Annotated in this window: 415 protein-coding genes, 2 tRNA genes, 1 other RNA gene, 5 pseudogenes and 1 riboswitch (2 of these 424 running past the window's edge); of the genes and pseudogenes, 184 read left to right on the top strand and 239 right to left on the bottom strand. The window is 65.7% G+C overall.

The annotated features are described in order from the left end of the window. On the top strand, positions 1-175 hold the end of the coding sequence (locus LK459_RS17670) for a recombinase family protein (protein WP_227919838.1). 1,487 nt of this gene lie to the left of the window's left edge; the window shows 175 of its 1,662 coding nt (coding positions 1,488-1,662); the start codon falls outside the window, past its left edge; the stop codon is at positions 173-175. Between the two features lie 113 nt (positions 176-288). Here the strand turns inward: LK459_RS17670 and LK459_RS17665 are convergent, their stop codons facing one another. Next, positions 289-1,665 (bottom strand): IS1380-like element ISGbr1 family transposase, encoded by a 1,377-nt coding sequence (locus LK459_RS17665; protein ID WP_064862420.1) that lies wholly within the window; start codon positions 1,663-1,665, stop codon positions 289-291. A gap of 7 nt (positions 1,666-1,672) precedes the next feature. Here LK459_RS17665 and LK459_RS23360 point away from each other — a divergent pair, with 7 nt between their 5' ends. Together LK459_RS23360 and LK459_RS17655 are read left to right on the top strand one after the other, a co-directional pair. Continuing rightward, positions 1,673-2,116, top strand: a complete 444-nt coding sequence (locus tag LK459_RS23360) for an HNH endonuclease signature motif containing protein (RefSeq protein ID WP_227919836.1) — start codon at positions 1,673-1,675, stop codon at positions 2,114-2,116. Positions 2,117-2,536: 420 nt separating this feature from the next. Continuing rightward, positions 2,537-3,475: pseudogene (locus tag LK459_RS17655) on the top strand (IS1380-like element ISGbr1 family transposase); the annotation flags it as partial. A gap of 32 nt (positions 3,476-3,507) precedes the next feature. Here the strand turns inward: LK459_RS17655 and LK459_RS17650 are convergent. Continuing rightward, positions 3,508-4,673, bottom strand: a protein-coding gene (locus LK459_RS17650) for an IS3 family transposase (protein WP_085948641.1) whose coding sequence is annotated in 2 segments (ribosomal slippage) — positions 3,508-4,386 and positions 4,389-4,673 — 1,164 coding nt in all. Because the reading frame shifts where the segments join, the coding sequence is not laid out codon by codon here. Between the two features lie 70 nt (positions 4,674-4,743). Between LK459_RS17650 and LK459_RS17645 the strand changes: the two are divergent. The 3 genes and pseudogenes from LK459_RS17645 to LK459_RS17635 all read left to right on the top strand — a co-directional run. Continuing rightward, a pseudogene (locus tag LK459_RS17645) lies at positions 4,744-5,184 on the top strand (transposase); the annotation flags it as partial. Between the two features lie 274 nt (positions 5,185-5,458). Beyond that, positions 5,459-6,835, top strand: a complete 1,377-nt coding sequence (locus LK459_RS17640; protein WP_064862420.1) for an IS1380-like element ISGbr1 family transposase — start codon at positions 5,459-5,461, stop codon at positions 6,833-6,835. A gap of 273 nt (positions 6,836-7,108) precedes the next feature. After that, a complete protein-coding gene (locus LK459_RS17635; RefSeq protein ID WP_064868524.1) occupies positions 7,109-8,491 on the top strand; it encodes an IS1380 family transposase in 1,383 nt (460 codons plus the stop codon). Between the two features lie 319 nt (positions 8,492-8,810). Here LK459_RS17635 and LK459_RS17630 read toward each other — a convergent pair. The 10 genes from LK459_RS17630 to LK459_RS17595 form a co-directional block, all read right to left on the bottom strand. Further along, a protein-coding gene (locus tag LK459_RS17630) for an IS3 family transposase (RefSeq protein ID WP_085948641.1) occupies positions 8,811-9,976 on the bottom strand; the annotation gives its coding sequence in 2 pieces (ribosomal slippage) (positions 8,811-9,689 and positions 9,692-9,976; 1,164 coding nt in all). Positions 9,977-10,016: 40 nt separating this feature from the next. Next, on the bottom strand, positions 10,017-10,331 hold the full coding sequence (locus tag LK459_RS17625; RefSeq protein ID WP_227919835.1) for a hypothetical protein: 315 nt from the start codon (positions 10,329-10,331) through the stop codon (positions 10,017-10,019). Between the two features lie 110 nt (positions 10,332-10,441). Further along, a complete protein-coding gene (locus LK459_RS17620) occupies positions 10,442-11,290 on the bottom strand; it encodes a phage major capsid protein (protein ID WP_227919834.1) in 849 nt (282 codons plus the stop codon). A gap of 151 nt (positions 11,291-11,441) precedes the next feature. Beyond that, positions 11,442-11,774 carry a hypothetical protein gene (locus LK459_RS17615; protein WP_227919833.1) on the bottom strand — a complete coding sequence of 111 codons (333 nt, stop codon included), beginning with the start codon at positions 11,772-11,774 and terminating at the stop codon, positions 11,442-11,444. A gap of 116 nt (positions 11,775-11,890) precedes the next feature. Beyond that, positions 11,891-12,016, bottom strand: coding sequence for a hypothetical protein (locus LK459_RS23190; RefSeq protein WP_265416849.1), 126 nt, complete (start codon positions 12,014-12,016; stop codon positions 11,891-11,893). Continuing rightward, a complete protein-coding gene (locus tag LK459_RS17610; RefSeq protein WP_227919831.1) occupies positions 11,998-12,156 on the bottom strand; it encodes a hypothetical protein in 159 nt (52 codons plus the stop codon). The genes LK459_RS23190 and LK459_RS17610 overlap by 19 nt, the downstream gene beginning before the upstream one ends. 861 nt (positions 12,157-13,017) lie before the next feature. Then, entirely contained in the window at positions 13,018-14,394 is a 1,377-nt protein-coding gene (locus LK459_RS17605; RefSeq protein ID WP_064862420.1) for an IS1380-like element ISGbr1 family transposase, read from the bottom strand. 94 nt (positions 14,395-14,488) lie between these two features. Next, on the bottom strand, positions 14,489-14,623 hold the full coding sequence (locus LK459_RS23355) for a hypothetical protein (RefSeq protein WP_407648811.1): 135 nt from the start codon (positions 14,621-14,623) through the stop codon (positions 14,489-14,491). Positions 14,624-14,927: 304 nt separating this feature from the next. Continuing rightward, positions 14,928-15,089 carry a hypothetical protein gene (locus LK459_RS17600; RefSeq protein ID WP_227919830.1) on the bottom strand — a complete coding sequence of 54 codons (162 nt, stop codon included), beginning with the start codon at positions 15,087-15,089 and terminating at the stop codon, positions 14,928-14,930. A gap of 1,122 nt (positions 15,090-16,211) precedes the next feature. Continuing rightward, positions 16,212-16,454, bottom strand: coding sequence for a hypothetical protein (locus tag LK459_RS17595; RefSeq protein ID WP_227919829.1), 243 nt, complete (start codon positions 16,452-16,454; stop codon positions 16,212-16,214). Positions 16,455-16,697: 243 nt separating this feature from the next. On the opposite strand from LK459_RS17595, the gene LK459_RS17590 reads away from it, so the two are divergent. Genes LK459_RS17590 through LK459_RS17580 form a run of 3 tightly spaced genes read left to right on the top strand, consistent with a single transcriptional unit; the run spans position 16,698 to position 18,901 of the window. Continuing rightward, positions 16,698-17,258 carry a helix-turn-helix domain-containing protein gene (locus LK459_RS17590; protein WP_227919828.1) on the top strand — a complete coding sequence of 187 codons (561 nt, stop codon included), beginning with the start codon at positions 16,698-16,700 and terminating at the stop codon, positions 17,256-17,258. Positions 17,259-17,279: 21 nt separating this feature from the next. Next, complete coding sequence (locus LK459_RS17585; RefSeq protein WP_407648621.1) at positions 17,280-17,960, top strand: HhH-GPD-type base excision DNA repair protein; 681 nt, start codon at positions 17,280-17,282, stop codon at positions 17,958-17,960. A gap of 26 nt (positions 17,961-17,986) precedes the next feature. Continuing rightward, entirely contained in the window at positions 17,987-18,901 is a 915-nt protein-coding gene (locus LK459_RS17580) for a hypothetical protein (protein WP_007238835.1), read from the top strand. On the opposite strand, the gene LK459_RS17575 is transcribed toward LK459_RS17580, so the two are convergent. The 7 genes from LK459_RS17575 to LK459_RS17545 are packed head-to-tail and all read right to left on the bottom strand — an operon-like array spanning position 18,831 to position 23,188. Continuing rightward, positions 18,831-20,294, bottom strand: coding sequence for a WS/DGAT domain-containing protein (locus LK459_RS17575; RefSeq protein ID WP_227919826.1), 1,464 nt, complete (start codon positions 20,292-20,294; stop codon positions 18,831-18,833). The two genes, LK459_RS17580 and LK459_RS17575, sit on opposite strands and share 71 nt — an antisense overlap. A 14-nt stretch (positions 20,295-20,308) precedes the next feature. Further along, positions 20,309-20,866: an Asp23/Gls24 family envelope stress response protein gene (locus LK459_RS17570; RefSeq protein WP_007238833.1), complete on the bottom strand. Its 558-nt coding sequence runs from the start codon at positions 20,864-20,866 to the stop codon at positions 20,309-20,311. Beyond that, complete coding sequence (locus LK459_RS17565; protein ID WP_227919825.1) at positions 20,863-21,498, bottom strand: DUF6286 domain-containing protein; 636 nt, start codon at positions 21,496-21,498, stop codon at positions 20,863-20,865. Before LK459_RS17565 ends, LK459_RS17570 begins: the two co-directional genes overlap by 4 nt. Next, a complete protein-coding gene (locus LK459_RS17560; protein WP_227919824.1) occupies positions 21,495-22,040 on the bottom strand; it encodes an Asp23/Gls24 family envelope stress response protein in 546 nt (181 codons plus the stop codon). Before LK459_RS17560 ends, LK459_RS17565 begins: the two co-directional genes overlap by 4 nt. Then, positions 22,033-22,215, bottom strand: coding sequence for a DUF2273 domain-containing protein (locus LK459_RS17555; protein ID WP_007238830.1), 183 nt, complete (start codon positions 22,213-22,215; stop codon positions 22,033-22,035). Before LK459_RS17555 ends, LK459_RS17560 begins: the two co-directional genes overlap by 8 nt. Continuing rightward, positions 22,212-22,676 (bottom strand): hypothetical protein, encoded by a 465-nt coding sequence (locus tag LK459_RS17550; RefSeq protein ID WP_227919822.1) that lies wholly within the window; start codon positions 22,674-22,676, stop codon positions 22,212-22,214. Before LK459_RS17550 ends, LK459_RS17555 begins: the two co-directional genes overlap by 4 nt. Then, positions 22,676-23,188, bottom strand: coding sequence for an Asp23/Gls24 family envelope stress response protein (locus tag LK459_RS17545; protein WP_007238828.1), 513 nt, complete (start codon positions 23,186-23,188; stop codon positions 22,676-22,678). The genes LK459_RS17550 and LK459_RS17545 overlap by 1 nt, the downstream gene beginning before the upstream one ends. Before the next feature lie 290 nt (positions 23,189-23,478). Here LK459_RS17545 and LK459_RS17540 point away from each other — a divergent pair, with 290 nt between their 5' ends. The 3 genes from LK459_RS17540 (at position 23,479) to LK459_RS17530 (ending at position 26,201) form a co-directional block, all read left to right on the top strand. After that, on the top strand, positions 23,479-24,069 hold the full coding sequence (locus tag LK459_RS17540) for an RNA polymerase sigma factor (protein ID WP_227919820.1): 591 nt from the start codon (positions 23,479-23,481) through the stop codon (positions 24,067-24,069). Beyond that, on the top strand, positions 24,066-24,701 hold the full coding sequence (locus LK459_RS17535; RefSeq protein ID WP_227919819.1) for a hypothetical protein: 636 nt from the start codon (positions 24,066-24,068) through the stop codon (positions 24,699-24,701). The genes LK459_RS17540 and LK459_RS17535 overlap by 4 nt, the downstream gene beginning before the upstream one ends. Before the next feature lie 261 nt (positions 24,702-24,962). Beyond that, positions 24,963-26,201, top strand: coding sequence for an AI-2E family transporter (locus tag LK459_RS17530; RefSeq protein ID WP_007238825.1), 1,239 nt, complete (start codon positions 24,963-24,965; stop codon positions 26,199-26,201). Between the two features lie 85 nt (positions 26,202-26,286). On the opposite strand, the gene LK459_RS17525 is transcribed toward LK459_RS17530, so the two are convergent. Then, complete coding sequence (locus LK459_RS17525) at positions 26,287-27,072, bottom strand: enoyl-CoA hydratase (RefSeq protein ID WP_007238824.1); 786 nt, start codon at positions 27,070-27,072, stop codon at positions 26,287-26,289. A gap of 303 nt (positions 27,073-27,375) precedes the next feature. Here LK459_RS17525 and LK459_RS17520 point away from each other — a divergent pair, with 303 nt between their 5' ends. From LK459_RS17520 to LK459_RS17495, 6 genes and pseudogenes are all read left to right on the top strand, one after another. Next, positions 27,376-27,702 carry a transglycosylase family protein gene (locus tag LK459_RS17520; RefSeq protein ID WP_005171066.1) on the top strand — a complete coding sequence of 109 codons (327 nt, stop codon included), beginning with the start codon at positions 27,376-27,378 and terminating at the stop codon, positions 27,700-27,702. A gap of 325 nt (positions 27,703-28,027) precedes the next feature. Continuing rightward, positions 28,028-28,852: a formate/nitrite transporter family protein gene (locus LK459_RS17515; protein WP_227919818.1), complete on the top strand. Its 825-nt coding sequence runs from the start codon at positions 28,028-28,030 to the stop codon at positions 28,850-28,852. Between the two features lie 74 nt (positions 28,853-28,926). Next, the gene (locus LK459_RS17510; protein ID WP_227919816.1) at positions 28,927-29,439 is read left to right on the top strand and encodes an acyl-CoA thioesterase; all 513 of its coding nucleotides are present in this window, start codon (positions 28,927-28,929) and stop codon (positions 29,437-29,439) included. Positions 29,440-29,667: 228 nt separating this feature from the next. Then, entirely contained in the window at positions 29,668-30,408 is a 741-nt protein-coding gene (locus LK459_RS17505; protein WP_227923833.1) for a (Fe-S)-binding protein, read from the top strand. Next, a complete protein-coding gene (locus tag LK459_RS17500) occupies positions 30,405-31,955 on the top strand; it encodes a LutB/LldF family L-lactate oxidation iron-sulfur protein (RefSeq protein WP_227919815.1) in 1,551 nt (516 codons plus the stop codon). The genes LK459_RS17505 and LK459_RS17500 overlap by 4 nt, the downstream gene beginning before the upstream one ends. Further along, positions 31,952-32,595, top strand: a pseudogene (locus tag LK459_RS17495) (LutC/YkgG family protein). Before LK459_RS17500 ends, LK459_RS17495 begins: the two are co-directional and overlap by 4 nt. 263 nt (positions 32,596-32,858) lie before the next feature. Here LK459_RS17495 and LK459_RS17490 read toward each other — a convergent pair. Together LK459_RS17490 and LK459_RS17485 are read right to left on the bottom strand one after the other, a co-directional pair. Beyond that, entirely contained in the window at positions 32,859-33,494 is a 636-nt protein-coding gene (locus LK459_RS17490; protein ID WP_227919814.1) for a response regulator transcription factor, read from the bottom strand. Next, the gene (locus LK459_RS17485; protein ID WP_227919813.1) at positions 33,491-34,693 is read right to left on the bottom strand and encodes a sensor histidine kinase; all 1,203 of its coding nucleotides are present in this window, start codon (positions 34,691-34,693) and stop codon (positions 33,491-33,493) included. The genes LK459_RS17490 and LK459_RS17485 overlap by 4 nt, the downstream gene beginning before the upstream one ends. A gap of 196 nt (positions 34,694-34,889) precedes the next feature. On the opposite strand from LK459_RS17485, the gene LK459_RS17480 reads away from it, so the two are divergent. Further along, on the top strand, positions 34,890-35,930 hold the full coding sequence (locus LK459_RS17480; protein WP_227919811.1) for an ABC transporter permease: 1,041 nt from the start codon (positions 34,890-34,892) through the stop codon (positions 35,928-35,930). Beyond that, positions 35,927-36,760 carry an ABC transporter ATP-binding protein gene (locus LK459_RS17475; protein ID WP_227919810.1) on the top strand — a complete coding sequence of 278 codons (834 nt, stop codon included), beginning with the start codon at positions 35,927-35,929 and terminating at the stop codon, positions 36,758-36,760. The genes LK459_RS17480 and LK459_RS17475 overlap by 4 nt, the downstream gene beginning before the upstream one ends. Before the next feature lie 15 nt (positions 36,761-36,775). Here LK459_RS17475 and LK459_RS17470 read toward each other — a convergent pair whose 3' ends face one another. From LK459_RS17470 to cynS, 3 genes are all read right to left on the bottom strand, one after another. Next, positions 36,776-37,216 (bottom strand): hypothetical protein, encoded by a 441-nt coding sequence (locus tag LK459_RS17470; RefSeq protein ID WP_227919809.1) that lies wholly within the window; start codon positions 37,214-37,216, stop codon positions 36,776-36,778. Positions 37,217-37,311: 95 nt separating this feature from the next. Continuing rightward, on the bottom strand, positions 37,312-37,971 hold the full coding sequence (locus tag LK459_RS17465; protein ID WP_227919808.1) for a class I SAM-dependent methyltransferase: 660 nt from the start codon (positions 37,969-37,971) through the stop codon (positions 37,312-37,314). Positions 37,972-38,174: 203 nt separating this feature from the next. Further along, positions 38,175-38,627 carry a cyanase gene (gene cynS / locus LK459_RS17460; protein WP_007238811.1) on the bottom strand — a complete coding sequence of 151 codons (453 nt, stop codon included), beginning with the start codon at positions 38,625-38,627 and terminating at the stop codon, positions 38,175-38,177. A gap of 137 nt (positions 38,628-38,764) precedes the next feature. Between cynS and LK459_RS17455 the strand changes: the two genes are divergently transcribed. Then, positions 38,765-40,108, top strand: a complete 1,344-nt coding sequence (locus LK459_RS17455) for a multidrug effflux MFS transporter (RefSeq protein ID WP_227919806.1) — start codon at positions 38,765-38,767, stop codon at positions 40,106-40,108. On the opposite strand, the gene LK459_RS17450 is transcribed toward LK459_RS17455, so the two are convergent. From LK459_RS17450 to LK459_RS17440, 3 genes are all read right to left on the bottom strand, one after another. Next, positions 40,090-41,151, bottom strand: a complete 1,062-nt coding sequence (locus LK459_RS17450) for a PHP domain-containing protein (protein ID WP_227919805.1) — start codon at positions 41,149-41,151, stop codon at positions 40,090-40,092. The two genes, LK459_RS17455 and LK459_RS17450, sit on opposite strands and share 19 nt — an antisense overlap. Before the next feature lie 126 nt (positions 41,152-41,277). Beyond that, the gene (locus tag LK459_RS17445; protein ID WP_227919804.1) at positions 41,278-42,252 is read right to left on the bottom strand and encodes an isopenicillin N synthase family dioxygenase; all 975 of its coding nucleotides are present in this window, start codon (positions 42,250-42,252) and stop codon (positions 41,278-41,280) included. Beyond that, positions 42,249-42,770, bottom strand: a complete 522-nt coding sequence (locus tag LK459_RS17440) for a nucleoside deaminase (RefSeq protein WP_007240253.1) — start codon at positions 42,768-42,770, stop codon at positions 42,249-42,251. The genes LK459_RS17445 and LK459_RS17440 overlap by 4 nt, the downstream gene beginning before the upstream one ends. A gap of 86 nt (positions 42,771-42,856) precedes the next feature. Between LK459_RS17440 and LK459_RS17435 the strand changes: the two genes are divergently transcribed. Next, positions 42,857-44,524, top strand: coding sequence for a PucR family transcriptional regulator (locus LK459_RS17435; protein WP_227919803.1), 1,668 nt, complete (start codon positions 42,857-42,859; stop codon positions 44,522-44,524). A 17-nt stretch (positions 44,525-44,541) separates the two neighbouring features. On the opposite strand, the gene LK459_RS17430 is transcribed toward LK459_RS17435, so the two are convergent. Both LK459_RS17430 and LK459_RS17425 read right to left on the bottom strand, forming a co-directional pair. Next, positions 44,542-45,957 (bottom strand): purine-cytosine permease family protein, encoded by a 1,416-nt coding sequence (locus tag LK459_RS17430; RefSeq protein ID WP_007240255.1) that lies wholly within the window; start codon positions 45,955-45,957, stop codon positions 44,542-44,544. Between the two features lie 121 nt (positions 45,958-46,078). Beyond that, complete coding sequence (locus LK459_RS17425) at positions 46,079-47,524, bottom strand: LCP family protein (RefSeq protein ID WP_322590790.1); 1,446 nt, start codon at positions 47,522-47,524, stop codon at positions 46,079-46,081. 342 nt (positions 47,525-47,866) lie between these two features. Here LK459_RS17425 and LK459_RS17420 point away from each other — a divergent pair, with 342 nt between their 5' ends. From LK459_RS17420 to LK459_RS17410, 3 genes are all read left to right on the top strand, one after another. Continuing rightward, positions 47,867-50,047: an ArnT family glycosyltransferase gene (locus LK459_RS17420; RefSeq protein ID WP_227919800.1), complete on the top strand. Its 2,181-nt coding sequence runs from the start codon at positions 47,867-47,869 to the stop codon at positions 50,045-50,047. 79 nt (positions 50,048-50,126) lie between these two features. Continuing rightward, on the top strand, positions 50,127-51,539 hold the full coding sequence (locus LK459_RS17415; RefSeq protein ID WP_227919799.1) for a S1C family serine protease: 1,413 nt from the start codon (positions 50,127-50,129) through the stop codon (positions 51,537-51,539). 167 nt (positions 51,540-51,706) lie between these two features. Then, positions 51,707-52,882: an NADH:flavin oxidoreductase/NADH oxidase gene (locus LK459_RS17410; protein WP_227919797.1), complete on the top strand. Its 1,176-nt coding sequence runs from the start codon at positions 51,707-51,709 to the stop codon at positions 52,880-52,882. A gap of 51 nt (positions 52,883-52,933) precedes the next feature. Here LK459_RS17410 and LK459_RS17405 read toward each other — a convergent pair whose 3' ends face one another. The 4 genes from LK459_RS17405 to LK459_RS17390 are packed head-to-tail and all read right to left on the bottom strand — an operon-like array spanning position 52,934 to position 55,947. Continuing rightward, a complete protein-coding gene (locus tag LK459_RS17405) occupies positions 52,934-53,656 on the bottom strand; it encodes a DUF72 domain-containing protein (protein ID WP_227919796.1) in 723 nt (240 codons plus the stop codon). A 15-nt stretch (positions 53,657-53,671) separates the two neighbouring features. After that, on the bottom strand, positions 53,672-54,433 hold the full coding sequence (locus LK459_RS17400) for a fructosamine kinase family protein (protein WP_227919795.1): 762 nt from the start codon (positions 54,431-54,433) through the stop codon (positions 53,672-53,674). Between the two features lie 49 nt (positions 54,434-54,482). After that, positions 54,483-54,989, bottom strand: a complete 507-nt coding sequence (locus tag LK459_RS17395) for a GNAT family N-acetyltransferase (protein ID WP_007240263.1) — start codon at positions 54,987-54,989, stop codon at positions 54,483-54,485. Then, positions 54,976-55,947: a glycoside hydrolase family protein gene (locus tag LK459_RS17390; RefSeq protein WP_265416848.1), complete on the bottom strand. Its 972-nt coding sequence runs from the start codon at positions 55,945-55,947 to the stop codon at positions 54,976-54,978. The genes LK459_RS17395 and LK459_RS17390 overlap by 14 nt, the downstream gene beginning before the upstream one ends. Positions 55,948-56,294: 347 nt before the next feature. Here LK459_RS17390 and murI point away from each other — a divergent pair, with 347 nt between their 5' ends. Continuing rightward, positions 56,295-57,134 carry a glutamate racemase gene (gene murI, locus LK459_RS17385; protein ID WP_007240265.1) on the top strand — a complete coding sequence of 280 codons (840 nt, stop codon included), beginning with the start codon at positions 56,295-56,297 and terminating at the stop codon, positions 57,132-57,134. A 108-nt stretch (positions 57,135-57,242) separates the two neighbouring features. Continuing rightward, complete coding sequence (locus LK459_RS17380; protein ID WP_227919792.1) at positions 57,243-58,253, top strand: AraC family transcriptional regulator; 1,011 nt, start codon at positions 57,243-57,245, stop codon at positions 58,251-58,253. A gap of 17 nt (positions 58,254-58,270) precedes the next feature. Here the strand turns inward: LK459_RS17380 and LK459_RS17375 are convergent, their stop codons facing one another. Continuing rightward, positions 58,271-58,612: a DUF1801 domain-containing protein gene (locus tag LK459_RS17375; protein ID WP_227919791.1), complete on the bottom strand. Its 342-nt coding sequence runs from the start codon at positions 58,610-58,612 to the stop codon at positions 58,271-58,273. A 5-nt stretch (positions 58,613-58,617) separates the two neighbouring features. Then, the gene (locus LK459_RS17370; protein WP_227919790.1) at positions 58,618-59,082 is read right to left on the bottom strand and encodes a VOC family protein; all 465 of its coding nucleotides are present in this window, start codon (positions 59,080-59,082) and stop codon (positions 58,618-58,620) included. Positions 59,083-59,234: 152 nt separating this feature from the next. On the opposite strand from LK459_RS17370, the gene LK459_RS17365 reads away from it, so the two are divergent. Further along, a complete protein-coding gene (locus tag LK459_RS17365) occupies positions 59,235-60,140 on the top strand; it encodes a cation diffusion facilitator family transporter (protein WP_227919789.1) in 906 nt (301 codons plus the stop codon). On the opposite strand, the gene LK459_RS17360 is transcribed toward LK459_RS17365, so the two are convergent. The 6 genes and pseudogenes from LK459_RS17360 to LK459_RS17335 all read right to left on the bottom strand — a co-directional run bounded on the left by LK459_RS17360 (position 60,127) and on the right by LK459_RS17335 (position 64,819). Further along, positions 60,127-60,693, bottom strand: a complete 567-nt coding sequence (locus tag LK459_RS17360; protein ID WP_227919788.1) for a putative immunity protein — start codon at positions 60,691-60,693, stop codon at positions 60,127-60,129. The genes LK459_RS17365 and LK459_RS17360 overlap by 14 nt on opposite strands. After that, positions 60,681-61,117: pseudogene (locus LK459_RS17355) on the bottom strand (peptide-methionine (S)-S-oxide reductase). Before LK459_RS17355 ends, LK459_RS17360 begins: the two are co-directional and overlap by 13 nt. A gap of 194 nt (positions 61,118-61,311) precedes the next feature. Then, complete coding sequence (locus tag LK459_RS17350; protein ID WP_227919787.1) at positions 61,312-61,818, bottom strand: acetyltransferase; 507 nt, start codon at positions 61,816-61,818, stop codon at positions 61,312-61,314. 11 nt (positions 61,819-61,829) lie between these two features. Next, positions 61,830-62,909 (bottom strand): redox-regulated ATPase YchF, encoded by a 1,080-nt coding sequence (gene ychF / locus LK459_RS17345; RefSeq protein WP_227919786.1) that lies wholly within the window; start codon positions 62,907-62,909, stop codon positions 61,830-61,832. A 43-nt stretch (positions 62,910-62,952) separates the two neighbouring features. Continuing rightward, positions 62,953-64,317 carry an AI-2E family transporter gene (locus tag LK459_RS17340; RefSeq protein ID WP_407648615.1) on the bottom strand — a complete coding sequence of 455 codons (1,365 nt, stop codon included), beginning with the start codon at positions 64,315-64,317 and terminating at the stop codon, positions 62,953-62,955. A gap of 58 nt (positions 64,318-64,375) precedes the next feature. Beyond that, positions 64,376-64,819 (bottom strand): hypothetical protein, encoded by a 444-nt coding sequence (locus tag LK459_RS17335; protein ID WP_227919785.1) that lies wholly within the window; start codon positions 64,817-64,819, stop codon positions 64,376-64,378. Positions 64,820-64,937: 118 nt separating this feature from the next. Between LK459_RS17335 and LK459_RS17330 the strand changes: the two genes are divergently transcribed. From LK459_RS17330 to LK459_RS17315, 4 genes are all read left to right on the top strand, one after another. After that, a complete protein-coding gene (locus LK459_RS17330) occupies positions 64,938-66,455 on the top strand; it encodes an Ada metal-binding domain-containing protein (RefSeq protein WP_227919784.1) in 1,518 nt (505 codons plus the stop codon). 53 nt (positions 66,456-66,508) lie between these two features. Next, positions 66,509-67,111 (top strand): methylated-DNA--[protein]-cysteine S-methyltransferase, encoded by a 603-nt coding sequence (locus LK459_RS17325; protein ID WP_227919783.1) that lies wholly within the window; start codon positions 66,509-66,511, stop codon positions 67,109-67,111. A 94-nt stretch (positions 67,112-67,205) separates the two neighbouring features. After that, a complete protein-coding gene (locus tag LK459_RS17320) occupies positions 67,206-68,420 on the top strand; it encodes a DNA recombination protein RmuC (protein ID WP_227919782.1) in 1,215 nt (404 codons plus the stop codon). Between the two features lie 34 nt (positions 68,421-68,454). Beyond that, positions 68,455-69,573, top strand: a complete 1,119-nt coding sequence (locus tag LK459_RS17315; protein WP_227919781.1) for a DUF6542 domain-containing protein — start codon at positions 68,455-68,457, stop codon at positions 69,571-69,573. A 7-nt stretch (positions 69,574-69,580) separates the two neighbouring features. Here LK459_RS17315 and LK459_RS17310 read toward each other — a convergent pair whose 3' ends face one another. The 6 genes from LK459_RS17310 to trhO form a co-directional block, all read right to left on the bottom strand. Next, positions 69,581-70,177: a nucleosidase gene (locus LK459_RS17310; protein ID WP_227919779.1), complete on the bottom strand. Its 597-nt coding sequence runs from the start codon at positions 70,175-70,177 to the stop codon at positions 69,581-69,583. Then, entirely contained in the window at positions 70,174-70,950 is a 777-nt protein-coding gene (locus tag LK459_RS17305; protein WP_227919776.1) for a fructosamine kinase family protein, read from the bottom strand. The genes LK459_RS17310 and LK459_RS17305 overlap by 4 nt, the downstream gene beginning before the upstream one ends. Next, the gene (locus LK459_RS17300; protein WP_227919773.1) at positions 70,947-71,888 is read right to left on the bottom strand and encodes an SDR family oxidoreductase; all 942 of its coding nucleotides are present in this window, start codon (positions 71,886-71,888) and stop codon (positions 70,947-70,949) included. The genes LK459_RS17305 and LK459_RS17300 overlap by 4 nt, the downstream gene beginning before the upstream one ends. A gap of 74 nt (positions 71,889-71,962) precedes the next feature. Continuing rightward, complete coding sequence (locus LK459_RS17295) at positions 71,963-73,039, bottom strand: N-acetylmuramoyl-L-alanine amidase (RefSeq protein ID WP_227919771.1); 1,077 nt, start codon at positions 73,037-73,039, stop codon at positions 71,963-71,965. A 192-nt stretch (positions 73,040-73,231) separates the two neighbouring features. After that, entirely contained in the window at positions 73,232-74,311 is a 1,080-nt protein-coding gene (locus LK459_RS17290) for a CobW family GTP-binding protein (RefSeq protein WP_227919770.1), read from the bottom strand. Between the two features lie 11 nt (positions 74,312-74,322). Continuing rightward, complete coding sequence (gene trhO, locus LK459_RS17285) at positions 74,323-75,189, bottom strand: oxygen-dependent tRNA uridine(34) hydroxylase TrhO (protein WP_227919768.1); 867 nt, start codon at positions 75,187-75,189, stop codon at positions 74,323-74,325. 94 nt (positions 75,190-75,283) lie between these two features. On the opposite strand from trhO, the gene LK459_RS17280 reads away from it, so the two are divergent. The 19 genes from LK459_RS17280 (at position 75,284) to LK459_RS17195 (ending at position 85,023) form a co-directional block, all read left to right on the top strand. Further along, on the top strand, positions 75,284-75,991 hold the full coding sequence (locus tag LK459_RS17280) for a hypothetical protein (RefSeq protein ID WP_227919767.1): 708 nt from the start codon (positions 75,284-75,286) through the stop codon (positions 75,989-75,991). A 264-nt stretch (positions 75,992-76,255) separates the two neighbouring features. Then, the gene (locus tag LK459_RS17275; RefSeq protein WP_007240287.1) at positions 76,256-76,594 is read left to right on the top strand and encodes a histone-like nucleoid-structuring protein Lsr2; all 339 of its coding nucleotides are present in this window, start codon (positions 76,256-76,258) and stop codon (positions 76,592-76,594) included. A 163-nt stretch (positions 76,595-76,757) separates the two neighbouring features. Then, positions 76,758-76,830, top strand: a tRNA-Ala gene (locus tag LK459_RS17270). A gap of 239 nt (positions 76,831-77,069) precedes the next feature. After that, on the top strand, positions 77,070-77,402 hold the full coding sequence (locus tag LK459_RS17265; protein WP_227919765.1) for a hypothetical protein: 333 nt from the start codon (positions 77,070-77,072) through the stop codon (positions 77,400-77,402). Positions 77,403-77,488: 86 nt separating this feature from the next. After that, entirely contained in the window at positions 77,489-77,770 is a 282-nt protein-coding gene (locus LK459_RS17260; protein ID WP_265416847.1) for a recombinase family protein, read from the top strand. Positions 77,771-77,863: 93 nt separating this feature from the next. Continuing rightward, positions 77,864-78,670 (top strand): hypothetical protein, encoded by an 807-nt coding sequence (locus LK459_RS17255; RefSeq protein WP_227919764.1) that lies wholly within the window; start codon positions 77,864-77,866, stop codon positions 78,668-78,670. Positions 78,671-78,777: 107 nt separating this feature from the next. Continuing rightward, the gene (locus LK459_RS23350) at positions 78,778-79,536 is read left to right on the top strand and encodes a terminase large subunit domain-containing protein (RefSeq protein WP_407648612.1); all 759 of its coding nucleotides are present in this window, start codon (positions 78,778-78,780) and stop codon (positions 79,534-79,536) included. Beyond that, positions 79,494-80,240: a phage terminase large subunit family protein gene (locus LK459_RS23345; RefSeq protein WP_407648610.1), complete on the top strand. Its 747-nt coding sequence runs from the start codon at positions 79,494-79,496 to the stop codon at positions 80,238-80,240. Before LK459_RS23350 ends, LK459_RS23345 begins: the two co-directional genes overlap by 43 nt. A gap of 98 nt (positions 80,241-80,338) precedes the next feature. Further along, on the top strand, positions 80,339-80,596 hold the full coding sequence (locus LK459_RS17245; protein WP_227919763.1) for a hypothetical protein: 258 nt from the start codon (positions 80,339-80,341) through the stop codon (positions 80,594-80,596). A gap of 106 nt (positions 80,597-80,702) precedes the next feature. Beyond that, a complete protein-coding gene (locus LK459_RS17240) occupies positions 80,703-80,975 on the top strand; it encodes a hypothetical protein (protein WP_227919762.1) in 273 nt (90 codons plus the stop codon). After that, positions 80,975-81,169 carry a hypothetical protein gene (locus LK459_RS17235; RefSeq protein ID WP_227919760.1) on the top strand — a complete coding sequence of 65 codons (195 nt, stop codon included), beginning with the start codon at positions 80,975-80,977 and terminating at the stop codon, positions 81,167-81,169. The genes LK459_RS17240 and LK459_RS17235 overlap by 1 nt, the downstream gene beginning before the upstream one ends. Next, on the top strand, positions 81,159-81,476 hold the full coding sequence (locus LK459_RS17230; protein WP_227919759.1) for a hypothetical protein: 318 nt from the start codon (positions 81,159-81,161) through the stop codon (positions 81,474-81,476). Before LK459_RS17235 ends, LK459_RS17230 begins: the two co-directional genes overlap by 11 nt. Beyond that, positions 81,473-81,643 carry a hypothetical protein gene (locus LK459_RS17225; protein ID WP_227919758.1) on the top strand — a complete coding sequence of 57 codons (171 nt, stop codon included), beginning with the start codon at positions 81,473-81,475 and terminating at the stop codon, positions 81,641-81,643. The genes LK459_RS17230 and LK459_RS17225 overlap by 4 nt, the downstream gene beginning before the upstream one ends. A gap of 45 nt (positions 81,644-81,688) precedes the next feature. Further along, the gene (locus LK459_RS17220) at positions 81,689-81,931 is read left to right on the top strand and encodes a hypothetical protein (RefSeq protein WP_227919757.1); all 243 of its coding nucleotides are present in this window, start codon (positions 81,689-81,691) and stop codon (positions 81,929-81,931) included. A gap of 38 nt (positions 81,932-81,969) precedes the next feature. Then, a complete protein-coding gene (locus tag LK459_RS17215; RefSeq protein WP_227919755.1) occupies positions 81,970-82,395 on the top strand; it encodes a hypothetical protein in 426 nt (141 codons plus the stop codon). A gap of 127 nt (positions 82,396-82,522) precedes the next feature. After that, entirely contained in the window at positions 82,523-83,068 is a 546-nt protein-coding gene (locus tag LK459_RS17210; protein ID WP_227919754.1) for a hypothetical protein, read from the top strand. Positions 83,069-83,093: 25 nt separating this feature from the next. Next, a complete protein-coding gene (locus LK459_RS17205) occupies positions 83,094-83,861 on the top strand; it encodes a hypothetical protein (protein ID WP_227919753.1) in 768 nt (255 codons plus the stop codon). Between the two features lie 69 nt (positions 83,862-83,930). Further along, positions 83,931-84,362: a LexA family transcriptional regulator gene (locus LK459_RS17200; RefSeq protein WP_227919751.1), complete on the top strand. Its 432-nt coding sequence runs from the start codon at positions 83,931-83,933 to the stop codon at positions 84,360-84,362. Positions 84,363-84,489: 127 nt separating this feature from the next. Then, positions 84,490-85,023 (top strand): COG1361 family protein, encoded by a 534-nt coding sequence (locus LK459_RS17195; protein WP_227919750.1) that lies wholly within the window; start codon positions 84,490-84,492, stop codon positions 85,021-85,023. A gap of 311 nt (positions 85,024-85,334) precedes the next feature. Here the strand turns inward: LK459_RS17195 and LK459_RS17190 are convergent, their stop codons facing one another. Together LK459_RS17190 and ykgO are read right to left on the bottom strand one after the other, a co-directional pair. Continuing rightward, the gene (locus LK459_RS17190; RefSeq protein WP_227919749.1) at positions 85,335-85,922 is read right to left on the bottom strand and encodes a dihydrofolate reductase family protein; all 588 of its coding nucleotides are present in this window, start codon (positions 85,920-85,922) and stop codon (positions 85,335-85,337) included. Between the two features lie 125 nt (positions 85,923-86,047). Next, positions 86,048-86,170 (bottom strand): type B 50S ribosomal protein L36, encoded by a 123-nt coding sequence (gene ykgO / locus LK459_RS17185; RefSeq protein ID WP_227919748.1) that lies wholly within the window; start codon positions 86,168-86,170, stop codon positions 86,048-86,050. A gap of 224 nt (positions 86,171-86,394) precedes the next feature. Here ykgO and LK459_RS17180 point away from each other — a divergent pair, with 224 nt between their 5' ends. Continuing rightward, on the top strand, positions 86,395-87,564 hold the full coding sequence (locus LK459_RS17180) for an aminotransferase-like domain-containing protein (protein ID WP_227919747.1): 1,170 nt from the start codon (positions 86,395-86,397) through the stop codon (positions 87,562-87,564). A 152-nt stretch (positions 87,565-87,716) separates the two neighbouring features. On the opposite strand, the gene LK459_RS17175 is transcribed toward LK459_RS17180, so the two are convergent. The 5 genes from LK459_RS17175 to pgm form a co-directional block, all read right to left on the bottom strand. Continuing rightward, the gene (locus tag LK459_RS17175) at positions 87,717-89,531 is read right to left on the bottom strand and encodes an HNH endonuclease signature motif containing protein (RefSeq protein WP_227919746.1); all 1,815 of its coding nucleotides are present in this window, start codon (positions 89,529-89,531) and stop codon (positions 87,717-87,719) included. Positions 89,532-90,071: 540 nt separating this feature from the next. Next, positions 90,072-90,662: a DUF1269 domain-containing protein gene (locus LK459_RS17170; protein WP_227919745.1), complete on the bottom strand. Its 591-nt coding sequence runs from the start codon at positions 90,660-90,662 to the stop codon at positions 90,072-90,074. Between the two features lie 108 nt (positions 90,663-90,770). Beyond that, entirely contained in the window at positions 90,771-91,598 is an 828-nt protein-coding gene (locus tag LK459_RS17165; RefSeq protein WP_227919744.1) for a YczE/YyaS/YitT family protein, read from the bottom strand. Positions 91,599-91,740: 142 nt separating this feature from the next. Next, positions 91,741-92,490 (bottom strand): DsbA family protein, encoded by a 750-nt coding sequence (locus LK459_RS17160; RefSeq protein WP_227919743.1) that lies wholly within the window; start codon positions 92,488-92,490, stop codon positions 91,741-91,743. A gap of 118 nt (positions 92,491-92,608) precedes the next feature. Next, the gene (gene pgm / locus LK459_RS17155; protein WP_227919741.1) at positions 92,609-94,249 is read right to left on the bottom strand and encodes a phosphoglucomutase (alpha-D-glucose-1,6-bisphosphate-dependent); all 1,641 of its coding nucleotides are present in this window, start codon (positions 94,247-94,249) and stop codon (positions 92,609-92,611) included. Positions 94,250-94,319: 70 nt separating this feature from the next. Here pgm and LK459_RS17150 point away from each other — a divergent pair, with 70 nt between their 5' ends. After that, positions 94,320-94,907 carry an alpha/beta hydrolase gene (locus LK459_RS17150; protein WP_227919740.1) on the top strand — a complete coding sequence of 196 codons (588 nt, stop codon included), beginning with the start codon at positions 94,320-94,322 and terminating at the stop codon, positions 94,905-94,907. An 81-nt stretch (positions 94,908-94,988) separates the two neighbouring features. Continuing rightward, positions 94,989-95,591 carry a TetR/AcrR family transcriptional regulator gene (locus tag LK459_RS17145; RefSeq protein WP_227919739.1) on the top strand — a complete coding sequence of 201 codons (603 nt, stop codon included), beginning with the start codon at positions 94,989-94,991 and terminating at the stop codon, positions 95,589-95,591. Positions 95,592-95,724: 133 nt separating this feature from the next. Here the strand turns inward: LK459_RS17145 and ssrA are convergent. The 10 genes from ssrA to LK459_RS17095 form a co-directional block, all read right to left on the bottom strand. Further along, positions 95,725-96,097, bottom strand: a transfer-messenger RNA (tmRNA) gene (gene ssrA, locus LK459_RS17140). A gap of 107 nt (positions 96,098-96,204) precedes the next feature. Next, a complete protein-coding gene (locus LK459_RS17135; protein WP_227919737.1) occupies positions 96,205-97,179 on the bottom strand; it encodes an alpha/beta hydrolase in 975 nt (324 codons plus the stop codon). A 216-nt stretch (positions 97,180-97,395) separates the two neighbouring features. Continuing rightward, on the bottom strand, positions 97,396-98,601 hold the full coding sequence (locus tag LK459_RS17130; protein ID WP_227923829.1) for a glycoside hydrolase family 27 protein: 1,206 nt from the start codon (positions 98,599-98,601) through the stop codon (positions 97,396-97,398). Between the two features lie 110 nt (positions 98,602-98,711). Further along, a complete protein-coding gene (smpB, locus tag LK459_RS17125; protein ID WP_005170871.1) occupies positions 98,712-99,185 on the bottom strand; it encodes an SsrA-binding protein SmpB in 474 nt (157 codons plus the stop codon). Positions 99,186-99,267: 82 nt separating this feature from the next. Continuing rightward, on the bottom strand, positions 99,268-100,179 hold the full coding sequence (gene ftsX, locus LK459_RS17120) for a permease-like cell division protein FtsX (RefSeq protein ID WP_227919736.1): 912 nt from the start codon (positions 100,177-100,179) through the stop codon (positions 99,268-99,270). A gap of 102 nt (positions 100,180-100,281) precedes the next feature. After that, on the bottom strand, positions 100,282-100,968 hold the full coding sequence (ftsE, locus tag LK459_RS17115) for a cell division ATP-binding protein FtsE (protein ID WP_007240836.1): 687 nt from the start codon (positions 100,966-100,968) through the stop codon (positions 100,282-100,284). A gap of 90 nt (positions 100,969-101,058) precedes the next feature. After that, positions 101,059-101,667, bottom strand: coding sequence for a hypothetical protein (locus LK459_RS17110; protein WP_227919734.1), 609 nt, complete (start codon positions 101,665-101,667; stop codon positions 101,059-101,061). Next, positions 101,667-102,650 carry a mechanosensitive ion channel family protein gene (locus LK459_RS17105; RefSeq protein WP_007240834.1) on the bottom strand — a complete coding sequence of 328 codons (984 nt, stop codon included), beginning with the start codon at positions 102,648-102,650 and terminating at the stop codon, positions 101,667-101,669. Before LK459_RS17105 ends, LK459_RS17110 begins: the two co-directional genes overlap by 1 nt. Further along, positions 102,637-103,752: a peptide chain release factor 2 gene (gene prfB / locus LK459_RS17100; RefSeq protein WP_007240833.1), complete on the bottom strand. Its 1,116-nt coding sequence runs from the start codon at positions 103,750-103,752 to the stop codon at positions 102,637-102,639. Before prfB ends, LK459_RS17105 begins: the two co-directional genes overlap by 14 nt. A gap of 83 nt (positions 103,753-103,835) precedes the next feature. Next, entirely contained in the window at positions 103,836-104,231 is a 396-nt protein-coding gene (locus LK459_RS17095) for a hypothetical protein (RefSeq protein WP_007240832.1), read from the bottom strand. A 153-nt stretch (positions 104,232-104,384) separates the two neighbouring features. On the opposite strand from LK459_RS17095, the gene hisN reads away from it, so the two are divergent. Continuing rightward, a complete protein-coding gene (gene hisN / locus LK459_RS17090) occupies positions 104,385-105,185 on the top strand; it encodes a histidinol-phosphatase (protein WP_227919733.1) in 801 nt (266 codons plus the stop codon). A gap of 116 nt (positions 105,186-105,301) precedes the next feature. Further along, a complete protein-coding gene (locus tag LK459_RS17085; RefSeq protein ID WP_007240830.1) occupies positions 105,302-105,700 on the top strand; it encodes a VOC family protein in 399 nt (132 codons plus the stop codon). A gap of 81 nt (positions 105,701-105,781) precedes the next feature. Here the strand turns inward: LK459_RS17085 and LK459_RS17080 are convergent, their stop codons facing one another. Together LK459_RS17080 and LK459_RS17075 are read right to left on the bottom strand one after the other, a co-directional pair. Further along, the gene (locus LK459_RS17080; RefSeq protein WP_007240829.1) at positions 105,782-106,441 is read right to left on the bottom strand and encodes an MBL fold metallo-hydrolase; all 660 of its coding nucleotides are present in this window, start codon (positions 106,439-106,441) and stop codon (positions 105,782-105,784) included. Positions 106,442-106,532: 91 nt separating this feature from the next. Beyond that, the gene (locus LK459_RS17075) at positions 106,533-106,994 is read right to left on the bottom strand and encodes a DUF2752 domain-containing protein (protein ID WP_407648808.1); all 462 of its coding nucleotides are present in this window, start codon (positions 106,992-106,994) and stop codon (positions 106,533-106,535) included. A gap of 286 nt (positions 106,995-107,280) precedes the next feature. Here LK459_RS17075 and LK459_RS17070 point away from each other — a divergent pair, with 286 nt between their 5' ends. Both LK459_RS17070 and LK459_RS17065 read left to right on the top strand, forming a co-directional pair. Continuing rightward, positions 107,281-108,654: an acyl-CoA dehydrogenase family protein gene (locus tag LK459_RS17070; RefSeq protein WP_227919726.1), complete on the top strand. Its 1,374-nt coding sequence runs from the start codon at positions 107,281-107,283 to the stop codon at positions 108,652-108,654. Between the two features lie 28 nt (positions 108,655-108,682). Next, positions 108,683-109,903 carry an acyl-CoA dehydrogenase family protein gene (locus LK459_RS17065; RefSeq protein ID WP_007240826.1) on the top strand — a complete coding sequence of 407 codons (1,221 nt, stop codon included), beginning with the start codon at positions 108,683-108,685 and terminating at the stop codon, positions 109,901-109,903. A gap of 80 nt (positions 109,904-109,983) precedes the next feature. Here the strand turns inward: LK459_RS17065 and LK459_RS17060 are convergent, their stop codons facing one another. From LK459_RS17060 to LK459_RS17025, 8 genes are all read right to left on the bottom strand, one after another. Next, a complete protein-coding gene (locus LK459_RS17060; protein ID WP_007240825.1) occupies positions 109,984-110,532 on the bottom strand; it encodes a universal stress protein in 549 nt (182 codons plus the stop codon). Between the two features lie 27 nt (positions 110,533-110,559). Continuing rightward, positions 110,560-110,928: a fluoride efflux transporter CrcB gene (gene crcB / locus LK459_RS17055; RefSeq protein WP_227919725.1), complete on the bottom strand. Its 369-nt coding sequence runs from the start codon at positions 110,926-110,928 to the stop codon at positions 110,560-110,562. Further along, positions 110,925-111,425, bottom strand: coding sequence for a fluoride efflux transporter CrcB (crcB, locus tag LK459_RS17050; protein WP_227919724.1), 501 nt, complete (start codon positions 111,423-111,425; stop codon positions 110,925-110,927). Before crcB (LK459_RS17050) ends, crcB (LK459_RS17055) begins: the two co-directional genes overlap by 4 nt. 22 nt (positions 111,426-111,447) lie before the next feature. Next, positions 111,448-111,529, bottom strand: a riboswitch (Fluoride riboswitch). Positions 111,530-111,636: 107 nt separating this feature from the next. Then, on the bottom strand, positions 111,637-113,532 hold the full coding sequence (locus LK459_RS17045) for a propionyl-CoA synthetase (protein WP_227919723.1): 1,896 nt from the start codon (positions 113,530-113,532) through the stop codon (positions 111,637-111,639). A gap of 31 nt (positions 113,533-113,563) precedes the next feature. After that, positions 113,564-113,812, bottom strand: coding sequence for a DUF2630 family protein (locus LK459_RS17040; RefSeq protein ID WP_039994563.1), 249 nt, complete (start codon positions 113,810-113,812; stop codon positions 113,564-113,566). A 79-nt stretch (positions 113,813-113,891) separates the two neighbouring features. Beyond that, complete coding sequence (locus LK459_RS17035) at positions 113,892-114,218, bottom strand: histone-like nucleoid-structuring protein Lsr2 (RefSeq protein WP_007240820.1); 327 nt, start codon at positions 114,216-114,218, stop codon at positions 113,892-113,894. Positions 114,219-114,730: 512 nt separating this feature from the next. Continuing rightward, positions 114,731-114,804, bottom strand: a tRNA-Met gene (locus tag LK459_RS17030). 189 nt (positions 114,805-114,993) lie between these two features. Continuing rightward, positions 114,994-117,969, bottom strand: coding sequence for a UPF0182 family protein (locus LK459_RS17025; protein ID WP_227919722.1), 2,976 nt, complete (start codon positions 117,967-117,969; stop codon positions 114,994-114,996). A gap of 181 nt (positions 117,970-118,150) precedes the next feature. On the opposite strand from LK459_RS17025, the gene LK459_RS17020 reads away from it, so the two are divergent. Then, a complete protein-coding gene (locus tag LK459_RS17020) occupies positions 118,151-118,792 on the top strand; it encodes a PPA1309 family protein (protein WP_227919721.1) in 642 nt (213 codons plus the stop codon). Positions 118,793-118,897: 105 nt separating this feature from the next. Here LK459_RS17020 and LK459_RS17015 read toward each other — a convergent pair whose 3' ends face one another. Then, on the bottom strand, positions 118,898-119,935 hold the full coding sequence (locus tag LK459_RS17015) for a YlbL family protein (RefSeq protein ID WP_007240817.1): 1,038 nt from the start codon (positions 119,933-119,935) through the stop codon (positions 118,898-118,900). A gap of 260 nt (positions 119,936-120,195) precedes the next feature. Here LK459_RS17015 and LK459_RS17010 point away from each other — a divergent pair, with 260 nt between their 5' ends. From LK459_RS17010 to LK459_RS16995, 4 genes are all read left to right on the top strand, one after another. Continuing rightward, entirely contained in the window at positions 120,196-121,734 is a 1,539-nt protein-coding gene (locus LK459_RS17010) for a zinc-dependent metalloprotease (RefSeq protein WP_227919720.1), read from the top strand. Positions 121,735-121,965: 231 nt separating this feature from the next. Continuing rightward, positions 121,966-122,928 carry a hypothetical protein gene (locus LK459_RS17005; RefSeq protein WP_227919718.1) on the top strand — a complete coding sequence of 321 codons (963 nt, stop codon included), beginning with the start codon at positions 121,966-121,968 and terminating at the stop codon, positions 122,926-122,928. 70 nt (positions 122,929-122,998) lie between these two features. Beyond that, positions 122,999-124,315: an ABC1 kinase family protein gene (locus tag LK459_RS17000; RefSeq protein WP_007240814.1), complete on the top strand. Its 1,317-nt coding sequence runs from the start codon at positions 122,999-123,001 to the stop codon at positions 124,313-124,315. 231 nt (positions 124,316-124,546) lie between these two features. Next, a complete protein-coding gene (locus LK459_RS16995; protein ID WP_227919717.1) occupies positions 124,547-126,235 on the top strand; it encodes an HNH endonuclease in 1,689 nt (562 codons plus the stop codon). A gap of 152 nt (positions 126,236-126,387) precedes the next feature. Here LK459_RS16995 and LK459_RS16990 read toward each other — a convergent pair whose 3' ends face one another. The 3 genes from LK459_RS16990 to LK459_RS16980 all read right to left on the bottom strand — a co-directional run bounded on the left by LK459_RS16990 (position 126,388) and on the right by LK459_RS16980 (position 129,423). Then, positions 126,388-126,714, bottom strand: a complete 327-nt coding sequence (locus LK459_RS16990) for a WhiB family transcriptional regulator (protein WP_227919716.1) — start codon at positions 126,712-126,714, stop codon at positions 126,388-126,390. A 170-nt stretch (positions 126,715-126,884) separates the two neighbouring features. Further along, complete coding sequence (locus LK459_RS16985) at positions 126,885-127,169, bottom strand: hypothetical protein (RefSeq protein WP_007240810.1); 285 nt, start codon at positions 127,167-127,169, stop codon at positions 126,885-126,887. 118 nt (positions 127,170-127,287) lie between these two features. Beyond that, complete coding sequence (locus LK459_RS16980) at positions 127,288-129,423, bottom strand: ATP-dependent DNA helicase UvrD2 (protein ID WP_227919715.1); 2,136 nt, start codon at positions 129,421-129,423, stop codon at positions 127,288-127,290. Positions 129,424-129,630: 207 nt separating this feature from the next. On the opposite strand from LK459_RS16980, the gene LK459_RS16975 reads away from it, so the two are divergent. Continuing rightward, positions 129,631-129,855 (top strand): mycoredoxin, encoded by a 225-nt coding sequence (locus LK459_RS16975; RefSeq protein WP_085949820.1) that lies wholly within the window; start codon positions 129,631-129,633, stop codon positions 129,853-129,855. A gap of 51 nt (positions 129,856-129,906) precedes the next feature. Here the strand turns inward: LK459_RS16975 and nudC are convergent, their stop codons facing one another. The 4 genes from nudC to LK459_RS16955 form a co-directional block, all read right to left on the bottom strand. Next, positions 129,907-130,860, bottom strand: a complete 954-nt coding sequence (gene nudC / locus LK459_RS16970) for an NAD(+) diphosphatase (protein ID WP_227919714.1) — start codon at positions 130,858-130,860, stop codon at positions 129,907-129,909. A gap of 100 nt (positions 130,861-130,960) precedes the next feature. Further along, complete coding sequence (locus LK459_RS16965; protein ID WP_007239941.1) at positions 130,961-132,031, bottom strand: potassium channel family protein; 1,071 nt, start codon at positions 132,029-132,031, stop codon at positions 130,961-130,963. 55 nt (positions 132,032-132,086) lie between these two features. Beyond that, complete coding sequence (locus LK459_RS16960; protein WP_227919713.1) at positions 132,087-135,602, bottom strand: ATP-dependent helicase; 3,516 nt, start codon at positions 135,600-135,602, stop codon at positions 132,087-132,089. Beyond that, positions 135,595-139,110, bottom strand: a complete 3,516-nt coding sequence (locus tag LK459_RS16955; protein WP_227919711.1) for an ATP-dependent helicase — start codon at positions 139,108-139,110, stop codon at positions 135,595-135,597. The genes LK459_RS16960 and LK459_RS16955 overlap by 8 nt, the downstream gene beginning before the upstream one ends. Here LK459_RS16955 and LK459_RS16950 point away from each other — a divergent pair. Genes LK459_RS16950 through LK459_RS16940 form a run of 3 tightly spaced genes read left to right on the top strand, consistent with a single transcriptional unit; the run spans position 139,102 to position 140,384 of the window. Next, positions 139,102-139,281, top strand: a complete 180-nt coding sequence (locus tag LK459_RS16950; RefSeq protein WP_227919710.1) for a hypothetical protein — start codon at positions 139,102-139,104, stop codon at positions 139,279-139,281. The genes LK459_RS16955 and LK459_RS16950 overlap by 9 nt on opposite strands. A gap of 7 nt (positions 139,282-139,288) precedes the next feature. Continuing rightward, a complete protein-coding gene (locus LK459_RS16945) occupies positions 139,289-140,071 on the top strand; it encodes an alpha/beta hydrolase (protein WP_227919708.1) in 783 nt (260 codons plus the stop codon). A gap of 7 nt (positions 140,072-140,078) precedes the next feature. Next, the gene (locus LK459_RS16940) at positions 140,079-140,384 is read left to right on the top strand and encodes an MGMT family protein (RefSeq protein WP_227919707.1); all 306 of its coding nucleotides are present in this window, start codon (positions 140,079-140,081) and stop codon (positions 140,382-140,384) included. Positions 140,385-140,485: 101 nt separating this feature from the next. On the opposite strand, the gene LK459_RS16935 is transcribed toward LK459_RS16940, so the two are convergent. The 3 genes from LK459_RS16935 to LK459_RS16925 form a co-directional block, all read right to left on the bottom strand. After that, positions 140,486-141,340, bottom strand: a complete 855-nt coding sequence (locus LK459_RS16935; protein ID WP_227919706.1) for a TIGR02569 family protein — start codon at positions 141,338-141,340, stop codon at positions 140,486-140,488. 149 nt (positions 141,341-141,489) lie between these two features. Then, entirely contained in the window at positions 141,490-142,662 is a 1,173-nt protein-coding gene (gene moeZ / locus LK459_RS16930) for an adenylyltransferase/sulfurtransferase MoeZ (protein ID WP_227919705.1), read from the bottom strand. A 121-nt stretch (positions 142,663-142,783) separates the two neighbouring features. Next, positions 142,784-143,968, bottom strand: coding sequence for a DUF3152 domain-containing protein (locus tag LK459_RS16925; RefSeq protein WP_407648606.1), 1,185 nt, complete (start codon positions 143,966-143,968; stop codon positions 142,784-142,786). Between the two features lie 144 nt (positions 143,969-144,112). Here LK459_RS16925 and LK459_RS16920 point away from each other — a divergent pair, with 144 nt between their 5' ends. Next, positions 144,113-144,802 (top strand): TetR/AcrR family transcriptional regulator, encoded by a 690-nt coding sequence (locus tag LK459_RS16920; RefSeq protein ID WP_007239949.1) that lies wholly within the window; start codon positions 144,113-144,115, stop codon positions 144,800-144,802. Between the two features lie 18 nt (positions 144,803-144,820). Here the strand turns inward: LK459_RS16920 and LK459_RS16915 are convergent, their stop codons facing one another. Together LK459_RS16915 and LK459_RS16910 are read right to left on the bottom strand one after the other, a co-directional pair. Continuing rightward, a complete protein-coding gene (locus LK459_RS16915) occupies positions 144,821-145,051 on the bottom strand; it encodes a DUF3107 domain-containing protein (RefSeq protein WP_039994290.1) in 231 nt (76 codons plus the stop codon). A gap of 200 nt (positions 145,052-145,251) precedes the next feature. Then, the gene (locus LK459_RS16910; protein ID WP_227919704.1) at positions 145,252-145,953 is read right to left on the bottom strand and encodes a ferritin-like fold-containing protein; all 702 of its coding nucleotides are present in this window, start codon (positions 145,951-145,953) and stop codon (positions 145,252-145,254) included. Positions 145,954-146,283: 330 nt separating this feature from the next. Here LK459_RS16910 and LK459_RS16905 point away from each other — a divergent pair, with 330 nt between their 5' ends. Continuing rightward, positions 146,284-147,924, top strand: coding sequence for a DEAD/DEAH box helicase (locus LK459_RS16905; RefSeq protein ID WP_227919703.1), 1,641 nt, complete (start codon positions 146,284-146,286; stop codon positions 147,922-147,924). Between the two features lie 49 nt (positions 147,925-147,973). Then, the gene (locus LK459_RS16900) at positions 147,974-149,260 is read left to right on the top strand and encodes an Rv3212 family protein (protein WP_227919701.1); all 1,287 of its coding nucleotides are present in this window, start codon (positions 147,974-147,976) and stop codon (positions 149,258-149,260) included. A gap of 101 nt (positions 149,261-149,361) precedes the next feature. On the opposite strand, the gene LK459_RS16895 is transcribed toward LK459_RS16900, so the two are convergent. Next, positions 149,362-150,153: a ParA family protein gene (locus LK459_RS16895; RefSeq protein ID WP_227919700.1), complete on the bottom strand. Its 792-nt coding sequence runs from the start codon at positions 150,151-150,153 to the stop codon at positions 149,362-149,364. Positions 150,154-150,300: 147 nt separating this feature from the next. Continuing rightward, positions 150,301-150,696 carry a hypothetical protein gene (locus tag LK459_RS16890; protein WP_051998006.1) on the bottom strand — a complete coding sequence of 132 codons (396 nt, stop codon included), beginning with the start codon at positions 150,694-150,696 and terminating at the stop codon, positions 150,301-150,303. A 172-nt stretch (positions 150,697-150,868) separates the two neighbouring features. Between LK459_RS16890 and LK459_RS16885 the strand changes: the two genes are divergently transcribed. Continuing rightward, positions 150,869-151,792 (top strand): diacylglycerol/lipid kinase family protein, encoded by a 924-nt coding sequence (locus tag LK459_RS16885; protein ID WP_227923827.1) that lies wholly within the window; start codon positions 150,869-150,871, stop codon positions 151,790-151,792. 498 nt (positions 151,793-152,290) lie between these two features. Next, positions 152,291-152,545 carry a WhiB family transcriptional regulator gene (locus LK459_RS16880; RefSeq protein WP_005170735.1) on the top strand — a complete coding sequence of 85 codons (255 nt, stop codon included), beginning with the start codon at positions 152,291-152,293 and terminating at the stop codon, positions 152,543-152,545. A gap of 149 nt (positions 152,546-152,694) precedes the next feature. Here the strand turns inward: LK459_RS16880 and LK459_RS16875 are convergent, their stop codons facing one another. The 5 genes from LK459_RS16875 to LK459_RS16860 all read right to left on the bottom strand — a co-directional run bounded on the left by LK459_RS16875 (position 152,695) and on the right by LK459_RS16860 (position 155,913). Continuing rightward, a complete protein-coding gene (locus tag LK459_RS16875) occupies positions 152,695-154,209 on the bottom strand; it encodes a sensor histidine kinase (protein WP_227919699.1) in 1,515 nt (504 codons plus the stop codon). A gap of 28 nt (positions 154,210-154,237) precedes the next feature. Beyond that, positions 154,238-154,453: a biotin/lipoyl-binding carrier protein gene (locus tag LK459_RS16870; protein ID WP_007239958.1), complete on the bottom strand. Its 216-nt coding sequence runs from the start codon at positions 154,451-154,453 to the stop codon at positions 154,238-154,240. Positions 154,454-154,624: 171 nt separating this feature from the next. Then, positions 154,625-154,699, bottom strand: a complete 75-nt coding sequence (locus LK459_RS23340; protein ID WP_109239415.1) for a 50S ribosomal protein bL37 — start codon at positions 154,697-154,699, stop codon at positions 154,625-154,627. 129 nt (positions 154,700-154,828) lie between these two features. Next, positions 154,829-155,143 (bottom strand): mycothiol system anti-sigma-R factor, encoded by a 315-nt coding sequence (gene rsrA, locus LK459_RS16865; RefSeq protein ID WP_227919697.1) that lies wholly within the window; start codon positions 155,141-155,143, stop codon positions 154,829-154,831. Then, positions 155,140-155,913, bottom strand: coding sequence for a sigma-70 family RNA polymerase sigma factor (locus LK459_RS16860; RefSeq protein WP_227923825.1), 774 nt, complete (start codon positions 155,911-155,913; stop codon positions 155,140-155,142). The genes rsrA and LK459_RS16860 overlap by 4 nt, the downstream gene beginning before the upstream one ends. 337 nt (positions 155,914-156,250) lie before the next feature. On the opposite strand from LK459_RS16860, the gene ybaK reads away from it, so the two are divergent. Both ybaK and LK459_RS16850 read left to right on the top strand, forming a co-directional pair. After that, positions 156,251-156,739 carry a Cys-tRNA(Pro) deacylase gene (ybaK, locus tag LK459_RS16855; RefSeq protein WP_007239961.1) on the top strand — a complete coding sequence of 163 codons (489 nt, stop codon included), beginning with the start codon at positions 156,251-156,253 and terminating at the stop codon, positions 156,737-156,739. A gap of 32 nt (positions 156,740-156,771) precedes the next feature. After that, complete coding sequence (locus tag LK459_RS16850) at positions 156,772-157,581, top strand: SOS response-associated peptidase (RefSeq protein WP_227919696.1); 810 nt, start codon at positions 156,772-156,774, stop codon at positions 157,579-157,581. A gap of 11 nt (positions 157,582-157,592) precedes the next feature. Here LK459_RS16850 and LK459_RS16845 read toward each other — a convergent pair whose 3' ends face one another. After that, positions 157,593-158,597, bottom strand: a complete 1,005-nt coding sequence (locus tag LK459_RS16845) for a zinc-binding alcohol dehydrogenase family protein (protein ID WP_007239963.1) — start codon at positions 158,595-158,597, stop codon at positions 157,593-157,595. Positions 158,598-158,756: 159 nt separating this feature from the next. Here LK459_RS16845 and LK459_RS16840 point away from each other — a divergent pair, with 159 nt between their 5' ends. After that, positions 158,757-159,377 (top strand): DUF1345 domain-containing protein, encoded by a 621-nt coding sequence (locus LK459_RS16840; RefSeq protein ID WP_227919694.1) that lies wholly within the window; start codon positions 158,757-158,759, stop codon positions 159,375-159,377. A gap of 33 nt (positions 159,378-159,410) precedes the next feature. Here LK459_RS16840 and LK459_RS16835 read toward each other — a convergent pair. Beyond that, positions 159,411-160,949: pseudogene (locus tag LK459_RS16835) on the bottom strand (flavin-containing monooxygenase). 102 nt (positions 160,950-161,051) lie between these two features. Further along, positions 161,052-162,200 carry an ATP-grasp domain-containing protein gene (locus tag LK459_RS16830; protein WP_407648807.1) on the bottom strand — a complete coding sequence of 383 codons (1,149 nt, stop codon included), beginning with the start codon at positions 162,198-162,200 and terminating at the stop codon, positions 161,052-161,054. 210 nt (positions 162,201-162,410) lie between these two features. On the opposite strand from LK459_RS16830, the gene LK459_RS16825 reads away from it, so the two are divergent. Further along, entirely contained in the window at positions 162,411-163,655 is a 1,245-nt protein-coding gene (locus LK459_RS16825) for an MFS transporter (RefSeq protein WP_227919691.1), read from the top strand. Between the two features lie 25 nt (positions 163,656-163,680). Here the strand turns inward: LK459_RS16825 and malQ are convergent, their stop codons facing one another. Next, entirely contained in the window at positions 163,681-165,861 is a 2,181-nt protein-coding gene (gene malQ, locus LK459_RS16820; RefSeq protein ID WP_227919689.1) for a 4-alpha-glucanotransferase, read from the bottom strand. Positions 165,862-165,975: 114 nt separating this feature from the next. Here malQ and LK459_RS16815 point away from each other — a divergent pair, with 114 nt between their 5' ends. Next, the gene (locus LK459_RS16815; RefSeq protein ID WP_007239969.1) at positions 165,976-166,593 is read left to right on the top strand and encodes a cysteine hydrolase; all 618 of its coding nucleotides are present in this window, start codon (positions 165,976-165,978) and stop codon (positions 166,591-166,593) included. Between the two features lie 17 nt (positions 166,594-166,610). Here the strand turns inward: LK459_RS16815 and LK459_RS16810 are convergent, their stop codons facing one another. From LK459_RS16810 to LK459_RS16800, 3 genes are all read right to left on the bottom strand, one after another. Next, a complete protein-coding gene (locus tag LK459_RS16810; protein WP_227923824.1) occupies positions 166,611-167,957 on the bottom strand; it encodes an MFS transporter in 1,347 nt (448 codons plus the stop codon). A 161-nt stretch (positions 167,958-168,118) separates the two neighbouring features. Continuing rightward, positions 168,119-169,144 (bottom strand): esterase/lipase family protein, encoded by a 1,026-nt coding sequence (locus tag LK459_RS16805; RefSeq protein ID WP_227919688.1) that lies wholly within the window; start codon positions 169,142-169,144, stop codon positions 168,119-168,121. A gap of 240 nt (positions 169,145-169,384) precedes the next feature. Beyond that, positions 169,385-170,041: an SDR family oxidoreductase gene (locus tag LK459_RS16800; protein ID WP_227919687.1), complete on the bottom strand. Its 657-nt coding sequence runs from the start codon at positions 170,039-170,041 to the stop codon at positions 169,385-169,387. A gap of 285 nt (positions 170,042-170,326) precedes the next feature. On the opposite strand from LK459_RS16800, the gene LK459_RS16795 reads away from it, so the two are divergent. Both LK459_RS16795 and LK459_RS16790 read left to right on the top strand, forming a co-directional pair. Continuing rightward, positions 170,327-170,809 carry a MarR family winged helix-turn-helix transcriptional regulator gene (locus LK459_RS16795; protein WP_227919685.1) on the top strand — a complete coding sequence of 161 codons (483 nt, stop codon included), beginning with the start codon at positions 170,327-170,329 and terminating at the stop codon, positions 170,807-170,809. 57 nt (positions 170,810-170,866) lie between these two features. Further along, positions 170,867-172,711 carry an MFS transporter gene (locus LK459_RS16790; RefSeq protein ID WP_227919684.1) on the top strand — a complete coding sequence of 615 codons (1,845 nt, stop codon included), beginning with the start codon at positions 170,867-170,869 and terminating at the stop codon, positions 172,709-172,711. 81 nt (positions 172,712-172,792) lie between these two features. Here LK459_RS16790 and LK459_RS16785 read toward each other — a convergent pair whose 3' ends face one another. The 5 genes from LK459_RS16785 to LK459_RS16765 form a co-directional block, all read right to left on the bottom strand. Beyond that, on the bottom strand, positions 172,793-173,083 hold the full coding sequence (locus tag LK459_RS16785; protein ID WP_227919683.1) for a hypothetical protein: 291 nt from the start codon (positions 173,081-173,083) through the stop codon (positions 172,793-172,795). Positions 173,084-173,152: 69 nt separating this feature from the next. Beyond that, on the bottom strand, positions 173,153-174,061 hold the full coding sequence (locus LK459_RS16780) for an LpqN/LpqT family lipoprotein (RefSeq protein ID WP_227919682.1): 909 nt from the start codon (positions 174,059-174,061) through the stop codon (positions 173,153-173,155). Between the two features lie 134 nt (positions 174,062-174,195). Further along, the gene (locus LK459_RS16775; protein WP_227919681.1) at positions 174,196-174,435 is read right to left on the bottom strand and encodes a hypothetical protein; all 240 of its coding nucleotides are present in this window, start codon (positions 174,433-174,435) and stop codon (positions 174,196-174,198) included. Positions 174,436-174,497: 62 nt separating this feature from the next. Continuing rightward, positions 174,498-174,860, bottom strand: a complete 363-nt coding sequence (locus LK459_RS16770; RefSeq protein WP_227919679.1) for a hypothetical protein — start codon at positions 174,858-174,860, stop codon at positions 174,498-174,500. Between the two features lie 287 nt (positions 174,861-175,147). After that, entirely contained in the window at positions 175,148-175,456 is a 309-nt protein-coding gene (locus tag LK459_RS16765; RefSeq protein WP_227919677.1) for a hypothetical protein, read from the bottom strand. Between the two features lie 182 nt (positions 175,457-175,638). Between LK459_RS16765 and LK459_RS16760 the strand changes: the two genes are divergently transcribed. The 3 genes from LK459_RS16760 to LK459_RS16750 all read left to right on the top strand — a co-directional run bounded on the left by LK459_RS16760 (position 175,639) and on the right by LK459_RS16750 (position 178,251). Next, positions 175,639-176,112, top strand: a complete 474-nt coding sequence (locus LK459_RS16760) for an NUDIX hydrolase (RefSeq protein WP_227923822.1) — start codon at positions 175,639-175,641, stop codon at positions 176,110-176,112. 145 nt (positions 176,113-176,257) lie between these two features. Next, entirely contained in the window at positions 176,258-177,295 is a 1,038-nt protein-coding gene (locus LK459_RS16755; protein WP_227919676.1) for an NADP-dependent oxidoreductase, read from the top strand. A 125-nt stretch (positions 177,296-177,420) separates the two neighbouring features. Further along, positions 177,421-178,251, top strand: a complete 831-nt coding sequence (locus LK459_RS16750) for an aldo/keto reductase (protein ID WP_227919675.1) — start codon at positions 177,421-177,423, stop codon at positions 178,249-178,251. 36 nt (positions 178,252-178,287) lie between these two features. On the opposite strand, the gene LK459_RS23185 is transcribed toward LK459_RS16750, so the two are convergent. Further along, complete coding sequence (locus LK459_RS23185) at positions 178,288-178,410, bottom strand: hypothetical protein (protein ID WP_265416846.1); 123 nt, start codon at positions 178,408-178,410, stop codon at positions 178,288-178,290. An 84-nt stretch (positions 178,411-178,494) separates the two neighbouring features. On the opposite strand from LK459_RS23185, the gene LK459_RS16745 reads away from it, so the two are divergent. From LK459_RS16745 to LK459_RS16710, 8 genes are all read left to right on the top strand, one after another. Further along, the gene (locus LK459_RS16745) at positions 178,495-179,682 is read left to right on the top strand and encodes an aminotransferase class I/II-fold pyridoxal phosphate-dependent enzyme (RefSeq protein ID WP_227919674.1); all 1,188 of its coding nucleotides are present in this window, start codon (positions 178,495-178,497) and stop codon (positions 179,680-179,682) included. Beyond that, positions 179,679-180,872: a serine hydrolase domain-containing protein gene (locus LK459_RS16740; RefSeq protein ID WP_227919673.1), complete on the top strand. Its 1,194-nt coding sequence runs from the start codon at positions 179,679-179,681 to the stop codon at positions 180,870-180,872. Before LK459_RS16745 ends, LK459_RS16740 begins: the two co-directional genes overlap by 4 nt. 409 nt (positions 180,873-181,281) lie before the next feature. Beyond that, on the top strand, positions 181,282-181,938 hold the full coding sequence (locus LK459_RS16735; RefSeq protein WP_227919671.1) for a class II aldolase/adducin family protein: 657 nt from the start codon (positions 181,282-181,284) through the stop codon (positions 181,936-181,938). A gap of 152 nt (positions 181,939-182,090) precedes the next feature. Continuing rightward, on the top strand, positions 182,091-183,434 hold the full coding sequence (locus LK459_RS16730) for a flavin-containing monooxygenase (protein ID WP_227919669.1): 1,344 nt from the start codon (positions 182,091-182,093) through the stop codon (positions 183,432-183,434). A 36-nt stretch (positions 183,435-183,470) separates the two neighbouring features. After that, complete coding sequence (locus tag LK459_RS16725; protein WP_007239987.1) at positions 183,471-183,923, top strand: RidA family protein; 453 nt, start codon at positions 183,471-183,473, stop codon at positions 183,921-183,923. Next, on the top strand, positions 183,920-184,594 hold the full coding sequence (locus LK459_RS16720) for a DUF1028 domain-containing protein (protein ID WP_227919668.1): 675 nt from the start codon (positions 183,920-183,922) through the stop codon (positions 184,592-184,594). The genes LK459_RS16725 and LK459_RS16720 overlap by 4 nt, the downstream gene beginning before the upstream one ends. Beyond that, positions 184,591-185,844 carry a M20 family metallopeptidase gene (locus LK459_RS16715; RefSeq protein ID WP_227919667.1) on the top strand — a complete coding sequence of 418 codons (1,254 nt, stop codon included), beginning with the start codon at positions 184,591-184,593 and terminating at the stop codon, positions 185,842-185,844. The genes LK459_RS16720 and LK459_RS16715 overlap by 4 nt, the downstream gene beginning before the upstream one ends. Next, entirely contained in the window at positions 185,841-187,259 is a 1,419-nt protein-coding gene (locus LK459_RS16710; protein ID WP_227919665.1) for an aspartate ammonia-lyase, read from the top strand. The genes LK459_RS16715 and LK459_RS16710 overlap by 4 nt, the downstream gene beginning before the upstream one ends. Before the next feature lie 12 nt (positions 187,260-187,271). Here LK459_RS16710 and LK459_RS16705 read toward each other — a convergent pair whose 3' ends face one another. Beyond that, positions 187,272-187,886 (bottom strand): TetR/AcrR family transcriptional regulator, encoded by a 615-nt coding sequence (locus LK459_RS16705; RefSeq protein ID WP_227919663.1) that lies wholly within the window; start codon positions 187,884-187,886, stop codon positions 187,272-187,274. Between the two features lie 334 nt (positions 187,887-188,220). Here LK459_RS16705 and LK459_RS16700 point away from each other — a divergent pair, with 334 nt between their 5' ends. Together LK459_RS16700 and LK459_RS16695 are read left to right on the top strand one after the other, a co-directional pair. Next, on the top strand, positions 188,221-190,323 hold the full coding sequence (locus LK459_RS16700) for an oxidoreductase (RefSeq protein ID WP_227919662.1): 2,103 nt from the start codon (positions 188,221-188,223) through the stop codon (positions 190,321-190,323). A 23-nt stretch (positions 190,324-190,346) separates the two neighbouring features. Further along, a complete protein-coding gene (locus tag LK459_RS16695) occupies positions 190,347-192,002 on the top strand; it encodes an amidohydrolase (protein WP_227919660.1) in 1,656 nt (551 codons plus the stop codon). Between the two features lie 38 nt (positions 192,003-192,040). On the opposite strand, the gene LK459_RS16690 is transcribed toward LK459_RS16695, so the two are convergent. Continuing rightward, positions 192,041-192,994 (bottom strand): LysR family transcriptional regulator, encoded by a 954-nt coding sequence (locus LK459_RS16690; protein ID WP_227919659.1) that lies wholly within the window; start codon positions 192,992-192,994, stop codon positions 192,041-192,043. 134 nt (positions 192,995-193,128) lie between these two features. On the opposite strand from LK459_RS16690, the gene LK459_RS16685 reads away from it, so the two are divergent. After that, a complete protein-coding gene (locus LK459_RS16685; protein WP_227919657.1) occupies positions 193,129-194,649 on the top strand; it encodes an APC family permease in 1,521 nt (506 codons plus the stop codon). Between the two features lie 64 nt (positions 194,650-194,713). Here the strand turns inward: LK459_RS16685 and LK459_RS16680 are convergent, their stop codons facing one another. Further along, positions 194,714-196,255, bottom strand: coding sequence for a GMC family oxidoreductase (locus LK459_RS16680; protein WP_227919656.1), 1,542 nt, complete (start codon positions 196,253-196,255; stop codon positions 194,714-194,716). Then, positions 196,252-197,688 (bottom strand): purine-cytosine permease family protein, encoded by a 1,437-nt coding sequence (locus tag LK459_RS16675; RefSeq protein ID WP_227919654.1) that lies wholly within the window; start codon positions 197,686-197,688, stop codon positions 196,252-196,254. The genes LK459_RS16680 and LK459_RS16675 overlap by 4 nt, the downstream gene beginning before the upstream one ends. A gap of 298 nt (positions 197,689-197,986) precedes the next feature. On the opposite strand from LK459_RS16675, the gene LK459_RS16670 reads away from it, so the two are divergent. Further along, positions 197,987-199,483, top strand: a complete 1,497-nt coding sequence (locus LK459_RS16670; protein WP_227919653.1) for an aldehyde dehydrogenase family protein — start codon at positions 197,987-197,989, stop codon at positions 199,481-199,483. A gap of 128 nt (positions 199,484-199,611) precedes the next feature. Then, positions 199,612-201,276, top strand: coding sequence for an HNH endonuclease signature motif containing protein (locus LK459_RS16665; protein WP_407648605.1), 1,665 nt, complete (start codon positions 199,612-199,614; stop codon positions 201,274-201,276). A 101-nt stretch (positions 201,277-201,377) separates the two neighbouring features. Here LK459_RS16665 and LK459_RS16660 read toward each other — a convergent pair whose 3' ends face one another. Further along, complete coding sequence (locus tag LK459_RS16660) at positions 201,378-201,974, bottom strand: TetR/AcrR family transcriptional regulator (RefSeq protein WP_227919645.1); 597 nt, start codon at positions 201,972-201,974, stop codon at positions 201,378-201,380. A 185-nt stretch (positions 201,975-202,159) separates the two neighbouring features. On the opposite strand from LK459_RS16660, the gene LK459_RS16655 reads away from it, so the two are divergent. Next, positions 202,160-203,923, top strand: coding sequence for an acyl-CoA dehydrogenase (locus LK459_RS16655; RefSeq protein WP_227919644.1), 1,764 nt, complete (start codon positions 202,160-202,162; stop codon positions 203,921-203,923). 41 nt (positions 203,924-203,964) lie between these two features. After that, positions 203,965-204,726 (top strand): SDR family NAD(P)-dependent oxidoreductase, encoded by a 762-nt coding sequence (locus LK459_RS16650; protein WP_007240002.1) that lies wholly within the window; start codon positions 203,965-203,967, stop codon positions 204,724-204,726. A 39-nt stretch (positions 204,727-204,765) separates the two neighbouring features. On the opposite strand, the gene LK459_RS16645 is transcribed toward LK459_RS16650, so the two are convergent. Continuing rightward, positions 204,766-205,212, bottom strand: a complete 447-nt coding sequence (locus tag LK459_RS16645; protein WP_227923820.1) for an NUDIX domain-containing protein — start codon at positions 205,210-205,212, stop codon at positions 204,766-204,768. A 147-nt stretch (positions 205,213-205,359) separates the two neighbouring features. On the opposite strand from LK459_RS16645, the gene LK459_RS16640 reads away from it, so the two are divergent. Continuing rightward, complete coding sequence (locus tag LK459_RS16640) at positions 205,360-207,060, top strand: nucleobase:cation symporter-2 family protein (protein ID WP_227919642.1); 1,701 nt, start codon at positions 205,360-205,362, stop codon at positions 207,058-207,060. Positions 207,061-207,095: 35 nt separating this feature from the next. On the opposite strand, the gene LK459_RS16635 is transcribed toward LK459_RS16640, so the two are convergent. Continuing rightward, positions 207,096-207,434 (bottom strand): DUF2200 domain-containing protein, encoded by a 339-nt coding sequence (locus tag LK459_RS16635; protein ID WP_040517551.1) that lies wholly within the window; start codon positions 207,432-207,434, stop codon positions 207,096-207,098. A 104-nt stretch (positions 207,435-207,538) separates the two neighbouring features. On the opposite strand from LK459_RS16635, the gene LK459_RS16630 reads away from it, so the two are divergent. From LK459_RS16630 to rsgA, 4 genes are all read left to right on the top strand, one after another. Next, entirely contained in the window at positions 207,539-207,766 is a 228-nt protein-coding gene (locus tag LK459_RS16630) for a hypothetical protein (protein ID WP_007240006.1), read from the top strand. Between the two features lie 61 nt (positions 207,767-207,827). Beyond that, positions 207,828-208,214 (top strand): VOC family protein, encoded by a 387-nt coding sequence (locus LK459_RS16625; RefSeq protein ID WP_007240007.1) that lies wholly within the window; start codon positions 207,828-207,830, stop codon positions 208,212-208,214. 44 nt (positions 208,215-208,258) lie between these two features. Beyond that, entirely contained in the window at positions 208,259-209,524 is a 1,266-nt protein-coding gene (aroA, locus tag LK459_RS16620) for a 3-phosphoshikimate 1-carboxyvinyltransferase (protein ID WP_227919640.1), read from the top strand. A gap of 64 nt (positions 209,525-209,588) precedes the next feature. After that, a complete protein-coding gene (rsgA, locus tag LK459_RS16615; RefSeq protein ID WP_227919639.1) occupies positions 209,589-210,626 on the top strand; it encodes a ribosome small subunit-dependent GTPase A in 1,038 nt (345 codons plus the stop codon). Positions 210,627-210,706: 80 nt separating this feature from the next. Here the strand turns inward: rsgA and LK459_RS16610 are convergent, their stop codons facing one another. Continuing rightward, positions 210,707-210,922: a TOBE domain-containing protein gene (locus LK459_RS16610; protein ID WP_005202233.1), complete on the bottom strand. Its 216-nt coding sequence runs from the start codon at positions 210,920-210,922 to the stop codon at positions 210,707-210,709. A gap of 66 nt (positions 210,923-210,988) precedes the next feature. Next, positions 210,989-211,963 carry a LysR family transcriptional regulator gene (locus tag LK459_RS16605; RefSeq protein WP_227919636.1) on the bottom strand — a complete coding sequence of 325 codons (975 nt, stop codon included), beginning with the start codon at positions 211,961-211,963 and terminating at the stop codon, positions 210,989-210,991. Between the two features lie 38 nt (positions 211,964-212,001). On the opposite strand from LK459_RS16605, the gene LK459_RS16600 reads away from it, so the two are divergent. Both LK459_RS16600 and LK459_RS16595 read left to right on the top strand, forming a co-directional pair. Next, positions 212,002-213,303, top strand: coding sequence for an MFS transporter (locus LK459_RS16600; RefSeq protein WP_227919635.1), 1,302 nt, complete (start codon positions 212,002-212,004; stop codon positions 213,301-213,303). A 93-nt stretch (positions 213,304-213,396) separates the two neighbouring features. Further along, a complete protein-coding gene (locus tag LK459_RS16595) occupies positions 213,397-214,146 on the top strand; it encodes a YoaK family protein (protein ID WP_227919634.1) in 750 nt (249 codons plus the stop codon). 28 nt (positions 214,147-214,174) lie between these two features. Here LK459_RS16595 and LK459_RS16590 read toward each other — a convergent pair whose 3' ends face one another. The 7 genes from LK459_RS16590 to LK459_RS16560 all read right to left on the bottom strand — a co-directional run bounded on the left by LK459_RS16590 (position 214,175) and on the right by LK459_RS16560 (position 223,370). Continuing rightward, positions 214,175-215,386 carry a fatty acid desaturase family protein gene (locus tag LK459_RS16590; protein ID WP_227919632.1) on the bottom strand — a complete coding sequence of 404 codons (1,212 nt, stop codon included), beginning with the start codon at positions 215,384-215,386 and terminating at the stop codon, positions 214,175-214,177. 111 nt (positions 215,387-215,497) lie between these two features. Continuing rightward, entirely contained in the window at positions 215,498-216,829 is a 1,332-nt protein-coding gene (locus LK459_RS16585) for a fatty acid desaturase family protein (protein ID WP_227919631.1), read from the bottom strand. A 192-nt stretch (positions 216,830-217,021) separates the two neighbouring features. Further along, positions 217,022-218,530, bottom strand: coding sequence for an NAD(P)-binding protein (locus tag LK459_RS16580; protein WP_227919630.1), 1,509 nt, complete (start codon positions 218,528-218,530; stop codon positions 217,022-217,024). A gap of 191 nt (positions 218,531-218,721) precedes the next feature. Beyond that, on the bottom strand, positions 218,722-219,828 hold the full coding sequence (locus LK459_RS16575) for a GNAT family N-acetyltransferase (protein WP_007237811.1): 1,107 nt from the start codon (positions 219,826-219,828) through the stop codon (positions 218,722-218,724). Between the two features lie 132 nt (positions 219,829-219,960). Then, the gene (locus LK459_RS16570) at positions 219,961-221,085 is read right to left on the bottom strand and encodes a ferredoxin reductase (protein ID WP_322590789.1); all 1,125 of its coding nucleotides are present in this window, start codon (positions 221,083-221,085) and stop codon (positions 219,961-219,963) included. Between the two features lie 143 nt (positions 221,086-221,228). Then, positions 221,229-221,795, bottom strand: a complete 567-nt coding sequence (locus LK459_RS16565) for a DUF6912 family protein (protein WP_007237809.1) — start codon at positions 221,793-221,795, stop codon at positions 221,229-221,231. A 102-nt stretch (positions 221,796-221,897) separates the two neighbouring features. After that, a complete protein-coding gene (locus tag LK459_RS16560) occupies positions 221,898-223,370 on the bottom strand; it encodes a wax ester/triacylglycerol synthase domain-containing protein (protein ID WP_039993660.1) in 1,473 nt (490 codons plus the stop codon). A gap of 213 nt (positions 223,371-223,583) precedes the next feature. Here LK459_RS16560 and LK459_RS16555 point away from each other — a divergent pair, with 213 nt between their 5' ends. Next, positions 223,584-224,666 (top strand): 2,3-butanediol dehydrogenase, encoded by a 1,083-nt coding sequence (locus LK459_RS16555; RefSeq protein ID WP_227919629.1) that lies wholly within the window; start codon positions 223,584-223,586, stop codon positions 224,664-224,666. A gap of 23 nt (positions 224,667-224,689) precedes the next feature. On the opposite strand, the gene LK459_RS16550 is transcribed toward LK459_RS16555, so the two are convergent. The 3 genes from LK459_RS16550 to hpf form a co-directional block, all read right to left on the bottom strand. After that, positions 224,690-225,295: an Rv3235 family protein gene (locus tag LK459_RS16550; RefSeq protein ID WP_227919628.1), complete on the bottom strand. Its 606-nt coding sequence runs from the start codon at positions 225,293-225,295 to the stop codon at positions 224,690-224,692. Between the two features lie 69 nt (positions 225,296-225,364). Next, the gene (secA, locus tag LK459_RS16545) at positions 225,365-228,229 is read right to left on the bottom strand and encodes a preprotein translocase subunit SecA (protein WP_007237805.1); all 2,865 of its coding nucleotides are present in this window, start codon (positions 228,227-228,229) and stop codon (positions 225,365-225,367) included. Positions 228,230-228,386: 157 nt separating this feature from the next. Then, complete coding sequence (hpf, locus tag LK459_RS16540; protein ID WP_007237804.1) at positions 228,387-229,151, bottom strand: ribosome hibernation-promoting factor, HPF/YfiA family; 765 nt, start codon at positions 229,149-229,151, stop codon at positions 228,387-228,389. Positions 229,152-229,618: 467 nt separating this feature from the next. Here hpf and LK459_RS16535 point away from each other — a divergent pair, with 467 nt between their 5' ends. After that, positions 229,619-230,326: a ComF family protein gene (locus tag LK459_RS16535; protein ID WP_407648805.1), complete on the top strand. Its 708-nt coding sequence runs from the start codon at positions 229,619-229,621 to the stop codon at positions 230,324-230,326. A gap of 15 nt (positions 230,327-230,341) precedes the next feature. Here the strand turns inward: LK459_RS16535 and lpqB are convergent, their stop codons facing one another. Genes lpqB through mtrA form a run of 3 tightly spaced genes read right to left on the bottom strand, consistent with a single transcriptional unit; the run spans position 230,342 to position 234,647 of the window. Further along, on the bottom strand, positions 230,342-232,129 hold the full coding sequence (gene lpqB, locus LK459_RS16530) for an MtrAB system accessory lipoprotein LpqB (RefSeq protein WP_407648804.1): 1,788 nt from the start codon (positions 232,127-232,129) through the stop codon (positions 230,342-230,344). A gap of 20 nt (positions 232,130-232,149) precedes the next feature. Further along, complete coding sequence (gene mtrB, locus LK459_RS16525; protein WP_322590788.1) at positions 232,150-233,973, bottom strand: MtrAB system histidine kinase MtrB; 1,824 nt, start codon at positions 233,971-233,973, stop codon at positions 232,150-232,152. Continuing rightward, positions 233,970-234,647: an MtrAB system response regulator MtrA gene (gene mtrA, locus LK459_RS16520; protein ID WP_005170551.1), complete on the bottom strand. Its 678-nt coding sequence runs from the start codon at positions 234,645-234,647 to the stop codon at positions 233,970-233,972. The genes mtrB and mtrA overlap by 4 nt, the downstream gene beginning before the upstream one ends. Before the next feature lie 97 nt (positions 234,648-234,744). On the opposite strand from mtrA, the gene LK459_RS16515 reads away from it, so the two are divergent. Beyond that, positions 234,745-235,395: a dTMP kinase gene (locus tag LK459_RS16515; RefSeq protein WP_227919627.1), complete on the top strand. Its 651-nt coding sequence runs from the start codon at positions 234,745-234,747 to the stop codon at positions 235,393-235,395. Between the two features lie 82 nt (positions 235,396-235,477). Next, positions 235,478-236,350, top strand: coding sequence for an Rv0361 family membrane protein (locus LK459_RS16510; RefSeq protein ID WP_227919626.1), 873 nt, complete (start codon positions 235,478-235,480; stop codon positions 236,348-236,350). A 158-nt stretch (positions 236,351-236,508) separates the two neighbouring features. Here the strand turns inward: LK459_RS16510 and ahcY are convergent, their stop codons facing one another. The 13 genes from ahcY to LK459_RS16445 form a co-directional block, all read right to left on the bottom strand. Next, on the bottom strand, positions 236,509-237,981 hold the full coding sequence (ahcY, locus tag LK459_RS16505; RefSeq protein ID WP_007238886.1) for an adenosylhomocysteinase: 1,473 nt from the start codon (positions 237,979-237,981) through the stop codon (positions 236,509-236,511). A gap of 247 nt (positions 237,982-238,228) precedes the next feature. Further along, complete coding sequence (locus tag LK459_RS16500; protein WP_227919625.1) at positions 238,229-239,824, bottom strand: APC family permease; 1,596 nt, start codon at positions 239,822-239,824, stop codon at positions 238,229-238,231. A 185-nt stretch (positions 239,825-240,009) separates the two neighbouring features. Next, complete coding sequence (locus LK459_RS16495; RefSeq protein WP_227919624.1) at positions 240,010-240,957, bottom strand: cation diffusion facilitator family transporter; 948 nt, start codon at positions 240,955-240,957, stop codon at positions 240,010-240,012. 158 nt (positions 240,958-241,115) lie between these two features. Then, complete coding sequence (locus tag LK459_RS16490; protein ID WP_227919622.1) at positions 241,116-241,412, bottom strand: WXG100 family type VII secretion target; 297 nt, start codon at positions 241,410-241,412, stop codon at positions 241,116-241,118. A gap of 147 nt (positions 241,413-241,559) precedes the next feature. Further along, on the bottom strand, positions 241,560-241,889 hold the full coding sequence (locus LK459_RS16485; RefSeq protein ID WP_007238882.1) for a WXG100 family type VII secretion target: 330 nt from the start codon (positions 241,887-241,889) through the stop codon (positions 241,560-241,562). Between the two features lie 126 nt (positions 241,890-242,015). After that, a complete protein-coding gene (locus LK459_RS16480; protein WP_227919621.1) occupies positions 242,016-242,861 on the bottom strand; it encodes an ESX secretion-associated protein EspG in 846 nt (281 codons plus the stop codon). Further along, entirely contained in the window at positions 242,858-243,916 is a 1,059-nt protein-coding gene (locus LK459_RS16475; RefSeq protein WP_227919620.1) for a PPE domain-containing protein, read from the bottom strand. The genes LK459_RS16480 and LK459_RS16475 overlap by 4 nt, the downstream gene beginning before the upstream one ends. Before the next feature lie 94 nt (positions 243,917-244,010). Beyond that, entirely contained in the window at positions 244,011-244,316 is a 306-nt protein-coding gene (locus LK459_RS16470) for a PE family protein (RefSeq protein WP_227919619.1), read from the bottom strand. 57 nt (positions 244,317-244,373) lie between these two features. Further along, positions 244,374-245,804 (bottom strand): hypothetical protein, encoded by a 1,431-nt coding sequence (locus tag LK459_RS16465; RefSeq protein ID WP_227919618.1) that lies wholly within the window; start codon positions 245,802-245,804, stop codon positions 244,374-244,376. After that, positions 245,801-246,109 (bottom strand): type VII secretion target, encoded by a 309-nt coding sequence (locus LK459_RS16460; protein ID WP_007237827.1) that lies wholly within the window; start codon positions 246,107-246,109, stop codon positions 245,801-245,803. The genes LK459_RS16465 and LK459_RS16460 overlap by 4 nt, the downstream gene beginning before the upstream one ends. Positions 246,110-246,236: 127 nt before the next feature. After that, the gene (locus LK459_RS16455; RefSeq protein ID WP_007237828.1) at positions 246,237-246,551 is read right to left on the bottom strand and encodes a YbaB/EbfC family nucleoid-associated protein; all 315 of its coding nucleotides are present in this window, start codon (positions 246,549-246,551) and stop codon (positions 246,237-246,239) included. Between the two features lie 10 nt (positions 246,552-246,561). Next, positions 246,562-246,957 (bottom strand): hypothetical protein, encoded by a 396-nt coding sequence (locus LK459_RS16450; RefSeq protein WP_227919617.1) that lies wholly within the window; start codon positions 246,955-246,957, stop codon positions 246,562-246,564. Positions 246,958-247,184: 227 nt separating this feature from the next. Continuing rightward, complete coding sequence (locus LK459_RS16445; protein WP_227919616.1) at positions 247,185-247,868, bottom strand: DedA family protein; 684 nt, start codon at positions 247,866-247,868, stop codon at positions 247,185-247,187. 186 nt (positions 247,869-248,054) lie between these two features. On the opposite strand from LK459_RS16445, the gene LK459_RS16440 reads away from it, so the two are divergent. The 3 genes from LK459_RS16440 (at position 248,055) to LK459_RS16430 (ending at position 250,298) form a co-directional block, all read left to right on the top strand. Continuing rightward, positions 248,055-249,152 (top strand): alpha/beta fold hydrolase, encoded by a 1,098-nt coding sequence (locus LK459_RS16440; RefSeq protein WP_407648604.1) that lies wholly within the window; start codon positions 248,055-248,057, stop codon positions 249,150-249,152. Positions 249,153-249,235: 83 nt separating this feature from the next. Continuing rightward, positions 249,236-249,793: a TM2 domain-containing protein gene (locus LK459_RS16435; protein WP_227919614.1), complete on the top strand. Its 558-nt coding sequence runs from the start codon at positions 249,236-249,238 to the stop codon at positions 249,791-249,793. Between the two features lie 40 nt (positions 249,794-249,833). Beyond that, positions 249,834-250,298: a hypothetical protein gene (locus tag LK459_RS16430; RefSeq protein WP_227919613.1), complete on the top strand. Its 465-nt coding sequence runs from the start codon at positions 249,834-249,836 to the stop codon at positions 250,296-250,298. 59 nt (positions 250,299-250,357) lie between these two features. Here LK459_RS16430 and truA read toward each other — a convergent pair whose 3' ends face one another. The 8 genes from truA to infA form a co-directional block, all read right to left on the bottom strand. Continuing rightward, on the bottom strand, positions 250,358-251,257 hold the full coding sequence (gene truA, locus LK459_RS16425; RefSeq protein ID WP_407648803.1) for a tRNA pseudouridine(38-40) synthase TruA: 900 nt from the start codon (positions 251,255-251,257) through the stop codon (positions 250,358-250,360). 9 nt (positions 251,258-251,266) lie between these two features. Continuing rightward, on the bottom strand, positions 251,267-251,887 hold the full coding sequence (gene rplQ / locus LK459_RS16420) for a 50S ribosomal protein L17 (RefSeq protein WP_227919612.1): 621 nt from the start codon (positions 251,885-251,887) through the stop codon (positions 251,267-251,269). A 62-nt stretch (positions 251,888-251,949) separates the two neighbouring features. Then, positions 251,950-253,002 (bottom strand): DNA-directed RNA polymerase subunit alpha, encoded by a 1,053-nt coding sequence (locus LK459_RS16415; RefSeq protein WP_007240059.1) that lies wholly within the window; start codon positions 253,000-253,002, stop codon positions 251,950-251,952. Positions 253,003-253,157: 155 nt separating this feature from the next. Then, positions 253,158-253,763 (bottom strand): 30S ribosomal protein S4, encoded by a 606-nt coding sequence (gene rpsD / locus LK459_RS16410; RefSeq protein ID WP_007240058.1) that lies wholly within the window; start codon positions 253,761-253,763, stop codon positions 253,158-253,160. A 23-nt stretch (positions 253,764-253,786) separates the two neighbouring features. After that, positions 253,787-254,194 (bottom strand): 30S ribosomal protein S11, encoded by a 408-nt coding sequence (rpsK, locus tag LK459_RS16405; RefSeq protein ID WP_007240057.1) that lies wholly within the window; start codon positions 254,192-254,194, stop codon positions 253,787-253,789. Next, entirely contained in the window at positions 254,194-254,562 is a 369-nt protein-coding gene (gene rpsM / locus LK459_RS16400; RefSeq protein WP_005170495.1) for a 30S ribosomal protein S13, read from the bottom strand. Before rpsM ends, rpsK begins: the two co-directional genes overlap by 1 nt. A gap of 273 nt (positions 254,563-254,835) precedes the next feature. Next, positions 254,836-254,949 carry a 50S ribosomal protein L36 gene (rpmJ, locus tag LK459_RS16395; protein ID WP_005207978.1) on the bottom strand — a complete coding sequence of 38 codons (114 nt, stop codon included), beginning with the start codon at positions 254,947-254,949 and terminating at the stop codon, positions 254,836-254,838. 89 nt (positions 254,950-255,038) lie between these two features. Further along, positions 255,039-255,260: a translation initiation factor IF-1 gene (gene infA, locus LK459_RS16390; RefSeq protein ID WP_005170487.1), complete on the bottom strand. Its 222-nt coding sequence runs from the start codon at positions 255,258-255,260 to the stop codon at positions 255,039-255,041. 430 nt (positions 255,261-255,690) lie between these two features. Here infA and LK459_RS16385 point away from each other — a divergent pair, with 430 nt between their 5' ends. From LK459_RS16385 to LK459_RS16350, 8 genes are all read left to right on the top strand, one after another. Then, the gene (locus LK459_RS16385; protein WP_227919611.1) at positions 255,691-257,046 is read left to right on the top strand and encodes an inorganic phosphate transporter; all 1,356 of its coding nucleotides are present in this window, start codon (positions 255,691-255,693) and stop codon (positions 257,044-257,046) included. Between the two features lie 65 nt (positions 257,047-257,111). After that, on the top strand, positions 257,112-257,453 hold the full coding sequence (locus tag LK459_RS16380; RefSeq protein ID WP_227919610.1) for an iron chaperone: 342 nt from the start codon (positions 257,112-257,114) through the stop codon (positions 257,451-257,453). A 122-nt stretch (positions 257,454-257,575) separates the two neighbouring features. After that, positions 257,576-260,815: a carboxyl transferase domain-containing protein gene (locus tag LK459_RS16375; protein ID WP_227919609.1), complete on the top strand. Its 3,240-nt coding sequence runs from the start codon at positions 257,576-257,578 to the stop codon at positions 260,813-260,815. A gap of 42 nt (positions 260,816-260,857) precedes the next feature. After that, the gene (locus LK459_RS16370; protein ID WP_227919601.1) at positions 260,858-262,648 is read left to right on the top strand and encodes an AMP-binding protein; all 1,791 of its coding nucleotides are present in this window, start codon (positions 260,858-260,860) and stop codon (positions 262,646-262,648) included. Next, complete coding sequence (locus LK459_RS16365; RefSeq protein WP_007237871.1) at positions 262,645-263,286, top strand: TetR/AcrR family transcriptional regulator; 642 nt, start codon at positions 262,645-262,647, stop codon at positions 263,284-263,286. The genes LK459_RS16370 and LK459_RS16365 overlap by 4 nt, the downstream gene beginning before the upstream one ends. A 97-nt stretch (positions 263,287-263,383) precedes the next feature. Next, a complete protein-coding gene (locus LK459_RS16360) occupies positions 263,384-264,253 on the top strand; it encodes a twin-arginine translocation signal domain-containing protein (RefSeq protein ID WP_227919599.1) in 870 nt (289 codons plus the stop codon). Beyond that, entirely contained in the window at positions 264,254-266,029 is a 1,776-nt protein-coding gene (locus tag LK459_RS16355; protein ID WP_227919597.1) for a GMC family oxidoreductase N-terminal domain-containing protein, read from the top strand. 88 nt (positions 266,030-266,117) lie between these two features. Then, entirely contained in the window at positions 266,118-266,513 is a 396-nt protein-coding gene (locus LK459_RS16350; protein ID WP_227919595.1) for a phage holin family protein, read from the top strand. A 15-nt stretch (positions 266,514-266,528) separates the two neighbouring features. Here the strand turns inward: LK459_RS16350 and LK459_RS16345 are convergent, their stop codons facing one another. Then, the gene (locus LK459_RS16345) at positions 266,529-267,401 is read right to left on the bottom strand and encodes an LLM class F420-dependent oxidoreductase (RefSeq protein WP_227919594.1); all 873 of its coding nucleotides are present in this window, start codon (positions 267,399-267,401) and stop codon (positions 266,529-266,531) included. A 139-nt stretch (positions 267,402-267,540) separates the two neighbouring features. On the opposite strand from LK459_RS16345, the gene dtd reads away from it, so the two are divergent. The 6 genes from dtd (at position 267,541) to LK459_RS16315 (ending at position 272,381) form a co-directional block, all read left to right on the top strand. After that, a complete protein-coding gene (gene dtd / locus LK459_RS16340; RefSeq protein ID WP_007237876.1) occupies positions 267,541-267,990 on the top strand; it encodes a D-aminoacyl-tRNA deacylase in 450 nt (149 codons plus the stop codon). Positions 267,991-268,041: 51 nt separating this feature from the next. Next, entirely contained in the window at positions 268,042-268,932 is an 891-nt protein-coding gene (gene fdhD, locus LK459_RS16335; protein ID WP_227919592.1) for a formate dehydrogenase accessory sulfurtransferase FdhD, read from the top strand. Next, positions 268,929-269,108, top strand: coding sequence for a DUF1059 domain-containing protein (locus LK459_RS16330; protein WP_007237878.1), 180 nt, complete (start codon positions 268,929-268,931; stop codon positions 269,106-269,108). Before fdhD ends, LK459_RS16330 begins: the two co-directional genes overlap by 4 nt. Beyond that, positions 269,105-270,259 carry an EAL domain-containing protein gene (locus tag LK459_RS16325; RefSeq protein ID WP_227919590.1) on the top strand — a complete coding sequence of 385 codons (1,155 nt, stop codon included), beginning with the start codon at positions 269,105-269,107 and terminating at the stop codon, positions 270,257-270,259. The genes LK459_RS16330 and LK459_RS16325 overlap by 4 nt, the downstream gene beginning before the upstream one ends. A gap of 77 nt (positions 270,260-270,336) precedes the next feature. Then, positions 270,337-270,906: a TetR/AcrR family transcriptional regulator gene (locus LK459_RS16320; RefSeq protein ID WP_227919589.1), complete on the top strand. Its 570-nt coding sequence runs from the start codon at positions 270,337-270,339 to the stop codon at positions 270,904-270,906. Beyond that, a complete protein-coding gene (locus LK459_RS16315; protein WP_227919587.1) occupies positions 270,903-272,381 on the top strand; it encodes an MFS transporter in 1,479 nt (492 codons plus the stop codon). Before LK459_RS16320 ends, LK459_RS16315 begins: the two co-directional genes overlap by 4 nt. On the opposite strand, the gene LK459_RS16310 is transcribed toward LK459_RS16315, so the two are convergent. From LK459_RS16310 to LK459_RS16245, 14 genes are all read right to left on the bottom strand, one after another. Beyond that, positions 272,299-273,366: an ABC transporter ATP-binding protein gene (locus LK459_RS16310; RefSeq protein ID WP_227919585.1), complete on the bottom strand. Its 1,068-nt coding sequence runs from the start codon at positions 273,364-273,366 to the stop codon at positions 272,299-272,301. The two genes, LK459_RS16315 and LK459_RS16310, sit on opposite strands and share 83 nt — an antisense overlap. Positions 273,367-273,403: 37 nt before the next feature. After that, positions 273,404-274,717 (bottom strand): ABC transporter substrate-binding protein, encoded by a 1,314-nt coding sequence (locus tag LK459_RS16305; RefSeq protein WP_227919584.1) that lies wholly within the window; start codon positions 274,715-274,717, stop codon positions 273,404-273,406. A gap of 79 nt (positions 274,718-274,796) precedes the next feature. Continuing rightward, positions 274,797-275,717 carry a carbohydrate ABC transporter permease gene (locus LK459_RS16300; protein ID WP_407648602.1) on the bottom strand — a complete coding sequence of 307 codons (921 nt, stop codon included), beginning with the start codon at positions 275,715-275,717 and terminating at the stop codon, positions 274,797-274,799. Further along, entirely contained in the window at positions 275,714-276,628 is a 915-nt protein-coding gene (locus LK459_RS16295; RefSeq protein ID WP_227919583.1) for a carbohydrate ABC transporter permease, read from the bottom strand. Before LK459_RS16295 ends, LK459_RS16300 begins: the two co-directional genes overlap by 4 nt. A gap of 109 nt (positions 276,629-276,737) precedes the next feature. After that, entirely contained in the window at positions 276,738-277,532 is a 795-nt protein-coding gene (gene map, locus LK459_RS16290) for a type I methionyl aminopeptidase (RefSeq protein WP_227919582.1), read from the bottom strand. Positions 277,533-277,545: 13 nt separating this feature from the next. After that, a complete protein-coding gene (locus LK459_RS16285) occupies positions 277,546-278,100 on the bottom strand; it encodes an adenylate kinase (RefSeq protein WP_007237887.1) in 555 nt (184 codons plus the stop codon). Next, complete coding sequence (secY, locus tag LK459_RS16280; protein ID WP_007237888.1) at positions 278,097-279,416, bottom strand: preprotein translocase subunit SecY; 1,320 nt, start codon at positions 279,414-279,416, stop codon at positions 278,097-278,099. Before secY ends, LK459_RS16285 begins: the two co-directional genes overlap by 4 nt. Before the next feature lie 316 nt (positions 279,417-279,732). Continuing rightward, a complete protein-coding gene (gene rplO, locus LK459_RS16275; protein WP_227919580.1) occupies positions 279,733-280,173 on the bottom strand; it encodes a 50S ribosomal protein L15 in 441 nt (146 codons plus the stop codon). 5 nt (positions 280,174-280,178) lie between these two features. Then, the gene (gene rpmD, locus LK459_RS16270; RefSeq protein ID WP_007237890.1) at positions 280,179-280,358 is read right to left on the bottom strand and encodes a 50S ribosomal protein L30; all 180 of its coding nucleotides are present in this window, start codon (positions 280,356-280,358) and stop codon (positions 280,179-280,181) included. Between the two features lie 5 nt (positions 280,359-280,363). After that, positions 280,364-281,005, bottom strand: coding sequence for a 30S ribosomal protein S5 (gene rpsE, locus LK459_RS16265; protein WP_005170418.1), 642 nt, complete (start codon positions 281,003-281,005; stop codon positions 280,364-280,366). Between the two features lie 49 nt (positions 281,006-281,054). Continuing rightward, the gene (rplR, locus tag LK459_RS16260; RefSeq protein WP_005170415.1) at positions 281,055-281,459 is read right to left on the bottom strand and encodes a 50S ribosomal protein L18; all 405 of its coding nucleotides are present in this window, start codon (positions 281,457-281,459) and stop codon (positions 281,055-281,057) included. Between the two features lie 3 nt (positions 281,460-281,462). Further along, positions 281,463-281,999 (bottom strand): 50S ribosomal protein L6, encoded by a 537-nt coding sequence (gene rplF / locus LK459_RS16255; RefSeq protein ID WP_005170413.1) that lies wholly within the window; start codon positions 281,997-281,999, stop codon positions 281,463-281,465. 15 nt (positions 282,000-282,014) lie between these two features. Continuing rightward, complete coding sequence (gene rpsH, locus LK459_RS16250) at positions 282,015-282,413, bottom strand: 30S ribosomal protein S8 (protein ID WP_005170410.1); 399 nt, start codon at positions 282,411-282,413, stop codon at positions 282,015-282,017. A 303-nt stretch (positions 282,414-282,716) separates the two neighbouring features. Next, complete coding sequence (locus LK459_RS16245) at positions 282,717-284,108, bottom strand: MFS transporter (protein WP_227919578.1); 1,392 nt, start codon at positions 284,106-284,108, stop codon at positions 282,717-282,719. A 116-nt stretch (positions 284,109-284,224) separates the two neighbouring features. Between LK459_RS16245 and LK459_RS16240 the strand changes: the two genes are divergently transcribed. From LK459_RS16240 to LK459_RS16215, 6 genes are all read left to right on the top strand, one after another. Beyond that, on the top strand, positions 284,225-285,184 hold the full coding sequence (locus LK459_RS16240; protein WP_227919576.1) for a LysR family transcriptional regulator: 960 nt from the start codon (positions 284,225-284,227) through the stop codon (positions 285,182-285,184). A gap of 33 nt (positions 285,185-285,217) precedes the next feature. Then, positions 285,218-285,967, top strand: coding sequence for a DUF2127 domain-containing protein (locus tag LK459_RS16235; protein ID WP_227919574.1), 750 nt, complete (start codon positions 285,218-285,220; stop codon positions 285,965-285,967). 103 nt (positions 285,968-286,070) lie between these two features. Then, entirely contained in the window at positions 286,071-287,192 is a 1,122-nt protein-coding gene (locus LK459_RS16230) for an endonuclease domain-containing protein (protein ID WP_227919572.1), read from the top strand. Beyond that, positions 287,174-287,836 (top strand): MarR family transcriptional regulator, encoded by a 663-nt coding sequence (locus LK459_RS16225; RefSeq protein ID WP_227919571.1) that lies wholly within the window; start codon positions 287,174-287,176, stop codon positions 287,834-287,836. The genes LK459_RS16230 and LK459_RS16225 overlap by 19 nt, the downstream gene beginning before the upstream one ends. Continuing rightward, entirely contained in the window at positions 287,836-291,081 is a 3,246-nt protein-coding gene (locus LK459_RS16220) for a helicase HerA domain-containing protein (RefSeq protein WP_227919569.1), read from the top strand. The genes LK459_RS16225 and LK459_RS16220 overlap by 1 nt, the downstream gene beginning before the upstream one ends. 106 nt (positions 291,082-291,187) lie before the next feature. Further along, the gene (locus LK459_RS16215; protein WP_007237895.1) at positions 291,188-291,517 is read left to right on the top strand and encodes a cupin domain-containing protein; all 330 of its coding nucleotides are present in this window, start codon (positions 291,188-291,190) and stop codon (positions 291,515-291,517) included. On the opposite strand, the gene LK459_RS16210 is transcribed toward LK459_RS16215, so the two are convergent. Further along, complete coding sequence (locus LK459_RS16210) at positions 291,498-292,634, bottom strand: tellurite resistance/C4-dicarboxylate transporter family protein (RefSeq protein ID WP_227919567.1); 1,137 nt, start codon at positions 292,632-292,634, stop codon at positions 291,498-291,500. The two genes, LK459_RS16215 and LK459_RS16210, sit on opposite strands and share 20 nt — an antisense overlap. Before the next feature lie 190 nt (positions 292,635-292,824). On the opposite strand from LK459_RS16210, the gene LK459_RS16205 reads away from it, so the two are divergent. The 5 genes from LK459_RS16205 to LK459_RS16185 all read left to right on the top strand — a co-directional run bounded on the left by LK459_RS16205 (position 292,825) and on the right by LK459_RS16185 (position 301,047). Further along, entirely contained in the window at positions 292,825-296,559 is a 3,735-nt protein-coding gene (locus tag LK459_RS16205) for a nitrate reductase subunit alpha (RefSeq protein WP_227919566.1), read from the top strand. Continuing rightward, on the top strand, positions 296,559-298,298 hold the full coding sequence (gene narH, locus LK459_RS16200) for a nitrate reductase subunit beta (RefSeq protein ID WP_227919565.1): 1,740 nt from the start codon (positions 296,559-296,561) through the stop codon (positions 298,296-298,298). The genes LK459_RS16205 and narH overlap by 1 nt, the downstream gene beginning before the upstream one ends. Next, positions 298,295-298,990, top strand: coding sequence for a nitrate reductase molybdenum cofactor assembly chaperone (gene narJ / locus LK459_RS16195; RefSeq protein ID WP_227919564.1), 696 nt, complete (start codon positions 298,295-298,297; stop codon positions 298,988-298,990). The genes narH and narJ overlap by 4 nt, the downstream gene beginning before the upstream one ends. Positions 298,991-298,995: 5 nt before the next feature. Then, positions 298,996-299,745: a respiratory nitrate reductase subunit gamma gene (gene narI, locus LK459_RS16190; RefSeq protein ID WP_227919562.1), complete on the top strand. Its 750-nt coding sequence runs from the start codon at positions 298,996-298,998 to the stop codon at positions 299,743-299,745. A gap of 216 nt (positions 299,746-299,961) precedes the next feature. Continuing rightward, positions 299,962-301,047 carry an esterase/lipase family protein gene (locus LK459_RS16185; RefSeq protein WP_227919560.1) on the top strand — a complete coding sequence of 362 codons (1,086 nt, stop codon included), beginning with the start codon at positions 299,962-299,964 and terminating at the stop codon, positions 301,045-301,047. 100 nt (positions 301,048-301,147) lie between these two features. Here LK459_RS16185 and LK459_RS16180 read toward each other — a convergent pair whose 3' ends face one another. Further along, positions 301,148-302,830, bottom strand: coding sequence for an alpha-keto acid decarboxylase family protein (locus tag LK459_RS16180; protein WP_227919558.1), 1,683 nt, complete (start codon positions 302,828-302,830; stop codon positions 301,148-301,150). 218 nt (positions 302,831-303,048) lie between these two features. Next, positions 303,049-303,849: a hypothetical protein gene (locus tag LK459_RS16175; RefSeq protein ID WP_227919556.1), complete on the bottom strand. Its 801-nt coding sequence runs from the start codon at positions 303,847-303,849 to the stop codon at positions 303,049-303,051. Between the two features lie 528 nt (positions 303,850-304,377). Between LK459_RS16175 and LK459_RS16170 the strand changes: the two genes are divergently transcribed. From LK459_RS16170 to LK459_RS16150, 5 genes are all read left to right on the top strand, one after another. Next, the gene (locus LK459_RS16170) at positions 304,378-304,932 is read left to right on the top strand and encodes an alternate-type signal peptide domain-containing protein (protein WP_227919555.1); all 555 of its coding nucleotides are present in this window, start codon (positions 304,378-304,380) and stop codon (positions 304,930-304,932) included. Between the two features lie 202 nt (positions 304,933-305,134). Next, on the top strand, positions 305,135-305,776 hold the full coding sequence (locus LK459_RS16165) for a signal peptidase I (protein ID WP_227919553.1): 642 nt from the start codon (positions 305,135-305,137) through the stop codon (positions 305,774-305,776). Further along, complete coding sequence (locus LK459_RS16160) at positions 305,773-306,360, top strand: hypothetical protein (protein WP_227919551.1); 588 nt, start codon at positions 305,773-305,775, stop codon at positions 306,358-306,360. The genes LK459_RS16165 and LK459_RS16160 overlap by 4 nt, the downstream gene beginning before the upstream one ends. Beyond that, positions 306,357-307,004 (top strand): hypothetical protein, encoded by a 648-nt coding sequence (locus LK459_RS16155; protein WP_227919549.1) that lies wholly within the window; start codon positions 306,357-306,359, stop codon positions 307,002-307,004. Before LK459_RS16160 ends, LK459_RS16155 begins: the two co-directional genes overlap by 4 nt. Before the next feature lies 1 nt (position 307,005). Next, a complete protein-coding gene (locus LK459_RS16150) occupies positions 307,006-308,739 on the top strand; it encodes a signal peptidase I (protein WP_227919545.1) in 1,734 nt (577 codons plus the stop codon). 220 nt (positions 308,740-308,959) lie between these two features. Here LK459_RS16150 and LK459_RS16145 read toward each other — a convergent pair whose 3' ends face one another. Genes LK459_RS16145 through rplN form a run of 4 tightly spaced genes read right to left on the bottom strand, consistent with a single transcriptional unit; the run spans position 308,960 to position 310,436 of the window. Next, entirely contained in the window at positions 308,960-309,145 is a 186-nt protein-coding gene (locus LK459_RS16145; protein WP_007237903.1) for a type Z 30S ribosomal protein S14, read from the bottom strand. After that, complete coding sequence (gene rplE, locus LK459_RS16140) at positions 309,145-309,747, bottom strand: 50S ribosomal protein L5 (protein ID WP_007237904.1); 603 nt, start codon at positions 309,745-309,747, stop codon at positions 309,145-309,147. The genes LK459_RS16145 and rplE overlap by 1 nt, the downstream gene beginning before the upstream one ends. Before the next feature lies 1 nt (position 309,748). Further along, positions 309,749-310,066 (bottom strand): 50S ribosomal protein L24, encoded by a 318-nt coding sequence (rplX, locus tag LK459_RS16135; RefSeq protein WP_005170381.1) that lies wholly within the window; start codon positions 310,064-310,066, stop codon positions 309,749-309,751. 1 nt (position 310,067) lies between these two features. Next, positions 310,068-310,436 (bottom strand): 50S ribosomal protein L14, encoded by a 369-nt coding sequence (gene rplN, locus LK459_RS16130; RefSeq protein ID WP_007237905.1) that lies wholly within the window; start codon positions 310,434-310,436, stop codon positions 310,068-310,070. A 461-nt stretch (positions 310,437-310,897) separates the two neighbouring features. Between rplN and LK459_RS16125 the strand changes: the two genes are divergently transcribed. From LK459_RS16125 to LK459_RS16095, 7 genes are all read left to right on the top strand, one after another. Continuing rightward, positions 310,898-324,706: a non-ribosomal peptide synthetase gene (locus LK459_RS16125; protein ID WP_227919543.1), complete on the top strand. Its 13,809-nt coding sequence runs from the start codon at positions 310,898-310,900 to the stop codon at positions 324,704-324,706. Continuing rightward, positions 324,703-324,945, top strand: coding sequence for an MbtH family protein (locus tag LK459_RS16120; protein ID WP_227919542.1), 243 nt, complete (start codon positions 324,703-324,705; stop codon positions 324,943-324,945). Before LK459_RS16125 ends, LK459_RS16120 begins: the two co-directional genes overlap by 4 nt. Further along, positions 324,938-325,987 carry an ATP-binding cassette domain-containing protein gene (locus LK459_RS16115; RefSeq protein ID WP_227919540.1) on the top strand — a complete coding sequence of 350 codons (1,050 nt, stop codon included), beginning with the start codon at positions 324,938-324,940 and terminating at the stop codon, positions 325,985-325,987. The genes LK459_RS16120 and LK459_RS16115 overlap by 8 nt, the downstream gene beginning before the upstream one ends. Further along, complete coding sequence (locus tag LK459_RS16110) at positions 325,977-326,759, top strand: ABC transporter permease (protein ID WP_227919538.1); 783 nt, start codon at positions 325,977-325,979, stop codon at positions 326,757-326,759. The genes LK459_RS16115 and LK459_RS16110 overlap by 11 nt, the downstream gene beginning before the upstream one ends. 47 nt (positions 326,760-326,806) lie before the next feature. Then, positions 326,807-327,469: a sigma-70 family RNA polymerase sigma factor gene (locus LK459_RS16105; protein WP_227919536.1), complete on the top strand. Its 663-nt coding sequence runs from the start codon at positions 326,807-326,809 to the stop codon at positions 327,467-327,469. Beyond that, the gene (locus tag LK459_RS16100; RefSeq protein WP_227919534.1) at positions 327,462-328,298 is read left to right on the top strand and encodes an anti-sigma factor; all 837 of its coding nucleotides are present in this window, start codon (positions 327,462-327,464) and stop codon (positions 328,296-328,298) included. Before LK459_RS16105 ends, LK459_RS16100 begins: the two co-directional genes overlap by 8 nt. Positions 328,299-328,394: 96 nt before the next feature. Continuing rightward, complete coding sequence (locus LK459_RS16095; RefSeq protein ID WP_227919532.1) at positions 328,395-329,387, top strand: alpha/beta hydrolase; 993 nt, start codon at positions 328,395-328,397, stop codon at positions 329,385-329,387. A 51-nt stretch (positions 329,388-329,438) separates the two neighbouring features. On the opposite strand, the gene LK459_RS16090 is transcribed toward LK459_RS16095, so the two are convergent. Beyond that, positions 329,439-329,762, bottom strand: coding sequence for a LuxR C-terminal-related transcriptional regulator (locus tag LK459_RS16090; protein WP_407648802.1), 324 nt, complete (start codon positions 329,760-329,762; stop codon positions 329,439-329,441). A gap of 305 nt (positions 329,763-330,067) precedes the next feature. On the opposite strand from LK459_RS16090, the gene LK459_RS16085 reads away from it, so the two are divergent. Further along, positions 330,068-330,814: an acetoacetate decarboxylase family protein gene (locus LK459_RS16085; RefSeq protein ID WP_227919529.1), complete on the top strand. Its 747-nt coding sequence runs from the start codon at positions 330,068-330,070 to the stop codon at positions 330,812-330,814. A gap of 78 nt (positions 330,815-330,892) precedes the next feature. Further along, entirely contained in the window at positions 330,893-331,906 is a 1,014-nt protein-coding gene (locus tag LK459_RS16080; protein WP_227919527.1) for a pirin family protein, read from the top strand. Between the two features lie 76 nt (positions 331,907-331,982). Here LK459_RS16080 and LK459_RS16075 read toward each other — a convergent pair whose 3' ends face one another. Further along, positions 331,983-332,648: a CE1759 family FMN reductase gene (locus tag LK459_RS16075; RefSeq protein WP_227919525.1), complete on the bottom strand. Its 666-nt coding sequence runs from the start codon at positions 332,646-332,648 to the stop codon at positions 331,983-331,985. Next, entirely contained in the window at positions 332,645-333,760 is a 1,116-nt protein-coding gene (locus LK459_RS16070) for an LLM class flavin-dependent oxidoreductase (RefSeq protein ID WP_227923807.1), read from the bottom strand. Before LK459_RS16070 ends, LK459_RS16075 begins: the two co-directional genes overlap by 4 nt. A gap of 191 nt (positions 333,761-333,951) precedes the next feature. Between LK459_RS16070 and LK459_RS16065 the strand changes: the two genes are divergently transcribed. Both LK459_RS16065 and LK459_RS16060 read left to right on the top strand, forming a co-directional pair. After that, positions 333,952-334,458 carry a hypothetical protein gene (locus LK459_RS16065; RefSeq protein WP_007237918.1) on the top strand — a complete coding sequence of 169 codons (507 nt, stop codon included), beginning with the start codon at positions 333,952-333,954 and terminating at the stop codon, positions 334,456-334,458. Positions 334,459-334,640: 182 nt separating this feature from the next. After that, the gene (locus LK459_RS16060; protein ID WP_227919523.1) at positions 334,641-335,225 is read left to right on the top strand and encodes a DUF4190 domain-containing protein; all 585 of its coding nucleotides are present in this window, start codon (positions 334,641-334,643) and stop codon (positions 335,223-335,225) included. Between the two features lie 46 nt (positions 335,226-335,271). Here LK459_RS16060 and LK459_RS16055 read toward each other — a convergent pair whose 3' ends face one another. From LK459_RS16055 to LK459_RS16035, 5 genes are all read right to left on the bottom strand, one after another. Further along, on the bottom strand, positions 335,272-335,577 hold the full coding sequence (locus LK459_RS16055; protein ID WP_227919521.1) for a hypothetical protein: 306 nt from the start codon (positions 335,575-335,577) through the stop codon (positions 335,272-335,274). A gap of 286 nt (positions 335,578-335,863) precedes the next feature. Next, entirely contained in the window at positions 335,864-336,121 is a 258-nt protein-coding gene (locus tag LK459_RS16050) for an MbtH family protein (RefSeq protein WP_227919519.1), read from the bottom strand. 139 nt (positions 336,122-336,260) lie between these two features. Beyond that, complete coding sequence (locus LK459_RS16045) at positions 336,261-342,029, bottom strand: amino acid adenylation domain-containing protein (protein WP_227919517.1); 5,769 nt, start codon at positions 342,027-342,029, stop codon at positions 336,261-336,263. 9 nt (positions 342,030-342,038) lie between these two features. Continuing rightward, the gene (locus LK459_RS16040) at positions 342,039-359,846 is read right to left on the bottom strand and encodes a non-ribosomal peptide synthetase (RefSeq protein WP_227919516.1); all 17,808 of its coding nucleotides are present in this window, start codon (positions 359,844-359,846) and stop codon (positions 342,039-342,041) included. After that, positions 359,843-367,888, bottom strand: coding sequence for a non-ribosomal peptide synthetase (locus LK459_RS16035; RefSeq protein ID WP_227919515.1), 8,046 nt, complete (start codon positions 367,886-367,888; stop codon positions 359,843-359,845). The genes LK459_RS16040 and LK459_RS16035 overlap by 4 nt, the downstream gene beginning before the upstream one ends. A gap of 466 nt (positions 367,889-368,354) precedes the next feature. Here LK459_RS16035 and LK459_RS16030 point away from each other — a divergent pair, with 466 nt between their 5' ends. Then, entirely contained in the window at positions 368,355-368,540 is a 186-nt protein-coding gene (locus LK459_RS16030; protein WP_227919513.1) for a hypothetical protein, read from the top strand. A gap of 82 nt (positions 368,541-368,622) precedes the next feature. On the opposite strand, the gene LK459_RS16025 is transcribed toward LK459_RS16030, so the two are convergent. The 3 genes from LK459_RS16025 to LK459_RS16015 are packed head-to-tail and all read right to left on the bottom strand — an operon-like array spanning position 368,623 to position 371,815. Beyond that, a complete protein-coding gene (locus LK459_RS16025; protein ID WP_007236698.1) occupies positions 368,623-369,462 on the bottom strand; it encodes an ABC transporter permease in 840 nt (279 codons plus the stop codon). After that, positions 369,459-370,286 (bottom strand): ABC transporter permease, encoded by an 828-nt coding sequence (locus LK459_RS16020; RefSeq protein WP_227919512.1) that lies wholly within the window; start codon positions 370,284-370,286, stop codon positions 369,459-369,461. The genes LK459_RS16025 and LK459_RS16020 overlap by 4 nt, the downstream gene beginning before the upstream one ends. After that, on the bottom strand, positions 370,283-371,815 hold the full coding sequence (locus LK459_RS16015) for an ATP-binding cassette domain-containing protein (protein ID WP_227919510.1): 1,533 nt from the start codon (positions 371,813-371,815) through the stop codon (positions 370,283-370,285). Before LK459_RS16015 ends, LK459_RS16020 begins: the two co-directional genes overlap by 4 nt. A gap of 394 nt (positions 371,816-372,209) precedes the next feature. On the opposite strand from LK459_RS16015, the gene LK459_RS16010 reads away from it, so the two are divergent. Next, the gene (locus LK459_RS16010) at positions 372,210-372,566 is read left to right on the top strand and encodes a GNAT family N-acetyltransferase (RefSeq protein ID WP_007236695.1); all 357 of its coding nucleotides are present in this window, start codon (positions 372,210-372,212) and stop codon (positions 372,564-372,566) included. A gap of 228 nt (positions 372,567-372,794) precedes the next feature. Here LK459_RS16010 and LK459_RS16005 read toward each other — a convergent pair whose 3' ends face one another. The 12 genes from LK459_RS16005 to rpsJ form a co-directional block, all read right to left on the bottom strand. Next, on the bottom strand, positions 372,795-372,941 hold the full coding sequence (locus LK459_RS16005) for a hypothetical protein (protein ID WP_169315776.1): 147 nt from the start codon (positions 372,939-372,941) through the stop codon (positions 372,795-372,797). Between the two features lie 102 nt (positions 372,942-373,043). Next, positions 373,044-373,334, bottom strand: a complete 291-nt coding sequence (rpsQ, locus tag LK459_RS16000; RefSeq protein WP_005170322.1) for a 30S ribosomal protein S17 — start codon at positions 373,332-373,334, stop codon at positions 373,044-373,046. After that, a complete protein-coding gene (rpmC, locus tag LK459_RS15995) occupies positions 373,331-373,564 on the bottom strand; it encodes a 50S ribosomal protein L29 (protein WP_005170321.1) in 234 nt (77 codons plus the stop codon). The genes rpsQ and rpmC overlap by 4 nt, the downstream gene beginning before the upstream one ends. After that, on the bottom strand, positions 373,564-373,980 hold the full coding sequence (gene rplP / locus LK459_RS15990) for a 50S ribosomal protein L16 (protein ID WP_007236694.1): 417 nt from the start codon (positions 373,978-373,980) through the stop codon (positions 373,564-373,566). The genes rpmC and rplP overlap by 1 nt, the downstream gene beginning before the upstream one ends. A gap of 3 nt (positions 373,981-373,983) precedes the next feature. Further along, entirely contained in the window at positions 373,984-374,796 is an 813-nt protein-coding gene (rpsC, locus tag LK459_RS15985) for a 30S ribosomal protein S3 (protein ID WP_005170317.1), read from the bottom strand. A gap of 2 nt (positions 374,797-374,798) precedes the next feature. Beyond that, a complete protein-coding gene (gene rplV / locus LK459_RS15980) occupies positions 374,799-375,209 on the bottom strand; it encodes a 50S ribosomal protein L22 (RefSeq protein ID WP_005170314.1) in 411 nt (136 codons plus the stop codon). Then, entirely contained in the window at positions 375,209-375,490 is a 282-nt protein-coding gene (rpsS, locus tag LK459_RS15975) for a 30S ribosomal protein S19 (RefSeq protein ID WP_005203946.1), read from the bottom strand. Before rpsS ends, rplV begins: the two co-directional genes overlap by 1 nt. A gap of 18 nt (positions 375,491-375,508) precedes the next feature. Beyond that, positions 375,509-376,345: a 50S ribosomal protein L2 gene (rplB, locus tag LK459_RS15970; protein WP_007236693.1), complete on the bottom strand. Its 837-nt coding sequence runs from the start codon at positions 376,343-376,345 to the stop codon at positions 375,509-375,511. A gap of 29 nt (positions 376,346-376,374) precedes the next feature. Continuing rightward, the gene (rplW, locus tag LK459_RS15965; RefSeq protein ID WP_005170305.1) at positions 376,375-376,680 is read right to left on the bottom strand and encodes a 50S ribosomal protein L23; all 306 of its coding nucleotides are present in this window, start codon (positions 376,678-376,680) and stop codon (positions 376,375-376,377) included. Positions 376,681-376,682: 2 nt separating this feature from the next. Then, positions 376,683-377,369 (bottom strand): 50S ribosomal protein L4, encoded by a 687-nt coding sequence (rplD, locus tag LK459_RS15960; protein WP_064868224.1) that lies wholly within the window; start codon positions 377,367-377,369, stop codon positions 376,683-376,685. Beyond that, entirely contained in the window at positions 377,366-378,025 is a 660-nt protein-coding gene (gene rplC, locus LK459_RS15955) for a 50S ribosomal protein L3 (RefSeq protein WP_007236691.1), read from the bottom strand. Before rplC ends, rplD begins: the two co-directional genes overlap by 4 nt. A 19-nt stretch (positions 378,026-378,044) precedes the next feature. Next, positions 378,045-378,350 (bottom strand): 30S ribosomal protein S10, encoded by a 306-nt coding sequence (rpsJ, locus tag LK459_RS15950; protein ID WP_003938093.1) that lies wholly within the window; start codon positions 378,348-378,350, stop codon positions 378,045-378,047. Positions 378,351-378,842: 492 nt separating this feature from the next. Here rpsJ and LK459_RS15945 point away from each other — a divergent pair, with 492 nt between their 5' ends. Genes LK459_RS15945 through LK459_RS15935 form a run of 3 tightly spaced genes read left to right on the top strand, consistent with a single transcriptional unit; the run spans position 378,843 to position 382,395 of the window. Beyond that, positions 378,843-379,610, top strand: coding sequence for a succinate dehydrogenase cytochrome b subunit (locus LK459_RS15945; RefSeq protein WP_227919508.1), 768 nt, complete (start codon positions 378,843-378,845; stop codon positions 379,608-379,610). 1 nt (position 379,611) lies between these two features. Next, positions 379,612-381,627, top strand: a complete 2,016-nt coding sequence (locus LK459_RS15940; RefSeq protein WP_407648600.1) for a fumarate reductase/succinate dehydrogenase flavoprotein subunit — start codon at positions 379,612-379,614, stop codon at positions 381,625-381,627. An 18-nt stretch (positions 381,628-381,645) separates the two neighbouring features. Continuing rightward, positions 381,646-382,395: a succinate dehydrogenase/fumarate reductase iron-sulfur subunit gene (locus LK459_RS15935; protein WP_227919506.1), complete on the top strand. Its 750-nt coding sequence runs from the start codon at positions 381,646-381,648 to the stop codon at positions 382,393-382,395. A 96-nt stretch (positions 382,396-382,491) separates the two neighbouring features. Here the strand turns inward: LK459_RS15935 and LK459_RS15930 are convergent, their stop codons facing one another. Continuing rightward, entirely contained in the window at positions 382,492-384,021 is a 1,530-nt protein-coding gene (locus LK459_RS15930) for an anion permease (RefSeq protein WP_227919505.1), read from the bottom strand. 36 nt (positions 384,022-384,057) lie between these two features. Here LK459_RS15930 and LK459_RS15925 point away from each other — a divergent pair, with 36 nt between their 5' ends. From LK459_RS15925 to LK459_RS15860, 14 genes are all read left to right on the top strand, one after another. Continuing rightward, positions 384,058-384,567 (top strand): hotdog fold domain-containing protein, encoded by a 510-nt coding sequence (locus tag LK459_RS15925; RefSeq protein WP_227919503.1) that lies wholly within the window; start codon positions 384,058-384,060, stop codon positions 384,565-384,567. A gap of 81 nt (positions 384,568-384,648) precedes the next feature. Next, positions 384,649-386,451, top strand: coding sequence for an N-acetylglutaminylglutamine amidotransferase (locus LK459_RS15920; RefSeq protein ID WP_227919502.1), 1,803 nt, complete (start codon positions 384,649-384,651; stop codon positions 386,449-386,451). An 11-nt stretch (positions 386,452-386,462) separates the two neighbouring features. Next, the gene (locus LK459_RS15915) at positions 386,463-388,517 is read left to right on the top strand and encodes an alpha/beta hydrolase family protein (RefSeq protein WP_227923804.1); all 2,055 of its coding nucleotides are present in this window, start codon (positions 386,463-386,465) and stop codon (positions 388,515-388,517) included. 8 nt (positions 388,518-388,525) lie between these two features. Continuing rightward, complete coding sequence (locus LK459_RS15910; protein ID WP_227919500.1) at positions 388,526-389,224, top strand: GntR family transcriptional regulator; 699 nt, start codon at positions 388,526-388,528, stop codon at positions 389,222-389,224. Between the two features lie 295 nt (positions 389,225-389,519). Then, positions 389,520-390,191 carry a FadR/GntR family transcriptional regulator gene (locus LK459_RS15905; RefSeq protein ID WP_227919499.1) on the top strand — a complete coding sequence of 224 codons (672 nt, stop codon included), beginning with the start codon at positions 389,520-389,522 and terminating at the stop codon, positions 390,189-390,191. Then, the gene (locus LK459_RS15900; protein ID WP_227919496.1) at positions 390,188-391,309 is read left to right on the top strand and encodes an acetamidase/formamidase family protein; all 1,122 of its coding nucleotides are present in this window, start codon (positions 390,188-390,190) and stop codon (positions 391,307-391,309) included. The genes LK459_RS15905 and LK459_RS15900 overlap by 4 nt, the downstream gene beginning before the upstream one ends. Next, complete coding sequence (locus LK459_RS15895) at positions 391,306-392,448, top strand: amidase family protein (protein ID WP_227919490.1); 1,143 nt, start codon at positions 391,306-391,308, stop codon at positions 392,446-392,448. The genes LK459_RS15900 and LK459_RS15895 overlap by 4 nt, the downstream gene beginning before the upstream one ends. Beyond that, positions 392,442-393,170, top strand: a complete 729-nt coding sequence (locus LK459_RS15890; RefSeq protein ID WP_007236680.1) for a YoaK family protein — start codon at positions 392,442-392,444, stop codon at positions 393,168-393,170. Before LK459_RS15895 ends, LK459_RS15890 begins: the two co-directional genes overlap by 7 nt. Before the next feature lie 136 nt (positions 393,171-393,306). Further along, positions 393,307-394,965: an NCS1 family nucleobase:cation symporter-1 gene (locus LK459_RS15885; protein ID WP_227919488.1), complete on the top strand. Its 1,659-nt coding sequence runs from the start codon at positions 393,307-393,309 to the stop codon at positions 394,963-394,965. A 107-nt stretch (positions 394,966-395,072) separates the two neighbouring features. After that, positions 395,073-395,801, top strand: coding sequence for an aspartate/glutamate racemase family protein (locus LK459_RS15880; RefSeq protein ID WP_227919487.1), 729 nt, complete (start codon positions 395,073-395,075; stop codon positions 395,799-395,801). Positions 395,802-395,898: 97 nt separating this feature from the next. Then, complete coding sequence (gene sigC / locus LK459_RS15875) at positions 395,899-396,489, top strand: RNA polymerase sigma factor SigC (protein ID WP_227919485.1); 591 nt, start codon at positions 395,899-395,901, stop codon at positions 396,487-396,489. A gap of 173 nt (positions 396,490-396,662) precedes the next feature. Further along, complete coding sequence (locus tag LK459_RS15870) at positions 396,663-397,400, top strand: DsbA family protein (RefSeq protein ID WP_007236676.1); 738 nt, start codon at positions 396,663-396,665, stop codon at positions 397,398-397,400. A gap of 54 nt (positions 397,401-397,454) precedes the next feature. After that, positions 397,455-398,198 carry a vitamin K epoxide reductase family protein gene (locus LK459_RS15865; protein WP_227919483.1) on the top strand — a complete coding sequence of 248 codons (744 nt, stop codon included), beginning with the start codon at positions 397,455-397,457 and terminating at the stop codon, positions 398,196-398,198. 291 nt (positions 398,199-398,489) lie between these two features. Beyond that, the gene (locus LK459_RS15860) at positions 398,490-400,679 is read left to right on the top strand and encodes a heavy metal translocating P-type ATPase (RefSeq protein ID WP_227923802.1); all 2,190 of its coding nucleotides are present in this window, start codon (positions 398,490-398,492) and stop codon (positions 400,677-400,679) included. 34 nt (positions 400,680-400,713) lie between these two features. Here LK459_RS15860 and LK459_RS15855 read toward each other — a convergent pair whose 3' ends face one another. From LK459_RS15855 to mftE, 7 genes are all read right to left on the bottom strand, one after another. Then, positions 400,714-401,334: a zf-HC2 domain-containing protein gene (locus LK459_RS15855; protein WP_227919481.1), complete on the bottom strand. Its 621-nt coding sequence runs from the start codon at positions 401,332-401,334 to the stop codon at positions 400,714-400,716. A 66-nt stretch (positions 401,335-401,400) separates the two neighbouring features. Next, positions 401,401-403,401: a cytochrome c oxidase assembly protein gene (locus LK459_RS15850; RefSeq protein ID WP_227919479.1), complete on the bottom strand. Its 2,001-nt coding sequence runs from the start codon at positions 403,399-403,401 to the stop codon at positions 401,401-401,403. Between the two features lie 166 nt (positions 403,402-403,567). Further along, a complete protein-coding gene (locus LK459_RS15845; RefSeq protein WP_407648599.1) occupies positions 403,568-404,845 on the bottom strand; it encodes a CynX/NimT family MFS transporter in 1,278 nt (425 codons plus the stop codon). Next, positions 404,842-405,519: a FadR/GntR family transcriptional regulator gene (locus LK459_RS15840; protein WP_227919477.1), complete on the bottom strand. Its 678-nt coding sequence runs from the start codon at positions 405,517-405,519 to the stop codon at positions 404,842-404,844. The genes LK459_RS15845 and LK459_RS15840 overlap by 4 nt, the downstream gene beginning before the upstream one ends. 125 nt (positions 405,520-405,644) lie before the next feature. Then, positions 405,645-406,952: a mycofactocin system GMC family oxidoreductase MftG gene (mftG, locus tag LK459_RS15835; protein WP_227919476.1), complete on the bottom strand. Its 1,308-nt coding sequence runs from the start codon at positions 406,950-406,952 to the stop codon at positions 405,645-405,647. Between the two features lie 21 nt (positions 406,953-406,973). Beyond that, positions 406,974-408,422 carry a mycofactocin biosynthesis glycosyltransferase MftF gene (gene mftF / locus LK459_RS15830; RefSeq protein ID WP_227919473.1) on the bottom strand — a complete coding sequence of 483 codons (1,449 nt, stop codon included), beginning with the start codon at positions 408,420-408,422 and terminating at the stop codon, positions 406,974-406,976. Then, complete coding sequence (gene mftE, locus LK459_RS15825) at positions 408,419-409,129, bottom strand: mycofactocin biosynthesis peptidyl-dipeptidase MftE (RefSeq protein ID WP_007236667.1); 711 nt, start codon at positions 409,127-409,129, stop codon at positions 408,419-408,421. Before mftE ends, mftF begins: the two co-directional genes overlap by 4 nt. Positions 409,130-409,400: 271 nt before the next feature. Here mftE and LK459_RS15820 point away from each other — a divergent pair, with 271 nt between their 5' ends. Further along, positions 409,401-410,552, top strand: coding sequence for a CaiB/BaiF CoA transferase family protein (locus tag LK459_RS15820; protein WP_227919472.1), 1,152 nt, complete (start codon positions 409,401-409,403; stop codon positions 410,550-410,552). Positions 410,553-410,672: 120 nt separating this feature from the next. Then, positions 410,673-411,488, top strand: a complete 816-nt coding sequence (locus tag LK459_RS15815) for a mycofactocin-coupled SDR family oxidoreductase (RefSeq protein ID WP_227919470.1) — start codon at positions 410,673-410,675, stop codon at positions 411,486-411,488. 744 nt (positions 411,489-412,232) lie between these two features. Here LK459_RS15815 and mftD read toward each other — a convergent pair. From mftD to mftA, 4 genes are all read right to left on the bottom strand, one after another. Further along, positions 412,233-413,435, bottom strand: a complete 1,203-nt coding sequence (gene mftD / locus LK459_RS15810; RefSeq protein WP_227919469.1) for a pre-mycofactocin synthase MftD — start codon at positions 413,433-413,435, stop codon at positions 412,233-412,235. A gap of 90 nt (positions 413,436-413,525) precedes the next feature. Further along, entirely contained in the window at positions 413,526-414,806 is a 1,281-nt protein-coding gene (gene mftC, locus LK459_RS15805) for a mycofactocin radical SAM maturase (RefSeq protein WP_227919467.1), read from the bottom strand. Between the two features lie 103 nt (positions 414,807-414,909). Beyond that, entirely contained in the window at positions 414,910-415,272 is a 363-nt protein-coding gene (gene mftB, locus LK459_RS15800; RefSeq protein WP_227919464.1) for a mycofactocin biosynthesis chaperone MftB, read from the bottom strand. Beyond that, entirely contained in the window at positions 415,272-415,355 is an 84-nt protein-coding gene (gene mftA / locus LK459_RS15795; RefSeq protein ID WP_227923798.1) for a mycofactocin precursor MftA, read from the bottom strand. Before mftA ends, mftB begins: the two co-directional genes overlap by 1 nt. 161 nt (positions 415,356-415,516) lie before the next feature. On the opposite strand from mftA, the gene mftR reads away from it, so the two are divergent. From mftR to LK459_RS15770, 5 genes are all read left to right on the top strand, one after another. Beyond that, positions 415,517-416,191 carry a mycofactocin system transcriptional regulator gene (gene mftR / locus LK459_RS15790; protein WP_227919462.1) on the top strand — a complete coding sequence of 225 codons (675 nt, stop codon included), beginning with the start codon at positions 415,517-415,519 and terminating at the stop codon, positions 416,189-416,191. 98 nt (positions 416,192-416,289) lie between these two features. After that, on the top strand, positions 416,290-417,447 hold the full coding sequence (locus tag LK459_RS15785) for an alpha/beta hydrolase family protein (RefSeq protein WP_227919460.1): 1,158 nt from the start codon (positions 416,290-416,292) through the stop codon (positions 417,445-417,447). Between the two features lie 197 nt (positions 417,448-417,644). Beyond that, positions 417,645-418,700, top strand: coding sequence for a ferredoxin--NADP reductase (locus tag LK459_RS15780; protein ID WP_227919459.1), 1,056 nt, complete (start codon positions 417,645-417,647; stop codon positions 418,698-418,700). A 1-nt stretch (position 418,701) separates the two neighbouring features. Continuing rightward, positions 418,702-419,094 (top strand): DoxX family protein, encoded by a 393-nt coding sequence (locus LK459_RS15775; protein WP_227919457.1) that lies wholly within the window; start codon positions 418,702-418,704, stop codon positions 419,092-419,094. After that, a complete protein-coding gene (locus tag LK459_RS15770; RefSeq protein WP_227919455.1) occupies positions 419,091-420,431 on the top strand; it encodes a ClC family H(+)/Cl(-) exchange transporter in 1,341 nt (446 codons plus the stop codon). The genes LK459_RS15775 and LK459_RS15770 overlap by 4 nt, the downstream gene beginning before the upstream one ends. A 22-nt stretch (positions 420,432-420,453) precedes the next feature. Here LK459_RS15770 and LK459_RS15765 read toward each other — a convergent pair whose 3' ends face one another. The 11 genes from LK459_RS15765 to LK459_RS15715 all read right to left on the bottom strand — a co-directional run bounded on the left by LK459_RS15765 (position 420,454) and on the right by LK459_RS15715 (position 432,672). Beyond that, complete coding sequence (locus tag LK459_RS15765) at positions 420,454-421,212, bottom strand: DNA alkylation repair protein (protein ID WP_227919454.1); 759 nt, start codon at positions 421,210-421,212, stop codon at positions 420,454-420,456. Next, positions 421,209-422,420 (bottom strand): NAD(P)/FAD-dependent oxidoreductase, encoded by a 1,212-nt coding sequence (locus tag LK459_RS15760; protein ID WP_227919452.1) that lies wholly within the window; start codon positions 422,418-422,420, stop codon positions 421,209-421,211. The genes LK459_RS15765 and LK459_RS15760 overlap by 4 nt, the downstream gene beginning before the upstream one ends. A gap of 94 nt (positions 422,421-422,514) precedes the next feature. Continuing rightward, entirely contained in the window at positions 422,515-423,045 is a 531-nt protein-coding gene (locus LK459_RS15755) for a hypothetical protein (RefSeq protein ID WP_227919450.1), read from the bottom strand. Beyond that, positions 423,042-423,668, bottom strand: coding sequence for a hypothetical protein (locus LK459_RS15750; protein ID WP_227919449.1), 627 nt, complete (start codon positions 423,666-423,668; stop codon positions 423,042-423,044). The genes LK459_RS15755 and LK459_RS15750 overlap by 4 nt, the downstream gene beginning before the upstream one ends. Beyond that, positions 423,665-424,195 (bottom strand): hypothetical protein, encoded by a 531-nt coding sequence (locus LK459_RS15745; RefSeq protein WP_227919447.1) that lies wholly within the window; start codon positions 424,193-424,195, stop codon positions 423,665-423,667. Before LK459_RS15745 ends, LK459_RS15750 begins: the two co-directional genes overlap by 4 nt. Next, entirely contained in the window at positions 424,192-424,794 is a 603-nt protein-coding gene (locus LK459_RS15740) for a hypothetical protein (protein ID WP_227919446.1), read from the bottom strand. The genes LK459_RS15745 and LK459_RS15740 overlap by 4 nt, the downstream gene beginning before the upstream one ends. A gap of 88 nt (positions 424,795-424,882) precedes the next feature. Continuing rightward, positions 424,883-425,533: a TetR/AcrR family transcriptional regulator gene (locus tag LK459_RS15735; RefSeq protein ID WP_227919444.1), complete on the bottom strand. Its 651-nt coding sequence runs from the start codon at positions 425,531-425,533 to the stop codon at positions 424,883-424,885. Continuing rightward, entirely contained in the window at positions 425,530-426,864 is a 1,335-nt protein-coding gene (locus LK459_RS15730; RefSeq protein ID WP_227919442.1) for a cytochrome P450, read from the bottom strand. The genes LK459_RS15735 and LK459_RS15730 overlap by 4 nt, the downstream gene beginning before the upstream one ends. A 140-nt stretch (positions 426,865-427,004) precedes the next feature. Continuing rightward, positions 427,005-428,024, bottom strand: a complete 1,020-nt coding sequence (locus tag LK459_RS15725; RefSeq protein WP_227919440.1) for an o-succinylbenzoate synthase — start codon at positions 428,022-428,024, stop codon at positions 427,005-427,007. Between the two features lie 2 nt (positions 428,025-428,026). Then, positions 428,027-428,797 carry an alpha/beta fold hydrolase gene (locus LK459_RS15720; protein ID WP_227919439.1) on the bottom strand — a complete coding sequence of 257 codons (771 nt, stop codon included), beginning with the start codon at positions 428,795-428,797 and terminating at the stop codon, positions 428,027-428,029. Positions 428,798-428,886: 89 nt separating this feature from the next. Next, positions 428,887-432,672 carry an NACHT and WD repeat domain-containing protein gene (locus tag LK459_RS15715; RefSeq protein ID WP_227919437.1) on the bottom strand — a complete coding sequence of 1,262 codons (3,786 nt, stop codon included), beginning with the start codon at positions 432,670-432,672 and terminating at the stop codon, positions 428,887-428,889. 190 nt (positions 432,673-432,862) lie between these two features. Between LK459_RS15715 and LK459_RS15710 the strand changes: the two genes are divergently transcribed. Then, on the top strand, positions 432,863-433,165 hold the full coding sequence (locus tag LK459_RS15710; RefSeq protein WP_007236644.1) for a LuxR C-terminal-related transcriptional regulator: 303 nt from the start codon (positions 432,863-432,865) through the stop codon (positions 433,163-433,165). Positions 433,166-433,396: 231 nt separating this feature from the next. Here LK459_RS15710 and LK459_RS15705 read toward each other — a convergent pair whose 3' ends face one another. The 19 genes from LK459_RS15705 to LK459_RS15615 form a co-directional block, all read right to left on the bottom strand. Continuing rightward, a complete protein-coding gene (locus LK459_RS15705) occupies positions 433,397-434,335 on the bottom strand; it encodes an alpha/beta hydrolase (protein WP_227923792.1) in 939 nt (312 codons plus the stop codon). Positions 434,336-434,846: 511 nt separating this feature from the next. After that, entirely contained in the window at positions 434,847-436,037 is a 1,191-nt protein-coding gene (gene tuf / locus LK459_RS15700) for an elongation factor Tu (protein WP_007236639.1), read from the bottom strand. Positions 436,038-436,148: 111 nt separating this feature from the next. Beyond that, entirely contained in the window at positions 436,149-438,254 is a 2,106-nt protein-coding gene (gene fusA / locus LK459_RS15695) for an elongation factor G (RefSeq protein WP_007236638.1), read from the bottom strand. Between the two features lie 89 nt (positions 438,255-438,343). Further along, a complete protein-coding gene (gene rpsG / locus LK459_RS15690; RefSeq protein ID WP_227919435.1) occupies positions 438,344-438,814 on the bottom strand; it encodes a 30S ribosomal protein S7 in 471 nt (156 codons plus the stop codon). A 6-nt stretch (positions 438,815-438,820) separates the two neighbouring features. Beyond that, positions 438,821-439,192, bottom strand: coding sequence for a 30S ribosomal protein S12 (gene rpsL, locus LK459_RS15685; RefSeq protein WP_039993009.1), 372 nt, complete (start codon positions 439,190-439,192; stop codon positions 438,821-438,823). Between the two features lie 488 nt (positions 439,193-439,680). After that, on the bottom strand, positions 439,681-440,340 hold the full coding sequence (locus LK459_RS15680; RefSeq protein WP_227919433.1) for a hypothetical protein: 660 nt from the start codon (positions 440,338-440,340) through the stop codon (positions 439,681-439,683). A gap of 149 nt (positions 440,341-440,489) precedes the next feature. Beyond that, complete coding sequence (locus tag LK459_RS15675; RefSeq protein WP_227919431.1) at positions 440,490-441,380, bottom strand: exodeoxyribonuclease III; 891 nt, start codon at positions 441,378-441,380, stop codon at positions 440,490-440,492. 39 nt (positions 441,381-441,419) lie between these two features. Beyond that, the gene (locus LK459_RS15670; protein ID WP_227919429.1) at positions 441,420-442,442 is read right to left on the bottom strand and encodes a DUF6158 family protein; all 1,023 of its coding nucleotides are present in this window, start codon (positions 442,440-442,442) and stop codon (positions 441,420-441,422) included. Then, the gene (gene fdxA, locus LK459_RS15665; RefSeq protein WP_007236632.1) at positions 442,439-442,768 is read right to left on the bottom strand and encodes a ferredoxin; all 330 of its coding nucleotides are present in this window, start codon (positions 442,766-442,768) and stop codon (positions 442,439-442,441) included. Before fdxA ends, LK459_RS15670 begins: the two co-directional genes overlap by 4 nt. Before the next feature lie 9 nt (positions 442,769-442,777). Further along, complete coding sequence (locus LK459_RS15660; RefSeq protein ID WP_227919427.1) at positions 442,778-443,791, bottom strand: NAD(P)/FAD-dependent oxidoreductase; 1,014 nt, start codon at positions 443,789-443,791, stop codon at positions 442,778-442,780. A 5-nt stretch (positions 443,792-443,796) separates the two neighbouring features. Then, a complete protein-coding gene (locus LK459_RS15655; protein ID WP_227919420.1) occupies positions 443,797-445,371 on the bottom strand; it encodes a benzoate-CoA ligase family protein in 1,575 nt (524 codons plus the stop codon). Positions 445,372-445,375: 4 nt separating this feature from the next. Then, positions 445,376-447,109, bottom strand: coding sequence for a 2,3-epoxybenzoyl-CoA dihydrolase (boxC, locus tag LK459_RS15650; protein WP_227919419.1), 1,734 nt, complete (start codon positions 447,107-447,109; stop codon positions 445,376-445,378). Positions 447,110-447,176: 67 nt separating this feature from the next. Then, complete coding sequence (gene boxB / locus LK459_RS15645; RefSeq protein ID WP_227919417.1) at positions 447,177-448,670, bottom strand: benzoyl-CoA 2,3-epoxidase subunit BoxB; 1,494 nt, start codon at positions 448,668-448,670, stop codon at positions 447,177-447,179. Between the two features lie 145 nt (positions 448,671-448,815). After that, on the bottom strand, positions 448,816-449,535 hold the full coding sequence (locus LK459_RS15640) for an SDR family NAD(P)-dependent oxidoreductase (protein ID WP_227923790.1): 720 nt from the start codon (positions 449,533-449,535) through the stop codon (positions 448,816-448,818). Between the two features lie 2 nt (positions 449,536-449,537). Further along, complete coding sequence (locus LK459_RS15635; RefSeq protein WP_007236626.1) at positions 449,538-450,413, bottom strand: amidohydrolase family protein; 876 nt, start codon at positions 450,411-450,413, stop codon at positions 449,538-449,540. A 46-nt stretch (positions 450,414-450,459) separates the two neighbouring features. Next, positions 450,460-451,716 (bottom strand): NAD(P)/FAD-dependent oxidoreductase, encoded by a 1,257-nt coding sequence (locus LK459_RS15630; protein ID WP_227919415.1) that lies wholly within the window; start codon positions 451,714-451,716, stop codon positions 450,460-450,462. Beyond that, a complete protein-coding gene (locus tag LK459_RS15625; RefSeq protein WP_227919414.1) occupies positions 451,716-452,036 on the bottom strand; it encodes a 2Fe-2S iron-sulfur cluster-binding protein in 321 nt (106 codons plus the stop codon). Before LK459_RS15625 ends, LK459_RS15630 begins: the two co-directional genes overlap by 1 nt. A 124-nt stretch (positions 452,037-452,160) precedes the next feature. Further along, complete coding sequence (locus tag LK459_RS15620) at positions 452,161-453,366, bottom strand: cytochrome P450 (RefSeq protein ID WP_227919412.1); 1,206 nt, start codon at positions 453,364-453,366, stop codon at positions 452,161-452,163. A gap of 82 nt (positions 453,367-453,448) precedes the next feature. Then, on the bottom strand, positions 453,449-453,835 hold the full coding sequence (locus LK459_RS15615) for an SRPBCC family protein (RefSeq protein ID WP_007236622.1): 387 nt from the start codon (positions 453,833-453,835) through the stop codon (positions 453,449-453,451). 393 nt (positions 453,836-454,228) lie between these two features. Here LK459_RS15615 and LK459_RS15610 point away from each other — a divergent pair, with 393 nt between their 5' ends. The 4 genes from LK459_RS15610 to LK459_RS15595 all read left to right on the top strand — a co-directional run bounded on the left by LK459_RS15610 (position 454,229) and on the right by LK459_RS15595 (position 459,633). After that, on the top strand, positions 454,229-455,281 hold the full coding sequence (locus LK459_RS15610; RefSeq protein WP_227919410.1) for an AraC-like ligand-binding domain-containing protein: 1,053 nt from the start codon (positions 454,229-454,231) through the stop codon (positions 455,279-455,281). Between the two features lie 174 nt (positions 455,282-455,455). Beyond that, the gene (locus LK459_RS15605) at positions 455,456-456,325 is read left to right on the top strand and encodes a PaaX family transcriptional regulator (RefSeq protein WP_051997821.1); all 870 of its coding nucleotides are present in this window, start codon (positions 455,456-455,458) and stop codon (positions 456,323-456,325) included. Between the two features lie 53 nt (positions 456,326-456,378). Further along, positions 456,379-458,034 carry a sigma-54-dependent Fis family transcriptional regulator gene (locus tag LK459_RS15600; protein ID WP_227919409.1) on the top strand — a complete coding sequence of 552 codons (1,656 nt, stop codon included), beginning with the start codon at positions 456,379-456,381 and terminating at the stop codon, positions 458,032-458,034. A gap of 120 nt (positions 458,035-458,154) precedes the next feature. Beyond that, positions 458,155-459,633 carry an aldehyde dehydrogenase gene (locus LK459_RS15595; protein ID WP_227919407.1) on the top strand — a complete coding sequence of 493 codons (1,479 nt, stop codon included), beginning with the start codon at positions 458,155-458,157 and terminating at the stop codon, positions 459,631-459,633. Between the two features lie 45 nt (positions 459,634-459,678). Here the strand turns inward: LK459_RS15595 and LK459_RS15590 are convergent, their stop codons facing one another. Further along, on the bottom strand, positions 459,679-461,046 hold the full coding sequence (locus LK459_RS15590; protein ID WP_227919406.1) for a carboxylesterase family protein: 1,368 nt from the start codon (positions 461,044-461,046) through the stop codon (positions 459,679-459,681). Positions 461,047-461,144: 98 nt separating this feature from the next. On the opposite strand from LK459_RS15590, the gene LK459_RS15585 reads away from it, so the two are divergent. Next, positions 461,145-461,373: the 5' end (the start) of a sigma-54-dependent Fis family transcriptional regulator gene (locus tag LK459_RS15585; RefSeq protein ID WP_227919405.1), read on the top strand. It continues 1,427 nt past the right edge of the window; 229 of the gene's 1,656 nt are visible here — the first part of the coding sequence; the start codon lies at positions 461,145-461,147; the stop codon falls past the right edge of the window.

Here is a 461,373-nt window from a genome sequence, read left to right as displayed (position 1 = left end):
CGAGGTCTGGGCAACTGCCGATCGGCGGCAGCTCCTGATCGATCACGGTGCCAAGTTCGTGCTCTACCCTGCCGATGCTGCGGGGGGCGTACGACAGACAGCGATACTTGCACCGGGCGAGACCGGCGACGTGCCTAAGCCTCGATCCACCGATCGGCTTTTTGATGTCTCGTGAAATGTGTTGTGTATGTTCGGGGTGGCGGTGGGCGTGGGTGAGTCGCCGATCTCTGGTGTCGGCGTGTTTCACTGGGTTTCGTGTCGGGGCCGGTTCTGGCCGATGGTTAGGGGTCAGGCTGAGTGTTGTCGTTTGATCGTGTTGTTGAACAACAGGTTCCACTCGCGTTCCCACGGCCATCGGGCGGGTAGATGCATCGTGATGCGCCGCGCTGAGGACGCGATTCGAGCGGGTATGCAGATCAGGGTGCGTCGGATGGTGGAGGTAGTCGCCTTCGCCAGACGCTGTCCACCGAGACAGGCTGCGGCGCGGGTCAGGTTGAACGCGATGACCGCACACACCAGCCATGCGGCGTTCGCGCAGAACTTTCCCGAGGGCAGATGCGCCAATGCGGAGGCTTTGAGGTCGGCGTGGACTTGCTCGATGATCGCATGACCGCGGTGAGTCTTGTCGGCGGTCACGGTGTCCAGGTCGCTGGTGGTGAAGAACGCATGAAACCGCCACACGTCGAACAAGCCGTCTCCCTCGGCTGCGAAGTCAGGGATACGGCGCACCACCAGCCGTCCGGATACCTGCAGGCGCTTGGCTTTGGAGGTGAACGCGGTGAACGGTACTTCGGCGACCTCGGCCCGCGAGACCCACTGGCCGCTGTCTTCGTCGAAGACGGCGTCGGTGTACTCGATCGGCGTCCATGCATCTGCCGGTACCTCGCTGATCGCTGCTCGGACGTGGGAATCCTGACGCACGGTGACCGACACCTGCGCACCGGCCCGGAGCGCGGTGGTGATCGCGCGATGGCCGTAGAACGCTGAATCCGCTCGCAGCAGTATCGGTCCCGACGCATCGGACGACCGTAGCCGCCGCACGGTGGCCAGGGTGTCGGCGATCAACCGATGCGCCCCGCGCGCGGAGTTACACGCCCCTTTGCGCAGGCGTTGAGCGGCGATCACCGGCGCACCGTCACCACAGGTGAGGGTGGTGATCGCCGAGTTCAGCCCACGCACTCGGGTGTAGCCGAATCCGACGCCCTGCTTGGCCGGGCCGTGGACCTCGATGATCGAGTCGTCGATATCGATCATCACCGGCCCGTCGATCCCCGCCAGCACCGGAGTATGGCGAGCCAGTCCCGCCAACAGCCGGGTGGCGATCGCATCGGCTTGGCGGACATGCCCGAACCGGAACTCGCGAAGAAACGATCCCAACGTCGACGGGGCGTAAGGATGGTCGAACACCTTGCCCATCGCGCCGTGTCGCAACACGGCCATGTCGTCGATGCTGTCGGCGCCCGCCACCATCCCCGCCACCAGGGAAAACATTTTCCGATCCGGATGGGCGCCCTTGTCGGTGGGCACGCTCAGATGCTCGCGGGCCAACTCCGACAGGCTGGCGCGTTCGGCCAGCGCCATCACCGGCACCACCCCCGCAGCGGCGAGGAGATTCGGATCGTCACAGGATGCAGACCGGACCGGGTGAGTGTGAGACAATCGCATCTACGACATGCCCTCCTGTGTGTGTGGATGGAACCCTAGAGAAGTCCCATTCTGTCACTCAGACAGGGCATTTCGTTTATCCCTCACCGACCGATCACAAGCAAATCGGTGGATCGAGGCTAAGCACGAGGAGCATGACGTCGACTCGGGATTGTTGTTGCGGGCAGACATCCATCTGCTATTTGACACTGGCTTGCTCGCAATCAACCCTGACACCCGCAAAGTGGAGGTAACTGCCGACCTCGTCGGCTATCCGACGTATCACGAGTTTCACGGGCGCGACATTAGCCAGACGCCGAGCCGGGACGCTCTGCTGGCAGCCTACGGATTAGGAACGGTCGACAACTCGGTGGTGGATCACGCCGACACAAGTTCGGCGTCCTCGACGAAGCACCCGCAACCACCGATGTCATATGCGTCGACGGTGTCAGGTTCTGCTTCTGCTCTCTGACGTAACACTGTAAGCGGTAGTGGCGTTGTTACCCCTCCTCGGCGATCTCGCAGGATTGCGACGTCTTTGCCGAGGTAGTCACGTATCTCAGTTTCTCGCCGTTCCCATTCCGCGAAACGTTCGGGATTCTGCTCTAACAGCATCTTGAACTGGCCTTGGCCTGCTCGCACACATCCGCCTCCGCAGTTGTTGTGTGGGAATCCCATCGCGTACAGCCGCGGAGGTGCGAGTCCTTCATCGTGTGCCCATTCGATCATCGATTGCTTGTCCAGGAACGGCGCTTCGGTCAAAGGTGCTTTAGCCTCGATCCACCGATTTGCTTGTGATCGGTCGGTGAGGGATAAACGAAATGCCCTGTCTGAGTGACAGAATGGGACTTCTCTAGGGTTCCATCCACACACACAGGAGGGCATGTCGTAGATGCGATTGTCTCACACTCACCCGGTCCGGTCTGCATCCTGTGACGATCCGAATCTCCTCGCCGCTGCGGGGGTGGTGCCGGTGATGGCGCTGGCCGAACGCGCCAGCCTGTCGGAGTTGGCCCGCGAGCATCTGAGCGTGCCCACCGACAAGGGCGCCCATCCGGATCGGAAAATGTTTTCCCTGGTGGCGGGGATGGTGGCGGGCGCCGACAGCATCGACGACATGGCCGTGTTGCGACACGGCGCGATGGGCAAGGTGTTCGACCATCCTTACGCCCCGTCGACGTTGGGATCGTTTCTTCGCGAGTTCCGGTTCGGGCATGTCCGCCAAGCCGATGCGATCGCCACCCGGCTGTTGGCGGGACTGGCTCGCCATACTCCGGTGCTGGCGGGGATCGACGGGCCGGTGATGATCGATATCGACGACTCGATCATCGAGGTCCACGGCCCGGCCAAGCAGGGCGTCGGATTCGGCTACACCCGAGTGCGTGGGCTGAACTCGGCGATCACCACCCTCACCTGTGGTGACGGTGCGCCGGTGATCGCCGCTCAACGCCTGCGCAAAGGGGCGTGTAACTCCGCGCGCGGGGCGCATCGGTTGATCGCCGACACCCTGGCCACCGTGCGGCGGCTACGGTCGTCCGATGCGTCGGGACCGATACTGCTGCGAGCGGATTCAGCGTTCTACGGCCATCGCGCGATCACCACCGCGCTCCGGGCCGGTGCGCAGGTGTCGGTCACCGTGCGTCAGGATTCCCACGTCCGAGCAGCGATCAGCGAGGTACCGGCAGATGCATGGACGCCGATCGAGTACACCGACGCCGTCTTCGACGAAGACAGCGGCCAGTGGGTCTCGCGGGCCGAGGTCGCCGAAGTACCGTTCACCGCGTTCACCTCCAAAGCCAAGCGCCTGCAGGTATCCGGACGGCTGGTGGTGGGGCCTGGTGCACGGATAGGTGACAGGGTTAGTCACGCGGCCTGAGGGGCCTCGTGGTTGATGATGGTCTCGAATTCAATGGGGGTCAATCTGCCGAGGCGGTCCTGTCGTCTGCGGCGGTGGTAGGTCCGTTCGATCCAGTGCACGATGGCGGCCCGGAGCTCGTCTCTGGTGGCCCAGGATCGACGGTCGAGGACGTTGTTCTGTAGCAGCGAGAAGAAGCTCTCCATCGCCGCGTTGTCACCACACGCACCGACCCTGCCCATCGACCCGAGCATGCCGTGCCGGGTGATGGCCTTCTGCATCTTCTTCGAACGAAATTGAGACCCTCTATCGCTGTGCAGAACGCAGCCGGCCACGTCCCCTCGCCTGGCGACAGCGCTGTTCAGGGCGGCCACGGCCAGGCGGGACTTCATTCTCGAGTCGATCGAGTACCCGACGATCCGGCCCGAGTAGACGTCCTTGATCGCGCACAGGTACAGCTTGCCCTCGGCCGTCCAGTGCTCGGTGATGTCGGTCAGCCACAGCTCGTTGGGGCCGGGCGCGGTGAAGTCTCTCTTGACGAGATCGTCGTGTACAGGCGGGCCGGCCTTGCGGTGCTTGCCGCGGCCTCTCTTGCTGATGGTGCTGGTCCAGCCGCCGGCGGAGCAGATCCGCCACGCCGTCCGCCGGCACATCTTCTCGCCTGCGGCTTCGGCCTCGTCGGCGAGGTAGCGGTAGCCGAACTCCGGGTCTTCGCGGTGGGCGTCGAACAGGGCGTTGGCCCGGTACGCCTCGGCGAGCTCGGCGTCGGTGATCGGGTTCTTGCGCCACCGGTAGTAGGGCTGGCGAGCGATCTTGAGTACCCGACACGCCACCGTGACGGGGATGCCGTCAGCGGCCAGCTCACTCACGAGCGGGTACCACCTTTTCCCGGCAGATTCGCTTGGGACAGGTACGCCGCCGCCCGGCGTAAGACCTCGTTCTCCTGTTCAAGCAGGCGCACACGCCGCTTGGCCTCGCGCAGCTCACGCGATTCGGCCGACGTGGTGCCGGGCTTGATCCCGGCCTCCACGTCGGCCTTGCGGATCCACTTGTTCAGGGTCATCGGGTGGATACCGAAGTCGGCAGCGATCTGTTCGAGAGTCACACCGTCTTCACGGTTCTGGGCGACGCGGACAACGTCGTCGCGGAACTCCTGGGGATAGGGCTTGGGCACAGCTGGCATCCTTCCAGGCCGCCCGGCAGGGCAAGCCAGATCAGATGTCACCTACTCGTGCACCAGCCCCGTGCGCCGTATCCCTGACTTCGCAGCCGAGGGAGACGGCTTGTTCGACGTGTGGCGGTTTCATGCGTTCTTCACCACCAGCGACCTGGACACCGTGACCGCCGACAAGACTCACCGCGGTCATGCGATCATCGAGCAAGTCCACGCCGACCTCAAAGCCTCCGCATTGGCGCATCTGCCCTCGGGAAAGTTCTGCGCGAACGCCGCATGGCTGGTGTGTGCGGTCATCGCGTTCAACCTGACCCGCGCCGCAGCCTGTCTCGGTGGACAGCGTCTGGCGAAGGCGACTACCTCCACCATCCGACGCACCCTGATCTGCATACCCGCTCGAATCGCGTCCTCAGCGCGGCGCATCACGATGCATCTACCCGCCCGATGGCCGTGGGAACGCGAGTGGAACCTGTTGTTCAACAACACGATCAAACGACAACACTCAGCCTGACCCCTAACCATCGGCCAGAACCGGCCCCGACACGAAACCCAGTGAAACACGCCGACACCAGAGATCGGCGACTCACCCACGCCCACCGCCACCCCGAACATACACAACACATTTCACGAGACATCAAAAAGCCGATCGGTGGATCGAGGCTTAAGCCTCGATCCACCGATTTGCTTGTGATCGGTCGGTGAGGGATAAACGAAATGCCCTGTCTGAGTGACAGAATGGGACTTCTCTAGGGTTCCATCCACACACACAGGAGGGCATGTCGTAGATGCGATTGTCTCACACTCACCCGGTCCGGTCTGCATCCTGTGACGATCCGAATCTCCTCGCCGCTGCGGGGGTGGTGCCGGTGATGGCGCTGGCCGAACGCGCCAGCCTGTCGGAGTTGGCCCGCGAGCATCTGAGCGTGCCCACCGACAAGGGCGCCCATCCGGATCGGAAAATGTTTTCCCTGGTGGCGGGGATGGTGGCGGGCGCCGACAGCATCGACGACATGGCCGTGTTGCGACACGGCGCGATGGGCAAGGTGTTCGACCATCCTTACGCCCCGTCGACGTTGGGATCGTTTCTTCGCGAGTTCCGGTTCGGGCATGTCCGCCAAGCCGATGCGATCGCCACCCGGCTGTTGGCGGGACTGGCTCGCCATACTCCGGTGCTGGCGGGGATCGACGGGCCGGTGATGATCGATATCGACGACTCGATCATCGAGGTCCACGGCCCGGCCAAGCAGGGCGTCGGATTCGGCTACACCCGAGTGCGTGGGCTGAACTCGGCGATCACCACCCTCACCTGTGGTGACGGTGCGCCGGTGATCGCCGCTCAACGCCTGCGCAAAGGGGCGTGTAACTCCGCGCGCGGGGCGCATCGGTTGATCGCCGACACCCTGGCCACCGTGCGGCGGCTACGGTCGTCCGATGCGTCGGGACCGATACTGCTGCGAGCGGATTCAGCGTTCTACGGCCATCGCGCGATCACCACCGCGCTCCGGGCCGGTGCGCAGGTGTCGGTCACCGTGCGTCAGGATTCCCACGTCCGAGCAGCGATCAGCGAGGTACCGGCAGATGCATGGACGCCGATCGAGTACACCGACGCCGTCTTCGACGAAGACAGCGGCCAGTGGGTCTCGCGGGCCGAGGTCGCCGAAGTACCGTTCACCGCGTTCACCTCCAAAGCCAAGCGCCTGCAGGTATCCGGACGGCTGGTGGTGCGCCGTATCCCTGACTTCGCAGCCGAGGGAGACGGCTTGTTCGACGTGTGGCGGTTTCATGCGTTCTTCACCACCAGCGACCTGGACACCGTGACCGCCGACAAGACTCACCGCGGTCATGCGATCATCGAGCAAGTCCACGCCGACCTCAAAGCCTCCGCATTGGCGCATCTGCCCTCGGGAAAGTTCTGCGCGAACGCCGCATGGCTGGTGTGTGCGGTCATCGCGTTCAACCTGACCCGCGCCGCAGCCTGTCTCGGTGGACAGCGTCTGGCGAAGGCGACTACCTCCACCATCCGACGCACCCTGATCTGCATACCCGCTCGAATCGCGTCCTCAGCGCGGCGCATCACGATGCATCTACCCGCCCGATGGCCGTGGGAACGCGAGTGGAACCTGTTGTTCAACAACACGATCAAACGACAACACTCAGCCTGACCCCTAACCATCGGCCAGAACCGGCCCCGACACGAAACCCAGTGAAACACGCCGACACCAGAGATCGGCGACTCACCCACGCCCACCGCCACCCCGAACATACACAACACATTTCACGAGACATCAAAAAGCCGATCGGTGGATCGAGGTTTAGCCTCGATCCACCGATTCGTATTCGTTTGGGCGGTGAGGGATAGACGAAATGCCCTGTCTGAGTGACAGAATGGGAATTGTCTAGGTTTCCATCCGTGCACGCAGAAGGGCATCTCGTAGATGCGATTGTCTCACAGTCATCCGGTCCGGTCTGCATCCTGTGATGATCCGAATCTCCTCGGCGCGGCGGGGTTGGTGCCGGTGATGACGTTGGCCGAGCAAGCGGGCCTGTCGGGGTTGGCTCTCGAGCATCTGACGGTGCCGACCGACAAGGGCGCCAATCCGGATCGGAAGGTGTTCTCGCTGGTCGCGGGCATGGTGGCCGGTGCCGACAGCATCGATGACATGGCCGTACTGCGGCACGGTGCGATGGGGAAGGTGTTCGACCATCCGTATGCCCCGTCGACGTTGGGGTCGTTTCTGCGCGAGTTCCGGTTCGGGCATGTCCGGCAATTGGATGCGATCGCCGCCCGCACGCTCGCTGGCCTGCACACCCACACCCCGGTACTGGCCGGGATCGACGGGCCGGTGATGGTCGACATCGACGACTCGATCATCGAGGTCCACGGCCCGGCCAAACAGGGCGCTGGGTTCGGCTACACCCGGGTACGGGGGCTCAACTCGGCGATCACCACCATCAGCACCGCCCACGGTGCACCGGTGATCGCTGCTCAACGACTACGCAAAGGAGCATGCAATTCCGCCCGCGGAGCCCATCGGTTGATCGCCGACACACTGGCTAGCGTGCGGCGTCTGCGGTCGACTGACGCGTCGGGGCCGGTGCTGGTGCGGGCGGATTCAGCGTTCTACGGTCACCGCGCCGTCAGTGCTGCGATCGGTGCCGGCGCCCAGGTATCGGTCACCGTGCGCCAAGACTTGCGGATACGTGCGGCGATCAGCGAGATCGCAGCCGATGCGTGGACAAAGATCGAGTACACCGACGCGATTCTCGACGCGGACACCGGACTGTGGATCTCACGTGCCGAGGTCGCCGAGATAGCGTTCACCGCGTTCACCTCCAAAGCCAAAGCGCTGCAGGTTCCCGGGCGGCTGGTGGTGCGCCGTATCCCCGACTTCCGACCCGAGGGCGACGGCCTGTTCGATGTGTGGCGATTCCACGCCTTCTTCACCACCAGCGACCTCGACACCGTCACCGCCGACAAGACCCACCGCGCCCACGCGGTCATCGAACAAGTTCACGCCGATCTCAAAGCCTCCGCGCTCGCGCATCTGCCGTCGGGAAAGTTCTGCGCGAACGCCGCCTGGCTGGTGTGTGCGGTCATCGCGTTCAACCTGACTCGTGCTGCCGCCAGCCTCAGCGGCGGGCGTCTGGCCAAAGCCACCACATCCACGGTCCGCCGCACCCTGATCTGCATTCCGGCGCGTATCGCGTCCTCAGCCCGGCGCATCACCATGCACCTACCCGCCCGATGGCCGTGGGAAACCGAATGGAACCTGTTGTTCGACAACACTATTCACCGAAGACCGCCAACCTGGCCCTAACCACCCCGGCCCAACAGCCTCGATCCCGAAACCCGGTGAAACAAGCCGACATCAGAGATCGGCAACTGACTCATGCCCGCCACCCAGGCCGAACGTGCTCAACACTTTTCACCACACCGCAAAAGCCGATCGGTGGATCGAGGTTTAGCGACGTAGGGCAGATAGTTCCGCTCGATTGCAGCAACTCGGTGGGTTTCGGTCCAGTCGATGCCCACGTACACAACGGTGTCGGAGGGGTCGCAGTTGGCTTCTAGCCAGTCTCGGCATGGCTTCTGTTTGAGTATGGGGGGCCTGGTGCACGGATAGGTGACAGGGTTAGTCACGCGGCCTGAGGGGCCTCGTGGTTGATGATGGTCTCGAATTCAATGGGGGTCAATCTGCCGAGGCGGTCCTGTCGTCTGCGGCGGTGGTAGGTCCGTTCGATCCAGTGCACGATGGCGGCCCGGAGCTCGTCTCTGGTGGCCCAGGATCGACGGTCGAGGACGTTGTTCTGTAGCAGCGAGAAGAAGCTCTCCATCGCCGCGTTGTCACCACACGCACCGACCCTGCCCATCGACCCGAGCATGCCGTGCCGGGTGATGGCCTTCTGCATCTTCTTCGAACGAAATTGAGACCCTCTATCGCTGTGCAGAACGCAGCCGGCCACGTCCCCTCGCCTGGCGACAGCGCTGTTCAGGGCGGCCACGGCCAGGCGGGACTTCATTCTCGAGTCGATCGAGTACCCGACGATCCGGCCCGAGTAGACGTCCTTGATCGCGCACAGGTACAGCTTGCCCTCGGCCGTCCAGTGCTCGGTGATGTCGGTCAGCCACAGCTCGTTGGGGCCGGGCGCGGTGAAGTCTCTCTTGACGAGATCGTCGTGTACAGGCGGGCCGGCCTTGCGGTGCTTGCCGCGGCCTCTCTTGCTGATGGTGCTGGTCCAGCCGCCGGCGGAGCAGATCCGCCACGCCGTCCGCCGGCACATCTTCTCGCCTGCGGCTTCGGCCTCGTCGGCGAGGTAGCGGTAGCCGAACTCCGGGTCTTCGCGGTGGGCGTCGAACAGGGCGTTGGCCCGGTACGCCTCGGCGAGCTCGGCGTCGGTGATCGGGTTCTTGCGCCACCGGTAGTAGGGCTGGCGAGCGATCTTGAGTACCCGACACGCCACCGTGACGGGGATGCCGTCAGCGGCCAGCTCACTCACGAGCGGGTACCACCTTTTCCCGGCAGATTCGCTTGGGACAGGTACGCCGCCGCCCGGCGTAAGACCTCGTTCTCCTGTTCAAGCAGGCGCACACGCCGCTTGGCCTCGCGCAGCTCACGCGATTCGGCCGACGTGGTGCCGGGCTTGATCCCGGCCTCCACGTCGGCCTTGCGGATCCACTTGTTCAGGGTCATCGGGTGGATACCGAAGTCGGCAGCGATCTGTTCGAGAGTCACACCGTCTTCACGGTTCTGGGCGACGCGGACAACGTCGTCGCGGAACTCCTGGGGATAGGGCTTGGGCACAGCTGGCATCCTTCCAGGCCGCCCGGCAGGGCAAGCCAGATCAGATGTCACCTACTCGTGCACCAGCCCCGTGAGAGCACTTGGCAATTCGGCTGTTGCCTAGCATCCGTGCGTCTTTGAAGACATCCCAGATGGTGCGTCCGTCCATGACCGTGACGAGCTGGCCCCCAACGTTGGCGGCGGCGTCTTCGATGAACCGGTAGGTGTCCTCATCTTCGCCGATGTGAGGGGTGTCACTGTGGCCTTTAACGTCTGCGAAGAGCAGTACGAGATCATCGGTGCCGTGCTCGGCGGCTACGCGTTTCGCGGTGGCCCATGAGCCGATACCGCCTGAAAACATCACTATGTGTTTCACCGTTTGTGGTTCTCCTCTGTGTGGATAGGTGCAGACAGCACAGAGGCCCGACTTATAAGTCGGGCCCCTGTGACTGCGTGTGTATTCAGTTGTGTCTCAGTGGGTTACGTTCACGGCGCGTCGAAGATCCGAACGTTAGCTGCCGGGTGAAGGAATCCGATTCCGTAGCGGTAAGTCGCCATGATCACTAGGGCGTAATCGAGGAAGTTGGCCTCTTTCGAACGCTCGACGGTGGTGCCGATGCGGTTGACGAGCACGTTGTGCGCTCCGGAGATACCCCATGCCAGGGTGTTGGCGTCGACCTGAGGGGAGACGACGACCGGGCGGCCACAGATCGAGAGATCACCGGACTCAGTGAACGAAATTAGCGACTCGGCGCTACCGGTAGCCTTCTTCAGCTTCAGAATCGCCTGCGCCGTTGCGGGCTTCATGATCCACGAAGTGATGCTTCCCTCCTGCGCCTCTGCCGTGTAAATCGCGTCGATGAACGGATCGAGGTTAGTGATCGAAGAGACGTCGACTGACGAGTACGCCGTCGACAACAAACCCGACGGACCATTCGAGGTGGTGTTGCCGAGACCAGCAGCGTCCACGCTACGGACGATCTGATTGACCAACACTTTGGCCACCATGTCCGCGGTGTCAGGTGCGGAGTCTGCAGACAGCTCACGCGAGGACTTGTGCGCTCCTGCGGTGCGGTAGATCGGAACGACGACCTCACCGGTGGTCGGGTCAGCCAGCGCAACGGTGTCGAGTTCCTTGTAGTGGCCGACATCGGGGAAGCTGATGAGCTTCGGATACCGGACGCTGTCTTTGTCAGTCGAGGTCGTGGTGAACGTACGCGCCAGAACGGAGTCGGTCTTGACGGCGACGTCGACAAGTCCCCCGAAGTCTTCGGGGGTGAATGCGCCGGCAGCCTGCGTGTAGCCGGCTCCGGTGCGAGTGTTAGTGAGTGCCATGATTTCTCCTTAAAAGCACGAAAGGCACCCTGTTACGGGTGCCGTAGATGGGTTGACAGCAAACGCCGCGGGCGTCGGCTATCGGGTGCCTCACAGAGGCGTTGTGGTGAACACTGCGCGGCCACAGACTGCGGTCAGCGTTCGAGGTCATCTACGAAAACATCGACCCCCACGACGGCGTGTGCGCCTTCGACTGTGAGCCTCCGGTGCCCTGCGACGGATCGAACGCTCCCCAGTGCCTACTCAGGCCAGGTCGCTCCTGCAGGAGGAGCTCGACGTCTTCGCGGATGCGGTCGATGTCGATGTCGCCGTTCTCGTCGAGGTACGCGCCGACGTCGTTGCCGGAGATGTCGAGGAGATCCGACCCCTGTGCGAGATGCTCGCCAGCGATGCGCTCGACTTCGCGGCGGTGCATCCGCTCGATACGGTCGTTCGCGGCCTGGAGCGCGTCGCGGGCTTCGTTGCGTTCGAGTCGGTAGCGCATCTCTCGCGGCTGCTGAGAGCCCCTGTGAGCTTCAGGGGTACCCGGTGTACCCGAGCCGGCTGAAACCTCGTCAGCGTCAAGCTGGGATCCCGGATGACGTGTCTCGTTGTTCTCGCTCATGCTGCCTTTCGGTTGGTTGTCTTGTCTCGACGGTCAAGCCATGCGTCGAGCGCCATCGCCGCGCCTGCGGCGAGGTTGAGGCCGATCCAGACGGCGTAGGCGCTCATCGGTCGAGCTGCCACTCGGTGATGGTGGCCTCGGTCAACAGATGGCCGGCGCCCTCGGCAAGCTGGAATACAGCGTTCGGGCTGACGTTCCACGTCCTCGGTGGTGCGCCGTATTCGGCGGCGCGCTCGACAGCTTCGATCAGTTGGTCATGCATGGTGTCTCCTCGTTGTTGTTGTGTTGACCTGTCTAGGTCCAGACAGCAGAAGAGACCCGGTGTTTGGCCGGGTCTCCTCGGGGTTGTGGTCATTCCTGCAGCGCCTTCATGTGGTCGCCAAACGCTCGCGGTCGCGATGTTCGCGACTTTTGGCGGCGTGGTCGCCTTTCCGATGCGTGCAGATGTGGCGTCGAATCCTGCTCCTGGCGCAGCCGCGACCATTGGTCCCAGTCGGGACCACCGGTCAGCGGGTCGGTGCCGACACCACCCGTTGCGGTTGGTGATCGCAGACCCTCGGGTCTGTACTCGTCGGGTGCCTCGTAGGCACCTGCGGATGCAGGTTGAGACGAGACGTCCGGAGACGGCTCGGACTTGTCTTGTCCTTCGCCAACTGCAAGAGACCGGCTCTCGTGGCCGGTCTCGTACTCATCTTCGCAATGGTTCGGTGATTGCCGAACCTCTCTTTGATCTGATCTAGAAGGATCTGATCCGGATCTGTTATCCGGATCTGTAGGTGTCCAGTCCACTGGAACTTCTGAGTCCAGCCCACTGGAACCACTGGTTCGGTCCACTGGAACTACTCCGTTGAGTTGGTCTAATCCACTGGAACTACTCGGAGCGTCGGGAACGAGCGCGTAGACAGAGGTTCGTCCCGACGTGCCCGACCCCCGGTAGGTCTGCGAGATCCAGCCTGCGTCCCGTAGACGCTTAACCTCGATCCACCGATCGGCTTTTTGATGTCTCGTGAAATGTGTTGTGTATGTTCGGGGTGGCGGTGGGCGTGGGTGAGTCGCCGATCTCTGGTGTCGGCGTGTTTCACTGGGTTTCGTGTCGGGGCCGGTTCTGGCCGATGGTTAGGGGTCAGGCTGAGTGTTGTCGTTTGATCGTGTTGTTGAACAACAGGTTCCACTCGCGCTCCCACGGCCATCGGGCGGGTAGATGCATCGTGATGCGCCGCGCTGAGGACGCGATTCGAGCGGGTATGCAGATCAGGGTGCGTCGGATGGTGGAGGTAGTCGCCTTCGCCAGACGCTGTCCACCGAGACAGGCTGCGGCGCGGGTCAGGTTGAACGCGATGACCGCACACACCAGCCATGCGGCGTTCGCGCAGAACTTTCCCGAGGGCAGATGCGCCAATGCGGAGGCTTTGAGGTCGGCGTGGACTTGCTCGATGATCGCATGACCGCGGTGAGTCTTGTCGGCGGTCACGGTGTCCAGGTCGCTGGTGGTGAAGAACGCATGAAACCGCCACACGTCGAACAAGCCGTCTCCCTCGGCTGCGAAGTCAGGGATACGGCGCACCACCAGCCGTCCGGATACCTGCAGGCGCTTGGCTTTGGAGGTGAACGCGGTGAACGGTACTTCGGCGACCTCGGCCCGCGAGACCCACTGGCCGCTGTCTTCGTCGAAGACGGCGTCGGTGTACTCGATCGGCGTCCATGCATCTGCCGGTACCTCGCTGATCGCTGCTCGGACGTGGGAATCCTGACGCACGGTGACCGACACCTGCGCACCGGCCCGGAGCGCGGTGGTGATCGCGCGATGGCCGTAGAACGCTGAATCCGCTCGCAGCAGTATCGGTCCCGACGCATCGGACGACCGTAGCCGCCGCACGGTGGCCAGGGTGTCGGCGATCAACCGATGCGCCCCGCGCGCGGAGTTACACGCCCCTTTGCGCAGGCGTTGAGCGGCGATCACCGGCGCACCGTCACCACAGGTGAGGGTGGTGATCGCCGAGTTCAGCCCACGCACTCGGGTGTAGCCGAATCCGACGCCCTGCTTGGCCGGGCCGTGGACCTCGATGATCGAGTCGTCGATATCGATCATCACCGGCCCGTCGATCCCCGCCAGCACCGGAGTATGGCGAGCCAGTCCCGCCAACAGCCGGGTGGCGATCGCATCGGCTTGGCGGACATGCCCGAACCGGAACTCGCGAAGAAACGATCCCAACGTCGACGGGGCGTAAGGATGGTCGAACACCTTGCCCATCGCGCCGTGTCGCAACACGGCCATGTCGTCGATGCTGTCGGCGCCCGCCACCATCCCCGCCACCAGGGAAAACATTTTCCGATCCGGATGGGCGCCCTTGTCGGTGGGCACGCTCAGATGCTCGCGGGCCAACTCCGACAGGCTGGCGCGTTCGGCCAGCGCCATCACCGGCACCACCCCCGCAGCGGCGAGGAGATTCGGATCGTCACAGGATGCAGACCGGACCGGGTGAGTGTGAGACAATCGCATCTACGACATGCCCTCCTGTGTGTGTGGATGGAACCCTAGAGAAGTCCCATTCTGTCACTCAGACAGGGCATTTCGTTTATCCCTCACCGACCGATCACAAGCAAATCGGTGGATCGAGGCTAAGCGCTTCGGAGACCGACGCCTTCGAGTAGCCCGTCTCCTTCGTCAGCAGAACCAGGCCGGGGTGCGAGTTTCGGCCTCGTTCATCGGAGTGATCGAAGATGGACATCAGGACTCGGAACTCGGCTCCTGTGAACGCGTGACCGTGCGTTCGCTTGTGCCAGGTGAGCTTGGAGAATCTGTCACTCGGCATTGTGTGCGTCCTCCAGCTCCTGGACGCGGCGGGCGAGACTTACGACTTGCTCGCGAGCGGTGTTGCGGTGGCGACGGTAGTCGCGAACTTCGTTACGTAGGTTGCGGATTAGCTTCTGGACTTCGGGAGGTAGGTCTCCCAGTGTCGCGGTGTTGCTCATGTTCCCTCTCGGTTGGTGGTGTCCCGATGACGTCTCGACATCGGGTGTGCGGGCGCGGCGTCAGCCGTGCTCGGGGGTCTTGGGTTGGTAGCCGGGGTAATCGTCGAACGCACCTGCGGCGTAGCCCTCGGCGAGCTGGCGAGCGACCTCGGCGGGGTCGACGGGGACGCCGCCGTTCTGGAACTGGACTCCTGCGCGTTCGAGCGCGCGAACAACGATCATCGCGGCGCTGTTAGCGACTCGGCGCTTGCGCTCGTTATCGGCTCTGCACCTGCGGCAGTAGCCGCCTCCATCGCGGTCGGCGGACGATCGGATCTCGTGCCCTTGGGGGCACTGGTCAGCGGGCATCGGCGCCCCTTTCTCGTGAGTGCTCATGTATGTGGTCAAAGAAGAAGCGCCAGAGCATATTTCAATGCTCTGGCGAAGTTTGGGAGAGAGACTCCCCGGCCGCAATGTCAGACGGACGGGGAGCCTCCCAGTGCGCCCAGGAAGCGTGATCCTCAATCGGGGAGTAACCAACACTCACTGTGCTGCTTGGAATGACTTCCTAGCCCACCCGAGACGTAGGAGGCGTTCTCGGGAAGATCAAGCCGGTCGGGTGCTGGGAGAGACCACCAACAACCGACCGGCGCGGGTGCCGTAAGCACCCGATGCGGCGCTCACCGTTCCGAGAGGGAGTTGCGCGCGTCAATGAGGGCCGTACCCCTCTACATGTAGGGAGGTTTCTGTGACATCACCCCGCGACCGCTACCTGGCGCTCGTTCAACCGCTGTTTGCGCTTGCGTTCCCTGTTCGCATACCGCGTGCATTCGGCGGTTCCGCACCGTTGCGCGGGTCGTCCACCGCGTGGCCTGTACTGCGTTCTGAGCCACTGCCCTCGCAGAAGGCACCAGTTGCACTGGCATTGGTCCCAGTCTGCAGATCCCGGCTGAGCGCCAAACTCGCAGACCCAACCTTCTGCTCCTGGAAGCGGAAGCGCGGACCCGCACACCTCACAGCTGGTGCGCCAGATCGTCTTCGGCGGTTCTCCGGCGTCACGGATGAGGAATCCGTGTCCCGACTGCAGCATGTCGGCGGGTGCCAACTGGGCGAGTAGCCGCTCCGGATCGCCGTTGCCGTCGACTCTGAACTTGACCTTTGTCTGCTTGCCGATGTCGTCGCCATCGCTCCCGGCTTCCAACGGGGCGCGATACGGCTCATAGTTTGGGTCTGGCAGCTTCGGCGCTAGCTCGCGGTCGACGTTGATAACGCCGATCTCCCGTATCGACCTCTCTGTGAGGTCGCCAGGCGGCGGCTCCAGGCTCAAGCCACCAACGGGGGTCATGTAATCCTCGGCAGCAACACTCACGCTGCCACCTCCGCACCGTAGATCGACATCTCGACCTCTCCGAACATGTACTCGGGATCTGGTCGCCTCCCCCGCGCCGAGAGCACGAGGCCGTGCTCTGCGATGTGGTCTCGCACCTCTCGGTACATCCGATCACGTTCTCGGACTAGTGGACTCCGTAGTACCGCTAGCCGTTTCTCATCGCCAGAGGCGATCAGCCAGCACGGTCTGAAAACGTCAATGATGCTCTTGCTCTTCAATTCTCGTGTTCTCGCTCTCGTTCTACTGGCAGCTCCGCCGCTGCCGGGGTCCGACTCGGGATTGAGCCTGCGCCAGTTCCGACTTTGAGCTGTCGCCGTCGCACTTCTGCCGTAGTTGCATGTGTCCGCTGCTGTCTCGCTTGGTCTAGCTCACTCAAGGTAACTCAACTCATGACTGTTTGTCCAACCGTCACGTCCATACGCCTCGCCAGATAGTTGCGTCAGGCTGTTACGATGACGCTCATGGCTGAGACAAGTGAAATTGAGACCGTGCAAGCTATCGGAGGCTGGATAGCTGAGGTTCACTGGCTAGCGGATGACATCCAGGCAGGGCCGACTAGTGTGGTCGTGCGCCCGTCCGAGGCGGGCAAGACCCCTGCAGGCGGGGTGTCAAGCACGATCCTGCGTCAGATTGACTTCCGTACCGCAGCAGCACAAGCACGCGAAATCTCGTCGGCTCGAGCCGACGACACCGAACACGAAGACAAGCCACCGCAGGTGGCGATGCCTCTCCTCAAGTCGATACTCGACTCGGGCGGCGTGACACGTCTGTATCTGACCTTGCTGGCGACCGAATACCTGGCGCGTGTCGAACGCGGCCAGCCAAAGCCGGTGGACCACATCGCAGAGGAGCTAGACAGGTCGCTCGGCACCGTGAAGAACCACTTATGGAAGGCGCGTCACGAGGGCATCCTCGAAGGTGGCTCGGCGGGTCGTAAAGGAGGCTACGTACCCACCGACGTAGCCGAGGATGCTGTAAACACGCTTGACGAATTCTTCTCTGGCCTCGATACACACGAGTAGGCCGGCCGTAAGCTGATCGGCATGCCAGTCAATCTATGCATCGCTCAGGATCCCGAGGCAGATGCACTGATCTCGCGTGACCCGTTCGCGCTGCTCGTGGGAATGCTCTTAGACCAGCAGGTACGACTCGAAGTCGCATTCCAGGGACCGTTGAAGATCTACGACCGTATGGTCGAATCTGATTTACAACGTGTTGACACTTCTCAGCAGTTCCCGATGGAGCGGGCATTCGCCGGACCGGCCAAGATCCGTGACAGGTTCGGTTCGCTCGATCCCGTGGCGATTGCCGATGCCGACCCCGACACGTTCGCCGACCTGTGCGCAACGCCGCCGGCGATCCACCGTTACGGACGCTCGATGGCCGGACGTGTCCAGGCGCTCGCCCGAGTCATCGTCGACGACTACGACGGCGACACCGCCCAACTGTGGTCCACGGCGACGACCGGCAGAGAACTCTTCGACCGGATTCGGGCCCTCCCCGGCTTCGGCGATCAGAAGGCGAAGATCTTCACCGCGCTGCTCGCCAAGCAACTCGACGTCGCCCCGCGTGGGTGGACGGCGGTCGTCGGCGACTACGGTAAGAAGGGATTTCGCTCCGTTGCCGACGTGACCGATCCCGTCTCTCTGCAGAAGGTCCGGGATTTCAAGAAGGCCGCGAAGGCGGCGGCGAAAGCGGGCGACGACGCGTCCGCGAAAGGCTAGGGTGTCGCTTGACATAGGAGAAACTCGTGGTCGAAGAACGTGACGTCGAAGTCGACATCACCAGCCCGGATATCCGCTCGGCCATCGACCTTCCGTTCCGGTTGGGATTCGCGATCACCGGCGTGGCGCTCACGGCAGCGGAGTCCGCGGTGGCGATCGCACGGGTCACCGCGACCAGTGTGCAGCATGAGATCGGGCAGGCGATCGGCATCTCCGGGGCAGAACTCGGCGGCGCGCGTGCTCCACTCGCGCTCCTGTCACAGTTGGCCGATCTGATGGCTCCCGACCGCCCGCTGGGGCGGCTGATCGCGCCGGGAGGTCCACTCGAGCGGCTGGTCACGCCGGGCGGCGTGGTCGACCGGCTCACCGCGAAGGACGGACTGCTCGAAAAGCTCACCGCACCCGGCGGCCTGTTCGACCAGATCACCGATGAGAACGGCATCCTGGTCAGACTCACCGCCAAGGACGGCCCGCTCGACCGACTCACTCGGCCCGGCGGTGTGGTCGACCAGTTCACGGAGAACGAGGGCATCCTCGAACGCCTGACCTCGGAGGGCGGCATCGTCGACCAGCTCACCGCGCCCGGCGGTCTGCTCGACAAGGCGACCGAACCAGGAGGCGCTCTCGACAGACTCGCCACGGACGGCGGTCTGCTCGATCAGCTCGTCGGCGACGACGGCGCCGTCGAACGTGCCATCACGCCCGGTGGCACTCTCGACCGGATCACCGAGCTCACCGAGGTCATCGCCACACTCGCGCCGAATCTCATCGCGATGCAGGACACCGTCCACGAACTGGCGGAAACGGTCGACCTGCTCAACCAGACCGTCGCCCCGCTCGGCGGACTCGCCGACCGCCTGCCCAAGCGCCTCACCCGCGGGTCGCGGAATTCCCTTCCGAGCGGGCACGATCCGGCTCGCTCCCCGCACGACCAGCTCTGACCGCGTTGTCCGACCCTGCACGAGCGAGGTGATCGATCGCCTCCGACAGCCCCGCGAGGTAGGCATCGACGTCCGGACAGACCTCCGGAGACGTCGTCACCGAGATCGTGACGCGGTCACCGATACCGTGTACTCCGTGTGTCAGCCCCTGCACGGGGGACAACGCCGGGAACCCGGCGGTGGCGAGCACCGGCCGACCGTCGAGCATCAGATCTGCCGGACCCCGATCCACGGATGAGACGACGGTGACGCCGGTGACCCGCTCGGGAACAACCTCAGGATCGAAATGCGCTATGCCCCAACGGGTCAGCGCCGCCGGAGTCGCAGCCGTCGCGGCTCGCGACGCGACGCGCGTCGGATCGTCGTCGCAACGGCGTGCCGTATCGATGTCGGCCGCGATCCGCCGTGCGCGCTCACAGAGATCCGGTTCGTCGACCCGTAGATCGATACCGACGTTACGAAAGTTGTTGCGGGTGCCCCTCCTGGGCGATCGCGCCACTGTCAGCTCGACGACGAGCCGGTCGTCGACGTCGGCGAGGAAACGGGGCAGCGCCAGCGAGATCGCCACCAACGCACCGACCGTCACGCCGCATCCCCCGATTCGCAACGTGCGACGCTCGACAGTCAGTGTGCGCAGGGTCCGCGAGCGTCCGGACGGCTTGTTCACTCGCGACAGCGCCACTCCCCCACCGTGTTCGACCGGAGCAACGCGATGTCGGCGCCACGCGACGACGCCACGCGCGACCATCGATGCGAATTGACCGGGGAAACGCGCCGCCCCGAGAAGGGCACTGCCGACGCGTAACGCCGAATCCGGCGCAGCCCGGGTCACCGATCGGCATGGCTCGGCGCCAAAGACTCGCGTCCCGAAGAGCTCGCGAGCGATCTCGGCGGTACGTCGACCGTCACCGAGCGCGTGCGAGATCTGTAGTACGACAACGACTCCCGCATCGCTGTCGGCGGCTGGTGTCGGACCGCCGCACCCGCTGATCGGCTCCCCGGGCTGCGAGTACTCGTCGGGCGTCCCGGGAACACCACTCACCGGCGCGAATACGTGGACACGCCAGGCCATGTCGGTCGGATCGAGTTGATCGGACATGCGCTGCGCCAGCGCCGCCAGGCACTGCTGCCAGGTGCGTGCGACGTCGTCGACCACGAACTGTTCCGCTCGGACGTCCGTGGTCACCCAGTAGGGACGATCGAGTGTGAGCGGGACATCGAGCACACGCAGCCTCAGATCGCGCACACACCGCGCCCGCGCCGCGAGCCACGCGGCGAGGACGCGCGGGTCGTCGACTTCTCGGTGGGCGAAAACGTACACCGCGAACTGGTCGTTGGGGATGATCGGTGCCATCCAGTACGACAGCGCGTCTGCCGCAGCCATGCGCTGCATCCGACCGGATCCCGTCAGTCCTTGGGTGTTTCGAGGTGGACGAGACCTTGCACGTGAACATCCGAACCGTCCACGGCCGAGCGGATCAACTCGATCTCCGGCCCGAGCACAGCAGCTACCTCGTCGTACGAGTAGGTCGGTGGCGCGGTTACCGTGACCCGGATGAGCTTACGACCGCGGTCGTCGAGCGCCTTGGCCGACACATCGTCGAACATGGTGTGTCCGGCGAGGTCGTCGGCGACGGCATTGGCGATCAGCTTGGGCGCCACGATGAGCTCGCCGTCGTCGTTGCTTCCCGCGAGTTCGAGATCGTCGACCTTGCTCGGGCGGATCGCACTCGCGATCAATGACCACCCCCAGATCAGTCCGATGATCACGATGGCGAACAGCACCACCGTCCACCAGTCGGTGCCGTCGAGACGTGCGGGCCATCCGGAATCGAGATGGTCGGCCCACTCACGCACCTTGGGAACGTCGAGTTTCCACAGCACGGCGCCCACCCCGACGACGAGGCAGACCACTCCGATGAGCCCGGCGGTGATCCGATGAAACGATGCTGGTCCGCGGTTCATCGCGAACCTCCCTTCCTGTGCCGGGTGACCACCTTCAGTTTCACGCGTACCGGCTTCTCCAACGACGTCGCCACCCTGTCGAGGACGTCGCGCAGTTCCGCCTCGTCAACGCCGCTGTTCGTGGTGACGAGAACCTTTGCCCGCCGACGGCCGACGACGGTCGTCGCGTGTTCGACACCCGACACCGACAGAGCGGCAGTGCTGAATCGTCGTGCGACGTCTCCGCGTCGGGTCCACAAGACCTCGTAGTCGCCGAGACTGATGTGAGTGCGTCGACGCGGAGCGAGAGCGGTCCACACGAGGAGCAGACCCACGACGATGAAACCGACCGCGGCCGCCCACATCCAGTCCTCCCAGGTGGCGCCGTCGAGCCAATCGGCAGCGGACTGCAGCCAGAGTGTGTCCGACACCCAGCCCGCCTTGATCAGCAGATCATGGATGGCGACCGCGACCAGGGCGAGCAGCAGGAGACCGATGATCACCCCGGAGACAACCGATTTCGGTCCTGCGGCCGGGGTGAACACCTTGCCCTTGTGTGTGTCGCGCGCATGGGCGCGGGCGACACTGCGGGACTCGACTAAATGTGACTCGATCGGGGTCGACTCGCCTGTCCGCGACTCGGTTGTGCTCATGACTCCTCCTCCTCGACGTCACTGTCCGCACCCGGCGCCCGCGACGACTTTTCCGACTGCGTCGGGTTCGGAATCTCGATGAATCCGGCCTGCCGACGTTTCGCCTGCGCCCCGGTCGCTATCTCGGCGACCGTGACGTCGACGCGTGACGGCCGGACTCCGGTGAGTCTGGTGACCTCGGCGGCGACGTGATCGCGTACCTCGGCGCACACCGAGGCCACCGCGCACGGCCACCTCACCGCGATCGTGAGGGTGATGATCGGCGCGGTCTGCGACATGTCCGTCGATGCGGACGGATATCCATCCGAGAGCGGATTGATCGCGTTGAGCACCGACCCGCCTTTACCGTCGGATTCGATCACCCCGTCGACATCGAGCGCAGCACGCTCGGCGACCTTCTCACCGACGCGATCGTCGAGGATCAGCCGCCCGCGCGAACCTGGGTCGGAGGGGTCCGCGGCCTCCGGCGACAGCGCGGGCGCCGCTGTGCCGAGGGCCGCGGCGCCCACGTCGCCGCGGGTGACCGTCACCGCATCAGCCACGATTCCTGCTCTTCAGCAGCCGGCCGAGATCGAGCACGCCGTCGCGGTGTAGGCCGATGACCAGTCCCACGACCCCGAGCACGATGGCCAGGATGAAACCACTGAAACCGCCGGTCGTCGCCGCGATTGCGAGCAGCAATCCGACGATGAGTCCGACCACCGCGTTGTTAATCATCGTTGTTCACCTCTGTTGTTCGAAGTTGTGGCGTCGTCCGCCACGACGGCGCCCTGTATGACGTCGCCGTGTGATGTGTCGCCGTGTGATGTGCCGCCGTGTGATGTGTCGTCGGGCGATGTGGGTCCGACCGAAACGTCCTCGACGACCACCGAGACCGGCACGCCGGCGGCCTGTGACGCGGCTGTCACCACGTCGTCGGCGACGGCACGCAGGTCGTGATTGATGTCGACCACGATGTGCACCTCGCCCGAGCCGTCCGACATCTGCACACCCCCCACCCGACTTCCGGGCAGATAGGTGGCGACCTCGCCGAAGACGCCCGAGTGCAAGCTGGTCACCCCGGGAACCGCCAGCGCGGCGGCGGCCACCTGTTCGGCGACCGAGCCGCCACCGCCGGCAGCCCCCTCAGGCACGGCGCCGTCGGGTACCGCGCCGTCGGGTGCCGACGTATCCGACATCACTGGACCCGCGGGGTATCCGACGAGTCGTCGTCATCGTCGCCGAAGTGGATGTCGTGCACGGTGACGTTCACCTCGGTCACCTCCAGGCCGGTCATCTGCTCGATCGAGGTGATGACGTTGCGACGGATGGCCGCAGCCAGTTGATGGATGGCCACGCCGTAGTCGGCGACGATCGAGACGTCGACGGCGGCCTGACGCTCCCCGACCTCGACGTTGATGCCCTGGGTGGTGCTGGTGCCGGTGCCGGGGATCACCTCACGCACCTTGCCCACCATGCGTTCGGTCGCGCCGCCGACGTCGTACACGCCATTGATCTCACGTGTCGCGATGCCCGCGATCTTTGCCACGACCTGATCGGCGATGGATGTCTTGCCACGCTCTCCCGCAGGTGCCACCGACTTGGACGCGTCGGTCCTGGAGGCATCGGTCAATGCGACGGCGCTGCCGCCCTTGGCACTGTCCGTACCGGCCGTGGTGGACTTCGACTGATTGGTTGCGGTGTCTGCCATGACGTTCCTCTTTCCTCATTCTCATCGCGTTGGATGACGGGACAACCTGAGTCCGGCGATCTCGGACCCGCGCTTATCTCCTGCGCGTTGTCCGGCGATCCGCCGAACCGGGGGATGCGGAGCAGTACGACCCGCTGCCGCCTCACACCCGTATAAGGTCAGTCGTAGTGAATCCGATATCTGCACGCGTGAATTCGCGTGATGCCGGACACAGTGACGAACCACCGTCATCGGCCAGCCGCCACGCGGCAGCACCGAGTCCGGCATCACGACCACCTTCAGGCCCGTCGTTGAGAGATTTCTCCGAGGACGAACTGGCCGCCGCTGCCGCGGCCGGTGACGCCGAGGCATTCTCGGTACTGGTCGGCAAAGTGTCGCCTGCGCTACTGCGCTACCTGCGTCGTATGGTCGACGATCCGCCGACGGCGGAGGATCTGGCGCAGGACACATTGCTCGACGCGTGGCGCGGATTGCCCGACTTCGCATTTCGCAGTTCCTTCAAGACCTGGATGTTCGGTATCGCGCATCGCCGGACGGTCGATCACTGGCGTCGACGCCGCGACGTCCCCACCGAACAGGAACGCTTCGCCGATCTCACCGATCCGCGCCCCCTTCCCTCCGACGCGGTGCTGCACACCACGCTCGTCGAGGCATTGCGAAGCGAGTTGACGACTCTGCCTGAAACATCACGAGCCGTATGGTGGCTGCGAGAGGCCGAGGGTCTGTCCCTCACCGAGATCTCACGGGTTCTGCAGATCTCGGTCGGTTCGGTTCGCGGCCACCTGCAGCGAAGTCGGAGGTACCTCGCGACCCGCCTGGCACCGTGGCGACCCGGGGAGAACACCACCGAATCGAGCATGCAGAGAGGAGAACGACCATGACGCGAACGAACAGAACGCACAACGGCGCGGGTTCGCACGACAGTCGACGCGCGGACACCGGGCGCACCGGCACAGATCCTCGGCGTATCGACATCGACGACGACGACCAGACCGATGCCTGGCTGGTGGAGGCGAGTCGTCGACTCGAGGAACCCGACCGCGACATCGCCCATCTGATCTCGTCGATCACCGGCAAGCTCGGCCGTGTTCGACGCGTCGGTCGCACTCTGGACACCGACGACGACATGATTCGCGTCAGCGACCGGGTCGTCAAACAGCTACTGGCCACCCGCGTTCGACACGCTCTCGGTCGACTCGTCGTGCTCGTCGAACTCGACAGTCCGAACAGCCCCGGGGCGCCCGACACAGTTGCCCACGATTCCGGTGCCGAAGATTCCGGAGCCCACGATTCCGGGTCTGAGCGTGCGCCCGGGCGCGACGCGAAGGTGAGCCGCGTGCGTATCGGACTGATCGCCCGTTACCAAGACGACCTGGTTGCCGACTCCGATCGCGTACGCGAGGTTGCCGATGCCGTACTCGCCTCGACACTGGGCTCCGAGACGACGGCCCTGGCACGCCAGCACATCGACATCCGCTGGCAGGATCTCTACACGCGCAACTGGATCGACTGAACGCGAGTCGGCCGGACACAGCCAGACCGATGCGTCGGGCGCGTCCCGCACGAAGCGGTCATCGCCCGTCCGCGTGTTTCGCCCCCGTGAACCTCACATACGTCGATATGCTTTGCCGGGCGGAACACCACGTCCGATTCGGATCATGCTGCGACAACGCCTGTCGCACAGGGCCGTCCCGAACACGAGCACCTCGAGGATCGAGCCGGGGAGCACTGACGGGGGAACCACTGCGGGGCCGACGCCGACAGAAAGGTCGACATGGCGGACGAGGACGCTGGATCGGATGAGGTAGTACCCCGTGACAACGCGGTCGACGACCCTGGCCTGACAGCGGTCGACGATCCCGGGTCACCGTCGTGGGCGCTACCCCGGGGAACGGTGGTATTGCTGACCATCGCGGGCATCGTCGTCGCGGTGCTCGGCATCAAGTCGATCGGCTCGATCGTCGGCCCGGTCTTCCTGGGCCTGATGATGACGGTCGCCGTGGCCCCGGTGCCCGGGTGGTTGCGCAGCAAGGGCTGGCCCAAGTGGACCGCGTTCCTCGCGACGATAGTGCTCGTCTACGGGATCATCGTCGGCCTGTTCGCCTCGGTGATCTACTGCATCGCCAGGCTCGCGACGATCCTGCCGCAGTACAGCGACAAGTTCAACGATCTCATCGACGACGTCCAGAAGGCGCTGGCCGATCACGGAGTCGGCGAGGACAAGGTCAACGACATGCTCTCGCACGTCGACGCGGGCAAGGTCTTCGACGTCGTCGGCGATGTCGTATCGAGCACCGCGAACGCAGCCTCGGCCCTCATCCTGGTCCTCACTGTGCTGTTGTTCATGGCCATCGACTCGATCAATTCCGACGAGCGATTCACCGTGCTGCGGCGGGTACGCCCCGAAGTGGCGAACGCTCTGCAGACGTTTGCGTCGGGAACCCGCAACTACCTGGTCGTCTCGACGGTGTTCGGTCTCATCGTCGCCGCCTTCGACACCGGCGCGCTCTGGCTGATGGGCATTCCACTTCCCCTGCTGTGGGGATTGCTCTCGTTCATCACCAACTACATCCCGAACATCGGCTTCGTGCTGGGGCTCATCCCGCCCGCGATCCTGGCACTTCTCGACGGCGGATGGACGCTGGCTCTGTGGGTGATCATCATCTACTCGGTGATCAACTTCGTGATCCAGTCGGTGATCCAGCCGAAATTCGTCGGCGACTCCGTCGGACTGACGACGACCGTCACGTTTCTTTCGCTGATCTTCTGGGCCTGGGTGATCGGCCCGCTCGGTGCACTTCTCGCCATTCCGCTGACGCTGCTGTGCAAAGCGTTGTTGATCGACATCGACCCGTCGACGCGCTGGGCAGACGTGCTCGTCTCGTCGGGTCGACCGACAACGGAAGAGGTCGAGGAGGCACGGCGTCACAACGAGCAGGAACAACGGATCAGGGACGAAGAACAGGCCACGCTGACCGCTGGAGACCGCGACCAGGGCGCCGCGGGCACCTGATCCCGAATCGCACGTCAGCGGAGCCGACAGGCGTGATGCAGTCGCGCCACGAACCTACGTCAGCCGGGCTGACCGGATTTCTCGGTCAACGGTCCGACCAGACCGGTGCACGCTTGGCCAGGAACGCCGAGATGCCCTCCTGCGCATCGCAGGTCATCGCGTTGGTGGCCATTGTCGAACTCATCGATCGATAGGCGTCGGGCTCGGACTCGTCGATCTGCCGGTAGAAGGCGCGTTTTCCGATCGCCAGGGTCGACGCACTCGATCCTGCGATCTGCAGCGCGAGCGCACGGACGGTCGACTCCAGATCGTCGGGCTCGACGACGTCGTTCACCAGACCCCACTCTGCCGCCGTGAGCGCGTCGATCGGCTCACCGGTGAGCAACATCTTCATCGCTCGCTTACGCCCGATCGACCGGGTCAGCGCCACCATCGGTGTCGAGCAGAACAAGCCGATTCGCACTCCGGGGGTACTGAACGAGGCACGCGTCGACGCCACGGCCAGATCACATGTCGCAACGAGTTGGCAACCGGCAGCGAAGGCAGCGCCTGCCACCTGCGCGATAACCGGCTGGCGGATCTCGTGGATGGTCGTCATGAGTTCGACGCACGTCGCGAAGATCGCCTCCTCGTCGTCGAGAGTGCGGTCGACGAGTTCGGTCAGATCGTGTCCCGCAGAGAAGGCCGGGCCTTCGGCGCCGATGACGACAACTCGCACGCCGGGATCTGCGTCGAAGTCCTGAAGGGCCGCCGTCGCGGCCTTCATCGTCGACGTCGACAAGGGGTTACGTCGTCGGCTGTCGGTCAATCTGAGGTACCCGAGTGGTCCGTCACGCGTGACGACGACGGGACTCACGCTCGTGTCTGACATTGGCTCCTCCCTACACTCATATCCGTCACTCTTTCGAGAATATCTGTGCGCCAAGCCACAAAATAGCAGTGATCTACGCCACATTCTTGGATGTATTTAAATGTGCGAAATAGAACGGCAACACGCCGCAATGCGCAGGCATTTCACAGGAAAATGTCGTATTTATATTCGCTAATCGAAGCCCCGCAGGTCACGAACTTGATGTGACCTTTCCGTGATCACTCCGTAAGGTCGCCGTTGGTCCAAATACGAGTCACCCGACACCAGTCAAATTTTCCCACCGGGTGACTGATAGGAGGAACTATGACCACGCGGATGAAGAAGACCGCCCTTCGCGCCGGAATCATCGGCGCGCTCGCACTTGCCCCGTTCGGTGTTGCGACAGCGACAGCGTCGGCGGATGGACACAACTGGGATGCCGTCGCCAACTGCGAGAGCAGTGGCAACTGGGCAACCAACACAGGAAACGGCTACTACGGCGGCCTGCAGTTCTCGCAGAGCACCTGGGAAGCCAACGGCGGTAGCGGAAGCGCGGCCAACGCATCGCGCGAAGAGCAGATCCGAGTCGCCGAGAACGTTCTGGCGACACAGGGCCCCGGTGCATGGCCCGTGTGCGGTCAGTACCTCTGACCCGTCGGTGTCTGCCTCAGCCGGAGCCTCGGTGACCACCGAGACCCTCCCACGCTGAGAGCCGAAACCCCGAGACATCGACCCCGAGGTCTCACAACGCCCCGCGAGCGGGTGGGTGCGCGTCAAGTACGCGTCCTCACCCCTCGCGGGGCGTTCTCGTTCCGACAGACACGGCGACGCCGTGCCGATGTCCGATATCCGATGGCCGATGTCTCCTACCATCGAGACGAGACATCCGACGAGTTGCTCCGGCCGCTCCCGCCACCGACGCAACGCCACAGTCCGACGACGCCACCGCCCGGCTCGTCCCGATGGATAGGCCACCATGAGTGACGAAGCAGTACGACGGCGCGTCGGACGCAATGACGGCCCCGTCGAAGACGAGCTGGAGCGCAGCTTCGACGCCGTCGTCACCGAAGGCTCCGAGCGCCTGCACCGCACGGGGCGCGCCATCCTCATCACCGGCCTGTTCGGCGGGATAGAGGTGTCCGTGGGCATCATGGCGATGCTCGCCGTGCTGCACCAGACCGACAATCATCTTCTCGCGGGGCTGGCGTTCTCCATCGGACTCGTCGCCATCTACCTCGCGCACAGTGAACTGTTCACCGAAGACTTCCTGATGCCGATAGCAGCCGTCGTGGCGCGCGACGGCAGACTTCGCGACCTGGCGAAGCTGTGGGTCGGCACACTCGCGGCCAATCTGGTCGGTGGCGCGATCATGATGTGGATAGTGACCCGCGCATTTCCCGAGTGGAGCTCGACGCTGGCCGAATCCGCCGAGCACTTCGTCAATGCCCCTCTCGATCTGCAATCCATCTGCCTCGCGGTGCTCGGCGGCAGCACGATGACCCTGCTGACCCGCATGCAGCAGGGCACCGAATCGCCTGTGGCGCGGATCGTTGCCTGCGTCGGTGCGGCCTTCCTGCTCGCCGGTCTGCAGCTGTTCCACTCGGTTCTCGACTCACTGTTGATCTTCGGCGCCATCTTCTCCGGTGCCGACGTCAGCTACCTCGACTGGCTCGGGTGGTTCTGGTACGCGGTGCTGTTCAACATCGTCGGCGGTGTCGCGCTGGTGACATCGCTTCGACTGCTGCGGACGAAGGAACTGATCGACGAGGAACGCTCCAACGACGGACAGCCAGCAGGCTGACGACATCCGGTGATCGGCGAGGCGGTCGTCGAACACACCGCACGCAGGAACGATGCACCCGCTACGATCGCCGCATGGACGCCGGACAACCTCCGCCCGACGATCAGCCACCACACGGCCACCACGTCTCCGACGCCGACCGGTCGACACTGTCGATGTCGTTGCTCATGACGCCCGACATGGCCAACTTCACCGGGAACGTTCACGGCGGCACCCTTCTCAAACTGCTCGACGAGGTGGCCTACGCCTGCGCGAGCAGGTACTCCCGTCGATACGCGGTCACGCTGTCGGTTGATCGGGTGATCTTCCGCGAACCGATCCGCGTGGGCGAGCTCCTCATCCTGTCGGCCTCGATCAATCACACCGGCCGCACCTCGATGGAGGTCGGTATCAGGGTCGAGACCGAGAACATCCATTCCGGAATCCGCCGCCACACCAACAGCTGCTACTTCACGATGGTCGCGATGGGCGACGACGGACGCCCGCACGCCGTGCCGCCGCTCGTGCCCGAGACCGAGGATCAGAAACGACGCTTCGCCGAGGCCGAACTGCGCCGCGCGGCCCTGCGCTCGGCGCGCGACTCCTGATCGCACCATCCGTCGACAGCACCGCGAATCGCGGCCACAGCACCGAGAGTCGCGGCCACAGCACCGAGAATCCGGGCGGCGGCACCAGACCCGGGTGTGTCAGCGGTTGACGCTCCCGACGAGTGCCCATAGCGTCGAGGACAGACCGGGTCGCAGGGAACACCGGTCGTCAGCCCACACACCCTGGCGGTGACCGATGCACCACATCCGAACCACGCGTGGTCGACGATGAGAGTTGCGCTGTTCGCGACGTGCTTCAACGACACGATGTGGCCGAACACCCCGCGCGCGACGGTGCTGCTGCTGGAGCGACTGGGCGTGCGCGTCGAGTTTCCCGTCCAACAGACGTGTTGCGGACAGATGTTCACCAATACCGGCTACGCCGACGAGGCCATCGGCGGGGTGCGCCAGTTCGTCGACGTGTTCTCGGGATTCGACGCCGTCGTCGCTCCTTCGGGTTCCTGTATCGGGTCGGTCCGTCACCAGCACGCGACGGTTGCCGCCCGCACCGGCGACACCGGACTGTGCCTGGCAGTCGACGATCTGACGCCCAGATTCTTCGAACTCAGTGAGTTCCTCGTCGACGTACTCGGCATCACCGATGTCGGGGCATACTTTCCGCACCGCGTCACCTATCACCCGACGTGTCACTCGCTGCGCATGCTACGCGTCGGCGACAAGCCACTCCGGTTGTTGCGCAACGTTCGTGGCATCGATCTGGTCGAATTGCCTGCGGCCGACCAGTGCTGCGGCTTCGGAGGCACATTCGCGATGAAGAACGCCGACGTCTCGGTGGCCATGGGAGCCGACAAGTCGCGGCATGTCCGCGACACCGAAGCCGAAGTTCTTGTCGCAGGCGACAACTCGTGCCTGGCGCATATCGGTGGACTGCTCTCACGCGAACGGGCAGGAGTACGGACCATGCACCTCGCCGAGATCCTGGCGTCGACCGAGGAGTACCCCGCATGAGCGAGATCATCGACGCCGCACGCCCGGGCAGCCCGGAACCGGGCGGACACCACGGCGTCGGGCTCGGGCATCCGCACGTCGGCGTCACCGAGACCTTCGTCGGGATGCCGAAGTTCCCGAAGGCTGCACGCCACGAGATGGCCAACACCGTGCAGCGTCGCAATCTCGAGCATGCGACGTCGACGATCCGACACAAGCGCGCCGCCGTCGTCGAAGAACTCGACGACTGGGAACAACTGCGGGTGGCCGCGGAGTCGATCAAGAATCGAACGCTGCGTCACCTCGACGAGTATCTGCTCGAGTTCGAGGAGAAGGCGACAACCGCGGGCGCACACGTACATTGGGCGCGGGATGCAGCCGAGGCGAACCGCATCATCGTCGATCTCGTCCGCGACACCGGCTCACCGGAAGTCGTCAAGGTGAAATCGATGGCCACCCAGGAGATCGAGCTCAACGAGGCACTCGCCGCTGCGGGTATCGACGCCTGGGAGACCGATCTGGCCGAACTGATCGTGCAACTCGGCGACGACTGGCCCAGTCACATCCTGGTACCGGCAATCCACCGCAACCGCAGCGAGGTCCGCGAGATCTTCCTACAGAACATGGCGAAGGTGGGCAGGCCCGCGCCCGACGACCTGACCGAGGAACCCGCACGGCTCGCCGAGGCAGCACGGCTACACCTGCGCGAGAAGTTCTTGCGCGCGAAGGTCGGTATCAGCGGCGCCAACTTCGCGATCGCCGACACCGGGAGCCTGGTGGTCGTCGAGTCGGAGGGCAACGGACGCATGTGCCTGACCCTGCCGGAGACCCTCATCTCGGTGGTGGGCATCGAGAAGATACTGCCCACCTGGGCCGATCTCGAGGTGTTCCTGCAGGTTCTGCCCCGGTCGAGCACCGGGGAACGCGAGAATCCGTACACCTCGATCTGGACGGGCGCCGCCGAGGGCGACGGTCCTCGCGACGTCCACATCGTGCTGTTGGACAACAACCGCACCGGCGTCCTGGCCGACCAGGTCGGACGCGCTGCACTGCGCTGCATTCGCTGCTCCGCGTGCCTGAATGTGTGCCCGGTCTACGAGCGCACCGGCGGACACGCGTACGGCTCGGTCTATCCGGGACCCATCGGCGCGATCCTCACACCCCAACTGCGTGGCACGGCATCGGAGATCGACCAATCCCTCCCGTACGCGTCGAGTCTGTGCGGCGCCTGCTTCGACGTATGCCCGGTCCGGATTCCCATCCCCGACATACTCGTTCACCTCCGTACCCGGGTCGTCGACGAGCATCGGAAAGGCCTGCCGAGCGCCGAGGCGATGGCGATGAAGGCCATGGAGAAGATCTTCGCCGACCATCGCAGGCTCGAAGCCGCGCAGAAGGCCGCCACCACGAGCCACCGCTTCTTCGGCAACCGCCGCATGCTCGGTGCTCTGCCCTGGCCGATGTCTCCGTGGTCGAGTGCACGCGACACTCCCGTCCCGCCCGCCGAGACATTCCGCGAGTGGTGGAAGCGCGAGCGCGACAACATATCTGACGAGGACCCAGCGTGACATCGGCGCGCGACGAGATCATCGGTCGGGTACGCGCCGTTTGGCCGACGTGCCCGCCGACGACGTCACGCCCGTCGACTGGGACTACGGGCGGCCGGTGAGCACTGGCGAACTCGGTCGGGTGGATCGATTCGCCGAGCGTGTCTCCGACTACAAGGCCATCGTCGAACAGGTCGGCGCCGACGACGTCGTACTGCGAGTGACCGCTGCACTGGCCGCGGTCGACGGCCCCGTCATCGCCGACGCGGTGGTCCGCGACCTGCTGGCCGACGCCCCGGTGACCTGGTGCTCCGACGACGACCTCTCCCCGACCGAACTCGATGCCGCGGGCGCGGTGGTCACCACGGCGGCCGTCGGCATCGCGAACACCGGAACGATCGTGCTCGATCATTCGGCTGGCCAGGGTCGTCGCGCTGTCTCGCTCGTTCCCGACGTCCACATCTGTCTCATCCGCACCGACCAGATCGTCACCGACGTGCCCGAAGCCGTCGCCCGACTCATCGACGCGGGATCGGCCGACCGACCGCAGACCTGGATCAGCGGGCCGAGCGCGACCAGCGACATCGAACTCGACCGAGTGGAGGGCGTGCACGGTCCGCGCACCCTGCACGTCATCATCGTGACCGGCGACGGCCGCTGAACGGAATCGATACGGCGCCGGGCGGGTTGGTGGTGGGCATGTCGCCAGGTGGGCTCTCGCTCGCCGCGGGACGAACCCCGATATCGACGACGTAGCACTCCGGGATTCGGTGAACATCCTGCACGGCAGCGCGGCGCAGGTCGCAGAACGTATCGCGGATCTCCACGAGACCCGCGGGATCTCGTACTTCACCTCATCGAACCCTCTCGGGCGGATCTCGACGCACTGTCCGAGATGATAGGCCTGGTACGCGGCTGAAACCCTCAGTCGATGAGTCCCTGGCGACGCGCCTTGGCGACGGCAGCGGTACGCGAGCCGACACCGAGTTTGGTGAAGATGTGCACGAGGTGGGACTTCACCGTCATCTCGCTCACGTGCAACGCTCGTGCGATCTCTCGGTTGCTACGTCCCGTCGCCACCTGAGCGACGACGTCGATCTCCCGTGGCGTGAGCACGGAATCGGGGGTCGCGCGCACGCGGGTCAACAACCGCGTGGCCACGGTCGGTGACAGTGCACTCTCCCCCGCAGCGGCAGCGCGGACCGCCGCGAGTAACTCTGCGGGCGGGGTGTCCTTGAGTAGATAGCCACTCGCGCCCGCCTCGATGGCGGCGAGGATGTCGGCATCGGTGTCGTAGTTGGTGACGACCAGGACATGGGGCGCACGGGGCAACTCGTGAATGCTGCGCGTCGCCTCGACCCCCGAAAGCCCCTCCCCGAAGCGGAGATCCATCAGTACGACGTCGGGTCGCGGTGTCCGGTCGGCATCGGCACACCAGGCGACGGCGTCTTCTGCAGTGGCTACCTCGCCGATCACCTCGATGTCGTCGGCGTTCGCGAGCAGCGCCCGCAGGCCTGCGCGCACGATGGGATGGTCATCGGCGAGCAGCAACCGGATCATCGTCGCCCCTCCCTCGTGTGCGCAGCTGTCACATCCGCGGCCCCGGTGCGGGATTCGTCGGCGGGCTCGGGAGCGAGGGGGAACGACACCGCGACGGTGGTACCACCTGCGTCGGACGAGACGTCGGCGATACCCCCGAGGTCGGCGACACGCCGTCGAATCGTGGTGAGCCCGTACCCTTCCGACGTGTCGGGGGCGAAACCCGTTCCATCGTCCACGATGTCGAGGTGCACGTCGTCGTCGGTGTAGGTCAGGGTCAGATGCAACGCCGTAGCCTGCGAGTGACGCACCACGTTCGACACCGCGCCCTGTGCGATACGGACCAGTGCGGCCTCGGTCGGCATGGCCAGGTGTTCGACGTCGCCCTCGATCACCACGCTGGTGTCGATTCCGTGACCGGCCGCGTCCGCCGCCACCCGCCGCAGCGCGTCAGCGAGTGAGGACCCGTCCAACGGCGCCGGTGACAGTTCGGCGATGAGGCGTCGGGTCTCTGTGAGAGCGTCGGCAGCTGCGGTGCGCGCCAACGCGATCGATACCTGCGCTCGCTCACCCGTCGCCTGCTCGGCCGCATGCAGCAGCAGCTGGATACTCGACAGACTCTGCGCCACGGTGTCATGGATCTCGGCCGCGAGATGTTCTCGTTCGGCTGCCCGCCCCACCGCCTGTTGCTGTTCCTCGAGATCGGCCCGCGCCGTGACCAATTCGTCGATGAGACGTTCGCGCTGCGCGGCTTCGGTGAACAGTTGCGCATAGCCGGCCGAGATCACCACGGCCACCCCGGCACCCAGAACCGGCCCGATCACCGCCGCTGCCGACCACCCGCTGTGCGCCGCGTACCCGATCACCGCGACAGCCGTCGCGAGCACCACAGCCACTGATCCGCGGCGCCTGCCGAGCAGATGCAGATAGAGGAAGAACAGGACGAACACCAGGTAGGTCGCCTCGGGTGTCAGGGCCAACTCCACCAGCCACACCGTAGTCAGGACCGTCAACCACGCCAGGGCACGGCGCCGATCGCCGAGTGCGAGCCCGCCGGCGAAGTAGACCGCGAGCCACACCGCAGCAACCACCGCCGCGGCGATGTCGGCGGGGGACGCGATCAGTGCGCGCGCCATCACCACCGCGGTCAACGCGACGGCGAGCAGGTGCAGACCCCAGCGCAGTCCTGCGACGACGGGGGTGAGCGGGGACGTGTGCATGTGACCCAACGATAACCCCGGACATGCCGCACGCATCCATCGAAAGTGCGAGATCGCGGCGCAAGAAGGGTGGAGAACACGGCACCCTCATGGGCGACGCGCGCGTAGGGGCTCTGGGCCGAGCATGGAGACATATCCGATATCGACATCTGCGTTCGATGGTTCTCCACGGTCGACGCAGCAGAAAGGACTCCCGATGTATGTCGCGCTTCGCGATCTGCGTCGCGCTCGTGGACGTTTCGCGCTCATCGCGCTCGTCGTCGTGCTGGTGGCGGTGCTCGTCACCTTCCTCAGCGGGTTGACAGCGGGCCTCAAACATCAGAACGTCTCCGCAGTGCAGGCCCTCCCCGGCTCGTCTGTGGTGTTCGCCGACACCGGCACATCCCCCTCGTTCGACGAATCATCGCTCACCGCAGCACAACTCGACACATGGCGATCCGCACAGCCGAGCACCGTCGCCGTGGGGATCTCCCGCTCGCGGATCTCGACGTCCACGCAGCCCGATTCGCCCCTTCCGGTGGCACTCATCGGCACCGACCGCGACGCTCCGGCCCAGGGTCACGTCGAACTGAGCGCCCCGGTCGCCGACGACCTGCACGCGAGTGCGGGCTCGGTCGTCGAACTCGGCGGTCAACGCTTCACCGTCACGCGAGTGGTCGGCGACGACTGGTACGCCCACAGCCCTGTCGTCTATCTCTCGCTCGGTGACTGGCAGGCGCTCTCGCCGCACTCCGGCGCTGCGACCGTCGCGACCTTCACTGCGTCCGGCGACGCCGACACCACGTCGGTGGCGAGAAGCACCCAGACGACCGTCACCAGTTCCGCCGATTCGCTGTCTGCGTTGGCGTCGTATAAGGCGGAGAACAGCTCGCTGACCTTGATGACCGTTCTGCTGTTCGTGATCTCGGCGTTGGTGATCGGCGCGTTCTTCACCGTGTGGACGGTGCAGCGCGTTCCCGACATCGCAGTCCTCAAGGCGCTGGGCGCCTCCACAGGCTCACTCGTCCGCGACGCCCTGGGCCAGGCCGCGGTGGTGCTCGTCGTCGGCGCCGCGCTCGGAACCGCGATCACAGCACTGGTCGGCGGTCTCCTCGGCGGAATCCCGTTCGTTCTCACCGCATCCACAACGCTCGTGCCCGCCGTCGCGATCATCGCGCTCGGCCTCGTCGGCGCAGCGTTGGCACTCCGATTCCTCGTCACCACCGATCCACTCACCGCGCTGGGAGGCGCACGATGACCATGACTACTTCACCGAGAACAATTCCCGCTCTTGACATGTCGGCGGTGACGCTGACCTTCCCCGACGGCGCGGGACGGGTGACAGCACTCGACGACGTCGAGTTGGCCGTAGCACCCGGCGAGATCGTCGCGGTCACAGGTCCGTCGGGCTCGGGTAAATCGAGCCTGCTCGCGGTCGCGGGCGGCCTCATCCGACCCGACTCCGGACGCGTCTCGATCGCGACAGTGCCGGCTGCTGAGAGTGGCAGCGACCTCGAGTCGGGCGGCGTGCCCGGTGACGTCGTCGAACTGAGCGCGCTGTCGCGAAAGCAGTCGGCGCGGGTGCGCCGCGACCATCTCGGATTCGTCTTCCAACAGTCGAATCTCGTCGGCTCGCTGACGGCACTCGAACAGCTCGAGGTGACCGCGCATCTCGGACAACACCTCGTCCTGAGCAGGCAGCGACGCCGCACGGTGCGCGATCACGCCCGCGCTCTACTCACCGAGGTGGGACTTGCCGAGCACATGCACAAACTGCCAGGTCAGCTCTCGGGTGGGCAACGGCAGCGGGTGAACATCGCACGCAGCCTGATGAACGATCCGGCTCTGCTACTCGTCGACGAACCGACGAGTGCGCTCGATCAGCACCGCGGCAGCGAGATCATCGACCTGCTGATCAGGATGTCACGCACACAGAACGCCGCGACCGTGCTGGTCACCCACGATCCGACCCACCTACACCGGATGGATGCGGTCTACGAAATGGTCGACGGCCGGCTGCGCGCACTCTCTGACGACGAGATTGCGGCGCAGCAGCGCGTGGGCGCGGGTGCAGCGAAAGTCGCCTGACGCGGCGGGTGCCCGTTACAGCGTGGGGCCACCGGTGCTGTCGCCGTCGGACCCGTCGGTGACCTCGCCGGTGCCGTGTCCGTCGCGGGTGGGCATTTCGACGTCGAGTGCGCTGACCGCGATGCCGTAGGGCAGGAAGCGGACCCGGCGGGCGGGATCGGTGTTGCGTTGATTGGCACGAAGTGCGTCGAGTTCGGTCGCGAACACCTGCTCCACCCGGGCGCCGCCGTCGGAATCGGTGACGAACACCGCCCAGACACCCGAACCGGTGTCACCGGTGGTCTCCGGCTCGGGAGCGGCGCGGCGACCGGTCTGCTCGAATACCGACGACCATGCAACACCGCCGGCGGGAGAACCGAGGAATTTCCCGACCATGTCGCGCAGACCGTCCCCGGCCTCGCGTGCGAACCGATCGAAATCCTCCGGGTCCATGCCGAATGGATTGTTGCCTGCCATCGTCTACCTCCCTGCGAGTGTCCGGTGGATACCGGACTGAACTCCAGTGTGGCGACGCGACCGCTTCTTCGCCACCAACCCGAGCGCAGACCGGTTCAGCGCGGCGCCAACGCCTCGATCGTCCAGGTCAGGTTGCCCGTACTGAGCGTGGTGCGCAGGCGGGTGTCGTAGGCGGAGTGCAGAAGCTTCCAGACCTGCCGTGCCTGGGGCAGATCGATCGACTTGAAGTGGGAAACGACGAGCTCGCCGCCCGGCGCCAACCACTGTTGCTCGTAGCGGCGCACGGTGCCCAGCGGGTCGGGCAGGTAGTAGAGCATCTCGGAGAACACGATCGCGTCGAAAGCGGGGTCAGCGGCACCCGGATCGAGGTCACCGGGATCGAACGTGGTGGCGTCGGCGCTCACGAAGGTCGCACGCTCCAGGCTGCGGGCCGCCGCACGTTCGACGGCGCTCGGCGCGGCGTCGACCCCTACGAAGCGGGCGTAGTGCGTGGGCGACAGGCGCTGCGCCAACAAGCCCTCGCCGCAGCCGAGCTCGAGCACACGCGGTGCGGACGTGGTCCGTAGGCAGTAGCCGGCGACCACGTGGAATCGCGGGGTCTCCTGCTCGTTGGCGAGGTAGTCCCATTCGCCGTGGCGGTACTCGTCCTCACAGTCGTCGACGCCGTGAGCCGACGAATAGGGGCGCAGGTAGCTCGCCACCAGTCCCGCCCCGCGCGCGGCCTGGCGCCGAACTCCGCTGATCACACCGCCCATGACCTCGCACCATCCCTCAGAACACGCATTGCCACACCGCTTCCACCGTCGGACAAACCCGACGAAATGCTACCGGCGACGCGTCTGGAGCCGATGTGATCGAGTCCTCACAGTGCTTGATCGAGCGGTTTGATCGAGCGGTTTGATCGAGCTCTCGGGTTCGATCACGCGCGTTGGGGCCGATCCGGCGCACCGGGTGCCGGTCACCACCGGTAGTCCAAGAACTTCCCGTCGAAGGTGACCACCACGCGATCGCCGTCGGGGTCGGGTCGCCTGGCGATGTCGACCTTGAAGTTGATCGCGCTCATGATCCCGTCGCCGAACTCCTCGTGGATGAGCTCTTTGAGAGCCGGGCCGTAGACCGCGAGTGCCTCGTAGAACCGGTAGATCGTGGGATCGGTGGACAGTTCGTCGTCGCGGGTACGGGAAGGCTGCAGGCGCAGACTCTCGGCGACGCCTTCGCCGAGCCCGAGCAGTTCGCAGACGATCTCGGCCTTCTCTGCGGGGACCGGATGCTTCCCCAACAGCGCTGCGACCGTCCACACCAGCGGTGCCTCGATACGGTCTGCGATCTCGGCCCACGTCAGACCTGCGCGGATGCGCGCGGCGACGATCAGTTCGGCGGCATCGGACTTGGACATGATCGGTGCGTTCACCAGTGGCTCCCTAGGTCTCGTCGACATCGGCTCTCGAATCTGCGTCGAGTCCACACTCGCTCGGACATCGCGTGTGCGCCACTCGGGAGACGAAAACGCTCAGGGCACCGCGTGCTCTGCGCACACCGCATGATTCGATGACCAGTATGTCGTCCTCCCCTCGAGCCGACGGAGACACGCAGCCGACCGATCACCGCGGTGCGCAGACGTCCCCGCCTGTCGCGCAGACCCCCAGCGTCCAGAAGCCACGGTCTGGGCTTCCTTCCGCATCCGCATCCGCGGACAAGCCCGGCGTCGGCGGACTACTGCTCGTGGTGCTCGCGTTGCTGTCGGCGGTGGCGCCCTTCGCCACGGACCTGTATCTGCCCGCTTTCCCGCAGATGACCGTAGAGCTGCAGACGTCGGCGACGGCCGTTCAGCTCTCACTGACAGCGTTCCTGATCGGCATCACGCTCGGGCAGCTCGTCTTCGGGCCGATGTCGGATCGATTCGGTCGACGCGGGCCGCTGATCGCGGGCGCCACGTTGTGCGTGGCCGCCGGTATCGTCGCCGTTCTCGCACCGTCGATCGGCGTGCTCGTCGCGGCACGGTTCGCGCAGGGCCTCGGCGGTGCGGCGGGAATGGTGATCGGCCGCGCGATCATCTCCGACCTCTCGGAGGGTCGTCAGGCTGCGCGGGCGTTCAGTCTGATGATGATCGTCGGCGGCGTCGCGCCGGTGGTGGCCCCTCTCCTCGGCGGCCTTCTGGTGTCGCCGCTCGGATGGCGTGGTGTGCTCGGTGTGGTGTTGGCGATCTCGGTGCTGATGCTGGTGTCGGCACTGACGGTGATCCGCGAGACCCTGCCGCGCTCGAGACGACACGGCGCGCAGAACTCCACTCCGCGCAACGGCTTCTCGGAGTTACTCGACGTTGGATTCCTCGGGTACAGCGCCGCATTCGCGTTCGCCTTCGCCGTCATGATGTCCTACATCTCGGCGTCGCCATTCGTCTATCAGGACATGATGGGCCTCAGCTCCGGCGTGTACGGGCTGATGTTCGGAATCAACGCGCTCGGGCTGATGGCGGTCAGCGGACTCGCCGCCAGACTGTCGTCGACTCGCTCGCTGCGTGGAATCGTTGCTACCGGGTTGATCGTGATGTGCCTGGCGACGGCCACTTTCGGTGTCCTGGTCGCCACCGGTGCACCCACCGGATGGCTCGCGGTGCCCCTGTTCGTGTGCGTGAGCAGCCTCGGACTGGTGTTCGGCACCGCCACCGGCCTGGCGATGAGCCATGTGGGGTCAGCTGCCGGTGCGGCGTCGGCGGTGCTGGGTGCTCTGCAGTTCGGGCTCGGCGCCCTGGTGTCACCTCTGGTGAGTATCCGGGGTTCCGACACCGCGGGACCGCTGGCCATCGTGATGGCTTGTTGCGCAGCGATTTCCGTTACCGCGTTCGTGGCAGCCGGGCGAGCGCGTGGCCGCGTTCACGACGAGGCTGTGTGAGGGTCGGCGAGCCACTCGCGTAGCCGAGGCAATGGCCACGTGGTCACTATTCTGTCCTGATCGATCTGCATTGCCTCGGCGCGGTGTGCGCCCAAGGCCTTGAACCTGAGTTGGCCCGGCGCATGAGCGTCGGAGTCGATGGCGAACAGACAGCCGAGATCCCTTGCCAGTGCGAGCAGGTCGTCGGGCGGGTCGGCACGTTCGGGACGTGAATTGATCTCGACCGCGGTTCCGGTGTCACGGCAGGCGGAGAACACCTCATGCGCATCGAATGTCGACTGTGGTCGCTTACCGCGTCCGCCGGTGATCAGCCGTCCGGTGCAGTGCCCGAGGACGCGCACCCGCGGATGCTCGACGGCGGCCACCATCCGACGTGTCATCGGGCCGGCGTCCATTCTGAGCTTCGAATGCACCGACGCCGTCACGACGTCGAGGCGGTCGAGCATGTCCTTAGATTGGTCGAGTGAGCCGTCGTCGAGGATGTCGACCTCGATCCCGGTCAGCAGTGTGATGTCGGCATCGCCGCGAGCATTGAACTCGTCGATCACATCGAGTTGCGCATCGAGCCGCTCCGCCGAGAGTCCGTTTGCGACGGTGAGACGGGGCGAGTGGTCGGTGATCGCCAGCCAGTCCTGACCGAGAGCCTGTGCAGCCGAGGCCATCTCGTCGATGGATGCACCACCGTCACTCCACGTCGTGTGCGCATGGAGATCGCCGCACACCGCGGCGTAGAGCGGATCGTCGGAGCCGATCAAGGGCTCCCCTGCAGTCTGCAGACGATCGAGGTAGTCCGGCAACGCGCCGGACGCTGCGGCGTCGATCACCGCCGCCGTGGTCGTACCGATGCCTGCCAGCGCGGTCAGCGATCCCGCCTGCGCGCGTCGTCGGATCTCGTCGTCCCCGACTTCGGCGACCGTCGCTGCTGCCCGCCGAAAGGCCTCGACACGATAGGTGCTCTGTCTGTCCCGCTCGAGTAGCCACGCGATCCGCGTGAGCGCATCTACGGGCGTCACCGGCGCGGTGAGCGGGATCAGCGAGCGCATCCCTCACACTAACCCGCGCGTTCCGCAGCAGCGCACAGCCGGCGCACGAGCGCACAGTCGACGCCAGGCAGCGCACAGTCGACGGTTTTCAGCGCACGGTCGACGCCAGAGAGCGCACGGTCGGCGCTAGCCGACGGTGATGGCGTCGAGTCGCTCCCGGATGAACTCGCCGCCGACGACGGGCGGGCGACCAGCCACCTTGCCGACCGGGGGCTCGAGCGGTGTCACCACGGCGTCGTGGTTGAGCTCGTAGAAGAAGATCAGAGAGACCAGGTCCTCCTCGGGAGCGTCGGCCTGCGGAGGCAGCACGCGGTGCCTGCCCGCAGGCCAACGTCCACCCGACCAGTATTCGAGGAGGTCGCCGATGTTGACCGTCAGCGCCGACGGATCGTACGGCGCGTCCGCCCAGCCACCCTCGTCGCTGTAGACCTGCAGCCCGCCCGCGCCGGGTTCCCGGTCGAGGATCGTCACCGTACCGAAATCGGTGTGCGGGCCGATGCGGAACTGGCCGGGTTCCGGCTCGCCCACGTCGGTCAGCGGCGGATAGTGATTGATGTTCGAGGTCCAGGTCGCCGAACCCGCGAGATCGCGAAAAGGGTTGTCGCTGCCCGAGAGACCCAACGACGCAGCCATCAGCGCGAGTAGATCGTCGGACAGTTTCTTGCAGGCGGCCGTCCAGGCCGTGAACAGCTCACGGAGGCGCGGCGCCTCGGCAGGCCACACATCGGGAGCAAACCAGTAGTCGTCGACCTCGGCGATGCCGACCCGGGTCTGCGCGCCCGAGTTGTAGGTCTCCTTGAGATCGGGTGGAGTCTCGGTGCCCTCGGAGTAGCCGTTGGCCTCGAGTCCCGGACCGATCCACCCACGACCGCCGACTCCAACGGCGTACTGCTGCTTGACTTCTGGTGGCATGGCGAAGAACTCTCGGGCGGCAGCCCGTAGTGCTGCCGGTAACGCGGGATCGATGCCGTGCCCGGTGACGAGCAGGAAGCCCGCCTTCTGCAGCGATTCATCGACCGCAGCACAGACGGCACCGGCACCGGCACCACCTTCTCGCCACTGCGACAGGTCGACCGTCAGGATCGGACTCCGTTCGGTCACAGGACCGTTCCCCTCTTCTCCGAACGCGCTTCACGCACGCCGCCGTCGACGACTCCGATGTCTTCGTTCCACAACGCGGGATGATCCGCGATGAAGTCCGTCATCATGCCGACGCACCGCTCGTCGTCGAGAATCGTCACGTCGACGCCGAGGTCGCGCAACCACTCCTCGCCTCCGGCAAACGTCCGGTTCTCGCCGATCACGACGGCACCGATCCCGAATTGTCGGATCAGCCCGCTGCAGTACCAACACGGCGCCAGGGTGGTGACCATGATCGTCGACGAATAGTCACGTTGCCTCCCGGCGGCGCGGAAGGCGTCCGTCTCGCCGTGCACGGACGGATCGTCATGTTGCACGCGTCTATTGCGCCCCTGCCCGAGCAGCGTGCCGTCGGCGCTGAACAATGCTGCACCGATCGGGATGCCGCCCTCGGCGAGGCCGGTCTGCGCCTGCCGGTAGGCGGTGTCGATGAGAGATGTGGTGTCCACGGTGATCGCCGCACCGATGTGTGGGGTCATGTTCCGACTGTGCGCGCCCCGACCGTCGGGTTCAACCGACAGTCCGTCGTGTCGCGCGCAGACGACTACGTGCATATCGTCTCCTCATGCACGCACGCACCGTCGGCGAGCCGGTCACCGACTCGCAGCATATCGACAGCTCTCACAAATCGGCGCCGTCGTTACGGCGCATCATCGACGACATCCTGGTGGGCGGCAACCCGCGGGTCCTCACGGCACACGATCGCCTCGATCGCCCGGTGAGCTGGGTTCATTCGAGCGAGATCTACGAGATAGGGCCGCTGCTCGCCGGCGGCGAGCTACTGCTGACCACAGGGCTCGGACTTGCGGGCCTCGACGCCGGGACGCGCCGTCACTACATCCGCGATCTCGCCGAGCGTGGCGTCGCCGGACTGGCATTCGAGGTGGGCCGGAGCTTCGACGAGATCCCCGACGAGGTGATCCGGGAGGGTTCCGCGCGCCGACTACCGATTGTCGAACTCCGACAGGTGGTGCCGTTCATCGAGATCTGTCGCGCGGCGAACACGGCGATCGTGTCCACGGAGGTGTCCGATCTGCGTCTGCGCGGCGCGCTGGATGCCGTTTTGCACGACGACATGGCGTCGAGTGGCGGTGTGGCCCGCATGCTCGAGCACATCTCCGACGCCGCACACTGCCCCATCGTGCTCGTCGGCTCGGGTGGCGCCCTCATCGCCGCCCACGGCGTCGACGACGATCGATCGGCGTGGCGGGCCGTCGACGAGCAGATCGCGTCCGTCCCGATCGTCGCCCGTGGGCGTCACATCGCTCGTCTCTTCGCCGGACCCGCCGGCGTGTCAGCGCACGCTGCGCGTGCCGGCGTGTCAGCGCACGCTGCGCGTGCCGAGGGGTCAATGGCACGCCACCTGGTGGCGATGTTGCTCGAGTGCGCGAGCGGGCCGCTCACTGCCGCACTGGTGCGGGCGGGCAGCGGACGATCGGCGGTGGGTGCACGGCTCATCGAAGAGTTGCTCGCGGCCCGGCCCATCAGACGTGCCGATCTGTTTGCGCGCCTGTCGGGATCGGGTGTCCCGGTGTCGGCGTCGTCGCACATCGTTCCCGTGGCGGTGGAGTCACCGGACCCTCGCATGGCCGAGAACGCGCTCGTGCGGGCCGCATCAGGGCTCGGTGGCGCCGTGTACGAGACTGTCGACGCGACGGTTCACGGCCTCGTGGTCGTCCCTTCTGCTACCGACGGAGCCGACCCGCACGCCGACGCTGTCGACTGTGTCGCAGCGGCTTTCGAGCAGATCGGAGCCCACGGCGGTCGAGTGACGGTCGTGGTGGGTCACTCGTGTCCGACCATCGACGCCGCACCGGGCCCCGCCTTGTCGCTCGCGGTCGCGGCATCGTTGCGCACCTGCGCCGAACGGCTGGGCGCCGCAGTCGAATCGGCGCGCACCAGCGGTTCCGCGCGCAGGGTGTTCACCGCACGGGCGCTGGCCGGCGATGCCGCGGCCCGAACGATCGCAGCAGACGTCCGCGACGAACTCCTCGCACTTGTCGAACCGTTGATGGCACACGATCGCGCACAGTCGACGCGCCTCGCGCACACACTCGACACCCATCTGCGTAACGGATGCAGCGCCACCCGCTCGGCCCAGGCGTTGCACATCGGCAGGCAGAGCCTGTACCAACGACTCGACCGCATCCGCACCGTACTCGGTTTCGACCCCACACAACCCGATGTGTACGGATCGGTCATGATGGCCTTCGCCGTCTCCCGCGCCGAGTGATCGAGTGCCAAACGAGCTCAGGCGTAGGCGCGCTGGGATTCCTCGACGGTCCTGCGCGCGAGGATCAGGTACGCGACAAACGCAATCGCGAACCCGACGAAGGCTCCGATGTCACCCAATTCGGGGACCGCTCGCACGACGTATCCGACGAACTTCTCCTGGTTGCAGAACAGCAGCACCGAGCCGACGAGCGCGATCACGAACGCCGCGAGCCCGCCCCAGTTGACGTACCGGGTGTCGTACAGAAGATTCAGTGACGGCTTCTCCTTGCGGAGCAGACGGTCGGCGAAGACCACTCCGAGCCACGGACCGATCCAGTAGGCGACCAACAGCAGGAATGCCTCGTACGATGCCGCGGCGTCGGCAAGCGCCCACCACGCGACGAGGAATCCGACGACGCCGAACAACACCGTGACCAGCGCTCGCTGGGTGTTCATGGGCATTTTGAAGCCCATCGTCACGAAGGCCATCGCACCCGAATAGACGTTGATCGCATTGGCGGCGACCGCGCCGACGGCAATGGCGAGCAGCGTGAGGTCGGCCACCAGTGTCGGCAGGTTGGCGGTGAACGCTGCTGTCGGATTGTCCGACGCCGCCGGGCCGATCGTCACCGACGCCGCTCCGACGAGCATCAGCACGGTGCACGACACGAACAGACCCAGCGAGGCGTACAGCCCGGTCTTCGCCCGAGAAACCGTGGGCGGTAGGTACCGCGTGTAGTCCGCGGCGTAGGGCGTCCATCCGGCGGTGTAGCCGAAGGCGGCGCCGACGGTCAGCCAGAATCCGGACATCGAGAAACCCCCACCCGATGACGGGGGCGCGTCGAGATGAGACTTGCTGAAGATGATGACGGCAGCGATCAGGAAGACGACCGCGAGGATCGGTGCTGCGATGCGTTCGAAGCGCTGCACGAGGTTGTGTCCGAAGAAGGCGAAAGCGGTCTGCACGATGACGATGATGATCAGCCCGACGAGAGGCGTGAAGCCGAACAGCGTCGACAGCGCGAACGCACCGCTGGCGCTGTTGGTGGCGAACCAGCCCACACCGCACATGACCGCCATGAACGTGGCGGGCAGGATGTTTCCGCGATAGCCGAAGGCCAGCCTGCCGAGCACCATCTGCGGGACGCCGTGCAGCGGACCGTCGGCCGACAGCAGGTAGTGCGCGACGGCCGCGAGGCCATTACCCAACACCATCGCGACGACGGCCTGCCAGAACGACAGCCCGAACACACCGACCGACAGGACGCCGACGAAGATCGTCGCGAACTCGAGGTTGGGTGCCGTCCATGTCCAGAACAACCCGCGCGGTGACCCGTGCCTGGCCTCGACCGGGATCGGCTCGTTGCCACCCGGTTCGACGGCGAGGACTTTGTTGCCGTAGTTCAACTGCGAGACGGTGGCCTCGTCGTCGGTGGGTACATCAGTGCTCATGGCCGATACTGTCCTGCCTCACACCCCGGGGAGCAACCGACGAAGTGTCTGTTGCACGGGCACTCCAGCGCGACAGATCGACGCAGCGAGCAGTCTCGGCGCCCCGCACGTGACCCCCCGCTCAGTCGACGCAGGGAATGTCGGCGCCACTGTTGACCGCATCGCCCGAATCGGGAGCAGGTCCGTCGAGCGAGGCCGTCGTTTCGTCTTCTGCAGGGTCACTGGGCGCCGCACTCGTCGACGTCGCGCCCGCGGCGTCGGCGCTCGCTCCCGATGGCACGTCCTGTGTGTCGGTGCTGCCCGACGGGCGCGATGAACTCGACGGCGCCTGCATCCCGAAGGCTGTCTGGATCTGTGCGCGCACCTTGGCGACGTCGATGATGTTGACGTCCTGTCCGTCGACCGTGTCGTAGCGCTCGACGGGAAGAGTGCGGAAGCTGATGCGCTGATCCGACGGCGCGAGCATCTGTTGACCCCACGACATCAGATCCCAGCCGTCGGAGAGCACGACGTCGTTGTTGAGCGCGCTGGTCAAACGGTTGAGCTTGCCCGGATCGGTGAGCATTCCTGTGCTCTGCAACTGGTGAGTCACCGACAGGAGGAATGCCTGCTGTCGATGTGTGCGATCGAGGTCGCCGTTGTCGAGGCCGTGGCGCTGCCGTACGAATGCCAGTGACTGCGAGGCGTTCAGGTGCTGACGTCCCGCGGGAAACCGTGCGCCCGAATACGAGTCGCGCACCGAATGATTCAGGCAGACGTCGATGCCGCCGAGAGCCTTGGCGATGTCGTAGAAGCCGACGAGACTGACTTCGGCGAAACGGTCGATCGGTACCCCGGTGAGTTGGCGTACCGTCTGGATCGTCTCGGCCCGCCCCGCCTCGCGACCACGCGACTCGAGTGTGGCCTGGTCGGTGACACCCTGGTTGGTCAACTGGTCCTCGACCATCGCCTTCTTGCGGCCGTACGCCTCTTTGATCTTGGCCTGGCTGACGTCGAGTCCGTCGACGTCGACGAGATCGTCGCGAGGTATGGAGAAGGCGACGATGTTCTTCTTGTCGGCGGGGATGTGGACGAGTATCAGGGTGTTGGTGTTGTAACCGCCCTCGTCGCCGTCTCCAGCGTGCAATTGCTTGAGGATGTCGGGCGGCAGATTATTGCCGTCACGGTCTTTGCGTGTGTCGAGTCCCATCAGCAGGATGTTCTCGGCTCCGCCCGCCGATGCCGGACCGCCCGCCAATGCCCCCGAGCGGCCGAATCCTCCCGCGACGTGGGTCGCGGTTCCCCACGCGAGCCCGACGACACCGAGGATCGCCACCGAGCACAGCGCGACCGCCACTCGTCCGATGCGGAACAGCGACGACCGGCCTCGCGGAGGAGTGGCCCGGCCCCTCCGGACCGTCCGCCTCGGAATGTCGGGCGCGTCGGTGACCGCCGGAATGGGTTGGGTCAGGTCGTCGGCAACTCCCCAACGCCCGGTGCGGCTCTGCGCCGGGAAGCTCTGGGGTGGCATGCCCTCCGAAGCGGAATCGCGACGCCGCGAGCGCGCAGCCACCTCGCCTGCGGTCAACCGTCTACCGTCGGACCCGCGGAACTGCCGACGGCCGGGGGCGCCGTGTCCAGGAGGATCGCGGTGAGCACGAGCGCGCGACATTCCCTCCTGCTCCACCCGTTCCGCCTCTCTCGTTTCGTTGAACCTCCGACACCGTGACCGGCATCACAGGAGTGGCGCGGACTCCCCCACCCCGACTGGGCAACGTTAGTGACGACGCCTGTGAGAGCCCTGAGTACTCGACGATCGGGGCGGAACGGACACGCGGAAGCGGTAGGTGGCACCGCATTTCGTTGCTCACAGCGACCTGGCAGCGGAGCCTCAGCCATACCTCAGTGGATCCGTCGCACCATCGACGTCGTGACCACAGCTTCCCGCGCTGCCGACTTCGGCGCGTCTCCCGCACGCCAGTCGATCGACAACGTCGGCATCAGCCCGGACGACATCCCCCTCCCCCGGGCGACAACCCGGGATCGGGTCGCATTCGTTGCGCTGCTGGTGGGCACCGCGGCGCTCTACCTGTGGAACATCACCGTCAACGGGAACGCCAATACGTTCTATGCCGGCGCGGCATGGGCGGGCTCCCGCAACTGGGAGGCCCTGTTGTTCGGGTCCGTCGATCCGTCGAACTTCATCACCGTCGACAAACCGCCGGTGTCGCAATGGATCATGGGTCTGTCCGGACAGGTCTTCGGATACTCGTCGGCGAGCATGCTCGTCCCCGAGGCCGTGATGGGAGTGGCTTCGGTGGCACTGCTGTATGCGACGGTGACACGCGTCTCAGGCCGTACGGCCGGGCTCATCGCCGGTGCAGCACTCGCGCTGACACCGGTGGCAGCCATGATGTTCCGGTTCAACAACCCCGACGCCGCGATGGTCCTGCTCATGACCGCGGCCGCTTACTGCACCGTGCGGGCGACGTCACGGGCGAGTATGCGGTGGCTCGTGTTGGCCGGTGTCGCCCTTGGCTTCGCCTTCCTCGCAAAGATGCTCGAAGGACTGATGGTGTTGCCGGCACTGGGCTTCGTCTATCTCTTGGCCGCGCCGACCTCGTTGGGCCGCCGCGTGTGTCATCTGCTCGCCGCGACGCTGGCATTGGTGGTCTCGTCCGGGTGGTACGTGCTCCTCACACTCCTGTGGCCCGCGTCGTCACGGCCCTATCTCGCGGGCTCGACGGACAACAACTTCATGAATCTCGTCCTCGGTTACAACGGGCTCGATCGGATCGCGGGTCACGGTGGCGGCCATTCCCCTGCGCCCGCCGACATGGAGCAGCTGGCACGGGAGAATCCTGCTCTCACAGGGGGCTTCGGGGGCGGGATGTTCGGTAGCGCACCCGGGATCTCACGACTGTTCGGCGGCGAGTTCGGCGCAGAGATCTCGTTCCTGCTCCCGTCGGCACTCGTTGCCTTCGTCGTCGTGCTCGTGCTTCGCGGGCGTATGCCGCGCACCGATCTCGTCCGCGCGGGTGCGCTGCTCTTCGGCCTGTGGTTGTTGGTCGACGGAATCGTGTTGTCCTACATGAGCGGAACGGTCCACCCCTACTATTCACTGGCGATCGCGCCACCGGTAGCTGGTCTGGTCGGTATCGGGGTCGTCGAGGCCTGGCGCGCCCGATCCTCGACGACCGTGTGGAAAATGATCACCGCGCGCGTCGGGCTGGCAGCGATGATCGTCTCGGGCGGCATCTGGGCGTTCGCGCTTCTCGACCGCGAGCCGTCGTGGTTTCCCTGGCTGCGCTGGGTGGTGCTCATCGTCGCCGTTCTCGCCGGAGTTCTCGCCGTCGTGCCCATCACCGCGCGTCGACCCGTCGCGGCGATCGCCACTGGATGCGGTGTCCTCGCAATCCTCTCGGCGCCCGCAGCGTTCGCGATCAACGGTGACACCGTGGCGCACACGGGCGGCAGCCCATCGGTGTTGCCAGGCCACGCGGGTTCGAGCGGCTCGGCGATCACTCATTCGGCGGCCTATCCGACGCACAACCGCGCCGGTGGTGTCTTCGAGAGCACAGATCGACAACGGGGTGGGTTCGGCTCGGCGCCGGATTCGCCTGCGCTCGACCGGCTGCTGGCATCGAGCACCGCACGGTGGGCCGCCGCCACCAGTCGTACGTCGACGGCAGCTGCGCTCGAACTCGATGCGCGCGTTCCGGTGATGGGAATCGGCGGGTTCTCGAACGACCCCACACCCACGCTGGCGCAGTTCCAGAAGTACGTGGCCGACAACGAGATCGGCTACTACGTCGTCGCCGCGGGCGGGCCGGGCTCGGCAGATCGCGCGCCGTCCGGCAGCACCTACACCCACGGCGCGGGCGGATCGCGCAGCGGATCGGTGACCGTACCGATTCAGCAATGGGTGGCGAGCCACTACACAGGCCACACCGTCGGCGATTACACCGTCTACGACCTGAGTGCGGGCACGAGATCCGCCGGGTCGTCGACGTCGGCCCACACAGCAGCCGCGCAACAGCAGCGCGGCCGGCCGATGCCCGCGTCGCAGTCCGGATATCGGCATCGTTTCCATCACCTGGCACGCAACTGAGGAGAAGACCGGTGTTTTGTCAGCAAATTCAGAGTTCCGCCATGCCCATGCTCTCAGTCGTCGACGGCAGTGTGGTCTCGTGAACAGCAACACTCCCGACGAGCCGAACACCTCGCCGATCCCGCCGCACGTCAACGAGGGCGGCGACGAGACCCGCGCCGCATCCGCGTCGGCCCCGACGTCCCCGTGGCACAGCGCACCGTATGGGCACCCCTACGGCACAACGACGTACCCCACCACCGCATATCCGACTCCACCATCGGAGCCAGCGGCGCCCCGACGCACCCGCGGGATCGCCAAACCCGTTGTGGCGACAGCAGTCCTGGCCGGTTTGGTCGGCGGGCTGGTCGGAGTCGGCGGGTATGCGCTGCTCGACCACGGATCGTCGTCAAACGCCCCCGTCATCGCTTCCGCGCCTGCGGCGGCGACCAACGCCGCTGACGCACAGCCGGGTTCGGTCACCTATGCCGCGCAGGTTGCGTCGAAGTCGACAGCCGACATCAAGGTGTCGACGACTCAGGGCGCAGCGGTCGGTAGTGGCATCATCCTCTCACCGGACGGTTACGTGCTGACCAACAACCACGTCGTCAAAGGGGTCGGCAGCGGCGCCAGGATTCAGGTCACCACACCGGACGGCAAAACGTATCCCGCCACCGTGAAAGGCACCTCACCCTCGTACGACATCGCCGTGATCAAGCTCGACGGCGCGTCGGGACTGACACCGGCGACCATCGGCGATTCGGGTTCACTTCAGGTCGGACAGCAGGTCGTCGCCGTCGGGAGTCCGGAGAACCTCTCCAACACCGTGACTTCCGGGATCGTGAGCGCATTGTCGAGGACCGTCACCGCGGGCGACGAACAGGGCAGCTCCGTCACGGTCTACAACGGGCTCCAGACCGACACCCCGATCAATCCGGGCAATTCCGGTGGGCCGCTGGTGAATCTGCAGGGACAGGTCATCGCGGTGAACTCCGCGGTCGACACGGGACAGAGCAGTAGCGGCGGACCGCAGGCGTTCGGCCTCGGCTTCGCCATTCCGATCAACACGGCCAAACGCATCGCGAACGAGTTGATGCAGGACGGCCACGCCACGAAACCTGTTCTCGGGGTGTCGGGTTCACTCGCGTCGAGTGACGAGTCGGTCAACGGCGCCACGGTACGGTCGGTGCAGTCGGGCGGCCCGGCAGCCGATGCCGGTATCAAGAACGGCGACACGATCACCAAGATCGGCAACGCCACCATCAGCAACTACGCCGACCTCATGGCGCAGATCCTCACGCATGCGCCGGGCGAGACCGTCCCCGTCACCGTGAGCTCGGGCGGCCAGACCAAGACGGTGCAGGTGACGCTCGGCAGCACCGTCGACAAGGAACAGACGACGATCTCCGAGCAGGGCAGCAATCCTGACGGCAGCGGCTCGGGTGGCGGTTCTGATGACGGGTCCGGTGGGCGCTCTGGTCAGCGACTTCCCTTCGGTTTCGGACTTCCGTGACACTGACGAGGCCGCGTAAAGAGCACGTAAGGAAAATGCTCACACGCGACGACGATCGTCGGTGAGAGAGCTGTTACCGGAGCGGACGTGCCAGGTAATCGCAGCGCAAAGCCACCGGACTGAACTGTGGGTACCCAGCAGGGCCCACATCGACACGGAGACTTTCCATGCCAGACCTCTTCTCCCCTTTCACCCTGAAGGGCGTCACACTGCGCAATCGCATCGTGATGTCCCCGATGACCATGTACTCGTCGCAGGACGGGCAGATGGGCGACTATCACGTCAGTTATCTCGGCGCACGCGCGTCGGGCGGCTTCGGGCTGATCTTCCCAGAGCAGATCGCCATCACCCCTGACGGCAGAACCACCACGGAGTGCGCAGGAATCTGGTCCGACGATCAGATCGAGGGACACCGGCGCGTGACCGACATCATCAAGCGATTCGGCGCGGTACCCGCCATTCAGCTCGGCCACACCGGCAGGAAGGGCAGTGAGGTCGCGCCACACAGGAGCTATCCGGGCTACCCGGGCAACTCGCAGCTGCCTGCCGACCATCCGAATGGCTGGCAGTGCGTTGCGCCCTCGCCCATCCCGTACGGTGGCGACCACCACTGGCCGGTGCACGCGCTCACCGTCGACGAGATCAAGGCACTTCACCGTCGCTACGCCGACGCAGCACGCCGCGCCCTCGACGCCGGATATCAGTGGCTCGAAATGCATTATGCGCACGGCTATCTGGGTGCAGAGTTCTTTTCTCCGATCGCGAACCGGCGCACCGACGAGTACGGCGGTTCTCTCGAGAATCGAGCACGATTCCACCTCGAAGCGCTCGACGCAGTCCGCGCGGTGTGGCCCGAGGAGTACCCGCTCACAATGCGTCTCGGCGCCGATGACCTCAATCCGGCCGGTACGCAGTTCGAGGACGCCGTGACCGCGATCGGGTGGATGAAGGATCACGGCCTCGACCTCGCCGACATCTCGCTCGGTTTCAACACCGACGACATGGTCGATCCGCCGATGGGTCGCGAGGCGTTCATGGTCGAGATGACCAACAGGGTGCGGACCGAGGTCGGAATCCCGGTGGGCACCAGCTGGAACCTGGGCATTCCCGAGACTGCCGACCGCGTGATCCGTGACGAGCTCGTCGACCTCGTGTTCCTCGGTCGGCCGGCGCTCTCCAACCCGCATTGGCCGGTGTGGGCCGCTCGTGAACTCGGGCACGCCGCACCGTTCGACCTGGTGCCCGACGATTGGCGCTGGTGGCTGCAGAATTTCCGCGGCTACGATGCGAGCATCGGGCTGCCGCCCGCGAAAGAAGCGGCCCCGCGCCTGCGTTCTGCGTGAACTGGCGGGTGCCGAGGCCGTGAGGCGTCGGCACCCGCTTCGCGCATCCGGTCAGGAGGCCCGTCGAGCCATGGTGATCGCGTTGTCCACAGCGGCGCCACCGGTGTCGTTGTTGAAGTAGACGAAGACGTCGTCAGAAGAGTCGAAGGCAGCCCGCAGCCGATCGAGCCAACTGTCGATCGCGCGCGGACCGTACGCCGGCCGCGGTGAGGCCAGACCGGAATGCATTCGGAGATAACCGAAGTCGGCGGTTCGCCAGAGCGGGGTCAGTACCCGACTGTCCCGGTCGGCCCAGCACAGCGCGGCGTTGCGATGCTCGAGCACCTCACGGACCTCATCGACCCACCACGAGGGGTGACGTGGTTCGACGACGACCCGCACCGAGTCCCCGAACTCCGCCAAGGTGGCGTCGAGCGCATCAGGGTCGACGGCAAGGTTCGGCGGTAGCTGCAGCAGAACGGGCCCGAGGTGCGCACCGAGCGCGTCAGCACGGCCCAGGAAGCGCGCCACCGGTTCTGCAGGATCTTTCAGCCTACGCACGTGGGTGAGATACCGACTCATCTTGACCGATACCAGAAACCCTTGCGGCAGCACCTCATTCCACCCCTCGAATGTCGATCGTTCGGGGAGCCGGTAGAAGGTGTTGTTGACCTCGACGGTCGAGAACTTCTCCGCGTAATACTCGAGCCAGCGGCGTTGCGGCAGTCCGGTCGGATAGAAGTGGCCGCGCCAGTCCTTGTACTGCCAACCGGAGGTACCGACGTGAAAGGTCATGGTGCGTCGACTCTGTCAGACATAGCGGCGTGCGATGTCGACCACCTGGCGGCGATACCCACCGCCGAACACCACCGCATGCATGAGCACCATCGACAGGTAGTGGAGCGGTACGCGGTCACGCCAGCCGTCGGCAAGCGTATGAATCTGCTCGTAGCCACCGAGAATGCGATCGAGATACGGGCAGCCGAAAAGAGCGAGGGCTGCGAGGTCGGTCTCGCGATGACCCACGTGCGCCGACGGATCGATCAGCACACACCCGTCCGGTGACCACATCACATTTCCCGACCACAGATCTCCGTGCAGTCGCGCCGGAGCGTCGTCGGTGTCGAAGTCCCCCTCGCGCAACCGCTCACAGAGCTGTTCGACGACGCGTGCGTCGTTGCCGCGCAGTCCGCTCTCGGGCAGCAGCGGCATGAGTCTCTCGTCTGCATACATCGCACCCCAGGAGTCGTGGCCGACCAGCGAGAGGTCGAGGAGGTGTTCGTTGGGACCCTGGTACCCCGCGCCCTCCCAGCCCGGCGGCCCCTCGCCCCAGCGCGCAGCCACGTCGAGGGTGTGCGTGATGGCGAGCTGTCGACCGAACTCCGTTGCGGCGTCGGCACTCGGTGAGGTCGAGGCGACGCGACGCTCGGTCAGCGTCGTGTCGTCGATCGACACCACCTCGACGACGGCGGCGCCGCCGGACTCCATCGGTTCTGCGAGCCACCGCAGACCTGCGACCTCCCAGCGAGCCGGGCGTCCGGAGGTGTGTTTGGTGAACGTGGAGGAGGGCATGTCTCCTTGATACCCGTGCCGCCCGGTGCTCGCCTCGGCCCGGCAGAACTCAGTCGCGGTATCTAGCGAGATACACCAGGTCATACGGACCGGTGTCGCGTCTGCGGATCTCCCGATAGCCCATGCGTTCATACAACCGTATGTTGGCGACGCTCCGCTCGCCGGTGAAGAGTTCGACGCGCGTCACATTCTCGGGTATCACCGAATCCACTGCCGCGAGCAGACGTGTCCCCATCCCGCGTCCCTGCATGTCGGGAGCGACGACGAGGCGCATCACCTCGGCGACATCACGGTCGACGCGAATCCGCATCGACGCCACCAACCGGCCACCGACGCGGATCCCCCACGCGTGCACTGCAGAATTCGACAGTTCGGTGAGCAGGTCGAGCAGCGACTGTGTCAGTGCGGGCAGAGAAACGTCGTCGTGCAGTTGGGCTTCCGTCACATACGCCGCACGCTGCAACGTCAACAGTTCCCCAGCATCGGTGATCGTCAGCTCGACGACGTCGGCATCATTCACCGACTTCGCGCCACTGTCACTCTCACGAGGGTTCACGCATGACACCCAGATGCCGCACCGAACCCGACAGTCCCGGAAGCTCTTTCACCGGAGTCCAGGTGTTGAGGCCGTCGGTACTGTCGGAGTAGAGGTACCTACCCGACTTGTAGGCATCGAGGTAGATCCGCCAGGCGCCGCTGGGCAACTGGATCACCGCGGGCCCCTCGACGAATGTTCCCCAGTCACCCGGCGAAATGAACCGGTACGGACCGTACAGCGACGACGACACCGCGTGTTGCACCACCTTTTTCGTCTCGTTCTTGGTGAATGCATGATACGTCGCACCGACCTTCACGACGGTGGTGTCGATGTGGTCGGCACCAAGCCCCGCCAGCGGTATGGGCGGGCCCCACACCCGCAACGAGGAATCGAGTGCGGTCATGACGTAGGGCACGAATCCACCGCCGGTCGACATCGAGAAGATCACGTTGACCCGCCCGCCCTCGACGAACCAGTCCGGCGCCCATGCCTTGGTGGTGAACGGCGAGAGCGACGGGCCGTCGGACGAGCCGGCAGAACCGGACGAGCCCGGCCCGCTCGACGAGCCGAACCCCTTGCCGTCACCGGTGCCGGGCAGAAACGCACAGCAGAGCGGAACCGGCCAATTCTCGAGGAATGTCCAGTGCACCCGGTCGCGGCTGCGCGCGAACCCGATGTTCGCGCCGTCGACCGTCGTATAGGTGACGTAGTAGTAGCCGTCGGTGTGGCGGAAGATGCTGGGATCGCGCACACGCCCGGTCGGCGGCCGATATGCCGGTTTTGCCACCGGCGTGAAGGTGGCGCCCTCCGCGGAGGTGTACACGTCCATGTACACGTCGCTTGTGTTGCTGAAGGCAACCATCGTGTACTGCCAACCCGCCGCGGCACTGCTTCCCGGGCCCGAGAACACCAGTCCCACGACGGCCAGCAGCACCACCGCCATGGCTGAGAACGTGAATCGCCTACCTTGGGTCACCGCTGCAGTATCGGCGACGCGGAACTCGATGTGTACCCACTGAGACAAATCGTTATCGAGGGTAGTTCTGAGACCCTCATCGGCAAAGGCGTGCCCTGCCCGCGACGCGGCGCAACCAGTGTGCTGTGGACTCTGCGCACGGCACACGGAATGACAGTACGGAAACTGCGACACGGGACTGCAAATGTGCGCCAGAATCGCACGGGCCACAGCGGGATACGACGGATCACTGCTATCTGTAGCAGCGGCACATACACCCCAAAGGCGCTGTCTGTCTTGGCTATTGGATCTTCAGAACGAACTCCCCCTTCGCCAAGCGCACGCGTCGACTGATGCAGGAGCACCACGTGATCACCAAACACTCCCCTCTCGGCGTCATCGATTCTGGCGTCGGAGGCCTGACCACCGTGGCCGCGCTGTCCAAGCTGTTGCCCGGCGAGAATGTGATCTATTGCGGGGACAACGGAAACGCCCCGTATGGAAACCGCACCGGCGCCGAGATCGTCGAACTCACTTCACACATGCTGCGTTACCTCGCCAATCGAGGCGTGAAGATGGTGGCCGTTGCATGCAACACCATCTCCACGACGTTCGATCTGCCGGAGTTCGGTGGATATCAGGACCAGTTCGGCGTCCCCGTCCTGTCCATCGTGCGAGCGGCGGCCGAAGATGTTGTGCATCTGCGCTACCAGTCGGTGGGCGTCATTGCGACCGCGTTCACGATCGCCTCACGCTGCTACCCCACACTCATCGACGAACTCGACCCCGATATCGCTGTGTTCGGCGAACCCAGCGTCAACCTGGCCGCGCTGATCGAGCAAGGAGATCTCACCAGCGCCGCCATTGATACCGAGGTCACCAACCACCTCAACGACCTGCTCGACGCCCACTCGGTCCGCGACATCGTGCTCGGCTGCACGCACTATCCCATCCTGCAGCCGTTGTTCGAGGCCAAAGCACCCCACGTCGCCTTCATCAACCCGGCCAAGGACCAAGCGCGTGATGTTCGATTGCAGCTCGTCAAGAGCGGGCTCCTCCTGCACGGATCCCATGACACCGTCGGCACTCTCGAGATCAACACCAGCGGCACCCGGCCCGTCTTCGACACCGTGCTCAACGAACTCGGCATCACTCGCGATTACACACTGACCGAACACGTCGACTATGCATCTGTTTCCGCGTCCTGACCTGACGCGTTCCTCGGTACCGATGTGATGCTGCCCTTTGCTGAACACACCACGCTGCGCTCTGCCATTCTGGACTCGGACGGGAAAGCCGACGAAAGGGGCTCACCCATGCTCCGGTCTGGACTCGATCCTGAACTCGTGGACCAGTGGCGCAGACGAATCGGACCTGTGGGCGCGCTCGGACCCCACCGGTCGATCCAGGTGCGTTCGCGCGGACGGCAGGGTATCGACCTCTACCTGCCTATCGTCGAATTCGATGCGGAGGTTCCGGAGGACTTCGAGCAGATCGCCTACTGGCGGCCCCTCGGGTCGATCTTCACATTCTGCTATCTGCAGACGCCGGTCCGGACGCTGAGAACCGCGGCGCGCATTCGTGAGTGTCCGTCCAACTTTCTGGTGCTGGCCAGCATTTCGACCGGACTCACCACCGGCACCGCCAACGGACACGACTTCCGCGCGCGAGCCGGCGAGTTGTCGATCACCGACAGCCGCCTACCCTACGATCTCACTACTCACAGCACCTCCGAGGTGACCGGGATCTGGATACCGACCGACATGCTCGGTGACGACATCGCTGCCGGAGCGACCGTCGCCCCCAACCCCGCCGACACGGTGCTGACGCGAGCATGCACCGGACTCGTGACACGTTTCGCCCTCGACGCCGTCATCGGCGGGATCGACGTCGACGCCGCTGCCGAGCAGAACATCATCGACGTCGTGCGGATGCTGCTCAACCAGCACACCAGCCGATATCAGACCTTGCGCGAGCAACCGGTTGTCCTGCGAGAAGCGATCGACGGCATGATCGACCGAAACTTTCGGAACCCCACGTTCACTGCCGACACCATCGCGACGCACCTGCACATCAGCAAACGCCATCTCTACCGACAACTCGCTGACCCGGATCAACCTTCACTGGCGGATCGGATCGCCGCTCGGCGACTCGACTGGGCCCGTGGCCAGCTCGAAAAACCGGGACAAGCTCGGCTCGGCGACATCGCCCACTCTGCGGGGTTCTCCTCGACGGCCACTTTCCGAAACCGATTCCGAGCGAAGTACGGCCTCACCCCCGACGAGTACCGACGCCATCACTGCGCTCAACCCGTGCACCCCAGCTGATCGGGCAAGCGAGGGACTCACGCCCTATTGAGTGCAATCGCAGCCTGCACAAGCGCGACGAAGGAATCGGCGTCGAGATCGTCGTTCTCCCTGATGTCGATCGCGCGTCTGGTTCCGGCGGTGAGGCTCGCGTTGAACACCTGCGCGGGATCGGGCAGCGACGCACCCTTGGCGAAGGTGAGCTTGATCTTGTCCTTGTAGGTCTCGAGCGTGCAGATCAGTCCATCGGCCGAAAACGTCGGCACACCATCTGGATTCGACGGCTTGCGCCACTTGATCTCTTCGACGATGTCGGGGTCGGCCCGCATGATCAGTGACCGCATCTCATCGACTCTGGATTCACGCCAATCGTCTGCCATGTCGGTCACGGTAGCCGCTCTGACGAGCTGGTCGTGCTCTTGCGCAGGTCTTGAGCGAACATCACGATGATGCCGCTCGGTCCGCGGACGTAGCTGAGCCTGTACACGTCCTGGTAGTTTGCAACTCCCCGCAGCGGGTGGCAGCCGTGGCGCGCAGCGACGGCGAGCGCGTCGTCGATGTCATCCACCGAGAATGCGACGCGGTGCATGCCGATCTCGTTGGGGAGCGTCGGCGAGGTAGCAATCGCCTCCGGATGGATGTACTCGAAGAGCTCGAGGCGGCCGGTGCCATCCGGTGTCGCCAGCATCGCGATCTTCGCGTGATTGCCGTCGAGCCCGACTGCGGTGTCGGCCCATTCGCCACTGACCTCGTCGCGACCGAGGACGGTGAGGCCGAGGTCGGTGAAGAAGGCGACGGCGGCGTCGAGGTCGTCGACGGCGATGCCAACGTTTTCCAGTGCTATTGCCACGTCTCGGACGCTACCGGGCGTGACGGACATCGGACCCGACTTCGGTCAGGCGACGGATCGCAACGGCATCGATCGACGAATACGGCGACATGTCCGACGCCGACGGTCGGCGCGGCACGTACTCGCGGGATGGCCCGTGCGACACTGCGAAGGTGCCCGATGGAGTTGCGAGCGAGAGCAGAGCTCTGAAGACGAGCCTCACGGCCACCGCAGTGCTCGGCGGTGGAGCGGTGATCTGGGGCGTGATCAGTGGCTCGAGTGTGGTGTTGTTCGACGGCATCTACATGCTCGCGGGAATCGCGCTCGTCGGGACGTCGATGGTGGCCGCGCACGCCGCGGCCTCACCGCCGAGCGTCGAGTTCCCGTTCGGCAGACACGGTGCGACGGCGCTCGCGGTCGCGCTGCAGGGCACGGCGCTCATCGCGACTCTCACCTATGGCGTCGCCGACGCCGTGTCGGTGATCATCGCGGGCGGCTCCGACGCCGATCCCGGATCGGTGGCCCTCTACGGTGTCGTCTCGGCCATTCTGTCGCTGCTTGTCGTCGTGCTGCTGACTCGCCCGGCACGGTCGTCGCAGTTGGTCCGAGCTGAGCTCGTCGGCTGGCGCGCCGGCACCCTGATGAGCGTCATGGTCGCGATCGGCGGTGGTATCGCCCTCGCACTCCGACATCACGGCGCCGCATCGGCGGCCGCCTACGTCGATCCGACGCTGGTCCTGATCGCTTCGGCAGCCATCGCCCCGATGGCGGTCAAGCTCGCACGACAGGCCATTCGCGAACTGATGGAGGCCGCTCCTCCCGACGAACTGAGCGCGATCATCGAGCGGGCCGCCGACGAGGCCACAGAGCACTTCGACCTCGCTGAACCGGTCATTCGCGCCACACGACTCGGGCGGCGGCTCTACGTGGAGGTCGATTACCTGGTGGCGCCCGGCGTCTGGCGAGTCGAAGAGGAAGATCAGGTTCGCCGCTTCATCGTCGACAGACTCGCCTCCACCGAACACGAGGTGTGGGCGACGGTGGAACTGTCCACTGACCGCTCACTCATGGAGGACTGACCGGAGGGTCTGCGCATCCCGTCTGCGCCTGGATCGTGCGGATCGTCGTGCCCAGGATCCCGCGGCACAGCAGTCCAGGCCCGAGAGGACCTGACGAATCGGAGCCGAGCGATGGAAGTCGACGTAACGCCGACCGCTCCTCCTCCGCCAACTCCTCTATCTGCCAACGGATCTCGGCATCCACTGCTTGCAGATCGTCGGGATTCGCAAGTCCGATCGCCTTCACCGCATAAGCTGCAGCACCCAGTGCGTGCGCGCCCATGTGGGCGACTGCGGATGCCTGCGCGACCGACCGGGCGGCGGCCGCACCTGCGGGTGTGGTCGCCTGCTTCGCGGCCGTCACCGCCTGCATCCGCTTGGCGATCTCGTCGGCCGCCGTACTGTCGCCCTCGGCATACGCCCGGGTCCTGGCGACGGCGTCGCGAATCGCATTCTGCGCGTTTGCGTCGGCATCGAACAGCGAGACAACCCGCTCCGCACACGCGACCGCCCACCGTGCGAGCACGCGACGGTCGGCGTCGTCGAGTGTCTGCGCCGACTTCACAGAGCACATTCGTCGACGGACGTGCTGCGGTACCTGGTCAGCAAGTCCGCAGGGATGTGGCAGGAGTCCTCGGGGAAGCGAGCGAGTCGGTGCTGATGTTCGTCCGCGCTGCGCACGTAGTTGGTGATAGGCAGCGTTTCGACGACGACGAGTTCGGCGTCGTCTCTCGCGGCGATGAACTCTCGCGCCTGCTGCAGATGCGTCGGGTTGTCGGAGTACACGCCGGTCCGGTACTTCTCGCCGACGTCCGGCCCTGCCGGTTCACGCTGTGCGGGTCGATGATCTCGAAGAGATACGCCATCAGTTGCGCGACGCTCACGACCGTCGGGTCGAACCGGGCCCGTACACATTCGGCATAACCGTCGTACTCACCGTCGAGCGACTGCCCGACGCCGTTCGCTCGTCCAGCCTCGGTGAAGAGGACCCCCGGCAACGTCGAGACGAAGGCCTGAACGCCCCACAGACAGCCGCCCGCCAGATAGATTTCCTCGGTCTCGCCCACGTGCCGATGCTACGACTCGTTGTGGATCGTCGACGCTGCCGCACCCGCCGCCGCGGCATGCATAAGTGTCACGGAGGCATGGGCACCGACTGGTCGCCGCACGCTCCCGACACGTAGCCGGACGGCTACACGGTGAATCGGGGCTCGCTCGCTTCGAGCTCTGCACCCTCTCCGCGGAACGCCATGTGAAGGATCGGGTAGGGGCGACCCTGATCGTCTTGCTCGCTCCGACCGACAACGGTGAAACCACGTCGGCGGTAGAAGTCGACCGCCTGCGCATTCTGCTCGTTGACGTCGACGGTTCGCACGCCGCACTGCGCGACGACGAAGGAGAGCAGACGGGTACCGATCCCCTGGCCGCGGTGCAGCGCGTCGACGAACAGCATCTCGAGGCTCTCCCCTGAGACTCCGGCGAACCCGACTGGGAGCCCATCCTGATCGGCAACGTGGAGGTCGACGTGCGGCAGGTAGTCGGAAGCCAGGTGCGATTCGATCTCGTCGCGGTCGGCCTCGGCGAGGAAGTCGTGTGTGGCGTCGACGGCACTGCGCCAGATTGCCACCAGGCGCGGGTACTCCTCCGGGCCTGCCGCCCGACGGATCACCGTCTGGGCTACGTCCTTCGAAGCGGTCACTTCCTCTTGGCTCAGACGTTGAACCGGAACTCCACGACGTCCCCGTCGTGCATGACGTAGTCCTTGCCCTCCATGCGTACCTTGCCCGCGGCCTTGGCGGCCTGCATCGAGCCGGCGGCGTCGAGGTCGTCGAACGACACGATCTCGGCCTTGATGAAGCCCTTTTCGAAGTCGGTGTGGATGACGCCTGCCGCCTTGGGTGCGGTGTCGCCCTGGTGAATCGTCCACGCGCGCGACTCTTTCGGCCCTGCGGTGAGGTACGTCTGCAGGCCGAGTGTGTGGAATCCGGCCCGTGCCAGTGAACGGAGGCCCGGCTCGTCCTGCCCGATGGAGTCGAGCAGTTCCTGGGCGTCGGCCTCGTCGAGTTCGAGTAGTTCGCTCTCGACCTTGGCGTCGAGGAACACCGCGTCGGCGGGAGCGATGGCGGCCTTGAGCTCGGCCTTGCGGGCGTCGTCGGTGAGGATCGACTCGTCGGCGTTGAACACATAGAGGAACGGCTTGGCCGTCATCAGGTGCAGTTCACGAACCGACGCCAGATCGAACGAATCCTTCTGCGAGAACAGGGTTTTGCCGGAGTCGAGGATCGCCTGGGCCTTCTTCGCGGCCTCGAGGACCTCGGCCTGGTCCTTGTTCTTGCGGGCTTCCTTCTCCAGCCGCGGGATCGCCTTCTCGAGCGTTTGCATGTCGGCGAGGATCAGCTCGGTCTCGATGACCTCGATGTCGGCGAACGGGTCGACGCGGCCATCGACATGCACCACGTCGTCATCGGCGAACACGCGGACAACCTGACAGATGGCGTCGGCCTCGCGGATGTTGGCGAGGAACTGGTTGCCCATGCCCTCGCCCTCGGAGGCGCCCTTGACGATGCCCGCGATGTCGACGAACGACACGGTGGCGGGCAGGATGCGCTCGCTACCGAAGATCTCGGCCAGACGCTCGAGGCGCTTGTCCGGAAGCTCCACCACTCCAACGTTGGGCTCGATCGTGGCGAACGGATAGTTCGCTGCGAGGACGTCGTTGCGGGTCAGTGCATTGAAGAGGGTGGACTTGCCGACGTTGGGAAGTCCGACGATGCCGAGGGTGAGACTCACGGGTGTCCAGTCTACGGGGAGCTGCGCCTGGTCCCGAGGGCGGTCAGTCCGACTCGTTCTCGTCCTTGGATGCACCGTCGCCGCCACCGGCGGAACGGGTCGAGGAAGACGCCGACGTATCGGCGTCGGGCGGTAGCGAATCGCCGGGAACCCCGACGCTTTCGGTTACCGGCGCACCCTGTGGTGGGAGTCTGTCCCCTGCACGTTCAGCGATCTGCTCGTTCAGATAACGCAGCACGACGGTGAACGTGGCCGCAGCAGGGACGGCGAGAAATGCGCCGGTGATGCCGAAGATCGATCCGCCGAGGGTCACGGCCAGCAGCACGATGACGGCGTGCAGGTTCATCGACTTCGCCTGTAGCCACGGCTGCAGCACATTTCCTTCGAGTTGCTGGACGCCGATGATGATGGCGAGCACGATCAGGGCGGTGGTCAGGCCGTTCGACACCAGCGCGATCAAGACAGCGAGCGCTCCGGCGACGAATGCGCCGACGATCGGGATGAAACCGCCCATGAAGGTGATCACCACGAGCACGCCGGCCAGCGGCACCTGCAGGATGAACAGCCCGATACCGATGAAGGTGGCGTCGACCAGACTCACGATGGCCTGTGTTCGGATGAATCCGCCGAGCGTGCTCCACATTCGGCGCAGCACCTCGCTGATGTGCGTCGCAGACGGCTGCCCGACGGTGCGGTCGATCCACGGCGTGAACTTTGGTCCGTCCTTGAGGAAGAAGAAGACCAGCACGATCAGGGTGAACAGCGTGACCAACAGCGACGTCGCCGTCCCAACACCGCTAAACACACCCGATGCGATCGTCGCAGAACTCGACTGCAGTTTGCTGATGATGGCGTGGACCGCGTTGTCGATCTGCTCGTCGCGGATGTTCAACGGCGGCCCCTGCGCCCAATCCTGCAGCCGCCGCAGACCGTCGGTGGCGCGCGCAGCCAACTCGGGAGCCTGCCGAACCACCGAAGGAACGATGAGAGCGATCACCGCTGCGACGACACCGATCGCGATCACCATCATGAGCAGCGCCGCCGCCGCAGGTGGAACCCCCTTGCGACGCAGCCACCCGACCGGCGGCCAGAGCACGGTGCAGACGATGATCGCGAGAAGCACGGGCAGCAGGACCACCCACAGCTTGCCGACCACCCACAGCAGCACCCACACCGCGGCCACGACGAGAACCGACTGCAACGCGACGATCGCGCACTCACGCAGCCCCTGCCGCAGGACAGCCATTCGCGTCGGATATGTCTTCTCGGCCCCGCTGTCGCCAGCAGCGGCGTTGCCGACACCGGCACTCCCGGCTACGACCTTCTCGCCGGTGGCTGGGGAGTCGGTTGCACCAGGATCTGGCGCGGGTTCGGAGGCGGCGGGAACGTCATCGGACGAAGCAGTCACGCGATGATCCTCACACGATCGGGTCCGCTCGCGCGAAAAGCCGTCCGTGAGGGCGCCGTCAGTGACGCGCGAAAGTCCGCTTGAGCCACCTCAGCAACGCGTTGATCGCTTCGATCTCGGCGAGCATGGGAGTCAGGATCTCCGGGGGAACAGGCGCGTCGTCGTCGCGAGATCGATTGATCTGCGCACTGTTGGTATGCGCGCTCTCGGCGCCCCGCTCTGATCGCCTCGAACCAGGTTCGGCGTCGTCGAGCCGTCGAGTGTCGAAGGGCACACCGCGTCCGAGTCCGGATTGCGCAGTGTGTGCCGACGACGAGCCGTCGGGGGTCGCACGTCCCGGCGACGCAGCGATCTCGCACGTCTGCTGCTCCGCGACGATTCTGTCGACCGTCTCGCATCCGTAGAGTCCCCGCAAGATGTCCAGTCCCCACTCGGGGTACTCCGCGAGGGGGAGTTCGCGGTTGCGACGTCGATGTCGAAAACCTCCGAATGGCGAGTTCATGCCGAACATGGTGCCACCCGAATATGATCTACATCACGTTTTGCCCGGATTACACCGAGGCCTGTGTGATGGCCGATTTCCGCCAGAACCGGCGCGCGATGGTGTGCCACAGTGAATCGTGACCACGACGCAGGCAGCCGGTGACCTCGGCTTCGACACGTGCTATCGGGCGCTGTCGGCCCGGGACCGCCGATTCGACGGGCAGTTCTATGTCACCGTGCACACGACGGGCATCTACTGCCGCCCGTCGTGTCCGGCTCCGACGCCGCGACCCACGAACGTGTCGTTCGTCCCGACCGCCGCGGCAGCTCAGGTCCGCGGGTTCCGTGCGTGTCGGCGCTGCGCCCCTGATGCCGTACCGGGTTCACCGCGTTGGAACAGCGACGCCGACCTGGGCGTGCGGGCGATGCGTCTCATCACCGACGGTGTGGTGGAACGCGGCGGAGTCGGTGGCCTCGCGGCAGCGCTCGGCTACTCGCCTCGTCATCTCAACCGGGTACTGACAGCCGAGCTCGGCGCCGGAGCGCTCGCCCTGGCCCGCGCACATCGCGCGACGACCGCTCGTACCCTCATCCAGCGCACTTCGATGCCCATGGCCGACGTCGCCTTCGCTGCGGGATTCACCAGCGTGCGACAGTTCAACGACACCATCCGCGAGATCTTCGGCCTCACCCCGACGAGGCTGCGCTCGTTCGGCAGTCGCCACCCGTACCCGGGGATCGACGGCGCCGAAAGCGGTGCCACCATCGCTCTGCGGCTGCCCTACCGCGAACCCTTCGACAGCTCGTGGCCCGCGACGCTCCTCGGCGCTCACGCTGTCGACTCACTGGAGGAATACAACGTCGATCCAGCGGGCACGTGGACGTTCTCGCGCGTCCTCTCACTCCCGCGTGGGCACGCGCTGGTCCGGGTCTCGCCCGGCTCCGACGACCACCGGCGCGGTCCCTTTGTCGTGGTCCACCTGTCGCATCTCGACACGCGGGACCTGGGCGCAGGGGTGGCGCGTGTGCGGCGCATGCTCGACCTCGACGCTGATGCCGCAGCAGCCGAGAACGTATTGCGTACCGACCCCGCCCTCGCACCACTCGTCGACGCTGCACCGGGTATCAGACTTCCCGGGTCGCCGGACCCCACAGAGGCCCTGATCCGCACGATGATGGGTCAGCAGATCAGCGTGCGCGCGGCACGTCATCACATCGGTGCACTGGTCTCGGCTCTGGGCGCCGACACCGGTTGGGAGTCAGGCCCGCACCGCGCGTTTCCGACCGCGGCTGCCATCGCCGAGTTTGGCGGCACGGTGTTACGAGGGCCACGCCGGCGCGTCGAGGCCATCGTGGCTGCGGCATCGGAGATCGCCCACAACTCGATGGAACTTCACCCGGGGGTACCCGCGTCTGAGATGCGTGCCCAACTCCTGACGCTGACGGGAGTCGGGGCGTGGACAGCCGACTACGTGACCATGGTGGTCACCGGCGACCCCGACACCCTGCTCCACCACGACCTCGTGGTCCGGCAGGCGGCGAACGATCTGCGCATCGACCTCACCGCCACGCAGGCGTGGGCACCGTGGCGCTCGTACGCATCCATGCACCTGTGGCGCCATCGGCTCGGAACCCAGCTCCGCAAGGTCTCCTGACCCGGGGAGTCGGTGTGTCCGCGCACCACCGCACCGACGCACAGGAGACAACCATGACCACCCTCGACTCCCCCGCTGGGATGAGTTGCCCCGCCAGCTCGGCACAGATCGCTGCGCCGGCCTCCCCCGACCCCACCCCGGATGCCGCGGCGGCCCACGTCACCATCTCCACGCCGACCGGCCCGTTCACGGCTGTTGTCGACGACTCCGGTGCGGTTCTGGCGTCCGGCTGGACCGACGACGTCGAGTCACTGTTGCCGTCGATCCACCGAACGCTCCGCCCGGTGTCGTCGCGATGGTCCGACAGCCTCTCGACTGTGACCGACGCGGTGGAGGCCTACTACGCCGGCCAGCTCTCCGCGATCGACGCGGTGAGCGTCAGACAACGGTCGGGCCCCTACATGGAGAAGGTGTGGGAGGCGCTGCGGCAGGTCGAAGCCGGCAACCCGACCTCCTTCGCCCAGCTTGCCGAGGCCGCAGGGCACCCGACAGCCATCCGGGCCACGGCCGCCGCATGCACGAGGAACGCCGTGACGCTCTTCGTCCCCTGCCACCGTGTACTGCGTCAGGACGGCACCGTTGCCGGCTTCCGCTACGGGAAGGCACTCAAGCAGTGGTTGCTCACCTACGAGGACGGCGGGATTCCGACATACTGACCGCATTCGTCGCCCCAGCCGCAGTCCTCACGCTCTGACCTGCGACGATGCCGTGCCCCCGAAACATGTCGGTATCGACCGGCACCATCAGGGCATGTTGTTCGTCAGCCTCGCACTGTTCATTGGTCTGCTGCTCGGCGCCGTCGTGGGCTGGCTCGCCAACGCCTCCCGGTCTGCAGCCGCCGTCTCGGCCGCCCGAACCGAGGCCGACGCGCTGCGTACATCGCAGGAACTGGCGGCGCGCTCGCTGTCGGCGGCCAGCGAGGATGCGGCGCGCCGGCAGTCGACGGCGATCGGCTCCCAGGTCAACCACATCGTCGAACCACTGCGTGGCGTACTCGGTCAGTTGTCGGAGGAGCTCCGCAGGGTCGAGCACAACAGGATCAGCGCGTACTCGGGTCTCGCCGAACAGGTCCGAGGGATGCACACCGCGTCACAGCAGCTGTCGCACGAGACCCGCGCGCTGGCCAACGCACTGCACACGCCGCACGTGCGCGGCCGCTGGGGCGAACTCCAACTCGAGCGGGTCGTCGAGCTGGCGGGCATGAGTCAGCATTGTGACTTCAGCACCCAGGTGTCGGCCGAGTCGGAGGCTTCGGGCCAGGTGCGTCCCGACATGGTGATCCATCTGGCGGGCGATCGGAGCATCGTCGTCGACGCCAAGGTCCCGCTGCACGCGTACCTCGCCGCCAGCGACAGCGACGACCCCGACAAGCAGGCCGCGCACCTGGACACCCATGCCCGGGCGGTCAGAACACACATCGCGCAGTTGGCGTCGAAGTCCTACTGGACCGCATTCGCGAACACCCCTGAAATGGTCGTGCTGTTCGTACCCGGTGACGCGATCCTCGACGCTGCGGTACGCGCCGACCCTGGATTGATCGAGTACGGGTTCACGCGCAATGTCGTCCTGACGACACCGACGAGCTTGATCGCACTGCTGCGCACCGTCGCACTCGGATGGCGTCATGATGCGCTCGCCGCCGATGCCGCGACCATTCGTGAGCTCGGGGTCGAACTCCATCACCGTCTCGCCTCGCTCCTCGGCCACCTCGACAAAATGGGCATCTCACTTCGCCGAGCGGTCGAGTCGTTCAACTCGACGCTCGGCGTAGTCGACAGCCGCGTCGGAGTCACGGCACGCAAGCTCGCGTCGCTCGAATCACTCGGTGTCATCTCCGAGCCTGCACAACCGAGTTCCATCGACGTCGGGGTGCGTTCGACGCCAGGCATGGTCGACTCGCCGTCCGATTCCACCTCACGGATACCGGACGAACCAGACGCGCGCGCAACATCGACCTCTGGTTAAGGGAAATCCAGGGATCACCCGGTACCGTCTAGGGGTGCCTTTCCCGCAGCGAAGCCGTTCCGCGGTGCCAGTCGACCAACAGTCGGTACTGCCCAATGTCCGGGGTATCCCCTGGTGGGGCGCCGTTCTGGTGGCTGCGATCTTCACCGCCGTCGGCGCGGTCATCGACGCCAATCAGAATGACAGCCTGGGCTCGGTCTTCAACTTCTTCTATCTCGTCGGATGTGTCCTCGCAGTTCTCGCTGTGCGCAGGCGTGCCTTGTTCACCGCCGTCGCCCAGCCACCGCTGATCGCATTCGGCGTGGGTGTGATCACCCTGTACGGCCTCAACGCCGACGACGCATCGGGGCTCAAGAGCCTGATCTTCAAGGTGCTCCTACCGATCGCCAATGACTTTCCGTGGATTCTGGTCACCTTCCTCGTCACGTTGGCTCTCGGCGTCGGTCGCTGGTACACGACCCGCGGGCAGGCCGAGACCGAGTCACCGACGACCAAGCGTCGGGCCCCGCGCTCGGCCGCATCGCGCGCACCGCGGAAAGCGCCGTCGAAGACGTCCAGTGCACAGCGTTCCGCCCCGAAAGATGGCGCCGCCGCACATGGTTCGGCCACAAGGAACGCCGACAGGAAGGGCAGCGCCGCAGGTTCGGCCACGAAGTCCGGGGCGACGGGTGCGCGCCCTTCGCGTGCCACGAAGTCGCAGTCCGACAAACCCGCTCGCTCGCGCAGGGCGCCCGCGCCGGCTGACGAACCCCGCACCCGTCGCGCCCCCGCGGACGATAAAGGTCGCGAACGGCCAACGCGCGAACGACCGGCTCGCGACCACCGCGGTGACATGCCGGAAGGCACGACGACCGACCGTTCCAGCCGACGAGACGATGCGCCGCAGCGGAGCCGTGAGGCTGCCGATCCCCGACGTGAGCGCCCCGCCCGCGATGACGCGGCACGCCAACATCCCCCGCGCAACGCGGCGACGCAGGAACCGCGACGACGGGCCACCGCTGGCCAGGTTCAGCGGACCGCCGCGGGTGAGCGGCTCGACGGCCATACGACGGTGCACGCGTCAGCTGCCGCTGATCTCGACCGCTACGAGCCGGCAACGCGTTCCGCCGGGTCGGCCGTCTACCAGACCACCCGGGCACGCAACCAACGGTGAATTCCGGTCAGTGACCGCCGACGTCGTCGAGCCAGTCACCGAGTAGTCGGGCGGCGTCGTCGACCATCGACGGCCAGTCCATCGCCTTCTCGTCTGCGGTGTCGCTGACCACCTTGACCAATCGGAATCCGACGTCGAAGGCTGCGGCGACATACGCGACCGCGCAGCCCTCCATATCCACGAGGTCGGCGTGTGCGGCGAGCCCGGCGCGCCGTACCGGATCGGCGACGAACGTGTCGCCCGAGGCCAGCACCGAACCGTCGCCGTCCGCCACCTCCCAGCGGTCGACGATCGGGTAACCCATCGCACGCAATTCGGGGGCGCTGATGTCGTGCTCGATGACCACCGACGGAAGGAACAGTCCGGAGTGGTGGTCGTGCAGCGCTCCTGCTGTGCCGATGTTGACGATGAGTCTCGTGGGCGGGGCCGCCGGGTCGGCGAGTGCGCGGGTCAGCGCCTCGGTGGCTCGCATCTTTCCTATTCCGGTGACGAGGAGCCGAGCGCTGTCAGGCACATACCGCGCCTCGGCGCGGGTGGCCGAGACCACCAGGATCGACGGATCGAAGTCAGGGCTCTGCGTCGTCGAGGTCGTCGTCGAAGTCACCAGTCGTGTCCTGCCAGTGCGAGTGTGGCCCGTGCGGCGTCGCCGAGCGCAGCCCCGTATCCAGGACCGTGCCTGACCGTGTGCACCGCGAGCGGGTGCAGCTGGTGAATCGGAACACGCTGCCGCCATCCCGCGATCAGCGGATGCACCCGCTCATAGGACTCGACGATCCGGTCGAGGTACGGGCAACCGAAGAGGGCAAGCATTGCCAGGTCCGTCTCCCGGTGCCCGCCATGGGCGGCCGGGTCGATGAGAACCGCACCGTCGGGAGTCCAGACCACGTTGCCTCCCCAGAGGTCGCCGTGGAGACGTGCCGGCGGTTCGCCGTCGTCGAACCTGCCCGAGGCAACGAGGTCGCAGGCGCGTCGGGTGACTTCGGCGTCGCGCGGGGTCACGTTGCCTGCATCGACACCCGCGTCGAGGAACGGCAACACGCGTGCTGCGGGGTAGAACTGCCCCCATGTGTCGCGCGTGACGGTCGGAAGCTGCAGTTTCCCGATGAACTGTCGTCCGGTGTAACCGTCGGGTGGAGAACCGAAATGGGCGGCACCGGAATCGTGCATATGGGCGAGCATCGCGCCGAGGTCGTCGGCTGCCGCCGTCGAGGCACGGCCGGTCGCCAGCCGTTCGAGTTCGATCTCGTCGGTCGACACCGAGACCACGTCGACGACGCGCGCTCCGCCCTCCGCCAACCAACGCAGCGACGCGGCCTCGGCGGCGAAGAAGTCCGCGTCCGCCCCCGGCGCCGCGGTTTTGACGAAGGTGTCGGTCACCTGCGGTCCGCTGCAGTCCCCGACTGCGCGTTCTGTTCCGAACGCGTCTCGAGCGTCGTGCCTGCGACGCGGCCGAGGTGATCGAACTGGTTGTTGGCGACACGCATGACGATCTCGTACGGCAGTGCGAATTTGCGCGCCCACCAATAGCCGAAGCGAGTGTCGAATGAGGTGTAGACCATGTACTTGTTCTTCCGCACGCCTGCGAGGATCTTGGCCGCTGCCGATTCCGGGCTCACCGAGATCCGATGGAAACGACTGATCTGCTTGGCAACTCGCGGATCGTCGCGATCGACTCCGACGATGCTCACCGTGTTGACCAGTGGTGTGGCGACTGCCCCGGGACAGACCAGCGAGACACCGATGCCGTGACGACGCAGATCGAACCGGAGTACATCGGACACGCCGCGGATGCCGAACTTGCTGGCGCTGTAAGCGGCGTGCCACGGCAGCGCGAGAAGTCCCGCCGCCGACGACACGTTCACCAGGTGACCGCCTTGGCCCCGTCGAACCATCTGCGGCACAAAGCATTCGATGACGTGGATGGGACCCATCAGGTTGACGTCGACCATCGATCGCCAGTGCTTGTGCTGGAGATTCTCGACGGTGCCCCACACCGATATGCCCGCCACGTTCATCACCACGTCCATCACGCCGACCTCGGCGTCGACCTGATTCGCGAACGAGGCGACCCACTCGTAATCGGAGACGTCGCCGGCGAGGTGGAACAGCACGTCACCACCGGCAGCAGTGATCTCCGCGACCACCTCGTCGAGTGGTTCGGGGTGTAGGTCGGTCAGTACGAGCGCGGCACCTTCTGCTGCGGCTGCTTCGGCAGTTGCCCGTCCGATTCCGCTCGCCGCACCGGTGATCAGCACCTTGCGACCGCGCAGCGTCGGTACCGGCGTCTTCATGACGACGAGATCGCGGATTCCCATGGTTTTCAACACTAGCCGTGTGCACGCAACTCGCGGGTGCGGACCGGATTCCCGAGCGGCTGGGATTCCGCCACTCAGCCGACGGGCAGCTTGCCGTCGAAGAGTCCGTAGAGGATGTCGAGCATGGCGTTGAGCACCTGGGCCGAGACGTCGGGACCCTGCGACAAGAGCAGCTGACCGATCTCCTTCGGATCACCCGACTTCAGCAGTTGCTGGACGAACGGGATGACCAGGGACAGCCCCCCGTCGGAGTTCGGTGTGCTCGTCTGCGGGGTACTCGGCGGCTTGTTGAGGGTGTTCGCCGACGGCGACACCGCACCCGGGTGCGCGTAGTTGAGGATGCCGTTGGTGATCGCCATGGCGTACTTCAACTGGCCGTCGCGACCCGCGAGCGCTGCAGCTTCGGCGGGATTCGACAGATTGCCCATCTCGATGAACACGGCGGGAACCGTGGTGAGATTCACTGCTGCGATGTCGGATCGGGTCTGGATGCCGTTGACGACTCCCGCATAGTTCGCCGACGGGATGCCCGCCTTGACGAAGGCGTTGCGCATGATGTTCGACGCCTTGCGTCCCTCGCCGCCCTGGACCGCGTTGGCCTTGGCGTCGGGCAGCGGGAGTGTTGGCACGATCATGTGGAAGCCCTTCTTGCCCGCGTCGGCTCCCGCGGCCGTCGAGTCGGCATGCAGGCTGACGGCGACCGCGGCGCCCGACCGGCTGGCCGCGGCGGCGCGTTCGTCGACGCATCCACCCCAGCCGGTGTCGTCGGGCCTGCTCAGCACGACGCGCGCACCCTGGCTTTCCAGACCGGCTTTGACCAACTGCGAGATCTGCCAGTTGACCGTGTGCTCGGCAGCCCCGTTGACTCCGGTCGCGCCGGTGGTCTGACAGTCTTTCTTGCCACCGCGACCGTCTGGCACCTGCGCTGACAGGTTGTGGCCTGCCGAGCCGCCCTGATGTCCAGGGTCGAGGAACACGGTCTTGCCTGCGAGGGTCGAGCCGGTGGTCGGCTGCGAGGACGGTGCCGTGGGTGCGGGCGCTGCTGCAGCAGTGCCGACGCCCGTGGTCACGGCGACGGTTGCGGCAGCGGCGAAGGCAACCGCCGCGGTGGCAGCGGATACACGCGTCCGCAGGTGTCGTTTCTGGGTCATCACGGTTTCGGGCGCGCAGGATCGGTGTTCACCGAGCGCACCTCACTCCTTCCAAGACGCAACACTAGTCACAACAGTCACAGCTTTAACAGCTAAGCAGCAGAGTGCGCAATGCGGAAATCGGTGACCTGGGACGACGGGATTCGTTAGGCAGCTGTGACGTGACCGCAATCGGCGGCAGGCTCGGACCGTTCAGCCAGCATCGGGTAGATGTCGGGTGATGTGCAGGATGCCGAACTCGTCGTCGAGGGTCTCCGGCGTGGCCAGGACCTCGGCGAGTGCCCGATCGGCCACGGCGGGGTCCATGTCCGATCCGATGGCGACAATCCGGGTGCGGGGTTCCTCTCCCGCCCAGCCGCTACGGGAGACCCGGACGAAACCACCGACGCCGTGCACGACATACCGATCTCGGTATCCGGGTAGGTCGAAACGCACCACACCCTTGATGCGGTAGCAGCCGACGGGCGGGTCGCGGAGCAACGCGGCGAGACGACGAGGATCGACCGGGTCGGTCGTGTCGAGCTCGACGGAACTGTAGGCGTCGTGGAGATGACCGTGCGATTTGTGGTCGCTGACTCCGTGGTAGTGGGTATCTCGTGCAACCTCGGAGATCATCAGGTCGTCGAGGGTGAGCTGGCGCGGCGTCGAGACGTCCTCGGGTGGTCGGACCAGTCGATCGAACAGCAACTCCGGTTCGACCTCGCCTTCGGCGACGGCGATGGCCGGTGCTGACGGATTCACCTGCCGAACCGTGGCGAGCAGATCCGAGAGCCTGCCAGCGTCGACGAGGTCGCTCTTGTTGACGACGACGAGGTCGGCGATCGCGATATGTGAGTCCACCTCGGGGTGTTTGGCACGCAGTGCGGCGAACCCTGCGGCATCGATCACGTAGACGAGTCCGCCGTAGCGCAACCCCGGGTCGGGAATACCGGTGACGAGGCGGACAAGCGATTTCGGCTCGGCGATCCCGCTCGCCTCGATCACGATCGCATCGAGCCCCGCTTCCGGTCGCGCCAGGGCAGCAAGCGCCGCATCGAGCCCGTCCCGATCGACCGAGCAACACATGCAGCCATTGGTCAAGGTCACCGCACCATCGGCCTGCCCCGCCACCAGGAGCGCGTCGATGTTGATGGCGCCGAAGTCGTTGACCAGGACACCGAGGCGTGCACGGCCACCCGCTCCCCCGGTGCGGAGGAGGTGGTTGAGGACTGTCGTCTTGCCCGCGCCGAGGAATCCGGCGAGGACCACGACAGGGACCGGTTCGCCACTCACGTGGGCGGGAGTCATGCGCGGGCGCCGGAGAGCCCGTCGAAGCAGTCGGGGCAGATCACCGCCAGTTCGCGGCCCTGTCGGTCGGGGTAGTTCTCGACGTTGCTCGTCGCCGCGCCACATTCACCACAGCGACCGAGCACCGCAGCGTCGTCGGAGAAGTTGACCGTCATCCGCCTGTCGAAGACATAGAGCGAGCCCTCCCACAGACCGTCGTCGGCGAACTGCTCGCCGTAGCGGACGATGCCCCCGTCGAGTTGATAGACCTCGGAGAAGCCGCGCTTGCGCATCAACATCGAGAGCACCTCGCATCGCACGCCACCCGTGCAATAGGTGACGACGGGGCGGTCTTTGAGGTGATCGAACGCGCCGCTGTCGAGTAGTGGCACGAAATCACGCGTGGTCTCGACATCAGGGACGACAGCGCCGGCGAACCGGCCGATCTGCGCCTCGATCTGGTTGCGTCCGTCGAAGAACACGACGTCGTCGCCGCGTTCGGCTACCAGACGGTGTACACCGTCAGGGTCGAGTCGGTCACCCCCTCCGATGACGCCATCCGAGTCGACGTCGAGTTCGTCCGGCGCGCCGAACGTCACGATCTCGGGCCGTACGCGCACGACGAGCTTCGGGAAGTCGTCGCCCAGGCCGCCGGACCATTTGATGTCGACATCGCGAAATGCGGGGTACTCCCGCAACTTCCTGACGTAGCGTTTGACGCTGTCGAGTTCGCCACCGACGGTGCCATTGATACCGTGCGGGGACACGATGATTCTTCCGCGAAGACCGAGCGATTCACACACGGTCATTTGCCACAGGCGTATCGCGTCAGGGTCCGGAAGCGGCGTGAAGACGTAGAACAACACGATCTTGGGGGTCGACACAGTGCAAGGGTACGGTCGCCGCCGCGCGCGTTTTCTGGCGGTTCCCGCCTTCGTCGCTGCCGCAGTCCTCGGAGTCGCGCTCACATCGTGTGGCTTGAACACCGACACCACGCCGTCGTCGATCGTTCTGCCGGCGACAGACAATTTGTCGACGGAATCGGATTATCCGACAACATCGACGTCAATCGTCACACAAAGTCGTACGGCAACCTTCCTGGCCAGCGACACCATCGGGCGCGTGATAGCAACGGCACCACGCGCAGACAATTCGCGATATCACCAAGGTTCGACGACGCCCGATGGCGAAGTCCGTGATACGTCAGGCTTTCACTTCACAACCCCGGACAAAGCCGTCAGTTGTTCCACCGCGATCAACGTCGAGGCTTCACGTCGTGCTCTGACGTGCCGGGCGAATGACAACCAATCATCCGCGACGCGCCCGGCCCGCACGCCGCGCTCCTGTGTTTGGGCTGAGAATCTCGTGGTCTTGACTGCCGAACGTGCACAGCAGGGTGGTTGCGAGAATGAGCATACGGTTTTGTTCCGCAGCGCAATCGTCGACGATGGCATGACCATTTCGGTCGGTAGATTCTCCTGCCTCAGCGACAGCTCGGGAATCTACTGCCTACAGTCTGACTCGCAATCGGGATTCTCGCTCGGCACAAAGGGTTTCGCACTCATCAATGCCGTGGACAAGGCGCCGGTATCGCTCAGAGCCGCGAGCGAAAACGAGGTCGGGACAACTACGACAACGGGGGTCGACCAGCCCGGCGCCGACAACCCGACGTCTCCGACGAACTGAAACTGTCATTGTTTGATCAGCAATGCTCAGTAGTGACGCAAACCGCATTTACGACACCTGAACGCTCGGCACCACTCGTAGACCGGCCAGTCAGTACGAATTGCGATTCCGGATGCGCAAACAAACGGTGTATAAAAGAATGCATATACCGTCCGGCTCGACAGATCGTCACCGTTCTCGACGTTCACCGAAACGTTCTGACGTGCCCACCGACTGTCGGCCGACACCGCACCCAGTCCAGTGCAAGCAACAACCGGAGGGAAAATGGCAAAGAAGGAAATCGTTCAGGTCATCGACGACGTCGACGGCAAGGTGCTCGACGAGTACGAAACCGTCCGCTGGAGCCTCGACGGCAAGAGCTACGAGTTCGACACGTCATCAAAGCATGCACAGCAGTTCCGTGACGGACTCGCTAAATACATTTCGGTATCTCGTACCGGTGGTTCACGCGCGCCAAAGCGTGCAGCGCAGAACTCCAGCGGAGGCCGGAGTAAAGAGCAAACGCAGGCAATCCGGTCATGGGCAACCAAGAACGGATATGAGGTCAGCGATCGGGGTCGCATTCCGCTGAACGTCCTCGAGGCTTTCGAAGCCGCGCACTGACGGAGGCACCGACCGGGGTGAGCGTGCTCACCCGAGGCGAGAGCTGCGCCGCTGCCCGCGCACTACCGCGCGGGCAGCGAGTGAATTTGGTTCCCTCCGTGTCGATGGTGTAGTTTCGCCTTTGCGCTTCGGACGGGTTTCCGAGACGTGAAGTGATGAATACGGGGCTATGGCGCAGCTGGTAGCGCACCACACTGGCAGTGTGGGGGTCAGGGGTTCGAGTCCCCTTAGCTCCACAGACAAGAAACCCGTTCCGACCTGCGTCGGAACGGGTTTCGTCATTGTCGGGGTCAGTGCCTACCGCCGCCGGATTGCCTAACTATTGCCTACGGCCTTGGAAAATACCTCGCTCGCCGCCTTCAGCCGGTCGTGGTTCACGCGCCCGTAGACCGCCGTCGTCATGCGCTCGCTGTGGCCGTGCCAAGCGGCGACGACATCGGCAGGCACCGGCGGCACGCATCCGCGAGACCGAGGAATGACGAAGGTTGCGCAGCGTGATCTGTGGCAGCTTCGCGGCCTTGCGTCGGTCAGTGAACAACCGGGTGTAGTCGCGGACGGGCAACGGTGTGCCGTCGATCCGGGACAGGATGAGATCGGAATCGACCAGCGGTCGGCCCACCGCCATGCGCTCGCGGAGGTGAGCGGTCCGCATCGCCTTCAGCATGGCCAGTTCCCGCGCCGGAATCGGGAGATCACGCACCGACCGAGCATTCTTCGGGTCACCGACCACATCGTGACCGTTCACGTCGACCCGAGCCTGACGGATGCGCAACTCGCCCTTGTCGAGGTCGAGATCGGACCACCGTAGACCGCCGACTTCCTCGCGACCCCGACGATCCGCAGCGCAAGCTCATCCGCACGATCGTCGCCGCGATCAACGAGTACGACCGGGCGATGATCGTGCAACGGATGCAGGCCGGGCGACGGATCAAAAAAGCTGCGGGCGGGTACGCGGGCGGACAGCCGCCGTTCGGATTCAAGGGTGGCGACGCATCCGGCGAGCTGGTGACCGACGAGACCGAACAGGCCGTGCTCGCCCGTATGCGCTCGCTGAGCGGCGAGGGCTGCTCGACCCGCGCCATCGCGACGATCGTCAACGACGAGGGACTGACGACCCGCAAGGGTGGTCGGTGGTCGTCGGCGTCAGTGGCGCGCCTCATCCGGCGCGACACCTGAGACCTCACGCCGTGTAGTCCGTTCGGTCCAACGCAAGACGGACTCCGAGCTGCGATAGAAGCTACACAGCCAAGGACACCCTAGAATCCGCGCATGGACCTGGAGCCTATTGTCTCAGTACTCGCTGCCGTTTTGGCGGCTGGCGCAGGCTCGTTGAGCCTTGGCGCATTGGCGGCGTTGCGGTCAGCCTGGCAACGACGATTCAAGCAAGACGAAGACGCCAGCGAGTTGTCGGTCGCGGTTGAGCATCAGCGGAAGCGAGATACCTTCACACCTCGGCTTCCTACCGAGGCGTACCGGAAAGATGGTCCCTTCCCACCGAAGGTCAGTGAGGACGACATCGGGGCTCTGCTGGAGTCAGCCGCCTCCCGGGCAGATGCCACTAAAGATGCCTTCTGGACCGGACCGGAGGCCGAACTGTCGTCGCAAGGAAACGACGATGCACTCCCAGAGCAGTCAAGCGGCGATTCATCCACCCAGATCGACAATGGAACAGTCAGTCACGACACGACACTGCTGGAATTCACAGCCGCAGCACGGTCTCGAATCAACTCCGAGGCCAATGACCTAATCAGGGGCTACGAAATCGAGGCAGCCCGATTCGCATACGGTGCGGGCGCAAGCGTTGTGGACGTTCAGCACGTGGCTGCGAGCAAAGAGCAGGTTGTGCAGATGCAGCTGCGACAAGTGAATAGCGGTAAGGGACGCACCCCTGAGCAGAGAGCTTTCCTCGTTGCAGCTGGCGCGCTCTGCTCGGGTTTCGCAGCTGGAACGACACCATCCCTGTTTGCTGACTTCTCGATAGGCTGGCTCATCGCGGTCGTCGTCGCAGGCATCGCCGGAATTACGCTGCTCGTACTGGGAAACCCTTGGTGGCCGAGGCAGAAGTCAGCGCATTAGTACCGCAGCGCCCGCAGTTCTGACAAGCCGCGTCATGACCGAAGTCAATACGGCTTCGCCGATTCTTCGCAGCGGTGATGCACGCCAGGACCGTAGCGTTCGGCCACATGAGCGCCACCGCATCGACTCCTCTCCGGTCCCTCGTCGGCTGCCGGATCGTCCAGGCCGCGCGGGCGAAGCGCCGCGCCGAGTCACCGGCTGAGCTGGCACACCGGCTCGACCCCGGATTCGTGGTGACCCCTACTATCGCTCTGCTGTCAGACCTCGCGGTGCGCTCCGTCGTCGAGCCCGACCAGCGCGACATCGTGACTACCCCACCACGCACCGGCAAGAGTCGCCTACTGGCGATCTGGACTGTGGTCTGGGCGCTGGCCGGTGACCCCGATCGTCAGGTCGTCCTCGTCAGCTACTCCGATGAGCTGGCGCAGGCGCACTCCCGCGAGGCACGCCAGCTCATCGCCGAGCACGCCGACATCCTCGGAATCCAGCTCAACCCCGACAAGACAGCGGTGGGTCGGTGGCGGGTCAACGGGCACAAGGGCGGACTACTCGCAACCGGAATCAATAGCGGTGTAACGGGTTTCGGTGCTGACCTACTCATCATTGACGACCCGGTGAAGGATGCCACCGAGTCCGACTCGGCGGCGCATCGCAGACGGGTGGTCAGTGAGTACCGCTCGACCCTGTCGACCCGCGTGCATCCTGGCGGGTCGGTGTTGCTGGTCATGACCCGGTGGCACGAACAGGACTCGCGGGTGAACTCCTCGACGCCGAGCCTGATGTGTGGACCCATACCAACATCCCGGCAGTGTCGGAGACCGGTGTGCCTGATGCTCTGGACCGGGAGCGGCGCGGCGTCGCGATGACCTCGGCGCTGGGCTACACCCCGGACCACTACGCAGCGGCGCGACGGACGTCTGGCGAGCGCACCTGGTTCTCGCTGTACCAAGGTGTCCCGACCCCGCCCGACGGTGGTCTGGTGCATCGCGAGTGGTTCGACCGGTGGCGGCTGTCGGCTCCTCCGGTCGACCCGGTGCTGACCGTCGTCGGCGTCGACCCGTCCGACTCTGGTCGCGGTGACTCCTGCGGCATTGTGGCCACCTCGGTCGGCTCCGACGGTGTGGTCGCGGTGCTCGCCGACCGGTCCGCCCCGATGACGTCCGATCAGTGGGCACGCGCAGCGGTGGAGCTGGCGATCGACGTCGGCGCATCGGTGATCGCCGTCGAGGGATTCACCACCGCCGAGACCTATCGGCAGGTGGTCGAGAATGCCATCACCGCAATGAGTCCGCCGCACCCGATCAGGGTCTCGCCGTGGCGGGCCAAAGGTGATGCGGTCGCCCGATCGTCGGCGCTACTCCAGGGACTCGAAACCGGCACCGTCCGCGTCGTCGGCGAGCTTCCCGGTCTCGAAGGCGCGGCGGCGTTGTGGCAGGCCGGGCAGCATCAGCCCGACCAGCTCGCGGCGCTGGTCGTTGCGCACGACGTCGCGGCCCGTGCCGCTTGTGCCCGCGTTGAGTTCGCCCTACCTGCTGGCGGATCGGCGAACGGGCGTTGCCCGGCGAGGTAACCGCGATGGACGCCTACCTGCGTCGCAGGGTCAGCACTCGGCCGGCCTAGCGGCGCAGCGCCCCTGGCTTTGCACCCCCGCTCTCTACTGTCTGCGGCATGAGTCCAACCACCGCAGTGATCAGTCCGGCCTCGCGGCCTCCGGCGTCGTGGCAGTCACGCCTCGCCGCCCTGAAGTCGCGAGGTGCAACCGACGACGATCCCCGGATCGTCGAGTGCCACAACGCACTCGCGTTCTGGCGATGCAAGCGGGTGATCGACGTCGAGGCAGGACACCTCGCGCCTGAGCACGCCGACGCGCTGGCCGATCTGTTGCGCAGTCCCACCGACCCCCGATCGCAGATCACCACGACCTGAGATCGAGACACCGCTATCAGCTGAGCCTCGGCAGCGGGCAGCACCCCACCACCCGCACCGCTGTCCAGGTTGGACACGGTGCACCACCTACCGAGGAGTCCACGACATGACCACCACCGAGAACCACCACGAGATCGAGAAACACATCGTGAGCCTGATCCGATCCCACGTCGCCGACGGCGAGTTCGTGCGCCTGGCCGACATCGAGGCCGAGATCGGCGGCACCTACTGGGCGCGCACGGAGATCATCACCGATCTCTGGACGCGCGGTGTGATCGACGTCGTCAAGGTCGGCGGCTCGCCGTTGGTCTCGGTCCCGTGGCCGGGATTCGCACACAACCCCGCCAAGGGTCCTCGTCGGTTGATGGCGGTGGCGTGATGGCAACGACCGTCTACGACATCGGCGCGACGCTGACCGCTACCGTGCTCGACCGACCGGACCACCTCGACCGAGAAGCATTGGCGGCGTGGATGTCTGAAGTGATCGAGCACGTGATCGCGGGCCGCGTCGAGACCGCGCGACGGCTCGCTCGACGGCTACCCGGCCCGAACGGAGACAACTGTGCCCGATGACCGCCACGAACCCGACCGCCTCGAACTACTCCGGGAGCAACTGAAGCCCACCGACGGTGACTGGCAGCGTGCGTATGCGCTCGCCGAGGCCAACGCCAACCGCGACCGCGAGGCCGTCGCCGGGGTTTTCGCCGAGGCCATCGAGGCCGGAGACCAGCCGCGCCTGGTCGCGTTGATCGTCGCCTATCTGGCGGTGCTGCCCCCGCCCCGCCTCGCGCTGGTGCAGGCCGCACGGCTGCGAGCGACCGACGCGGTATTCGACAACATCGTCGCCGACTTCGGCGGCCAGAGCGGAGACGATCAATGACCGGTCACGACGCCAGCGCCGATCCGAGCGACGTCGACAACGCAGATGCCCGAACCGAGGCATCCGAGGGTGATCGCCCCGGCAGCTTGTTTCACCGCGCCAGCAGGCGACACAGCGGCGAACAGGTCCTCGACGACGATGGCCAGCCATGGTCGAACATCGACTAGATACGTTGCGCTACAACACAACACCGACACAGTAAGGCATTGACCATGACCCGCACTCTGCCCGCGCACGGCACGCACAGCCGATTCACCGGGAGCGCCAAGACGCGCCAGACGCGACCGCCGACGCAGACCGAGCAGCGCGAGCGGCGGCGAAAGCACCTGCCGATCGTCTACACCAACGCATTCGATCTCGTCACGGAGATTCGGGCGATCACCGCCCCGCTCGCCGAGCTGGTCGCGGCTCAGCCTGCCCCGGCACGATTCGCGCTCCCGAGGTCGAGGACCTGACGAACGCGGTCAGCGGTGCGCCTCGGCACATCGTGAAGATGGTCGCCGAGAGCGAGGCCCGGCTGAAGACCGCGCGGATTCCTGCATCGAACCGAGACCGCGCCAAGCGCGCACTGATCGAGTTGGTCGACCTACCCGGCGATCCCGAGATCGACGCCGAGGCCATCGCGGCGGGCACCTGGCCGGAAACACTCGCCGAGCACGCCGCACCGCACGCGAGGTCGCTGTCGGAGCTACTGGGTCGCGCGCTGCCTCCGGGTCAGACGCGAGGAGCTGTGTCGATCTCCGAGCGTCTGGAGACCACGCTGCGCGAGATCGACGCCGCAGCGCTCGCCCTCGCACGCCGCGTCGCCTATGTGCAGGCGCATCACGACGAGGATGCACCCGCCCGCACGCGGTCTCGCCGATCCGATGCCAAGGCCGACGCCCGCGCCACCCTCGACGAACTCGGCATCGACGCATAACCGATCTGACCATCTGACCGGGCTATCTCCTGTCGCCCACCGTCGAGACACCGGCCCGCCTGGTTGCGGACCGGGGCCGGTGTCTCGACACCACCTCACCCGCACCCCCACAGCGAATGATGAGAGCATGACCAGCGCACTGACGTACTCGAACATCACCGAACGCGAGCGGCTGCGGCTGCACCTCGCAGTCCACGAGGCGGCGCACAGCGTCGCGACCGTCATCCTCGGCGGGCACGTCGACCGGGCACAGATCCTCGACGGCAAACGCTTCGGGCTGCGCGGTGAGACCACGACCCGCGATCTCCTGCTAGAACACGAGCCGTTGGTCGCCTTCGCAGGACCGTGGGCAGAGTCGAGGTGGCGACACGGTGAGCGCCCGCCGATCAGCGAGGTATGGCGGAATCTGGACCGTTGCGGGCGGCGCGATCGAGACGCCATCACCGCCGCCTGCGGCACCGCGCTACCCCCGCAGCGCCACCGCGTCGAGGCACACCTGAGCACGACGTGGGATGCCGTAATCTCGGTCGCCAAGCTGCTGCACCGCGAGGGCGAGATCAGGCACGCCGACGTCTGCCGCGCGCTGGACATCCCGCCGGAGAACAACGGGCACCACCGCTCGATCATCGCCTCCGGTAGCTGGCCGGTCCGCGTGAGCCAGCCGACCATCTGAGAACTCAAAACCCTACGGAGACAACATGATTACGACCCCCGACCTGAACCCGGTCGAGTTCGAGGCACCGCTGGTCAACCCGAGCCCGTCAGGTCTGTTCGCGGCGACCACCTGGACTGATGACGAGGTGCCCCGCTGGCTCGCTGGCGGCGTCCGCGTACGGCTGCACAACTACAGCGGCGAGGATGCGTTCGGCATCTGGGCAGCCGACTGGTGCCCCGATCCCGACTCAGACGAGCTGAAGACCGGGACCCGCCCCGACGTGCCGGACCCGTTCGACCCGATCACGTCGTGGGCGTTCGACATCTGCGACATGACCACGCCGTCGCAGGCCGAGGTCCGCACGCGGGTACAGCAGAACTTCCTGCTGGTCGAACAGGTCGCCGTCGAGCGCGAGTTCGCCGCCCGGCTGATCGCCGACGCACCCGCTGGACCCACACCGGGCGACATCGTCGCAGCGGTGGGACACCTGGAGGCTGAGCTGGCCAAGACCAACACGGTCGGTCTAATCCACGCCTCCGCAGCGGTGGCTGCCGCAGCGGCACAAGCGAATCTGATCGTCACCAGTGGCGGCGCAGCCCGTACCCCGCTCGGCCACCTCTGGGTGTTCGGAGGCGGCTACGTCGAGGGTCTGGGCAAGGCGTTGGTCGCAACCTCACCGACCTACGGCTGGCGCGAAACCGTGGCCGTCCGCGATACCCTCGCACCGACTCAGAATGAGTTCCTGGCCATCGCCGAGCGGTCGGTAATCGTCGGATACGAACGGGCCGTCGCGACCGCCTGGCTGGAGTGAGTCCACCGCACGAGGGAATCCCGGCGCTTATGCCCGACATTGTCGGCACGTCGCGGCATACTCGCGCGCATGGACGATACCTGGACCAACCGAGACCTGCCCGTACTCCGTGCCGCCGTCGAAATCTACGACCGCACTGGATCGTTTGTGCAGCCGCACGAGATCGTCGATGCGAGCGAGTTCGACCACGCGACCGTGCAGCGCGCCTTACGGGCGCTCTGCCGCGAGCCGTACTTCGAGAGCGAGGAAACGGATTACGACGGAATCCCCGCTGTCGGTCCACCCACAGGTGCTGCGCTCAGAGTCGCTGGGCAGTGGCCCTCTCCGGAGAATCAACTGGAGCGATTGATCGACGCGCTCCAGACCGCAGCCGACGATCCCGCACGACCAGACGACGAACGGAGTCGATTCCGGCAGGCCGCAGCATGGCTCGGCACGACTGCATCCGCTATCGCCATCGGTGCGCTCGGCGGCGCTGGCGGCAATATGCTGACCGGTTAAACGCAGCCCTGCTCCCGGATTGTCGTACTAGTCGGTTCTAATGATCGGCATGAGCTGCTTTCTGGACTTCTGGCACTGGTGGACGACCGCACGGGTAGCGTCGGCTGCCGCCGTCGCGGGAGCTGGAATGGCTGTCATCACGGGCACTACAGCCGTCCGGGCACTACGGCACAACAAAGACGCCACCGCTCGCACCAAACGGCCAATGATGGTTGCAGTTCTCCGCCCCACCGGAACGATGTCGGCGGGGCTCGTTGTTTCAAACGCGGGACCGTCGATCGCTCGCGACGTCAAGGTGTCGTTCGACCCGCCGTTACCCGCCCATGCCACGACCAGCGCCGGGGAGCCAAGCATCATCCCGTTTGTTCGTAACCGTTACTCGAAGTCGATTGCTGCCTGGGCACCGGGGTACACGGCGCGGAACGAGTTCTTGATCTTGGGTGACGACAAGGATGAGCACGGTCGTCTGATTAACGAGGACGGCATCGCACGCGAGACCGACATCGTCTTCGACTACCAGGACGACGACGGCAACCATTACTCCGAGCGCATGTCACTGGACCCCACCTTGATCGAGGGCGAGACATGGTCCGTCAACAAGCGCAACAAGGGTGGGAAGGAAACCATCCTCCATGATGGATCGCCATGGTTAAGCGAGTGACGTGCAGGGCAGCCAACGAACACCCGTTCGGGGCTGTGCTCGATTGCCTACCGATTGCCTAAGACGCCGAGACACCGGGTGCGACGCGGTAGACAGACCAGACACGAACACCGAGGTCAGGTGCGACGCGGGATGACGGCGAAGACACCCGCGCACACCGGCTTTCACACTGGCAGTGTGGGGGTCAGGGGTTCGAGTCCCCTTAGCTCCACCGAAGAATCCCCTCCGACCGGCGGTCGGAGGGGATTCTCGCTTGTAGGCAGACCTTCGCCACACGGATCGGAGCTCACCGCATCGGTCGTCCCCTGGACTCAGTCGGCCCCGATCCTGTACGACATCGCGATGGTTCCGAGTCCCGTGGTGTACGAATCGACAAGCGTGAGCGCGCATGGATTCAGCAGTTCATCGAAGAGGCGCTTACCGGACCCGAGAATCAGCGGGTGGACAAATAGTCGAAGCCCGTCGAGCAGTCCCGCCCCGATGAGTGTGCGGACGAGCACACCGCTACCGAGGATGGTGACCGTGCCGTCACCGTCTTCCTTGAAGGAGCGCGCGGCCGAGACCACCTCGCCACCGATCGCATACGTATGACGCCAATCGAACCTCGTCATCGTGTTCGTGACGACGTATTTCTCCGCGGAGTTGAGCTGGGCCGCGACAGGGTCGCTGTCCGCGACGAACGGCCAATGAGCCGCCATCAATTCGTAGGTCTTGCGCCCGAACAGAAACGCAGATGTGTCGCCGAGACCATCGTCACCACGTGATGGTTGCACCTCGGCTCCGTACCGAGCGCCCCAGCCACCGTGCTCAAACCCGCCACCCCGATCTTCGTCGGGTGAACCCAACCCCTGCATGACACCGTCGACGGACAAGAACTCGATCGCGACCAGACTTCGCATGATGCGCTCCTCTCACACACCATCGTGCGCCCGCAGACAAGACATGCCCAAGGGGCGCGATTCAAGCTGGTATGACGGTCGCTGACCTCTCGCCGGTCAGATCGGGCTCGAGGCCTCGTGACCCTTCAGCCCTGTCGCGCCTTGAAACGCGGTTCCTTCTTGTTGATCACGAACACCCTGCCGCGTCGCCGTACCACCTGCGCACCGGGCTTCTTCTTGAGTGATCTCACCGAGTTGCGAACCTTCATACCGACTATCGTAAATGATAGTCGTTATCATTAGTGCTTCACCCTCCCATTCGGCGGACTCGATACCGTGGGCAATCAGGCGAGGTTCCATATAGTGGGATAGATATACCGATCAGTGAGAAATGCGGTTATGCTGGGTGCGGGCGATTCACCCGCGCACGCCTTCCCGGTGACCATCCGCATCACCTCCCCGTTCATGCCACGAGAACAGGAGCGATGCACCTATGCCGCACCCACTGACCCTGCCGACGTCACCGATAGGATCTGCCGCGCTGAGGAGTGTGCGCGGATCGGCGATTCGCAACCTCCTCGCCGTCACCGAGAACCCCGAGGTGTTGAGCCTTGCCGGCGGACTTCCTGCCACCGAACTCATCCCCAGCGTTCGGATAGCCGACGCCGCACAGCACGTCCTGCGCAACCGCGACGCGCTGCAGTACACCGCCAGCTGCGGCGCATCTCGCTGCCGTGAGGTGGTGGCGAGTACCGACAATGTCGACCCGGCACGCATACTGCTGACCCACGGTTCGCAACAAGCCCTGTCGCTCCTCGCACAGGCACTGATCGACCCCGGTGACGTCGTCATCGTCGACGATCCTGTGTACGTCGGTGCGCTGCAGGCCTTTCAATGCGTGCGGGCACACATAGTCGCCCTGCCGATCACGGACTCGGGAACGAACACCGCGGCCCTGGCCGCTCTCCTCGCAGGAGGCGTCCGACCACGGGTCGTCCACACAGTCAGCAACTTCCACAACCCGTCCGGGGTCACCGCGACCAAGGACACCCGCGAGGAACTCGCGAATCTCGCTGAATCATATGGTTTTTGGATCATCGAAGATGACCCCTACGGTCGGCTCCGATTCGGCGGTGAGCCACAGAGTCCGATTCCCGGCGAGAGCGTCATCCGATTGGGTTCGGCGTCGAAGACTCTGGCCCCGGCACTGCGTGTCGGATGGCTGAACGCCCCACCCGCCATCGTGTCGCTTGTCGAGAGACTCAAACAGTGTGCGGATCTCTGCGGGTCGACGCTCAATCAGTTGATGGTTGCCGAAATGCTCTCGGACACTGCGTGGTTCGAGAGCCACGTCAGCAACGTCACGTCCGAGTACGGCACTCGCGCCGCCGCGTTGACATCGGCACTCGACGACGCCTTCGGCTGCTCCGTCGAGTACGCCTCCCCCACCGGCGGCATGTTCTGTTGGATTCGATTTCCTCGTTGCGATACCGGCGAGCTCTCGAATGTCGCACTGTCGCACGGGGTTGCCTTCGTTCCGGGAGCGGCATTCTCGGTGAGCACCGACATGAGTGAGTTCGCACGGCTCAGCTTTGCCACGCTGTCGCCGGAGGAACTTCGTGAGGCAGTTCGTCGACTGCGCACGGCAATCGACGATGTGTGAGCGCCTCACCCGACGCGCGACGCAGTCGGTCACCGAGCCGTTGAGCTCTCACTGCTCTGCGCACATCTACAGCTGCTTACACATGCGCCCGCCCCGCCACCAGGTGTGGTGGCGGGGTGCCGGTGCGCTGTGGTTGCCGGGGAGTGCGACGGTCAGGCCGCGTCGGGCAGAGGCGGGTCGACGCCGCCGGGCGGGTTGTCACCGCTAGCTGGATGGCCACCGTCGGGCGGGTCGGGGTCGCGTGGTCGGGGTGGGTTCCAGGTGATGTCGACGCGTCGGTCAACGGCGCGCTCGGGTGTGGTGTCGAGCAGCACGGTCAGTGCGTGGTGCTCGACAACGCTGATCGATATGGGTGTTGCTGGGCCGGCGCGATTCTCAGGCGCCTCGCCCCGACCGCCTGTCGCGCTCACGTCGCCGCGATCGACATCCTCCCGCACAGCACCAGCACCTGCATCAACAACCGCACCTGTGCCGACACCTGGGCCCGCAGCATCTGTGCTTGTGCGTGTGTGTCGGCGGCGTCGGTCTGCCGGGTGGGTGATGGTGCCGGTGGTGGTTTCGGCGCGTGTGGTGGTGAGGTGGTCGCGGAAGTCGGCGGCCACGTCCGCGGCCCGGTTGACGTGTTCAGGGTTGGGCGGCATGCCGGGGGCGGCGTTCAGCCGCCACGCCACGCGTCCGGTATCGGGGCCGTCGGTGATGATGCGGGTCGTGTACTGGCCGGGCTTGGGTCCGACCCGTGAATTGTGCATGTCGCACGCCGGTGCCAACTGGTCGATGTCGGTGCATCCGCCGTCGGCCCAGTCCTTGGCGGCGTGGTGCATCGCCACCCGCGACGCCGGCTGGGTACAGCCAGGGGCTGAACACGCGCCGCCGCCCTCGGCAGCGAACAACGCCAACCGCTGACCTGGCGAGGCGAGTCGTTTCGACCGCCCCAGATACAGCGGCACGGTGGTGTGCTCGGCGAATACCGCCAGGAACGGTTGCACCCCGGTCGACGAGTGGGCGGCCATTTCGATCAGATCCGGTATTGGCAAGAGCGTCCCGGATGCGGTCTGTGCCACCCCGGCCTGTGCCTCCAATTCGGCCAGCGTGGTTTTCACGATCACCTGGATCGGCAACCCGCGGTGGGTGCCGCCGAGCATGCCCGACTCCACCACCCGCGCCAGCAACGCGGAAAACGCATCATGGTTGCGTTGCGCTTGCGACCGCTGATCACGCGCGGCGGCCTCGGCGACCTGTTCGGCGTTCGCGGCCGTGACCGGCCCGACAGGTGAGGTGTCGTCGTCGGGATTGTTCATGCCGGGTTTGGCCCACGCATCCAGCACCACATCCAGGCGGGCGCGGGTCGCCGGATCGAGATCAGCCGTCAGCCGTGACATCAGGTCCGCACCCTGCCGGTTCACCCACAACCGGCGACGTCGTGTGCGGTCGGTGTCGTCGGTGACCGTGCCATCGGGATCGAGATGCGCCATCAACCGGGTACCGAGATTGGTGATCTCGTGCGGCGTGAAGTCGAGACCATAGCCAGCCATCTGCGCTTCGGCCGCCGCCCGCACGTCGGCCGGGATCTGATGGGGGATCTGATCCAACACCTCGAGCACCGCCCGCGCGCGGGCCGGCGCGATCTGACCATCAACCCAATACCGTGCCAACGTTGGACATGCCGGTTCCCGCACCTCACCCACGATCGAGGTGAACGAGCCGGTCGCGGTGATGATCTGTGAGCGGATCGCTGGATCCCCCACCCCCAACCGATCCGCCAGAAACCCACGCACATCCCGATACCCCAACGCGTGTGGCAGATTCCGATCCGACGCCTCCACCACCAACCGATCAGTCACCGCCGCAGCCGTCCTGCGTGCCAATCGTTCAGCCACCTGCGCCGCCTCGACCACACCGGCATCCGAGAGTTGCGACACCTCAACGGCTCCCAACTCATCGACCACCGACGCCAACCGCGACAACATCTCAGCTACCTGAGCATCCGCCGACCCCACCACCGCAGAACCCAACCCAGCAGCATCCAACAACGAAGGCGCGCACCCGGTTTCAGATCCAGTGTCACCAGGTGTCGAGTCGTCACCACGGACACCACCCCGAACATCGGCCTCGCCGCCATGATCACTGTTCACGCTCTGTCACCCCCGCCTGCCATCTCCACAACTACCACCTGGATCGAATATGTGTTCTACACTAGCCGACCCCATCGACAAGTTTCGGTGTCGGTCTGAGCACGTGGGCGACGGTCACGATCTTTGTTGGACACGGATGCTGCAGAACGTCGTCGGGGATGCGTCGACACAGAAGCGATCGGGACGAAAAGCGAACATTCGCCGTTATTCTTTGTGCCACACTGCATTACAAGTAAAGAAAGATATTACGCATACACATCACGTGAGTCCGGCCCCACTTTGCGGTCCAGAATCTGCAGTCCAGAACTTGTTCAGAGCACAACGCGACCCCTTCGATGAACGAAGGGGTCGCGTTGTGTCAGTACGAGTTTCAGCTCACGAGAACTTCGCCTTGAGCTTCTGGACGCGCTCGTCGCGCTTCTCCTTCTTCTCGGCCTTCTTCTCGTCGTGCATCTTCTTACGCGCGGCATCAGCTGCTGCCTCTGCAGCGTCCTGCTGAGCTTCGAGTTCGGACAGGACCTCGTCGAGCGGGCGACGCACGATTGCGCCGTTGTACTTGGTCACCAGAGCGTCGAGCGCAGCGGTGTCGGCCTCGTCGGTCTGCGCGATGATAGCGTTCCCGCCCGGCCGAACCGTCTTGCCGAACTCGGTGATCGCGTCGTCGATATCGTCTGAACGGCTCGCATCCACGAGCGCACCGCCCGCAGCGCCGAGGCCGAACCCGAGCAGGACTCCGAGGGGGCCGCCGAGCACGCCGATCAGCATGCCGAGGAGAGAGCCCCCGACCGTGGCGTCACCGGACTCGACGTCGCCGCCCTCGGTGACCGTCAGATGTCCGGCATCGTCGCGTTGGACGATCGCCGCAGAGACCAGTCCGACCGACGCGCCGGAGTTGGTGATGGTGTTGTACACCTCGTAGGTGGTCGAGTTCTCCTGGAAACTGATCGCTACGACATATTCGGTCATGTCCTGCCTTCCATTTCGCTGTTGGTGACTCGGTCCCCCCGCGCACGAGCTGCGCCCGCTTTTCCACCGTAGCGCGGAAACGCCGTGGCGGTGACTGATTGGCCCGTGTCAGAAGTGCGATCGGCCCATCACGACACGCGACTTTTTCGCACTCGCGGCCGTGAGGTCCTTGCGCATCAATGGTTTGTTCACCTTTTCGGTGAACGTCTCGATCAACGGTCCGGTGAAGAACGCCGTGACCACTGTGCCCGCGCCAATGGTGCCGTGGAAGATCACCGCGAGCACCACGAAGAACAGATCTTGGATCACGCGCACAACTCGATACGGCGCATTGGAGTGATCGACGATGATCGGCGCGACGGAGTCGTAAGGCGAATTGCCAAGTGCCGAAGTCATATACAGGGAAGCGCCATAGCTGAACAGCGTGATGCCTATGGCGAACATCACCATCTTCTGCCACGCTGCCGGGTTGTCGGAGAAATGAGGATCGAGCCAATCGCTGAACCACTGGACGAAATAGCCGACCAGGATCATATTCATGATCGACCCGATCCCGATGTACTGACGTCCCCACAACAGCATCGGAATGAACAGGACCGCGTTGCTGATCAACTGGTACGTACCGAGATCTATCCCGATTGTGTTGCTGATGCCGATGTTCGCGGCGGTGTACGGGTCGACGCCGACCTGGCCGACGCGAAGTACGGCCGACCCCAGGGAGAGAACGGCTATGCCCACCAACGCCCAGAAGATTCGACGTACGTAGTAGCCGTCCAAGAGTGTGGAATCAGACGGCGCCGAATCAGCCGCCGTGGCTCCGGTTGACGCCGCACTGGTCGACCGGGCGTCGGCTGATGCGGCGTCGGCGCTCCCTGTCGTTGGTCTGTCCGATCGATCGGAGTGCGTGTTGTCCCGACTGTCGTCTGGTCCGGCCATCGCTTACGTCACCGCCTCGGATGAAAGCCCCTCATAACAAGTGATACCAAGGGTGCCACCACTACGCCGACGATCGAGCGATTTCGGATCTTTGTGAGTGCGCGTCGCTGCAGGTTGTGCTTTTGCCATTACGGCAAGGCGATCACTCGCTCGCTTTGCCGAGAAGCTTGTCGAGCCATCCGGTACCGTCGAGGATTCCGTTGACGGGTTCGCCGCCCGAGAGCACCGTCGGTGTTGCCACCTGCCCACCAGTCGCCTTGGCGAGCTGGTTCTGGGATTCTTCTGCTGCCTTCTCACCCTCGGCGACCTTGGCGCCGTCGGTGATGCATTTCTGCGTCGCCGCACTGGCGCCCTGTGCGGCCGCGATCGTCGACAGATCGGCGTTCGACGGGTCGGAGTCGCTGCCCTCCTTGGGCTGATCCGCGAACAATGCGGTGTGGTACTTGAAGAAGACCTCGCGATTCTCGCCTGCGCCAACACATTGCAACGCGCCCGCCGCCCGACTCGAGTAGTCCCCCGACGCCGACTGACGATTCAGGAAGTTCAGCATGTGATACCGCACGCGCAGCTTCCCGGCGTCGACGGCACCGACGATCGCCTGCCCTGACTGTTGCTCGAACTGCTTGCACACGGGGCACATGAAGTCCTCGAAGACGTCGATCGTCGTCTTTGCGTCGGGCGCACCGATGATCAATGCGGCGTTGGAATTGAGGACCTGCTCGTTGGCCGTGCCGCCCTGGTCGCGGTTGCGGTTCCAGAGCACCCCTCCAACCACCAACGCGATCACCACCACGACCGCGATTCCCGGCAGCACGTAGGTCGACGTGCTCGACGTCGCCCGAGGCTGGTACTTCGACGTCGATGCGGGCCGTGGCTTGCGCCTGTCAGTCACAGATCATCCTTCGTGGTGTTCGCCGCGCCCCGGTGGCGAGGCCGGTGCCCGCCACCGATCGACAGCGGGCACCAGGGGCGAGCGTAACGCACCGACGATTCACGACAGCACCACCGTTTCAGGACAGGGCGGCGTCGACGACCTCCTGCGCCTGCTCCTGGACCCTCGCGAGGTGATCGGCTCCCTTGAAGGACTCCGCATAGATCTTGTACTTGTCCTCGGTCCCGGACGGTCTCGCCGCGAACCAGGCATCGGCGGTCGTCACCTTCACCCCACCGATGGGAGCGTTGTTGCCCGGCGCTTTTGTCATCACGGCGGTGATGGGGTCGCCCGCGAGGTCGGTGGCCGTGATCTGGTCGGCCGAGAGGTTCGCGAGCACGGCCTTCTGCTCGCGAGTGGCGGGTGCATCCGTTCTGGCATAAGCGGATTCGCCGTACTCGGCGGCCAGCTCCCGGTAGCGCTGCGACGGTGTCTTGCCGGTGACCGCGAGGATCTCCGATGCCAGCAACGCCATGATGATGCCGTCCTTGTCGGTCGACCACGGACCACCGTCGAATGTGAGGAACGACGCGCCGGCGCTCTCCTCTCCCCCGAAAGCGATGCTGCCGTCGAGCAGACCGTCGACGAACCATTTGAATCCCACCGGGACCTCGATGAGCTTGCGCCCGATCCCGGCGACGACACGGTCGATGAGACTCGAACTGACCAGCGTCTTTCCGACCGCCGCTTCGGGCGACCAGTTGGATCGATGCGTGTACAGGTAGTCGATCGCCACGGCCAGATAGTGATTGGGGTTCATCAGTCCGCCGTCGGGCGTGACGATGCCATGACGGTCGGCGTCGGTGTCGTTGCCGGTCGCGATGTCGTACGAATCACGTGAATCGATGAGCGACGCCATCGCGTCCGGTGACGAGCAGTCCATGCGGATCTGGCCGTCGGTGTCGAGTGTCATGAACGAAAACGTCGGGTCCACAGTCGGATTCACGACAGTCAGCTTGTCGAGGTTGTACCGGAATCCGATGGCCGCCCAGTACCCTACCGACGCGCCGCCGAGAGGGTCGGCGCCGATCCGGATGCCCGCGTTGCGGATCACCTCCATGTCGACGACGGAGGCCAGACCGTCGGTGTAGTTCATGACGAACGAGTAGTTGTGCACCAGATCGTCATGTCGGGCTTTGTCGAACGGAACACGTGCGACGCCATCGAGTTTCGCCGCGAGCAAGTCGTTGGCACGGTTGGCGATCCATGTCGTGGTCGCAGTGTCGGCAGGACCACCCGACGGAGGATCGTATTTGAACCCCCCGTCACGAGGCGGGTTGTGTGACGGTGTGACGACGATGCCGTCGGATTCGACACCGGGGTTGGCGGCGTTGAATGTGAGGATGGCGTGACTGATCGCAGGAGTCGGGGTGTAGGTGTCGTCCTCGGCCGTGAAGACCGTCACTCCGTTCGCGACGAGGACCTCGAGAGCCGACTGCCACGCCGGAACCGACAACGCGTGGGTGTCGAAACCGATGAACAGCGGGCCTGTGATACCCGCACCCTTCCGGTACTCGACGATCGCCTGGGTGATCGCGAGGATGTGCGCTTCGTTGAATGCGGTGTCGAGACTCGATCCCCTGTGCCCGGACGTTCCGAACACCACCCGCTGGCCCGGGTCGTTCGGGTCTGGCACCTTGTCGTAGTAGGCGCCGATCACCGCGTCGACGTCGATGAGGTCTTCGGGCAGAGCCGGAGTGCCGGCACGTGGGGAAGCCATATCTCTAGATTGTGCCCGAAACCGGGCGTCGACGTCAGTCACTTGTACCGCGGGCGGCATGCTGGAGACGATGACCCCGCGACTCAACGTGCTCGTCCTCCCCGGCGGCACCGACCACAGCTACCGTCCGTTCAGTCCAACGCAGGGCACAGCGTTGCGGATGTACCCGTTCACGTGGTCTATCCGAGCCCGCTTCCGTGGCGTCGTCGACGTTCGACAGGTTCGGTACAGGGTCTACGGCTGGAACGGCGGTCAGGAAAGCCCCATGCCGTATGCGCGCGCTGCTCTCGACGAGATCACCTCGGAACACCCCGGGGTGCCCGTCGCGCTCATCGGTCATTCGATGGGCGGCCGGGTCGCAGCGCATCTCGGTGCCGACGCGCGGGTCGTCGCAATACTCGCACTGGCGCCGTGGTGGCAACACCACGACTGGCGTCGAATCCGGCGCGGTGTACGAGTCCGCGCGATCCACGGTGACGCCGACACCCTCACCTCGCCGCGACGGACGGCAGAGGGCATCGCCGAACTGCGCGACAACGGCTACGACGCGACGTTCGTCTCGGTGCCGCACGGACACCACGCGATGCTCGACCACGTCCTCCTGTGGCAGGACGCAGCCTTGGAGTTCGTCCAGCGCGCGATCGATGACGTCGGCTGATCGACAGAACTTCAGCGACGGGCGTCTCACGCTGTCCGTACTGCGCACCTCGCGGCGGATCAGCGCGGTAGCGTGTTGCGCATGCCAGGTGCCGCTAGGCGGAAAACGATGTCGCAGAGCAGAATTCTCGCTGCGACATCAGCAATCCTGGCGACCGGTGAGCATTACGCCGACATCCCCGTCGAACGCATCCTCGAGGCAGCCGACGTCTCGCGATCGACGTTCTATCAGTGGTTCCCGGACAAGACCGCTCTCATCCTGCAACTGACCACACCACTCCTCGAGGAGTTCGTCGCCGCAGCGGACCGCTACTGGAAGCATCCCTCGCAGGCCCAACCGGAAACGCTCACCGACGTCATCGCAGAGCTGTTCGGCTCAGCACGTCGGTACCGGGTGATCTGGCGCGCCTACCTCGAGACGACGAGCACCGACGCAAGGTTCGGGGACAGTTTTCGGCGCGGCCTACAGAACTACATGGCCGACATCGCCGACCGCATCCGTACCGAGCAGGCCGCGGGACTCGTCTCCGCCGACATCAAGCCCGACCAGACCGCCCGCTTCATCGTCGTCGGCATGCAGGCCGGATTCTCGGACATCATGCAGCTCGACGACGACACCGACGATCGTGCATTCGCCGCGGCGATGGCCCGTTCGATCTGGCTGACGATGTACGGCGGCCGCTGAGCGTGATGCACCCCTGTCGTGCGACGTGAATCGACATCGGCACACGGTCCGCGTAGCGAAGATGTCAGAGCTCGCCTGATCGTACCGACACCACATAAAAAGCCTCCCACCTGCGTGAACAGGTGGGAGGCTTTCGTGGAGCTGCCGGGAATTGAACCCGGGTCCTCCGTCGCTTCGGTAGGGCTTCTCCGTGTGCAGTCCGCTCTGCCTCTACTCGGATCTCCCGGTCACGCGAACAAGCCGAGATGACGATCCCAGTCGCTGTGAGTTGTCCCGTTCACCCCCGCGACCGGAGTGGACGGTGAGCTCCTTTGAATGATGCCGGCACCGGGTCAAGGAGCGAAACCCGGGCCGACAGACACGCAGTCGCTGTCAGGCAGCGAGTGCGTAGTCGCGCTGATTCTTATCGGCGCTTAATTGGTTGCCGCGACGCTTAACGGTGGTCTCTGGCCTGCACCGACACGCTTCCCCCACCTCGACGCACGTAGTCGAAACCGATCAGCCCCGAGATGGTTCCACCGGAAACCGGCGGAAGCTCCACTATAACAACCCGCGACGCCGGGTTCATTCCCTTTCTCACCGGCGACTCAGTGCGAGCCGGCCGACGTCGTCATCAGGCCCCCAGCGCAGGCCCGATCACTCGCCAGCTGTCGCGCATCTCGGTAGCGAAGAGCGACCACGTGTGCGCGCCCTGGTCGAACACACGGTAGGTGTGCGGTATCCCCGCGCCGCGAAGTGCCCCGGCCATCTGGTCGGTGCACCACCGCGTCGCCATCTCCACCTCGGCGGGTCCGGCGAGGAGCGACGGCGCGCCCACCGGAGCGCCGTCGGTACGTCCGGGGAGACCCGACGCCACGCCCAGATAAATCGCCTTACCCCTTAATCGTTCCGGATGGCGTGAGGGGTCGTGGTCGACCCACGCAGCCGATCCGGGAGGCCCGAACATGTTCAGCGCATTCCCTCCACCGAGCGACGTCGTAGCGAATACGCCGGCGGTGGCAGGCGGCGCACTGATGGCCGGGCAACCGCTGTACGACGCCGCGGCCCGATAGAACGATCCGCCCCGACCTGCGATGTCGAGCGCAGGACCACCCGATAGCGACAATCCCGCAATCGCATTGCGGCCGTTGGTTTTCAGGGGCCCGGCGATCGCGGCGGGCAGTTCCCGCAGCAGATAGGTGGCCCACTTGTTGACCCCGAGGACCGGGTCGGGTCGCTGCCAATCGGCATACCAGGAGTACGGCCCACCGAGCGGCGACACCACGGTCACATTCTTGCCCGCGAAGAACGAGCGGTGGTCGGTCTGCTTGAGCCAGCTGTCACCCTCGACGCCACCGGAGCGCCCATTGAGCAGGTAGAAGACCGGCGCCGCGCTCCCGCCTCGTGGACGCAACACCTGATTCGGAATGACCTTCCCCATCGATGGCGAATAGACGTACACCATCGACAGTTGAGCGTCGACCCGATCGATCCTGACCACCGCCGCCGATGCAGGCGCCGCGAGCGCTGTACCGCTCAGCATTGTCGCGACCACGGCCGACAGCGCGGCGACAATCGACGCAGCGCGACGACTCGGTCTCGTCGACATCAGCTGTGGCCACACTCGACCCTCCTGTGACGCACGTGACGCATGTTGCAGTTGTGGCAGTCCTCTCCAGATCACCCGGCATGTCTAACCGTTTGCACAGCAAACGTCCAGATTCGACGCGCCGCTCGATCCGCATCGTCATCAGATCGCGACCGCACCGACCGCAACGAGACGTAGGCGAACCCTCCCCGTGACCGACCCCGCTGGTCGCGAGGCTCAGCGGATCTCGAGCATCACGGTGTCGTGGACACCGACCGGCACCGACAGTTCGCCGTGCTGCGCGGTGTACGAACGCCCGGTCCACGCATCGACCCCCGTCACCGAGGCGTCGCCCACGAGTCCGACACTTCCCAAGGGCACCGACAGCGTGCGCGGATGGTCCGCACGGTTGGTCAGCGAGATCACCAGTCCCTTGTCGCCGATCGCGCGAGACCACACCTCCGGGTCGTCGTCGACCATCGCCCCCGCGACGACGCGCGAGTCCTGATCGATGTCGACCGCCGTGGCATTGCGCAGCAGGTCACGAGTCTCCTGCGACATGGCGGTCAGGTCGTTACCCGTGATGAGTGGCGCGGCCATCATCGCCCACATCGACATCTGCGTCCGCTGCTGCGCAGCCGTCAATCGACCCATTCCGACGACGAGCATGTCGGGATCGAGAAAGGAACCGGGCTGGACCCGCGACGTCAACGGCCCCGCTGCGTCGATGATGTTCACGATCCCCTGTGAGCCGGACGGCCCGCCGGGCGTCGACCACGCAGGTGTGATGTCATTGGTCACCCGTGTCATCGTTGCCGTTCCGCCCCAATCGAATTCGGCACCTGGTACCGACCCGGACACACCGCTGTTGGGATTGATCGAGTAGACGATGGGACGCCGGGTGTCGCGCAGGGCATCGCGCATCGCGGTGAAGGACGAGACCTGATCGTCGTGATCGGAGTCGGACGAACACCAGTCGTACTTCAGATAGTCGACGCCCCACGCGGCGAACGTCGTGGCATCGAGCTCTTCGTGGCCGCCGCTGCCGGTCGCACCGGGATACACGCCCTGGAACTGGGTGCAGGTCTTGTCCCGCGCCCCCGAGTAGATCCCGAACAACAGGCCGCGCTCATGGAGATACGCGCCCAACGACGCCATCCCCGACGGAAAGCGGACCGGGTCCGCCTGCAATCGACCCGACGCGTCTCGCGTCGGCGCAGCCCAGCAGTCGTCGACGATCACGTACCGATATCCGGCGTCACGAAGCCCCGACGACACAAGTGCGTCGGCCTGCTCACGGACGACCTTCTCGGTGACCCCACAACCGAAGGTGTTCCAGCTGTTCCAGCCCATCGGTGGCGTGGCGGGCAGTCCACCGATCGCCGGCGCGTCGCCGCCGACCCTTCCCTGCTGTTGCGGCGTACAGCCCGCGAACACCATCATCGCCAGCAACAGAAGCGAACACACGACGACGCCTGTTCGTCGCGCACGCCACCCGGGCGATGCGCTGCGAATCACCCGCTTCGACGGCGCGTCCGGTGACCCGGTAGCGATCACATTCCCTTGACGCGACGGCCCAACTCACGCTCGACCTCGCGTTGTGCAGTGCGACGGGCGATGTCGTGGCGCTTGTCGTGCGCCTGCTTGCCGCGTGCGAGCGCCAGTTCGACCTTGACCTTGCCGTCGTTGAAATACAGCGACAGCGGCACCAACGTGAGGTTGCCGTCGCGGATCTTGCCGATGAGGTTGTCGATCTCCCTGCGATGCATGAGCAGCTTGCGCTTACGCAGCGGCGCATGGTTGGTCCACGAACCCCTGCCGTACTCGGCGATGTTCAGACCACGCAACCACACCTCGCCGTCGTCGATGGTCGCGAAGGCGTCGACCAGCGACGCCTTACCCTCGCGCAGGCTCTTGACCTCGGTACCCACCAACGCCACACCCGCTTCATAGGTGTCCAGGATGGTGTAGTCGTGGCGTGCCTTACGGTTCGACGCGATCACGTTCCGTCCCTTTTCCTTTGCCACTTTCCACCTCCTCTCTGTTTCGTCCGGGTCTATCGTCTGGGTCTGCGTCGGGTTCTAGCCGACTCGCGCGATGCTCGGAGCCTCACTCACGAACGTAGACACGCAGCGTGACATACGCCGTCCCGGCTGCCAACACAATTCCTGCGAGGATCAGCCATGGCGAGACGAACAAAACGTCGCCCGCGGTGATCCGCGCGAGGATGTTCACGCCGTACAGATCGTGCAACGCCTTGTCGAAGAAGAACACCTTCGCCGCGAACAGCCCGCCGATGGCGAGCAACGAACCGATGAACGCCGCGACAACCGCTTCCAACAGGAAGGGCAGTTGCGTGTACCACCTCGTCGCGCCCACGAGCCGCATGATCGACACCTCGGTACGTCTCGTGAACGCGGCCACCTGCACTGTGTTGACGATCAACAGGATCGCCGCCACCGCAAGGACCGCAGCCACCGCGAACGCCGCGTTGCGCACCCCGTCGAGCACGCTGAAGATGCGTTTGACCAACTCCCGTTGATCAAGAACACCGTCGACGCCGAGATCCTTCCGGCCGGCGTACTTGTCGAGCACTTCGCCGAAGCGGTTCGCGTCACTCATGCGCACTTTCAACGACGCCGGGTTGGCGTCGGGAGAGATCATGTCCGCGATCTCTGGCGCACTCTCCTCGAATGCCGCCTTGGCCGCCTTGTAGGCGTCGGCCTTGCTCACGTACGTCACCGATCCGACGCCCGGTTCCTTCTCGAGGTCGGCACGCAGCGTCGAGCATGGGGCACGTTGGCAGTCGGGATCGGCCGCGCTGACATCGTCGTTGATGTAGAACTGCATTTCGACGCGGTCGAGGAAGATCTTCTGACTCTTGTTGGCCATCTGGATGACCAACAACCCGCCACCGAGCATGCCGAGTGTGATGGCGGTGGTGAGGATCATCGCGATCGTCATCGTGACGTTGCGGCGGAGACCGTTGAAGACCTCGCTGAGGATGAAGTTCGCTCGCATGCTGCTGCTACACGTCCTTTGGTCTGTGTGGTGAGCGGGCTGACGGGCGTCGACAGGTCGGAGTGCGCGGCCGCGAACTCCGGCGCACATCGCACCCGACGGTCAGCCGATGCCGTACACGCCCTGCGCGTCGTTGCGGACGAGTTTGCCGTTGTCGAACTCGAGAACGCGACGTCGCATCGCGTCGACGATGTGGCGATCATGGGTGGCCATGACCACAGTGGTACCTCGCCTGTTCACCCGGTCGAGGACGTCCACGATCTCCTCGCTGGTCTCCGGATCGAGGTTTCCCGTCGGCTCGTCTGCCAGCAACACCAATGGCCGGTTGACGATCGCCCGAGCGATGGCGACGCGCTGCATCTCACCGCCCGACAACTCGTAGGGCATACGGTCCTGTTTTCCTTCGAGGCCCACATACTCGAGAACCTCCGGCACGACGCGGCGAATCGTCGACGGCTGCTTGCCGATCACCTCGAGCGCGAATGCGACGTTGTCGGCGACGGACTTCTGCTGCAGCAACCGGAAGTCCTGGAACACACACCCGATGGATTGCCGCAGCTTCGGCACGGTGCGCCCGCGGAGGCGGTTCACATGGAACTCGCCGACGTACACCTCGCCCGTCGTGGGCCTGTCCTCTTTGAGCAGCAGCCGGAAGAACGTCGACTTTCCGGAACCAGAGGGGCCGATGAGGAAGGCGAACTCGCCTTTGTCGACCTCCAGATCGAGATCGCTGAGGGCGGGCCGACTCGAAGCCTTGTACTTCATCGTCACGTTCTCCAGCTTGATCACGACATCAGAGTGTAACGGTGACGCCTGAGAGGTCCGTTCAGGTGACGCGCGGCACGTCTGTGCGAGGTCGGGTACGGGCAGGTTCCGCGCTCAGCGCGACGGAACCGCAGGCGTCTCGTTCTGCTGCGTCTGCCGGTTGAAGAGGTCGAACGGGCCGTTGCGCGAGGTCGTGGTCGGCTGACCCGAGGGCTCACCGGTCTGAGTGCCCTGCTCCCCTGGCGCGCCGGGCTCCTCGCTGCCGCCGACCGACGGTGCCAGCGAATCACTCGGTTCTGTACTCGACGGGTAGGACGTCGGCGACGAATACGTGGCCGAGGGGGTCGTCTGCACGGTGGTTCGGTGATGCGTAGGTGCCGGCGGAGGCTCCACGATGCCGTACCGCTGCGAGGTGTACCCGTAGAGCACCACGCAGACGATGAACAGCACTCCGACGATGGCCGTACTGGTGCGCGCCCTCGTGTGCGGAATGTGACTCCAGTCGCGGCTGGGGCGGAGACGACGCTGCGGTTCCTCCGGCTGTGGCGACGTCGGAGCGGCGACGTTGTCGGAGACAGCTTCTTTCTTGTCCGACGCGGTCGGGTCACCAGCGGCGACATCGGGCGCTCGTGCTGGTTCGACGTCCGCCTCGGGTGGACGGCTGTCGTCAGGATTGCGCCGCCCCGCATGCTGCGGCGGCTCGGGCTCGTGCCTGTGAACCATCACTGATCACCACCCGACGACTGGCTTGGTGCCGGATCGGGCATACCGCTCGGCGGCGCCGATCCGGCCTGCACCTCCCGACCGGACGCGACGTTGATGCCGCGGCTGGCCAGAGCGCGCACGATCCACGCGCGCAGTGCACGACTCACCTCGAACTGCTTGCCGGGCAGGGTCCGGGTCACCATGCGCACAGTCATCGAATCCAGCTCGAGGTTGGTCACACCGAGGGGAGACGGCGCGTCGAGCAACAGGTCGTGCCAGTACGGGTCGTGATAGAACCGCTGCCCGACCTCGGAGAGCACCTCGTTGACCACGCCGATGTCGGATTCGGCGGGCACCGGAACGTCGACGACCGCCCGCGCCCAGTCCTTCGACCGGTTGGTTGTCTTGATGACCTGACCGTTGGGAACGGTGATGACCTCGCCCTCCGACGTCCGCAGTCGGGTGATGCGCAAGGTCACATCCTCGACAGTGCCCTCGGCCTCGCCGTTGCCGGTGACCGTCAGGGCAACAACATCGCCGTAGCCGTACTGCTTCTCGGCGACGACGAAGAAACCGGCCAGGATGTCCTGGACGACGCGCTGCGCACCGAAACCGAGCGCGGCACCGATCACCGCCGTCGGACCGACGAGCCCGGACAGCGGCACGTGGAAGACGGTCAGGATGTGCAGGAACACGACGATGCCGACGACCACGACGAGCGACCACGACACCACGTCGATCATCGCGCGACGGTGTTTGGAGTCCTCGCTCTGCACGATCAGATCGCTGTTGTGGAACTGCGACTCGAGTCGGTCGGTGAACTTCTGAGCCGACCAACGGATGAAGCGCACGACCAGGATGCCGCCCAGAATCCAGATGACGATCTCGAGACCGCTTGTGGCCATCCAGCGGTAGAAGCGACCTATCACCGCCTCCGTCGCGCCCGGCGCGAAGGCGAGAGTGGTCATCTGCGCCTGTGCGAGGGCATCACGCATCGGCATCGGCCATCCGCCATCGGATACCGGCCTCGATGAACTCGTCGATGTCGCCGTCGAGAACCGTCGCCGGGTTGTTGTTCTCGACGTTGGTCCGCAGGTCTTTCACCATCTGGTAGGGGTGCAGCACGTAGGAGCGCATCTGGTTGCCCCAACTGGATCCGCCGTCACCCTTGAGCGCATCGAGTTCTGCGCGCTCCTCCTGCTGTTTGCGTGCGAGCAGTTTGGCCTGCAGCACACGCATCGCGGACGCCTTGTTCTGCAGCTGGCTCTTCTCGTTCTGACATGTCACGACGATGCCCGTCGGGATGTGTGTCAGTCGGACCGCCGAATCCGTGGTGTTCACCGACTGCCCACCGGGACCCGACGACCGGTAGACGTCGACCTTCACATCGTTCTCGTCGACGTCGATGTGGTCGGTGGTCTCGACGACGGGAAGCACCTCGACCTCGGCGAACGAGGTCTGACGACGGCCCTGGTTGTCGAACGGACTGATCCGGACCAGTCGGTGCGTGCCCTGCTCCACCGACAATGTGCCGTACATGTACGGCGACTTGACCGCGAACGTCGCCGACTTCAGGCCCGCCTCCTCCGCGTACGAGGTGTCGTAGACCTCGACGCCGTAGCCGTGCTTCTCCGCCCATCGGACGTACATGCGCATCAGCATCTGCGCCCAGTCGGCAGCGTCGACCCCGCCCGCTCCCGACCGGATGTTCACCACGGCGTCGCGCGAGTCGTACTCGCCGGCGAGCATGGTCTTGACCTCCATCGCCTGGATGTCGGCGCGCAACGAGGCGCGCTCGTCGTCGGCGTCGGCAAGTGCGGACGTGCGTGCCTCACCCTCTTCGGACTCGGCGAGCTCGTAGTGGACCGGCATGTCGTCGAGCCGCTGCCGCAACTCGGTGACGCGTCGCAACTCGGATTGGGCGTGCGACAGTTCGCTGGTCACCTTCTGCGCATGCTCCTGGTCGTTCCACAGGTCGGGGTCGGACGCCTGCATCTCGAGCTCGTCGATCCGCCTGCGCAACTCGTCGACGTCGAGGACCTTCTCGACGGTCGTCAGGGTCGAGTCGAGGGATTCGAGATCGGTTGCTACGTCAGGATGCACGGTTCACCAGGATACCGATTGCCGATCGCCGATGTGCCCCCACTCCGGTGCACCGCGGGGTGTTCGTCATGATGGGTCACGAGTCACGCCGGCGGTGGTGCGGACGGCGGAACCTCGGGCGTCTGCATAGGCGGCAACTGTCCGAAACTCCATGTCGTCGCGGTCTTGCCCGGCTTGTAGACGACGGCATGCTCCGAACCGATCTGCGGCCACGGCTCACCCGCGGAGAGGATCATCGTGCCGTAGACCTCAGTCGGGTTCGTTCCGGGACCGTTGATGGTTCCGGAGATGGTGCAGAACATCTGTCCCTTGCTGTCGGGCTCGTTCTGTTCGCTGACGCCCGTGACCGTCAGCGTTCCCTGCGCGTAACCCGCGGTGTTCCCGCCGCCGAATCCGCCGATCCGCTGGCCCCGGTAACGCATGATCATCGCGGCCACGGCAACGACGAGCAGGATGATGAGGATCGCGGTGAACAGCATGGGGACAACCCTACCGATCGCTGCCGGACATTTCGGGCGTTGCCTCTTTCGCTATGAGGTCGTCTATTTCACGATGAGGTTGCCTATTCGCGATGGGCATGACGCGTCCGTCGTGCTGCGGAAGACGATGCGGCGAGGCGATACCCTGACGTGGTGCTTCCGACGCCTGGCTCCGACCTGACCGCCGACCTCGATTTCGCGCTGTCGCTCGCCGAGTCGGCCGATTCGATCACCATGAGCCGTTTCGGCGCCCTCGACCTGCGGGTCTCCGACAAGCCGGACCTCACGCCGGTCTCCGATGCCGACCTCGCGTGCGAGCAGATGATCCGGGATCGTCTCGCGGCGATGTGCCCGCAGGACGAGGTCCTCGGCGAAGAGTTCGGCGGCGCGGCGACGATCGAGGGACGGCAGTGGATCGTCGACCCCATCGACGGCACCAAGAACTTCGTGCGCGGGGTCCCGATCTGGGCGACGCTGATCGCCCTGCTGGTCGACGGCGTTCCCGTCGTCGGCGTCGTCTCGGCACCTGCACTTCGTCGACGCTGGTGGGCTGGACAGGGTATCGGCGCATATGTCTCGTTCGACCACGGCGAGGCGCGCAAGGTCGCGGTGTCGCACATTTCCGACCTCGCGTCGTCGAGCCTGACCTTCTCGAGCCTGTCCGGCTGGGCCGACCGCGGTGTCCGAGATGAATTCATCGCTCTCACCGACCGGGTCTGGCGGGTGCGCGGATACGGCGACTTCCTCAACTACTGCCTCGTCGCGGAAGGCGCAGTGGACATCGCGGCGGAGCCCGAGGTGTCGCTCTGGGACCTCGCCCCGCTCGACGTGCTCGTCCGCGAGGCGGGCGGCAGCTTCACCTCGCTCGAGGGCGTGCCGGGTCCCGGGGGTGGCAGCGCGGTGGCGACGAACGGACTGCTCCACGACGAGGTACTCGCAGCGCTCGGAAACTGACCGGCACGTATCTCCGCCGACCTGACCGCTCGGATAGTCCCGTGGCAATCGTGGTGTGTCCGCCGTCGCCGACTCCTAGCGTTCTGGTTGTAACCTCGACGCGCCAGGAGACCGTAATGCCCAGCTTCCCCGCACTGACCCACGTGGCGATCACCGTCACCGACCTCGACGCCAGCACGCGCTGGTACTCGGCATTGTTCGACGCCGCGCCGGTGCTCGACGAGGACGAGGAGTCCGGCGACTTCCATCACGCGGTGTTCGCGCTCGACGGCGACACGCTCTTCGGATTGCACACGCACACCGGGTCGCGCGCCTCGGGCGCCTTCGACGAGCACGCGACAGGACTCGACCATGTCGCGTTCGCGGTGGGCCGCGACGAACTCGACGACTGGGTTGCTCGACTCGACGAGCTCGGGATTGCACACAGCGGCATCAAACACGCGCACTACGGATCGGGCATCTCGTTCCGCGACCCCGACAACATCGCTCTCGAGTTCTTCGCGCCGCCTGCCTGAACCGCCAACCGGTAGCCGGTACTGCCCCACATCAGGATCACGCGCCGCATCACACCTCGGTGGCACCACACCTCGGTGGCATCACACCTCGGTGGCCGACTCACCGTCCAACACCACGAACTCGGTACCCGGGTCCTTCATGTCCGCGAGGCGCCCGTAGTGGATGCCGGTGCCGGCGTCGGACAGGATCGCCTGATGGATGGGGACGGCGACCCTCGGGGCCATGGCGCGCAGGTAGTCGACGGATTCACTGAGCTTCATCCATGGTGCCGCCGACGGCAGCGCGAGGACGTCGACCTGCTCGAACGGGATGTAGAAGGAGTCGCCAGGATGCATGAAACGTCCTGGCGCGGTTGCAGTTCCGAGTACATAGGCGACGTTGTCGACGACCGGGATCTCAGGGTGGATCACCGCATGGCGACCTCCCGTGAACCGGGCGGTCACCGAGCCGACATCGACCTGGCCGCCGGCGAGCGCCGCGGTCCACTCCCCCGCGACGTCGTCGGAGTTGAGCTGGGCGGCGGTCTGCGGATCGGCGATACGAATCGCCTGCGGATTCTCCCCGATCAGGTTGGGCAATCGTGCGACGTCACAGTGATCGGGATGCTGATGGGTGATGAGAACGGCATCGAGACCGGTGAGACCTTCGAAGCCGTGGGAGAAGTTGCCGGGGTCGAAGAGGATTCTGGTCCCCTCCAACTCGACGAGCACGCAGGAATGTCCGAAGTGGGTTATCTGCATAGGTCCACTGTGCTCTCGGCCGGACCCATGTGCACCCCCGTGTGCACCGATGCCCCCGGTCCGATCCGGCTCCTCCCGGGTTCCGCACCCCTCACACGACTGTGGGGAACAGGCCCCAACCTGCAGCGGCGTCGATGATTCGCGCCACGCCGTACACCAGCCAGATCCCGACGACGGCCAGCGCATACGGCATCAGTCGTCCGAGCCGGAGTCTCGCCAATGCGGCAGGACCGGCCATCAGTCGCCATACTGCGAGTACCACCGCGATGGCCGTCACCGCCATCGTGATCGGCCCGAAGACGTTGAGGGCGATTGCCCCGGCGACATCTCCGTGCATCAGGTGGGTCCAACTGCGGGTGAGCCCGCACCCCGGGCACGGCAAGCCGGTCATGATTCGAAACGGACACACATCCGGCCCGTGGTCGACCGCGGCGGGTGAGAGGACGGCGGCGACCGCCAACGCTGCCCCACCGATCCCGACGACCAGCGCCGGGCCCAGACGACGAGGACCTGCCGGACCGGTCGGATACGACGACCCGACCGGCTTCGGCACGCGACGAACACTGGACACGCCAGCAAGCGTAGTCGCCGAGCCTGCGCCGACGGCCCGACGACTGCGGGCCCCGTTCCCGAACCACGTGACAGCCCATCCCGAACCACGTGACAGCCCATCCCGAACCACGTGACAGCCCATCCCGAACCACGTGACAAAGTCCTTACCGGGTAGTAAGGTCCGTACTTACTATCCGGTAAGATAGGCCCGTGGGCGTGGCCCGCGGCCGGCGTCCCCGGACGGCCACACCCGAGAACAACACCGAGCGCGAAGAGAAATGGTGGTCATGACAACTCACACCGAACCCCGCGACACGTCCGCGGTGGGCAAGAACCCGCACAAGCGCAACGCCATCGGCACCGCCATGCGTGTCCTCACCACGGTGACCGGCTCCGATTTCGCCGAGAAGTACCAGATCCGTGAACCCATCAACCGGATTGCGTACCAGGCCACCAAGACGGGTTTCCAGACCCTCGGTGCCGCCAATCGTGCGTTCAAGAAGGTGCAGAGCGGCGGATCGGGCGGCGCCAAGCGGCTGACCACGGCACCCAAGGATTACTTCAACCTCAATCCCGACGACGAACAGCAGATGATCGCCGAGACGGTGAAGGAGTTCGCCGAGGAGATCCTGCGTCCGGCCGCCTACGAGGCCGACAACGCAGCGACCGCACCCGACGACATCGTCAAGCGTTCGGCCGAACTCGGCATCACCATGATCAACGTGCCGGAGGACTTCGACGGCGCGGCAACCGAACGGGGTGTGGTCACCAACGCGCTCGTCGCCGAGGCGATGGCCTACGGCGATATGGGCCTCGCTCTGCCACTTCTCGCACCGAGCGGTGTCGCCACCACGCTCACCAACTTCGGCAGCGACGGCCAGCAGAAGACCTACCTCCCCGATTTCGCCGGCGAGAACGTGCCACAGTCCGCCGTGGTCGTCACCGAACCGCGTGCCCTCTTCGACGCGTTCTCGTTGCAGACCAAGGCAACTCGCGTCCCGAGCGGCTACCGCCTCAACGGCGTGAAGTCATTCGTACCCGCGGCGGGTTCATCCGAGCTCTTCATCGTCGGAGCCCAACTCGAGGGACGTCCAGCACTGTTCATCGTCGAGTCCGACTCGCAGGGCCTCATCGTCGAGGCCGACCCGGGAATGGGCGTGCGTGCTGCGGGCATGGGCCGACTCCTCCTGCAGGACGTTGCGGTGCCCGAGTCGGCATTGCTCGGCGAAGAGGCCGGCGAGGCAGCATTCGCCGCCTATCGCGACGTGGTGCGGTTGTCGCGCCTCGGCTGGTCTGCGCTGGCTGCCGGTACCGGCAGGGCAGTCCTCGACTACGTGATCCCCTACGTCAACGAGCGCGAGGCGTTCGGCGAGCCGATCTCCAACCGGCAGGCGGTGGCGTTCATGGTGGCCAACATCGCAACAGAACTCGACGGCATCCGTCTGGTCACACTGCGCGGCGCCTCGCGGGCCGAGCAGGGACTGTCGTTCGCCCGGGAATCGGCGCTCGCACGAAAGCTGACCATCGACAAGGGCTTGCAGATCGGCCTCGACGGAGTGCAGCTGCTCGGCGGTCACGGCTTCACCAAGGAGCACCCGGTGGAGCGGTGGTACCGCGACCTGCGCGGTGCAGGCATCGGCGAGGGCATCGTCGTCCTCTAGGCGACGATTCGAGAAGGACACTTCAGACATGGCAATCAATCTCGAGCTTCCGCGGAAGCTCAACACCACCATCGATCAGGCTCACCAGGCGGCAGCCGAGATCTTCCGTCCGATCTCGCGCAAATACGATCTCGCCGAGCACACCTACCCGGTAGAACTCGACACCCTCGCCAGCCTGTACGACGGTCTCTCCGAGACGGGGCAGGCAGGCGCCGGCGCCGACGGCGGACGCAGCCAGAAGAAAAAGAAGGAAACGCCCGAGGGCGTGAACGTCAACGGCGGCAACATGCAGTCGGTGATGAACGTCATCGAAACCTGCTGGGGCGACGTCGGTCTGACTCTGTCGATGCCCTACCAGGGGCTCGGTAACTCGGCCATCGCCGCGGTCGCCACCGACGAACAACTCGCACGGTTCGGCAAGGTGTGGGCCGCGATGGCGATCACCGAACCGAGCTTCGGCTCCGACTCCGCAGCCGTCACGGCCACCGCGACGCTCGACGGTGACGAGTACGTCATCAACGGCGAGAAGATCTTCGTCACGTCCGGTTCACGGGCCACGCACATCGTCGTGTGGGCCAGCGTCGACCGCAGCCTCGGCCGCGCGGCCATCAAGAGCTTCGTCGTTCCGCGCGAACACCCCGGCGTCGAGGTGGTGCGTCTCGAGCACAAGCTCGGTATCCGGGTGTCCGACACCGCGGTGATCCGCTTCGACAACTGTCGCATCCCCAAGGAGAATCTGCTCGGCTCGCCGGAGGTCGACACCAAGAAGGGCTTCGGCGGTGTCATGCAGACCTTCGACAACACCCGCCCGCTCGTTGCCGGAATGGCGGTCGGTGTCGCACGCGCAGCACTCGAGGAGCTACGTCGAATCCTCGAGGAAGCGGGTATCGAGATCGACTACGACAAGCCCGCGGAGAACCAACACGCGGCAGCAGCGGAATTCATCCGTATGGAGGCCGATTTCGAGGCCGCCTACCTGATGACGATCCGTGCGACGTGGATGGCCGACAACAAGGAACCCAATTCGCTGCAGGCATCGATGGCGAAGGCGAAGGCCGGTCGCACGGTCACCGACATCACCAACAAGGCGGTCGAACTGACCGGAACGCTTGGTTATTCGGAGCGGCTGCTTCTGGAGAAGTGGGCCCGCGATTCCAAGATCCTCGACATCTTCGAGGGAACCCAGCAGATCCAGCAACTCATCATCGCCCGTCGCGTGCTGAACAAGAGCAGCGCAGAACTCAAGTGACCCACTGAGTTTCGACAGTAGGAGGTCTCAGTACGAGCCCCGAGCACCCCGGTGCTTCGGGGCTCTTACTGTCCAGATCACTATGCCTGTCCGGGGAACACGGTGTCGACGTCGACGCCTGAGGGGACCACGAGCAGCGGAACCCTCCGCTGGCCGAGCATGCGCCGCGCGACGGATTGACCGACGACCGAGTCGACGTAGGACATGAATCCGCCACGGGGACTTCCGATCACCACCATGAGCGCCCCGTAGCGGTCACTCACCGTCGCGAGAAGCTCAGCCGCAGAACCGTGTCCGCTGTGATAGGTCCACGACGCAGGGACAGCGTCGAGGATTCTCCTCGCCTCCAGTGCGGCGTCGTCGACGGTGGCGTCGAACTGTTCCTCCCAGTTCGGGGCATCCGGGTCGAGCGGTTCGTCGTCGAGGTCGACGATGTGCACCACGTGTAGGTGCGCGTCGAGCAGTCGCGCGAGTCCCGCGGCGTACCGCACGGCGGTGACGCTGTCCGCGTGTCGATTCCACCCGATGACCAATGCGGCTCGGGCATCGAGTCGTGGTGTGGGCCCACGCCTGTGCCGCGTGAGTGGGCCCTCGTCGTCGTGCTGTCCGAAACCTTGTGTGGTCGTCATCATCGAGTCCTCTCCCGAGCTCACCGCTCAGATCGCCCATGCGACCGCGAGACCGACAGCGCATGCCGCGGTAGCACCCACGACGGAACCGATCGCGTTCGACACGGCGAGTGCGCTTCGACGACGCTGCGCCAGTCGCACGGTTTCGACGCTCGCCGTGCTGAAAGTGGTGTAACCGCCACAGAATCCGGTGCCGATGATCGCCTGCAGGTCCGTGGGTGCCGCATGGTAGATCACCAGTCCGGCGAGCACTCCCAACAGCAGCGAACCCGTCACGTTGATCACCAGCGTGGCCCACGGGAACACCGTGCTGCGTCGTTGTTTGATCGCGCCGTCGACGACGAAGCGCGCGACGGCACCGAACGCACCGGCGATCAGGACGGCGACGACGGTCATGACACCTCGCCTCCTCGACGCCGCAGGGCCGCCCCGGCCACGACGATCCCGACCCACGCGCCCACGAGGCCGAGGAGAACGCTCACAACCGCATACGCGACCGCGGTCACGGGTGCTCCGTGGTGACCGAGTTGGGTGGTCTCGAGCGCGAATGTCGAGTAGGTGGTGAAGGCACCACAGAAGCCGGTCCCCGCGCACACACGCACGTTGCGACGCCAACCGACGTCCGGGCCGGCGAGGGCCAAGATCTCCAGCAGCGCGCCGAGAACGAACGCACCCACGATGTTGACGGCGAATGTGGCCCACGGCCAGCCCGTACCCACCGTCGGGAACAGTTCTTCGATCAGATAGCGCAGACCGCTACCGGCGACGCCGCCGACGAAGACGAGGGCGAGCGCACCGACCTGCAGGTGCAGCGGCCGAGGGTTCGGGGCGTCGGGATCGATCGGGATCGGGTTCGTCGCATCATCCGTCGACTCGGCACGTTCATCGCACACCACAAAGCTCCTTCCGTCACCTACCGGAACAGGAACTATCAGCCGTGAACGGCGGTTCGGGGGCACACGGTGCCGCCCGGGCGAGATCCATCACCTTGGCCGAGTCTACGCACCTCATCTGTCATGCCGCACCTTCGGCACCGCCCAAGGTGCGGCAGCACAGATGAGGTGGAGTCCTCATCGGAGTCAGCATCACTGCCGCTCGGCCGTGTCAACCGCCGATCTGTTCGGCCAGCTGTGCCAGCACGTCCGGATCCTCGATGGTCGACGGCACGGCGTACTCCTCGTGATCGGCGATCTGCCGCATGGTCTTTCGCAGGATCTTGCCCGATCGGGTCTTCGGTAGCGCCGGCACCACGGTCACATCGCGGAACGTGGCGACGGGACCTATGTCGTCACGGACCATCGTGATCAGCTCCGACCGCAGGTCGTCGGCGTCGATGTCGACTCCCGATTTGAGCACCACGTAGCCACTCGGTCGCTGTCCTTTGAGATCGTCGTGGATGCCGATCACCGCGCACTCGGCGACCGCGGGATGTGACGCGACCACGGCTTCGATACTGCCGGTCGACAATCGGTGCCCCGCGACGTTGATCACGTCGTCGGACCGTCCGAGGACGAAGATGTAGCCGTCGGCATCGACATAGCCGGAGTCGCCGGTGAGGTAGTAGCCGGGGAACGCACTGAGATATGAACTGCGATACCGCTCCTCGTCGCCCCACAGTCCGGCCAGCGTTCCGGGCGGCAACGGCAGCCTGATGACGATGTTGCCCTCGACACCAGCATCGACGGCGCTGCCCTCGGCGTCGACCACTTCGACGCCGAAGCCGGGCACGGCAACCGTGGCCGACCCCGCCTTGACCGGCATGGGTTGCAGCCCACGTAGATTGGCCGCAATGGCCCAACCGGTCTCGGTCTGCCACCAGTGGTCGATGACCGGTACCCCGAGCACGTTAGACGACCACGCGAGAGTGTCCGGGTCGAGTCTCTCGCCCGCGACGAAGAGAGTACGCAGCGTCGAGATGTCGTACTGGTCGAGAAGTTTCGCATCGGGATCGGCTTTCCGGATGGCCCGGATCGCCGTCGGAGCGGTGAACAGCGCCTTGACGCGATGCTCGGCGATGACCCTCCAGAAGGCACCCGCGTCGGGCGTCCCGACCGGCTTGCCCTCGTACATGACCGACGTCGCACCCACCAGCAGCGGAGCGTAGACGATGTACGAGTGGCCGACGACCCATCCCACATCGGATGCGGTCCACCAGATGTCGCCCGCACCGATGTCGTAGATGTTGGCCATCGACCAGATCAACGCGACGGCGTGTCCACCGTTGTCGCGCACCACGCCCTTGGGTTTGCCGGTGGTACCCGACGTGTAGAGGATGTAGAGGGGGTCGGTGGCTGCGACGTCGACGGGTTCGGTGAGCCCGGCGGTCTCCATCTCGGTGTCCCAGTCGAGCCACTCCGCACCGCCGCTTCCGGCGTGGTCGGCAGCAGCACCTGCCACCTGCGGCCGATCCTTGACCACGACCGACGACACGCCTGCGTCGGCAAGTGTCAGCGCCTTGGCGACGATGGGCAGGTATTCGACGCTGCGGCCCGGTTCGAGACCGCCCGACGCCGTGACGATCGCAACCGGCTCGGCGTCGTCGATGCGAGTGGCGAGTTCCGGGGCCGCGAAACCGCCGAAAACCACCGAGTGCACGGCGCCGATGCGCGCGCACGCCAGCATCGCGACAGCGGCTTCGGGGATCATCGGCATGTAGATGATGACGCGGTCGCCCGCCGATACCCCGCGTCGTCGCAACACATCGGCGAATTTCGACACCTCGACGAGCAGTTCGGCGTAGGTGTACTCGCGGATCTCGTCGACCATCGCCGAGTCCCAGATCAGCGCCATGCGGTCGCCGTGACCGGCCGCGACATGCCGGTCGAGTGCGTTGAAACACGTGTTCAGTCGACCGTCGGGAAACCAACGGTAGATCGGTGCGTCTGAGTCGTCGAGCGCGACGGTCGGCGGATTCGACCACTCGACGTCGGCTGCCGCCTGCAGCCAGAAGTTCTCCCTGTCGTCGACGCTGCGCGTGAACGTCTCGCCATAGCTGCTCATCGAACGCCTCGTTTCGTCCCCTCGCGGCGATTCAGTCCAGGTACTTCTCGACGACGTCGGCAGGCCTGGTCGACGCCGCATCCGGGTCCTGTCCTGCGTCGCGCTTCGCCTGACGCTGGCGCAGGAGATCCCATGCCTGGTCGAGGGATACCTCGATCTGGGACAGGCGCGAGTTCTCCTCGTCTGGCGTGATGTCGCCGCGCCCCAACTTGGAACGGAGTTCGTGCTCCTCGGCGATGAGGTCGGTGATGTGCTCGTGAATCTGCTTGTCGGTGGCCATGGCCACCACGTTAGTACCGCCGGGGCACGGCGAGTCGCAAAAGCTCAGACCGTCAGCGGACTTCGGACGCGCAGGCCACTCAGACGGCGGCTTCGAACGCCGACACGATCTCCGACGAGATGCGCCCGCGATTGCTGATCTCGTACCCGTTCTCGCGCGCCCACGCACGAATCGCCTGCGTCCGAGGGTGCGCGCGCTTCGACGGACGTCCCTGTTTCCCCGATTCATTCGCCAAACGGGAAACTGCCAGATACTTCTGCAGGGATTGTGCGAATTCCTTGGCGTGCGCGGGCGACGTGTCGAACTCGTACTGTTTTCCGTTCAACCCGAAAACAACGGTCACAGCTTCTTCTAATTCCGCCCCGTCGAGATCGTCGACGAACTTGACGACTTTTCTTTTAGCCATGTCGGCTTCCCCTCCTCCGTGTCACGCCGATGATCCGACGACCCTGCCGCGGCACGAGCCTGCACGAAGTACCCCCCGTGACCGGCGTGGCACGACTGCTCATCGCATCGCGCTCGCGCACAATGCGATGCCGACCGCACGGTGTTTCCCCCCGAACGGTTGTGTACGGCTTCCCCACCTGACGCAAACCGGACACATAATCGTCGAATCGGATTGAGTCTAGCGAATATCGGATACTCGCTCATCACCAGAGGCGTGATGTCGCGAAATACGGGCCTCGACGCGCCTACTGCGCGGTGCGGAGAATGTGCTGCCCGAAATCGCAGCGAACGTCTTCAGCGATGCGGGTGCGTCGGCCACGTCGCAGAAACGCGGACTCGCAGTTGCGTTGTTTCGTCCATCCGATGAGCCGAGAACACATTTCGAGCCCAGATGGATCAGCATGAGCCTGATGATATGAATCCGGCCCCGCCGTGACGATCGTGATCGTCACGGCCGGGCCGGATTTCTCGTAGCGGGGACAGGATTTGAACCTGCGACCTCTGGGTTATGAGCCCAGCGAGCTACCGAGCTGCTCCACCCCGCGTTGGTGAACACCACGTTACAGGTGCGTTCGATACAGATGCAAATCCATTACCGTGACCCCCCTGACCTGCGGCGACATGCTCAAAACACCACCAGAATGACATCGGGGTGACCGACGTCACCCCCACAGTTTCACATCGCGTTGACGACGCCGGACCGCGACTCGTACGGCCCGGCGTCGTCGTGCCGATCAATTCCCCGACGGCAGCGCCTCGTACTGCTGCACAGCCTTGTTGAGCCGATCGAGGGCCTGCCCGTATGCGGTGAAGTCGCCCTTGCTCTGCGCATCCTTGAGCTGGCCGAGCGCGGCGCCGATCTCCTTCACCGCGGCGTCACGCTGCGGACTCGACGGCCCCTGCTGGTCGGGTTGTGTCGGTGTGGCGATCGGCTGCTGGCCGTCATCCCCGACGTCGACCGGCCCGTTCTCCGGAGCGGTCACCTGCGCGGGAGAAATCCCGACGTCTCGCAGCGCTTCGGCCACCGTCGCCCGATAACCCACCCTGGCTTCGTTGCTGGCAGCGTTGAAATACACCAGCACGCGGTACAGCTTCGGAATCGCCGAGTCGTCCGTCTTCGACTGCGTGTACATCGGCTCCATGTAGAGCACGCCGTTCTGCCCGACCGGAAGCGTCAACAGGTTGCCGTAGGTGACCTTGGTGGTGTCCTCGACCTGTTTTCGGTCGGACGCCACAGGCCCGGCGCTCTTCATGTTCTCCTGCGCCTGCTGCGGGCCGACGGTCTGTTTGGTCGTCGGCAGTGTCTTGACGGTGATCTTGCCGTAGTCCTCAGGATCGGAGGAGGCCGTCATGTACGCGGAGAGGAACCGGCTGTTGAGACCGTTCATCACCGTGGTGAGCTGGAACTCGGCCTGCGGGCCCGACGGCGATGCCGCGGTGAAGTAGTACGGCGGCTGACTGAGTCCCTGCCGTGCGGCGTCGTCGTTCGTCGGATCGTTGGGGATCGACCAGAAGTCGTTGCTGCGGAAGAACGTTCCCGGGTCGGACACGTGATACCGCGACAGCAGTGTGCGCTGGAGTTTGAACAGATCCTCCGGGTAGCGCACGTGCTGCTTCAGGTCGGTCTGCTTGTCGAACTCACTGCGCGGCTTGACCGTTCCGGGGAAGACCTTCATCCAGGTCTTCAACACGGGATCATCCTGATCGACCTGGTAGAGGGTCACCTTGCCGGTGTATGCGTCGACGGTCGCCTTGACCGAGTTGCGCACGTAGGACACCTGCTTGTTCGCCTGGGTGCGGCCGGTCTGACCACGATTGAGCTCCTGCGCGTCGGTCGTCGCGTCCTGCAGCGACGTCTTCTGCGCATACGGGTACGTCTCGAGTGTGGTGTAGCCGTCGACGATCCACTTGATCGATCCGTCGGCCATGACCGACGGGTAGGTCTTGGAGTCGACCGTCAGCCAGGGCGCGACCTTCTTGACGCGGTCGCGGGGGTCGCGGTTGTAGATGATCTTCGAGTTGGAGTTGATGGCACCCGAGAGCAAGATGTTGCGCTCGGTGTATTTGACCGAGTACAGGACGCGGTTGAACCAGTTGCCCAGTGAGACACCGGAATCGGCGCTGTAGGTGTAGTTCTTTCCGTCGAGGTCGTACTCCTTGTCGCCGCCGGTCGAACCGACGATCGCGTAATCGGGATCGACCTTGGCGATCAGTTCACCGAAGTAGATTCGCGGCTGGGTCACCTTGATCGGCGCGTTCGCCTTGTAATCGTCGGTCTGATAGTTCTCCAGGTCACTCACTGCGAAAACCGGCAGACCACCGCGGTCACTTTCCGCGTCCGACGACGCCTCGTCGACGGTGTTCGCCTGCGCCGCGATGAAGCCGTTTCCGTGCGTGAAGACGGTGTGTTTGTTGATCCAGTTCTGCTGGTTGGCGTCGAACTTGCTGGGATCGAGTTCGCGCGCGGCGACGATGAAGTCACGCTGCTGGCCGTCGACGTCGTAACGATCGACCGCGAGCTGCGTCGGGAATCCGTAGAAGTTCTTGAGCTTCTGCCGCTGCGTGAACGCGGGCTCGATCACATTGGGGTCGAGCACCCTGATGTTCGACAGCGTCGCGGTGTCGTTGTTGACGGCAACAGGATCTGCGGGTTCCTGAGTCCAGTTGCGTTGGTAGACGACGTTGGTGCCGTCGACGAGACCGTAGGCACGTTTGGTCGCGTCCATGTTTCGTTGGATGTACTCGAGTTCTTTCTGCGCCGCATTCGGCTTGACCGAGAACTGCTCCATGGCCAGCGGCCATCCGACGCCCATCACCAGCGCGGTGAACAGCATCAGCACGGTCGCGAGCGCGGGGATGCGCAGATCGCGCAGCACAGCGCCCGCGAAGAACGCGACGGCACAGATGATCGCAACGACCATCAGGATCAGCTTCGACGGCAGCACAGCGTTGATGTCGGTGTAGCTCGCGCCGGTGAAGATCTCCTGTTTGCGCTGACTCGACAGCAGTGAGTAGCGGTCGAGCCAGTACGACACGGCCTTGAGCAGCAGGAAGGTTCCGGCGAGGACGGCCAGCTGGATGCGCGCGGCGTTGGTGATCGAGTTGCCACCACCACCGAGCCTGATCCCGCCGAACAGGTAGTGGGTGATCAGGTTCGCGAAGAACGAGATCACCACCACCACGAACAGGATGTTCAGGATGAAGCGATAGAACGGCAGGTCGAAGGCGTAGAACCCGACGTCGAGCCCGAATTGCGGGTCGCGCTGGCCGAATTCGGTCCCGTGGAGGAAGGTCTGGACTGTGGCCCACGAGCCCTGCGCGACCAGGGCGAAGATCAGGCCGACGAGAATCGGCGGGATGAGGGCATACCACCGGATGTGTCCCATGATCGACGCCCGGTAGCGCGCGAGCGGGTCATTGGGTCCGCTCGCCGGCACGAAGACCGGGCGTGATCGATAAGCGAGCGCGATGGCGCCGAAGATCAGTGCACCCGCCACGATGCCGACGATGAAGAACAAGGCGATGCGCGTCCAGAGAATCCGCGAGAACACTCCGGTGTAGCCGACGTCCGACATCCAGAGCCAGTCGGTGATGATGCTGACGAGCCTGGGCCCGACCAGCAATATCACGAGGATGGCGACTCCCACCCCGATGGCGATCTTGCTTCTGCGCGACAGTGTCGGCATGCCCGCCGGCCCGCGTACGCCCACTAACCCACTCTCCCAGTGCCATCGTTCCGGGGTCCGCCCGGTTCGGTCATTCCGGACATCTCCGGGTTGGCTCGCACCACTCGGCGCGATCGTGGCATTCACTGTACTGGCCCGACACCGAGGTCACCGGATCCTGTGGTCCCGAGACGTCGCGGTAGCGCAGAAGGCACTATTGACAGCCATGACCGACGAGCACAACGGCCCCGGCCACACGGGCGCAGACGACTTCTCATCGGACGTTCCGGGATTCTCCCCCGATGATCTCGGGCGCGCGCTGCACGACATCCTCGACCATGTCGAGCTCGGCGGTTGGGGTCAGCCGCCGCAGTTGTTCGCTCTGGTACCGACGAGCCTCATCGCCGCGCAGAATCCCGAGTTGGTCGACGCCGATGACGATTCGGCGCTCAGCCCCGTGGCTCAGGAACCTCTCGAGGTCGCGAACGGCGACGAGCCCTACGCGCAACTCGAGGAGTTCCTGGCGACGGCGTCGTGGCCACCACCGGTCGAGGGCGTTGCACTGGTCCTCGAGATCGTCGTACTGCCGCCGGACGCCGAGGGCGACCTCGACTCGGCATTCGAACCGCTTCTCGGCGATCAGGACGCCAGCGAATCGGCGGCACGCACCGCCGCACGCGCACACCCGGACGCGCGCACAGCACGGCTGGCCGTCGGAGCGTTGCGTGACCGGAAGACGTTGTCGTTGATGCGGTTACAACCCTCCCCCGGCGACGATCCCGACGCGCCGATGGAGCTCCTCACGCATCCGGAGCTAGCGTCGACGCTTCAGGCTGCACTCGCGGCGACGCTTGATGACCGCACCTAGCGCGGGCCGTCAGAGCTGACGGTGTGGGCCTGAAGAACTCACCATGGTCTGATCGCAGGATGTGTGTGCTGCAGCGCCCGCATCCCCGGATCCGATAACGCGGCCTCAGCAGTGCGGCGCGTCCTTCCCGCTCCGGACGTCGTCGAGGGCGGAGAGCGCCGAATCGAGCGAACTGACTTTCACCAGTTGCAGGCCGTCGGGGGCGTCGGATGTGGCCTCTCTGCAGTTGTTCTCGGGCACCAGGAACACCGTCGCTCCCGCCTCGCGGGCTGCGCGGGTCTTGTGCGTTATCCCGCCGATCGGTCCGACCTTCCCGTCGTCGGCGATCGTTCCGGTGCCCGCGATGAACTTGCCTCCGGTCAGTTCGCCGGGCGAGAGTCGATCGATCACCGCGAGCGTGAGCATCAACCCGGCCGACGGTCCGCCGATGTCGCCGACGTTGTAGGTGATCTTCAGGTTCGGATCGGCGTTGACGACGTCCGGCGTGAGCCCGATGTAGGCCACGTCCTCGGCGTCGGGTCGACTCCCGGCGGTGACGGTGACGGTCTGCCGGGTGCCTGCACGTTCGATGTCCATGGGGATCTGCGCGCCGGGCTTCTGTGCGCGTACGGCCGACTGCACGTCCTCGGACGTCGACACCGGGGTTCCGCCGACTGACAAGATCACATCGCCCTGCCGCAACACCTTCGACGACGGCCCGTCGGATGCCACCGAGTCGACGACGAGTTTCGTCGGACGGTCGAGGTGGCGTAGTGCGGCGGCGGTCGCCGTGCTCTCCGAGCCCGACATCTGCTGCTGGTTCTGTTCCTGCACCTGCTCGGTCGTCTGGTCCGGCGGGAAGATCTGCTCGCGCGGTTGCACCGTGTATCGCCCCGACAGCCACAGCCGCATCGAGTCGAACAAGGTGAGTCCGTCGTTCACCGACACCGTGGTGAGGTTGAGGTTGCCGGTCGTCGGATCGACCTGTGTGCCCGTGATGTCGACGACGGGCTTGTCGTCGAGGTCACCGAGTGTGTTGACGGTCGGGCCGGGGCCGAGTGCGACGAAGGGCACCTGGACCGTCGTGCCGACGACGATGAGGATGAGCAGAAGCAATGTCGTCACGGCGATGGTGGCGATCCGGCGGGAATGCTGCCGCACCATCGTTGCGGGACCTGTCATTCCGCCCACCATAATCGACGCCGCGTGCGGCACTTGCATCCAGTCGCGTGCGGCACTTGCATCCAGTCGCGTGCGGCACTTGCATCCAGTCGCGAGCGGCCAGCGCATCTGGCCGGGTGCGGAACGGGTGAGCCGATGCCGCGCAGCGTCGACAACCGGCGGCGAGATCATTGAGCGAACTACGCTCAAGGCGAACGCTCCGAGGTCACCGGCCGCCGCGCCCGGACGGTACCGTGGAAGGCATGAGTGATTTGCCCTTCGGATTCTCCTCGCACGGTGACGGTGACGACAACAACCGTGACAAGAACGGCGACCAGAACCGTGACGACAAGGGCAGTGGTGCGTCCGGTGGCGCTCCCGGCGGTGGTGACTCCGCCCAGAATCCGTTCGGATTCGCGCTCGGCGGTGAGGCGCTCGACCCCTCGGCCCTCGGTCAGATGTTCAGTCAGCTCGGCAGCATGCTGAGCGGAATGGGTTCCGGCTCCTTCGGATTCGGCGGTAACCAGGGTTCCGGGCCGGTCAATTACGACCTCGCATCCAATCTCGCTCGCCAGCAGATCGGGAACTTCACCCCCGTGCTGGAGAAGGAGACGAGCGCGGTCACCGACGCTGTACGTCTCGCCGACGTATGGCTCGACGACGCCACCACCCTTCCCGGTGGTGTGAGCAAGTCGGTCGCGTGGACGCCCGTGCAATGGCTCGAGCAGACCATGCCCACCTGGAAGCGCCTGTGCGATCCGGTGGCTCAACAGCTGTCGCGTACCTGGGAGCAGAACCTACCTCCCGAGGCCGCGCAGTTCGCCGGGCCCATGATGGGCATGCTGACCCAGATGAGCGGGATGGCCTTCGGCACCCAGCTGGGGCAGGGGCTAGGGCAGCTTGCCAAGGAGGTGCTCACGTCCACCGACATCGGCCTGCCGCTGGCGCCCGAGGGTGAGGCAGTTCTGTTGCCCGAGGCGATCGCGTCCTTCGCCGATGGGCTCGAGCAGCCCGCACAGGAGATCGTCGTGTTCCTCGCCGCACGCGAGGCCGCGCATCTGCGACTGTTCACACACGTGCCGTGGTTGCGTCAGCGACTTTTCGCGACCGTGGAGGAGTATGCACGCGGTATCACCGTCGACTTCAGCGGTATCACCGATCTGACTGCCAACATCGATCCGGCGCAGTTGTTCTCCGATCCGTCGAAGCTCGAGGAGTTGATGAGCTCGTCCGCGTCCTTCGAGCCGACGACCACTCCGGAGCAGAAGGCGGCTCTCAGCCGACTGGAGACCCTGCTCGCACTCGTCGAGGGTTGGGTGGAACAGGTTGTGTCGCAGGCGCTTTCGGATCGAATCCCGAGCACGGCGGCCCTCACCGAAACCATGCGTCGACGCCGCGCCTCCGGTGGACCGGCCGAGCAGACGTTCGCCACGCTCGTCGGACTCGAGTTGCGTCCGCGCAAGGTCCGCGAGGCGTCGGCACTGTGGCGTTCACTTGTCGAGGCGAGCGACATCTCCACACGCGATGGCGTGTGGGCCCACCCCGATCTGATGCCCGATGCCGACGATCTCGACAACCCGGCGGGCTTCATCGATCGTGTGATCGGTGGAGACGTGGGAGGTATCGACGAGGCGATCGCCGAGCTCGAGCGCACGCTCGCCGAGGAGGCGGAGAACACGTCCGGCGGGTCTGCGTCCGACACCACGCCGTCGTCGGAGGCACAGCGTGATTCCGACGGGAATCCCGAATCCGGCGGCGCAGAAGGCGACGACGGCAGCTCGGGGACCAAGGCTGACGACTGACGTCCGCGCTCTCTGCGGTCGCGCACCTCCTACACGTGCGACACGCGCTCGAGCCCTGACGTATGTGCACGCCCTGCCCTTTGCCTGACGCGAGCGCACTGACGACTATGCACTGATGTATGTGCCCTGCAACGCAGTGGTGCTTGTGCACTGTGTACCGGCGTGGGCGAAGGTCTGTGGATAACACCGACGCCCGCCTCACGAGCGGCATTCTGCTGGCAGAGTTGCCGCATGACCCGACGCGCCCATGATCTGCGGACTTCGACGGTCGACGCACCCGGACCCGATGTCCCCACCCCCGATTCTCCCGGACCCGACGACCATCTGCCCGTTCTGATGCCGGGCACCGCGGTGTTGGTCAGGCCGGGGAACAGGGTGCAGATCGGTAGCGGTCCCGACCACGGAGTCGTCGTCGAGCTCGACGAGAGTGGATCGGCGCGTGCGCTGGCGGATCTGCTCGCGACTCTTGCCTGTCCGCGTCGAATGTCCGAGCTGGCACCCGAACTCGCCATCACCGGGGTCGACTCCGCCGATCTGATCCGGGTTCTCGAGCATCTCGTCGCGACGGGCCTGGCCCTCCGCGGGCGGAGGGTGCCGTTTCGTCCGATCGAGGGGCGCCTACGCCGTATCCGCGTGCACGGCACGGGACCCCTGGGCGGACATCTCGCGACGTCGCTGGCCGATGCCGGCTTCTCGGTGACCCGGTCGAGTGGACGACCGTCGCTCGACCACCCGGTTTCGGGCTGGGCCACCGACCTGGTGGTGCTGACCGACTACCTCGTCCACGACACGATGCTCATCGCAGGACTGATGGACGCAGGCACGCCGCACCTGCAGGTACGGATGCGTGACGGCGTGGGCATCGTCGGTCCGTTGGTGCTACCCGGCCTGACGAGCTGTCTGATCTGCATCGATCTACACCGCGCCGACCGCGATCCCGAGTGGCCGATCGTGTCTGCGCAACTGGTGCGCGTCGCCGGCCACGGCCGTCCCGCAGCAACCCGCGCGACCGCGGCGTTGGCTCACGAGCACGTAGATCAACTTGCCGAGGCGATCCGTTCTCCGGATCGCGCAGGGCTGCCCGAATTGTTCGGGCGCACCGTCGAATTGCATTCGGAGCCGACGAGGATCGTCACCAAGACGTGGGCGCCGCATCCGCTCTGCCAATGCCGACCTGCGGCCGCGGTGGGATGAGGCTGTTGCGGCGCGAGGATGAGACCGATCCTCAGGTGCGTCCTCTATCCTGGGATGGGGAAAGGACACCATGACCGACATCACACGCGGGCAGCACCGCCGCAACGCTCGACTGGCCACGTTGCCGATCGGGATGGCGGGCCGCGCGGCGGCAGGCCTCGGCAAGCGCATGGTCGGCAAAGACAAGGACGAAGTCAACCAGGAACTCCTGGAGAAGGCCGCGGACCAACTGTTCTCCGTACTCGGCGAACTCAAGGGCGGCGCGATGAAGGTCGGCCAGGCCATGTCGATCATGGAAGCCGCCATTCCCGAGGAGTTCGGCGAACCCTTCCGCGAAGCACTCACCAAACTGCAGGCCGAAGCTCCCCCACTACCCGCTCCCAAGGTCCACAAGGTTCTCGACCAGCAACTCGGCACCAAGTGGCGTCAGCGTTTCCGCGAGTTCTCCGACGAGCCCGCGGCGTCGGCCAGCATCGGCCAGGTTCACAAGGGCGTCTGGGCCGACGGTCGCGAGGTGGCGGTCAAGGTGCAGTACCCGGGCGCCGACCACGCACTGAAGGCCGACCTCAAGACGCTGTCGCGCATGTCGGGTCTACTGCAGAAACTCTCGCCCGGCACGGACGTCAAAGCGATGATGGACGAACTCATCGATCGCACCGAAGCCGAACTCGACTACCTCGGCGAGGCCGACAACCAGCGAGCGTTTGCCAAAGCATTCGACGGCGACTCCGACTTCGTCATACCGAAGGTCATCGCGAGCGCTCCGAAGGTGGTCGTGTCGGAGTGGCTCGACGGCACGCCGCTGTCGAAGATCATCACCTCAGGCGACCAGGCGACCCGCAACGAAGCCGCCGCACGTATGGCCACGTTCGAGGTCAGCTCCCCGTTCCGGGTCGGCCTGCTCCACGGCGACCCGCATCCGGGCAACTTCTTCATCACCGACGACGGCCGCTTCGGGGTGCTCGACTTCGGTGCCGTCGGCCACTACCCGAACGGATTGCCGCCTGAGACCGGCCCCATCCTTCGACTCGCGCGCGACAAGAAGTACGACGAGCTGACAGAAGAGATGATCAAGGCAGGCTTCATCCTGCGGTCCCGTGCCGACCGGGTGAGCCCAGACGATATCGAGGCCTACCTCAAACCGTATGTCGATCCGCTGTACTCCGAGTCGTTCCACTTCACGCGCAAGTGGCTGCAACGCGCGGCGGGCAAGGCCACCGACGTGCGTGGCGATGTGTACAAGACGTCCCGAAACCTCAACGTGCCCAAGCACTATGTGATGGTGTTCCGCGTCCTCGCCGGTTGCGTCGGCATCGCCTCGCAGCTCGACGCCGAGGCTCCGTACCGGGCGATCATGGAGAAGTGGGTGCCGGGGCTCGCGGACTGAGCCCCCGCCCGTCCGTCCGCGTCGCCCGCGAGCCGCTGCCGGTCATCCCTGCCGAGGTTCCCACCGCGGCCTATCGGTTGGGCTTCCGAGGGGCCTTGTCATGTGTTGTCCACAGCTTCGACAGCATCGAATCACGGTTGTCCGAATTGTCGTACCCGCCAGATAGTCTGGTTCTCGGATCGAACATACAAGCGATCACGAGACCGTGACATGACGCGGGAGGGGGCGGCGGTGTCAGAAGAACATGCACATTCCAGTACCGGCCCACTACCTGTCGGACCGCTCCCTCTCGGACCGCTGACGTTCGGCCCCGCGGACGCACTCCGGATCAGTCGCCTGTCGGGTAGCGAATTGAACGACGTCGGTCGGGCCACCCAGCGCCTCGCACGCCAGGCCGAAGCCCGGACTGCGCTCCTGGCGTTTCGCATCGGCGAGTCCGTCGCCGACGACATGCTGATCGTCACCTCAACCCGTCCGCACACACACCACGCCGCCGACAAAGCGGCGATCGCGGAGATCTCGCTGCAGCTGGGGATCTCTCGTTCACAGGCACGGCGATACGCAGTCCTCGGCGCGCAGCTGGCCGATCTGCCCGAGACCTCGACGGCCTTCCTCGACGGTGAGATCCGCATGTCCCGGATCGAGCTCGTCGCCGAAGCCCTGTCCGCACTCGATTCGGCCCTTCGTGTAAACGCCGAGCCGCTGGCCGTCGAGCTCGCTCGTCGGACCTCCGCCGACTCCACACTCAGAGATCAGCTCGCCGAGTTGGTGATCGCACTCGACCCCGAAGCTGCCGCCGAAGCACGACGCGACTTCGCCGAGCGCAATCAGAACATCCACATCCGACCCGAGGTGCACGGACACGTCTCGATCGACGGATGCCTGCCAGCCGAGCAGGGCGTTCACCTGGCGACCCGTATTTCGGCACTGGTCGCAGAACGGTTGTGCCCCGACGACTCGCGACCCGAAGGTCGACGCCGTGTCGCTGCTTTCGCCGAGATCCAGGGTCTACCGGGCGCACGCCTCACCTGCGACTGCGGATCAACGCATTGTCCGGCAACACAACCCGACGTCGAGCCGCTCGATGGTCCCGAGGCGCTCGACGGTCCCGAGGCGCTCGACGGTCCCGACGCGCACGCGTCGGACCCGGCCCAGTCGAGTCCGGCCGAGCAAGAACCCGCTCGAGGAGGAGAGGTCGATACCGCTGAGATGACGGTGTCCGGCGACGAGACCGCCGTCAGCGATGAGACCTGTGACGAGTCGGTGCCCGGGGCAGCGTGTCAGACGGCATTGGAGGTGCTCGTCGACCCGGCAGGAATCGATGTGCCACGGCTGGTCGGCTACGGCGCGATCGACCCCGCGCATGCAGCCGAACTGGCCGCGGGTGTGATCGCACGGCCCGTCGACATTCCAGGCCTCACTTCGCTCATCGATGCCGCCGAACTGCCGACGCCCGCCGTCACTGCGCTTCCCGGCGACGGGACGCTGGCCAACCTCACGTCGCCGGGACTCAATCTCGCCGCGATGGCGTCGAATCTTGCGACCTGGGGTCTCCCTGACAATCCCGCACCGCCGATCGATCCCAGCGGGCACGGCGGATATCCGGCCCCACCGCGATGGGCGCTGCGATACCGAATACCCGAGTGGCTTCGCGAACAAGTCGTGGCACTCCACGGGGTGTGCCGGTTTCCGGAGTGTGGGAAGTCCGCACATCGCGCGGAGCTCGATCACCTCGTGAAGTTCCACCACGCCGACCCTCTGTCCGGCGGCTGGACCGTGCTGTTCAATCTGATTCCGCTGTGCGGACCCGATCACCAGCGCAAGCACCTTGGTCTGTGGATCCCCACGATGCGCAGCGATCTGTCGATCAGCTGGACGAGCAGGCGAACCGGCGAAGTGGTCACCACCTATCCGCGCTGACGGAACGTTGACGCCGCCGATGAACGTACGAGCGGCGCGCTTCCGCGCACGCATTCGAGAATCGAGCGCCTGCCTGCCCCGACTACACATGGCCCCTGCCCCAGCGACGTCGGTCGCTGAGGCAGGGGCCATGCTTGTCGTGCATGTGTGTGTCAGGCCGCATTCTTGCGCGGGCGTCCGCGAGGGCGCTTGCGCGCGATCACGGCGCCGCGTTCGAAGATCTCACCACCCCAGACGCCCCAGGGCTCGGCGCGATCGAGTGCGGCCTGCAGGCACTGCGCCCGCAGCGGGCACTCGGCGCACATCGCCTTGGCCCGCTCGAGGTCACGGGGATCGTCGGCGAACCACAGGTCGGCGTCGGCTTCCTGGCACGGAAGTGCCGAGGCGGTGGCAGGAGTTGCCTGCGACACGGCCACGGACTCGGCGGCGAACTCGCGGTCCGCCGACATACAGGACTCCAGAACACATTCGACGGTCATCTGGTACTCCACATCTGTTCGAGGATGGTCATCGTCTGAGGGCGATGGCCGTTGGCCTCGACGTGATGGGAGTCGCCGATCCACTGGTGGAGGTCGGTGGTCCGTCACGAGAAAGGCCACGGGTCGCCGTACGCGATTCACCCGTGGCCGTTGTGGCTGTCGACATCCTCCTACGTGGAGAGATCCCGAGTCAGTACGGGGAACCGCTGCGTCGCTCGCTTCGCTGCGGCAGTGCTCGCTGCCGGTGCTGCCGGTGGGAAACCGGTTGCACAGAAACCGAGTGCGTGCACACGCAGTGCCGACTGCGGATCCGCAGCCAGCCAGGAGCGTTCACTGACGGCATACGCGCGAGGCGCATGGAGTTCGATGCGATGGGCATCGGGCATCGCGGCGATCGGCTCGATCGACACGGCAGCTGCCGAGTTCTGCTCGATCGCGTTGGCGATTCCGTTCACTGATCCACTCCTTTCGGTCTCGATGACTTCGCGAGGGGCTGCGACACACTCGAGTGCGCCGGTGACCTTCCCGTGCTGACGCGAACCAGACTATGCGGTGCGCTCACAAACGCACAACCTATTTTTGACCTGCGCTTTTGACGAGTTCGATGACCTCGTCGCCGTACTCGTTGAGCTTCGCGGCCCCGATACCCGAAATCGACACGAGCGCAGCGGAGTCCGTTGGTCGCTGCTCTGCGATCGCCAGCAACGTCTTGTCGGAGAACACCACGAAGGCGGGAACCTTCTTGGAATCGGCCCGCGTACGCCGCCATTCCTTGAGCGCGACGAGCAACCCTTCGTCGAGGTCCGACGGGCAGTCTGCGCACCGGCCGAGCAGGGTGGCGGTCGCGTCGATCAGACGGGAGCCGCACACCCTGCACGTGGGCCCCTTCCGCGGTGCGCGCTTCGACGCCGGGGCGATGCGTGACGCAGGCGAGTCGTCGGGGACGACGTCGGCGAGGAATCGGGAACGGCGGCGCGCACGTCCGCCCTCGTTGCGGGCGATCGCCCACGAGATGTGCAGATGCTCTCTGGCACGGGTCACACCGACGTAGAAGAGTCGACGTTCCTCCTCGACGTCGTCGAACGAGCCCTTGATGGCCTGGCTGATCGGCAACGATCCCTCGGTGAGCCCGACAAGGAACACTGCGTCCCACTCCAAACCCTTCGCGGCGTGCAGCGACGACAGCGTCACGCCCTGCACGGTCGGTGGGTGGCGTGCCTGCGACCGCGCATCGAGTTCGGCGACCAACTCGGTCAGCGTGAGGTCGGGGTTGTCGACAAGCATGTCGTCTGCCAGCCCCGACAGCGCGCGCAGCGACTGCCACCGCGCCTTCGCCTGTGCACCCTTGGGCTCGTCGTCGGACATGCCCAGTTCGCCGAGGACCGAGCGCACCACCGTGGTGAGTTCGACGTCGTCGCGGACTCCGCGTTGGGCCACCTGCGACAGTTGCCTCATCGCCTGGCGGACCTCGGTCCTGGTGAAGAAGGCCTCCCCGCCGCGCACCTGATACGGGATACCCGCTTCGGTGAGTGCTTGCTCGTGATTCTCCGACTGTGCATTGATGCGGTAGAGGATCGCGATCTCCGAGGCGGGCACACCGGCGTTCATGAGGCGCTTGATGGCCGCAGCGACCGCGCCCGCCTCGCTGGGCTCGTCGTCGTATTCGGCGAACGCGGGCTCGGGACCGGGTTCACGCTGCCCGATCAATTGCAGTCGTGTTCCGGCGATTCGTCCGCGCGCGGCACCGATCACGCGGTTGGCGAGGCTGACCACCTGCGGCGTCGACCGGTAGTCGCGCTCGAGCCGCACGAGCGTGGCGTCGGGGAATCGACGGCCGAAATCGAGCAGGTACTTCGGGGTGGCCCCGGTGAACGTGTAGATCGTCTGATTGGCATCGCCGACGACGGTGAGGTCGTCACGCGCCCCGAGCCACGCGTCGAGCAGACCCTGCTGCACGGGAGTCACGTCCTGATACTCGTCGACGACGAAACACCGGTAGCGCGAACGGAATTCGTCGGCGAGGCCGGCGTCGGACTCGAGAATCGTCGTCATGAAGATGAGGAGATCGTCGAAGTCGAGCAGGCGGTCGCCGTCGGGCGAGACCTTGGCGTCCTCGTAGGCGGCGAACGCCTTTGCCACCTGCGCGGCGGGTGCCGGAGTCTCGCGGGGGGCGCGGGTCACGGCAGCTACGTAGTCCTCGGGACCGATCAGCGAGGCCTTCGCCCATTCGATCTCCGACATGAGGTCGCGCACGGTGTCCGTCGAACTGTCGAGCCCCGCTCGACGCGCCGCTCGACCGACGACGGGGAACTTGTTGTCGAGCAGTTCCCACGACGCGCTGCCGAATGCGCGCGGCCAGAAGTAGCGGAGCTGGCGCATGGCCGCCGCATGGAAGGTCTGCGCCAGCACACTGGGCCCATCCGCGCCGATCCCGAGCGACCTGAGCCTGCCGCGCATCTCCCCCGCTGCTCGTGCGGTGAACGTGACAGCGAGCACCTGGCCCGGGTTCACTTGTCCCTGATCGATGAGATACGCAATCCGACGCGTGATAGTGCGCGTCTTGCCCGTCCCCGCGCCTGCCAGCACACATACCGGGCCGCGCGGCGCGAGGACCGCGGCGCGCTGTTCCGGGTCGAGTCCGTCGAGGATGCTGCGATCACGTGGACTGCGGTCACGTGGGTCGAGGGGCGATGAGGGACTGTCGGGCACGGCTTCCACTATGGCACCCCGCTTCGACGACGACGTGGGCCCGTCGAGGGTTGTCCACACCCGGCGCCTGAGCTGCCACGTGGCGTCAGATCGTCTCGCGGGAACACAGGCAGCGTCGATCGTGTTGTGTGTGCCATGACCGACTCAGCCGAAAACCAGACTCCCGCGGCCCAGACTCCTGCAGCCCAGACTCCCGCGGCACTGACCATGTACACGACGTCGTGGTGCGGGTACTGCGCCCGACTCAAGACAGCCCTGCGCAGCTCCGGCCTCGAGTGGACCGAGATCGACATCGAGCGCAACCCCGACGCCGCCGAGTTCGTCGGCAGCGTCAATGGCGGCAACCACGTCGTCCCGACGGTGCTCTACTCGGACGGCACGACCGCCACGAATCCGTCGATCAGCGACGTGAAGAAGAAGCTCGGCGTCTGACCCGCACAGTCGGCGACCAGAAGCGCACAGTCGACGGCCATGGGCGCACGCTCAGGCGGGTGTTCTGGCCCAGGCCTCGACCAGCGCACGCGCGATCGAGATCGACCCCGGTAGCAGGAGGCGCGGAGCCTCCTCGCCATCGGCCACAGCTCGTCCGGCACCGTCGGGTTCGGGCATTCCCCGCAGCCACTCCTCGCCGCGGTCGAGTGCATCGAGGACCTCGGCGCGGGTGAACCACTGCGCGTCACCGATCTCGCCATCGAGGAATCGCAGCGGTTCGTCCGGGTCGCCGAGTGCGGAGAACCCGAGCATCAGCGACCGGGGAAACGGCCATGGTTGTGAACCGAGGTAGCGCGGCGCGTGCACGGTGATGCCGACCTCTTCGTGCACTTCCCGTATCACGCACTGCTCCAACGACTCTCCTGGTTCGACGAATCCGGCGAGCGTCGAATACCAGCGCTCGGGCCAGACGGCCTGACGACCGAGCAGGATACGGTCGGCGCCGTCGTGCACCACGGTGATGATCGCGGGATCGGTGCGCGGGAACTCGTCGACACCGGTCTCCGGATTGCGACGCACCCAGCCGCCGCGCGCGGGCACGGTCAGCGAGCCGTCGACCGGCGAGAACCGCGCTGTCGCATGCCAGTTGAGGATGCCGAGCGCGGTGGCGAGCAGCCCCGCCTCGTCAGCGTCGAGTCGGGTGGCACCACGTCGCGGGTCGGCGGTCTTGCCGTCGAGTTCGTCGACCCTGATGGTCCACAGATCGGTGTCGGTGTGTGCGAGGAAGACTGCGTCGGTCGGTGGCCGATCACCGAATGTCGACGCGTCGGCCCAACGCAGCGCGCCGTCGGCGTCCACCGGATAGCGACCGCCCCTGTCGACGGGCAGCACACGTGCGGTCGGCCAGCCGGCCACCATCCGGTCGGGTTCGTCACGGATTTCGTCGGCACGGTCGAACGTGCCCCGGGACAGCAGCGGCGGTTGGTCGAAGACAAAGGCGCCCATGCGACTGTTCTACCCCGATCGCGACGCTCGAGGCACGCCGGGGCGCATGCGCGGCGGGTCGCAGCGCACCGAGCGTGCGGGCCCCCGCCGGACCCCTCCGTCAGTCGGCGGGTCCCTTCCGCACGTACAGCAGTCGATCGCCCGCTTCGATCTGCTCGACCTCGCTGTCGTCGACGCGATGCAGTACACCGTTTCGGACGACGCCGAGCACGATGTCACGAGTGTGCGCGGGCGAACCGCCCGTCTCGGTCGGGTCGACCTCGCGCTCGGCGATGGCGTATCCGGCGTCGGGGGTCAGCAGGTCCTCGATCACCTCGACGACCGACGGCGTCATCGTCGCGATCCCCAGGAGCCTGCCGGCGGTCTCCGACGAAACGACCACCGAGTTCGCGCCCGACTGCCGCATCAGGTGTGTGTTCTCCGACTCCCGGATCGACGCGACGATCTTGGCACGCGGGTTGAGTTCACGGGCTGTCAGCGTCGCCAGCACCGCGGTGTCGTCGCGGTTGGCAGCCACCACGATGCTGGACGCATGGGCGACGCCCGCGAGCCGCAGCACGTCGGATTTGGTGGCGTCGCCACGGACCGTCACGAGCCCGTCGGCCTCCGCGTGCTCGAGGACTCCCGGGTTGTTGTCGACGACGACGATCTCCGACGGCTTGATGCCGTCGCCGATCATGGCGTCGACCGCGGTGCGCCCCTTGGTGCCGTACCCGATGACGACGGTGTGATTGCGCAAGTTGTTCCTCCAGCGCTGGATCTTGAGAGCTTGGCGGGACCGCTCGGTGAGCACCTCGAGCGTCGTTCCGATCAACACGATCAGGAACAGCACGCGCAGCGGGGTGATGATCAGCAGGTTGATCAATCGGGCCGACGGGGTGAACGGTGTGATGTCGCCGTAACCGGTGGTCGACAGCGTCACGGCCGAGTAGTACAACGCGTCGAGAAACGAGAGCGGGTTCTCCTGGACGTCGCGGTACCCGCTGCGATCGACATAGACGAGAACGGCGGTGAAGAACAGCGCAACGACCGCGAAGATGACCCGACGTCCGATCGCGCGCGCGGGACTGTGCTTGAGCTCGGGGATGCGGACGACGCCGACGAGCGCGTAATCGGGCCCCTCGGACAGGTCATCACCGCGCCAACGACGACGGAATCCGCGTCCGGGCATCAGCACGACCACCTTTGCTTCACAGGGTGTGAATCTAATGCATCGGCCGGGCGTATCAGTGCTCCGACTCTCGCGCGAGCAGCGCGCGGAGGTCGTCGTGGTCGGGCAACACGTCGGGTTCGAGCGTGTAGTTGTGCCGAACGTAGTGGAAGGCAGCTCTGACCCGGTCCACCGGGACACCCGCGAGCTGTGCCCATGCGAGTCGATACGCGGCGAGCTGGATGTCGACGGACTCACGCTGCGCACCCGTGGGGGCGGCCTTCGGCGATCCGTCGCCCCGAGAGCCGGGCACCGCACCGGTCTTCCAATCGACGACGACCCACGAACCGTCGGGCTCCGCGAACACCGCATCGATACGGCCACGGATCACCGTGTCGCCGATGACGGTCTCGAACGGGACCTCCACCTCGCTGGGAGTACGCGAGGCCCATGGCGACGCGAGGAACGCCTCGCGCAGCGCATCGAGGTCGGCGTCGGGTGACGCCGAGGAATCGGCGGCGCCCGGGAGTTCATCGATGTCGAGCAGTCGGGTCGCACCGAACCACCGCTCCACCCAGGCGTGAAACGCCGTGCCACGCCGCGCCGTCGGATTGGGCCGGAACGGCGTCGGGCGGCGCAGTCGTCGGGCGAATTCCCTTTCGTCGGAATCGAGTTCGACGAGCTGGCTGACCGACAGGTGCGTCGGCAACGCGACGTCGACGACAGCCTGGTTACCCCGATTGTGCTCGGCGAGCAGCGCATCCACCTCGGCACGCCATGCGGCGATCTCGGGGTGCTCACCCTCGTCCGCCGGTGGATCGTTGTCCGCAGCGCCGTCGCCCGCGCGAGTCGGTTGCTCCGCCGTTCGCATGCCGGACACCTCGCCGCCCGGGGTGTCGAACAGTGCCGGGGCATCTCTGGCCGCGATCGCATCGAGCACGACCCGCGCCGCGGCGTCGACCCCTTCGCGCCGACCGCCGAGGCGATCCGCGGGCCACTGCGCACGTACGACCTGCTCGGCCAACGGATTCGTCGCACCGTCGTCAGGTGGCGGCGCGAGTTGGTCGATCGCGAGGCCGTCGGAATCGACGGCGGGATCGTCGACAGCGTCGGAGACGATGGCGACCAGCTCGTCGAAGAACTCCGATCCGCCGCGCGGTTTGTCGCCGGTCTCACCCCAGTGGTGAGCGGACACGAGCAGATCTTGGCGTGCGCGCGTCAGCGCGACGTAGAGCAGACGACGATCTTCCTCGAGCCGACGCTCGTCGATGGCCTCCTTGTGCAGCGTGAGCGCCTCGGCGAGTTCTTTGCGGTTGGTGATCGCACCGCTGATGTCGAAAGTCGGGAATCCCTCCCCCGTGCCGCGCTCCGCCAGGTCGCCCCGCAGCGGCCCGGGGAGTTCCTTGGCGCTGCGCATCCACGTCGTGTCGGCACGCCCGCCGGGGAAGATCCGCGCGGCGAGATGCGGCAGCGCGACAACGTCCCACTCGAGTCCCTTCGCCGCGTGCACGGTGAGGATCTGCACGCGTTGTTCGGCGACCTCTATGCGGCCGGGCTCGAGGCCCTTCTCGATGGTCTCGGCCGTGTCCAGAAAAGCCAGGAGTCCCGGCAGATTCGCGCCTTGCCGCTCCGCGTACGCGGTGACGTACTCGGCGAATGCGTCGAGATGCTCGCGACCCGTGATGGCGCCGCGCATGCGACGTGCGCGGATCTGCGCCTCGATACCGACGCCGATCGTGTTCTCGACGTCGGCGACCAGCTCCGGTAGCGGCTGCCCGATACGTCGGCGCAGCGCTTCGAGCTGTGCACCGAAAGAACGGATGCGCGCATAGCCCTGCGGTGAATAGGCGTCGGCATCGCCCGGGTCGACGAGCGCGTCGGCTATGCCGGCACGGTCGACGACCTCGGTCGGCAGCACGGCGTCGAGTGCCGCGTCGAGTTCTTCACGACTGGTGACCGTGCCACCCGACGCCGCGAAGTCCTCGGCTGCGAGGTTGGTGGCTCGCCGCCAGAGCGCGGCGATGTCGGCTGCACCCAATTGCCACCGCGCGCCCGTCAGGAGGCGCATCGCGGCCGTCCCCGCCATCGGGTCGGCCATCAACCGCAGGGTGGCGACGACGTCCTCGATCTCGGGTACGTGGAGCAGACCGCCGATGCCGATCACCTCGGCCGGGATGCCCCGACTCTCGAGTTCTGCCGCCAACGGCGCCGAATCCTCGTTGCGTCGCACCAGGATCGCGACGGTCGGCGGATCGGTGCCGGCTCGCTCGGCGTCGCGGTAGTGGCGCTCGATGTGGTCGGCGACCCATGCCCGTTCGTCGACGACGGTGTCGGTGAGGGCCATCGACACGGTGCCTGCCGGGGCATCGGGTCGCGGGCGGAGCACACTGACCGGAATCCCTCTGCGCCGCAACTCCTCCGACGTACGGTTCGCCAGGTCGAGGGTGTGGGACGGATTGCGCCAGCTGGTCAGCAACTCGAGTCGCTGTGACGGTCGACCGTCGCCGCGCGGGAAGTCGGCGCTGAATCGTGGCAGGTTGGCCGCCGACGCCCCACGCCAGCCGTAGATGGACTGGATCGGGTCACCGACCGCCGTGACCGCGACGGTCGGGCTCTGCGCACCGCTCGAGTTCTTCGCTGTCGATCCCGCTGTCGCGCGGAAACCTCCACCGAACAGTGTGCTCAACAGAATCCGCTGCGAATGCCCGGTGTCCTGGTACTCGTCGAGCAACACGGCACGGAACATCCGCCGCTCTGCCGCGGCGACCTCCGGATTGCGTTGCACCAGTTGCGCAGCCAGTGACATCTGACTGCCGAAGTCGAGCGCCGACTGTTCGCGCATCGCCGCCCGCAACGCCGCCACCATCGGCAGCAGTTCGCGACGCTCGTCGATGACCTCCTGGATCCTGACGAGATCCCTGCTCGGCGTTGCGTGCTGCCGTGGCCCCGGCGGCAGCGTGTCGACCATCGACCGCAGGTCGTCGCCCCACGCGGTCACTGTGTCCAGCTCGACGAGGTGCTCCGCCATCTCGCCGTGCAGCCGCAGTACGGCTTCGGTCACGCCGGAGGGCACCTTGGTGGTGTGCAGCGGTCCCGTCCACGTGGACACGATGGAGAACGCCAGCTGCCACAGTTCGGTCTCGCTCAGCAGTGTCGAACTCGGCTCGACGGGCAGCAGCAAGCCGTAGTCGGCGATGAGTCGTCCCGCGTACGCGTGATAGGTGCTCACCTCGGGATCGGCGGAGCGCAGCCGGGCAGCCAGCACGCCGTCGGGGTCCCAGTTGACCAGCGCGGGCGAGCCCGCCAGCATCGACAGACGACGCCGGATGCGCACCCCGAGTTCACTGGCCGCCTTCCGTGTGAACGTCAGTCCCAGGATCTCGTCAGGCGCGACGAGGCCGTTGGCGACGAGCCAGACGACCCGCGACGCCATGGTCTCGGTCTTGCCCGCACCCGCACCCGCGACCACGAGCAACGGCTCGAGCGGAGCCTCGATGACAGCGACCTGTTCGGCGGTCGGCGTGGGCAGTCCGAGCGCAGCGGCCAGCGAGGTCGCCGAGACGCGTGTGCGCGAGATGTCGGGGTCAGTCATCGATCACCGCCTTCCCACGCAGCTGCGCAGGGCAGCTCGTGTGCAGCGCGCAGTGTCCGCAGCCGGGATTGGGCGTCGCGTCGAACACCGGCCCGACGCTGGCCTTGGCGGCCGACCGCACCACCGCGATCCATTCGTCGAGCAGTTCGGGGGTGAGCGGGGGCTGGACACGTTCGGTCGCTCCGGTCGACGCGTTGCTCGCGGAGACGAACACGAGTCGCCCGCCGCCCGGTTCGAGAGTCCCGTCCGACCCGGGCGGGAACTGCGCCGCGCCGCCATGTGCGAGTGCCACCTGGTAGGCGGCGAGCTGCGCGTGTTCCTCGGCGTCGGCCCGCGACACCGCCGTCTTCGCGGTCTTCACATCGACCACGACCGGCCTGCCGGCCGAGTCGGCTTCGAGGCGGTCGACGCGACCACGCAGCCGAACGGACGGATCGTCGTCGTCGCCCGGCAGAGTCGCATCGATGGCCGACTCCACGCCCCGCTCGTCGAGGTCGTCGCGCGACATGCGTAACCAGTCGCGGAAATTGGTCAGCATGTCCTCGGCGCGGGCGAGCTCGTGCGCCGAGTACCACGCCGCACCGGTGTCGACGCGTTCCCAGATGTCGCGCAGTGCGCCGGTCACCTCGGCCGGGTCGATGTTGCCTGCGACCGCCTGCACGAGCGTGTGCACGAGGCTGCCCGCGATCGCCGGTGTCGCGTCGCCGTCGCGTCCGCCGTTTCGCTCGAGCAACCAGCGCAACGAGCATCTGCTCAGGCTCTCGATGTTCGACGGCGACAGCGTGATCGGCCCGTCGTCCGCACGCCACAGCGGAGCGTCGCTGCTCACCTGACCGAGTCCGAACCACTCACGCGGGTGTGCACCCGGGATGTCGGAATCGGCCAGTGTCGCGAGGAGTTCTGCTGCCGCCCTGGTGCGCTCGTCGGGTTCGGGGTCGCCTGCACCCGCGACCACGACCGAACGCAGTGTCGCCACCAATGACGGAAGCGACAGCACGCGGTCGACGCCGGGATCGAGCGGAACACCGTCGAGTGCCTGCGGCGCAGAGTCGGCGACGTCGGATTCGCTGCCGAGCGCGGAGGCGATCTCGGCGATGAACCTCGACGGCGACGCGTCGCCGCTGCCGTCCTCGACCGCGGTGACCAGAAGTCGACGCCGCGCGCGGGTACACGCCACGAGTAGCAGGCGCCGTTCGTCTGCGAGCGCGCCGGCTCCGCGGGTGACCACGTCGATCCCCTCGGGCGCAACGCCGTCGAGGAGGTCTATCAGCTCGGCGGTGGCCAGCACACTGCCCCGGCTCCGCAACGAGGGCCACAGTCCGTCGAGCACGCCGGCCACCGAGACGACCTCCCATTCGCGGCCCGCTGCGGCGTGCGCCGACAACACGGTCACCGCATCGGCCGCCGCGGTCGGGGTCCGGGAGTCACGCGGGATCTGCAACTGGCTCAGATAGTGCACGAACGCCGCGGGCCCGGCCGACGGGAGCGTGTCGGCGAAGTCACCCGCAGCCTCGAACATCGCCATCACCGCGTCGAGGTCGCGGTCGGCCTGCTCACCGGCGGGTCCCCCGCGGATCGCACTGCCCACCCACCGACGCTCGAGCCCGCTGGCCTGCCACGCAGCCCACAGGGTCTCCTCGACACCTCGTCGGGCGAGATCTGCCCGACGGGCCGCCGCGATCACGTCGAGTGCCCGGCGCAACGGTGCGGCCTCGGTGTCCGAGAGCGCGCGCACGTAGCGCTGCGCGACCTCGTCATCGAGCAGCGCGTCACGCAGGGACGTCAGCGAATCCCGCGCAACCGCGGCATCGTCGCCGGATGGGCCGCCTGCGGAGGCCGCAGCGCGCTCGGCCTTCTCGTCGCATCTGCGGATGCCGCGACGGAGTCGGCGCATCGCGCCGGGATCGGCGCCACCGACCGGGCCGGTCAACAACGCAACGGTGTCGTCGATGGAGAAGAGGTCGTCGGATGACGTGGTCACGTCGGACGACGCGTCGCCGCTACGGGGGTGCTCACCGTGTGCCGCGACCGCGCGCAGCACCGTCATCAGCGCCGCAACCGAACGCTGCCGGTGGATCGGCAGGTCGGACGTCGGCGTCGACAACGGCACACCCGCGGATCGGAATGCCCGCCGCAGCGCGGGCAGCGCGAGGTGAACCGAACGAACGATGACAGCCATGTCGGACCACGGAACGCCTTCGAAGAGGTGCGCACGCCGGAGCAGGTCGGCGATGGCCGTCGCCTCCTTGGCCGCCGACGAGAACACCCGCACCGAGGCGGCAGCACCGTCGGACTCGGCGTCGGCGTCCGCAACCGACGCCGGCCGTGGGTAGGGGTGCGGACGGGCCCCTGGCAATCGCGCGGCCAGTGCGCGCCCTACCCGGCCGATCTCGGGACGGGAGCGCGCGTTCTCGATCAGGACGATGTCGCGTTCGGAACCCGCATCGGCGAGTCCGTCGGCGAACCGGGGACTCGCGCCGCGGAATCCGAAGATCGACTGGTCGGTGTCGGCGGCGATGATCGTCGACTCCGTTCCCGTACCGACGAGTCGCACGAGCTCAGCGGCCTGCGGGTCGAGATGCTGCGCGTCGTCGACGATCAGATGGCGGATGCGGTTGCGCTGACCGGCGAGCAGGTCGGGATCGGTGGCGAACGCCGAGAGCGCGGAGCCGACCAGTTCCGCGGCGTCGACCGCGGGCGCCGACGCACCGGGGGTCGCGAGGCCGACGGCACCGCGTAACAGCATGTTCTGCTCGTATTGCGCGTACGCCCGCGCAGCCGCCACCCACTCGGGCCGACGGTGTGTCCGTCCGAGCGCCGCGAGTTCCTCGGGCCCGACCCCACGCTCGGCCGCCCGCATCATGAGGTCGCGCAGCGCCTGCGCGAATCCATCGGTACCCAATGCGGGACGGAGCAGCGTCGGCCAGTACTCGGCACCGTCTTCGATGTCGCCCGCGAGGAGTTCACGCAGTACGACGTCCTGCTCCGAACCGGTGATCAGTCGGGGTGGCGGATTGCCGTGGGCGTTGGCCTGCAGCCGCAGGATGGCGAACGCGTAGGAGTGGACCGTGCGCACGAGGGGCTCACGCAGTGCACCGCCGGCCCCGGTCCCGAACCCGCCGGACGAGGCCAGTACCCGTCGCGTGATCTGTTCGCGTAGCGAGACCGCTGCGCGTCTGCTCGACGCGAGTACGAGGATCGACTCCGGATCGGTGCCGTCGGTGAGCAGCCGCGCGACGGCCGCGTCGACCACGAGGGAGGTCTTGCCGGTACCCGGGCCGCCGTGCACACGCCAGGGTCGCCATCCGGAGCCGTCGTCCTCGGCAGGCGTGGCACCGTCGATGACGGCCTGCACGTCGGCAGGCCAGCTTCTCGGTGCGGCGCCGTCGCCGTTGTGCGCACCGTCGACGGTGGTCGACGAGACGAGGTGGGTGCGCAGGGCCGTTCCCCCGCCCCGATGCCCCCGCTGTCGTTCGGCCCGGGGTTGCTGCCTGCGGGAATGTTGCATGCGGGAATGTTGCGTGCGGGAGTGCTGCGTGCCGGACCGGTCCGGTTCGCTCTGTCGTCGAACCACGAGTACATCGAATCACGCACCCCCGACACGCGATCCCGCGACTTCCCACCGGGCCACGACGTCGGGGTGTGGCGCGCACGGTGGCGTGCACTCGGCGAGGCATGATGTCTGCATGGCACCACTGCACACCTACGTCTTTGGTCCGCCCGACGGCACGCCGGTCGTCGCGCTGCACGGTCTCACAGGCCACGGCCGACGGTGGGAACACTTCTCCGAAACCCGTATCCCCGGGCTTCGGGTGATCGCGCCCGACCTCCTCGGACACGGGAGGTCGCCGTGGCGGCCACCGTGGGGAATCGACGATCACGTCGAAGCCGTCGCCGATGTCGTGGCGATGCATCTCGGCGACTCGGAGCGATTCGTGCTCGTCGGGCACTCGTTCGGCGGCGCGATCGCGACGCGCCTCGCGGCCGGCATGCCCGACCGGATTCGTCGACTCGTCCTGCTCGACCCGGCGGAGGGCCTCGACCCGGTGTTCGCACTCGAGGCCGCCACGGACACGCTCGACAACTGGGACTATGCAAACGCCGAGGCCGCGCGTGCCACGAAGCTCGCCGAGGGATGGTCGGAGGTCCCGGCCGACGATCTCGACCGCGAACTCGAGGAGCACCTCGTCGAACGGCCGCACGGACGAGTCGGCTGGCGCATCAGTGAGCCCGCAACCGCGACAGCATGGGGTGAGCTGGCTCGACCGTTCGTCCTGCCGCCTGCAGGCGTGGACACACACCTCGTCGTCGCCGACCGTGTCGATCCGCCCTTCGTGACGAAGGCGTTCGTCGACGCGTGCACGACTCAGCGCGACGGGGACGTCACGGTCCACCACGTCGACTGCGGGCACATGGTGCCGTTTCTCGAACCCGACCTGTGCGCGCGGCTGATCACCGACGGGGCGTGACAGTCGCATGGCGGCGGTGACCGACGCCGACATCGAACGGGTGCGTGCCCTCGTCGCCGCGATCCCCGAGGGTTCGGTGAGCACCTACGGCGATCTCGCGTCCGCGGCGGACCTCGCGTCGCCGCGCATCGTCGGATGGATCATGCGCACCGACACCGCCGACCTCCCGTGGCATCGGGTCGTGCCGGCATCGGGCCGGCCCGCGCCACATCTCGCGGCGCGGCAGCTCGAACGGCTACGCGCGGAGGGCGTTCCGATGCGCGACGGTCGCGTCGTGCTGCGCGACTGCCGGTGGGCCGTGCCGACGCGGTGATGCTCGCTGAACGTGCGTGGAATCGACGAATGCGGGTGCTGCAGCACACACATCGGGCGGTTCGACCCGCATGTCGATGCCGCGACGGCCGAACAGACGCGTCAGAGCATCATCCGCACGATGTCGACAACGCGGGCGAGTCCCGGCAGCGCGCCAGCGGTCGAGCGCGGATGCAATGCGTGTACCGCGAGTCGGAACATCGTGGCCCGCAACATCATCTGGGCCCACTCGGGCTGATCTGCCCAGCGTTCCACGAGATCGTCGTCGGCTCCGCCCCATGCGAGCGAGTCGACGACGACCACCGCCGACGCCCAGGCCGCAGGGCGCCAGTAGGGCACGATGTCGGTGATACCCGGTGCGGCAGCACCCGCGAACAGGACGGTGCCGAACAGATCACCGTGCACGACCTGTGACGGCACGTCGACGGGTTTCCGCAGGGTCGCGAGGGTCTTGAGCATGTCGACGCTGCGCTTGCCGTCGTCGGAGGTCGGTTCACTCATGCCCGCGGCACGCGCGGCCCGTAGCGGCACGTCCTCCCACGCGGCGCGATCGGCCGCGGCGAACACGTCGACGTCGGTGTGCGGCGGCGCGGGCTGCTGCAACAGGAATCGTGGACGTTCGAGGTCGGCGAGCACCTCGTGGAGCCGATCGCAGACCGCGAGAACCTCGTCGTGGCGCGGTTCGGGACAGCCCGCGATGTAGGTGTCTGCGCGCCAGCCGGACACGACGTAGCGGCCGTCGGTGGCGCGGAACGGTCGTGCGATCCGCAGGCCCTCGACATAAAGGTTCTCGCGGACCGACGCCGACCACGCTGCGCGAGCGTGGTCGGGAACGAGGGACAGGACCACCTCGCCGACCCGCCACCCGCCCACCCAGGTGTCGCCCATCGCGATGGGCGGGTGAGCGGTGAGCCCGAACGTGTTGAGCACGTGATCGGGCGGTTGCGGATTCTGCACGTCTGCAGAGATTACCGAGCACACCGCAGTATCGGCCGCAGCGACGCGGACCCTGATCGAAGCGTTCTGCGCGAGATTCCCGCTCGATCATTCGCACACCGCTCCACGGACGGGTGACGATGACCGAGCCGGAAGGACCACCCGGAGGCTCAGTAGACGGGCAGTTCCTTGTCGACCTGGTTGGCCCACGCCGTCACGCCGCCCTGCAGATGGGTGGCGTCGGCGAAGCCCGCACGCTTCAACGCGGCAAGTGCCTCGGCCGAGCGGATACCCGTCTTGCAGTAGAGCACCGTCGGACGATCCTGCGGGATCTCCGCGAGTGCCGCGCCCGAGAGGATGTCGCCCTTCGGGATCAGCGTCGCGCCGTCGATATGCACGATGTCCCACTCGACGGGTTCGCGGACGTCGATCAGCGCGAGTTTCTCGCCGGAATCGATCCGCTCCTTGAGTTCGCGTGGGGTGAGTGTCGAGCCGTCGACCGCCTGGGCGGCCTCGTCGGAGACGACCCCGCAGAACTCTTCGTAGTCGATCAGCCCGGTGATGCGTTCGCCCTCCGGATCCTTGCGGATCTTGATGGTGCGATAGGTCATGTCGAGAGCGTCGTAGACCATCAGGCGTCCGAGGAGTGGTTCCCCGATCCCGCAGATCAGCTTGATCGCCTCGGTACCCATGATCGAACCGATGGATGCGCACAGGATGCCCAGGACGCCGCCCTCGGCGCACGAGGGAACCATCCCGGGCGGCGGAGCCTGCGGATAGAGGTCGCGGTAATTGATGCCGCGACCATCGGGGGCATCCTCCCAGAACACGGAGGCCTGGCCCTCGAAGCGGTAGATCGATCCCCACACGTACGGCTTGTGTGCGAGCACAGCGGCGTCGTTGACCAGGTAGCGCGTGGCGAAATTGTCGGTGCCGTCGATGATGAGGTCGTAGGTGGAGAACAACTCGATCGCGCCCTCTGGCTCGAGTCGTTCGTCGTGGATGTTCACCGTGACATACGGGTTGATCTCCTGGATCGAATCGCGTGCGCTCTCGGCTTTCGGTCGGCCGATGTCGGACTGCCCGTGGATGACCTGCCGCTGCAGGTTGGACTCGTCGACGACGTCGAATTCGACGATGCCGATGGTGCCCACGCCTGCTGCGGCGAGGTAGAGCAAGGTCGGAGACCCGAGGCCACCTGCACCGATCACGAGCACTCTGGCGTTCTTCAGACGCTTCTGCCCGTCCATCCCGACATCGGGAATGATCAGATGCCTGCTGTAGCGGGCGACTTCGTCATTGGACAGTTCTGCCGCTGGCGCGACAAGCGGTGGCAAGGACACTACGACGCCTCCGTCTGGTGTGTTTTCGACTCACCTTGGCAACGGTCCGCGGTGCACAGGCATTCCCTGCCGCCATTCCCTGCCTCATCGTCGTCACGAGAGGAACGTCGGCAGAGCGCGCTCACTTGTCGGGAAAGGGCCAGGGATTCGGCTTGCACACCAGCGCCTTGTCGGCCTGCATGTCGGGGTCGAGCGCCATGATCTGGCTGTTCGCGACGCCGAACGACTGCTGCATCATCACCGGCGCCAGGGCTCCGTTGTGTTTGCACGGCTCGTGGTGCTCGTAGCCGATGCCGTGCCCGACCTCGTGATTGATCAGATACTGCCGATACGCCACGTCGTCGCCCTCGTAGGACAGAGCCCCCCGCACCCAGCGGGCCTCGTTGACGGTCACACGCTTGTCGGGCGGATAGAAGCACGACGTCTCGAGTTTGATCTGGTAGCCGCACAATTCCCTGGCCGTTCCGGCAGAACTGAGCGAGATGCGCAGGTCGGGGTCACCGGAGTCGATCCGCCGGAACGACACCTTGCCGTCACCGATCCAGCTACGGCTGTTGGCGAGTGTCGCGTCGACCATCTTGCCGAAGGTGCGATCCCCGCCGAAGTCCGACGGCGCGACCCCGTCCTCGACCTCGACCGTGTAGGTGTACACCTGCGGACCGGTACCGATCTGCTTCGACGTTCCGGGAACTGCGTGGAACGTCTTCTTTCCCTGCTGGGTGTAGGGACCTCCGTCGGGCAATGTGCCCGCGGGCAGCGACACGTCGGTGATCGACGCCGTCGGCGCACCGACGGGCGTGGTCTCCTTGGTGACGTCGGTGTTGCGCTGCGCGGCAGGAGTCACGTCGGAACTCGACGCATCCGCTGTCGATCCGTCGTCGCGCACGGTGACGACGATCAGCACGATCGTCAGGATGATCAGAACCGGGATGGCGTATGCCCGCCACCCGTAGGTCGACACGAACCGGCCGAGTGAGCTCTGCTTCTTCCGCTCGGGCTGGGCGTCGCGGTCGACCCGGGCGCGGCCGTTATCGTCGGTGGGGTCCCAGCGGGCGCGCAGCGGTTGGTCGGGAAGCGGACGCGACCTCGGCCGCCCTCCCGACGACGTCGGCGTCGAGCCGGTCCGGATCTTCTCGATACGGGTGGTGTCGGCGGCGGAAGCGCCGGTGGCTCGCTGCTCGACACGTCCCGCACCCCGACCCGCGTTCCCCGCCCTGACCCGACGCCCCGATCCGGCGCCCGCGTCATCCCGACGAGTCGACACGTCGTCCCCCGACCGATACGGCCCACTGTCTGTGTGGCTCACACGGACAACTTTCTCACAGGTACCCGCCCAATCCGGGGAGGCGAACAGCACCCACCTGTCCGTCCGCGATCGACACGTCGCCCCGGTAGGCGACTTTGGTGCGACCCCGGTCACGTCGCACGGAGCCCCGAGTACCCTGTATCCATGCCACCTGCCGCCAACGCCTCGTCATCGGGCACCAGAAACGGGACCCGTATGCCTCGCAGCGCGCGGCGGCGACAGTTGTTGGACGCCGCGAGCGAGATCTTCGTCGAGAGGGGTTACCACTCGGCGGGGATGGACGAGATAGCGGTTCATGCCGGGGTCAGCAAACCCGTTCTGTACCAACACTTCCCATCGAAACTGGACCTCTACATCGCGGTGGTCGATTCGCATGCGGAAAAGCTGGTGACCGATGTGAACAACGCACTGCTCACGACCACCGACAACCGACAGCGCGTACGTGCCGCGGTGGAGGCATTCTTCGATTTCATCGACGAGGACAACTCGGGCTTCCGGTTGATCTTCTCCTCGGACGCCATGGATCCGGCGGTGATCCGTCGCGTCGAGGGAGCCACGGAGGCATGTGTCGACGCCGTGTACGGACTGGTCATGCACGACTCCGGCCTTGACCCGTATCGCTCACGGATGCTGGCTGCCGGCCTCGTCGGCGCGAGTCAGGTGAACGCCAGGTACTGGCTCGAGGCGAAACGGCCCATCGCGAAGAGTGAAGCGGTCGACACGACGGTCGCGTTGCTCTGGGGCGGTTTGTCGCACGTACCGAAGCACGGCGAGCCGGGCGCGATCGGAGCGGCCGAGCAGGCCCCCGAGAGCCAGCCGGCCACGGCCGAATAGCTCCAGGGGCTCTCGCTGTCAGCTACCGAAACCCACGCGTCGGATTTCCGAACTCCCCACCTCGACGTAGGCGATCTTGGTCACGGGAATGAGAAACCGAGAGCCCTTGTCGTCGGTCAGGGTCAGCAGTGACTCCTTGCCGGCGAGCGCGGACTCCACGGTCGCCAGCGCCTTGTCACCGGTCAGGGTCGATTGGATGGACAGTTCTCGCGGGCTGTCGGTGATGCCGATCTTCACTTCGACGGACATGGCCACCCTTCCGTGGTCGATGCCGCGCGGGACTCGCGCGACGGGGCCTTTCAAGACACCGGCGCCCGATCACTCGGGCGCCGCAGAGCCTGTGGCACAAGGCTAGTGCAGTGCCGCCGACCGCGGACACCCGCTCCGCTGACAGCGAACTAACCCGACCGACACCGAACCAACCCGGCCTCGGGCGCCGCTGTTCCGTCTCAGCCGAGCCCGAGGTCGGCCATGCGCGCGCTGTGCCGGTCGGCGACGACGTCGAAGAACCCTGCCATGCCCTGCAACGATGCCGCGCCCGAGAAGAGCAGGTCGGTGACTTCCTCCTCGGCAGCGAGCACCCACTGCGCGTGCGTGATGGCCTCGCCCAGCAGTCGCCGCCCCCACAGCGTCAGCGGCGACCGCAGTGCGGGGTTCGCGTCGATGGCTGCGCGCACCTCGTCGCGGGCGAACGACGAGCTGCCCGTCGCCGACATCACCTCGGCGACCACCGCGCGCGGTGCGGGTGGCAGGGCACCGGAGACCTCTGCATAGAAATCGGCTGCCAGACCATCGGCGATGTACGCCTTCACCAGTGCTTCGTACCAGGTCTTGGGATTGGTGACGCGATGGTATTCGTCGAACACCGCGCTGTAGCGCACGACGGCCTCCGCCGGGTCGAGGCCACAACGACTCACCTGTTCCGAGAGCTTCTCGAAGTGGGCGATCTCCGAGGCGACCATGCGTGCGATGTTGATACGTCCCTGGACGTCGGGCGCCATCGCCGACTCCTCGATCAGGCGGTGGAACGCGGCGAACTCGCCCGCGAGCAGCACCGAGTAGAGCTTGCCGATCGCCGGGTCCTCCGGATCGATCGACGTGGTGGACGACGGTCCGGAAGTGGGCTCGGAGGAGGGCGCGGCAGACGACATGAGGCGATGGTAGGCGGGGCTCGATCTCTTCACCAAGTACACTTGACAACGGTGCACTGACGCGAACATGACATGTCGGCACGCCGGACTCGTCCGAGCGGAACCGATACCGTCACCGCGACACCGCGGAAACGCAGGCAGCGAGATAAACGGCCACCGACCGCGGGGCACCAGACATTGCGCGCGCACTCATCGAGCCCACGCCTTCGCAGGCCGGACTGTTCCGGATATGCGGAGAACCGCATGTCATCGCCGACATGATCGGGGTGACCTTCTCAGTGGAGCCTTTTCGTGCGTGCTGGAACAGATGCGAAAGGCACACAAGAAAACATGACAGAACCCGGCGTGCAGACGACCATCGTCGACGACACCCACTCCTCCCCCACATTTGCCGAGCTCGGCGTCGACCAGAACATCGTCGACGCCCTGACCGCCGACGGCAAGACCCACACCTTCGCGATCCAGGAACTCACTCTTCCGCTCGCTCTCGCAGGCAACGATCTGATCGGCCAGGCCCGCACCGGCATGGGCAAGACCTTCGGATTCGGTGTTCCGCTGCTGCACCGTCTCGTGCACGCGGAGGCCAACGGCCTGCGTCCCCTCGACAACACACCTCGCGCGCTGGTGATCGTGCCAACCCGCGAGCTGTGCGTGCAGGTCACCGGCGACCTCGAGGTCGCAGCCAAGAACCTCGTCGTGACCCTTCCCGACGGCACGAAACGCCCGCTCAAGATCGCATCCATCTACGGCGGTCGCCCGTACGAGTCGCAGATCGCGGAGCTGCAGGCAGGAGTCGACGTCGTCGTCGGTACCCCGGGCCGCCTCCTCGACCTGGCCCAGCAGGGGCACCTGATCCTGGGCAAGGTCGGCGTACTGGTGCTCGACGAGGCCGACGAGATGCTCGATCTCGGCTTCCTGCCCGACATCGAACGCATCATGTCGGCGCTGCCCGAGCAGAAGCAGACCATGCTCTTCTCCGCGACGATGCCCGGTCCGATCGTGACACTGGCTCGCACGTTCCTGCAGCGACCGACGCACATCCGCGCAGAGCACGCCAACGATTCCGCTGTCCACGAGCGCACGACCCAGTACGTGTACCGCGCCCACGCCCTCGACAAGGCAGAACTCGTCGCCCGCATTCTGCAGGCCGAGGGTCGCGGCGCGACGATGATCTTCACCCGAACCAAGCGCACCGCACAGAAGGTGGCCGACGACCTGGCAGAGCGCGGATTCTCCGTCGGAGCAGTCCACGGCGACCTCGGGCAGGTGGCTCGGGAGAAGGCACTCAAGAAGTTCCGTAGCGGTGACATCGACGTGCTCGTCGCCACCGACGTCGCCGCGCGCGGCATCGACATCGACGACGTCACCCACGTCATCAACTACCAGTGCCCCGACGACGACAAGACCTACGTGCACCGCATCGGCCGCACGGGCCGCGCCGGTCGCACGGGTATCGCCATCACGCTCGTCGACTGGGACGAACTGCACCGCTGGGAACTCATCGACTCCGCACTCAAACTCGGCGTTCCCGAGCCCGCCGAGACCTACTCGACGTCGGAACACCTGCGCGACGAACTCGGCATCCCCGAATCGGCGACGGGCCGGGTTGCGGCACCCAAGCGCGAACGGCCCGAAGGCGAGCGGGTCGAACGTCGACCACGTGCCGAGCGCACCGCGAGCTCACGCACCCGTCGTCGGACGCGAGGCGGGAAGTCGGGCGCATCCACCGGCACGGCTAGCGCTGACGCAGACGGCGCGAGCAGAGGCGAGAGCACCGGATCACAGGCAACCGATCCGAAGGACAACGGCCGGGCGAACGCGTCCGGTACCTCTGCTGACGGGTCGGCCGACTCCGGCGAGCACAAGCCCCGCAGGCGACGCCGCCGTCGCGGTGGAGCCAACCGCACAGCAGGCGATTCCGCAGCCAACCACGGGTCCGACGCTGCACCGGCGACCGCCACCGCCGACTAGGCGTCAACTGATCCGGCACTGAGGTGATCAATCCGCGCGCGGGGCGCCCGTGAGACGTATCGCCCCTGAACGACGCACCCGCGTCGACCTGGTGGTGTCCGCTGTCATCGTCGTGGTCGTCCTCGTGGTCGGTGTCGTGGTGTGGTCGGTCAGTCCCGTCCGCCACGCCGACAGCGCCCAGGCGTCGGCGCCTGCACCCGAGGTCGCACCCGCGACGGCCGTGCCGCGCGGTCTGCGCGTCGCGTGGACCGCTCAGTCGGGCGCGACGACTGTTCCCGCTGTCTCTAGGTCGGTCGTCGTCTCAGCCGATCACGGCACGGTTGTCGGGCATGATCCGACGACGGGGCGACAACTGTGGCGATACGAACGCAACCTCTCGTTGTGCTCGGCGGTCGCGGCCTGGCCGTCGAGCAGCGACGAGGTGCTCGCGGCGTACCGCAACTCGCGTGGATGCTCTGAGGTCACCGCGCTGGCCTCGTCGACCGGACAGCGTAAGGGTGCACGCACCTCCGACGCGGACGACAACATGACGCTCGTCGCCGACTCGGGTTACGTGCTCGCCCTCGGCGATCGGCGCCTCGAGACATGGGGATCGAACCTGGTGCGCGGGATCGAATACGGCCGCGTGAGCGCACCGGTGAAGCCCGGGACGCAACCCGGTCGCGTGGACTGCAGGTTGTACTCGGGGTCCGTCAGCGGCGACCGCGTCGCGGTGATCGAACGTTGTGAGAACGACCCCGGTTATCGCCTCACGGTCCTCGGTGCCGTGCTCGACAGTGACGAGAAGGTCAAGCAGTACGGGTCGTCGCTGATCACCGACACCGCATTGGGGCCGCCACCGGTGGTGGTGGCCATGAGCACCTCGGCGATTGCCGTCTACGACGGTGGAGCCGACCCGTCGACGACCTCGGGGCGGGGCGACGTCCGGCCCGAGGGCGCAACCATCCGCGGGTTCGACTCCGACGGTGCACCCGGCCCGGTGAGCACCGTGCAGGGGCCTGTCTCCCCGCCGTCGGACAGTGTTGCGCTGACCAGCGAAGGGCTGGTCACCTTCTTCACCGGATCGGCGACGATCGTCCTCGACGGGCAGACGATGCGACCGATCTACCAGGTACCGCAGACCCTCGGGCCGGGTGAGACCATGGCGGGGCAACTCCTCCTCCCGACAGGGGAAGGCATCAGTGTCCGCGACCCGGCGACCGGGCGCGAGACGAGCACCATCGGCTTCCCCCGCGACGACGCAACCGCCACCACAAGCCTTCGGGTCATCGGCAACGAGGTCGTCGAACAACACGGCTCGACCATCCGCGCGCTGGTGTCCACCGACCCCAACTGACCACAGGTGCCCACTGACCACCGACGCCAACCGACCACAGGCGCCAACCGACCACAGGCGCCGACTGACCGTAGTCCCGCCCCGCGTGATCGGAGTCCAGGTCAGCTCGGGTCGAAGGTCCGGACGTCCTCGCCTGCTTCCCAGTGCTTCCAGAGATTCTCGGCCAGGTCGCGATATGCGGTGGCGCCCTTGTTCTTTCGTCCTCGCATCACCGACGCTCCGGACGCCGACGCCTCGGCGAAACGTACCGTGCGCGGGATCGGCGGGTCGAGCACCGGGAGGTCGTAACGGTCCGAGACGTCGGAGAGCACGTCCCGACTGTGCGTGGTGCGGGCGTCGAACAGCGTCGCCACGGCACCGAGCATGGTGAGGCCGGGATTGGTGATCTGCTGTACCTCGTTGACCGTCCGCAGAAGCTGGCCGACGCCGCGGTGCGCGAGGGTCTCGCACTGCAACGGGACGATCACCTCGTCGGCCGCGGTGAGACCGTTGAGCGTGAGAACACCCAGTGAGGGCGGGCAGTCGATCAGGATGACGTCGTAATCCTCGGCCACTTCGGCGAGCGCACGTTTCAACGCGTATTCGCGCCCCGGTCGCATCAACAGCAACGCCTCTGCGCCCGCGAGGTCGATCGTCGCGGGCAGCAGTGTCACGTTGTCGGACGTGTCGAGGAGGACATCGGCGATCTCCTCGTCACCGAGGAGTACGTCGTGCACCGAGGCCTCGAGCTGATCGGGATCGTGCCCGAGCGAAAACGTAAGGCACCCTTGTGGATCGAGATCGACGACGAGCACCGACGCGTCCAGATCGGCGAGCGCGGCGCCCAATGACTCGACGGTGGTGGTCTTGGCGACCCCACCCTTCTGATTCGCTACCGCCAGCATCCGCGTCATGCGCTCACTCTACGACCCGCCCGGTCACAGCGTCTCGGGCGCACGCGGTTGTCACACACTATTTCCACGGTGTGACCGACATCAACTGTTCTGCCGCTGTGCTCACGAAGTCTCAGCTCACTCCGCCCCGTCTCACTCCGCCCCGTCTCACTTCGCACCGTCGAGTTCGCCCGAGATCCATCGCACCGACGCCGGATGGAAGAGCAGCACCAGGGTGACGACCGCCGCGATCGCCAACGGAATGGCGAAGCCCACCTGGTGGCTCGTGAACAGGTAATAGGCGACGGGAAGGAGCAGGATCTGCGCGACCAACGAGATGGCCCGACCCCAGCGCCGTCCGCGCATCAGCGCGACACCGCCGACCAGGACACCACCGAAGATGATGCCGAACCAGGCCGCGGTGCCGTACCCGCTGATGGCGGCCTCGTGATGTCCCGCGGCAGCTCGGATCACCAGCACGATCGCGAAGATCACCGCGATCGCTCCTTCGAGCGCGGTGATGGCACCTGCCACCCGCAGTTGAACCGGGCAGCGCGCAGTCACACTCGACGCCGCGCCGGCCGGTGGCCGACCGGCGCGCTGTGCCGACGAGCGTCCTTGTCGGTCGGCTGGGCCCTGCTCTTTACTCACCCGTCCAGACTATGGGGTGCTCCGAGCAAGGGGTCGCAGGGTGGGCGATCGTGGCGACCCCATATCCTCGGGAGTCGTGCGCGTCATGCTCATCGTCAACCCCTTTGCGACCGCGACCACGGCCGCGGGTCGCGACGCGCTCGTCAACACCCTCGGCGCCCACGTACCCGTCGACGTCGAACACACCACCCATCGTGGCCACGCGGGCGAGCTCGGCGCGCGGGCCAGACGTGAGGGATACGACGTGGTCGTCGTGCACGGTGGCGACGGCTCGGTCAACGAGGTGACCAACGGCCTTCTCGGCCCTCCAGCAGAGTTCGATCCCACCCTCACGCGCCCCGCGCTGGCCATCATCCCCGGCGGAAGCGCCAACGTGTTCGCGCGCACACTCGGCGTCGATTCGGATCCGTTGCGCGCGACACGCCAACTCATCGATCTCCTCGACGCGTCGTCGATTCACCGAATCGGACTGGGGCACACAGATACTCGATGGTTTCTGTTCAACGCGGGCATGGGTATGGATGCCGTCGTGGTCCACGCGATGGAGGACAAACGCCACTCGGGAAAGGCGGCCACACCCGGCCGCTACCTCTGGACGACGATCAGTTGTTTCGTGCGCGGATCGTCGAATCAACCCGCCTTCCGCGTGCGGTTCGACGGGCACGACCCGGTCGACGGTGTGCGTTTCGCCTTCGTGAGCAACACCACGCCGTGGACATTTCTGGGTAACCACGAGATCAGGACGAATCCCCACACCGACCTCACGAGCCGACTCGGAGTGTTCGCCGCGACCTCGACGGGAGTGATGCGCAACATCGGACTCGCGACCCGCCTGCTCACCCATCGCGAGCCCAGGGCACCCCACCTGATCCGGGACGACGACGTCGAATGGGTACAGTTCGACGCCGACGAGCCCATCGACGTCCAGATGGACGGGGATTACGTGGGAGAGTTCAAGTCGATTCGCTTCACCCATCGCGAGGGCGTCCTCGACGTCGTCGCCCCCTGACGACATCTCCGGATCTGCGGTCGCGCCTCCCCTTTCGCCGCACGGGTCGCCGCGACTCCGAGAGGCGGACCCGACGGTCGGCCGTCGGCGTCGACAACGCCGCCGACCTCGGTGCTTCCTGACCCGGGAGTCAGATGAAATTCCGATTACGCGCAGGCTGACGGCAATAGTCGGGTGTCCGATGTCACGCCCTGATGCGCCAGAATGCGATCTACGCCACTAGCTGCGGAAACATAACGGCAATAATCGAACAACCGGCGTAGCATAGAACATTGGCACGGACGCGGGTGCACCACCCCCCTCCCGCAAGGGGCCACGGAGAGTGATATTGCACACGTGTCGATGAACACCATTGACTTCGGCTGGATTCGTGAAAGTATTCACAAGCAACAGCACGGAAACATTTGGTGTGTCTACGTGAACTGATGGTTACAGCCACAAGAAGCAAGATTTCGATGACGAGTGGTGCGCGTGATACGCGCGCCTGAAGGAGAAGGAATGGACTGGCGTCACAAGGCAATCTGTCGCGACGAGGACCCCGAGCTGTTCTTCCCTGTGGGAACCAGCGGTCCGGCAATCGCTCAGATCGCTGATGCGAAGCTCGTCTGCGCGCGGTGCCCCGTCACCGCCGAATGCCTGTCCTGGGCTCTCGAGTCCGGTCAGGACGCCGGTGTGTGGGGCGGCATGAGCGAGGACGAGCGCCGTGCGCTCAAGCGTCGCACTGCACGCACGCGGACACGCAGCAGCGTCTGATCGATTCAGACCACGGTCCCCGATCACTGCGGGGACGACAAGTTGACCCGGCCGAGTGCCGGGTCTTCTTGTCTGTTCTCGTTGTCAACGTGGGACTGCGCTCCTTGTTGCACATGAGCCCGACACGATCGGCCCCTTCTGCGACATGCTCACGCGGGCGTGCGCGCATGCAATGGCACCGTGATGCGCGCTTGCGCCCCCTGCCCATGCGGGTTCGGGCCGAGTTCCAGCGCGCCACCGAGTTCGATGTTCACGAGCGTCTGGACGATCTGCAGGCCCAGTCGTTCGGAGTCGTTGATCGAGAAGTTGTCGGGCAACCCGGTGCCGTTGTCGCGCACGGTGACCACCATGCGACGCACGTCGCGGTCGGCCGAGATCTCGATGCGCGCGTCGTCGCGCGGCTGCGCGAAGCCGTGTTCGACGGCGTTCTGGATCAGTTCGGTCAACACCATCACCAGTGGCATCGCCAGTTCTGCCGGCAGTACGCCGAGCCGGTCGCGGTGGCTCACCGACACCGGCGTCTCCCCTGCCGCGACGTCGACCATGCTCGGGAGCAACCTCGACACCGCCTCGTCCATGTCGACCTCTTCGTCGACGCTGCCGGACAGCAGCTCGTGCACGGTCGCGATGGCCGCCACCCGCCGCACAGCCTCCACGAGAGCCGATCGAGCTTCGTCGTTGGACGTCCGGCGCGCCTGCAGGCGTAGCAGTGCCGAAACCGACTGCAGGTTGTTCTTGACCCGGTGATGTATCTCGCGGATCGTGGCGTCCTTGCTGATCAGCGCGAGATCGCGGCGCTTGACCTCCGTGACGTCACGGATGAGCACCACCGCTCCGGAACTCACCCCTCGCGGACGAAGGGGCACCGCCCGCAGGAGCACGGTCGCCCGACGGGCATCGGCTTCCATGCGCATACCCACGTCGGGATACGGCCCCTCGGGCGGAACGAGGACACCGGCCGCGACGTCGATCATGGTCGCCGCGTCATGCGACTCGAACGCGTCGGTCAACAGCGACGTCGTCACGTCGGACAGTCGCCTCCCCGACAACTCAGAGGTCCACCCCATGCGATGAAACGCCGAGAGCGCATTGGGGCTCGCGTACACGACGACGCCACGCTCGTCGACGCGGACGAAGCCGTCGCCCGCGCGCGGTGTCGACAGACCCCTCGGATTGGCCTCGAGTCGCGCGAACGTACCGTCGGCGACCATCTGACACAGATCGTTGGCGGAGTCCTGGTACGCCAGCTCCAGCGGCGACGGAAGTCGCGGATGGGTGAGATCGACGGCCCTGGTGAGCACGCCGATCACGTCACCGGAGAATCCGACCGGGACCGCCTCACGTCGGATCGCGACCGACCCGATCCATGTGGGATCCTCCTCGCGCAGGATGTGCCCCTCGTCGAATGCGCGTACGGCCTGCGGATCGGCATCGGCGTCGACGACCATGCCGACCTGATCGCTGGGGAACACCGTCGACGCCGTGTTGGGGCGGCATTGCGCGACCGTCACCACTTCACCGCTCTCCGCACGTACCGCGAGCAGGAAGTCGGCAAAGGAGAGGTCGGCGAGAAGTTGCCATTCGGCGACGAGTCGCTGCAGGTAGGCCGCAGCGCGGTCGGACAGTGTGGTGTGTTCGGCGAGGAGATCCGCCAGCGTCGACATCGGCTTCGCTCAACAGTGTCGCGGGCGACTACTCGTAGGTGGCGATGACGTCGCCCGCCTGGATCACGTCTCCGACCTGCACCTTGACGTCGGCGAGGGTGCCCGACTCCTCCGCGAGTACCGGGATCTCCATTTTCATCGATTCGAGCAGGACGAGTGTGTCGCCGATCTCGATCTGCTGACCGGGCGTTGCCCGGACTTCGAGAACACTCGCCACGATCTCGGCGACCACGTCTTCTGCCATGGGCTCAAATCTAATCCACCACTGTGCCCCGACAGCAGAACACCCGCGAGCGAACCACCCGACCATCAGAGAGTTCGACGCGGCCCGCCGGCTCGGGGCACGAAAAAGCCCGGGCGGACGCGGTCGATGTGACCGACTGTCACGCTCCGGGCGTTTCGTCTGGCACGCAGCTCAGGCGTTGGGGCGCTTGCCGTGGTTGGCAGCACTCTTCTTGCGTGCGCGCTTCTTGCGTCCGCGCTTACCCATGACGGGCCTCCTTCGTCTCCGATGTGCTCAGTGATTGTCCCACGTCGGCCCCCCATTCCGGGAATCGGTGCCGGTGGGGAGTGATCGGTACCCGGCAGGATGCGGCGTCTCGGTCACCCGAGACGGGCGTCATTCGCCGCCGGAGTACCGAGTTTCGCGTACGACGACGGTCTTGCGGATCTCGACGCGGAGTCGGTCGCGCAAGCTGTCCGGCGCACGATCGCCACCGCATTTGCGGTTGATCAGCGCCTTCAGCTGTCGCTCGATGCCGTAGTGCGCCAGGCACGACGGGCAGTTGTCCAGATGCTGCTGCAACCGGGCGCGGGCGGCGGCGTCGCACTCGTTGTCGAGGACGAGCCAGACGTCGGCGATCACTGCAGAACAGTCGAGCGAGGTGAACTCCGGGTCATCGGCCTGCGTCACCTCGGGAATCGAGTCGCTCATCGTGCCACCCCGCTCTCCGAGGCCGGCTCGCGGATGAAGCCGCGGTCGCGGGCCACGTCGGTCAGCAGTTCGCGCAGCTGACGGCGTCCACGGTGCAGACGCGACATGACGGTGCCGATCGGGGTGTCCATGATCTCGGCGATCTCCTTGTACGGGAGACCCTCGACATCGGCGTAGTACACGGCCATCCGGAAATCCTCGGGAAGTGCCTGCAGCGCCGCTTTGATCTCGTCGTCGGGCAGTGCGTCGAGAGCCTCGATCTCGGCAGATCGCAGACCGGTCGACGTGTGCTCGGCGTTGGCTGCGAGTTGCCAGTCGGTGATCTCGTCGGTCGGGTACTGGGCGGGCTGGCGCTGCTTCTTTCGGTACCCGTTGATGTAGGTGTTGGTGAGGATGCGGTACAGCCAGGCCTTGAGGTTGGTGCCCTCACGGAACGAGGCGAACGCCGAGAACGCCTTCACGTAGGTTTCCTGCACGAGGTCTTCCGCATCGGCCGGATTGCGCGTCATCCGCAGCGCGGCGCCGTACATCTGGTCGAGCAACGGGAGCGCGTCGCGCTCGAACCGTTCGGTGAGGTCGGCATCGGTTTCCGACGGATCGGCACGACGCGGCGCCGCCGAGCCGGCCGCGGTGGATGCCGATTCCTGGGTGACGGACTCTTCTGTGGTCGACTCGGCTGTGGTCGACTGAACTGGGGTCGACTCACCTGGGACGGTGTCGCTTGTCCGGTCAGCACCGCCGGCAGAGTCGGGGGACTCGGGAGAAGCCACGTAATTCCCTTCGCTGATGACTCCGGTACCGCGAACCCCGCTGAAGGGCGTCGCAGATGCACCGGTGATGTCGATCAAGCTTACCGACCCCGCTTGCGTTCCGAGCTTCCCAGGTCGTTCGAGCACCATTGCTCCCATCGACGATCCACCTCCTCGATCTGTCCTGTTGTCCTGTACTTATCCGGTCCACCAACAGGTGAACCACCCGCTGAGCAGCGGTGGGGCAGCGCCCTGACATTGTTGGTCAACAGGGTGGCGCCGACAATTGTTCCGCGCATGTCCGATTTGTTGGCGCACACTGATCTGTTGGCGCACGCGACACACACGGGAGGTTCCGATGGCAGCGACTCCAGCACTCACTGCGCTCGCCAAGGCGGGGGTGCCACACGACGTGCACAGCTACGCGCACGACCGGAAGTCCGACGCCTACGGAGCGGAGGCGGTCGACGCGTTGTCGTCGCTCGGCGTGTCGCCGGAACAGATCTTCAAGACACTCGTCGTGTCGCTGACCGGCGGACCAGGTGGGCTCGCCGTCGCCGTCGTGCCCGTACCGCACAAGCTGTCACTCAAGGCCATCGCGGCGGCCCTCGGGGCATCCAAGGCTGTCATGGCCGACGCCAAGGCCGTCACCCGATCGACCGGTTACGTGCTCGGCGGCGTGTCACCACTGGGACAGCGCACAGCCCTGCCGACCGTCGTCGACTCGTCGGCACTGGCCTGGGACCGAGTCCTGTGCAGCGCAGGTAAACGCGGCCTGGAGGTGGAGCTGTCGCCGACCGACCTCGTGGCGGCGACCTCGGCGGTCACCGCCGACATCGCTGTCTGAGTCGTGTCGGTACCGCGTGACAGCATGGAGTCATGTGCGGACGTTTCGCGGTGACCACCGACCCTGCGAAGCTCGCGGCCGAGATCGACGCGGTGAACGAGGTGCCCGCGTCGTCGGCGACTGGTTCCACCGGAAGCGCTGATGGCGACGCGACCGGCACCGAACAGACGGACTCCACGAGTGACGAGCGCAAGTCGCGACCGCTCGGCACGAATTACAACGTGGCGCCGACGTCGACGATCCTGACGGTCGTCGAACGTCATTCCCACGACGACCCACACGACGATCCGCGCCTGCGTATCCGCCCGATGCGGTGGGGGTTGGTCCCGTCCTGGGCCAAGGAGGTCGGCAAGGGGCCGCTGCTGTTCAACGCTCGCGCTGAGACGGCCGCGGAGAAGAGTTCGTTCCGCAGTGCGGTCAAGTCGAAGCGCTGCCTCGTTCCGATGGACGGCTGGTACGAGTGGAAGGCCGGTCCGGATAACAGCAAGGGCAAGCCGACGAAGATCCCGTTCTTCATGTCACCGAAGGACGGCACCCGGCTGTTCATGGCCGGGCTGTGGTCGACCTGGCACGACCGTTCCGACCGCGACGCCCCTCCCCTGCTGAGTTGCACGATTCTCACGACCGATGCCGTCGGCGAATTGCGCGAGGTCCACGACCGTATGCCCCTGATCATGCCGTTCGACAACTGGGACGCCTGGCTCGACCCCGACCATCCTGCCCCGACCGAGCTGTTCTCACCCCCGAGTCACGAGGTGGCGGACGCGATCGGAATTCGCGAGGTGTCGCCACTGGTCAACCGGGTCACCAACAACGGCCCGGAACTGCTCGCGCCTGCCTGACCTCCGCGTGGTCAGTCGTCGGGGACGAGCACGGCGGCACCGTCGAACCGGCCTGCCTCCAGATCGGCGAGCGCATGGTCGGCCCTGGAGAGCGGATACCTGTGCGTGGTGGCGGCGATCCCGTATCGGGCCGCGAGTTCGAGGAATTCACGGCCGTCGTCGCGCGTGTTGGCGGTGACCGAGCGGATCTCTTTCTCGTAGAACAGTTCTCGCTCATAGTTCAGCATCGGGATGTCCGACAGGTGGATGCCCGCTATCGAGAGCACGCCACCGCGGTCGAGTGCGCGCATCGCCACCGGGACGAGTTCTCCGACGGGCGCGAAGGTGATGGCGGCGTCGAGCGGCACCGGCGGCGCATCGTAGGCGCCGTTGACCGAGGCCGCCCCCAACGATCGGGCGAGTTCCTGCGCTTTCTCTCCGCGGGTCATGACGTGGACCTCCGCGCCCTGCGCGATCGCCAGTTGCGCGCACAGGTGTGCGCTGCCGCCGAATCCGTACAACCCCAGCCTGCCGCCGTCGGGCAGTGATGCCCGTACCAGTGCGCGGTAGCCGATGATTCCCGCGCAGAGCAGCGGGGCGAGCGTGACGTCGTCGACGCCGTCGGGCAGTCGGTAGGCAAAATCGGCAGGAACCGTCGTGTACTCGGCGTAACCCCCATCGACGTCCCAACCGGTGTATGTCGATGCCGGACAGAGATTCTCATTGCCTCGTCTGCAGTACTTACACGTTCCGTCGGTGTGGTGGAGCCAGGCCACCCCGACGCGGTCGCCGCTGTCGAAGCCGCGCACCTGCTCACCGGAGTCGACGACCTCACCGACCACCTCGTGTCCCGGCGTGACGCCTGCGCGATGAACCGGGAGGTCACCCTCGGTGACATGCAAATCGGTACGACAGACACCACAGGCACGCACCTTGACCAGCAATTCGTCCGGGCCCGGCGTAGGCACGGGTTTGTCGACCAATTCGATGGGGTGGCCGCCGATCGGCCCGGGGCGGGTGACTGACCATGCGCGCATGTCCCCACTGTAATTTCGTCGCGCCCGGTGTGTACTTGGTCCATGAATGCCGACCGAACGAGTGCCGATCAAGGAAGCTCCGGGCAAGGAGCCTCTGGACCGACGAGTTCTGGACCGTCGAGTTCTGGACAGTCGAGTTCTGGCTGGGGCTGGCTCCGGATGCCCCATCGCGGCGACGCGCCTGCGATCGTGCGGCTCGCGGTGAGTATCGCGGTCGGAGCTGCGGCCGCCGTCGGCATCGCGCAGGAGATCCCCCGGGGGGCTCCGCTCGCCGGGTGGGCGATCGGCGCGGGCCTGTTCGTGATCTGGACGTGGCTGGCGCTGTGGCCGATGGACAACACTGCCACCGAAACCCACGCCAGCAAGGAGGAACCGACGCGATTGGGTGCGTTCGCCATCATTCTCGTCGCTGCTTTCATGAGCCTGATCGGCATCGTCGAGGTGCTCTCCCGGAAGGACCCGGTGCTGCTCCTCATCGCACTTCTGTCCGTCGTCGCCTCGTGGGCGGCGATCCACACGATGTACGCCATGCACTATGCCCGCGCGTATTTCGGGACCGACGGTCCTGCCGGCGTCGACTTTCACCAGGACGAACCCCCGCGCTACAGCGATTTCGCCTACATGGCGGTCACGGTCGGCATGAGCTACGCGATCTCCGACACCGACATCGGATCGTCGAAACTACGCCGAGTCATCGTCTTCCACGCGTTGCTGAGCTACTTCTTCGGCACGGTGATCGTCGCGTTGTTGATCAATCTCACCGCGAACGTCGGGTCCTGAGCACGTTCGATCGGCCGCGCTGGCTACACACGCTCAGTCGTAGCTGTAGGAGTTCAGCGGATAGCTGCCCATCTCCCGCAGTGTCGTCAACGTCGAATTGGGGCGCAGCAATGTCGCTTCTCCGTGCGGATCGAAGTAGTAACTGCGCGACGTCGCACAGTTGCCGCGATAGAACACCGACGATTGCAGGTGGTCGGTGACCTCGGCCAGGAATCGGTCGTTCGCCTCGTCTGTGACCTCGAACGTGTCCGCATCGCGACGCCGGAGTTCGGTGAACAGTCGAGCGATGTGCCGCATCTGCGACTCGATGGTGGTGAAATACGAGAGCCCGCTGTAGGAGTAGGGACTGTTGAGCGACAAGAAGTTCGGGAACCGCGGGATGGTGATGCCCTCGAATGCCTGAAAGCGGTTCTCGCGCCACCACTTTCCCAGATTCCTACCCCCGCGACCGACGATCGTCATTGCGGGGAAATTGGTGTCCCACAGGTCGAACCCGGTCGCGAGCACCAGCGTGTCGATCGAGTGACGCGTTCCGTCCGCGCTGACCACGGCATCTGCTTCGAAGTGACCGATGCCGCCGGTCTCGAGCGTGACGTTTCGCCTCGCGAAAGCACGGAAGTACTTGTTGGAGAATGTCGGTCGCTTGCAGCCGAAATCGTAGTCCGGCGTCAGGGCGCGCCGCGTCGCGCGGTCGGGCACCTGCGCTCGCAGGTGTGCACGCGCAAGCAATGCCGCGGCCTTGTTCCCCGGTCCGAACTGCTTGAAATGCAGCACCCCGAACACCATCAGCACTTCCAGTAGCGACGTGTTGACGAGCCGGGCTACGCGCTGAGTGGCCGGAGCAGTGGCAAAGATCTTCTGCAGCGCAGCGGGTATCGGGAAATCGACCTTGGGTACCACACAGATGGGGGTTCGCTGGAACACCGTGAGTGCGGCAGCATCCCTGGCGGCTTCGGGGATCAACTGGACCGCGGTGGCGCCGGTGCCGATCACGGCGACACGACGTCCGGTGAAGTCGAATCCGTCCTACCAGTCGGCGGTGTGCAACACCTTTCCCGTGAACGAGTCGAGGCCGGGAAAATCGGGGATGTGCGGCTGCGACAGAAACCCTGTAGCGGTGACGAAGTAACGGCAGGTACGACTCGAACCGTCGGCGGTGTACACCGTCCACAAGTGGGTGCGCTCATCCCACTCTGCGCGCTCGACACTGGTGGAGAATTCCATGTGCCTCTTGAGGTCGTACTTCTCGGCGACGTGTTCGGCGTAGCGCTTGAGCTCAGCACCGGGTGCGAACAGGCGCGACCAGTACGGATTGGGTTCGAAGCTGTAGGAGTAGGTGACCGACGCGATATCGACAGCGAGCCCGGGATAGTGGTTCACATGCCACGTCCCGCCGAGGTCGTCCTCTCGCTCCAGAATCGCGATCGACTCGATCCCCTGGCGCCTGAACTCGATCGCCCCACCCATTCCGCCGAAGCCTGCGCCGACGATGACGACCTCGTGGTCCGGCTGCGTCGAACCGCCCGCGCCCGACCCGCTCGACCCCGTCGTTGTGCTCGACTGCACCACCATCGACCCCGTTCCCGCATTTCTCCGCGACTGACCGCGCAGCGTTGTCTGTGACTCGAAGACACAGTAACGCAGATCACCCTCGACCAGGAAGGGTGAGCCGCCTCAGGTGATCGCCGATCCGTCGTAGAGCACATCGAAGAACTGGGTGGCGACGAGTTGTTCGCCCTTCTTTCGATTGACCCCCAGCTGTCTGCGGTACTTGGCGACATGCTGCAACGACAACGCGGAGTACAGCAGCGGAAGGTGGTCCTTGCGCTGGTCGTAGACGCCCGCTGCCCCCTTGGCGGCGAGACGATTGGCCTGCCAGTGCGACGGATGCATCAAGACGTCGCGGAGGACAGCCGCCTTGATCATCTTCTTCCGACCCGGCGGGACGACCACCAGCTCACCCGGATCGAACAGGGCCGCATCGAACTCTTCAGGCGTGGCGACGGTGCACCCCGCCGTCGGACGTGGATTGCACTCGACCATGTGGTGCACGCCGTCGTCGGTCATGAGGAAGTCGAAGCTGATCTGACCGTGCCAGTTCAGCTCGCGGGCGATCGTCTGCGCGGCGTGCAACGATTCCGGTGAGTCGACGGACTCGAACACGATCCCGCCGCGGTTGTCGATGGCCAGAGGGTGCTCGTAACACGAGTGCAAGACCACCTCGCCGTGGTGGACCACGCTCCAGCTACAGCGGTCGACACCCTTCAGGTACTCCTGCACCAGCCAGGGATCGTCAGCGGTGGGATGCACGGCGTCGAGGCTCGTCTCGGATGCGAGCGGTCCGGTGTTCGTCACCACGTCGAGCCCACCCCTGCCATAGGCCGCGCGGGCGAACCAGTGTTCCCAGTGCGTCGTCGCCGCGCGCAGCTCCTCCTGCGAGGTCGCCGTGATGGAGTCGGCGACGGGCAGGTCCAGCGATCGGCACAGTTCGCTGAAGCTCACCTTGTCGTGCACGCGGTGCAGGGTGTCGAAGTCGGGGAAGAACAGCTCGAGATCACGATGGCCCGCCATCAGACGGTCCCGGTGATACGCGAGGTAGAACACCTCCTCGAACATCGGTAGCAGCCAGGTGACCTCCTCGGCGTCGATGATGTCGACGATCGCCGAGATGAATGCTTCGGTCTCCTGGGTCGGCGCAGGCACGGTGTAGTGCTTGCGCGCGCCGCGCGAGTGACTACCCGGCGCGGAGCGGAAGGTGTCGGCGGCGATCACCCGCCTGCCGGTCACACCGAGCTTGTGGATCTCGTCGACGGCGAACGGCATCCGTGAGGTGGTGACAAGGATCGTGGGATCGATGGCTGGCACGGATCAACCCTAACGGCGTGTGGGATGGCGTGCGCCGAACTCGACGTCCACGGCACATATACCGCCCATTGCGGCGCAAGCCGACTCCATCGTCGGCACCCCACTCGCCGGACGGATCACCGTCCGCCCGTCCGGAATACCGCAGGGGGTTTCGACGCTGGGTCACGTATGACGCAGAGGCCTGACGCACGATCGCCCGGGACGACGGCATCGACGAGCGAACCCCGGTCCGGGGCGCGTTCGTTCGTCGCAGCCATCGCGGCGTTCGCCGTCGTGATGCTCGGCACCACACTGCCGACCCCGCTCTACTCGATCTACGCCGAGGAACTCGGCTTCGGTGTCACCACGACGACCGTCATCTTCGCTGTCTACGCGGCCGGGGTGATCGTTGCGCTTGTCTGTTTCGGACGATGGTCGGATGTCGTGGGTCGGCGGCCACTGCTGATCGCCGGCGCGATCCTCTCCGCCGTGAGCGCCGTGGTTTTCCTGACCGCGGGGCCGGTGTGGCAGCTGATGATCGGCCGCGTGCTCTCGGGACTGTCCGCGGGCATCTACGCCGGCGCGGCCACAGCGGCGGTCATCGAACTCGCACCACCGAACTGGCGTCACCGCGCGCCGGCACTCGCAACCGCGGCGAACATCGGCGGATTGGGGCTCGGACCACTCATCGCGGGACTGCTCGCCCAGTTCGCGCCACTGCCGCTGCGCCTGTCATTCATCGTCGACCTGGTACTGCTCGCCATCGTCTTCGTCGGGATCTGGTTCATGACCGAACCGGTCACGCGCACACCGGGAGCCCGCCTCTCGGTGCAGCGACTGTCGGTCCCGCCGGAGACCAGGGGCGTCTTCCTCCGAGCGGCTATCGCGGCGTTCGCGGGTTTTGCGGTGATGGGAACGTTCACCGGTGTGACACCGGCATTCGTGTCGCAGGTCCTCGGCATCGATTCCCACGCGTTGGCGGGCATCCTGGTGTTCCTGCTGTTCGGCTCGTCCGCAGCGGCACAGATCGCCGGTCGGTCTGTGCCGACCGAACGCGCACTCGTCGCCGGTTGTGCGTTGCTGTTGGTCGGCATGATGGTGCTCGTCGCAGGGTTGCTGGCGGCGTCGTTCGCCCTGCTCGTCATCGGCGCGCTGGTCGCCGGTGCCGGCCAAGGACTCTCGTTCAGCAAGGGTCTCGCGTCGGTGGTCGGTGCGAGTCCTGCGGATCGACGGGCAGAGGTGACCTCGACCTTCTTCGTCGTCGCCTACGTCGCGATCTCGATCCCGATCGTCGGCGAGGGCTTCGCGGCGTCCCACTGGGGCCTGCGGACGTCGGGGGTGGTATTCAACATCGCGGTCGGCGTCCTCGCACTCGTCGCGCTGGTGCTGACCGCGATCGCCGTGCGCCGGGAGAACGCACGCGCCTACTCCTGAACCACCGGTGACGCCCGCGGCCGTCTCAGTCCTTGCCGCCCGCACCCCTGGCTGCCCCGACACCCTCACCGGCGAGAGCCGATACCAGGTCTGAGAACCGACGACTGCTCGCGAGGTCCTCCACGAGCACGGCGGTGCCGCCGTCGTCGGCAAGCGGAATGCACCAGTTGGGATATTGATCGCTGTTGGTGCCGGGCTGATTCTGAATCCGCCGCTCGCCGACCGCGTCGACGAGCGCGACACCGAGCAGCACAGACGGCGTCGCAGCGATGAGCCGATAGAGCGCCTCCACGGTCTCCGGGCTCGTGAGTTCGGCGTCCGGGTCCAGGAGCCCACGCGCTCGTGCCATGTCGAGGATGGCATCGCGATCACGCGCATCGCGGGCGCGTTCGTCGGCCTCCGACGTCTCGAGGAGTCCGAGTTCTGCACGCAGGTCGATGTGCTCGCCCGCCAGATAGCCGACGGTCGGCGGCAGATCGTGGGTCGTCACCGACGTGAGACAGAGTTCGCGATAATCCTCCGGCGGGATAGGCGCGTACGGCCCGTGTTCGAACCACAGGATCGACGTGCCGAGGATGCCCCGCTGTGCCAGCGCGGTCTGCACGGTCGGCTCGAATACGCCGAGGTCTTCACCGATCACGACCGCACCGGCGCGCTGAGCTTCGAGGGCGAGAATGCCCAGCAGCGCGTCGTGGTCGTAGCGGACGTAGGTGCCGCCCGCGGGCCCCATGCCGTCGGGGATCCACCACAGCCGAAAGAGTCCCAGGATGTGGTCGACCCGCAGTCCCCCCGCGTGGCGCATGACCGTGCGCAGCATGTCCCGGTACGGTACGTAACCCGCGTCGGCCAGCCTTCCCGGATGCCACGGCGGCTGATCCCAGCCCTGCCCCTGCTGGTTGAACCCGTCCGGCGGTGCTCCGACCGTGGCACCCGAGGCCAGAACGTCATCGAGCATCCATGCGTCGGCTCCGTGACGGTCGACGCCGACTGCGAGATCGGTGATGATCCCGATACTCATACCCGAAGCGATCGCAGAGTGTTGTGCGCTGGCCAGCTGTTCGTCGCAGATCCACTGCAGCCACATGTAGAAGTCGATGCGGTCGCCGTACTTTCGGCGTAACCGCTTGAGATAGCGCGCATCGCTGGCCTTCTCCGGCCAGTTGTCGCTGTCGACGCCGAAGCGCTCGACGAGCACGCACCAGGTGGCGAAGCCCTTGAGTCCCTCTCCTTCTCTTTTGCAGAATCTGTCGAAGGCATGGTCACGGCGCTTGCTCCGCGGGACGTCGTGGATGAGCTCGAGTACGTCGAGCTTTGCTCGATACGACTTGTTGCGCTTGATCTCCGACGCGTCGAGGTCGTCGGTGAAGAACTCCTTCTGCAGCGCCTTGATCCACTTGCGCTGGGGTTTGGGAAGCTCGTCGGCTTCGGGGATCTCCTCGACCCTGATGTAGAGCGGGTTGACGAAACGCCTCGTGGCGGGCAGATACGGCGACGCTTCGATCGGCGGACGTGGCGCGGCCGCGTGCATCGGATTGACCTGGACGAAGTCGGCGCCGTAGACACTGCCCGCGATCTCGCAGATGCGCGCGAGGTCGGCGAAGTCACCCACACCCCACGACCCCGCGGACCGTACCGAATACAGCTGCAGCGCGAGACCCCATCGCCTCGTGCCGAGGAGGTCGTCGGCCGTCGAGAGTCGGCGCGGGGTGACGATCAGGGGTGCGCTCGCGTAGGTGTCACGGGCGGGATTGGCGGCGACGATCTCGTGATAGCCCTGCGGAAGTCCACCCGGTACAGCGAAGGTCGCACGCCCGGTCAGTACGCCGTCGACGTCACGCGGCTGCGTCCACACATCGAGCTGGGTCGGCGTGACCGTGTCGCCGGATTCGGTGCGGATGCTGACGGCGACCGGATCACCGTGCGGAACGTGCACGGCGAACGTCGCCTGCGTGTTCGCCGACTCGTCGGTTTCGGTGACCACGGTGACCGATGGCAGGAATCGACGCCATTCCGCGACGTCGAGTTCTGCCAGGGACTGTTCGATGTGATCGTCGGTTCCGGCCTCGACGTCGAGGGACGCGAGCACCCTGACCAGCGTGTCGCGCGAGACCTCGTGATAGTTCTGATCCCACCCGGTGTAGCCGACGCTCACTCCGCATCGTTGTGCGAGCTCCGCCAGCCGGTCACTCACCTGATCGGTCGTCACGTCTGCATCGTCTCACCGATTGGGCGGGGATGCGCGTTCACCGACGACCTTGCGCGGCGGGCCGTCGCGCAGTTGAATTCTTGTGACCCCGATCACCGCCTGCTGGGAGTACCCATGTCCGACGACGCACTGACACTCGATCCCACAACCACTGCTCTGGTGCTCATCGAGTTCCAGAACGAGTTCACCACCGACGGTGGTGTCCTGCACGATGCCGTCGCCGAGGTCATGGATTCGACGGGGATGCTGGCCAATACCGTCACCCTGGTCGACAAGGCACGTGCCGCCGGCGTCACCATCATGCACGCGCCGATCACCTTCGCCCCCGGCTACGGGGAACTGACCCGGCACCCCTACGGAATCCTCAAGGGCGTCGTCGACGGCAATGCCTTCGTGAAGGGAACCTGGGGTGCTGCCATCGTCGACGACCTCACCCCGACCGAAGGAGACATCCTCATCGAGGGCAAGCGCGGCCTCGACACGTTCGCGAGCACCAACATCGATTTCATCTTGCGCAGCAAGGGAATCGACACGATCATCCTGGGCGGATTCCTCACCAACTGCTGCGTCGAGTCGACGATGCGGTCGGGCTACGAGAACGGCTACCGGGTCATCACACTGACCGACTGCACCGCGGCGACGTCACCGGCCGAGCACGAGAACGCCATCACGTTCGACTACCCGATGTTCTCACTGCCCGTCGACTCGTCGGCGGTGCTCGCGGCCCTCTAGCCGAGTTCCGGGGTGACTCAGAAGAACTGGTCGCGACGCCGGATCAACGACGTCGCGGCTGCGCTGATGACACCGGTCAGGACCAGGTAGCCCGCAGCCAACCAGGGTGTGCCGCCCGACACCCCGAGGAGTGCGGTCAGGATCAGCGGAGTGAGCCCCGACGCGTAGATGCCGGAGAACTGGTAGACCACCGACAGCCCCGTGTAGCGCACCGGCGTCGGGTACAGGCTCGCGAACAGCGTGCCCTGCGCGCCGTAGAACAGCGCATGGACCACACCGAAGACCACCGCGAGTCCCACCGTGAACCAGACGAGATCTGAGGTCCCGAAGAGCACGAACACCGGGTACACCGCGACCGCGTAGGCGACCATTCCCGCGAGATAGACCCGTCGGGGGCCGAACCTGTCTGTGAGCAGACCCGACACGGGCAGCAGAAGCGCCATCACCGCCGAGGCGATGGTCACCGAGATCAGGACAGACACCTTGGGCAGGCCGAGTTGCGTGGTCGCATAGGCGATCGCGAATACGCCCCAGGTGTTGAACGCCGAACCCTCGCCCCACCGGGCGAGCAGGCCGAGCACCGTGTTGCGTGTATACGGTTGCCGGACAACCTCCTTCAACGGAGCCGACGACTTCTGCGACAGCTCGTCCACCTCCCGGAACGCCGGGGTCTCGTCGACCCTGAGACGCACGACGAAGCCGATGACCACGAGCACGATGCTGCCGAGGAAGGCGATACGCCAGCCGTAGGCGAGGAACGCATCGTCGTCGAAGACCACCTGAAGCAACGCGAAGATCGCCGTACCCAGGGCGAGGCCGAGAGCGAGGCCGATCTGCGGGATCGAACCGAAGAAACCGCGACGCCCGCGCGGGCTGTGTTCGACGGCGAGCAGCACCGCACCCGCCCACTCGCCGCAGAGCGCGAACCCCTGCACGATGCGCAGCAGGAGAAGCAGGATCGGTGCGAGTACGCCGACCTGCGCGGCAGTCGGCACCGCACCCATGGCTGCGGTGGCGAGCCCCATCATGACCATCGTCAGCGCGAGGGTCTTCTTCCGGCCGATCCGGTCGCCGATATGGCCGAACACGACCCCGCCGATCGGACGCACCACGAACCACACGGCGAACGTCGCGAACGTGAGCAGTGTGCCGACGAACCCGCTCTGGTGCGGGAAGAACACCGTGCTGAAGACGAGACTCGCTGCGGTGGCGTAGAGGAAGAAGTCATACCACTCGACCGTCGTACCCAGCAGGCTTGCCAGAGCGACGGTTCGCAGTCGTCGACGCCGTTCGGCGTCGCTCTCGGAGTCGACGCCTCGCGTGTCGAGTGACGTGCCGCCACCCGCAGCCGTCGCAGAACCGATGCTTGTGGCGGTCGAGCTCGTTGATGGCACGGTCACGGTTGATCGACGCTACGCAGCTCACGCGAGGCTGCCCAGACCAACAATCACCGTGATCACAACTGCCGCGGGTCGGCGGGACCGGACTCGGGTGGTGGACTCGCGTAATGGTCGCAGCCGTCACCTCACCGCGCGATGCATACCGGGGGTAGCTGCGCCCCGAGTCCGCGCAGCGCGAGTGACTGCGCTCGCGGTGAGTACGTGAAGTCGGTGTGTTCGGTGTGATCTGCCGGGCAGCCGTCCTGGATGACGATGTTGTCGACGTGTGCGCCGGGGCCGGCGGTCAGAAAGCTCGCGGTGTACGGGGTGGAGACCTCGTCGTATGTCGTGGTGAGCACGGTGTAGTCGAGTCCCGGCATGGTGTCCCCGCCGCTGTTGAGTCGCGTGATGAACTCCGACCCCTGCTGCTGATCGGCGCCGGCAGGACCCGACGCCGCAGCGACCTGTGGCCCGATGTCGACACCTTCCGCGCGCATGTCGTGCTCGAGATCGACGAGCCCGTCCATCGTCGTGCCGTGGTTGGTCGCGGCCATCGTCACCACGCGTGACACCTTGTTGCCCAGGGGATTCGACGCATCGGCTCCACCGTGGAACCTCAGATACGCCCGTGCGATGACGCCGCCCTGCGAGTGCCCCACCAGATCGACCTGCCTCGCACCGGTGACCCGCAGCACGCGCTCGACGAAAGCGCCCAGTTGGGCGGCCGACTCGTCGACGTGGCCCGCGCCGTATTCGCCACCGGACTGCAGTGCGGGGACACCACCCCCGGCCGAGGTGGGCAGAATGCCGAGTTCCGGTGCGAACACACAATATCCGTGACGCGCGAGCACCGGCGCGAAGCCGGCCCACGTCTGATACGCCGACTCCCAGGTGCCATGCACCAGCACGACCGGTCGAGGGTGGGCCTTCGACGGCTTACACGCCCAGTCGTCGGCCCCGGGCGGAATCGCCTCGGGGTGTGGATACCTCGCGGCCGCACGGAAGTCGGACTGCACCGGTCCTGATCCCACCGGGTCGGCGGAACCGCTCGCCGCACTCGCGGGCGGGGCGGTCGCCGCGACCGCACACACGACCGCGACGACCAGACCGGACACCATCGCGGACGCACGGGTGAAACGAATCGGACATTTGCGAAATACCCTGCGTGCCAACAGCTCCCCCTTGATCAGTGTGTCGGGGTGAGCTTATTGCGGACAGCGACGCAGCGGCCCTGGTTGTGAGTGTCCAGCCCATCCGGTGGCGCTGTGTCCGTGAGCGCACCACACGCACCGAGGGATGACGGCGACACCCGTCACGTCGAGTAGTGGGCGACACCTTCGGCGGATCGTCGGAGCCACCTCACGATGTCACGGCGATGGCGTGATTCGACGCCTGTCACCGTGAAGCCCCGATCACGCAGGCTTGATGGCCTCGGCGATGGGGGTCGATCCGTCATTGAATTCGATGAACGCGCCGATCGTCGACGGCTCGGAGATCACGTCCGCAGCAACCTCGGCGACGTTGTCACGGCTCGTGTTCCCCTTCTTCCAGTCACCCTTGTGTGTGACGTCGATGCGGCCCGTACCCGGGTCATCGGTGAGCGCGCTCGGTCCCAGGATCGTCCACTCGAGGTCGGTCTTCTTGAGGTACTCGTCAGCCTCCGCCTTCGATTCCGCGTACGCGTAGAACGGATCGTCCTCCGGGACACCGTGATCGGGACCAGCACCGAAGTACGACACCATGATGTAGCGGTCGACGCCTGCCGACTGCGCCGCATCCATCGAACGGATGGCGGCATCGCGGTCGACGGCGTAGGTGCGCTTCGGGTCCCCACCACCGGCACCCGCGGACCACACGACGACATCCTGGCCGGCGAGCACGGACGCAAGGCCCGCGGTGTCGAGTTTCTCGACATCGGCGACGAGTGGTTGCGCACCGGTCGCGGTGACGTCGTCGGATTGCGCGTCATTTCGGATGAGCGAAGTGACCTCGTCGCCCCGACTGTGCAAGATCTTGGCCAGCCTCAGTGCGATCTTCCCGTGTCCGCCGATGATGATCACCTGTGTCATGAGAGCCCTCGATTCGTCGATGAATGGATCCGTCAGGATTCGCCGAGTCGATGGATTCGTCTCGACAAACGCCGCACTCCATCCAACGTACCGACGCTCCACCCACCGCAGGTGCACGCGGCACCGCTCTCACGGAATGCAGGCGAAACCGGTCACCGGATCTTCTTTGCAGAGTTTACGATTCGATTACTTAGCATCAAGCAACTATATTCATTGCGTGTTGGTCTTTCGACCAGCAGTTCTCGACGTCGAGACATTCGCCCCCGGAATTCCACGAAGAAGGTGATGATCGTGCCCAACTCCGCTTCGCTCGCCGACGACACCGTCGACGCGGAAGCCGTAGACACCAGCGATGTGGCGGTGCTGCATCACCATCTGGTGCGGGTCACCCGTGCACTCCGCACCTCGGGAACAGACAACAACCTGAGCGTGGGAACCGCGTCGGCGCTCTGGACGATCAACGCCCACGGACCGCTGCGGATGTCGGCACTCGCCGAACGCGAGGCGGTCGCGCTCCCGACAGTGTCACGTCTCGTGGCCGGACTCGAGCATCTCGGGTACGTCACGAGGACACCTGACCCCGATGACCGGCGTGCGCGACTTCTGGTGGCGACGCCGGAGGGAGCCGATGTCATCACTTATGCCCGCTCCAAGAAGGCCCAGTTGCTCCGCGCAGCAATGGACCGCATGGACTCGCAGCAACAGCGGCGCGTACACGCCGCGATCGAAGATCTGGCCGATGCCCTCGCAGAAGAGATATCGACCTGACCGGATCACCCCTGCATCGCCCTCTCCCAGCACTTCCGATCTCGTAGAAGGACTTCCATGACCACTGCGGTTAACGACGCCGGGTCCGCCGACTCCGCACGGCCGACGCCCGCACCCACCCACGATCCGCACTACAAGTGGATCGCGCTGTCGAACACGACACTCGGCATGCTCATCGCCACGATCAACTCGTCGATCGTGCTCATCGCCCTGCCCGACATCTTCAAGGGCATCAACCTCAATCCCCTCCTGCCCGAGAACACCAGCTACCTGCTGTGGATGATGATGGGGTTCCTCGTCGTCACCGCCGTTCTGGTGGTGAGCTTCGGACGACTCGGTGACATGTTCGGTCGCGCCCGGATGTACAACATGGGCTTCGCCATTTTCACCGTCTCGTCGATCCTGCTGGCGATCACCTGGTTCGACGGCAGCGAAGCAGCGATCTGGCTGATCTTCTGGCGCATCATCCAAGGTGTCGGCGGCGCGTTCCTCATGGCCAACTCGTCGGCCATCCTCACCGACGCGTTCCCGCCGAATCAGCGCGGACTGGCCATGGGTATCAACGGTGTCGCCGCGATCGCAGGCTCGTTCCTCGGCCTGCTCGTCGGCGGCCTGCTCGCGCCCATCCAGTGGCACTACATCTTCCTCGTCTCGGTGCCGTTCGGGGTCGTCGGAACCATCTGGGCCTACCTGAAACTCCGTGACACCGGTGTGCGCAAGCACTCCAAGATGGACTGGTGGGGCAACATCACCTTCGCGGTGGGCCTCGTTGCAATCCTCGTCGCCATCACCTACGGCATCCAGCCGTACGGAACCTCGAACATGGGATGGACCAATCCGTGGGTGCTCGCAGGTCTCATCGGCGGTGTCATAGTCCTCGCGCTGTTCGTGCTGATCGAGACAAAGGTCGCCAGCCCGCTCTTCGAGCTCTCACTGTTCCGCAATCGCTCGTTCGCATTCGGCAACCTCGCCAACCTGATGGGCTCCATCGGCCGTGGTGGTCTGCAGTTCCTGCTCATCATCTGGTTGCAGGGCATCTGGCTGCCGCAGCACGGTTACGACTACAGCCGTACGCCGCTGTGGGCCGGCATCTACATGGTGCCGATGACGATCGGCTTCCTGCTCAGCGCCCCGATCTCCGGCGCACTGAGTGACAAGCTGGGCACCAAGTGGTTCACCACGCTCGGCATGCTCATCACCGCGGGCACCTTCGCCGCACTCATCGCGATCCCCGTCGACTTCGACTACTGGGTGTTCGCACTGATCCTGCTGATCAACGGCGTCGGCATGGGCCTGTTCGCCTCGCCGAACCGCGCAGAGGTCATGAACAGCCTGCCCATCACCTCTCGAGGGTCGGGTGCCGGCATGATGACCACGTTCCAGAACGCAGCGATGGTGTTGTCGATCGGCCTGTTCTTCTCCCTGATGATCGCCGGGCTGAGCCAGCATCTGCCGACCGCCATGTACAGCGGCCTCACTGCGAACGGTATGCCGTCGGAGGCTGCGAACGGTATCGCTCACCTGCCGACGGTCGGCATCCTGTTCGCCGCGTTCCTCGGGTACAACCCGATCAAGGAGGTCGGCGGCCAGGCGCTGCAGTCACTTCCGCAGTCCAGTGTCGATCACCTCACCGGACTCGACTTCTTCCCGCACCTGATCAGCGACCCGTTCTCCGACGGCCTGACCGCTGCGTTCACGTTCGCGTTGATCTGCTGCGTGATCGGCGCCATCGCGTCGCTGTTCACCGGTAGCAAGAAGATGAAGGTCGAGTCGGTTGACGGGGAGCCGAGCACATCGGCGACGCCCGCCGAGTCGCTCGGTGAGGAACTTGCTGCCGTCGCCGCCGACGCCAGTGAGATGCCCGGCGAGCTGGTCACCCCGGACTCGTCGCGCCGTTCCTGACGACTGATCGCTCCGACACCGCCCCGAGCCGCCGACACCGAAGGCGCTCGGGGCGGTGTGGTCCCAGTCGTGGAAGTGGCCTCAGTCGTGGAATTCGTTTTTGGGGAGCCGCTCTCGCGCGTCGGCCGACCACCGCGCGGCGCGAACCCGCAGGTCCCACCGCGCGGGCGGCACGGTGAACTCCATCCACCGGCCGTCGCCGAGCCAGAGCGACCACAGGTCCTCGTCGGGGAAGTCGCCCATCCGGACGTAGATCTGTTCACCCGCAGCCGACGCGGTCAGCCAGCCCTGGTCGCCGGGGTCGTCGACGAACTCGGCCTCGGCGGCGAGAACCGCCTCCAGGTCGACGACGCGATCGCCGCGACTCACCATTGCTCTTCCCCCTCGTTGCTCCCGCGCGTGAGTGTGCTCGACCGGCTGCCCGAGTCACCCGACCGACCGTCAGTCATCCAGCCGCACACTGCTGACCGCTGTGACCATCTCACGGCAGAATTCCCTGCCCGCGCGCAGCGGCACGAGACCCGTCGTGTGCACCAGGTATGCGACGTTTCCGCGCGCGAACACCTCATACCTCAGCGCACAGAACCTTCGCTCCCCCGTGTCCAGATAGGTCCCGGTCTGCAGCGAGGCCCCCTCTGTGCGGAAGCCGCGCGGGGTGGTGACCACGTCGTCCTCGACCCAGTCAGGTAGCGCACGCGCCTCGACGGGCGCATGGTCGAGTAGTGCGGGGAGATCTGTGTGATGGTCGACGATGAATCGGGTGAGCACGATCGCGATCGTGCCCTCACTGCCGTGTGCCGAAACGAAGAGGCGCAGGCAACCGGGTGACTGCGCGGCCTGCCAGGAGTCGTCGAGGTCGATGGTGATCTCGCCGGGCACCGACATCGGATCGGTGACGCGATGTGCCGACACCGCCATTCGAGTGAGCCTCTCGAGTATCGGGATCGTCGTTCCCGGGGCGGACACGACCGACTCGGTTGATCGTCGACGATGCGCCGCGCGCGTATCTCGGGTCCGGTGAGGGAACTCCTCGGCGAGGCGCGCTGTCCCGGCCGCAGACGGGCGGGCTCGACTGTTCATCCGGGTGAAGAACTCACCCGTACGCGTGTCGATCTCGCCCGTGCAGGCGCCGATGTCGACCGCGGCCCTGATATCGGCCGGTCCCGCGTTGCCCACCGGAGCGACCGACTCGGTCGGCTCGATCGCATCGGGGCCACTCGGATGCAACGCATCCCGGTTCGGGGCGGCCGGGCTCTGGGCATCCGGGCTCTGGGCATCCGGGTTCTGGGCATCCGTGCCGGTCTGCACGAGAAGCCGGGTCACCGGTACGGCATCGCTGTCAACGGACACCGGACAATGGTACGCACGTCACAATCCCGGTGACCATCTCACGCACTGGTTGCCCACCACGCGCCGCCGTCGAATTCGATGATCTGAATCAGTCTGTCTCACTGGCGAATTCACGGGTGAGCGCTTGAGTGAAATCAGAAACCCGTGGAGCCTCGGTCCGACTTCGAGGACCGTGACGACCGGAAGAGCGTGTAACCGCCGTAGATCGCGAGAACGACAAGTCCGATCCAGAAGAGTCCCTTGAGGATCGGACCGAGAAGTGCGAGCGCGATCAGCGCTATGACAACGATGCCGAGGACCTTCCAGAAGCCCATTCCCGAGCCGTTGCCGTTGTTGTTCGATGATGTGCCGGTGCTGTCGTATGAAGTGGTCATGACTCCACCTTGCGCGTGTGCGGTACGGAAAGCACCCGTTCGGCGGGCAGTTGGGGGAAAGATCAGGGGCATCCCCGAGCCGGCTGCGGCGCGGTGTAGCTCCATCCCATCGAGTCGGGAGAGGGCCAGGCGCATCGATCCCGGAACCAGCCGATGCACACATCTGCGATGAGCTCGGCGGAATCACTGGTGAGGTAGCCGTGAGTGCAGTCGTCGAAACTGTCGTCGAGGTGCCATCGGTGTCGGGCCGACCGAGGCACCGAGTAGCCGGCCAACCGGGGGCGCCCCATCAGCCCTGTCGAGAGTCGCACCAGGTAAACGTTGCCCTGCAGGACATGTATCTGCGCACATTCCACGTCGGCGTCGGCATCGGCGGCGGCGTCGTGTCCAGCGGGTCCGAGGTCGAGCACGGCCGCTGATGGCATCACCCGTAGCTCGGTGACCAACCACTCTCTGGCGGCTGCCCAAGCGGACTCGGCGGATGGGCAATGGGACACATCGTGTGGGGTGGGATCGTTCATGCGGCCAGGCCTCGTCTCGGCGATCGGATGCGCTGTGCGCCGTTCATCCGCGACACACGGCGCCGCGCGCATGTTCAGTGGCTCAATGCGGCGCACATGACAGTGAAGCACCGCCCACCGACAGATTCGCCGCACACGGGCGTTGACCCCGCACCGTGTCGCACGCGTCCGTCGTCGACGAGCGGAGGGGCCTACGTCGGCGGTGTGTCGTCGCGCCCCAGGGCGGCATCGCTCTGCGCGTCCGAATAGCCGGGTTTGACCATCCAATTGGCCGGTAACCCGTCTGCGCGCTTCTGCGCCTCGTACTCCTCTGCGATGTTCTCGTCGTTGACGGTGACCAGCGGCTGTCCGCCGAATTCGCGATACAGCGCGAAGGCGACGAGTACGAGACCGAGCGCTGCACACACCCATGTGCTACCGGGAACACTCGACCAGCCGCGATCGATGACGTCGACGATCGCCCACACGATCCCGATCAGTCCGATCGCGACCAACGCCACGAAAACACCTCTACCACGCATCGCCTACCACCTTTCGCCTGCGCATCCGGCCCGTGACCGATCCTGCCATGCGCTCGGCGCAGGAGATCACGGTCAGACTCGGCCGACGTTGCGACGCGCCCGTCGTCGGCGCGGACACGTCGACGTGCTCGGAGTGTCACCACCACGGCAAGATGGTCGCCATGCCCATCCCCGAATTCATCACAGACCTGCGTTCCCACGTAGGGCACGCGCCGCTGTGGCTCTCCGGTGTGAGTGGCGTGGTCCGTGACGATCACGGACGCATCCTGCTCACCCATCGCGCCGACACCGCGGAATGGGCGGTCGTCTCGGGCGTGCTCGAGCCCGGCGAGGAGCCTGCGCGTGCCATCGTTCGCGAGATCGCCGAGGAGACCGCCGTCGACGCCGAGGTGGTACGGCTGACCAGCGTCGACGTCACTCCGATGGTCACCTACCCCAACGGTGATCAGACTCGCTACCTCGACGTGTGCTTCCTGGTCCGCCACGTCGCCGGAACACCACGCGCGGCCGACGACGAGAACACCGAGGTCGCGTGGTTCGCGCCCGATGACCTACCCGCGAACCTCGCCGAGACGTCGAGGCTCCGCATCGAGAAAGCCGTGAGTGACACCGCGGAGGCATGGTTTCGACGCTGAGCGGAGCCGGGTGATGAGTGTCGTGTCACTCACGCCGCGAGTGGCGGGCTCGAGGTCTGCCTGTTCGTCGGAGTTAGCGCGATCGACACCGGACGGTGACCTTCGGATCGGAATAGCACCGCAGCGACTGCGCCTTGAACCAGATATGGCCGATGCAACGAACACAGACTCCTCGAACACTGGCTCAGCGAAGACACCGACCAACGAGAACACCCTCGACATCGAGTCGGCTGCCGTCACCGCGCGGCAAGCCGTGGCAACCGCATACGGTGATCCCACCTCCGTGGTGGAGATCGTGAAGGCCGAACTTCCCCTCCCCGACACCGGCCAGGCGGTCATCGACGTGACCGCGATCGGGGTCAACCCGATCGATGCGAAGACCGTCTCCGGAGCCATGGGCAGCGACACATCGAAGCTGCCCCTGCCCATCGGACATGAACTCGCGGGTGTCGTCCGTGCGGTCGGCAGTTCGACCGGCGACACCCCGCCGACCACCTTCACTCCCGGCGACGAGGTCATCGTCTATCCGGCACCCGGCGCGTTCGCCGATCACGTCGTCGTCGATCTCACCTCCGTCCATTCCCGACCCGCAGGGCTCGACGCCGAGCACGGCGCAGGACTTCTCCTCGTGGGAGTGACGGCAGCCGACGTGGTGGCCACCGCCGCGATCACGCCGGACGAGACCGTCCTGATCCATGGGGGCGCGGGTGCCGTCGGGTCGATCGCGGTCCAGCTCGCACTCAGAATCGGCGCGACCGTGGTCGCCACCGCCTCACCTGCCAACCACGAGTACCTGCGTGAACTCGGCGCCACCCCGGTGGCGTACGGCGACGGCCTGCTCGACCGGGTCCGTGCCGCGGCGCCCGACGGTGTCACCGCGGCGATCGACACCGTGGGCACGGACGAGGCGATCGACGTGTCGCTCGAACTCGTCGCCGATCGCGCGCGCATCGTGAGCATCGCAGCGTTCGGACGTGGCGAGGACGGCATCGTCCTGGTCAACGGCAGCACTCCCCAGAGCAAGGAGAACCGGGCGGCCGCCGTCGACGGACTGATCGCCGACGCCGCCTCGGGAGCTCTGGTCACCGACATCGCGGCGACCTATCCCCTGGATCGAGCGGGACAAGCACTCAAGGATCTCCTGACCTCGCATCCCCGCGGCAAGTTCGTACTGTTGCCCTGAACCGGCACCCATGGGAGTAGCCGCGCTGGTTGTTCCTGCTGAGCCACACCCCGATCCCGCTCGCGGATGCAGACCGCGCGTCCTGACGGCCCCGGGATCGATCCCAACGAAGTGAAAGGTGTTTCATGACAGTGCCACTCATCACCCTCAACAACGGGGTCCAGATTCCCCAGCTCGGATTCGGCGTGTTCCAGATCGAGCCGGAGAAGACCGTCGACGCCGTGCGCACTGCGCTCGACGTCGGCTACCGCCACATCGACACCGCCGAGATGTACGGAAACGAGAAGCAGGTCGGCGAGGGCGTGAACGGATCGGACGTCCCACGCGATCAGGTGTTCATCACCAGCAAACTGAACAACAACCACCACGACTACGACGATGCGATCAAGGCGACAGATCAGACGTTGGCCGATCTGGGCGTCGACGCCGTCGATCTGTTCCTGATCCACTGGCCGCTGCCAGAGGTCGGCGATTTCGTCGACACATGGAAGGCCATGGAGAAGATCTACGCCGACGGCAAGGCGCGCGCGATCGGCGTATCCAATTTCCAGAAGCACCACCTCGAGCGACTCTTCGCCGAGACGGAGATCGTGCCCGCGGTCAACCAGATCGAGGTTCATCCGTACCTGACGCAGGACGAACTGCGCGCGTTCAACGCCGATCACGGCATCGCGACCGAAGCGTGGTCGCCGATTGCACAGGGCGACGTCCTCGACGACCCGGTGTTGAAGAAGATCGCCGAGGAGAAGGGCAAGTCGACCGCCCAGGTGACACTACGTTGGCACATCCAGCGTGGCGACATCATCTTCCCCAAGTCGGTCACCCGGTCGCGCGTCGAGGAGAACTTCGACATCTTCGACTTCGAGCTGACCGGCGACGACATGGCCGCCATCGACGGCCTCAACAAGAACAAGCGACGCGGACCCGATCCGGACACGTTCAACTACGTGCCCTGAACCGCTACGCGTTCACCAATCTCGCTCCCGCTCACCTCATCCGGTGAGCGGGAGCGCCTTGTGCGGTAGGTCGACCGCCGATCGCGCCGCGTGGACGTTGTCGCGGAACTCGCGGCTGCAACCTCCGTTGATCGGCCCGCGCGTGGGCTCAGTAGGCATCCGAGCAGAGGTCAAACGCCCGCCGATCAAGTATCAAACGCCCCGGCGATCGGGTCCTCGAACGTCGGCGCGCAGAATGACCTCATGAAGATCTCGCACCGCGCGCAGCAGGTCGCTCCGTTCTACGCGATGGAGTTCGCGAGCAGGGCCGTCGCCGTCGAGTCGCGGGGACGGCGCGTGATCCGACTCAATATCGGCGAACCCGACTTCGGTGCACCACCCGCGTTTCTCGCCGCGGCACGGGAGGTTACCGACGGTCGACCGCTGACCTACACGGGCGCGCTCGGCCTGCCGGAGTTGCGTGAGTCCATCGCCGATTTCTATCGTCACCACTTTCGCGCTGACGGAGTCACCGCGGCGAACGTCGCGGTGACCTCCGGAGCGTCCGCAGCACTGCTCCTCGCATGCGCGGCCCTGATCGACGAGGGCGACGACGTACTGATCGGCGATCCGTCGTACCCCTGCAATCGACAGTTCGCCCAGGCATTCGGCGCGCGCGTGCAACTGGTGCCCACCGGGGTTCCCGAACGATTCCAACTCACGGCTGACGCAGTCGACGCCGCGTGGAGCGATGACACCCGCGGCGTCATCGTGGCGTCGCCATCGAATCCGACCGGCACATCGCTGCGTCACGACGAGCTCACCGATCTGTGCCACCGTGTCTCCGCGCGCGGCGGATGGAGCATCGTCGACGAGATCTATCTGGGGTTGTCGGATCCCGGCGCCGACGGCCGCCCGCCGCGCAGCGTCCTCGCCGATCAGTCACTGTCGTCGGACGTCCTTGTGGTCAACAGCTTTTCGAAGTACTTCGGCATGACCGGTTGGCGACTGGGCTGGTGCATTCTGCCAGCGGACGTCGTCGACGCCGTCGAACGTCTCGCGCAGAACTTCTACGTGTGCCCGCCCACCCCTGCGCAGTTCGCCGCGCTGAGTTGCTTCACCCCCGAATCGCTTGCGGTGTGCGAGGACCGGCGGCGCCAGTTCGTTCAGCGGCGCCAACTCGTCCTCGACGCGCTCACCCCGACGGCGCTGAAGATACCGGTGGCCCCCGACGGCGCGTTCTACGTCTACATCGACGTTTCCGAGACGGGACTCGACTCGTGGGAGTTCTGCGAGCGCGCACTCACAGAAGCACATGTAGCCCTCACTCCCGGAAAGGATTTCGGCATCGCGACAGCTGACCGTTATGTGCGGCTCTCCTATGCCGCATCAACCGCCGACCTCACCGAAGGCCTGGACAGGATCGCACACTTCGTCGAAGGACTCGCATGAGCATCAGTACGGCCACGATCACCGCGACCGTCGACGACCACCTCGACCACCTCGATCTCGGACCGTCCGGACTCCCGGGGGTCATCGCCGGGGTCACCACCACCGCCGAAACCCAATGCGTCGCAGCCCGTGGCGAGAAGTCGACGGGCACCGGTGAACCGATTGCGACCGACGCGATCTGCTCGATGTATTCGGTGACGAAGTCGCTGACCGCGACCGTCGCCGTCCAGCTCGTCGACGACGGCCTGCTCGACCTCGATGCCCCGGCCGCCGAGTACGAACCACGACTGCGCGACGTCGCGGTGCTCGCCGGCTTCGACGGCGCGGGCGCACCGATCCTACGGGCTCCGCGGACTGCGATCACGACCCGGCAATTACTCACCCACACTTCAGGTTTCGGCTACACCTTCTTCGATGAGGACACATCGCGCGCAGCGAAGGCACTGTCGGTCCCCGACGTCGCCACCGGGAGCATCGAATCGCTGCGTACACCGTTGGTGTTCGACCCCGGCAGCGCGTGGCTCTACGGCATCGGTCTCGACTGGGTCGGCCTGGTGATCGAGGCCATCACGGGCACACGTCTGGGCACGGTGATGGGCGAACGCCTCCTCACCCCACTCGGTATGCGCGACACCACGTTCGCGCGTGACGAGGCGAAACTCGAGCGCGCGGCGACGATCCACGCGCGAATGCCCGACGGTTCGCTCAAGCCCCTTCGTCGGCCGACCGCGCCCGATACCCCGGCCGTCGACCTCGGCGGACAGGGGTTGTACTCCACCGTCGGCGATCTTCTGACGTTCCTGCGCATGTGGCTCGCCGGTGGCCGCTCCGACGACGGCGAGCAGATCCTGCACCCCGACACCGTGCGCTCCGCAACCCGCAACCAACTACGTTCCGGTGCCGTCACCGCGCTGCCCGGCGTCGACCCACGCCGAACCCACAGCATGGAGTTCTTCCCCGGCATCGCCAAGGGTTGGTCGCTGGTCGGGATGACCAACGAGCAGGACGCGCCGACCGGGCGATCCGCGGGCAGCTTCGGCTGGGCCGGGCTCGCCAACATCTACTTCTGGGCGGATCGTCGGGCGGGAATCGCGGGCGTGTGGGCCGCGCAGTTGTTTCCGTTCGGGGATCCGGCTGCGTTGTCGGCGTATCTGCAGTTCGAGAAGGCGGTGTACGACTCGTTGCGCTGAGTACGACTCGTTGCGCTTAACCCACAGCGGCCGCCGACGTGCCGTGGCCGCACGGCTCATCCGACCGATCTCACCCATCGCACACGCTCCGACGGCACCATCTCGAGCACCGTGGTGTCGAATCCGCGACCGGCGGAAACGGTATTCGGGCACCCCACCCGAGTCACGACTACAGCTCACATCCTCCGTCTACCAGCCCGCGAGTCCGTCGGTGGTGGTCAACGCCTGATACACATCCTGTGTAGTGGCGCCCTCGATGCCGACTCTGTGCAGGATGTCGCTTATCGGGCACTCCCTGTCTCGTGTGAAGGTGTCGTGATGTCGTTCGGAAGGCGTCGTGAAGGATCGAGACCTGAGAGCGAGGTCGTCTCACTGCGCCGAAGCGGGTGCACGGGCTACGGTCGAAGACGTGGACATCGTCGATCAGCGGGTACCCCTGTGCGTCGCCGCGCATCACCTGGCGGCGGCAGGCAAGTCGCTGAGCACTGGCGGAAACCTGTCGGTGCGCGTGGGCGATCACGTTCTGGTCACCCCGTCCGGTGCCCGACTCGACTCCGTACAGCCCGGTCAGTTGGTCGTCGTCGACATGGACGGCACTGTCGTCGTGGAGACCCGCTACCGCCCGACCGCCGAGCTGCAGTTCCACCTCGACCTCTACCGGTCGACGTCGGCGTCGGCGATCGCTCACGCACACCCGCTCGCGTCGGTAGCGGTGTCGGCGATCACCGAGGTCCTCCCGCCCATCCACTACGACGCCGCGATGGTCGGCGGCTCGGTCAGGGTCGCACCCTATGCGGTGTTCGGCAGTCCAGAATTGAGCAAGTACGTCGTCGACGCGCTGTTCGAACGCACCGCCGCACTCATGCGAAACCACGGCTCGGTCGCCATCGGCGGCAACATCGAGACCGCATGCGAGCACCTCGGCGTCGTCGAATGGCTCAGCGAGGTCTACCTCAAGGCCGTCAGCGCCGGCGCGCCCGCTGTCCTCGGCGACGAGCACCTCACCGAGGTCGTCGCCACCGCCGCGCGCAGGGCCTACCGCCCCTACCCCGGCCACGATCGCTGACCCTGCGAGCTTCGGCGACACCCGTTCGATCTCGAGCCGACACGCTACATCGGTTCAATAGATGTAGTACCTCTGTTATGCCCGCTGTACAGATGCAGTCGACGCGGCGATCATTGACTGGACGGCAGACGAACCGAACAGCGGAGGTAGAGATGGTCGGCAATACCACGACGACACAGGTCGAGGTTCTCATCGTGGGTGCGGGCCAGGCAGGCATCGCGATGAGCGAGCACCTCAGCGCTCAGGGCATCGGTCATCTCGTGGTCGAACGCGACCGCGTCGCGGAGCGCTGGCGCACCTGGCGTTGGGACTCACTCGTGGCTAACGGCCCGGCGTGGCACGACCGGTTCCCCGGAATGCAGTTCGCGGTCGATCCCGACGCCTTCGCGACGAAGGACCAGGTCGCCGACTACCTGAACGCCTATGCGCAGCAGATCGGTGCACCCATCCGGACCGGTGTGGAAGTAACGTCGGTTCGCAAGAAGCAGGGCGACAACGGTTTTCACGTCGAGACGTCCGACGGACCGATCGAGGCGGGGTTCGTGGTGGCAGCCACCGGCGCATTCCAGACACCTGTCATCCCCGACGTCGTGCCGCGCGAGGCGCCCCTGCATCAGATCCACTCGAGCGACTACCACAATCCCGAAGAACTGCCTGACGGCGGCGTCCTCGTGATCGGCGCCGGATCGTCCGGCATACAGATCGCAGCCGAACTCCGCGCCTCCGGTCGCCCGACCCATCTCGCCGTCGGCCCGCACGATCGACCTCCGCGCAGCTATCGTGGTCGCGACTTCTGTTGGTGGCTGGGTGTTCTCGGAAAATGGGACGCTGCCGCACCGCCCGTCGGGGCAGAGCACGTGACCATCGCCGTCAGCGGTGCAGGCGGCGGGCACACCGTCGACTTCCGTGACCTCGCGGCGAGCGGCATCACCCTGCTCGGCCGCGCAGAACACTTCGACGGCACGACGATGACCTTCGCACCGGACCTGCGCACGAACATCGAGAACGGCGATGCAAGCTACCTTGCGATGCTGCGCGAAGCCGACGACTACATCGCCCGCAACGGACTCGACCTGCCCGCCGAACCGCAAGCGCATCACCTCGGGCCACTCCCCGACTGTGTCACGGACCCGATCTCCCATCTCGACCTCGCCGCGGCCGGGATCACGACCATCGTGTGGGCCACCGGGTTCGCCTACGACTACAGCTGGCTCCGCGTCGACGCATTCGACGACCGGGGCAGGCCGATCCACCAGCGCGGCGTCTCCCCCGAATCCGGCGTGTACTTCCTCGGGTTGCCGTGGTTGTCGCGGCGTGGATCGAGCTTCATCTGGGGCGTGTGGCACGACGCCAAGTACCTGGCCGACCAGATCGCCATCCAGCGCGGCTATCTGACCTACCGCCCGCATCGTCACCAGGAGAGCATCCCGGTACCGACACAGACATCGGCACAGCCGGACGACTCCGATGCTCTTGCCACACAAGCAATGTCCTGACCCGGCCCACCCATCTCAGCAGGAGGAGCATCCCGTATGAGCGCAGCAGTCAGCCCTGACGTCACGCACACCCGCATCCGACCCTTCAACACCCGCGACACCTACCCGGAGCAGAATCTCGACAACGACCTGTGCCAGGCCGTCGTCGCGGGCGGCGTGGTCTATCTGCGCGGTCAGATCGGGCAGGACCTCGACACCCGCGAGTCGGTCGGCATCGGCGACGTCGAGGCGCAAGCAGAGAAGGCGATGAGCAACATCGCCATGCTCCTCGACGAGGCGGGCAGTTCTCTGCGCGACATCGTCAAGGTCACCGTCTACCTCACCGACATCCGCTACCGCGAGACGGTCTATCGCGTGATGGGCCGGTGGCTCAAGGGCGTGTACCCGGTCTCGACCGGTCTCGTCGTCGACGCGCTTGCACGGCCGGAATGGCTCGTCGAGATCGACGCAACCGCCGTACTCAGCGAACAGGCGGGCGCAGAGCGATGACGATGTCCCTCGTCGCCCGCGACGCGGAGAGCGGCGCGTTCGGCATCGTCGTGTGTTCGTCGAGCCCCGCGGTTGCCGCTCGCTGCGCCCACGTACGCCCGGGTGTGGGTGTCGTCGCCTCACAGAATGTCACCAACCCGGCACTCGGCCCCGCGGTCCTCGACGGTCTGGCCGACGGACTCGGCGCCGAGAAGGCACTCGCCACAGCACTGTCGGAGGAGTCGCACGCCGAGTACCGCCAGGTCACCGTGGTGGACCCCAACGGGGCGACAGCGCTGCATTCGGGACCTCGTAGTCTCGGCATTTACGGCGGCCTCGAGGGCGATCAGGCCGTTGCAGCGGGAAACATGCTCGCCGACGTCGCGGTGCTCGACGCTCTGATGTCCGGTTATGCACAGAGCACGGCGGATGCTCTCGAGCGGCGATTGCTCGACGGGCTCCGCACCGCGCTGGAGGCGGGAGGCGAGGAGGGGCCGGTACATTCGGCGGGCCTCGTCGTCGTAGAGGACGTTGCGTGGCCGGTGACGGATCTGCGTGTCGACTTCGCCGACGACCCGCTCGCCGATCTCAGCGCGCTGTGGGATATCTGGCGTCCGCAGAAGAACGATTATCGCGTGCGCGGTGTCGACCCGACCCGCGCACCCTCCTACGGGGTTCCGGGGGACCTGTGAGCACCGTCGACGACGCACTGCGTACCAGGACAGACAGATCGCACGCCTACCTGATCGCGCTCTCCCACGATCTGCACGCGCACCCCGAAACCGCCTGGGAGGAAACCTATTCGGCCGCGCGGGTCGCCGGCGCGCTCGCCGACTCCGGTTTCACTGTCGCAGAAAGCTGGTGTGGACTCGACACCGCGTTCACCGCGAGCATCGGCAACGGCGACCTGCACATCGCCCTCTGCGCCGAATACGACGCCCTGCCGGGCCTCGGCCACGCGTGCGGGCACAACCTGATCTCCGCGATCACGGTCGGCGCAGCACATGCAGTGGCTCCACTGGTCGACGATCTCGGAGTCACGTTGACCGTCATCGGCACCCCTGCCGAAGAAGGCGGCGGCGGCAAGATCGAACTGCTGGAGCGGGGCGGGTTCGACGGTCAGCACGCCGCCGCGATGGTCCATCCCGGCCCGGCCGACGTTGCCCGTGCGCGACCCTTCGCTGTGTCGCACAGCCACATCGACTACCGCGGAAAGTCGGCGCACGCCGCGGCATATCCCGAGCGCGGCGTGAACGCCGCGGACGCCTTCACCATCGCACAGGTGGCCATCGGGCTGCTGCGGCAACAACTCCCGTCCTCCGTTCGCGTGCACGGCATGATGACGCGCGGTGGCGAGGCCCCCAATTCCATCGCCGAACACACCGAGGGACGCTGGTACGTACGCGCCGAGACGCTGGCCGAACTCGCCGAGGTCGAACCCCGCGTCATGCGGTGCTTCGAGGCAGGAGCACTCGCCAGCGGAGCGTCGCTGACGGTGACCCCCGAATCCAAGCCGTACGCCGAGTTCCGCACCGACGAGGAGCTTCTCGGCTGCTACGAACGGCGCGCTCTCGCCGCTGGACGTCGATTCGGCTCCGGCCCCGACGCCACCATGGCGCGCGCGTCGACCGATATGGGCAACGTCTCGCAGGTTCTTCCCTCGATACACCCCTACATCGGGATCGATTCGCTTCCCGCAGTCAATCATCAGCCCGAATTCGCGGCCGCGACGCTCACCGCCGCGGCCGAGGCCGCCATCGCTCAGGGCGCTCTGGCGCTCGCGGGCACAGTGGTCGATGCCGCACAGGTCGACTCGATCCGCACGCGGCTGATGATGCAAGGGACATTGAGCACGCAGGATGCAGAGCTCTCAGACGGCACGGAGTATCCGGGGATCGCCGTGCGCGCGGGCCGCACAGCACGATTCGGGTCCGACACATGATCGCTGACGGCCGCGATGCTGTGCGCATCGAACACGACCTGCTCGGCGACCGCGAGGTACCCGCCGATGCGTACTACGGCGTGCACACCGTCCGGGCGATCGAGAATTTCCCCATCAGCTCCGTACCGATATCGACCCACGCCGACCTCGTAGTCGCGCTCGCGGCGGTGAAACAGGCTGCCGCAGAGACGAACCGGGCGCTCGGAATTCTCGATCCGACGATTGCCGACGCCATCGTCGCGGCATGTGCCGAGATCCGTTGCGGAGCACTGCACGAGCAGTTCGTCGTCGACCAGATCCAGGGTGGGGCCGGGACATCGACGAACATGAACGCCAACGAGGTGATCGCGAACAGGGCGCTCGAACTGCTCGGCCACTCCCGCGGCGAGTACCAGGTGGTACATCCGCTCGAGCATGTGAACCTCGGTCAGAGCACCAATGACGTCTATCCGACAGCGGTGAAGGTCGCGCTCGGCGCCGCTGCACGCGACCTGTCGGCTGCGCTGCGCGCGCTCGCCACCGAGTGCTCGGAGAAATCCCTCGAGTTCGGCGGAATACTCAAACTCGGTCGCACGCAACTCCAGGACGCGGTGCCGATGACGCTCGGTCAGGAGTTCGGTGCGTTCGCGGTCACGATCGGCGAGGACGCCGACCGGATCGACGAGGCCATCAGCCTCATCGCCGAGATCAACCTGGGCGGTACCGCGATCGGCACCGGACTCAACACCCATCCGGCATACGCTGCGGGTGCGTGCGAACGTCTGCGACGCATCACCGGTCTGCCGTTGACCACCGCGGGCGACCTCGTCGAAGCGACGTCCGACGTGGGATCCTTCGTGCAACTGTCGGGCGTCACCAAACGCGCCGCCGTCAAGCTGTCGAAGATCTGCAATGACCTGCGTCTGCTGTCGTCTGGTCCACGAGCGGGTTTCGGCGAGATCGTGCTACCGCCGGTGCAGGCCGGATCGAGCATCATGCCGGGCAAGGTCAATCCGGTCATCCCCGAGGTTGTCAACCAAGTCGCTTTCGAGGTGATCGGCAACGACCTCACCGTCACACTCGCCGCCGAGGCAGGACAGTTGCAGCTCAACGCATTCGAGCCCGTCATCGCCCGCGCGCTGCTGTCGTCTCTGACGCACCTGAGCGCCGCGGTGCGCGTCCTCGGTGAGCGGTGTATCCGCGGGATATCGGCTCGCGAGGAACGCATGCGTGAGGCGGTCTTCACCTCCGCGAGTATCGCGACAGCCCTGAACCCGATCCTCGGCTACGAGGCCACCACAGCACTTGTCGCCGAGGCGATCGCCACAGGCTCGTCGATCCCCGACCTCGTCCGACGTTCGGCTCTCCTCGACGACGACGCACTCGAGCGGGCGTTACACCCCGACAACCTGTGTCGACCGCGCACGGTCGAGTAGCCGACGTCGCAGTCACGGCGCGAGCGTGCCGGCCAGGGCCGGGCAGTTCAGTGCCGTTTGCAGATACGTTGTGACCGCCGATCGCGCACGCTTCGCGTCGAGTGCGCCGTTGTGTCCGACGACATGGATGCCGCAGCCGTCCTCGAGGGCCACCACGGTCGTGGCGATGAGGTCGCTGTCGACCTCGGCGAAGACCTTCATCGAGATACCCGCGTCGATCACTTCGCGGTACAACGAGGATTCGAGTTCGAACAGCGACGACATCAGCTCTGCGTGGGCACTCACCCGTGCGCTGTGCAGATGGAGTTCGTAGAGTGCCGGCGACATCGGGTCCGCGGGATCGCAGATGCCGAGATCGATCAGAATGCGCAGGCGGGTGACGGGATCGGAACTCTGCGCGATCGCCATCCGCCGACTCTCGTAGAAGCGGTCGACGGCCGCTTCGTGTACCGCGAGCAACAATTCCTCGATACCGGGGAAGTAATAGCTGATCAGTCCGGGCGAGAGCCCTGCAGCGTCGGCGATGTCCTTGAGACGCAGCCCGATCAAGCCGCGCGCTGCAATGGCCGTGGTCGCGGCATCGACGATCTCGACGCGGCGCGCCTGTTGATTTCTGGGGCGTGCCATGGTTTCCGATAGTGCCCTGCCCATGCGGCAACGAGCAACCCCGACCGAGTCCAGAACCCCGACGCTGCTTCCGGAGTCCGGATATCGGGTGTCGGGTCTCGAGTTGCCGGGTTACATCGGTTCCGCCGATGAATCGGATCGGAAGTTCGCACGACGAGATGTCCGTAACAGGGCTGCCCTACATGTCGATCCGCGATACCGTCAGATCATTCTTTGCGATTGACATCAAAGAATCGCCGGAGTCCGACGCGTTCGGCTTCGGACGAGCAGCCCGCTTATCGCCCCAGCCTGGCCGACACTTTCTGTGTCGCAGCCATTCTCGACGGAGACACCCATGCGCGACCCTCGCTACGACGTTCTATTCGAACCGGTCACGATCGGACCGGTCACGGCCCGCAACCGCTTCTTCCAGGCGCCGCACTGCAACGGGATGGGATACCGCGATCCGTCAGGTGAGGCAGCAATGCGGCGTGTGAAGGCCGAAGGCGGGTGGGCCGTCGTCTGCACCGAACAGGTCGAGATCCATCCGACCTCCGACATCGGACCGTTCATCGAGCTGCGGCTCTGGGACGATCAGGACATGCCGGCGATTGCTCGTATCGCCGAGCAGATCCACGAGGGTGGTGCACTCGCAGGAATCGAGCTGGCACACAACGGCCTCAACAGTCCCAACCTGATCAGTCGGGAGACTCCACTCGCTCCGCAGCATCTGCCGGTCGTCTCCTGGAACCTCGATCCGGTGCAGGCACGCGCGATGACCAAGTCCGATATCGTCGATCTGCGCAAGTGGCATGCCGACTCGGTCCACCGGTCGCTGAAAGCCGGCTACGACATCGTCTATGTCTACGCCGGTCACGCCATCGGCGGACTCCACCACTTCCTGTCCCCCCGATACAACAACCGCACCGACGAGTACGGCGGAAGCCTGGAGAACCGCGTGCGTCTGATCCGCGAGATCCTCGAGGACACCCGCGAGATCGCCGATGGGAAAGCCGCAGTCGCGTGCCGTATCTCGGTCGACGAACTCCTCGGCGACGAGGGGATCACCCGAGCCGAGATGGAAGAGGTCTTCGGTCTGATCGGGGAGCTCCCCGACCTGTGGGATCTGGTGTTGGGCAGTTGGGAAGATGATTCGGTCACTTCACGATTCGGCCCCGAAGCCGAGCAGGAACCGTTCGTCACAGGTCTCAAACAGCTCACCACGAAGCCGGTCGTCGGCGTCGGACGGTTCACGTCCCCCGACACCATGGTCCGTCACGTACGCAGCGGCGTACTCGACCTGATCGGAGCCGCGCGACCGTCGATCGCAGACCCGTTCATGCCCAACAAGATAGAACGCGGCGATCTCGCGGACATCAGGGAATGCATCGGGTGCAACATCTGCGTATCCGGCGACTTCACGATGTCACCGATCCGCTGCACCCAAAATCCCACTATGGGCGAGGAGTTCCGACGCGGCTGGCATCCCGAACGTATCGCGGTCAAGGGTTCGGATTCGTCGGTGCTCATCGTCGGTGCCGGGCCGGCAGGTCTGGAAGCGGCTCGCGCACTGGGTAATCGCGGCTACTCGGTGACCGTCACCGAGGCGAGTCGAACGCTCGGAGGTCGTGTCGCGCGGGAATCCAAGCTGCCGGGACTGTCAGCGTGGATTCGCGTGATCGACTATCGCCTCCAGCAACTCGATCGGCTCGACAACGTCGACGTCTACCGCGAGTCACCGATGACCACCGACGACATTCTGGAGTACGGATTCGATCACGTCGTGATCGCCACGGGGGCGTCGTGGCGATCCGACGGCGTCGGTCGCTGGCACACACATCCCATCGAGGTCGATTCGGCTGCAGAGGTTCTCACCCCGGACGACATCATGGCAGGCACACGTCCGCGGGGACCACGTGTCGTCCTCTTCGACGACGACCATTATTACCTCGGTGCGGTGATCGCGGAACTGCTCGCCAAGGAGGGCTATGCCGTCACCCTCGTGACGCCGGTTCCCCAGGTCTCCCAGTGGACCACCAACACCATGGAGGCACACCGTATCCGAGCCAGGATCATCGAGGCGGGCGTCGAGGTCCGCACCGACACCGCGGCCACGGCGGTCTCGTCGAACGGTGTCACAACCGCCTGCAGGTTCACCGGGCGTACAGGCCATCTCGACGCTGACGCCGTGGTCATGGTGACCGCCCGTCTCCCCCACGACGAGTTGTACACCGAACTGCACTCGCGTAGTGACGACTGGTCTGCAGCGGGTGTGCGCGGTGTAACCGGCATCGGCGACGCCTGGGCTCCGTCGACCATCGCGGCGGCAGTCTGGTCGGGGCACCGCTTCGCCGAGGAACTCGACGCTCCCCGCAACGATGATCCGGTGCCCTTCCGGCGGGAGGTCACCCAACTGTCGATCGAGCCCGTATTCGGATCACCTGCTCCGGTCTCCTGAGCACTGGCCATCCCAGGGAGCACATGATGTATGCCGATCACATCATCACCAATGCCATGGTCTGGCAACCGCCGGGCGTCGCGCCCGCAGACACGGTGGCGATTGCCGATGGCGTCATCGTCGCCGTGAGCACCGGCGTCGACCGCGATCTCGTTGCCGCAACGACCGAGATGCATGACCTCGGCGGAGCGAGTCTGCTACCCGGCTTCATCGACGCCCATGTGCATCCGGTGGCGGGCGGGCTCGCGGCGCTTCGCTGCGATCTGTCGGAGTTGGCGCACGATCGCCGCGGCTATCTCGACGCCGTCGCCGCGTTCGCCAGATCGCATCCCGAAGCACCTGCCATCACCGGGAGTGGTTGGTACGGAGATGCTTTCGAGGGCGGGCTACCCACAAAGGCAGACCTCGATGCCGTCGTCGACGATCGCCCCGTCGTTCTCTCGAGTCACGACGGTCACGGTGTGTGGGTCAACGGGATCGCGCTGCGGATCGCCGGCATCGACCGCCATACCCCTGACCCGACCGGCGGCCGGATCGAGCGTGACGCCGACGGAAAACCGACCGGTGTGTTGTTCGAACGGGCTGCCGACGCAGTGCAGGCCCTCACGCCGGCGATCGACGACGCGACGTTGCGTGAGGCGCTGCTGGTCGCGCAGCGTCGACTGCACTCGGTGGGTGTCACCGGCTGGCAGGACGCAGGCGTAGACATCCCCGCCTTCGGCCTCTCGGACACTCTCGCCACCTATCTCGCCGCCGACGAGGCGGGCGAGCTCACTGCCCGCGTGTGCGGAGCACTGTGGTGGGCCGCAGCGTCGGGAGCCGGTCAGATCGACACGCTGCGCGAGCGGCGGGAGGCGGCTCGGACAGGGCGCCGATTCCATGTCGACACCGTCAAGGTGATGCAGGACGGAATCTGCGAGAACTGCACTGCGGCAATGCTCTCCCCGTACTCCAAGCTACCGTCGGGTGCCGATGCCATGGGACTGTCGTTCCTCGAGCCGGACGAGCTGAACGAGATCTGCTCGCTTCTGGCGACCGACAGGTTTCACATCCACATGCATGCGGTAGGTGACCGGGCGGTCCGCGAGTGCCTCGACGGTCTCGCGGCAGCGCGGACCGCGAATCCACGGTTCGCGGCGGTACATCAGATCGCGCATCTCGATGTCGTCGACCCGAACGACATCCCGCGGTTCGCGGCGCTCGACGTGATGGCCAACATCCAGGCGCTGTGGGCCCGCCGTGACACCGAGATCATCGAGCGCAAGCTCCCGCTGCTGGGTCCCGGCCGCGAGCGCTGGCACTTCCCGTTCGGTTCGATCAGCGCGGCCGGCGGTGCGCTCGCGATGGGCAGCGACTGGCCGGTCACCGACCCCAACCCGCTCTGGGCGATCCACACGGCGGTCAATCGCACCGGCTCGCAGTCGGATCCGCACGCGATCGGCGACGAGGCCCGCACCGTGCCGCTCGTCGGAGAGGAAGCGTTGTCGCTGCGCACCGCAGTGGACGCGTACACGATCGGAGCGGCCCGCGCCGCACACTGCGCGGACCGCTCCGGGTCGATCGAGGTCGGCAAGGACGCCGATCTGGTGGCGTTGTCGGGAGACATCACCGCGGTCGACGACATCGGTTGCCTGAGCGCGCGTATGACGATGGTCGGCGGAACGGTGGTGTCCCGGTGAGAACCGATCACGCTACGGTGCCAGCGGCCCACCATGTCTCAGCGAGAGGCCGCTGCGGCGCGGGATGCGGAGTCGCCGAACAGATCACGGCACAGTTCGGCGACCACCGCGGCGCGCCGCGTCGGCCGCGCGGCGATGGCGTTCAACAGGACCATGGTCAACGCGGGTGTCTCGTCGGCGATGGGTACCGCAGCGACCGGATGCCCGTCGAGAGCCGTCGGGACCGCCGACTTCAGGTTGAGCACCGTGTAGGCCAGCCCGCGTCCGACGAGTGCACGGCACGTCTCCACCGTCGTCGACCGATACCGCACTACGGGTTCCACGTCGGCGCTGGCGAAGACCTGCCGGAAGTAGTCGCGGCTGTGCGGGAGGTCGAGCAGCGCCATGGGCTCGTCTGCCAACTCGGCGAGCCGGATCTTCCGACGATTGGCCAACCGGTGCGAACCCGCGAGGAGTACGTAGGGCGGAACCCGCCGCAACGGCCAGCGCTTCAGGCGCGGGTCGTCGACGAGGTCGTATCCGATGCCCATCTCGAAGGTTCCGTTCGCGACACCTTCCGCGAGATCGGCGAGATCGACCTCCGTCGTCAGCAGTTCCAGGTTCGGAAGCTTCTCGGCGGCAACGGACAACAGTTCCGGAAGCAGGTAGGGAGCAATGACCTCGAAACATCCGATGCTGAGGGTCCCGGTGAGCGACCCGCCCAGTCCGTGTGCGACAGAACGAAGATCAGCCGCCGATGCCAACAGTTGACGACTCGCGACAAGGAGTTGGCGGCCCGCTGGAGTCAACGTGATCCCCTTGGCGTGATGCCGTACCAGAAGCTGGATTCCGAGCGCGCCCTCCAGATCCGTCAGCGCCGTCGACATCGCCGACTGGGACAGATGCACCGCCGAGGCCGCGCGCGTGATGCTCCCGGCCTCGGCCACGGCGACGAAGTACTCCAATTGTCGCAACGTGTAGTCGGCCACGACGCCCCTCACTGAGATCCTCATTGGCATCGGCTCCGTCGATGCCAATGCCGCACAACCTCGACTCTACAGAATTCTCATCCGGTCCGGACGCAGTCCGGTCACCGCACCGCAACCACATCAGACGCCGTCGCGTCGATACACACAGGAGCACGACCATGGGAATTACCCACACCGATGTCGGAGCGTTGACCCCCGACATCGCCCAGACACATACCGATCTCCGACATTCGTTGCGGCGCTTCGATGTTCCTATCATGATCCTGTCCGCCCTCATCAGTCTCGACATGGTCGGCGAGATCTCGTCGTTCGGCGGCGAGACGTTCACCTGGCTCGTGGTGTTGGCACTGCTGTGGATGGTCCCTTACGGCCTGGTGACGTCAGAGTTGGGAAGCGCGTTTCCCGACGAGGGCGGGCTGTTCGAATGGGTCAAGCGGGCGTTCGGTCGTCTACCCGCATCCGTCGCCACGGTGATGTACTGGTCGATCAATCCCCTGTGGATCGGCGGCTCTCTCGCCTTCATCAGCACCGAGGCATGGAGTTCGTTCATCCATCCCATCGACGCCGGCACCGGCGGCGACTACGTCTTCAAAACCGTGTTCGTGCTGATCGCCGCCGCCGTCACCCTGCTATCGATGCGCCAGGCCAGGGCAGTACTCAAACTCGGCACCTATCTGAAGTTGATCCTGGCCGCGGTGTTCCTGGTGACCACACTGGTCTACGGGATCCAGAACGGATTTCACGGGATCGGCTCTGTCACCTGGTCACCGACCCTCGGCGGATTCCTCGGTCTGGTACCCCTGCTCCTGTTCTCACTCGTGGGTTTCGAAGTGCCCAGCCAGGCAGGCGGGGAAATGCAGAATCCCCAGCGCGACGTCCCGCGCGGCATCGCGATGAGCGGATTCGTCGGCCTCCTCGTGTACGGGCTGCCCGTCCTCGCGCTCCTCCTGGTTCTGCCGACCGACAAGATCACCGGTATCGGCGGTTTCATGGCGGCACTCGACACCGTGTTCGGCGTGTACGGCTCTGCGGCATCGATCCTGGTGAAGATCGCGGTCATCGCGTTCATCGTCGCTCTCGGAATCACCGGTGCCACATGGGCGATGGCCGCCAATCGAGCACTGGCCGTTGCCGCCGGCGACGGTGGCTTCTTCCCGTTCTTCGCGAAGTTCGACGCCCGAACCGGCTCACCTCTGCGGGTCGGAGTGTTCACCGGCGCCATCGCGCTGGCGTTCATGGTCGTCGGCGTCGTCTTCTCCAGCGGCGACAGCGCTGCGACCTTCACCGTCGTACTCACCATCACCATCTCCACGTCGCTGATCGCATATCTCTTCGTATTTCCCGCTGCACTGCGGTTGCGCCTCAATCATGCGGATACGCCACGCCCCTACGCCGTCCCCGGCGGCACGGTCGGCATGGCGATCGCGTCCGGCCTGGCCACGTTCTGGGCAGCGCTAGGCGTGTGGGTGGCGGTCTTTCCCGGCACCCTCGAGAGCCTCTTCGGTCTCGACTACGCGTTTCTCGACACCTGGAAGGTCTCACGTATCCGGTTCGAGGTGTTCACACTCGGGACACTGGCTGTACTCACCGTCATCGCTGTCACCGGCTATCTGGTGGCGAGGGCTTCTCGTTCAAAGGAATCCATCACTTCGGAAGACGTAGAGGCACAGCTCTCCTGAAGCAACACAGAGGTTGCCCTGCGGGTCCGGGTACGGACCCGCAGGGCAACCTCTGTGTCCGACCTCAGCGAGCGGATTCGTCTGCGGAGATGAGCTCGGCGGCACGCTCGGCGACGCTCATGATCGTCCCGACCGGATTGACCGCAGTGAGCGTCGGGAACACCGATGCGTCGACGACGCGCAGACCCGATACGCCACGCACCCGCAGCTGTGGATCCAACACTGCCATCGGATCGTCGTCTGCACCCATCCGGCACGTACCGGACACGTGGTAGACCGTCTGGTGCGTAGCACGAAGGATCGCAGAGAGTTCTTCGTCGGAGGTCACGTCGGGCCCGGGAAACACCTCCCGGACAACCCATTCGGACATGGGTGCGGTAGCCGCGATGCGTCGAGCCGCACGGATGCCCGCGACGAGCATCGCCTCGTCGACGCCGTCGGGATCTGTGAAGTACCCGTAGTCGATGGATGGTGGGGTCGTCGAATCGGCGTCGGTGATCCACACACGTCCGCGGCTGCGCGGTGAGGCGACGTTCGGCGCGATCGAGACGATGCGCTCGGGTAACTCCACTCCGTAGCTCACAGCGTGGTCGGCGACAGCCTCGACCGGGAAGTGCATCAGGACGTCCGGACGTGCCGGACTCGAGTCGTCGACGCGGAGCGCAGCACCCGCATCCCATCCCGTCGCACAGGTCGACGGGATGTCGCGGTCGGTCTCCCAGACGATGAGACCCTCCGCGTGATCCATGAGGTTCTCGCCGACACCCGGCGAAGCGACACGAACCGTCACCCCCGCCTCGGCGAGCACCTCTTGCGGGCCGATCCCCGATCGTTGCAGTAGCGCCGGGGTGGCGATCGCGCCAGCACAGACGATGACCTCACGCGTCGCGCGATGCTCGCGCTCCGTGCCGTCCGGAGCCACCGTCCGCACTCCCACCGCGCGCTCGCCGTCGAAGATGATCGAGTCGGCCAACTCGTGGAGCAGCACGGTCAGATTCGCGCGCTCGGCCATCGGGCCGTGCAGGTAGTGCACCGACGTCGACGATCGCAGGTTGGTGTCCGGGGTGTACCCGATCTCGAAGAATCCCGCACCCTCCCCCGTCCTGGCGAAGTCGTCGTCGCTGTTCCAGTTCTCTCGTGCCGGGAGGTCGAGTGCTGTCCGAGCCGCCTCGACGACGTCGGCGACGTAGGGGTTGCGGTCGCCCTCCGCGACTGGGCCTATCGGCGTCGCGAGACGGTCGAAGCAGCGGCCGAGGGTGTCGGCATCCCAGCCGTCGGCGCCCAGCGCGACCCACTCGTCAGTGTCTGCCCGTAGCGGCCGCCAGGTGATCATTGTGTTGGCTGTGGCACAGCCTCCCAGGATGTGCATGCGCGCCTGACGGATTCCCGAGTTGCCCCGTACCTGCGGGACGCTGCGGTAGTCCTGGTCGTAGTCGCTCTCGAGCATCTCCGCCCAGCGTCGTATCGATCGCGCACGCGGCTCGTTCTCGTCACTCGGACCCGCCTCGATGACCGTGACACCGACCGTGGGGTCCTCACTCAGGCGCGAGGCGACGATGCATCCTGCGGTCCCACCGCCGACGACGAGGTAGTCGGGGTCGGTCACGCCACCGACTCGCTGCTCAGTTCCGCCGCTGCGGGGATAGTGCTCTTGCGGGTCGTCATGAGTACGTAGTAGAGCGGGCAGATGACCGCCAGCCCGACGATCCACGAAATATCCACCCCACCGAGGTCTTTCGCGATGGGGCCCGTCCACAACGTGGTGGACAGGAACGGGATCTGCACCAGGATGCCGAGCACATAGCAGGCGACTGCGACCCAGTTGAATCGTCCGTAAACGCCACCGTCACGACGGAACAGCGAGTCGATGTCGTACTCGCCGTGGCGGAGCAGGTAGTAGTCGACTAGGTTGACCGCGGTCCACGGGATCAGGACACACAGCAGGAGCGAGAGGAAGTTTGCGTAGTTGGCCAGGAAGTCGTCGGCGCTGAGGAGCGCGGGCAGCATGGCGATCGCGAACAACACTACTGCGATCACTGCACGACTCACCGCCTGCGCGCGCCAACGCGGAAAGATGTTCTGGCCCACGGTGATCGTAGAGAGTGCCCCACAGTAGAGGTTCATGCCGTTGGTGACGCTGATCCCGACGGCGAAGACCAAGAACAGCCCGGTGGAGATTCCGTGAGTCAGCGTTCCCATTCCGTCGAGTGTGTCGGCACTCGGCAAGGCCGCTCCGATCAGGACACCGAGCAGCATCGGCAGCACCGAGCCCAGGACGCAGCCGGCGTAGGTTGCCCAGAACGCCGTCTTGACACCCGTGTCGCGCGGTAGGTAGCGCGTGTAATCGGAAACGTAAGGAGCGTATGCGATCTGCCACAGCGCCGCGGCGGAGAAGGTCGCCATGAATCCAGCCCAGGTGAACCCGCTGCTGTGCCAGGTGTCGGTGGGCAGTCCATTGACGGCAAGCATCCAGACGAAAGCCAGCAACAGCGCGAGACCTGCGACCACCGAGAGCAGGGCGGCCATCGAGTGGATCAGCTTGTAACCGATCATGGTCACGACGACGCTGATCGCGCCGATGATGAAGATCGCCCAATTGTCGGGCAGTCCCGTCACTTCCGCGAAGGCCTTGCCTCCCAGCACCGCGTTCGACGCGAAAAAGCCCAGGTACATGAAGACCACGAGTACGACGACCAGAAGGCTTCCCAGAGAACCGAATTGGGCTCGGGTCTGGAGCATCTGCGGTACCCCCATCTGTGGCCCCTGCGCGGCATGCAGCGCCATGACGACCCCGCCGACCAGATTGCCCGCGATCACCGCGAGCGCCCCCGCCCAGAAAGGGAGACCGAAGACGGTGGTGGCCAATGCACCGGTGATGATCGTCAACAGCATGATGTTGGACCCGAACCACACGGTGAAGATGTCGCGCGCTCGTCCGTGGCGCTCGTCGTGCGGAATATGGTCGATGGTTCGGCGCTCCACCGACGGGGCGGTGCCGTCCGGTGAGGTGGTGCTCGGCGGTGTGGTGGTGCTGTTCATCGGAAGAAGACCTTCGCTCGAGTAGGAGTCGATCGAGTGGAACGTCAGATGCGTCCCAGCCACGTCGTCGGGGCGGTGAAGCCAGTATCGAGGTGACACCCATCACCGGGAAAACAGAAAGTTCCGGGGTTTTACATATGCAGAACAGATGACCTGCGGCCGGAGCCACACGGGCGTCGTGCCGTCATGAGCGCACAGCCCGTGATGACCGTCAGTTCGGCTATACCGATGCAGAAGTTCAGTTAATTCGGCGCTTCCTGATCTACCGTATTCGAACTCGACGAGCCACCATGGAACGATGACCGATCTCCCCGACCTCACCTCGATCGACTGGTCCGCCCGTGCCGCCGAGATCACCGCGTGCACAGACGCATTCGTCGACGGGCAGTGGACGCCCGCCCACTCCGGCGCGACGTTCGACGTCGTGAATCCGGCGACGGACGCCGTGATCGCCGCCGTGGCCGCGAGCGATGCGGACGACATCGACACCGCGGTCGCTGCTGCGCGCCGCGCATTCGACGACGGCCGCTGGTCGCGACTGTCGGCCGCGGAACGTGGTTCGGTGCTCATCAGGTTCGCGGATCTGATCGAGCTGCACGCCGAAGAACTCGCACTGTTGGTCACGTTGGAGATGGGCAAGGCGATCCGCGATTCCTACGAGGTCGAGGTACCCGGCGCGGCCGGAGTTTTTCGGTTCTACGGCGAGGTGGCCGACAAGGTCCCCGGAGAACTGCCGCCCACGGCGGATGGCAGCGTGGCAATGGTCCGCCGCGTGCCACTCGGCGTCGTCGGAGCGGTTGTGCCCTGGAACTTCCCACTCGACATAGCGGCGTGGAAGGTCGCGCCCGCGCTCGCCGCAGGCAACACCGTCGTGCTCAAACCCGCCGAGGAGAGTCCGCTGTCGGCTCTGCGCATGGCCGAGATCGCCGTGGAGGCGGGAATCCCGCCAGGCGTCTTCAACGTCGTGCCGGGCCTAGGCGCAACGGCCGGTCGAGCACTCGGCCTGCATCCCGACGTGCAGTGCCTGACGTTCACGGGGTCAACCGAAGTCGGCAAGAAGTTCTTGAGCTACAGCGCCGAATCGAATATGAAGCAGGTGTGGCTCGAATGCGGCGGTAAGAGCCCCAATCTCGTGTTCGCCGACTGCGCCGATATCGACGCCGCTGCTGAGATGGCGTGCTTCGGCATCTTCGGCAATCAGGGCGAGGTGTGTTCTGCGAACAGTCGCCTGCTGGTGCAGCGCGAGATCCACGACGAGTTCGTCGCCAAGGTCGTCGACAAGGCTGCCGCGTACCGGCCGGGCGATCCGCTCGATCCGGCGTCGACGACCGGCGCGATGGTGACGCGCAAGCACCTCGACCTGGTACTCGGCTTCGTCGAGAAGGCGCGTGGTGATGGCACAGTCGTGACAGGTGGCAGCCGCATCGGTGACACCGGATGTTTCATGGAACCGACCGTCGTCGTCGACCTACCACCGGACTCGACGGTGATGACCGAGGAGATCTTCGGGCCGGTACTGGCGGTGGCAGCCTTCGACACCGAAGACGAGGCCGTCGCGCTGGCCAACGACACCCCGTACGGACTCGCAGCCTCCGCGTGGACGTCCGACCTCAACCGCGCGATGCGCATGTCGGAGCAACTCCACGCGGGCACAGTCTCGATCAACACCGTCGATGCACTCTCTCCCGGAACGCCTTTCGGCGGTTTCGGGGCTTCAGGCTTCGGCTCCGACCTGTCGGTCCACGCGATCGAGAAGTTCACCGGTTGGAAAACGACGTGGATCGCGCGGGGCTGAGAGCTGCCCGAATCACTCGAACTCTTGTTCGTGGAACACCTGGACATCAACACGCCGCGCGAGTAACATAGAACACATATTCGATCGGTTCGAATTCGTTCTGGACAGCGCCGGGGGGGGTGAGTCAGGTGGGTGAACGCAAGCGTCGGGTGAGCAGTCAGATCCTCGAAACCAGCTTGGCCACGGCCCAACCCGGAACCCCCGATGGCGCGGCCAAGGACGCGCTCGACCAACTCGGTGCGGCGATCGATCGACTTGCCGACCTGGACCTGGGCACGGTCTCCGACGGAGTGCTGGCCGAACTGTCCTCGCGCACAGAGCAACTCGCTCGGCGTACCGCTGCAGCCACCGATCGCACAATCGTCGAAGCCTCCGACCGAGACCTGCCATTCAAGCTCGGCTACCGCGACGTCCGCAGCTTCATGTCCCGCCATCTGCACATCGGACACGCACCTGAGCGGTACCGAGTGATCGCTGCGACGGGCACATTCCACTCGGTCACCGACGACACCCTGGAACCCCGATGCCCAACGCTTGCGCGACATCTCACTGATGGCACGGTGGCTCCCGCACACGCTCGCGCTGTGCTCGACGTGCTGGAGAAGATCCCTCACGGCACGCCGATCGACACGCGCATAGCCGCCGAGATCCAGATGAGTGACTACGCCACCCATTTCACCCCACTGGAGATCACCAATCTCGGTGCCAGACTGCTGGCGCATCTCGACCCGGACGGCACGATCACCGATGACGCCGACCGTCAACGGCAACGCCGACTGTCACTCGGTCGGCAGAACGCTCAACTGATGTCCCGCCTGACAGCCGACCTCGACCCGGCCACGCGCGCCCGCCTCGACGTCGTGTTGGACGCATGGGCGCAGCCTGGCATGAACAATCCTGCCGACCCCGACTCACCGCGCGGATCGCTCGCAGACGCCGATCGCGACGCGGTGGCGGCCGCCGTCGAGCGCGATTTTCGCAGTGCCGGCCAACGCAACCACGACGCACTCTCCGCCCTGCTCAAGCTCGCACTGGAAACCGGAGCCCTCGGCAAGTCCCATCGCGGCCTGCCGATCCAGGTGATCGTCAAAACCACTTTGCGCGAGCTACAGGAGGGCGCCGGCCTCGCACAGACAGCGGCAGGTGCCCTGCTCCCGATCAAGGATCTGATCGAGATGGCCGCCGGCGGAGCGCAACAGTACCTGGCGGTGTTCGACGACCACACCAGCGTGCCGCTCTACCTTGGCCGGTCACGCCGACTCGCCAGCCTCGGGCAACGCCTCGCGTCCTTCGCCGCCGACGGTGGCGAGATGTGTTCGGCGCCAGGGTGTACGCAACCCGCAACCCGGGTCGAGATGCATCACGCAGCCAGGGATTGGGCCGAGGGCGGACTCACCAACATCGACGAGCTCGCGCCCGCCTGCGGAATCCACAATCGGATGGTCGGAAGCAGAACGGGCCAGTACCGTACCCGCATCATCACCGAAGGCCCAGACGCAGGACGAGTCGCATGGCGCCTGAATTCCCGACCAGATCTTCCGCCCAATCCCGAATACGTCAACCGGGCAACCGATGTCGCGAGTGAGTTCCGAGACCACCTCGGCCGCGCCCGCACTGAACTCTTCGACGCACATACACCGACTCCACCTCCACCAGTATCGGAGTGCCCGACCGCAAGCATCGTCGAGCGACAGCTGCACGCGACGCTGCTGCCGTTCGCCGGCCGCAGCAATGTTCACCTATCGTTGAGCCCCGGCACGATCGACTTTGCCAACGCACCTCCGGCTGCCTGACTATCGCCCACACCACTTCCGCACGCCCCTTCCCCGCAGTGACGATCGTGCGTGTCGGCGTTCCGTTGGCGAGAAATGTAGCGCGACAACGTGATCAATTGTCACGCAGCACGTGCAAGTGCCATCCGAAGCGCTATCCGCGCGTACGCCTCGCCCAGCGCTGCCGGATCGCGATGCTCGCGGCTGGGAAACCACCGGCACACGTCGACGCACAACGACGAGATGGCGAGCACCACATCGTCGGGGTCATCGGCCGCGAACTCGCCGGACGCGACGCCCCCGACGACGATGGTCGTCAGAATCGCAGTCGTCTTGCGTCTGACCGCACTGATGGATCGGTAGTGCTCAGCGCTCAGCGCGCCGAGTTCGTACTGGACCACCTTGGCGAGCTCGTGGTGTTCGGCCTGCCACCGGGCAAAGGTACTCACCACCACGTCGAGGCGCACCGCATACGGCAGGCTCGGGTCGTCGACGTCACGCAACGCCTCGTACACACTCCGATGGCCATCGAACGCGATGGAATACAGCAGCTCCTCCTTGGAGCGAAAGTGCGGATACATCGCGGCGGCACTCATGTTCAACGAGGCCGCGATCTGACGCGTCGAGGTCCCCGCGTATCCGAGCTGGGCGAACGACACGACCGCTGCGTCGCGGATGCGCTGCGCTGCGGCCGACTCCCGCGTCGCCATACCCGTCATCCCCGCTGCTCCGTCATCCCCGGCTGCTCCGTCGTACCCGTTGTTCCCGTCACGTGGTCCACCCTCCTCGTCCTCGGCCTTCCGGATGGTTGACCTCGGCCGGTACACCAGGCAGTATAAGCGAGTGCTCAGAAAATGAGCGAGTGCTTAGGCGTCACAGAGGAGTGCCGCCACAGAGGAGTGTCATGGCCGAACCGATCTCCAAACGCGACCTCGAGTTCATGCTCTACGAGTGGCTCGACGTCGAGTCGCTCACCAAGCGTGAACGCTTCGCCGAACACTCCCGCGAGACATTCGACGCCGTGCTCGAGCTCGCCGCCGACCTCGCGACCAAACGATTCGCGCCGGTCAACCGCCTCGGCGACACCGTCGAGCCCTACGTCGGCGACGACGGCGCGGTGGTCATGCCCGAGGAGATCCGGTCGGGCATCGCCGAGTTCCTGAAAGCAGGACTCGTCGCGGGTTCCTTCGACGAATCGCTCGGCGGAATGCAACTGCCCACCGTGGTGAGCCGCGCGGCGCAGGCATGGTTCCAGGCGGCCAACGCGGCGATGTCCTCGTATTCGTTCCTCACGATCGGCAACGCGAACCTGATCGCCGAGTACGGCACTCCCGAGCAGATCGACACCTGGGTGCGCCCGATGGTCGAGGGTCGGTACTTCGGCACCATGTGCCTCTCCGAGCCCCAGGCCGGGTCGTCGCTCGCCGACATCACCACCAAGGCAATCCCCGCAGACGACGGCACTTACCGGATCACGGGAACAAAGATGTGGATCTCGGCAGGTGATCACGAAATGGGCGAGAACATCGTGCATCTCGTGCTCGCAAAGGCTCCCGGCGGCGGCCCGGGCGTCAAGGGGATCTCGCTGTTCATCGTGCCCAAGTATCTTCCGGACGGTACCCGCAACGACGTTGCCCTGGTGGGCCTCAACCACAAGATGGGACAGCGGGCGACCACCAACTGCCTGCTGAACTTCGGTGACGGCACCTACGGCGACCACGCCGTCGGCTACCTCGTCGGCGAGGAACACAAGGGCCTGCAGTACATGTTCCACATGATGAACGAGGCGCGCATCGGCGTCGGATTCCTCGCCACCGCACTGGGGTACGCGGGATATCTGGCGTCACTCGAGTACGCAAAGGTCCGCACGCAAGGGCGTCCCGTCGACCACAAGGATCCCACCTCCAAGCCTGTGCCGATCATCGAGCACGCCGATGTCAAGCGCATGCTGCTGGCGCAGAAGTCCTACGTCGAAGGTTCGCTCGCTCTGGGCCTCTACTCGAGCGCGCTCGTCGATCAGCAGCAGACCGGCGACGCCGACGAGGCCGCCCGCGCAGGCCTGCTTCTCGACGTCCTGACCCCGATCTCCAAGTCATGGCCGTCGCAATGGTGTCTTGCGGCAAACGATCTCGCCATCCAGGTCCTCGGCGGCTACGGCTACACGCGCGAGTTCCCGGTCGAGCAGTTCTATCGCGACAACCGCCTCAACCCCATCCATGAGGGGGCGCACGGCATCCACGGACTCGACCTGCTGGGCCGCAAGGTCGTCATGAACGGCGGCGCAGGACTCGAGCTGCTCGCGAACACGATCGGCGAGACCATCGACAAGGCCGCAGCAACAGCCGCAACAGCCACCTTCGCCGACGAATTGCGCAGCCGTGTCGAGCGACTCGTCACCGTGACCGGACAGGTGTGGTCCGCGGGCGACGTCGCGGTCTCGCTGGCCAACGCGACCGCATACCTCGAGGCAACCGGGCACATCGTCGTCGCATGGATGTGGCTCGAACAGGTCCTCGCGGTCTCGGACAAGACCGGAGACTTCTACGACGGCAAACGCGCTGCCGCGCAGTACTTCTTCACCTATGAGCTCCCGAAGGTGGATGCACAGTTCGACCTCCTTGCATCGCTCGACCGCACGACCCTCGACGCACGTCCCGAGATCTTCTGAGCCGCAACACGTCCCCGCCTGATCAACCCAGGAGAGATTTCATGTCAGTCCTCGATCTGTTCACCGTCACCGACAAGGTCGTCGTCGTCACCGGCGCGTCGTCGGGCCTCGGCGTCAGCTTCGCCACTGCCTTCGCGGAGGCGGGCGCCGACGTCGTGCTCGCGGCCAGGCGCGCCGACCGACTCACCGAGACGGCCGCGAAGGTCGAAGCCCTCGGACGCAAGGCGCTGTCGGTCGCCGCCGACGTGTCCGAGCCCGCCGACTGTCAGCGTGTGATCGACAGCGCGGTCGAGACCTTCGGTCGCGTCGACATCCTGATCAACAACGCTGGCATCGGTACGGCGGTGCCCGCAACACGTGAGACGCCCGAGCAGTTCCGCTCGGTCGTCGACGTCAACCTCAACGGGTCGTACTGGATGGCACAGGCCGCAGGGCGTGTGATGGGGCCGGGCAGTGCGATCGTGAACATCTCCAGCATTCTGGGGCTGACCACCGCCGGACTCCCCCAGGCCGCCTATGCCGCCAGTAAGGCCGGAATCATCGGCTTGACGCGCGATCTCGCCCAGCAGTGGGGATCGCGAAAGGGCATCCGGGTCAACGCGATTGCCCCCGGGTTCTTCGAGAGCGAGATGACCGACACCTACGCGCCCGGCTACATCGATTCACAGATGCCGCGTGTTCTTTTGGGGCGCATGGGCGACCCTGCCGAACTCGCCGCCACCGCCATCTGGCTCAGTTCGTCCGCTGCCGGCTATGTCACCGGGCAGACGATCGCCGTCGACGGAGGCATCACGGTCACCTAGAGGCAAGACCGTCGTCACCCGCGGACGGCGTGCGGCCGGTCATGTCCCGTCGGAACTCAGCAAATCCTCGAGTCGATCGATGAATTCGGCCTGAGCCGGATTGAGTTTCACACGCGCGACGTCGGGTGAGCACCACTGGGCGCGATCGACCTCGGGGAACATCTGCGTTCGCCCCGACCGCGGCGGCCACGCCATCTCGAACGTGTTGCTGGTGACGCTCGCGGCGTCCAGGTCTCCTTCGACAGCGAATGCGGTGACGATCTTGCCGCTCTTCTGCCGAACCTCGCCGAGTTCGAGTACGTCGCCGGTCGGCGCCGGATGTCCGAGTTCCTCGCTGAACTCGCGGCGAGCGGTGTCGAGCGGAGCCTCGCCCACCTCGGGCAACCCCTTGGGCACCGACCATGCGCCGTCATCCTTACGCGCCCACAGCGGACCGCCGGGATGCGCGATCAGCACCTCGAGTCCCGTGCCCGCGCCGCGGTACATCAACAATCCGAAACTGTGTCGTCCACCGTTCTGCGCAGCGTCAGTTCGAGCCATAGAACCCAGTGTGGCGGAGAATATATTGTCGCGGAAACACATGCGTCACGCGATTGCGTCATACCGGAAACGTCCGAACCGTACACACAGTGCATGACCGTTCTCGACACGATCAAACACGGCAGGAAGTCGACCCGCCCGGTCGACGACATCCCCCCGCTGGCACGCCTGTTCCCTCTCGGGTTGCAGCACGTCATGGCGATGTACGCGGGAGCGGTCGCCGTGCCACTGATCGTCGGCGGCGCGATGGTCGGTGCGGGCCAGATGCGCTCCGACGAGATCGTCCACCTCATCACGGCCGACCTCTTCGTCGCGGGTATCGCCACCATCCTGCAGGCGGTCGGGTTCTGGCGTTTCGGTGTCCGGCTGCCGTTGATGCAGGGCGTGACATTCGCTGCGGTCGGTCCGATGATCACGATCGGCCTCAACCACGGGATCACCGCGATCTACGGATCCGTGATCGCGTGCGGCGTCTTCATGATGCTGGTCGCACCGATCGTGGGACGTCTGATCCGGTTCTTCCCACCGCTGGTCACCGGCACCATCATCCTGATCATCGGCATCTCACTGATGAGCGTGGCGGCCGGCTGGTTCGGCGGCGGTACGGCGAAGGGCGCCGACTTCGGAGCACCCAAATCCATCGCATTCGGCTTCCTCACGCTGCTCATCATCATTCTGCTCGAGCGGCTCGGTCCGCCCGCCGTCAAGCGCATCTCGATCCTGCTCGGCCTCATCGCAGGGACGTTGATCTCGATCCCGTTCGGGATGACGGACTGGAGCCACGTCGGTTCGAGCTCGTGGTTCGCCGTCCCCGAGCCCTTCTATTTCGGATTCCCCAGCTTCGACGTCAGCTCGATCATCGCGATGATCATCGTCGCGTTGGTGATCATGACCGAGACCACCGGCGACATCGTGGCGGTCGGCGAGATCGTCGACGAGAAGATCACCCCTCAGCGGCTTGCCGACGGCATGCGTGCCGACGGTGCGGGCACCGTCCTCGGCGGCATCTTCAACACGTTCCCCTACACAGCCTTCGCCCAGAACGTCGGGCTCGTGGCCATCACGAACGTCAAGTCACGCCACGTCGCGACCTGTGCCGGCGTGATCCTCGTGATCCTGGGACTCGTCCCCAAGATGGCAGCGATCATCGAGGGCATCCCGCAGCCGGTCCTCGGCGGTGCGGGCGTCGCTCTGTTCGGCATGGTGGCCGCCAGCGGAGTGCGGACGCTGACCAAGGTGAAGTTCAACAACTCCAACATCCTGGTGGTCGCGATCTCGGTGGGCGTCGCGATGCTGACCGAGGCGAGCCTCTCGTACACCAACGACTCGGGTCAGGACATCGCTCTCGACCTGTACGGCAAGTTCCCCGACTGGTTCCAGACGATCTTCCACTCGGGCATCTCCGCGGGCGCGATCTGCGCAATCGTGCTGAACCTCGTCTTCAACTGGCGCAGCACGTCCCCCGATCCCGTCGACTACCACAACACCGGCGAAATCGACGTCGCGGGCGACAACGTCGGCATCTCGGGTTCCGACGCCCCACGCGGCGCTGCGTTCGACCCACGCGACGCGCTCGCCGCCGCAGACCCCAACACGAGTCCGGAGACCCTGAAGATCCTGGCCGAGCACGACGCGGGCCTGCACCCGTTCATCGTCACCAATCCATCGGCGCCCAAAGGCCTGTGCGATTGGATCCGGGCACAGGGCGACCCGAAGGTGGAGCGGCTCTTCGACAAGTGGGACGACGTCACCGACGGCAAGTTCTCCAGCCGCGGGCAGGACGCGCCCGCCTGAGACCCGCCCGGTCGCTGCACCGTCAGCCGAGGCCGCTACCGCAGCACCTTCTCCATCGCCTTACCCTTGGCGAGTTCGTCGACGAGCTTGTCGAGGTATCGAATCCTACGCATGAGCGGGTCGTCGATCTCGTGAACTCGTACGCCGCACACGACACCGGTGATCAGTTCGGCACGTGGATTCAGGTGCGCTGCATCGAAGAAGTCGCGGAACGTGGTACCGGCGGCGAGGTGGCGCGCCAACGCCGCGTCGTCGAATCCGGTGAGCCATTCGATGACCTGGTCGAGTTCGGCCTTGGTCCGTCCTTTGCGTTCGAGCTTCGCGACATAGAGCGGATAGACGTCGGACACACTCATTCCGAATACGCGTTCCATGGCGGACTACGGTAGCGGTAGTCGTAGCCGCAGCCGCAGCCGCAGCCGCAGCGAGGATCTCGTGGTTGCACGCACGTCGGCCGGAACAGACCTATCGTTGATGCATGTCAGACAGCCCTGAATTCGACGGCATCGACCCGGAGGTCGACGACCCGGACATCCCGCATGACCAACCACACGAATCGGCCTTCGCCTTCGGCGATGCCAAGGCCATCGGCGAGACCGACCGCATCGCCCGGGAGAAGGCCATCTACGAGGCCGGCCGCCACGGCAACGTGGTGAACAGGGGCCACGCCCTCGGCGGTACCAGCGGCACCACCGAAGGCCAATAGCTCATCGACGCGCCGTCGCCGCTGATGTCCGACTCGCGGGTAACCGTGTAGACACGACGTCATGGAGGTTCTGAGCAGTCGCATCCTGTTGCGTTCCCGCGACCCCGAGACACTTCAGCACTTCTACCGGCACAAGCTGCACCTGGCCGTCGCGCGTGAGTACCCGGGCGGACTCGTCTTTCACGCGGGCAACGGCTTGATCGAGGTGCCCGGCCACATGAGTACAGATCTACCCGACGGGCACGCCAACGGTGCCGCACTCTGGATTCAGGTTCGTGACATCACCACCACCCAGCGCGAGCTGAGGGCCGTTGGCGTGGAGATCGTCCGGGAGGCGTTGACCGAACCGTGGGGCTTGATTGAGATGCACATCGCCGACCCCGACGGACGAACCCTCATCCTCGTCGAGGTCCCCGCGGACCATCCGTTGCGCTTGGACAACCGCTGAACTGGACGTCCGGGTGCGAGACCGCGGCATGCAAGACTGAACGCATGAGTATCTGGACGGCTCCCGTCGCCGACGGCCACATTCGCGCCACCGTCGACCTACCCGGCTCGAAGTCCATCACGAACCGAGCCCTTGTGCTGGCCGCGCTCGCCGACGGCCCGTCGACAGTCACCGGAGCCCTGCGCAGTCGAGACACCAACCTCATGCTGTCGGCGCTCACCGAGCTCGGCATCGGCGTGCGCGTCGATCCCGCCGACCCGACGACCGTCTCCATCGAGCCGCGGCCCATGCACGCGGGCGAAATCTTCTGCGGCCTGGCGGGCACCGTCATGCGCTTCCTTCCGCCCGTGGCGGCACTGGCCGGCGGCGACGTGGCCTTCGACGGCGACCCCCAAGCGCGACAGCGCCCGCTGGCCACCATTCTCGACGCCCTGCGCCATCTCGGAGTGGGCGTCGACGGCGACAGTCTGCCCTTCGTCGTGCACGGCGACGGGCATGCCGAGGGCGGCACGGTCACGATCGACGCCTCCGGATCGTCGCAGTTCGTGTCGGGTCTGCTACTCGCGGCCGCCCGCTTCGGCAACGGGATCACGGTGCAGCATGCGGGCGCACCGGTGCCGTCACTGCCGCACATCGACATGACCGTCGAGATGCTGGCCACCGCGGGGGTCGTCGTCGACACGTCAGTCCCCGATACCTGGCGGGTGCCCCCGAGCATCATCAAGGCTGTCGACGTCACCGTCGAACCCGACTTGTCCAACGCGGCAGCGTTTCTCGCCGGTGCCGCTGTCTCCGGAGGTGAAGTCGGCATCCCCCGCTGGCCCGCCACGACCACGCAGCCGGGTGCACAGATCGCCGATATCCTCGCCGAGATGGGTTGCACCGTCGAGCTTCTCGACGGTGTGCTGACGGTCCGCGGCCCCGACCGACTGTCGGGCATCAACCGCAACCTGCGCGACATCGGCGAGTTGACACCGACGATCGCAGCGGTCTGCGCACTCGCCGAGGGCGAATCGGTGTTGAGCGGCATCGCGCATCTCCGCGGACACGAGACCGATCGACTCGCAGCGCTGGCCAGCGAGATCAACAACCTCGGCGGCGACGTGTCGGAAACAGACGACGGGCTCGTCATCAGACCGGTCCCGCTCCATGGTGGACAGTGGAATTCGTACGCAGACCATCGTATGGCGACAGCGGGTGCAATCATCGGACTCGCCGTTCCCGGCGTCACCGTCGACGACATCGAGACCACGTCGAAGACACTGCCCGACTTTCCCGGCATGTGGCAGCAGATGGTCGGACACCCGTGACCGGTAGCGCGGCAATGCTTTCCACCTCGATCCCGCTCCCCGCCGGTTCGGAGCGAGGACGCAGATGAGTCGCCGCGCGAGTAGCTACGACGAATCCGATGTACGGATTCGTCCCGGCAAGGGGAGCCGGCCGCGCACGAAGACCCGACCGTCGCACGACGACGCCGTGCAGGCGATGGTGGTCTCCGTCGATCGCGGACGCTGGGGATGCGTCATCGGCGACGATCCCGCGCACCGCGTCGTCGCGATGCGCGCCCGCGAGCTCGGCCGCACACCCGTCGTGGTCGGCGATCAGGTCTCGCTGGTGGGCGACCTGACCGGCGACGCCGGCAGTCTCGCGCGGATAGTGAAGGTCGCGGAACGTCGAACAGTGTTGCGACGCACCGCGGATGACACCGACCCGTACGAACGGATCGTCGTCGCGAATGCCGATCAACTACTGATCGTGACCGCAATGGCCGATCCTCCCCCACGCACCGGCTTCGTCGAACGCGCGCTGGCTGCGGCGTACGTCGGGGGGCTCTCGCCGATCCTCTGCCTCACCAAGACAGATCTGGCGTCGTCGGACGAGTTCGCTGCCGCCTTCGCCGATCTCGACCTGCCCGTCGTCCGCGCGGGCCGCGACGATCCGCTCGACGACGTGCTCGCGATTCTGGAGGGGCATCTCACCGCATTGATCGGACATTCCGGAGTCGGCAAGTCGACGCTGGTGAATCGACTCGTGCCCGACGCGGAACGGGCCACCGGCGTGGTCAGCGGAGTCGGCAAGGGACGCCACACCTCGACGCAGTCGGTGGCACTTCCACTTCCCGGCGACGACGAGAAGCCGCGGGGCTGGGTGATCGACACCCCCGGCATCCGCTCGTTCGGCCTGGCCCACATCAGCGCGGACGACATCGTCAACGCCTTCGACGATCTCCACGAGGCCATCGAGAACTGCCCGCGCGGCTGCACCCATCTCGGGCCGCCCGCGGATCCGGAGTGCGCGCTCGACACACTGACCGGACACTCGTACCGCCGCGCCATGGCCGTACGGCATCTGCTGCGCGCGGTGTCCGGGGGCGACACCAGCGACCCGGGGACCGAGTCCGACACGACGTGAGCCCGGTGCTGTCGGCGCGAATCCGGGTGCCGTCGGCGTACATCCGGGTGCCGTCGGCGCGAATCCGGGCGCCGTCGGCGCTAGTCGGGAACGCCGATGCTGACCTCGGATGCTTTCACGAGTGCGAACACCCGCGAGCCCTCGGCGAGACCGAGCTCCTCGGCGGCCTCCTTCGTGATCGAGGACGTCACGATCTGATCGCCGCCGTCGAGGCGGACCTTGATCGTCGCGTTGACGGCGCCGAGCGTCACCGAGACCACCTCGCCTGCGAGCTGGTTGCGGATGGAGAGTTTCATCGCGGGTCCTTCCGATTCGATGTGCAGCGTGTGTCGATGTGGAGCGTGTCGCCATGCGGCTGTCGTTCACGCTGTCACATCCGATGGCGGCCCGCACACCTCTCGGACGATGTCGAGTACCGCGCTCGCGGCAGTCGTCAGACTCCTGCTGTCGGAGTGTGCCACGTAGATCACCCAGGTGAGGTCGCGGTCGACGCAGGACGCGACCCCAGCGTCGGCCTGGACAGCAGCGACGCTGGCGGGCACCGCGGTGACACCGAAACCACTGCGCGCCAACTGAATACCGAATACCTGATCGGCAACCTCGATCACCGAGTCCCGCCGCGGGATCTGCCTGTCGATGATCGTGCGTGTCCCCCATCCCGGCGGGTAGTCGATGACACGCTCATGTTCGAGGTCGTCGGCGACGAATCGTCCCGCGCGTGCGAGCGGATGGTCGGGATGTGTGACCAGCACCAGTGGCTCGGCGGCAAGCGGATACGCCGTGATACCCGACTGATCCTCGACGTCGCCGCCGAGCAACGTCAGATCGAGGCTTCCGTTGCGTAGGAGACGTACGTTGCCCGCACTCCCTTGTGGGCTCTGCCGCATCGCGATCGAGATGCCCGGATGGCGCCGGTGGACGACCTCGAACGCGCCGGCCAGGTCGATCGTCGCGACGTTCACGAGCGCACCGAGCACAACGTCACCACGGACCTCACCACGCAGCCCGGCGATCACGTCGTGCACCTCGTCTCGAGCACGCAACGCCTCCCGGGCAGGGGCCATCACGGCGCGGCCTGCGTCGGTGAGCACCAGGACAGTGCGCGTGCGGTCGAAGAGTCGTACGCCGAGTTCGCGTTCGAGCTTGGCCACGCCCGTCGAGACCGCGGACTGCACCACGTGCAGCGACCGAGCCGCCGCGGTGAACGTCCCCTGGTCGCAGCAGGCGAGGAAGTATTCGAGTTGACGCAGTTCCATGCTGATTCTCCCGGCGCTATCGAGGACAACAGGATCGGACGTCGAATCATCAACAGACGAGATGTCCGTATCGAAATCCATCGCTTTTCATCATGCCGCACACCACTCACCATGGACGTATGTCTTCTTCAGATTGTGCAGCCTCGTCGTCAGCCGGAGTGTCGCCGAATACCGCCGCGCCGACGTCGTCGGGAGCGCGATTGAGTCGGCTCGTCGTGCTGCTCTTCGCGATCACCGCGGGGTCGTCGGCGGGCTGCCTCTACTACCTGCAGCCCCTACTGCACGAGGTCGCGAATGACTTCCACATCTCTACTGCCGCAGCGGGTCTCGTCGTGTCGATCACACAGGTCGGTTATCTGATCGGTCTCGCTCTGGTCGTGCCGCTCGGCGACTTCGTCAATCGCAGGGCTCTGGTCGGCGGACTGCTCGTGGTCTCGTGTGCCGCACTGGCCGTGGCGGCGTTCTCGCCGTCGTATGCGGTTCTGATGATCATGGTCTTCGCGGTCGGCATCTCGGCGTCGGCCGCACAGATCGTCGTCCCGTGGGCGGCGGCAGTCGCCGCTCCGGGAGAGCGCGGAGCCATCGTGGGCACGGTGATGAGCGGTCTGCTCGTGGGCATCCTCTTCTCGCGGGTGTTCAGCGGATTGGTCGCACAGCTGGGCGGCTGGCGCACGGTGCTGGTCGTCGCCGCGGTCGTCCAGCTCGCGATGGCTGCTGCGGTCTGGTGGTTCGCGCCGCGCACGCCTGTCAGTGCGGCGTCGACCAGCTACCCCCGCGTGTTGTGGTCGATCCTCACACTGATCCGCAGCGAGAAGGTCCTTCGCCACCGCATGCTGTTGGGCGGACTCAACATGGCCGCCTTCAGCGGTATGTGGACTGCCATCGCGTTCCTCCTGGCGGGTGCGCACGGCTCCGAGTATCACTTCTCCGACGCCGTGATCGGGCTCTTCGGACTCGCAGGAGTCGCCGGAGCTCTCGCGGCCCCACGCGTCGGCAAGCTCGCCGACCGCGGTTACCTTCGGCACACGCAGTACGCCGTCTGGGTGGTCGAGCTCGTCGGTTGGGCGCTGCTCTACTGGGGAGCACACCAGGTGATCGTCCTGATCGTCGCGCTGCTGGTGTTCGATTTCGGGGTGCAAGGGGTGCAGATAGCGAACCAGGCTGCCGTCTACTCACTCGACGACGAGGCACGGTCACGCCTGACCACCGCGTACATGGTGGCCTACTTCGCAGGCGGCGTCCTCGGTTCGGCCTTCGGCGGGTGGGCCTACCAGACCGGCGGGTGGGCACTGGTGTGCGCGACAGGCGCAGCCACTGCGATCGCAGGCATGGTCCTGTGGTCGGTATTCGCCATCACCGAACGCGACCATCCGATACAGGGCGTCGTCGCGCACAGCCGTTTGCGCGCGGCTGCCACGTAGGAGTCGCCCGAAAGTACTCGCCCGACCGGTACGCGACCGGCGGGTACACGAGCGGCGGGTACACGAGCGGCAGGCACGAGGTAGGAGACGAGCATGACGGCCACCATGAACATCCACGTCAGGGAAGCATGGGAAACGATCGCACCGCCTGCGGACGGCAAGCACGGACCGCTGCCCGCACTGCTGCTTGCGATGACATTCGTGACAGGCGTCGTCGACGCCTTCAGCTATCTCGCGCTGGGTCGCGTGTTCGTGGCGAACATGACCGGAAACGTCGTGTTCCTGGCTTTCGGTCTGGCGGGCGCGGCCGGATTCGCGGCGTGGGCGTCGATCACCTCGCTCCTGACCTTCGCCTGCGGCGCTGCGATCGGCGGCCGAATACTGCGCATCCACAACACCCATCGGGGCAAGCAATTGCGCACGGCACTCGTCGGGCAGTGCGCACTGATGGTGGCCGCAACCGTGGTCGCGTGGACGTGTCCGCATCCCTACGATCGCGCGGCATCCGCCGCCCTGATCGCACTGGTCTCGGCGGCGATGGGCTTGCAGAACGCGGCGGCTCGCGGGCTGGCCGTGCCCGACCTGACGACGACAGTGCTCACGTTGACGATCACTGGTGTCTTCGGCGACAGCCGCGCCGGCACGGGCAGCGGGAGCAAGGCGGGACGTCGAGGACTCTCTATCGCGGCGATGTTTCTCGGCGCGGTGGTGGGAGGTGTCCTCGTCATTCACGATCTCGCGCCGTGGGCGGTGACGATCGCCGCGGCCTGCATCGCGGGCCTTGCACTGGCGTCACGCCCGCTCGCCCGCGCGACCAGCGCGTGGACGGCCACCGGACGCTGAGCAAGAGGACTGAACTGGACGAGAAAACCTAGCGTCGGCTTCGACGACGCAACCGCCGCCGTCGACGCACCTCACCCAGCGCGGTCTTGAGACCCATCGCCTGATCGAGGCCCGTGAACCGACGCTCGGACGCCGTCTCGGGCGCATCGTCGGCCGTATCGCGGAGGAAACGATCGGGTAGCGCGAGCTTGTTGATCGTGCGCAGCGTTTTCAGGTACTGCACCCACAGCGATCCGGTGGTGTACGGGAGGTCGTACTTGTCGCAGAGTTCGCGCACGCGCACCGAGATGTCGGCGAGGCGGTTGCTCGGCAGATCCGGGTAGAGGTGATGCTCGATCTGGTAGCAGAGGTTGCCGGACATGAACGCCATCGCCGGGCCGGCGTTGAAGTTCGCGGAGCCGAGCATCTGCCGCAGGTACCACTGGCCTGGCGTCTCGTCGTCGAGGGTGTCGACCGTGAATTTCTCTGCGCCGTCGGGGAAGTGGCCGCAGAAGATCACGACGTAGGCCCACAGATTGCGGATCACGTTGGCGGTGAGGTTGGCCGTGAGCGTGTGCACGAAGTTGGGACCGGTCAACGCAGGGAACAGCACGTAGTCCTTGCCCACTTGCTTGCCGATCTTGCGCAGAAATTCCTTGATCTGCGGTATCGCCACTTCCTTCGGCTTCTCGCCCGAGATGACCTCCTTGAGTGCGAGATCGTGCAAGCCGATCCCCCACTCGAAGGTGGCCGCCAGGAACACATTGGCCAGCGGTTGGAAAGCACGACGCGGCTCCCACGGCTCGTCGCGGGTGACACGCAGGATCTTGTAGCCGACGTCGTGATCCATGCCGACGACGTTGGTGTACTTGTGATGGATGTAGTTGTGCGAGTGCTTCCAGTGGGGAGACGCGCACACCATGTCCCATTCCCAGGTGGTGGAATGCACCTCGGGATCGTTCATCCAATCCCACTGGCCGTGCATCACGTTGTGGCCGAGTTCCATGTTCTCGATGATCTTGGCCAACGCCAGCGAACCGGTTCCGAGCAACCACAGCGACCGCCGATGCGAGCCGAACAGAGCGAGTCGGCCCGCCACCTCGAGCGCCCGTTGCGCGAGGATCGTGCGACGCAGATAGCGGACGTCTCGTTCGCCACGCTCAGCCTCGATCTCGCGTCGAAGAGCATCGAGTTCAGCGCCCAGGGCATCGACATCCGCGTCGGTGAGATGTGCGTATTCGTTGATGTCGGTGATAGCCATTGCACTCCATTATGTCGCACTCACCTGATGCGCGACAGTCACGCTACCGACGAGTATCCGCAGGTAGCGTGACGAGTCGCGCCCACACGTCATGCGCAGGCAGGTTCACGATCAGGCAGCGCGCGATGTCGCTGTCGCACTGGGAGAAGGCGCGGTGCTGCCACGACGCCGGCGATCGCGCAGGGACCGGATGGCGGTGCGCAGCCCGCGCCGACGACCACTGACCGGATCGAGCACCGCGTGCAGACGCGCACCCTCAGGCAGATCGGACTTGAAACGACGCTCCGACGCGGTCTCCGGGGCGTCATCGGCGGTTGCCTTGAGGTACTTGTCCGGCAAGGAGAGCTTGGCGATGGTCCGCCACGACTTGGCGTACTGCAGCGGGAACGAACCCGTCGTGTACGGCAGATCGTATTTGTCGCACAGCGCCTGCACACGCACCGCGATCTCGGCGAGGCGATTACTCGGGAGGTCGGGATAGATGTGGTGCTCGATCTGGTAGGAGAGATTTCCACTCATGAACGCGAGCAGGAAACCACACCGGAAGTTGGCCGATCCCAGCATCTGCCGCAGATACCACTCGGCCTGCGTCTCACTGTCGACGTCCTGCTTGGTGAACTTCTCTGCGCCGTCCGGGAAATGGCCGCAGAAGATCACCGCATTGCTCCACACGTTGCGGATCACGTTGGCCAGTGCGTTCGCCGTGGCCGCCTTGCCGAACGCCCGCCCGACCGAAGCGACGTCACCCTTGGTCAGCGCGGCGGCTCCGGCTGCCGCGAGCCCCGGATAGATCACGTAGTCCTTGGTCACCTGGCGGCCGATCTTCTTGCCGACGTCGGCGAGATCGCGGCGGAACTCCTCTTTCGCCTCCGGCGTCCGACGCTTCTTGCCCAGCTCGAGATGTTGTGCGGCAACACCCCACTGGAAGAACACCGCGAGCAGTGTGTTGTAGGCCAGGTTGCCGTAGTTGAACGGACGCCACCGCTGATCTCGCGTGACGCGGAGCAGTCCGTAGCCCACGTCGTCGTCCATACCGAGCACATTGGTGTACTTGTGATGGATGTAGTTGTGGGTGTGCTTCCAGTGCGCCGACGGACCGGTGTTGTCCCATTCCCACGTCGTGGAATGCACTTCCGGATCGTTCATCCAGTCCCACTGCCCATGCATGACGTTGTGACCGAGTTCCATGTTCTCGACGATCTTCGCAACGCCGAGGGCAGCTGCCCCCGCCCACCAGCACGACCGCCGGGTCGAGCCGAAGATGAGCCCGCGGCCGACCAGTTCGAGGCCGCGCTGGAAACGGATGGTGTTGCGCAGATACCGCGCGTCCCGGTCACCGCGGTCGGCCTCGATGTCGGCGCGGATCTTGTCGAGTTCACGGCCGAGTTCTTCGATATCGGCCTTGCTCAGGTGCGCGTACTCCGGAATGTCGGTGATGGCCATGGCGTCCTCACTAGTCGCGGATGGTCGGCTCGACGGGAGCGTCGGCGGGCAGCGCCTACGCCTACGTTCCCGTAACTTACGCCATCGTAGGTTAGTGGAATGGAAGTGTCCAGCGATGCGGCGATCCGACTCGACGGGGTTGCTGGAGGACGGGGTTGCTGGTTGCTGGGAGAAGGGGTTGCTGGAAGACCGTCACCGTGTCGCGGTCGCACCGACGACCGGGCCCAGGCCGACGTCAAAGCGCGTGGCAGCGGTGTCGAGCACCGCGCGATAGTGCTCGCGCTTGCGCCGATGAGAGGCAAGGAATCGCGCCGAGGTCGTGAACTGTCGCGGCTTCGGATACCACCGATTGAAGTCGACGCCGCACGAGGTGAACACACTCATCGGCAGTTCGTCGGCGAGCACCGCGAAGTTGTAGAGCGACAGCGCACAGACCACGGCAAGGGAGGCATCCGGCGCACGCTGCACGAGAGCGTTCAGGTCCACCGCGTACAGCGGCGCCGACTCGAGCCTGTCGAGGAACGCGAGGTGCGTGAGAAAGTACGCCCCGTACGTCGAGAACTGGAAGATGGTCGACGTCGTGCCCACCGTCACCACGCGCCCTCCCTGCGTGACATACGGCTGATACGGCGACGCGTCGTGCAAGAGATATCCCGTGCAGTTGATCACCCAACTCCCCGGCTTGATCTCGAGGTCGGGACCGTCACGAAGAATCATGCACGGCCTGCCATCCCGGTCGTCGACGTCGACGAAGTACTCCATCACCGTTGTCGACAGGCCTGCTGCGACGGCGTCGCACTCGGCGACCGACAGATTTCCCGTCATATAGCGCCGTGCGTGTGGAAACGGAGAAATCGTGTACTGGTCGCGGAAATCGTGTCGAACGTCCTGATCGTTCCATCCGTCGAACATGTCCGCCGCGCCGGTGAACACAACGGTGAACGGCTTACCGCTCCACCATCGTCGAAACCCGTTGCGAAACAGCTGATCCCGGTTGTTGAAGAACGTTCCGGACCCTGCCACGATGTTCACCTCGCGGTCGGGGTATCGGGCGATGATCGTATACGCCGTGTCGAGGGCGGTCTTACCGCTGCCGACGATCCACACCGGGGCGCCGTCGGCGGTGAACTCGGGTCCCACGAGATCGACGAAGTCGGGCGATACCGAGCGCACCTGCGAACTCGACACCGGCAGAGGCTGATTCGGCGTGACGTTGAACCCGTATGCGTTGATCAGACGCGGCGTCTCGATTGTGCGGACAGCGCCGTGGGCGTCGCGCAGCTGCACCAGGACGAGATCATCACTCTCGGAATGGTATTCGACTGTCGCTCCGTAGAACTCGTGAAGTCGTACGCGGTCGGCCGACACGTCCCGGCAGTGCGTGAGGTGGTCGACGACCTCCTGTCGGTTGGCGAGGTACCCAGGCTCCCGACGCAACTCCCACGGGATGTCCCCGGCAGTGAACAGTTGGTACGGTTGATGAAGGCGCACATAGGGATACGTGTCTCGCCACATACCTCCTGGCCCGTCGCGGCGGTCGATCAGCGCCACACGCTTCGTCGAATCCAGATAGTTCGTCGCGACCGCGAGTGCGTTCAACCCCGCGACGCCCGCGCCCACGATACAGAGGTCGACCCGTAGTGGTTCGTCCTCGTGGCCCCCGCCATCGCTGGATGTATGCTCGCCGTCGTTGTGAGACATGACATTTCCTCGAGCTGGACGTGGCGCGGCACCGGTCGCACCGGCGACCGAACCATCTGATGTCCGGAAAGTCTAGATTCCCCGCTCAGCCAGGTCGATGACGGTACGACAGGCAAACGGCACCGTGTCCGTCGAACGACAGACACCCACCACTACGGGAGACCCGGGCCTGAAGTGCGCGAGCCACAGCTCTATTGCGTGTCGGCCAGCAACTCGTATCCGACGAGGTCCTCGATCTTCCCTGCCGAACTCGCGGCCAGCGGCTGGATGCCGAACTCGTTGAATCCCGCGCGCAGCGCGAGGCGCTTGCTGCCCTCGTTGGAGTCGGCTGCGAACATCGTCAACCTGCGGAGGCCGAGAACGTCGAAACTGTGCTGTACCGACGCAGGAAACGTCTCCCCCAGCACGCCAGAACCGCGCGCGTCGGGATGCGTGTAGAAGCCGATCTCGGCGCCAACCACGGGGTCGATCTTGAACAGCGAGATGTCGGCGAGGTAGGTGTCGGTCTCACGGTCGGCGACGGCCCAGGTGCAGGTTTCGCCGCGCGCGGCCGTCCACCACTTACGCGTGCGTTCGGCCGCAGCATGTTGGACAGTCAGCGGATCCGGCCTTCCGAAGAGGTACTTACGTGAGATCGGATCGTCGAGCGTCTCTCGGATACGCTCGTCATCCTTGGCCTCCAGCGGTCGCAGCCGGAACCGTTCGGTCTCGAAAGTCGTTGCATGCCAAGTGGTTTTTGGTTCGAAGCTGTCACCCGCGTGCCACTTGCCACACCAGGCGTCGACCACGCCGCTGTTCATCTCGAGCCAGTCGGGAAGCCGGCCGACCAGCGTGAAACCCGCCGCATGGGCAGCGCGAAGGCTCGTGAGGTTGCCCTCGGCGGCCTCCCAGCGCACCACTTCGACATCTCGGCGATCGACCGCGTACTGCATCGCCAGCACCATTGCGCGGCGTACCAGCCCCTCTCCGCGGGCATCGGGATGCAGGCCGAACCCGATGTCGACGATCCGACCTGGACCACGGAGGTCGATACTGCCCACGAATCGGCCGTCGTGCTCGATCGCCCAGATCATCGACGTACCGTTACGCCATCCCTGCAACGCATTGATGATGAGGCGCTCCGCGTCGGATCGGCCGTAGGGCGACGGCATCTTCGCCCATCGCATCGTCAACGAATCCGTGGCATATCCGACGATCCGGTCGACGTCGTCGGTCTGATGTGCCCGCAGTGTGATGGTGCCGTCACTCAGCACAGGAACATCGCTGGTGGCGGTCAGTTCGATCAGTTCAGCTCGCACGCGGATCCTCCGTGGTCGACAGCCTCACCCACAGAGCCTAACGCGTCGACTCTGCCCACGACGGACAACGCCTGCGTCGCGCCGTGTGACATGCCCTCGACCTCGGCGAACACCGATCCTCGCTGCGGTGTGTCACACATCGAGCGTGCAGTCGCCTGCTGCGGCGCTCACGCATGTCTGTATGCGCTCACCCTCGACATGCTCGTCGCCCGACCGCAGATCGCGCACACATCCCTTGTCGAGCATGACGACGCAACTCTGGCAGATGCCCATACGACAGCCGAACGGCATCAGAACGCCTGCTTGCTCTCCCGCTTCGAGCAGCGTCGTCGCCCCGTCGACCGCCGCGGTCTGTCCCGACCGCCCGAACGTGACCGTCCCGCCCTGGGCGCCGACCACACCGCGCTCGAGAGCGAACCGCTCGATGTGCAGTCGTTCGGCGACGTCAGCGTGAGAGAAGGCTGCTTCGACCATCTCGAGGAACCCGCCCGGGCCGCACGCCCACGTCTCGCGGGTACGCCAGTCGGGGCACAACTCGTCGAGCGACTGCTCGGTGACCTTGCCGTCCGTCCTGGTGTACTGCACGTGGAGATCGATCAGGCCACTCTCGTCCATCTCGGCGAGTTCGTCGGCGAACATCAGGTCATCCTGGGTCGGAGTCGAATGGATGACCCGCACATTCGTGGACTGACCGCGGTGGCGCATCATGCGCAGCATCGAGATGATCGGCGTCAACCCGCTGCCCGCGGTCAGGAACAGCACTGTCGCCGGCAGTGGTTCGGGAAGGACGAACTCACCCTTGGGCGCCGCGAGGCGTACCACGGTTCCCGGTTGCAGCCCTCTGACCAGGTGAGACGAGAGGAACCCCTCGGGCATGGCCTTGACCGTGATCGCAATGGTCCCCTCGGTCCTGGTCACGTCCGGCACCGACGTCAGCGAGTACGACCGCCATGTCCAGCGCCCGTCGACGAGCACACCGATCCCGATGTACTGACCCGGCGAGTAGTCGAGCGAGAAACCCCATCCGGGTCTGATGCGGATGGTCGCGGAGTCGTCGGTTTCGGGCGTCACCGAAACCACCTGCCCGCGCAGCTCGCGCGCCGACCACAGCGGATTGGCCAGATGCAGGTAGTCGTCCGGGAGCAGGGGCGTCGTGATCCGCGCCACAGCGGCGCGCGCCCACCGCGCCGCACTGCTGCGGGTGGCGACACCCGACACCGGTTCCTCGAAACGTTCACGCAGTTCCCGCAGGTTCACCGATCTCACTCCTCGTTCCGCGCGACCGGGGATTCCACCGTCGGAACCCCCGTCGACGCACCCGATCACCGTAACCTACGGAAGCGTAGGTTACGACACGGGCAATGTCGACCGGAACCACGCACCGGTTCCGTGGAGGACGGTCAGAGGAGTTCCAGCAGAAAGGGCAGTTCCTGCGTCGCGTACCAGCCGAGATCGTGGTCTTCGACGTCGCCGACCGCCAGCTCCGCATCCTGGTCGCCCATGTCGGCGGCGTCGATCACCACCACTGCCGACCGGACCGCACTCTCGGCGTCGGCGCCGTCGACGAGCACCGACGCGATCGACGACATCGAGATCGGACCGGACACCTTCACCACGGCGTCGTCGAGATCGGGACGCAGAGTCGCCTCGTCGACGTCGGCGGCGATCACAGCACGACGCGGCGGCAGCCGAGGGGTGTCTCCGGGCTTTGTCGTCGCCTCGTCGGCTTCGAGATCGGCCTCGGCATCGGGATCACCGGGTTCCGGGGACTCACCGGCCAACAATCGCAGCGACGCGCGCGCCGCCTCACGAATAGCCGCCTCGGCCAGTTCTTCGTCATCACCGGAGGAGTACGACTCGCGCAGGGCAGGGGTGAGGGCAAAGCCCGTCCCGCCGACGGGCCGGAATTCTCCGGTGCCGTCGAGTTCGAGCAACATGGTCAACGTTGCGGGAAAATAGACCCTCATCGTGTGCGTTCCTCCTCGGCTGCAGTCCCGCACCGCGGGGAGGTACCGCACCTGACCCCACCTGGGACACCTGAATGTCGTACACCGGCACTCGGTGCAACACTAACGGGCGTCGGCGAGTTCCTCGTATGACTCGCGGACGTAGTCGCGGATGAGGGCGAGGTCATCGATGACACCGCGATCGGCGGTGAATCCGAACTCGATTCGTCCCGCGTACTCGCACACACCGACCGCCATCGCACGTCCCGCGACCAGACCGGGAACCACGAACAGATCGGACACCGTGCGCCCCAACACGTATTGCGGGGGGATCGGGACCGTATTCATCGCGACCGGCACGTTGTAGGCGCGTCGGTCGAGTGATCGGAACGCACGAGAGCTGAACTCCGCGAACGGTACGACTCCGAGTTCACCCAACAACGGTTCCGCGGCGCGTGAGACGCGGCGTGACGACTGCGCGTACCGGTTGGCCAGTCCTGCCACCTGAGCGAGGCGCACGAGTGGGTTGGCCTCTCCGACCGGAAGATCGGTGACAAAGCGCGGTTCGTCGGTGACGATCCAGGTTTCGGGTGATTCCTCGTGCGCGAGGACTCCGGACTGTCGCGAACCGAGCGGCAGCACAGCTCGCACCGTGTCGCCGAAATCACCCTCCGCTCCCGTGGACAGCAGCCACAGCCGCATCGCTCCGGTGATGATCGCGAGTTCGACGTCGTTCACGGTGCACTCGTTGCGTTCGGCGATCTTGGCCACGTCGCGGCGCGAGACCGATGCCGACACGAACGTACGGGTCGACGACCCCGTCGCGTTCAACAGGCTCGACGGCGCAGAGTCCGTCAGTTGCTGCACCAGACGCCCCGCCCGCCGGAACGTGCCGACCACCACCGACCTCGCCTCGCCCAGGAGCCCGTTCCCGCCGATCACCGAATCGATGAGCTCCCCCGGCCGCGCAAGGGCCTCGGCCAGTGCGTTGACCGCCAACGACGTCGACCCGGGCGGTGGTCCGGGCATCCAGACATCGACAGGCAGCGACGCGGCGTCGGGCTCATCGTCGCAGATCACTTCACTCATCTCGGCTCCACCGCCATCGATCAGACAGCGATGTGACTTGGTGAGGATCGCGAAGCCACCGTCCTCGAGTCCCTCGATCAGGTACATCTCCCAGAGGGGCCTGCTGCGATCGAGCGGCCGCGACATGACTCTGGCGACGAGATCTTCGAGATCGGCCATCGTGCCGGGGGACGGCAGACCGGAACGCCGGATGTGGAAGTTGATGTCGAAATCGGGGTCGTCGGCCCAGACCGGGCGGGCGAGACCGAGCACGACCTCCAACACCACCTTCCGGTACAGCGGCACGAGTTGTAGGCGATTCTCGACGAGCCGGACCAGCGAGGGGTAATCGAGCACCGGCGGCTCCGACTTCTTGCCGCGCACCCGCGTCGTGGCGAGATCTTTCGCCGCGGAGCGCTTCTTACCGGAGTCGCCCGCGAAGACCAGCACTGCGCCGAGATGATTCGTGGCGCCCGCGCCATCGAGGAAGTAAGACATCGCCTCGCGCGGAGACAGCCGGTTTGCCACGCCATGATGGTAGCCCCGCACAGTCAGAAGACAGTCCCCCTCTACCCGGGACCGCAGAGTACTCGACGAACACCCGCGCGCGGACCTCCCCGGACCGTCGCAACCCCCTGCAACCGTTGTGGCGGACATCGTGACAGCGGTGGACTCGTGCGGGGCCAGGATCGACACGAAGGCGTCCTGCCGTCGGCGCCGCCCCTGATAAGAGGAGGTCTCATGCGAGCAGCACGCTACTACGATCGGGGAGACATCAGGATCGAGCAGATCGACGAGCCGCTCGTCGAGCCTGGCACCGTCGGAATCGACGTCGCCTGGTGCGGAATCTGCGGAACGGACCTGCACGAGTACGCCGACGGGCCGATCTTCATCCCGCCTGCCGGTCATCCGCATCCCATCAGCGGCGAAAGCGCACCGGTCACCCTCGGCCACGAGATGTCGGGCGTTGTCTACGCGGTTGGCGACGACGTCACCGACCTGCGTGTGGGCGACCACGTGGTCGTCGAGCCCTACATCATCTCCGACGACGTCGACACCGGTCCCGACAGCCATGACTATCACCTCTCCCCCGACATGAACTTCATCGGACTCGGAGGTTGCGGCGGGGGCCTGGCCGAGAAGATCGTGGTGCGCCGCCGGTGGGTCCACCGGGTGTCCGACGCCGTGCCGCTCGACCAGGCTGCTCTCATCGAGCCGCTGTCGGTCGGCGTCCACGCGGTCGAGCGCAGCGGCGCGAGTGCGGGCTCGGTGGCGCTCATCGCAGGTGCCGGTCCGATCGGTCTTCTCACCGCGGCCGTCTGCAAAGCACGCGACATCACAACCATCATCAGCGAGCCGAGTCCGCTTCGTCGCGCAAAAGCGTTGGAGGCCAAGGTCGCCGACCACGTGATCGACCCTTCTGCCGAATCCGTTGTCGAACGGGTGCGGGAGTTGACCGGGGGCACCGGTGCCGACGTCGGATTCGAATGCACCTCCGTCCAACCCGCGCTCGACGCGTTGTTCGACGCACTCAAGCCCACCGGAGTGCTTGTCGTCGTGTCGATCTGGGGTCATCCCGGAACCGTGGAGATGCAGAAACTGGTGCTCAAGGAGATCGACATGCGTGGCACCATCGCCTACGTGAACAACCACCCGGAGACCATCGACCTGGTGGAGAGCGGGCGCATCGACCTCAGTCCGTTCATCACCGGCCGCATCGGTCTCGACAACCTGATCGACGAGGGTTTCGACACGCTGATCAACCGCAACGAAACCGCCGTGAAGATCCTGGTCTCACCATCGGGAGCAGGCCTCGACCACTGATCGCGACGCCCGGGGCGACGAGATCAGCCCAGAGTCAGGACGACGAGTTGCCAGCGGTACTCGACGCGGGTGGCCACCGGGCTGTATCGCCCGCCGGGCGAGTCGCCGTGGACACGAACGCGGCACGGCACGCGCTCGATACGTCCCGCGAAGGCCCGCGAACGCCCCTGTCGCGCATACGTACCGAAGATCTCGGCGGCGCCGGCATCACACATCTGGACGTGCACACGCCGTACGGTGGGGATGCACGCGTCCTCCCCGGTGACCCTGGTCCGCGCCAAGGCGCCGATCTGGTCGTCGACGTGCAGAGCCACGCGGTGCTGCAGGTGCGAGGCGGGCCGCCGGCGAGCCATGACCTCGAAGATCATCGTCAGCGTGCCGACGGAGAACTCGCGCGCCGCGATCGCCACCGCGCGTTGAGCCGACGCGCGGGTGCCGGTCACGGTGGCTGGTTGCGCCACGCGGTGACCTGACCGCGCGGCGCATTGGTCATCACGAAGCGCAGCGTGCGGCGATGGCACGTCGGCCGACCCCTGGGGTTCGTAGGCGGGTGCCGGCAGGATGCGGATGCGCGACGGTGCCGCGCTCAGCTCGGATCCGGACGAATGGTCGGTGCAGGTGTTGGTCATGGAAACTCGGACGCAGCCGAGGCCCGTCCGGTTCCCATGACTTTCAGATCGTGCGGGGCGCCCGCCTTGTCAGCGTCGGCGTCGCTTCGACTTCGGCGGCTTCGCGCCCTCACGCTTCGCGCTCGCACGTGCCGCGGCCCGACGTTCCCGACGCGACGCGGACACCAACGCCGGGTCGTCGAGTTCCTCGTCCTGCGAATGCACCGTCGTGCCACCGCCCTCATCGGGGCCGGAGTAGGTCATCGGGACGTCGGCCTCTGCCTCGACACCGACGGCGCGCAACGCCGCGGGCGCCTCGTTGTTGTCACCCGCGCCGCCCTGTGATCCCGCACCGTTCTGTGACGCCGTCGCACCGGCCATCGCGGGCTGCCGGGCGGCCGCCGCCGCGGCTGTCGCGGCTGCGGACGCAGGGGTCACGGTGGGAGCAGGCTCGGCCTGGACCTGCACATTGAACAGGTACTGGAGAGTTTCCTCCTTCAGACCTTCGAGCATGCCCGTGAACATGTCGTATCCCTCGCGCTGGTACTCGACCACGGGGTCGCGCTGCGCCATGGAACGCAGGTGGATGCCCTCACGCAGGTAGTCCATCTCGTAGAGGTGATCGCGCCACTTGCGGTCGAGCACGCTGAGCAGGATCGTCCGCTCCAGCTGCCGCATGGCGTCCTCTCCGCCGATGGCGGTGATCTCCTCTTCACGCTTCTCGTAGGCCTTCTGCGCATCCTCGATGAGGATCTCTTTGAGCTCCTCGGCCGAGATGTCGTCGCGCTCGCCGAACTCGTTCTCGCCCATCACTTCTCGCGGATCGAGCTCGGTCGGGTACAGCGCGCGCAGCGCCGTCCACAGCTGCTCGAGATCCCAGTCCTCGGCGTAACCCTCAGCGGTCGCGCCGTCGACGTACGCCCCGACGACCTCCGCGATCATCTGCATGATCTGCTCGCGGTGCTCGGTGCCCTCGAGGATGGTGCGGCGCTCGCCATAGATGACCTTGCGCTGCTCGTTCATCACCTCGTCGTACTTGAGGACGTTCTTACGGACCTCGAAGTTCTGCTGCTCGACCTGCGTCTGCGCGCTGCGGATGGCCTTTGTGACCATCTTCGCCTCGATCGGGACGTCGTCGGGCAGGTTCACGCGGTTCATGATCGTCTCGAGCGCGGCACCGTTGAACCGGCGCATGAGTTCGTCGCCGAGCGAGAGGTAGAAGCGTGATTCGCCCGGGTCACCCTGACGGCCGGAACGTCCACGCAGCTGGTTGTCGATACGACGGGATTCGTGGCGCTCGGTGCCGAGCACGTACAGACCACCCGCCTCGCGCACCGCGTCGGCTTCCTCCGCGGCCTCGCGGCGAGCGAGCGTGATCGCTTCCTCCCACGCCTCCTCGTACTCGTCAGGGGTGTTGACCGGGTCGAGGCCCGCCTTGCGCAGCCGGGTGTCGGCGATGATGTCGGGATTACCGCCGAGCACGACGTCGGTTCCGCGGCCCGCCATGTTGGTGGCGACGGTGACGGCACCGAGTCGGCCTGCCTCGGCGACGATCTGTGCTTCCTGCTCGTGGAACTTGGCGTTGAGCACGCTGTGCGGGACGTCCCGCTTGGCGAGCTGACGCGAGAGATACTCCGACCGCTCGACGCTGGTCGTACCGATCAGCACCGGCTGGCCGATCTCGTGACGCTCGGTGATGTCGTCGACGACGGCGGCGAACTTCGCCTCTTCGGTCTTGTAGATCAGATCGCCCTGATCCTTACGGATCATCGGCTTGTTGGTCGGGATCGGGAGCACACCGAGCTTGTAGATCTGATCGAACTCGGCGGCCTCGGTCTCGGCGGTGCCCGTCATGCCCGAGAGCTTGTCGTACATGCGGAAGTAGTTCTGCAGCGTGATCGTGGCGAGCGTCTGGTTCTCGGCCTTGATCTCGACGCCTTCCTTGGCCTCGATCGCCTGGTGCAGGCCCTCGTTGAAGCGTCGTCCGTCGAGCACACGACCGGTGAACTCGTCGACGATGAGCACGTCGCCGTTGCGAACGATGTAGTCCTTGTCGCGATGGAAGAGTTCTTTGACCTTGATCGCGTTGTTGAGGTAGCTGACGAGCGGCGAATTGGCGGCCTCGTACAGGTTGTCTATGCCGAGCTGATCCTCGACGAATTCGACACCCGCCTCGTGGACGCCGATCGTCTTCTTCTTGATGTCGACCTCGTAGTGCACGTCGCGCTCGAGTAGCGGCGCGATCCGCGCGAACTCGGTGTACCACTTGCTCGATCCCTCGGCAGGGCCCGAGATGATCAACGGGGTACGCGCCTCGTCCACCAGAATCGAGTCGACCTCGTCGACAACGGCGAAGTTGTGCCCGCGCTGCACGAGTTCTTCGAGCGAATGCGCCATGTTGTCGCGCAGGTAGTCGAAGCCGAACTCGTTGTTGGTGCCGTAGGTGATGTCGGCGGCGTAGGCCACCTTGCGCTGCTCAGGGGTCATTCCGGTCAGGATCACCGCTGTCTCGAGCCCGAGGAAGCGGTGCACGCGGCCCATCCACTCGGAGTCGCGCTTGGCGAGGTAGTCGTTGACCGTCACGACGTGCACGCCGTCGCCCGACAGCGCATTCAGGTATGCGGGAAGTACACAGGTCAGGGTCTTGCCCTCACCGGTCTTCATCTCGGCGATGTTGCCGTAGTGCAGTGCGGCGCCGCCCATGATCTGCACGTGGAAGTGCTTCTGGTCGAGAACGCGCCATGCGGCTTCACGGGCCACCGCGAACGCCTCCGGCAGCAGTTCGTCGAGCGTCTCACCCTCGGCGACGCGGTCCTTGAACTCACCGGTCTTCGCCTGCAGTTCGTCATCGGACAGCGATGCGATCTCGTCTTCGAGCGCCTCGACGTGCGAAGCGATCGCATCGAGTCGCTTGACCATGCGGCCTTCGCCGACGCGCAGCAGCTTGTTCAGCACCGTGGATCGAGTCCCTTACTCATGTCGACTACTCACGAAATACGGCCTGTGCATGCGAGTGCATGAACGCAGGCCGTATTCCATGGTAGCGACGTCGCCTGAAGGGAGGCTGATCGGTGCACCGGATGGGTTGGCGGGCACCGGACCAGACTTTCGATCAGACGAGTCGGATCAGTCCGTAATCGAAGGCATGACGGCGATAGACCACCGACGCCTGATCGGTTTCCTTGTCGTGGAAGAGGAAGAAGTCGTGCCCCACCAGTTCCATCTCGTAGAGCGCGTCGTCGACCGTCATGGGGACGGCCGGGTGTTCCTTCACACGCACGATCTGCCCTGGCATGTGGTCGGCGACACCGTCGTCCCAGGTCTGCGCACCGTCGAGGTTGTCCCGGTCGGGAACCCCGTCGCCGGTCAGTTGATCGACGCGTAGTGGCGGCGCGCCCACCTCGGTGGCCTCGGCCACCGACAGCGGCCTGCGGTTGCCGTGGTGCACCCGCTTACGGTCTTTGACCCGCCGCAGACGCGATTCGACCTTGTCGAAGCTGGCCTCGAACGCCGCATAGAAGTTCTCGGCACATGCCTGGGCTCGAACCACAGGCCCCTTGCCGGTGGCCGTGATCTCCACCTGCTCGCATGCCTTGGCCTGGCGACGATTGCGTTCGTGATTGAGTTCGACGTCGAACCGGTAGATGTTGAGATCGAACCTCTCGAGCCGCGCGATCTTGTCGCGGACGTAGATCTGATAGTGCTCGGGGATTTCGACGTTCCGCCCGGCGAAGACGACCGTGGCTTTGGGATCGGCCGGCTCATCCGACTCGACTGTTCCGGGGGGCCGTACAAAAGCGAATTCTGCGTCGTACTCGTCGGTGACTGCACCGACCTTTGGTTCGCGGCGACCCTTACGATGGACGACTTGCGACATTCGACTACCTCCTGGTGTGCTACCAACACCCGATCCCGTCGAATGGAGACTCATCGACGCTGATCCTCGCCCGGAAGGGAATTCCGTCGGGATCAACCGCGTGAGACGATCTCGGTGATTCGAAAGCCGTTGAGCGCGAAGTGGTTCCGCTGTGACTTGCGGGGAACACCTGGCGATTCGCGGCAACGAGGGTCGGGAAGTGGCTACTCGTTCATGCCAACCGGCGGCTGACAACCACTGTCAGGGGCTTCACCTCCCGTACCGAGACTCGGCTACCTCCTGCACCCTTGACCGTAGTCGGAAGTTTGCCTGTTAGCCATCGTTCCGACTCCTTGTCACAGCGTTGTGTCGAACACAGGACCAAGGGCCCAACGATGCTGCGGCACAGTTTGTTCACAACGTCGAACGAATCCACAGTCCGGCAACGAGATACGGCACGTCGACGTATCGACCCACGGGCGCACGACATGCTCGACGACATGTCATTACCGGTGGGTGCGCACATCGCAGCGGTCGTGCGCGCGGGCATCGACCTCATGATCCCCACCACCTGTGGTGGCTGCGACGCCCCCGACTCGCGCTGGTGCGCGCGCTGCGCCGAGTTGCTCGCCGACGACCCACTGCTGCTGCGCCCGCGGGTCGCGGTAGGGGCCGACGTGTGGGCGCTCGGCCGCTACCGCGGTCCACACCGCAACGCGGTGATCGAACTCAAAGAACACGGCAGACGCGACCTGGCGCAACCCCTCGGCCATGCGCTCGCCCGGGCCCTGCTCACGCTGCAGCGCTGGGGCGAGATTCCGCCCGCGACCCGACTGTGTCTGGTTCCCGCCCCCACGCGACCGCTCGCGGCCCGCAGGCGCGGAGGCGACACCGTCACCGCGATCGCCGACAGCGCAGCGCGCGTGTTGGGCGAACGCACCCGTGTGCGCCCGTTGTTGACGATCAGGCCGGGAGGTCGTGACTCCGCTGGGCTCGACGCGCGTGCCCGACGTCGGAATCTCTCGCGGCGCGTGGCGATCCGGTCGCCACCCACGCGCACCGACCGCGCATCGACGTCGACGACGATATTGGTCGACGACGTGCTGACCACCGGTGCGACGGCTGCCGAGTCCGTGCGTACTCTCGCCGAGCACGGCGTCAGCGTCGACCTCGTCGTGGTCATCACGGCCGCATGACAGCGGCCGTGATGATCATGGCAGAACCGGAATCGCAGTCGGCGACATCGCCGGCTCGACCTCGGTCCAGTACTGATCGGGCTGTCCGTTGGTAGCACCGAGTCGCAGTACTCCACGCTGGTCGCCGATGTACACGGTGCTCGCGTCGGCGGTGATGGCGCGCACGGGAGGCGCCACATTGCCACTGATCAGTCCAGACGCCGACGCCCCGTTGATGGGCAGCTGCACGATCGGCGAATCGGACGCATCGCGGGCGATCATCACCGTTGCCGCGTTCGCCCAGGCCAGCGACACCGCCTGGTTGCCGACGTTGTACGCGGCGATCCGCGGGTTGGCCAGCGCCACCTGTCCGTCCTCGTTGCTCGCTATGACCGCGAGCACCACCTGACCGCCGACGATCAGTGCGACACGGACGCCGTCGGGAGACACCTGGAGTTCGGTGATCGGTCCACGAGCAACCGTGGCGAGCGAGGACGCATCGACCGTCGACACGACCTCACTCGAGTTCTGTGAGTCCCGCACCGCGCGCACGGGTTTACCGTCGATCACCGCCCACACTGTGTCGTTCTCGTGTGCGCCCGAGAACGACGGACGTGTGATCGACGTCCCCGAGGCCAGTTCGGACACCTGGCCGCCGTATTGTCCCGACACGAGTTGCAGACCTGCCCCGCCCCGCGCCGCGACGACCGCCGCCACCGCGTCGCCGTCCGACGAGATCGAGGCAGACCGCACGTCACGGCTGGTGCCGAGGTCACCGCCCGACGGGGTGGTCCCGGTGTCGGTGACCTTGAGCAGCGCACCGTCGCGGACGATGTTGAGACCGACGTCGGTGCTTGGCGTCGAGAGCGGATCGAACGACTTCACGTCGGCGGGCTGCCAGCCTGCGCTCCGTTCCGGGATGAGTGGAGCGCCGTCGGCATTGATCACATACGGCCCGCCGATGTCTGCGGCATTCAGGGTCCAGATGATCTGTGCGGCCAGCGACGTCCGGTCGCGCACGCCCAGTGTGCCCAGTCCGGTGAGTTCGACGCGCACACCGCCGCCCGAAATCTGTGCGGCTTGACCGCGGAGCGCCGAGCCGGACGGAAAGCCGTTGTCGACGGCCGAGGCGAGGTCCTCGGCGGGTCCGGCGATCAGCCTGTTCAGCAGGATCGTCGGGTCGGCGTCCTGATTGCCGTAGAACCAGCGCGGGTCGGACACCAGATGCTGATGTGTGCGGTCGGTGAAGTACAACGACACCGACCTGTAGGTCGCGACGAATCGGCTCCTGTCGATCATCGCACCATTCGGCAGCGGGCCGTCGATGAGCCATTGGTCGCCGTCGCGGACGAGGCTGATGGTCGTCTCGACGCGCCCGCTGGCAGGCAGCAGTTGACCGTTCGACTTGAGCACTGCAACGTTGTCGCCGACCAGTCGCATACGCACCGAGTTCTGGCTGCGCTGATCGACGAACGTGTTGATCTCGTCGAGGATGATCGAGTCGCCTCGCTCGTCCCACTGTTCCGACGACGGCTTGGTGAGGAACCGACGTGCAGCGGCGTGTCCGTCGGTCGGCGACGCCGTCGCCTCCAGGAATGCCCGCACCAGTGCCTCGGGGTCCATGTCGGACTGCGGAACAGGAACCGCGTTGGTCGGCCCCTCCCGTTTGAACGACTCGATGGGCTGTGGGGACGAATTGTCCGGCACACCGCCACACGCCGCGAGCACGATCGCGGTCACGAGCACGCCGACCAGTGCGGCAAGGCGCCGAGCACCTCGTCGCCGGTGCGACTCCGGGTGTGTCGCCCTCCCGACGACGGACAACGCACCTCCGGTGTACGCACTCACCGCGACCCCCCATCGTCGGCGTCGGAGATCTCCGACGCCGGACCGGGGCTCGTCGCGGCGTCCGGTTCGCCACCCCCGCCGGCGCTCGGGAGCTCGGCGGTCGCCGACGGCGAGCGCGCCTCGTCGGAGCCACTGGTCTCGTCGGATCCGCTGGTCTCGTCGGGTCTGGACGCGCTCGGTTTCGACGCCTTCTGCGGCAGACTGCGAACCGACTGACCGACCGGTTTGAGCGGTAGCGGACTACCGAGAACCTTGTGTCCGCGCACCAGCGGGATCGTCAGCCGGAAGCACGCACCCTTACCCGGTTCGCCCCACGCATCGAGGCGACCCTGATGCAGCCTGGCGTCTTCGATGCTGATCGCCAGACCGAGGCCCGTGCCGCCCGACCGTCGGAACCTGGACGGATCCGACCGCCAGAAACGGTTGAACACCAGCTTCTCCTCGCCCGGCCGTAGCCCGATGCCCTGGTCGCGGACCGTGATCGCCACAGCGTCGCCGTCGGAGCGCATGGTGAGTGTGACGGGTTTGCGTTCGCCGTGGTCGATGGCGTTGGCGAGCAGATTGCGCAGGATGCGTTCGACGCGTCGCGGATCGATCTCCGCGATGACCGGCTCGGCCGGGAGGTCGAGAATGATCTCGGTGCCGGTGTCCGCGGCGAGATGCGACACCGTCGCGAGCGCACCGTCGATCGGAATCGCCATGTCCATCCGTTCAGCGGCGAGTTCGGCCATACCCGCATCGTGTCGGGAGATCTCGAGGAGTTCGTTGAGCAGCGTCTCGAAACGGTCGAGTTCCTTGTCGAGTAGTTCGACGGAACGCTTGCGGACGGGGTCGAGGTCCTCACGGCCTTCATAGAGGACGTCACTGGCCATACGGACAGTGGTCAGCGGGGTACGCAACTCGTGGCTGACGTCCGAGGTGAACTGTCGCTGCAGCCCGCCGAACTCCTCGAGGTGCGTGATCTGTTTGGACAGGCTCTCGGCCATGTCGTTGAACGACATGGCCAATCGCGCCATGTCGTCCTCGCCCCGCACCGGCATACGTTCCTTGAGGCGCCCGTCGGCGAAGCGTACGGCAATTCTCGACGCCGATCGCACCGGCATCACCGCCTGCCGGGACACCAGCCACGCGATGGCGGCGAGCAGTCCGAGCAGCACCACGCCACCGGTGAGCAGGGTGCCGCGAACCAGATCGACTGTGTTCTGCTCGGTCGTGAGCGGGAACACCAGGTAGAGCTCGAGTCCCGGCACCGACGAGTTGGTGGGAGTTCCGATGACGAGTGCCGGAATCGATCCGCCCGCACCGTCCGACACCCGCGAGTACTGGTAGGCGACCTGACCGCCCTGCACCATGTCGCGCAGATTGCGCGGGATCTCCGAGATCGGTCCGACCCCGAACTGTGAGCCGTCACTGCCCGACCTCGGGACGATGAGCACGCTGTCGAAGGTGCCGACGGTCCCCGACGTCTGGCTGGTGTCAACGTCGCGGTCGGTCAACAGTGAACGCGTCTGCCGAAGCCGGTTCTGCACCGACGTGTTGCCGTCGCCGCTGGCGAGGTCACGTTCGACGGCGACGCGAGCGCGCTCGACCTCCTCGGTCGCAGCGCCCAGTTTCACTTCGAGCAGACGGTCGGTGATCTGGCTCATCAGGACAAAACCGAGGATCAGCAGAACCACGAAGGACAGCGCGAGCGTCGACACGACGACGCGCAGCTGCAAGGAACGTCGCCAGATGCGGCCGAACCTGTGGCCGATGGCGCCTGCCGCCCGGGTGAATCGGCCGAGCGTGCTGTTGACGCGACGTCGGGAACGACCGATCACGGCGGGCCGGCCTTGTAGCCGACCCCCCTCACCGTCAGGACGACCTCGGGATTCTCCGGGTCTGTCTCGACCTTGGCGCGCAGACGCTGGACATGCACGTTGACGAGTCTAGTGTCCGCCGGATGGCGGTAGCCCCACACCTGCTCGAGCAGCACATCACGGGTGAACACCTGTCGCGGCTTACGGGCGAGGGCAACCAACAGATCGAACTCGAGCGGGGTCAACGAGATGGGCACGCCGTCACGCGTGACCTTGTGTGCGGGCACGTCGATCTCGACGGGTCCGATCGACAACAGTTCCGCGGGTTCCTCGTCATTGCGGCGTAGGCGGGCGCGCACGCGTGCGACGAGCTCCTTCGGCTTGAACGGCTTGACCATGTAGTCGTCTGCACCGGACTCGAGTCCGAGCACGACGTCGACGGTGTCGGACTTCGCGGTCAGCATCACGATCGGCACACCCGAGTCGGCACGCAGCACCCGACAGACGTCGATCCCGTTCATGCCGGGAAGCATGAGATCGAGGAGGACGAGGTCGGGGCGAACCTCTCGAACCGCGGTCAACGCCTGAGTTCCGTCGGAGACGACGAAAGGTTCGAAACCTTCGCCGCGCAACACGATTGTCAGCATCTCGGCTAGCGCGGCGTCGTCGTCGACTACGAGGATGCGAGGCTTCATGGCTTCAATGGTGACACTTCTGTGATCGAACCGTCGTGATTGACGCGCCGACGCGCGATTCGCGCATTCGCGCCGACGCGCCGCCTACCATGCGTGCGTGGGTGTGCTGATCGCGATCGAGGGCTTGGACGGTGCGGGAAAGAACACGTTGGTGACGGGATTGGTCGACGATCTGGCGCGCCGCGGCGCCTCGGTGGCGACCTTCACGTTTCCGCGATACGGGGCATCCGTCTACGCCGACGTCGCCGCGGAGGCCCTACACGGCGAACACGGTGACCTGCGCTCGAGCGTGAATGCGATGGCACTGCTGTTCGCGCTCGACCGCGCGGATGCCGCCGCGCAGATCCGTGCGGCGGTAGCCGACGTCGACGTCGTGATCCTCGACCGTTACGTCGCGTCGAATGCCGCCTACAGCGCGGGTCGGTTGCGACAGGATGCCGCAGGTGATGTCGTGCGATGGGTCGCCGACCTCGAGTTCGGCAGATTCGACGTCCCGGTCCCCGACAAGCAAGTACTCCTCGGTGTACCCGCGAGCGTCGCGATGGAGCGGGCGCGAGCACGCGCGGCGTCGGACCCCTCCCGACAGCGCGACGCCTACGAACGCGACGACGAGCTGCAGTCGCGCGTCGATGCCGTGTACCGGCAACTGGCCGCACAGAACTGGATGACACCCTGGATCGAAGTCGGCACGGATTCCATGGATTCGACGGAACCTGCGCGCCTTGCGGCGCGTCTCATTCCCGAATGACCGCGGCGTCGGATTCCGTCACCTCTTCGCTAACCTCGACCTCGAACTCGACCTCGACTGACACCGTCTGCCAAGGAGCGACATGACTTACCCGCCCCCACAGGGACGCGGCACGCCCATGCAGTGGCAGTACCCGACGCAGACCGGGCCCGTCGAGGGCGATGGGTGCCAGCGGCCCGCCCCGCGGCCGGACGCAGCGCGGTATCCCGAAACACCTCCCCATCCGGGGGCGGCGCCCTCTCGGCAAGCGCCACCTCATCCCGGGTCGTCGCAGGCACCCTACCCAGCTCCGCCACCACCGCACGTCCGCGCGCCGCACTACCAGACGCCGCACTACCCCGTTTCGCCGCAGCAGTCCGGACAGCTGCCGGGATGGGATTCACCGTTCGTGCACATGCAGACCAGTAGGTCGACACCCAACCGTCTCCTGATCGCGGGCATCGCCGCAGGTGTCGTCGCGATCGTGGCCCTCGGCGCCGTCCTGCTCGTCGCATTGTCGTCGGCAGTCGCCGATTCCTCGTCGACCGTCGCGACCACCACCGCCGCCCCGAAGGACACCGGCGAGACGGCACCTGACGGTTCCGGTCAGCAAGGGCAGGGTCAGGGAGACGACGACCCGTCGGGAGCTTCCGCCGACGCAACTCAGACCGCAGCGGTTCGGGCAGCGATGCAGCGCTACATCGACGCCTACAACTCCCGCGACCTCAACCAGATCAAAGCCGCCACGTGCACGGGTCTGCGCAACCAGGTCCGTGCGCCCCGGGCACCGGGCACCGTTGTGCTCGACAATGTCTCAGGCGTACAGGTCAGCGGCGACGTCGCGCAGTCGATCGTGGAAACCCACCTGACCGACGGCAGTCAGACCTCGCGGACCACCACCGACAAGGCATCGTTCAGCAACGAGCAGGGCACGTGGTACTTCTGCCCGAACGCCCAACCCTCGTACAGCACATAGATCGAGATACGGCGGGGTCGGGAAACACCGGGGTCGAGAAAAGCCGGGGTGTTAAGACGTCCGGCTGTCGAGAACGGATCACACGAGTAGGGGGTGTGGGCGACACTGTCGCCCACACCCCCTACTCGTGATCGCCTGAAACCAGTGGCAACGGCCGCTCAGTAGCGGTAGTGCTCAGGCTTGTACGGCCCTTCGACATCGACGTTGATGTACTCGGCCTGCTCCTTGGTGAGTTTGGTCAGAGTGCCGCCGAGCGCTTCGACGTGGATCTTCGCGACCTTCTCGTCGAGATGCTTGGGCAGCCGGTAGACCTCGTTGTCGTATTCGTCGTTCTTCGTCCACAGCTCGATCTGCGCGATCACCTGGTTGGAGAAGCTGTTGCTCATCACGAATGACGGGTGACCGGTCGCGTTGCCGAGGTTCAGCAGTCGCCCCTCGCTCAGCACGATGATCGACGAACCGTCGTCGAACACCCACTGATCGACCTGCGGCTTGATGTTGATCCGCTTCGCACCGGAGTTCTCCAGGCCTGCCATGTCGATCTCGTTGTCGAAGTGCCCGATGTTGCCCAAAATGGCCTGGTTCTTCATCTTCTTCATGTGCTCGAGCAGGATGATGTCCTTGTTGCCCGTCGACGTGACGACGATGTCGGCGTCGCCGATCGCCTGTTCGACGGTGACGACGTCGAAACCATCCATGAGAGCCTGCAACGCATTGATCGGGTCGATCTCGGTGACCTGCACACGAGCACCCTGACCTGCGAGCGATTCCGCGCATCCCTTGCCGACGTCGCCGTAGCCACAGATCAGGACCTTTTTGCCGCCGATCAGTACGTCGGTGCCTCGGTTGATGCCGTCGATCAGCGAATGGCGGGTGCCGTATTTGTTGTCGAACTTGCTCTTGGTGACCGAGTCGTTGACGTTGATGGCCGGGAATGCGAGCTCACCCGCCGCCGCGAACTGGTAGAGCCGGAGAACACCGGTGGTGGTCTCCTCGGTGACACCCTTGACCGACTCGGCGATCGTGGTCCACTTCGTCTTGTCCTCGGCGAAACTGTTGCGCAACAACTCGAGGAACACCTTGTACTCGGCCGGATCGTCGTCTTCTGCGGGCGGCACCACCCCTGCCTGCTCGAACTGTGCGCCACGCAGCACCAGCATCGTGGCGTCGCCACCGTCGTCGAGGATCATGTTGGCCGGCTCATCGGGCCAGGTGAGCATTTGTTCTGCAGCCCACCAGTACTCCTCGAGGGTCTCGCCCTTCCACGCGAAGACGGGCACACCCTTGGGCTCGTCGACGGTGCCGTGCGGGCCGACGACGATTGCGGCGGCAGCGTGGTCCTGCGTGGAGAAGATGTTGCACGACGCCCAGCGCACCTGCGCACCGAGCGAAACGAGGGTCTCGATCAGCACTGCGGTCTGCACGGTCATGTGCAGAGAACCCGAGATGCGCGCACCCTTGAGCGGCTGCACGTCGGCGTACTCCCGGCGCAGTGACATCAGGCCTGGCATCTCGTGCTCGGCGAGCCCGATCTCCTTGCGGCCGAACTCGGCCAGCGACAAGTCGGCAACCTTGAAATCGATGCCGTTCTTGGTGTCCACCTGCGGTGCGTCGTTCTGCACCATGGTCATGTCATCCCCTTGTCCGTGATGGCGTCGTCCGAGGCACTCGTCCTCGAGAACCCGCGTATGTGAGGGTGGTGGGCCCGCGGCTCGCCTCGGCCCATCCGTGCGTGCACGCGATGCGCGCAGTGAGTTGTTCCACCCACGAGGCTATCTAACCCTGACCGGTAGGCGGAGGCTGGCCACCCGCGGCTGCGTGGTCTACCCCCTACCGAGCGAGGGATCGTCGGCGCGTGCGCGCAGCGGCGCGCGGCGTTCAGGCTCGGGACGTCGGGTCGTCGCCGCGTGGCGCGTCACCGGAAGACGCTGCCTCGGCGGTCTCTCCCGATTCCCCGGAAGTCGACCCGTTCGGCGTCGCGTCGTCGGTGACGCCCTTGACCTCTCCGCGCTCCCGACGACCGACCATGGAGTGCCGCATTCCGTAGAGCAGATACAGCAGCACGCCGATGACCATCCAGATGACGAATCGAATCCACGTCAGCGCCGACAGGTTCAACATGAGCCACAGGCACGCGAGGATCGCGAGCACGGGGATGATCGGTCCGCCGGGAACGGTGAATCCGCGCGGGAGATCAGGTCGGGTCCTGCGCAGCACGAGCACACCGGCGGCGACGACGATGAAGGCAAACAGTGTGCCGACGTTGACCATTTCCTCGAGTTTGTTGATCGGGAAGAATCCCGCGACGACGGCGACGACGACGCCGATCAGCACCGTCAATCGTGCAGGCGTTCCGAACTGCGGGTTGGTCTTGGCCAGGCCGCGCGGGAGAAGCCCGTCACGGCACATCGCGAAGGCAACGCGCGACTGACCGAGCATCAGCACCATGACGACCGTCGTCAGGCCGGCGAGTGCTCCGACGGCGATCACCTTCTCCGCCCAGGTGACACCGTTCAGTGCGAACACGTCGGCGAGGTTCTTCGAGTCGCCTCCGCTGCTGGCCAGCTGCTTGTAGTTGGCCATACCGGTGACGACGATGGTCACCAGCACATAGAGCACGGTGACGATCAACAGAGAGCCGAGAATGCCGCGCGGAACGTCCCTGCGGGGGTTACGTGTCTCCTCCGCCGTGGTGGCGACGACGTCGAATCCGATGAACGCGAAGAACACGATCGAGGCGGCCGCGAGAACGCCGTACCAACCGTAGGACGTGTCGCCACCGCCGGTCATCAGCGAGAACAGCGTCGAATCCACGGACGCCTTGTCCCCTGCCGCATGTTCTGCCGGAGGCACGAACGGGGTGTAGTTGGCGGTCTTGACGTAGAAGAAGCCGACGATGATGACGAGCAGAACGACGCCGACCTTGATGGCCGTGATCACTGCGCTGACGCGGGATGACAGCTTTGTCCCGAGCGCGAGCAGCGTTGTCACGGCGGCAACGATGAGGATCGCGCCCCAGTCGATGGTGTGTGATCCCACGTCGACTGTGCCGCCGGAGAACCCGAACACGCTTCCGAGGTAGCTCGACCACCCCTTCGACACCACTGCCGCACCGACCGCGAACTCGAGGATCAGGTCCCATCCCAGAATCCAGGCGAGGAACTCGCCGAAGGTTGCGTAGCCGAAGGTGTAGGCGGACCCCGCGACGGGGACCGTCGATGCGAACTCCGCGTAGCAGAGGGCGGCCAGCGCACAGGTGATGGCAGCCATCACGAACGACAGTGAGATCGCTGGACCCGCTTTGTCGCCCGCGGTCGACACAGTGATCGTGAAGATACCGGCGCCGATCACCACCGAAACGCCGAAGACGATGAGGTCCCGCCACGTCAGGTCCTTGCGAAGCCTGTGGTCGGGTTCGTCGGTGTCTGCCATCGACTGCTCGACGGACTTCGTACGCGTGAATGCGTTGGCCATCAGCGGTTCTCCCTGCATGTCTGGTCAGCAAGTGTCGGCTCAACACGCCGACACATCGTCCGTGTGCTCGACCGATGCGGAGTGGGAGCGACTTGTGATCCCCCGACTCGACGGCGTGCTCGCGCAACCGGGGTTCCGGTCATCGCGGATTCACACGCTACCGACAATGGCGGTGGCGTGAGGGACTAACGCGAAGACGTGTCGGTACGCGGGGGCTGCGTGCCCCGGTCGAGATCGGGCTCGAGGTAGATGATCCGGGCTTGTGGTACGACCGTACGAATCCGGGACTCCGCATTGTCGATGATCCGGGCGACGTCGACGAGGTCGGTGTCCGCGGGGACCGCGATCTTGGCCGCAACGAGGAGTTCGTCGGGCCCGAGATACTGGGTCTTCATGTGGATCACGCGGTCGACTCCGTCGGATTCGAGCGCACCGCGCAACGCGATTTCCTCGTCCACTGTCGCACCCTCCCCGATGAGGAGGCTCTTCATCTCGACGATCAGCACGATGGCGATCACGCCGAGCAGGACCCCGATGGCAAGCGTGCCGACACCATCCCACACCGCGTTGCCGGTGAGCATGGTCAGGCCGACGCCGAGCAGTGCCAGGAGCAGGCCGACCAGCGCACCGCTGTCTTCGAGCAACACAACCGGAAGCTCCGGGTTCCTCGAAGTGCGGATGAACCGCCACCACGACGCACGGCCCTTGAGTGGCCGCGATTCCCGCATCGCGGTGGTGAAACTGTAACCCTCCAGGCAGATGGCCACGAGCAGGATCACGATCGCGACGATCGGTGATTCGAGCCCGTGATCGTGTGCGTGGGTAATCTTTTCGATGCCTTCGTAGATTGCGAACATCGAACCAAGCGTGAAGATCACGAGCGCCACGACGAACGAATAGAAGTACCGCGCGCGCCCGTAGCCGAACGGATGCAGTTGATCGGCTTCCTGACTCGCACGCTTCTGACCGAGCAACAACAGGCCCTGATTGCTGGTGTCGGCCACCGAGTGCACACCTTCGGCGAGCATCGACGACGATCCCGTGATCGCGAAGCCGACGAACTTGGCCACTGCGATGCCTGCGTTGGCGGCGAGTGCCGCGAGAATCGCCTTCTTGGAACCTTCGGCCGACACCAGTGTCCTCCCATCGACTGCGCGTCCGATGACTCTAACCGACGGCCGCAGCGGCCGATGACCTCACCGACATGCGCCGCTACGACCGACGAGGACCCGTGCCGCGGTGTGGGTGTTCCTCCCGAACGACCCACACCGCGAGCAGCCGGACTCGTGGCTCAGATCGAGCCGAAACCACGCCCGATCGCTCCGTCGAGTTCCGACATGGTGTTCGAGGCGTTCTGCACCCCGCGGTGCAGTCCGAGCAGGTGATCGCGTGACTGGAGGAAGACACGATCCCAGTTCGCCTGTGCCTCTTCGTAGGCCACCTTGGCCGTCGTGGACGACCAACTCGAGTCGAGCGAGTGCATCTGGCGCTTGAGTTCGTCGGCGAGGTCGCTCAGACGACCGAACTCGGCCTGGAGGTTGCCGCTGAGGTCCCCGAGGCTGGCGAAGTTGTATTCGATGTTTCCCATGACCGGATTCCGTTCTGACGGGCTCGAACCCTGAGGCGTCGAGCGTGAATGGGCTTGTGCGTGAACATGATTGAGAATGATTGTGGTTGCGGATGAATTGATTGCGGATGAATTGATTGCGAATGGACGACTCGGTGGCTGTGACACTCAGAGGCGTACGCCCCCGGGTTGGAACCCGCCTGCGATCTGTCCGTCGTTGTCCTCGTAGCCCGCGAAGCCGCTGCTGAGCTTGTTGCGGATGTCGTCGAGTGCGTTGTGCAGCACCAACGCGGATGAGTTCCAATCGGCGTGGGTGTCCGTGAAGGCCGTCGACGCCTTGCCCTGCCACGTGGCCGCGCCGTTCGAGGACGCACGCGCGATACGTCCGATGGTCTCCTGCATGTCGCCGACGATTCCGGCCACCGACTTGGTGGTGGCCATTGCCGATTCGACATCGACCTTGACCGCGCCTGCGCCGCCGTCACCGAGATTGAGCATCTGGAATCCTCCTGTGGTCGAGCACCGACTCACGGTGCCGTGCGGTATCCGCGGATCAGATACCGATGGTGTTCACGACGGCCGGAATCGGTTCCGGTGTCGTGTCCCCGACGATGTGCCCGGCACTCACCGGAACCACGCACCGTCGGGAAGGGTCTCGATGAGCAGACCGACAGCCTGCCCGATACGGTGACCCGATCCCGGCGACAGCGTGGTCCACACCCTGCCGTCGGGAGATCTACTGGGCCCGGCGACAATTCGACCTCGGGAGGTGTCGATGATGCCGAGTGCCCCTGGGGACTGGGTGTGCAGGCCGTCACGGTGGGAGACAGCGACGATCTCCGTCCGTCGAACGACGTCGGAGAGGGCGCGTGCCACCGTCCCCGCGTCGGCCGACGACATACCCAAGCGCGTGAGTGCGTGCGTGACATCGTCTGTGCGCCGACACCGCCCGAGCCGATCGGCGAGCTCGTCACACGGACATGCAAGCGCAGCGAACCGGAGCGCCGCGCTAGGACGACTCTCCGAATCAACCGACCCGTTGTCCGCCATTCGTGTGCAGTGTTTACGAACCACCGCGCAAACGTCCGCGACGTCGCGGAGTTCCACGACGCTGATCTCGACGGTGTCGTCGATTCGCACCGCGAACACGTGTTCGTCGCCGCAGGTCGCGAGACATGCACGTATCGTGCCGGATTCGGTGAAAGTCCGGATCTCGAGTTCATGATCGGGACAGCCGAGAACCCGCAGCGCCGCCGCGAGCCACGGGACGGGATCGTCGACGTCGTCGATGATTCCGAGTTCGGCGATCCGTACGTCGGCCGCAGCGTCCGTGCGACTCGCGCGATACGCGTCGTCGTCGACCTCGAGCATGTCCAGAACCACCGGCCAACAGGCGACCCCGAGCCTCGCACCCACTCGACGGAGCGTCGCCACCTCCACTTGCCCTCCGCGCGCAGCCGTCCAGATCATCGGGTGGGCACCTCCCCCAACCGGAGCGCCTGGTCGAGATATGCGGGATCGATTGTCGGCGAGCCGGATTCGACGTCGACGGTCAGCTCCACTCGCGATGTCGCAGCCACGCCGAGGTCGGCCCACGTCGCTGGTAGATCGCGGGTGATGCTCGCACAGCATGTGCGTTCCTCGGTCGCGACCTCCCGTGGGATCGCGCTCGCCCGCGGCGCGGCACGGTGGTCGGAGGTCGCACCGGCCATCGACGCCATGGGTGGTGGTGTCGGCTCCGGCGGCTTGAGGGGTTGCGCATGCGCTGCCGCTGCGGGGACGACAGCCTGCGTTGCAGAAGCGAGTGTGGTGGCGGCATATCCGGCCCTGATCTGTGACGGAATCCCGGGAGGCACGACGGGGACGACTCCCCCGTTCACCACCGCAGACGCTGCGGACTGAGGAGTACTCCGGCCCGCACGGTCGGATGTGCCGTTCGACCCCGCAGCCGCCGCCCGCTCGGCGTGCAGGGCTGCGTCGGAGACCAGCAACGGTGCCCGATGCTCGACGTGCCACTGTCGAGCCGCCGGTGTCGCCGCCTGTTCGTAGGCCTCCATCACGCGAGCCGCACGCATACGCTGATCGTGTCGAGCGCGCTCGGCATGAGCTGCGGCACCACTGATCATCGGTGCGACGGCACTCACCGACCGCGCGAGGTCGTGAAGTCCGTCGACGAGCTCGACCTCCGCGGTGGCGGGCATCGACAACCGGGCAACGGCCGCCGCTGCACTCTGTTCCTCTGCGCGTACCGCATTCACCGTCGCGTCCTCCGCGACATCGCTCATCCAGCGACCCAGTGTCTCGAGCTGATCGAGCGCGGCGTGCGCATTCGTCGACTGCCACGAGTTTCGGATGCGATCGAGCACATCCACGTAATCGACAGCAACTTCGGCCAACTCCGCGGCGACGACTGCCCAGGCGACACCTGCGTCCACCAGAGATGCGGGGCCCACACCGGAGGCGAGATCGGCGGCGAGTCGGTCGGTGGTACGTGCGTGCCATACGACACCGGTGAAACCGGTCACTGCAGTCTCCTTTCTCGGTGGCAGGGGCAATCCGCGATGACGAATGAGTGTGCAGCGCGCCTCGCGAGAGGTGCGCAGCCAGATGTCGGCGGGTTCAGGTGCGCAGTCCGCCGGCGGCTGCGTCGTCGACGTCGACGACGCGTGTCGCCTGGAGTCGCAGCGTGGCCGCGAGTTTGCGCAGTTCCAGTACACCGGTCGCCGCATCGTCGTCGAATGCTCTCGCAACACTGGTAAAAGAGTTGGCGACGCTGGTCGACACCTCGTCGCAACCGGCAGCGGTCACCGTCGTCCGCACTGTCGCGGTGCCGATGGTCCGTTCCAGCCGATCGGCGAGACGATCGAGATCGGCTGCAGCCGAGTTGAGTTCATCGGGTTCTACGCTGAGTGTGGGATCAACCACGGTGCGCCTCCTGGCGATGGAATGGTGTTCGCGAACGGCTGGTCTACCGGCCTGAGGTCAGTGCGTCGTATCCGCGGCTTCGGGCGCTGGCTCCCACAGCAGCCGCAGTTCGATATCGGGTGGCGGTGAGTCGGCCGACGTCGGTTGGCCACCGAGGACCGGTGGCGCGACCACGGGTGATTCGCCCACCACCTGCTGACCGTGTTCTTCGGTGACCAGAAAGTCGGGGATCTCGTGCTGTCCGGTGGCCTCTGCGGCGCCCCGCGCGGCGCCCGCGGCCATCATCGGCGCCATCGAGGCGGGAACCGGGGTCGTGGACGCGACGGTCGCACGGGTCGGCTGCGACGGCGTCAGCGATGCCGGTTCGGTGAGTCCGTGGCCCGCGGACATCGCCGAACGTGCGGCCCCGAGCGGAGCAGCAGCGCTGCCCAAGCCTCCGATACCCATCCCACCGACACCCGCTCCCCCGCCACCGGCGAGTCCCGCCGGCGCGACCGCGGCATTGCCCGAGACCCCTCCCGGACCGGAGAGATCGGGATCGCCGCCTACCGCCACGCCGGCAGGGTGCGCAACTGCCAGATCGTCGCCGGGGTGCACACTCAACATCTCGCTGACGGGGCTCATCAGTGCGGCGGGAAGCTCGGTGGCCGAGCCGACCAGGGGTGTCAGGGCCTCCAGGATGGATCCGGCCAGCGCGAACGGTGACTGCGCAGCTGACGTCGTCGCTGCCGTCGGCGGGCTCGTGACCTTGACCGGCGCGCCATTGGCGATCATCTGTGTTGTCGGGCCCAGCAATTGGGCTCTGGTCACCGCAACAGCCGCAGTCGCCTCCGCCAACCCCTCCGTAGCGAAACCGACCGCAGCACCCTGCCCGAGCGGTGTCGCCAGTCCGGGGCCGAGAACCGCGATCTTGCCGACCGTCGCCGCGATGATGCCCTGAACTGTCGCGAGACCGGCCGCGACGATCGCCGCGGCAGCCTGGATGTCGATCGACATCACCCCGCCCTGCGTCGAGAGGGCAGCACTGTTGGTGCTCGCCTCGGCGGTCTTGGTCGCCGCACCCAGCGAGGCCGCACCCGTCCACAGGCCATCCAGTACTCCGAGTGCTTCTGTGGCCGTTGACATCGCGGTGTCGAGAACAGTGGACAGCGCGGAGAAGATCATCGACGGATCGAAGGGCGCACCCGACAGATCACCGGTCCCGAAACCTCCCAGAAGATCAGTCATCGGTTTCAGCAACATGCCGATGTCGATCGTCGGCAACGGGGGCAGCCCCGGCATCGGCGGCAGGGCGGGGATCTGCGGAATCGGCGGCAGCCCGAGTCCTGCGAGTACTTCTCCGACCGGACGATCGAGGATGGGGCCGAGCGGGGTCGCGTCGATCATGTCGCGGATCGACATGTCGTCGAACCCAGGCGCCGTTGCACCCGAGGTACCCGACGATCCGCCCCCGTGGGCGCCCGTGGGCGCCGGTTGCGGCGACGTCACAGCGCCGACCGTATTGTTGCTGCGTTCGACCCGTCGTGAGCGTCGAACTCCCCGAGCGCCGCCAGTGTCGTCGCTGCCGTCGACGCGTGCACCGCAGCGAGACTTCCGACGGAGAACAGGTGGTTGGCCTGCGCGGTGATGAAGGCAGCGAGGAACTCCTGGCCGATCAACCCGAAAACCCCGATCATGGCGGTCGTGTTCGCCGCGGCGTCGATCGCGCCCGCCGCGCTGACGGCCGTGCCGATTGCCGCATTGGTGGCCGCAAAGCCCTCCAGCACTTCAGGTGTCACCGTGACGTTGCCCATGTGCGCTCCCCTGTGTCGGTCGTCGAATCGTTGCTTGCAGGTCTGCGATGTCCGGAGATTCGAGATTCTGACGCATGCTCGTCCCGGAAGGTTCCATCGACTTGATCGGGTCGGGTCGTGTGCCGAGTCAACGACGTCCGACCTGCTCGCCGAATGACGACGTGAAATTCTCGATGAGTGCTGCGCGCCTGGCGAATACACGTTGCGCCGCGAGAGCTGCGGTCGCAACGACCTTCTCACCCAAGCGGTCTTCGCCCAACTCGTTCGCCCCGTCGGCGAACCACAGGCCCGTGAGTGCCCCGCTGCCGTCGGCTTCGGCGGTCACCAAGCCGTCCGGCGAGGTCACCCGGGCTCGCAGACCGGCGAGTTCGTCACCGAAGTCGGCGAGACGATCGAGTTGTGCGCGCGCCCGCGCCTCGAGCTCATCCATCGCCCCGGTCATCGACGCCCTCTCACGCTCGACGCAGCCACGAGGCGGGAGCATCGTCGTGCTCGTCGTCGCGGTACTCGACGCGAGCGAGGTCCTCGGCGGTGGGCAGGCCCATCGCGTCGACGACGTCCCTCGGCGCGCCCGCATCGAGAAGCTCCTCGCGCCAACGAATTCCGGCAGCCATAGCGGACTGTCGACAGACCCGCAGGATCTCGTCGGCCAGTGCCTGCGGTTGCTTGGTGAGTTGCGAACGCTCGATGCGGACCCGCGTCGGCAGCCCCTGTGGCGTGGTGACAACCGAGATACCGCCCGAACGGGATCGCGCAGAGGACATGCGAAACGCTGCGGGAATCTCCGCTTCCGCGGCTCCGTCCCGACCGATCTCGCCGCGCTCAATGCTGCTGTGTTGCACTGACATATCCCCGCGCATCCCCCTGTGTCCTCCGTGTGTGAAACACCGATCCACCTGCTCCGCCGCCGACCTCGGTTGCGTTGTGCGGGAGATGTTGCCATGTACCGATACCGGCGGCGACACCTCGACGCATGCCTGTGGATAAGTCATTCTGTCGGATTTTTCCCGTTTGCGACGAACAAACGTGTAAACAATCCTGACGCCGCCGACCACCGCCGACTGCTCGTCGCCGACTATTCGCCGCGCCGGCTGTCGAGTTCGGCCGGTCCGGCGGGATCGCGGGGCTCGGTGCGGGCCCCGGTGCGTGCGGCGCCCCGACGCACCGAACGCCAGCGTCGGTACGCCTCGACGATGGTCGGGATCACGACAGTGAGCACCGACGCGATGATGATGAGTTCGAAGTGATCGCGAATGAGTGGCACGGAACCGAGGAAGTAGCCCAGGACGATGATGCCTGCCGCCCAGACGATGCTGCCCATGACGCTGAACAGAGTGAACACGGAATGACGCATTCCGCTGAAGCCCGTAACGACTGGCGTCACGGTGCGCACGATGCCGATGAACCGGCCGAAGAACACCGTGAGGGGCCCGAAGCGGTCGAAGTACCTGTGTGTCCGTTCGACGTAGGCCGGACCGATCGTGCGCATGACCCGTCCCTCCAGAACGCCCCGGCCGAGTCGTCGTCCGATCAGGAATCCACACTGGTCACCGAGCATCGCCGCGATCGGAACCACCACACACAGCAGCCACAACGGGGCGAACGGCTGGGGCTGGGCGGCGAACACCCCCGCAGTGAAGAGGATCGAGTCACCAGGGAACACGAAGCCGATGAGCAGGCCGGTTTCGACGAATATCAACACGCACAGCCCGACGAGTCCGCCCGTGGTGAGGAATGCGTCGATGTCGAACGGATTCATTGCCCGCAAGCCTAGCCACGGTTCCGCGCGTCCGATGTGGGCGAGCCCACTCGTTTGCGCTGACGTTAACTCGCTGCAACATGGTGGGCAGACTGCACCCATCGGGTGTTAACTCGATAGGGAAAAGGCGTTGTGGTCACATGCCGCCAGTCCAATCACGCCGATGTGATCACTCGAGGAGTAGACGTGCCAGAAGCCCCGACCAGAATCGTCGGAGTCACACGGTCCGGCGCGACATCGTCGGCCAATCTGCGTCCGGTCTCCGACACCGAGGTCCGCGTCGAGTACAAGACCATCCACGGCTATCGGCGGGCCTACCGGATCGCGGGGAACGGACCAGCACTCCTTCTCATCCACGGGATAGGCGACAACTCGTCGACGTGGAACGAAGTGATCCCGATGCTCGCCCAGCACTACACGGTCATCGCGCCGGATCTGCTCGGACACGGTCGCTCCGACAAACCGCGCGCCGACTATTCCGTCCCGGCATTCGCGAACGGTATGCGCGACCTCCTCGTCGTACTCGGCATCAACAAGGTCACCGTCGTCGGTCACTCGCTCGGCGGTGGCGTGGCAATGCAGTTCTGCTATCAGTTCCCCCGTTTCGTCGAGCGCCTGGTGCTTGTCGCCGCCGGCGGCGTCAGTCGCGAGGTCAATCCCGCCTTGCGTCTGGTGACACTGCCGCTGGTCAACGGGGCACTGACCGCGCTGCGCGTTCCGGGAGCCCTGGCCACCCTGCGTCTCGGGGCAACCGCGATCGCCGCGGCCCCGACACCGCCCGGGCTTCCCGACCTCCCACGCGGGCTGTCACCCAAGCGCATGCTCAACGATCACGAGGATCTCCTTCGGGTCCTCGGCGATCTGTCGGCCCCTACCGCGTCGGCGGCGTTTCTGCGGACCCTGCGCGCTGTCGTGGACTGGCGCGGTCAATCGGTCACGATGCTCGACCGGTGTTACCTGACCGAGTACCTGCCGGTTCTGATCGTCTGGGGCGACGACGACACCGTCATCCCGTATGAGCACGCGCTGATCGCGAATTCGGCCATCGGCCACAGCGAGTTGTCGACGTTCCATGGTTCCGGCCACTTCCCCTTCCACGACGACCCCGAGCGATTCGTACAGGTGGTCATGGACTTTCTCGAACGACACCAACCCATGGAGTTCGACTCACAGGTCTGGCGCAGGTTGATGAGCGAGGGACGCAAGAGCGCGGACATCGTCGGCGACGAGCAGACAGTAGAGGCTGTCTTCGACGCGATCGACGACGAGCGCAGCGCCACGTGACGTCGTCCGCGCGAACGACGTTCGCGTGGACAGGACCCGCTGCGGCGGGACATGTGTCGGACACACATGCGAGGATGAGCGCCATGAGTTATCCCGACAATACGAACCACGACCCAGCACAAGGTCAGCCCTACGGTTCCCCCTCCCCGTTCGGACCCTCACCGGCGGGTGAACAGTCCCTGCCACTGCCCTACGAGCACCGCACTGCCGACTCGTCCGCATACTTCGGCCCCAGCTACGGTGCGCCGGGCTACGGGGCGCCGGGCTACGGGGCGGGCCAGGGTCCTGTCGGTTACGGGCCCCAGGGCGGATACCTGGCGGCGGGATACCCGGGTGCAGTCGACCCGATGGCACCTTTCGGCCGCGACCCGTTCACCGGCGAACCCCTGTCGAACAAGTCCAAGGTGGCGGCCGGTCTGCTGCAGTTGTTCCTGGGCGGATTCGGGGCGGGCCGCTTCTACCTCGGCTACACCGCCATCGGTGTCACCCAACTGGTGCTGCTGATCATCGGCTGGATCACGTCCTTCTTCCTCATCGGGCTCTTCATCCTCGCGGGACTCAGCGTCTGGGTGTTGATCGACGCGATCATGATGTTCACCGGCAGCGTCCGCGACTCGAACGGGTACAAACTCCAGTCATGAGTCGAGCCTCACTCCGCGCTCGCTGTGCGACCATGGTGCCGTGACCAGCCCGCCTCCGCCGCCCGATCCGTCGTTCCGCCCGTCCCAGGGCGCCTTCGAGATGCCGCCGACCCCGGCGCCGGGCGACTATGCGGCGACACCAGCCATCGACGGCCCCATTCTGGTGTCGATCGGCGATATCGCGTGCACACATGCACAGGTCTTCACACCTGTGGGCAGTGCGCCGGTCCGGGGGTCACGCTGGAGCTTCGTCGACCTCTCGCGCACCACGCGCGAGATCCCGCAGTGGGCCATCATCGTGGCAGTGATCACCGCAGTCCTGTTCTGCGGACTCGGTCTGCTGTTCCTGCTGGTGAAGGAAGACCGCACCATCGGTCTCGTCCAGGTCTCCGTGGCGGCGGGAAATCTCACCTACACGACCGCGATCCCGGTGGCCTCCGCAGCAGCAATCGGAGACCTGATGGCTCGCGTCGAGTACGCGCAATCACTCGCCTATCAGGCGTAGTGCTCCTCTGCGCGGCCGACGCGGGCGAGAGTCGCGACAGCGCCTACCACCGTCGTCGCTTATCCGCCACAGCACTCGTGCGTTCCGTCGGTTGCCGTGACCCGCACATCACGGGTGATCTCGTTGCGCGCCGCCAACTCCTCGACCGGCGGGTAGTCGACGCCCACGAGGCACAGCCCGCGCGCCTCGGCGACGGGTACGGCAGCGCTGCGTTCGCGCTGATCCAGTAGCCCGCGACACCACTCGATATCGCGCCTACCGTCGCCGACAGACGCGACGGCACCCACGAGCGACCGCACCATCGACCAGCAGAACGCATCTGCGCTCACCTCAGCGATCAGCACGCCGTCGGCATCACGGGTCCACTCGAACCGCTGGAGATCGCGGATCGTCGTCGCGCCCTCGCGGCGACGACAGAATGCGGCGAAATCGTTGAGCCCCACCAACGCGGATGCTGCCGCGTTCATGGCATCGACGTCGAGCGGTCGACGCCACGCGGCAGTGGTGCGTGCGACGACAGGATCGGCACCGAACACCGCGTCGGTGAGCCGGTAACGGTAGTGACGCCGCAGCGCCGAGAACCGGGCGTCGAAATGCCGGCTGACGCTTGAGGCGTCCTTGATCCGCACGTCGTCGGGCAGCATCTTGGCCAGTCTGCCGACGAGCCGCGACGGATCGCCGCCGATCGAGCGGGTGTCGAGCGCCGACGCCGGGACGTCGGCATGCGCGACCTGCCCGGTGGCGTGCACGCCGGCATCTGTCCTGCCCGCGACGGTCAGGCGGACCGGCACCCGCAGGACCGTCGACAGCGTCGTCTCGAGCGTCTCGCACACCGTACGCTGAGCAACCTGCCGTGCCCAGCCCGCGAAATCCGTTCCGTCGTAACCGACGTCGAAACGCAGACGAACGGACCCGCCACCGGCAATGGTGGCGGGTCCGTTCGTGTCTGGCGTGTTCAGCCGTCCGACCTACTTGTCGTCAGCCTTGTCACCGTCAGCCTTGTCACCGTCGACGTCGGCGTCGGCGGCCTCGGCCTCCGGCGCAGTCGCGGCGGTCGACTCGTCGTCGACTGCCTCGGCAACGGCCTCGGCGTTCTCGACCTCGGCAGGCGTGGCCTCGTCGGTCACGGCCTCGACCACGTTCTCCGCCTCGGCGGGCGCGGTGGCCTTGTCGGCAGCAGCCTTCTTCGACGCGGCCGCACGCGTTGCGCGGGTGGCCTCGGTCGAGGCGGTGTTCTCACGCACCAGCTCGATCACGGCCATCGGGGCGTTGTCGCCCTTGCGTGGCAGCGTCTTGATGATGCGCGTGTAGCCGCCCGGACGGTCCGCGAAGAACGGGCCGATCTCGGCGAACAGTGTGTGCACGACGTCCTTGTCGCGGATGTCCTTCATCACCTCACGGCGGTTGGCCAGCTTGCCGGCCTTGGCGTGGGTGATGATCTTCTCCGCGTACGGACGCAGGCGCTTGGCCTTGGCTTCGGTGGTGGTGATGCGGCCGTGCTCGAAGAGCGAGGTGGCGAGATTCGCCAACATCGCCTTCTGGTGGCTGGCCGACCCGCCGAGGCGGGCACCCTTGGTGGGCTTGGGCATTGTCTTCTCCTAGGAGGACCCGACGATCGCTCGACGAGTCAGGGGTTTGGCAGTCGCAGCGACTAGAGCTGCTCGGTCTCCGCGAAATCCTCACCGGAGTCGGCGTCGAACGACGCGTCATCCGACCACGTACCGGTAGCCGGGTCGTAACCGGCGACCTGCGACGGATCGAAGCTGGCCGGGCTGTCCTTGAGCGACAGACCCAGAGCGTGCAGCTTGACCTTCACCTCGTCGATCGACTTCTGACCGAAGTTGCGGATGTCGAGCAGATCCGACTCGGTACGCGCAACCAGCTCGCCGACGGTGTGCACACCCTCGCGCTTGAGGCAGTTGTAGGAACGCACGGTCAGATCGAGATCCTCGATCGGCAGGCTGAACGACGCGATGTGGTCAGCCTCCGCAGGCGACGGCCCGATCTCGATGCCCTCGGCCTCGACGTTGAGCTCGCGAGCGAGACCGAACAGCTCGACCAGGGTCTTGCCCGCCGACGCCAGGGCGTCGCGTGCGCTGATCGAGTTCTTGGTCTCGACGTCGAGCACCAGACGATCGAAGTCGGTGCGCTGCTCGACACGGGTGGCCTCCACCTTGTAGGTGACCTTCAGCACCGGCGAGTAGATCGAGTCGACCGGGATGCGGCCGATCTCGGCGCCCGACGCCTTGTTCTGCACGGCCGGCACGTACCCACGACCCCGCTCGACGACGAGCTCGATCTCGAGCTTGCCCTTGTCGTTGAGGGTGGCGATGTGCAGATCCGGGTTGTGCACCGTGACGCCTGCGGGCGGCACGATGTCGGCACCGGTCACGGTGCCCGGACCCTGCTTACGCACGTACATGGTGACGGGCTCGTCCTCTTCGGAGCTCACCACGAGGCCCTTGAGGTTCAGGATGATGTCGGTGACGTCTTCCTTGACACCCGGGACGGTGGTGAACTCGTGCAGCACCCCGTCGATGCGGATGCTGGTGATCGCAGCACCCGGGATCGAGCTGAGCAGGGTACGACGCAGCGAGTTACCGAGGGTGTAACCGAAGCCGGGTTCGAGCGGTTCGATGACGAACTTCGACCGGTCGTCGGCGATGATCTCCTCGGTGAGGGTGGGTCGCTGTGAGATGAGCATTTCTTGATTTCTCCCTGTGGCCGACCGCTATATGACGGCCTAGAAGTGGACCGAACAGCCTCTGTGCTGCTTGGCTTCTGGATTTCGCGCGCCCCCCCCCGATCGCAACCACGCGGGTCCCGTCGGGGGTACGCAGGGGCACAAGCCCCCGTGCGCTACTTCGAGTAGAACTCGACGATGAGCTGTTCCTGCAGCGGAACCTCGATCTGCGCGCGCTCGGGCACGTTGTGCACGAGGATGCGCAGCGTCGACGGAACCACCTGCAGCCAGCCCGGAACCGGACGATCGCCGACGAGCTCCTTGGCGATCTGGAACGGGGTGGTCTGCAGCGACTTCGGACGGACGTCGATGATGTCGTACTGGCTGACGCGGTAGCTGGGGACGTCCACGCGGACACCGTTGACGGTGAAGTGGCCGTGGGTCACCAGCTGACGTGCCTGACGACGGGTACGTGCCAGACCGGCGCGGTACACGACGTTGTCGAGGCGGGTCTCCAGGATGCGCAGCAGCTCGTCGCCGGTCTTGCCGTTACGACGATTGGCTTCCTCGTAGTAGCGACGGAACTGCTTTTCCATCACTCCGTAGGTGAAGCGTGCCTTCTGCTTCTCCTGCAGCTGCTGCAGGTATTCGCTCTCCTTGATCCGCGAGCGGCCGTGCTGGCCGGGCGGGTAGGGGCGACGCTCGAACGCCTGGTCTCCTCCGATGAGGTCGACGCGCAGACGACGGGACTTCTTTGTTGCGGGGCCGGTATAACGAGCCATGTTTTCTCTTCCTCCCTTTCCCGCTAGACCCGACGCCGCTTGGGCGGACGGCAACCGTTGTGCGGCTGCGGGGTGACATCGGAAATGGTGCCGACTTCGAGGCCGGCTGCCTGCAGCGACCGGATGGCGGTCTCGCGACCCGACCCCGGTCCCTTGACGAACACGTCGACCTTCTTGACGCCGTGCTCCTGGGCCTTGCGCGCAGCGTTCTCGGCCGCGAGCTGAGCCGCGAACGGGGTGCTCTTGCGCGAGCCCTTGAAGCCGACGTGACCCGACGATGCCCAGCTGATGACATTGCCGTTGGGGTCGGTGATCGACACGATGGTGTTGTTGAACGTCGACTTGATGTGTGCGTTGCCGTGCGGGACGTTCTTCTTATCGCGACGGCGGGTGCCCTTCTTGGGGCCTGCGCTACGTGACTTCGGAGGCATTACTTCTTCTTCCCGGCGATGGTCTTCTTCGGGCCCTTACGAGTGCGGGCATTGGTCTTGGTGCGCTGTCCACGAACGGGCAGGCCACGACGGTGGCGCAGTCCCTGGTAGCAGCCGATTTCGATCTTGCGACGGATATCGGCCTGCACCTCGCGGCGCAGATCACCCTCGACCTTCACCGAGGCTTCGATGTACTCGCGCAGCTTTGCGACGTCTGCGTCGGTGAGGTCCTTGGCGCGCAGATCGGGGCTGAGCCCGGTGCCCGCAAGGATCTCCTTGGAGGTGGTACGGCCAACTCCGTAGATGTAGGTCAGTGCGATCTCCAGCCGCTTCTCGCGGGGAAGATCGACACCAGCAACACGTGCCATGTGGCGGATTTCCTTTACTTTTCAGAGGTCTTCTCCCAGTCCGTCCCCTACTCTGCGAGAGGCCCCGGCCTCTGCACGAAGTGAGTTGCACTCGCTTCGCGGTGTCTGCGGTGTCCCGCATGACACAGTCCGGAGGTGGGCGGTGACGCGTCTGTCGCCGCTGGTGCTGGGAGGGCTTCACAAATTCTGCTCAGCTCTGGTGTGCATATTCAGTTGTGTGTGTCACCAAGCGATCTGGTGGGGGTGCCCCGCGGTCTGCGACCTCGGGTGTGATCAGCCCTGACGCTGCTTGTGGCGCAGGTTCTCGCAGATCACCATGACCCGGCCGTTGCGGCGGATCACTTTGCACTTTTCACAGATCGGCTTGACGCTCGGCTGAACCTTCACGTCAATCTCTCCTGTTGTCGCCCGTGGGCACGACCAGATGGCCACACCGCACGAGTGGGTTGTCCCGGACCGGTCTCGGCCGGGAAGTCTTACTTGTATCGGTAAACGATGCGCCCGCGACCGAGGTCGTACGGCGAGAGTTCCACGACGACCCGGTCCTCGGGCAGGATGCGGATGTAGTGCTGCCGCATCTTGCCGCTGATGTGGGCGAGAACCTTGTGACCGTTCTCCAGCTCAATGCGAAACATCGCATTGGGCAGGGGTTCGATGACCCGTCCCTCGACCTCGATGGCCCCGTCTTTCTTCGCCATGTCCTCCGCGATCCTCGGCGGTGTCGCGATCCGTTCGCCGGCCACAGGCCTGGTCGACGAACGATTCACCCCACCGCCCGGTTGAATCAGTGTTTATCCGTTAGTGTGTTGGCACCCGCCTTGCGAGCGGGGCCTGGTCACGATGTCTCCGGCCACGCCCATCGAGTGGATGGCATGCGCATGCCGGCACGACAAGCGCACCGACGTTCAATCCTACGCGAACTGCACGAACAGTCCAAACCCGTGCCGTCGACCCTCTGGCCCACCCCGACTCGCGACGGATTCCGAAGCGTGCAGTGGCGATCACGACCGCGATACGAACCGGACATTTGCCCCGCGAGAATGACCATCCGGTGAACTCTGCTCGAAGGCTTTCTCACCGCACCGGATACCGGCGGCATCGCGTTCAGGGGACGCCCACTCTGGATTCGTGGACCTCACAACACTGTCAGTCGTCGGCATCATCGCGCTCGCGGCGCTGTTCGACTTCACCAACGGCTTCCACGACTCCGCCAACTCGATTGCCACTGTGGTCGCGACGCACGTGCTCAGGCCCAAGGTCGCGGTCCTCTGGGCGGCGAGTTGGAACTTCCTGGCCTTCTTCCTGATCGGCACCGCGGTCGCCGACACAGTCGGCGAGACGGTCAAGTCGCAGTACTACAGCGTCGCCGTGGTCTTTGCCGCACTGCTCGCGGCCGTCATCTGGAACTTCCTGTCGTGGCACTTCGGCATCCCGACGTCGTCGTCGCACGCGCTCATCGGTGGACTGGTCGGCGCGGCGCTGGTCAAGGGCGGCATCGACGCGATCAAGGCGTCGAGCGTCGAGAAGACCGCGGCATTCATCGTGATCTCGCCATTGGCGGGTCTGCTGCTCGGCGGGACACTCATGCTGATCCTGCGCGCAGTGCTCTTCCGCGCGCCCGTCCTGCGCACGGAAAAACTCTTCCGCTGGTTCCAGCTCGCGTCGTCGGGCGCCATCTCGCTCGCCCACGGCGGCAACGACGCCCAGAAGACCATGGGTGTCGTCGCCGGACTCCTCGTCGCGACCGGCCACCTCACCAAGGCCGGCTCGTCACTCCCGGTACCCGACTGGGTGGCCCTCGGCTGCTATCTGTTCATCGCACTCGGCACGCTGTCGGGCGGTTGGCGCATCGTTCGCACCATGGGCAGCGGCATCACCCGGCTGCGTCCCGTGAGCGGATTCTGCGCCGAGACGGGTGCGGCGATCGCACTGTTCGGGTCGACGGCTCTCGGCGCACCCGTCTCGACGACCCACACGGTTGCCGGTTCGGTCGCGGGAGTGGGCACCACCAACCGCAACAGCACCGTCAACTGGGCGGTGTTCCGCAAGATGGCGGTGGCCTGGGTGGTCACGATGCCCGCGGCGGCGATGGTGGCGGCACTGGTCTACGGCCTGACCCAACTTCCCAACATCGCAGCGTCGACGATCGTGTTGAGTGTGCTGATCACGGGTCTGCTCGTGCTGCTCTGGAAGTCGCTGCGCGCGGCGCCGAAGGCCGCCGACGTCGAAGCGGATCTGGACAAGCAGGCCGAGGAGGAGTTCCCCATGCTCGCCGGAGCGGGCTCGATCATTCCCAGTGGCAGGCCGAAGCGGAAACCGCACCACGGTCACGCCGGACATCGTGAACCAGCCCGGAACTCCTCCGACGACGCGGCCGCGGTCGATGACACCGCGGCGAACACCGACGACGACAACGCAAGGAAGAAGGCTCTCGACGACCTCGACAAGGTGACCGCCGACCAGGTTCCCGAGATGTCGTGGTGAGGCCCCGGCGGCACTGGAAGCGCAGATCGCGTCTGTGCCGCATAGGTACTGTGCCACGCTGAGACATGGGCACCATCGACGACTATCTGGCCGATCTCGACGACGATGACCGAGCTGTCATCGACCACATCTATTCGACGGCGCGCGCGACCGTCTCAGACACCGAGCAGGGCACGGGTTATGGGATGCCCGCGCTGGTCTATCGCGGCAAACCACTGCTTTCGGTGATGCGCGCGAAGAAGCACATCGGCATCTATCCGTTCAGCGCCGATGCGGTGTCGGCAGCGACGCCCGCGTTCGACGGATTCGACATCGACAAGGGCACCATCCGGTTCCAGCCGTCGAACCCTCCTTCCGACGACGCCATCCGCACTCTGGTGACCGCTCGACGCGACCAGATCGACTGACCTCTGCGCGGTGCCAGCCGCCCACGTGTCCTGGGACACACTATCGGTGTACATTCGCAGTCATCACTCTGACACTGACGTCAGTGTCAGCAGATCGGTGACGCAGAGACAGGTGGGAGCTCATGGCGCGAATTCTGGTGGCCAACCGCGGTGAGATCGCAGTACGGATCGTTCGTGCCGTTCACGAACTCGGGGACACGGCCATCGCCGTCTACTCCGCCGACGACGCCGATGCGATGCATGTCGGTCTCGCCGACGTCGCACGTGCACTACCCGGCAGCGGTCCGGCCGCCTATCTCGACGCCACAGCCATGATCGACGCGGCCCGCAGCGCCGACGCCTCGATGGTGCATCCGGGATACGGATTCCTGAGCGAGAACGCCGCGTTCGCCCGCGCCGTCACCGACGCGGGCATCGTGTTCATCGGCCCGTCACCCGAGACGCTCGACGCGCTCGGCGATAAGACCGCCGCCCGTGCGTTGGCCGAGAAGGCGGGAGTGCCCGTCGTACCCGGCACCTCGGGACCCGCGACACTCGACGATGCACGCGCGTTCTTCGACGAACACGGGCCACTCATGGTCAAGGCCGCGGCAGGCGGCGGAGGACGCGGGATGCGTGAGGTCTGGCGTTCCGACGAGTTGGCGGACGCCTACACCCGCTGTGCGTCCGAGGCCGTCGCTGCCTTCGGTGACGACACACTGTTCGTCGAGAAACTCGTCGACCGCCCACGCCACATCGAGGTGCAGATCGTCGCCGACCAGCACGGCGCGATCACCCACCTGTGGGAACGCGACTGCAGTATCCAGCGTCGCCACCAGAAGGTCGTCGAGGTCGCTCCGAGTCCGGGACTCGACGCACACGTCCGTTCGCAGATTCTCGACGCCGCCGTCGCCCTCGCGCGTGCGGCCGACTACGTCACCGTCGGCACGGTCGAATTCTTGTTGTCCGGCAGGGACTTCTACTTCATGGAGGCCAATCCGCGTCTGCAGGTCGAGCACACGGTGACCGAGGAGATCACCGGCGTCGACTTGGTCACCACCGAGATCCGACTCGCGGGCGGCAACTCCCTCGCCGATGTCGGACTCTCCGACCGCCCCGCGCCGCGCGGATTCGCCATCCAGTGCCGTCTGAACGCCGAGACCCTCGACGAGAACGGCGAACCCCGTTCCACCGCAGGCACGATGACCCGATTCGACATGCCGACGGGCCCTGGCGTCCGCGTCGACACCGGTTCCTGCGCGGGCACGACCGTGAGTCCCTGCTTCGATTCCCTTCTGGCCAAGGTGATCACCACCGGCTCCTCGTTCGCCGCTGCGGCACGACGAGCGGCGTCGGCCCTCACCGAGGTCGACACCAGCCCGGTGGCGACCAACCGTGCCCTGCTGCACGCAGTGGTGACCGACCCCGCCTTCGTCGCCGGCGACTTCGACACCTCGTTCCTACCCGCCCGTCTCGACGACTTCGCGCGCCATCGGGCCCCAGAGCCCTCGGACACCGTGGTCGCACGTCCTGAATCCTCCTCGCCGGCAGCAGATCTCGATATCCCCGAGGGCGCGCTGGTCGTCCGCGCGCCGATGGCGGGAGTGGTCGTCTCGACGTCGGTGGACGTCGGTGCCGAGATACCCGGCGCGACCGGTGTCGTCGTCATCGAGGCCATGAAGATGGAACATGTGGTCCGCGTCGACGCCGACGTCCACGTCACGAATGTCCTCGTCTCCCCCGGCACCGTCGTCGAAGCGGAGGCACCGCTGCTCGTCGTCGAGCCCGCGACTGCACCGGTGGCGACACCGGCCGCGGATCGGAACGAGCAGTCCGACTGGTCGCCAGAGGTCGAGGAGATCGAACGACGCAGGCAATTCGCGCTCGCCATGGGTGGGCCGAAAAAGATCGCACGCCAGCATGATTCCGGACGACTCACCGCTCGTGAACGCATCGAAACATTCGGCGACAGCGGCTCGTTCGTCGAGATCGGCGCGCTGTCGGGCTTTCCGACACTCGACGCCCATCAGCAGACCGTGTCCGTCTCGCCCACCAACTTCTTGGCGGGGACGACGCAGGTCGACGGTCGCAAGGTCGCACTCGGCGTCGACGACTTCACCGTCCGCGGAGGTGCCGGCGACGCGGCGATCCACGAGAAGCAGATCTATCTCGAGCGGTACGCGAACGAGATGCGACTACCGATGGTCCGCCTGCTCGACGGGCAGAGTGGCGGCGGAAGCATCAAGATGGTGCTCGACGCCGGTTACACCTACGTCCCCATCAATCCGGGCTGGGATGCCGTGGTGGACAACATGTCCCTGGTCCCGGTCGCCGCGGCGGCACTCGGCCCCACCGTCGGCCTCGGCGCTGCGCGACTGGTGATGTCGCATCTGTCGGTGCTTGTCGACGGTGTCGGGCAACTGTTCACAGCCGGTCCACCCGTCGTACGCAGCGCGACCGGCGAAGACCTCACCAAGGATGAGCTGGGCGGCCCGGAGATCCACCGCGACAACGGTTCGGTCGAACGTATCGTCGCGAGCGAGGCCGAAGCCTTCGAGGTGATCCGGTCGTTCCTGTCCTACCTGCCGACCAGCGTCTTCGAGGTCCCTCCGATCATCGACTGCGACGATCCGATCGGCCGCCGCGACGAGTCTCTACTGAACGCGATCCCCCGAAATCAGCGCCGCCCGTACGAGATCTCGCCGATTCTCGACGCGGTCTTCGACACCGGATCGGTGTTCCGCTACGCCGACTACGGAGGTGGCACGCTCACCGCGCTCGCCCGACTCGACGGCCACCCCGTCGGCGTCGTCGCTGCCGACCCCGCCATGGGCGCCACGATGTCGGCATCCGGCGCACTGGCCATCACCCGCCTCGTCGACCTCTGCGAGACCTTCCATCTGCCCGTCGTCAGCCTCACCGACCAGGCGGGCATGACGATCGGGACGGCCGCGGAACGCAGGGCGACGATCCGACATGGCGCGCGTGCGATCAGCGCGATCTACCAGGCACGGGTACCGCAGGCCGAGATGATCCTCCGACGCGTCTACGGCGTCGGCGGTGCCGGGATAGTGAATCGCCATCGGGCACAACGCACATGGGCCTGGCCGTCGGGCGACTGGGGCTCGTTGCCGATGCAGGGCGGCGTCGAGGCCGCCTTCGGCGCGCAGATCGAGGCCGCCGACGATCCCGCCGCCGAAGCCGAACGCATCCGTGAGACGTTCTCGGCGTTGACGTCACCCTTCCGGACGGCCGAGCGGTTCGGCGTCGCCGACATCATCGATCCCCGCGACACCAGAAGCCTGCTGTGCGACTGGGTTCACGACGCCTATCGCATTGTTCCGACCCTGCTCGGTCGCCCGTGCTTCGGCACCCGACCCTGACCACTTCGAAACCCTCTCACCGCACACCCACCTGGAGACCCCATGTCGATCCCGGAATCCGCTACCCACACAGCATTCGACGCAGCAGCGCTGCTCCGGCTCCTCACCGCCGACGGCGAATTGATCACCGAACGACTCGACCACTGGGCCGCAGCGCGTCCCGACGCGCGTTTCCTCTACTACGGAGAGGATTCGGTCTCGCTGACCTACCGCGAGTTCGGCTCCCTGACCGACACCGTGGCCGGGAACCTCGCGCGCGCAGGCGTCGGTGAAGGTGCGCGCGTCAGCGTGCTCACCACCAACTCCTACCTGGCGACGGTGTTGATGTTCTCGATCTGGAAGGCGGGCGCCGTCTACTGTCCGATCAACTTCTCCTACGTAGGCAGACTGCTGGCCTACCAACTCGACGACACGGCACCGGCATTGCTGGTCACCGACGCAGCACACGTGTCGGTGGTCAACGACATCGCCGACTCCCTGGACACGGTCCCTCGGGTCGTCGTCTACTCTCCCCCGCCGGGAGCACATGATCACGTGCCCGAGATCGTCGACGTGCACCCGCGTTTCGATCGTCTCGACTGGGCCGAGCTCATCGCGCCGGCAGCGCGACCCGACGTCACCGTCTCCTTCGACGACCCGGCCAACATCGTGTACACGTCCGGGACGACAGGTCCTGCGAAAGGGGTTGTCCAACCGTACCGATGGATGGCTCAGTACACCTACGGCCTGCGGGCACTCCTGACCCCCGACGACGTCGTCTACAACGACCTTCCCATGTATCACGTCGGTGGTGCCATCGCCAACGTCGCCCGTGCGGCCTGGGTCGGATGCGCGGTCGCCGTCTGGGATAGGTTCAGCCCCAGCGACTTCTGGCGTCGGATCGACACCTCCGGTGCGACGACCGCGATTCTCCTCGACGTGATGATCCCGTGGCTGATGAACGCCGAACCGCGCTCCGACGACCGCGCCAACACGCTGAACAAGGTGTACCTCCAGCCGCTGCCCAGCCACCACTCCGACATCGCGACGCGCTTCGGATTCGACGTCGTCATGGCGGGCTTCGGACAGACCGAATCAGGCGCGCCGGTCAGCGCTTTCCTCATGGAGACCGAACCAGGTGCGGGCACACCCGACGAGCTCTACCGTGGCCTCGATCATGCCGGCATCACGAAACGCGCTGAGGAACTGGGCATCCGACTCCTCCCCGGTAAAGACGTCACGCGCAAGGGATTCATCGGCACCCCCGGCCCGTTCTGCGAGGTCACCATTCTCGACGAGCACGACGCCGACTGTGGGATCGAGGAACCGGGGCAGCTCGCGCTGCGCCCACGTCTGCCCGGGCTGGTGATGCGCGAATATCACGGCAAGCCCGAAGCGACCGTCGACGCGTGGCGTAATCTGTGGCTCCACACCGGCGACGCCGCGGTTCGCGGAGCCGACGGTAACCTGTACTTCGTCGACCGCCTCGGCGACAGAATCCGGGTCAGGGGTGAGAACCTCTCGTCCTATCAGGTGGAGGACCTCCTCAATCAGCATCCCGCCGTTGCCTTGTGTGCCGCCTTCGCCGTACCCGCCGCCAATGGAGACGAGGACGACGTCGTGGTATTCGTGGTCCCGGCCGACGGCTCGGGCATCGGCGTCGAGGACGTGCATGCCTACGCCGACGAGGTGATGCCCAAGTACATGCGGCCGCGTATCGTTCGCATCGTGGACGATCTGCCCCGCACGGCGACGAACAAGATCGAGAAGTACCGACTGCGCGCGCAGATCGTCGCCGAGTCGTCCGCCGCCACGGACGGCCGGACCGGTCAGCGTCCGACGGTCTCGCCGTGACCGGGCAGGCCGCGTGGGCGCGGGCACGCAGCGACCGCGAGGGCCGGGAGCACTCGACCAGAACCGACCTGTTGTCAAGTGCCGCAGACGTTTTCGCCTCTCGCGGGTACGCGCACACGACGATCGCCGACATTACGGACGCCGCGGGTGTGTCGCGAGCGTCGTTCTACCTGTACTTCACCTCGAGATCCGACGTCTTCGTCTCCGTCGCGGGCAGTGTCCGCGATGACTTCCTGGCGGCGCACGAAATCCCCGACGTCGACGAGAGCGACCCGGTGGAACTCGGTCGTGCGTCGTCGGCCGCGTTCCTGACCGCGTACGCGCGGCACCTCGACCTCATGACGGTCATCGAACACCAGGCGCTCGCCGACGAGACGATCGCCGAGATCTGGCGCGAGATCCAGGAACGTCCACGACGACGGGTGATCCGCTATGTGCGTCGCCTCGCCGAGCAGGGCGACGCACATCCCGCCGCCGATGCGGAGTCGATCGCGGAAGCCGTTCTCGGCATGTTCGAGCGATTCGCTCGACGACGGATCACCGATCCCGACGAGTTCGAGAGTGCCGTGACGTCATTGAACGCGATGTACCTACGGCTGCTGGGAATCGAACAACCCGAGCCGACCGACGGCAGGTAGTCGGCGGCACGCCGTCCCCACAGGATCACCGACACAACACGCCCGGGGGACTTGATGGTTCCATGCAAGCTGGTCTCCGTCACGTACCGTCGCCACTGTGACCCCAGCCACTGTCACTCGTCGGGGATTCCTTCACGCGACGGGACTCGCCGCGATCGTCGCCGCGATCGCGCAGGCCGATCCGGCGCATGCGGAGCCGCTCGGCGGCTACCCGCCGTTGCCGTCGCCGGTGCAGCAGATCTTCGACTCCGTACGGCGCGCTTCGCACGAGGCGCTCACCGGCGTCGCGGCGATGGTCATGCCTGGCGACGACGCCTACTCCCGCGCCCAACGCGTCACCGCACGTGGTCCCGGGGCCGTATCCGACGACGGCGCAGTCCAATTCATCGCTCTCATCGACCGCTTCCTGCCGCAGAGCGACGCCCTCGTGCGCCCGATCGCGGTCGCGTTGTCGACCACCCTGGCCGATCTCTCGGTTCCGGCGGCACAGTTACCCGAACCCGCGACAGCGCGGGCGATCGACCGCGCCCTCGGCGTCGGCGACAACGACCGCACGTTCCCGCTGTCGCTGGCCGCCGGCCTCGTACTGAACGTGTCGGCGGTGTTGGCAGGAAGCCGGTTCGGCGCCGGCCCCTTCGCCTCCCCCTTCGCCAACGCGGATTTCGACACCAAGTGTCGAGCGTTCGAGCTGATCGAGCAACCCGCCGCCGATCTGCTGGCAGTGTTCGATTCCGCTCTGCCCCAACCACTCCGAGGTTCCGGATCGGGGCTTCTGCGATTCGTGGGCGGGATTCTGCTCGACGGCGCGGCATTCACGGTCTGGAGCGAACACCGACTCTACGACGTGGCGACACGGCGCCTACGACGGCGGCCGGCAGCCTGGGACATCACTGATTACCGGCCTCATGGAATCGTCGACGGCCACGACGAGTTTCGCGGCTACTACCGTGGTATGGAGGAATTCTGAGTGCGTGATGTCATCGTCGTCGGAGCCGGAGGTGGCGGCCCTGTTGTCGCCGCAGAACTCGCGATGCAGGGCCTTGATGTGTTGCTCCTCGAAGGCGGTCCCCGCCAGGGGAATCCGGCCACACAGTGGTCGCATCTCGAGTTCGACGCGAACGACCCGACTGCGGGATTCCTCCGTTTCGGGCCGGGAGACCGTCGCAAGCCCGGCTGGTTTCGTGAGTGGGCGCAGAACAGCTTCGTCTGGGAACTGGCCGGGGTCGGCGGTACCACGCAGCACTTCTTCGGCAATTCACCGCGTCCCTACAAGGGCGTGTTCAGCGGGTATGACGGACCAGATCGTTCTGAGTACGACACCGCACATCGCTTCCCGTTCACCTATTCGGAACTGGTGCCCTATCTCGAGTGGGTGGAGGAGACCCTCCCGGTGAAACCCGCACCGATGGGCACCAAGGAAGCGTTGTTCTTCCGCGGCTGCGAAGGGCTGGGTCTGCCCCTTCAGCGTGGTAGGGACACCACCGGCGCCGCCTATCGACCGCAGCCCAACTGCATTCTGCACCCCGGCGGCAATGCCGGCAGGACGTCGGAGAAATCGTTGCTCACGTACCCGCAAGCAACCGGGTGCACATTCTGTGGGCACTGCTTCCAGGGCTGCTACCTCCCGTTGCACGCGCCGCGCAACCAGTTGGCCAGACGCTCGACGGACAACAGCTATGTGCCGCTGGGACTGGCAGCCGACCGTGTGCGCACGGGCGGCCGCGCGGTGGAACTGCGCGCGGATTCGTTCGTGACTCAGGTACACACCGCGCGATCGGGGAACGGAGTACGGGCCTCTGGTGTTTCGTGGCGCGACAACAATTCGGGAGAGCGGTTCCGTGAGGACGCACGCGTGGTCGTGTTGGCGGCCGGAGCCACCGAGACGCCCCGACTCTGGTTCAACAGCGGGTTGCCCAATCCGAACGACTGGGTGGGCAGAGGGCACACCGATCACTGGTTCGACTGGGTGGTGGGGTTGTTCGACGAGGACACGGGCAACACGCGTGGCGGGAACTCCTGCGCGCGCGTCGAACTCCCCGGCTACGGGTGTTTGGAGAACTCCGGGGTGACACCTGGTATCCAGGCGTTCACGATGAGTCTGTCCAACAGCGGTATTCGCGGGAAGTACACCAACGGGCGCGGGATGCGCGGTCCATGGGACGGTCCGACCGGCCGTCTGGCCGGTGACGAACTCCGGGAATTCATGGCGCACGGGATCGACCGCATGCTGAACGTCCTGTGCATCACCGACGATCATGTGGAACCCGAATGTCGCATCGTCCCTTCGGCTTTCCCTGCCGACTCCAACGGCGCGGTAGCCAAGATCGACATCGACATCCGGAAGCGGTCGGCGCCGACGCGGCGCAATCGCGAACACGTCGCCGCAACAGCGGCCCGCCTGCTACGCAAGGCCGGTGCCCACACGATCTACCGCATGGATTGGGCGCCACTGCTGCTGCACGTGCACTCATCGATGAGGATGGGGATCTCTGCACGGAATTCCGTGGCTCGCGACACCTGCGAAGCCCGGTTCGTCGACCGCCTCTACATCGCCGACAACTCTGTTCTCGCGAATTCGCTCGGTGGCCCCAATCCGACTCTCACGACCCAAGCAGTGGCGACCCGGTGCGCCGAGAAGATCATGGCGAGGTACTTCGGCGGTGATCCATGGGTACGCACTTCCGCGCCCGTCGTCACCACCGACGACCGGATCACGCGACGCATGGTCGAGTTGGGACTCTGACACCCCGACCACGAGCACCCGGGGTTGCCCACGGGACAATCCGCCGGGCCGCCACCACAGCTCGGCGGTCTTTGGCAAGATCTTGGACATGCGTGCATTTCTGCTCCAGTCGGCGCTTTCGGGCGTCGCGCTGTGGATCGCGACCTTGATCGTGCCGGGCCTGAGTTTCCAGTTCCCCGACTCCGCGTCGGGATGGGAGAAGTTCGGGATCGTCGTGCTCGTTGCGCTGATCTTCGGTGTGGTGAACGCCTTCATCAAGCCGATCGTGCAGCTGTTCTCCATTCCGCTCTACATCCTGACCCTCGGCCTCATCCACATCGTCATCAACGCGTTCATGCTCGAGATCACGTCGTGGATCACCCACAACACCACGCACTGGGGACTTCAGGTCGACAGCTTCTTCTGGGCCGCGATCTTCGGCGCACTGGTGATCTCGGTCGTCAGCTGGTTGATCTCGATGGTGCTGAAGGAACCGGTTCGCTAGTGCCGCAGCGCGGCGTCAGGCGGTGATGATCGCGGCGAGTTGCTCGACAGGCGTCTTCGATCCGAGTACCTGGATCGCCACGTGATTCGCACCCGCGGCGAGATGCTCGTCGAGCCGCGCCTTCACCTGGGCAGCGGTTCCGTACGCGACGAGGTCGTCGATCAACGCGTCGCTGCCTCCGTCGGCGATGTCCTCGTCGGTGTAGCCGAGTCGCTTGAGATTGTTGGTGTAGTTGCGCAGGTGCAGATAGGGCTTGTCGACCGGCGGCCGCCCCACGGCGCGTGCCTCCTGCGCGTCTTCGGTCAGGACCACTTTGTGCTCAGGTGCGAGCAGGGCGTCGGGGCCGAGTATCTCGCGCGCCTGCGCGGTGTGCTCGGGCGTCGTCAGATAGGGATGCGCACCCAGTGACCGTTCCGCCGACATACGCAGCATGCGCGGTCCGAGTGCCGCGAGCAGTCGACGGTTGGGCGGAACCTGCTTGCCGTCGAGTGCGTCGAGGTAGCGGCCGACGGCCTTGAACGGGGTCGTGTACTCCGACGTGGCCTCGGGGTGTCCCGCGCCGATACCGAGGTAGAACCGTCCGGGGAAGTCACGCTCGAGTGCGTGGAACTCCCCGGCGATCACGTAGGGGATTGAGTTCCAGATGTTGACGATGCCCGTCGCGACCGTGATGTTCTCGGTCGCCTCGAGGATCGTGCGGATGGGGTGCAGGTTCTCCGGTGATCCGCCGAGCCAGATCGTCCCGTATCCGAGTTCCTCGATCTGTCGCGCCTCGTCGGGCGAGAACTGTTTGAACCAACCCCACGCGCCGTAGGTGCCGAACCTCGCGATGTGCTCTGCCTTGGACTGCCCGGCCTTCGATTGCCCTGCGTTGGATGAAGCGGTCATGTTCACAGCGAACCTCATCGTCGCTCGCTCGTATTCCGAGGCGTCGAAGTCGTCACCAGATCTTCATCTTGGTCGTGGCGACACTCCGGGTCGTACCACCGCCGAGTCGCACCGGTTCTCGATCTGTGATGCTGGTCGAATGCGTGCGGTGATCCAGCGAGTGTCCAGCGGTTCGGTGCGTGTCGACGGTGAGACCGTCGGCGAACTCCACATCGCTGCAGGCGCCCAGGGTCTCGTCGTCCTGGTAGGGGTCACCCACGACGACACCCCTGCGCATGCGGCGAAGCTCGCCGACAAGATCTGGCGACTACGCATCCTCGACGGCTCGGACGGGCGTGAGGATTCCGCGGCAGATCTCGACGCCCCGATCCTCGTCATCAGTCAGTTCACCCTCTACGCCAACGTCGCCAAGGGCAGAAGGCCCTCCTGGAACGCCGCCGCACCCGGGCCGGTCGCCGAGCCCCTCGTCGACGCCGTGGTCGCAGAACTGCGCGCAGCGGGAGCCACGGTCGCCACCGGACGATTCGGAGCGCACATGGAGGTGTCGCTGGTCAACGACGGCCCGGTGACGCTCGTCGTCGACGTGTGAAACCACGTTCTCGCGCGGCATGAGCGTTTTCGGGGAGGTTACTGTGGCGAGATGGGACGTATCACCGCTCGACGGCGGGTCACCCGCGTCCGACGCGGTGCGCAGCCGACGACACGCGTCGACGTGCTGGCCGTCGAGGAGCCGTTGGAGATGCGCGTCAACGGCACGCGCCTCGCGGTCACGATGCGCACGCCCGGCCACGACGTCGAACTCGCGTCGGGTTTCCTCGTGTCCGAGGGTGTGCTGACCCGTCACGACGAACTGGCGACCGCCCGCTATTGCGCGGGAACCGACGACGACGGACTGAACACCTACAACGTGCTCGATCTGGCACTCGCGCCCGGCGTGATCGGTCCCGACCCTTCCCTCTCGCGAGACTTCACGATCTCCAGCGCGTGCGGTGTGTGCGGCAAGGACAGCATCGAATCGGTCAGTACGCGTTCACGATTCGACGTGTCCGACGATCCGGTGAGTGTCGACGCCGATACGGTGCTCGATCTGCCCGAACGACTGCGTGGCCACCAGAAGGTGTTCGCGAAGACCGGTGGACTACATGCGGCGGCGCTGTTCGACGCGTCGACCGGTGAACTGCGCGTGGTCCGTGAGGATGTCGGTCGCCACAACGCTGTCGACAAGGTCGTGGGGTGGGCGCTCGCCCGCGATCTTCTGCCACTTCGCGGGCAAATTCTGCAGGTGTCGGGTCGGGCCAGCTTCGAGCTCGTACAGAAGGCTGTGATGGCGGGCATCCCGGTACTGTCGGCGGTGTCGGCACCGTCGTCGTTGGCCGTCGAGCTCGCCGAGGAGCACGGGCTGACACTGGCAGGGTTCGTCCGTGGCCAGTCGATGGTGCTCTACGCCAGAGAAGACCGCATCATCTGCGGTAACGGTCCCGGCTCCGAGGGCGAACGAACAGTTGCGAGCGAGCAGGAGGGCATACGATGAAGAGCTTCTGGTGCGGTGCTGTGATTCCCGACTGCGACATGCGTTTCACGGCCGACTCCGAGGAGGTCCTGCTCGAGAGCATTGCTCAGCACGCAGCCGCCGAGCACGACGTCGAGGCGCTGTCCGCGGACACTCTCGCTCTGGTCAGAAAATCGATCACCGACACGGCCGAGTGACTACCGACCATCGGCCACCACTCGTCGGCCAGCACACGCGGCCCACGGACGCCGACCTCGAGTGCGCTGTCGACGCGCTGATCGACCGCGGTGGCGCCCCGTCGCTGATGTTCCAGCCGATCGCGCACCTCCCACAGATGAATGTCGCCGGATACGAAGTCCTGAGCCGTTTCTCCTGCCACCCCGGTGCCGGACCGGACCGATGGTTCGCCGCGGCTCAGCGCATCGGGCGCGAAGCCGAACTGAGCGCTCTCGTCTTGACCAAGGCATTGTCGTCGAGGTCGCAGCTTCCGCCGAGATGCTTTCTGTCCATCAATATCTCGCCCGAGGCGTTGCTCTCGGACCAGGTCGAGCGGCTACTCGGATCCGGTCCACTGGACCGCATCGTCTTCGAGCTGACCGAACACAGCGTCGTCAACGATTACCACATCGTCGCTTCCGCAATAGCCAACATTCGCAGTCTCGCAGGGTTCGTGGCAGTCGACGACGCAGGGGCCGGCTACGCCAGTCTGCGTCACATTCTCGCGTTGCGACCCGACTTCGTGAAGCTCGACAGCTCACTGGTGCAGGACCTTCACCGTGACCAGGCCAAGTCGGCGTTGGTGGAGATGTTCGGCGAGTTCGCGAGCCGCATTGACGCGTGGCTCGTCGCCGAGGGAATCGAGGGACAACGCGACCTTCATCGGCTGCGTCAATTGGGCGTGCCGCTGGGCCAGGGATATCTGTTGGGTCGGCCGTCCGAGTCGATGCAGGCTCTTGCACCCGAGACCGTCGATGCGGCCCCCACCGCGCTCGCGGCACCGACCGAGACCGTCGCGGCATTCGTCGACGTCGGTCATACCGCAGGTTTCGACACCAGCGACACCGAGTTGCGCGCCACCCTGGACTCCGACTCCGACACCCCCGCGATCACCCTGCTCGACTGCTACTCACGACCTGTCCGGCTGGCGTTGCGCGACGGCAGCCGAGGGGTCCGCAGAGACCACGCCATGTGCGTTCTCAGTTCATCCGGACGCCACGAAGTCCTCCGGCGTGCGATGACTCGTCCCCTGAAGCGACGGTTCGACCCGCTCGTGTGCTGCGACGAAGCAGGAAGCTACACCGGACTCATCCCGATCGACCGCCTGATCGGCGCCCTAGCAGCCGACTGAGGCGAGTGCCCCCGAACGTCGTACGGCACATCGCCGTCCCGTTGAAGTAAGTAGTTAGTAACTAGTAATCTACGTGCATGGCACGGATGACAGCGGCAGACCGACGCGCCCAGGTACTCTCGGTCGCCGCCGAGGAATTTGCGGCGCACGGGTTGCACGGCGCGTCCACCGAGACGATCGCGCGCAACGCAGGAATCACGCAGCCCTACATCTTCCGGATGTTCGGGACCAAGAAGGCACTGTTCCTTGAACTGGTCGGGATGTCCTTCGACCGCGTCACCGACGCGATGCTCGACGCCGCAGCAGGACGAAGCGGACTCGACGCCCTTGCCCTGATGGGGCAGCAGTACTACGAACTCCTCACCGACACAACCAATCTCCTGTTGCAGTTGCAGGGTTTCGCCGCCGCGGGCGACGTCGAGGTGCGCGATGCTGTGCGCGAGCGGTTCGCACGCATGTGGGACGCGGTCGCCGATGCCACCGGCCTCGACCCGGTGACGATCAAGTCGTTCCTCGCGTTCGGCATGCTGCTCAACGCGGGTGCCGCGCTCGACGTCGGCGATGTCGACGAGCCGTGGGCACACGGTGTGCGGACACTCATCGAACCCGGGTTGTTCCACCACATCACGAGCGAGACCAACCGATGACCGGAGCAGCGCCCGAGGCTCAGCTGGCCGGACGGCGCGCCACCGGACTGGGCGCTGCTCTCGTGGGTGTCGGCCTGGTCGTCGCCGTCATCGGCAGCCTGGGCGCACCCCTGATCACCCCGGTTGCGAACGGACTTCACGTCTCGCTCGATGCCGCGCAGTGGACGCTCACCGTCACGCTGTTCGCCGGCGCCATCGCAGGACCTGTGCTGAGCCGCCTGGGCAGCGGTCCGCTGCGTCGTCGCGTGATCCTGTGGTGTCTGATGATCGTCGTGGTCGGCGGCATTCTCACGACGATCGCGGCGTCGTTCCCGCTCCTGCTCCTCGGTCGCGCGCTGCAAGGTATCGGCCTCGGCGGAGTTCCGCTGTTGATGAGCGTGGCGCGTGGTCACCTGTCGGATCGACGTGCGGCATCGACGATTTCCGCACTGTCGGTGGCCTCGACGGTGGGCATCGGAGTGGGTTACCCACTGATGGGCTTCCTCGATCAGATCGCAGGCCTGCGCGCAGCCTACGGTTGCGGGCTTGCACTCTCACTGACCGCGTTGCTCGTCGCGTGGATCGCGCTGCCCACGGAACGTCCCGGCCCCCTACCGCGCATCGACTGGCTCGGTGGCCTCCTGCTCGCTGTGGCAACACTGGGGCTGTTGCTCCTCGTTGCCGAGCCCGCCGTGTGGCAGTCACCGTGGACCGCAGTAGCCATCCCGGCCGTCGCGGGTGCATCACTGCTCGCATGGGTCTTTGTCGAACTACGCACCGCTACACCACTGGTCGACGTTCGGCTACTCAGTACGCCGTCGGTACTGCGCGCCAACATCGCGATGGCGGTGGCGGGCGTCGGACTCTATCTGTTGTTCAGCGTGTTCACCCGCTACGTTCAGACGCCCGCCGACGCCGCATACGGATTCGCGCTTCCCGGTGCCGCCGCGGGCGCCGCGCTCATCCCGTTCTCCGTGCTGGGTTTCCTCGCAGGCAAGGCATCACCGAGCCTCATCGCACGCTCCACAGCACGGTCTGTGTACATCGGCGCATCCGTGACCGCCATGCTCGCCGCAGTCGTCTTCGCCACCGCCAGTGGATCATTGGCTGCGGTCTTGATCGCCATGGCGGTGCTCGGCTATGGAGTCGGAGGGATCTCGGCCGCCATGCCCGTACTCGTGCTGGTCGGCGTGCCGCAGTCCGAGACCGCGAGCGTGCTGACGATCAACCAGGTTGTCCGCAGCATCGGGTTCGCCGTCGGAAGCGCACTCGCGGGCGTACTGCTGGCCACCGCCACGCCTGCCGGCGCAGTGCTCCCAACCCAGCAGGGTTTCGTGACCGCCGCGTGGTGGTCACTGCTGCCGCTCGGGCTCGCAGCGGTGATCGTCGGCGCCGCCGGCACGCGCTCTCGCCTCAGAGCCGATTGCCCGTTTCGGCGTCGAACCAGTGCAGCTCGTCCGGATCCGGGATCAGACCGAGTGACTCCCCGACCCTGAACTCGTTGCGATGATCGGCCCGTACGACGATCCGCCCGTCCCGCACCGCCACATCGGCGGAGCAGTACACGAATTGCTCCGAACCGAGTTCCTCGACGAGCTCGACCCGAGCCGTCAGTGCCCCGAGCGAGCCGGGCCCGGTGATCTGCCACGACTCGGCACGCAACCCGACGACCACCCGCGGGGGTGCCGGACGCGGAGCCGCGATCTCGGCGTCGCCGAGAAGTGCGCGCCCGGTGTCGACGTCGACGTCGATCAGGCACATCTGCGGCGAGCCCATGAATCCGGCGACGAACGTGTTGACCGGCCGCGCGTAGATCTCACGCGGACTGCCCACCTGCTGGAGGACACCTTTCCGCATCACGGCCACGCGGTCGCCCATCGTCATCGCCTCGACCTGGTCGTGGGTGACGTACAGCGTGGTGACGCCGAGGTCGCGTTGGAGTGCGGCGATCTGTGCGCGTGTGCTCACACGGAGTTTGGCGTCGAGATTCGACAACGGCTCGTCCATGCAGAACACCTTGGGCCGCCGAACGATCGCGCGTCCCATCGCCACCCGTTGCCGCTGTCCACCCGACAGCTTCGAAGGCTTGCGGTCGAGCAACTCGTCGAGTTCGAGCATCGCGGCCACCTCACCGACACGACGTGCGGTGTCTGCCTTGCTCATTCCCGCGTTGCGCAACGCGAATCCCATGTTCTGCCCGACGGTCATGTTCGGGTAGAGCGCATAGTTCTGGAACACCATCGCCACATCACGGGATTTGGGCTCGAGGCCGACGACGTCTCGCCCGTCGATACTGATGGACCCGGACTCCACCGAGTCGAGTCCGGCCAACATCCGCAGCGTCGTCGACTTCCCGCATCCCGACGGCCCGACGAGAACCATGAACTCACCGTCGGCGACGTCGAGGTCGAGGTGGTCGACGGCGGGCGGCGCGTCGTCGCTGAACCGACGCGTCGCGCCGTCGAAGGTCACCGCCGCCACGGCACGACCTCACCAGAGACGATCTCGATCGCGCTCATCATTTCGGCAACTTCGGCTTGATCTGCGTGTCGTAGATCTGCTGGATCTGCTTGTCCATGTCGGCCATCGTGGCGTTGACGTCCGCGTTCTGCAGACCGATCTTCTCGTAGCCGGTGCCGATGATCTTGTCACCGCCTGGGACGAAGACGCGGGCGTAGTTCTGGGGTTTGGTGTGCGCCAACTGATCGATCGCGGTCTTGAAGTTCGGGTTCTTGTCGAGGAAGGCGACCATCGACGGGTCGCTCAGCGCCGACTTGCGCACGGGCATGTATCCGACGTTCTGCGAGAAGTACGCGGTATTGGCGGTGTCGGTGATGAAGTTGATGAACTTCAGCGCGTTGACCTTGCGCGCATCGGAGATACGCGCCGGGATGGCAAGTCCCGCACCACCCGTCGGGCAGCCGACTGTACCGTTCGGCGCAGGCAGGAAAGCCGTGCCGAAACCGAATTTCGCGTTCTTCGTGATCCCCGACAGGTCACCGGTCGACGCGACGGTCGATGCGATGATCCCGGCACTGAAATCACCTGCGATGTCGTTGGAGATCTTCGCGTACCGCTTGGTGTTGATGGACCGGCTCAGATAGTTCGCGGCCTCGACTGTCGCGGGATCGGTGAACTTCAGATCCCACTCGTCGGAGTAGGCGCCACCGAATGTCCAGGTGGGCCCCTGGAACGTCCAGCCGAGGTAATCGACAGCGTTCCCCCAGCCGTGCGCCTGCTTGCCACCACCGACCACGCTCTGGATGCGCGGGCCCCAGTCGTCGAACTCCTGCCAACTCTCCGGCCCGCGCGCAGGCAGGCCGGCCTGCTTCCAGACGTCGGCGTTGTAGTAGAACAACGGCGTCGACCTCGCATACGGAAGCGCCCACGTCTTGTTGTTCCACTTGTAGTCGCCCACAAGCGAATCCACGTAGTCGGATGTGTCGACGCCCGCCTTGCCGAACAGGTCGTCGAGCGGTGCGATCGCACCGATCAGCGCGAAGTTGAACCACCAGACGTCGGACAGGATCATGATGTCGGGCAGCGAGCCACCCGAGAGTGCGGCGTTGAACTTCTGCGCGGCCTCCTCGTAGTTCTTCCCGGCGTCGACGAGCTGGACCTTGATTCCCGGGTTGGCTTTCTCGAAACGAGAGATCAACTCGCGCTCGACATCCCCGGACTTGCCCGGGTGATTCGACCAGAAGGTCAGGTTGTTCGCATCACCTCCGTCGGACCCCTCGGAACTGCCGGAACCCGCACAGGCCGACACGGCGAGCCCCGCCGCCAACGTCACACCTGCCGCGAGAAATCCGCGGCGCGACAACTCGGTCATACGTTCACTCCTGTTCCCCACTGTTGAGCGTTCCCATTTCTTGGTCGGATGTTGTCGATGCCGTTGCCGACAGGCGCGGTCACCCCTTCACCGCCCCGGACGTCAGGCCCTTGATCATGTGTCGCTGCAGCGCGAGGAAGACGATCAGCATGGGCAGCATCGCCAGCACCGTCGCGGCCATCACAGGTCCCCAATTGGTCAATCCGTCGTTGTTCTGCAGCTGTGTCAATCCGACGGGCAGTGTCGCGACCGAGTAGTCGTCGGCCATCAGGAACGGCCAGAGGTATTCGTTCCACTCGTTGACCAGCGTGATGAGTGCGAAGGCCACCATCGTCGGGATCGACAACGGCAACACCACGCGTGTCAACAACCTGACGTGACCGGCCCCGTCCATGCGCGCGGCTTCGATGATCTCCGGCGGTATGGACAGAAAGTGGTTGCGCATCAGGAACGTTCCGAATGCGACACCGGCCAGTGGCAGGATGATGCCGGTGAATGTGTTCCGTAGCCCCAGTTGTGCGATGAAGGCGTAGTTCGTGATCGACGTGATCTGGTTCGGCACCATGAGCGCGGCGATGATCACGATGAACACGACGTTCTTGAACGGAAACCGAAGAAAGACAAGACCGTACGCACTCAGCACGCCGAGCGCGAACTTCACGATCCCCAGGATCGACGTCACGATCAACGAGTTGCGCATGAAGTCCCAGAACGGGACCGACGTGGTCGCCTCACGATAGTTCTCCGGATGCCACTGTGAAGGCCACCAGACCGCCGGTTGGACGTAGATCTCGGAGCGATCCTTGAAGGACGCCAACAGGATCCATACGAGTGGCAGCGCCACGAGGAGCACCACGACGATCATCGCCAGGTAGCCGAATACGGTGGCCAGACGTTGTCTGCGCGCCACCGCTGCTGCCGCCCGCCCGTGGCCGTCGGTCCTGTGTCCGCCAGCGGTGTCGTCGGATGTCGCGGTGTCTTTCAACGCCAGGTCGCTCATCTCTCGGCCCGATCCATCACCCGGACCTGGGCGACCGTCACAACGAGCAGGACCACGAACATGATCGTCGCGACCGTTGCACCGTAGCCGGCGCGAAAGTTGCGGAACGTCTCCTCGTAGACCTGGTAGACCATCGTCGTGGTGCCGTTGCCGAGGGGCCCGCCGCGGGTCATGACGTTGATGATGTCGAACACCTGTAATGAGTTGAGCAACACGGTGATCGACAGGAAGAACGTGGTCGGCCGCAACTGTGGGAGCAGAACTCTGCGGAAATAGGTCCACCGGCCGGCTCCGTCGATCGCCGCAGCCTCGTCGAGGTCGACACGCTTACCCTGCAGCGCAGCGAGATAGATGACGAACGCATAACCGAGGTTCTTCCACACGTACGTCACCGTGATCATGAACAGTGCCCAGTGCGGTTGCTGGTAGAAGTCCGGCGCCGATCCGAGGTGCAGTCGATGCATCAGATCGTTGATCAGACCGAAGTTCGGGTCGAACACGAACTGAAATGCGATGCCGACCGCCGCACCGGATAGCACGAACGGTGCAAACACGATGGACCGCACAAGATTTCGACCGCGTAGTCTGCGATCGAGGAGCAACGCCAACGCGAGACCGAGGGCCATGCTGCCCGCGACGGCCACCACCGTGAAGATCACCGTGTTCGCGACGATGGTTGCCGTGTCGGAGCGCGTGAACCATTCGCGGTAGTTGGAGATCCCGATGAAGTCGGCCCCGGGCGACGAGATGTTCCAGTCGTAGAACGACATTCGGATGTTCTCGATGAGCGGCCGGTACGTGAAGACACCGAGTAGCACGAGGTTCGGCGCGACGAGCACGATGAAGAGTGCGTAGCTGCGCCACGACCGGGCGCGCGACGACGGAAGCACCCGCTCGTTGGCTGAAGACACTCGGGCAGTATTCAGGCCCGAACTTACGGATGGCGAACGAGCTGGTGGATCACCGTCGGCCAGAAGGTGTCACATGGACGACGCCACATGAATGGCGCGTGAACGCGTCTCAGGAAGGACGCTGCGTCAGGATTCGGGGACCATCGGCGGTGACTGCCACCGTGTGTTCCCAATGCGCTGCACGCGAGCCGTCGTCGGTGACGACGGTCCAGTGGTCGGGAAGCTCCGTGGTGTCGGTGGTACCCAGCGTGAGCATGGGCTCGATCGCGAGCGTCGAACCGATCACCAGGAGCGGGCCGTGGCCTGGGTCGCCCTCGTTGGGCAGGAACGGATCGAGATGCATCTCGCGGCCGATTCCGTGGCCGCCGTAACCGTCGACGATCCCGAAGCTGCGCCCGAAGGTCTGCTCCGCCTTGCGCGTTCCGGCCTCGATGGCGTGCGAGATATCGGTCAGTCGCGCACCGTCGACCATGGCGGCGATTCCTGCTTCCATCGACAGACGCGTGGCTTCCGACAGGTCGTGGTCGGCTGGTGACAACTCCCCGACACCGAATGTCCAGGCGGAATCGCCATGCCAACCGTCGAGAATGGCGCCGCAGTCGATCGACACGAGATCGCCTTCGGCAAGCACCACACTGCTCGACGGGATGCCGTGCACCACAACGTCGTTGACAGAGCTGCAGATCGACCCGGGAAACCCGTGATAGCCCTTGAACGACGGCACCGCACCCGCATCGCGGATCACTGACTCTGCGACGGCGTCGAGGTCGAGAGTGCTCACACCGACCTTCGCGGCGTCGCGAACCGCGACGAGCGCGCTTCCCACGATGGCTCCCGCCGCAGCCATGGCATCGAGCTCGCCAGGACTGCGGAACGGGACCTGCTTGGTCTTACGGAGCCTCATCGACGGTCGGAGTTCAGGAGACTTTGACGCCCAGCGCGTTCAACACGCGCTGATGGACCTCGTCGACCTCGCCAACGGCGTCGACGGTCTTGACCTGGTCGCCGTAGTACTCGAGGAGAGGTGCGGTCTCCTTCTCGTAGACCGCCATGCGATTACGGATCACATCCTCGGTGTCGTCGGCGCGACCACGTGCGAGCATGCGCTCGACGACGACGTCGGGATCGACGACGAAGGAGACGACGGCGTCGAGTCGCGTGTCGAGGTCGGCGAGGATCGAGTTGAGGGCCTCGGCCTGCTCGATCGAGCGGGGAAAGCCGTCGAGGATGAAACCTTTCGACGCGTCGGGTTCGTTCAGCCGCGCACGAACCATGTCGACCGTGATCTCCGGCGGCACCAGATCGCCTGCGTCGAGGTACTTCTTGGCTTCGATGCCGATGGCAGTGCCCTGCGAGATGTTCGCGCGGAACAGGTCACCGGTCGAGATGTGCGGGATGCCGAGAGTCTCCGACAACAGCTCTGCCTGGGTTCCCTTGCCAGCACCGGGGGGGCCGAGAAATACAAGTCTCACTTCAAGAATCCTTCGTACTTACGTTGCATCAATTGACTGTTGACCTGCTTCACCGTGTCCAGACCCACGCCGACCATGATCAACACGGCCGTGCCCCCAAATGGCAGGTTCTGCACTCCCCCGCTGTTACCGATCTCGAGGAAGAGGTTGGGCAGTACAGCGATGATACCCAGATAGATCGAACCCGGGAGTGTGATGCGGCTCAGCACGTAGCCGAGGTAATCGGCTGTCGGCTGTCCCGGTCGGATACCCGGGATGAACCCTCCGTACTTCTTCATGTCGTCGGCACGCTCTTCTGGGTTGAAGGTCACCGCGACGTAGAAGTATGTGAAGAAGATGATCATCAGGAAGTAGACGAGGATGTACACCCAGCTACTCGGGTCTGCGAGATACCGCGAGACCCACGATTGCCACCCCGACTCCGTGCCGTCGGCGCTCTTGGTGAGCTGCACGATCAACTGCGGCAGATACAGCAACGACGACGCGAAGATGACAGGGATGACGCCGGCCTGGTTGACCTTCAGTGGCAGATAGGTCGACGACCCGCCGTACATCTTCCGGCCGACCATGCGTTTGGCGTACTGCACCGGGATTCGACGCTGCCCCTGCTCGATGAAGACCACGCCGGCGATGATGATCAACGCTGCGAGACACACCAGACCGAAGACCAGACCACCACGGCTGGTGAGGATCGCACGTCCTTCGGCCGGGATACGGGCGGCGATACCCGAGAAGATCAACAGCGACATGCCGTTGCCGATGCCGCGTTCGGTGATCAGCTCACCGAACCACATGACGAGGCAGGCGCCCGCTGTCATGACCAGAACGATGATCGACAGTCCGAAGATCGACTGGTCGGTGAGAACGTTGCCGCACTCCTGCGGAAGCAGGGTGCCGCGGTCGGCGAGTGCGACGATGCCGGTCGACTGGAGCAGCGCGAGCGCGACGGTGAGGTAGCGCGTGTACTGCGTCATCTTGGCCTGACCGGACTGGCCCTCCTTGCGGAGTTGCTCGAACCGGGGGATGACCACCGTGAGGAGCTGCACGATGATGCTCGCCGTGATGTAGGGCATGATGCCGATCGCGAACACCGAGAGCTGGAGAAGCGCTCCACCGGAGAACAGGTTGATCAGCGAGTAGACCTGATTGCCGCCACCACTGTTGATCCGATCGATGCACGCGTGCACGGTCTTGTAGTCGACGCCCGGCGACGGAACCGTCGCGCCCAGGCGATACAGCACGATGATGCCGATGACGAAGAGGATCTTCTTCCTCAGATCGGGCGTCCGAAAGGCCGCGACGAGGGGGGAAAGCACTAACTCCTCCTAGGAACGACCACGCTCGGGTTGTTCGGGGGTCCGGACGGACCCCACCCCCACGTGCTCGGCAATCGACGTTGATCGGTGGTTGCGGCTGCGATAGTTCCGGTTGCGCGGCAACGTCAGAAACTCTACCGGCTGCCATGACCGGCCCTTCTGCGGGACCGCACCACCTCGAGTTGTCGCGGCCGCGCGTGGTACCGGGCGGGTGCATCGACGTGCACGTACTCCCGTGAACCGACACACGGCCGAGATGGCACCACAGCGGACGGCAGAGCCGTGCTGCCGTCCGCTGTGGTCAGAAAACGAACTCTTACAGTTCGGTGGTGCTGCCACCTGCAGCGGCGATCTTTTCCTTGGCCGACGCCGTGAACTTGTTCGCGGTCACGTTGACCGCGACGCTCAGCTCGCCGTCGCCGAGGACCTTGACCAGCTGGTTCTTACGGACCGCACCGGCAGCGACGAGCTCGTCGACGCCGATCGTGCCGCCCTGCGGGAACAGCTTGGCGATGTCGCCCACGTTGACGACCTGGTACTCGACCCGGTTGGGGTTGGTGAAGCCCTTGAGCTTCGGGAGCCGCATGTGGATCGGCATCTGGCCGCCCTCGAAGCCGGCAGGCACGTTCTTGCGCGCCTTGGTGCCCTTGGTGCCGCGACCGGCGGTCTTACCCTTGGACCCCTCACCGCGACCCAGGCGGGTCTTCTCGGTCTTCGCGCCCGGAGCGGGGCGAAGGTGATGGAGTTTGATGGTCATTGCTCTTAAACCTCTTCGACTGTCACGAGGTGTGCAACCACGTTGATCAAACCGCGGTTGATCGGGGTGTCCTCGCGGGTGACGGTCTGGCGGATGCCCCTGAGTCCGAGGGTCCGCAGGCTGTCACGCTGGTTCTTCTTGGTACCGATGGTGCCCTTGACCTGGGTGATCTTCAGTTCGGCCATGGCTATCAGACTCCCTGTCCCGCGCGCGCCCGGAGCATGCCGGCCGGCGCCACATCTTCGATCGGCAGACCGCGACGTGCGGCGACCTCTTCAGGACGCTGCAGCATCTTCAGTGCGGCGACGGTCGCGTGGACCACGTTGATCGCGTTGTCGGAGCCGAGGCTCTTCGCGAGCACGTCGTGCACGCCTGCGCACTCGAGAACGGCACGCACCGCGCCACCGGCGATCACACCGGTACCGGGGCTTGCCGGGCGCAGCATCACGACGCCGGCTGCGGCCTCACCCTGAACCGGGTGGGTCACGGTGCCTGCGATCAGCGGAACGCGGAAGAAGTTCTTGCGAGCCTCTTCGACGCCCTTCTGGATCGCGGCCGGAACCTCCTTGGCCTTGCCGTAGCCGACACCGACCATGCCCTGGCCGTCGCCGACGACCACGAGAGCGGTGAAGGAGAACCGACGTCCACCCTTGACCACCTTGGAGACGCGGTTGATGGTGACGACGCGCTCGAGCTGGTTGCGCTCCTGGTCGCGATCGCGTCCGCGGTCGTTACGACGATCGCGGCCACCGCGGCGGTCGTTGCCGCCCTGGTTGTTGTTGTTGTCGTTTCCGGCGGGTCCGTTTCCGCCGTCACGCTGACGTCCGGGCATCAGAGGTTCCCTCCGGTCATGTTGGTCGTGCTGTTGTTGCTGGTCATCATCAGAACTGCAGGCCTCCCTCGCGGGCGGCGTCGGCGAGCGCGGCGATCCGGCCGTGGTAGTCCTTGCCACCACGGTCGAACACGACGGCCTCGACACCGGCGGCCTTGGCGCGAGCGGCGATCAGTTCGCCGACGCGACGAGCCTGTGCCGACTTGTCTCCGCCGGATGCACGCACGTCTGCCTCGATGGTCGACGCAGCGGCGAGGGTCTTGCCCGCCAGGTCGTCGATCAGCTGCACGTGGATGTGACGGCTGCTGCGCTTGACAGCCAGACGCGGACGCTCAGGCGTGCCGTTGACCTTCTTGCGCAGGCGGAAGTGACGATTGCCGGTCGCGGTGCGACGACGGGTCGAGACGTCCTTGCCGAGGGGCTTGCGGACAGTTTTGGTTGCTGTATCACTCATGGCTTACTTACCCGTCTTTCCGACCTTGCGACGGATCTGCTCACCCTCGTAGCGAATGCCCTTGCCCTTGTACGGGTCAGGACGACGCAGGCGGCGGATGTTCGCCGAGATCTGGCCGACTTGCTGCTTGTCGATACCCGACACCGAGAACTTGGTGGGCGACTCGACGGCAAAGGTGATGCCCTCGGGAGCCTCGATCGGCACGGGGTGGCTGTAACCGAGCGCGAACTCGAGATCGCGACCCTTGGCGGCGACGCGGTAGCCGACACCGAAGATCTCCATCTTCGTGGTGTAGCCCTGCGTGACACCGGTGACCAGGTTGGCGACCAGCGAGCGGTTCAGACCGTGCAGTGCACGGTTACGACGCTCGTCGTTGGGGCGGGTCACCACGATGGTGTTGTCTTCCTGCGCCACCTCGATGGGGCTGGTGACAACGTGGCTCAGCTCGCCCTTGGGGCCCTTCACGGACACGGTCTGACCATCGATGGAGACGGTGACGCCCGCGGGGATCTCGATCGGGTTCTTACCGATACGCGACATTGTGTGTACCTCCCCTTACCAGACGTAGGCGAGGACTTCGCCGCCCACGCCCTGGTTGGCTGCCTGGCGATCGGTGAGCAGACCGGACGACGTGGAGATGATGGCCACGCCGAGGCCGCCCAGGACCTTGGGCAGGTTGGTGGACTTTGCGTACACCCGCAGACCCGGCTTGGACACGCGGCGAAGGCCGGCGATGCTGCGCTCACGGGAGGGGCCGTACTTGAGGGAAACGACGAGGTTCTTGCCGACCTCCGCATCTTCGGTGCGGTAATCGGTGATGTAGCCCTCGCGCTTCAAGATCTCGGCGATGTTCACCTTGAGCTTCGACGATGGGAGGGTCACCTCGTCGTGGAACGCCGAATTGGCGTTACGCAGACGTGTCAAGAAGTCTGCGATCGGGTCAGTCATGGTCATGGTTGACCGTCAACCTTTCTCGTAGCGGTTCCCATACAGCGCCTTTCGCGGGATTTCTCCCGTGACCTGCGGTGGGCCTTCCACGAAGTGGATAGTTGTTAAGGTTCTCGCCGCCGATGCCCTTGGTTTTTCGCCGGCACCGGCGACTATTCAGTTGTGGCCGTGAACCCCGCGTGTGCACGCATTCTTGCGACTGCGGGCACACCAAGGCGCACAGGCAACCGTTCTAGTGTAGAGAGTCTGCTGGCCAGACCCAAATCGATGCCGTCGACGCCGCCATGGTCGGCCGCATTCGCGCCGAACTCACTCCGCGCGGTGCGGACGACACGTCATCGCGACGAGAGCAATCCCCGCGATCACAGCGGCCGCGAGCATCGCCCAAACCGCACCGTCGGCACCACCCACCGAGGCCAGTACCGCGCCGAGCGCGGCAACCCCGAAGGCGCCACCGAGCTGTCGGGATGCGCTGAACAAGCCACCCGAGGCGCCTGCCGCTCCGGCGGGTGCGCCGGACACGACGAGACCGGTCATCGGGACGATCACCATCGGCAACGCCATTCCCGCGAGCAGCATCGCGCAGATCAGCACCCACAGGGATGCGTCGACGAAGATCGCAGCGGCGATGGCTGCCGAACCCGCGACCGCCGCGATCTGCCCGAGAACTGCGGGCAACTGCGGGCCACGCGCTGCGACGACGCGACCCGCGAGGGGGCCGAGGACGGCGGGACCGAGCGTGTATCCGATGAGGACGAGCCCCGCCCCGAGCGGCGACAGCCCACGCGTGTCTATGAGATATAGACTGGTGATGAACAGGGTCGACGCCATCACCACCTGAATCGTGAAGCCGTACACCGTTCCCCGCAGGATCGAGGGGATGCGCAGCAGGCGCATGGGGATCGCGGGGGCGGCACTGCGTCGATCCGACCAATACAGCGCGACGACCGCGCAGGTCATCGGGATCAGTGCCCACGCTGCGATCAACGACCGCTCCCCTGCCTCGACGATGACGATGACGACGAGCGCGAAGAACACCACAGCGAGCGCCTGCCCGCGGACATCGAGTCTTTCACCGCGGCCCCGGACGTCCGGATCGGGCGGAAAGAATCGGCTCCAGGCCAGTGCGATGAGTCCGACCGGCAGATTGATCAGAAAGATCCACCGCCACCCTCCCGCAGCGATGAGGATCCCTCCGATGGCGGGACCTGCGGCGAAACCGCAGCCTGTGACGAGGGCGTAGAGGCCGATCGCGCGATGTCGGTCGGCGGGTTCGGGATTCATCCTCCCGATGAGGGCGAGTGTCGTCCCCGGGATGAGCGCGGCCGCAGCGCCCTGCAAGGCGCGCAGGACGATGAGGAAGGTCAGCGTCGGAGCGAGTGCGCACATCACCGACGTCAGCACGAAGAGAAGAACACCCGCCCGGTAGGTGCGCAGCGCGCCGTACCGATCGGCCACCGCACCCGAACCGAGCAACAGAGCGCCGAACGTGACCAGATAGGCGCTGACCGCCCACTGTTGTCCCGCGAGGCTTCCACCCAGCGAATCCGCGATGTCCGGCAGCGCGACGTTGAGGACCGACGAGTCGACCAGCACGAGCAGGTAGCCGAGCGACACACCGACGTTGCCAGTGGTGCTGGCGCGCACCACGGCAGCTGGGTCCCGGCTCGATCTGACGGGGAACCGATTGATCAGCGACACGGGATCAGCTTGCTGCTGTCGCCCGATGCCGATCGACCGGAATAGTTGCGGACGGTGTTCGGTTCTTTCGAACACCGTCCGATCCGTTGCCGCAGGTCCTAGCCAGGAGCTCAAGTATGGAAATCCGACACCTCCGTACCTTCCTCGCGGTTGCCGAGCATCGCACCGTCCTCGGCGCGGCCTCCGCACTCGACCTGGCACCGTCGTCGGTGTCACAGCAGATCAGGGTCCTCGAGCGGGATCTCGGAGTGGAGCTCTTCACCCGGTCGCCGACCGGTATGCGCCTCACCGAGCCGGGCCTCGTGCTCGCGGCGGAGGGCCCCGAGCATCTCGCCCGGTGGTCGCGCCTGCGCCGTTCGGTCTCCACGGCTGCCGCTGCCGCCCCACTGCGCATAGCGAGCACTGAGCACATGGTCGCCACCCAGATACCTGGAGTCCTCCGGGAATTTCGCGCCCGTGTCCCCCAGCGCACCGTTGTGGTGGACACACTCTCCGACCCGACGAGCGTCGTCGAAGCGGTGGCTTCCGGCGATTCCGACGTCGGACTCGTCCTCGACATGCACGACGACGAGGCGGACCGTTGGCTGCTCCCCGCGACACAGCGCGCAGATGTGTCCTACGCCGACATCGTCCCGGTCACCACAGCGGTCGCGATGTCGGCCGACCACCGACTCGCCGGACACGACCGGCTGACCATCGGCGATCTGATCGGCGAGCACGTCCTGGGCGGTCCACGCCGCTGTGCGACACACCTCGGCGTCGAGGACCTCCTGCATGAACCGATGGAACCGATGCCCAGCCTTGTGGTCGCGATGAGTTGGGCCGCGAATGGACTAGGCGTGGTGATGGCGCCCAAGTTCACCATTGGGGGTTCATCGAGCATCGACCGTCTCGCCGCGGTGGATCTCGACATCACGTCACACACCTCGTGGATCCGCATGGTGTGGGCGACGGAGCGTCAGGCGATCGGCGACTTCCGGGATCTGTTGTATGCCACCAGCACCGGGGTGACCGGCGATGTCGGCGCACCGGAGCTCGGGGGTGTTCGCCGGGGTGATATACAAGCGGCGTCCTGACGCTTCCACCGTCCGCAGAGCTACGCTGCTGCGGTGAACTGGGAACTGGTCTCCTGCGGTCTGCGCGGCCACGAAACCTACCGCCCCGACGAATCGGATCTCGCCGAGCACCTCCGCTCGGACACCGCCGTCGGTGACGCGTGGCGGTGCCTGCGATGCGGCGACTTCGTCGTCGGCGACCCGCGCAGCAGCGGGCCGGCCGATCAGGCGCCGGAGGTCCCGCGCGGTCGCCTGTTGCGCGACCTGATCATCATGCGGCTACTCGCAATCGAGCGTCTGGTCCGCGGCATCTTCCTGGTGATCGCCGGGTCGTTCGTGATCGAGCTGCGCAACAGCCAGCAGACGCTGCACGAGAAGTTCGACGCCGAGATGCCGCTACTGAAACCGATCGCCGACCAGATCGGCTGGAACATCGACGACTCGAAGGTGGTGCAGTGGATCGAGAAGGCCACAACACTGTCCACCACGACGATCGTTCTCGTCGGCTGCGCGCTGGTGGCCTACGGACTCAGCCAGTTCGTCGAGGCGTACGGGCTGTGGTTCGCCAAACGCTGGGGTGAGTACTTCGCCGTGATCGTCACGAGCATCTTCATCCCCCTCGAGGTCTACGAACTCGTCGAGAAGGCGACGGTGTTCAAGGCGCTGCTGCTCGCTGTGAACATCGCGGCGGTCGTGTGGTTGATCTGGAGCAAGAGGCTGTTTGGAGTACGCGGCGGCGAGGCCGCGTTCCACGCCGAGCACAGCGCAGAGAGCCTGCTCACCGTCGAGCGCGCGGCGGGGTGACGGGAGCCGCACCGCGGCAGGTGACGGGAGCCGCACCGCGGCGGCGTTCCGCTACACCGCTCGCCCGCACACCTGTCGGCTGCGGCGACTATATTCACCTCCGATGACTCACGCCGACAGTGATGCGCCGCCACTGGTCGGCCACGCGATCCGTCCCGGGCGGGTCCTTCGCCTCGCCGACGTACACGGCTCGGCGATCGATGAACTCGCCGACGCCGTCGCATCTGAATTGCCGGTGATCCTCGACTACCGCGGCCCCGATGAGCGGACCGCGCGGCAGGTCACCACCGAGATCCTCGACGCGCTGGAGTCGACACTCATCACCCTGTTTCCGGCCTGGTTGCCAAACAGATCATCGGGTGATCGAGTCGACGTCGACGAGGCGGAAACACTCGCACGGCAACTGTGCGCGCACGTCGATCTGGTCACCGCGGTCGTCGTACCACTCGCGCGTGCCGGCGCTTCCCACAACTCCGCGACACCGCATGCCGTGCCGGAACAACGCGCAGCGACCCTCCTCGCGTTACTACGCCACTTCTACGGGCGCGGCGAGGTCGTGCTTGCGGTGCGCGCGAGCAGCATGCTCTCCGGGCCCGCTCAGCAAGCGGCCGCGGCGGCCTGTGCGTGGCTCGCCGAACACGGACGCATCACCGTCTGGCTGACTGCCGACGCACTGCCCGCGGTGCGCCGAATCCCTGTGCTACGTCTCGGCATCGCCGCCTCGCCCGACCCGATCCCGGACGGCCCGATTCCGGCCGTATCGATCCCGGACGGCCCGATCGCGACCGATACTGGACGACCGATCCTGGTCGTCTCGCGGCCGACGGGGGCTCCCGCCCCGCACAGTGCTGCCGAGCAGGCGCTCGAACACGCGCTCGCCCAGCATGAATGGGCACGTGGCCGCGTGTGGAACCGCTGCCCCACCGATCTCGCCGCGCTGTCGGGCGTTGCCGTGGTCGACGTCTTGTGGCCGGATGAGCGGGTCGTCGTCGAAGTCGACGGCCCCGACCACCGTCGCGCCGACAAATACGCGCGCGACCGCAGTCGGGACAACATGCTGCAACGCCACGGCTACCTCGTACTGCGCTACCCCAACGACACAGTCCTCGACGATCCGGCGTCGGTCGTCGCAGAACTGCGCGACGTTCTCACCCATCGCCACCCGACCGACGGATCGCTGAACCGGAGCCTCATGAAGGAGTCACCGTGGACCACCCGGAGCTGACACCGAGCCAGAGCGCGGTGCTCTTCGTCCTCATGGCGGAGTCGACCGAAGTGTCGACGCCACGCCTGCGCGAGCTGGGACCCAACCTGGACAAACCCGCGCGAGAGCGGTTGATCGACCAGGGCCTGATCGAGTCGCGCAAGGGCGACCGCAACGCGTTCTACCACTCGCTCACCGATCGCGGATGGGCCTGGTGCGCAGACGAGTTGCGCTCCGGTCCGCCAGCCCACTCGTTGCCGCCGATCCGTGCGCTCTACGCCGTACTCAACGCGATCGGACGCCATCTGGACGCCGAGGACCTCCGTCTGCACGAGATCTTCGGGCGTCCGCGTCCGGTCATCGAGAACGCTCCGACAACGCCGCGGGCCGAGAAGGGCTCCGACGCGGTCACCTCCCGGATCGTCGCAGCCTACGGGTCGCTGGCCGTGCGCCGCGGGGCTCTTGTCGACGTCGGTGCGCTGCGTTCGGCGCTGCCCGATGTGAGCCGCACCGAATTCGACGCGGCGATTCTCACGTTGCAGGACCGCCCCGGAATCAGCCTGATACCGCAGGACGACCGCGCCCGCCTGCGCGACGCCGACCGAACAGCAGCCGTCGTGGTGGGCACACAACCATGCCACCTGTTCGCCATCGAGGAGGCCTGATGGACAACGCAATTCGGCAGGCACTCGACTCGATTCGTCTCGACTGGGCCGATACCCCCGACGACGTCTGGGGCACATCGGGGGCTTACCACGTCGCCGGCTTGCACGAACAGGTCACCGACGAGACGATGCGCAGTTTCGTCGACGCGCAGCGGGCGGAGTCGGCAAGTCCCATCGGCGTGGTGATCCGCGGCGAAGCGGGATCGGGCAAGACACACCTTCTCGGCCAGATCCGCCGTCGTGTGCAGGAACGCGGCGGCTACTTCTTCCTCGTCAAATTGCTGGACGGCAGCGATTTCTGGAAATCGGTGACGGTCGCAATGCTCGAAAGCCTCAACCGGCCCGGTCCCGGTCATCCCACTCAACTCGCACAACTCCTCGACCGCCTCGCCCGAGAAGCCGGGGTGACCGAATCCACGCGCGCCGCAGTCGTCGGCGAGGCATCACTGACCACGTCCGCGCTCGAGGAGTTCGTGGCGGGCGTGTATCGGCACCATCCTCATCGTCGACGCTCGCAGCACATCCTGCGCGCGCTCGTACTGACCGCGTCGCAGGACTACGACGCGAGGGATCTCGGCGAGGCATTCCTTCACCTCGACGTCGACGACGCAGACGAGTTGGCCCAGTGGGGTATCCGCAACGCGACACTCGGCTATCAGGAGATGGTGCAGAATATCTCTCGCATCGTCGCATTCGACGCGGCCGCTGTACTGGCCGTCGACCAGATCGACACGCTCATCGAAGCGGGTTGGTCAACGGCCGCCGACGAGAACTCCGTGGTCAATCGTGTGGCTCACGGTCTGATGGCGTTGCGCGAGAACATGAGTCGCACGACGACCGTCGTCTCGAGCATTACAGCCGCCTGGGAACACCTCGAGAGCCGCGTGATGCGCTCGGCGGTCGAGCGCTTCCGCACACCACCGATGCTGGAGCGGCCGCCCTCTGCCGACTTCGCGCGCGAGCTGCTGGCCAAACGCTTCGCACCGGGCTTCGCAGAGGTCGGGTTCACGCCACCGTGGCCCTACTGGCCGGTAGACGACGCCGCCCTAGCCGACGCCCAGCGATACACCCCGCGCGAGATCATGATGGTCGTCGACCGTCACATCGCGACACTGCTGCGCGGTGACACGTTCACACCGGTCACCGCTCTCGCCCCGCCCGACGCCTCTGCGCGAGTCGACCGCGAAGCCGCGAGCAAGTCGGGATCCGACTCGCCGACACCCAGCGGAACCAGTTCGACCACACCCGATCTCGCGATGATCGAGAAGCGTTACCGCGAACTGATCGAGCTCGCCGATCCGGCCGGTGCACTCGACTACACAACAGAGGATGCCGTCGTGCCCGACCTCTTGGCGGCTGGACTCGGCGCATGGATCGAAGCACTGCCACCCGAGGCCGGGGAATGGCATCACGACCCCAGGCCCGGCGCAAAAGCCGTGCTACACGGCCGAATTCGCCATGTCATCGATCCAGCCCGGGAGTTCGACGAGTCGTGGAGCTTCCGCGCGCTCGCCGCCACGCACCCGCGCTCGGTACAGTCACGCCTCACCAACGCGAACAATGCTGCGGGCCTCAGCCTGGGCGAGGTCGAACGCACCCTCGTGGTGCTCCGACGCCAGCCGTGGCCGACTGGGCCCAAGACCGCCCAGTTGGTAGACGAGTTGCGTGCGCGCGGCGGTCGCGTGATCGCGTGGACCGACGACGACATTCGCCGACTCATGGCACTGGCGCAATTGCGTTCGGAGCGATCGCCGCACATGCACGAGTGGATCGTCGAACGCAACCCGGCAGCCGAGATCGACTTCCTCACCGAGGTTCTCGCACCCGGATTGGACAAGGCGATCGCCGCCGACACCACGGCTCCTGAGGGCGAGCGCACCCAAGGAGAGGCACCGCGGGAAGAACAGCAGGGCACCCACGCCGCAGACAGTCACACCTCGACCGACTCGAGGACCCCCGACGACCCGGACCTCCCCGCCGAATCACCTACTCCCGGGCCGCAGCGCGCCGTCGACGTGCTGCCCATCGGCGTTCGAACCGCGAGCGGTGAACCCGTAGCGGCGCCACTGGAGTCGTTCCGCAAACATGTCGCGATCTTCGCGGGTTCCGGTTCTGGGAAGACCGTTCTCATTCGACGAATCGTCGAGGAAGCCGCCCTGCACGGCGTCTCGTCGATCGTCCTCGACATCAACAACGACCTCGCGCGGCTGGGCACCCCCTGGCCCGACGGCACCCGCGAGTGGGCGCTCGGCGAACACTTGTTGGCCGACCGCTACTTCGCCGACACCGAGGTGGTCGTGTTCACTCCAGGGCGACGCTCCGGCCGCCCGTTGAGCTTTCGACCACTACCGGAATTCGCCTCGCTCGAGAACGATACGGACGAGTTCACCGCCGCCGTCGACTCTGCGGTCGGCGCTCTGCTGCCAAAGGCGCGCCCCTCCGAACGAGGGGCCCGCGCCACACGCTACGAGGCAGTATTGCGCCAGGCGATGGTGTACTTCGGCCGCCGTGGCGGCGGCACCCTGCAGTCCTTCGTCACAGTGCTGTCCGAACTGCCCGACGGAGTCAGCACCCTTGCCGATGCGCCTCGACTGGCGATCGACCTCGCCGAGAATCTGAAGGCGTCGATGGCCAACGATCCCCTGCTCGATGAGGATGCGACTCCCGCCGATCCCGGCTTGCTGCTCACCCCGTCGTCGGGATATCGAGCGCGTGTCTCCGTCATCAATCTCGCAGGCCTCGGCAGCGAGTCCCGGGTCGCGAACTTCGTCGGTCAACTGCAGATGTCATTGTTTGCATGGATCAAGAAACACCCCGCCGCCGACCGTCCGTTGGGCGGAATTCTGGTGATGGACGAGGCGCAGAATTATGCACCGTCGCAGAGCGTCACGACCGCGACGCAAAGCACTCTGGCGCTAGCCTCTCAAGCGCGTAAATATGGATTGGGGCTGATCTTCGCAACCCAGGCGCCGAAGGGAATCCACGCGCGGGTGTCGGGCAACGCGTCGACCCACTTTTTCGGGAAACTCAACCATCCAACTCAGATCGAGGCAGCCAAGGATCTCGCGAACAGCAAGGGAAGCCCGATCCCGGATGTCGGACGATTGTCGACCGGGACCTTCTACACAGCCGTCGACGGCGGTCGATTCGTGAAGGTCGACACCCCACTGTGCTTGAGCTATCACCCCAAGAGCCCACCGACCGAGGACGAGGTGATCGACATCGCCCGCACACCGCGTGCCTGACGGCACGCCCACGGCATGAGGTTAGGCGCGGGCGGCAGGCCGACTCGAGGCGGTACGAACCCGCGAATGCCGCGCGGCCGTCGCGCATGACGTGCCATCGTGAGACATGGACTCCACCCGACTCCCAGCCCTCGTCGACGAACTCATCGCCACAGCGCGCACCGCTCACAGTCGCAGAGCCGGTCACACCCTGCACGGCAATTCGTCGCGTCACCTGCGTCAGACAGTGATTGCCCTCGCAGCCGCCACCGAACTCGGCGAACACGAGAGTCCCGGCGAGGCAACCCTGCAGGTACTTCGTGGCGACGTCACCCTCACCGCGGGTACCGACGACTGGCACGGGACGGCTGGTGACCTCGTCACCATTCCCGACGCCCGACACAACCTGAGGGCGAACGACGACTCGGCAGTGCTTCTCACCGTTCTGGCGCACTGACCGCTGACCGTCTCACCTGCACCCAACGCCACCACCACCGCGCCATCCCGGCGAAGACGACAACCCAGACCGCGAGCGCAACCCACGCCTCCCAGGTGCCGAGATCCTTCAGCCACGGCACGTGCCACGCGATCCCCAATTGCCGACTGGCCACTCCGTACATGCCGATCGGGAACACCAGCGACCAGAGCGCGGTGCGGAAGCCCGAATTGGTGCCCGGCCGACGTGCATGCCAGATCATCAGCACGATCAACAGGGGGATCAGCCACGTGCCGAAGATCCAGGCCATCAGACACAACGTCCCGACCACGTCGTGCGTGACGAGTCGTTGGGCCGAACCCGTTGTCATCAACTCGGCGCCTGCCAGTACGGAGATGGCTCCGGCGCCCATGAGCACCCAGTAAGGCGCCACCTCGTCGTCGTGTGAGAGTCCGATGATGATCAGCCGTGCGACGACCAGTACCGCCATCACGATCAGGATCAGCACGCCTATCCCCCACCACAACGCAGCGACCTCGGCGTACCAGTTGACGTGCTTGGCCGCGGCCAGGGCACCGAACGCCACCGCGACCGCTTGAGTCCCGACCACCATCAGAAACCAGGTCCCGTTGACGTGTGTCCACGGAAGCGGGGTCGTGGCGGACGGGGATTTCGCGCGCGAATGCGTGGCGCTGAAGAATGCCGCTATCACCGCCACGTAGCCCAGAATCACCCACGAACCGAGTGTGATGTAGGCAAAGGTCAGCGCAGCCCAGTCGAATCCACCCGCGAGCGAACGAGCGGCGAGCACCCCGCTCCCAGCGGTGAACGCCAGCACCGTGAAGCCGTCGGCGCGCACCTCGCCCATCAACTCGGCGGAGATGCCCGCTCCCGTGAACCACCCCGCGATGGTGAACACCGTCAGTGCGATGTATCCGACCACCGCCAGAACGAAGAGAAGTGCCGAAATCACCTGGGCCACAGTGGAGTAAGTACCTGAGCCAAGCGTCGCCGCGTTGTGCATCGCAGTCGAGATGATCCCGGTTGCCATGACGAAGGTGAACTGCCCGAGCCTCGCGCGCGGCACCCGCGATCGATGTCGGGGCTGAGCGCCGGGCACAGCACTCGAATCGCTCACAGTCACCGACTGTTTCACACCGCGCATCGTCATCACGCGTATTGACGCGGGTCTATACGCAATCGAAATACGCTGGTGGTCGAAACACGAGTCGGCATCAGGAAATTAGGTCACCCAAACTTCGTTAATGCTCGATGAATCCGCACGATGAAACCCCACACCGTTTCCACTTTGACCGTATGGTGAACCCATGGCCCGATCCACTGCAGTTCAGGGCGAGGCGGGTACGGCCCTGCTGAACATCGGCAAATTCTTCACCCGCTGGGACGAAACCTCCGACGGAAGAGTCGTTTTCCGCGAGGGCGGCCGTGCCGGAGACATCTTCTACCGCGATCGGTGGAACCACGACAAGATCGTGCGATCAACACACGGGGTCAACTGCACCGGGTCGTGCTCATGGAAGGTGTACGTCAAGGACGGCATCATCACCTGGGAAACCCAGGAAACCGACTACCCAACTGTCGGCCCAGACCGACCGGAGTACGAACCGCGCGGTTGTCCCAGGGGCGCTGCCTTCTCGTGGTACACCTACTCACCCACCCGGGTGCGATACCCGTACGCCCGCGGGGTGCTCGTCGAGATGTTCCGCGCGGCGAAGGCCAAGACCGGCGACCCAGTGCTGGCCTGGGCCGACATCGTCGGAGATCCGTTGCGCCGCAAGTCCTATCAACAGGCACGCGGCAAGGGCGGACTGGTCCGGGTGAGCTGGGAGGAGGCCATCGAAATGGCCGCCGCCGCGCACGTGCACACCATCAAGACCTACGGGCCGGACCGGTGTTCGGGCTTTTCGCCAATTCCCGCGATGTCGATGGTCTCGCACTGCGTCGGCACCCGCTTCATCCAGTTGATCGGCGGGGTGATGACCTCGTTCTACGACTGGTACGCCGACCTGCCCGTCGCCAGTCCCCAGGTGTTCGGCGATCAGACCGACGTCCCGGAGTCGGGCGACTGGTGGGATGCGTCGTATCTGATGATGTGGGGTTCGAACGTCCCGGTCACCCGAACCCCAGACGCCCACTGGATGGCGGAGGTCCGATATCGCGGGACGAAAGTGGTGGCGGTCAGTCCCGACTACGCCGACAACACCAAGTTCGCCGACGAGTGGCTGCCCGCGCAGGCCGGTACCGACGCCGCGCTGGCCATGGCGATGGGCCACGTGATTCTGTCGGAGTTCTTCGTCGCCCGATCCACCCCGTTCTTCGAGAAGTACGTGCGCTCCTACACAGACCTGCCATTCCTGATCCATCTCGACGAACACGAACACGGCCTCGTTCCCGGCAAGTTCCTCACCGCAGACGAACTGACCGAACTGACCCCGGTCGAACCGACCGCAAGCGACGTCGAACCCGATCCCGATGCTGTCTGGAAAACCGTCGTTCTCGACGAACACACCGGTCGCCCGGCGGTCCCGAACGGGTCTCTGGGCTTCCGACGCTCGACCACGGGCGAGGGCAGGTGGAATCTCGAGCTCGACGGGATAGCGCCCGCACTCAGCCTCTACGGACGCCCGGAAGCGGGGCTCGCCGAGATCGCTCTACCCGCATTCGACAGCCCGGACGGGAGCGGTTCGGTACTGCGTCGCGGGGTACCGACCGCTGTCGTCGACGGCCACCTCGTCACCACCGTCTACGACCTGATGCTCGCCCAATACGGAGTACACCGCGATGGCATGCCCGGCGAGTGGCCGTCCGGGTACGACGATGCGACAACGCCCTACACACCTGCCTGGCAGGCTGAGATCACCAGCGTGCCCGCCGAGGCCGCGATCCGGATCGCACGGGAATTCGCCACCAATTCCATCGATTCGGGTGGCCGGTCGATGATCATCATGGGCGCCGGGATCTGTCAGTGGTTCCACGGCGACGCGACGTATCGCGCGATTTTGTCACTACTGATCCTGACCGGCTGCATGGGCCGCAACGGCGGCGGCTGGGCCCACTACGTCGGGCAGGAGAAGTGCCGCCCCATCACCGGCTGGATGTCACTGGCCAACGGCCTCGACTGGAGCCGCCCACCGCGCACGATGACCGGGACGTCGTACTGGTACATGCACACCGACCAGTGGCGCAATGACGGCTATTCTGCTGCGTCACTGGCATCTCCACTCTCGCGCGGGACACTCGACCACCAACACACCGCGGACGCCATCGCCCAGTCGGCTCGACTCGGGTGGATGCCGTTCTATCCGCAGTTCGACCGCAATCCACTCGACGTCGCCGACGACGCCCGCGACGCGGTCGAGCGTGGCGACGCGGAATCCGCGTCGAACTATGTGGCGCAGCACCTTTCCGACGGTTCCCTGACACCGTCGATCAGCGATGTCGACGCCCCGGAGAACTGGCCACGCACGCTCGTGCTGTGGCGCTCGAACCTCATGGGGTCCTCGGCGAAGGGTAATGAGTACTTCCTGCGGCATCTCCTCGGCACCCACAACAACGTGATGGGAACCGAATCACCGGACACCCCACGCCCCAACGATGTTCGGTGGCACGAGAATGCGCCGGAGGGCAAACTCGATCTCCTCCTGTCGGCAGATTTCCGGATGACGTCGACGACCCTTCTCTCCGACATCGTCCTACCCGCGGCTACGTGGTACGAGAAGAACGACCTGTCGTCGACCGACATGCATCCCTTCGTCCATGCGTTCTCTCCCGCCATCGACCCGCCGTGGGAGGCCAAGACCGATTTCGATCTATTCCACCTGCTCGCAGTCGAACTGTCCGAGCAGGCGAAGACCCACCTCGGTGTGCGCCACGATCTCGTCGCCACTCCGATGCAGCACGACACCCCGGGAGAAACCGCACAACCCAAGGGCACCGTCGACGACTGGGCGACGTCGACGTCGCCCGGACGACCGGGAGTCAACATGCCGTCGTTCACGGTGGTCGAACGCGACTACACCGCGATCGCCGAGAAACTCGCCTCCGTCGGGCCACTGGCCGACACACTCGGCTTCGCCAACAAGGGCGTCACCTTCGACATCGCAGAGCAGTCACGGCGCCTCGCGGATCGCAACGGGGTCATGCTCGGGGGCGCCGGCGACGGCAGGCCCGCGATCGACACCGATGCCAAGATGGCCGACGCGATCCTGATGTTCTCGGGCACCACCAACGGGGCTCTGGCCGTCAACGGCTTCGAGAAGCTCCAGAAGCGAGTCGGCACGACGCTCGTCGACCTCGCCGAGGGCAACGCCGACAAGCAGATCACCTTCGCCGACACCCAGCAGGCACCGGTCCCGGTGTTCACCTCGTCGGAATGGTCCGGCTCCGAGACGGGCGGCAGACGCTACGCCCCGTTCACGGTGAACATCGAGCGGCTCAAGCCGTTTCACACATTGACCGGACGTATGCACTTCTATCTCGACCACGACTGGATGATCGACCTCGGTGAGTCGCTACCCGTGTACCGCCCGCCGTTGGACATGCACCGATTGTTCGGTGAGCCCAGGCTCGGACCAGCCGGGTCGCAGCAGATCACCGTGAGATACCTGACGCCACACTCGAAGTGGTCCATCCACTCCGAGTACCAGGACAACCTCCTGATGCTCTCGCTGTCGCGGGGTGGCCCCACAGCGTGGCTGAGCCCGTCGGATGCCGCGGCCATCGACGTCCACGACAACGAGTGGATCGAATGTGTGAACGCCAACGGCGTCGTGGTGTGCAGGGCGATCGTCAGCCATCGGATGCCCGCCGGTGTCGTCTACGTCCACCATGCGCAGGAGCGCACGATCGACGTCCCGAAATCGGAGGCGACGGGCCGTCGCGGCGGAATGCACAACTCCGCCACCCGACTTCTGGTCAAACCCACTCATCTGATCGGCGGCTACGCCCAATTGTCCTACGCATTCAACTATTTCGGCCCCGCGGGAAATCAGCGTGACATGGTGTCGACGATACGCAAGCGCAGCCAGGAGGTGACGTACTGATGCGGGTCATGGCACAGGTCGGCATGGTGATGAACCTCGACAAGTGTATCGGCTGCCACACCTGTTCGGTCACGTGCAAACAGGCGTGGACCAACCGGGCCGGCACCGAGTACGTCTGGTTCAACAACGTCGAAACGCGTCCGGGACAGGGCTATCCGCGACGCTACGAGGATCAGGAGAAGTGGCGCGGCGGGTGGCATCTGAACAACAAGGGAAAGCTGCGGCTGCGCACGGGCGGCCGGATGCAGAAGTTGTTGACGCTCTTCGCGAGTCCCGTTCAGCCGACCATCTACGACTACTACGAGCCCTGGACCTACGACTACCAGATGCTCATCGACGCCCCGCTCGGCGACGACTTCCCCGTCGCACGCCCGAAATCGCTGCTGACCGGAGACGACACGAAGGTCACATGGTCGGCGAACTGGGACGACGACCTCGGCGGTGCACCGGAACTCGGCGAACTCGACCCTATCGTCGAGAAGCTACGCCGCGAGGCCGAGGATGCGGTCACCTTCAGCTTCGAGCAGACCTTCATGTTCTATCTGCCCCGGATCTGCGAACACTGCCTCAACCCTTCCTGCATGGCGTCGTGTCCGTCCGGGGCGATCTACAAGCGCAGCGAGGACGGGATCGTCCTCGTCGACCAGGATCGCTGTCGCGGCTGGCGCCAATGCGTCACCGGTTGTCCGTACAAGAAGATCTACTTCAACCACCGCACCGGCAAGGCAGAGAAGTGCACACTCTGCTATCCGCGGATCGAGGTCGGCCAACCGACCGTGTGCTCGGAGACATGCGTCGGACGGCTGCGCTACCTGGGGCTGTTCCTCTACGACGTCGACGCGGTCACCGCGGCAGCCTCCACACCGGACGACACCGATCTCTACGAAGCGCAACTCGATCTCCTGCTCGACCCGAACGATCCCGAGGTGATCGCCGGAGCGCGGGCGGAGGGCATCCCCGAGGACTGGCTCGACGCTGCACGTCGTTCTCCGATCTACGCGCTGGCCAAGGAGTTTCGGGTGGCACTTCCCCTACACCCGGAGTATCGGACGATGTCGATGGTCTGGTACGTCCCGCCACTGTCGCCCATCGTCGACCTGCTCAGCGGACAGGGCCACGATGCTGAAGACGCCGGCACACTCTTCGGTGCGATCGACGCCTTACGCATTCCGGTGGAGTACCTCGCCGAGTTGTTCAGTGCGGGCGACACAGCGGTCATAGACTCGGTGCTCCGCAAACTCGCCGCGATGCGTTCCTACATGCGCGACGTCACGCTCGGCCGGGAACCGAACGCCGACATCCCCGCCTCCGTCGGAATGACCGAGGAGCAGGTCTACGAGATGTATCGGCTCATGGCGCTCGCGAAATACGATGAGCGGTACGTCATTCCGACGGCTCATGTCGAACAGGCTGCCCAACTCGACGAGATGGCGTGCTCCCTCGACTACGAGGACGGGCCGGGCATGTACGAGTCCGGTGCCTTCGGCGAAGCGAGCGGAACACCCACGCCGGTCTCGGTCGAAACCTTCCACGCGCTCAAACAACGCCAGACCAGCGATACCGCGGCCAACTCGCACCGCCTGGCCAACCGGACGAACCTGCTCAACTGGGACGGCAACGGATCACCGGTCGGGTTGTTCCCGGAGCGGGCGACACCGGACTCCGCGCAGACACAACGCACGCAGACAAGCCATCCGACGGCAGCACCCACGTCGCCCGACCCGCAGGCGTCGTCGTGAAGTGGCCGCGCCGCTCGACGTCGGCAGATCATCGAGTCGCATGGTTGACGGCATCGTGGTGTCTCGAGTATCCCGACGAGACGCTTCTCGGCCGAATCCCACTGGTACGCAGTGCACTCGACGAACAGTCCGATCATCCGTCGATTCGAGGACTCGTGCGCTTCCTCGACCATCTCGGATCATCGACACTGGGCGAACTGATCGACGACTACGTCGACACCTTCGATCTCTCCCGGAAACAGACTCTCTACCTGTCGTACTGGACCGATGGCGACACCCGACGGCGCGGCAGCGCGCTCGGCGAGTTCAAGACGCTGTATCGCGACAGCGGCCACCTCGTCGACCTGCATGGTGAGTTGCCCGATCACCTGCCGATCGTGCTGGAGTTCGCCGCGCGCGTCGACCCCGCCGCGGGAGCGCGGGTTCTCGAGAAGTACCGGCCCGCCCTCGAGTTGATCCGATTCGCACTGCAGGACCGCCGTTCCCCGTACACCGATGTCCTTGCCGCCATCTGTTCGACGCTGCCGGGTGAGTCGCCCGCCGATCAACGCGCCGCGCGGGCTCTCACCCCGGCGCTGGGCGTCGAGAGCGTCGGCCTCGAGCCGTTCGATCCGCGCCTGCTCCCCCTGTCGACGACGGCCCAGACCCCGATGCCCTCGATCCCGATGCGTCAGACCCCCGAGATGAGGTGATGGAGATGGACATCTTCCTGTGGGGCGTACTGCCCTATCTCGTGCTGCTCATACTCATCGGCGGCACGATCTGGCGCTACCGCTACGACAAGTTCGGCTGGACGACGCGCTCGTCGGAGCTCTACGAGTCACGCCTGCTACGCATCGCGTCGCCGATGTTCCACTACGGGATCCTGGTGGTGATCATCGGGCACGCCATCGGACTGGTGATCCCGCAGTCATGGACCGATGCGCTGGGCGTCTCGGAAACGATGTACCACTGGGGCGCAGGCTTTTTCGGGGTCCTCGCTGCGGCGGCGACACTACTCGGCGTCGGCCTGCTCATCTACCGCCGCCGCACCACGGGGCCGGTGTACATGGCGACGACCCGCAACGACAAGCTGATGTACCTGGTGCTTGTGTGCGCGTTGATCGCGGGCACCTACATCACCGTCGTCGGAGCGGTCGATCCGCGCGGTCCCGGCGTGAACTACCGGCAGACCGTCTCACCGTGGTTCCGCTCGATCTTCATACTGCAACCGGACATTCGCGCGATGGACGCGGCACCGCTGCGATTCCACGTCCACGTGCTCATCGGCTTGACGTTGTTCGCACTCGTGCCGTTCACGCGCCTCGTCCACATGTTCACCGCACCCGTGCACTATCTGTTCCGGCCCTACATCGTCTACCGCAGCCGCGACCGGCTGCCCGCACCGGGCGACCGACCGACGCGACGCGGGTGGCAACCGGTCGGCGTCAAAGACCGCGACCGATAGGCGACGCGCCGCGCAGAGCGTGGGCACCGAGGATCGTCACCGATCAGCGTTGGACGCTTCACCGATTTCGTCTCACCCCTCCAGTGAACACTTGTACCCCTACCTAACGGTAAGTTACGGTTCCCGAAGACCGTGGCGTGAATCACTCATAATCTCGAGCCACGGTGATCTCACAGTTTGAGGGGACTGCACTTGTCTACGACCACATCAGTGAAGATGCCTGCGATTCGACGCAGATGGGCCCGTCGGCTGGCCGTCAGCGCCGCAGCGGCCGCACTCGGCGTCGGCCTCACTGCCGCTCTGGCCGGTCCTGCCGCTGCTGCCGATCAGCAGCAACAACTCGCCGACGAGATAGCCGCGAGCGCGAAGAAGCCTGTCGTCGCGGCGAATATCTACAAGGGCGCGAGCTCGTCGTCGATCCCCACCGGCACCGGGCCCGCTCAACAGAGCTTTCTCGCCGCATTCGGCTACGGGGTGTTCTCCCCGAATACCGCTCCACCGGGCGCGAACGACTGGACCTGCAAGCCCGCCGAGGGCAAAGAGCCCGTGGTACTGGTTCACGGCACCTGGGAGAACTCCTATGACAACTGGGCGATGATCTCCCCCGAACTCAAGAAAGCCGGCTACTGCGTCTATGCCATGAACTACGGAATCGCGGCGCCACTGGCGGGCGGCGGCGTCGGCCCTGTCCTGCCCGGCCGCTTCGGCACCGGTGACATCACGAAGTCGGCCGCACAGATCGGCGGATTCGTCGACAAGGTCCGTGCCGCAACGGGTTCGGAGAAGGTCAACATGGTGGGTCACTCGCAAGGCGGCGTCGTCGCACGTCAGTTCATCCGCTACAACAATGGCGCGGCGAAGGTCGACCACCTCGTGACCCTGGGTGCGACCAACAACGGCACCACCCTGATCGGCATCGGCGCGCTCGGTAGAACCATCAACAACCTCGGTATCGACGTCCTCGGGCCCGTCGCACTACTCGTCGGATCGTCAGGCATTCAGCAGGTCTACGACTCCGAGTTCATCAAGCATCTCAACGCAGGCGGCAAATACGCGATCGGCGACGTGAAGTACACCATCGTCGGCACCCGCTACGACGAGGTGACGACGCCGTTCGATTCGACGTTCTTCCCGCGTGGAACCAAGAACACCCGAAATATCGTGCTACAGAACGGCTGTGAACAGGATGCCTCCGACCACGTCTCGATGAGCTACTCGCCGCGCGCGGTGTCGATCATCAAGAACGCACTCGATCCGTCGTCGAAGATCGTGTGTGCCCCCAACGCCTGGGCGATCGGCTGACGCCAGCCGCTTGTCCGACGACGTCGACGGTTCTCGCGGTAACACGCGCAACCGGGCAGTCCCGCGGCCGGCGTGGCCGCGGGACTGTTCAGGGCGTCGGTCAGCCGACGTTGGCGGTGGCCGCGGCTGACGCAATGGCCGTCAGCGTGGGTGGGACGTCGAGTTCGGCGGTGACGGCCTCGATGAGGGTGAGGCGATCGGGATTCCCGGCGGCCCGGGCCAGGGCGGCGTCGAGTTCAGCCCGTGTCGTGACGAACTCGGTGGTGACGAGACCACTGGTCCCGCCGAGCACGTAAGGAAGTTGCGTCCACTGCCACTGCGCGATGTCGTTGTAGCGCTTGGTCGGTCCGTGGATCGCCCGCTCCACCGTGTATCCGTTGTTGTTGACGACAACGATGACCGCGGGCACGGCGTTGCGGATCACCGTGCCCAACTCTGCGGCGGTCATCTGCGCTGCGCCGTCGCCGATGAGGAGGACCGGTCGACGTTCGGGCGCGGCCAGGGCGGCACCGAGCAGCGCGGGCAGCGTATAGCCGATCGAGGCCCAGAGCGGTTGACCCATGAACACCGCACCGTGCGGAAGTCGTTCCGAGGCCAGACCGTAGAAGCTCGTGCCCTGTTCGGCGAGGACGATGTCCGACGACGTCACCGCCGCCGCGACACCGTGCCACAACGCCTCCTGCGTCAGTGCCCCTCCCGATGACTGGTCACGGATCCGGCGATGCGCGCACATAGACTGCCGTCCGACAGGCTCGGCCTCGACGACGAGTTCCGCAAGGGTTTCGAGCGCATCGTGCATCTCGACGCGGTCGAACACTTCTCCGGCGACAACTGCGGTGTGCGGTTGCAGATCGATCCTCGCGTTCGCATCGAGATGTTGACTGAAGTACCCCGACACCAGATCCGTGAACGAGACGCCTGCGGTGATCAGCACCGGCGCGTTCTCCACGGCTCGGCGCACCTCCGGTCGGCTCGCCTCCCCGACGTAGATGCCGAGGTAGCCGGGAGCCGACTCGTCGACGACCCGTCGCCCCCACAGCAACGAAGAGTACTGGAGCCCACCGACTTTGATCAGTCTGTCGAGGGCTTCCTGCGCGCCCGACCGGTGCACGAAGATGTCGGCGAGCACTACTGGGGAGTGATCGTCGAGCAGTCGGCGCGCCGCGGCGGCGAAGCGTCGCAGAGCATTCGGATCGGTGCACATCGACCGCACGGCGAGCGATCCCGACGGCCGGACGCAGATCGCCTCGGCCACGTCCGCGGGCAACGAGAGGTAGCCCGGCCTGCTGGTCACGATCATCTCCGACAGCACCCGGTCGATCTCGGCCGCTGCCGTGTCGGGAGTGAGGACGGCCTGCGCCACGGTGACTTCGGCCGACATCCGGACCATATGGTCGAAGTCGCCGTCGCCGAGGGAGTGATGTGTCGGGCGGCCTGAAGACTGCACGAACTCCGTCGGCGAGCCGACGATGTGGAGCACCGGCACGAACTCGGCGTACGACCCCGCGATCGCGTTCACGGCACTGAGCTCGCCGACACCGAAGGTCGTCGAGACCACCCCGAACCCACGCATCCGTGCATAGCCGTCGGCCGCGTAGCCTGCGCCCAGCTCATTGGCGGTGCCCACCCACTTCATGTCGCTGCGCTCGTCGACGTGATCGAGGAATCCGAGGGTGAAGTCGCCGGGTACTCCGAAGATCGTGTCGACGTCGAGCTCCGCGAGTGGATCGAGCAGATAGTCGGCAACGGTGTACCGAGTTGTGTGCGAGTCGGTGTAGTTCATGGTCGTGTCCTCCGTCTTCGGCCCCGGTCACCCCGGTTGGGCTCGCCGTGAGGGGCTGACGATGAGTCTTCGCCGACCGCGGCGGCACGAGGATCGCACGATCAGGCGATACACCGGGTGACCGTTGCATCCCCCTATCGGCGGACGCGCGATCCGTATGACATACCGCCCGGCACACAGCTTCGAGCGTCATACGGATCGCATGGCAGCGATCCCGCTCAGCGCACAGGTACGGGCACCGGTGTCTGGGTCGCTGATCCTTGCGGCGTCTTCGTCTGCGGCACAGGCGCACTCATCGTCATCCCGAAGACGACGAGGGACACAATCGCCGCAGCCCCGCCGATCACCACGGACCCCACGATCGCTCCGGTCGTTGCCCCGGCCACCAAACCCGGTACGCACCCGACGATTCCCGCGGCGAGCCCGACGAGGCATCCACCCACGCCGCCGAGGATCGTCCCGACCGACGTCCCGATGGCCATGCCGAGTGTCAGTTCGGTCCCCATCCGCGTGAATGCCTTGTCGAGTCGATCAGCTCGAGCGTCGGCATCCGACGTGGCAGGTGTCGACGGCGTCGATGTGACGACGACGGTGGTCGTCGTCTGCGCCGCGGTGCGCCGCGTCAACCCGACTGCTGCGGCAATCGACGACGGATCGACGTGTAGACGCACTACTCTCGCAGCGGAACCGACTCTCCCGAAGTCGACGCCGAGCCGGTATATACGCTGTGCGACTTCGTATCTCAGTGGCGCACTGGCGACCACGCGACGGTCACGGTCGATGACCTGAAGTTGATCACGCACCACTGTCAGCGACCCCCCGTCGACGTCCAGTAGTACATCGCCCCCCTCGGCGGCGACATGAAAACCTATGCGATCTCGCGTGGGTGGCGGTGACGCATCACCCTGCGCATCGCGGCCGCCGACGAGTACTGCCGTCAGCGAGATCGTTGTGGCAATCGTGACGACGAGGAGAGACCACAGCGGCCTTTCCGATCGTCGAATCAGAAGCTTCCCCATGCTCCGTGTGGCAGGTTTCGACATTTTTTCTCCCCCGAGAATGCGGTGTTCATTTATCGGCAAATACTTGCGGCAATGGATCGTACGCCACAAATAGCCAGTCAGCGCACCTCGTGAAGACATCGGAAGACACACGAACCCGGCGCCTTGCGGTAACCGACCTACTGATTACAGAAATCCATAAAGCCACTTACTGGTCTTTTGACGTGCAAAGACGAGTAAATCGGACACACTGTTCGTGATATGCGTCACTCCATATTCATCATTGACCATTGTCTCGATGATCGGCATGAGGAATATGGAGAAATGCGTACAGAAACCCGTTCACCTTCTTTGAACAGGGAAAACAGAGAGCACGCTAGGGGGATTATCTTTCCCTACCGGACGGTCAGTGAACACTTGTTGTCCTCCATGGGACCGATAGTGCGATCATCAAGCATTGGTTGTGCGATTGAACCCGAGGGGCTACAAAAGCATGACTGATTACGGCGATGCCGGGTCAGCAGCCACTTCGATCAGGAAGCAGAAATGAAGAAACAGACCAAGGGCGCAATTGCTGCGGGGGGCGCGGCAGTTCTTCTACTCGGCGGCCTGGGGTCGCTCGCATACTGGAACGACAGCACGGCACTCGGTGGATCGACGATCACCTCTGGTCAATTGTCGATGACCAAGGACGCGGGGACCTGGACCGACGAGAACGGCTCGATCAATCCGACGACGTTCAGGCTCGTCCCGGGAGATACCCTCACCTACACGACGACAGTCACCATCAACGCGACCGGTGACAACCTGAAAGCCAAACTCTACGCTGACACTTCGGGTTTCACCTCGTCGAAGACACTCGCCACCGAGACCACCAAGACGATCTCGGCGAAGAAGAGCGCCGACCCCGCAGGAACCGACATCACCCAGTCCGGGACGTCGCTGGCGATCAGCCCGGCCGGGGGCGCGTCGGCCTACACGGTGGTGGTCACCCTCAAACTGCCGTTCGACTCCGCGACCAATAGCAGCCAGTCCGACACGCTGAACCTGGGCAATATCGCATTGCACCTCGACCAGGTACAGGGTCCGAATCAATCTTGAGACCCGCGGATGCCGTCGTTTGACGGTAACCGCTCGAGCGGCGCGACGAACTGGGGAGGGGAACGCGCCGCAAGGCTGACCGGACAGTCCGGGGTGCGCGCCCGGGGTGCATGCCCAGGGGTGTCCGGTCAGCTTCCTCCACTTCCGCGCCAATTCTTCGTTGTGTAGCCGCTGTGCGCACGCGACTGGAGGCCGAGCATCGATGTCCATCACCAAAGACACCCATACGTCACGTGTCAATTCGTCCGCAGGTACCGCCGACGCCGACGCCGACGCGAAAGACACACTCGTGCAAGATTCCGAATCCACCGGGCTGATCAGACAGACATGCAGCTGGCTACTGCTGTTCGTCGCGCTGGCCCTCCTCGCTGCGGTTGTCGTCATTCCCCGTCTCACCGATGCAACGCCCTACACCATCCAGACGTCGTCGATGCGGCCTCAGATGCCGCCGGGAACCCTCGTGGTCAGCAGGCAGGTCGATCCAGCCGACCTACGCACCGGCGATGTGATCACCTACCAACTGCGCTCCGGACAAACCGACGTCGTCACGCACCGGATAGTCGGTGTCGGCCAGAACGGTCGTGGTGAGCGACTATTCACGACCAGAGGTGACAACAATCCCAGCGACGACCCGGCACCCGTGCGAGCCGTACAGGTGAGAGGAAAGGTCTGGTATCACGTGCCGTACGTGGGATATCTGAACGAGATCATCACTGGACGCGAGCACATGGTCGCGGTGTATGTGGTGGTGGGACTACTGCTGGTCTACGCCGCATACATGTTGCTCTCCGCGGCACTGGATCGACGCCGCGCACGCCTGACTGCTCGGAGGGAGGGGCCGTGACCACCGTGCACTCGTCGAACGCCGCAGCGTCGACGCCACGCGCCCACGCACACAATCGTCGGCGAGGATCAAGAACATTGGCCACATGTCTTGTCGCACTGATCATCACGATCCTGATCGGTGTGTCGATACGTCAGTCGATGGCATCGTGGACCTCGGGCGTCCCGGCGTCGACGTCGAACATCTCGTCCGGAGCGCTTGTACTGACAGCGGGTGGTAGTCACAGCCTCGCCCTATCGTCCCTCGGTGGATCCGCGATGAGCCCGGGGAGCATGAAGACGGTGTCGATCACAGTCGCCAACGGAGGTGACACCAGTCTGGGATACAGACTCACCGCCATCGCGACCTCTGACAAGCACCTGACGCTCACCGCCTCCGCGATGACCGGAACCGACAGCAGCGCTTGCGACGGATCGACTGCCATCACGCTTCCCGGAACCCCACTGACCACGGCAGGCGGCTACCTCACCTTGCACAGCGGGCAGACGCAATTGGTCTGTCTGCGCGGAACATTGGATGGCACAGCAGTCGCCGGAGCAACCTACACCGGTGCGTACACCTTCGGAGCGATCCAGCAGCAATGATCATTCGCACACTCGTCTCCACCCGCCTGCGCGCACTCTGCTCGTTGGGGATGGTGCTCGGCATCTGCGCATTCTCGACCATGGCGTCGTGGAGTGACTCGGCCAGCGTGACGACGGCAGCATTCACCGTGGGATCGGTCGATCTGCAACTGAATGGGCAGGACTCCCTCACGTGGACCGCGATGAACCAGTCCGATATGCAGCCCGGCAGTTCCCGAGCCGCGACCCTCACCGTCAAGAACGCCGGGGCATACAACCTCACCTACAGTGCCGTCGTCGCTCCGGTGGCAACCGGAGTGATGTACGACCACGGCGTGTTCCGAGTGTACTCCGATGCCACTCCGGTCAATGCCAACGGGGTCGGAAAGTGCTCGGGCGGAACCACGATCGGAACACTGGAGCCGGGGCTGAACACAACGACGAGCAGTTCGATCCCGACGCTGCCGACACACACCGGATACGTACCGTGGCCGGGGTGGGCGACCGGTAAGACCTATCCGTGGATCGGCACCCGGTCACTGGCTGCCGGGCAGTCGGAATCGCTCTGCGTATGGTTCGCCGTCGACCCCGACGTACTCTATACAGCGGACGAGAATCAAAGCGTCACAGCGACGTTCACCTTCACAGCAACGCAGGCGAATTGACATGCGCCACATAGCCGGCCAAGTCGCGCTGACCGTTGGAGCCCTCCTAGGAGTGGTCTGCGTCGTCAGCACCATTGCGGTTCACGTATTCGGTATCGCTCCCCTTGTGGTCCGCTCGGGATCGATGGAACCGACGATGCCTGTCGGATCACTCGCACTCGCCGTACCCGTCCGCGGACCCGACTTACACCAGGGCGACGTCGTCAGCGTGTCCGAGCCGGACGGTGGACGCGTCACCCACCGCGTGGTCAGCACCGCAGCGTCGTCGCAGGTGGCCGTGACCGCATACCTCAAGGGCGACGCCAACCGACACCCCGATCCCGCGCCGTATGTCATCGGCTCAGCCACCCGAGTCGTCGTCGTGGCGCCGTTGGCCGGCTACGCGGTGTCGTGGATGCAGACACCTGCCGGTCGCGTCCTGACCTTTCTCGCCTCCCTTTTCCTGCTCTACGTCGGTTTCCGCCACAAGGGTTCTCGACGCCATCGCTCCATTGACGACGACAGCGATCACAGCGGTCGGCTGTCACGGACTGTGCGTCGGGCTCGCCCGTCAACCCGGAACGCACGCTACCGCGCTCGCCACGCGAGTGCCACGGGCGCGGTAGCGATCGCGTTGTCCGTCGCACTCGCGACCCAACAGGTAGGCACAGCACACGCCGCGCCGCTGACCGACACCGCCACCATGGTCAGCTCGATCACCGCCGGCACATTCGGCAACTCGATCCCCGGCGCCAGGGGCGCCGTCACTATTTCGACGGCGCCGATTACGAGCGGATGCAAGATCAGTTGGACCGCACCGTCGTCCGGCTTCTCGGTGCAGGTGAGCTTTCTTCCCAAAGGTGTTGCGGTACCGGCCGATCACGATCCGACCCCGACGACCTATCAATCGCAGCACACCCTGACGTCGAACACTCTCAGCTACGTCGCGACGGCACCGGCCGACGTAGTGGGTACCGACATCACGTCGGCCAACGGTCAGATCTTCACCGTTCGCACCGTGCGCACATCCGATCAGCTTGTGTCGGCGAACTTCGCATACGGCTACGTCTACGCGACCACAGCAGGGAACTACGGTTGCGGCGTGCGATCCACTGACGGCACCGCGAACTACACATGGCCCAACGTGTCTGCCGGCGTGCAGAGCTTCGCGCTCAAAGCTGCAGCGAACTCGTCGACCTCGAGTACCGCTGCCGCCGCCTCGGCCTCGTCGAGCTCAGCGCCATCGACCATCGCCGGTGCCGCATCCGGATCGACCAGCCCTACGTCGACGACGCCATCGGCGTCACCTGCCACAGCTGGAAGCACCGCGCGCTCCTCATCCATCTCCCCTACAACCGATTCCCCCACAACCGATTCCACTGCAGCCGATTCCACCGCGTCAGGCTCAACGGTCACAACCGCTGCCTCCGGCACGACATCGCCATCGTCGAAGGTCACGGCATCGATCTCCGGCACGACCCTGACTCTGACCGACACGTCCTCGGGGACAACGCTGTTCACCGACACGGTGCAGTCGGGCTCCACCCTTGCCTGGGCCGCCACCGACGACATCCTCACCGTGTACCAGCCGGACGGGACGACCGTGCTGGTGAGAAGGGTCGGCACGAGCTGGCAGTCCGAGGACGTCGTGAGCACACCTGCTGCCCCCTCGACCACGTCGTCCGCACCCACGTCGACGACCGCGTCCACGCCCGCCTCGACCGCCACGGAGTCCGCCGAATCCACGGGACGATAGGCCCGAACCGTCGATCGACCGGATCGAGCACTGGCCCGACCCGCTCCCGACTTCATTCCCGATCCGTATGACGCACGCGCCGGAAGATCGGCCCTCCTGTCATACGGAGCGACGACGACCCCGCCTCCCACAGGGGGAGACGGGGTCGTGGTTTCGACAAGCTCAACCGGCGGCCGCAACGCGGGCCGGCCGGCCGGCGAGTTGAGTCAGCGCAGCTGGGTCACCAGCTCGACTTCTGCACGCCCGGCAGCTCGCCGGCGTGTGCCATCTCGCGCAGGCACACACGGCACAGGCCGAACTTGCGGTACACCGAGTGCGGACGACCGCAGCGGTTGCACCGGGTGTAGGCCCGCACGGCGAACTTGGGCTTCTTGTTGGCCTTGTTGACCAGAGCCTTCTTTGCCATCAGTTGTCCTTCACGGAGTTGTCTTTGAACGGGAAGCCCAGGTGGCGCAGCAGCGCGCGGCCTTCCTCGTCGGTGGTGGCCGAGGTGACGACGGTGATGTCCATACCGCGCGGCCGGTCGATGTTGTCGATGTTGATCTCGTGGAACATCGACTGCTCGTTCAGGCCGAAGGTGTAGTTACCGTTGCCGTCGAACTGGCGGTCCGAGAGTCCGCGGAAGTCGCGGATACGGGGAAGCGCGATGGACACGAGGCGGTCCAGGAACTCCCACATACGGTCGCCACGCAGTGTGACGCGAGCGCCGATCGGCATGCCCTCGCGCAGCTTGAACTGTGCGATCGACTTGCGTGCGCGACGGATCTCCGGCTTCTGACCGGTGATCAGGGCGAGGTCGGTGACCGCACCGTTGATCAGCTTCGAGTCACGGGCGGCGTCGCCGACGCCCATGTTGACGACGACCTTGACGACGCCCGGGATCTGCATCACGTTGGCGTAGTCGAACTCGGTGTTGAGCGCGTCCTTGATCTCGGCGCGGTAGCGCTGCTTGAGACGCGGCCCGTTACCGGAGGCGGCCTGGTTCTCGGTCTTTTCTGTGGTGGTCATATCAGATGTCCTTCCCGGTCTTGCGGGAAATCCGGACCTTCTTGCCGGTCTCCTCGTCGACGCGGTAGCCGACGCGGGTGGGATTGCCCTCGGAGTCGACGACCATCACGTTCGACACGTGGATCGGAGCCTCCTGGGTCACGATGCCGCCCGACGCCGCGCCACGCTCGTTGGCCGACGCAGCGGTGTGCTTCTTGATGCGGTTGACGCCCTCGACCAGAACACGCTCTTCCTTCGGGAAGGCCTGGATGACCTTGCCCTTGGCGCCCTTGTCCTTGCCCGAGATGACGATCACGGTGTCACCCTTGTGCACCTTCATGTCAGATCACCTCCGGTGCCAGCGACACGATCTTCATGAACTTCTTCTCACGCAGCTCGCGGCCGACCGGGCCGAAGATGCGGGTACCGCGGGGGTCGCTCTCACCCTTGAGGATGACGGCGGCGTTCTCGTCGAAACGGATGTAGCTTCCGTCCGCACGACGGCGCTCCTTGGTGGTGCGCACGATGACCGCCTTGACGACCTCTCCCCGCTTGACGTTGCCGCCGGGGATGGCGTCCTTGACAGTGGCGACGATGACGTCACCAATGCCGGCATAGCGCCGAGACGAGCCGCCCAGCACGCGGATGCACAAGATCTCCTTGGCACCGGTGTTGTCGGCGACCCGCAGGCGAGATTCCTGCTGAATCACTCGTTAGTCTCCTTGACCTGGATGTCGTCGACACGGCGGATCCACGTGAATGGACCACCGCATCTGTGCGCCGGATTTCCGACCCGACGCACACGGTCTGTCACCACCGGACACACGCCTGCCTGGGGTTTTGCCGAGATCTTGCGATCCGGCGCAACCACCTGGTGGGTTCGCGAGCCGATTCGCGACGCGCTCGGCGCCGCAGGCAACCCCACAAGTGTAGGCGAAACCGCAGGTCCGGGCCAAATCGGTGTCGGAGGACGCCGCCCGAACGTCGTCGCCTGCCGCACTGCCCATTCTCCCCCGGGGCTCGATGCGAGCGCGATCTTTTCTGCGATCCGCACCCATCTGCACCGGTTCGTCACGCGAAGCACGAGCAGATCCAAGGTCACAGGGGCCACCACCAGCACCGACCGATCGGCCCGGCACGGCCGCCGTCGGTCACACCACGAGGAGGCACAGTGAGCACCGAGGTGAGCACGACTCACGTCACCGGAAGCCAGGTCGGGGCCGGGCACGCGGAAGGGCACGCGTTGCCTCTGACCGCTGCGCAGCGTGGCATCTTCTTCGCCCAGCAGCTCGACCCGGACATCCCGATGTCGGTCGCGGCGTTTGCCGAGTTCTTCGACGATGTGGACGCCGACGTCATGGACCGGGCCGTACGGTCGACGGCGCACGACACCGAGTCGGGCCTGCTGCGCGTTGTCGACGACGAGGACGGCGAGCCACGCATCGTCGTCGACCGTGCCAGGACGATCGAGCTCGGGCTCCTCGACTTCTCCGATGCCGAGGATCCTCGTGGGCGCGCGCTGGCGTGGATCGACGAGCACCGGTCACGACGCGTCGACGTCTACTCCGATCCGCTCCTCGAGACATATCTGCTGCGCCTCGGCCCCCACCATGTGCTCTGGTACTGCTGGGGCCATCACGTGGCCTTCGACGGATACGCCGCCATGTTCATGATGGTCCGGGTCGCCGCGCACTACACCGCGATGACGACAGGCACCGCAGTTCCCCCGTCGACGAGTGCGTCGATGTCGCAGATCGCCGACATCGACCACGACTACCGCGCATCCGCCGCGTTCGTCGAAGCCCGCAAATTCTGGGAGCAGCGCCTACGCCCCGGGGGTGCCGACGCTCCGCCACCCACCTCGTTGTCGACGGCAAGCGCGCCCGCGGCGCCCGTCGCCGCGGTCGAGAGCGTCGAACTCGACGCCGACCTCGTCGAGACCATCCGGGCTCGCGCCGCCGAGCACGGTGTGCGGACGGCCTCGGTGATCACCGCGGCAGTGGCCCTCTATCTGGCCCGGCTCAACGACCGTGACGACGCCATGCTGAGTCTCCCTGTCGCGTGCCGCGACACCGACCTGTTGCGTACCTCCGCAGGACTCACGTCGAACGTCGTGCCGGTGGGTATGGGCTTCGACGCCACCACCACGATTGCCGATGCACTGCGCATCACGAACTCCGACATCAAGCACGCGGTGCGGCATCAGCGTTATCGCCACGAGGAGATCAGTGCCGACATCCTGGGCCGAACCGACGGCACACGCGGGTTCTTCGGCCCCATGGTCAACGTGATGCTCTTCTTCGAGCACATCGACTTCGGCTCGCTACGCGGTGCGCTGAACGTGCTGTCCACCGGTCCCGTCGAAGACGCGTCGATCAATGTCTACGACGGATTCACCGGCGGCATGAGACTCGACCTCGAGGCCAACCCGAACCTCTACTCCGCCGCGGACATCACTCGGCACCACAGCCGAATCGTCGACTTCCTCCGACGCTTCGCCACCGCCCCGGCACACACACCGGTCGTCGACCTCGTGCCCGCGACGTCGGCGGAGATGGAAGCCATCGACGACGCCGCGCACGGGCGCAGCGTCGACGACGACGGGTCGACGCTGCTGTCTCTGCTCGACGAAGGGTTCGCCGACAGCATCGCAACTCACGTTGCGGTCATCGAACCCGACGTCGCCCAACTCGACATCGCAACGTTCACCGCACGTGCACGCGCCGCTGCAGCATCACTCTCGTCACGCGGCATCGGACCCGAATCGGTTGTCGGGGTTGCTCTTCCACGCAGCGCTGACCAGGTGCTCGCGCTCCATGCGGTGATCAGGTCCGGCGCAGCGTTTCTGCCGATCGATCCGGCCGAGCCGCCGCACCGACTCGCACACATCCTCGAGACCGCCAGACCTGCTGCCGTCATCGCAGCGCCGGAGTGGTCTTCGCAGACCGGCTCGTCGGACACACCCGACGACATCGCGACGACGCTGCTGTCGCTGGACGAGTTGACAGCAGCGCCCGACCCGGCCGTGCACGTCGCGTCGGCACATCCGCGCGCACCCCGCCCCGACCATCCCGCGTACGTGCTCTTCACCTCGGGATCGACCGGGCGCCCAAAGGGTGTCGTGATCGACCACCGAGCCATCGTCAACCGGCTCCGCTGGATGCAGGACCACTACCACCTGACCGCCGATGACCGGGTGCTGCAGAAGACCCCGGCGACATTCGACGTCTCTGTCTGGGAGTTCTTCTGGCCCTTCATCGCGGGCGCCACGCTCGTCGTGGCCCGCCCCGACGGACACCGCGACCCGTGGTATCTACGCGACGTGATCGCCGAACATGGCATCACCACAGTGCATTTCGTGCCGTCGATGCTGTCGGCGTTCGCGGAGGCCCACATGGACGAGGCGGCGTCGTCACGCGACTCGCTCAGTTCGCTGCGACAGATCTTCACCAGCGGTGAGGCGCTCGCTCCCGCGACCGTGGGCGCGATCCGAGCACTGACGTCGGCGCCGGTCCACAACCTCTACGGTCCGACAGAAGCCGCCATCGACGTGACCTTTCACGATGCATGTCGCAGCGACGCTGGTGATGTGCCGATCGGTGCGCCCGTCGACAACACCAGTGCCCACGTGCTCGACCATCACCTGATGCCGCAGCCGATCGGGGCGGTCGGGGAGCTCTACCTCGGCGGCGTTCAACTTGCGCGCGGCTACGCGAACCGCCCCGACCTGACGGCAGCGCGGTTCGTCGCCGATCCACGCCGTGACGGCGCGAGGCTCTACCGCACCGGCGACCTCGTGCGCCGACGCGCGAGCGGCGAGATCGACTACCTCGGACGTGCCGACTCGCAGGTCAAGATCCGCGGACAGCGGGTCGAGCCAGGGGAGGTCGAATCGGCGCTCTCGACGCTGCCCGGCGTTCACGCGGCTGCGGTCGTCGCTCTCGACGATGCCGAGGTCGGAGGCACCGTGCTCGTCGGGTACGTCTCCGGCTCTGACGAGCTCGACTCCAGGGACCTCCGTGGCGAACTTGCTGAACACGTTCCGGCGCACATGGTTCCGACGACCATCTGTGTGTTGCCCGCTCTTCCGACGACCACCAACGGCAAGCTCGACCGCTCGGCGCTTCCCTCCCCGACACGGCCTGCCCCGGCCACAGGGCGAGTGGAACCGCGCACGGCACTCGAACGCGCCGTGGCCGACACCGTGGCCGCCGTCCTCGGATCAGCCGTGCCGGTCTCGATGTCCGACAACCTCTTCTCGCTCGGCGGAAACTCGCTGTCGGCAACCAGGGTGAGCGCCCGCCTCGCACGTGTGACAGGGCACCGGCTGCCACTGCGCACCGTGTTCGACGCGCCCGATCTCGCAGCGCTCGCCGCGGCCCTGTCCAGCGCGGGTGTCCACGACGACGTACGGCCTGCCACGAGTTCTCCGCATGCCCGCGCGACACGCGGTCAGCGCATCCCGCTGTCACCCGCGCAGCACCGATTGTGGTTGACCGCACGCCTGGACCCGGATTCCGCAGCGGCATACCACATCCCATTCTCGATCCGACTCATCGGGACACTCGATGTCGAGGCGCTACACGCCGCCCTCGACGACGTCGTGACACGACATGAGCCGCTCCGCAGCACGGTGTCGGAGCGCGACGGCCAGGCATACCTCGACATCCATGCGCCAGGCGCCGTGTCGGTTGCCTTGCCCGTCGACGATCTTGCTCGCACCGACGAGGTCGACGGCGTCGAGAACGAGGTGGCACGACGCGCCGCAGACGTCGCCGCCGCGGGATTCGACCTCACCCGCGACATCCCGATCCGCGTCCGGTTGCTGCGCGCCGCGCCCGACGACCACACGCTCGTCGTGGTGATCCACCACCTCGCGGCGGACGGATGGTCGTTGGCTCCGTTCGCGGCCGACCTCGCGACCGCCTACCGTGCGCGTCTCACCGGAGCCGCGCCCGGGTGGAAGCCACTACCCGTCACCTACTCCGACGTCGCCGTCGGGCAGCAGGAAGCACTTCACGGTGACGTCTCCGCCGACCTCGACTTCTGGCGTGCACGCCTGACCGACGCTCCCACCGAAACCGAACTGCCGCACGACCGTCCGCGTACCCATCGCTCCGCCACGACCGGTGACGTCGTCTCCGTTCGCCTGCCGGCGGGGCGACACGGCGCACTGGCCGGTGTGGCCACCGACAACGACGCCACGCTGTTCATGGCCATCCATGCCGCGGTCGCCACGCTGCTCCGCGGTTTCGCCCAGAACGACGAGATCGTGCTCGGCACACCGGTGTCGGGTCGGGGTGACGCCGACGTTGACACCCTGGTGGGCATGTTCGTCAACACCCTCGCCCTGCCGACGCGCATCGACAAGAACGCCTCGTTTATCGAGATTCTCCGCGCCGTCCGTGACGCCGACCTCGATGCGTTCGACCACGCCGACGTCCCGTTCGACCACCTGGTCAACGAACTGAACCCGCAGCGGTCGGCGCAGGTGCATCCGTTCTTCCAGGTGTCGGTGTCGGTCGACAACCGCGACGACATCACGATCGACCTGCCGGGACTGACGGCCACCGCGACACCCGTCGAGATCGGACGCGCCAAGTTCGACCTCTCGTTCACCTTCGTCGAGCACACCGACGACAACGGCAGCCCGGCCGGTATGGACGTCGAGATCAGCTACGCCACAGAACTGTTCGACGCCGCCACCGTCTCGGGCCTCGGCAGCCGACTCGCGAAGATCATCGCCGCGATCACCGTCGATCCGACGCGACCGGTCGGCGACATCGGCATGCTCGACCTCGGCGAGCGACTTGGGCTCGTCCCGGCCGTCGGCGCGGGAACCCGACCCGTCGAACACTTCTCGTCGATCATCGCGGCAGCGGTGGCCACCGAGCCCGATCGGATCGCGGTGACCGACGGCATCACGTCGCTGACCTATCGTGAACTAGACGCCGGTGCCGAGCTTCTCGCCGAGCGGTTACGCAGCGAAGGAATCGGTCCCGAGGACTTCGTCGCAGTCGCCCTGCCGCGGGGAATCGACTGGGTGCGTACGGTTTGGGCGGTGACGCGGTGCGGCGCCGCATGGGTGCCGATCGATCCCACCTATCCACCCGCACGCATCGACTTCATGCTCACGGATTCCGGCGCCTGCCTGCTGGTGACCGACACCGGGTCGCTCGCCACACTCGGCACGGCAGCGCAACACATCTCGACGCTCACCCTCGATGACCTGAAACCTTCCGATGGTCGATCCACTGCCCGCACGGCCGACCTCTCCGTCGACCAACCCGCGTACATGATCTACACCTCCGGGACGACGGGCACACCCAAGGGTGTCGTCGTCAGCCACCGAGGGCTCGCCGACTTCGCTGCGCAACAGGTGTCGCAGTTCGGACTCCGCGCCGACAGTCGCACGATGCACATGGCGTCACCGAGCTTCGACGCCTCGGTCCTCGAATTGCTCATGGCGTTCTCCGCGGCATCGACCATGCGGATCGTCGGACCCGACGCCGCCGCGGGCGCGGAGCTGACCGACCTGATGCGTTCGGCAGGTGTGACCCACGCGTTCCTCACACCGTCGCTGCTCACCACCATGGATCCCACCGCGGTACCGGAGTTGGACGTTCTGGTGATCGGCGGCGAGCATCCCAATCCCGAGGCAGTGCGTCGGTGGTCGGGGACGACAACCATCTTTAACGCCTACGGCCCCACCGAAACCACGGTCGTGGCAACGGTGTCCGACCCGATCGTCGACACCGCGACGAGCGACTACTCCCCGCGAGTCACCATCGGCAGGCCGATCCGCGGGGTGTCGACGGTCGTGCTCGACGAACGTCTGCAGCCGGTCGCCCCCGGTACGACGGGTGAACTCTACGTCGCGGGAACCCATCTCGCGCGTGGCTATCACGGGGTCCACGGGCTCACCTCGAAGCGGTTCGTCGCCAATCCGTTCGGCGACCCCGGAGATCGGATGTATCGCACGGGTGACCTGGTCCGGTGGACGCGTGATCATCGCCTTGAGTTCCGAGGGCGCGCCGACCACCAGGCCAAGGTACGTGGACATCGCATCGAGCTCGGCGAGGTCGACGCCGCACTCACCGCACTCGACGAGGTGGTGGCATCGGTCAGTGTCGTCGACGGTGACGGTGCCACCGCACGCCTGGTCTCATTCGTCGCCCTCGACCGCACCCGATCGGAGCAGATCAGCTCTCGTGCGCACGCCGAGATCCAATCCAGGCTGCGAGACCGTCTGCCGCGACACATGATCCCGACGGCCATCGTCGTCGTCCCGGAGATCCCGACCACTCCCGCGGGCAAGATCGACATGCGCGCCCTACCAACGCCCGACGCCGCAGCCACACGCGACGCCGACGTGACGGCTCCACGCACCGAGGCCGAACGCACGATCATGTCCCTGTTCGCCGAGGTGCTCGGCCGATCGGCCGACGACGTCGGTGTCGACGACGACTTCTTCGACCTCGGTGGAAACTCGCTACTCGCGACACAGCTGGCCGACTCCGTCGGACAGCGCACCGGTACCCGAGTGCCCGTTCGCGAGATCTTCGACCATCCGACCGTTGCTGAACTCGCCCTGCAGTGGGCGGGACCCGCCGGCGACCTGCTCGCGGGAGCACACGGTGAACCCCAAACCGAACACGCACTCCTGCAGCATGATCCGACCTCGCCGGTGACACCGGGACCCGCCCAGGAACAGCTCTGGTTCCTCAACACGCTCGGGAACGACACCGCTGACGACGACCTTCCGCCCGCCTCCTATTCGATCGCCTTCGCACTCGACATTCGCGGCCCGCTCGACGTGGACGCGCTCGAGGGTGCTCTGAACTGGGTGATCGACAGGCACGAGCCACTGCGAACGGTCTACCCCGAAAGCGACGGCCGCCCCGAGCTGTCGGTCTGCTCCGGTGACAGCGTGGTGCTCCACGTCGATGCAGATGTGTCGGTGGACCAGTGGGCTCGTGTCGCTGAGGCATTGGCGCAGCGTCCGTTCGACCTCACCCGGGACCTACCGATCCGAGTCCGACTACACCGGCTGACCGACGAACCCCACCACCACAAACTGACCGTCGTCGTGCATCACATCGCCGCCGACGGCGCGTCGATGGCGCCACTCGCGCATGACCTCGCGGGCGCCTACGCGGATCTGTCCGATGGTCGATCACCATCGGCAGATCCGCTCCCCCTCGTCTACCGCGACTTCCTCCGCTGGCAGCGCGAGTCGCTCGATACCCGTCTTCCCGCGCTCACCGAGTGGTGGCGCACCGCGCTCGACGGCGTCGACTCCGCACCGGTCCTGCTTCCCGATGCCCCCGACGCTCACGATGTAGATGTCGAACAGGGCGCCGACGTCGTCGAAGTAGCCCTCGACCGCGGGCTACGCGAACGCCTCACCGAACTGGGCGGTGCGACGACCACCGAGTTCATGGCCATCCACGCGGTACTCGCAGCACTGCTGCGCAGGCATTGCGCCGACCCCGATGTCCACACCGTCGGCGCCGACGCCGATATCGTCATCGGAACCCCCGTCGCCGGCCGTGCCGATCCGCGCCTCGCGGGCCTGGTCGGGATGTTCGTCAACTCCGTCGTGTTGCGGACCCGTGTCGACGGCGGGTGGTCGGCCGCCGAACTCTTCGACGAAGTACGTCGGGCCGATCTCGATGCCCTGTCGCACGCCGACATGCCGTTCGACGCTGTGGTGGCTGCCGTGCGCCCACCCCGAACAGGCCGCCACCCGCTGTTCACCATCTCACTGACCGTCGACGACGATCCGCTCACGACGTCCGACATCGCACTCGGTGACCTCCGCACCGCGGTCGAGGAAGTCGACACCGGCGCAGTCAGGTTCGACCTCGAGGTGCAGTCGCGCGGCGACACCCTGCGCATGACGTTCGCCACCGACGTCTTCACCCGCTCCCGCGTCGAGAAGTTGGCGGACGATTTCGTCGAACTCGCGCGCCAGCTCGTGACACACCCGCGCAAACGCATCGACGAGCATCTCGTCAACGCCCCGTCGACGGCCACCGCGGTCTCCCCGGACCCGGTACATCTCGCCGATCTGCTCGATCTCACAGCCACACGGCACCGCGATCTCGTCGCTGTCGTGGACGGCGACATGACCCTGACCTATGCCGAACTCGACGACCTGTCCGCACAGTGGGCGGCCGGATTGCGCAACGAGGGCGTGGGGCCAGAACACATCGTGGCAGTGGCACTTCCGAGGTCGTGGCGTTTCGTCGCGGCACTGTGGGCGGTACTTCGCGCAGGTGGCGTGGTCCTGCCCATCGATCCGCGATATCCCGCCGAGCGCATCGCGCACATGATCCGAGACTGCGACACACACGTGGGGATCACCGATCCGGACACCGCCATCGCAAAACACTCCACATCCGACGTGCGCTGGCTGACCCCCGAGATACTGGAACAACCGGGGGGTTCGACCACCGCCCCCGCTCCCCGCCGAGCGGATGCCGCCGCCTACGTGATCTACACGTCCGGCTCGACGGGTACGCCCAAGGGCGTCGCGGTGACCCACCGGGGAATCGGGGCGTTCAGTCAGAGCCAGCGTGATCGCTACGACGTCCACTCCGGCGACCGCACACTGCATTTCGCGTCGCCCGGCTTCGACGCGACATTCCTCGAGTTCCTCCTCGCCTTCGACGCCGGCGCCACGATGGTCATCGCGCCACCGACGATCTACGGCGGCGACGAACTCGTCGACTTCCTCGACGACACCGCCGTCACGCACGCGTTCATCACGCCGGCCGCGCTCATGGCCGCCACCCCTCGACCGCTTCCACAACTGCGGACCCTCGGTGTCGGCGGTGAGGCGTCGCCACCCGAGCTCGTCGCGGCCTGGGCTCCGGGCAGACACTACGTCAACTGTTACGGACCGACGGAGACGACGATCGTCGCCACCATGTCGCAGCCGTTGCAGCCAGGCGATGACATCACGATCGGCGAGCCGGTGAACGGCTGCACGGCACTGGTTCTCGACCACAGGTTGGCTCCTGTCCGCGACCAGGTGCCCGGCGAACTGTATCTGGCAGGTCCGGGAATCGCTCGCGGATATCTCGGCCGTCCCAGCCTCACCGCAAGTCGATTCGTCGCCGACCCCCGTGTGTCGGGAGCGCTCATGTACCGCACGGGCGACGTCGTCCACCGCACCACCTCCGGTTCACTGGTGTTCGACGGTCGCAGCGACAACCAGGTCAAGGTGCGTGGATTCCGTATCGAACTGGACGAGGTCAGCAGCGCTCTGGCAACACATCCCGACGTCGACACCGCGATCACCGTCGTCCACGGCGAGGGCGCCGACGCCCGCTTGATCGCGTACGTGTCGTCGAGAGCGGCCGACACACTCAGCGACAGCGCACTCATCGCGCACGTCGCACGTACCCTCCCGCGACAGATGGTGCCGTCGAACGTCGTCGTGCTCGATCGGTTGCCGCTGACGCCCAACGGGAAGATCGATCGTCGGTCACTGCCCGTACCCGACACACCCACGACAGCCCTGACCGCAACGACGAGCGCCACAACAGATCTGACGACCGCTGCCGAGCGTCGTGTCGCCACGGCCATGGCGGCCGTGCTCGGTGTGCGCGCTGACAGCCTCGGTCCCGACACCGACTTCTTCGAGTCCGGGGGTACCTCGCTGCAGGCGACCACTCTCGCTGCCAGGCTCGGCACCGGCGACGGTCACCGACTGCGCGTTCGCGAGATCTTCGACAATCCGACGGTGCGCGCTCTGGCCACGCTCGTCGGTGAGACCGAGCCGACAGCCACGGCGACGAAGACACCGGTGATCCCCCCGCGTGGCAGTGTCATTCCGATCGCGCCGATGCAGCGTCGACTGTTGTCGCTCGCACGCGCCAACTCCGCGTCGACCGACTACCTGATGCCCTTCACACTGCGCCTGACCGGCCCCCTCGACCGCCGAGCGCTGCGTGACGCGCTGGTCGATCTCGCGTCGCGGCACGCCGGTCTGCGCACCATCTACCCGCCCGCCTCGGCCGGTGGCCTGCTCATCGGGGCGGAACGGACCATCGGGCACATGCAGCCACTCGGCTACCGCAGTGACGATGATGCGACCGCGCTGATCACGCACCTGTGTGCCATACCCATCGACATCTCGACGCAGCCTCCCCTGCGCGTGCACCTGCTGACCCGGATCTCCGACGACACCACCGTCGAGCACATCCTGGTTCTCGTCGTGCACCATGTCGCCGCCGACGGCGCGTCGCTGCCGGTGCTGGTCGACGACCTGTCCACGGCATACGCAGAGCGACGTCGGGGGCGCCGGACCGGCTGGCAGGCGGCGTCTTTCGACTACCGCGACTACGCGGCGCTGGCCGCGACGTCTGCACGTCACTCGTCCGACGGGGACCGACTGGCCTACTGGACGACGGCGTTGGCAGGGGCACCGGCCGACACCGCACCCACACCGATGCGGCCCGTCCGGTCGAGCACCCCCGGCACACCGGACGGCTCCATCTCCACCGCCGCCTCCATGTCGGCCGATGCCGTGCCGGCCGCCGACTCTGTGTCGGTACCGCTCGACGACGAGCTCCGACGTGCCGTGACGGAGTGTGCCCGCGCGCATTCGACGACACCGTTCACCGTCCTCCACACCGCGTTGTCCACTCTGCTGTACCGCCTCGGAGTCGGCTCGGACGTGGTGATCGGCACACCGGTCGCGAACCGAGTACTGCATGATTCGCCGGATACCGATCTCGCCCGGGTGGTCGGCATGTTCGTGAACACGGTGGCTCTGCGCACGCGGATCGACGGCTCCGAACCCGTCGGCGAACTGCTCGGTCGGCTGCGCGACGACGACCTCGACGCCCTCGATCACGGGGACGTTCCGTTCGACGATGTCGTCGCCGCAGTCAATCCCGACCGGTCGGCCGGGGGCCACCCGCTCTTCGACGTCGCGCTGTCCGTCCACGATTTCGGCGCCGACATCGCGCACGGCCGCATCCAGCTCGTCGACGGACTCGTCGGTGAGGTCGGCGAAGTGGGTGCCGCGCAGGCGAAGTTCGCTCTGCAGTTCACTCTCGCGGGCCTGCAGTCATCCGACGCGGCCCTGGAGGTGACGTACGCGACGAACCGCTATCGTCACTGCGAGGCACACGATCTCGCCGTCAGGTTCCTGCGAGTGGTGCGCGCGATCACCACCGACACCGAGCGAGCCGTGGGTGACATCCGCGTCACCGATCCGCTCGAGGTGGCCGACGTGGCACCGGCCAGCGGCCCACGTCCCGGCGAGCCGATGACCTTCGGCGAAATCCTGGACGCAGCCGTGACTTGCGGCCAGGACCACATCGCCGCGACCGACGGCGTCGTCGACATCACCTACCGCGAACTCGACGCCCGCGCGCACCGACTGGCACGCCTACTCCTCGGCCGTGGCATCGGCGGCGGCGCACGACCGGGTTCCGATCCGGAACCGGTGGTGGCCATGGCCATCCCCCGGTCCATCGAGGCGCTGGTGGCGATCTGGGCGATCGTGCGATCCGGCGCGGCGTACGTACCGGTCGATCCGACGTATCCGCCCGAGCGGATTGCGCACATGCTCGCCGACAGTGGCGCGCAGCTCGTCGTCACCGACACCGCGACCCGTGACCGGTTGCCGTCGACCGCACCGGTGATCGCCGTCGACGACGACGCCGTTCTCGCCCGTCTGGCGCGCCAGTCGTCGGCGCCGCTCACAAGCGCCGAGGCCATCCCCGCTCGCCCGGACCAGTTGGCGTACATCATCTACACCTCCGGCTCGACGGGACGTCCGAAGGGTGTGCTCGTGCCGCACTCCGGTTTGCGCGCGGTGCGAGACGAGTTGCGCACCCGTATGTCTCCCGACTCGCGTTCACGAGTGCTGCACTTCGCGTCGCCGAGTTTCGACGCGTCGGTTCTGGAGTTCTTGCTGGCAGCTGCGGGCTCCGCATGTCTGGTCATCGCACCGACCGACCTGTACGGGGGCGAACCGCTCGCGCGGTTCCTCACCGACAACCGTGTGACGCACGCGTTCATCACACCTGCTGCCATCGCGAGCATGTCGCCGGCCGACGTCTCGACGCTGCACTGCTTGGCGATCGGTGGAGAAGCCTTCGGCGCCGATCTCGCCCGGCGGTGGGGCGCGGGCCACCGGGGATCGGGACGTCAGCGCGGATCGCAGAGCCGCCGGGTCATCAACGTCTACGGTCCCACCGAGACCACGGTGATCACCACGGCGAGCGACCCGCTGCGCGCACACGACGAATTGACCATGGGCACACCGAACAACGGCGTGAGCGCACTCGTCCTCGACGCCAGGCTCCACCCCGTTCCGGTCGGTGTCATCGGCGAGCTGTACCTGATCGGTTCGCAGGTGACCCGCGGCTATCACCGTCGACCGGGACTCACGGCGTCGCGGTACGTACCGGTCCCGATGGTCGCCGGAGACGAGTTCGCCGGCCGTCGCATGTACCGCACCGGCGATCTGGTGCGGTGGACGGCCGACGGGAGACTGTCCTACGTGACGCGCAGCGACAGCCAGGTGCAGGTGCGCGGCTTCCGGATCGAACTCGGCGAGATCGACGACGCGCTCGCCGCGGACCCCCGCGTCGACTTCGCGGTGACCGTCGTCGGCGGCGTCGAGCCCCCGTCCGACCACGCAGCGACAGGCAATGGCGCTCGACTGGACAGTTACGTGACCCTCGTCGGCGATGCCGGGAATTCAGGTATCACCGACGACGAGCTACGACGTGCTGTGGCACAACGCCTTCCGCGCCACATGGTGCCTGCGACGGTGACGATTCTCGACGAGATCCCGTTGACCCCTGTCGGCAAACTCGACCGTGCCGCCCTGCCCGCACCGGTGATCGTGCGGCGTGGCCGAGTTCCGCGACCCGGGACCGAATCGACGATCTGCGAGGTGTTCGCCGAAGTCCTCGAGCTGCCCGTCGACGAGGTCGCCGCGGATGCCAGCTTCTTCGATCTCGGCGGGAACTCCTTGCAGGCAACGACTCTCACCGATCGACTGACGTCGGTGCTCGGCATCGAGATACGTGCCCACCATGTGTTCGCTGCGCCAACAGCCGCCGAACTGGCTGCCGGTCTCGACCAGGCGACCGGTGGGTCGGAGCCGACTGCGGCCACCGACTCCCGCGCTGCGTGGCAGGTACTGATACCACTGCGCACGACGCCCGAGCACTCCACCCCGGTCAACACACCGCTGTTCGCGGTCCACCCGGCGATCGGGCTGTCCTGGGCGTTCGCGTCGTTGCTGCCCCACCTCGAACCCGGACGCGCCGTCTACGGACTGCAGAATCCCGAACTGTCCGGCCGGCGGGCGCCGTCGTCACTGGGCGAGCTGGCCGCGTACTACGCCGAGCAGATCCAGTCGGTACAGCCCACCGGGCCCTACCATCTGCTCGGCTGGTCGCTCGGCGGCCTGATCGCACAGGAGATCGCGGTCATTCTCGCCGAGAGTGGCGAGCACGTGGCCGATCTGACGATTCTCGATTGCTACGTGCTCTCCGACCGTCCCGATCTCGCCACCGAATCGTCGGTTGCAGAGCTGATGAGCGAATTCGGTATCACCACCACCGATCTCACCGACACGTCCGACGTCGACGCCGCCTGGCATGCGGTACGACACGCGGGTGGTCTTCTCGGCGGGCTCTCGAGAGCGGAGTTCGGTGCGGTGCACCACGTGTTCGAGAATGCGGGTGCGCTGGCACATCCGTGGCGTCCGCGGGTGTTCCACGGAGACGTCACCTTCGTGTCCGCGACCAGGGCCGCACAGCCCGGCGCACCGGCGGTCGACGGGTGGCACCCCTACATCGACGGAACGATCCACAACATCGACGTCGACTGCTCACACGCACGAATGCTGTTGCCGGAGAATGTGATCTCCTTTGCCGACGTCCTATCCCCACGGCCGCGTCGAACGGCGCGGCACCACATCGAGAGGAATGACTCATGACCAACCCGTTCGACGACGTCAACGGCGTGTTCCTGGTCCTGGTGAACCACGAGAACCAGCATTCGCTGTGGCCTCGGTTCGCTCCGGTCCCCGCCGGTTGGCGCAGCGTGTTCGGGCCATCCGGCCACGACGAATGTCTGGCCTACGTCGAGGAGAACTGGACCGATCTGCGGCCCGCGAGCCTCATCGAAGCGATGGAAGGGAGCAGTCATGCCGACCGGGCGACACAGGATGACTGATCCCATCGACATCCCGACCACCAACGCGCTGGAATTGCGGGGTGTACGAAAGGTGTTCACCTCCGGCCTCGGGCGGCGCCGACGCATCGTCACGGCCGTGGACGGCCTCGACCTGACGATCCCCGCGGGCACCGTCCACGCCCTCCTCGGCCCGAACGGGGCCGGTAAGACCACCACCGTCCGAATGGTGGCGACGCTGCTGCGTCCCGATGCGGGCACGGTGACCGTCGACGGGATCGACGCGCTGCGCGAACCCGACCGTGCACGCGAGATCATTGGCGTCTCAGGACAATACGCCGCAGTGGACGGAACCCTCACCGGTTTCGAGAACCTACGCATGGTCGCGCAGCTCTACGGCCACCGACGACGCGAAGCGGCCGAACTGGCGCGGGACATGATCACCGACCTCGGACTCGGCGACGCCGCCGATCGTCCGATGCGCACCTATTCGGGCGGCATGCGGCGGCGGCTCGACCTCGCGGGAGCGCTCGTCAATCGTCCGCGTCTGGTCATCCTGGACGAGCCGACGACGGGACTCGACCCGCGCGGTCGTCGACAGATCTGGGATCTGATCGCGTCACAGGTGCGCGCGGGTACCACCGTGCTGCTGACGACGCAGTACCTCGAGGAGGCCGACACGCTTGCCGACGAGATCACCGTGATAGACCACGGTCGGATTCGTGCACAGGGTAGCGCCGAGCAACTCAAGAACTCGATCACACCGGAGATCCTGACCGTCGAGTTCGACGCCGAACCCACCGGCGCGCAAGCGGTTCTCGTTTCGAGGACGCTCGCCGCGATCGGGGTCGGATCGCCGAACCGGTCGGCCCCCGACCAGTGGTCGGTGCCCGTTGCCGAGGGCGCGCACGACATCCCCGACGTTGTCCGCGCACTCGATGCGGTCGGCACACCGGTACGCAGTGTCTCGGTGGCCGGGCCGACGCTCGACGACGTCTTCCTGCAGCTGACCGACCACGCTGTCAGCACCGACAGCGTCGCGACACCGACCGACGACGTACGGGAGACCGCTGATGTTCACTGACACCGCCGTCATAGTCGAGCGCAATCTGCTCACGGTTCGACGGATTCCCACGCTGCTCGTCAGCGCGACGATCCAGCCCCTGATGTTCGTGTTCCTCTTCGCCTACGTGTTCGGTGCGACGTTCGGCGGACACTCCTACCGCGAGTACCTCATGGCCGGGATCTTCACGCAGACAGTCGTGTTCAACGCCGCGTTCACCACGGTCGGACTCGCCAACGACATGTCGGACGGAATCATCGATCGACTCCGTTCGCTGCCGATGTCGCGGCTCGCGGTCATCGCCGGTCGGGTCGGATCGGACATGCTCCTCGGCCTCGTCGGTCTCGCGGTCATGGTCGTCAGTGGTCTCGTCATAGGGTGGCGGATACACGGATCTGTGGCCGATGCGGCGATCGCGTTCGGGGTGATCGTGTTGTTCGCCCTCGCGATGGCATGGGTGGGAGCGGTCACCGGACTGACGGCGCCGAATGTCGAAGTGGCACAGAGCATCGGATTCCTGTGGATGTTTCCCGTGACGTTCTTGTCGTCGGCGTTCATCTCCGCGGCCAGTCTGCCGGGGCCGTTACGGACTGTGGCGGAGTGGAATCCGGTCACAGCCGTGGCAACCACGAGCCGTGAACATCTCGGCAACGGCGCACCACGAGACTTCGTGCCCCCGTCGGGCTGGGTCGCCGAGCACGCCCTCGGCTATTCGATCGGCTGGAGCATCGCCATCCTCGCCGTGTGCATGCCGTTGTCGCTGATGCTCTACCGTCGCGCGGCGAGCAGATGAATCCGGCCCGAAGCGACCGAGCCGTACCTGACGCGGCACGACACCGTATGGGCCGAATCGCCACACAGACAACGCGGCGTGGCTACCGTGGTGGGGTGACATCCGGCCACGCCTCGACGGGAGACGGCGACGATCGTCCCGCGGGCGCCACGTCGGAAGCGGGCACACTGCGCGAACTGTTGTCGGCATCGGCCGGCGGTGATCGGGCAGCATTCGGTCGGCTCTACGACCTGACCAGCGCGCGGATATACGGACTGGCATTGCGCGTGATCCGCGACGTCCACTACGCGGAAGAGGTCGTGCAGGAGTCCTACCTCCAGTACTGGCAGAAGGCAGGCGAGTATCAGCCGTCGCGCGGTTCGGTGATCACGTGGATGATGACGATCGCTCATCGCCGGGCCGTCGACCGGGTGCGCACCGAGGAACTGCAACAGCGCAAGGCCGCAGAGTACGGCGCGGGCAACGTGAGCACCCCGCACCCGATTCCGCTCGAGGTGGTCGTCGACCGCGAGGAGACCCGCGAGCTGCGTACGTGCCTCGACCGACTGACAGAACTCCAGCGCGCCAGCATCGAGATGTCGTACTTCAACGGCATGACCTATCCCGAGGTCGCGGCAATCACCTCCACGCCGCTGCCGACGATCAAGTCGCGCATCCGCGACGGTCTCCGTCGTCTCAAGAAGTGTTTGCACGGTGATGGCGATGGCTGACACCGAGTGGCTCGACGACCACATCGAGTTGTACGCGATCGACGCGCTCCCGCCCGCCGAGAACGAACGTGTGCGCCGGGAACTCGACGATCTCAGCCCCGTCGAGCTACGGATCTACCGCGCCCGCATCACCGACGTCCGGTCTGCGGTCACCGACCTGGCGAGCGGATTCGCGCTGGCCGCACCGACAGAGCTGCGCGAGACGGTTCTCGATCGGGTGTTCACCGCCGACAGCGCCCCCGACCACGCAGCCGAGATCGGCACCGACCGGGACCCCGACAGCGACTCCGGCCCCGGTGACGACTCCGGCCCCGGCGCCGACGGGACGTCGACCGTCGTCGCGCTCGACCACGCCAGAAGCCGCCGCCGACGCGTCTCACTCGCAGTCGGAGCCGCAGCGGTCACGGTGGCGGTCGCGCTCGGCGCGGGTGTACTGATCGGACGGTCCACAGCGCCGGAGTCGACGCCGTCGACGACGACCGCCCAGCAGGTGTCCGACATCCTCGCCGCTCCCGACGCACGGTCGACGGTCTCGCCGCTGGCCGACGACCGGGGGACAGTGACCGTCGTGAGCTCGAAGTCGGCCAACCGCGCAGTTGCGCTGCTGCGTGACCAGCGCAATCGTCTCGCGCCAGACCAGACATTCCAACTCTGGCTGATCGGCAAGTCCGACAAACCGGTGTCGGCAGGTCTCGCGGACGGCGCGGGAGCGGGAGCGCCGGTGGTCATCGACGCGCTCGACGCTTCGCGGGTTCTGGCGGTGACCATCGAGCCACAAGGCGGATCCCCGCAGCCGACGAGCGCTATTCTGACCCAGGTTCCGTTGTAACGTCGGCGCACGGGTGGCGCGTCATACGGTACTCAGAGACGTCGGGTTCGCCGTTGACTGCGACCCCGCACCGCCGATACCGATCGCAGGAGAATGATGCGTCGACAGCACTTGATCTGGCTGATCCTGGGACTCACGCTCGCCGCGTTCCTGGGAACGACGACGCCGGCGCAGGCAGCGCCGACGTCGAGCATCGTGAGCTCAACCGATGACTCCCCCCAGCAGGTCACCCTCATGGTGCACAGTGCGTCGATGGACCGCACCATCCCGATCACGGTGTTGACCCCGAAGAATCGCACGCGACCGGCACCCGCTCTCTATCTGCTCAACGGCGCAGGCGGCGGGGAGGATTCGGCCACCTGGAACGCCCGCACCGATTACAAGAAGTTCTTCGCCGACAAGAACGTCTACGTCGTGACCCCGATCGGCGGCGCCTTCTCGTACTACACCGACTGGCAACGCGACGACCCTGTCCTCGGCCGCAACAAGTGGCAGACCTTCCTCACAAGAGAACTGCCACCGTTGATCGACAAGCGTTTCCCGACCACCGGAAAAGTGGCGGTCGCAGGGATCTCGATGGCCGGCACCACGGTGTTCAATCTCGCCCTCGCTGCGCCGGGGATGTATCGCTCGATCGCCGCATTCAGCGGCTGCGCACGTACGAGCGACCCCGTCGGCCAGCAGTACATCCGCTTCGTCGTCGAGAACCGCGGCGGCGGCAACATGACCAATATGTGGGGCCCGCTCAACGGCCCGGGTTGGCGCGCAAACGACCCCTACCTCAATGCGGCGACGCTTCGCGGCACCAAGGTCTACATGACCGCGGGCACAGGGCTTCCCGGTAAGCACGAACAACTCTCGGACCCTGGAATCGACGGTGACCAATTCGCCCTGGGCAACCAGGTGCTGCTCGGCGGCGCGATCGAATTCGGCATCGACCAGTGCACACGCCAGATGGCGTCCCGTCTCGCCCAACTCGGCATTCCTGCACAGGTCAATCTACGTCCCGTCGGCACCCACTCGTGGGGCTACTGGCAGGACGACCTACACCAGACCTGGCCGTCGATCGCTCGCGATATCGGGGCGTGAAATGCAGATGGTGACAGGCTCGGCGCCCACGACGTCGGGGGCGCCGATACGTCACCAGAGGTCGAGACTGGTGTAACCGTCCTGGAGCGCGCGGGCGAGCAGGTGGGTCTTGGTCGGTGCCGGCCGGCCGGCCGCCGTGTACTTGGTGCGGATTCGCGCGAGATGGGTGCTCACCGTCGACGCCGAGATGAACAGTTCGGCGGCGGCGTCCTCTTTCGACTCGGCACGCAGCCAGGTCAACAGCACCTCCACCTCGCGACGCGACAGCACGGGCCTGCGCGACGCATCCGCCTCGTGGCCGTGGCGGTAATCGTCCATCCTGGCGATCTGAGTGGGGACGACGGCACGCGACACCCCGCCCCGATCAGACGAGATGGTGTGCGCAGGCACAGGTGCTACTCCCCCACGGGGCACACTGGCCTCAGGAACTTCGGTCACGAGTACGTCCTTCTACATAATGTCTTCACGACACCGATCCCCGACACTCAGCAAATGATAAGGATCGACTCTGACATATCGGTAGTCCCTTAAATGGGGTCTTTGTTGCATGTGCAACCACCGCCCCTGAGACGGTCCTCGATGCCGCGTTCCCGCCCCCGCTCATCAGGCGATATGCAAAACTGGAACACGTTCTCATCGGCTCGAGATGCTGAAGGTTCCGGTTCTGCGAAAGGCGGCCCATGCCCTCCCCATCGACCCACTCCGTTCTCGGCACGACGGTGACGATGCCCGTCGAGATCAGGGACGCGCGGTGCGTCGCAGCGGGCTTCACCGCCGACGCCGATGCGATGGCGAGCATCATCAACGCGTCCGGCGCCGACGGACTGCGTCCGCTTCGGCTACGTCCGGGCCGTGGTGTCGTGATGCTGGTCTTCGTCGACTATGTCGACGGAGACCTCGGGCCGTACAACGAATTCGGCGTGTGTCTGCTCGTCGAGGACCCCGCGACGCCCGCATCACCCCTGCGCGCGCTCGGATCGATAGCGCGCGGTGACGCGCACGCCCTCATCCACCGACTGCCCGTCGACGGCGAGTTCACACGCGAAGCGGGGCGCGGGATCTGGGGCTTTCCCAAATTCCTCGCCGACTTCGACGTCGATCACGACGGTTCGCGCAAGCGTGCCAGCGTCGCGGAGGACGGCAGGCTGATCGCGTCACTCGAGACCGCCCCGGGTATTCCGGTGCCCGCGGCGTCGGGCGCCACAGATCTCACGGCGTATTCCTGCCTCGACGGCCAACTCAGGTCGATTCCCTGGCGCCTCGGCTCCCTGCGTGGAGTTCGCGCCCGTGTCGGCGGCGCGGGCCTGATCCTCGGCGGACATCCGATCGCCGACGAATTGCGCGATCTCCGGCTGAGCAGGCACGCACTGATGACGATGTCGGTGGACCACCTGGCCATGACGTTCGGCGACGCCACAGACCTCTGAGCAGGGCGCGGGCCGGTCATCTGCCCGATGGTTCATAGACTGGCGTCATCAGCCCCGACGGTCGGAGACGCACACACCATGAGCAATCTGGAAACGCACCCCACGGAGATCGACTGCCGGACCGACGTCGAGAACGCCGATCCCGATCACGACGGAACGCTCCGTGTCGAGGTCCTGACCGCGCGTGATGTGCCACTGGGCGGCCCGCGGGCGATGACCGTGCACCGCACGCTTCCGCAACGCGAGCGTTCGCTGATCGGCGCCTGGTGTTTCGCCGACCACTACGGGCCGGACGACGTCTCGGTGACCGGCGGAATGGACGTCCCACCCCACCCACACATCGGATTACAAACGGTCAGTTGGCTTTTCACCGGCGAGATCGAGCACCGCGACACCATGGGAAATGTCGCGATGGTACGTCCCGGCGAGCTGAATCTGATGACCTCGGGACATGGAATCGCCCACACCGAGGTGTCGACACCGGACACCACGGTGCTGCACGGTGTGCAGTTGTGGGTCGCGCTGCCCGCGGATGCCGCGAACACCGGGCGCGATTTCGCCCACTACGTACCGCCCACCGTCACCGTCGGTGAGGTGAGCGCGCTGGTCTTCCTCGGCACCCTCCTCGGCGATACCTCCCCGGTCGAGACCTTCACACCGCTGGTGGGCGCCGAACTGCGAATCCCCTCGGGAGCGGAGATCACCATCGACATCGACCCTGCCTTCGAACACGGATTCCTCGTCGATTCCGGCCGGGTCACCATCGTCGACTCGTCGGCGGGCCCACTCGAACGGACGGAGCTGGGGTACCTCGGAACCGGCGCCGAGACAGTCACGCTTGCCAATCGCGGTGACGATCGAGCACGAGTCATCGTGTTGGGCGGCGCGCCGTTCGACGACGACATCATCATGTGGTGGAACTTCGTCGGCCGCACGCACGAGGAGATCGTGGCAGCGCGCGAGGAGTGGATGGCCCACAGTGACCGCTTCGGCCGGGTACAGGGCTACACCGGTGAAATACAGCATCTGCCCGCCCCCACACTGCCCGGGACACGACTACGCGCCCGGGAGAACACTCCCGGGCGCGCATAGTCTTTCGGTTTCCAGCGTCTGTCGATCCCGCTTGTGTCGATCCCCGGCTTCGGCGAATCCGACACACGCCGAGCGGTCAGTCGCCCGCCAGTAGGCGCGCGAAGTTGGCGATTCCCGCTTCTTCGTCCGCGTGCGCGCGCTGCTCCGCGTGATCGGGCTCGGATGTCTGCGGCGTGGCCGCCCGTGCGCCCGATCCGACCGTCAGCAATGCCGCCAATTGTGTTGCGGCGCGGTGGATTCTGTCTGTCAGAGTCGCGGTGTCACCCGATGTACCAGCCCAGTCCTCCGATGCCGCGTAGACCCCGGTCGGTACGACCACGGTGCGCAGATAGCTGAACAACGGGCGCAGCGCGTGGTCGAGGACCATCGAATGACGTGGGCTGCCGCCGGTCGCCGCGATCAGCACCGGCTTGCCTGCCATCGTGTCGACGTCGACGAGGTCGAAGAACGACTTGAACAGTCCTGAGTACGAGGCGTTGAACACCGGAGTGGCGACGATCAATGCGTCGGCGTCCTGCACGGCACGAACGGCGTCTCCGGCTGCCCCGCCGGCAAAACCCGTTGCCAGCGAACGGCCTACGTCGACGGCCAGATCGCGCAGATCGATGACCCGCACGTCGACCGACAGACCATGAGACTGCAGTACGGCGACGGCGTCGTCGGTGAGCCGGTCGACGAGCATCCTCGTCGACGACGGCTCGCTGAGTCCGGCGTTCACCGCAACCAGGGTCACCGAGTTCATGCGTTCACCTGTGCTTCCTGCTCCGCCTTGGCGAGGCTCTGCGCGTCGCGGGCCGCGACGAGCGACTGGTGTGTCGGAGCGTCCGGAACGTCTGCGGGGCGTCCCTCCGCGAATCCCTTGCGGAGTTCGGGGAGCACCTCGCCGAGTTCATCGAGCTGTTCGAGGACGGTCTTCAGCGGCAGGCCGGCGTGGTCGACGAGGAACAGCTGGCGCTGGTAGTCACCGAACGTCTCGCGGAAGGAGAGCGTGCGGTCGACGAACTCCTGCGGACTGCCGACCGTGAGCGGTGTCTCGCGGGTGAAGTCCTCGAGCGACGGCCCGTGCCCGTAGACCGGCGCGTTGTCGAAGTAGGGCCGGAACTCCCTGACCGCATCCTGCGAGTTCTTCCGGATGAAGAACTGACCACCGAGACCGACGATGGCCTGGTGGGCCTTGCCGTGGCCGTAGTGCTCGTAGCGCTCGCGGTAGAAGTCGATCAGCCGCTTGGAATGCTCGGCAGGCCAGAAGATGTGGTTGGCGAAGAAGCCGTCGCCGTAGTAGGCGGCCTGTTCTGCGATCTCCGGGCTCCGGATCGACCCGTGCCACACGAACGGCGCGACGTCGTCGAGCGGGCGCGGCGTGGACGTGAACGACTGCAGCGGGGTCCGGAACTTGCCCTCCCAGTTGACGACGTCCTCGGTCCACAAGCGATGCAGGAGGTGGTAGTTCTCGATGGCCAGCGGGATTCCCTGACGGATGTCCTTGCCGAACCACGGGTACACCGGCCCGGTGTTACCGCGACCGAGCATCAGGTCGACGCGACCGTCGGCGAGGTGCTGCAGCATCGCGAAGTCCTCCGCGATCTTGACCGGGTCGTTGGTGGTGATCAGGGTCGTCGCGGTGGACAGCTGCAGCGTGCTGGTCTGCGCTGCGATGTAGGCCAGCGTCGTGGTCGGCGACGACGAGAAGAAGGGCGGATTGTGATGCTCACCGAGGGCATAGACGTCGAGGCCGATGTCCTCGGCCTTCTTGGCGATCGCCACCGATGCCTTGATGCGCTCGTGCTCTGTCGGCTCGACTCCCGTCGTCGGGTCGGCCGTGATGTCGCTGACGGAAAACAGTCCGAACTGCATTGTCATGCCTCCTGGAATGACGGATACGAAACCTTTCACTGGCCATAACCGGACCCGAGTCCGCTTAATTCCCCGCCGACGGTACCGCAGGAATCCTCCCGAGGCAGGCCGGACACCGTGGGTTAGTGTGTCCTTACAATCGCGTCGTCAATCAATCGCGGCGTCGACCACTCACGTCGTCAGGAGTAGCAATGAAGCTTCGGAAGTCTCTCGCGGCCGCCATGATCGCGGGCGCCGCCCTTGTCGCGGTCGCGGGCTGTTCGGATTCGGACAGCGCCAGCGACACCGTGGCCAGTGCCACCAGCAAGGTCACCGAGGCGACCAGCCAGGCAGCCGCAGCGATCGCGGGACTGACCAACTCCGACGCCCAGGACATCCTGCGCAAGGCAGTGGACTCGAACACCTCGTCCGACGATCTCGAGAAGGTCGTGGACACCAGCAACCCTGTCACCAAGACCGCGATCCAGGCCTACGCCAAAGGCGCCTCGGCCGCCGGCTACGGACCCGACGTCTACACGGTGACCGAGGTCAAGAAGACCGGCGACGACAAGGCCGACGCGAGCGTCGAGGTGAAGAGCCCGCACTCCTCGAACCCGGCCAACATCACGCTCTCGTACGTGAAGGTCGACGGCGACTGGAAGCTCTCGGGCGACGCCGTCACGCAGCTGAGCTCGATGATGGGCCAGCACGGGGGCTGAGTCCCGCTCGTCGGGCAAGATCCAATCGCCCCAATGCAACGCGACTGCGCCGTCCCACGTACAGCGGGGCGGCGCAGTCGGCATCTGCGTGGAGGGTGGGGGAGCGACTGACCGACGTCAGCGCGGTTCTCGCCGCGGAGGTCACGACACACAGGTCGGTAGACTCGTCGCGAGGAGGGCCGATGCGTACCGAACACCCGACCGCACCGATCGAACCGACGCTCACAGATCGCTACCAGCGGTGGCCGTCGTCGAACGATCTCGACTCGATGTCTCTGCCCTGTCCCCCCGGGGCCGGCACGGAGCCGGACGACACGGCCCGCAGCACACCACGTACCCGAAGCCGTGCCCATCGTGTGCCGGTCACCGGACTGCGCGACACGAGCAGAGATGCTCCGATCCCCGAGGTCGGCGACTACTGGGATGTCGCGCACGGTGATCGCGTCAGGTACGACCCCGTCGCACTCACCCCGTCGCGGGTCGCCCCGATCCGCCTACTGCCGCACAACACTCGTCCCGCACCCCTGGCGACGGCGTCGCTGGTGACCGCGCTGGCGGCATTGCCACTCATCCCGGTGCTCGGGATCGGCGGCGTTGCGGGTGTGCTGTCGATAGCGCTCGGAGCCGCGGGCGTTCGCCAGATCAACCGTCAGCAGGGCCGCTACCACGGGAGCGCGCGGGCGATCACCGGCATCGTGTTCGGGACGATTGCGACCCTCATCGGCATGCCGATTTTGTTACTCGTGTTGCTGGTGGCCGGCGTCTGATGCTCGGCAAGCGGTGCGAGGGGCTCTTACCGTCCACCGCAGGCGATCAGCCGGCGACGCGTAGATGTCCGCTTGACGGTGGCAGGTGGCGCGCAAGCCACTCGATGATCTGATCGACGATCATTCCCTGCTCGTCGGGGCTTTCGAGTGCTGCGATGGCGGGGATGGTGTGCATGATCGCTGCGTACAGCGCGGACTCGCGCGACATTCCGTGCTTCTCGACGACGGGAGCGTAGGACGCGATCGCGTCGTCGAGTCCTCCGTAGGTGACCACATCGTCTGCAATGCGCACGGCGGGCAGCCACGGCGTCACTCTGGCCCGCGACTGGATGTCACTCAGCAAATCGTCCATCAACCGCTCCCCCACGGAACACTGTCTTGGCATTTCGATCACCGTCTCCCTGCCGAGCGGCAGCTCAACGATTTGTCAAGCATCCCTCGCTCATAACGAATTGAAAACCAGGCAGGTCATTATGTGACTCAGATTACAGTAGTCTGACCAGCCGACGTATGAACAGGTTAACTTCAGTGACGGGTGTTATCGGGCGGGGTTATTGATGCTGGAGTGAAAGTGAGACTGCGGCGTTACCTTGACAGACTGGGTAAGGTCGCCGCCCGCAGCGCACGCAGACCGTTGATCACTGTCCTGCGCTGTCGTCGCCTCCGGAGTTCTGGGCAGCGGCCTTGTCGGCCTCCATCGCCTCGATCAAACTCTTGGGTCGCAGGTCGGTCCAGTTCTGTTCGACGTACTCCAGGCACGCAGCGCGAGAGTCTTCGCCGAACACCTTGGTCCAGCCTGCAGGAATGTCGGCGAATGTCGGCCAGAGCGAGTGCTGGTTCTCGTCGTTGACCAGCACGAAGAAGCGACCGTTCTCGTCGTCGAAGGGGTTGGTCATGGGTTGCCCTTTCTAGCATTCAGTGGTTGTGCGCTCGCGGTCGGAGCACCGTGATCTGATCTCGCACCAGTAAGTGAGTACAGCCTATCCACGCCACGGGTGGGCGCGGTCGCGGGCTGATACCCGGGCCACGTGTCCCTCACGTCCGGGTAGCCCTGGCCGCATCGAGCGCCGCTTCGAGTGCCGGTCCGATGACCGCCAACGAAGACTCGTCCGCGAGGCCGAGATGGTGGGAATCGACGTCGACGTTGCGTACGCTTCCCGTGACGTATGGACGCCATGCGGCGGCTACCGTCGACGGATCGTCCTTGTCCGCCGTGGCGGTGAAGACGAGCACATCGCCGGTGAACGTCTGGGGCCGGAATCCCGCCACCACGGATTCGGATGCCGCGAAACTCTCCATGATCCGATCGACCTGCGCATCGTCGAGCAGGTTCATGCCCGACAGCTGACTCCGCACAATCGCGGCGACCTCGTCGGGTGAGCTTGCCTGCACGTCCTCGCCGAGATCGAAGAGGTCTCGCCATCCACCGAGAGCGTCAGCCACGACGGAGCCCGCCGCACCGGACTGCTCCTCATCCGAACCGTACGCAGACGAATCCACTCGGCAAGTCGGTGGGTCGGGATTCGCGGGCGGAGAGGCGTCCATGATCCCGAGGAATTCGACGGTCTCGCCGTCGGATTGCAGAGCCGTGGCCACCGCGTCGGCAAGAACACCTCCGACCGACCACCCCAGCAGGTGGTACGGGCCGTGCGGGCGTATCCGCCGGATCTCCTCGACGTATCCGGCAGCTATCTGGTGGGCGTCATCGCCCGCATGCTCACCGGACACCACATAGGGGTCCTGGATGCCGTAGATCGGTCGGTCGGTCAGGTACGGCGCCAGTCCACCGTAGAACCAGGCAAGACCACCGGCTGGATGGATACAGAACAGTGGGGGCCGAGCGCCCTGTTCACGCAATGGCAGCATCACCCCGCCGGCCGACCGAGCACCTGATTCCAGCGCCGCGGCAAGCCCTCTCACCGTCGGGTTGTGGAAGAACACCGCCAGGTCGAAGTCCACGTCGAACTCGTCCCGAACGCGTGCGACCACCCGCGTCGCCGACAACGAGTTTCCGCCGAGATCGAAGAAGCCCGCCGTCGCCGACACCTGCGAGGTGTCGAGGACGTCGGCGAAGATCGCCGCCACCGTTCGCTCGGTGTCGGTCTCCGGTTCCTCGTAGTCGCCGGTCGATGCGGCGGGCCGGGGCAGTGCTGCACGATCGAGCTTTCCGACGGGCGTCAAGGGGAAAGAATCGAGAACCGTGACGGTCGACGGGATCATGAAGGTCGGAAGTCGTCGGGCGGCGAAACTCTTCAGTGCCGCGATATCGACAGCACCGCGCCTGTCGGTCGGGCTCGACGCCTCACCTTCGGCGTCGACCGTCACATAGGCTGCCAGATCTGTCACCACCGCGCCGCCAACTCCGACCACCACTGCGGACCGGATGCCGGGGTACTCGGCGAGCACCGTTTCGATCTCGCCGAGTTCGAGGCGCAACCCGCGTAGTTTGACCTGGTCGTCGCTTCTGCCGAGATATTCGATGACGCGATGATCACCATCATGTCGCCACCTCACGACGTCGCCCGTGCGGTACAGTCGAGTCCCGTCCTCGCTCAACGGATTCGGCACGAAACGCGCAGCGGTCAGCCCGGACCGCCCCAGATAACCCCGGGAGAGGGCGTGACCGCCCACATACAATTCACCAGGCACCCCGTCAGCAACCGGACGTAGCCGCTGATCGAGAACCACCAGGTCCACCCCGGCCAGCGGGCCGCCGAGCATGACCGAACGACCTGCGTGCATCGGCTCACCGATGATGACCCCGATGGTCGTCTCGGTCGGACCGTAGAGATTCTGCATTCGCCGCACGGGCGCCCATCTGTCGACGAGCGCCTGCCCCACCGCCTCACCACCGACGTAGACCGTGCGGAGCGCGGGTAGAGCATCGGGGTCGAGCGTGGTCAGCACCGAGGGGGTCAGAAAGGTGTGTGTGACGCCGCGACCGGCCATGAACCGCTGCAGCGACTCACCGCCGACGGCATCCTCCGGGCGGTAGTACAGGGTGCCGCCGGACATCGTCGCCAACAGATACTCGAGCACCGAAGCGTCGAAGCTCGGTGACGCGAAACCCAAGACGCGCAGAGGAGCGTCGGTGTCGGATCGGCGGATCTCCTCGACACCGAAGTTGGCCAGTCCGGAGTGGCTGACCGTGACGCCCTTGGGACGGCCGGTCGACCCCGACGTGTAGATCACATATGCGGCGTTGTCGCCCCGGACTTGCGCGCTCAGTTGCTCGGGCGCGAGCGGAGAGTCGGAACGATCCTCGATCGCCGCGCCGATCGGGATCGAATCGAGTGTGAACCACTCGTGGACATCCGAATGCGGAAGCGAATCAACCGTCGTCAGACCGAATTTCGCATCTGAATCCTCGATCATCAGCGCGATGCGCTCAGGCGGATACGTCGGATCGACGGGCACGTACGCGGCACCAGTCTTGGCTACCGCCCAGATCGCGGTCAGCAGTGTCACCGAGCGCCTGATCGACAACGCGACCAGGGTCTCCGGGCCGGCGCCCTGATCTATCAGCCACCGCGCCAGGCGATTCGACCTGCGGTCGATCTCGGCGTAGGTGAGCGCGTTGTCGGCGTCGTCGACAACCGCGAGGCTGTCGGGCCACTGCTGTGCAGCCCGACCGAAGATGTCGGCCAACAGCACAGGTTCCGTGCCGTCGCCACCGCTGACAGACCCCACTCCGGAGAGTCCACGGTCGATCACGTCGCTCAACGGAGTCTGCGGTTGCGCCGTCGCCCCCGCAAGGAGGTCGACGAGTTGGGTGCTGACGCGTTCGACCGACTCAGCCTCGAACAGATCTGCGGCGTAGATGATCGAACCGAGCCAGTCTTCTCCTGGGGTTCGGGAGATACCGACGAGCAGATCCACTTTCGCAGCGAGCGACCCGGCGGGCATCGGCGCGATCTCGAGGCCCGCCACGGTGGTCGGATCGATGTGTCCATCCGCGAACTCCGCCGTGGCGGCGCCTTCGAAGGTCAACCAGACCTGGGCCAGCGGTGCGAAGGCTTCGGACCGGACAGGATCGACAGTCTCGACGACCATCTCGAACGGGACGTCGGAGTTCGCATAGCCGTCGATGTCGGTGCGACGCACCTGCTCCACGAGGTCGAGGAAACTGTCGGTGAGATCGATCCGGGTCCGGAGAACGAGGGTATTGACGAACATCCCGATCAGGGGTTCGATCTCGGGTCGATCTCTACCCGCGATCGGTGTGCCGATCGCGATGTCGTCCTCGGCGGTCAGGCGAGCCAACAGCGTGGCCAGGGCAGCGTGGACGATCATGAACGGCGTGACGCGACACTGCTGAGCCAACGCGTCGATCCGGGTGGCGACCTCGCGTGGAATCTCGAAGTCGCATCGGTCTCCGCGGCCGGTGAAGACCGCAGGGCGGGGTGAGTCGGTCGGCAACGAGAGCACCGGCGGCAGGCCGGACAATTGACGTCGCCAGTACGCCAACTGCTTCCCCATCAACGAGTGCGCGTCATCGGGACTACCGAGCGACTCGCGTTGCCAGATGGCGTGATCGACCACCTGGACGTCGAGAGGATGCAGTACGGGCTGCTCTCCGCGGACGCGCGCCGAATACGCCAGCGCGAGTTCGGCGATCAGCGGGCGTAGCGATTCACCGTCGGCGGCGATGTGGTGCAGTACGAGGGCGACGACGTACTCAGCAGCCCCTGTCCGGAGCAACCGCGCGCGTATCGGCCACTGGGCGGCCAGGTCGAATCCCGACTCGACGTCGCGCTCGAGCTCGTCGGTAGACTGCACTTCGGCTACGTCGAGCATGGTCGACAACTCGGTCGCAGGATGCACCCGCTGGGTGGGCACTCCTGCAGGAGCCGGGAATGTGGTGCGCAGCACCTCGTGTCGTTCGAGGACGTCGGACAGCGCGTTCCAGAGGGCGCCGACATCGAGGTTGCCGGTCAGTCGCATCAGCAGCGGAATGTTGTACGCGTTCGACGAGGGATCGAACCGGTTGATGAACCACATTCGCTGCTGCGCATACGACAACGGCGGCGAATCGGGCCTCGGTTCTGCGCGGGTCAACTGCGGCAGTCCGCCGCCACTGTTGGCCATGTCGGCGAGCGCGCGGACCGAACCCGCGGCGAAGACGTCGCGAATCGACAGTCGAATCCCCAGTGATTCATTCGCGCGTGCGGCAATCCTCATGGCGGACAGAGAATTTCCACCCAGATCGAACAGGTTCTCGACAACAGAAACGGGTTCCCCGCCGAGAACGTCTGCAAAGATCTCGGCCAGCACCGCCTCCACGTTGCCGCGGGGCGCAACGTGTTCCCCGACTGCGAGGTGCGGCTGCGGCAGCTCTGCCCGTGCGATCTTGCCCGAGGCATTCAACGGCATCTCGTCGAGCGTGACCCACACCGTGGGACGCATGTACTCCGGTAGCACGCGCGCCACCGCCTCGGCCAGGTCGTCCACGACGACGGAGCTCGGCGCCACGTAACCCACGAGATGCGCCTGCGTGCCGACCATACGGACGTCAGCCGCGGCATGCACCACGCCTGCGCAGGTCATGAGCGCAGCCTCGACCTCGCCGAGCTCCAAGCGCTGACCACGCAACTTGACCTGGAAGTCGTTGCGTCCCAGGTATTCCAATTCACCTGACGCGTTCCATCGCACCCTGTCGCCCGTGCGGTAGAGTCGCGCTCCCGGCGAACCGAATGGGTCGGCGACGAATCGTTGCGCGGTGAGCGCCGACTGTGCGGAGTAGCCTCGCGCGACCTGCACCCCACCGAGATACAGTTCGCCGGGCACTCCTTCGGGCACCCACTGCAGCCACGGGTCGAGTACGTACGTCGTGGTTCCGGGCACCGGCACACCGATCGGGACGACTATTTCATCGGGGTCGACCTGGTGGGCCGTTACGTCGACGGCCGCCTCCGTCGGGCCGTACAGGTTGTGGACAGTGGCTCGAGGAAATTCACGCATCGCCTCGTGCGCCACCGACGACGGGAGCGCCTCACCCGAGGCGAAGAGAAGCCGCACCGAGTCCAGTCGTCCGCGTGTCGGGCCGACCGAGTCGACGAACGCCGCCAGCATCGACGGCACGAAATGGACTGTTGTGATCCGTTCTGACTCGATGAGGGAGACCAGATGATCGGCATCACCGTGCCGATCCGGGTCGGCGATGACGAGCGTGGCGCCCACCATGAACGGAAGAAACAATTCCCACACCGAGACGTCGAATGTCACCGGCGTCTTCTGGAGGAAGACGTCGGAATCCTTGATGGCATACCATTCGCGCATCCACTGCAGCCGGTTCGCCACGGCACGGTGGGACACCGATACCCCCTTGGGCCGACCGGTCGACCCCGACGTGAACAAGGTGTACATCGCGTTGTCATGATCGATGTCCACGGACATAGTGCCGGTTGCAGAGGCGGTACGCGGATACGGGGTCGACGCATCGATCCCGACATAGTCGACGGAGCGGAGTTCGTCGACGAATGACGGCTGTTGGTCGGCCCTGCCGATGAGCATGCGGCCCGCTCCGGAGGTCTCGATCATGTACGACGCCCGCTCCGTCGGAGTGGCAGGGTCGATCGGCACGTACTGTCCACCGGCAGCGATGATCGCGTGGATGGCCACGAGCAATTCGATCGAACGCGGGATGGACACCGCCACAGCGGTATCCGCGCCGACACCGAGCTCGGCGAGCTGGTCGGACAACAGCGTGACCCGTGTGGTGAACTCGTCGTAGCTCACCCGTCGGTTACCGAAGACGAGCGCGATGTCTTCTGGCGCACCGTCGATCGTCACATAGTCAGACATGTTGACGCCTCACCCATCGATCCGAAGTTGTTGTGCGACAACTCGCCGCGACGAGACGCGGAGACCGAGCTCGCTTCCCGAATCCGCCTTGTCCTCCGACACCGGTCCCCCGTCCGACCAACGACCCACCACGCTGTGTTCCTCCTCGGTCAAGAACGGGGCGCGCGCGACAGGGAGGTCGGGCTCGGTAAGCAATGCACCGAGGACCGACACCACTCGGCTCCCGAAACCGCTCATCCGTTCCGCGTCGAACAAGTCGACCGCGTAGAGCACCGCCAACGACCACGGTCCCTGGTCCGTCATACGGATGTCGACGGTGAGGTCGACCTGAGCTGGGACGAAGTCGGTGTCGAACGGTTCCACCGTGAGTCCGCCGATCGTCGACGCAGCGTCCCGATCGCCTTCCCCGACGGTGAGCATCACCTGGGCCAGCGGCGAAAAGGATTCCGAACGAACCGGATTGAGCCTCTCGACGACTGCCTCGAACGGAACGTCGGCGTGTGCGTACGCCTCGAGATCGGTGGTACGCACCTGGTCGAGCAATTCGATGAAACTCATCCCGAGTTCCACATGCGCGCGCAGGATCAGGGTGTTGACGAACATCCCGACTACTCCGTCGAGCGATTGCTGGCCGCGACCTGCGATGGGGGTTGCCACCGCGATCTCGTCCTCCGCGCTCAACCTCGCGAGAACCACTGCGAGTGCTGCGTGCACCACCATGAACGGTGTAGCGCCCTGAGTCCGCGCAACAGTACGGACCAACTCTGCCACACGTTCCGGAATTGCCACGTCGACGCGAGCACCGTGATGCGATGCCACCGCCGGACGTGGTCGGTCCGCGGGGAGGTCGAGGACGTCGGGCAGGCCGCCGAGTTGTTCGGCCCAGTAGCTCAGCTGCCGTCCTGCTACCGATGTGTCGTCGGCGGGGTTCCCGAGAGTCGCGTGTTGCCACACCGCGAAATCCGCGAACTGCACCGGCAGCGGTGCGAATTCGGGTTCGGTTCCCGCTCTGCGCGCCGCGTAGGCAACCGCGAGGTCCGTGACGAGCGGTGCCATGGATTCGCCGTCGGCGACGATGTGGTGCAGAACCGCCGCAAGGATCCACTCGCCTGCCGCGTTCTCGACCACTCGCACTCTCCAAGGTGGTGCAGCGGTGACGTCGAACCCGGTGCGGATGGCCGAGCCGATCTCTGCGATTGAATCGACCACGGCCCAATCCGGCTCCGCGCTCGGGTCGTCGGCGTCGAGAACCACCTGGTGTGCCCCGTCGGCGTCAGCGGGAAACACGGTGCGTAAGATCTCTTGTCGCTCAACGACATCGCGCACTGCCAGCAGGAGTATATCGGGATCGACCTGCCCGGTCAGTCGCAGGACGATGGGCACGTTGTATGTCGCCTGCTCCGGCTCGAATTGGTTGATGAACCACATTCGCTGCTGGCCGAACGAGAGCGGAATACGTTGCGGGCGAGGCGAGACTGCCGAGATCTCGGCGAGAGCGGGCTGGCGGAAGCGGCTCAGCGCCACGAGTTGACGTACCGATGGCGCGTCGAAGAGATCACGGATGGACAGCTCCACGCCCAGCACCTCACCTGCCCGCGCGATGACGCGCATCGCCGACAACGAGTTTCCGCCGAGATCGAAGAAACTGTCGGTCACCGATACAGTCTCCACGCCGAGAACCTCGGCGAACACTGACGCGACACGGTGTTCGTGTGGCGAATCGGGCAGCGTGATCGTGCCGGTCGTCACCTCGGGTTCAGGCAGTGCTCGTCGGTCGAGCTTGCCGACAGGTGTCAACGGCAACGCGTCGAGGACCATGATCGAATCAGGGACCATGTATCCCGGCAGCCGTCCTGCCGCGAATTCCTTGAGTTCCGAGATCTCCACGGGCGCATCGGTCACCACATAGGCGGCGAGCGACGTCGCCTGCGGCCCGCCGACACCCACGACCACCACCGAACGGATGTCGTCGAACGAACCGAGTACGGACTCGATCTCGCCGAGTTCGATCCGCAGACCGCGCAGCTTGACCTGATCATCGGAACGACCCAGATACTCGACGACGGTGTGCCCGGACGCCTCATGCGAGAGCCGCACCACGTCGCCGGTGCGGTAGAGACGGGAGCCGTCGGTCCCGTACGGATCGGCGACAAAGGCGGCTGCGGTCAATGCGGGACGCGCCAGATAGCCACGGGCCAGAGAGGTCCCACGCACGTACAGGTCGCCGGGGAATCCCATCGGTACCGGCCGCAGCCGGCTGTCGAGCACGAGAAAATCGATCCCGGCAATAGGAGTACCCAGCGACACCTGTTCGGTGCGTGCCATCGGCGCACCGATCGCGACGGCGACGGTCGCCTCGGTCGGGCCGTACAGGTTCCGTAACGGTATGCCCGCCTCGGCCCACCGGTCCTTCAGCGGCCCACCCACTGCCTCGCCACCCGCGAAGACGCATTGCAGACTCGGTGACCGCGTCGGATCGAGGGTTGCCAGGACCGATGGCGTGAGGAAGGTGTGGCTCACCGCCTGCTCCGAGATGAACCGCACCAGCTCATCTCCACCTGCCGCAGTGGCCGGTCGATACACCAGCGTCCCGCCGGAGACTGCGGCGAGAAGATACTCGAGGACAGAGGCGTCGAAGCTCGGCGAAGCGAACCCGAGAACGCGAGCGTCGGGCCCCGCATCGCCGCTCCGCACCTCTTCGGCAGCGAAGTTCGCCAGGCCTGAACCGGTGACGGCAACGCCCTTCGGCCTCCCCGTCGACCCCGAGGTGTAGATGACGTATGCCAGATCGAGCGGTGACAAGGGTCGCCCTCGGTCTGCATCGGTGACGCCGGCAGCGCTCACGGAGTCGACCGTTCCCGCGAAATCAGGAGTGTCGATGACGTGCCACGCGGTCGACGCGCCGGGCAGATCAGAGTTCGACGAGGTACACAGGCCGACGCCCGCCCCGGAGTCCTCGAGCATGAGCTCGATGCGGTCGCTTGGATAACCCGGGTCGATGGGAACATACGCGGCACCGGATTTCGCGACCGCCCAGATCGCGGTGAGCAATGCCACCGACCTCGGCAACGCGAGCGCTATCAGGGATTCGGCGCCCGCTCCTTGTGCGATGAGCCACCGCGCCAACCGATTGGATGCCTCGTCGAGTTCGCGATAGGTCATCGCGTTCCCGTCCTCGTCGGTGACCGCGATCCATTCCGGCCGGCGTCGCGCCGCCCGGCTGAAGATCTCGGCGAGAGGCGTCGGCGGCACCGCAGGCGGACCACCGTGCAGCGCGACGCCGCGCGCCCCGGGCGCCAGGTCTATCTCGCAGACCGGGCTGTCCGGTCGGTCGACGATGCCGGACACGATCGCACGTAACGTCGCCTCGAGAACGGTGATCTGAGCGCCGGAGAACGCGCCCGGAAGGTACTTGAGCGTCAACGCGATTCCGTCGGGAGTGGGCGTTCCGGTCAGGTTCAACGGGTAGTGGGTGGCGTCGGATGCTTCGATACCGGAGATCGAGAGGCCACCGCTCGCGGCGTCGGCGATTCCGGCCGAGTCGACAGGATAGGACTCGTACGCGGTCAGGGTGTCGAAGAGCACCGGTAAACCGGTCAGCGCTGTCAGTTCCGTGAGGCCGCGATGCTGATGGTCGATCACCGTGAGCTTGTCTGCCTGCAGCCTGCCGAGCACCGTGGCGACCGTTGCCTCGGGATCGACGTCGACAACTGCCGGAAGTGTGTTGATGAACAATCCCACCAACGCCTCGGCGCCTTCGAGGTCGGCCGGTCTACCCGACACGGTTTCACCGAAGGCGACCACCTGATTTCCCGTCATCCGTGACAGGAGAACCGCCCACGCGAACTGGAGGATCGTCGACACCGTGACACCGCGCTCCCGAGCGAGCCGATCGATCGCGTCGCTGGCTGTGCGGCCCAGTCCGAAGGTGTGGTCCCGGGGCATCGCGTCGGTCGTCGGGTGCTGGTACTGACCGACCAGCGTCGGTTCGGTCAACCGCTCGAGCACAGTACGCCAGGCGCGGTCACCTATCGAGTCATCCTTGGTCGCAAGAATTTTGACGTGGGTGCCGAAGTCTGGGCGGGACGGCGACGGACCCGGCGTGTAAGGAGTGCCGGTTGCGTACAGGGCCAGTAGGTCGGCGAGCACGAGCGGACCCGACCAGCCGTCGAAGAGGATGTGGTGGTTGGTGATCACCACACTGTGGCCATCGGGTCGGCTGACCAACACGATTCGCAGGAGTGGTGGCCTGGCCAGATCGAAAGGTGCGCGCGATTCCGCGGCGGCGACATCGGCGATCTGTGTCTCGATCGACCCCGGTTCGACCGCGACCTCTCGCCACGGCACCTCGACGGTCGGGGGTACGACGGCGACCACCGCGCCCCGCGGTGTCTGTACGAATCCCGATCGCAGCGCGCTGTGGTGGAGCAGCAGGTCGCGGGCCGACGTCCGCAAGCGGGTGGGGTCCACATGTCCGTCGAAATGGATGATCGCCTGCGTCGAGTACACGTCCACACCGTCGGTCGAATCACCGACGTGCGGGCCGACGGCTCTCTTGGACTCCACATAGAGACCGGCCTGCAGCGGACTCGATGGCCACACCGCGGCAGCCGGATAGTCGAGCGCGAGCTTGTCCAGCTCAGACTGATCGATCTGGACCCCCGGCACGTCGGCCGGCGACAAACCGGGGTCACGTCCGCCCGCGATCGTCGTGACGAGATCATCGAGCTCGCACATCCACCGCGACATCAGGTCATCCATGTCGACTCCGGACACCACGTGCGACGCATAGCCGCCGTCGATCACCAGTCGGCGACCGTTCTCGCCCAGATCAACACTCACATTGACCGCGATCGCGTTGGGAACCACCATGGCGCCCGTCACCGTCGAGGGCGGCTCTGCGGCGGTGGAGTCGGGAATCAGGTCGACCGTGGCGGAGTCGGCGTTCTCGGCGACTGCTCCGCGGGCTCCGAGATAGTTGAAACCGATCGCGGGAAGTGCACGTGTCGCGAGTGCTGACTCCGACTGATAGCGAAGCACGCCGAAGCCGATACCCCGGCCGGGCATGCCGAGGCGTTCCTCCTTGGCCGCCTTGACCGCGTGAATCGCGTCGGGTCCCGGCTCGACAAGAACGGGTGCGATGCTGGTGAACCAGCCCACTGTCCGCGACAGGTCGGCGCGACGCGGGACCGGGCCCTGTTCGAGGACGTCGTCGTAACGACCGTGGCCCTCCACGAGGACAGGCCACGGTGCTCTTGACATGCCCCGAGCGAGAGCCCAGCCGTCGAGCGCACGTGCGAGTGTACCGAGCAGTACGTCATTGACGTTGCCACCGAAGGCCTTCGGCAACAACGTCAACACCGCCTCGGTCGTCGTCTCGTCGACGCTTCGTGTGACGGAGTGCATCGTGCGGACCCGGTCACGGTCGGCTACCAGCCGGAGTCGGTCGTCGTCCGTTGCGGGCAGTCTGCTGGCCCAGTAATCCTCTTCGACGTCGCGGTCGACTGTTTGGTCTGCGACGGCAGCCGTCCATGCGCGCTGTGTGGTCACCTCGTCCCGTAGTGCGATCTGCGTACCACCATGGAGTTGCGCCCAGGCAGTGGCGAGGTCTTCGACGATGATCGGCCAGGACACGGCGTCGACCGCCAGATGATGCACCACGAAGACCAGCCGCAACGGGCCGTCGTCCCCGACGACCAGCACAGCCCTGACCAACGCTCCACGTTCGGGAGCGAGGTCCGCAAGCGCGTCCGCGTGCGCCGACTCCAACACCTCTGCGAACTCATCGGTGCCCACACGGGCGGACGTGAATGCTGTTGACACCGCGGCGAATCCGTCGAAGTCGACCGATTCCCGCGTCCAGTGTCCGTTGTCGGACGACAGACGTGTCGACATTTCCGGATGGGTGCGGACAAGGGCGGTGAGTATGTCGGCGAGCACCCTCTCCGTGATCGTAGGAGGTGCATACAGCACGATCGACTGGCTGAAGTCGGCGAAGTCCTGCGCTTCTGTTGAGTGCTCGATCATCCACGACACGATGGGGGGCAGCGGGGTCGGGGCGTCGGACGGCATGTCGGTCAGCAGTGGCAACAGGTCTTGGTCCTCGGCCGCGGCGCGTGCCATGGCGCGGATCGTGCGGTGTTCGAAGATCTGTCGCGGGGTGAGCACCACCCCGGCCATCCGCGCGGCCGAGGCGAGCTGGATCGACATGATCGAGTCGCCACCGAGGGCGAAGAACGACTCGGTGACATCCACCCGGTCTACGCCGAGAAGTCCGCTGATGATCTGTGCGAGAGCCGATTCGGCAGCTGTCTGCGGCTCGACGATGTCGTCGGTCGTGCCCCTGTCCGGCTGCGGTAGCGACCGAATGTCCAGTTTTCCGCCGGGAGTGACGGGCAGCTCATCGATCACCACAACGCGATGCGGCACCATGTGGTGCGCGAGTCGGGATCGGGCGGCGATCAGGACCTCTGATTCGGTGACTGTATTGCCAGCTGCTGGAACGACATACGCGACCAATCGGTTTCTGCCGTTGTCGTCTCGAGAACCGATGACCACGGCCTGGCCGACAGCAGGCACATCGGCCAGGACTGCCTCGATCTCCCCTAGTTCGACCCGCTGTCCATTGATCTTCACCTGATGGTCTGCGCGGCCCACGAAGACCAGATCGCCTCGCCGATCGACCTTGGCCATATCGCCCGTCACGTACATCCGCGCCCCGGCGACCCCGGAGAAGGGATCTGCGACGAAGCGGGTAGCCGACAGACCTGGACGGCGAAAGTAACCGTGGGCCAAGGAATCTTGAGATCCTAGATAGATCTCGCCGACGACGCCGCGAGGTACCGGGTGGAGACGCTGGTCGAGGACGTAGGCGGTGAACCCCCGAATCGGGCGGCCGATCGTCACCGCCTGTTCCGGGCGAGAGCGTGCCGACGTCGCCCAGATCGTCGTCTCCGATGGCCCGTAGAGGTTGAACACGCGGCGTTCGGCGGTAGCCCAACTTGCCACGAGATCGGCGGGACACGCCTCGCCGACTGTCATGATGTTGCGCAGTCCACCCGCTCGCCGTGGGTCGAGGGTGCCCAGGACCGTAGGAGTGATGACGATATCGGTGACGTCACCCTCGTCGATGACGCGTGCGAGCGCTTCGCCTGCGTAGTCCGACGCGCCCGCGATCACCAGGGTGTGCCCGTGTCCGATGGCGCGGAGCACTTCGTCGAAAGCTGCGTCGAAGCTCGGCGATGCCACGTGGAGCAGTCGTGCACCAACGTCCGGTGAGGTGATGCTGTCGTGCGCGGTGAGTAGATTCGCCATCCCGCGCTGGCTGACCGCGACAGCTTTGGGGGTACCGGTAGACCCGGAGGTGTAGATCAGATACGCCAGATTGTCTGCACGAGGACGGCCGTTGAGCTCCGTCGGGGCAAGCGGTCGATCGTCCATACCCTCACCGAGAGAGGTGATGTCGAGCCATCGGCACCCGTCGGCCTGCGTATCGAACGTCCCGGGTGCGCATATACCGACGCGCGCGCGGGAGTCGGTGATCATGTACTCGACACGATCGGTCGGGTAACGAGGGTCGACGGGTACGAACGCGGCGCCTGTCTTCGCCACGGCGATTGCCGCCATCACCGACTCCGGTGACCGTTCGAGTCCGAGCGCGATCACGTCGTCGACACCGAGTCCCTCACGAATCAGCGAGCGTGCGATCCGGTTCGTTCGAGATTCGAAGTCTCGATACGTCATCGAGCCCCCCGCGTAGACCAGTGCGGGCAGATCGGGATCTATTTCTCGTCGTGACAGCAGTTCGATCAGAGGCGCCGGCTCGGTGCCACCATCGCTGAACGGGATCGGGAAAAACCCACGTTGGCGTGCGGCATTCACCGAATCAGGTCGGTCGCCCGCGGACTCCCTGTCCCCGACGATGTCGCTGTCCCCGACGATGTCGATGTCCCCGACAGCGAGATCGTCGGCGGTGACCATCGCAGCCAGGATGCGCTTCCAGGTCCATTCGAACCGGGCGATCGTGTCCTCGTCGAATAAAGCCGTGGCGTAGGTGATCTCCACTGCCATGGGCGACGTGTCCGTCCGGTCCGCGACGGCCATCAACAGATCGAGACTGGCCGAATACTCGTCGACGTCGAGCGGAGACGCGGTGATCTCACCGATCTCGAGGCGGTCGGCGTGCGCTCGTCGGGCCGCACTCACGAAGGTGAATCCGATCTGAGCCAGCGGCGCGAACGAGGTGGCGCGCTCGGGTGCCAGTTCGTCGACGAGGTCGTCGAATTGGACGTCGGCGTTGGCGAATGCATCGACGTCGACCCGTCGCAGTTCCGCGACGCACTCCGCGATCGTCGCCGCGCCATCGATCGCGGTGCGCAGTACGAGGGTGTTGACGAACATACCGATCAGGTCGTTCAGCGCTTCGTCGGAACGCCCTGCGATCGCCGAACCGATCACTACGTCCTCGGTCGATGCCAACCGCGCAACCGTGATCGCCAGCGCGGCATGACACACCATGAACATGGTGAGTTCGTGCGCTCGCGCGAACTCTTCGAGGTCTGCCGCCAGAGCATCCTCGACGACGGACCGGAACATGCCCGCCGTGCCCTCGAATACCGCTGGGCGCGGCCGGTCGGTGGGGAGATCGGTGACCTGTGGCAGGTCGGCCAGTTGCCGCCGCCAGTACTCCATCTGCGGTGCAATGCGCTCGCCGGCGACCGCGCGTTGCCAGACCGCGAAGTCTGCGTATTGCAGTTGTGGTGCCGGTTCTGGCGCAGCGATCACCCCGGTTCGTACCGCGTAGGCGGACAGGAGGTCACGGATGAACACCGAGGTCGATTCGCCGTCGAATGCGATGTGGTGCACGGTCACGACGAGGTCGGTGGTGTCCGCGGTGCCGGCCGAATCATCGGCGGTGGCGCCGTACGTTGCGAGCCGGACCCGAATCGGAAGTTCCTGGCTCACATCGAAACCTGCACCGACGGCATCGCGCGTCGCCTCGGCGGCCGCGTCTCCTTCGGAGAGATCCACCACCTTCCAGTCCAGGACTCGTTCGACGTCGGACATGTCGAGGATCTGCTGGATCGGACCACCGTCATCCGACGGGTAGACCGTGCGCAGGATCTCGTGGCGTTCGATCACGTCGATGAGCGCAGCACGTAATGCGGCGCGGTCGAGCGGACCATGCAGCCGCAGCGCCATGGGGATGTTGTAAGAACTCGACGACGTATCGAATTGGTTGATGAACCACATCCGTTGCTGCGCAGAGGACAACGGGATGCGCTCCGGTCGCGCACCGGCGACGAGCGCACCGGCACGGTGCGCGCGCCCGTCGAGCGCCGTGCACAACGCACGCACACTCGGGTGGTCGAACAGGTCACGAACGCTCACATCGACGTCGAGCACGGTGGCAACCCGCGCCACCACACGCATCGCGGACAGCGAATTGCCACCGGCGGAGAAGAATGATTCGGTCACGCTGATCCGTGCGACGCCGATGACATCGGCGACGATATCTGCCACCGCTTGCTCCCGCGGGGACGCAGGTGCGACGTAACGTGCCGACTCCATGAAGCGGGCCGGTTGAGGGAGCGCTCGCCGGTCGACCTTGCCGTTGGCGTTGAGCTCGATTGCGTCCAGCGGCATCCAGATGGTCGGACGCATGTACTCCGGAAGCCGCTGCCGCACAGCTTCTTCGATTGTGTCGACGGGTACCGAGGCCGGCGCATAGTAGGCGACCACGTCTTGCGCACCCGTCTGCGGATCCGTATGTATGCTCACCGCGGCGTGGACGACGCCGGGCACAGAATGCACGGCCGACTCGACCTCGCCCAGTTCGAATCTTTGGCCACGCAGCTTCACCTGGAAGTCGACCCTACCGAGGTAGTCGAGGGTGCCCGCGTGATTCCACTTCACCAGATCACCCGTGCGATAGAGCCGTTCGCCCGGGGCGCCGAACGGGTCGGCCACGAATCGTTCGGCGCTGCGTCGTCCGTCCGAGGCGTAGCCCCGCGCCACCTGGACTCCGCCGACGTAGAGTTCACCGACGACTCCGACCGGTACCGGTGAGAGCCTCGCATCGAGGACGTGCGCCGTCAGATTCTGATTCGGGCTGCCGATCGGTGCACTGTCGTCGCCCGGCGCGAGCGACTGGTGGGTAGAGGTGATGGTCACTTCGGCGGGACCGTAGAGGTTCCACAGCGATACGTCGGGCAGCAGGCCATAGACCGTCTGCACGACATCGGGAGTGAGCGCCTCGCCACCCACGAATATGTTCCGGAACGACCTGAGTTCTGTGACGTCGGTGCCCAATACGTCACAGAACGTCGCTAGCAACGACGGAACGAATGACGCCAGCGTCACCTGCGCGTCGACGATCTGCCGGGCGAGCAGTCGGGGATCGAGGTCGCCCGCCTCCCCCACAGTCACGACCGCGCCCCCGACGAAGGTCGGCAAGAGTATCTCGAAAACCGACACGTCGAAGGTGACGGGCGTCTTGAGCAGCACCCGTTCATCCGCCGTGAGCTCGAAAGTGCGCATCAACCAATCCATCTGGTTGCCCAGTCCTCGATGGGTGACGGTCACGCCCTTGGGCTCACCAGTCGAACCCGAGGTGAACAAGGTGTAGACGGCGTTGTCGACATGAAGCGGCGCACGACGATCCGCGTCGGTCACCGGGTCGACCGCCGAATCCACTTCGGTCGTCGTGTCGACCTCGATGCGCGGGATGCCGTCGAGACCTCTCAACGCAGGAACCTCGTCAAGGGTTATTGACACGAGGATCAGTCGAACACCGGTTGTGGCCGCCATGCGTTCGGCGCGCGCAACCGGCGTTCCGGGGTCGATGGGAACGAACTGGCCACCCGCCACGATCACCGCATGGACGGCGACGACAAGGTCGACACCTCGTGGCATGACCACGGCGACGGCGACCTCGGGGCCCACTCCCGCAGCGATCAGAGTGCGCGCGAGACCTGTGACGCGGGAATGCAATTCACGCTTTGTCACCTGCCGGTCACCGCTGATCACAGCCACTCGGTCGAGCTGACGAAGAGTAGTGTGCTGCAGGGAATCGGCCATGGTTCGCGCCGGTAATGCAACCACCGGGCCGGTCGAGCGACGCTGCATCTCCCGCAGCTCGTCCGCGCGCATCAGAGGTACATCGCCGACCACAGCCGCTACGTCGCGTGTCACAGCGGTCAGCATGTCGATGAAACGTCGGACGATCGCGGCCGCGGTCGCGCGATCGAAGAGATCGGTGGCGTATGAGAGCGAACCGGCCCACCCACGGGAATCGTCGGCAGGACTGATCGTGAACCCGAGGTCGTACTTCGCGGGAAGGTTGTCGGGTTCGACTGCCTCGACCTGCAGACCCGCAGCCTGATGGGCCAGCTCACTGAGGACGTCGATGCTCGCTGACTCGTCGAAGGCGAGCATGACCTGGGCCAACGGACCGAAGGACTCCGAGCGCACAGGTGCGACCGCGTCGACCACTGCCTCGAACGGAACATCGGCATGCGCGAATGCATCGAGGTCGACTTCTCGGACACGGTCGAGCAGCGCTGCACATGCTTCGTCGGCGCGCACCCGGGTACGCAAAACGATGGTGTTGACGAACATTCCGATCAACTGATCGAGTTCCCGCTGGCCGCGACCGGCGATCGGGGTGGCGATGGCGATGTCGGTGTCGCCGCTCAACCTCGACAGCACGGCAGCGAGGGCTGCGTGCACCACCATGAACCGGGTGACACCCCGTTCGTGCGCGAGGCGGCCGATCCCCTCCGTGACCTCGGTATCGATCCAAAAATCCAGTTGGGCACCATGATTGGATGCGACCTGCGGGCGTGGCCGATCGGTGGGTAGCGAGATCACGTCGGGCAGTTGTGCCAATGCCTCTCGCCAGAATTCGATTTGCGAGGCGCTGATCGACGTGGGGTCGTCGGGTTCGCCGAACACATCGCGTTGCCAGAGCGCGAAATCAGCGAATTGGACAGGCAGGGGGGCGAAGACGGGCGTGTCGTCTTCTCGACGCGCCGCGTACGCCAACATGAGGTCGCTGGTCAGTGGCGCCATCGACTCACCGTCTGCGGCGATGTGATGGAGGACGAGAGCCACCACATGCTCGTTGGGCGTCTGTGACCACAGTCGACCGCGGATGGGCCAGTTCTCCTGCAGATCGAATCCATCCGATGCAGACCGTGCGATGTCGTCGGCATCGGATACAACCTGCCAATCCAGACGGGCGTCGATGTCACTCACCGGATCGACATGCTGGAACGGCTCGCCGTCGTCGGCGAGAAACCGCGTCCGCAGGATGTCATGGCGAGCGACGACGTCGCCGACCGCACGCCGCAGAGCGGTTGCGTCGAGGTCGCCGCGGATACGCAGCACCGAAGGGATGTTGTAGGCCCCTGAGGTCGGGTCGAAGCGGTTGATGAACCACATACGATTCTGCGCGTAGGACAACGGAAGTCGCTCGGGTCGCTGACTGACCGCCACGACCGGCGGTAGTCCGGTGTGTCGTCCGCTGAGCGCGTCGGCCAGTTCGGCGACGGTCGGGTGGTCGAACAGATCGCGAACGGACACGTCGACACCGAGTTGCTGACCAATTCTGGAAACCACTCGCATCGCGGAGAGCGAGTTGCCGCCCAGATCGAAGAACGAGGTGGCGGTCGAGGGGTGCTCGATGCCGAGCACATCCTCGATTACGCCCACGATCGTCATCTCAGTCCTGGACTCCGGGGCACGGTAGGCACTTTCATCGACCGAGAAGTCGGGCTCGGGCAACGCGCGCCGATCGACTTTCCCAGCACTACCGAGTGGCATCTCGTCCACGACGGTCCAGTGATCGGGAACCATGAAGTCGAGGAGATTGCGCGCACAGTGGTCGCGCACCCTGTCGACGTCGACATCGTCGCCACAGAGGTATCCGACGAGAACCTGCTGGCCCGCAGGTCCGGTGCGGACCTGTGCTGCGGCCTGCGACACACCGGGTGCAGCAGCGAGCACACCGTCGATCTCCCCCAGTTCGATGCGCTGGCCACGAATCTTGACCTGGAAATCGACGCGACCGACGTAATCGATGTCGCCGGTCGGCAATCGCCGGACCAGGTCGCCGGTGCGGTACATCCGCGCGCCGGCGGGCCCGAAGGGATCGGCCACGAATCGATCGGCGGTGAGGTCGGGCCGGTTGACGTAGCCCCGGGCCAGTTGGGCACCGCCGACGTACAACTCACCGATCACACCGGCGGGAACGAGGTTCAGTCGACTGTCGAGAATCGCGACCGTGGTGTTGTAGACAGGTGAGCCGACAGAGAGACGATCGATCGTCGAGATATCGGCATCCAGAACGTAGTTCGTCGCCTCGGTTGGCCCGTACTGGTTGATCACGTGCACGTCGGGCAGCGAGGACCGGATCTGGGCGGCCAGCGCCGGAGTCAGCGCCTCACCACCGGTGACGAGCAGACGTAGGTCGGACGACTGCAGCTCCGACACCAGCTGGGCGTCGTCGAAGATCGCGGACCAGACCGCAGGTACTGCCTCGACGACATGAATGCCCTCGGCACGTATCAGCTCGACGAGGTAGTCGATGTCACGATGTCCGCCAGGACGCGCGATGACCATTGTCGCCGATGTGGTCGGCGCCCAGAACAGTTCCCACACAGAAGCGTCGAACGTGTATGTCGTCTTGCACAGAATCCGGTCGACGCCCGCGCGTCCATAGACGTGGTCGGTATATGCGAGATGAGACACCATTGCGCCGTGTGTGACCGAAACGCCCTTCGGTCGTCCGGTCGACCCGGACGTGAACATCGTGTAGATCGTGTTGTCCGCCAGGAGCAAACCGTTGCGTTCGCGCTGCGAAATCGGTTCGGCGAGCGCCGGGGCCTGCGAATCGCACGAGACCCGGAGTCGGTCGACCTCGATCCCCTCGATTGCAGCGGGCTCGTCACCGCGTCCGATCAGCAGCAGTCGGGCACCGGCGGTGCGGAGCATGTACTCGACCCTCTCGGAGGGCGCCTGCGTGTCGATCGGGACGTACGCCCCGCCTGCGGCGACGATCGCGTGTATCGCCACGACCATCTCCACTGATCGTTCGATGCACACACCCACCGCGACCTCGGGACCGACCCCTCGCGCGATGAGTTCGCGGGCAAGTGATTCCGTGCGGGCGCCGAACTCACGGAAGTCCACCTCACGATCACCGAAGCGCAGAGCGATGCGATCGGGCTCGCGTCGCACCTGTCGGGCGACGAGATCGGCAACCGTGTGCGGCGGAACGGCACAGAGCTCACCAGAACCCGCGCGGACAATGGCCTCGGCTTCTCTCGGCGTGATCAACGCCATGTCGCCGACCGGCCGATCCGGTTCAGCCAGCAACTCATCGAGTAGCAGGATCAGTCGCTGCGCGAACGCAGTCACCGTGTCGGCTTCGAAGAGATCGGTCGCGTAGCTGACGGCGCCCCACCAGTCGTGACCGGGGTCGGCGGACGAGACGGTGATCGTGAGGTCGAGCTGCTCCGGAGCATCTTGCGGCTCGCGGGGACTCAGCTCGATTCCTGCGACGCGGAGTGCGGTCCTCCGCGCCGAGGCCGCCGGATCGAAGGACAGCATGACCTGGGCCAACGAGGCGAATGCAGCTGAGCGCGTTGGCGACAACGCCTCGACGACTTCTTCGAACGGGACGTCAGAGTGGGCGAACGCGTCGAGGTCGATCTCTCGGATACGCTGCAGCAGCGTCTCGAACGACATACCCGGATCGATCTCGGTACGGAGCACGAGCGTGTTGACGAACATCCCGACGAGCGGGTCGAGGGCTCGGCGGCCGCGACCTGCGATCGGTGTCGCGATGGCGATGTCGGTGCTGGCGCTCAGGCGCGCGAGGAGAACCGCGAGAGCACCGTGGAGCACCATGAACGGAGTCGCCCCCGACGAATTCGCGGCCTCGAGGACGCGCTCACCAAGTGACGCCGGGATCGAAAATTCGACTCGACCACCGCGGTGCGACGCGACCGCTGGACGCTGTCTGTCGGTCGGGAGCCCCAGGACGTCAGGCAGGCCGCCCAGCCTCGCGGTCCAATACGACAGCTGTTCTGCGACAACGGAACCAGCGTGCTCGGTCGAGCCGAGAGCGCGGTGCTGCCAGATCGCGAAGTCTGCGAACTGGATCTCCAACGACGGTAATGAGATCGGCGTCTGCGCGGCATGGTGGGCGTAGTAGGCACCCAGATCGGCGAACAGTGGCGCCAGCGATTCGCCGTCGGCGGCAATGTGGTGCAACACGAGAGCGAAGTCGTATTCTCCTGTTCCCGTTGCACAGACCCGTGCGCGGATCGGCCACTGCGCGCTGAGATCGAACTCGTCGAATGCCAGCGTGTCCAGGTCCGCGGCCGAGTCGACCGTCGCCCAATCGAGGCGGCCCGCGATCTCCTCGACCGGGGAGACGCTCGCGAACGGCACACCGTCGATCTCTGGATATGTGGTGCGCAGAACCTCGTGTCGAGCGACGACATCGGCAAGCGCCGCGCGCAGTGCAACGATGTCCACATCACCTGACAGGTGCATCACAGCGGGAATGACGTACCCGTCCGCACCGTCGGAGAACCGGTTGATGAACCAGATGCGACGTTGCGCGAAAGACAGCGGGAGCCGCTCAGGCCGGGGCGACGCCGCTGTCAGCGGGGGCAGCGCGGCGTCGAGTCCCCCGATGACTCCTGCGATCTCGCGGATGGTGGGGGCATCGAAGAGATCGCGCAGATTGAAGTCGACTTCCAGTTCCTCGCACACACGACCGACGATCCGGGCAGCCGACAATGAATTGGCCCCGAGATCGAAGATCGATTCGGTGACACCGATGCGATCGAGTCCGAGCACATCGGCAACGATCGACGACAGTGTCTGTTCGACCTCGGTCTCAGGGGCCACGTACTCGACGGAGGACTCGACGACCGGAGCGGGCAATGCACGGCGATCCAACTTGCCGTTGACCGTGAGCGGGAGTTCGTCGAGCACCATGACCACGTCCGGCACCATGTAGCCCGGCACCTTGGTGCCCACCGCCTCGCGCACCGCTGCCGGATCGACAACTGTCCCGGCAGCGGCGACCACGTAACCCACCAGCAGCTCGGTTCCGACCGAGTTCGCACGGACGGCCACCGCAGCGGCGGCAACGCCCGCGGCCGACAGCATTGCGGCCTCGACCTCACCCTGCTCGATTCTGAAGCCGCGCAACTTGATCTGGGCATCCGACCGACCGAGATACTCCAGTGTGCCGTCGCGGAAGATACCTATGTCGCCGCTTCGATACATACGCCGCGCGTCTCCGGCGAACGGGTCCGCGACGAATCGTGCGGAGGTCAGCGCCGGTTGGTCGAGATATCCGCGTGTGACCTGGGTTCCCGATACATAGATCTCACCCGGCACGCCGTCCGGCACCCGCCGTAGACGCTCATCGAGAAGGTGAATCGTCAACTCCGGCAACGCTTGTCCGACATCAGAGCCGTGTGCGGTCGTCACGAATACGGGATCGAGCGCGCGAAAGGTCGAATGCACGGTTGTCTCGGTGATCCCGTACATGTTGACTAGGGTCGGCCCGGGTGAGCCGGCCACAGCCTCGCGATCGGCGTACCACCGTCGGACCTGCGCGAAGTCCAGTGCCTCACCGGCGAACACCATGTACCGGACGCTCGGGGAGAGAGTGTGCTCGGCTCCCGGCCGAACCGCAGCGGCCAGTTGATAGAACGCGGAGGGCGTCTGTGAGACGACGCTCGCCGCTTCGGCGTGCAGCAGCCGTGCGAACTCGCCGGGACTGCGGGTGGTCAGATAGTCGAGGACCACCAGTCGTCCACCGAACAGCAGCGCGCCCCACATCTCGAACACAGAGACATCGAACGCGTACGAGTGGAACATCGTCCACACATCGGTCTCGTCGAAACCGTAGCGTTTCTGCGCTGCTCTCATCAGCGAGACAACGCTGCGCTGCTCGACCACCACGCCCTTGGGACGCCCCGTCGAACCCGACGTGAAGATCATGTACGCCGCACAGCGTTGGTCCACGGCGACCGGCGGGCTGTCCGAGCCGTCGGCAGTCGCGACCAGATCCTCCGTGGTGCAACCCGGAATGCCGAGATACGACAGTGCCGCGCACCCTTCGGCGTCACTGAGCAGAAGACTCGGACGTGCGGTGTCGACGATGTAGGACAGACGATCAGCGGGATGTGAGACGTCGAGCGGCAAATACGCTGCACCCGCTTTGAGGATTCCGAGTATCGCGACGATCACGTCGACGGTACGCGGGGTGGCCAAGCCGACGACATCGCCCGCACCGATACCGCGGGCGTAAAGAGCGCGCGCAACGTCGTCGGATCGACCATCGAGTTCTCGATAGGTCAGCGACGCCCCGGTTTCGTCTTTGACGGCAATCCGCCCGGCGAATCGGAGGGCAGCCGACCTGAAGATGCCCGGCAGTGATTGCCAGTCACTCGATCCCAAGACCTCTTCGGCAGCTGAACGGATCGTGTCGACGGTCTCGGCGGTGACTCGCGCGACATCGGCCGGTGTCAGCAGTTCGCGCGGGAGCATGGTCGTGACGATTGCGCTCAGCGCGGCATCGGGCTCCATGCCACGAGCGCTGAACACGGATGCGGTCGGCGCGACACGGTCGTTCAGCGCGGCGAAAACGACGTCGCCCTGTGCGCCGCGAAAGGCGACGGCATCGGGCACAGTGGCCGCTGCGAGAGCAACGAGGTCGACCGTCGGTGGACGCGTTCCCCATACCGATGAGCTGGATACCGACACGTCCGATCCGATGTCTGTCACGCGCTGCCCTCCCGATTCACGACATCGGCGGAATCGCCTGAGTCCGAGATTCTTTCCTGCTCGTCGATGACCTGTGCGGCATTGTTCTCGAGTTCGGTGAGTACATCGTCGAGACGCTCAGCGCCACCCGAAGCCAGATCTGGAACCAACGTCATCAAAGCGATCGTGAGCGCCGAATCACGGTCCGGCGTCGATGCGGCCATCACCTCGACCATGGCATCAAGATCGGAGAAGTTGATCGCCCCTGAACCTTCTCCGACTGCGACGCCGTCCGGAGCACGCAGCGCCGCCCTTATCACCGATTCGGAAATGGTGATCGACGTGGACTCGGCGGAATCGGCAGTGACTGTGTCGAGTTCGTCGGGCAGTCGGATCGAGAGGTCAGCGACCGGGGTGTCTATGTCGCGGACGATCGATCGGAGCACGGCAAGGTAGCGCTGCGCGAAGCGCTCGACGGTCGCTCGATCGAACAGGTCGGTCGCATAGAGCAGTTGACCTCGGACACTTCCGGTCGTCGAGCCACCCGAGGGGTCTCTCGGGAACAAACTGAGCTGCAGATCCACCTTCGCAGAGGTCAACTCCTCATCGAGGGGGGTGACCGTCAGGTCGCCGAGTCGCAGGGCGGGGAACTCGAGATTCTGATAGGCGAACATCGCCTGGAACACCGGGTTGTGCGATGGGCTCGGCGCAATGCCGAGTGCCGCGGCGATGGTGTCGAAGGCGACATCTGCGTTCGACATGTCGGCGAGGTCGTCGCGGCGGACCCGGCTCAGAAGGTCCGCGAACGACTCACCCGCATCGATGGTGGTACGCAGCGCCAACGTGTTGACGAACATCCCGACCACACTGTCGAGACCCTCCTCACCACGGCCGGCGAAGGGACTTCCGATGACGATGTCGTTGCGCCCGCTGAGCCTGCTCAAGAGAACGGCGAAGGCCGCTTGAGTGACCATGAACATGGTCGAATGGCGTTGATGGGCAACGCTTTCGAGGTCATCGGACAGATCGGCCGGGATCTCGAAATCGATCGCGCCGCCGATGAAGCTCTGGTTCTTGGGACGCGACCTGTCCGTGGGTAACTCCAACAGGTCCGGAATCCCCTCGAGGCGGTTCTTCCAGTAGTCGAGCTGCCGATCGCGCTCACGCACGTCGCCGGATTCCGCGGCCAGCCGGTCGGTCTGCCACATGCTGTAATCCGCGTACTGCACCGCCAACGGACGCCACCCGGGCTCCAGACCTGCATGTCGCGCGCTGTAGGCGATCATGAGATCTCGAGCGAGCACCGACATCGACGCACCGTCGGCACTGATGTGGTGGACCACGACGACGAGCACGTGCGAGTCCGCACCCGCCGACAGCAGGGCGGCCCGCACCGGGAGTTCTTCTGTGACGTCGAAACCTTTTCCTGTGACCGCGGCTATCGCGGCGGGAAGGTCGGATCCCGCGGGCACCATGCGAAGCGAGATCTCATCGACCCACTCACCGTCCTCGGGCATGATCACCTGTATCGGGGTGCCGTTGACCATCGGATAGATGGTCCGGAGCGCCTCGTGTCGCCGCATCAGGTCCTGCAACGCCAGGTCGAGTGCCGCCTCGTCGAGGTCGCCCTCCAGCCGGAGTGCCAGCGCCATGTTGTAGACCGCAGACACCGGGTCGGCGCGGTTGATCAGCCACAATCCCCGCTGCATCTCCGACACCGGGACCATCTCGGCTCGTCGCCGCGGTCGCAGCGGCAGCGCAGCCCTCGATGCGCGACCACGTGACAGCTCTCGGGCGAGATCGGAGACAGTGGGGTGTTCGAAAATCGCGCGTACCGGCACCGTCTGATCAAGCACGGCAGCGACGCGCGCGGCGACCTTGGTCGCAGACAACGAGTTGCCGCCGATCTCGAAGAAGTCGGCGACGACACTGACCCTCGGTGTTCCGAGAACCTCGCCGTAGACGTCGGCGAGCAGTGTCTCGAGTTGCGTGCGCGGCGCGACGAACGGCGTGTCGTCATGGAAGTCGACGGGCGGCAGCGCGTGACGATCGACCTTGCCCGCCAACGTCAGTGGCAGTTCGTCGACGATCGTGACGGCGCGCGGCACCATGTACTCGGGCAGCACCCCCGATGCATGCAACAGGAGATCCCGTGGTCGTACCTCGGTGCCCGTCCCCGGCGCGACGGTCACGTACGAGGCGAGGACGTCGTCCCCATTCGGGCCGGGCACGGCCAAGGTGACGGATTTGGTCACTGCGGGATGGGAGGTCAGCGCATCGTCGACCTCTCCGGGTTCGATGCGTAGTCCGCGAATCTTGAGCTGGAAGTCGATGCGCCCGAGATAGCGCAACCTGCCCTCGCGGTCGCGCAGGACGCGATCGCCTGTCCGATACATCCGTCGACCAGATCCGAAAGGGTCGGCCACGAACTGGCTGCAGGTCAGATCCGCTCGTCCGTGATAGCCACGAGCGAGTTGGGTTCCGGCAAGGTATAACTCGCCCGGCACCCCTACCGGTGTCGGACGAAGTGCGTTGTCGAGAACGTACGCACAGACCCCGGCGACCTCGGTACCGATCGTCACCGGCTCGTCGTCGCCGAGCGGACCGGCCGCGGTGGCCCAGATCGTGGCTTCTGTCGGCCCGTAGAGGTTGAAGAAGCGACGACCCGCCGCCCGCCACCTGCGCGCCAACTCTTCCGGGCACGCTTCACCAACGCTGATCACCGTGGCGAGGGAAGGGACGTGTTGCGCGTCGATCGTCGCCAGTGACGACGGGGTCATGACAGCGTGAGTGACTTCCTCACGCTCGATCAACTCCTCGAGTTCTGCCCCACCGAACACCCCTGCGGGGCTGACGACCAGAGTGCCGCCGCAGCCGACCGACATCAGGATCTCGAACACCGACGCGTCGAAACTCGACGACGCAACATGCAGGACCCGGGAGGTCTGGTCCAGGCCGAGGATGCGCCGCTGGTTGGCCATCATGTTGGCAAGACCTCGATGGGTCACGGCCGCGGCCTTGGGCTTTCCGGTGGAACCGGAGGTGTAGATCAGATAGGCCAACTCGTCCAGCGGCGCATCGTCGGCCGGGCGTTCGGGCCTCGGGAGGATCGAGCTGTGCCCTGCGACCCTCAGTTCCGTCGCGGGGTCGTCGAGAATGAGCCATTCGACCCCCAGGGGCAGCGAATTGGCCACAGACGCTACGCCGAGACCCAGCTGCGCTCCGCTGTCTGCGAGTATCTCTGTACGTCGGGCCGGGGGGTGCGCGGGGTCGATACTGACGAACGCGGCACCGGCAACGGCCACCGCGAGTGTGGCGAGCACGGAGTACCTCGAACGCGGGATGGCAGTGGCCACAACCGAACCCGCACCCACGCCCCGCTCGGACAGTTCACAGGCGAGCTGACTCACCTGAGCGGCCATACTGGCCCAGGTGGTCTCGCCGTCGGCGCTGATCGCAAGTGCATCCGGATTGGCGGACGCCATGGCAGAAGTCAGGAGTTCGGCAAGCGTCGCAGGCTCCGGCAGCGTCGCCGAGTCGGCGGCGTGGTCGCCGACCACCGGCACATGGACCAGGTCGACAGCTCCGACTGGTTGCTCGGGATCGGATACCATCTGCTTCAGCACAGTGACCAGGTGCTGTCCGAGATCGGAAACGGTGCTTTCATCGAAAATATCTGTGGCATAGGAGATTTCGACGTCATAGCCGGCGCGTCCGACTTCGCTGTCGGCCACCCGATCGGTAACGGACACCGAGAGATCGAACTTTGCCGCGGGAATGCGTGTCGACACGAGCTGCGCTCCGGGCAGCAACGCGTCGAGGGTCGTCGCCTGGCCCGGATACATCGTGAACGCCACCTGGAACAACGGCGTGTGTGAGGCCGTCCGCGAGGACGTGAGGTCCTCGACGATCCGGTCGAACGGTATGTCGGCGTGAGCCGTCGCCCTGGTGAGCACCGAATGGGCCTGTGCGAGCAGCTCTGCGACCGTGTTGTCGGGCTCGACCTGCGTACGCAGCACGACGGTGTTCACGAACATTCCAACCAGGTCGGCCAACTCCGGCTCGTCACGGCCGGCAGTGGCGGTGCCGATCGGCACGTCCGAATGTCCTGACCACCTCGACAAGACGATCGACAGGGCTGCGTGAAGGACGGTGAACGGCGTGACCGCGTGCGCTGCTGCCAGATTCCGTACTCGCCGGGCCGTATCCCCGTCGATGACGACGTCGACATAGCCGCCGCGCCCACTCGCCACCGGCGGCCGGGGACGGTCGGTCGGCAGCGGGAACACGTCGGGAACTCCCGCCAGCTCATGCCGCCAGAACCGTAACCCTGCCAAAACGTCATCGGTGGGATGTTCTGCGCTACCGAGGATTTCCAGATTCCACAGTGTGTAGTCGGCGTACTGTACTGCGAGCGGCGGCGGCGCGGGGGCGTGCCGCACACCTTCGTGACGGCGTCGGTACGCACTGAGCAGGTCCCTGATCAACGGCGTGAGCGAGAACCCGTCACCGGCGATGTGGTGCAGGACGATCACGACGACGACCGCATCACCGTCGCGTACGAACGACACCCTGAGGGGAACCTCGGTCACGAGGTCGAAACCGCGACTGACGAGGTCGGTCAGAACAGCCGTGGTGTCGAAGTCGGCATCAGCGGGTCCGGCGACCTCCTGCAGGGTCGGGCAACGAGGATCGCTGGGTGCGAGGATCTGCTGTGCCGGTTCCCCGGAGATCATGGGGAAGCACGTCCTGAGGGACTCGTGACGTTCCACGATGTCGAACAACGCACCGCGCAGAGCTTCCTCGTCGAGACCGTCGGCAAGCCGGATGGCACCTGCCATGTTGTACGTCGCCGCCGTCGGATCCATCCGATTGATGAACCACAGACGGGTCTGTAACGGCGACAACGGAACCACGGAAGGCCTGTCGGCGACCCGGATCAGGCGAGGTCGCGCCGAATCGACGGCCCGCGCCCTGTCGGCAACCTCGCCCACATCGCTGGCACCGAAGAGATCTGCAAGGCCGATCTCGACTCCGTATTCGGTTTTCACACGAGACACCAACCGCGCCGCACTCAACGAGTCGGCGCCCAACGAGAACAGGTTGTCGCGCAGTCCAACCCGTTCGATGCCGAGTATCGATGCCGCCGCGTCTGCCAGGGCGCGTTCGACCGTCGTCCGCGGAGCGACGTACACGGTTTCCGACCCTCGAGTGGGCTCGGGCAGCGCTTTACGATCGAGTTTGCCCGACGCATTCGTGGGAAACTGCTCGAGTACGACGACGTGCTGCGGCACCATGTGTGACGGCAGGTTGCGACGACACCACGCGAGCGCGGTGGACTCGTCGACGACAGATCCCCCCTGTCCGCGCACGTAGGCCACGAGAACCGGCGCAGGACCTAGATCCGTGCGGGCCACCACGGCTGCAGCATCGACACCGGGAGCGTCACCGAGGACCGCTTCCACTTCTCCGAGTTCCACACGCTGTCCCCGGATCTTGATCTGGAAATCACTACGCCCGAGATACTCGAGTTCGCCGTCCGAGGACCAGCGCACCAGATCTCCGGTGCGATACATCCTCGCGCCCTCACCACGCATCGGATTCGCAACGAAGCGTTCCGCTGTCAGCGCCGGTCGGTTCAGGTATCCGTCGGCGAGCTGCCGACCCGACAGGTACAGCTCGCCACACACGCCGACCGGCACGGGACGCAGTCGCGAATCCAGTACGAAGACATCGGTGTTCGCCACGGCACGACCGATCGGAACGACAGAGTCGGCAGCACTCACCTCGTGCGCGGTGACGTCGACCGCCGCCTCTGTCGGGCCGTAAAGGTTGATCAGCCTCGCCGATGAGCCTTCGAGCAGCCGAAGGGCCAGCACCGCCGCCAGCGCCTCACCCGAGGTGAACACATATCTGACGGAATCGGGAAGCACCGTGTCATGGCCTTCCGCTGCCACGACCTCGGTGTACACGTCGAGCATCGAAGGAACGAAGTGGACGACCGTCACTCCGGTTGCGGTGATCAGCCGTCGGAGGTGGTCGGGGTCGCGATGGCCGTCGGGCCTGGTGATGACCATCCGTGCGCCGTACATGAGGGGCCACAACAGTTCCCACACGGACACATCGAACGTGTAGGGAGTCTTGTAGAGGACGGCATCGGTCCGGTCGATCGGATACATGTCCTGCATCCACGCCAGCCGGTTTCGGACCGCCAGATGCGATACCTGCACACCTTTGGGGGTCCCGGTCGACCCCGAGGTGAAGATGACATATGCGGGTGCGGCCCCTCCCCCGGCCAGTCCGCCGGGCCACGATGTTGCCGACGTCGGCGATTCGGCCGTCCGATAGGCGTCATCGACGACGACTGAGGCCTTTACGGCGTCGACGATCAGGGCACGACGCTCAGCGGGTTGATGGGGATCGACCGGAACGTACGCGGCGCCGAGCGTCAGAATCGCGTACAGCGCCGCGACCTGGTCGATGCTCCGGTCCAGTGCGACGACCACGCGATCACCCGGACGGACACCGTCCGCCCACAGACGTGCAGACCAGCGCTTCCGGGCGTCGTCGAGTTCGCCGTAGCTCCAGGTGTCGTCCTCGAACACTGCCGCAGCAGCGTCCGGCGACGCCTCGGCGCACGCGACGAACTCATCGAGCAGGTGGCCGTCGGCGCTGTCGACCTGCGGGCCGATTCCCAACGCCGAGATGCCCTCCAGCTCGCCGGGCATGAGCAGGTCCACATCGGCGATCGCGGTGTCGGGAGCGTCGAATGCTCGGAAGAGGAACGTGAGGAACCGGTCGTGATGGGTCTGCAGCTCTGACTGGTCGTAGAGGTTCGGATTGCCGTGCAGGTCGATCGTCACGGGAGCCCCCGGGCTCGCCTGGTAGATGTTGAGCCGCAGGTCCTCGAGAATTCCCGACGACAGAATGCGGTAATCGACCTCGGCGCCCTCGATCTCGATCGGCTGGTCGAAGAACATCAGGTTGACGATCGGGCCGAACGACGCGGTATTGGTGTCCGCGAGGCCGGCATCGGTCCGGATGTCCTCGAATCGGTACCGCTGATGACGTAGAGCTCCGGTGAGTTCGCGTTGCATCTGCTCGATCAGCCCACGCATCGACGAGCGCGACACGTCACGTGCCCGCACCGGCAGCATGTTGGCGAGCATGCCGCTGCCACGCTTGATCTTTGCTGTCGCCCTACCGGTGACGGGCAGGCTGAGCACCACATCGTCAGTTGTCGCCGCTCGCGCGAGGTATGCCGAGAACGCGGCGGTCAGCAGTACCGCGGCCGACGAACTCGTCGCCCGCGCGGTCTGATCGAGTACGTCCTGCTCTTCCGCAGTGAGCTGCCGACCGGCGACGAGGTTCTGCGGGACGAGTGCCACGGTGGCAGCGCGACGCGCCAGGGTCACGCGCTCGGGCAGGTCTTGCACGGTCTCCGCCCAGTGCGCGCGGTCCGACTCACGACGTGAGCTCATCTGGTACTTCTGGTCGTCGGCAACGATCTCCGCCAACGATGCTCCGACAGGCGAGCGATGCTCCAACCCGCGCAGCTCCGCGTTGTAGCGCTCGAGGACCTCTCTGACCGCCGTGAGCGCGGCGTACCCGTCGAGTGCGATGTGATGCGCACGCAGGTACCAGAGATGACGGTCGTCGGCGACCCGTATCAGCGCCGACTCGACCAGTCGATCCTCCAGCAGATTCGTCTCACTCTGGTAGTCGGCATTCATCCATTGTCGTGCGGCGAACTCGGGGTCGGATTCGTGCCGCAGGTCGAGCAGACGAACACTGTTCTCGATCGACTGGTCGACAATCTGACGGGGGATGCCGTCGACATCGACGATGCGGGTGAACGCGAGCTCCAGATCGTGGCCTGTTTCCGCTGCCACTCGGACGAACAATGACGTGTCGAGTGGTTTGTCGACGTCTCGGATGTCGAGGAATTGGGCGATGTTGACGCTGTAGCCCTGGGACAGGTTCTCCGCGAACCACATGCCACGTTGGGCGGCTGTGAGTTCCAACGGGATCAGACCGTCACCGTTCTGGGCGTCGTCTGCCATCGCACACCTCCTCGCTCACTGCACCCGCCCTCTCGTCATCGCGCGGCATCACTCCACCGTGTGTCCGCATTGTCGATTCTCGATACCACCCTGACATCGAGACTGGCAGCAGCAGGCCACACCTGAGATGGCCGTCGAAAAAATACCTTGTTTATACGACAGGAACCCCACACTACCGAGAGGTAATTGTGGAACCGAACAAGTCCAACGCATTCGTAACGGTCACCTCTGGGACTATAGAAATCGGATGCAAGACTGTTACACGAAGCCGATCATTGAGATTCGGCTCCAACAGACGTGTATCGGCGTATTCCTCAAAAATCAGCCAAATCCAAACATACAGTGAGCTTTCCGAGGGCGGACGTGCACCTCTCACATGCCCGACAATTCCGACCACAGCGGTTTACCAGTACGTAAACACACTGGTTGGAGAGCGGTTTCCTGATCGATAGCAATTGGACAATGCGTGCCGGGTTCACACACCGTCCGACACACCCGGCAGGGCCGATCGGTATACGGCGTCGTCCAGTTGACCGACATCGCCGACCCGGCGATCCACGACCTGGCGAGCGCCGAAGGGCCGATCCCTGTCGACGACGACTCGCGTCGTGGTCACGCAGCCCTCGTCGATCCGCGCACCGCAGACCTGTGATCCGCAGCACACCTGATTCATCGTCGGCCCCACGCTCTGCGTTACATGCGTCCCCTGAGACGCACAACGGATTGCGAAGATGTCATCGTGCCGTCGCGGCCTTCGAGTAGCCACGCAGCGCGGGGTAGATCGCAAGCCCTAGGACCGCAACGGTCCAGATCGAGACGATCGTGAGGTTGTGCGCGATCGGACCACCGACGGTGAGCGACCGCATCAAATCGACCGCAGGGGTCATCGGCTGGTACCGCACCACCGGTTGCAGCCAGTTCGGATAGGCCTCGACCGGCGAGAAGCCCGAATTGAAGAACATCATCAGACTCGATACGAGTCCGATCATCGGCACGAGCGGTGCCCCTGAAGGAGTGTTGACGGCCAGCGCCAGCACAAAGGTCGCGAAAGCGGCGCCGTAGGCGAGCGCGACCGCGAAGAGTCCCAGCGCGGCGCCCACACCCTGCTGCAACCGGAAGCCCATGACCATGCCGACCGCAAGCAGAACGATGGTGACCGCGGCGACACGCACGAGCTCTGAGACGACGCGCGAGGTCAGGTCGGCCGCCCGGTTGATCGGCAACACGTACAGCCGTGCCAGCAGCCCGGTGGAACGCTCTTGGTTGAGCCGCACCGCTGACGCGATCGAACCGAACATGGCGCCGACCAGTATGACCATCGGGACGGTTCCGTAGATACTGTCCTCGCCGGTCACAGCGGCCAACGAATCACCGAGCACCACGTTGAACATGACAAGCGTCAAACCGGGCACGATCAGCGATTGCAGAAGTGTGGGGACATCTCGCACAGTCACCAACAACTGCCGACCCGAGAGAGTACGACTCTGCCTGAGCCATGCGGCAAAGGACCGTTCCGGCAGAGGCGCAACGGCTTGTGCGGACGTCGCGACGAGTGCGCCTGATTCCCGGCTCACGTCCGCACCTTCCTGCTTCCGACGAACAGGAGCACGACGGCGGCGACTGCCAGGGCCAGGCACCACCAGATACTCGGACCGACTGTCGCCCATCTGACCGTGTCGGGCGAGTCGAGGACACGCATCACGTCGACGAACTGCGAGATCGGTTGATTGCGCGCGAACGGTCGGATCCACTCGGGAAACCGCGATTCGGGGACGAATCCCGTCGAGAGCATTCCGAGTATGAGCGTCGGCAACATGAGGGCCTGGCTCGTCGCCTCGGGCGAACCGGCGACCAGACCGATTCCGTCTGCCACCATCGACAGAAGTACGCCGACGAGCGCGACGAACCCGATCACCCCGATTGTCCCGAGGACTCCCCCGCCTGGCCTCCACCCGATGACGAGCGCCGCAAGGCAACCGAATCCAATGGCGATACCCAACAGCACCACGTTGGTGGCGGTGCGAGCCAGCATGGGGATCCATGCCCTCATGGGCAGCACGCGAAATCGGGTGTTGATGCCCTGAGTCGCGTCGAGCGAGGCCCGCATCGCGGCGGCCGACACCGCGAAGCTGACCGCCTGCAACAAGATGATCGGCATCAAGAACTGCCCGTAATTGACGCCGGGCAGCGAGTCCATCACTTTGCGCAACGGCAGGTAGAAGCAGACGGCAAGGAAGATGGGAGACAGGAAGGCGAGGATGATCTCGCCGTTACGCACGACCTTCGCCAGCCCGCGTGTCGTCAACGCCCACCATTGCTGAAGCGCCTTCGGGTGAGCACCATCGGCCAGCGCCGAGGAGACCCGCAGCCGGGGTTGTGCCCGCACGTCGGTTGTCATCGTTGTTGTACCGCACTGTCTCCCGAGGGGTGGTCACGATCGGGATCGGTCAGTACGAGGAACACCTCGTCCAGCGACGGACGGCGCATCGCGACGTCGGACAATGCGATATCGGCGGCCTCGGCTCGGCGTAGGACCTCGACGAGCGTCTGCGGGCCGTCCGGGGCAGGAATGGAGACCATCGACGACTCGGTGCTCGCATCCGCATCCATGAGGTCACGCAGGGCCACTCGCAGGCGATCGACGTCCGTGGCCCGGGCAGGTGTGACCTCGCAGTACGATTCGCCGATCGCGGCTTTGAGCTGGTCAGCCGTGCCGTCCGCGATCACGGTTCCCTTGTCGATCACGACGATACGGTCGGCGAGCATATCCGCCTCTTCGAGGTACTGGGTCGTGAGCAGGACAGAAACCCCGTTGTCGCGCAACTGTTCCACGAGTGTCCAGACGTCCGAACGACTGCGGGGATCCAGACCGGTGGTCGGTTCGTCGAGGAAAACGACCTTCGGCGAACCGACGAGACCACACGCGATGTCGATCCGTCGTCGCATTCCGCCCGAATACTGTCCCACTCGCTTCTTGGCGGCGTCGGACAACGAGAACATCTCGAGCAGCTCGTTTGCCCGCTGTTTGGCCGCTGACTTCGACAATCCCAACAGCCTGCCGAACAGGATGAGATTCTCTCGCCCCGAGAGGGACTCGTCGAGCGCGGCGAACTGCCCGGTCAGCATGATCGATCTCCGCACGGCGGCTGGGTCCGACGAGACGTCATGCCCTGCGACCTGAGCGCGCCCGCCGTCGGGTTTGAGCAATGTGCAGAGCATGTTGACGGTGGTCGTCTTGCCCGCTCCGTTGGGACCGAGCAGCGCGACGATACTGCCGCTGGCGACCTCGAAACTCACATCCGACACAGCCACCGTGTCGCCGAACTGCTTGCGCAGATTGCGTGCTTCGATCGCCAGATCGCGCGCGGGGATCGCCGTGGCGGGATCCGCCGACGACGACTCTGGCGCAGCGCTCGGTCGAGCGGTGTCGGCGACCTCGTCCGGCGAGACCGCAGGACCCCGCTGTCGGGGCGTCCACGAATCTGAGTCGGATGTGCTGTGCTCCCGCCACGATGCCGGCACCAGATTCTCGACGTCACCGATCGGCTTCCCCGGTCCGCGCCCGCCCAACGGACCAACGGCAGGACTCTCGCCGTCGACGGCGGCGTGGCGGCCGACGGGCGTGGTCGCTTGCCGGGCGATCGAGCCGGCGCCTCCGGACACCGACCCGACCTCGGGTCGGCTGCCCTGTCGCAGGGAATCGCCGACAAACCCATTCACGGCCGAAGCCGCACCGTTCCCGTTTGTGGAGCTCGTGGCAACGCGTTCCTCGCGCCACCGACGCAACAATTCGCCGGCAGGGTCGGAATCCGCATCGTCGAAAGACAGCGTCGACCGCTCCGGTGGCAAAGAAGTCTGCGCCGCGGACGCATACCCGACCTCATCGACACGCCAACGTCTCTGTGCGTCGATCGAGACGTCATGCATCAGATGCCTTTCTTCGGAAAGCTAGCGCTGAGAACAGCGGCAGATCTGCCCACGTGTGCCGAGCGGCCACGTTCGGAAACCACCTCGTCCCGACCGCACCACCATATCTTCGATGGCCGTTGTCTCCAGACGACGATCACCGATATCGAAGTGCACAATTCACTCATACATCGGTTTGCCTGACCATTTCGTAACATTCTCCGCGTCGGATTACCGACGACACACCGAGGAGACGCGTCATCAGGTGCGGCGCATCGCGGACTCGCCACCGCGGGAACGAGCTTCCGATCCGTCTCACGACTGAAGACTATTGTGCGAAAGGGAACCCGGGAACTCGTTCGCCACACACTGTCGGCTGACCGATGGACTCATCACCACCGATTCAAGGAGACCCATGACCACCGACAAGACCGGAGCCGAAACCAACGTCACCCACCTTCCGGACGACAATCGCTACCAGATCAGCGTCGACGGCCGTGTCGCCGGCCTGACCGCTTATCGCGATCGTGATCATGACGGGAACGCAGAGCGGGTTTTCTACCACACGGAGGTCGGGCCGGATTTCGGCGGACGCGGGCTCGCGACGATCCTCGTCCAGGAGGCACTCGACGACTCGATCGCCGCGGGCAAGCTGATCGTTCCCGTCTGCCCGATGGTGCGACACTTCCTGCAGGAGCACTCCGACTACGCGGCGAAGTCGCGCAAGGTCACGCCCGACGACATCAACTGGATCCAGAGCGTCACCACGTAGCGTTCCGTCGGCCAAGTCGGGCCCAAAGTCCCTGTCCGACACCCAGGCCAGTTCTTATATTTGAAGTGTGAGCGGGGGTGGACGACCGCTCACCACGACGGTCGAGCAGCTCACCGGCCACCTCTCCGGGTGAGTAGCGGCGCACCGGTCACCGACCCGCCTGGCTTTCCGTAGTCGGGCGGGTCGAGTCGTTTCTGACGAAGCGTTCCTGTCGAGTGGCTGACGGGCTCATCCCCGCTCGGCGAGTCCGGTGGCCAGTACGCGCGACTGCGGCACCTCACCAACGCCGACGGCCTCGACACGATCACGACGCATGCAGCCGGTCCCGGCACCATTCGACACATCGTCAACCGTCGCATGGCCGGCTGATGCCATCGGACACCCGCACCGAACAGCGAAAGCACCCCAATACATACGACTGTGGCCCGCCCCCCTCAAAGGGGACGGGCCACAGTCGTTGTCTGGCGGAGACGGCTCTTACTTGGCCTTCTCCAGCACCTCGACGAGACGCCAGTGCTTGGTCGCGGACAGCGGGCGGGTCTCCATGATCCGCACGCGGTCGCCGACGCCGGCATCGCCCTTCTCGTCGTGGGCCTTGACCTTGCTCGTGGTGCGGATGATCTTGCCGTACAGCGGGTGGCGCGTACGATCTTCCAGCTCGACCACGATGGTCTTCTGCATCTTGTCGCTGACGACGTAACCGATGCGCTCCTTGCGACGGTTACGCTCTTGCGTCTGGGTTTCGGTCACCTTCTGGTCCTCACTCATGCGTCATCACCATCCGGTCCCGACGCCAGACCCAGCTCACGCTCGCGCATCACGGTGTAGATGCGCGCGATCTCGCGACGCACGGTCCGCAGACGACGGTTGTTGTCGAGCTGGCCGGTGGCCATCTGGAACCGAAGGTTGAACAGCTCTTCCTTCGACTCTTTGAGCCGGTCGACCAGGTCGGTGTCGGTGAGCTCACGAAGCTCGGCCGCTGCAACTCCGAGTGCCATCAGAACTGCTCCTCTCTGGTCACGATCCGGGTCTTGATGGGCAGCTTGTGCTGCGCGCGGCGCAGTGCCTCGCGAGCGGTCTGCTCATCCGGGTAGGTCATCTCGAACAGCACGCGACCCGGCTTGACCGGGGCGACCCACCACTCGGGCGAACCCTTACCGGAACCCATGCGGGTCTCGGCGGGCTTCTTGGTCAGCGGACGGTCGGGGAAGATGTTGATCCACACCTTGCCGCCACGCTTGATGTGCCGGTTGATGGCGATACGAGCGGACTCGATCTGACGGTTGGTGATGTAGGCGCTCTCCAGAGCCTGGATGCCGTAGTCACCGAACGTCACCTTGGTGCCGCCCTTGGCCTGGCCCTTGAGGCTCGGGTGATGCTGCTTGCGGTGCTTGACCCGACGAGGGATCAACATGCCTCAGCCCTCCTGCTTTTCTGCTCCGGCGCCGGCGCCAGCAGTTGCCTCGGCAGGAGCCTCCGCTGCCCGACCTGCGTCGGTGCTGGTGGCCGTGGTGCCCGAGGCACCGCTGCGGCGAGGACGGCTGGGACGACGCGGACGACGATCCTCGGCTGCCGGCGCGGCTGCGGACAGCTCACGCTTGCCACCGACGATGTCACCCTTGTAGATCCAGACCTTCACGCCGATGCGGCCGAAGGTCGTCTTGGCTTCGTAGAGTCCGTAGTCGATGTCGGCGCGCAGCGTGTGCAGCGGCACGCGACCCTCGCGGTAGAACTCACTGCGGCTCATTTCTGCTCCGCCGAGGCGACCCGAGCACTGGACCCGGATGCCCTTCACGTTCGGCTGACGCATCGCCGACTGGATCGCCTTGCGCATCGCGCGACGGAACGCCACGCGGTTGCTCAACTGCTCGGCGACGCCCTGGGCGACGAGCTGTGCCTCCGACTCCGGGTTCTTGACCTCGAGGATGTTCAGCTGGACCTGCTTACCGGTCAGCTTCTCCAGGTCACCGCGGATGCGGTCGGCCTCGGCGCCACGGCGGCCGATGACGATGCCGGGACGAGCCGTGTGGATGTCGACGCGGACGCGGTCACGCGTGCGCTCGATCTCCACCTTGGCGATGCCTGCGCGCTCGAGCCCCGTCGAGAGGAGCTTGCGGATGGCGACATCTTCTTTCACGTACTCCGCGTACTGCTTGTCGGCGTACCACCGCGAACTCCAGTCGGTGGTGATGCCCAGACGGAAGCCGTGCGGGTTGATTTTCTGGCCCACTGTCAGGCTCCCTTCTTCTTCGGCTGACGCGACCGGCCGCGTGCGGACGATGCCTTCTCGGGAAGACTCTCGACCACAACAGTGATGTGGCTGGTGCGCTTGCGGATTCGGAACGCGCGACCCTGAGCACGCGGCTGGAACCGCTTGAGCGTCGGGCCCTCGTCGGCGAACGCGGTCGCCACGACCAGGGTCCGGCGATCCAGATCCAGGTTGTTCTCGGCGTTCGCGACAGCGCTGGCGAGAACCTTGTAGACGGGCTCCGACGCCGACTGCGGCGCGAACCGCAGGATGTCGAGCGCCTCGTCGACGTTCTTGCCGCGGACCAGGTCGAGTACACGACGGGCCTTCATCGGCGTCACGCGAACGAACTTGGCGGTCGCCTTCGCGGTGGGATTATCGGTCTGCGTAGTCATTACCGGCGCTTCGCTTTCCGGTCATCCTTGATGTGACCCTTGAAGGTACGGGTGGGGGCGAACTCGCCCAGCTTGTGCCCGACCATGTTGTCCGAGACGAACACCGGGACATGCTTGCGACCGTCGTGGACGGCGAAGGTATGACCGATGAAGTCGGGAATGATGGTCGAACGGCGCGACCAGGTCTTGATGACCTGCTTGGTGCCTTTTTCGTTCTGCGTGTCCACCTTGGCGAGCAGGTGGTCGTCGACGAACGGGCCCTTCTTGAGGCTGCGTGGCATTCTCTAACTCCTCCCTGCTTATCGCTTGTTCTTGCCGGTGCGACGGCGCCGGACGATCAGCTTGTCGCTGGCCTTGTTCTTACGGGTACGGCCCTCGGGCTGACCCCACGGGCTGACCGGGTGGCGACCACCGGAGGTCTTGCCCTCGCCGCCACCGTGCGGGTGGTCGACCGGGTTCATCACGACACCGCGGACGGTCGGGCGCTTGCCCTTCCAGCGCATACGGCCGGCCTTGCCCCAGTTGATGTTGCTCTGCTCGGCGTTGCCGACCTCGCCGACTGTTGCGCGGCAGCGCACGTCGACGCGACGGATCTCACCGGACGGCATACGCAGGGTCGCGTATGCGCCCTCCTTGCCGAGGAGCTGGATCGACGCGCCCGCGCTGCGGGCCATCTTCGCGCCGCCACCGGGGCGCAGCTCGACGGCGTGCACCTGGGTACCGGTCGGGATGTTGCGCAGCGGCAGGTTGTTGCCGGGCTTGATGTCGGCGGCGGGACCGCTCTCCACCACGTCGCCCTGCGACAGACCGCGGGGTGCGATGATGTAGCGCTTCTCGCCGTCTACGTAGTGCAGCAGCGCGATACGTGCGGTGCGGTTCGGGTCGTACTCGATGTGAGCGACCTTGGCGTTGACGCCGTCCTTGTCGTTGCGACGGAAGTCGATCAAGCGGTATGCGCGCTTGTGACCGCCGCCCTTGTGCCGGGTGGTGATCCGGCCGTGTGCGTTACGTCCACCGCGACCGTGCAGCGGACGAACCAGCGACTTCTCGGGGTGGTCGCGGGTGACCTCGGCGAAATCTGCGCCGCTCGATCCGCGACGACCCGGGGTCGTCGGCTTGTACTTACGAATAGCCATGAGTTCTCAGTCCTTCTCTGGAGTCCCGGTCAGCCGACCGGTCCTCCGAAGATCTCGATGGGCTTGCTGTCAGCGGTCAACGTGACGATCGCGCGCTTGGTGGACTTGCGCTGGCCGTAGCCGAAGCGGGTGCGCTTGCGCTTGCCCTGGCGGTTCGCGGTGTTGACGTTCGAGACGGTCACATCGAAGATCTGCTCGACGGCGATCTTGATCTGTGTCTTGTTCGAGTCCGGGTGCACCAGGAAGGTGTAGACGTTGTCCTCGATGAGTCCGTAGGACTTCTCCGAGATCACCGGCGCCAGGATGATGTCACGCGGGTCAGCCTGCGTAGCCATGCTCAGGCCTCCTCTGTCTCAGTCGCGACGGACGTGGCCGTCGACGTGTTCTGTGCGATGAACGCGTTGAGCGTCTCGACGCTGAACACCACTTCGTCCGACTCGAGGACGTCGTAGGTGTTGAGCTGGTCGGGAGCGATCGGCAGAACGTTCTGCAGGTTCGCAACGCTCTTCCACGCGGTCAGGTCCTCACGGCCGAGCACGACGAGGAACTTCCGTCGGTCGCTGAGTGCCTCGAGGAACTGCCGAGCGCTCTTGGTCGACGGCGCCTGGCCTGCGACGAGCTCGGTGATGACGTGGATGCGCTCGTTGCGAGCGCGATCGCTCAGCGCGCCGCGCAGTGCGGCAGCCTTCATCTTCTTGGGGGTGCGCTGGGTGTAGTCGCGCGGCTGCGGGCCGTGCACGGTGCCACCACCGGTGAACTGCGGTGCGCGGGTCGAACCCTGGCGGGCGCGACCGGTGCCCTTCTGGCGGTACGGCTTGGCGCCGCCACCGCTGACCTGTCCACGGGTCTTGGTTGCGTGTGTGCCCTGGCGTGCAGCGGCCTGCTGGGCCACGACGACCTGGTGCATCAGCGCGATGTTCGCGGGCGCGTCGAAGATCTCGGCGGGCAGGTCAACGGTTCCGTTGGTCTTGCCGTCAGCGGTCTTGACGTCCAGCGTCAACTTCGTTGTGGTTTCGGTGCTCACTTGGTCGCACCACCCTTCACAGCGTCACGGACGACCACGATTCCGCCCTTGCGGCCGGGGATGGCGCCCTTGATCAACAGCAGACCGGCCTCGGCGTCCACCTTGTGGACGGTGAGGTTCTGCGTGGTCACGGTGTCGTTACCCATGCGACCGGCCATACGCATGCCCTTGAAGACACGACCCGGGGTGGCACAGCCACCGATCGAGCCGGGGGCACGGTGCACGCGGTGCGCGCCGTGGCTGGCACCCAGGCCTGCGAATCCGTGGCGCTTCATGACGCCTGCGAATCCCTTGCCCTTGGAGGTGCCGGTGACGTCGACCAGTGCACCGTCGGCGAAGATCTCGGCGGTCAGTTCCTGACCGACCTCGAACTCGCTGGTGTCGGAGACGCGGATCTCTGCCAGGTGGCGACGCGGCGTGACGCCTGCCTTCGCGAACTGGCCCGCGACCGGCTTGGTCACCTTGCGGGGGTCGATCGCACCGTAGGCGAGCTGCACCGCGGTGTAGCCATCGCGGTCCTCGCTACGGAGCTGGGTGATGACGTTCGGGCCCGCCTGGATGACGGTGACCGGAACGACACGGTTGTTCTCGTCGAAGACCTGGGTCATGCCGAGCTTGGTGCCCAGAATTCCCTTGGTCGCTTTCTGATTGCTCATGATTCTCTTCGCCCCCCGCCTACTGGATGTTGACGTCGACGCTCGCCGGAAGGTCGATGCGCATCAGCGCGTCGACGGTCTTCGGCGTCGGGTCGAGGATGTCGATGAGTCGCTTGTGAGTGCGCATCTCGAAGTGCTCGCGGCTGTCCTTGTACTTGTGCGGCGAGCGGATGACGCAGTACACGTTCTTTTCGGTGGGCAACGGCACCGGGCCGACGACGCGTGCACCCGTACGGGTCACGGTCTCCACGATCTTGCGCGCCGAAGCGTCGATCGCCTCGTGGTCGTAGGCCTTGAGCCTGATGCGGATCTTCTGTCCCGCCACGCTGTGTCCTCTTCCGTCAGTTGTTCTCGACAGACAAACACCGCGCACCTGGGGCCGACACGGGTCGGCGGGCACATAGATCTCCGCGTGAGAGTCGGGGATCGACGCTGTTCATCTGTCGTTGTACGTTGGCTCGTCGCTGGTACGAACCGTTTTGCTCCGGCACCCGCGGTCGGGCGTGTCGAGGCCGTGAACCGGATTCGGCGCACGCGTTACACGCCCTCGGTCCGTTGGATCGGGAACCTTGGGAGTCATTCACCCGATCGGGGCCGCAGAAAACCACGTCCACCGGTCAAGGCAACCCGACAAGTATGCACCAGGTCGGGGGCGAGATTCAAATTGCGCTTGCACGCGGTCGGAACGAGATCATCCAATCCCGGTTACGCAACGATCGCCACGTCGCCGAGAAGTGTGCGTCGCAACCTCATACGCTCGACGTCAGGGACCCCGACATACGGCCAGCCAGCCCCGGGCCTACGACTAGGTCTACCCATGAGCACGCTCAATCCTCCACGTCCGGACAAGCCGACGACGGTCGGCACACCCCGAGCGGTCACACCGATGCCGACAGCACGTCGCCCGCGTCCGAGCAACGTCACCCTCAAGGTCACGATGGCTCTGACGGGGACGGTGTTCGCGCTGTTCGTGCTGGTGCACATGATCGGCAACCTCAAGGTCTACACCGGCGCCACCCACTTCGACGACTACGCGCACTGGCTGCGCACGCTCCTCGAACCACTACTGCCCTACGAGGGAATGCTCTGGATCTTCCGTGCGGTCCTGGTTGCGTGTCTCGTGCTTCACGTAGGTGCGTCGACTGTCCTGATCGGGCGTTCCCACAAGGCGAAGGGCCGCTTTCGGCGCACCGGCATGAGCATCAAACGACTACCCGCGACGCTGATGCCCTACACCGGGCTGGTGCTGCTCGTCTTCATCGTCTTCCATATCCTCGACCTGACGACCGGAACGAGACCTGCGGCCAGTGACCACTTCGTGAGGACGACAGAGAACAGCTCGCACGCCTATCACAATCTCGTCGAGAGTCTGCAGCGCTGGCCGGTGGCGACCTTCTACATCCTTGTGATGGTGCTGCTCGGCATTCATCTCGTCCACGGCCTGTGGAGTGTGGTCAACGATCTCGGTGCCACGGGCCACCGCACACGACAGGTCGGTGCGGTCATCGCGCTCGTGGTCGCCGGCGCGGTCATGATCGGCAACATCTCGATCCCGATCGCGGTGCTCGCGGGTCTGGTGAGCTGACGTGACACACACGGCACCCGACACCACAACACCCGACGTGAAGCCGGCCGCGTCCGCTGGACGCGTCGCGTCCCCCGACATCGACGTCCTGCGCAGTATCGGCACCGACCTCGCCTCCGGTGTCCCCGACGGCGATCCCGCGACGGCCTGGCAGCGTCGGCGCGACGCCTACAAACTCGTCGGACCACTCAACCGGCGCAAGTTCACCGTGATCGTGGTCGGGACCGGACTGGCCGGCGCCGGGTGCGCCGCGGCGCTCGGTGAGCTCGGCTACAACGTGTCGTCCTACACCTTCCACGACGCCCCGCGCCGCGCACACAGCGTCGCCGCGCAGGGCGGCATCAACGCCGCGCGGGCACGCAAGGTCGACAACGATTCGCTGCACCGCTTCGTCGTCGACACCGTCAAAGGCGGCGACTTCCGTGGCCGCGAGGCTGACGCCTTCCGTCTCGCAGAGGAGTCGGTGCGCGTCATCGACCATCTCAACGCGATCGGTGCCCCGTTCGCCCGCGAGTACGGCGGGTCGCTGGCCACCCGCAGCTTCGGCGGCGTACAGGTCTCGCGCACCTACTACACGCGCGGCCAGACGGGCCAACAGTTGCAGGTCGCGGCGTCGCAGGCGTTGCTGCGCCAGGTTTCCGCCGGGACCGTCACGCTGCACACGCGGCAGGAGATGCTCGACCTCATCGTCGCCGACGGTCGTGCGCAGGGCGTCGTCGTCCGCGACCTGATCACCGGGGAGATCACCGCGGAGACCGCCCACGCCGTCGTGCTCGCGACCGGCGGCTACGGGACCGTGTACTTCCAGTCGACGCTCGCGCGCAACTGCAACGCGACGGCGTCGTGGCGGGCGCATCGTCGTGGAGCGCTCCTCGCCTCGCCGTCGTTCATCCAGTTCCACCCGACCGCGCTGCCGGTCAGTGCCGAGTGGCAGTCCAAGACGACGCTCATGAGCGAATCCCTGCGCAACGACGGCCGTATCTGGGTGCCGAAGAAGGAACACGACGACCGCGCTCCCGGCGACATCCCCGACGCCGAGCGCGACTACTACCTCGAACGTCGCTACCCCGCCTACGGCAACCTCACCCCGCGCGACGTCGCGTCGCGGGCAGCCGTCACCGAGATCAACAGCGGGCATGGCGTCGGACCGCTACACAACAGCGTCTACCTCGATTTCGCCGACGCCCTCGCCCGCCTCGGCAGAGCGACGATCGCCGAGCGCTACGGCAACCTCTTCTCGATGTACCACGACGCGACCGGCGAAGACCCGTACGAAGTTCCGATGCGTATCGCGCCCGCAGCGCACTTCACCATGGGCGGGTTGTGGTCGGATTTCGACCAGATGTCCTCGATCCCCGGACTGTTCGTCGGCGGGGAGGTCGGCTGGGGCTATCACGGCGCCAATCGTCTCGGCGCGAACTCGCTGCTGTCGGCCTGTGTCGACGGTTGGTTCACGCTCCCCTATTCGGTGCCGAATTACCTCGCACCGCTCCTCGGTGAGGCACCGCTGCCGCTCGATCACGAGGCTGTCGGGGAGGCCGTGACATCGGTGCGCGACCGCATCTCCCGTCTGATCGCCGTCGACGGCACGACCGGACCCGACCGCTTCCACCGCAGACTCGGCGAGATCCTCTATCGCGGATGCGGGGTCATGCGCAGCGCGGAGTCGTTGGCCACCGCGCTCGGCGAGGTCCGCGAACTGCGGGACGAATTCTGGTCGGACGTGCGGGTCGTCGGAAGCGGCGCACAGTTCAACCAAGAACTCGAACGCGCCGGCCGCGTTGCCGACTTCATGGAACTCGCCGAGGTGATGTGCCTCGACGCCCTCGACCGCGACGAATCGTGTGGCGCCCACTTCCGCGTCGAACACCAGACCGCGCAGGGCGAGGCCTTACGCGACGACGAACACTGGACGTTCGCATCGGCATGGGAAACGACGCCGAGCGGTGAGCAGATACGTCACCGTGAGCCACTCACGTTCACGGCGGTGCCGTTGCAGACACGAAACTACAAGTGACAGTCGAGGAGTGACGCCATGAAGCTCACCATCGAAGCCTGGCGACAGGCCGACGCCGACGACGACGGCCGTTTCGAGACCTACGTGATCGACGACGCCACCGCCGAGATGTCGCTTCTCGACGTCCTCGATCGCCTCAACGACCACCTCGTCGACCAGGGCGAATCGCCGATCGCGTTCGACTCCGACTGCCGCGAGGGTGTTTGCGGCGCGTGCGGGATGATGGTGAACGGCCGCCCGCACGGCCCGACACCGAACACGCCGTCGTGCAGACAACACCTGCGACACTTCGACGGTGTCTCACACCTCAAGCTCGAACCGTTGCGCGCCAACAGCTTTCCCGTGGTGCGCGATCTCGTCGTCGATCGTTCCGCGCTCGACAGGGTCATCGAGGCAGGCGGCCACGTCGCCGTCGCCGCAGGCCAGGCCCCCGACGCCGATGCCGAACTCATCGACAAGGACACCAGCGAGAAAGCCCTCGACTACGCGGCGTGTATCGGGTGCGGGGCGTGCGTGGCCGCCTGCCCGAACGGCGCAGCGCACCTGTTCGCGGGCGCCAAGCTGCTCCACCTCGCGGCCCTCACACAGAGTAAGAAGGAACGCGGTCGCCGCGCCCATGCCATCACCGGACAGATGGAGCAGGACTTCGGTCCGTGCTCCACCTACGGCGAATGCGCCGAGGTGTGCCCGGCGGGCATCCCGCTCGACGCGGTGGCAGGCGTCAACCGTGAAGCCCTACGATTCGGCTTCCGCCGCAAGGCGGATTGAATACTCGAGCCGCAAGGCGGATTGAGCAGCCGAGCCGCAAGGCGGATTGAGCAGCCGAGCCGCAAGGCGGATTGAACAGCCCGTGTCGACGCCGGTTCACCAGATCCCGATCAGCTTCATCCACGGCGCGCCGATGGCGGTCCAGATGATGATGTTGACCACCGACATCAGGAAGCCGACACGGAACCACTCGCTGGTCTTGATGTATCCCGACCCGTACATGACGCCCGCGGGTCCCGACGAGTAGTGGGCGAGGCCGCCGAAGAGGCTGCCGATGAAACCGAACACCAACGCACTGAACAGTGGTGGAGCACCGGTCGCCACGGCGGCACCGAGGAACACCGCATACATCGCGACGATCTGCGCGGTGTTCGACGCGAACAGATAGTGCACGTAGAAGTACACGAGCGTGAGAATCGCGAACGCCACCATCCACGGCAGGCCGTCGACGCTGGAGGCCACCTTGTCGCCCACCCAGTCGATGACCTTGAGTTTGCGCAGTTCGTCGGCCATCGCGACGAGCACACCGAAGAAGATCAGCGTCTGCCACGCACCGGTGTCGGTGACGAGGTCCTTCCACGTCAGCACGCCGGTGACGAGCAGTATCGCGATGCCGGCGAAGGCGGTGGTCGTCGCGTCGACGTTGAGCTGCTTGCCCAGACACCACAGGACGAGGAGCAGCACGAACGTCGCCGCGAGAATCCACTCGTTGCGCGTCATCGAACCGCTCTTCTTCAGTTCGTCGCGGGCGAGCGCAGGCGCCTCGGGAGTCTTCTTGAGTGTTGGCGCGTAGATCTTCGACATCACCCACGGAGTCGCGACGAGACTGACCAGGCCGGGGACGATCGCGGCGAGCGCCCAGTTGCCCCAGGTGATCTCGATGCGCATCTTCTCCGCGGCCTCCTGCGCGAGCGGATTGCCTGCCATCGCGGTGAGGAACATGGCCGACGTGACGACGTTGACCTGTAGCGCCGTCAGCATCAGGTAGGCGCCCAGTTTGCGCCGCGAGGCGTCGGTTTTCGGTGTCGAGTCGACGAGTTCGGCGAGCGATCGCACGATCGGGTAGATCACACCGCCTGCGCGTGCGGTGTTCGACGGCGTCGCGGGCGCGAGGATGAGATCGGCGAGACCCATCCCGTAGGCCAGGCCGAGACTCGATTTGCCGATGGCACGCACGAAGATCAGCGCGACCCGGCGCCCGAGACCCGTCACGATGAACGCCTCGGCGATGAAGAACGACGCCACGATCAGCCAGATGGTCGTGTTCGAGAAGCCGGCGAGCGCCTCTTTGGGTGACATGGTTTTCGTGACCATGGCCAGCGCGAGCCCGATGATCGCCACCGATCCCGTCGGCAGGGGCTGCAGGATCAACCCGAGGATCGTCGCGACGAAGATCCCCAGCATGTGCATGCCGTTGGGGTCGACGCCGTCGGGAGCCGGGATGAAATAGATGATCACGCCGACGATCAGCGGGATACCGCCACGCCACCACAACGGACTGAAGTGGACATGGTGCGGATGGTCGTGGTGATCGGTGCCGGTAGGCGAGGCGTCGGGCGTGTCGCCGTTCTCGGTGGATGCCTGTGGATCGGCGGGCTGTGGGTCCTTCTCCGAAGGAGGTGTCACCTCACCAAGGTTCCTCGTCCGGGTAGCATCCGGGCAATGTCCGACGCCAAATCGTCACCTTTGCCGACCAGCTCGTCCTCACCGACCTACGCCCTGCGCCGCAGGCTGCCCGACAACGTGCTCGGCAAGGCACTCTTCTCCCTGGGGATGTCGGTGCGCGTGCCGTACTTCGGCACCATCCTCCCCTACGTCGAACAGATGCAGCCCGGCCTGTGCCGGGTGAGCGCCCCCAAGTGGTTCGGCGTCTACAACCACATTCACACCTTTCACGCGATTGCGGCCTGCAACCTCGCCGAGGTCGCCATGGGCATGTTGATGGAGGCGACGACTCCGTCAACGCACCGCTGGATCCCCAAGGGCATGACGGCGTCGTATCTGACGAAGGCGACGACGCGACTGACCGCCGTCGCGACGCTTGCCGAACCTGTGGACTTCGCCGCCATCGACAGCGGCCGCGACGTCGTGGTCTCGATCGCCATCACCGACACGCGCGGTGTTGAAGTCGTGCACTGCGAGATCACGACATGGGTGACGCCGACCTCGTGACCTGCACCTCCGCTCGCCCTGCCGGGCCGTTGCGAAACTCATAGGCTTGGACACGTCAAGCAACCGAGAGGACTGACCTACATGTGTGGCATCTGCGGTGAAATCCGGTTCGATGGTTCGGCGCCCGACGCCTCGGCCGTCGACACCATGACCTGCTCGATGACCCGTCGTGGTCCCGACGGTTCCGGACTGTTCGTCAAGGGCTCCGTGGCCCTCGGCCATCGACGACTCAAGATCATCGACCTCTCCGAACGCGGCGCACAGCCGATGGTCGATTCCGAACTGGGCCTGGCGATGGTGTTCAACGGCTGCATCTACAACTACAAGGAGTTGCGCAGCGAACTCGAGGGCCGGGGCTACCGTTTCTTCTCTCATGCCGACAGCGAGGTGATCATCAAGGCGTTCCATGCGTGGGGTACCGACTGCGTGGACCACCTGATCGGGATGTTCGCCTTCGCCGTCGTCGACACCGACTCGGGTGTGGTCACACTCGCGCGCGACCGGCTCGGCATCAAGCCGCTCTACCTCTCGGAGACTCCGGGACGTCTGCGTTTCGCGTCGTCGTTGCAGGCACTGCTGCGCGCCGGTGATGTCGACACCTCCCTCGATCGCGTCGCGCTGCACCACTACTTCAGCTTTCACGCGGTGGTTCCGGCGCCGCACACCATCTACAACGGTGTCCGCAAGCTGCCGCCGGCCACGGTCCGCGTGATCCATCCCGACGGCCGCAGCACCGAACGTCGTTACTGGGAGCCGGTGTTCGCACCCGACCCCAGCCGCGCGGACTGGGATGCGGTGCGCTGGCAGGACGAACTGATGGACTCGCTGCGCACCTCTGTCCGACGCCGCATGGTCGCCGACGTCCCGGTCGGTGTGCTGCTCTCGGGCGGTATCGACTCCTCGTTGGTCGTTGCGTTGCTCGCCGAGCAGGGTCAGCAGGATCTCGCCACCTTCAGCATCGGATTCGATTCCGCGGGCGGCGAATCGGGTGACGAGTACGCCTACTCCGACCTGATCGCCGACACCTTCGCCACCGACCATCACAAGATCCACATCGGCACCGATCGCCTCCTACCCGCCGTGCCGGACACGATCGCGGCGATGAGCGAGCCGATGATCAGCCACGACTGCGTCGCCTTCTACCTGCTTTCTCAGGAGGTCAGCAAGTCCATCAAGGTCGTGCAATCCGGGCAGGGCGCCGACGAGATCCTCGGCGGCTATTCCTGGTATCCGCCGTTGCAGGGCATCGCGCGCGAGGAGACCACCAAGGCGTACCGCGAGGTCTTCTTCGACCGCTCACATCAGGCCATCGGCGCGCTGCTGAACGATCCGTACCTCCTCGGCGACAGCGACTACGACCCCAGTTGGGAATTCGCCCTCGCACACCAGTCCGCACCCGGCGCCGACTCGGCCGTCGACGCGGCGCTGCGTCTGGACACCACGGTCATGCTCGTCGACGATCCGGTCAAACGTGTCGACACCATGACCATGGCGTGGGGGCTCGAAGCCCGCGTGCCGTTCCTCGATCACCAGTTCGTCGAACTCGCGGCCACCTGTCCGCCCGACCTGAAGCTGAATCCGAGCGGCAAGGGCGTACTCAAGGAAGCTTCGCGGAAGCTGTTGCCCGCGGCGGTGATCGACCGGACCAAGGGGTACTTCCCTGTTCCGGGTATCCGGCACCTCGAGGGTGGCGTGCTCGATCTGGTCACCGACACCCTGCGCGCACAGTCGGCGAAAGACCGTGCCCTGTATCGACCCGAGACCCTCGACCGCCTCTTCGCCGATCCCAACGGCACCCGCACCACCCTGGACTCCAACGAGTTGTGGCAGCTCGCAGTGCTCGAGATGTGGTTACAGACAATGGAAGACATCACGGCACGGTGAGCGCGGACGACATCACCGACACAGTCCCGTCGAGCAATGGGGTAGCCGAGGAGACGCCACTCGTCAATTTCGACGACCGCGGTTGGCACACGTACGGTCCGTCGGTCTCCCCGGACGGCAGGGCATTCGCCTACATCGTCGACGATGGCGCCGGTTATCCTCGTGCGGCGCAACGGGTGCTGTCGCCTGAGGGTGTCGGCGAGCTGCGTTGGGTGACCGTGCCCGCCACCGGCCCGGTACGCAAGCTCGTCCATTCGATGGACGGCGAGTGGCTCGCCGTCGAGCTGGCGCCGAGTGGCGGTGAACACCATCAGGTCTGGGTGGTCACCACCGATCCCGATGACGACAGGTCGCACCGCATCGGCAGCAACCGTCAGGAGACGGAGTCCGACTGGTCCAATCGGGCGACACTCGGTTCGCGACGCTCGTTCGGTACGGTCTCACTCGTCGGCTGGGACACCGACTGGGTGCTGATCACCGCGACGACCCCTGACGGCACGGCGTATTCGGTGCGCGCACATCCCGGTACGGGCGCCACCGAGATCCTCGACGTCCGCGTCGGCGGGGCATTGATCGACTCCTGGAAGGGCGCCGCGCTGCTGCGAGTCGGTCCGCGCGGTTACCGGGACATGCTGCTGCTGCGGCGACCGGACCAACGCGAGGACGCCGATCTCGAAGCGACGGAGTCCGACGAGATGGAGATGTCGACGATCCTGCCCAACGATCCGGGTTCGGTGACCGATCAGGGCTACATTCTCGACCAGGGTTTCGATCACCCGTCGCTCGTGTTCGTCGGCCCCCCACAGGATTCCTACCGCGACCTCGACAGCGTGCAGGCCCTGGTGACGAGCGACTTCGACGCCAAGTTCCCACGTCTGCTCGGCGTCGAGGTCTCCAGAACCGGAAGGCGTTTCCGCGTCCTCGCGCAGCGCGCGGGGGCCGGGCTCGACGAGTTCGCGGTCAGTAACGACCAGTCGACGGTCGCCATGCTCTGGAATGTCGATGGCCGCAGCGAACTGCAGATCCTCACCCTTCCGGATCAGACGCTGCACGAACCGATCCCGCTGCCCGGCGACGTAGCGTCGGATCTGTCGATCAGCGCGGCGGGCACGATCGTGGCGCTGACGGTCTCGTGCCCTCAGCGCTCGCCGCTCGTGCACCTCGTGCACACCCCGTCGAGCACCGTGACGCCCATCCGCGACGACGTCATCACCGGCAGCGGACCGTCGGCGGCACTGCGCGCCGAATATCGTGAGTTCTCGGCCCGTGACGGAATGCCCTTGTCGGGCTGGCTGTATCGCGCCACGAACCCCGATCCCGACTCCGGCCCGCCGCCGTGTCTGCTGTACTTCCACGGCGGCCCGGAGGCGCAGACCCGCCCCGACTACCAGTTCCTGTTCGGACCACTCGTCGACGCCGGGATCTCGGTCTTCGCACCCAACGTCCGCGGATCGTCGGGGTACGGGCGTCTGTTCTCGCACGCCGACGACCGTTACGGGCGCTACGCGGGTATCGACGACGCCGCCGACTGCGCCGCGCACGTGGTGTCTTCGCAGATCGCCGACAAGGACAGGCTCTACGTGTCGGGCCGCTCCTACGGCGGTTATCTCACGCTGGCGGCGTTGACATTTCACCCCGAGGTGTTCGCGGCCGGTATCGCGATCTGCGGCATGAGCGACCTCGAGTCGTTCTTCCGTAACACCGAACCGTGGATCGCAGTGGCCGCGTACACCAAATACGGACACCCCGAATCCGATCGCGAACTACTACGGGACCTGTCCCCCATCCACCGCATCGACGACATCACCGCACCGCTGCTCGTCGTCCACGGCGCCCACGACACCAATGTTCCGGTCAGCGAGTCACAGCAGATGGTCGACGAACTACGCGCCCGTGGGGGGATCGCCGAACTGTTGATGTTCCACGACGAGGGGCACGAGATCGTCAAGCGCCACAACCAGCAGCGTCTCACCGAGGCTGTGGCGCAATGGATCAGACGGCATCCCTCGGCAGCCAAGGCACACCGCGAGGTGCGTGAACGCAAACAGTCGAACGCGGCGCCATGAGCAGGAACATGACAAACCGCCTGCTCGTCCAACTGGCGGAGACACGATCGGGCAACGATCGGGCCAATGTGCTCGAGGAGTTGCGTCGACTGATCCTGTCGGGCGGCGCACCTCCCGGCACGCAGATCATGCCCGCCGACATCGCCGACGCCTTCGGCGTCAGCGCGATTCCGGTGAGGGAGGCACTCAAAACCCTTGTCGGCGAGGGACTCGTAGATCACCAGCGCAATTCCGGCTACCACGTGAGCCAGCTGTCCCTGGCCGAGCTCAAGGAGATCTACTTCGTTCGCGGCGTACTCGAGCAAGCCGCTTTGACCCGATCGGTCGAGAACATCACGGACGAACAGATAGCGGCGGCGACCGAGTTCCACCACGAACTCGTCACGGCAACGAGGTTCAACGACGGCAAGGCGTTCCACGACGTCTCGCGCCGCTTCCACACCACACTGACGGCACCGTGCGCCATGCCGCGCCTACTCAACATGTTCGACGCGACGTGGAATCTCACCGAGCCGTTCCAGGTGATGCGCTCGGTCGACGCGCCGACCCAGGACAAGCTGAACGTCGACCACGCCGACCTGCTCGCAGCGTTCGCAGCTCGCGACACCGCAGCCGTCCTCGACGCCGCCCGGGTGCACCACGGGCGGCTCGAGGAAGCGATCATCCAGACGAGCGCCTCACTCGGCGTGCGTCCGGAACTCGGCTGAGTCCGCGCTCCCACCGGGATTCGCGCGAGCCGGAGCCGACGCGAGGTCGGGCAATGCCTTGTCGAGGTGCAGCTGCGACTCGATGAGGCCTGGGATCACGACCCGGCCGGCGCATTCGATGGTTTCGGATGCCTACTGCTGCTGAGTGGGCACACCCGCGAATCACTCACGAGTCGATTTCGATGTCCACGAGCGGCGTGCCGTCCGCCACCTGTGCCCGGGTGCATCGCATGAGTTACAGTTGGTCATACCAAGAGACCAGGTTCGAGAAGTCACGCTCGGAACGGAGACCCACATGCTGCGTCGCGGACACACCCTCAGCGCGAGTACTGCGGCGTACCTGGAGGCGATGGTCGTCAACGACCTCTCGCCAGGAGACAAACTTCCACCGGAACGGGTCCTCGCCGAGAACCTCGAGGTGTCCCGAACGACGATCCGCGAAGCGCTCAGCGACCTGGAGCAGCGCCGTCTGGTGACCAGGACTCCGGGTAGGGGAACCATCGTCGCGCCACGCTCGGCGAACGCGACGGCGATCCTCGAGACGATGAGCACCGACGCAGAAGAAGAGCACGTGGCCGAACTGCGCAAACTGATCGAGCCGCAGGTCGCCGGCCTCGCCGCGGATCGTGCGACGTCGTCGGATCTCGTTGCGCTCGAGTCGATCCTGACATCCACACACGCGGGGCTCAATCCCGCCGAATCGTTGGCGCAGGACGTCGCCTTTCACATGCAACTGGCCAGAGCCGCGCGTAATCCGCTTCTGGTGTCGCTGTGCCAACTCAGTGCGGGATGGGTGCACACCGTCCGCGCACGCTCGCACGCCACCCGGGAGGGGCGGCGCAACTCCTTCGAGGGCCACAAAGAGATCCTCGAGGCGGTACGCCTCCACGACCACGAAGAAGCAGTCGCCGCCATGACAGCGCACCTCGACGAGGTCGGGCGGCTCGTCGAACGGAGTACCTCGTGACCACCCAGCCATCAGCACTCGCTCACCTGTCGGGCGGTGACCTGATCCTCCCCGCGGGCTCGGGTCCGATCAGCGGCGACGACTACTTGCCGTGCAGGCCAGAGGACGTGTACTGGGGCGACCTGCCGTGTGCGGCGGACACCCCGGTGATGTCGGTGGAATCCGGCGCCACAGTCACCATCGACACCCTCAGCCACGAGGGCATCCTCGCCGACCAGGGCCGGGATCCGCTGACCTTCTTCGGTTCCCACGGCGTCGCCCCCGACATGGTTCTCGACGAAGCCGTCGCCCTCTGCGCGTCGGACCGACCACATCGACAGGGTGTCGACGGCCCTCACGTCGTCACGGGTCCGATCGAGATCAGAGGTGCCCACCCCGGCGATCTCCTCGCGATGACCGTCGTCGAGACACGTCGTCGAGTCCCCTACGGCGTCGTGTCCAACCGCCACGGCCGCGGCGCACTGCCCGGCGAATACCCGATCGGGGGTGCCACCTACAGCGCGTTCGTGACGGTGGAGGGCGACGGAGACGACGCACGCGGAGTCCTCCCACTGTCGCCGTCGAATCCTGAACCCGCCGCACGGTTCCCGCTCGCCCCTTTTCTCGGGATCATGGGTGTGGCAGCCCCGGGCGATGTCCGTCCGAACTCGATCCAGCCGGGACCCCACGGCGGCAACCTCGACATCACACTGCTCACCGTCGGAGCGACCCTCTATCTGCCGGTGAACGTCGAGGGCGCACTCGCCTACGTCGGCGATCCCCACTTCGCGCAGGGCGACGGCGAGGTCGCCCTGACGGCTCTCGAAGCCTCACTGCGGGCGACGATCCGCTTCGATGTGATCCCGGCATCCGACGTCGCAGCGCGGTTCGGCGAACTCGTCGCGCCGGTTGCCGAGACACGGGAATTCCTGATCCCGACGGGCCTCGACCCCGATCTCGATGTGGCCGTGCAGAATTGCGTTCGCTCGGCGATGTCACTGCTCGGTGTGCGATACGGCATGCACCCTGCCCAGGCGCTGGCCTATCTCAGTGCCGCAACCGATTTCAACATCTCTCAGGTCGTTGATCTGGTCAAAGGCGTGCATGCGCGTATCCGCAAGTCGGACTTCGCGCGGTGAGGTCTTCGCGCGAGGTCGATTCGAGGGTGTGGCGCGTCGTCGGTGATCCGCTGATCGCCGCCGCATCGCATGGCCCGCTGGACGGAGCCACGGTCGCGGTCAAAGACGTCTTCGCTGTGGCGGGGTACGCAACCGGAGGTGGTGTACCCGCCTACGAACAATCGGTCGACGTGGCCGCCGACCACGCGACAGCCGTTGCGCGACTTATCCATGCCGGCGCCCGAGTTCGCGGCATCGCACGCACCGACCAGTTCGCGTACTCGATGGCGGGCGACAATCCGCACTACGGCACGCCGCCGAACGCCGCCGTGCCCGATGCCCTGCCCGGCGGATCGTCGAGCGGTCCGGCGAGTGCGGTCGCACACTGCGACGCCGATCTGGGGCTGGCGACCGACACCGCCGGATCAATCCGGGTACCGGCTTCGTATCAGGGGCTGTGGGGCATGAGGACTACTCACGGGTCCGTGTCGACAGACGGATTGTTGCCGCTGGCACCTGATTTCGACACCGTCGGTGTGCTCACCCGCGAACCCGACCTCCTACTCCGTGCCACGTCGGTCCTACTCAACTCACCGTCGAACACCGACATCGGTTCGGGCGTCGCGACCCTCGACGACATCGGGGAGGTAGACCTACAACGATTGGCTGAGGCGTTCCGTACACACCAGGCATTCCAGGCGTGGACGGTGCACGGCGATTGGATCACCGCATACCCTGGTGCACTCGCCGGTTCGGCCGCCGCACGTTTCGCCGTGGCCGCCGGCATCAACGCCGCCCAGGATGCGCGGGCATGCGACGAACTCGCCGACATCACGCAGCAACTCGACGAGCTATTGGGCAGCGACGTGCTCGCACTCCCGGCAGCGTCCTCGCATGCACCCCGACTCGGGGCGTCAGGTCACGACGTAGAACGCGAGCGGTCGGCGACCGTGCGGCTGACCGCCATTGCGTCCGCGACCGGCCGACCCGCGGTGACATTTCCCTATCGGGATACCTCCGAGGGGCCGATCGGCCACAGTCTCGTCGGCCCACGCGGCTGCGATACCGCACTCATCGGCCGGGCAGTCGAGTTCGCATCAGCCTCGCCGACCGCATCTCGCGACAGCTTCGCCACCCAAGGAGGCACACCGCGGTGCTGAATCGAATCCGCGCTATTCCCCTCGAGCGTATGCACCTGGCCCTGATGTTGGTGCTGACGTTCACCACCGGCATCAACGACGCTGTCGGCTATCTCGGCCTCGACAAGGTCTTCACGGGCAACATGACCGGCAACGTCGTGATCCTCGGGATGGCGCTTGCGGGCGGTTCGGGACTGCCGATACTGGGACCGGCAATGGCGCTCGTGGGATTCATGGCGGGTGCAGCGGCGGGCGGTCGGACTCTCCGGCGGGCCGACCGCGCGTGGACCCTCGGGACGACGCTGCTGTTCGCCACGGTCGCGGCGACGATGGTCGCGCTGGCCGTCGTACTGTTCGCCTCAGGCGACCATCCTGAACACCCGGTGATGATCACGGTGACGACGATCGCCGCGACTGCCATGGGCATTCAAGCCGCAGCCGCCCGCGCGGTCGCGGTCAAGGACGTCACGACCGTCGTCGTGACGTCGACGATCACCGGCCTCGCAGCCGACTCCTTCCTCGGATCGGGCCGCGGCAAGGGCACCGGACGTCGCACCGCGGCGGTGGTGTCGTTGATCGCCGGCGCGGCGCTCGGCGTGGTGTTGATGCGCGTGCACATGGGCACGGCTCTCCTCGTGGCGGGCATCATGATCGCCGCGGTTGCCGTTGTCGGCGCCATCCATGACGCCCCCGCCGGCCGGCGGTACCGGTCACAGACACCGTCGACCACCTCATCAACCTGACCCGCAAGACGACGCGAATATATTCGGTATGGCGTCGAATATATCGGCGCGTTAATTGACGGGTAACAAAGCGTTCTTACCTTCGACTCAGACACTTTCGGGATCACTCCGATGTCACACCGCCCTGAGGAGAACCATGAGCGCTTCATCCGACGCGCAGATCGCCACCGAACATCACAGCGCCGCTGGCGAAAGCATCATCAAGGTCGGTTACGACCAACAGTTGACCAACGAAGACCTCGCTCCACTGAAGAATCAGAACTGGACCTGGTACAACATCTTCGCGTTCTGGATGTCCGACGTGCACAGTGTCGGCGGCTACGTGTTCGCCGGAAGCCTGTTCGCACTGGGCATCTCGTCGTGGCAGGTGCTCGTCGCCCTGCTCGTGGGCATCGTCGCCGTCAACCTGCTGTGCAATCTCGTGGCCAAGCCGTCACAACAAGCAGGCGTGCCGTATCCGGTCACCACACGAATCTGCTTCGGGGTCAAGGGCGCCAACATCCCCGCGATCATTCGCGGCACCATCGCCGTCGTCTGGTACGGAATCCAGACATATCTGGCATCAACCGCGTTCGGTCTTCTGGCCCTGAAGTTCTGGCCCGCGCTGGAACCCTACGGCGAGAACGGGAACCACGCATTTCTCGGCTTGTCCCTCCTCGGCTGGGGCGGATTCGTTCTGATGTGGGTGCTGCAGGCACTGGTCTTCTGGAACGGCATGGACACCATCCGCAAGTTCATCGATTTCTGCGGACCCGCCGTCTACGTCGTGATGATCGCCCTCGCCGCCTATCTCATCGCGAAGGCCGGGTGGAGCAACGTGCACTTCGACCTCTCCGAAGGCTCGGGCATCAGCGGCACCTGGCCGACCATCACCATGATGATCAGCGCGTTCGCCCTCGTCGTCTCCTACTTCTCGGGTCCGATGCTCAACTTCGGCGACTTCTCGCGCTACGGCAAGACCTTCGGCGAGGTAAAGAAGGGCAACTTCTGGGGCCTGCCGGTCAACTTCCTGTTCTTCTCGATCCTTGTCGTGTGCACCGTCTCGGCAGGCGTCACCGTCATCGGGCGTGACGCCGACGGCAAGATCGTCACCGACCCCGTACACATCGTCGACAAGATCGACAACACCACGGCCGCCGTTCTCGGTGTGTTGACGTTCGCCATCGCGACCATCGGCATCAACATCGTCGCCAACTTCGTCTCGCCCGCTTTCGACTTCTCGAACGTCGCGCCGACCAAGATCTCGTGGCGCATGGGCGGCATGATCGCGGCCATCGGCTCGGTCATCATCACGCCGTGGAACCTGTTCAACAACGCCAGCGCGATCCACTACACAATGGACACCCTCGGTGCCGTCATCGGTCCACTGTTCGGAATTCTCATCGCCGACTTCTACCTCGTGAAGAAGCAGCAGATCATCGTCGACGACCTGTTCACCCTGAGCCCGGAGGGCGCCTACCACTACCGCGGTGGATGGAACCCGGTCGCGGTGATCTCGGTGGTGCTCGCGTCGATCATCCCGATCTGCTTCGTCATCTGGGGCACCTCGTACGAGGCCAGCTTCACCTGGTTCATGGGCGCTGCCGCGGGCCTTGTCTTCTACTACGTCGGAATGCGCCTGGCATCGGACCGATTCCTACACGGCTCGCACATCCCGGTCGCGACCATCACCACCGATATGGAGGTGGCAGCCGACGGCACCATGCTGTCCGGTTCGCCGACCGCCGACGCCCCGACCGCCGACGCCGCGATCACGACCAAGTCGAGCGCCGAAACTGGGTCCTCGGCCTCCTGACATCGTTGTCGTGACGGCACCGCGGCGGTGCCGTCACGACACCGTGTTCGACACAGCCAACGCGTTCGAAATATCAGGAACCCAGAAACCAGGGAGACAACACACCGATGAAGTTGTGCGTCATCAATCCCAACACGACCGCGGAGATGACCGCCGTGATCGAGACGGCCGCACGTTCGGTGGTACGGCCCGACGCCGAGATCATCGCGGTCACCTCCGAGGTGGGACCCTCGTCGATCGAGAGCCACGTCGACGAGGCGATGGCCGTCCCCGGACTCCTCCGAGCGATCAGCGCCAACCCGGACGCCGACGGATACCTGCTCGCCTGCTTCGGTGACCCGGGACTCGACGCGGCACGCGAACTCGCCGTCGCCCCGGTGCTCGGGATAGCCGAGGCGGCGATGCACCTCGCGGCACCGCTCGGCCGGGGCTTCTCGGTGGTGACGACGCTGGGACGAACCATCGGCAGAGCACAAGACCTGGTGTCGCACTACGGCTTCGGCCGACAATGCCTCGGCATCCACGCCTGCGAGATACCGGTGCTCGACCTCGAGACCAACCCCGACACCGCCGAGATCCTTGCGAAAGCGTGCGCCGAAGCACTCGCCACAGACGGTTCGGACGCGATCGTCCTCGGGTGCGCCGGGATGGCCGACCTCGCCGTCGAACTCTCCGCACAGATCGGCGCACCTGTGATCGACGGCGTCGCCGCCGGCGTCGGCATGCTGTCGGCGATGGCCGCGATGCACCTGACGACGGGTACCGCTTCCGGTGAATTCGCCACACCGCCCACGAAGCGCTACCGCGGGCTGCCGCCCGAACTCGACCCGCGGTGACAGCACCGCGCCCATGACGCAGCCGCACCACGCGTCTACAACGCAGCCACCCAACGCGTCTACGACGCGGTGTCGTCGGGGGGCTAGGGTGATGTCCATGACCGTCCCCGCCGACCGCGCGTCGTCCGACCACGACGTCGAGGTCACCGAACTGGCCTTCGCAGCCGCTCGTGGAGACCGTCGCGCGCTGGAACACTTCGTGCGGGAGACCCAACGAGACGTCTGGCGATTCGTCGCCCACCTCGCCGACCCGCGTCTCGCAGATGACCTCACACAGGAGACCTATCTGCGGGCGATCCGCTCACTTCCGCGGTTCGCGGGCAATTCGACCGCTCGCACCTGGCTATTGGCCATCGCGCGCCGCGTCTGCGCCGACGACGTACGCAGAGCCATGTCCCGTCCCCGCATCGCCGGCGGCGTCGACTGGATCGACGCCGCGGACACCCGACGTTCCGCGCCCCGCTCGGCCGGGTGGGAGGACGTCGTCGAAGTCAACCTCCTTCTCGAAGACCTCCCTGCCGAACGACGGGAAGCGCTTGTGTTGACGCAGGTCCTCGGCTTGTCGTATCAGGAGGCCGCCGAAGTCACCGGTTGCCCGGTCGGCACCGTGCGGTCACGCGTCGCCCGCGCCCGCGAAGCGCTGATCGGAGCGACAGGATCCGGTAGACGGGACGAGCGCAGCAGCTGACCTGCGCATGACGCAGCTGGGGACCAAAGCCTTATGACTTTTCTCAGGGTGCTTTGCGTACCCTTGAGAACGGCGACGGGCCGTGATCCCGCTGTGTCATCGCACTCGTACCGCGATGATCCGGACGGTCCCTGTCACCGCAGAGGACGAGCGAAGAGAGATGTGAGGGACCCGTGGCCGACAAGCGTCGTAAGCCGATCGTTGACCCGCGAGCGGCGGAGAAGCGCCGCTCCCTGCTGATGAAGATCGGTGCGGCCGTGGTGCTCGTTGCCCTCGCCATCGGTATCGGCGTCTGGGTGCTGGTCTCCAACAAGTCGGCCACCGGGTCGTCGAGTGACGTCACCGTGGCCACCAACAACGCCTACCGCATCACCACGGCGCCCAAGGGCACCACCCCGCCAGTCACACTCACGGTCGTCGAAGACTTCCAGTGCCCCGCATGCCGCGCCTTCGAAACCCAGTTCAGCGACGCCATGGAGCAGATCCGCAACAACCCGAAGGTGGCCGTCGACTACATGCCGATCGCTTTCCTCGATCGCATGTCGACCACCAACTACTCGTCACGCTCGGCCAACGCCTCCGCATGTGTCGCACAGTCGACGGCCGGTGATGGCAACTTCGACACCTGGCTGAAGTTCCACAACGCGCTGTACGCGCAGCAGCCGGAAGAGGGCGGCGCAGGCCTCACGAACGACGAACTCAACAGCATCGCCAAGCAGGCCGGCGCGACGAACCTCAAACAGTGCATCGACGACGAGCAGTTCAGCGCTTTCGTGAAGGACACGACCCAGAAGGCCCTCGACTCGGGTGTCAACGCCACCCCGACGATCAAGATCAATGGCAACCCGGTGCAGCTGAGCACCCCGGACGCTCTCATCGCCGCGGTCAACGAGGCAGCGAACAAGCAGTAGACCCGAGAACACCGCACCACGCCCCCGCGGCATCCGATACACGAGGCACACACCATGAGCACGACACATGCCGACAACACCCCACACCCGGCGACCAACTCCGACACCGACACGGTAGAGGGCACCGCCGGAGTCGACGGCACCGCTGAGGCCCAGAAGTCGGAGGAGACGCCCGACGCCGCCGTACGCCGGTCCCCGGACGACGTGGACGCGTCGTCGAGCGGACTGCTCGGCCTGGTGCGTGTGGGCCGTCCCACCGGTTGGGTGCTGCTGATCCTGGGTGTGATCGGATTCGTCGCGGCGGCGACGCTGACGATCGAGAAGATCCACCTGCTGCAGAACCCGGACTACGTGCCGAGTTGCTCGATCAACCCGGTGATCTCCTGCGGTTCGGTGATGAAGAGTTGGCAGGCAGGGCTGTTCGGATTCCCCAACCCGCTGATCGGAATCGCCGCGTTCTCGGTGGTGATCGTCACAGGCGTCCTCGCGGTCGCCGGGATCTCATTGCCGCGCTGGTATTGGCTCGGCTTGGCACTCGGCAGCTTCGCAGGCTTCGTCTTCGTCAACTTCCTCGCGTATTCCGCGCTGTACAAGATCCACGCGTTGTGCCCGTACTGCCTGGTGGTGTGGGTCGTCGTGCCGATCATCCTCATCCTGAGCATCAACCGCGTCATCGGTGACAGTGACCGCGGGCGCGAGATCCGTGGCTGGCTCTGGGTACTGCTGCCGGTCTGGTACGCGATCGTGATCGCTGCCATCCTGGTCGAGTTCTGGGACTACTGGCAGACGTTCATCTGACACCGGCCGCCTCGCCTGGCACTCGTCAGAATCCGCGAGAGATTTCGGGGAACCATTCGGCACCCGCGGACGACATACTTCTAGGAGTACGTGCGCGACCATCGTGATCAGACGATCCCAGGACACCCTCACCGAAGCATCGGGATCGTCTTCGACGCTGCGACGCGCCACGCGGACGAAGAGATCGAGGATCATGTGACCACGCTGGAATCCCCCACGAGCACAGGGACCGGGCAGCGCGAGGCCGCGCAGCACACGGGACCGCAGCGCATCCAGCTCGATGTGACCGGAATGTCATGCGGCGCATGCGCGGCCCGGGTCGAACGCAAGCTCAACAAGGTCGACGGCGTCAAGGCGTCGGTGAACTACGCCACGCGGGTGGCGACCATCGACGCAGCCGACGACGTCAGTGCCGACGCGCTGTGCGAGGTCGTCGACGCGACGGGATACGGCGCGAGTGTCCGCAGCGACACCCCGACACCCATCCCGGACACCGACGGCGACGAGGCAAAGCGGCTCTTCCGACGGCTCGCGGTCGCTCTGATCCTCTTCATCCCCCTCGCCGATCTGTCGATCGTGTTCGCAGTGGTTCCGTCCACACGGTTCACGGGATGGCAGTGGCTTCTCCTCGCACTCGCGACACCGATCCTCACGTGGTGTGCGTGGCCGTTCTATCGTGTCGCCGCCAAGAATCTGCGTACCCGCAACGCGACGATGGAAACACTGGTCACGCTGGGCGTGCTGGCGGCCACAGTATGGTCGCTCTATTCGATGTTCTTCGCCGCCGACACCGGTTCGAGCAGCTCGCAGGGCGTGTGGTCGGCGATCTGGAGCGCCGACTCGATCTACCTGGAGGTCGCGACAGGCGTCACCGTCCTCGTCCTCGCCGGTCGCTACTTCGAAGCGCGCGCCCGCTCCCGGGCGGGTGGTGCCCTTCGGGCGCTGGCAGCGCTCGGCGCGAAGGACGTCTCGGTTCTGCTACGCGACGGCACCGAAATGCGCATCCCCGCCGGTGAACTCTCCGAGGGGCAACGTTTCGTCGTCCGTCCGGGCGAGACGATCGGTACCGACGGTCTGGTCATCGAGGGCTCCGCAGCCGTCGACATGAGCGCGATGACCGGCGAATCGAAGCCGGTCGACGTCGAACCGGGCGAGCCGGTGATCGGCGGAACCACAGCACTCAACGGACGGCTCGTCGTCGAGGCCGCGGCCGTCGGACCCGACACCGCATTCGCGGGCATGATGCGCCTGGTCGAGGAAGCCCAGACCGGCAAGGCCAACGCCCAGCGTCTCGCCGACCGCGTCGCGGGTGTGTTCGTCCCCGTCGTCATCGCGATCGCCGCGGTCACCGTCGGCGCGTGGCTCCTCGCAGGTGGGCCCGTCGACCGTGCCGTCGCGGCAGGACTCGCAGTGCTCGTCATCGCTTGTCCGTGCGCGCTCGGTCTCGCGACGCCGATCGCCGTGATGGTGGCGACGGGTCGGGGCGCCCAACTGGGTATCTTCCTGAAGGGCTATCAAGCCCTCGATACGTCGAGGTACATCGACACCGTTGTCTTCGACAAGACCGGCACCGTCACCGAGGGCGCTCTGTCAGTCACCCAGGTTTCCGCGGACGACGAGTCGCAGGTGCCCGACGACCGTCTGCTCGCCCTCGCGGCAGCCGTCGAATCGGCGTCCGAACACGCGGTCGGCTCGGCGATCGTGTCCGCTGTCGACGACGAACACCGCCCCGAGGTGTCCGACTTCCGTGCCGAACCGGGCCGCGGGGTCGTCGGAACGGTCGACGGCCACCGGGTCACGGTCGGTTCACCGCGCTGGGTGTCGCACTCGGTCGTCGTACCCGCCGCGACAGCGCGTCGTCGACGTGATGCAGAAGCCAGGGGCGAAACCGTGATCTACGTGGCCGTCGACGGCCGACTCGCCGGGATGATCGCCGTCGCAGACACCCTCAAGCCGAGCGCTGCCCCGGCCATCGCAGCGCTGCAGGCAGCGGGCATGCGCACGGTGCTGCTCACCGGCGACAACGAGGGAGCCGCACGCGCGGTGGCCGACGAGGTGGGCATCACAGAGGTGATCGCCGAGGTCCTACCCGACGCCAAGGTCGACGCGATCCGTGAACTGCAGGAGTCCGGACGATCGGTGGCGATGGTCGGCGACGGCATCAACGACGGGCCAGCCCTCGCGACCGCCGACCTCGGGCTGGCCATCGGACGCGGCACCGACGTCGCGATCGGCGCAGCCGACGTGGTGTTGGTGCGCGACGACCTACGCGCCGCCCCCGCCGCGCTGAGCCTGGCGCGCGCCACGCAGCTCACGATCCGGACCAACCTGATCTGGGCGTTCGGCTACAACGTCGCGGCCATTCCGATCGCTGCGGCCGGTGTGCTCAACCCGCTGATCGCAGGCGCCGCTATGGCGCTGTCCTCGTTGTTCGTCGTCTCCAACAGCCTGCGGCTGCAGCATTTCGGGAACCGTCGCTGATCCGGACCCCGCAGATGTGGGGCTCTGACCGTCGTCAGCGCCGGGTGTCGCCTGTCGGCGGGCCCTGGTGTCGACGCGCGCGCAGCGCGGTGAGGTCGAACACGTCCGACGTCGAATCGTCCTCGACGCCCCGGCCGTCGGCACCGGCGACGTCATGGTCCAGAACAGTGCCGGCGGAAGAGGCAGTAGTAGATTCGACGGCGGCAGGTTTGACGGCGGGCCCCGCGGTTCGGACGCGCCGCGAGTCGAGCGCGGCGGCTCCGGCCAGCCCGACGGCGCAGACGGCGAGCACGCCCTGAACCACCGGATACCAGAGCGGGGCCGAGCCGGTCAGGTAGCCGAAGCACAACACGACCACCGCGACGGCACAGGCCACCGATCCACCCCGTAACGCGGTCGCCACCCGACTCACGCCGACCTCGTACCGACGGTGTCCGCCGTGGGGGTGCTGCGATGTCCGTGACGCCTCGAGGATCGTCGTGCTGAGGTCCGGCGCCAGGTCGGCGGCGGCGAAGTTCATTCCCCGAGCGGAGGCGTACCAGCGCTCGCACCCGGGGCACTGCGCGAGATGCTCGTCCACGCGGGCAGCAGGCACCGACTCGCGCTCGCCGTCGATGCGCGCCGACAGCGACTCCCGCGCCACCTCACACCGCACGTCGTCATCCTCCCCCTGCGGTCACGCCGCGCGACGTTCCGACTCGACCGGAGGACTCTGTTCTGCTCATCGACGAGACTTCGACAACTCGTCGAGCATGGCGTTGTACGCGTCGAGTTCGGTGTCCTCGTAGGTGTCGGCGTGGCGGTCGCCGCGGTTCGCCTCGCGGCGGTCGACCTTGGCCCACTGCGCGACGATGGCGACCACGACCAGTACGACGGGGACCTCGCTGGCACCCCACGCGATGGCACCGCCGAGCCACTGGTCGTGGAGGCGGTCGGTCACCCACGGCAGCATCAGTTCGCTGTAGAACTTGTCGCCGACCACTGTCGACATCGTCATCAGCGCGATGCCGAAGAACGCATGGAATGGCATCACGGCGAACAACAGTCCGATGCGCGCCAGGAACGGGATTCGACGCGGTCCGGGGTCGATGCCGATGATGACCCAGTAGAAGAGGTAGCCGACGATGATGAAGTGCACGGTCAGCAGCACGTGACCCCAGTGGTAGCGCGTCAGCGTCCCGAAGATCCCGGTGAAGTAGACGACGTAGAGCGACAACACGAACACCGCCAGTGCGACGATCGGGTTGGACAGCACCGCGGTCACCTTGGAGTGCAGCACCCGCAGCAACCACTCGCGCGGGCCGGGAGGCGCATCGCCGTGGGCCGCGGGAAGGGCGCGTAACGCCAGGGTGGCGGGAGCGCCGAGCACCAGTAGCACGGGCGCGAACATGTTGAGCGCCATGTGTTCTGCCATGTGCACGCTGAACATCGCCGAACCGTACGCGCGCACGCCCGATCCCGTGACGACCACCACGACGAGACAACCGAGGACCCACGAGATGGTGCGGCCGACGGGCCATTCGTCGCCGCGTCGGCGCAGTCGACGCACACCGATCAGATACACGAGGATCGCCACGATCGCTGCCACGCCGATCAACAGGTCGAAACGCCAGTAGGTGGCGAGCTTCCACGCTGTCGGTGCTCCGGGCAGTTCGTATCCCAAGAACACGTCCCACGCCGAGAACTTGTGGGCAAGCAGTCCTGGCGCGACACGGGTGTCCATCACCGTCCAGCAGGCAACGGCTCCGACCATCAGCACGGCGCCGGCGGTCACGATTCGACGGCCGGCCTCGTCGTCGACGTCCCCGCGTCGAGCCGCACGGTAGGACTGCACACTCGATCCGAGCGTCGCCGCCAGGAGCACGAGCAGGATGATGGCGGCGATGCCGAACGCGGTGTCGAAGGCGTACCGCGCGGGCAACAGGAATGCGATGAGGCCCAGCGCATAGACGACAGCCACCGCGTCGCTGATGACGAGAATGAGAGCATTGCGGCGGTGGACCACGGGGCCCGCGGCGTCGGATTCGATACGCGGCGCGCTCGCCCACGCCACCCGGAATCCGAGCGAGAGCCCGACGGCCAGCGAGAATCCGATACCGAGACTCGTGTTGTAGTCGTGATTGGGTCCCTGGCCCGCGTTGCTCGCCATGGGTAGTGCGACCATCGCGATCACCGACGGGATCAGCAGGACGACGTGCATCATCCACCCGAGCGAGCACCTGATCAGTACGGCGATCACGGTGGCGCAGACGGCCATCACGATCCATGCGACCGCGGTCTCGCTGACTCCGATCCCCTGCCCGAGATATCCCTCGGTCACCAGCCGCCACGGAGTCGTCCCCGACGCGTCTGCTGCCGCCACGGCAACCATCAACCACGACAACACGGCCCAGGCCACGGAGAGTCGACCGATCATCAGATGTGTGCGATACCCGGTCACGTCGATCGTGCCGTGATCGTCCGGGTGCGACGCGGTGATCACGAAGACCAGTCCACCCAGTGTCAACGCGGCGGCAAGGAAACCGAGGAAGTATCCGACGACGTCGGCGGCCGCGGTGAGGGTACCGGGGAACGGGTCGCCGCTCTCGAGGTGGCGAGCGTCGCCGCTGACGAGCGCATAGATCACGATGCCGATCAGGGCGACCGCGAAAGCCGCTCCGAAGATCATGGTCGGGCGACTGCGTGCCGCGGTGGCCCGCGGTGCACTGTCCACGGCGGTCATCACTTCCTCCTAGCCCGCCGAGCACCAGCGAGCACGACTTTTCGCCGGTCTGACGTCCTCGCCAGTCTACGGCCCCGCGTCGCTGCCCTTCTGCCCCGGGCAATGGCCGACGCGGTCGGGGTCACACACCGATGATCTCCTCGACATCGAGTGTCGCGACGACAGATCAGTCGAGGTGACTGGGCATCCGCACGTTCTTGGCGGCGAGCAGCGTGGCAAGCCCCTGAGGGATCACGGCCAGCGCCAGGATGCCGAAAGCAATCGACCACGATCCGGTGGCGTCGTGAATCCAGCCGATCGCGATGGGACCGGCCGCGGCGAGGATGTACCCGACCGACTGGGACATGCCTGACACCTGGCCGGTCTGGGTGGCAGACGAACTGCGTAGCACCATGAACAACAGGGCGAGGCTGATGGCAGCACCCGGTCCGAGCATCACCATGCACACCCACAGGACCGTGGCATGGTCGGTGAAGACGAGACCGACGAAACCTGCCGCGCAGATGGCCAGGAATCCGAGTGTCACCAGACGCTGATCAGCGAAGCGCCCCGCGATGATCGGGGCGACCAGCGACATGATCAGTGCGACGACCTGGCCGATCGCCAACACGGTCCCGGCACTCGCGGCAGAACTACCGTGGTCGATCAGGTACTGCGGGAGCCACGCACTGAACGTGTAGAAGATGAACGACTGGGCAGCCATGTAGACGGTGATCGCCCAGGCGATCGGATCACGCCAGAGCCCGGGAGCCCGCGGACCCACCGCGACGGTGTGCACCCGGCGCAGTTGCGGAAGCCAGACGACGATGGCGACGATCGCCAGCAGCGCCCACATCGCCAGTGACATACGCCAGTTCTCGTTGAGCGCCGTGTCCAACGGCACCATGACCGCGGCGGTGACCGCGGCCCCGCCCGACAGGGTCATCGAGTACAGACCTGTCATCAGACCCGACCGATGCGCGAAATCGCGCTTGATCAAGGCGGGCAACACCACGTTGCACACACCGATCGCGGCTCCGAGGACCGCTGACCCGAGGAAGAGAGTGGGCACAGAGGGGATGAGACGCAACAGGATTCCGGCCACCAGGACGATCAGTGAGGCGAAGATCGTCCGCTCGATCCCCCACCTCGCCGCAAGCCGCGGCGCCATCGGGGCGGTGAGTCCGAAGAACAGCACCGGCAGCGTGGTCAGCAACCCCGCTGTGGCACTGGAGAATCCGAGATCATCGCGGATGACGTCGATCAACGGCGCAACGGAGACGACGGGGGGACGCAGGTTGGCGGCGACCAGCATGATCCCGACAGCAGCGAGAATCGCTGCCACACCCCGTAATTCGCCGGGATTGCGGTGAAGAGAATGCTCGGTCGGGGTCTCGGGGGTCGTCGACGGCGCGTGTGTCGACCGCGCCTGTGTCGACGATGCGGCGCCCGATGTTCCGCTCACCGACGCACACTCCCTTCCGCCTCGGCGAGGTAGTCGACGACGGCTGCACGCGCCGCCTGCTCGTCGCCCACATCGATCGCGGCGACCACGTCGCGGTGCCCAGCCGGATGCATGTTGGCCGAGATCGACAACTCCGCGATGTCGGCATGGGTGCGGTGCATCACTTCTAGGACGCCGGAGTAGATCTCGATCAACAGCGGATTCCCCGACGCCGCAACGAGTTCGGTATGGAAGTCGATGTCGGCATCGGCGTAGGCGTCGATGTCACCGGTCGCGAGGATGGCCTCCGCACGGTCGAGCGCGTCCCGCAGGGTGCGCTTCGCGTCGGCGGTGGCGTCTCGTGCCGCGCCTGCGGCCGCCTCTGATTCCAACGCCCGCCGCACTTGCAGCAACTCCAGCATTTCCGACGTCGCCATGCGGGTCATCGCGGCGGCGAACGTGTTGGCGCTACGCACGTAGGTACCGTCACCGCGGCGCGGGACGAGCATTCCCGAGTGTTCGAGAGCTCGCACCGCCTCGCGAATCGTGTTGCGCCCCACTCCGAAATGCTTCACCAGTTCCGGTTCGGGCGGGATACAGGTGCCCACCGGCCACTCGCCGTCGCGGATGAGCCTCTCCATCCGCTCCACGACGAGTTCGCTGGTCCGCCTGGGACGCTCGATGACATCGGACATGGGCACATCCTAACATCCCATGTTTGACTCTCCTGGGCGAGTTCCGGGCTTGTGCCTGGCGATCGAGAGGATGGACGGACCTCGGTGGCGTGGCAGAGTGGCCGCGGACCTCTCGAGAACCGCGGTCAGCGAGTCGCGAGCGCGTCGCCGATCACGGCAGCGACCATCATCGTCGTGGCGTGCGGTCCGCTGCGGCCAGAGGTCGGGAGAATCGAGCCGTCGACGATCCGCAGGTGTCGCACGCCGCGGACGCCACCGAGCCAGTCCGTCCGGTCGCCCATCGGCATCGAGCCCCAGGCATGCTGAGAGGTCCGCAGGACCGGATCGATCCGAATGGATTCGGCATCGACGAGTGCATTGAACACCGGCGAGGCCAACATCGCGACCACGTCTCGCGTGCTGCGCGCCAGTCGCTCACGCACATCGTCGACGGGCGGGCCGAGTCGTATGCCGACTGCGTCGCCGTCGAGGTACACCTCTCCCGGCGCGCCGGGACGCATCGCGGCGATTCCGACGGCGGGCCCCGACGGGGCCATACCACTGATATACCGCGCAAAATCATCGCGGTAGCAACGGATTTCGAGGCCGTCGGCGGTGTGTACCGCCGTCGGCAGGAGCGGACCCCGTCGGTACTGCTCACGCAGGCGGTACCCGACCAGCACCTCTCGGTGCTCGTGCACCTGCAACTGCGCACCGCCGATCCCGGACCTCATCAACACCCGTGCGGTGCCGAGGGTCCCGGCGCACAGAATGACCTCCCCTGCGTGTATCTCGCGGCCGTTGCACACCACGCCGAGTGCATCATCGCCGTCCATGAGTAGTCGATCGACCCGTGCACCGGTGCGGACCCGGAGGTTCGGGCGGGTCAGATGCGGACGCAGGTACGCATCGGCGGAGGTACGGCGAGCACCGTCGAGGCTGTTGGAACGCACTCGATTGACTCCGACGACCGGCCACTTCTCGTCGAACGGTCGGGTGGGACAACGCGCTCCCCAGTACTGCTCGAACGCGCGCGCGGTCGGGGCGAGCTCGCCGTCGGTGTAGGGATGGACCGCCATCGTCGCGTCGAGTTCGGTGTAGGCCTTGTCGATGGCGTCGGCGGTCCACGTCCCCTGCCAGGTATCGAAGTCGTCGCGGTGCCACCGCATGAAGTAGGCGCCGTTCACGGTCGAGGACCCGCCGAGTCCGCGTCCGCGAACGATCGACAGATCCGGCGATCCACCGTGGTGGGTCACGAACGGCTCGTCCTCGGAGATCGGTAGCCTCCGCAGATCGAGGGCTTCGGCGTCCGGCCAGTCGTCCGGCCCCTGCTCGAGCACGAGCACCGACCGCTGATCGTGACGCGACAGCCGCTCGGCGAGGACCGATCCCGCACTACCCGCACCGACGATCACGACGTCGGGAGCATCACCACCTTCGGTCGGGTACACCACGATGACCGCGAGTTCGAACGCTTACGGCGTCAGGACCGGACGCAATGCCGCGACATCGCGATGCACGAGCACCCCTTGCCACAGGCCTGCGCCGTAGGCGAGATCGTCGAGTCGTCGGCACAGCAGGTAACCGAAGGGCCCCATGGTCGGTGCGACCGCAGGCTCTGCCGCGACGGAACGGATCCACTCGACCAGACCTTCTGCGACCGCGATCTCCACGACGATGCGTCGGAACCGCGGCGAGACGAGAGCGAGCAGTAAAGCCACCGGCCAGTAATGGCGACACACGGCGCCTGCGGCCTGTAACAGCCCGAAGAAGGTTGCGCGAGAAGTCATCTGTGCCGACACGCGCGTTGCTTCGGGTAACTCTCCCAGACGTGTTCGGAGTCGATGGCCGACGCGGAGCAGGATGACCGCGGCCAGGGCCAGGCCGATTCTGGTATGCGTCAGAAGGGCGGCTACGGCAGCTGCCATCGACATCGACATCACGACCGGCGCCACGGAGTCCCCGTGCCGCTCCGCGAGGAACGCCGCACCGGTCCCGTAGAACCGTCGACGATTCAGCACGGTGCGCATCGTGGTGCGGTGATCGTGCGCGACCGTGGCGATCGGGTCGTAGCGAATGCGCCAGCCCTTCTCATGAGTCCGCCAGCACAGGTCGACGTCCTCGGCAACTCGCAGCGATTCGTCGAATCCCTCGAATGCGCTGGTGCGTACCAACATTGCCGCACTGGGGACATAGGCGATCGGCGTTCCCGGCACAACGCCGGCTTCGCTGGGGCCCATGTCGAGCGACGAGTGTCCGTTCTCGTAGCGCTCGGCGAGCGATCGTTTGTGGTCATCGGGCTGCTCGGCGTCGCGGGCCAATCCGACGATGCGCGGTGCCGCGATGGCGACAAGTGGATCCGAGAAGTGACCGAGCAGCATCATCAACCAGTCACTGTTGGGCACCACGTCGGAGTCGAGAAACGCGACGAACTCGGTGTCGGCCGCCGCCGCTCCCGCGTTCCGTGCGGCGGCGGGGCCACGGTTCTGCTCGAAACGCAGCACACGTACCTGCGGTCCGTTGGCGACGATCGGTGTCGATGAGCCGTCGTCGACGACGATCGTCTTGACGCCCTGCGTTGCAGACAGGAGTCTGTCGACGCCGGATTGGTTGTCGCGCACGGGAACAACGATGGTGACGTCGTCGGTGGACGGTCCGTGCATGGGGCGCGGATTGGCCATTCCCGCATCGAGGAGCCGTCGGGCCAGCGCGCGGGTGGGACCGTCGCACACCTCGATCCGGCCGTCGGCCGATGTCATTCCGAGCGCCGCGTCGGACAGGCGCATCATGCGGGTGGGTGACCCGCCGACGAGGAAACGCAGATCACCGTGCCGGGCACAGCGCATGTCGATCTGCACCTGGAAGCCGTTGGGCAATCCACTGGTCGTCGTCGGCGCCGGTGGCGCGTCTGTGGGGGCGTTCATCGCAGCCGTCCGTCCTCGGCGACATCCCATCGCCGGATCGCGGCGCTCAGAGTGCTCACCAGGTGCTCGACCAGCACTGCCCCGTCCCTCGCCGATGCCGTCGTCGGATCGCCGAGTACGCCGTTGACGCTCACTGCGGCAACTCCCCCGTCGCGCATCGTCGGCAGCAGTGTCGCAATGGGCGCACGATTTCCGACCTCGACGCTGTCCTGGCGCACCGACTCGGGCGAAAGATGTAGCAGCACCGACGTTTCCGTCGAACCGGCATGCGCATCGGCGCCGACGAACGCGCATGGACACCACGCGACGTCGCGACCTTCGTAGCGAAGCAACCGGACAGCGTCGACCAGCGTCGTCGCGTTACCGCCGTGGCCGTTGACGAAGACCACGCGCTGCGCCCACCGGCAGGCACTGCGCCCGTACTCCACCAGGACGCCGCGTAGCGCGTCGTGCCCGAGGGAGATGGTGCCGGGGAAACCTTCGTGCTCGCCGCTGGCACCGTAAGCCAGTGGCGGCGCGACGAGGGTCGACCGATCGGCGAGGTCTGTACGAATGCGGGTGACCACGGCGCTCGCAATGCGCGTGTCGGTGTCGAGTGGCAGGTGCGGCCCGTGCTGTTCGAGGGAACCGACTGCGACCAGGAGCGTGGTGGCGGACTCGTCCAGTTCCGGCCAAGTACACGAACTCAAAGTCGCCGGACGCGTCATTGGGTCGACTTTACCGATGTGAAGCCTCGGAGGTAACCGCCGCCGGAAACTTTGTCCCCTATACCGCGGAGAGTCGGCTCGGCGTGCGTGTTGTTGTCCGACAATCAGCCCGGTTCCGCCGTACGGTCGATTCCCGGTCCGCCGGACGATTGCCCCCGGTTCTGTCGGACAACCACCCCCGACCCTGCCGAACGATCGCTCGGTATGGCATGCTGAGGCGATCGTGACGCCCGACACACAGCGGCGCCCCACACCGAGCGGGAGGAACCTCATGAGCGCATCGTCGACCTCCGACGCGGACAGCCGGTCGACCGGCGGCGCATCGTCGAAAAACATTGGTACGGGTGGTCCGCTCAACGGCATACGTGTCGTCGAGTTCGCGGGTATCGGGCCGGGCCCGCATGCAGCGATGATGCTGGCCGACCTCGGCGCGGATGTCATTCGCATCCAGCGTCCGGGGCAGCTGCCTGATCCGGCGCGCAACGCCGACGCACTCCTTCGCGGGCGGCGTGTCGTCGAGGCCGATCTCAAGGACCCCGCCGATCGGGAGAAGATCCTACGGCTCATCGGAAAGGCCGATGTTCTCCTCGAGGGTTTCCGTCCAGGTGTCATGGAGCGTCTGGGGTTCGGCCCATCCGACGTGGAGTCGGTCAACGAGCGCCTCGTCTATGGCCGCATGACCGGTTGGGGTCAGGACGGTCCGCGTGCGCGGCAGGCAGGCCACGACATCAACTACATCTCGCTGACGGGCATGCTGCACGCGATCGGGCGAGCAGGCGAACGCCCGGTGCCGCCGATGAACCTCGTCGGCGACTTCGGTGGTGGGTCGATGTTCTTGGTGATGGGTGTCCTCGCGGCGCTCGTCGAGCGCGCGTCGTCGGGCCGCGGGCAGGTCGTCGACGCTGCGATGGTCGACGGTACTTCGGTTCTGGGACAGATGATCTGGGCTTTCCGCGGGACCGGGTTGTGGCGTGACGAACACGGTACGAACATGCTCGACACCGGTGCGCCCTACTACGAGGTCTACGAGACGTCGGACGGTCGATACATGGCCGTCGGGGCGATCGAACCGCAGTTCTACGCGGAGATGCTGCGCGGCCTTGGCCTGACGGACGCCGATCTTCCCGATCAGAACGACGTCTCGAGCTGGCCCCGGCTGAAGGAGATCTTCACCGAGACGTTCGCATCCCGCACCCGCGACGAGTGGGCGAAAGTCTTCGAGGGAACCGACGCCTGTGTCTCGCCGGTCCTCACCTTCGCCGAAGCCCCCGACGATCCGCACATGGCTGCTCGCGCAAACCTCGTCGAGATCGACGACGTGCGACAGGCTCAGGTGGCTCCGCGGTTCTCCCGGACAACGCCGTCGACGCCGCGGGGCCCGGACCGCGAGGCTGTCGAGGCCGCGACGGTCTGGACCGACTGAGGTCGCGTCGGGCTCGACAGCCCCCGTCCTGCTGGCCTCGTCGGCGGGTCCGGGCGTGAACCGGCAGGGGCCCGGATCATCTGACCCGCACGACAACTAGAACGTGTTACAGTTCTGCTCATGGGACAGTTCGACGGCACGGTCGTGTACATCACGGGTATCGCACGCGGCCAGGGCCGCAATCATGCCATCCGTTTCGCGCGTGAGGGCGCGTCCATCATCGGCCTCGACATCGCCGACACCGTCGCCGACTACATCACCTATCCGTCCTCGACGGAGGCCGACCTGGCCGAGACAGTACGGCTCGTCGAAGAGGTCGGCGGCAAGATCCTTGCGCGACAGGGCGATACCCGCGATCTGGTTTTCCAGGAGCAGCTCGTCGCCGACGGCGTCGAACAGTTCGGTCGGCTCGACCACGTCGTCGCCAACGCCGGCATTCTGTCATGGGGATTCACGTGGGAACTGCCCGAGAAACAGTTCACCGATGTGCTCGACGTCAACGTGACCGGGACCTGGAAGACACTGCGCGCCACCATTCCCGCGCTGCTGGAGACCGAGGCAGACAACCGGTCGATCGTGGTCGTCTCGTCGGTCGCGGGCCTCAAGGCGATGCCGATGCAGGCCGCGTACTCCGCGTCGAAGTACGCGTTGACCGGACTCGCGCAGACCACGTCGAAAGAGCTCGCGCCCAAGAACATTCGCGTCAACTCGGTGCATCCGTACGCGGTGGACACCCCGATGGGCGTCGCCGACACCTCGGCGATGAGGATCTTCGAGATGGGCGAGTACACGCGGTACTTCATCTCGATGATGGATCACTTCCCCGTCGCCTCCACCGACGACATCAGCGACGCCGTGCTGTACCTGTCCTCCCCCGCCGCCCGCGCCATCACCGGCGCCCAGTTCCAGATCGACATGGGCAACTCGAAGGTCTGAGGCGCTGCGTCTCGCGCCGAGGCACCGGTTTTCGCGCCGACAGCACCGGAAATCACGCCCACGGCACCGGGCCTCCCGCCGACAGCACCCGGTCCTACGCCCACGGCACCCGGTCTTACGCCCACGGCACCAGGAATTACGCCGACAGCACCCGGTCTTACGCCGACAGCACCAGGAATCGCGCCGACAGCACCGGTGTCACGACGCGGCGTCGAGTTAATTCCCAAAAACGCTGCGGCGCGGGAGTTTCGCGGGAAGAACGGAACGGCACCCGCTGGAATTGGGGGATGGATACTCTTCCCCTACTTTTATGCTCTTCCCTGCAAAGTTTCTCGGGGAAGGGCACGAAACCCGCGGAAGAATCCTTTCCCCTCGTTTCTGCGAGGCGCCGCACCCGCTCGGCAGCGCTTCCCCCAGTTTCTGCGAGGCGCCGCACCCGCTCGGCAGCGCTTCCCCCAGTTTCTGCGGAGCGCAGCACCCTCGCGGCAACTCTTCTCCTAGTTCCTGCGGGGCGCAGCACCCGCTCGGCAACTCTTCCCCTACTTTCGTACTCTTCCCCGCGAAGTTTCTCGGGGAAGAGCACAAAACCCGCGGAAAGACCCTTTCCCCTACTTTTCGCGCGCCGCACGCACCCCGCCGCGGCCCCGCACCCCCGCAAAGCGCGGACGGAACGGGAGCCGAAGAGTCGACACCCCGCGGCAGCGGCGCCGCGAGGCGTCGACTCGACCACCCGCACGCGGGCGGTCAGACGTGGCCGAACGACCGCTCGAAGCCTTCGGGGATGATCAGGTCGTCGCGGGACAGTTCGTGAACGCTCTTGTGGCCCAGGCCCATCACGACGCCGTCGAGGCCCATGCGGAGCAGGTCGAGGACGTTCTCGACGCCCGCCTGACCGTTGGCCGCGAGTCCCCACAGGTACGCGCGGCCGATCATCACCGCACGGGCGCCGAGGGCGACGGCCTTGGCGACGTCGCTGCCGCGTCGGATTCCACCGTCGAGGAGCACCTCGATCTGGTCGCCGACGGCGTCGGCGATACCCGGAAGCAGTCGGATGGTGGCCGGGGTGCCGTCGAGGTTGTTGCCGCCGTGGTTGGACACCGAGAGCGCGGTTGCGCCGATGTCGACGGCACGTTTGGCGTCGTCGAGTCGCGTCACGCCCTTGACCATGAACGGTCCGCCCCACTGCTCGCGCAGCCACTGCAGATCGTCCCAGGTGGGCGGCGGGGTGTTCATCCACTCGCCGTAGGCGCCGAAGAATGTCGGGCCTGGCTGCCCCTTGCCCTTGGAGACGTTGGGCGCGGTGAGGTCGGGGATGATGATCTTGCCGTCCTGAATCCAGTCGAGTGCGTATCGCGGCTTGACGGCGATCTCGGGGGCGAGACGCAGCAACGCCTTGAAGTCCACCTTCTCCGGGATCTCCGGGCTCCCCCAGTCACGACCGATGTTGAAGACCCAGTCGGTGGTCACGATGAGTCCCTTGGCGCCGGCCTCTCTCGCGCGCATCGCGCGGGCGAGGATGTCGTCGCGGGAACCGAGCCAGTAGATCTGGAAGAAGACCTTGTCGTTGACCGCGGTGACCTCTTCGATCGGGTGAGATGCGAAGCTGCTCAATCCCATTGCGGTTCCGCGAGCGGCAGCGGCTCGCGCCACCGCGACCTCGCCGTCCGGGTCGACGGCTTGCACACCGGTCGGCGAGATCATCACCGGAAATGACAGGTCCTGCCCCATCACGGTGGTCGACAGTTCACGATCGGGCTGCGCTCCCACGACGTGCGGCGTGTACTCGATCTCGTCGAACGCCTCGACGTTGTCGCGGGTGGTGTGCCCGCCCTGAGTGCCGGCGATCAACGACGAATAGACCGACTTGGGCAGACGCTTCTTCGCTCGACGCTGCGCCTCGTGGACGGTCTCGAACCAGGGATTGCGCGCCCAGGGATTGGTGACCATGGTGTGTTCCTACCTATTTCATTCTGCCGCGGGCACGTTCGGACGAGCCCGGTGTCGGACCGGGCGGTGTGCGTGCTCGTGTGTGGGTTGTTACAGCGCGAAGCCTGCGAGCGGATTCTCGTCGCAGTTCTTCGACGGCGGGCCGCCGACCGGCGCGAGATCGCCGTCTGGCCTGCGCGTCATGAGTGTGAGGGGTGTGCCGCGCGAATGATCCTTGTTCGCAGTCGGTTTGGACCGTTCACCGGCAAGCAGCTCCTCGCCGAAGCCCTGCACACATTCGGGGTCGGGTCCCGCAAGCGGTAGTCCGGTGAAGAACTTGGCCGCCATGCAGCCTCCGCGGCAGGCATCGAAGTGGGCGCACTTGGTACACGCTCCGGCGTTCTGCGGCTCACGCAGTTCGGTGAACAGCTCGGAGTTCTGCCAGATCTCGGAGAAACCACCGTCGGACACGATGTTGCCCGCGAGGAAGTTCTCGTGGATCGCGAACGGGCATGCGTAGACGTCGCCGACGGGATCGATGAGGCACACGACACGGCCCGCACCGCACAGGTTGAGACCCGGGAGCCCTCCCCCGTTGCCCGATCCGAACGCCGAGAGGTGGAAGAAGGAGTCGCCGGTGAGCACGTTCTCACCGTGTGCCACAAGCCATTCGTAGAGCTCGCGCTGCTGCGAGGGAAGCGGATGCAGGTCGTCCCAGACGTCGGCGCCGCGGCCGGATGGACGCAACCGGGTGATCCTCAACGTGGCACCGTACCGGTCGGCCAGCGCTTTGAATTCGTCGAGCTGCGCGACATTCTGACGGGTCATCACCACGCTGATCTTGGCGTCGCGGAATCCCGCCTCGGCGAGGTTCTCCAGCGCCCGCACGGCCATGTCGAACGAACCGGGTCCGCGCACGGCGTCGTTGACCTCCGCGGTGGCTCCGTCGAGAGAGATCTGGACGTCGACATAGTCCGACGCCGCGAGGCGCTGCGCGACCGACTTGTCGATGCGCAGGCCGTTGGTGGAGAACTTCACTCCCACCTGATGGCTCGTCGCGTAGTCGACGAGTTCCCAGAAGTCGGGTCGCACAGTCGGTTCGCCGCCGCCGATGTTGACGTAGAACACCTGCATGCGCTGCAGCTCGTCGATGATCGCCTTGCACTGCTCGGTCGAGAGCTCACGCGGATCGCGCTTGCCGGACGACGACAGGCAGTGCACACACGCCAGATTGCACGCGTACGTCAGCTCCCAGGTGAGGCAGATAGGGGCGTCGAGGCCCTTCTCGAACTGGTCGACGAGGCGCCCGACCTTGGGGGGCGCGGCAGACGTCGCCAGTGCGGAGGTCGCGGCGAGTTCGGTTGCGGTTGGCGGCAACTCGAGAGTGGTCATGGATACTCCTTGGCGCTTGCTGTGGAGAAGCTTGCTGTGGACGTGGGAGCTGACGCGGACGTACGGCCGCGAGGGGCTGACTTCTTCCGAGGCTCAGGTCGCCTCAGTCCGCGCGACGACAGATCATCTCCGACGCGGCGAGAGCGTCGAGCGCCTGCACATAGAGCGGACGCTGGGCCGCGTCGATACCCGCTGCCGCGAGGGCGTCGTCGGCGCTGTCGTGATCGCGCAGGGATTCGACGATGCCGACCACCGTGAGGTTCTTGAGGAACGAGAGCTTGCGCGTCCCGAAGTGATAAAGCAACGCGCCGAAGGGTTCTGGGCGTAACGCGACCTTCGGGTTGAGCTGCCAGGCCTCCGCGGCGTCGAAGGTCGCTCCAGGTCGGCCGGTGGTGGCGGATGCGGCCGGGTCACCGGTGGCCGCGTCGCGACCCCCGGTGACCTCATGCGATGTCGGTGCGGACATCAGTAGACCCCGCACATCCCGTCGATCGAGACCTCTTCGACAAGCGATTCGCCCACGAGCTCGGCATCGGTGTCCGCCGGAATCCCGGTGGTCGCCGTCGCGTCCTGCACAGACTTGGCTGACTGATCTGCCATGATCCAAACCTCCTTGTGTTGGTGAAGTGAAGTGGATCACGCAACACTATAATGGCACCGGGTGCATGAAAACAGCCCACAGCGGAAACTATCCAGACGGACAGGTGAGGATGAACCCTTCGGACCCCACCACCTCGACGGCCCCGGAACCCCCGAACGCACCACGCCGAAGGCCCTCGACGACACCACGCCGCAGGCCAGCGGCGACACCGGGCCGCAGGCCGATCACGACGCGCGACGAGATCAGCGAGATCGCGATCGACATGTTCACCGAGTCAGGCTTCGAGAACACCAGCGTCGACGACATCGCCGACGCCGCGGGCATCGCCAGGCGTACCTTGTTCCGCTACTACCCGTCGAAGAACGCCATCTGCTGGGGAGACTTCGACTCACACCTCGACGACATGCGCATGCTGCTGGCCGGAATCCCCCCGGAACTGCCGATCGCGCAGGCGTTGACCGACGCGCTCGTGTCGTTCAACGCGGTCGACGACGCCTACCTGGATCACCATCGTCGTCGCATGACACTGCTTCTGGGAGTGCCTGCGTTGCAGGCATATTCGATGCTGATGTATGCCGAGTGGCGTCAGGTGGTCGCAGAATTCTGTGCGCGCAGACTCACACTCGACGTCGGCGACCACATTCCCCAGACCATCGGCTGGATGTGTCTGGGCGCCACCCTCGCCGCCTACGAGCAGTGGTTGGCTGATCCCGAAGCCGATCTGACCGCGCTGATCGTGTCAGGGTGCGCGACACTCACCGACGGCCTGCGCGCTCTCGGGTGAGCTGGGTCTTCACCCCAATCGCACATGCCCGATGGCGGCCGACTCGTATGCTGCGGTTGCCCGACCATCAACATCAGATTTCCTCGGAGGTCCACACCGTGAGCGTCGCCGTATCCACCAGAGCGGCGCTCGCCGCGGTAGCCACTGTGATAGGCCTCGCGCTTGCGGCGCCGCTCGCGCAGGCGACACCGACTCATGCTGCGCCGAGTGCCGGCCGGGCAGGCTCCGCCGGGTCGGTCATCGACACCCAGGCCCGCCCCGACGGGTGGCGTGGTGCCGCCCATGGCATCGCCATCGACTACTGGACACGTGGCGCCGACGGAACGCCGGTGCCTGCCAGCGGCGGCCTGCTCCTTCCCGCCGGACGGCCGCCCGCAGGAGGCTGGCCCGTGGTCGCCTACACACACGGCACGTCCGGGTACGGACCGGGCTGCGGCGGCCAGAGCGCCCCGGATGCCAAGTCGGACAGGTTCATCGCACGCCTCCTGGCGTCCGGGTACGCGGTCGTCGCACCCGACTACGTGGGACTCGGACGGTTCGACACCGGCGTCCATCCATATCTCAACGTCGACAGCGAGGGCGCTGCCACCATCGATCTGCTGCACGCGGCGCGCACCGTCGAACCGCGTCTGGCCGACAAGTGGGTGGTTGCCGGTCCGTCGCAGGGAGGGCATGCCGCGCTCGCGACCGCACACCTGCAGAGCAGGTACGGCGGGCCAACAGACTTCCGGGGAGCGATCGCAGTCGACCCCGAATCCGACGTCGAGGAGGTGATGAGCTTGCTCGGGCCGTACGTCCCGCCTGCTCCTGCAGTCCTGGAGAAGGCCTACGGCTATCTGCTCGCTGTGCTCGCGGGTAACCGGGTTGCGGACCCGACAGTCGATGTCGACAGCTACCTCTCGCCCTACGGTCGACGTCTCGTGGACACCGTGGGCAAGGGCTGCCCGGCCCCCAAGCTTCCTGCGGGGACGGCGTTCGGGAGCCTGCTCGCCAAGCCGCTCGGATCACCCGCGCTGCGTGCCTCCCTCGAGCGGTACATGGCGGTGCCCACGTCCGGATACACCAGACCGACCCTGTTGCTCGTCAACGCGGGCGACCTCACCGTGCCCTCCCCGCTGCACGCGAAGCTCGAGGCGGACTTCACCGCGAACGGCGTGGACCATCGGACCGTTCTCGGCACGGGCAGCCACACCCAGATGAATTCCGCGCAGTGGGCGGCGTGGGACGATTTCCTGCGTAGCGCCTTCGCGCGCTAAGTGGACGAACGAGCAGTTCCGAGCGGGCTGAACGAGCAGCTCCGAACAGCGGCTCAAAAGAACCACTCCGGCACCTGACGTGACCTCGCCCGGCCGTCGGACGACCTAGTCGATACCCTGGGCCGATCAGCTACGCTAGGCTGAATTAGAACGTGTTCTCGTTTTGAGGACGACAGGTACGCAGGAGAGTCCGCGAGATGGCAGAACTGACCCCGCACGGATCACGCAGTGTGATCCTGACCGTGGCCGACGTGATAGACGAGACCGCCGACGCACGCTCGATCGTGTTCGAGATCCCCGATGAGCACAAGGATGCCTTCACCGACTACAAGCCGGGTCAGTTCCTCACGCTCCGCATCCCCAGCGACCAGACGGGCTCGGTGGCGCGGTGCTACTCGCTGGCCTCGTCTCCAGCGACCGACGAACTCCCCAAGGTCACGGTCAAGCGGACCGTCGACGGATATGGCTCGAATTGGGTGTGCGACAACCTCGCCGCCGGCACCGAGATCGAAGTGTTGCCGCCGTCGGGGGTGTTCACCCCGCACACGCTCGACGACCCGATGCTGCTCATCGCCGCCGGTAGCGGCGTCACCCCCGTGATGTCGATCCTCAAGACGGCCCTCGCGTCCTCGACCGCCCCGGTGGTTTTCTTCTATGCCAATCGCAGCGCCGACGACGTCATCTTCGCCGCCGAACTCGACGAACTCTCCCGCGCCAACGCCGACAACCTGACCGTCATCCACTGGCTCGAAACCGACAGAGGCCTACCGGACGCCGCCGCCCTGGCCGAGATCTTCTCCCCCTACGTCGGGCACATCGCCTACATGTGCGGACCGGGACCGTTCATGGACGCTGTCCACAGGGCGCTCGACACCGCCGGATTCGCCCACCACGACGTGCACACCGAGGTGTACAACTCGCTGTCAGGCGACCCGTTCGCCGATCACGAACTGACCGAGGTCTCCGACGACGAGAAAGCGGCCGCAGCGGTGGTCGAGGTCGAACTCGACGGCGAGACCCACGAACTCGCATGGCCGCGTAGTCGTTCGCTGATCGACATCATGCTCGAAGCGGGACTCGATGCGCCGTATTCGTGCCAGGAGGGCGAGTGCGGTTCGTGCGCATGTACATTGACCGAGGGAACGGTCGAGATGGACAACGACGGTGCACTCGACCCCGAAGACATCGAAGACGGGTACATCCTGGGTTGTCAGGCGCACCCGACCTCCGACCGACTACGAATCGAGTTCTGACATGACGCCAGACGCTTCGACGAACCGTCTGGCCCGCGTGCTGGGCGGCATGCTGCTCGGAATGGGTGCGCTGCACTTCGCCGTCCCCAAGCCGTTCGACGAGATAGTCCCACCCGAGATCAGCGATGCGCTGGGGACCGACGCCCGCGCACTGACCTACGCGTCGGGGGTCGCAGAACTCGGCATCGGCGCGGGACTGCTCGTTCCGCAGACCCGACGACCCGCCGCGGCGTCGGCGGCGGCACTGTTCGTGGCGGTCTATCCGGCGAACGTGAACATGGTCCGGATGTGGTGGCACAAGCCCGCGATGTACAAGGCCATCGCGATCGGCCGTCTGCCGCTGCAGATTCCCCTCATCGCGGCCGCGGTGAAAGTCTTCCGCAACGCTTCGTGAGTCACTCCGACCACGCAGGCTTCCACCGCGTCGAGCAGGAAAGGCTCGACGTGCGCGCGCTGGTCGTCCTGACGCTCATCGCTGCCGCCGCGGGCGCTGTCACCGGATTCGTCGGCGGTGGGTTCCGCTGGCTTCTCGAGCACATCGACATCTGGCGCACGGGAACCGTTCTGGGCTGGACATCGTCACACGGTCCGTGGGGATGGCTTGTGCCGGTGGCGGTCTCGGCCGCCGCCGCAGCGGGTGCGACGTGGATTGCCGTCCGGGTCCCGCTCGCTGCCGGTAGCGGCATCCAACATGTCGAGGCGGTCGAGCGCCGCGAAGCCGATCCCCCGCCGTTGCGGGTGGTACCCGCGCGCTTTGTCGGCGGTCTGCTCTCGATCGGGCTGGCCGGGATGGTGCTCGGCCGCGAAGGACCGACGGTGCACATCGGCGCGACGATCGGTGCGGCTGCGGGGCGCCTGTTCCGTGCGAGCGCCGACGAGGTGCGGGGACTGCAGACCGTCCTGGCCGGAGCAGGTCTCGCCGTCGCCTTCAACGCCCCCATCAGCGCGGCGATGTTCGTCTTCGAGGAGATCGCGAAGAACGTCCGTATCCGACTTCTGGTCTGGACTCTGGCCTCGGTCGCCACAGCGGTGGGGTGCTCACGTCTCGTCCTCGGCGATCACCCCGACTTCGCGGTGTCGGCGATTGCACGTCCGAGCTTCGCGCTGCTTCCGGTGTTCGTATTGTTCGGAGCATTCGTCGGCCTGGTGGGAGTAGCGTACAACTGGCTCATCCGTGCGATGCTGCGCTGGTTCGATGCACTCGCACGTATCCCCGCCGTCGTGAAAGCCGCCGCTGTGGGGGCGGTCATCGGCGCGGTCATGCAAGTCGATCCCGATCTCGTTGGTGGCGGGGACGCGCTGTCGCAGAAGATCTTCGACGGTCAGCGGTTCGCGCTTCTCACCCTCATCGTTTTTCTCGCCGTGCGGTTCATCGGCGGACCGTTGTCCTATTCCGTCGGTACCCCGGGCGGCATCTTCGCGCCGATGTTGGCACTCGGCGCACTGCTCGGTCTGCTGTTCGCGCGGTTCGTCGAGCTGTTCTCCGACGATCTGGGGCGGCGGCTGGTGTTGTCGCTGGTGCTCGTCGGCATGTCGAGCCTGTTCGCCTCGGTGGTCAGGGCACCGTTCACCGGCATCGTGTTGGTCATCGAGATGACGACCATCACGAGCGTGACCGTCCCCCTCCTCGCGGCCGGCGCCGCGGCGGTGATCGTCGCGTCACTACTACGCAGTCCACCTATCTACGACGCACTCCGTGAACGGATGCTCCGCGCGGGTCACCCGGCCTGAGGTCACGGTGCCGTGACCCGGCTCAGCGCAGCGACCGATAGTGCGCTCGTGTATCCGGTTCGAGGTGTTCGACGGCGTAACCGAGTGCGGTTCGCCCCATCTGCGCTGCGTGGGCGTCGAGGTAGGACAACAGTAATGAGCCGTCGACGCGTTTGCCCATCTCCCGCAGCATCCAGCCGAAAGCCTTCTGGATCAATGGCCGCCGGTCGTCGACCACCAGCGGGGCCACCAGCTGCAACGCCTGTGCGTCACCGTGTTTGAGCCATGCGAAGGTGCCGATGATGCCGATTCGTCGTTCCCACAGGTCATCTCGCCGAGCGAAGTCGGTCAGCACACCGGGATCGGCTCGCTGCCATGACCATTCCCCGAGGACCGGATCGGCAGACGAATCGACGAGATCCCAGTTGTTCACCCTGCCCGCGGCAACGGCGGCGAGGTACACCTTTGCCCACGCGTCGACGTCGTCGGGCGCGGCCCGCTCGAACCCGTCGCGTAGGCAGAACAGGCCCGCGAGCCGTACCTCGTGGGCGGCCGAGTCGACCAACTCGGCCACCTGTGTGCGGTCGAGACCGCGCGCTGTCCGCGCGATCGCACGCAACTGCGGTACGCGGACGCCCAGGAACCGATCGTCGCCGCCGTAGCCGCCGGGACCTGCCTGGAAATAGCGCGCCGCGGACTCTGCTCTGTCTGGATCGGCGATCCGCTCGATGGCCTCGCGCACGCTCTCGGCCGAGACACCCTCGGTTCCATCCGCGCCCGCCCCGCGCGACGTCGAGTTCATGCGTCGGGCACGAGCTCCGAGATCGGGGTCGGCGTCTGCAGTTTCGGCCGGGTCTTCATCACCGCGCCGACCTTGCCCGCACCCACGACCGCGGTGAGCACACCGTCCCTGCTGTAGTAGGCGAGGAACTTCTTGCCGTCGTCGGAGACGATGTGTACGTCGTCGTCGGCTCTCGGGTCGCCGAGGACCTGGATCTTGAGATCGAACTGGTCGCTCCAGAAGTACGGCACCGCAGCCGCGACCCCCTCGCCGCCGGTGATGTCTGCCGCGACGACCGCTGCCTGCTCGACCGTGTGGTTCCAGTGCTCCACACGCCTCGGCGACCCGGTGCCGTCGAGCCAGTTGGCGACGTCCCCGACGGCGTACACGTCCGGTACCGATGTATGTCCCGTTATGTCACAGGCTATTCCACCACCCACCTCACGCGGTGCGAGCTCGATGCCCGAACCGTCGAGATAGTCGGTGACAGGTACCGAACCGATCCCCGCGACGACGAGGTCCGCGGGTAGGACTGTCCCGTCGTCGAGTCTGACCTCGCGGACCACGTCACCGTCTCCCGCGACGATCTCCGACACCCCGACACCGGTCAGCACCCTGACACCGTTGGCTTCGTGCATCCGGGTGACGAGCTCACCGATCCGCGGGCCGAGAGCAAGCGCAAGCGGCGTCGGAGCCGGTTCGACGATCGTGACGGAGACACCCTGCGACGAGAGACTCGCGGCGACCTCGCATCCGATGAATCCTGCTCCGATCACGACCGCGTTCTGGGCCGAGTCGATCGCGGACCGCACCGCGAGTGCGTCGGCGAACGTGCGCAGGGTGTACACCCCCGACATCCCGTCGGTACCCGGGAACGTGCGTGGCCGGAGGCCGGTCGCCAGCACGAGCGTGTCATAGTCGACCACTGTGGAGTCGCCCGCGGTGTCGACGACGGTCACCGCCTTGGCGCCGGTGTCGATCGAGGTGACCGTGCATCCGAGCCGTAACTCGACATCGGCTTCGGTGTAGAAGCTCTCGGGTTTGAGGTCGACGCGGTCATCCTTGCCGAGCAACACCGACTTCGACAGCGGCGGACGGTCATAGGGCGGATGTGGTTCGGCCCCGATCAGTGTGATCGGCTTGTCGTAGGAATCGGCACGCAGGTTCTCTGCCACCCGAACAGCAGCCAGACCGGCTCCGACGACGACAACACCGGGTGTTGATTGCATGAGATCCTCTCGCTCGACGCCCCGACCACCCCTACGCGACATAGCTCGCACCGAGTGTCGGGTGACGGCCCCGGTCGTCACGTGCTGTCCGCGATCAACGGGTGACATCGCCGACAGGGGTGAGGTCGGCCAGTAACCAGTTCCCGTCGACATTACGCATGTGTGCCCACCGAGCAATAGGGGTTCTGGTGTCCGACTTCGTATCGCCCGCCAGCACCTCGTCGACGAGGACGAGGACGCGCGCATCCGGCGGCGAGTACTCGGCGACGCCTGCGCCGACGACAGTCGCGTCGACCGTCAATCTGCCTGCGACGGCACCGGGCAGCACGGCGTCGGCACCATCGAGCGCGTATCTGGTGCCGAGCGGGTCGGTGAGGCCTGCGGCCACCGAGAGGCGCTGCGCCCGGGTCATGTCGGGCGTGGTGCGCAGGGTCTGCGCGACGATCCGCTCGGTTGCGCCGAGCAGCGCCGAACGCGCCGCTGCGTCGGGCGACGGCCTGGTGGCGCGCACGCCGAGCCACGCCGTCGCGGCAACGACGATGGCCACGACGAGAAGCACCGACACCGCGACCAGCACTCCACGCGTGCGCCGTGGCACCCGGTGGTGGACGACCAGTGCGCTCATACCGGCACCAACCTGGCGATCTTCCACGCTCCATCCACCCGTTCCAGCGACAGTCGTACCGTGACGACGTCGGCGTCCGGGTCGGCGCCCACCAGCGCCGGATCCGAGGCCTGCGCGGTGACGAGCGCCTCGGCGCGCGCACCGTCGGAAGTCGATGTGGGATCGCTGATCAGTCCGGCCGCCACGACACGCCCCGACGTTCCGGTCCGAGTGGACGACACCGCGGCGACGAGCGCATCGCGCGCCGCGCTGAGTCGATCGTGTTCGGCGCCGGTGCTGCTCGCGATCACGCGGTCGGCGTAGCCGCTCGCATCGCCCGGCGTCGCGGTGAGCATCGTGTCGACCGCACCGCGTGCCGCCTCCAGTGCGCCGCGCTGTTCGTCGACTCGCGCGTCCTGACGGCCACCGACGACGACGAGCCAGATGATCGACACCAGCCCACACACGACGAGAACTGCCGCGCAGACCATGGTGATGCGCAGCCACCGCGACCGGCGGGCTGCCCGTTCACGCAACGGGCGGGCGGCGGCGACCCGGGCGACCCGGGCCGCCCGGGTCGCTTCCTCGACGCGCGCGACCGCCGCGTCGACGCGGTCGGGCGATGTCTGTTCCACGCCGCTCACGCGAGCACCTCCACGTGTGTCAGCAACCAGCGACCGCCGGCGTCGGTGAATGACGCACTCACCGTTCGCTGTTCGATGAGGGGCGCGGCGTCGGCGCGCGTCGTCGTGACGGTCGCGGTCATCAGCACGGTTCCGCTCCCCCTTTCCGCGCTCGTGACGGCCGTATCACCGGGACGCCATTCGACACTGCTGACACCGCGTGCGGGCTCGCGATCGAGTTGCGCGGCGAAGCCACGCGCGAAGTCGCCGCCGACGAGTGCACGAGCGTGTGCACGTTCGGCCTGCCACGTCGCGGCATGCACGGTGAAGACGGCAGCGATCGTCGGCCCGGCGTGCGCGCGCAGGTCGTCGCGTGTCTGCGCGACGGCACTGTTGTGCGCCACGGCGCGCGCCGCCCCGACCACACAGAAGGCCACGACGACGAGGGCGACCACAGCGCACACCGCGAGCACGACGGCACGCCGCGTCCGGATGATCGTCGTCCGACGTCGATCGGCGCCCCATTCCGCCGTGGGCGTCGCGCTCACGGCAGGTACTGGACGGCGCTCACCCTGAGCGCTCCGTCGTCGGGCACGACGAGCATGCGTAACCGGAACTCCCGCACGGGCGCCGGCGTTTGACCGCGATAGGCGACGGCGGCGACGACGAGAACCGTGGCGTCGTCGCCCGAGCGCCCGGATACGCCACTGCCTTCGACCGTCGCCTCACCGACGGTTCCGGTCCGCCGCACGTAGTCGGTGTAACTGGTTGCCGATTGCGCGAACTCGTCGTGGAACGCGCCCGTGGCACGGTCGAGTATGCGTCGTGCGCGGTCGGGATCGGACGGATCGGCGGACAACAGCAGCGACGTGAGCTCGCTCGCTGTGTGTCGGTAGTCGTCGTCGGTGTAGGCATGTGCGGACCGCGCCCACGCGGCGACGCCCAGAGCCGCGGCGAGGACGGCGCCGATCACCGCGATGCCGATGACGACCCACCAGATCCGCCGCACACCCGGCCGGAGACCGGCATGGACTTCTGCGTCAACCAGATCGTCGACGGCCCTGCGCAACTGCGCGCGAGCGGCGCGCTCGTTGTCGAGCAATGCGCGATCGCTCGACGCGGATTCGGCTTCTGCGCGCCCCCTCATGACGCCAGCCCTCCTCGTGTCGACGCTCGGGTGTACGTGGGCCTCGCGGCGCCACCACGCATCCACCCTAGGGTGTCTCGGCGAACTCTCACCAGATCATCGGCGCCAGGAACGTCGCCGCGAAGTCCCGCACACTTCTCGGCTCGCGTCGCGATTCGTCCGACGAGGGCATTTCCAGAAACGAGATGACCAGTCGCACATGAATTTCCACGACGTCGAACAGATCCTTGTCGGGCATCTGCGCACCTGCGGTGCGTAGCACCGCCGCGATACGTGCGGTGGCCATCTCGACGAACAGTGCGCCGAGCCCTGTGGTGAGACGCCTCATTCCGTGGTCGGCGAGAATCAGCCGGTTCACCAGCGGATCGTCGGAGATCATCTGTGCGCCCTGGAAGAATGCCTCGATCACCGCATCCGCCGGCCCGAGACCGGAGACCGCGGCCTCGAGCGTACGCATGCCGCGTTCGTAACGGTCGGCTGCGACAGCGTGCAGGAGGGCGTCTTTGTTCGGGAACCGGCGGTAGAGCGTGCTCCTGCTTACCCCGGCTCTCGCTGCCACCGCGTCGACGTTGGCCTGCGCGACGCCGGCGGCCGTGAACTCCTCTGCCGCTGCAGCGAGTATCGCCGCTTCCTGATCTGCGGGACTCCGGGTGTTGCGCCGTTTGCGCGCCCCGGCAGGTGCCGGCGGTTCCGCTGTGCCCGATGTGGCGCCTCTGCTCGACCGCCCGCGATGGCTCATCGACGCCACAGTGTGACCGGCAATCGATCCTTGGGAACCGGCAGTGCGCTGTAATCCATCGGCATCTCGTAGCCCCGCGGCACCGACCATTCGTAGTCACGCAGAAGGTGATGCATGATCGTCTTGATCTCCATCTGCCCGAAGTACAGTCCGATGCATTTGTGCACACCACCCCCGAACGGCGCCCACGCCATACGGTGCCGCTTGTCCTCCGCACGTTCGGGTATGAACCGTTCTGGATCGAAGCGATCGGGCTCCGAATAGATCTCCGGATCGCGATGATTGGCCAACTGGGGTACCGAGACCATCGTGCCTGCGGGAATGAAGTAGTCGCCGATCGAGGTGTCGTCGACCGCGGTGCGCGGCTGGGACGGCACCGGCGGACACAGGCGCAGGGACTCACGCATCACGAGATCCAGCGTGCCGAGGTGCCCCAGGTCGTCGTACCCGAGTTCGCCGGCCAGGTCGTCGGATTCGTCGCGAGCGCGCTGCTGCCATTCGGGGTGTCGGGCGAGGTGATAGGCCATCTGGGTCATGGTGATGGTCGAGGTGTCGTGTGCGGCCATCAACACGAAGATCATGTGGTTGACCACGTCGTCGTCGGTGAAGCGTTGTCCCTCTTCACTTTCGGCGTGGCAGAGAACCGAGAACAGGTCGGGTGTCTCGCGCGCACGTTTGTCGTCGATGGCGGAGGCGAAGAACTCTTCGAGGACGCGGCGTGACCGCAGTCCTTTCCACCAGCGTCCGCCGGGCACGGGTCTGCGTACCAGTGCGACTCCCGCGCGGACGGTCTCGATGAAGGCCTTGTTGAGCCGGTCCGCATCCTCGCGGGGTAGGGCGACGCCGAGGAATACCTCGAGCGCGACGTCGAGCGTCAGCGCCTTGAACTTGTCGGCCAGCAGTACCTTTCCGGTCGCGAAGCGCTGCATGCGGTCGGCGATCATGGGCGACATCTCCTGCATGTAGCCCTTGAGCGCGGTGTTGGCGAAGACCTGCTGCATGATCAGCCGATGGTGACGGTGTTCCTCGAAATCGAGGAGCATGAGCCCCCGATTGAAGAACGGGCCGATCAGATAGCCCCACGCTGGGCCGTTCGCGAACGCGCGATCGCGGTTGCGCAGGATCGTGTCGGCGGCGTCGACCCCGGAGGCGACGACGATCCTCTTGCCGAGCGCATTGATCCCGTACAGCTGGCCGAACCTCGCGCGACGGTCCGCCGCGAAACCGAACGGGTCGCGCCGCATCGACAGCACTTCGAGCATTCCGTTGCGGTCGGCACACTGCACGGCGCGTAACCCGCTTCCCGGGGGCGCGGGGGCGATGATCGTCATGTTCGGCCTTTCTGTCCCGGCAGAGCTCTCGATCGGAGCACGTGCTCAACAGCGGTACGGCGTCGATCGGATCAGGACGGCCTGCAGGCCGATATGTGATCCACATCTCCCCCCATTGGAACAGATCGACAGAAATGTCTCTATGATTTGCCGAACTCCGCGCCTTGGCCACGTCGACGCAGCACATCATGGCACCGACGCAGACGGTCGTGCCACCACGCTGTGGTCGCCGGGTCGGCGAGCGTGGCGGGTGCGAGGTCGACGTCGGGGCCGAACCACCGCGGGGTGACGACGCCGTGCTCGGGCAGGAACGGCTCGGCGACGTCGACGGTGAACAGCGAGCCGGTACCGAGCCCGCACGCGAGGTCGAGGCGTGGAAGGGCTGCTGCTGCGGCGACCCCCGCTGCCATGCCGACCGCGGTGTCGAGCGCACTCGACACGACAACGGGCAGACCGATCCGCTCGGACAACGCCAACACCGATCGCATGCCCCCGAGCGGCGCCACTTTGAGGATCGCGACATCGGCTGCGTCGGCGGCGACCACGCGCATCGGGTCTGCGGCCTTGCGGATCGACTCGTCCGCGGCGATCGGAACGTCCACGGCACGCCGCACCTGTGCCAGTTCGTCGACGGTGGCACACGGCTGCTCCGCGTACTCCACCTCCCCGATTGCACTAATCGACGAAATTGCTTGCGGTACAGTCCACTTGCCGTTGGCATCGATCCGCACGCGGGGTATCACGGCGCGCGCCGCAGCCACACGGTCGACATCGTCCGACAGTGACTGCCCGGGCTCGGCCACCTTCACCTTGGCGGTCGTCGCTCCGGGATAACGGGCGAGTATCTCGGCCACCCGATCGGCCGCTACGGCGGGAACCGTTGCGTTGAGGGGCACCGTGTCACGTTGTGCGACAGGCGGTCCGAGATAGGCCGCCTCGATTCCCGCGGCCAGCCACGGCGCCGACTCCTCGTCGTCGTATTCGACGAAGGGCGCGAACTCGCCCCACCCCGCCGGCCCACGGAAGATCAGTGCCTCACGGCGCGTGATCGAACGGAATCTGGTGCGCATCGGTAGCGCGACGACCTTCGCCGCCTCCAGGATCTCCTCGACCGCAGGCATTATCGGGCCCCCTGGCCCGCCGCCGGAGCTTCCCGTCATCCTCACACCCGCGCCGAGAGGAAATCGCCTGCGAGACTGGCGAATCGGGCTCTCTGGTCACGGTGCACGGAGTGACCGGCGTCGATGATCTCGAACGAGCCGTCGGGCAGCCGCTCACTGAGTGTCCGAAGGTGGTGCGGCGGAAGAAAGCTCCGCCGTCCGCCGGAGATCACCAGCGTGCGTGCACGCACGTCCTCGAGTGCCGACCACCACTGCGGCGCCGCCACCGCGAACTCGGCGTTGACCTGATCTGTGACAGACCTGTCGTAGCGGAGGAACGGACGCGGGTCGATGATCAACTGCCCGAGCCCGCGCAGTCGCTCACCGAGGGTCGAATCCACCGCGATCTCCTCATCGAGGTCGGCCTTGTCGCGCGGCATCGGGGGGACCTCCTCGAGGACCAACCGCCGGACGCGGTCGGGCTGGTCCATCGCGACCCGCAACGCTGTGTGTGCACCGAGCGAGTGACCGGCGAGATCGACGGTGTCGAGGTCGAGTTCGTCGAGCACGAACCGCACGTCGCCGCTGAAATCGTCGAGCCCGTAGCGCTTCTCCCGACTGCTGACACCGTGCCCGCGCATGTCCACCGACACCACGGAACGTCCACGCCGACGCAGCGATCTCGCGAACGACCGCCACGTGGTGTGATCCGAGGCCATACCGTGCAGGAGAACCACCGGGACGTCGGTGTCGATCGACCCTGACACCTCGACGCCGAGCGACTGCGTGGGCGCTTCGTCGGTGCCGGTCCGCTGACGATGGAGAATACGCACGCCTTCCGAGGGTAGTCGCGACGTCGTGCGCCTCCCGTCACTGCTACCCCGAGTCCCGGGTCGACTGCTCTGTTCGTCGGGCGCTGCGATCATTCACGACACGGGGATCGGTAGTCGATGCCGTGGACGTAAGTGCGCCACTCGTCGGCCGTGATCGGGTCACCACCCTGTGCACACAGCCCGTCGATGATCCTGTCGGGGCCCAGGTTCCAGCTCTCCATGAACCCGCCCTGACCTGCCGCGAGGATGCGATCGTCAGGCAGGAATCGGACGTCGTAGACCCGCCCGGGATACGACCGGAGCACCACGTCGGCGGCGCCGTCGGTGAGGTCCCACACCCACACCTCGGAGTTGCTCCCGCCTGCGATCACCCGTGTGCCGTCCGCGGAGAAGCCTGCGCTGTACAACTGCCCCGCGGGCCCGGAGAGCTCAGCGGTTCTGCGAGGGTGCTCCTTGTCGGAGATGTCGACCACCTCGACGTTGCGTTCCTCCGACGTCGCGACGAGTCTGCTGCCTGCGGGGTCGAAGCGCACCGAGAGCGCCGATGCCTTGAACGCGATCGGGTCCGGATAGGCGCGCGGTGCCGCGGGGTTCGACAGATCCAGGAGACGCACCGGTCCCGTGACGGTCGCCACCGCTGCGGTGCGGCCATCCGGACTCAACGACGCCCACGCGATGCCGCCGCCTGCATCGAAGCGGGAGACGACCCGAGGGGCCGAGAGCGTCGATGCGTCGATGACGGTGAGGTTGTTGCCGTCGGTGGCGCCGGTGACGGCGAGTCCGGAGCGTTCGCTGTAGTCGACGGTTTCGTTCAACGTCGGCTGGGCTGCCACACTGCCGACCACATGCGGTTTCTGCGGATCGCTGTAGTCGGCGAATTGCACGGTGCCGGTCACGGTTCCAGTCGTGACGACGCGACCCGAGGGGGTCATCACCACTGCCCCCGAGTAGACCGTTCCCGGGGCCGGAACGAGATCGGGCCCGCTACGCACGAGCCCGTCGCGCTCGACGCGCCACTGGGTGATACGACCGTCGGTTCCGGTGTCTGCGGCGACGATCGCCGTCGCATCGCGGTTCGCGGGAATCTGATAGACGCTGTTGGTGCCCACCGACGACATGCCGCGCACCGGCGGCCAGTCCTGGACCCGACCGTCCTCACTGGAGGCCACCACGTGGTCGCCTGCGAACATCACCGACACCGCGTTCGACGATCCGGTCATGACCTGTGGCGCCGCGGCGGGATCACTACGATCGAACACCCGGATGGTGTTGTCCGCGCCGGCCCCGACGACCTTCGTCCCGTCCGTGCTGAGTCCGACGGCGTTCACGTAGCTGTTGAAGCCGGTGAAACGCGCCACCGACCGCGGTGCCCCGGGATCGGCGACGTCGAACTCGTCGATCACGCGGCTGCGCAATCCGGCGAGTAGACGCGATCCGTCCGGACTGTAGACGAGCCCCTGCGCGAGTTCGTTGTCGCGCCACTGATCGAGCGGGATCTCCCCGGTCGGGACGAGTGCGTCACCATCGACCCGCCACAGATCGATCCGCCGATTCGCGCTGCTGGTGGCCAGCGACTTCCCGTCCGGACTGAACGCGGCCGCACCGGCCACGCCTGCGACCTTCGGTGGCAGCGGGATTCGCCGCCACGTGCCGTCGGCTGCCACCCACGCCGCGACGCCCGCGTCGGGGACGGATGCGATGACCATCCGACCGTCGGGGCTGACGGTGATCCGGTTGATGTCTCCGCTCACCTCGGGAAAATCGTACTGGCGCGTCGGACGCGCGGGGTCGGCGATGTTCCAGGCGGTGATCGTTCCACGTCCCCCGAGCAGTAGCGTCCTGGCGTCGGGCATCAGCGCGACACCGGCCAGCCTGCCGCCTCCGCCGGGCGCACGGAAGTCGGCGATCCGCGACGCGATGCCACCGTCGTCGACTCTGAACAGCCGCACCTGGCCGCCCGCGCCCGCCGCGGCGATCAACGACCCTGCGCGCGACATCAGCACCGACCCGGGATCGCCGAGATAGCGGACCGGAACACCACGACCTGTGGCATCGATGAGACGCGATCGCGCCTCGAGCGTGGGCGACGACTCGTACGCAACCATGGCGAGCTGGGCCGACATGAACGGGTCACGCGTCCCGAGGTCTGCCGACTGCACGGCGAGCTGTCGGCTCAACGCCTCGTTCCGTGCGTCCTCGGCGTCCTCACGCTGGTGAATCGCGTTCACACCGGCGACGACCGCGAACACCGCAGCGAGCAGGGCGACGACCGCGAACACCGCGGCGAACAGCGCGACCCGACGCAACTGTGCCGAACGACGGCGCTCACGGTCGACGAGTGCGGCGCGACGTGCGTTCGCGGAGTTGAGGAATTCGCGACTGACCGGATCGATCGGGTCGTCCCCGGCCCCCTGCGCCAGCTGATCGAAGACCTCGAGTCGGGATCCGCCGATCAGCATGTCGTCGGGCCTGCCGTCGGCATCCCACGGTTCGGAGTACGCGCGCAACCTGCGGCGCAACAACAGCTGCTCACGATCGTCGTCGATCCATTCGCGCAGCCGAGGCCAGGCGGTCAGCAGCGCCTCGTGGGTGACCTGAGCGTGCGACGACGACACGGTGACCAGACGCGACGCAGCGTAGTTCTCCAGCACGTGCGCGGCCCGGTCGTCACCGTCGACGGTCAGTTCGTCGAGCGGAACACGTCGTCGGGTCACCGCATCCTCGTCGACGTTCACCATCGCGAGCAGCATGCGTCGCGCGATCTGCTGCTCATCGGGTGTCAGTTCCCGGTAGACCTTCTCCGCTGCCTGCTCGACCGCCCCGCCGATGCGGCCGGTGGCGAGGTAGTCGCGCACGGTCATGCGTCGACCGTCGGATTGCTCCCAGGTCGCCAACAGCGCGTAGGACAGCAGCGGGAGATCACCCGCCGCCGTGGACCCTGCCGCGGGCACGGCGTCGTCGAGGAGCATCTCCACCAGTTCGGGCTCGACCTCGACGTCGGAGACTCGCGCGGGGCCGACGATGATCTCGCGTAGCTGATCACGCTGCATCGGCGGAACCACCAACTGCGCGTTCTCCAGTGTCTTCGGAACCCATGGGACGACGCGTCCGTAGAAGTCCGCGCGCAACACACCGACCGGCACGACGTCGGATCCCGGCGCCGTTGCGGCGTCGAGAATTCGCGTGATCGCGAGCTTGCGCGCGTCGTCGGAGTTCTGCGTCCACATCTCCTCGAGCTGATCGATGATCAGCAGTGCGGGCCGCTCCGGGTGCTCGTCGGCATCCAACTCGTTCATCGCAGCGTCGAGTGCGGCGAGGGCATCGTCTCCCGGGGTCATCACCGCGTGCCGCCAGCCGGCCAGCGGGCCCTCGTGGGTGACCTGGGCGAGCAGCCCCGCGCGCACGAGTGACGATTTCCCGACGCCCGACATACCGACGACCATCACGCCGCGAGCCATGTCGTTGGCCTCACGATCCGGACTGCGGGTCGCACCGATCAGATCGACGAGTCGTGCGACGAGATCGTCACGTCCGAAGAAGAGTTGATTGTCGGCCGGCCCGAACGCGGCGAATCCGCGATAGGGGGATTCCGGGCGAGTACGCCGCCGACCCGTCCGACGCGCGCTGCGCTCTACCGCCTCCCACCACCTGGCGACGTCGTCGGATTCGGTCACGCCGCAGACCCCGAGCACCCTGGTGAACATGGCCCGGCTCGCACGGGTCGGGGCGTGCTGTCCGGCGAACCAGCCCGCAACGGTTCCGAGTAGTGCGTCTGCGTCGGCGGCGACATCCCGCACACTCAGTCCCGCCTGAACGCGTAGTTCTGTGAGTGCACGCCCGAGTTCTTCACGCGTGCTCACCGACTCCGGCCTCATCAAGCCTCCTGCTCTTTGTGCAGGTCAGCGTATCGACAGTCGTATCGACTTGCTGTCCGAACGCGCCAGAGACACCACGTCGAACGCGGGACCGAGAAGATATTTCCACCGATGAGACGACAACCTGGTCGCCCGACCACAGTCGGTCTCGCGGCGCCCGTCCACTCTCGGCGTCAACACAGGGAGCTCAATGAACGAGACACCACCGGTAGCCCGGCTCCGCCCGACACACCTGCATCGCATCGATACCGTCGGGCAGGGTCCGGTGCGCGCACGATTGTCCGCGCGCGAGGTCGAGGTACTCGTCGCGTGGCTGCATTCGGAGTCCAAGGAAGAAGCGGCCAAGAGCTTGTTCCTCGGTGCCACGACCGTCAGCACCCACATCTCCCGTATCCGCGCGAAGTACAACGCGGTGGGACGCCCTGCGCCGTCGAAGGCCGCGCTGTTCGTCCGCGCGATTCAGGACGGATATGTCGAGCTCTCCGATTGGTGACGCCGCAGCAGCGTCCGAACCACCCGTCAGCGAGGCGGCTCCCGACGTCGATCTCGGCGGTCGGAGCAGTTGAGGTGATCGAAGTCGATGTCACGCCCGCGGCCGCGTTGGTGTGACGGGCAACCGCTCCCCATCCTCGGTCACGGGCGTGACATCGGCGTCGCAAAGGAAGTCCAACGCCAGTTGTCGTTTCTCGCGTGCCGCATCCCCTGAAGACACGCGTGAACCGGGTCAGCTGTCGTGGAACCACCTGCTGTTCTTGGCCCGCCACACCATGTCCTCCCAGTAACCCCACGTGTGGGTGCCGGTGTTCGGGAAGTCGGTGCTGACCGGAATCTTCTGCAGAGCCGCGGCGACCTCGAAGGCTCGCGTCTGTGCCAGTGCCGCAACCTCCAGCGGGGTCCCCTGGATCGACGACACGGCGTCGGTGTTGTAGCGCCCCCAGGTCGCCGAGCCGGATGCGATGCGGATCTTCATGCCGCGCATACGGGGTAGCTGTACGAGCGGATCGTTGGCCTGCCATCGCGCACTCCACGGCGGCCCCCACATCGCGTCCGCGCTCAGCGGACCGACGCCTGCCTGCACTCCCGCGTCGATCAGCGCGACGCGGATGGCCTCGCGCATCGTCGGGGCCGACAGATTGAGGTACCCCGACATAGAGAAGATGCTCGAGATGCGGTTGCGGTGGTAGGCGCCGTAGATCATGGCGGCGTTTCCGCCCATCGAGATGCCCATCATGGCGTACTTCTGCTTCGGACCCACTGCGAGGCCGCGCGCGTCAAGTGCACGGATGATCGCGTCGAGCCTGCAGGTCCACCGGTAGCGGTAGGCGATCTTGCTGCCGGGACTCTTCGACTCCCAGTCGGAGTAGAAGCTCGCGAGTCCCCCGACGGGTTCGACGACGTTGACCCCGGAATCCGCCATGCGTTGGATGCGCGTCTCGTGACGCCAACCGCTCATGTCACTGGTCGCACGCAGACCGTCGAGCACGATGACGGTCTTGTAATTGCCTGCGCGCGTCCACATGTCGACAGGACTCGCGGGCATACCGCATCCTCCGACGTAGAAACGTCCGAAGGAGGCGGCATTCGCCGAGCCCGCATTGACGAGTCCGACGCACAGCGCTGTCGCGACCAGCACCACCAGAACGATCACGCGCCGCACGGGCATGGCAGACCACCACGATCTCTTACGCACCGGTGAACCGTATTGCGGTCACCGACGCCCGGGCCAGCCCACAGAGGCGTCGTGACCACAGGTCTCCGACATTGAGACCCGGCAGTTACCAAAGTGGCGGATGTGACAATTGTTAACTAGAGTTATTCATCTTCTTCAAAGCCGAGCGGTACTCGACGGCGACGCGCTCGCCACCCAGAGCACACGAGATCACGTCGAACCGGCTCCCCCGGGATTCGCTGCCGACCGCCTGCGAGCAACGGAGAACGCCCTGCTGCGCAAGCGATGTGGCGACGTCGCGCGGCGTATCCCACAGGTCCGTGCACATCGGCCCGCTCCACAGATAGCCACATGCCTCCGTGCCGACGGCGACCAGTTACCTCCGGAGGCCGGCAGTGGCAGCCGGCATGACTGCCGACCCGCCGGACATAGCAAAGGCGCCCGGTCACTTTCGTGACCGGGCGCCCTTGTCGACTCAGTGAGTCAGAGCATCAGTGAAGCGAAATCACTTGATGATCTTGGTGACTCGACCCGCACCGACGGTGCGGCCACCCTCGCGGATGGCGAAGCGCAGGCCCTCGTCCATGGCGACAGGCTGGATGAGCTTGACGCTCATCTCGGTGTTGTCGCCCGGCATGACCATCTCGGTGCCCTCGGGGAGGGTCACGACGCCGGTCACGTCGGTGGTACGGAAGTAGAACTGCGGACGGTAGTTGTTGAAGAACGGGGTGTGACGGCCGCCCTCGTCCTTGGACAGGATGTACGCCTGGCCCTCGAACTCGGTGTGCGGGGTCGTGGTGCCCGGCTTCACGATGACCTGGCCACGCTCGACGTCCTCACGCTTGAGGCCGCGGAGCAGCAGACCGGCGTTGTCGCCTGCCTGAGCCGAATCGAGGAGCTTGTGGAACATCTCGATGCCGGTGACGGTGGTCTTGGTCGACTTGTCGCGGATGCCGACGATCTCGACTTCCTCGTTCACGTTGACCTCGCCGCGCTCCACACGACCGGTGACCACGGTGCCGCGGCCGGTGATCGTGAAGACGTCCTCGACGGGCATCAGGAACGGCTTGTCGGTCTCGCGGACCGGGTCCGGGATCGACTCGTCGACAGCGTCCATCAGGTCCTCGACGGACTTGACCCACTCGGCGTCACCCTCGAGAGCCTTCAGCGCCGACACCTTGACAACCGGTGCGTCCTCGTCGAAGTCCTGGGCGGCCAGCAGTTCGCGGACCTCCATCTCGACGAGCTCGATGATCTCCTCGTCGTCGACCATGTCGGCCTTGTTCAGGGCGACCAGGATGTAAGGCACACCGACCTGACGGGCCAGCAGCACGTGCTCGCGGGTCTGCGGCATCGGGCCGTCAGTGGCGGCGACCACGAGGATCGCGCCGTCCATCTGAGCAGCACCGGTGATCATGTTCTTGATGTAGTCGGCGTGACCCGGGGCATCGACGTGCGCGTAGTGACGCTTCTCGGTCTCGTACTCGACGTGGGAGATGTTGATCGTGATACCACGAGCCTTCTCCTCCGGAGCCTTGTCGATCTCGTCGAAGGCCGATGCCTTGTTGAGCTCCGGATACTTGTCGTGCAGGACCTTGGTGATAGCCGCGGTCAGGGTGGTCTTGCCGTGGTCGACGTGACCGATGGTGCCGATGTTCACGTGCGGCTTGGTCCGCTCGAACTTCGCCTTCGCCACTTGTATGTCCTCCTGGACTGTGTTGCTCTACTGGGCGGATCCCAGCAGGGGTTTTCTCTTACGTTGTCCGCGCCGTTGGCGCGCGGTCAAAGCCGTGGACCGGCCGGCGAATTACTCGCCGGTGGCCTTGGCGATGATCTCCTTCGACACGTTCGCCGGAACCTCGGCGTACGAGTCGAACACCATGGAGTAGTTAGCCCGGCCCTGGGTGCGCGACCGGAGGTCGCCGATGTAGCCGAACATCTCCGACAGCGGGACCTGTGCCTTGACGACACGGGCACCACTGCGCTCCTCCATGGCCTGGATCTGGCCACGGCGGGAGTTCAGGTCGCCGATCACGTCACCCATGTAATCCTCCGGAGTCGTGACCTCGACGGCCATGATCGGCTCCAGGATGACCGGGCTCGCCATCTTCGCTGCCTCTTTGAGAGCCTGCGAACCGGCGATCTTGAAGGCCATTTCCGACGAGTCGACGTCGTGGTACTGACCGTCGAGCAGCGTGACCTTCAGGTTGACCAGCGGATAACCGGCGAGCACACCGTACTGCATGGCGTCCTGCGCACCGGCATCCACCGACGGGATGTACTCGCGGGGGACGCGACCACCGGTGACGGCGTTCTCGAACTCGTAGGTCGCACCGTCCTCGGCATCCGTGAGGGGCTCGAGCTTGATGATGACCTTCGCGAACTGGCCGGAACCGCCGGTCTGCTTCTTGTGCGTGTACTCGTGCTTGTCGACCGTCTTGCGGATGGTCTCGCGGTAGGCGACCTGTGGCTTGCCCACGTTGGCCTCGACCTTGAACTCGCGCTTCATGCGGTCGACGAGGATGTCGAGATGGAGCTCGCCCATACCGCCGATGACGGTCTGGCCGGTCTCGTCGTCGAGCTGCACGGAGAACGTCGGGTCCTCTTCGGCGAGCTTCTGGATCGCGGTGCCGAGCTTCTCCTGGTCGGACTTGGTCTTCGGCTCGATCGAGACGTTGATGACCGGGTCCGGGAAGCTCATCGACTCGAGCACGATCGGTGCGCTCGGATCGCACAGGGTGTCACCGGTGGTGGTGTCCTTGAGGCCGATCATCGCGTAGATGTGGCCCGCGGTTGCCTCCTCGACCGGGTTCTCCTTGTTGGCGTGCATCTGGAACAGCTTGCCGATGCGCTCCTTCTTGCCCTTGGTCGCGTTGAGCACCTGGGTGCCCGCCGCGATGTGGCCGGAGTACACACGCACGAACGTCAGCTTGCCGAAGAACGGGTGGGCAGCGATCTTGAACGCCAGAGCCGAGAACGGCTCGTCACGGCTGGGCTTACGGGAGAGGATCTCCTCCTCGTTGCCGACCGCGTGGCCCTCGACGCTCGGCACGTCAAGCGGCGACGGCAGGTAGTCGATGACCGCGTCCAGCATCGGCTGCACGCCCTTGTTCTTGAAGGCCGAGCCGCACAGCACCGGGTAGTACTCACGTGCGATGGTGAGCTTGCGGATGGCACCCTTGATCTCGTCGACAGTGAGCTCTTCGCCGCCGAAGTACTTCTCGAGCAGCTCCTCGTCACTCTCGGCGATGGTCTCGAGCAGCTTCTCGCGGTACTCGGCGGCCTTCTCCTTGAGATCCTCGGGGATCTCCTCGATGGTCGGCTCCGCGCCGATCTCGACCGTGCCGCGCCAGGTGATCGCCTTCTGCTCGATCAGGTCGACGACACCGTCGAAGTTGTCCTCGGCGCCGATCGGCAGCTGCAGAACCAGCGGCTTGGCACCGAGACGCTCCTCGATGGTGCGCACGGTGAAGTAGAAGTCGGCGCCCAGCTTGTCCATCTTGTTGACGAAGCAGATACGCGGGACGTCGTACTTCTCGGCCTGACGCCAGACCTGCTCGGACTGGGGCTCGACACCCTCCTTGCCGTCGAAGACGGCTACGGCACCGTCGAGCACACGCAGGCTGCGCTCCACCTCGACGGTGAAGTCGACGTGCCCGGGGGTGTCGATGATGTTGATCTGGTTGCCGTTCCAGAAGCAGGTCACGGCAGCGGAGGTGATGGTGATACCCCGCTCTTTCTCCTGCTCCATCCAGTCGGTGGTCGAGGCACCGTCGTGGGTTTCACCGATCTTGTAGTTCACACCGGTGTAGAAGAGGATTCGCTCGGTCGTGGTGGTCTTGCCGGCATCGATGTGGGCCATGATGCCGATGTTGCGAACCTTATTCAGGTCGTTGAGCACTTCCTGTGCCACTTAATCGCCTCGCAATTTCGCTAAGAGGTGGTTGTGTTGGGTGCCGACCGAGCCGGTGGTCCGAGACGGAGCCACCGACCCGGACGAAATCACCAGCGGTAGTGCGCGAACGCCCGATTGGCCTCAGCCATCTTGTGGGTGTCCTCGCGACGCTTGACCGACGCGCCGAGGCCGTTGGAGGCATCGAGCAGCTCGTTGGCCAGACGTTCGACCATGGTCTTCTCACGACGCTGACGGCTGAAGGTCACCAGCCAGCGCAGCGCGAGCGTGTTGGCGCGGTTCGGCTTGACCTCGACGGGCACCTGGTAGGTGGCGCCACCGACGCGACGGCTCTTGACCTCGAGGGTCGGCTTCACGTTGTCGAGCGCGCGCTTGAGCGTGATGACCGGATCGGTACCGGTCTTCTCACGCGCCTGTTCGAGGGCCTGGTACACGATGCGCTCGGCGGTCGACTTCTTGCCGTCGAGCAGGATCTTGTTCACGAGCTGGGTGACCAGCGTCGAGCCGTAGACCGGGTCGTTGACGAGGGGACGCTTGGGTGCGGGTCCTTTACGTGGCATCGCTTATCAGCTTCCCTTCTTTGCGCCGTAGCGGCTGCGAGCCTGCTTGCGGTCCTTGACACCCTGGGTGTCGAGCGAGCCGCGGATGATTCGGTAGCGAACACCGGGGAGGTCCTTCACGCGACCGCCGCGGACGAGCACCATCGAGTGCTCCTGCAGGTTGTGACCCTCACCCGGGATGTAAGCGGTGACCTCGACGGAGCTCGTCAGGCGCACACGGGCGACCTTACGGAGCGCGGAGTTCGGCTTCTTCGGGGTGGTGGTGTAGACGCGGGTGCACACGCCGCGACGCTGCGGGCTCCCCTTGAGGGCCGCCGTCTTCTTCTTGGCGGCCTTGTCGTGACGGCCCTTGCGGACCAGTTGGTTAATCGTTGGCACTGGTGAGTTTCTTTCCTCGTTGTCGTCGTGTCGTGGTTTGTGCTCCGGGCAAACACACAGAGCCGATGTTCCGATTCTGGTTGCTTCCACAACTCGCCCCACCGGCACTTCTGTGCTGGTCAGTACAGTTATTGCTACCCCGAGGTCGGGCGTGTCAAACACCCGACAGCGGACTCGCTTGGTGTGGTCCGGCGCGCCTGGGACGTGTCGGGACGTTCTCTGCGAGAGAATGAACCCGATCCGATCACCACCGGTATCCCGGCGAGGGCATGCGGACGTCGCCCGGGCAGCCGGGCACCGACGATCCACTCTACCGACCCGATTTCCACAGGTCAAAAAACGGATCCACTGTCCTACTCGCAGCTCACCGCCGGGTGAACACGTGGTGTCGCGTACGGGTTGTCAACGGCGGAACGCGCTGTCGTGTTCCCGACGTCGTGCCTGGTCGACGGCGTGATCTCGGTGCGTGGCCATGCGTGACCGCCGAATCAGTGAGCGAGCAGAACCTTGAGCAGCACGACCACCGCGGCGAGCCCTGCGGTGGCAACGCCCGCCACGATCACTCTCATGCTCACCCGGTTTCCGCGTACACGCTCGACGACGATCGGCACGCTCGCGATACGTAGCACGACGACCGCTCCCGCCAGCCCGTGTGCCCATGCCGTCGGCAGCACATCGGCCCACCCGAGGGCCAACGCGATCGCGGGAAGGATCGCCGACGAGATGATGGGCGTCGCATCACGGAGTTCGTGGCGCACATGCGCCCGCGCACCGTCGTCCGCGGGCGGATGCTCACTCCCGGGGTGTCCTTCGTCGTGCGCGCCGCCACCCTGCGCCGACGACCCACTGTGACCGTGCGCCTCGGGAATGCTGCTCCCGGCGACGAGGTCGGCGAAGACGTGCGCGATGTAGGTCGTCAGCCCGGTCCCGAGGACCAACCAGACGGCCTCACCGTTCTCGACCGCATGCGCCGACGCCGTCACCAGGGCGGCGAGCACCATGATGTTCCCGTAGACGTACGCCGACAGCCGAGATGCCGCACGGTCCGGTGCGAGCGGCCCGCCTCGACGTCGCGTGAGGATTCCGCGCCATTCGGCGCGCGGGGTTCGGACGGGCGGGGTTCGGGCGGGCGGGACCTGTGAGGTCATGGCCTGATGCTGTCACGTCCCGGCCGCAGCGATGCGGTGTAACCCTCACCCGCCCGGGGATGACCCTCGCGTTGCGGTTGCCCAGGAGTGCGGTTTCCGCACCTCTGGGCAACCGGAATCGCACGGCGGCGTCGACGGACTGCCTGTCCCTACTTAGCCTGCGGCAGCCGTGCTGTCGCGCCACGACGCGCGGGGTTCGACGGAGGAGGCACCATCGGCCCGATGTCGCCGTCGGGAGCTGTGTCGAGGTCGACGACGACCGGCGCGTGATCGCTGGGTTTGGTCCCCTTGCGCGCCGCGCGATCGACCCATGCGGCCTTCACCCGTCCGGCGACGTCGGCACCGGCGAGTATCAGATCGATCCGCATGCCGAGGTCCTTGTGGAACATGCCCGCCTGATAGTCCCAGTAGCTGAAGACGCGGTCGTCGGGCCATCGATCCCGGACCACGTCGTGCAGGCCGAGTCCCTCGATGTCCTCGAGCGCCGACCGCTCGGCGACGGTCACGTGGGTGTGTCCGGCGAACGCGGCGGGGTCGTAGACGTCGGCGTTGGCCGGCGCGATGTTCATGTCGCCGCACAGCATGGTGTTCGACGGGGCATCGACGCCGGTTCCCGCAGCGACGACCTCGCGCAACCGCTCCAGCCACGCGAGCTTGTAGTTGTAGTGATCGGAGTCGGGCTCACGCCCGTTGGGTACGTAGAGCGAGTAGATACGCACACCACCGCAGACGGCGGACACGGCGCGCGCCTCCGGGTCAGTCGTCGGGTCGGGAAAGCCGGGCGCGCCGTCGAAGTTGTCGACGACGTCGTCGAGTCCCACCTTCGACAGGATCGCCACGCCGTTCCACTGTCCCTGCCCGACGTGCGCGAATTCATAACCGCGCTCGGCGAATTCGGGGCCGAGGACCGTGTCGAAGACGTCGTCGGAGAGTTTGGTCTCCTGCAGGCAGACGACGTCGGGTGAACGTTCGTCGAGCCACGGCAGCAGTCTCGGGATGCGTTGCTTGACAGAGTTCACGTTCCAGGTCGCCACGCGCATGCAGACCACGGTAGTCAGGTGCTCGACTGCGGTGGAACGTCAGTAGCGTTGAAACTCCGGGTCGACGTATCCGCCTTCTTCCTCCGCGCCGGGGCCCCGGTCGACGGCGTCGTCGAAGACGGGAGCATAGAGCGGGTGATCCGGATCTCGGATGACCCGGCCACCGACCCTTTTTCGCAAGGTCTCCCCCGCCTCGTCGGCGACGTAACCGCGACCGATGAGCCAGGCACTGACCTTCGCCCGATGACCACGATCACCGCGCACGGTGTTGTACACGTAATTCACTCCACGTGCCGCAGCCTCACTCTCGAGATGGTCGAGGATGAATCCACCGATGCCATGCGCCTGCCGGTGTGGCTCCACCGCGAGCAATATCTCGGCGTCGCCCCACGCGCTGTCCATCCACCCGTACCCGACGACGCCGTTGTCGTCCTCGGCGCGCCACCACTGTCCCGTGAGTGCTGTATCTCCCGTCGTCGGGGCGATATCGAACACGCCGTCGGGCGCATAGCCGACGATGCGTTCGCGATCAGCGTCCCATCGTGGCTGCGGATCGTAGACCCAGGTGAGGTCGGGGACACTGTGCGGCCCGGAGCCGCTTTGTCCCGCATCGCGATTGCCGCGCGCCACCTCCCGACCGGCGGGTGTGAGCACTCGGTCGGCCCGGTCGGCGTCGAGATAGCCGCGTTCGCCGTACAGCGAGGCGAGCACCTCGCGCGGCACCTGGCATTCGCGAGCGATCTGGTGCAGTTCGAGTTTGTGCACCCGGCCGCCGGCAGCGTCGACTGCTGCGAGTAGCGCGGTCACCGGGTCGCCGGTCGCCCGGTCGGGTGGAACCGGATCGTGTCCCTGCCAGGTCCGTTTGGGATGACGACGCAGATACTCCTGTTCGAGCGCGAGCATCCGCCGGGTGTGGTTCGCGAACTGTTCGGCGGTGCCGTGGAGGAACACCCAGTTGCGGGTGTCGTGGGACTGCTTGCCCTGTAACTCGAGTTCGGCGTCGGAGAGTTCTTCGACAGGTCGGCCGAGTCCCTTGTCCGCGCGGTCTGTTGTGATGCTCATTTGTCCGCCACCATCGGGGTGTCGACGCCGATCGGTCCGGTCTTGTGAGAACCGCCCGGCGCACCCACGGGCTCGGACCGACCGGGCAGCAATTCGGTGAAGAACCGTCGGCCGTCCTCGACGAACTCCTCGTCCTCCGGCGCGACCCGACGGTCCTGACTGATCGCCTCCACCGGGCACACCGGCTCACAGGCCCCGCAATCGATGCACTCCTTCGGGTTGATGTAGAGCTTGCGCTCGCCCTCGTAGATGCAGTCGACCGGACATTCCTCGGTGCAGGATTTGTCCATCACGTCGATGCACGGACTTGCGATCACATAGGGCATGACGCCTCCTCAAGCGGTGACCGGCGCGGGCTGGGCGTCGGTCGAATGTCCTGGGAACAGTTGCGCATCGGGGTCGAGATGAACCGCTGCGTTGTTGACCGCGGTGGCGACTTCGCCGAATCCCACGGAGATCAGCCGGACCTTTCCCGGGTAGTCGGTGATGTCGCCTGCCGCGTAGATGCCCGGGCGTGCTGTACGCATCGCCGAGTCGACGACGATGTGGCGGTTGTCGTGCAGTTCGAGTTCCCAGTCACGTAGCGGACCGAGATTCGCCAGGAAACCCAGGGCTGCGACGACGCGCTGACAGCGGAGCTCGCGTCCGGCGCCATCGGCCTTGTGGGTGATGTGCGCGGCACGCAACTCGGTGTCGCCGGTCAGTGCGGTGACCTCTGCGTCGGTGACGATCTCGACGCTCGACGCCATCACCTGATCGACCGTTGCCTGGTGCGCGCGAAATGCGCTGCGCCGGTGCACGAGGGTGACCGAACCCGCGATCGGTTCGAGCATCGATGCCCAGTCGAGCGCGGAGTCGCCACCGCCCACGATGACGACGTCGGCACCGCGGTACGGCTCGGCGTCGGGCACGAAGTACTCCAGACCTCGGCCGAGAAAATCTTCTCCCGCGGGCAGTTTGCGCGGTGTGAAGGTCCCGATGCCACCGGTCACGACGACAGCGCCGCAGTCGATCTCCTCCCCCACCGAAGTGGTGATCGTGTGCCGACCGTCGGCGTGGGTCACGCAGCCCTGCACCTCCCGACCGAGTAGATACTCCACGTCATGTCCGGCTGCCTGCGCCTGGAGACCGGCAACGAGGTCGCGGCCCTTGATCGCAGGGAAACCGGCGACGTCGAAGATGAGCTTCTCCGGGTACATGGCGGTGATCTGTCCACCGATCTGGGACAGCGAGTCGACGACGATGGTGCTCAGTCCCCGCGCGCCTGCGTAGTAGGCGCCGTAGAGACCCACGGGTCCGGCTCCGACGATCACGAGATCCACGCGAGTGCGCGGGTTCGCAGAATTCATTCCTGTCACACCCCCGTCGTCGTCGCGGTCGGCAGCATCTGGTGGCGGACCCGGAACCGCTGCAGCTTTCCGGTCGCCGTCTTGGGCAGATCCTCGACGAAGACGACGTCGCGCGGACGCTTGAACGACGCCAGACCTTCTCTGCACCAATCGATCAGCTCAGCCGCTGTCAACGTCGACGGCGCATCGTCGGTCAGGACGACCGCCGCGATCGGCTTGTCCAGTCCTGCCTCGTCCGGCAGACCGACGACCGCGGCTTCCGCGACGGCCGGATGGGCCAGGAGTCGTGATTCGACCTCCGAGGGAGACACCCAGATACCGCCCGCCTTCAGCAGATCGTTCGACCTACCGAGACACTGGAAGTAGCCCTCCTCGTCCTGCAGGTAGGTGTCACCCGTCGACAGCCACGAGCCCTCGAACACGCTGCGCGTCGCCTCGGTGCGGTGCCAGTAACCGAGTGCGATGGACTCCCCGCGCACGTAGAGCCGGCCCGGGGTTCCGATCGGGACGAGCGCCCCGTCGCCGTCACGGATCTCCAATTCGTAACCGGGAACCGGCTTTCCGGTTGTGCCCGGCTTGATGTCAGTCGGGCTGTTCGACAGGAAGATGTGCAACGCTTCGGTCGAACCGATGCCGTCGAGGATGTCGATGCCGAAACGATCGTGGAACTTCGCCATCAGGGTCGGCGGCAATGCCTCACCAGCTGAGACTCCCCACCGCACCGAGGCGAATGCATCGTCGGGAAGTGTCGAGTTCAGCAGCGTCGCATAAAACGTCGGCACGCCGAAGAACAGTGTGGGCTTCCCCTGCGCCAATCGATCGGCTACGGATTCGACGGTCGGTCGCAGCGGCATCAGCAGCGATGTCGCGCCCGCGGCGAGAGGGAAGAACAGACTGTTCCCTATCCCGTAGGCGAAGAACAGCTTGGCCACCGAGAAACAGGTGTCGTCGGCCCGGATCCCGAGTGTCTGCCGACCGTAGGTCTCGTACACCCACTTGATGTTCTCGTGGCGGTGCATCGCCGCCTTGGGCGTGCCGGTCGTACCGGAGGTGTACAACCACAACGCCCACGAGTCCGGGTTGGTCGCGGCGACGTCGATCGGGCTGCGCGCCAGGTCATCCCAGGCATGAGTGGTCACGTCCGAGTGCGGTGACGGCGGGGGCGCACCGGTGACGACGAAGTGGTCGACCTCGGCGGCACCGGCGACGGCTTGCGTCGCGGTGTCGACGAATTCGGCGCTCGCGATCACCGCCCTCGCACCTGAGTCGACGACGAGCTTGCAGAGTTCTTCTGCGTTCAGCATCGTCGAGACCGGCACGGCGACGAGTCCGGCATGGAAGGCCGCCAGGATGGTGACGGCCATCTCGACGTCGTCGCTCATCACCAGCAGAACGCGGTCGTCGGAGTGCAGGCCGAGGTGTCGCAGACCCGCGGCAACCCTGGAGACCTCATCGGAGAGTTCTGCGTACGTCACCGAGCGGGTGCCGATCAGCGCGGTCTTGTCGCCGAGGCCTTCGGCCACGCGCGCGTGTACGAGATAGTCGGCTGCGTTGAAGCTCGCCGGGACTGTGGACGTCATCGTGCTAGACCCTCCCGGTGTCGAACTCGGCACGCTGACCGGTTCCGTAGCGGCGTAACGCCCCCTCCGCGCCGGCGGCGTTCGGCCGTATGAAGATCCAGTTCTGCCACGCGGTCAGTCGCCCGAAGATCTTGGTCTCCACGGTTTCCGGTCCGACGAACCGGTGATTGGCCTCCATCCCGGTGAGTGCGTCCGGCGACAGCGAGGCACGTTCCTCGAGGACGATCCTCAATTCGTCGGCGAAGTCGATGTCGTCGAGCGCGAAGGTCACCAGCCCGAGTTCGTCGGCGGTCGGTGCATCCAACGGAATGCCGGTCGCGCGGACGACCGCATCGTATTCGTCGTCGTGACCATAGAACCTGGAGGCCAGTCGGGTCAGACCGTTGCCCATCGGATAGCTGCCGAAGTTCGACTGTGTCAGGACGATCACTGCCGGTTCGGCATCGGGATCGACATCCTCGTACACGCCTTCGAGCATGTACTGGCGATCGCTCGCGTAGGCGATCTCGGCAAGGAATCCGACGAAGGCGCTACCGGGTTCGATCACGCTGATCAGGCTGCGGCTGGTCACGTCGAGTCGCTTGAACGTTCGCTTCAGGTAGTGGCGGATCTCGTTGACGAGCCAGTCGGAGGCGAGATCCTCGAGCTGCTGGTCATACGCACGGGCCGCCTCGGTGTCGCCGACAACTCTGAACACCCAGGTGCCCAGGTCGTTCTCGTTGGTTCGCAGGCGCAGGATCACGTCGTCGAGTTCGCGCGCGAGCGCCAGCGGGAAGTAGTCGACACCCTGTGCGGCGACGCCTGCCGCGTCGGCGGGCGGATCGTTGTCGGCGACGTTGATCGTGATGTCTACACGTCGTGCGGCACGGTCGAGTTCGGCTGTGACATAGGTGTATTCGATTCGATCGTCGCTCTCGCGACGATCGAGCGGCGTGAGCACGACACCGACCGCATCCGATGGTCGCGACGACGCCTCGACCGCCGCAGTGGCTCGTCGGGTGACGGCTGCGTCGAACTCGGATCGGGCAACCGTCTCGTCCACGAGCCCCCACTGCACGGCCGTCGCACCTCGAACGCCCTCCGCACGGGTGGCGAACACGTCTGCACGGTCCTTGCGTACATGGCGTTTGTCCACCACTCGGGTCAGGCCCCCGGTGCCGGGAAGCACACCGAGGAGAGGTACCTCGGGCAGCGACACCGCCGACGACCCGTCGTCGACGAGCACGATCTCCTCGCATGCGGCCGCGAGCTCGTATCCGCCGCCCGCGGAAGTTCCGTTCACCGCCGCGATATAGGTTTGGCCCGAGTTGGCAGTGGCGTCTTCGATACCGTTGCGCGTCTCGTTGGTGAACTTGCAGAAGTTCACCTTCCACGCATGGGGCGATGCTGCGAGCATCTTGATGTTGGCACCTGCACAGAACATCCGGTCGAGTCCGCTGGTGATGACCACCGCCTTCACCTCGGGATGCTCGAATCGTAAGCGCTGCACGGCATCGTAGAGTTCGATGTCGACGCCGAGATCGTACGAGTTCATCTTCAGTTCGTAGCCCCCGACCAGCCCGCCCGTCGGGTCGACCGACAGGATCAAGCTGGCCACGGGGCCGTCGATGTCGAGTGTCCAGTGTCGGTATCGGGCGGGTTCGGTGTCGAAGTCGACCCGTGGAGGGGTCGCCGGCCGATCGGGGCTCGACGCGTCCGGCGACGTCGTGTCAACCGGCGAGGCAGTGGTAGCAGTCATCGGAATTCACCTTCGGGCTGTGCTGGTGGACGAACAAGGCGGTATGGGCGACGGCATCGGACGCGATTCAGAGCAGTGCCTCCTCACGGAGGTGCACGTAGTCGAATTCGACGGGCTGGTCGTTGATTCCGGTACTCGGCGGTGCGATCCAGCCGGCGAACTCGCCGTACTCGTAGTGCGGGATCATCAGAGCGGCGACCCGGGAGCGATCCTTCTCCAGCGGCAGCCAGTCGGCGATGTTGTCGTCCCACTCCTGTTGGGAGATGACCCGGCCGTCGGGTGAGATGAAGTGCTCGGCGTAAGTGCCGACCTTGCGGTGGAATCCTTCGTGCGGCAGGTACAGCCGCTCCTCGAGACCGGCGTCCTCGAGGGCCTGGTTCCACCGTCGCACGCCGTTCTCACAGTCGGCGACGTACTCGTCTCGCAGGTCGAGGTTGAGCGCGGTCAGGTAGGGCACCTGCTCTTCGACGATCTGCCCGTCGCGCACCGAGCGCATCGGATAGGTCGCATCGGTCAGCACGTGGTCGTCCTTGCGTCGGGTCTCCTGCCAACGGCCTTTGAGACCGCCCGTGAAGTAGGCCGCGGCGTTCGTGGACTGTTCGGAACCGAACAGATCCATGGACACCGAGAACTGGAAGTTGAGGTACTTCTGGATCACCGACAGCGGGATCCCGCCATGCTCGAACAGGATGTCGTCGTCGGACCCGGACACGTTGTGCTCCACCATGAGTTCGGCGGTACGTTCCACGGTGCGCTGAACGCCCGTGGTCCCGACGAACATGTGGTGCGCTTCCTCCTTCAACATGAACTCACAGGTGCGTGCCAGCGGGTCGAAGGCCGACTCCTTGAGGGTGCCCAGCTGGTACTTGCCGTCGCGGTCGGTGAAGTAGGTGAACATGAAGAACTGCAGCCAGTCGGTGGTCTCCTCGTTGAATGCTCCGAGAATGCGCGGGGAGTCGAGATCACCGGAATTGCGTTTGAGCAACTGTTCGGCTTCGTCGCGGCCCTCGCGGCCGAAGTATGCCTGCAGCAGATAGACCATGGCCCACAGATGTCGGCCCTCTTCGACGTTGACCTGGAAGAGATTTCGGAGATCGTAGATGCTCGGCGCGGTGTTGCCGAGCACTCGCTGCTGCTCGACGGAGGCGGGTTCGGTGTCGCCCTGGACGGTGATGAGCCGCATCAACTCAGCGCGATACTCGCCGGGCACCTCCTGCCACGCCGGCTGGCCCTTGTGTTTGCCGAACGGGATGATCCGGTCCGGATTGCGCTCGGCCAGGAAGATGCCCCAGCGGTACTGCTCCATCGGCACGTGGTCGAAGTGTGCCCAGCCGTCACGACCGACTGCGATCGCCGTGCGCAGATACACGTCTTTCGTCGGCAGAGCGGGGCCGAGCGTCGTCCACCACTCGAGGAACTTGGGCTGCCAGCGTTCCAACGCACGTTGCAGTCGACGGTCCTCTGCGAGGTTGACGTTGTTCGGGATGCGTTCGGAGTAGTCGATCGGGCTGAGCGGTCCGGTGGGTGCCGGGGCGGCACCCGTGCGGTCTTCCACAGTCACGGCGGGTCCTCTCGTGAGTCGGGCTGTCTCGACAAACTCTACAATTTTCGCGCGTCGCGTCTATGCGTTTGTAGAATAAAAGTTGTCGAATTCGTGCACGATCCGAGACGGTCGAGCAGGGCCCGCACGCCATCAGATGTCTCGCTCAGAACAAGCCGCCGTTGGCGTCGATGACAGAACCGGTCACCCAACCCGAGTCGGGACCGACGAGCCACTCGACGACGCGAGCGACGTCGTCCACGGTTCCCAATCGCCGGAAAGCATTTGCCGATGCCATCGCCTCGATGGCCGCATCGGCGGTCGATTCACGCAACCGGTCGGTGTCGGTCGCGCCGGGGCGCACGACGTTGACAGCAATCCCCCTGCGGCCGAGTTCTTTTGCTGCGACGCGCGTGGCCGCCTCCACACCGGCTTTCATCGCGGCATACGACGACTGCCTCGCCGGCGCGAGATACGCCGCGGCGCTCGAGAGCACAACCACCCGCCCGTCGTCCGCGATCTCGCGCCCGCACGCCGACAGCGTCAACAACACCGACTTCAGATTCACCGCGAAATCGCGTTCGACGATGTCCGCGGTCAACCCGTCGATTCTGGTGAAGTCCCAGGCGCCGGCACAGTGCACCACGGCGCGGAGCTCGCCGAGTTCTGCAGCGGCAGCCACCGCGTGTGCGGCACCCTCGTCCGTGGCCACGTCGGCACCGACGGCGACCGCCGTGCCTCCCTCTGCGGCGATCGCGTCGACCACCGAGGCCGCACGCTCGGCGTTGCGTCGGTATCCGACCGCGACCGCGTGCGTGGTGGCCAGCCGACGACACACCGCGGATCCGATTCCACCACCGCCGCCGATGACGAGCGCACTCGGCATACTCACGCCGGAACCTCCACCTTGCCTGCGATCCGTGTGAATACCCGCAGCGCATTACCGCCGAGGACGCCATCGAGAGCGGCGGACGAGAGACCAAGCCCGGCAAGGGCTTCGGCGTTGCGTCGAATCCCCGGCACCCCGGGCCAGTCGGTTCCGAAGATCATCTTGCGGGCAAGCCGGTCGAGGTCGAATCGGGCATAGTATTCGGGCAGTTTCCGGGGAGGGAGGCCGGCGAGATCCACCCAGACATTCGGCTTCGCCTGCGCCATGAATGCCGCGACGTCGTACCACCACCCACGACCACCGTGCGCGAAGACGAACTGGACCTCTCGGAAGTAGTCGACGGGATCGAGCAGCAACTCCGGGTTGCCCATGCTCGTCCGCGACCCGGGAAATGTCGAGGTACCCGAATGCAATATCACCGGCAGACCGAGGTCGGCGCACCGTGCGTACACCGGATACAGGTCACGATCACCCGGATCGAATCCGCCGTGCACAGGGTGGAGTTTGAGCGCGACCGCCCCGAGGTCCACCTGCCGCATCAGTTCGTCGACCAGCGGAAAGTGCAGATGCGGATTCAGATTGGCGACCAGCGAGAACCTGTGCGGATACGCTTCGACGAGCGGAACCACATCGTCGATGCGTTGAATGCCGGTCGCCTTGGGGCTGTACTCGCAGAACAGAAGCGCGTGGTCGACACCCTCCTCGTCGAAGAGCGCGTCGAGCGCACAGGGATCCGGCTGTCCGGACGTGTCATACCCGCGACGCCACGGATGTCTCCCGGAGAACTCGTCCGCCCACTCCAACCATGCGGGAGCCAGGCTGTCGAGGAGAGGTGCGTGGACGTGCGAATCCACCAGCAGGCGGTCACCGATCATGCCCTCACACTACTGATATTTGTCGGATCGCAAGCCATAAGTAGCACTACGCGTTGGCGACCGACGCGCCACGAGCGAACTCCTTCAGCGTGAATCCCCGCCGTCCGGCCTCGGTCGGACCGAGGAACACGTTGTCCGCCAGTATCTTTCGTGCCGCCATGTGATCTGCGGGCGAGTTCACCGACTCGACGCAAGCCAGCCGGCCCGCACGGAATCTGAGGACGGAGAACTTCTCCCCTGCGACATCACCGACGGTCACCGTGTCGTCCTGTTCCCCGCCGAGGCCGGCGATCTGGACGTTCAGGTCGAACTGATGCGTCCAGAACCAGGGAAGCGCTGCGTACCGGTCGACGGAGCCGCCTGCGATTCGCGCGGCAACACAGCGCGCCTGATCGGTCGCGTTCTGGACCGATTCGAGGCGGACGATTCCTGGCGCGTGCACGCTGGGGTACGCCGCGCAGTCCCCGATCGCACTGATCCTCGGATCGACCGTAAGCAAGGTCTCGTCGACCAGGATTCCGTTCCGGACAGCCAGTCCAGCGCTCTCGGCGATATCGGTGACCGGTTCGACGCCCACACCTATCACCACCAGGTCGGCGGGCAACACCTCACCGGAGGTCAGCTCCACCCCTGCCACCCGCCCGTTCGAGTCGTGGAGTCGGGCGACGCCGCTGCCGACGCGCACCACTGCGCCCTTCGATCGATGAGCGCTGGCGACGAACTCGGACAGCTCACGCGATACGACACGCCCCATGACGCGAGGGGCGGCCTCGACGACGGTCACCGAACAACCCGACCTCCTGGCTGCCGCGGCGACCTCCAGCCCGATGAAGCCCCCGCCGATCACGACCACCGTGGTGGCCGCACCGAGCGCGGTCCGCAACGCGCGCGCGTCGTCGAGGTCGTGCAGTACGTGAACTCCGGCCACATCGATCGCGGGCAGCGACAGTTGTCTCGGACGGGCACCGAGAGCAAGCACCAGATGGCCGTAGCGAAGGACCTCGGCGGAGTCGAGGCGGACGGCGCCTGCCCGACGGTCGATCGACGAGACCCGGGTGCCGACGCGCACCTGCACGCCGTGACGTTCGTAGAAGCTGTCGGGCCGGAACTCGAGCACCGCGTCGTCGGCCTCGTTGGTGAGATCCAGATAGGCCTTCGACAACGGCGGCCGCTGATACGGTCTCGACGTGCCCGCCTCGACGATGGTGACAGGTCCGGCGAAACCGTTCTGCCGCAACGACACCGCGGTTTGGAACCCCGCCTGTCCCCCGCCGACGACGACGACACCCGCGTCCGCGTCCATCACTGGGCCGCAGGCAGGTCCACCACGAGACCGTCGTGGTCTGCGGTGACGAAGAGTTGGCACGACAGCCGACTGTTGGGCTCGCGTTCGGTCACCGCGCAGTCGAGCATCTCGTCCTCGTCTGCAGCCATCTCGGGGAAGTCGGCGGGGCTCTCGGCATCGACGAAGACATGACACGTAGCGCACATCGCGTTACCGCCGCATTCGGCGACGATCCCATCGATCCCGGCCGAGATCGCAGCCTGCATGACAGAACTCCCGACGGATGCGTCGACGTAGTTCTCGGTGCCGTCGGATGACCGGTAGATGATCTTGGGCATTGCGCTCCTCTGAAGCTGTGGGCCGTTGGGCCATGGGCTGATCACGAGCTGTCGCCGCGCACGGCGGTGCGAGTGCCGGCACGGTGTGGTCGGTTGCTCTCGTCACCGACCACACCCGTACGACTCAGCGCGGATGAACACGCACCGGCTGCGATTCGAGGCTGCGGATGAGGTTGTTGACGTGCCGCACCGGCTCACCGGTCGGCTCTATCCGATCCACCTTGCGCACGAGTTCACTCATCAGCGAGAAGATCTCGAGATTCGACAACGACTTGCCCATGCAGGTGTGTACGCCGAATCCGAAGGCCAGGCTGTCGGCAGGGTTCCGTCGTACGTCGAAGCGCTCGGGGTCCGGATACTTGCGCGGGTCCCTGTTCGCGGCACCGTAGGAGTGATACATCCGCGTGCCGGCATCGACGGTGACGTCACCGAAATCGACGTCAGCGGTGGTGACCCGGGTGAACCACTGCGCAGGTGATTCGACGCGCACACCTTCCAGAACTGCCGAGGGAATCAACGACGGGTCGTCACGCACCAACTCCCACTGATCAGGATGCTGTGAGAACAGCATCATCAGACTGCCGATGGCGCTGGCGGTGGTGTCGAGGCCCGCTGTGGCGTACCCGCCGAGGATCCCGAACGCCTGCTCCGGCGTGATCATCCCCTTGTGCGCGGCTTCCCAGGTCTGCGCACCGATGCTGCCGGGCCGGAATCCCTCTTCGCCCATGTTCTCCAGCACGTACCCGTAGAGCTTCTGCATACTCGGCAGGGTGTCGTCGAACGAACCGTCGGGTCCGCAGCAGTTGTAGGAGTCAGTTGCCCAGTGCAGCAGGTCGATTCGCAGCGCGGGGTCGGGATCCAGACCGATCAGGTCGAGGATGACCCGGGTCGGGAGGATCTGCGCGAACTCCGTGACGGCGTCGAATTCACCCTTTTCCACCACTTCGTCGACCAGACGCCCGGCCGCGGCTTCGATCGTGCCCGTGTACTGCGACGCGGCCTTGGGGCCGATGGTCTGCATCATCACCCGACGTAGTGGTGCGTGGTCTTGTCCGTCGAGACACGGCGCGAATGGGGCCCATGCGGTGTTGAGCGTGTCGTTCATGCCGATTCCGTCGCCGGATTTGAAGATCTCCGGAGCGCCGAGAACGCGCTTGACCCCGTCGTAGCGGGTCACCGCCCACATGTCGTATCGGCGGAGATACGCGATCTCTCCGATGTCCTGCAGCGCCTTGTAGTCGGCGTAGGGATCCATCAGCGACGCCTGGCTGAACAGGTCGATGTCGGTGCCGTACTCGATGCGGGGGTCGATGGATGTCGATGCGGTCATGGGGATGAGTCCTCTCGTGAGTGAAGTGTCCGGCGGAGGGAAAGCGAACCCGGTACGACGCATGATCACGTCGCGGCTGGATTCACTCGAGACGGTCGCGGATGCCCGACAACGATTCAGCGATCGCGGGGCCCATCACGTCGCCGATCGCGTCGGGAGCGATCTCGGTGCTGTAGACGACCAGGCTCGACGTCGGACTCGTTTCGATGACATCGACAGTGCCCAGGTGACTCTCGACCGGAAGGTCACCACCGACGATCTGATACTGGAATCGCCGCAGCGTCGAATCGCGGGTGACGATCCGCTCCTCCACCTTCGTTCCGTCCTGGAGGACGATGGTCCGGCTGGTTCCCTCGACAGCCGACGAGGCGATCAACGGAAACCAGCTCTCAATGGGATCGTCGACGACGACGCTCCAGACGACGTCGGCGGGCTTGGCGATGGCGAGTTCTGACCGCAGTGTGGCCATGACGGCTCCTCGAAGATGCTGGGGAAGATGCTGGGGACTGATGGACGCCCCGTACGGAACGTGGTTGCTCCACCCCGAGACCCTCAGGTGTGATGTGGAGCACGTCCCATTGAAGTGCGGCGATCACGTCGATGTTGTCGACGATGCGCCCGGGCGCTGTCACTTCCGTGCACACGTGCGACGTCCCCTTGGCCACCACATGGCCTGACGCCCGCGTACGGAGCAGAGCGTGCACGTTTTCGACAGTCGTCTGGCACACAGGTGATAATCGGCAACCGCGCTACGTGTAACGTGCATCACACTGCCGCACTGTCGGCGACGTGCCGGGGACATGTCTGAACCAGCCCAGCGGTGTCCGCCGGCGTAGCGAGGCACCCACCATCGAGGCACACGATGACGAGCACACTGACGACCGATCACGAGACCCGCTCATCCGGCGGCGTACCGGAAGCTGCGGCACGTGCGACCGAATCGGGAATCCAGATAGCCCCCCGCGAACAGCTCGATGCGTGGAAGCACGCGGTGAACACCACCTTTTTCCCGCTGGAGGTGAATGCGTCGGAGTCGTCGCGCTTCGCCTGGGGGCTGCGGACCGGATACATCGGGCCATTGCAGGTGACGCGTGCCGATGCCGATCCCGAACTCGTGATCCGCACCCCCAAGCAGGCGGCGTCGGACGACAACGATCACTATCTCGTCGCGCTGCAGATCCGTGGATCGTGCCGATTCCGCCAGGATGGACGTGACGTGGAGATCCAGCCGGGAGAATTCACCATCTACGACTGCACCAGGACATTCGACGTCGAATGGCACGCCCAGCACAGCACGATCGTGGCCATGTTCGACCGCTCCCTGTTCGAACTGCGCCCTGACGAGGTCGCCCGGGTGACGTCGACGCCCGTGTCGGGGTCGGAGGGCACGGCGACGCTCGTGCGGTCGATGCTCGGTCAACTCTCCCGCACCCCGGATGCATACGGTGGATTGGCGGCCAACCGCGTCGCCTCGACGTTCCTCGACCTCCTCGCCACCGTCTACAGCTGCAGACTCGACCCCGATCTCCCGGCGTCCGAAGCGGCCCAACGCACCCTCCTGACGCGGGTGAAGGCCTATATCGAAGACCATCTCTTCGATCCGGACCTCTCGGTGGAATCGATCGCCGCGGCGCACTTCGTGTCGGTTCGCTACCTCCACCGCGTGTTCGAGAACGACGACATGACCGTCGCGCGATGGATACGCCATCATCGTATGGAGCAGTGTCGACGCGATCTGATCGATCCGCTGCTCGTCGGCAGGACAGTCGGAGAGATCGCCGCCCGCAACGGACTTCTCAATGCCTCGCATTTCAGCCAGATGTTCCGTAAGGAATTCGGTGAGAGCCCGAAGGAGTACCGGAATCGCACGTTGGCGCATGCGGCGATCCCCACCGCGTCCGCACACCGGCCCTGAGTGCACGGGTGCGACGAGAACGTGTGGCCGGCCGACCGTCGACCACTTCGAGATTCGACATAAATTGGACGGCGCGTAGATGTAGTGTCGCAGAATCGAGAGCAGGTTCTCAGCCGCCGGTCAGTAAGTTTGATGACCGTGCCGAATTCGAATGTGCGGAAGCGAAATGAAGCGATGACGTCAGCTGCCACTGCGGACCTACCCGAGACGCTCGCGGCAGCGGGGTCTCGCCGCCGCCAGGTGTCTGCAAGCAGCGCCCGAGCCCTGCTGCTGACCGTTCTGGGTGAGTTCGTCTACCCGCGCGACGAGCCGGTCTGGACCTCGACCCTCACCGTGGCCCTCGGCGAACTCGGCGTCGAGGAGAAGACCGCTCGCCAAGCGATCGCGCGGTCGGCCAACGAGGGGCTGCTCGACTCGACCCGTCTCGGACGCCGGGTGCAGTGGGTGATCACCGACCCCGGCAAGCGTCTGCTCGCCGAGGGTACCGAGCGCATCTACTCGTTCCTGACCGACACGCGTTCTTGGGACGGGCGCTGGCTGATCCTGTCACTGGCGATCCCCGAGACCCAGCGGCGGCTCCGTCACCGACTTCGTGCCCAGCTCACCTGGGTCGGCCTGGGCTCACCGAGCCCCGGTCTCTGGATAACACCAGATGCCGGACACGAATCCGAGGTACGGCGCGTGGTCGACGAACTCGGACTCGACGATCGCGCTTTCGCGTGGGTCGGACCGCTCACCGCGATCGGTTCGCCGCAGAAGCTCATTTCCGACGCCTGGGCGCTCGGCGACGTGGAGGACGCATACCGAGGCTTCATCGAGACGTTCTCGACGATGGAGGCCACCACGCGATCCGCGGCGTTCACGTCGCAGATCAAGCTCGTGGGCGAATGGCGACGCTTCCCATTCCTGGACCCGAACCTGCCTGCCGAACTCCTCGACCATGCTTGGCCGGGGACGCAGGCCGTCGAGTTGTTCCATCGGAAGCACCGCCAGTGGCACACACGCGCACAACAGCATTGGACCGATCTCACGGCCCTGGAATGAGCCGACCACTCCGCAGGCCGTAGCCGTGCGGCACCACGACACGAAGGATCACCATGAGTGCGGCATTGAGCACAGCCACTCGGCCCGAAATCGACACCTCGTGGCATCGATCGGCGCTGAACGGACTGATGCCCGATGCCGTGCCCGAAGTCGCGGTGGACGAAGATGTGTCCAATTGCGCACAGCTCCTGCGCATTTCCCGCCCCATCCTGGAGGTGGCGGCCGACCAACTCGCCGATACCGACGTCGCGCTGCTTCTCACCGACAGAGAGTCACGCCTGATCTCGAGGGTGTTCGGGGGTACCGCCGTGGAGAGGAACCTCGACCGACTCGGCGCGGTTCACGGTTCCTACATGCCAGAAGATGCGGTGGGCACCACCGCACTCGGCACCCCGACCGAGACCCGGCAACCGATCGAGGTCAACGGCGACGAGCACTTCCTCGACGTCTACAAACACCTGAGCTGCTACGGCTTCCCGATCCTGCACCCGGTGACCAATCGGCTCGAATGTGTCCTCTGCATGACGTCGGTCGGTGTGGAAGCCCACCCACTGTTCCGCCCGTTCGTGCAACGCATCGCGTCGGAGATCCGAGCAGGACTACTCGAGCACTCCCGCTCGGCCCATCAGCAACTCGTGGACACCTATCACAGGATCGCCACCCGACGTCAGATCGCGGTCGTGGCCCTCGGCGATGACGTGCAGTTGCTGAACAACGCGGCGGTCGATCAGACCGACCCCACCGATATCGCGGTGCTTCGCTCCATCGCGGCGTCGTCTCTGGCGGTGCCGCCGACGGTGACACTCAGTTCCGGCAGGACCGTCGAACTGCATGGCGAACGGGTTCCGGCTTGTCGCGGAATGGTTTTCGCACTGGTCCCCTCCGACGATCGAATCCACCCGCCTCGACGATCGTCGTATCATCGTGGGAATTCCTGCGTCTTCGACGTCCCGTCGTTCGTCGTGTCCGCGGACAGGTCGTTGGCCGTCACGGGCGCACCGGGCACGGGGCGATCGAGCTATGCACGACTCGCAATCAACGGGGCACGAGCTGAGATCATCGACGCCTCAGGGTGTCTCGCGGCAGGTTCACGTCCGGACATCCTCGGCGCGACCGGCGCGGCGCGGGCCTCGGGTTCGGTACTCGTCGTCGACAACGCGGATGCGCTGACCGACGGCGACGCGACGACGCTGCGCCACGTGATCGCACAGCGAAAGCAACCGGTGGTGGTGGTCACGGGTCCGGCCGCCGACTCCTCTGCATCGGTGGCCGCACTGTGCGCGCTGTGCACCGACCGGGTAGACCTCGCACCGATCAGACACCGACCGAAACACATCGCCGCGGCGAGCAACCACTTTCTGCGGCAGCATTCGCCGGCAGGCGCGCGGCTACACGCGGCTGCCCTCGACGCATTGGTCGCGCACAGCTGGCCCGCGAACTACACCGAACTCGACCGTGTCGTCGAGCGCGCGGTCGAGCATGCCGCGTCCTGCGGGCACGAGAATCTGATCGAACTGACCGATCTCCCGCGACACCTACGCGTGTCCGGCCGTCCGGCTCGGCTGACCTTGCACGAACGCGTCGAACGTCAAGGGATCATCGACGCCCTTGCCGACTGCGATGGCAACAAGGTTCACGCAGCAAAGCAGCTCGGCATCAGCAGGAGCACGTTGTACGCCAGGATCCGATCACTGGCGATCGAGCTGTGACCTCGTCCCGTCCGTCGGGTGTCTGAATTCCGCACAGTTCGCCGCACACGATCGGTGTGACCATGTCCCCACACAGTCAATCGTGATCGACGAGCACGACATCTGGAGGGACAGTCCACCATGAGTACCGCGACGACGCAGAACACCTTGCCCACGGGCGACAAGCCACTCGATTCGTTGTTCATCGGCGGCGAATGGGTTGTGCCGCAGGGCACGGGACAGATCACCGTGATCTCCCCGAACACGGGCGACCCCATCGGAGCGGTCCCCGACGGCACCGCGGGCGACATCGACGCCGCGGTGCGCGCGGCTCGCGCCGCATTCGACGACCCACGTATCTGGTCGGGGCTGCCGACAGCACAGCGCGCCGCACACCTGAGGCGCTTCGCCGACGAAATCGACGCTCGCAAAGATGATTTCGCGACCCTGGTCTCGGCGCAGAACGGAATGCCCATCGGTGTTGCCGCACAACTGGAAGCCGTGTACCCGGCAACCCTGTTGCGCTACTACGCCGACCTCGTCGAGGCGCAGGGCCCCGATGTCCGCGACGGCATATTCGGTGGCAAGGTCGACGTGCGCCGCGAACCGATAGGCGTGGTAGGGGCGATCGTCCCGTGGAACTTTCCCCAGACACTGGCCGCGTTCAAGTTCGCCCCGGCGCTCGCCGCCGGCTGCACGCTGGTGATCAAGCCCTCGCCCGAGACGGTGCTCGATTCGCACCTGCTCGCCGAAGCGGCAGAGGCCGCGGGATTACCCGCAGGAGTCATCAACATCGTGCCCGGGGGGCGCGAGGTGGGTGCGTACCTCGTCTCGCACCCCGACATCGACAAGGTGGCCTTCACCGGCTCCACCGCTGCCGGCACGTCGATCGCCGAGACATGCGGTCGGTTACTCCGACCGGTCACCCTCGAACTCGGCGGCAAGTCGGCGACCATCGTCCTCGACGACGCGGAACTCGACCTGGCGACCATCGGCAACGAACTGTTCGTCGCAACCCTGGCCAACAACGGACAGACCTGCTTCCTGGGCACCCGCGTGTTGGCGCCTCGATCGCGCTACGACGAGGTGGTCGACGTGTTGACCGCTTTCGCCTCGTCGATGCAGATCGGCGACTCACTGGACGCGACGACACAGATCGGCCCGATGGCCAGCGAGCGGCACCGCGAGCGGGTCGAGGGCTACATCAGCAAGGGCAGGGCCGAGGGCGGCCGAATCACCACAGGTGGAGGACGCCCGAGCGGGGTGGACGCCGGATGGTTCGTACAACCGACGGTCTTCGCCGGTCTGGACAACTCCGCGACGATCGCGCGCGAAGAGATCTTCGGCCCGGTGCTCACCGTGATCGGCTACGAGGACGATGCCGACGCCGTCGCCATCGCGAACGACTCGGAGTTCGGCCTCGGTGGCACCGTGTGGAGTTCAAACAAGGATCGAGCACGCGCCGTAGCCGCAGCCGTCCGGACCGGAACCATCGGAATCAACCGGTACATCCCCGATCCGGTCGCCCCCTTCGGCGGAGTCAAGCACAGCGGCATGGGCCGCGAGCTGGGTCCGGAGGGGCTGGCCGCCTATCAGAATCTCAAGTCCGTCTACTGCTGACCAGCCGACATCGCGACCGGTGGGCGGGCACCCGTCGTCCACCGGTCACGCGGACACCCGCCGATACCGCAGCACCGATCGAGCCTCGCGGGACTCACGCTCGCCGAGGTCCTCGCCGCGCAGAAATCGGCCCCAGATGTCACGCAGCACGCGTCCGGCCTCCTCGACCTGCTCCCACGTCGCACCCTGGAGCAATTGCGCTCCCTCCCACTGCTCTTCGATGCCGAACAGCAGTGGCAATTCGATACAGTGCGCGGCCCCGAGTGGATTACCCGGCGCATGCCAGTGCAGCCGGTAGTCGACGACGTTCCCACCCGCCGCAGCGTGTTTGCGGGCAAAGTCCGCAGTCGGCGCCGAATACACCTTGCGGGTGATCGCCGACGTGACCACGCGTCGGATCGGTCTACCCAGGACGGGGAAGTGCGACGCCGTCTCGGCGATGGGCACGCCCGGCACGAAGAACTCGATCTCGTCGCGGTTGCAGCCGACGAGGAGATCGATGTCCGACGCCGTAGCCGCCCATGCCTCCTCGACGTCGGATTCTGCGGGCAGCGGCTCCATCCCGTACTGCACGCCGAACGGCATGGCGCCGGTCAGTCCGTGTCGCGCGCCGTCGACGATCAGTTTCTGTTGCGTCGCGAGCATGTCACGGAGCGAGGTATGTGCATCGAATCCCGCTGTGTGGTCGAACATTCCACTGACCATCGCGCTGCGGTTCCACCTGATACCGAAGGGCGCACTCTGCAGAATCGCACGGCGAAAGCGGCGTGTGGCGTTCGGCACGGCCATCAGATGCGACACTGCATCGGCGCCCGCGGACTGGCCGACGCACGTGACCTGACCGGGATCCCCGCCGAACGCCTCGATGTTCTCGTGTACCCAGTCGAGTGCGGCGATGAGATCGAGCAGGCCGAGGTTGGCGGGCCGCTGCGCCGAACCGTCGCCCAGGAATCCGAGCACCCCGAGCCGAAAGGTGACGGCGACGACGATCACATTCTGTTCGGCGACCAGCACGGTCGGATCGTGGTGGGGTTCGTCGCCGGCGCCGAGCACGTATGAGCCGCCGTGGACCCACACCATGACCGGCAGCGGCGAATCACTCTCAACGGAAGGTCGGGTGATGGTCAACCGCTGACAGTCCTCGTCGGCGACGAGGGCTGTAGGCGGTCCGCCGAGCATCGCCGCCACGAGTGGACTCGGCAGTTGCGGGCATGCGGGTGCGGGCTCGTCATTACACAGTGGGGCCGTCCAGGGCGCCACCCGTTCCGGGGCCGCGAATCGGTCGGCATGCGCGTACGGAATTGCCCACGCGCGTACGACCGGCCCGTCCACAACCCCGACGACCGGCCCGCAGGACGGGTGGAATGTGCGCAGGTCGGTGGCCTCTTCGTCGTCACGTGCCCGTGTCCCCATCGCCCCACCGTAATGAACGGACCACCGGTAGGTCTCGGCAGGCAACGGCCAAGGGGCGAATGCACTCCCTGTCGCACGTACCGATTCGGTATGATTCTGTGATCATCGACACACAATTGGCCTCATCGGAGAGCGCGCCACAGCGAGCGGTGATAGCGCAGTCGTGGCGTCGATCGGCGTTGTCCGGGCTGCAGCCCGACAGTCCGCTTCCCGATCCCGTCGACGACACCACGCGTTCCGACGCCCTCCTCGACGCCGCGCGCCCGGTTCTCGATGACGCAGCCCGACGACTCGCCGACACCGGAACGTCGCTGCTGCTCGTCGACC

The sequence above is a fragment of the Gordonia otitidis genome (assembly GCF_020735545.1).
Classification (GTDB): Bacteria; Actinomycetota; Actinomycetes; order Mycobacteriales; family Mycobacteriaceae; genus Gordonia; species Gordonia otitidis.
This window is presented reverse-complemented; position numbering and strand designations above follow the sequence as displayed.

Bases quoted from the DNA above. Each gene is read 5' to 3' on its own strand.
- LK459_RS17665 (WP_064862420.1), bottom strand. From the start codon at position 1,665: ATGCGATTGTCTCACACTCACCCGGTCCGGTCTGCATCCTGTGACGAT.
- LK459_RS23360 (WP_227919836.1), top strand. From the start codon at position 1,673: ATGCCCTCCTGTGTGTGTGGATGGAACCCTAGAGAAGTCCCATTCTGT.
- LK459_RS17640 (WP_064862420.1), top strand. From the start codon at position 5,459: ATGCGATTGTCTCACACTCACCCGGTCCGGTCTGCATCCTGTGACGAT.
- LK459_RS17635 (WP_064868524.1), top strand. From the start codon at position 7,109: ATGCGATTGTCTCACAGTCATCCGGTCCGGTCTGCATCCTGTGATGAT.
- LK459_RS17620 (WP_227919834.1), bottom strand. From the start codon at position 11,290: ATGGCACTCACTAACACTCGCACCGGAGCCGGCTACACGCAGGCTGCC.
- LK459_RS17615 (WP_227919833.1), bottom strand. From the start codon at position 11,774: ATGCGCTACCGACTCGAACGCAACGAAGCCCGCGACGCGCTCCAGGCC.
- LK459_RS17610 (WP_227919831.1), bottom strand. From the start codon at position 12,156: ATGCATGACCAACTGATCGAAGCTGTCGAGCGCGCCGCCGAATACGGC.
- LK459_RS17605 (WP_064862420.1), bottom strand. From the start codon at position 14,394: ATGCGATTGTCTCACACTCACCCGGTCCGGTCTGCATCCTGTGACGAT.
- LK459_RS23355 (WP_407648811.1), bottom strand. From the start codon at position 14,623: ATGTCCATCTTCGATCACTCCGATGAACGAGGCCGAAACTCGCACCCC.
- LK459_RS17600 (WP_227919830.1), bottom strand. From the start codon at position 15,089: ATGATCGTTGTTCGCGCGCTCGAACGCGCAGGAGTCCAGTTCCAGAAC.
- LK459_RS17590 (WP_227919828.1), top strand. From the start codon at position 16,698: ATGGCTGAGACAAGTGAAATTGAGACCGTGCAAGCTATCGGAGGCTGG.
- LK459_RS17585 (WP_407648621.1), top strand. From the start codon at position 17,280: ATGCCAGTCAATCTATGCATCGCTCAGGATCCCGAGGCAGATGCACTG.
- LK459_RS17575 (WP_227919826.1), bottom strand. From the start codon at position 20,294: ATGCAGCGCATGGCTGCGGCAGACGCGCTGTCGTACTGGATGGCACCG.
- LK459_RS17570 (WP_007238833.1), bottom strand. From the start codon at position 20,866: ATGAACCGCGGACCAGCATCGTTTCATCGGATCACCGCCGGGCTCATC.
- LK459_RS17565 (WP_227919825.1), bottom strand. From the start codon at position 21,498: ATGAGCACAACCGAGTCGCGGACAGGCGAGTCGACCCCGATCGAGTCA.
- LK459_RS17555 (WP_007238830.1), bottom strand. From the start codon at position 22,215: ATGATTAACAACGCGGTGGTCGGACTCATCGTCGGATTGCTGCTCGCA.
- LK459_RS17550 (WP_227919822.1), bottom strand. From the start codon at position 22,676: ATGTCGGATACGTCGGCACCCGACGGCGCGGTACCCGACGGCGCCGTG.
- LK459_RS17545 (WP_007238828.1), bottom strand. From the start codon at position 23,188: ATGGCAGACACCGCAACCAATCAGTCGAAGTCCACCACGGCCGGTACG.
- LK459_RS17535 (WP_227919819.1), top strand. From the start codon at position 24,066: ATGACGCGAACGAACAGAACGCACAACGGCGCGGGTTCGCACGACAGT.
- LK459_RS17530 (WP_007238825.1), top strand. From the start codon at position 24,963: ATGGCGGACGAGGACGCTGGATCGGATGAGGTAGTACCCCGTGACAAC.
- LK459_RS17525 (WP_007238824.1), bottom strand. From the start codon at position 27,072: ATGTCAGACACGAGCGTGAGTCCCGTCGTCGTCACGCGTGACGGACCA.
- LK459_RS17520 (WP_005171066.1), top strand. From the start codon at position 27,376: ATGACCACGCGGATGAAGAAGACCGCCCTTCGCGCCGGAATCATCGGC.
- LK459_RS17515 (WP_227919818.1), top strand. From the start codon at position 28,028: ATGAGTGACGAAGCAGTACGACGGCGCGTCGGACGCAATGACGGCCCC.
- LK459_RS17510 (WP_227919816.1), top strand. From the start codon at position 28,927: ATGGACGCCGGACAACCTCCGCCCGACGATCAGCCACCACACGGCCAC.
- LK459_RS17505 (WP_227923833.1), top strand. From the start codon at position 29,668: ATGAGAGTTGCGCTGTTCGCGACGTGCTTCAACGACACGATGTGGCCG.
- LK459_RS17500 (WP_227919815.1), top strand. From the start codon at position 30,405: ATGAGCGAGATCATCGACGCCGCACGCCCGGGCAGCCCGGAACCGGGC.
- LK459_RS17490 (WP_227919814.1), bottom strand. From the start codon at position 33,494: ATGATCCGGTTGCTGCTCGCCGATGACCATCCCATCGTGCGCGCAGGC.
- LK459_RS17485 (WP_227919813.1), bottom strand. From the start codon at position 34,693: ATGCACACGTCCCCGCTCACCCCCGTCGTCGCAGGACTGCGCTGGGGT.
- LK459_RS17480 (WP_227919811.1), top strand. From the start codon at position 34,890: ATGTATGTCGCGCTTCGCGATCTGCGTCGCGCTCGTGGACGTTTCGCG.
- LK459_RS17475 (WP_227919810.1), top strand. From the start codon at position 35,927: ATGACCATGACTACTTCACCGAGAACAATTCCCGCTCTTGACATGTCG.
- LK459_RS17470 (WP_227919809.1), bottom strand. From the start codon at position 37,216: ATGGCAGGCAACAATCCATTCGGCATGGACCCGGAGGATTTCGATCGG.
- LK459_RS17465 (WP_227919808.1), bottom strand. From the start codon at position 37,971: ATGGGCGGTGTGATCAGCGGAGTTCGGCGCCAGGCCGCGCGCGGGGCG.
- LK459_RS17455 (WP_227919806.1), top strand. From the start codon at position 38,765: ATGACCAGTATGTCGTCCTCCCCTCGAGCCGACGGAGACACGCAGCCG.
- LK459_RS17450 (WP_227919805.1), bottom strand. From the start codon at position 41,151: ATGCGCTCGCTGATCCCGCTCACCGCGCCGGTGACGCCCGTAGATGCG.
- LK459_RS17440 (WP_007240253.1), bottom strand. From the start codon at position 42,770: ATGACCCCACACATCGGTGCGGCGATCACCGTGGACACCACATCTCTC.
- LK459_RS17435 (WP_227919803.1), top strand. From the start codon at position 42,857: ATGCACGCACGCACCGTCGGCGAGCCGGTCACCGACTCGCAGCATATC.
- LK459_RS17430 (WP_007240255.1), bottom strand. From the start codon at position 45,957: ATGAGCACTGATGTACCCACCGACGACGAGGCCACCGTCTCGCAGTTG.
- LK459_RS17410 (WP_227919797.1), top strand. From the start codon at position 51,707: ATGCCAGACCTCTTCTCCCCTTTCACCCTGAAGGGCGTCACACTGCGC.
- LK459_RS17405 (WP_227919796.1), bottom strand. From the start codon at position 53,656: ATGACCTTTCACGTCGGTACCTCCGGTTGGCAGTACAAGGACTGGCGC.
- LK459_RS17400 (WP_227919795.1), bottom strand. From the start codon at position 54,433: ATGCCCTCCTCCACGTTCACCAAACACACCTCCGGACGCCCGGCTCGC.
- LK459_RS17380 (WP_227919792.1), top strand. From the start codon at position 57,243: ATGCTCCGGTCTGGACTCGATCCTGAACTCGTGGACCAGTGGCGCAGA.
- LK459_RS17375 (WP_227919791.1), bottom strand. From the start codon at position 58,612: ATGGCAGACGATTGGCGTGAATCCAGAGTCGATGAGATGCGGTCACTG.
- LK459_RS17360 (WP_227919788.1), bottom strand. From the start codon at position 60,693: ATGTGCTCTGTGAAGTCGGCGCAGACACTCGACGACGCCGACCGTCGC.
- LK459_RS17335 (WP_227919785.1), bottom strand. From the start codon at position 64,819: ATGAACTCGCCATTCGGAGGTTTTCGACATCGACGTCGCAACCGCGAA.
- LK459_RS17325 (WP_227919783.1), top strand. From the start codon at position 66,509: ATGACCACCCTCGACTCCCCCGCTGGGATGAGTTGCCCCGCCAGCTCG.
- LK459_RS17320 (WP_227919782.1), top strand. From the start codon at position 67,206: ATGTTGTTCGTCAGCCTCGCACTGTTCATTGGTCTGCTGCTCGGCGCC.
- LK459_RS17300 (WP_227919773.1), bottom strand. From the start codon at position 71,888: ATGGGAATCCGCGATCTCGTCGTCATGAAGACGCCGGTACCGACGCTG.
- LK459_RS17295 (WP_227919771.1), bottom strand. From the start codon at position 73,039: ATGACCCAGAAACGACACCTGCGGACGCGTGTATCCGCTGCCACCGCG.
- LK459_RS17275 (WP_007240287.1), top strand. From the start codon at position 76,256: ATGGCAAAGAAGGAAATCGTTCAGGTCATCGACGACGTCGACGGCAAG.
- LK459_RS17265 (WP_227919765.1), top strand. From the start codon at position 77,070: ATGACGAAGGTTGCGCAGCGTGATCTGTGGCAGCTTCGCGGCCTTGCG.
- LK459_RS17260 (WP_265416847.1), top strand. From the start codon at position 77,489: ATGATCGTGCAACGGATGCAGGCCGGGCGACGGATCAAAAAAGCTGCG.
- LK459_RS17255 (WP_227919764.1), top strand. From the start codon at position 77,864: ATGGACCTGGAGCCTATTGTCTCAGTACTCGCTGCCGTTTTGGCGGCT.
- LK459_RS23350 (WP_407648612.1), top strand. From the start codon at position 78,778: ATGAGCGCCACCGCATCGACTCCTCTCCGGTCCCTCGTCGGCTGCCGG.
- LK459_RS17245 (WP_227919763.1), top strand. From the start codon at position 80,339: ATGAGTCCAACCACCGCAGTGATCAGTCCGGCCTCGCGGCCTCCGGCG.
- LK459_RS17240 (WP_227919762.1), top strand. From the start codon at position 80,703: ATGACCACCACCGAGAACCACCACGAGATCGAGAAACACATCGTGAGC.
- LK459_RS17235 (WP_227919760.1), top strand. From the start codon at position 80,975: ATGGCAACGACCGTCTACGACATCGGCGCGACGCTGACCGCTACCGTG.
- LK459_RS17225 (WP_227919758.1), top strand. From the start codon at position 81,473: ATGACCGGTCACGACGCCAGCGCCGATCCGAGCGACGTCGACAACGCA.
- LK459_RS17220 (WP_227919757.1), top strand. From the start codon at position 81,689: ATGACCCGCACTCTGCCCGCGCACGGCACGCACAGCCGATTCACCGGG.
- LK459_RS17215 (WP_227919755.1), top strand. From the start codon at position 81,970: ATGGTCGCCGAGAGCGAGGCCCGGCTGAAGACCGCGCGGATTCCTGCA.
- LK459_RS17210 (WP_227919754.1), top strand. From the start codon at position 82,523: ATGACCAGCGCACTGACGTACTCGAACATCACCGAACGCGAGCGGCTG.
- LK459_RS17205 (WP_227919753.1), top strand. From the start codon at position 83,094: ATGATTACGACCCCCGACCTGAACCCGGTCGAGTTCGAGGCACCGCTG.
- LK459_RS17200 (WP_227919751.1), top strand. From the start codon at position 83,931: ATGGACGATACCTGGACCAACCGAGACCTGCCCGTACTCCGTGCCGCC.
- LK459_RS17195 (WP_227919750.1), top strand. From the start codon at position 84,490: ATGGCTGTCATCACGGGCACTACAGCCGTCCGGGCACTACGGCACAAC.
- LK459_RS17190 (WP_227919749.1), bottom strand. From the start codon at position 85,922: ATGCGAAGTCTGGTCGCGATCGAGTTCTTGTCCGTCGACGGTGTCATG.
- ykgO (WP_227919748.1), bottom strand. From the start codon at position 86,170: ATGAAGGTTCGCAACTCGGTGAGATCACTCAAGAAGAAGCCCGGTGCG.
- LK459_RS17180 (WP_227919747.1), top strand. From the start codon at position 86,395: ATGCCGCACCCACTGACCCTGCCGACGTCACCGATAGGATCTGCCGCG.
- LK459_RS17175 (WP_227919746.1), bottom strand. From the start codon at position 89,531: ATGTTGTCGCGGTTGGCGTCGGTGGTCGATGAGTTGGGAGCCGTTGAG.
- LK459_RS17170 (WP_227919745.1), bottom strand. From the start codon at position 90,662: ATGACCGAATATGTCGTAGCGATCAGTTTCCAGGAGAACTCGACCACC.
- LK459_RS17165 (WP_227919744.1), bottom strand. From the start codon at position 91,598: ATGGCCGGACCAGACGACAGTCGGGACAACACGCACTCCGATCGATCG.
- pgm (WP_227919741.1), bottom strand. From the start codon at position 94,249: ATGGCTTCCCCACGTGCCGGCACTCCGGCTCTGCCCGAAGACCTCATC.
- LK459_RS17150 (WP_227919740.1), top strand. From the start codon at position 94,320: ATGACCCCGCGACTCAACGTGCTCGTCCTCCCCGGCGGCACCGACCAC.
- LK459_RS17145 (WP_227919739.1), top strand. From the start codon at position 94,989: ATGCCAGGTGCCGCTAGGCGGAAAACGATGTCGCAGAGCAGAATTCTC.
- LK459_RS17135 (WP_227919737.1), bottom strand. From the start codon at position 97,179: ATGTCGACGAGACCGAGTCGTCGCGCTGCGTCGATTGTCGCCGCGCTG.
- LK459_RS17130 (WP_227923829.1), bottom strand. From the start codon at position 98,601: ATGATGGTGTTCGCGGGCTGTACGCCGCAACAGCAGGGAAGGGTCGGC.
- ftsX (WP_227919736.1), bottom strand. From the start codon at position 100,179: ATGCGAGCGAACTTCATCCTCAGCGAGGTCTTCAACGGTCTCCGCCGC.
- LK459_RS17110 (WP_227919734.1), bottom strand. From the start codon at position 101,667: ATGGTTCACAGGCACGAGCCCGAGCCGCCGCAGCATGCGGGGCGGCGC.
- LK459_RS17105 (WP_007240834.1), bottom strand. From the start codon at position 102,650: ATGCCGATGCGTGATGCCCTCGCACAGGCGCAGATGACCACTCTCGCC.
- LK459_RS17095 (WP_007240832.1), bottom strand. From the start codon at position 104,231: ATGCTGTTCACCGCGATCCTCATCATCCTGCTCGTCGTTGCCGTGGCC.
- LK459_RS17085 (WP_007240830.1), top strand. From the start codon at position 105,302: ATGCCCAGCTTCCCCGCACTGACCCACGTGGCGATCACCGTCACCGAC.
- LK459_RS17080 (WP_007240829.1), bottom strand. From the start codon at position 106,441: ATGCAGATAACCCACTTCGGACATTCCTGCGTGCTCGTCGAGTTGGAG.
- LK459_RS17070 (WP_227919726.1), top strand. From the start codon at position 107,281: ATGACAACTCACACCGAACCCCGCGACACGTCCGCGGTGGGCAAGAAC.
- LK459_RS17065 (WP_007240826.1), top strand. From the start codon at position 108,683: ATGGCAATCAATCTCGAGCTTCCGCGGAAGCTCAACACCACCATCGAT.
- LK459_RS17060 (WP_007240825.1), bottom strand. From the start codon at position 110,532: ATGACGACCACACAAGGTTTCGGACAGCACGACGACGAGGGCCCACTC.
- crcB (WP_227919725.1), bottom strand. From the start codon at position 110,928: ATGACCGTCGTCGCCGTCCTGATCGCCGGTGCGTTCGGTGCCGTCGCG.
- LK459_RS17045 (WP_227919723.1), bottom strand. From the start codon at position 113,532: ATGAGCAGCTATGGCGAGACGTTCACGCGCAGCGTCGACGACAGGGAG.
- LK459_RS17040 (WP_039994563.1), bottom strand. From the start codon at position 113,812: ATGGCCACCGACAAGCAGATTCACGAGCACATCACCGACCTCATCGCC.
- LK459_RS17035 (WP_007240820.1), bottom strand. From the start codon at position 114,218: ATGGCTAAAAGAAAAGTCGTCAAGTTCGTCGACGATCTCGACGGGGCG.
- LK459_RS17020 (WP_227919721.1), top strand. From the start codon at position 118,151: ATGACCGACGAGCACAACGGCCCCGGCCACACGGGCGCAGACGACTTC.
- LK459_RS17015 (WP_007240817.1), bottom strand. From the start codon at position 119,935: ATGGTGCGGCAGCATTCCCGCCGGATCGCCACCATCGCCGTGACGACA.
- LK459_RS17010 (WP_227919720.1), top strand. From the start codon at position 120,196: ATGAGTGATTTGCCCTTCGGATTCTCCTCGCACGGTGACGGTGACGAC.
- LK459_RS17005 (WP_227919718.1), top strand. From the start codon at position 121,966: ATGACCCGACGCGCCCATGATCTGCGGACTTCGACGGTCGACGCACCC.
- LK459_RS17000 (WP_007240814.1), top strand. From the start codon at position 122,999: ATGACCGACATCACACGCGGGCAGCACCGCCGCAACGCTCGACTGGCC.
- LK459_RS16990 (WP_227919716.1), bottom strand. From the start codon at position 126,714: ATGACCGTCGAATGTGTTCTGGAGTCCTGTATGTCGGCGGACCGCGAG.
- LK459_RS16975 (WP_085949820.1), top strand. From the start codon at position 129,631: ATGTACACGACGTCGTGGTGCGGGTACTGCGCCCGACTCAAGACAGCC.
- nudC (WP_227919714.1), bottom strand. From the start codon at position 130,860: ATGGGCGCCTTTGTCTTCGACCAACCGCCGCTGCTGTCCCGGGGCACG.
- LK459_RS16965 (WP_007239941.1), bottom strand. From the start codon at position 132,031: ATGCCCGGACGCGGATTCCGTCGTCGTTGGCGCGGTGATGACCTGTCC.
- LK459_RS16960 (WP_227919713.1), bottom strand. From the start codon at position 135,602: ATGACTGACCCCGACATCTCGCGCACACGCGTCTCGGCGACCTCGCTG.
- LK459_RS16950 (WP_227919710.1), top strand. From the start codon at position 139,102: ATGTTGCATGCGGGAATGTTGCGTGCGGGAGTGCTGCGTGCCGGACCG.
- LK459_RS16955 (WP_227919711.1), bottom strand. From the start codon at position 139,110: ATGCAACATTCCCGCAGGCAGCAACCCCGGGCCGAACGACAGCGGGGG.
- LK459_RS16945 (WP_227919708.1), top strand. From the start codon at position 139,289: ATGGCACCACTGCACACCTACGTCTTTGGTCCGCCCGACGGCACGCCG.
- LK459_RS16940 (WP_227919707.1), top strand. From the start codon at position 140,079: ATGGCGGCGGTGACCGACGCCGACATCGAACGGGTGCGTGCCCTCGTC.
- LK459_RS16920 (WP_007239949.1), top strand. From the start codon at position 144,113: ATGCCACCTGCCGCCAACGCCTCGTCATCGGGCACCAGAAACGGGACC.
- LK459_RS16915 (WP_039994290.1), bottom strand. From the start codon at position 145,051: ATGTCCGTCGAAGTGAAGATCGGCATCACCGACAGCCCGCGAGAACTG.
- LK459_RS16910 (WP_227919704.1), bottom strand. From the start codon at position 145,953: ATGTCGTCTGCCGCGCCCTCCTCCGAGCCCACTTCCGGACCGTCGTCC.
- LK459_RS16905 (WP_227919703.1), top strand. From the start codon at position 146,284: ATGACAGAACCCGGCGTGCAGACGACCATCGTCGACGACACCCACTCC.
- LK459_RS16895 (WP_227919700.1), bottom strand. From the start codon at position 150,153: ATGACGCGGATGCTGGCGGTAGCGAATCAGAAGGGTGGGGTCGCCAAG.
- LK459_RS16885 (WP_227923827.1), top strand. From the start codon at position 150,869: ATGCTCATCGTCAACCCCTTTGCGACCGCGACCACGGCCGCGGGTCGC.
- LK459_RS16880 (WP_005170735.1), top strand. From the start codon at position 152,291: ATGGACTGGCGTCACAAGGCAATCTGTCGCGACGAGGACCCCGAGCTG.
- LK459_RS16875 (WP_227919699.1), bottom strand. From the start codon at position 154,209: ATGTCGACGCTGGCGGATCTCCTCGCCGAACACACCACACTGTCCGAC.
- LK459_RS16870 (WP_007239958.1), bottom strand. From the start codon at position 154,453: ATGGCAGAAGACGTGGTCGCCGAGATCGTGGCGAGTGTTCTCGAAGTC.
- rsrA (WP_227919697.1), bottom strand. From the start codon at position 155,143: ATGAGCGACTCGATTCCCGAGGTGACGCAGGCCGATGACCCGGAGTTC.
- ybaK (WP_007239961.1), top strand. From the start codon at position 156,251: ATGGCAGCGACTCCAGCACTCACTGCGCTCGCCAAGGCGGGGGTGCCA.
- LK459_RS16850 (WP_227919696.1), top strand. From the start codon at position 156,772: ATGTGCGGACGTTTCGCGGTGACCACCGACCCTGCGAAGCTCGCGGCC.
- LK459_RS16845 (WP_007239963.1), bottom strand. From the start codon at position 158,597: ATGCGCGCATGGTCAGTCACCCGCCCCGGGCCGATCGGCGGCCACCCC.
- LK459_RS16840 (WP_227919694.1), top strand. From the start codon at position 158,757: ATGCCCCATCGCGGCGACGCGCCTGCGATCGTGCGGCTCGCGGTGAGT.
- LK459_RS16830 (WP_407648807.1), bottom strand. From the start codon at position 162,200: ATGCCGTTCGCCGTCGACGAGATCCACAAGCTCGGTGTGACCGGCAGG.
- LK459_RS16825 (WP_227919691.1), top strand. From the start codon at position 162,411: ATGACGCAGAGGCCTGACGCACGATCGCCCGGGACGACGGCATCGACG.
- LK459_RS16815 (WP_007239969.1), top strand. From the start codon at position 165,976: ATGTCCGACGACGCACTGACACTCGATCCCACAACCACTGCTCTGGTG.
- LK459_RS16800 (WP_227919687.1), bottom strand. From the start codon at position 170,041: ATGACACAGGTGATCATCATCGGCGGACACGGGAAGATCGCACTGAGG.
- LK459_RS16795 (WP_227919685.1), top strand. From the start codon at position 170,327: ATGATCGTGCCCAACTCCGCTTCGCTCGCCGACGACACCGTCGACGCG.
- LK459_RS16790 (WP_227919684.1), top strand. From the start codon at position 170,867: ATGACCACTGCGGTTAACGACGCCGGGTCCGCCGACTCCGCACGGCCG.
- LK459_RS16785 (WP_227919683.1), bottom strand. From the start codon at position 173,083: ATGGTGAGTCGCGGCGATCGCGTCGTCGACCTGGAGGCGGTTCTCGCC.
- LK459_RS16775 (WP_227919681.1), bottom strand. From the start codon at position 174,435: ATGACCACTTCATACGACAGCACCGGCACATCATCGAACAACAACGGC.
- LK459_RS16770 (WP_227919679.1), bottom strand. From the start codon at position 174,860: ATGCCATCAGCGGCCGTGCTCGACCTCGGACCCGCTGGACACGACGCC.
- LK459_RS16760 (WP_227923822.1), top strand. From the start codon at position 175,639: ATGCCCATCCCCGAATTCATCACAGACCTGCGTTCCCACGTAGGGCAC.
- LK459_RS16755 (WP_227919676.1), top strand. From the start codon at position 176,258: ATGGCCGATGCAACGAACACAGACTCCTCGAACACTGGCTCAGCGAAG.
- LK459_RS16750 (WP_227919675.1), top strand. From the start codon at position 177,421: ATGACAGTGCCACTCATCACCCTCAACAACGGGGTCCAGATTCCCCAG.
- LK459_RS23185 (WP_265416846.1), bottom strand. From the start codon at position 178,410: ATGCCTACTGAGCCCACGCGCGGGCCGATCAACGGAGGTTGCAGCCGC.
- LK459_RS16745 (WP_227919674.1), top strand. From the start codon at position 178,495: ATGAAGATCTCGCACCGCGCGCAGCAGGTCGCTCCGTTCTACGCGATG.
- LK459_RS16740 (WP_227919673.1), top strand. From the start codon at position 179,679: ATGAGCATCAGTACGGCCACGATCACCGCGACCGTCGACGACCACCTC.
- LK459_RS16730 (WP_227919669.1), top strand. From the start codon at position 182,091: ATGGTCGGCAATACCACGACGACACAGGTCGAGGTTCTCATCGTGGGT.
- LK459_RS16725 (WP_007239987.1), top strand. From the start codon at position 183,471: ATGAGCGCAGCAGTCAGCCCTGACGTCACGCACACCCGCATCCGACCC.
- LK459_RS16720 (WP_227919668.1), top strand. From the start codon at position 183,920: ATGACGATGTCCCTCGTCGCCCGCGACGCGGAGAGCGGCGCGTTCGGC.
- LK459_RS16710 (WP_227919665.1), top strand. From the start codon at position 185,841: ATGATCGCTGACGGCCGCGATGCTGTGCGCATCGAACACGACCTGCTC.
- LK459_RS16705 (WP_227919663.1), bottom strand. From the start codon at position 187,886: ATGGCACGCCCCAGAAATCAACAGGCGCGCCGCGTCGAGATCGTCGAT.
- LK459_RS16700 (WP_227919662.1), top strand. From the start codon at position 188,221: ATGCGCGACCCTCGCTACGACGTTCTATTCGAACCGGTCACGATCGGA.
- LK459_RS16695 (WP_227919660.1), top strand. From the start codon at position 190,347: ATGATGTATGCCGATCACATCATCACCAATGCCATGGTCTGGCAACCG.
- LK459_RS16690 (WP_227919659.1), bottom strand. From the start codon at position 192,994: ATGAGGATCTCAGTGAGGGGCGTCGTGGCCGACTACACGTTGCGACAA.
- LK459_RS16685 (WP_227919657.1), top strand. From the start codon at position 193,129: ATGGGAATTACCCACACCGATGTCGGAGCGTTGACCCCCGACATCGCC.
- LK459_RS16675 (WP_227919654.1), bottom strand. From the start codon at position 197,688: ATGAACAGCACCACCACACCGCCGAGCACCACCTCACCGGACGGCACC.
- LK459_RS16670 (WP_227919653.1), top strand. From the start codon at position 197,987: ATGACCGATCTCCCCGACCTCACCTCGATCGACTGGTCCGCCCGTGCC.
- LK459_RS16660 (WP_227919645.1), bottom strand. From the start codon at position 201,974: ATGACGGGTATGGCGACGCGGGAGTCGGCCGCAGCGCAGCGCATCCGC.
- LK459_RS16655 (WP_227919644.1), top strand. From the start codon at position 202,160: ATGGCCGAACCGATCTCCAAACGCGACCTCGAGTTCATGCTCTACGAG.
- LK459_RS16650 (WP_007240002.1), top strand. From the start codon at position 203,965: ATGTCAGTCCTCGATCTGTTCACCGTCACCGACAAGGTCGTCGTCGTC.
- LK459_RS16645 (WP_227923820.1), bottom strand. From the start codon at position 205,212: ATGTACCGCGGCGCGGGCACGGGACTCGAGGTGCTGATCGCGCATCCC.
- LK459_RS16640 (WP_227919642.1), top strand. From the start codon at position 205,360: ATGACCGTTCTCGACACGATCAAACACGGCAGGAAGTCGACCCGCCCG.
- LK459_RS16635 (WP_040517551.1), bottom strand. From the start codon at position 207,434: ATGGAACGCGTATTCGGAATGAGTGTGTCCGACGTCTATCCGCTCTAT.
- LK459_RS16630 (WP_007240006.1), top strand. From the start codon at position 207,539: ATGTCAGACAGCCCTGAATTCGACGGCATCGACCCGGAGGTCGACGAC.
- LK459_RS16625 (WP_007240007.1), top strand. From the start codon at position 207,828: ATGGAGGTTCTGAGCAGTCGCATCCTGTTGCGTTCCCGCGACCCCGAG.
- aroA (WP_227919640.1), top strand. From the start codon at position 208,259: ATGAGTATCTGGACGGCTCCCGTCGCCGACGGCCACATTCGCGCCACC.
- rsgA (WP_227919639.1), top strand. From the start codon at position 209,589: ATGAGTCGCCGCGCGAGTAGCTACGACGAATCCGATGTACGGATTCGT.
- LK459_RS16610 (WP_005202233.1), bottom strand. From the start codon at position 210,922: ATGAAACTCTCCATCCGCAACCAGCTCGCAGGCGAGGTGGTCTCGGTG.
- LK459_RS16605 (WP_227919636.1), bottom strand. From the start codon at position 211,963: ATGGATTTCGATACGGACATCTCGTCTGTTGATGATTCGACGTCCGAT.
- LK459_RS16600 (WP_227919635.1), top strand. From the start codon at position 212,002: ATGTCTTCTTCAGATTGTGCAGCCTCGTCGTCAGCCGGAGTGTCGCCG.
- LK459_RS16595 (WP_227919634.1), top strand. From the start codon at position 213,397: ATGACGGCCACCATGAACATCCACGTCAGGGAAGCATGGGAAACGATC.
- LK459_RS16590 (WP_227919632.1), bottom strand. From the start codon at position 215,386: ATGGCTATCACCGACATCAACGAATACGCACATCTCACCGACGCGGAT.
- LK459_RS16585 (WP_227919631.1), bottom strand. From the start codon at position 216,829: ATGGCCATCACCGACATTCCGGAGTACGCGCACCTGAGCAAGGCCGAT.
- LK459_RS16580 (WP_227919630.1), bottom strand. From the start codon at position 218,530: ATGTCTCACAACGACGGCGAGCATACATCCAGCGATGGCGGGGGCCAC.
- LK459_RS16565 (WP_007237809.1), bottom strand. From the start codon at position 221,795: ATGAGGGTCTATTTTCCCGCAACGTTGACCATGTTGCTCGAACTCGAC.
- LK459_RS16555 (WP_227919629.1), top strand. From the start codon at position 223,584: ATGCGAGCAGCACGCTACTACGATCGGGGAGACATCAGGATCGAGCAG.
- LK459_RS16550 (WP_227919628.1), bottom strand. From the start codon at position 225,295: ATGACCAACACCTGCACCGACCATTCGTCCGGATCCGAGCTGAGCGCG.
- hpf (WP_007237804.1), bottom strand. From the start codon at position 229,151: ATGTCGCAAGTCGTCCATCGTAAGGGTCGCCGCGAACCAAAGGTCGGT.
- LK459_RS16535 (WP_407648805.1), top strand. From the start codon at position 229,619: ATGCTCGACGACATGTCATTACCGGTGGGTGCGCACATCGCAGCGGTC.
- mtrA (WP_005170551.1), bottom strand. From the start codon at position 234,647: ATGAAGCCTCGCATCCTCGTAGTCGACGACGACGCCGCGCTAGCCGAG.
- LK459_RS16510 (WP_227919626.1), top strand. From the start codon at position 235,478: ATGACTTACCCGCCCCCACAGGGACGCGGCACGCCCATGCAGTGGCAG.
- ahcY (WP_007238886.1), bottom strand. From the start codon at position 237,981: ATGACCATGGTGCAGAACGACGCACCGCAGGTGGACACCAAGAACGGC.
- LK459_RS16500 (WP_227919625.1), bottom strand. From the start codon at position 239,824: ATGGCCAACGCATTCACGCGTACGAAGTCCGTCGAGCAGTCGATGGCA.
- LK459_RS16490 (WP_227919622.1), bottom strand. From the start codon at position 241,412: ATGGGAAACATCGAATACAACTTCGCCAGCCTCGGGGACCTCAGCGGC.
- LK459_RS16485 (WP_007238882.1), bottom strand. From the start codon at position 241,889: ATGCTCAATCTCGGTGACGGCGGCGCAGGCGCGGTCAAGGTCGATGTC.
- LK459_RS16480 (WP_227919621.1), bottom strand. From the start codon at position 242,861: ATGATCTGGACGGCTGCGCGCGGAGGGCAAGTGGAGGTGGCGACGCTC.
- LK459_RS16460 (WP_007237827.1), bottom strand. From the start codon at position 246,109: ATGGGCAACGTCACGGTGACACCTGAAGTGCTGGAGGGCTTTGCGGCC.
- LK459_RS16455 (WP_007237828.1), bottom strand. From the start codon at position 246,551: ATGACCGGGGCGATGGATGAGCTCGAGGCGCGGGCGCGCGCACAACTC.
- LK459_RS16450 (WP_227919617.1), bottom strand. From the start codon at position 246,957: ATGTCAGTGCAACACAGCAGCATTGAGCGCGGCGAGATCGGTCGGGAC.
- LK459_RS16445 (WP_227919616.1), bottom strand. From the start codon at position 247,868: ATGAATCCGTTCGACATCGACGCATTCCTCACCACGGGCGGACTCGTC.
- LK459_RS16435 (WP_227919614.1), top strand. From the start codon at position 249,236: ATGAGTTATCCCGACAATACGAACCACGACCCAGCACAAGGTCAGCCC.
- rplQ (WP_227919612.1), bottom strand. From the start codon at position 251,887: ATGCCCAAGCCCACCAAGGGTGCCCGCCTCGGCGGGTCGGCCAGCCAC.
- LK459_RS16415 (WP_007240059.1), bottom strand. From the start codon at position 253,002: ATGCTCATCTCACAGCGACCCACCCTCACCGAGGAGATCATCGCCGAC.
- rpsD (WP_007240058.1), bottom strand. From the start codon at position 253,763: ATGGCTCGTTATACCGGCCCCGCAACAAAGAAGTCCCGTCGTCTGCGC.
- rpsK (WP_007240057.1), bottom strand. From the start codon at position 254,194: ATGCCTCCGAAGTCACGTAGCGCAGGCCCCAAGAAGGGCACCCGCCGT.
- rpsM (WP_005170495.1), bottom strand. From the start codon at position 254,562: ATGGCACGTGTTGCTGGTGTCGATCTTCCCCGCGAGAAGCGGCTGGAG.
- infA (WP_005170487.1), bottom strand. From the start codon at position 255,260: ATGGCGAAGAAAGACGGGGCCATCGAGGTCGAGGGACGGGTCATCGAA.
- LK459_RS16380 (WP_227919610.1), top strand. From the start codon at position 257,112: ATGGGCACCATCGACGACTATCTGGCCGATCTCGACGACGATGACCGA.
- LK459_RS16375 (WP_227919609.1), top strand. From the start codon at position 257,576: ATGGCGCGAATTCTGGTGGCCAACCGCGGTGAGATCGCAGTACGGATC.
- LK459_RS16370 (WP_227919601.1), top strand. From the start codon at position 260,858: ATGTCGATCCCGGAATCCGCTACCCACACAGCATTCGACGCAGCAGCG.
- LK459_RS16350 (WP_227919595.1), top strand. From the start codon at position 266,118: ATGCGTGCATTTCTGCTCCAGTCGGCGCTTTCGGGCGTCGCGCTGTGG.
- LK459_RS16345 (WP_227919594.1), bottom strand. From the start codon at position 267,401: ATGACCGCTTCATCCAACGCAGGGCAATCGAAGGCCGGGCAGTCCAAG.
- dtd (WP_007237876.1), top strand. From the start codon at position 267,541: ATGCGTGCGGTGATCCAGCGAGTGTCCAGCGGTTCGGTGCGTGTCGAC.
- fdhD (WP_227919592.1), top strand. From the start codon at position 268,042: ATGGGACGTATCACCGCTCGACGGCGGGTCACCCGCGTCCGACGCGGT.
- LK459_RS16330 (WP_007237878.1), top strand. From the start codon at position 268,929: ATGAAGAGCTTCTGGTGCGGTGCTGTGATTCCCGACTGCGACATGCGT.
- LK459_RS16320 (WP_227919589.1), top strand. From the start codon at position 270,337: ATGGCACGGATGACAGCGGCAGACCGACGCGCCCAGGTACTCTCGGTC.
- LK459_RS16315 (WP_227919587.1), top strand. From the start codon at position 270,903: ATGACCGGAGCAGCGCCCGAGGCTCAGCTGGCCGGACGGCGCGCCACC.
- LK459_RS16305 (WP_227919584.1), bottom strand. From the start codon at position 274,717: ATGACCGAGTTGTCGCGCCGCGGATTTCTCGCGGCAGGTGTGACGTTG.
- LK459_RS16300 (WP_407648602.1), bottom strand. From the start codon at position 275,717: ATGAGCGACCTGGCGTTGAAAGACACCGCGACATCCGACGACACCGCT.
- map (WP_227919582.1), bottom strand. From the start codon at position 277,532: ATGAGGCTCCGTAAGACCAAGCAGGTCCCGTTCCGCAGTCCTGGCGAG.
- rplO (WP_227919580.1), bottom strand. From the start codon at position 280,173: ATGACCATCAAACTCCATCACCTTCGCCCCGCTCCGGGCGCGAAGACC.
- rpmD (WP_007237890.1), bottom strand. From the start codon at position 280,358: ATGGCCGAACTGAAGATCACCCAGGTCAAGGGCACCATCGGTACCAAG.
- rpsE (WP_005170418.1), bottom strand. From the start codon at position 281,005: ATGCCCGGACGTCAGCGTGACGGCGGAAACGGACCCGCCGGAAACGAC.
- rplR (WP_005170415.1), bottom strand. From the start codon at position 281,459: ATGAGTGATACAGCAACCAAAACTGTCCGCAAGCCCCTCGGCAAGGAC.
- rplF (WP_005170413.1), bottom strand. From the start codon at position 281,999: ATGTCGCGTATCGGTAAGAACCCGATCGAGATCCCCGCGGGCGTCACC.
- rpsH (WP_005170410.1), bottom strand. From the start codon at position 282,413: ATGACCATGACTGACCCGATCGCAGACTTCTTGACACGTCTGCGTAAC.
- LK459_RS16240 (WP_227919576.1), top strand. From the start codon at position 284,225: ATGGAAATCCGACACCTCCGTACCTTCCTCGCGGTTGCCGAGCATCGC.
- LK459_RS16230 (WP_227919572.1), top strand. From the start codon at position 286,071: ATGACTCACGCCGACAGTGATGCGCCGCCACTGGTCGGCCACGCGATC.
- LK459_RS16220 (WP_227919569.1), top strand. From the start codon at position 287,836: ATGGACAACGCAATTCGGCAGGCACTCGACTCGATTCGTCTCGACTGG.
- LK459_RS16215 (WP_007237895.1), top strand. From the start codon at position 291,188: ATGGACTCCACCCGACTCCCAGCCCTCGTCGACGAACTCATCGCCACA.
- LK459_RS16205 (WP_227919566.1), top strand. From the start codon at position 292,825: ATGGCCCGATCCACTGCAGTTCAGGGCGAGGCGGGTACGGCCCTGCTG.
- narH (WP_227919565.1), top strand. From the start codon at position 296,559: ATGCGGGTCATGGCACAGGTCGGCATGGTGATGAACCTCGACAAGTGT.
- narI (WP_227919562.1), top strand. From the start codon at position 298,996: ATGGACATCTTCCTGTGGGGCGTACTGCCCTATCTCGTGCTGCTCATA.
- LK459_RS16185 (WP_227919560.1), top strand. From the start codon at position 299,962: ATGCCTGCGATTCGACGCAGATGGGCCCGTCGGCTGGCCGTCAGCGCC.
- LK459_RS16180 (WP_227919558.1), bottom strand. From the start codon at position 302,830: ATGAACTACACCGACTCGCACACAACTCGGTACACCGTTGCCGACTAT.
- LK459_RS16175 (WP_227919556.1), bottom strand. From the start codon at position 303,849: ATGGGGAAGCTTCTGATTCGACGATCGGAAAGGCCGCTGTGGTCTCTC.
- LK459_RS16170 (WP_227919555.1), top strand. From the start codon at position 304,378: ATGAAGAAACAGACCAAGGGCGCAATTGCTGCGGGGGGCGCGGCAGTT.
- LK459_RS16165 (WP_227919553.1), top strand. From the start codon at position 305,135: ATGTCCATCACCAAAGACACCCATACGTCACGTGTCAATTCGTCCGCA.
- LK459_RS16155 (WP_227919549.1), top strand. From the start codon at position 306,357: ATGATCATTCGCACACTCGTCTCCACCCGCCTGCGCGCACTCTGCTCG.
- LK459_RS16150 (WP_227919545.1), top strand. From the start codon at position 307,006: ATGCGCCACATAGCCGGCCAAGTCGCGCTGACCGTTGGAGCCCTCCTA.
- LK459_RS16145 (WP_007237903.1), bottom strand. From the start codon at position 309,145: ATGGCAAAGAAGGCTCTGGTCAACAAGGCCAACAAGAAGCCCAAGTTC.
- rplE (WP_007237904.1), bottom strand. From the start codon at position 309,747: ATGACCACCACAGAAAAGACCGAGAACCAGGCCGCCTCCGGTAACGGG.
- rplX (WP_005170381.1), bottom strand. From the start codon at position 310,066: ATGAAGGTGCACAAGGGTGACACCGTGATCGTCATCTCGGGCAAGGAC.
- LK459_RS16120 (WP_227919542.1), top strand. From the start codon at position 324,703: ATGACCAACCCGTTCGACGACGTCAACGGCGTGTTCCTGGTCCTGGTG.
- LK459_RS16115 (WP_227919540.1), top strand. From the start codon at position 324,938: ATGACTGATCCCATCGACATCCCGACCACCAACGCGCTGGAATTGCGG.
- LK459_RS16110 (WP_227919538.1), top strand. From the start codon at position 325,977: ATGTTCACTGACACCGCCGTCATAGTCGAGCGCAATCTGCTCACGGTT.
- LK459_RS16105 (WP_227919536.1), top strand. From the start codon at position 326,807: ATGGGCCGAATCGCCACACAGACAACGCGGCGTGGCTACCGTGGTGGG.
- LK459_RS16100 (WP_227919534.1), top strand. From the start codon at position 327,462: ATGGCTGACACCGAGTGGCTCGACGACCACATCGAGTTGTACGCGATC.
- LK459_RS16095 (WP_227919532.1), top strand. From the start codon at position 328,395: ATGCGTCGACAGCACTTGATCTGGCTGATCCTGGGACTCACGCTCGCC.
- LK459_RS16085 (WP_227919529.1), top strand. From the start codon at position 330,068: ATGCCCTCCCCATCGACCCACTCCGTTCTCGGCACGACGGTGACGATG.
- LK459_RS16080 (WP_227919527.1), top strand. From the start codon at position 330,893: ATGAGCAATCTGGAAACGCACCCCACGGAGATCGACTGCCGGACCGAC.
- LK459_RS16075 (WP_227919525.1), bottom strand. From the start codon at position 332,648: ATGAACTCGGTGACCCTGGTTGCGGTGAACGCCGGACTCAGCGAGCCG.
- LK459_RS16070 (WP_227923807.1), bottom strand. From the start codon at position 333,760: ATGCAGTTCGGACTGTTTTCCGTCAGCGACATCACGGCCGACCCGACG.
- LK459_RS16065 (WP_007237918.1), top strand. From the start codon at position 333,952: ATGAAGCTTCGGAAGTCTCTCGCGGCCGCCATGATCGCGGGCGCCGCC.
- LK459_RS16060 (WP_227919523.1), top strand. From the start codon at position 334,641: ATGCGTACCGAACACCCGACCGCACCGATCGAACCGACGCTCACAGAT.
- LK459_RS16055 (WP_227919521.1), bottom strand. From the start codon at position 335,577: ATGGACGATTTGCTGAGTGACATCCAGTCGCGGGCCAGAGTGACGCCG.
- LK459_RS16050 (WP_227919519.1), bottom strand. From the start codon at position 336,121: ATGACCAACCCCTTCGACGACGAGAACGGTCGCTTCTTCGTGCTGGTC.
- LK459_RS16045 (WP_227919517.1), bottom strand. From the start codon at position 342,029: ATGTCTGACTATGTGACGATCGACGGTGCGCCAGAAGACATCGCGCTC.
- LK459_RS16035 (WP_227919515.1), bottom strand. From the start codon at position 367,888: ATGGCAGACGACGCCCAGAACGGTGACGGTCTGATCCCGTTGGAACTC.
- LK459_RS16020 (WP_227919512.1), bottom strand. From the start codon at position 370,286: ATGACAACCGACGTGCGGGCACAACCCCGGCTGCGGGTCTCCTCGGCG.
- LK459_RS16015 (WP_227919510.1), bottom strand. From the start codon at position 371,815: ATGCATGACGTCTCGATCGACGCACAGAGACGTTGGCGTGTCGATGAG.
- LK459_RS16010 (WP_007236695.1), top strand. From the start codon at position 372,210: ATGACCACCGACAAGACCGGAGCCGAAACCAACGTCACCCACCTTCCG.
- LK459_RS16005 (WP_169315776.1), bottom strand. From the start codon at position 372,941: ATGGCATCAGCCGGCCATGCGACGGTTGACGATGTGTCGAATGGTGCC.
- rpsQ (WP_005170322.1), bottom strand. From the start codon at position 373,334: ATGAGTGAGGACCAGAAGGTGACCGAAACCCAGACGCAAGAGCGTAAC.
- rpmC (WP_005170321.1), bottom strand. From the start codon at position 373,564: ATGGCACTCGGAGTTGCAGCGGCCGAGCTTCGTGAGCTCACCGACACC.
- rplP (WP_007236694.1), bottom strand. From the start codon at position 373,980: ATGTTGATCCCTCGTCGGGTCAAGCACCGCAAGCAGCATCACCCGAGC.
- rplV (WP_005170314.1), bottom strand. From the start codon at position 375,209: ATGACTACGCAGACCGATAATCCCACCGCGAAGGCGACCGCCAAGTTC.
- rpsS (WP_005203946.1), bottom strand. From the start codon at position 375,490: ATGCCACGCAGCCTCAAGAAGGGCCCGTTCGTCGACGACCACCTGCTC.
- rplB (WP_007236693.1), bottom strand. From the start codon at position 376,345: ATGGCTATTCGTAAGTACAAGCCGACGACCCCGGGTCGTCGCGGATCG.
- rplW (WP_005170305.1), bottom strand. From the start codon at position 376,680: ATGGCTACGCAGGCTGACCCGCGTGACATCATCCTGGCGCCGGTGATC.
- rplC (WP_007236691.1), bottom strand. From the start codon at position 378,025: ATGAGCAATCAGAAAGCGACCAAGGGAATTCTGGGCACCAAGCTCGGC.
- LK459_RS15945 (WP_227919508.1), top strand. From the start codon at position 378,843: ATGAGCACGCTCAATCCTCCACGTCCGGACAAGCCGACGACGGTCGGC.
- LK459_RS15935 (WP_227919506.1), top strand. From the start codon at position 381,646: ATGAAGCTCACCATCGAAGCCTGGCGACAGGCCGACGCCGACGACGAC.
- LK459_RS15925 (WP_227919503.1), top strand. From the start codon at position 384,058: ATGTCCGACGCCAAATCGTCACCTTTGCCGACCAGCTCGTCCTCACCG.
- LK459_RS15920 (WP_227919502.1), top strand. From the start codon at position 384,649: ATGTGTGGCATCTGCGGTGAAATCCGGTTCGATGGTTCGGCGCCCGAC.
- LK459_RS15910 (WP_227919500.1), top strand. From the start codon at position 388,526: ATGACAAACCGCCTGCTCGTCCAACTGGCGGAGACACGATCGGGCAAC.
- LK459_RS15905 (WP_227919499.1), top strand. From the start codon at position 389,520: ATGCTGCGTCGCGGACACACCCTCAGCGCGAGTACTGCGGCGTACCTG.
- LK459_RS15885 (WP_227919488.1), top strand. From the start codon at position 393,307: ATGAGCGCTTCATCCGACGCGCAGATCGCCACCGAACATCACAGCGCC.
- LK459_RS15880 (WP_227919487.1), top strand. From the start codon at position 395,073: ATGAAGTTGTGCGTCATCAATCCCAACACGACCGCGGAGATGACCGCC.
- sigC (WP_227919485.1), top strand. From the start codon at position 395,899: ATGACCGTCCCCGCCGACCGCGCGTCGTCCGACCACGACGTCGAGGTC.
- LK459_RS15865 (WP_227919483.1), top strand. From the start codon at position 397,455: ATGAGCACGACACATGCCGACAACACCCCACACCCGGCGACCAACTCC.
- LK459_RS15860 (WP_227923802.1), top strand. From the start codon at position 398,490: ATGTCATGCGGCGCATGCGCGGCCCGGGTCGAACGCAAGCTCAACAAG.
- LK459_RS15850 (WP_227919479.1), bottom strand. From the start codon at position 403,401: ATGACCGCCGTGGACAGTGCACCGCGGGCCACCGCGGCACGCAGTCGC.
- LK459_RS15840 (WP_227919477.1), bottom strand. From the start codon at position 405,519: ATGTCCGATGTCATCGAGCGTCCCAGGCGGACCAGCGAACTCGTCGTG.
- mftF (WP_227919473.1), bottom strand. From the start codon at position 408,422: ATGAACGCCCCCACAGACGCGCCACCGGCGCCGACGACGACCAGTGGA.
- mftE (WP_007236667.1), bottom strand. From the start codon at position 409,129: ATGACGCGTCCGGCGACTTTGAGTTCGTGTACTTGGCCGGAACTGGAC.
- LK459_RS15820 (WP_227919472.1), top strand. From the start codon at position 409,401: ATGAGCGCATCGTCGACCTCCGACGCGGACAGCCGGTCGACCGGCGGC.
- LK459_RS15815 (WP_227919470.1), top strand. From the start codon at position 410,673: ATGGGACAGTTCGACGGCACGGTCGTGTACATCACGGGTATCGCACGC.
- mftD (WP_227919469.1), bottom strand. From the start codon at position 413,435: ATGGTCACCAATCCCTGGGCGCGCAATCCCTGGTTCGAGACCGTCCAC.
- mftC (WP_227919467.1), bottom strand. From the start codon at position 414,806: ATGACCACTCTCGAGTTGCCGCCAACCGCAACCGAACTCGCCGCGACC.
- mftB (WP_227919464.1), bottom strand. From the start codon at position 415,272: ATGTCCGCACCGACATCGCATGAGGTCACCGGGGGTCGCGACGCGGCC.
- mftR (WP_227919462.1), top strand. From the start codon at position 415,517: ATGAACCCTTCGGACCCCACCACCTCGACGGCCCCGGAACCCCCGAAC.
- LK459_RS15780 (WP_227919459.1), top strand. From the start codon at position 417,645: ATGGCAGAACTGACCCCGCACGGATCACGCAGTGTGATCCTGACCGTG.
- LK459_RS15775 (WP_227919457.1), top strand. From the start codon at position 418,702: ATGACGCCAGACGCTTCGACGAACCGTCTGGCCCGCGTGCTGGGCGGC.
- LK459_RS15765 (WP_227919454.1), bottom strand. From the start codon at position 421,212: ATGAACTCGACGTCGCGCGGGGCGGGCGCGGATGGAACCGAGGGTGTC.
- LK459_RS15760 (WP_227919452.1), bottom strand. From the start codon at position 422,420: ATGCAATCAACACCCGGTGTTGTCGTCGTCGGAGCCGGTCTGGCTGCT.
- LK459_RS15755 (WP_227919450.1), bottom strand. From the start codon at position 423,045: ATGAGCGCACTGGTCGTCCACCACCGGGTGCCACGGCGCACGCGTGGA.
- LK459_RS15740 (WP_227919446.1), bottom strand. From the start codon at position 424,794: ATGAGGGGGCGCGCAGAAGCCGAATCCGCGTCGAGCGATCGCGCATTG.
- LK459_RS15735 (WP_227919444.1), bottom strand. From the start codon at position 425,533: ATGAGCCATCGCGGGCGGTCGAGCAGAGGCGCCACATCGGGCACAGCG.
- LK459_RS15730 (WP_227919442.1), bottom strand. From the start codon at position 426,864: ATGACGATCATCGCCCCCGCGCCCCCGGGAAGCGGGTTACGCGCCGTG.
- LK459_RS15725 (WP_227919440.1), bottom strand. From the start codon at position 428,024: ATGACGGGAAGCTCCGGCGGCGGGCCAGGGGGCCCGATAATGCCTGCG.
- LK459_RS15715 (WP_227919437.1), bottom strand. From the start codon at position 432,672: ATGAGGCCGGAGTCGGTGAGCACGCGTGAAGAACTCGGGCGTGCACTC.
- LK459_RS15710 (WP_007236644.1), top strand. From the start codon at position 432,863: ATGAACGAGACACCACCGGTAGCCCGGCTCCGCCCGACACACCTGCAT.
- LK459_RS15705 (WP_227923792.1), bottom strand. From the start codon at position 434,335: ATGCCCGTGCGGCGCGTGATCGTTCTGGTGGTGCTGGTCGCGACAGCG.
- rpsG (WP_227919435.1), bottom strand. From the start codon at position 438,814: ATGCCACGTAAAGGACCCGCACCCAAGCGTCCCCTCGTCAACGACCCG.
- LK459_RS15680 (WP_227919433.1), bottom strand. From the start codon at position 440,340: ATGACCTCACAGGTCCCGCCCGCCCGAACCCCGCCCGTCCGAACCCCG.
- LK459_RS15675 (WP_227919431.1), bottom strand. From the start codon at position 441,380: ATGCGCGTGGCGACCTGGAACGTGAACTCTGTCAAGCAACGCATCCCG.
- LK459_RS15670 (WP_227919429.1), bottom strand. From the start codon at position 442,442: ATGAGCATCACAACAGACCGCGCGGACAAGGGACTCGGCCGACCTGTC.
- fdxA (WP_007236632.1), bottom strand. From the start codon at position 442,768: ATGCCCTATGTGATCGCAAGTCCGTGCATCGACGTGATGGACAAATCC.
- LK459_RS15660 (WP_227919427.1), bottom strand. From the start codon at position 443,791: ATGAATTCTGCGAACCCGCGCACTCGCGTGGATCTCGTGATCGTCGGA.
- LK459_RS15655 (WP_227919420.1), bottom strand. From the start codon at position 445,371: ATGACGTCCACAGTCCCGGCGAGCTTCAACGCAGCCGACTATCTCGTA.
- boxC (WP_227919419.1), bottom strand. From the start codon at position 447,109: ATGACTGCTACCACTGCCTCGCCGGTTGACACGACGTCGCCGGACGCG.
- LK459_RS15640 (WP_227923790.1), bottom strand. From the start codon at position 449,535: ATGCCGAGTGCGCTCGTCATCGGCGGCGGTGGTGGAATCGGATCCGCG.
- LK459_RS15635 (WP_007236626.1), bottom strand. From the start codon at position 450,413: ATGATCGGTGACCGCCTGCTGGTGGATTCGCACGTCCACGCACCTCTC.
- LK459_RS15630 (WP_227919415.1), bottom strand. From the start codon at position 451,716: ATGGACGCGGACGCGGGTGTCGTCGTCGTCGGCGGGGGACAGGCGGGG.
- LK459_RS15625 (WP_227919414.1), bottom strand. From the start codon at position 452,036: ATGCCCAAGATCATCTACCGGTCATCCGACGGCACCGAGAACTACGTC.
- LK459_RS15620 (WP_227919412.1), bottom strand. From the start codon at position 453,366: ATGACCGCATCGACATCCATCGACCCCCGCATCGAGTACGGCACCGAC.
- LK459_RS15615 (WP_007236622.1), bottom strand. From the start codon at position 453,835: ATGGCCACACTGCGGTCAGAACTCGCCATCGCCAAGCCCGCCGACGTC.
- LK459_RS15610 (WP_227919410.1), top strand. From the start codon at position 454,229: ATGACGAGCACACTGACGACCGATCACGAGACCCGCTCATCCGGCGGC.
- LK459_RS15605 (WP_051997821.1), top strand. From the start codon at position 455,456: ATGACGTCAGCTGCCACTGCGGACCTACCCGAGACGCTCGCGGCAGCG.
- LK459_RS15600 (WP_227919409.1), top strand. From the start codon at position 456,379: ATGAGTGCGGCATTGAGCACAGCCACTCGGCCCGAAATCGACACCTCG.
- LK459_RS15595 (WP_227919407.1), top strand. From the start codon at position 458,155: ATGAGTACCGCGACGACGCAGAACACCTTGCCCACGGGCGACAAGCCA.
- LK459_RS15590 (WP_227919406.1), bottom strand. From the start codon at position 461,046: ATGGGGACACGGGCACGTGACGACGAAGAGGCCACCGACCTGCGCACA.